The sequence below is a fragment of the Sinorhizobium sp. 6-70 genome, assembly GCF_030124375.1.
GTDB lineage: Bacteria > Pseudomonadota > Alphaproteobacteria > Rhizobiales > Rhizobiaceae > Sinorhizobium.
In genome coordinates, this window is record NZ_JASKLS010000002.1 from 201802 (window position 1) to 663174 (window position 461373).

The 461373-nt window shown below is 61.7% G+C and carries 393 protein-coding genes and 14 pseudogenes (1 of these 407 only partly in view); 165 read left to right on the top strand and 242 right to left on the bottom strand.

The features are described 5' to 3' along the window. The 7 genes and pseudogenes from QN222_RS04780 to QN222_RS04810 form a co-directional block, all read right to left on the bottom strand. Positions 1–189, bottom strand: a pseudogene (locus QN222_RS04780) (GlxA family transcriptional regulator); the annotation flags it as partial. 119 nt (positions 190–308) lie between these two features. Then, positions 309–1409 (bottom strand): HlyD family secretion protein, encoded by a 1101-nt coding sequence (locus tag QN222_RS04785; protein WP_283964803.1) that lies wholly within the window; start codon positions 1407–1409, stop codon positions 309–311. After that, a complete protein-coding gene (locus QN222_RS04790) occupies positions 1406–2971 on the bottom strand; it encodes an MFS transporter (protein ID WP_283964802.1) in 1566 nt (521 codons plus the stop codon). The genes QN222_RS04785 and QN222_RS04790 overlap by 4 nt, the downstream gene beginning before the upstream one ends. 220 nt (positions 2972–3191) lie before the next feature. Then, on the bottom strand, positions 3192–3995 hold the full coding sequence (locus QN222_RS04795; RefSeq protein WP_283964801.1) for an SDR family oxidoreductase: 804 nt from the start codon (positions 3993–3995) through the stop codon (positions 3192–3194). A 151-nt stretch (positions 3996–4146) separates the two neighbouring features. Next, positions 4147–4284 carry a hypothetical protein gene (locus tag QN222_RS04800; RefSeq protein ID WP_283964800.1) on the bottom strand — a complete coding sequence of 46 codons (138 nt, stop codon included), beginning with the start codon at positions 4282–4284 and terminating at the stop codon, positions 4147–4149. Positions 4285–4399: 115 nt separating this feature from the next. Next, the gene (locus QN222_RS04805; protein ID WP_283964799.1) at positions 4400–6169 is read right to left on the bottom strand and encodes a cytochrome c biogenesis protein DipZ; all 1770 of its coding nucleotides are present in this window, start codon (positions 6167–6169) and stop codon (positions 4400–4402) included. A gap of 192 nt (positions 6170–6361) precedes the next feature. Further along, entirely contained in the window at positions 6362–7036 is a 675-nt protein-coding gene (locus tag QN222_RS04810) for a type 1 glutamine amidotransferase domain-containing protein (protein WP_283964815.1), read from the bottom strand. A gap of 222 nt (positions 7037–7258) precedes the next feature. On the opposite strand from QN222_RS04810, the gene QN222_RS04815 reads away from it, so the two are divergent. The 3 genes from QN222_RS04815 to QN222_RS04825 all read left to right on the top strand — a co-directional run bounded on the left by QN222_RS04815 (position 7259) and on the right by QN222_RS04825 (position 9368). Further along, entirely contained in the window at positions 7259–8191 is a 933-nt protein-coding gene (locus QN222_RS04815; RefSeq protein WP_283964798.1) for a LysR family transcriptional regulator, read from the top strand. Positions 8192–8333: 142 nt separating this feature from the next. After that, positions 8334–9047 (top strand): SDR family oxidoreductase, encoded by a 714-nt coding sequence (locus QN222_RS04820; RefSeq protein WP_283964797.1) that lies wholly within the window; start codon positions 8334–8336, stop codon positions 9045–9047. An 81-nt stretch (positions 9048–9128) separates the two neighbouring features. Continuing rightward, complete coding sequence (locus QN222_RS04825; protein WP_283964796.1) at positions 9129–9368, top strand: 4-oxalocrotonate tautomerase family protein; 240 nt, start codon at positions 9129–9131, stop codon at positions 9366–9368. A gap of 125 nt (positions 9369–9493) precedes the next feature. Here the strand turns inward: QN222_RS04825 and QN222_RS04830 are convergent, their stop codons facing one another. The 3 genes from QN222_RS04830 to QN222_RS04840 form a co-directional block, all read right to left on the bottom strand. Continuing rightward, a complete protein-coding gene (locus QN222_RS04830; RefSeq protein ID WP_284005276.1) occupies positions 9494–10261 on the bottom strand; it encodes an SDR family oxidoreductase in 768 nt (255 codons plus the stop codon). A 257-nt stretch (positions 10262–10518) separates the two neighbouring features. Continuing rightward, a complete protein-coding gene (locus QN222_RS04835; RefSeq protein ID WP_283964757.1) occupies positions 10519–12354 on the bottom strand; it encodes an ABC transporter ATP-binding protein in 1836 nt (611 codons plus the stop codon). Positions 12355–12395: 41 nt separating this feature from the next. Continuing rightward, complete coding sequence (locus QN222_RS04840; protein ID WP_283964758.1) at positions 12396–13595, bottom strand: aminotransferase class V-fold PLP-dependent enzyme; 1200 nt, start codon at positions 13593–13595, stop codon at positions 12396–12398. 163 nt (positions 13596–13758) lie between these two features. On the opposite strand from QN222_RS04840, the gene QN222_RS04845 reads away from it, so the two are divergent. Beyond that, positions 13759–14571: an IclR family transcriptional regulator gene (locus QN222_RS04845; protein WP_283964759.1), complete on the top strand. Its 813-nt coding sequence runs from the start codon at positions 13759–13761 to the stop codon at positions 14569–14571. Positions 14572–14586: 15 nt separating this feature from the next. On the opposite strand, the gene QN222_RS04850 is transcribed toward QN222_RS04845, so the two are convergent. The 5 genes from QN222_RS04850 to QN222_RS04870 form a co-directional block, all read right to left on the bottom strand. After that, entirely contained in the window at positions 14587–15090 is a 504-nt protein-coding gene (locus QN222_RS04850; RefSeq protein WP_283964775.1) for a RidA family protein, read from the bottom strand. A 30-nt stretch (positions 15091–15120) separates the two neighbouring features. Next, positions 15121–16326, bottom strand: coding sequence for an amidohydrolase/deacetylase family metallohydrolase (locus QN222_RS04855; RefSeq protein ID WP_283964760.1), 1206 nt, complete (start codon positions 16324–16326; stop codon positions 15121–15123). A 3-nt stretch (positions 16327–16329) separates the two neighbouring features. Further along, complete coding sequence (locus QN222_RS04860) at positions 16330–17199, bottom strand: ABC transporter permease (RefSeq protein WP_283964761.1); 870 nt, start codon at positions 17197–17199, stop codon at positions 16330–16332. Next, the gene (locus QN222_RS04865) at positions 17199–18140 is read right to left on the bottom strand and encodes an ABC transporter permease (protein ID WP_180943747.1); all 942 of its coding nucleotides are present in this window, start codon (positions 18138–18140) and stop codon (positions 17199–17201) included. Before QN222_RS04865 ends, QN222_RS04860 begins: the two co-directional genes overlap by 1 nt. 77 nt (positions 18141–18217) lie before the next feature. Continuing rightward, positions 18218–19750, bottom strand: coding sequence for an ABC transporter substrate-binding protein (locus QN222_RS04870; RefSeq protein ID WP_283964762.1), 1533 nt, complete (start codon positions 19748–19750; stop codon positions 18218–18220). A gap of 421 nt (positions 19751–20171) precedes the next feature. On the opposite strand from QN222_RS04870, the gene ugpB reads away from it, so the two are divergent. From ugpB to QN222_RS04890, 4 genes are all read left to right on the top strand, one after another. Then, positions 20172–21476: a sn-glycerol-3-phosphate ABC transporter substrate-binding protein UgpB gene (gene ugpB, locus QN222_RS04875; RefSeq protein ID WP_283964763.1), complete on the top strand. Its 1305-nt coding sequence runs from the start codon at positions 20172–20174 to the stop codon at positions 21474–21476. Between the two features lie 67 nt (positions 21477–21543). Then, complete coding sequence (ugpA, locus tag QN222_RS04880; RefSeq protein ID WP_283964764.1) at positions 21544–22425, top strand: sn-glycerol-3-phosphate ABC transporter permease UgpA; 882 nt, start codon at positions 21544–21546, stop codon at positions 22423–22425. A 9-nt stretch (positions 22426–22434) separates the two neighbouring features. Next, positions 22435–23283 carry a sn-glycerol-3-phosphate ABC transporter permease UgpE gene (ugpE, locus tag QN222_RS04885; protein WP_283964765.1) on the top strand — a complete coding sequence of 283 codons (849 nt, stop codon included), beginning with the start codon at positions 22435–22437 and terminating at the stop codon, positions 23281–23283. Further along, positions 23283–24344: a sn-glycerol-3-phosphate import ATP-binding protein UgpC gene (locus QN222_RS04890; RefSeq protein ID WP_283964766.1), complete on the top strand. Its 1062-nt coding sequence runs from the start codon at positions 23283–23285 to the stop codon at positions 24342–24344. Before ugpE ends, QN222_RS04890 begins: the two co-directional genes overlap by 1 nt. Before the next feature lie 39 nt (positions 24345–24383). Here the strand turns inward: QN222_RS04890 and QN222_RS04895 are convergent. From QN222_RS04895 to QN222_RS04920, 5 genes and pseudogenes are all read right to left on the bottom strand, one after another. Further along, positions 24384–25105 (bottom strand): annotated as a pseudogene (locus QN222_RS04895) (RBBP9/YdeN family alpha/beta hydrolase). 201 nt (positions 25106–25306) lie between these two features. Next, a complete protein-coding gene (locus QN222_RS04905) occupies positions 25307–25981 on the bottom strand; it encodes an HAD family hydrolase (protein WP_283964768.1) in 675 nt (224 codons plus the stop codon). A 139-nt stretch (positions 25982–26120) separates the two neighbouring features. After that, positions 26121–26783 (bottom strand): metallophosphoesterase family protein, encoded by a 663-nt coding sequence (locus QN222_RS04910; protein ID WP_283964769.1) that lies wholly within the window; start codon positions 26781–26783, stop codon positions 26121–26123. A 204-nt stretch (positions 26784–26987) separates the two neighbouring features. Beyond that, positions 26988–27368 (bottom strand): hypothetical protein, encoded by a 381-nt coding sequence (locus tag QN222_RS04915; RefSeq protein ID WP_283964770.1) that lies wholly within the window; start codon positions 27366–27368, stop codon positions 26988–26990. A 163-nt stretch (positions 27369–27531) separates the two neighbouring features. Beyond that, the gene (locus tag QN222_RS04920) at positions 27532–29229 is read right to left on the bottom strand and encodes a phosphoethanolamine--lipid A transferase (protein WP_283964771.1); all 1698 of its coding nucleotides are present in this window, start codon (positions 29227–29229) and stop codon (positions 27532–27534) included. Between the two features lie 267 nt (positions 29230–29496). On the opposite strand from QN222_RS04920, the gene QN222_RS04925 reads away from it, so the two are divergent. The 9 genes from QN222_RS04925 to QN222_RS04965 all read left to right on the top strand — a co-directional run bounded on the left by QN222_RS04925 (position 29497) and on the right by QN222_RS04965 (position 38265). Continuing rightward, positions 29497–29778, top strand: a complete 282-nt coding sequence (locus tag QN222_RS04925; protein ID WP_283964772.1) for a PepSY domain-containing protein — start codon at positions 29497–29499, stop codon at positions 29776–29778. A 23-nt stretch (positions 29779–29801) separates the two neighbouring features. Next, the gene (locus tag QN222_RS04930; protein ID WP_283964773.1) at positions 29802–30332 is read left to right on the top strand and encodes a cytochrome b/b6 domain-containing protein; all 531 of its coding nucleotides are present in this window, start codon (positions 29802–29804) and stop codon (positions 30330–30332) included. Between the two features lie 13 nt (positions 30333–30345). Beyond that, positions 30346–31020, top strand: coding sequence for a response regulator transcription factor (locus QN222_RS04935; RefSeq protein ID WP_283964774.1), 675 nt, complete (start codon positions 30346–30348; stop codon positions 31018–31020). Next, entirely contained in the window at positions 31017–32369 is a 1353-nt protein-coding gene (locus QN222_RS04940) for a HAMP domain-containing sensor histidine kinase (protein WP_284005277.1), read from the top strand. The genes QN222_RS04935 and QN222_RS04940 overlap by 4 nt, the downstream gene beginning before the upstream one ends. Positions 32370–32534: 165 nt before the next feature. Further along, complete coding sequence (locus QN222_RS04945) at positions 32535–33239, top strand: CerR family C-terminal domain-containing protein (RefSeq protein ID WP_283965529.1); 705 nt, start codon at positions 32535–32537, stop codon at positions 33237–33239. Next, positions 33236–34243: a secretion protein HlyD gene (gene hlyD / locus QN222_RS04950; protein WP_283965528.1), complete on the top strand. Its 1008-nt coding sequence runs from the start codon at positions 33236–33238 to the stop codon at positions 34241–34243. The genes QN222_RS04945 and hlyD overlap by 4 nt, the downstream gene beginning before the upstream one ends. After that, a complete protein-coding gene (locus QN222_RS04955; RefSeq protein WP_283965527.1) occupies positions 34240–36000 on the top strand; it encodes an ATP-binding cassette domain-containing protein in 1761 nt (586 codons plus the stop codon). Before hlyD ends, QN222_RS04955 begins: the two co-directional genes overlap by 4 nt. Continuing rightward, positions 35997–37151 carry an ABC transporter permease gene (locus QN222_RS04960; protein WP_283965526.1) on the top strand — a complete coding sequence of 385 codons (1155 nt, stop codon included), beginning with the start codon at positions 35997–35999 and terminating at the stop codon, positions 37149–37151. Before QN222_RS04955 ends, QN222_RS04960 begins: the two co-directional genes overlap by 4 nt. Position 37152: 1 nt before the next feature. Continuing rightward, a complete protein-coding gene (locus QN222_RS04965; RefSeq protein WP_283965525.1) occupies positions 37153–38265 on the top strand; it encodes an ABC transporter permease in 1113 nt (370 codons plus the stop codon). Positions 38266–38270: 5 nt separating this feature from the next. Here the strand turns inward: QN222_RS04965 and QN222_RS04970 are convergent, their stop codons facing one another. From QN222_RS04970 to QN222_RS04985, 4 genes are all read right to left on the bottom strand, one after another. Beyond that, complete coding sequence (locus tag QN222_RS04970; protein WP_283965524.1) at positions 38271–38657, bottom strand: type II toxin-antitoxin system VapC family toxin; 387 nt, start codon at positions 38655–38657, stop codon at positions 38271–38273. After that, the gene (locus tag QN222_RS04975; protein WP_283965523.1) at positions 38654–38899 is read right to left on the bottom strand and encodes a type II toxin-antitoxin system prevent-host-death family antitoxin; all 246 of its coding nucleotides are present in this window, start codon (positions 38897–38899) and stop codon (positions 38654–38656) included. Before QN222_RS04975 ends, QN222_RS04970 begins: the two co-directional genes overlap by 4 nt. Before the next feature lie 55 nt (positions 38900–38954). Beyond that, complete coding sequence (locus QN222_RS04980; RefSeq protein WP_283965522.1) at positions 38955–39557, bottom strand: alpha/beta hydrolase; 603 nt, start codon at positions 39555–39557, stop codon at positions 38955–38957. Between the two features lie 125 nt (positions 39558–39682). Then, positions 39683–40615: a VOC family protein gene (locus QN222_RS04985; RefSeq protein ID WP_283965521.1), complete on the bottom strand. Its 933-nt coding sequence runs from the start codon at positions 40613–40615 to the stop codon at positions 39683–39685. A 241-nt stretch (positions 40616–40856) separates the two neighbouring features. On the opposite strand from QN222_RS04985, the gene QN222_RS04990 reads away from it, so the two are divergent. Together QN222_RS04990 and QN222_RS04995 are read left to right on the top strand one after the other, a co-directional pair. Next, positions 40857–42680, top strand: coding sequence for a sensor histidine kinase (locus tag QN222_RS04990; protein ID WP_283965520.1), 1824 nt, complete (start codon positions 40857–40859; stop codon positions 42678–42680). After that, the gene (locus QN222_RS04995; RefSeq protein ID WP_284005278.1) at positions 42677–44041 is read left to right on the top strand and encodes a sigma-54 dependent transcriptional regulator; all 1365 of its coding nucleotides are present in this window, start codon (positions 42677–42679) and stop codon (positions 44039–44041) included. Before QN222_RS04990 ends, QN222_RS04995 begins: the two co-directional genes overlap by 4 nt. A gap of 5 nt (positions 44042–44046) precedes the next feature. Here the strand turns inward: QN222_RS04995 and QN222_RS05000 are convergent, their stop codons facing one another. The 5 genes from QN222_RS05000 to QN222_RS05020 form a co-directional block, all read right to left on the bottom strand. After that, a complete protein-coding gene (locus tag QN222_RS05000) occupies positions 44047–45393 on the bottom strand; it encodes a mechanosensitive ion channel family protein (protein ID WP_283965997.1) in 1347 nt (448 codons plus the stop codon). A gap of 304 nt (positions 45394–45697) precedes the next feature. Further along, positions 45698–47299 (bottom strand): ABC transporter ATP-binding protein, encoded by a 1602-nt coding sequence (locus QN222_RS05005; protein ID WP_284005279.1) that lies wholly within the window; start codon positions 47297–47299, stop codon positions 45698–45700. A gap of 1 nt (position 47300) precedes the next feature. Further along, positions 47301–48431, bottom strand: a complete 1131-nt coding sequence (locus QN222_RS05010) for an ABC transporter permease subunit (RefSeq protein WP_284005281.1) — start codon at positions 48429–48431, stop codon at positions 47301–47303. After that, the gene (gene oppB, locus QN222_RS05015) at positions 48424–49347 is read right to left on the bottom strand and encodes an oligopeptide ABC transporter permease OppB (RefSeq protein WP_283965386.1); all 924 of its coding nucleotides are present in this window, start codon (positions 49345–49347) and stop codon (positions 48424–48426) included. The genes QN222_RS05010 and oppB overlap by 8 nt, the downstream gene beginning before the upstream one ends. 54 nt (positions 49348–49401) lie before the next feature. Then, on the bottom strand, positions 49402–51000 hold the full coding sequence (locus QN222_RS05020; RefSeq protein ID WP_283965385.1) for a peptide ABC transporter substrate-binding protein: 1599 nt from the start codon (positions 50998–51000) through the stop codon (positions 49402–49404). A gap of 752 nt (positions 51001–51752) precedes the next feature. Here QN222_RS05020 and fba point away from each other — a divergent pair. Then, on the top strand, positions 51753–52799 hold the full coding sequence (gene fba, locus QN222_RS05025; protein WP_283965384.1) for a class II fructose-bisphosphate aldolase: 1047 nt from the start codon (positions 51753–51755) through the stop codon (positions 52797–52799). 79 nt (positions 52800–52878) lie between these two features. On the opposite strand, the gene QN222_RS05030 is transcribed toward fba, so the two are convergent. The 5 genes from QN222_RS05030 to QN222_RS05050 all read right to left on the bottom strand — a co-directional run bounded on the left by QN222_RS05030 (position 52879) and on the right by QN222_RS05050 (position 59244). Further along, positions 52879–54672, bottom strand: coding sequence for an ABC transporter ATP-binding protein (locus tag QN222_RS05030; protein ID WP_283965383.1), 1794 nt, complete (start codon positions 54670–54672; stop codon positions 52879–52881). Positions 54673–54680: 8 nt separating this feature from the next. Continuing rightward, positions 54681–55718 carry a glycosyltransferase gene (locus tag QN222_RS05035; RefSeq protein WP_283965382.1) on the bottom strand — a complete coding sequence of 346 codons (1038 nt, stop codon included), beginning with the start codon at positions 55716–55718 and terminating at the stop codon, positions 54681–54683. A 1-nt stretch (position 55719) separates the two neighbouring features. Then, the gene (locus tag QN222_RS05040) at positions 55720–56823 is read right to left on the bottom strand and encodes a glycosyltransferase (protein WP_283965381.1); all 1104 of its coding nucleotides are present in this window, start codon (positions 56821–56823) and stop codon (positions 55720–55722) included. A gap of 16 nt (positions 56824–56839) precedes the next feature. Continuing rightward, entirely contained in the window at positions 56840–58027 is a 1188-nt protein-coding gene (locus QN222_RS05045; RefSeq protein WP_283965380.1) for an acyltransferase, read from the bottom strand. A gap of 392 nt (positions 58028–58419) precedes the next feature. After that, entirely contained in the window at positions 58420–59244 is an 825-nt protein-coding gene (locus QN222_RS05050) for a MerR family transcriptional regulator (protein WP_283965379.1), read from the bottom strand. 229 nt (positions 59245–59473) lie between these two features. On the opposite strand from QN222_RS05050, the gene QN222_RS05055 reads away from it, so the two are divergent. Both QN222_RS05055 and QN222_RS05060 read left to right on the top strand, forming a co-directional pair. After that, entirely contained in the window at positions 59474–60742 is a 1269-nt protein-coding gene (locus QN222_RS05055) for a 4-aminobutyrate--2-oxoglutarate transaminase (protein WP_283965378.1), read from the top strand. A 127-nt stretch (positions 60743–60869) separates the two neighbouring features. Further along, the gene (locus QN222_RS05060) at positions 60870–62345 is read left to right on the top strand and encodes an NAD-dependent succinate-semialdehyde dehydrogenase (protein ID WP_284005282.1); all 1476 of its coding nucleotides are present in this window, start codon (positions 60870–60872) and stop codon (positions 62343–62345) included. 194 nt (positions 62346–62539) lie between these two features. Here QN222_RS05060 and fabI read toward each other — a convergent pair whose 3' ends face one another. Genes fabI through QN222_RS05080 form a run of 4 tightly spaced genes read right to left on the bottom strand, consistent with a single transcriptional unit; the run spans position 62540 to position 67740 of the window. After that, positions 62540–63325, bottom strand: coding sequence for an enoyl-ACP reductase FabI (gene fabI / locus QN222_RS05065; protein WP_283964421.1), 786 nt, complete (start codon positions 63323–63325; stop codon positions 62540–62542). Positions 63326–63341: 16 nt separating this feature from the next. Next, a complete protein-coding gene (locus QN222_RS05070; protein WP_283964420.1) occupies positions 63342–64526 on the bottom strand; it encodes an acetate/propionate family kinase in 1185 nt (394 codons plus the stop codon). 4 nt (positions 64527–64530) lie between these two features. After that, entirely contained in the window at positions 64531–65487 is a 957-nt protein-coding gene (locus tag QN222_RS05075; protein WP_283964419.1) for a phosphate acetyltransferase, read from the bottom strand. 18 nt (positions 65488–65505) lie between these two features. Continuing rightward, positions 65506–67740, bottom strand: coding sequence for a DUF3141 domain-containing protein (locus QN222_RS05080; protein ID WP_283964418.1), 2235 nt, complete (start codon positions 67738–67740; stop codon positions 65506–65508). Between the two features lie 362 nt (positions 67741–68102). On the opposite strand from QN222_RS05080, the gene htpG reads away from it, so the two are divergent. Beyond that, positions 68103–69992 carry a molecular chaperone HtpG gene (gene htpG, locus QN222_RS05085; protein ID WP_283964417.1) on the top strand — a complete coding sequence of 630 codons (1890 nt, stop codon included), beginning with the start codon at positions 68103–68105 and terminating at the stop codon, positions 69990–69992. A gap of 224 nt (positions 69993–70216) precedes the next feature. On the opposite strand, the gene QN222_RS05090 is transcribed toward htpG, so the two are convergent. Together QN222_RS05090 and QN222_RS05095 are read right to left on the bottom strand one after the other, a co-directional pair. Next, on the bottom strand, positions 70217–71404 hold the full coding sequence (locus QN222_RS05090) for a CaiB/BaiF CoA-transferase family protein (RefSeq protein WP_283964416.1): 1188 nt from the start codon (positions 71402–71404) through the stop codon (positions 70217–70219). Between the two features lie 11 nt (positions 71405–71415). After that, positions 71416–72603: an acyl-CoA dehydrogenase gene (locus QN222_RS05095; protein WP_283964415.1), complete on the bottom strand. Its 1188-nt coding sequence runs from the start codon at positions 72601–72603 to the stop codon at positions 71416–71418. Between the two features lie 166 nt (positions 72604–72769). Here QN222_RS05095 and QN222_RS05100 point away from each other — a divergent pair, with 166 nt between their 5' ends. Then, positions 72770–73726 carry a LysR family transcriptional regulator gene (locus tag QN222_RS05100; protein ID WP_284005283.1) on the top strand — a complete coding sequence of 319 codons (957 nt, stop codon included), beginning with the start codon at positions 72770–72772 and terminating at the stop codon, positions 73724–73726. Positions 73727–73927: 201 nt separating this feature from the next. Beyond that, on the top strand, positions 73928–75055 hold the full coding sequence (locus QN222_RS05105; protein WP_283964412.1) for an FAD-binding oxidoreductase: 1128 nt from the start codon (positions 73928–73930) through the stop codon (positions 75053–75055). A 133-nt stretch (positions 75056–75188) separates the two neighbouring features. Here QN222_RS05105 and QN222_RS05110 read toward each other — a convergent pair whose 3' ends face one another. Continuing rightward, entirely contained in the window at positions 75189–76118 is a 930-nt protein-coding gene (locus QN222_RS05110) for a LysR family transcriptional regulator (RefSeq protein WP_283964411.1), read from the bottom strand. Between the two features lie 209 nt (positions 76119–76327). On the opposite strand from QN222_RS05110, the gene QN222_RS05115 reads away from it, so the two are divergent. From QN222_RS05115 to QN222_RS05140, 6 genes are all read left to right on the top strand, one after another. Beyond that, a complete protein-coding gene (locus QN222_RS05115) occupies positions 76328–77173 on the top strand; it encodes an AraC family transcriptional regulator (RefSeq protein ID WP_283964410.1) in 846 nt (281 codons plus the stop codon). Between the two features lie 214 nt (positions 77174–77387). Then, the gene (locus QN222_RS05120; RefSeq protein WP_283964409.1) at positions 77388–78044 is read left to right on the top strand and encodes a hydrolase; all 657 of its coding nucleotides are present in this window, start codon (positions 77388–77390) and stop codon (positions 78042–78044) included. Between the two features lie 72 nt (positions 78045–78116). Beyond that, complete coding sequence (locus tag QN222_RS05125; RefSeq protein ID WP_283964408.1) at positions 78117–78401, top strand: XapX domain-containing protein; 285 nt, start codon at positions 78117–78119, stop codon at positions 78399–78401. After that, positions 78401–80386: an amidohydrolase gene (locus QN222_RS05130; RefSeq protein ID WP_283964407.1), complete on the top strand. Its 1986-nt coding sequence runs from the start codon at positions 78401–78403 to the stop codon at positions 80384–80386. Before QN222_RS05125 ends, QN222_RS05130 begins: the two co-directional genes overlap by 1 nt. A 14-nt stretch (positions 80387–80400) precedes the next feature. After that, positions 80401–80850 (top strand): DoxX family protein, encoded by a 450-nt coding sequence (locus QN222_RS05135; protein ID WP_283964406.1) that lies wholly within the window; start codon positions 80401–80403, stop codon positions 80848–80850. Next, entirely contained in the window at positions 80847–82454 is a 1608-nt protein-coding gene (locus QN222_RS05140) for an MFS transporter (RefSeq protein WP_283964405.1), read from the top strand. The genes QN222_RS05135 and QN222_RS05140 overlap by 4 nt, the downstream gene beginning before the upstream one ends. 27 nt (positions 82455–82481) lie before the next feature. On the opposite strand, the gene QN222_RS05145 is transcribed toward QN222_RS05140, so the two are convergent. The 7 genes and pseudogenes from QN222_RS05145 to QN222_RS05175 form a co-directional block, all read right to left on the bottom strand. Then, the gene (locus QN222_RS05145; RefSeq protein ID WP_283964404.1) at positions 82482–83912 is read right to left on the bottom strand and encodes an MFS transporter; all 1431 of its coding nucleotides are present in this window, start codon (positions 83910–83912) and stop codon (positions 82482–82484) included. Positions 83913–83973: 61 nt separating this feature from the next. Further along, positions 83974–85008: an aliphatic sulfonate ABC transporter substrate-binding protein gene (locus tag QN222_RS05150; protein WP_283964403.1), complete on the bottom strand. Its 1035-nt coding sequence runs from the start codon at positions 85006–85008 to the stop codon at positions 83974–83976. A 62-nt stretch (positions 85009–85070) separates the two neighbouring features. Then, a pseudogene (locus QN222_RS05155) lies at positions 85071–85688 on the bottom strand (ABC transporter permease); the annotation flags it as partial. A gap of 171 nt (positions 85689–85859) precedes the next feature. Next, positions 85860–86270, bottom strand: a complete 411-nt coding sequence (locus tag QN222_RS05160; RefSeq protein ID WP_283964402.1) for a cytochrome c — start codon at positions 86268–86270, stop codon at positions 85860–85862. Between the two features lie 366 nt (positions 86271–86636). Next, a complete protein-coding gene (locus QN222_RS05165) occupies positions 86637–87005 on the bottom strand; it encodes a hypothetical protein (RefSeq protein WP_283964401.1) in 369 nt (122 codons plus the stop codon). 316 nt (positions 87006–87321) lie between these two features. Then, positions 87322–89988, bottom strand: a complete 2667-nt coding sequence (locus tag QN222_RS05170) for a LuxR family transcriptional regulator (protein WP_284005284.1) — start codon at positions 89986–89988, stop codon at positions 87322–87324. Between the two features lie 395 nt (positions 89989–90383). Further along, positions 90384–90914 (bottom strand): gluconokinase, encoded by a 531-nt coding sequence (locus QN222_RS05175; RefSeq protein ID WP_283964138.1) that lies wholly within the window; start codon positions 90912–90914, stop codon positions 90384–90386. A gap of 207 nt (positions 90915–91121) precedes the next feature. On the opposite strand from QN222_RS05175, the gene QN222_RS05180 reads away from it, so the two are divergent. The 3 genes from QN222_RS05180 to QN222_RS05190 all read left to right on the top strand — a co-directional run bounded on the left by QN222_RS05180 (position 91122) and on the right by QN222_RS05190 (position 96623). Continuing rightward, positions 91122–92138, top strand: a complete 1017-nt coding sequence (locus tag QN222_RS05180; protein WP_283964139.1) for a LacI family DNA-binding transcriptional regulator — start codon at positions 91122–91124, stop codon at positions 92136–92138. A 620-nt stretch (positions 92139–92758) separates the two neighbouring features. Further along, a complete protein-coding gene (locus tag QN222_RS05185; protein ID WP_283964140.1) occupies positions 92759–94204 on the top strand; it encodes a multicopper oxidase family protein in 1446 nt (481 codons plus the stop codon). 208 nt (positions 94205–94412) lie between these two features. Continuing rightward, a complete protein-coding gene (locus QN222_RS05190) occupies positions 94413–96623 on the top strand; it encodes a copper-translocating P-type ATPase (RefSeq protein WP_283964141.1) in 2211 nt (736 codons plus the stop codon). On the opposite strand, the gene QN222_RS05195 is transcribed toward QN222_RS05190, so the two are convergent. Further along, positions 96597–98171, bottom strand: coding sequence for a bifunctional aminoglycoside phosphotransferase/ATP-binding protein (locus tag QN222_RS05195; RefSeq protein ID WP_283964142.1), 1575 nt, complete (start codon positions 98169–98171; stop codon positions 96597–96599). The genes QN222_RS05190 and QN222_RS05195 overlap by 27 nt on opposite strands. Positions 98172–98380: 209 nt before the next feature. Between QN222_RS05195 and QN222_RS05200 the strand changes: the two genes are divergently transcribed. The 5 genes from QN222_RS05200 to QN222_RS05220 all read left to right on the top strand — a co-directional run bounded on the left by QN222_RS05200 (position 98381) and on the right by QN222_RS05220 (position 101757). Next, on the top strand, positions 98381–99214 hold the full coding sequence (locus tag QN222_RS05200) for a universal stress protein (RefSeq protein ID WP_283964143.1): 834 nt from the start codon (positions 98381–98383) through the stop codon (positions 99212–99214). A 205-nt stretch (positions 99215–99419) separates the two neighbouring features. Next, complete coding sequence (locus QN222_RS05205; RefSeq protein ID WP_283964144.1) at positions 99420–99839, top strand: DUF3775 domain-containing protein; 420 nt, start codon at positions 99420–99422, stop codon at positions 99837–99839. 168 nt (positions 99840–100007) lie between these two features. Beyond that, a complete protein-coding gene (locus QN222_RS05210; RefSeq protein WP_284005285.1) occupies positions 100008–100514 on the top strand; it encodes a DUF4405 domain-containing protein in 507 nt (168 codons plus the stop codon). Between the two features lie 125 nt (positions 100515–100639). Beyond that, positions 100640–101350, top strand: coding sequence for a YoaK family protein (locus tag QN222_RS05215; protein ID WP_283964146.1), 711 nt, complete (start codon positions 100640–100642; stop codon positions 101348–101350). Continuing rightward, complete coding sequence (locus QN222_RS05220; protein ID WP_283964147.1) at positions 101347–101757, top strand: DUF1622 domain-containing protein; 411 nt, start codon at positions 101347–101349, stop codon at positions 101755–101757. The genes QN222_RS05215 and QN222_RS05220 overlap by 4 nt, the downstream gene beginning before the upstream one ends. A 129-nt stretch (positions 101758–101886) precedes the next feature. Here the strand turns inward: QN222_RS05220 and minE are convergent, their stop codons facing one another. From minE to minC, 3 genes are read right to left on the bottom strand one after another with little or no spacing between them, the layout of a single operon-like run. After that, on the bottom strand, positions 101887–102150 hold the full coding sequence (gene minE, locus QN222_RS05225; RefSeq protein ID WP_180943677.1) for a cell division topological specificity factor MinE: 264 nt from the start codon (positions 102148–102150) through the stop codon (positions 101887–101889). Continuing rightward, positions 102147–102965, bottom strand: a complete 819-nt coding sequence (gene minD / locus QN222_RS05230) for a septum site-determining protein MinD (protein ID WP_136505139.1) — start codon at positions 102963–102965, stop codon at positions 102147–102149. Before minD ends, minE begins: the two co-directional genes overlap by 4 nt. 32 nt (positions 102966–102997) lie before the next feature. Further along, a complete protein-coding gene (gene minC, locus QN222_RS05235) occupies positions 102998–103750 on the bottom strand; it encodes a septum site-determining protein MinC (RefSeq protein WP_180943676.1) in 753 nt (250 codons plus the stop codon). Between the two features lie 500 nt (positions 103751–104250). Between minC and phnC the strand changes: the two genes are divergently transcribed. The 7 genes from phnC (at position 104251) to phnN (ending at position 111287) form a co-directional block, all read left to right on the top strand. Beyond that, positions 104251–105093 carry a phosphonate ABC transporter ATP-binding protein gene (gene phnC / locus QN222_RS05240; RefSeq protein WP_283964148.1) on the top strand — a complete coding sequence of 281 codons (843 nt, stop codon included), beginning with the start codon at positions 104251–104253 and terminating at the stop codon, positions 105091–105093. 90 nt (positions 105094–105183) lie between these two features. After that, positions 105184–106089 carry a phosphonate ABC transporter substrate-binding protein gene (gene phnD, locus QN222_RS05245; protein WP_283964149.1) on the top strand — a complete coding sequence of 302 codons (906 nt, stop codon included), beginning with the start codon at positions 105184–105186 and terminating at the stop codon, positions 106087–106089. 105 nt (positions 106090–106194) lie between these two features. Beyond that, positions 106195–107157 (top strand): phosphonate ABC transporter, permease protein PhnE, encoded by a 963-nt coding sequence (phnE, locus tag QN222_RS05250; RefSeq protein ID WP_283964150.1) that lies wholly within the window; start codon positions 106195–106197, stop codon positions 107155–107157. Positions 107158–107166: 9 nt separating this feature from the next. Further along, entirely contained in the window at positions 107167–108681 is a 1515-nt protein-coding gene (gene phnE / locus QN222_RS05255; protein WP_283964151.1) for a phosphonate ABC transporter, permease protein PhnE, read from the top strand. Between the two features lie 173 nt (positions 108682–108854). Next, positions 108855–109562: a DUF1045 domain-containing protein gene (locus tag QN222_RS05260; RefSeq protein WP_283964152.1), complete on the top strand. Its 708-nt coding sequence runs from the start codon at positions 108855–108857 to the stop codon at positions 109560–109562. 1 nt (position 109563) lies between these two features. Continuing rightward, positions 109564–110703, top strand: coding sequence for an alpha-D-ribose 1-methylphosphonate 5-triphosphate diphosphatase (locus tag QN222_RS05265; protein ID WP_283964153.1), 1140 nt, complete (start codon positions 109564–109566; stop codon positions 110701–110703). After that, positions 110700–111287: a phosphonate metabolism protein/1,5-bisphosphokinase (PRPP-forming) PhnN gene (phnN, locus tag QN222_RS05270; RefSeq protein ID WP_283964154.1), complete on the top strand. Its 588-nt coding sequence runs from the start codon at positions 110700–110702 to the stop codon at positions 111285–111287. Before QN222_RS05265 ends, phnN begins: the two co-directional genes overlap by 4 nt. Before the next feature lie 147 nt (positions 111288–111434). Here phnN and QN222_RS05275 read toward each other — a convergent pair whose 3' ends face one another. Next, entirely contained in the window at positions 111435–111806 is a 372-nt protein-coding gene (locus tag QN222_RS05275) for a helix-turn-helix transcriptional regulator (RefSeq protein ID WP_283964155.1), read from the bottom strand. 141 nt (positions 111807–111947) lie between these two features. On the opposite strand from QN222_RS05275, the gene QN222_RS05280 reads away from it, so the two are divergent. From QN222_RS05280 to hutU, 5 genes are all read left to right on the top strand, one after another. Further along, positions 111948–113132, top strand: coding sequence for an MFS transporter (locus tag QN222_RS05280; protein WP_283964156.1), 1185 nt, complete (start codon positions 111948–111950; stop codon positions 113130–113132). A gap of 543 nt (positions 113133–113675) precedes the next feature. Continuing rightward, positions 113676–114923, top strand: a complete 1248-nt coding sequence (gene hutI, locus QN222_RS05285) for an imidazolonepropionase (RefSeq protein ID WP_283964157.1) — start codon at positions 113676–113678, stop codon at positions 114921–114923. Continuing rightward, positions 114920–116455 carry a histidine ammonia-lyase gene (gene hutH, locus QN222_RS05290; protein ID WP_283964158.1) on the top strand — a complete coding sequence of 512 codons (1536 nt, stop codon included), beginning with the start codon at positions 114920–114922 and terminating at the stop codon, positions 116453–116455. The genes hutI and hutH overlap by 4 nt, the downstream gene beginning before the upstream one ends. A gap of 1 nt (position 116456) precedes the next feature. Further along, entirely contained in the window at positions 116457–117272 is an 816-nt protein-coding gene (hutG, locus tag QN222_RS05295; protein WP_283964159.1) for an N-formylglutamate deformylase, read from the top strand. A gap of 2 nt (positions 117273–117274) precedes the next feature. Further along, positions 117275–118948: a urocanate hydratase gene (gene hutU / locus QN222_RS05300; protein ID WP_284005332.1), complete on the top strand. Its 1674-nt coding sequence runs from the start codon at positions 117275–117277 to the stop codon at positions 118946–118948. 44 nt (positions 118949–118992) lie between these two features. On the opposite strand, the gene QN222_RS05305 is transcribed toward hutU, so the two are convergent. The 6 genes from QN222_RS05305 to QN222_RS05330 all read right to left on the bottom strand — a co-directional run bounded on the left by QN222_RS05305 (position 118993) and on the right by QN222_RS05330 (position 125748). Beyond that, the gene (locus QN222_RS05305; protein WP_283963605.1) at positions 118993–120207 is read right to left on the bottom strand and encodes an MFS transporter; all 1215 of its coding nucleotides are present in this window, start codon (positions 120205–120207) and stop codon (positions 118993–118995) included. An 83-nt stretch (positions 120208–120290) separates the two neighbouring features. Beyond that, positions 120291–121724 (bottom strand): M81 family metallopeptidase, encoded by a 1434-nt coding sequence (locus QN222_RS05310; protein WP_283963604.1) that lies wholly within the window; start codon positions 121722–121724, stop codon positions 120291–120293. Positions 121725–121734: 10 nt separating this feature from the next. Further along, the gene (locus QN222_RS05315; RefSeq protein ID WP_284005286.1) at positions 121735–123654 is read right to left on the bottom strand and encodes a beta-N-acetylhexosaminidase; all 1920 of its coding nucleotides are present in this window, start codon (positions 123652–123654) and stop codon (positions 121735–121737) included. A gap of 24 nt (positions 123655–123678) precedes the next feature. Further along, positions 123679–124455, bottom strand: a complete 777-nt coding sequence (locus QN222_RS05320; RefSeq protein ID WP_283963608.1) for an SDR family oxidoreductase — start codon at positions 124453–124455, stop codon at positions 123679–123681. Positions 124456–124474: 19 nt separating this feature from the next. Further along, positions 124475–125338 (bottom strand): MurR/RpiR family transcriptional regulator, encoded by an 864-nt coding sequence (locus QN222_RS05325; RefSeq protein ID WP_180943659.1) that lies wholly within the window; start codon positions 125336–125338, stop codon positions 124475–124477. Between the two features lie 20 nt (positions 125339–125358). Continuing rightward, positions 125359–125748 carry a RidA family protein gene (locus tag QN222_RS05330; RefSeq protein ID WP_283963602.1) on the bottom strand — a complete coding sequence of 130 codons (390 nt, stop codon included), beginning with the start codon at positions 125746–125748 and terminating at the stop codon, positions 125359–125361. Between the two features lie 113 nt (positions 125749–125861). Here QN222_RS05330 and QN222_RS05335 point away from each other — a divergent pair, with 113 nt between their 5' ends. Next, on the top strand, positions 125862–126353 hold the full coding sequence (locus tag QN222_RS05335; protein ID WP_336621011.1) for a hypothetical protein: 492 nt from the start codon (positions 125862–125864) through the stop codon (positions 126351–126353). A 19-nt stretch (positions 126354–126372) separates the two neighbouring features. Then, positions 126373–127848: a M81 family metallopeptidase gene (locus QN222_RS05340; RefSeq protein ID WP_283963600.1), complete on the top strand. Its 1476-nt coding sequence runs from the start codon at positions 126373–126375 to the stop codon at positions 127846–127848. Between the two features lie 51 nt (positions 127849–127899). Here the strand turns inward: QN222_RS05340 and purU (QN222_RS05345) are convergent, their stop codons facing one another. From purU (QN222_RS05345) to QN222_RS05395, 11 genes are read right to left on the bottom strand one after another with little or no spacing between them, the layout of a single operon-like run. Next, a complete protein-coding gene (gene purU, locus QN222_RS05345) occupies positions 127900–128784 on the bottom strand; it encodes a formyltetrahydrofolate deformylase (protein ID WP_283963599.1) in 885 nt (294 codons plus the stop codon). A gap of 37 nt (positions 128785–128821) precedes the next feature. Beyond that, on the bottom strand, positions 128822–129820 hold the full coding sequence (doeB, locus tag QN222_RS05350) for a N(2)-acetyl-L-2,4-diaminobutanoate deacetylase DoeB (protein ID WP_283963598.1): 999 nt from the start codon (positions 129818–129820) through the stop codon (positions 128822–128824). Between the two features lie 6 nt (positions 129821–129826). Continuing rightward, entirely contained in the window at positions 129827–131008 is a 1182-nt protein-coding gene (gene doeA, locus QN222_RS05355) for an ectoine hydrolase DoeA (protein ID WP_283963597.1), read from the bottom strand. A gap of 33 nt (positions 131009–131041) precedes the next feature. Continuing rightward, positions 131042–132031: an ectoine utilization protein EutC gene (eutC, locus tag QN222_RS05360; RefSeq protein ID WP_283963596.1), complete on the bottom strand. Its 990-nt coding sequence runs from the start codon at positions 132029–132031 to the stop codon at positions 131042–131044. Then, on the bottom strand, positions 132028–133026 hold the full coding sequence (gene eutB, locus QN222_RS05365) for a hydroxyectoine utilization dehydratase EutB (protein ID WP_284005287.1): 999 nt from the start codon (positions 133024–133026) through the stop codon (positions 132028–132030). The genes eutC and eutB overlap by 4 nt, the downstream gene beginning before the upstream one ends. Further along, a complete protein-coding gene (locus QN222_RS05370; protein ID WP_283963594.1) occupies positions 133017–133514 on the bottom strand; it encodes a sarcosine oxidase subunit gamma in 498 nt (165 codons plus the stop codon). The genes eutB and QN222_RS05370 overlap by 10 nt, the downstream gene beginning before the upstream one ends. Then, complete coding sequence (locus QN222_RS05375) at positions 133507–136446, bottom strand: sarcosine oxidase subunit alpha family protein (protein ID WP_283963593.1); 2940 nt, start codon at positions 136444–136446, stop codon at positions 133507–133509. Before QN222_RS05375 ends, QN222_RS05370 begins: the two co-directional genes overlap by 8 nt. Next, positions 136443–136709 carry a sarcosine oxidase subunit delta gene (locus QN222_RS05380; RefSeq protein ID WP_283963592.1) on the bottom strand — a complete coding sequence of 89 codons (267 nt, stop codon included), beginning with the start codon at positions 136707–136709 and terminating at the stop codon, positions 136443–136445. Before QN222_RS05380 ends, QN222_RS05375 begins: the two co-directional genes overlap by 4 nt. Before the next feature lie 9 nt (positions 136710–136718). Beyond that, positions 136719–137975 carry a sarcosine oxidase subunit beta family protein gene (locus QN222_RS05385; RefSeq protein ID WP_283963591.1) on the bottom strand — a complete coding sequence of 419 codons (1257 nt, stop codon included), beginning with the start codon at positions 137973–137975 and terminating at the stop codon, positions 136719–136721. A 9-nt stretch (positions 137976–137984) separates the two neighbouring features. Next, positions 137985–139133: a Xaa-Pro peptidase family protein gene (locus QN222_RS05390; protein ID WP_283963590.1), complete on the bottom strand. Its 1149-nt coding sequence runs from the start codon at positions 139131–139133 to the stop codon at positions 137985–137987. A 60-nt stretch (positions 139134–139193) separates the two neighbouring features. After that, on the bottom strand, positions 139194–140375 hold the full coding sequence (locus QN222_RS05395; RefSeq protein ID WP_283963589.1) for a M24 family metallopeptidase: 1182 nt from the start codon (positions 140373–140375) through the stop codon (positions 139194–139196). A 190-nt stretch (positions 140376–140565) separates the two neighbouring features. On the opposite strand from QN222_RS05395, the gene ehuB reads away from it, so the two are divergent. The 8 genes from ehuB (at position 140566) to QN222_RS05435 (ending at position 147915) form a co-directional block, all read left to right on the top strand. Next, entirely contained in the window at positions 140566–141429 is an 864-nt protein-coding gene (ehuB, locus tag QN222_RS05400) for an ectoine/hydroxyectoine ABC transporter substrate-binding protein EhuB (protein WP_283963588.1), read from the top strand. Between the two features lie 63 nt (positions 141430–141492). Then, complete coding sequence (gene ehuC, locus QN222_RS05405) at positions 141493–142221, top strand: ectoine/hydroxyectoine ABC transporter permease subunit EhuC (RefSeq protein WP_283963587.1); 729 nt, start codon at positions 141493–141495, stop codon at positions 142219–142221. Further along, complete coding sequence (gene ehuD / locus QN222_RS05410; protein WP_283963607.1) at positions 142218–142868, top strand: ectoine/hydroxyectoine ABC transporter permease subunit EhuD; 651 nt, start codon at positions 142218–142220, stop codon at positions 142866–142868. Before ehuC ends, ehuD begins: the two co-directional genes overlap by 4 nt. Positions 142869–142871: 3 nt before the next feature. Further along, entirely contained in the window at positions 142872–143651 is a 780-nt protein-coding gene (gene ehuA / locus QN222_RS05415) for an ectoine/hydroxyectoine ABC transporter ATP-binding protein EhuA (protein ID WP_283963586.1), read from the top strand. Positions 143652–143653: 2 nt separating this feature from the next. Then, positions 143654–144385, top strand: a complete 732-nt coding sequence (locus QN222_RS05420; RefSeq protein ID WP_283963585.1) for a GntR family transcriptional regulator — start codon at positions 143654–143656, stop codon at positions 144383–144385. Further along, on the top strand, positions 144385–144867 hold the full coding sequence (locus QN222_RS05425; protein ID WP_283963606.1) for an Lrp/AsnC family transcriptional regulator: 483 nt from the start codon (positions 144385–144387) through the stop codon (positions 144865–144867). The genes QN222_RS05420 and QN222_RS05425 overlap by 1 nt, the downstream gene beginning before the upstream one ends. A 147-nt stretch (positions 144868–145014) precedes the next feature. Continuing rightward, positions 145015–146511 carry an NAD-dependent succinate-semialdehyde dehydrogenase gene (locus QN222_RS05430; RefSeq protein ID WP_283963584.1) on the top strand — a complete coding sequence of 499 codons (1497 nt, stop codon included), beginning with the start codon at positions 145015–145017 and terminating at the stop codon, positions 146509–146511. 24 nt (positions 146512–146535) lie between these two features. Next, entirely contained in the window at positions 146536–147915 is a 1380-nt protein-coding gene (locus QN222_RS05435) for an aspartate aminotransferase family protein (RefSeq protein ID WP_283963583.1), read from the top strand. Between the two features lie 95 nt (positions 147916–148010). On the opposite strand, the gene QN222_RS05440 is transcribed toward QN222_RS05435, so the two are convergent. The 10 genes from QN222_RS05440 to QN222_RS05485 form a co-directional block, all read right to left on the bottom strand. Beyond that, positions 148011–148394 (bottom strand): VOC family protein, encoded by a 384-nt coding sequence (locus QN222_RS05440; protein WP_283963582.1) that lies wholly within the window; start codon positions 148392–148394, stop codon positions 148011–148013. A 139-nt stretch (positions 148395–148533) separates the two neighbouring features. Continuing rightward, positions 148534–149667, bottom strand: a complete 1134-nt coding sequence (locus QN222_RS05445; protein WP_283963581.1) for a sn-glycerol-3-phosphate ABC transporter ATP-binding protein UgpC — start codon at positions 149665–149667, stop codon at positions 148534–148536. 87 nt (positions 149668–149754) lie between these two features. Then, positions 149755–150969, bottom strand: coding sequence for an extracellular solute-binding protein (locus tag QN222_RS05450; protein ID WP_283963580.1), 1215 nt, complete (start codon positions 150967–150969; stop codon positions 149755–149757). A gap of 36 nt (positions 150970–151005) precedes the next feature. Then, positions 151006–151863: a carbohydrate ABC transporter permease gene (locus QN222_RS05455; RefSeq protein WP_283963579.1), complete on the bottom strand. Its 858-nt coding sequence runs from the start codon at positions 151861–151863 to the stop codon at positions 151006–151008. Further along, a complete protein-coding gene (locus QN222_RS05460; protein ID WP_283963578.1) occupies positions 151860–152744 on the bottom strand; it encodes a sugar ABC transporter permease in 885 nt (294 codons plus the stop codon). The genes QN222_RS05455 and QN222_RS05460 overlap by 4 nt, the downstream gene beginning before the upstream one ends. Before the next feature lie 13 nt (positions 152745–152757). Beyond that, on the bottom strand, positions 152758–153915 hold the full coding sequence (locus QN222_RS05465) for a Gfo/Idh/MocA family oxidoreductase (RefSeq protein WP_283963577.1): 1158 nt from the start codon (positions 153913–153915) through the stop codon (positions 152758–152760). 191 nt (positions 153916–154106) lie between these two features. Further along, positions 154107–154844, bottom strand: a complete 738-nt coding sequence (locus QN222_RS05470) for an ABC transporter permease (protein ID WP_284005288.1) — start codon at positions 154842–154844, stop codon at positions 154107–154109. After that, positions 154844–155782 carry an ABC transporter ATP-binding protein gene (locus QN222_RS05475; protein WP_283961366.1) on the bottom strand — a complete coding sequence of 313 codons (939 nt, stop codon included), beginning with the start codon at positions 155780–155782 and terminating at the stop codon, positions 154844–154846. The genes QN222_RS05470 and QN222_RS05475 overlap by 1 nt, the downstream gene beginning before the upstream one ends. After that, complete coding sequence (locus tag QN222_RS05480) at positions 155779–156978, bottom strand: ABC transporter permease (RefSeq protein ID WP_283961365.1); 1200 nt, start codon at positions 156976–156978, stop codon at positions 155779–155781. Before QN222_RS05480 ends, QN222_RS05475 begins: the two co-directional genes overlap by 4 nt. 72 nt (positions 156979–157050) lie before the next feature. Continuing rightward, positions 157051–157962 carry an ABC transporter substrate-binding protein gene (locus tag QN222_RS05485; RefSeq protein ID WP_283961364.1) on the bottom strand — a complete coding sequence of 304 codons (912 nt, stop codon included), beginning with the start codon at positions 157960–157962 and terminating at the stop codon, positions 157051–157053. Between the two features lie 221 nt (positions 157963–158183). Here QN222_RS05485 and QN222_RS05490 point away from each other — a divergent pair, with 221 nt between their 5' ends. Together QN222_RS05490 and QN222_RS05495 are read left to right on the top strand one after the other, a co-directional pair. Continuing rightward, a complete protein-coding gene (locus QN222_RS05490) occupies positions 158184–158648 on the top strand; it encodes a DUF4126 domain-containing protein (protein WP_283961363.1) in 465 nt (154 codons plus the stop codon). After that, entirely contained in the window at positions 158645–160018 is a 1374-nt protein-coding gene (locus QN222_RS05495; protein WP_284005289.1) for an FAD-containing oxidoreductase, read from the top strand. The genes QN222_RS05490 and QN222_RS05495 overlap by 4 nt, the downstream gene beginning before the upstream one ends. A gap of 23 nt (positions 160019–160041) precedes the next feature. Here QN222_RS05495 and QN222_RS05500 read toward each other — a convergent pair whose 3' ends face one another. After that, complete coding sequence (locus QN222_RS05500) at positions 160042–160845, bottom strand: dimethylarginine dimethylaminohydrolase family protein (protein WP_283961361.1); 804 nt, start codon at positions 160843–160845, stop codon at positions 160042–160044. 187 nt (positions 160846–161032) lie between these two features. Here QN222_RS05500 and QN222_RS05505 point away from each other — a divergent pair, with 187 nt between their 5' ends. Then, the gene (locus tag QN222_RS05505) at positions 161033–161566 is read left to right on the top strand and encodes a hypothetical protein (RefSeq protein ID WP_283961360.1); all 534 of its coding nucleotides are present in this window, start codon (positions 161033–161035) and stop codon (positions 161564–161566) included. Positions 161567–161589: 23 nt separating this feature from the next. On the opposite strand, the gene QN222_RS05510 is transcribed toward QN222_RS05505, so the two are convergent. The 3 genes from QN222_RS05510 to QN222_RS05520 form a co-directional block, all read right to left on the bottom strand. Then, positions 161590–162018, bottom strand: coding sequence for an OsmC family protein (locus QN222_RS05510; protein ID WP_283961359.1), 429 nt, complete (start codon positions 162016–162018; stop codon positions 161590–161592). A gap of 147 nt (positions 162019–162165) precedes the next feature. Continuing rightward, positions 162166–163755 (bottom strand): ABC transporter substrate-binding protein, encoded by a 1590-nt coding sequence (locus QN222_RS05515; RefSeq protein ID WP_284005290.1) that lies wholly within the window; start codon positions 163753–163755, stop codon positions 162166–162168. After that, positions 163755–164450, bottom strand: a complete 696-nt coding sequence (locus QN222_RS05520) for an XRE family transcriptional regulator (RefSeq protein WP_284005291.1) — start codon at positions 164448–164450, stop codon at positions 163755–163757. Before QN222_RS05520 ends, QN222_RS05515 begins: the two co-directional genes overlap by 1 nt. A 173-nt stretch (positions 164451–164623) precedes the next feature. Between QN222_RS05520 and QN222_RS05525 the strand changes: the two genes are divergently transcribed. The 5 genes from QN222_RS05525 to QN222_RS05545 all read left to right on the top strand — a co-directional run bounded on the left by QN222_RS05525 (position 164624) and on the right by QN222_RS05545 (position 168775). Next, complete coding sequence (locus tag QN222_RS05525; RefSeq protein ID WP_283966067.1) at positions 164624–165646, top strand: ABC transporter permease; 1023 nt, start codon at positions 164624–164626, stop codon at positions 165644–165646. 13 nt (positions 165647–165659) lie between these two features. Next, positions 165660–166565: an ABC transporter permease gene (locus QN222_RS05530; RefSeq protein ID WP_284005292.1), complete on the top strand. Its 906-nt coding sequence runs from the start codon at positions 165660–165662 to the stop codon at positions 166563–166565. After that, the gene (locus tag QN222_RS05535; protein WP_283965939.1) at positions 166565–167398 is read left to right on the top strand and encodes an ABC transporter ATP-binding protein; all 834 of its coding nucleotides are present in this window, start codon (positions 166565–166567) and stop codon (positions 167396–167398) included. The genes QN222_RS05530 and QN222_RS05535 overlap by 1 nt, the downstream gene beginning before the upstream one ends. Then, complete coding sequence (locus QN222_RS05540) at positions 167395–168135, top strand: ABC transporter ATP-binding protein (RefSeq protein WP_283965940.1); 741 nt, start codon at positions 167395–167397, stop codon at positions 168133–168135. The genes QN222_RS05535 and QN222_RS05540 overlap by 4 nt, the downstream gene beginning before the upstream one ends. A gap of 136 nt (positions 168136–168271) precedes the next feature. Continuing rightward, positions 168272–168775, top strand: coding sequence for a GAF domain-containing protein (locus QN222_RS05545; protein ID WP_283965941.1), 504 nt, complete (start codon positions 168272–168274; stop codon positions 168773–168775). Between the two features lie 81 nt (positions 168776–168856). On the opposite strand, the gene QN222_RS05550 is transcribed toward QN222_RS05545, so the two are convergent. The 4 genes from QN222_RS05550 to QN222_RS05565 form a co-directional block, all read right to left on the bottom strand. Continuing rightward, a complete protein-coding gene (locus QN222_RS05550; protein ID WP_283965942.1) occupies positions 168857–169312 on the bottom strand; it encodes an RbsD/FucU family protein in 456 nt (151 codons plus the stop codon). Positions 169313–169548: 236 nt separating this feature from the next. Then, on the bottom strand, positions 169549–171933 hold the full coding sequence (locus QN222_RS05555) for an aldehyde dehydrogenase family protein (RefSeq protein WP_284005294.1): 2385 nt from the start codon (positions 171931–171933) through the stop codon (positions 169549–169551). A 5-nt stretch (positions 171934–171938) separates the two neighbouring features. After that, complete coding sequence (gene deoC / locus QN222_RS05560; RefSeq protein ID WP_283965243.1) at positions 171939–172952, bottom strand: deoxyribose-phosphate aldolase; 1014 nt, start codon at positions 172950–172952, stop codon at positions 171939–171941. Between the two features lie 155 nt (positions 172953–173107). Continuing rightward, positions 173108–173833 (bottom strand): DeoR family transcriptional regulator, encoded by a 726-nt coding sequence (locus tag QN222_RS05565; protein WP_283965244.1) that lies wholly within the window; start codon positions 173831–173833, stop codon positions 173108–173110. A gap of 403 nt (positions 173834–174236) precedes the next feature. Between QN222_RS05565 and QN222_RS05570 the strand changes: the two genes are divergently transcribed. Further along, entirely contained in the window at positions 174237–179693 is a 5457-nt protein-coding gene (locus QN222_RS05570) for an alpha-2-macroglobulin family protein (RefSeq protein WP_283965245.1), read from the top strand. A gap of 157 nt (positions 179694–179850) precedes the next feature. Beyond that, positions 179851–181914 carry a penicillin-binding protein 1C gene (gene pbpC, locus QN222_RS05575; protein ID WP_283965249.1) on the top strand — a complete coding sequence of 688 codons (2064 nt, stop codon included), beginning with the start codon at positions 179851–179853 and terminating at the stop codon, positions 181912–181914. 107 nt (positions 181915–182021) lie between these two features. On the opposite strand, the gene QN222_RS05580 is transcribed toward pbpC, so the two are convergent. Beyond that, positions 182022–182327: a DUF982 domain-containing protein gene (locus QN222_RS05580; RefSeq protein ID WP_283965246.1), complete on the bottom strand. Its 306-nt coding sequence runs from the start codon at positions 182325–182327 to the stop codon at positions 182022–182024. 290 nt (positions 182328–182617) lie between these two features. On the opposite strand from QN222_RS05580, the gene QN222_RS05585 reads away from it, so the two are divergent. Both QN222_RS05585 and QN222_RS05590 read left to right on the top strand, forming a co-directional pair. After that, positions 182618–183097: an Hsp20 family protein gene (locus QN222_RS05585; protein WP_283965247.1), complete on the top strand. Its 480-nt coding sequence runs from the start codon at positions 182618–182620 to the stop codon at positions 183095–183097. Between the two features lie 94 nt (positions 183098–183191). Next, positions 183192–183704: an Hsp20/alpha crystallin family protein gene (locus QN222_RS05590; protein WP_283965248.1), complete on the top strand. Its 513-nt coding sequence runs from the start codon at positions 183192–183194 to the stop codon at positions 183702–183704. Between the two features lie 64 nt (positions 183705–183768). Here QN222_RS05590 and QN222_RS05595 read toward each other — a convergent pair whose 3' ends face one another. The 4 genes from QN222_RS05595 to gcl all read right to left on the bottom strand — a co-directional run bounded on the left by QN222_RS05595 (position 183769) and on the right by gcl (position 188696). Then, positions 183769–185037, bottom strand: coding sequence for a glycerate kinase (locus tag QN222_RS05595; RefSeq protein ID WP_283965250.1), 1269 nt, complete (start codon positions 185035–185037; stop codon positions 183769–183771). Between the two features lie 106 nt (positions 185038–185143). Further along, complete coding sequence (locus tag QN222_RS05600; RefSeq protein WP_284005299.1) at positions 185144–186028, bottom strand: 2-hydroxy-3-oxopropionate reductase; 885 nt, start codon at positions 186026–186028, stop codon at positions 185144–185146. Between the two features lie 5 nt (positions 186029–186033). Continuing rightward, on the bottom strand, positions 186034–186843 hold the full coding sequence (hyi, locus tag QN222_RS05605; protein WP_283960694.1) for a hydroxypyruvate isomerase: 810 nt from the start codon (positions 186841–186843) through the stop codon (positions 186034–186036). Between the two features lie 68 nt (positions 186844–186911). Next, positions 186912–188696 (bottom strand): glyoxylate carboligase, encoded by a 1785-nt coding sequence (gene gcl, locus QN222_RS05610; protein ID WP_283960695.1) that lies wholly within the window; start codon positions 188694–188696, stop codon positions 186912–186914. Between the two features lie 172 nt (positions 188697–188868). Here gcl and QN222_RS05615 point away from each other — a divergent pair, with 172 nt between their 5' ends. Further along, positions 188869–189690, top strand: coding sequence for an IclR family transcriptional regulator (locus tag QN222_RS05615; RefSeq protein WP_283960696.1), 822 nt, complete (start codon positions 188869–188871; stop codon positions 189688–189690). Positions 189691–189769: 79 nt separating this feature from the next. Here the strand turns inward: QN222_RS05615 and QN222_RS05620 are convergent, their stop codons facing one another. The 7 genes from QN222_RS05620 to QN222_RS05650 all read right to left on the bottom strand — a co-directional run bounded on the left by QN222_RS05620 (position 189770) and on the right by QN222_RS05650 (position 197676). Then, positions 189770–190810, bottom strand: coding sequence for a LysR family transcriptional regulator (locus QN222_RS05620; RefSeq protein WP_283960697.1), 1041 nt, complete (start codon positions 190808–190810; stop codon positions 189770–189772). An 8-nt stretch (positions 190811–190818) separates the two neighbouring features. After that, positions 190819–192618 carry a thiamine pyrophosphate-binding protein gene (locus QN222_RS05625; protein WP_284005300.1) on the bottom strand — a complete coding sequence of 600 codons (1800 nt, stop codon included), beginning with the start codon at positions 192616–192618 and terminating at the stop codon, positions 190819–190821. A gap of 65 nt (positions 192619–192683) precedes the next feature. Further along, on the bottom strand, positions 192684–193811 hold the full coding sequence (locus QN222_RS05630) for a tripartite tricarboxylate transporter substrate binding protein (RefSeq protein WP_283960700.1): 1128 nt from the start codon (positions 193809–193811) through the stop codon (positions 192684–192686). A 65-nt stretch (positions 193812–193876) separates the two neighbouring features. Beyond that, positions 193877–195355: an aldehyde dehydrogenase family protein gene (locus tag QN222_RS05635; protein ID WP_284005301.1), complete on the bottom strand. Its 1479-nt coding sequence runs from the start codon at positions 195353–195355 to the stop codon at positions 193877–193879. Between the two features lie 53 nt (positions 195356–195408). Beyond that, complete coding sequence (locus QN222_RS05640) at positions 195409–196701, bottom strand: amidohydrolase family protein (RefSeq protein WP_283960701.1); 1293 nt, start codon at positions 196699–196701, stop codon at positions 195409–195411. Positions 196702–196748: 47 nt separating this feature from the next. Then, positions 196749–197297, bottom strand: a complete 549-nt coding sequence (locus QN222_RS05645) for a hypothetical protein (protein ID WP_283960702.1) — start codon at positions 197295–197297, stop codon at positions 196749–196751. Next, entirely contained in the window at positions 197224–197676 is a 453-nt protein-coding gene (locus tag QN222_RS05650) for a Rieske 2Fe-2S domain-containing protein (protein ID WP_283960703.1), read from the bottom strand. The genes QN222_RS05645 and QN222_RS05650 overlap by 74 nt, the downstream gene beginning before the upstream one ends. A 199-nt stretch (positions 197677–197875) precedes the next feature. Here QN222_RS05650 and QN222_RS05655 point away from each other — a divergent pair, with 199 nt between their 5' ends. Continuing rightward, positions 197876–198058 carry a hypothetical protein gene (locus tag QN222_RS05655; protein ID WP_283960704.1) on the top strand — a complete coding sequence of 61 codons (183 nt, stop codon included), beginning with the start codon at positions 197876–197878 and terminating at the stop codon, positions 198056–198058. Positions 198059–198106: 48 nt separating this feature from the next. Here QN222_RS05655 and guaD read toward each other — a convergent pair whose 3' ends face one another. Together guaD and QN222_RS05665 are read right to left on the bottom strand one after the other, a co-directional pair. Beyond that, positions 198107–199456 (bottom strand): guanine deaminase, encoded by a 1350-nt coding sequence (gene guaD, locus QN222_RS05660; RefSeq protein WP_283960705.1) that lies wholly within the window; start codon positions 199454–199456, stop codon positions 198107–198109. Next, positions 199453–200691, bottom strand: coding sequence for a urate hydroxylase PuuD (locus QN222_RS05665; RefSeq protein WP_283960706.1), 1239 nt, complete (start codon positions 200689–200691; stop codon positions 199453–199455). Before QN222_RS05665 ends, guaD begins: the two co-directional genes overlap by 4 nt. A 241-nt stretch (positions 200692–200932) precedes the next feature. Between QN222_RS05665 and QN222_RS05670 the strand changes: the two genes are divergently transcribed. Next, complete coding sequence (locus QN222_RS05670) at positions 200933–201847, top strand: LysR family transcriptional regulator (RefSeq protein ID WP_283960707.1); 915 nt, start codon at positions 200933–200935, stop codon at positions 201845–201847. 144 nt (positions 201848–201991) lie between these two features. Here QN222_RS05670 and QN222_RS05675 read toward each other — a convergent pair whose 3' ends face one another. Then, positions 201992–202360, bottom strand: coding sequence for a hypothetical protein (locus QN222_RS05675; protein WP_283960708.1), 369 nt, complete (start codon positions 202358–202360; stop codon positions 201992–201994). A gap of 475 nt (positions 202361–202835) precedes the next feature. On the opposite strand from QN222_RS05675, the gene QN222_RS05680 reads away from it, so the two are divergent. Together QN222_RS05680 and QN222_RS05685 are read left to right on the top strand one after the other, a co-directional pair. Beyond that, positions 202836–205466 carry a malto-oligosyltrehalose synthase gene (locus QN222_RS05680; protein ID WP_283960709.1) on the top strand — a complete coding sequence of 877 codons (2631 nt, stop codon included), beginning with the start codon at positions 202836–202838 and terminating at the stop codon, positions 205464–205466. A gap of 251 nt (positions 205467–205717) precedes the next feature. Continuing rightward, positions 205718–206113, top strand: coding sequence for a helix-turn-helix domain-containing protein (locus QN222_RS05685; protein WP_283960710.1), 396 nt, complete (start codon positions 205718–205720; stop codon positions 206111–206113). Between the two features lie 6 nt (positions 206114–206119). Here the strand turns inward: QN222_RS05685 and xdhC are convergent, their stop codons facing one another. From xdhC to uraH, 4 genes are all read right to left on the bottom strand, one after another. Next, a complete protein-coding gene (xdhC, locus tag QN222_RS05690) occupies positions 206120–206980 on the bottom strand; it encodes a xanthine dehydrogenase accessory protein XdhC (RefSeq protein WP_283960761.1) in 861 nt (286 codons plus the stop codon). A gap of 66 nt (positions 206981–207046) precedes the next feature. Continuing rightward, the gene (gene xdhB / locus QN222_RS05695; RefSeq protein ID WP_283960711.1) at positions 207047–209389 is read right to left on the bottom strand and encodes a xanthine dehydrogenase molybdopterin binding subunit; all 2343 of its coding nucleotides are present in this window, start codon (positions 209387–209389) and stop codon (positions 207047–207049) included. A gap of 128 nt (positions 209390–209517) precedes the next feature. After that, the gene (gene xdhA, locus QN222_RS05700) at positions 209518–210999 is read right to left on the bottom strand and encodes a xanthine dehydrogenase small subunit (RefSeq protein WP_283960712.1); all 1482 of its coding nucleotides are present in this window, start codon (positions 210997–210999) and stop codon (positions 209518–209520) included. A gap of 6 nt (positions 211000–211005) precedes the next feature. Beyond that, on the bottom strand, positions 211006–211377 hold the full coding sequence (gene uraH / locus QN222_RS05705) for a hydroxyisourate hydrolase (protein ID WP_283960713.1): 372 nt from the start codon (positions 211375–211377) through the stop codon (positions 211006–211008). Positions 211378–211545: 168 nt separating this feature from the next. Between uraH and puuE the strand changes: the two genes are divergently transcribed. Together puuE and QN222_RS05715 are read left to right on the top strand one after the other, a co-directional pair. Continuing rightward, positions 211546–212961, top strand: coding sequence for an allantoinase PuuE (gene puuE / locus QN222_RS05710; RefSeq protein WP_283960714.1), 1416 nt, complete (start codon positions 211546–211548; stop codon positions 212959–212961). A 73-nt stretch (positions 212962–213034) separates the two neighbouring features. After that, positions 213035–213520, top strand: coding sequence for an ureidoglycolate lyase (locus QN222_RS05715; RefSeq protein ID WP_283960715.1), 486 nt, complete (start codon positions 213035–213037; stop codon positions 213518–213520). Positions 213521–213580: 60 nt separating this feature from the next. Here the strand turns inward: QN222_RS05715 and QN222_RS05720 are convergent, their stop codons facing one another. The 5 genes from QN222_RS05720 to QN222_RS05740 all read right to left on the bottom strand — a co-directional run bounded on the left by QN222_RS05720 (position 213581) and on the right by QN222_RS05740 (position 219718). Beyond that, complete coding sequence (locus QN222_RS05720) at positions 213581–215209, bottom strand: ABC transporter ATP-binding protein (RefSeq protein ID WP_283960716.1); 1629 nt, start codon at positions 215207–215209, stop codon at positions 213581–213583. Further along, a complete protein-coding gene (locus tag QN222_RS05725) occupies positions 215202–216128 on the bottom strand; it encodes an ABC transporter permease (protein ID WP_283960717.1) in 927 nt (308 codons plus the stop codon). The genes QN222_RS05720 and QN222_RS05725 overlap by 8 nt, the downstream gene beginning before the upstream one ends. A gap of 11 nt (positions 216129–216139) precedes the next feature. After that, positions 216140–217054, bottom strand: coding sequence for an ABC transporter permease (locus tag QN222_RS05730; RefSeq protein ID WP_283960718.1), 915 nt, complete (start codon positions 217052–217054; stop codon positions 216140–216142). Between the two features lie 167 nt (positions 217055–217221). Continuing rightward, positions 217222–218727, bottom strand: coding sequence for an ABC transporter substrate-binding protein (locus tag QN222_RS05735; protein ID WP_283960719.1), 1506 nt, complete (start codon positions 218725–218727; stop codon positions 217222–217224). A gap of 97 nt (positions 218728–218824) precedes the next feature. After that, positions 218825–219718: a DMT family transporter gene (locus tag QN222_RS05740; protein ID WP_283960720.1), complete on the bottom strand. Its 894-nt coding sequence runs from the start codon at positions 219716–219718 to the stop codon at positions 218825–218827. Positions 219719–219987: 269 nt separating this feature from the next. Between QN222_RS05740 and QN222_RS05745 the strand changes: the two genes are divergently transcribed. Genes QN222_RS05745 through QN222_RS05760 form a run of 4 tightly spaced genes read left to right on the top strand, consistent with a single transcriptional unit; the run spans position 219988 to position 224125 of the window. Next, entirely contained in the window at positions 219988–221133 is a 1146-nt protein-coding gene (locus tag QN222_RS05745) for an exo-alpha-sialidase (RefSeq protein ID WP_283960762.1), read from the top strand. Beyond that, positions 221130–222086 (top strand): 4-hydroxythreonine-4-phosphate dehydrogenase PdxA, encoded by a 957-nt coding sequence (gene pdxA, locus QN222_RS05750; RefSeq protein WP_283960721.1) that lies wholly within the window; start codon positions 221130–221132, stop codon positions 222084–222086. Before QN222_RS05745 ends, pdxA begins: the two co-directional genes overlap by 4 nt. Then, entirely contained in the window at positions 222079–222990 is a 912-nt protein-coding gene (locus tag QN222_RS05755; protein ID WP_283960722.1) for a dihydrodipicolinate synthase family protein, read from the top strand. The genes pdxA and QN222_RS05755 overlap by 8 nt, the downstream gene beginning before the upstream one ends. A gap of 10 nt (positions 222991–223000) precedes the next feature. Next, positions 223001–224125: an iron-containing alcohol dehydrogenase gene (locus QN222_RS05760; RefSeq protein WP_283960723.1), complete on the top strand. Its 1125-nt coding sequence runs from the start codon at positions 223001–223003 to the stop codon at positions 224123–224125. A 262-nt stretch (positions 224126–224387) separates the two neighbouring features. On the opposite strand, the gene QN222_RS05765 is transcribed toward QN222_RS05760, so the two are convergent. From QN222_RS05765 to QN222_RS05785, 5 genes are all read right to left on the bottom strand, one after another. Next, positions 224388–225104: a FadR/GntR family transcriptional regulator gene (locus QN222_RS05765; protein WP_283960724.1), complete on the bottom strand. Its 717-nt coding sequence runs from the start codon at positions 225102–225104 to the stop codon at positions 224388–224390. Beyond that, the gene (locus QN222_RS05770) at positions 225104–226156 is read right to left on the bottom strand and encodes a four-carbon acid sugar kinase family protein (RefSeq protein ID WP_283960725.1); all 1053 of its coding nucleotides are present in this window, start codon (positions 226154–226156) and stop codon (positions 225104–225106) included. The genes QN222_RS05765 and QN222_RS05770 overlap by 1 nt, the downstream gene beginning before the upstream one ends. Before the next feature lie 403 nt (positions 226157–226559). Next, positions 226560–227852, bottom strand: coding sequence for an NCS2 family permease (locus QN222_RS05775; RefSeq protein ID WP_283960726.1), 1293 nt, complete (start codon positions 227850–227852; stop codon positions 226560–226562). 245 nt (positions 227853–228097) lie between these two features. Further along, entirely contained in the window at positions 228098–228289 is a 192-nt protein-coding gene (locus QN222_RS05780) for a hypothetical protein (RefSeq protein WP_283960727.1), read from the bottom strand. 58 nt (positions 228290–228347) lie between these two features. Further along, positions 228348–229094 carry a response regulator transcription factor gene (locus QN222_RS05785; RefSeq protein ID WP_283960728.1) on the bottom strand — a complete coding sequence of 249 codons (747 nt, stop codon included), beginning with the start codon at positions 229092–229094 and terminating at the stop codon, positions 228348–228350. A 539-nt stretch (positions 229095–229633) separates the two neighbouring features. On the opposite strand from QN222_RS05785, the gene QN222_RS05790 reads away from it, so the two are divergent. The 6 genes from QN222_RS05790 to QN222_RS05815 all read left to right on the top strand — a co-directional run bounded on the left by QN222_RS05790 (position 229634) and on the right by QN222_RS05815 (position 235961). Next, positions 229634–230935, top strand: coding sequence for a polysaccharide biosynthesis/export family protein (locus QN222_RS05790; protein ID WP_283960729.1), 1302 nt, complete (start codon positions 229634–229636; stop codon positions 230933–230935). A 74-nt stretch (positions 230936–231009) separates the two neighbouring features. After that, positions 231010–231888, top strand: a complete 879-nt coding sequence (rfbA, locus tag QN222_RS05795; RefSeq protein WP_283960730.1) for a glucose-1-phosphate thymidylyltransferase RfbA — start codon at positions 231010–231012, stop codon at positions 231886–231888. Continuing rightward, positions 231885–232466 (top strand): dTDP-4-dehydrorhamnose 3,5-epimerase, encoded by a 582-nt coding sequence (rfbC, locus tag QN222_RS05800; RefSeq protein ID WP_283960731.1) that lies wholly within the window; start codon positions 231885–231887, stop codon positions 232464–232466. Before rfbA ends, rfbC begins: the two co-directional genes overlap by 4 nt. Beyond that, positions 232463–233530 (top strand): dTDP-glucose 4,6-dehydratase, encoded by a 1068-nt coding sequence (gene rfbB / locus QN222_RS05805; RefSeq protein ID WP_283960763.1) that lies wholly within the window; start codon positions 232463–232465, stop codon positions 233528–233530. Before rfbC ends, rfbB begins: the two co-directional genes overlap by 4 nt. Beyond that, complete coding sequence (gene rfbD, locus QN222_RS05810; protein ID WP_283960732.1) at positions 233527–234447, top strand: dTDP-4-dehydrorhamnose reductase; 921 nt, start codon at positions 233527–233529, stop codon at positions 234445–234447. The genes rfbB and rfbD overlap by 4 nt, the downstream gene beginning before the upstream one ends. 5 nt (positions 234448–234452) lie before the next feature. Next, a complete protein-coding gene (locus QN222_RS05815; RefSeq protein WP_283960764.1) occupies positions 234453–235961 on the top strand; it encodes an O-antigen translocase in 1509 nt (502 codons plus the stop codon). A 30-nt stretch (positions 235962–235991) separates the two neighbouring features. On the opposite strand, the gene QN222_RS05820 is transcribed toward QN222_RS05815, so the two are convergent. The 6 genes from QN222_RS05820 to QN222_RS05845 are packed head-to-tail and all read right to left on the bottom strand — an operon-like array spanning position 235992 to position 241502. Next, positions 235992–237185, bottom strand: coding sequence for a DegT/DnrJ/EryC1/StrS family aminotransferase (locus tag QN222_RS05820; protein WP_283960733.1), 1194 nt, complete (start codon positions 237183–237185; stop codon positions 235992–235994). Then, positions 237182–238156, bottom strand: a complete 975-nt coding sequence (locus tag QN222_RS05825) for an SDR family oxidoreductase (RefSeq protein WP_283960734.1) — start codon at positions 238154–238156, stop codon at positions 237182–237184. Before QN222_RS05825 ends, QN222_RS05820 begins: the two co-directional genes overlap by 4 nt. Positions 238157–238171: 15 nt before the next feature. Beyond that, entirely contained in the window at positions 238172–238876 is a 705-nt protein-coding gene (locus tag QN222_RS05830) for a DapH/DapD/GlmU-related protein (RefSeq protein WP_283960735.1), read from the bottom strand. Continuing rightward, complete coding sequence (locus tag QN222_RS05835; protein WP_283960736.1) at positions 238866–239972, bottom strand: DegT/DnrJ/EryC1/StrS family aminotransferase; 1107 nt, start codon at positions 239970–239972, stop codon at positions 238866–238868. Before QN222_RS05835 ends, QN222_RS05830 begins: the two co-directional genes overlap by 11 nt. Continuing rightward, on the bottom strand, positions 239969–241006 hold the full coding sequence (locus QN222_RS05840) for a Gfo/Idh/MocA family oxidoreductase (RefSeq protein ID WP_283960737.1): 1038 nt from the start codon (positions 241004–241006) through the stop codon (positions 239969–239971). The genes QN222_RS05835 and QN222_RS05840 overlap by 4 nt, the downstream gene beginning before the upstream one ends. Before the next feature lies 1 nt (position 241007). Next, positions 241008–241502 carry an acyltransferase gene (locus QN222_RS05845; protein WP_283960738.1) on the bottom strand — a complete coding sequence of 165 codons (495 nt, stop codon included), beginning with the start codon at positions 241500–241502 and terminating at the stop codon, positions 241008–241010. 427 nt (positions 241503–241929) lie between these two features. Here QN222_RS05845 and QN222_RS05850 point away from each other — a divergent pair, with 427 nt between their 5' ends. From QN222_RS05850 to QN222_RS05865, 4 genes and pseudogenes are all read left to right on the top strand, one after another. Next, on the top strand, positions 241930–242136 hold the full coding sequence (locus QN222_RS05850; protein ID WP_283960739.1) for a hypothetical protein: 207 nt from the start codon (positions 241930–241932) through the stop codon (positions 242134–242136). 111 nt (positions 242137–242247) lie between these two features. Continuing rightward, positions 242248–243231 (top strand): glycosyltransferase, encoded by a 984-nt coding sequence (locus tag QN222_RS05855; protein WP_283960740.1) that lies wholly within the window; start codon positions 242248–242250, stop codon positions 243229–243231. Between the two features lie 117 nt (positions 243232–243348). Continuing rightward, positions 243349–244485 (top strand): glycosyltransferase, encoded by a 1137-nt coding sequence (locus QN222_RS05860; protein WP_283960741.1) that lies wholly within the window; start codon positions 243349–243351, stop codon positions 244483–244485. A 1072-nt stretch (positions 244486–245557) separates the two neighbouring features. Beyond that, positions 245558–246232: pseudogene (locus QN222_RS05865) on the top strand (LuxR C-terminal-related transcriptional regulator); the annotation flags it as partial. 94 nt (positions 246233–246326) lie between these two features. On the opposite strand, the gene QN222_RS05870 reads toward QN222_RS05865, so the two are convergent. From QN222_RS05870 to QN222_RS05880, 3 genes are all read right to left on the bottom strand, one after another. Beyond that, positions 246327–247007 carry a sugar transferase gene (locus QN222_RS05870; RefSeq protein ID WP_283960742.1) on the bottom strand — a complete coding sequence of 227 codons (681 nt, stop codon included), beginning with the start codon at positions 247005–247007 and terminating at the stop codon, positions 246327–246329. A gap of 724 nt (positions 247008–247731) precedes the next feature. Further along, positions 247732–248664, bottom strand: coding sequence for a glycosyltransferase (locus tag QN222_RS05875; RefSeq protein WP_283960743.1), 933 nt, complete (start codon positions 248662–248664; stop codon positions 247732–247734). Next, positions 248636–249865, bottom strand: a complete 1230-nt coding sequence (locus QN222_RS05880) for a glycosyltransferase family 4 protein (RefSeq protein WP_283960744.1) — start codon at positions 249863–249865, stop codon at positions 248636–248638. Before QN222_RS05880 ends, QN222_RS05875 begins: the two co-directional genes overlap by 29 nt. 299 nt (positions 249866–250164) lie before the next feature. Between QN222_RS05880 and QN222_RS05885 the strand changes: the two genes are divergently transcribed. Continuing rightward, the gene (locus QN222_RS05885) at positions 250165–251190 is read left to right on the top strand and encodes a glycosyltransferase family 2 protein (RefSeq protein WP_283960745.1); all 1026 of its coding nucleotides are present in this window, start codon (positions 250165–250167) and stop codon (positions 251188–251190) included. Positions 251191–251258: 68 nt separating this feature from the next. Continuing rightward, on the top strand, positions 251259–251894 hold the full coding sequence (locus QN222_RS05890) for a polysaccharide deacetylase family protein (protein WP_283960746.1): 636 nt from the start codon (positions 251259–251261) through the stop codon (positions 251892–251894). A gap of 174 nt (positions 251895–252068) precedes the next feature. Here QN222_RS05890 and QN222_RS05895 read toward each other — a convergent pair whose 3' ends face one another. The 4 genes from QN222_RS05895 to QN222_RS05910 form a co-directional block, all read right to left on the bottom strand. Next, complete coding sequence (locus tag QN222_RS05895; RefSeq protein ID WP_283960747.1) at positions 252069–253220, bottom strand: peptidoglycan bridge formation glycyltransferase FemA/FemB family protein; 1152 nt, start codon at positions 253218–253220, stop codon at positions 252069–252071. 123 nt (positions 253221–253343) lie between these two features. Beyond that, complete coding sequence (locus QN222_RS05900; protein WP_283960748.1) at positions 253344–254111, bottom strand: CpsD/CapB family tyrosine-protein kinase; 768 nt, start codon at positions 254109–254111, stop codon at positions 253344–253346. 53 nt (positions 254112–254164) lie between these two features. Beyond that, a complete protein-coding gene (locus tag QN222_RS05905) occupies positions 254165–255721 on the bottom strand; it encodes a lipopolysaccharide biosynthesis protein (protein ID WP_283960749.1) in 1557 nt (518 codons plus the stop codon). A gap of 217 nt (positions 255722–255938) precedes the next feature. Beyond that, a complete protein-coding gene (locus tag QN222_RS05910) occupies positions 255939–257408 on the bottom strand; it encodes an O-antigen ligase family protein (protein ID WP_283960750.1) in 1470 nt (489 codons plus the stop codon). A gap of 263 nt (positions 257409–257671) precedes the next feature. On the opposite strand from QN222_RS05910, the gene QN222_RS05915 reads away from it, so the two are divergent. After that, the gene (locus QN222_RS05915; RefSeq protein WP_283960751.1) at positions 257672–258541 is read left to right on the top strand and encodes a hypothetical protein; all 870 of its coding nucleotides are present in this window, start codon (positions 257672–257674) and stop codon (positions 258539–258541) included. A gap of 169 nt (positions 258542–258710) precedes the next feature. Here the strand turns inward: QN222_RS05915 and QN222_RS05920 are convergent, their stop codons facing one another. Continuing rightward, positions 258711–259385 carry a class I SAM-dependent methyltransferase gene (locus QN222_RS05920; protein WP_283960752.1) on the bottom strand — a complete coding sequence of 225 codons (675 nt, stop codon included), beginning with the start codon at positions 259383–259385 and terminating at the stop codon, positions 258711–258713. Positions 259386–259951: 566 nt separating this feature from the next. Here QN222_RS05920 and QN222_RS05925 point away from each other — a divergent pair. From QN222_RS05925 to QN222_RS05945, 5 genes are read left to right on the top strand one after another with little or no spacing between them, the layout of a single operon-like run. Further along, complete coding sequence (locus QN222_RS05925; RefSeq protein WP_283960753.1) at positions 259952–265351, top strand: DUF4082 domain-containing protein; 5400 nt, start codon at positions 259952–259954, stop codon at positions 265349–265351. A gap of 8 nt (positions 265352–265359) precedes the next feature. Further along, positions 265360–266586: a GTP-binding protein gene (locus QN222_RS05930; RefSeq protein ID WP_283960754.1), complete on the top strand. Its 1227-nt coding sequence runs from the start codon at positions 265360–265362 to the stop codon at positions 266584–266586. A 25-nt stretch (positions 266587–266611) separates the two neighbouring features. Beyond that, positions 266612–266917 (top strand): hypothetical protein, encoded by a 306-nt coding sequence (locus QN222_RS05935; protein WP_283960755.1) that lies wholly within the window; start codon positions 266612–266614, stop codon positions 266915–266917. A 30-nt stretch (positions 266918–266947) separates the two neighbouring features. Beyond that, the gene (locus QN222_RS05940; RefSeq protein ID WP_283960756.1) at positions 266948–269092 is read left to right on the top strand and encodes a peptidase domain-containing ABC transporter; all 2145 of its coding nucleotides are present in this window, start codon (positions 266948–266950) and stop codon (positions 269090–269092) included. Beyond that, entirely contained in the window at positions 269089–270480 is a 1392-nt protein-coding gene (locus QN222_RS05945) for an HlyD family type I secretion periplasmic adaptor subunit (RefSeq protein WP_283960757.1), read from the top strand. The genes QN222_RS05940 and QN222_RS05945 overlap by 4 nt, the downstream gene beginning before the upstream one ends. Positions 270481–270706: 226 nt before the next feature. On the opposite strand, the gene QN222_RS05950 is transcribed toward QN222_RS05945, so the two are convergent. Further along, positions 270707–271201: a GAF domain-containing protein gene (locus QN222_RS05950; protein ID WP_283960758.1), complete on the bottom strand. Its 495-nt coding sequence runs from the start codon at positions 271199–271201 to the stop codon at positions 270707–270709. Between the two features lie 86 nt (positions 271202–271287). On the opposite strand from QN222_RS05950, the pseudogene QN222_RS05955 reads away from it, so the two are divergent. Further along, positions 271288–271764: pseudogene (locus QN222_RS05955) on the top strand (mannonate dehydratase); the annotation flags it as partial. Between the two features lie 36 nt (positions 271765–271800). Here QN222_RS05955 and QN222_RS05960 read toward each other — a convergent pair. The 24 genes and pseudogenes from QN222_RS05960 to QN222_RS06075 form a co-directional block, all read right to left on the bottom strand. After that, positions 271801–273273, bottom strand: coding sequence for an NAD-dependent succinate-semialdehyde dehydrogenase (locus tag QN222_RS05960; protein WP_283960759.1), 1473 nt, complete (start codon positions 273271–273273; stop codon positions 271801–271803). 82 nt (positions 273274–273355) lie between these two features. Next, complete coding sequence (locus tag QN222_RS05965; RefSeq protein WP_284005304.1) at positions 273356–274435, bottom strand: ABC transporter ATP-binding protein; 1080 nt, start codon at positions 274433–274435, stop codon at positions 273356–273358. After that, the gene (locus tag QN222_RS05970) at positions 274432–275232 is read right to left on the bottom strand and encodes an ABC transporter permease (RefSeq protein ID WP_283963788.1); all 801 of its coding nucleotides are present in this window, start codon (positions 275230–275232) and stop codon (positions 274432–274434) included. The genes QN222_RS05965 and QN222_RS05970 overlap by 4 nt, the downstream gene beginning before the upstream one ends. A gap of 1 nt (position 275233) precedes the next feature. After that, positions 275234–276112 (bottom strand): ABC transporter permease, encoded by an 879-nt coding sequence (locus QN222_RS05975; protein ID WP_283963787.1) that lies wholly within the window; start codon positions 276110–276112, stop codon positions 275234–275236. Between the two features lie 115 nt (positions 276113–276227). Next, positions 276228–277238 (bottom strand): polyamine ABC transporter substrate-binding protein, encoded by a 1011-nt coding sequence (locus QN222_RS05980; RefSeq protein ID WP_283963786.1) that lies wholly within the window; start codon positions 277236–277238, stop codon positions 276228–276230. A 37-nt stretch (positions 277239–277275) separates the two neighbouring features. Beyond that, a complete protein-coding gene (locus QN222_RS05985) occupies positions 277276–277602 on the bottom strand; it encodes an NIPSNAP family protein (protein WP_283963785.1) in 327 nt (108 codons plus the stop codon). Between the two features lie 5 nt (positions 277603–277607). After that, positions 277608–279071, bottom strand: a complete 1464-nt coding sequence (locus tag QN222_RS05990; RefSeq protein WP_283963784.1) for an aldehyde dehydrogenase — start codon at positions 279069–279071, stop codon at positions 277608–277610. Positions 279072–279076: 5 nt separating this feature from the next. Continuing rightward, on the bottom strand, positions 279077–280117 hold the full coding sequence (locus QN222_RS05995; RefSeq protein WP_283963783.1) for an LLM class flavin-dependent oxidoreductase: 1041 nt from the start codon (positions 280115–280117) through the stop codon (positions 279077–279079). Next, positions 280114–281043, bottom strand: a complete 930-nt coding sequence (locus QN222_RS06000) for a flavin reductase family protein (RefSeq protein WP_283963782.1) — start codon at positions 281041–281043, stop codon at positions 280114–280116. The genes QN222_RS05995 and QN222_RS06000 overlap by 4 nt, the downstream gene beginning before the upstream one ends. Then, complete coding sequence (locus QN222_RS06005; protein WP_283963781.1) at positions 281040–281873, bottom strand: alpha/beta hydrolase; 834 nt, start codon at positions 281871–281873, stop codon at positions 281040–281042. Before QN222_RS06005 ends, QN222_RS06000 begins: the two co-directional genes overlap by 4 nt. 15 nt (positions 281874–281888) lie before the next feature. Then, positions 281889–282491 carry an amino acid synthesis family protein gene (locus QN222_RS06010; RefSeq protein WP_283963780.1) on the bottom strand — a complete coding sequence of 201 codons (603 nt, stop codon included), beginning with the start codon at positions 282489–282491 and terminating at the stop codon, positions 281889–281891. A gap of 359 nt (positions 282492–282850) precedes the next feature. Further along, positions 282851–283546, bottom strand: coding sequence for a GntR family transcriptional regulator (locus tag QN222_RS06015; protein ID WP_283963779.1), 696 nt, complete (start codon positions 283544–283546; stop codon positions 282851–282853). A 323-nt stretch (positions 283547–283869) separates the two neighbouring features. Then, the gene (locus QN222_RS06020; protein ID WP_283963778.1) at positions 283870–284520 is read right to left on the bottom strand and encodes a response regulator transcription factor; all 651 of its coding nucleotides are present in this window, start codon (positions 284518–284520) and stop codon (positions 283870–283872) included. Positions 284521–285056: 536 nt separating this feature from the next. Further along, entirely contained in the window at positions 285057–285791 is a 735-nt protein-coding gene (locus QN222_RS06025) for an XRE family transcriptional regulator (protein ID WP_283963777.1), read from the bottom strand. Positions 285792–286021: 230 nt separating this feature from the next. Continuing rightward, positions 286022–287284, bottom strand: a complete 1263-nt coding sequence (locus QN222_RS06030) for a DUF4147 domain-containing protein (protein ID WP_283963789.1) — start codon at positions 287282–287284, stop codon at positions 286022–286024. A gap of 32 nt (positions 287285–287316) precedes the next feature. Continuing rightward, a pseudogene (locus QN222_RS06035) lies at positions 287317–288284 on the bottom strand (2-hydroxyacid dehydrogenase). A 91-nt stretch (positions 288285–288375) separates the two neighbouring features. Next, positions 288376–289275, bottom strand: a complete 900-nt coding sequence (sucD, locus tag QN222_RS06040; protein WP_283963776.1) for a succinate--CoA ligase subunit alpha — start codon at positions 289273–289275, stop codon at positions 288376–288378. A 12-nt stretch (positions 289276–289287) separates the two neighbouring features. Further along, positions 289288–290472: a malate--CoA ligase subunit beta gene (locus tag QN222_RS06045; RefSeq protein ID WP_283963775.1), complete on the bottom strand. Its 1185-nt coding sequence runs from the start codon at positions 290470–290472 to the stop codon at positions 289288–289290. A 13-nt stretch (positions 290473–290485) separates the two neighbouring features. Further along, complete coding sequence (locus tag QN222_RS06050; protein WP_283963774.1) at positions 290486–291451, bottom strand: CoA ester lyase; 966 nt, start codon at positions 291449–291451, stop codon at positions 290486–290488. Positions 291452–291505: 54 nt separating this feature from the next. Further along, positions 291506–292696 (bottom strand): aminotransferase class V-fold PLP-dependent enzyme, encoded by a 1191-nt coding sequence (locus tag QN222_RS06055; RefSeq protein WP_283963773.1) that lies wholly within the window; start codon positions 292694–292696, stop codon positions 291506–291508. 498 nt (positions 292697–293194) lie between these two features. Continuing rightward, entirely contained in the window at positions 293195–293569 is a 375-nt protein-coding gene (locus QN222_RS06060; protein WP_283963772.1) for a hypothetical protein, read from the bottom strand. A 236-nt stretch (positions 293570–293805) separates the two neighbouring features. Then, positions 293806–295110: a serine hydroxymethyltransferase gene (glyA, locus tag QN222_RS06065; RefSeq protein ID WP_283963771.1), complete on the bottom strand. Its 1305-nt coding sequence runs from the start codon at positions 295108–295110 to the stop codon at positions 293806–293808. 43 nt (positions 295111–295153) lie between these two features. Continuing rightward, positions 295154–296380 carry a phosphoenolpyruvate carboxylase gene (locus tag QN222_RS06070; protein WP_283963770.1) on the bottom strand — a complete coding sequence of 409 codons (1227 nt, stop codon included), beginning with the start codon at positions 296378–296380 and terminating at the stop codon, positions 295154–295156. Between the two features lie 53 nt (positions 296381–296433). After that, positions 296434–297846: pseudogene (locus tag QN222_RS06075) on the bottom strand (phosphoenolpyruvate carboxylase); the annotation flags it as partial. Between the two features lie 651 nt (positions 297847–298497). Here QN222_RS06075 and QN222_RS06080 point away from each other — a divergent pair. The 6 genes from QN222_RS06080 to QN222_RS06105 all read left to right on the top strand — a co-directional run bounded on the left by QN222_RS06080 (position 298498) and on the right by QN222_RS06105 (position 301911). Further along, complete coding sequence (locus QN222_RS06080; protein WP_283963769.1) at positions 298498–298815, top strand: hypothetical protein; 318 nt, start codon at positions 298498–298500, stop codon at positions 298813–298815. 10 nt (positions 298816–298825) lie between these two features. Beyond that, the gene (locus tag QN222_RS06085; RefSeq protein WP_283963768.1) at positions 298826–299209 is read left to right on the top strand and encodes a hypothetical protein; all 384 of its coding nucleotides are present in this window, start codon (positions 298826–298828) and stop codon (positions 299207–299209) included. A 16-nt stretch (positions 299210–299225) separates the two neighbouring features. Further along, positions 299226–299387 carry a hypothetical protein gene (locus QN222_RS06090; RefSeq protein ID WP_283963767.1) on the top strand — a complete coding sequence of 54 codons (162 nt, stop codon included), beginning with the start codon at positions 299226–299228 and terminating at the stop codon, positions 299385–299387. 12 nt (positions 299388–299399) lie between these two features. After that, entirely contained in the window at positions 299400–300797 is a 1398-nt protein-coding gene (locus QN222_RS06095) for an amino acid permease (protein ID WP_283963766.1), read from the top strand. A gap of 135 nt (positions 300798–300932) precedes the next feature. After that, positions 300933–301631 carry a hypothetical protein gene (locus QN222_RS06100; protein ID WP_283963765.1) on the top strand — a complete coding sequence of 233 codons (699 nt, stop codon included), beginning with the start codon at positions 300933–300935 and terminating at the stop codon, positions 301629–301631. Positions 301632–301641: 10 nt separating this feature from the next. Next, positions 301642–301911, top strand: coding sequence for a hypothetical protein (locus tag QN222_RS06105; protein ID WP_283963764.1), 270 nt, complete (start codon positions 301642–301644; stop codon positions 301909–301911). A 329-nt stretch (positions 301912–302240) separates the two neighbouring features. Here the strand turns inward: QN222_RS06105 and purU (QN222_RS06110) are convergent, their stop codons facing one another. From purU (QN222_RS06110) to QN222_RS06135, 6 genes are all read right to left on the bottom strand, one after another. Further along, complete coding sequence (gene purU, locus QN222_RS06110) at positions 302241–303125, bottom strand: formyltetrahydrofolate deformylase (protein WP_283963763.1); 885 nt, start codon at positions 303123–303125, stop codon at positions 302241–302243. Between the two features lie 79 nt (positions 303126–303204). Continuing rightward, positions 303205–304512, bottom strand: coding sequence for a type III glutamate--ammonia ligase (gene glnT, locus QN222_RS06115; RefSeq protein WP_283963762.1), 1308 nt, complete (start codon positions 304510–304512; stop codon positions 303205–303207). An 80-nt stretch (positions 304513–304592) separates the two neighbouring features. Next, entirely contained in the window at positions 304593–305921 is a 1329-nt protein-coding gene (locus tag QN222_RS06120) for an FMN-binding glutamate synthase family protein (RefSeq protein ID WP_283963761.1), read from the bottom strand. Positions 305922–305936: 15 nt separating this feature from the next. After that, positions 305937–306659, bottom strand: a complete 723-nt coding sequence (locus QN222_RS06125) for a GXGXG domain-containing protein (protein WP_283963760.1) — start codon at positions 306657–306659, stop codon at positions 305937–305939. A gap of 2 nt (positions 306660–306661) precedes the next feature. Further along, positions 306662–307567, bottom strand: a complete 906-nt coding sequence (locus QN222_RS06130; protein WP_283963759.1) for a glutamine amidotransferase family protein — start codon at positions 307565–307567, stop codon at positions 306662–306664. 357 nt (positions 307568–307924) lie between these two features. Continuing rightward, entirely contained in the window at positions 307925–308899 is a 975-nt protein-coding gene (locus QN222_RS06135) for a GlxA family transcriptional regulator (RefSeq protein ID WP_283963758.1), read from the bottom strand. A gap of 94 nt (positions 308900–308993) precedes the next feature. Between QN222_RS06135 and QN222_RS06140 the strand changes: the two genes are divergently transcribed. From QN222_RS06140 to folD, 5 genes are read left to right on the top strand one after another with little or no spacing between them, the layout of a single operon-like run. After that, entirely contained in the window at positions 308994–310244 is a 1251-nt protein-coding gene (locus QN222_RS06140) for a sarcosine oxidase subunit beta (protein WP_284005306.1), read from the top strand. Between the two features lie 25 nt (positions 310245–310269). Next, positions 310270–310548, top strand: a complete 279-nt coding sequence (locus tag QN222_RS06145; protein WP_283963729.1) for a sarcosine oxidase subunit delta — start codon at positions 310270–310272, stop codon at positions 310546–310548. Continuing rightward, positions 310545–313508 (top strand): sarcosine oxidase subunit alpha, encoded by a 2964-nt coding sequence (locus QN222_RS06150; protein WP_283963730.1) that lies wholly within the window; start codon positions 310545–310547, stop codon positions 313506–313508. Before QN222_RS06145 ends, QN222_RS06150 begins: the two co-directional genes overlap by 4 nt. Next, positions 313501–314034, top strand: a complete 534-nt coding sequence (locus QN222_RS06155; protein WP_283963731.1) for a sarcosine oxidase subunit gamma — start codon at positions 313501–313503, stop codon at positions 314032–314034. The genes QN222_RS06150 and QN222_RS06155 overlap by 8 nt, the downstream gene beginning before the upstream one ends. A gap of 27 nt (positions 314035–314061) precedes the next feature. Continuing rightward, entirely contained in the window at positions 314062–314982 is a 921-nt protein-coding gene (gene folD / locus QN222_RS06160; RefSeq protein ID WP_283963732.1) for a bifunctional methylenetetrahydrofolate dehydrogenase/methenyltetrahydrofolate cyclohydrolase FolD, read from the top strand. 101 nt (positions 314983–315083) lie between these two features. Here folD and QN222_RS06165 read toward each other — a convergent pair. Beyond that, positions 315084–315409: pseudogene (locus tag QN222_RS06165) on the bottom strand (type II toxin-antitoxin system ParD family antitoxin). A 160-nt stretch (positions 315410–315569) separates the two neighbouring features. On the opposite strand from QN222_RS06165, the gene paoA reads away from it, so the two are divergent. From paoA to paoC, 3 genes are read left to right on the top strand one after another with little or no spacing between them, the layout of a single operon-like run. Next, the gene (paoA, locus tag QN222_RS06170; protein WP_283963733.1) at positions 315570–316205 is read left to right on the top strand and encodes an aldehyde dehydrogenase iron-sulfur subunit PaoA; all 636 of its coding nucleotides are present in this window, start codon (positions 315570–315572) and stop codon (positions 316203–316205) included. Further along, complete coding sequence (locus tag QN222_RS06175; RefSeq protein ID WP_283963734.1) at positions 316202–317152, top strand: xanthine dehydrogenase family protein subunit M; 951 nt, start codon at positions 316202–316204, stop codon at positions 317150–317152. The genes paoA and QN222_RS06175 overlap by 4 nt, the downstream gene beginning before the upstream one ends. A 4-nt stretch (positions 317153–317156) precedes the next feature. Next, positions 317157–319358 (top strand): aldehyde oxidoreductase molybdenum-binding subunit PaoC, encoded by a 2202-nt coding sequence (gene paoC / locus QN222_RS06180; protein WP_284005308.1) that lies wholly within the window; start codon positions 317157–317159, stop codon positions 319356–319358. Positions 319359–319601: 243 nt separating this feature from the next. Here the strand turns inward: paoC and QN222_RS06185 are convergent, their stop codons facing one another. After that, positions 319602–319877 carry a hypothetical protein gene (locus QN222_RS06185; protein WP_283963737.1) on the bottom strand — a complete coding sequence of 92 codons (276 nt, stop codon included), beginning with the start codon at positions 319875–319877 and terminating at the stop codon, positions 319602–319604. A gap of 78 nt (positions 319878–319955) precedes the next feature. After that, a pseudogene (locus tag QN222_RS06190) lies at positions 319956–322068 on the bottom strand (catalase). A 375-nt stretch (positions 322069–322443) separates the two neighbouring features. On the opposite strand from QN222_RS06190, the gene QN222_RS06195 reads away from it, so the two are divergent. The 5 genes and pseudogenes from QN222_RS06195 to QN222_RS30375 form a co-directional block, all read left to right on the top strand. Then, on the top strand, positions 322444–324429 hold the full coding sequence (locus tag QN222_RS06195) for a protein-L-isoaspartate(D-aspartate) O-methyltransferase (RefSeq protein ID WP_283963738.1): 1986 nt from the start codon (positions 322444–322446) through the stop codon (positions 324427–324429). Positions 324430–324577: 148 nt separating this feature from the next. Beyond that, positions 324578–325399, top strand: coding sequence for a hypothetical protein (locus tag QN222_RS06200; protein ID WP_283963739.1), 822 nt, complete (start codon positions 324578–324580; stop codon positions 325397–325399). Then, positions 325396–326106 carry a metallophosphoesterase gene (locus QN222_RS06205; protein WP_283963740.1) on the top strand — a complete coding sequence of 237 codons (711 nt, stop codon included), beginning with the start codon at positions 325396–325398 and terminating at the stop codon, positions 326104–326106. The genes QN222_RS06200 and QN222_RS06205 overlap by 4 nt, the downstream gene beginning before the upstream one ends. Before the next feature lie 341 nt (positions 326107–326447). Further along, entirely contained in the window at positions 326448–327170 is a 723-nt protein-coding gene (locus QN222_RS06210; RefSeq protein ID WP_283963741.1) for a haloacid dehalogenase type II, read from the top strand. Positions 327171–327218: 48 nt separating this feature from the next. Further along, positions 327219–327296 (top strand): annotated as a pseudogene (locus tag QN222_RS30375) (AsnC family transcriptional regulator); the annotation flags it as partial. A 32-nt stretch (positions 327297–327328) separates the two neighbouring features. Here QN222_RS30375 and QN222_RS06215 read toward each other — a convergent pair. From QN222_RS06215 to QN222_RS06260, 10 genes are all read right to left on the bottom strand, one after another. Further along, on the bottom strand, positions 327329–328195 hold the full coding sequence (locus QN222_RS06215) for a nitrilase-related carbon-nitrogen hydrolase (RefSeq protein ID WP_283963742.1): 867 nt from the start codon (positions 328193–328195) through the stop codon (positions 327329–327331). 73 nt (positions 328196–328268) lie between these two features. Beyond that, positions 328269–329156: a glycine betaine ABC transporter substrate-binding protein gene (locus tag QN222_RS06220; protein WP_283963743.1), complete on the bottom strand. Its 888-nt coding sequence runs from the start codon at positions 329154–329156 to the stop codon at positions 328269–328271. A gap of 34 nt (positions 329157–329190) precedes the next feature. Next, complete coding sequence (locus tag QN222_RS06225; protein ID WP_283963744.1) at positions 329191–329928, bottom strand: ABC transporter permease; 738 nt, start codon at positions 329926–329928, stop codon at positions 329191–329193. Continuing rightward, positions 329925–331028, bottom strand: coding sequence for an ABC transporter ATP-binding protein (locus tag QN222_RS06230; protein ID WP_283963745.1), 1104 nt, complete (start codon positions 331026–331028; stop codon positions 329925–329927). Before QN222_RS06230 ends, QN222_RS06225 begins: the two co-directional genes overlap by 4 nt. Next, positions 331028–331681, bottom strand: a complete 654-nt coding sequence (locus tag QN222_RS06235) for an ABC transporter permease (RefSeq protein WP_283963746.1) — start codon at positions 331679–331681, stop codon at positions 331028–331030. The genes QN222_RS06230 and QN222_RS06235 overlap by 1 nt, the downstream gene beginning before the upstream one ends. Positions 331682–331840: 159 nt before the next feature. Then, on the bottom strand, positions 331841–332752 hold the full coding sequence (locus QN222_RS06240; protein WP_283963747.1) for a GlxA family transcriptional regulator: 912 nt from the start codon (positions 332750–332752) through the stop codon (positions 331841–331843). Between the two features lie 150 nt (positions 332753–332902). Continuing rightward, positions 332903–335932: an FAD-binding and (Fe-S)-binding domain-containing protein gene (locus tag QN222_RS06245; RefSeq protein WP_283963748.1), complete on the bottom strand. Its 3030-nt coding sequence runs from the start codon at positions 335930–335932 to the stop codon at positions 332903–332905. A gap of 263 nt (positions 335933–336195) precedes the next feature. Further along, positions 336196–337158 (bottom strand): alpha/beta hydrolase, encoded by a 963-nt coding sequence (locus QN222_RS06250; RefSeq protein WP_283963749.1) that lies wholly within the window; start codon positions 337156–337158, stop codon positions 336196–336198. Next, complete coding sequence (locus QN222_RS06255; RefSeq protein ID WP_283963750.1) at positions 337155–338069, bottom strand: amidohydrolase; 915 nt, start codon at positions 338067–338069, stop codon at positions 337155–337157. The genes QN222_RS06250 and QN222_RS06255 overlap by 4 nt, the downstream gene beginning before the upstream one ends. Positions 338070–338300: 231 nt before the next feature. Beyond that, positions 338301–339239 carry a LysR family transcriptional regulator gene (locus QN222_RS06260; RefSeq protein ID WP_283963751.1) on the bottom strand — a complete coding sequence of 313 codons (939 nt, stop codon included), beginning with the start codon at positions 339237–339239 and terminating at the stop codon, positions 338301–338303. Positions 339240–339387: 148 nt separating this feature from the next. Here QN222_RS06260 and QN222_RS06265 point away from each other — a divergent pair, with 148 nt between their 5' ends. Then, entirely contained in the window at positions 339388–340344 is a 957-nt protein-coding gene (locus QN222_RS06265; protein ID WP_283963752.1) for a formylglycine-generating enzyme family protein, read from the top strand. Between the two features lie 135 nt (positions 340345–340479). Here QN222_RS06265 and QN222_RS06270 read toward each other — a convergent pair whose 3' ends face one another. The 18 genes and pseudogenes from QN222_RS06270 to QN222_RS06355 all read right to left on the bottom strand — a co-directional run bounded on the left by QN222_RS06270 (position 340480) and on the right by QN222_RS06355 (position 359760). Beyond that, entirely contained in the window at positions 340480–340749 is a 270-nt protein-coding gene (locus QN222_RS06270; RefSeq protein ID WP_336621008.1) for a MurR/RpiR family transcriptional regulator, read from the bottom strand. A gap of 36 nt (positions 340750–340785) precedes the next feature. Continuing rightward, positions 340786–340917: pseudogene (locus QN222_RS06275) on the bottom strand (TIGR02186 family protein); the annotation flags it as partial. Positions 340918–340943: 26 nt separating this feature from the next. Next, complete coding sequence (locus QN222_RS06280; protein WP_283963753.1) at positions 340944–341993, bottom strand: sn-glycerol-3-phosphate ABC transporter ATP-binding protein UgpC; 1050 nt, start codon at positions 341991–341993, stop codon at positions 340944–340946. A 78-nt stretch (positions 341994–342071) separates the two neighbouring features. After that, positions 342072–343676: an arylsulfatase gene (locus QN222_RS06285; RefSeq protein ID WP_283963754.1), complete on the bottom strand. Its 1605-nt coding sequence runs from the start codon at positions 343674–343676 to the stop codon at positions 342072–342074. A gap of 195 nt (positions 343677–343871) precedes the next feature. After that, positions 343872–345218 (bottom strand): extracellular solute-binding protein, encoded by a 1347-nt coding sequence (locus QN222_RS06290; RefSeq protein ID WP_284005310.1) that lies wholly within the window; start codon positions 345216–345218, stop codon positions 343872–343874. 29 nt (positions 345219–345247) lie between these two features. Continuing rightward, on the bottom strand, positions 345248–346129 hold the full coding sequence (locus QN222_RS06295) for a carbohydrate ABC transporter permease (protein ID WP_284005312.1): 882 nt from the start codon (positions 346127–346129) through the stop codon (positions 345248–345250). Then, positions 346126–347043, bottom strand: a complete 918-nt coding sequence (locus QN222_RS06300) for a sugar ABC transporter permease (RefSeq protein ID WP_283961129.1) — start codon at positions 347041–347043, stop codon at positions 346126–346128. The genes QN222_RS06295 and QN222_RS06300 overlap by 4 nt, the downstream gene beginning before the upstream one ends. Positions 347044–347592: 549 nt before the next feature. Next, positions 347593–348534, bottom strand: coding sequence for a LysR substrate-binding domain-containing protein (locus tag QN222_RS06305; protein ID WP_283961130.1), 942 nt, complete (start codon positions 348532–348534; stop codon positions 347593–347595). Beyond that, positions 348482–349372, bottom strand: a complete 891-nt coding sequence (locus tag QN222_RS06310) for an alpha/beta hydrolase (protein WP_283961131.1) — start codon at positions 349370–349372, stop codon at positions 348482–348484. The genes QN222_RS06305 and QN222_RS06310 overlap by 53 nt, the downstream gene beginning before the upstream one ends. Before the next feature lie 10 nt (positions 349373–349382). Next, positions 349383–350489, bottom strand: coding sequence for a zinc-binding dehydrogenase (locus QN222_RS06315; RefSeq protein ID WP_283961211.1), 1107 nt, complete (start codon positions 350487–350489; stop codon positions 349383–349385). 15 nt (positions 350490–350504) lie between these two features. Continuing rightward, on the bottom strand, positions 350505–351737 hold the full coding sequence (locus QN222_RS06320; protein ID WP_283961132.1) for an FAD-dependent oxidoreductase: 1233 nt from the start codon (positions 351735–351737) through the stop codon (positions 350505–350507). Continuing rightward, positions 351734–352681 (bottom strand): fatty acid desaturase, encoded by a 948-nt coding sequence (locus tag QN222_RS06325; RefSeq protein WP_284005314.1) that lies wholly within the window; start codon positions 352679–352681, stop codon positions 351734–351736. Before QN222_RS06325 ends, QN222_RS06320 begins: the two co-directional genes overlap by 4 nt. A gap of 192 nt (positions 352682–352873) precedes the next feature. After that, complete coding sequence (locus QN222_RS06330; RefSeq protein ID WP_283961134.1) at positions 352874–354367, bottom strand: sugar ABC transporter ATP-binding protein; 1494 nt, start codon at positions 354365–354367, stop codon at positions 352874–352876. Positions 354368–354371: 4 nt separating this feature from the next. After that, the gene (locus QN222_RS06335; RefSeq protein ID WP_283961135.1) at positions 354372–355922 is read right to left on the bottom strand and encodes an FGGY family carbohydrate kinase; all 1551 of its coding nucleotides are present in this window, start codon (positions 355920–355922) and stop codon (positions 354372–354374) included. Between the two features lie 33 nt (positions 355923–355955). After that, the gene (locus QN222_RS06340) at positions 355956–356972 is read right to left on the bottom strand and encodes an ABC transporter permease (protein WP_283961136.1); all 1017 of its coding nucleotides are present in this window, start codon (positions 356970–356972) and stop codon (positions 355956–355958) included. Beyond that, positions 356969–357958, bottom strand: a complete 990-nt coding sequence (locus QN222_RS06345) for an ABC transporter permease (RefSeq protein ID WP_283961137.1) — start codon at positions 357956–357958, stop codon at positions 356969–356971. Before QN222_RS06345 ends, QN222_RS06340 begins: the two co-directional genes overlap by 4 nt. A gap of 82 nt (positions 357959–358040) precedes the next feature. Next, positions 358041–359336, bottom strand: coding sequence for a sugar ABC transporter substrate-binding protein (locus tag QN222_RS06350; RefSeq protein WP_283961138.1), 1296 nt, complete (start codon positions 359334–359336; stop codon positions 358041–358043). Between the two features lie 85 nt (positions 359337–359421). Further along, entirely contained in the window at positions 359422–359760 is a 339-nt protein-coding gene (locus QN222_RS06355; protein ID WP_283961139.1) for a non-heme iron oxygenase ferredoxin subunit, read from the bottom strand. 349 nt (positions 359761–360109) lie between these two features. On the opposite strand from QN222_RS06355, the gene QN222_RS06360 reads away from it, so the two are divergent. Beyond that, positions 360110–360802, top strand: a complete 693-nt coding sequence (locus QN222_RS06360) for an adenylate/guanylate cyclase domain-containing protein (RefSeq protein ID WP_283961140.1) — start codon at positions 360110–360112, stop codon at positions 360800–360802. 251 nt (positions 360803–361053) lie between these two features. Here QN222_RS06360 and QN222_RS06365 read toward each other — a convergent pair whose 3' ends face one another. Beyond that, positions 361054–361671, bottom strand: a complete 618-nt coding sequence (locus QN222_RS06365) for a TetR/AcrR family transcriptional regulator (RefSeq protein ID WP_283961141.1) — start codon at positions 361669–361671, stop codon at positions 361054–361056. A 97-nt stretch (positions 361672–361768) separates the two neighbouring features. Between QN222_RS06365 and QN222_RS06370 the strand changes: the two genes are divergently transcribed. Beyond that, a complete protein-coding gene (locus QN222_RS06370; protein ID WP_283961142.1) occupies positions 361769–362491 on the top strand; it encodes an NIPSNAP family protein in 723 nt (240 codons plus the stop codon). A gap of 120 nt (positions 362492–362611) precedes the next feature. Here QN222_RS06370 and QN222_RS06375 read toward each other — a convergent pair whose 3' ends face one another. After that, entirely contained in the window at positions 362612–363688 is a 1077-nt protein-coding gene (locus tag QN222_RS06375; protein ID WP_283961143.1) for a sn-glycerol-3-phosphate ABC transporter ATP-binding protein UgpC, read from the bottom strand. A 100-nt stretch (positions 363689–363788) separates the two neighbouring features. On the opposite strand from QN222_RS06375, the gene QN222_RS06380 reads away from it, so the two are divergent. The 8 genes from QN222_RS06380 (at position 363789) to QN222_RS06415 (ending at position 374482) form a co-directional block, all read left to right on the top strand. Next, positions 363789–364475, top strand: coding sequence for a GntR family transcriptional regulator (locus QN222_RS06380; protein ID WP_283961144.1), 687 nt, complete (start codon positions 363789–363791; stop codon positions 364473–364475). After that, positions 364472–365452, top strand: a complete 981-nt coding sequence (locus tag QN222_RS06385; protein ID WP_283961145.1) for an alpha/beta hydrolase — start codon at positions 364472–364474, stop codon at positions 365450–365452. Before QN222_RS06380 ends, QN222_RS06385 begins: the two co-directional genes overlap by 4 nt. Before the next feature lie 24 nt (positions 365453–365476). Beyond that, the gene (locus QN222_RS06390; protein WP_283961146.1) at positions 365477–366676 is read left to right on the top strand and encodes a sugar ABC transporter substrate-binding protein; all 1200 of its coding nucleotides are present in this window, start codon (positions 365477–365479) and stop codon (positions 366674–366676) included. A gap of 115 nt (positions 366677–366791) precedes the next feature. Beyond that, entirely contained in the window at positions 366792–367715 is a 924-nt protein-coding gene (locus tag QN222_RS06395) for a sugar ABC transporter permease (RefSeq protein ID WP_283961147.1), read from the top strand. After that, the gene (locus QN222_RS06400) at positions 367712–368545 is read left to right on the top strand and encodes a carbohydrate ABC transporter permease (protein ID WP_283961148.1); all 834 of its coding nucleotides are present in this window, start codon (positions 367712–367714) and stop codon (positions 368543–368545) included. The genes QN222_RS06395 and QN222_RS06400 overlap by 4 nt, the downstream gene beginning before the upstream one ends. Before the next feature lie 123 nt (positions 368546–368668). Then, positions 368669–369550 (top strand): sugar phosphate isomerase/epimerase family protein, encoded by an 882-nt coding sequence (locus tag QN222_RS06405; RefSeq protein ID WP_283961149.1) that lies wholly within the window; start codon positions 368669–368671, stop codon positions 369548–369550. Then, on the top strand, positions 369547–370542 hold the full coding sequence (locus QN222_RS06410) for a Gfo/Idh/MocA family oxidoreductase (protein WP_283961150.1): 996 nt from the start codon (positions 369547–369549) through the stop codon (positions 370540–370542). The genes QN222_RS06405 and QN222_RS06410 overlap by 4 nt, the downstream gene beginning before the upstream one ends. Positions 370543–371122: 580 nt before the next feature. Next, entirely contained in the window at positions 371123–374482 is a 3360-nt protein-coding gene (locus QN222_RS06415) for an adenylate/guanylate cyclase domain-containing protein (RefSeq protein ID WP_284005315.1), read from the top strand. A 224-nt stretch (positions 374483–374706) separates the two neighbouring features. Here the strand turns inward: QN222_RS06415 and QN222_RS06420 are convergent, their stop codons facing one another. Together QN222_RS06420 and QN222_RS06425 are read right to left on the bottom strand one after the other, a co-directional pair. Further along, on the bottom strand, positions 374707–375516 hold the full coding sequence (locus tag QN222_RS06420) for a glycerophosphodiester phosphodiesterase family protein (RefSeq protein WP_283961152.1): 810 nt from the start codon (positions 375514–375516) through the stop codon (positions 374707–374709). Positions 375517–375531: 15 nt separating this feature from the next. Then, positions 375532–376575 carry a LacI family DNA-binding transcriptional regulator gene (locus QN222_RS06425; RefSeq protein ID WP_283961153.1) on the bottom strand — a complete coding sequence of 348 codons (1044 nt, stop codon included), beginning with the start codon at positions 376573–376575 and terminating at the stop codon, positions 375532–375534. Positions 376576–376686: 111 nt separating this feature from the next. Here QN222_RS06425 and QN222_RS06430 point away from each other — a divergent pair, with 111 nt between their 5' ends. The 5 genes from QN222_RS06430 to QN222_RS06450 all read left to right on the top strand — a co-directional run bounded on the left by QN222_RS06430 (position 376687) and on the right by QN222_RS06450 (position 382142). Then, the gene (locus tag QN222_RS06430; protein WP_283961154.1) at positions 376687–378060 is read left to right on the top strand and encodes an extracellular solute-binding protein; all 1374 of its coding nucleotides are present in this window, start codon (positions 376687–376689) and stop codon (positions 378058–378060) included. Between the two features lie 78 nt (positions 378061–378138). Next, a complete protein-coding gene (locus tag QN222_RS06435) occupies positions 378139–379092 on the top strand; it encodes a sugar ABC transporter permease (RefSeq protein WP_283961155.1) in 954 nt (317 codons plus the stop codon). 1 nt (position 379093) lies between these two features. Beyond that, on the top strand, positions 379094–380161 hold the full coding sequence (locus QN222_RS06440) for a carbohydrate ABC transporter permease (protein ID WP_283961156.1): 1068 nt from the start codon (positions 379094–379096) through the stop codon (positions 380159–380161). A 5-nt stretch (positions 380162–380166) separates the two neighbouring features. Next, complete coding sequence (locus QN222_RS06445; protein ID WP_283961157.1) at positions 380167–381231, top strand: ABC transporter ATP-binding protein; 1065 nt, start codon at positions 380167–380169, stop codon at positions 381229–381231. Between the two features lie 41 nt (positions 381232–381272). Further along, positions 381273–382142, top strand: a complete 870-nt coding sequence (locus QN222_RS06450; RefSeq protein ID WP_283961158.1) for a hypothetical protein — start codon at positions 381273–381275, stop codon at positions 382140–382142. A gap of 163 nt (positions 382143–382305) precedes the next feature. On the opposite strand, the gene QN222_RS06455 is transcribed toward QN222_RS06450, so the two are convergent. The 6 genes from QN222_RS06455 to QN222_RS06480 all read right to left on the bottom strand — a co-directional run bounded on the left by QN222_RS06455 (position 382306) and on the right by QN222_RS06480 (position 387418). After that, positions 382306–382431 carry a DUF1127 domain-containing protein gene (locus QN222_RS06455; RefSeq protein ID WP_283961159.1) on the bottom strand — a complete coding sequence of 42 codons (126 nt, stop codon included), beginning with the start codon at positions 382429–382431 and terminating at the stop codon, positions 382306–382308. Between the two features lie 130 nt (positions 382432–382561). Then, positions 382562–382735, bottom strand: a complete 174-nt coding sequence (locus QN222_RS06460) for a hypothetical protein (protein WP_283961160.1) — start codon at positions 382733–382735, stop codon at positions 382562–382564. 32 nt (positions 382736–382767) lie between these two features. Beyond that, a complete protein-coding gene (locus QN222_RS06465; RefSeq protein ID WP_283961161.1) occupies positions 382768–382989 on the bottom strand; it encodes a hypothetical protein in 222 nt (73 codons plus the stop codon). A 174-nt stretch (positions 382990–383163) separates the two neighbouring features. Beyond that, positions 383164–383655 carry a hypothetical protein gene (locus QN222_RS06470; RefSeq protein WP_283961162.1) on the bottom strand — a complete coding sequence of 164 codons (492 nt, stop codon included), beginning with the start codon at positions 383653–383655 and terminating at the stop codon, positions 383164–383166. Positions 383656–383891: 236 nt separating this feature from the next. Further along, a complete protein-coding gene (locus tag QN222_RS06475; protein WP_283961163.1) occupies positions 383892–386408 on the bottom strand; it encodes a two-component system VirA-like sensor kinase in 2517 nt (838 codons plus the stop codon). Beyond that, entirely contained in the window at positions 386405–387418 is a 1014-nt protein-coding gene (locus QN222_RS06480; protein WP_283961164.1) for a cytochrome-c peroxidase, read from the bottom strand. The genes QN222_RS06475 and QN222_RS06480 overlap by 4 nt, the downstream gene beginning before the upstream one ends. 116 nt (positions 387419–387534) lie before the next feature. Here QN222_RS06480 and QN222_RS06485 point away from each other — a divergent pair, with 116 nt between their 5' ends. Both QN222_RS06485 and dinB read left to right on the top strand, forming a co-directional pair. Then, positions 387535–388311 (top strand): response regulator, encoded by a 777-nt coding sequence (locus QN222_RS06485; protein ID WP_283961165.1) that lies wholly within the window; start codon positions 387535–387537, stop codon positions 388309–388311. Positions 388312–388736: 425 nt separating this feature from the next. Further along, positions 388737–389867: a DNA polymerase IV gene (gene dinB / locus QN222_RS06490; protein WP_283961166.1), complete on the top strand. Its 1131-nt coding sequence runs from the start codon at positions 388737–388739 to the stop codon at positions 389865–389867. A gap of 64 nt (positions 389868–389931) precedes the next feature. Here dinB and QN222_RS06495 read toward each other — a convergent pair whose 3' ends face one another. Beyond that, positions 389932–390522 (bottom strand): SOS response-associated peptidase, encoded by a 591-nt coding sequence (locus QN222_RS06495; RefSeq protein WP_283961167.1) that lies wholly within the window; start codon positions 390520–390522, stop codon positions 389932–389934. A 283-nt stretch (positions 390523–390805) separates the two neighbouring features. Between QN222_RS06495 and QN222_RS06500 the strand changes: the two genes are divergently transcribed. After that, positions 390806–391717 (top strand): SMP-30/gluconolactonase/LRE family protein, encoded by a 912-nt coding sequence (locus tag QN222_RS06500; RefSeq protein WP_283961168.1) that lies wholly within the window; start codon positions 390806–390808, stop codon positions 391715–391717. Positions 391718–391799: 82 nt separating this feature from the next. Here QN222_RS06500 and QN222_RS30380 read toward each other — a convergent pair whose 3' ends face one another. Continuing rightward, positions 391800–392246 (bottom strand): LysR substrate-binding domain-containing protein, encoded by a 447-nt coding sequence (locus QN222_RS30380; RefSeq protein WP_369291917.1) that lies wholly within the window; start codon positions 392244–392246, stop codon positions 391800–391802. Between the two features lie 16 nt (positions 392247–392262). On the opposite strand from QN222_RS30380, the gene QN222_RS06505 reads away from it, so the two are divergent. From QN222_RS06505 to QN222_RS06535, 7 genes are all read left to right on the top strand, one after another. Beyond that, the gene (locus tag QN222_RS06505) at positions 392263–393267 is read left to right on the top strand and encodes a LacI family DNA-binding transcriptional regulator (protein ID WP_283961212.1); all 1005 of its coding nucleotides are present in this window, start codon (positions 392263–392265) and stop codon (positions 393265–393267) included. A 59-nt stretch (positions 393268–393326) separates the two neighbouring features. Continuing rightward, the gene (locus QN222_RS06510; RefSeq protein ID WP_283961169.1) at positions 393327–394682 is read left to right on the top strand and encodes a sugar ABC transporter substrate-binding protein; all 1356 of its coding nucleotides are present in this window, start codon (positions 393327–393329) and stop codon (positions 394680–394682) included. Positions 394683–394739: 57 nt separating this feature from the next. Then, positions 394740–395684, top strand: a complete 945-nt coding sequence (locus QN222_RS06515; RefSeq protein WP_283961170.1) for a sugar ABC transporter permease — start codon at positions 394740–394742, stop codon at positions 395682–395684. After that, positions 395674–396522 carry a carbohydrate ABC transporter permease gene (locus QN222_RS06520; protein ID WP_283961171.1) on the top strand — a complete coding sequence of 283 codons (849 nt, stop codon included), beginning with the start codon at positions 395674–395676 and terminating at the stop codon, positions 396520–396522. Before QN222_RS06515 ends, QN222_RS06520 begins: the two co-directional genes overlap by 11 nt. Before the next feature lie 33 nt (positions 396523–396555). Beyond that, on the top strand, positions 396556–397752 hold the full coding sequence (locus QN222_RS06525) for a DUF2961 domain-containing protein (protein ID WP_283961172.1): 1197 nt from the start codon (positions 396556–396558) through the stop codon (positions 397750–397752). A 1-nt stretch (position 397753) separates the two neighbouring features. After that, positions 397754–398833, top strand: coding sequence for a sn-glycerol-3-phosphate ABC transporter ATP-binding protein UgpC (locus tag QN222_RS06530; protein ID WP_283961173.1), 1080 nt, complete (start codon positions 397754–397756; stop codon positions 398831–398833). Between the two features lie 267 nt (positions 398834–399100). Next, entirely contained in the window at positions 399101–399292 is a 192-nt protein-coding gene (locus QN222_RS06535; protein ID WP_283961174.1) for a hypothetical protein, read from the top strand. Between the two features lie 262 nt (positions 399293–399554). Here the strand turns inward: QN222_RS06535 and QN222_RS06540 are convergent, their stop codons facing one another. Beyond that, the gene (locus tag QN222_RS06540; protein ID WP_283961175.1) at positions 399555–401672 is read right to left on the bottom strand and encodes a carboxy terminal-processing peptidase; all 2118 of its coding nucleotides are present in this window, start codon (positions 401670–401672) and stop codon (positions 399555–399557) included. A 186-nt stretch (positions 401673–401858) separates the two neighbouring features. Between QN222_RS06540 and QN222_RS06545 the strand changes: the two are divergent. Then, positions 401859–402053: pseudogene (locus QN222_RS06545) on the top strand (helix-turn-helix domain-containing protein); the annotation flags it as partial. A gap of 70 nt (positions 402054–402123) precedes the next feature. Here the strand turns inward: QN222_RS06545 and QN222_RS06550 are convergent. The 5 genes from QN222_RS06550 to QN222_RS06570 are packed head-to-tail and all read right to left on the bottom strand — an operon-like array spanning position 402124 to position 407096. Then, on the bottom strand, positions 402124–403185 hold the full coding sequence (locus QN222_RS06550) for a DUF2218 domain-containing protein (protein WP_283961176.1): 1062 nt from the start codon (positions 403183–403185) through the stop codon (positions 402124–402126). Continuing rightward, positions 403182–404024, bottom strand: a complete 843-nt coding sequence (locus QN222_RS06555; protein WP_283961177.1) for an ABC transporter ATP-binding protein — start codon at positions 404022–404024, stop codon at positions 403182–403184. The genes QN222_RS06550 and QN222_RS06555 overlap by 4 nt, the downstream gene beginning before the upstream one ends. Further along, complete coding sequence (locus QN222_RS06560) at positions 404021–405061, bottom strand: iron chelate uptake ABC transporter family permease subunit (protein WP_283961178.1); 1041 nt, start codon at positions 405059–405061, stop codon at positions 404021–404023. The genes QN222_RS06555 and QN222_RS06560 overlap by 4 nt, the downstream gene beginning before the upstream one ends. After that, on the bottom strand, positions 405058–406104 hold the full coding sequence (locus tag QN222_RS06565; RefSeq protein ID WP_283961179.1) for an iron ABC transporter permease: 1047 nt from the start codon (positions 406102–406104) through the stop codon (positions 405058–405060). The genes QN222_RS06560 and QN222_RS06565 overlap by 4 nt, the downstream gene beginning before the upstream one ends. After that, entirely contained in the window at positions 406101–407096 is a 996-nt protein-coding gene (locus QN222_RS06570) for an iron-siderophore ABC transporter substrate-binding protein (protein ID WP_283961180.1), read from the bottom strand. Before QN222_RS06570 ends, QN222_RS06565 begins: the two co-directional genes overlap by 4 nt. A 315-nt stretch (positions 407097–407411) precedes the next feature. Here QN222_RS06570 and QN222_RS06575 point away from each other — a divergent pair, with 315 nt between their 5' ends. Continuing rightward, a complete protein-coding gene (locus QN222_RS06575) occupies positions 407412–409550 on the top strand; it encodes a TonB-dependent siderophore receptor (RefSeq protein WP_283961181.1) in 2139 nt (712 codons plus the stop codon). A gap of 39 nt (positions 409551–409589) precedes the next feature. Here the strand turns inward: QN222_RS06575 and QN222_RS06580 are convergent, their stop codons facing one another. Beyond that, on the bottom strand, positions 409590–410489 hold the full coding sequence (locus QN222_RS06580) for an AraC family transcriptional regulator (protein WP_283961213.1): 900 nt from the start codon (positions 410487–410489) through the stop codon (positions 409590–409592). A gap of 284 nt (positions 410490–410773) precedes the next feature. Beyond that, positions 410774–411718: a complex I NDUFA9 subunit family protein gene (locus QN222_RS06585; protein ID WP_283961182.1), complete on the bottom strand. Its 945-nt coding sequence runs from the start codon at positions 411716–411718 to the stop codon at positions 410774–410776. Positions 411719–412244: 526 nt separating this feature from the next. Here QN222_RS06585 and QN222_RS06590 point away from each other — a divergent pair. Then, the gene (locus tag QN222_RS06590) at positions 412245–414548 is read left to right on the top strand and encodes an acyl-CoA dehydrogenase (protein WP_283961183.1); all 2304 of its coding nucleotides are present in this window, start codon (positions 412245–412247) and stop codon (positions 414546–414548) included. A 23-nt stretch (positions 414549–414571) separates the two neighbouring features. Here the strand turns inward: QN222_RS06590 and QN222_RS06595 are convergent, their stop codons facing one another. The 17 genes from QN222_RS06595 to QN222_RS06675 form a co-directional block, all read right to left on the bottom strand. Then, the gene (locus QN222_RS06595) at positions 414572–416437 is read right to left on the bottom strand and encodes an acetyl-CoA hydrolase/transferase C-terminal domain-containing protein (protein ID WP_284005316.1); all 1866 of its coding nucleotides are present in this window, start codon (positions 416435–416437) and stop codon (positions 414572–414574) included. Beyond that, entirely contained in the window at positions 416434–418542 is a 2109-nt protein-coding gene (locus tag QN222_RS06600; protein WP_283961185.1) for a 3-hydroxyacyl-CoA dehydrogenase NAD-binding domain-containing protein, read from the bottom strand. The genes QN222_RS06595 and QN222_RS06600 overlap by 4 nt, the downstream gene beginning before the upstream one ends. Then, a complete protein-coding gene (locus QN222_RS06605; RefSeq protein ID WP_283961186.1) occupies positions 418539–419948 on the bottom strand; it encodes an acetyl-CoA C-acetyltransferase in 1410 nt (469 codons plus the stop codon). Before QN222_RS06605 ends, QN222_RS06600 begins: the two co-directional genes overlap by 4 nt. Before the next feature lie 228 nt (positions 419949–420176). Beyond that, positions 420177–421490: a TRAP transporter large permease gene (locus QN222_RS06610; protein WP_283961187.1), complete on the bottom strand. Its 1314-nt coding sequence runs from the start codon at positions 421488–421490 to the stop codon at positions 420177–420179. Continuing rightward, entirely contained in the window at positions 421487–421999 is a 513-nt protein-coding gene (locus QN222_RS06615; protein ID WP_283961188.1) for a TRAP transporter small permease, read from the bottom strand. Before QN222_RS06615 ends, QN222_RS06610 begins: the two co-directional genes overlap by 4 nt. Before the next feature lie 160 nt (positions 422000–422159). Then, positions 422160–423134, bottom strand: a complete 975-nt coding sequence (locus QN222_RS06620) for a C4-dicarboxylate TRAP transporter substrate-binding protein (RefSeq protein WP_283961189.1) — start codon at positions 423132–423134, stop codon at positions 422160–422162. A gap of 227 nt (positions 423135–423361) precedes the next feature. Beyond that, the gene (locus QN222_RS06625; RefSeq protein ID WP_283961190.1) at positions 423362–424639 is read right to left on the bottom strand and encodes an L-fuconate dehydratase; all 1278 of its coding nucleotides are present in this window, start codon (positions 424637–424639) and stop codon (positions 423362–423364) included. 23 nt (positions 424640–424662) lie between these two features. Further along, complete coding sequence (locus QN222_RS06630) at positions 424663–425508, bottom strand: fumarylacetoacetate hydrolase family protein (RefSeq protein ID WP_283961191.1); 846 nt, start codon at positions 425506–425508, stop codon at positions 424663–424665. 22 nt (positions 425509–425530) lie between these two features. Then, complete coding sequence (locus QN222_RS06635) at positions 425531–426265, bottom strand: SDR family oxidoreductase (protein WP_283961192.1); 735 nt, start codon at positions 426263–426265, stop codon at positions 425531–425533. 10 nt (positions 426266–426275) lie between these two features. Next, complete coding sequence (locus QN222_RS06640; protein ID WP_283961193.1) at positions 426276–426722, bottom strand: MaoC/PaaZ C-terminal domain-containing protein; 447 nt, start codon at positions 426720–426722, stop codon at positions 426276–426278. A 2-nt stretch (positions 426723–426724) separates the two neighbouring features. Next, positions 426725–427804 carry a Gfo/Idh/MocA family oxidoreductase gene (locus QN222_RS06645; protein WP_283961194.1) on the bottom strand — a complete coding sequence of 360 codons (1080 nt, stop codon included), beginning with the start codon at positions 427802–427804 and terminating at the stop codon, positions 426725–426727. Next, on the bottom strand, positions 427797–428126 hold the full coding sequence (locus tag QN222_RS06650) for an L-rhamnose mutarotase (protein WP_283961195.1): 330 nt from the start codon (positions 428124–428126) through the stop codon (positions 427797–427799). Before QN222_RS06650 ends, QN222_RS06645 begins: the two co-directional genes overlap by 8 nt. An 11-nt stretch (positions 428127–428137) precedes the next feature. Then, complete coding sequence (locus tag QN222_RS06655; RefSeq protein ID WP_283961196.1) at positions 428138–429250, bottom strand: mandelate racemase/muconate lactonizing enzyme family protein; 1113 nt, start codon at positions 429248–429250, stop codon at positions 428138–428140. A 1-nt stretch (position 429251) separates the two neighbouring features. Then, positions 429252–430349, bottom strand: coding sequence for a sn-glycerol-3-phosphate ABC transporter ATP-binding protein UgpC (locus tag QN222_RS06660; RefSeq protein WP_283961197.1), 1098 nt, complete (start codon positions 430347–430349; stop codon positions 429252–429254). Positions 430350–430354: 5 nt separating this feature from the next. Then, positions 430355–431221: a carbohydrate ABC transporter permease gene (locus tag QN222_RS06665; protein WP_283961198.1), complete on the bottom strand. Its 867-nt coding sequence runs from the start codon at positions 431219–431221 to the stop codon at positions 430355–430357. Further along, positions 431221–432117: a sugar ABC transporter permease gene (locus QN222_RS06670; RefSeq protein WP_283961199.1), complete on the bottom strand. Its 897-nt coding sequence runs from the start codon at positions 432115–432117 to the stop codon at positions 431221–431223. The genes QN222_RS06665 and QN222_RS06670 overlap by 1 nt, the downstream gene beginning before the upstream one ends. A 183-nt stretch (positions 432118–432300) precedes the next feature. Further along, positions 432301–433581 carry a sugar ABC transporter substrate-binding protein gene (locus QN222_RS06675; protein ID WP_283961214.1) on the bottom strand — a complete coding sequence of 427 codons (1281 nt, stop codon included), beginning with the start codon at positions 433579–433581 and terminating at the stop codon, positions 432301–432303. 205 nt (positions 433582–433786) lie between these two features. On the opposite strand from QN222_RS06675, the gene QN222_RS06680 reads away from it, so the two are divergent. Together QN222_RS06680 and QN222_RS06685 are read left to right on the top strand one after the other, a co-directional pair. After that, positions 433787–434575 carry an IclR family transcriptional regulator gene (locus QN222_RS06680; RefSeq protein ID WP_283961200.1) on the top strand — a complete coding sequence of 263 codons (789 nt, stop codon included), beginning with the start codon at positions 433787–433789 and terminating at the stop codon, positions 434573–434575. A 110-nt stretch (positions 434576–434685) separates the two neighbouring features. Then, the gene (locus QN222_RS06685; RefSeq protein WP_283961201.1) at positions 434686–435522 is read left to right on the top strand and encodes an amidohydrolase; all 837 of its coding nucleotides are present in this window, start codon (positions 434686–434688) and stop codon (positions 435520–435522) included. Between the two features lie 116 nt (positions 435523–435638). On the opposite strand, the gene QN222_RS06690 is transcribed toward QN222_RS06685, so the two are convergent. Genes QN222_RS06690 through QN222_RS06700 form a run of 3 tightly spaced genes read right to left on the bottom strand, consistent with a single transcriptional unit; the run spans position 435639 to position 438492 of the window. Beyond that, positions 435639–436775 carry an ABC transporter substrate-binding protein gene (locus tag QN222_RS06690; protein WP_283961202.1) on the bottom strand — a complete coding sequence of 379 codons (1137 nt, stop codon included), beginning with the start codon at positions 436773–436775 and terminating at the stop codon, positions 435639–435641. Beyond that, on the bottom strand, positions 436772–437932 hold the full coding sequence (locus QN222_RS06695; RefSeq protein ID WP_283961203.1) for a CaiB/BaiF CoA-transferase family protein: 1161 nt from the start codon (positions 437930–437932) through the stop codon (positions 436772–436774). The genes QN222_RS06690 and QN222_RS06695 overlap by 4 nt, the downstream gene beginning before the upstream one ends. 8 nt (positions 437933–437940) lie before the next feature. Continuing rightward, on the bottom strand, positions 437941–438492 hold the full coding sequence (locus QN222_RS06700; protein WP_283961204.1) for a MaoC family dehydratase: 552 nt from the start codon (positions 438490–438492) through the stop codon (positions 437941–437943). Positions 438493–439147: 655 nt separating this feature from the next. Between QN222_RS06700 and QN222_RS06705 the strand changes: the two genes are divergently transcribed. Then, positions 439148–439825 (top strand): GntR family transcriptional regulator, encoded by a 678-nt coding sequence (locus QN222_RS06705; protein ID WP_283961205.1) that lies wholly within the window; start codon positions 439148–439150, stop codon positions 439823–439825. A gap of 116 nt (positions 439826–439941) precedes the next feature. Here QN222_RS06705 and QN222_RS06710 read toward each other — a convergent pair whose 3' ends face one another. Continuing rightward, positions 439942–440943 carry an Ldh family oxidoreductase gene (locus QN222_RS06710; protein WP_283961206.1) on the bottom strand — a complete coding sequence of 334 codons (1002 nt, stop codon included), beginning with the start codon at positions 440941–440943 and terminating at the stop codon, positions 439942–439944. Between the two features lie 161 nt (positions 440944–441104). Further along, positions 441105–442106 (bottom strand): ABC transporter substrate-binding protein, encoded by a 1002-nt coding sequence (locus QN222_RS06715; RefSeq protein WP_283961207.1) that lies wholly within the window; start codon positions 442104–442106, stop codon positions 441105–441107. Positions 442107–442565: 459 nt separating this feature from the next. Between QN222_RS06715 and QN222_RS06720 the strand changes: the two genes are divergently transcribed. Both QN222_RS06720 and QN222_RS06725 read left to right on the top strand, forming a co-directional pair. Beyond that, positions 442566–443618 carry a proline racemase family protein gene (locus QN222_RS06720; RefSeq protein WP_283961208.1) on the top strand — a complete coding sequence of 351 codons (1053 nt, stop codon included), beginning with the start codon at positions 442566–442568 and terminating at the stop codon, positions 443616–443618. A 79-nt stretch (positions 443619–443697) separates the two neighbouring features. Continuing rightward, on the top strand, positions 443698–444717 hold the full coding sequence (locus QN222_RS06725; protein WP_284005318.1) for an NAD-dependent epimerase/dehydratase family protein: 1020 nt from the start codon (positions 443698–443700) through the stop codon (positions 444715–444717). Between the two features lie 157 nt (positions 444718–444874). Here the strand turns inward: QN222_RS06725 and QN222_RS06730 are convergent, their stop codons facing one another. Then, complete coding sequence (locus QN222_RS06730; RefSeq protein ID WP_283963518.1) at positions 444875–445669, bottom strand: hypothetical protein; 795 nt, start codon at positions 445667–445669, stop codon at positions 444875–444877. A gap of 359 nt (positions 445670–446028) precedes the next feature. Between QN222_RS06730 and QN222_RS06735 the strand changes: the two genes are divergently transcribed. Next, positions 446029–446568 carry a transcriptional regulator gene (locus QN222_RS06735; RefSeq protein ID WP_283963492.1) on the top strand — a complete coding sequence of 180 codons (540 nt, stop codon included), beginning with the start codon at positions 446029–446031 and terminating at the stop codon, positions 446566–446568. 334 nt (positions 446569–446902) lie between these two features. Here QN222_RS06735 and QN222_RS06740 read toward each other — a convergent pair whose 3' ends face one another. The 6 genes and pseudogenes from QN222_RS06740 to QN222_RS06755 all read right to left on the bottom strand — a co-directional run bounded on the left by QN222_RS06740 (position 446903) and on the right by QN222_RS06755 (position 454463). Beyond that, positions 446903–448762, bottom strand: coding sequence for an ABC transporter ATP-binding protein (locus QN222_RS06740; RefSeq protein ID WP_283963493.1), 1860 nt, complete (start codon positions 448760–448762; stop codon positions 446903–446905). Between the two features lie 371 nt (positions 448763–449133). Continuing rightward, positions 449134–449535 (bottom strand): twin-arginine translocation signal domain-containing protein, encoded by a 402-nt coding sequence (locus tag QN222_RS06745; protein WP_283963494.1) that lies wholly within the window; start codon positions 449533–449535, stop codon positions 449134–449136. 123 nt (positions 449536–449658) lie between these two features. Continuing rightward, a complete protein-coding gene (locus tag QN222_RS30385; RefSeq protein ID WP_369291918.1) occupies positions 449659–451194 on the bottom strand; it encodes a pre-peptidase C-terminal domain-containing protein in 1536 nt (511 codons plus the stop codon). Further along, positions 451149–451250, bottom strand: a pseudogene (locus QN222_RS30390) (hypothetical protein); the annotation flags it as partial. The pseudogene QN222_RS30390 and the gene QN222_RS30385, both read right to left, overlap by 46 nt. Next, positions 451201–452994: pseudogene (locus QN222_RS30395) on the bottom strand (M10 family metallopeptidase C-terminal domain-containing protein); the annotation flags it as partial. The pseudogenes QN222_RS30395 and QN222_RS30390, both read right to left, overlap by 50 nt. A 449-nt stretch (positions 452995–453443) precedes the next feature. Then, positions 453444–454463 (bottom strand): Gfo/Idh/MocA family oxidoreductase, encoded by a 1020-nt coding sequence (locus QN222_RS06755; RefSeq protein ID WP_283963496.1) that lies wholly within the window; start codon positions 454461–454463, stop codon positions 453444–453446. Positions 454464–454903: 440 nt separating this feature from the next. Here QN222_RS06755 and QN222_RS06760 point away from each other — a divergent pair, with 440 nt between their 5' ends. The 8 genes from QN222_RS06760 to QN222_RS06795 form a co-directional block, all read left to right on the top strand. Further along, on the top strand, positions 454904–455881 hold the full coding sequence (locus tag QN222_RS06760) for a TRAP transporter substrate-binding protein (protein ID WP_283963497.1): 978 nt from the start codon (positions 454904–454906) through the stop codon (positions 455879–455881). Positions 455882–455948: 67 nt separating this feature from the next. Beyond that, positions 455949–456509, top strand: coding sequence for a TRAP transporter small permease (locus QN222_RS06765; protein ID WP_283963498.1), 561 nt, complete (start codon positions 455949–455951; stop codon positions 456507–456509). 4 nt (positions 456510–456513) lie between these two features. After that, complete coding sequence (locus tag QN222_RS06770; protein WP_283963499.1) at positions 456514–457797, top strand: TRAP transporter large permease; 1284 nt, start codon at positions 456514–456516, stop codon at positions 457795–457797. Between the two features lie 7 nt (positions 457798–457804). Next, positions 457805–458566 carry a FadR/GntR family transcriptional regulator gene (locus QN222_RS06775; RefSeq protein WP_283963500.1) on the top strand — a complete coding sequence of 254 codons (762 nt, stop codon included), beginning with the start codon at positions 457805–457807 and terminating at the stop codon, positions 458564–458566. Positions 458567–458598: 32 nt separating this feature from the next. After that, the gene (gene kduI, locus QN222_RS06780; RefSeq protein ID WP_283963501.1) at positions 458599–459447 is read left to right on the top strand and encodes a 5-dehydro-4-deoxy-D-glucuronate isomerase; all 849 of its coding nucleotides are present in this window, start codon (positions 458599–458601) and stop codon (positions 459445–459447) included. Then, complete coding sequence (gene kduD / locus QN222_RS06785; protein WP_283963502.1) at positions 459444–460208, top strand: 2-dehydro-3-deoxy-D-gluconate 5-dehydrogenase KduD; 765 nt, start codon at positions 459444–459446, stop codon at positions 460206–460208. Before kduI ends, kduD begins: the two co-directional genes overlap by 4 nt. A gap of 7 nt (positions 460209–460215) precedes the next feature. Continuing rightward, a complete protein-coding gene (locus QN222_RS06790; RefSeq protein ID WP_283963503.1) occupies positions 460216–460554 on the top strand; it encodes a cupin domain-containing protein in 339 nt (112 codons plus the stop codon). A gap of 303 nt (positions 460555–460857) precedes the next feature. Continuing rightward, positions 460858–461373 carry the 5' portion of a heparin lyase I family protein gene (locus QN222_RS06795; RefSeq protein WP_283963504.1) on the top strand. It continues 483 nt past the right edge of the window, so the window shows 516 of its 999 coding nt (coding positions 1–516); it begins with the start codon at positions 460858–460860; its stop codon lies beyond the right edge, outside the window.

A 461373-nucleotide genomic window follows, 5' to 3' on the forward strand; every position in this document is an offset into this window, starting at 1 on the left:
AGTATCGTCGAAGGCCTTCGTAAGGACGCCGAAGCCAGCGGACGATTTGACCTCGCCGCCCATTTCCGAAAGCAGCTCTATCTCATAGGCCGGTTGTCCGAGCGCGATATTGGCCATCTCGAAGGCGGTGACCGCCGCGAAGCCCATAAGCTGGAACCCTGGAAAGACAACAAAGCCGATGCGATGCATGACGCAAATCCCTGGCCGGAATTGCTGTATATATGGCATTTGCGACATAGTATAAACCTCTGCGCTGCGAAAGTAGAATGCCCCTCGACCGGGACACCCGCTCCCGCGCCGGCACTTGATTAACGAACGCTCGATGTCCCGGCGGCGGACACGTCGCTCCCAGCACTCTCGCTCGCTGCCGGTGAGACACTGCCGGATGAAGCAATCACCACCGCCGACATGCCGGGCCTCAGGCGGTCGAGGCCCGTCTGGCCCTCATCGAGCGCGATCTTCACCGGGACTCGTTGCGCGATGCGGGTGAAGTTGCCGGTCGCGTTGTCAGGAGGCAGCAGCGCAAACTGCGCTCCCGTGGCGGGCGACAGGCTCTCGATACGCCCGCGCAAATTCGCATCCGGAACCCCGTCTACGGCCACGGTGACGGCGTCGCCTGCCTGCAGGTCGGGCATCTGTGTTTCCTTGAAATTGGCGACGATCCAGAAATCTCGCGAGACAACGGGCACTAGTAGAGTGCCGGGACGCACGTATTGCCCGACTCTCGCCTGTCTCTCGCCGACCCAACCGTCGGAGGGCGACCGGATGACTGTGCTTGCAAGTTCGATCTCGGCCAGTCTCAGTGCGGCGTCCGCCGCGGCAATATCGGCCTCCAGTTGCGGACGCTGGCTTTCCAGTACGTCCGTCTGCCGAAGCGCGGCGCTGACACTCGCCTGCGCCTCGGCAATCTTCGCAACGGTGCGCAAATGGTCCGCTTCCGACTCGTCGCGGCTTGCGCCCGACACCCAGCCATGCCCATTCAATGCATGAATACGCTCGAATTCACGCGTCGCTCGTTTGGCGTCGGCCTCCGCTGCCTTCAGCGCCGCGCCGGCCTGCTCGACGACGGCCCTTTGGAATTCAATTTGACGGCCCAGAGTTTCGAGCAAGGCCCGACGCGTCGCGACGTTCGCCGAAGCCTGGTCGACACGTGCCCGGTAGTCGCTGTCATCGATCCGGAACAACACGTCGCCGGTCTTGACCGCCTGGTTGTCCCGAATGGCGACCTCGGTGATGTAGCCGCTGATCTTCGGGCTGATCGGAGTGACATCGCCGCGCACATAGGCGTTGTCGGTCGATCCTGCGTTCAATCGTGCCAACAAGCCCCCTGGCGAGATTGCGGTCGAGGCGGCCGCAAACACGAACCCCGCGACAAGCACGCTTCCCAATCCGGCGCTTAACAGTTTCATGGCTTTTTTCCTTGCGAGAGCTTGAGCGGACGGGGCAATGCCGGTGAGCGGCCGATTGCGACGACCGCAACGGTGCTGAGCATCAACATGATGGCAACGACGAAGAAGCCGTCGTCGAAGGCGAGCGTCCAAGCCTGCCGGCGTGCTGCGACGGCAATCTGCGCAACCGCCCGGGCGGTCGCGCCGGCATCGTCGGCAACCCGGCTCGCGAGAGCTCCCGCGAGGCTGGAGATCCGGTCTGCATCCAGGACGTGGTAGAGCGACACGCTTTCGGTCAGGACGTTGGAATGGAACTTCTGGCGCTCGGTAACGAAGTTCGAAACGATGCCGACCCCGAACGTCGTGCCCGCCAGGTTGCTGATATTGAAGGCGAGCGATGCCGTCGGAAGGTTATGAGGCTGCAGGCTGCCCGTGCCGATGACCATGGCGGGGGCCAGCAGCAGGAGCTGCCCGGCCGAATAGATGGCGAGCGCCAGGCGGAACTCCGCCGCTGCGGAAAGTGCCGTCTCATTGATCATGAGCGCCGCTCCGGAAGCCAGGAGGAGGACGCCAAGCCCCATGGCGACGCGCAGATCCCATCGACGCAGCAACCACCAAACCAGCGGGAACGCGAGCAATTGCGCAACCGCCGCCCACAGCATCAGCCCGGAGATTTCGAGTGGGCGATACCCCTGCACGACGGCGAGGAACTGCGGTGCGAGATACGAAGGTACCGCGAAGCCGGAGCGCAGCACAAAATTGAGCCCCAGAGGAATGCCGAACTTTTGGATGAGCAGCAGCCGAGGCGTTATGAGCGGCAGCGGCGAGAAGCGAACCGCGAACACGAACCCTGCCCAGGCGGCAACGGAGAGAAGCGTGCCCCGGACGATCACTTCGTTTTCGAACCAGAAACGCCGCGTTCCCTGGTTGAAAACCAGCATCAGGCTCGCAAGAGCGAGCGACAACAGCGTGACGGCCACCCAGTCGGCTTTCAGCGCCGACCAGTTGGGCGCTTTGTGGGGCACCCAAAGACGGGCGGCAAGTGCCAGCAGCGCGCCGATGATTGCCTGGATCAAGAAGAGGGCTCTCCAGCCGAGGCTGTCCTCGACGAACCCGGAAATCAAGGGTCCTGCCGTCGCAGGGAAGAGAAGCGTGAATGCCAATATGATCACCGCATAGGGCAGCCGCGGACCGCCCGCGACCATGAAGGTAGCCGCGAACGCCGCCGGACCGAAACCGCCGGCTGCGAAGCCCTGGACGGCACGAAAGGCGACCATGGCGCCAAGATCCGTCGTCGTGGCGCAGGCGATCGCGAGGGCAGCGAACAGAATGGAGCTGATGACCAGATAGCGGCCGATGCTCAATGCCCCGATCAACAATCCGGAAGTGACGATCCCGGCGCAATTGCCCATGGTATAGGTCGTGAGTATCCAGGAACCTTCGTCCGCGGTGGAGAAGAGCCCTGCCTGGATGTCGGCGATGTTGGCCGAGGGAAATTGCGCCGACAGGCTCACCAGGAATGAGCCCGCAAGTCCGGTGGAGAGAAAAAGAACCTTTTGTGGTGTTAGAGCCGGCTCGATCATCTCGCTTCTCCTGCAGCGCCGCGCGTCTCATCAGACGCGCTACGAACGCTGTAACACTTTGAATTGGCGCATCTTTTCCCGTTGAATTGGCTACAAATTCAAGGAAACATGCATTGGGCCTCTCGGATAGCCGTTGCGCCCTGGACGAGCGCTGATGCATTCATCGAAGGCGGTACGCGCCCGACCGTGGAGCGCGTAGCGTGTCGCTTTCGTACCGGCACTAGCCGGCCGCGGCCCGATAGCGAGCGGCGGGCACGCTGCGGGAAAGGTTCGGCATGAGCTTCTGACGCGCCGCCTCGTAGGCATCCCAATCGGCGGGATCCGGAAGCGCCGGAATGGTGATCCGCTCGCCCATGTCGAAGCCGGCGAGTGCCGCGTCCACCATGTCCTCGGCGGGCATGACCAGTTCGCTTGGGACATGCTCTATCGGCGTGCCGGCGATAGCCCAGAAGTCGGTGGCGGTCGCGCCCGGAAGCACGGCTTGAATGCGGATGTTCTTATCGGCCAGTTCGCTCTGGAGCGACTGCGTGAAGGCGAGCACGAAAGCCTTGCTTCCGCCGTAGACGCCATTCAGCCTTTCCGGCGCAATGCCGACAATCGAAGCGATGTTGATGATCTCACCGGTCCCGCGGGCAACGAAGCCGGGGACCACCGCGTAGGTCAACCGCGTCAGCGCGCTGACGTTCAGCGTGATCATCTCTTCCATCTTGTCGACATCAGACGCGAGCAACGGCGCAGTCGCGCCGACGCCGGCGTTGTTGACCAGCAGGGTTATGCTGGCATCGGCCTGAAGTATGCGTTCGATGCGGCCGAGATCGGCCTTGTTGCCGAGGTCCGCCTGAACGACCTCGATCGAGCGGCCGGTCTCGTCGGTGAGGCGCCTGGCGAGTTCGTTGAGGCGGGCCTGGTTACGGGCCACGAGGATCAGATCATACCCCCTGCGCGCCAGGCGATCGGCATAGATCGCACCAATGCCGGAGGAAGCGCCGGTGATCAGCGCGGTGCCTTTCGAGTGCTGGTTCATAACAGGCTCCATTGCGTTGGATTTGGAGCCTGATATTAGGCCGAACCGGCTATGTCTCAAATGTCATATATCCAGCAATTTCGGCCATGACGCAAAGTGATGTGCCTCTGTCCGGTATTCGACGCACTGAGATGGCAACGGTCCGCCGGCATCAGCGTCGGGCGTCAATGGGAACTATCGACCCGCCGAAGAGCGCGGCGATTGCGGACGGCTCCCGCGGATCGCTGTCCCAGGCGCAGGGCGTGGCAGCGAGCGCAAGGATGGCAATGCCCATCACTAGAAGGCGCATTTGAACTCTCCTCTTTTGACCAGAGTGATCGTGATCCTTGCGAGGCGCTTGAACTCTTCGCCGGTTCCGTTGAAGCAACCAGACCACGCCCTTGCTATTCCGGGTTCCTGTCGGCTCATCCAAACGTGAAGACAAAGGCTTCGACGCCCGGATCAAGGAAGCGGATCTCGAACGTCCGCTCCCGCACCTCGCCTGACTGGCGAACCAGTTGGTAGAGCCGCGTTTCCGAGACCGTGCCGCTTCCATTGCTATCGATGTCCGAGCCGTGATCCGGACCTGGTGCAACACCGTCGACCTTCACCTGAAAGCGCAGCTTCCTGCCGTCAGTCCCTGGTCCAAGGACAAGGTGCAGATCCCGCGCGCTGAAGCGGTAGGTGATGCTTCCGCCGGAACGATTGAGCGTCGCTTGCTCGGGTCCCACGGTCCAGTTGCCCCTGAGGCCCCACTGATTGAGGTCGAGGTCCCCGACCGAGTAGTCGCGCGCCTCATCGGCCGCAACACCTTCGGGCGATACGAAGTTCCCGGCACGCATGTAGCCGACATAGTCCTCGCCTGATTGGAGGTTGGCGAAATCGGGGGCGGATTCGGCGCCTTTGGCCTCCGGCTTCACAATCCCGCCATCGTTCCTGCGGCTACCCGCAGCTTCGGCCAGGAGTTCCTGGATGACGCGCTCCGACTCCTCGTAATCACCCTCCCCGAAATGATGGTGCCGGATGTGTCCCTCGGCATCGATGAAATAATGCGCCGGCCAGTAGCTGTTCCCGAAGGCGCGCCAGATCGCGAAGTCGTTGTCGATCGCGACAGGATAGCCGATCTTGAAGTCCCGGACCGCCCGCTTGACGTTGTCGATGCGCTTCTCGAAGGCGAATTCGGGTGCATGAATTCCGATCACGATCAACCCCTGATCGCGGTACTTCTCTGCCCAGGCCCGAACATAGGGGATCGTCCGGATGCAGTTGATGCAGGAGTAGGTCCAGAAATCGACGAGCACGACCTTGCCGCGAAGCTCTTCCACAGTCAGCGGCTCGGAATTGAGCCACTCGACGGCTCCGTCGAGCGAAGGAAAGGTCCCCTCCACCGGCAAGCTGCTCCGATAGGCTTGCCGCGCGTCATCCGTGGCCGGCCCCTTGCCGTTGCTCGCTATCGTGCGGTTGGCTCCAGCGGGGGCGCCACGCAGGCGATTGAGGAGCGATTGTTCGAGGTTCGTCGTGCCCGCATAGGACAGGCGTGCCAGCAGCCCTGTATCGAGGCCAAGCGCAATCGCCGCGACTCCCGCGAGCACGGCAACGCCGAGGCCCTGACGAAGGCGCTCGCCCACGCCGAGCGATCGCTTCATCGCCGCGAAAATCTTTCCTCCGGCCAGAACAGCAAGGGCAAGCGAGGTGGCCGCGCCCGCGGCATAGGCCGTCAATAGAAACGTGGTCGCGACGTTGGCGCCATGGAGGGCGGCGCCGGTCAGCACCAGCCCCAGAATCGGGCCGGCGCAGGGCGCCCAAAGGAGGCCGGTAGCGACGCCAAGAAGCAGGGATGCTCCGACACTCGTCTTCTGCCCGACCGCTCTCTGCGAGAGGCGGTTGCCAAGAGCGACCACCGGCCGGGTGACCACGGCCGCGACTTGCGGCGAGAGCAGCATTACGCCGAAGACCGCGAGCATTGCGATCGCCACATAGCGGCCGGCCTCGTTCGCTTGTACCGCCCAATCTCCGCCGAGCGCGGCAAGCGTTGCCACACCCGCGAATGTCACGACCTTTCCGATGAGCATCGGAAGAACGCTCGTCGCGAATGGCTGACCGGCCCGAGAAAACACAAAGGGCAGGACAGGAAGGATGCAGGGGCTGACAATGGTCAGCACGCCTGCGACATAGGCAATAATGAATAGGATCATTGTCGTCCCTCTACCGTGGACCGACGCCTTATCCGGTGTCGGTCGCGCTTGACACGCGCAGCAAGGGACCAGAGGGAAGTATCTCGCTTGTGTCCTCTTCCAAGCGGATCTGTATCAAAGTGCAGGAGGCCCGTGGGACCTCCTGTGCCTGCAAGGATCGGCAGCCGGCAAAGCCGCCCGCGCCAGCGACGGCTATCGCAGAAGTTTGAGAAGTTCCTTGGCGGCCGATGTCGACGAAGATGGGTTCTGCCCGGTGACCAGCCGGCCGTCCACGACCGTGAAATCAGCCCAATCCGCGGCCTTTTCGAAGCGCCCGCCCAGGCGCTTCAGCTCGTCCTCGACGAGGAACGGCACGACGTCGGTCAGTTGCACCGCCGCCTCCTCGGAATTGGTGAAGCCGGTGACGCGCTTCCCCTTGACGATAGGCTGCCCCTGATGAGTAACCTCTTTGAGAACGGCCGGGCCGTGGCAGACGGCCGCGACCGGCTTGCCGGCGTTGTAGAAGCCTTCGATAAGGGCGATCGAGTTCCTGTCGTTGGCCAGATCCCACAGCGGGCCGTGGCCGCCCGGGTAGAAGATCGCATCGAAGCCGTCCGCTTTGACGTCGCCGAGTTTTACGGTGTTTCCCAGTGCCTTCTGGGCCGCCGGATCTTTCCTGAATCGCTCCATCGCCTCGGTCTGGTTGCCCGGCTCGTCGCTCTTGGGATCGATCGGCGGCTGGCCACCCTTCGGCGAAGCGAGCGTGACCTCGGCCCCGGTATCCTTGAAAACATAATAGGGTGCCGCGAACTCCTCGAGCCAGAAACCGGTCGGCTTGCCCGTATTCCCAAGCTGGTTGTGCGAAGTCAAAACCATCAGGATTTTCATCGTCATTCTCCCTCTCTTGAGGCGTGCCCAAACTCGGGATCGCCGGGATTATTCTCGAACTCGGATGTGGCCTGACATCCTTGCTTCGCAGCCTATCCCCGGTACTTGGCGGTATATTGGCCGACTGCGGCTGGCTCTTTCTGCTTGCAGATTTACTTCTTGCCGTTTTCGCGTGAATACTTGTCGGTCGATAATGACTCTCCCACAAAGCGGCAGAATAAAATGGATCGCATCGATGCAATGAAGGTTTTCGTCACGGCGGTCGACGAGGGCAGCCTCGCCGGCGCGGCCCGGCGGCTGAAGCGATCGCCAACGGCAGTCAGTCGGGCGCTGAGCTTCCTGGAAGCCCATGTGGGCGTCGAACTCCTGCACCGGACGACACGCACACTCAAGCTCAGCGAGGCCGGGCAACGCTACGCAGCCGCCTGTCGGCGCGTGCTGACCGACCTCGAGGAGGCCGACATGCTCGCAGGAGGGGAGCGCTCCGCGCCCCGTGGGATGTTGACGGTTTCGGCACCGCCGATCCTTGGCGAAGAGGTGCTTCGCCCTGTCCTGGACGATTTCCTCGATCGCTACCCCGCCGTGTCAGCACAACTTCTCCTTCTCGATCGGTTCGTCAATCTGGTGGACGAAGGAGTCGATATCGCCTTGCGCATCGGCCATCTGGCGGATTCGTCGCTTATCTCCACCCGGCTTGGCGGCGAAGTCCGGCGTGTCGTGGTCGCCTCACCCCGATACCTTGCCAATCATCCCCGGATTGAAGAGCCGGCGGACCTTGCCAAGCATCAGATCGTGGCATTCACCAATTTCGGCCTTGACTCCTGGAGCTTTACGCCGGCGAAGGGCTCGTCCATCCCCCGAACCGTCCAATTTGCGCCGAGGTGCATCGTCAACAGCGTCCGCGCGGCCGCGGCCTCCGCGTGTGCCGGGCACGGTCTGACCCGGCTCTATTCCTATCATGTCGCCGAATATGTCAGGGACGGACGCCTCAAGATCGTGCTCGCCGACGCCGAGCATCCGCCGCTGCCGACGCATATGCTCGCCCCTCAAGGCCGTATGTCGGTGCCGAAGGTCCGCGCCTTCGTCGATTTCGCCGCGCCGCGGCTGCGCTCCGAATTTGCTCGTCTGGCGGCAGAAGCCGGTACGCTCGACTGATTATGCCGATTTGCGGTTGAGTGTCTGCCAAACGCCGGTAATTCTCTCAAATGCCGGATGGATCTAACTTCCATTGCACCAACGCCGAGGGCGGAGGGCGGCCGCAGAAAGCAGCCGCTGCAATTGAGAAAGGATCGCATCCATGAGTACCGAACAGAAAGTCGTCATCATCACCGGTGCGTCGCAAGGCATCGGCGCCGGATTGGTTCGCGCCTATCGCGACCGGAATTACCGCGTCGTCGCCACTTCCCGGTCGATCAAGCCGAGCGTGGACCCGGACATTCTTGCCGTCGCAGGCGACATCAGCAAGCCGGAAACCGCGGAGCGGATCGTGCGCGAGACGCTCCAACGCTTCGGCCGCATCGACTCGCTGGTCAATAATGCCGGCGTCTTCCTCGCCAAGCCGTTTGTCGAAATGACCCAGGAAGACTACGACAACAACCTCGACGTCAACGTGGCCGGCTTCTTCCACATCACCCAGCGCGCCGCCCAGGAGATGCTGAAGCAGGGCTCGGGCCATATCGTCAGCATTACCACCAGCCTGGTCGATCAACCGATTGCTGGCGTACCGTCCGCGCTCGCTTCGCTGACCAAGGGTGGCCTGAATGCGGTGACCCGGTCGCTCGCCATGGAGTTCTCGAAGAGTGGCGTTCGTGTGAACGCGGTCTCTCCGGGAATTATCAAGACGCCGATGCATCCGGTCGAGTCGCATTCGATGCTGGCTGGACTGCACCCCGTCGGCCGCATGGGCGACATTCGCGACATCGTCGACGCCGTTCTTTACCTCGAGAACGCCGGCTTCATCACCGGCGAGATCCTCCACGTCGATGGCGGCCAGAACGCCGGACGCTGGTAAGCGCGAACATCAGAGAGCAGTCGCGCCGTGGCGGCACGGCTGCCGTCAGCGACCCAGACAATTCTCACAAAGGAGACAGCAATGCCTGTCGTCACCGTACAGGTTACCCGCGAAGGAAGCGCACCGGGCCGCAATTCGGTTACCGCCGAGGAGAAGGCCGCAATCATCAAGGGCGTCAGCGAGGTGCTCCTCAACGTCCTGAACAAGCCGCTTGAATCGACCTATGTCGTGATCGAGGAAGTCGACCTCGACAATTGGGGCTGGGGCGGGCTGCCCACGGTTCAATACCGCCAAAAACGGGCCGCAGGGACAAAGTCCTGAGCCGCAAGCTTGCATTCTTGCCGCCTGCCGGTGCGCCGCGCAGGCGGCAAGTTTCTCGAAATGAACGAACACTCACCGACGGCACGGCCCGATCACCGCTCGCGTAAGCTGGGCGATCTTGATGGTCAGAGGCAGGTCGTGATCCCGCCGTCGACATAAAGCGTGTGTCCATTGACAAAGGATGATGCACGGCTGGCGAGGAAGACAGCCGCGCCGACGAGTTCATCGACCTCGCCCCAGCGCGCCGCCGGCGTCCGCTTTTCCAACCACGAAGAAAATTCTTCGCTGTCGACAAGGGCCTGGTTCAACGGCGTCTTGAAATAGCCCGGCGCAATGGCGTTCACCTGCAAGCCATGCTTCGCCCAGTCGGCGCACATGCCGCGCGTCAGGTTTTTCAAGGCGCCCTTGGTGGCCGTATAGGGGGCGATCCCGGGACGCGCCAGTTCGCTTTGCACCGAGGCAATGTTGATGATCTTGCCTGCACCGCGCTTGATCATATGCCGGGCGACCGCCTGGCCGACATAGAAGGCGCTGGAGACGTTGGTCTTCAACAGTTGCTCCCAGCGGTCGGCAGGAAATTCCTCGAGCGGCGTGCGAAACTGCATGCCGGCGTTGTTGACCAGGATGTCGATCGGCCCGATGTCCCGCTCGATCGCTTCGACGCCGTTCTTCACTGCATCATAGTCGGTCACGTCGAAATCCGAGATGGCAACGTGATGAGCGGCATCCTTGAGAGACCCGGCAGCAGCGTCCAGCTTCGAGCGGTCGCGGCCATTGAGCACGATTGAGGCGCCGTGCTCGGCCAGACCGCGCGCCAGCGCAAAGCCGATGCCTTGCGACGAGCCTGTCACAAGGGCCCGTCTGCCTGCGAGATCAAAAAGTGGAAAAGCCATAGCGTTGGTCCCTGCATGTTCGAGCGGAATACGCTCACGTATGTTCGCGCCATCGCTCTATCACTTGGTTTTTGCCGCATTTACGCGACGTCAGGTGATTCCACCCGACTGCAAGATACTCCAACTGTCGATGCAGGGACTACGTGTCAGTCTTCGACCACGAGACTCTTTGCTTTGGGATGGCTTCCTCGACGGCCGACTGGCCGGCGTCGTACGCGCCGCCGCTTCGGCTCTTCCTTGGCCTCCGACGTGATGACCTAGACCTGGACGAAATGATCCTGTGCGACCTGTTGATAGCGGCGGACCTCCGGAACGTAGTCTGGCGCTCGCAAGGGGCTCTTCAACTCGTCGCTCGCAACGTTCCGACGCCTGTGACGACGGGTCGGATCGGCGATCGGTACAGCGGCCATGAGCTTCTTCGTATAGGGATGCTGCGGGTTCTCGAAGACCTGTGCGCGCGGGCCGATCTCGACGATCTCGCCGAGATACATGACCGCAACCCGATGGCTGACGCGTTCGACGACCGCCATGTCGTGGGAGATGAAGAGATAGGCAAGCCCAAGGCTCGCCTGCAGTTCAAGCAGGAGATTGATGACCTGCGCCTTGATCGACACGTCCAGAGCGGACACGGACTCATCGGCGACGATGACCTTGGGATCGAGCGCCAGGGCCCGCGCGATGCAGACGCGTTGGCGCTGGCCGCCGGAAAATTCATGCGGGTAACGCGATGCCATGTCCGGCTGCAGTCCGACGCGCTCGAGCAGGTCGACGACCTTTTCGCGCGCCTGTTTCGCAGAGCCGAGCTTGTGCTCCAGATAGGGCTCGGCGATCGCCGCGCCGACGGTCATGCGCGGGTTGAGGCTGGCGAAGGGATCCTGGAAGATCATCTGCATGGTTCGGCGCATTTCGCGGAGCGCCTTGCGGTCCATGGCGAGCACGTCCTTGCCGTCGAGCATGACGGAGCCGCTCTGCGGCTCGATCAGGCGCATGATCGCCCGGCCCGTCGTCGACTTGCCGCAGCCGGATTCGCCGACGAGCGAAAGCGTCTCGCCCTGCTGGAGGCTAAAGGAAACATTCTCGATCGCGTGTACCCGGCCCTGCAGCTTGCCGAGCAGGCCGGCATGGACGTCAAAGCGCTTGACGAGGTTCTTCACCTCCAGGATTGGCTTCCGATCCGTCGCAACGGTGTTGGCGCCCTCTCCCAGCACATCCGGCAGGCCGGTGGCGCTGTCGATCTTCGGAAAGCGCAGAGGCTGCGCTTCACCCTTCATGGAGCCCAGCATTGGCACGGCGGAGAGCAGCGCCCGGGTATAGGGATGCTTGGGTCGAACGAAGATGTCCTCGGTCCTGCCGGTCTCGACCGCGTCGCCGCGATACATGACGACCGTACGGTCGGCAATCTCGGCGACGACACCCATGTCGTGGGTGATGAAGAGCACGGATGTCCCCTCTTCTTCCTGCAGCACCTTGATCAGGTCGAGGATCTGCCCCTGGATCGTCACGTCGAGGGCCGTGGTCGGCTCGTCGGCGATCAGCAGCTTCGGCCGGCTGGCCAGTGCCATGGCGATCATCACGCGCTGCCGCATGCCGCCGGAGAGGCGATGCGGATACTCGTCGAAACGCGAGGCCGCCGATGGGATGCGCACCTTGTCGAGCAGGCGGATGGTCTCGGCCCTACCCTCGGCTTTGGTCATCGGCCGATGACACAGGAGGGCCTCGGAGATCTGGTCACCGATCGTGAACAGCGGATTGAGGCTGGTCATCGGCTCCTGGAAGATCATCGCGACGTCATTGCCGCGCACCTTGCGCATCTCGCTTTCGGGAAGCTCGAGGATGTTGCGGCCACCGAGGATCACGCGCCCCTCGGTGCGGCTCGTGTCCTTCTGCAAGAGGCGCATGACCGACAGCGACGTGACGCTTTTGCCGGAACCCGATTCGCCGACGATAGCGACCGTCTCGCAGGGCGCCACCGAGAAAGAAATGTCGCGAACCACCGGCTTCCAGGCGCCGTCGACCAGAAACGAGGTCGTCAGGTTCTCGACAGAAAGAACGGGCGCCGTCGGGCGGACAGTCTGCGTGTCGGAGTGGGCCATGTCTAACATCCCTTGAGGTTCTGCTCGGTGGTCGCGACGCTTCAATCGGGCCAGCGCTTGAGGCTTGCGAAGCGGCGCGCGTTGCGTTCGGCAAGGGACGTCGCGATGATCTCGTTCGAATTCCTCGCCTTGGTGAGCTCGGCCGTGAGCCGCTCGGCAACAACCGTCTCCTGCCCCGGATGCAGGTTGCAGGGGTCCAGGTAGAAATAATTGTGCTCGACCTCGTGATCGCGCACGATCACCGGTGGCGTGCCGCGGGCGAGCGCATCCGCGAGATCCCAGGCGGTGATATGGGCCTCCTCCGGCGTGATGCTGACGCACAGGCGGTCGAGCGGATTCCCGGTCGGGTCAGGTTCGATCACCGGCTTGACACCGGGGAGGCTCTCGAGCGTGTCGCGCCAGAGGTGCAGGTAGCCGGTCTCGCGTGCGCGGATGCCGGCGTGATCGCGCTTCTCCCAGGCTTCGAGCGCAGCCATGACGCCAAGCATGCTTTCCTTGCCGACCTTCATGCCGCGGCCAATGCCTAGGTTCTGCAGGAAGGCGTTGCGCACCAGTCGCTTCGAGCCGGCGACGATGCCCGAGGTCGGCCCGCCCAGGAACTTGTGACCGGAATAAAGTGCAATGTCCGCGCCCGCCGCGAGGAAGCCCCTGAGATCGTACTCGGAGGCCGCGTCGACGATGACCGGCACGCCCTTGGCATGGCAGACTTCGACGAATTCGCTGAGGCCGACCAGACCGTATTGCACGACGTGGTGGGAAACGACGTACACAGCGGCGGCGGTGCGCTCATTGATAGCGCCTTCGACATGATGGCGATGGGTCGAGGTGGCCTGGCCGACGAGTACGGGCTTGGCTCCGGCGAGGCGGATTGCCTGGTCCACGGGCGCTCCGTAGCTAACGACGTGGCCCATCTGGATGATGACCTCGTTCTTGAGCCCCGCCGTATCCGGCAGGCGCTCGATCGCGGCGATGTCGTCGCCCGTCATCGCGCCGGCGACGGCGAGGCTGATGCCGGCGGAGCAGGAGGCGGTAACGAACCCCGCCTCGCCGCCCGTCAGTCGCGCGATCGCCGGGCTTACCTTGCGTTGCAGGTCGTTGATCTCCACGAATTGCGGCAGTATGGCTGTCATCGCGGCGATCGCTTCCGGAACCACGATCGATGCGCCGAGGCTGGTCATCGTGCCGGATACGTTGATAACGGGACGAAGTCCGAGGGCGTCGCGGATGTCGCGGTCAGGCATAGTGATCTCCATCAGATTTTCTCGCATGCGAGGCACAAAGAGTATTCCGTTTTTGCGGAATATCTACCATAATAATGTTACTTAAGCGATCGCCCCGCGCCCGTCGGTCAGGCATTCCGCCATCCGCGGCGGGGCGCATCTGACGCGGTACGGGAGCAGAGTCGTGGACAGCAACGCAATTGAAGCCGAACGCAATTCCGGGCCGACTGGCAAGGCGCGCCGCTCGCGCGTCAGCGGCATGGACCGGGCGCTGCAGGTGCTCGATTTCCTTTATGAAACCGGTTCGCCAAGCAGCGTCTATGCGATCGCCAAGGCTGTCGGTGCACCGCTTTCCACCATCTACGTAACCGTCGATGACATGGTGGAGAAGAACCTTCTCAGTCGCGATGCCGATGGGGCGGTCTGGCTCGGCGACCGCCTTTACCACTATGGCCTCGCCTATGCCCGCTCGCTCGATTTCCTGGGTGTCGCCACCCGCGAGATGCATGATCTCGGCCGCGAGGTTTCCGAAACCATCCAGCTCTGCGGCCGCGACGGCGACTATATGCAGGTGCTCGCCATGGCGGACGGCCCGGGCCATTTCCAGGTCACGTCTCGCGTCGGCACGCGTGTGCCGCTCAACTGGACCGCATCGGGCCGGCTGCTGGTCGGGCATCTTCCGGCCGACGAGCGGCTCGAACTCTTTCGCCGCTGTGCCCGCTCCTCGCCGACCGGCCGTGCCGACATCGACCCGGCGATCCTTTCGACACAGGCGGAAAGCGCCCTTGCGGCGAAACTCTCGATCCAGGCCGGCGAATCCGATTATGCCGTTGCCTGCGTCGCCGCACCGATCCTCGACGACAAGGGAAGTTGCGTCGCGACCATCTCCATTGTCCTGCCCGAGCAGAAGGTCCTCGACGACCGGGACCACTACGCCCGGCACGTCCAGGTTTCCGCCGAGCGGATCGAGAAGATGATGGGCTGGCGCAGCCATTGATCGCTTCCTCCGCAGTCAGTCGTGAAGTGCGACGATCGCTTCGATCTCGACGGTGATGTTGCCTGGCAGCGAGCCGAAGCCGACCGCCGAGCGCGCATGTTGACCCGCCTCGCCGAAAACGTCGATCATCAGGTCCGAGCAGCCATTGATCACCCGCGGGTGTTCGCGGAATTCCGGCACGGCGTTGACCATGCCGAGGATCTTGACGATGCGTTTGACCCGGCCGAGATCGCCGAGCGCGTCGTGCATCACCGCCAGCAGGTTGATGCCCGTCAGCCGGGCATGGTCGTAGGCGCTTTCGACGTCCACCTCGGCGCCGACCTTGCCGGAATGCAGGTGGCCGTTGACCTCGCGCGGACCCTGGCCGGAAAGGTAGAGGATGTTGCCTTCCCGGACATACGTCACGAAATTGGCGATCGGCGGCGGCGCCGGAGGAAGATCGATGCCGAGGACGGCCAGGCGCTCATAGGGTGAGGCCGGCGAACGATCCGCTTTCTTGTCCAAGCTGTTCACGCGAATTCCTGTCAGGTTTCTATTCTTCTGTCTGCTTCAACGGTAGCTGAAGCCGTGGCTGTGGTCGGGGCATTCGACATGCTGCGGCTGGTAGCGGTTGGCCGCGACGAGATGGCTGCCCATCACGGCAAAACGCGGCTCGAAAAGGCGGCTGAGATGAGCCTCGGCGCCGAGCGAATCGAAGACCTTCAGATCGGAGTCAACGAGGTCGAAAATGGTGAATTCGGCGCGGGCGCCGACGTGCAGGAGGTCGTTCATCGGCAGGCGGATGACCGAGGCCGGCGCATGGGTCACAGCCTCGACGACCTTTTCGAAGGGCATGCCAACGCTCAGGAGCTTCGACATGGTGGTGCCGAGGTCCCAGACCGACTGGTTCATGCTGCGCAGATGCACGTCGGTGGAGATTGAGAAAGGCATGAGGCCGCGCTCGATGGCGACCTCGGCAACCCGGAAGGAGAACGAGGCGCCGCCGTGGCCGATGTCGAGGCGGATGCCTTCACCGGCGCAGCGTTCGGCGAGCGCAAACAGATCCTCGTCTTCGATGATGCTGCTGCCGGCCTTGCCGTTGAAGCAGTGCGTGACGATGTCGCCAGGTCCGAGGATTTCGAGCACCTCGTCGTAGAGCGCCGGCGGCTCGCCGACATGCACCATCATCGGAATCTTCAGGATCTTGGCGATCTTCTTGCCGAGCTTGACCGGGGTCACGCCCCAGGAGCCGGTGATCACGTGGCTCGCGCGCACCTTGAGCCCGACGATGTGCTCGCGGTTCGCCTCGTAGCAGGCAATAATGCGGTCGATGTCGATCGAGCGGATGTCGCTGAGTTCGCTCACCCGGTTGCAGGCAACGAGACCAATCGAGCCGAGATTGAGGAACGCCTTGATGCGCTCTCGCGACGGCTCGATGATATATTCGCGGAAGCCGTGGAAGTTCGCCTCTCCCGCAGAGCCGGCATCGACGATCGTCGTGACGCCGCGCTCCAGGCCGCAGACCTGCGGACGCACGGAGATATCGGTGCCACCGTGCCAGACGTGGGCATGAAGATCGATCCAACCGGGCGAGATCCAGGCGCCTTTGCCGTCGACGCGGCGAGCGCCTTCCGGCGCCGAAAGGCCTTTTCCGACCGTCGCGATCTTCCCATCGGCGCCGACGAGAATGTCGATCGTTTCGGCGGGCGACGGCGTGCCGAGGGCGACGGGTTTGACGTTGCTGATGAGAATGGGCTCAGCGGTACCGTTTGGCATGGATCAGAGGTCCTTTCTGAGGCGGGGGTCGAGCAGGTCGCGCAGACCATCGCCAACCATCTGGAGGGACAAGACCGAGAGCACGATGGCAATACCGGGAAACAGCGTCACCCAGTCGGCTTGTCCGATATATTGACGGCCTGCGGCGATCATCGTGCCCCAGGTCGGGATTTCAGGGCTCACGCCGACGCCGAGGAAAGAGAGCCCGGCTTCAGCGAGCATGGCGTGGGCGAAAAGGAAGGTGCCCTGCACCAGGATCGGCGAGACGAGATTACGCAGCACGTGCCGTGTCATGATATGAGGCGTCGAGATGCCGAGCGCCCGGGCCGCCTCGATATAGGGCAGTTCGCGGATCACCAGCGTGGAAGCGCGCACCACACGTGCAAGCCTCGGCGCATAGACGACGCTCAACGCGACGATGACGGTCGTCAGCGACGGGCCGAGGGCGGCGACGAGCGCGATCGCGAGCAGGATGTCCGGAAAGGCCATCATGGCGTCGATCAGCCGGGCGATCGGCGTGTCGAGCCTGGGGAAAAAGCCGGCCACGAGCCCCATGACCACCCCGATCACGGTTGCAAGCGCCACCACCGCGGCGCCGACGAGAAGCGAAAGCCGACCGGCATAGATAGTGCGTGAGAACACGTCGCGGCCGAACTCGTCCGTGCCGAAGAACCACTGCAGGCTTGGCGGCGACAGCCGGTTGACGATCGAGAGCTTGCCGGGCGCATAAGGCGCGACAAGCGGCGCGAAGACGGCAAGCAGCACGAAGACGGCGAGGACGATAAGCCCGAAGGCGACCGTCTTGCGTTTGAAAAGGCGCCGCAGGAATTTCTGGCCTTCGCTCGGCGCGGGGTTTGATACGGTGGCGGACATCAGTAGCGCACCCTTGGGTCGACGAGGAGATAGAGCATGTCGATCGCGAAATTGATGAGCACGTAGAGCGCGGCGATCACCAGCAGCGCGCCCTGGATCACCGGATAGTCGCGCCTGAGCACAGCGGAGACGACGAGATTGCCCACGCCCGGCAGGCCGAAGACGGTTTCGGTGACGACAGCGCCGGAGATCAGGACCGCCGCGGTGAGCCCGATGATGGTGAGGATCGGTATCAGCGCGTTCTTCAGTGCATGCTTCATTACCACGCGCCGTTCGCCAAGGCCCTTGGCACGGGCGGTGCGGATGAAATCGTCGCCGAGTACGTCTAGCATCGAGGCACGGGTAAAGCGCAGAATGAGCGCCGAGGAGACGACGCCGAGCGCGATCGCCGGCAGTGTCAGATGATACATGCGCTCCAGGAACGATGCGCCGGGTCCGCCATAGCCCGAGACCGGGAACCAGCCGAGCCGCACGGCGAGCACCTGGATCAGGATGAGGCCGAGCCAGAAGCTCGGCACGCTGGCGGCAAGCATCGCCAGCGTCGTCGCCGCCTGGTCGACGAGCGAGCCGCGCCGATAGGCGGCATAAATGCCGATCGGCAGCGCGATGGCGCTCGCGATGAGAATGGAGAACAGCGTGAGGAAGAAGGTCGGCTCGGCCCGTTCGGCGAGCGCCGACGTCACCGGCTGGTTGAGGAAGATCGACTGGCCGAGATCCCCCTGGAGCAACTGGCCTATGTAATAGACATATTGCAGGACCAGCGACTGGTCGAGGCCGAGCCGGCTGCGCAGTGCGGCGATGTCTTCCTGCGTCGCTTCCGGCCCGAGCATCACGGCGGCGGGGTCGCCCGGCGTCACGCGCACGATGACGAACACGATCGTGACGACGAGCGCCATGACGACGATCATGCCGAAAAGGCGCTGAAGGATGTAGCGTATCATGGTGACCTCGAACTTCTCTCAGGCGCACGCCGCATTCCGGCGAGCACGAGGCTCGCCGGAGGGTTCTGGTGCGAGCATCACTTCTTGATCGAAGCGTTCCAGAAGTAGGGCCAGGGCGCCGGAGAAACGCCATCGAGCGTCTTCGACTTCGCGGACAAGGCGTTGAAGTCGCCGATCTTGATGAAGGGCACTTCTTCGAAGATCACCTTCTGCACGTCCGCCCACAGCGCCACGCGCTTGGCCGGGTCGGACTCCGCGTTGAAGGCATCGACGGCCTTGGCGCGCGCCGGCGTGTCCCACTGGCCCGGCGCCTTGGTCGACATCATGCCGATGAGTGCCGGCTCCGGCAGGAAGGGGCTGTGAGTGATGTAGATGTCCCAGAGCGTCGGATCGGCGCGGCGCTGGGTGAGCGTCGCCCAGTCGACCACCTGCAGGTCCACGGTGAAGCCGGCCAGTTTCAGATATTCCGCCGCGACCTGCGCCATCTTGTAATGGAACTCGTACTGCCGGCTCGTCAGGATCCTCAGGGGTTCACCTTTGTAGCCCGCCGCCGTCAGAAGCTCAGCCGCCTTCTCGGGATCAGCAATATTGTAGTTGCCGTCGGTTCCCGCATCGGTGCGCCAGGAATATTGCGCCGGGTAGAGTGCCGCGTCGAGCGCGTAGAAATCAGTGCTGCCGAAGGCGGCCGCCATCATGTCTTCCATGCTGAGCGCCGCGCGGATCGCCTTGCGCAACTCCTGGTTCTTGGTGATGCCGTTGCCGGAATTCAGAACGAAGACCGGCCAGCCGAAGGGTTGCAGCATCACCGGCTCGGAAGCACTGGAGCCTTTCACGCGTTCGAGCGATTCGACGGGAAGCGAATCGACATAGTCGTACTGTCCGGAAACGGCGGCCTCGATGCGCGTGTTCGGATCCGGCACGGGGACGAAACGGATCTCGTCGGCATATTGATGGCGTGCGCCTCCATAACCGTTACTTTCACCGTCGGGCGAAGCGTAAGCGTCAAAGCGTTCGAGTTGGATATATTGGTCGGCCTTGCGTTCCTTGAGCTTGTAGGGGCCGGTTCCGACGAAATCGACCATCGGCTCGGCCTGCTTCTCCGAGGGAAGCACGATCGCCGCCGAATTGTTGAAGGCGAGCAGGGAGACGAGCGGCGCATAGGGCGCGTTGAGCGAAATCTTGACGGTCAGCGGGTCGACCGCTTCGACGCCGGCAATCGTCGCTGCGGTCTGCTTGCCGCGTGATGCCGTCTTCATCCAGCGATCGAGCGAGGCGACGACGTCCTTGGCATCCAGGTCGGTGCCGTCGTGGAACTTGACACCGGAGCGCAGCTTGATCGTGTAGGTTTTGCCGTCGGCACTGATGTCCGGCATGCCGGCCGCGAGTAGCGGCGTCGGCTTCCAGTCCTTGTCGAAGGTATAGAGTGTTTCGAAGATGTGCTGTGAGACAATGCCGACGAGATCGGCGGTCGAGGCCATCGGATCGAGTGTCGGCGGCTCACCCACCGTCGCTACATTGATCACCCCTCCCCTTTCCTGATCAGCGAAGGCGAATGACGCCGACGCGACGAGCGCCGTGCCGAGAAGCAGTGCAAGCTTAGCTGACTTCATGTCCGTTCCTCTCTTATTATTCCATAATTATGTTGTATGATGTGTTATATTGGAATACATGAAGGGCAGGATGTCAAGGCACTCCTACGCAGCTCAGAAAGGGGAGCCCAGGATGTCGGGTTCTGCCGAAGCGTTCGCACAGTAAGCGGAGGACGAATTCCAGCGTTAGCGCCCGCTTCTGAGGTGTCATCCAACCTCCGCAGGTTGACATCAGCGATGGCACAAACGGCTTTGCGCGCGACGTGAAGCCTGCGCTAACCGGAACAGAAATTCCGCATCGCGATTTTCATTGCGTATTCATTCCATTTCGTTTCTACTGCGCAGGCTTTCGCAGCGAAAGGCGGATGTGGACGAAGTCGAGGAGGGACTGTCCCGTCAAGCGCCTGTATTTCTTAGCTTGCACGAACTGGGAGGATTGATCTTGAAACGATTCAGCTGGACGCTCACGGCTACTTCGGCGCTTTCGGTTTTTCTTGGAACCGAAGCTTTTGCAGCAACTGAGCTTGCCTGGTGGCACGCGATGACTGGTGCCAACAACGAAGTGGTCGAGCAGCTTGCCAAAGAGTTCAATGAGAGCCAAAGCACCTACAAGGTGGTTCCCGTTTTCAAGGGCACCTATCCGGAAACGCTGAACGCCGGTATCGCGGCATTTCGTTCGAAACAGGCACCGGCAATCCTGCAAGTCTTCGACGCGGGCAGCGGTGTGATGCTGGGCGCTGAAGGTGCGGTCGTCCCAGTCGCCGACGTGTTGCGGAAGGGCGGATACGAATTCAACAAGGACGAGTATCTCCCCGGTATCGTCTCCTACTATTCCAAGGCCGACGGCACGATGCTGTCGTTCCCCTACAATTCATCGTCGCCGATCCTCTACTACAACAAGGACGCGTTCACGAAGGCGGGGCTCGACTCCGAGAAGCCGCCGGCAACCTGGCCCGAGGTTTTCGAAGCGGCCAAGAAGATCAAGGCTAGTGGCGCCTCCGCCTGCGGCATCACCTCCACCTGGTTGACCTGGATCCAGACCGAGAATTTTGCCGCCTGGAACAATGTGCCCTATGGCACGAACGAGAACGGGCTTGCGGGTCTTAATGTCGAACTCGAGATCGACGCGCCATTGTTCGTCCAGCATTTCCAGGCCATCGCCGACTTGGCCAAGGACGGCACGTTCCGCTATGGCGGGCGGACCTCGGAGGCAAAGCAGCTGTTCACCTCGGGTGAATGCGCGATCCTGACCGAGTCGTCCGGCGGTCTCGGCGACATCATCAAATCGGGCGTCAATTACGGCATCGGGCAACTCCCCTATTACGAGGGCAGCGGTCCGCAGAACACGATTCCTGGCGGCGCGAGCCTTTGGGTCTTCGCCGGCAAATCGGACGACGAATACAAGGGCGTTGCCGAGTTCTTCCACTTCCTTTCGCGGACCGAAATCCAGGCGCGTTTGCATCAGGTCTCGGGTTATTTGCCGGTGACTCTGGCAGCTTACGACGAGACGAAGAAGTCCGGTTTTTATGAAAAGAATCCGGGCCGCGAAACGCCGATCAAGCAGATGATGGGCAAAGCACCGACCGAAAACTCGAAGGGTGTGCGCCTCGTCAACCTCCCCCAGGTCAGAGACATCCTCAATGAAGAATTTGAGGCAATGCTCTCCGGCCAGAAGGACGCCCAGAGTGCCTTGAGCGAGGGCGTCAAGAAAGCCAACGCGGCGATCGCTGCGGCGGTCAGCAATTGACACCAGGTGCACCCTGCCCGCGTCGTTCACCGCCGCGGGCACTCATCTTTCAAGGAAGGGGCGCACGTTGCAGCCTGTCGTCTTTCCCAACAAGATCCTGCCCTATGTTCTGTTGGCGCCGCAGATCATTCTGACGGTGGTCTTCTTCTTCTGGCCGGCGAGCCAGGCGCTCTATCAGTCGGTCCTGCGCGAGGATCCGTTCGGCCTCAAGTCGGGCTTCGTCGGGCTCGCCAACTTTCGGACCATTCTCTCCGACCCGGCCTACCTGCATTCCTTGGAGGTCACGGTGGTCTTCAGTGCGGCGACGGCACTCCTGTCGATGGCGGTGGCGCTTCTGCTGGCAGCGTCGGCGGATCGCGTCGTGCGGGGGAGGAATGTCTATCGCACCCTTCTGATCTGGCCCTATGCCGTAGCTCCGGCGGTTGCCGGAATGCTGTGGCTTTTCATGTTCAACCCGGCGATGGGGACATTCGCCTACCTGCTTCGGCGCAACGGCCTCGTTTGGGATCCGCTCCTCAATGGCAACCAGGCGATGCTGCTCGTCATCATCGCGGCCGCCTGGAAGCAGATCAGCTACAATTTCCTGTTTTTCGTCGCAGGCCTGCAGGCCATCCCGAAATCGCTGATCGAAGCGGCATCGATCGACGGCGCCCGCGGCGCCAAACGTTTCTGGACGATCGTCTTCCCTCTGCTTGCACCGACAACGTTCTTCCTGCTTGTCGTCAACACGGTCTACGCGTTCTTCGACACCTTCGGGATCATCCACGCCGTAACCGGCGGCGGGCCGGCAAGGGCGACAGAGACGCTGGTCTACAAGGTGTACAACGATGGTTTCGTCAATCTCGATCTCGGTGGGTCCGCCGCCCAATCGGTGATCCTCATGGCGATCGTTGTTGCGCTCACGGCGTTCCAGTTCCGCTTCGTCGAAAAGCGCGTCCACTATTCGTGAGTTGCCGACATGATCGAAAACCGTCCCATATCGAACCTGGTCGGGCATCTTGTGCTCGTCATCGGTATCCTGATCGTCGTATTTCCGATCTACTACACGTTCGTGGCTTCGACGCGAACGTCCGTAGAAATCATCCGCCCGCCAATGTCGCTCTCAATCGGCTCCCAGTTCGTGGAGAACTATCGCGAGGCCATGGCGGGCGGTGTCGAGCGCGTTGTGGGCGTCAGCCTCGAGCGGCTGCTTCTCAACTCGACGATCGTGGCGCTCGCGATCGCCGTCGGCAAGATCGTCATCTCGTTTCTCTCCGCTTTCGCGATCGTCTTCTTCCGCTTTCCTATGAAGATGGTCTGCTTTTGGATGATCTTCATCACACTGATGCTGCCGGTGGAGGTTCGGATACTGCCGACCTACAAGGTGATCGTCGACCTCGGATTGATCGATACCTATGCCGGATTGACCCTGCCGCTGATGGCCTCGGCAACGGCGACATTCCTGTTCCGCCAGTTCTTCCTGACGATTCCGGGCGAATTGGTCGAAGCAGCGCGCATCGACAATGCCGGTCCCTTTCGCTTCATGCGTGACATCCTACTTCCGCTTTCGAGAACGAACATCGCAGCCCTGTTTGTCATCCTCTTTATTTATGGCTGGACACAGTATCTCTGGCCGCTTTTGGTCACGAACGATGCCAAGATGAATACGATCATTATCGGACTGCGACGAATGGTCGATTTCACGGACGCGTCGACTCCGTGGAACTACGTCATGGTGACCGCGATCCTCGCGATCATTCCTCCCGTTCTTGTCGTTGTGTTGATGCAGCGCTGGTTCGTCAAAGGCCTCGTGGAGACGGAGAAGTAATGGCTGAAATCATCCTCAAGGATATTCGCAAGACCTATGCTGGCGCCGTCGAGGCGATCCAGGGCGTCTCGCTCGAGATAAAGGATGGCGAACTCGTCGTGCTTGTCGGCCCTTCCGGCTGCGGCAAGTCAACGCTTCTGCGCATGATCGCGGGGCTGGAAGGCATAACGTCCGGCGAGATCCTGATCGGAGATCGACGCGTCAATGAACTGGACCCGGCCGAACGCGACATCGCCATGGTGTTTCAGAATTATGCGCTGTATCCGCATATGACGGTTCGTCAGAACCTCGCCTATGGCCTCAAAAATCGCAAGACGCCGAAAGACGAGATCGAACGACGTATCGCAAAGGCCGCGAAAACGCTCGAAATCGAACCCTATCTTGACCGCAAGCCGCGCCAGCTTTCGGGCGGGCAACGCCAACGCGTCGCGATGGGACGCGCGATCGTTCGCGAACCGGCCGCCTTTCTCTTCGATGAGCCGCTGTCGAACCTCGACGCCAAGCTCAGGGGGCAGATGCGCATCGAGATCAAACGGTTGCAGCGTTCGCTTGGAACCACAAGCGTCTACGTGACACACGATCAGATGGAAGCGATGACGCTCGCCGACAAGCTGGTCGTCGTCAACGCCGGACGCATCGAGCAGGTGGGCACGCCAATTGAACTCTATGAGAAGCCAGCGACCGTGTTCGTCGCGACCTTCATTGGTTCGCCGTCCATGAATCTGCTCGGCGGCGACTCCGCCACCGATGGCTGGTCGCTGGCGCCCAATTTCCCAAGGCCATCCGGATCGTTCACGATCGGGGTCAGGCCGGAGGACCTGACGGTCGTCGCGGAGCACGCCGGGGTCGGCGACTTTGAAGCGACGGTGCGCGTCGACGGTATCGAGCTGGTGGGCGCCGAGAGTCTGTTGCACGGCAGGCTCGCGAGCGGGCATGACCTCGTCTTTCGTGTCTCGGGACGAGCTGCCTTTCAGATCGGCGATGAGGTTAAAGTGGCCGCCGGCCGCGAAACCCTCCATCTTTTCGACGCGCAGGGCAGACGAGCCACGCTCGGCTCTTGACCGGCCACTTTGCGGCGAGCGGGTATTCGTTGGGTCGTGTCAACGAGGACTGGGCGAATTGCGCCCCGGGATGCCTGCAAGCGTTCGAGAGTTCAATCGTGAACTGGAAGATTGTACGTCCTCCATTCGGCTCGAAGGCAGCTGAGGCAGCGTCTGTCGCATGTCGGTATCGACAACAGAAAGCGGTTCTGGATTCTTCCGTGTCGCTGGAGCTTGGGGTTTAAGACCTCGCATACCGTTCAACACCGTGAGCAGATCGTAGCCATGGGCCCAGCGGCCGAAGCCGCTCGCGACGTTGATGTGGCCTGCGTGGCCGAGATCGATGGGCCCGCTGCCCCATTTTCCGGAAAGCGACTTCAAGCGATCGAACGGCATGTAAGGATCGTTGAGACTACCCACGATAAGGCTGGGGAATGGCAGCACAAGCTTCGGCATCGCTCCGAAGTCGATAGCGCCGGGATGCAGCCGCTCCGTTTCGTCGAGGTCGCACGGCGCGACCAGGAGGGCACTCCTCACGCGTTTGGCGAGAGGCCTGTCGGCCAAGGCTGCCACGGGAACCGAACCGAGGCTGTGCGCCACCAGGTCGACCGTTTCATGTCTCGCGATTTCCACCTCCAGCGCCGCCCGCCAACGCGCAAGCGTCGGGTAGTTCCAATCCTGCTGTTCGATGATGGCGCGCCCGGATGATCGGCGAGCCAGTAACGTTGCCAATGCCCGTCGCCCGAGCCGAAAAGTCCTGGAACGATCACTGTTTTCGCCATGCTTTCCGCCTCTCAGCGCTCGCAAACGTTCGGTCGCCGGTTCGACGCCACAGTTTGCGATTGTGCCCGATGGCGAATGCCGCAGTAAGGAAAGAAGATTTATGGTCTATAATATTTATAGAATATATTGCCGCAAGACGGGCGGCGGCGTCGCGGCCGCGCATCCGAGAGGCTGTGCTTTATGAAAAACGACCCAACGCGTCAGCGATTAAACCGATGTAGCGACAGCCGTCCGTCATCGCCGAGGCGGGCTTCGACATCGGCGTAGTGCGCGAGCGTAAGATGGGGCGTATCGGCAGCTGCCACATGGGCGCCGGTGATGACCGCGACCTCCGCCCCCGCGGCCCTTCCTGCAAGAATGCCGGCAGGAGCGTCCTCGAAGACGAGACAGTCCTCCGCGCTGACGCCGAGCCTTCCAGCGGCAAGAAGGTAGCCTTGCGGGTCTGGCTTGCCGGCCGATACGTCCTCACCGGTTATCATCAGCTGCGGCATCGGTATTCCCGCAGCGGCTAGGCGACGAACGGCGAGTTCGAGCGGCGCCGAGGTGACGATCGCCCATTTCTCTGGTGGCAGGGTGTTCAGAAAAGCGACGGCGCCCGGAATTTCGACGATGCCTTCGACGTCCGCAATTTCCGCTGCAGCCAGTTCGCGCGCTTCATGTTCCGCATCGACGGCGAGGCCCAGCTTGCGGATGGTGTCGACGGCCCGTACGCCATGCACTGACTTCATCAGGATGTCGCGATCAACACCGTTGCGAACGGCCCAGGCTCCCCAGACCCGTTCGACGACGGCCATCGAATTGAGCAACGTTCCATCCATGTCGAACAAAAGGGCGGAAAATCTTTTCGTGAAAAGCGATGAATTCAAATGATCCAAGCCTGTCCCCTTAAGTTGATTGGGTTGCCCCTTGCGGCTCCCTGCAGCAGGCGCACAAGTATCGCCTTGCGCACTGCAGCACAATCCTTGTTCACGGATATGGCCGCCTTGTTCACGCGGATATGACCGGCGTAATGACCTAGCCGTCCACGCTCTCGGCCACGAGAAAGCCGATCGGCCCGCCCGCCTGGTCGTCGTCGAAGACGGCGCAGGAAAGCACGCCGCCGAAGACGGCTCCGGAATCGACATTGGTCCGATTGCCGACGGTCCTGGGGTTGCTTCGGCTCGGCGTATGGCCGTGGCACAGATGCTTGCCCCAGTATCCGCCGGAATGGTTCGGCGGCGTTCTGATCCAAAGCAGGATGTCGTCCCCCTGCTGGTCCAGCGGCATAGTCTCGTCGACCCCCGCATGCACGAAGATTCGATAATGATCGACGATGATCGACGGCCTCTCCGCCATCCAGACAAGATGGCTCAAGGGTATTGCTCCGCCATAGGATGCCATGGTCTCGTCGCCGCCGTTCATGAGCCAAGTGCTCATCTCGGCATGGCCTCTTCGGGCGGCCAGCAGCATTTCTTCATGATTGCCCTTGAGCGTCAGCCATTCCCAACCGGGCTTGGTCGGCCCCGCCATTATCCGCTCGACCACACCGCGGCTCTCCGGCCCCCGGTCGATCAGATCGCCAAGGAATATGATCCTGCCGCTCGGCACGGCGGATTCGATACTTGCCAGCAAGGCTTCGAGCTGTGCCAGGCATCCGTGAATGTCACCGACCGCGAAGGTAAGACGTCGGGCATTCATGCATTGGATCTCCTGCACTCGTCCAGGGCGGCGTTCTCCGCTGGATGAGAAGCGACCGTCGCTGGTGATGGGGCTGCCAATGTGGTGGCGCCGATTGTGGGGCACAAGCTTTAGCGCATATTTTTCCCGAAGAGAATCCAAATTCCGGAAAAAATGCACGGAACTCAAAGTGTTACCGCAGCCTTCGCAAGTCGCCTGAGGCCGTCAACCGTGCGAGGAGCCCTTCGGGATAGCCGAACTGACGATGGACACGGGGTCACTTGCAGGAAACGTGTCTTCGAGTCCCTCCTCCAGTTGCTCTTCCATGGCGCGCTGATCATGTGTCTGGCGCGCATTGGCAAGCGCACCTTCCGGGACTGAGGGAGATCGTCTCGTCCCGGTGATACCGGGAAGAGCCTCGTCCGCCTCGATGGCCGCGGCGAGAATCTGTTTTGCCCGTGCGACGACATTAAGTCGATTGAGGGTGCCTTCGGCATTCTGCGGGCAGGAAACCGACACGATCTCTCCGGTGGCGCCTACGAATTCGACCGTGAACCCCGTCTTGCCGCCGCGCTCCGCATAGACCTGAATTCCGACGAACTGCATCGATTCCTCCTTCCGCGCAGATGCCGCGAAGGTCGCGATGAAACTGAATCACGCGCCGGCGGCCAGTTACAAACGCTCGGGTGGCGTCTTTGTTGGCTGAGTCTAACAGATTTGCAGTCCCGCCAACAGCTTCGCGCGGGGAGTGATGGTCACCGTTGGTGCGTCAGAGTACGCCGGAAGCCGGATCAACGATCGATTGGCTGTCCACGGCGTGGAATCCAGGCGCAGCTTTTCCGGCGTCGGGGCGCGTGCACGAGGCGAACGCGTCGAGCGTGCGGTTGTAGACCTTGGTCTCAACGTCCATCATCCCGAGTACCGTGTGGAACAGATTGTCGTGCGATCTCGGTTGGTCGCTCTCCTTGGCGAGGCAGCCAGTATCGACCCCCATCGCGGCCTGATACGGTTTGGAGAACCAGGCGATGAAGGGTACCTGGGTCTGTTCCTTCGGCGCGATGGCATAGGGCGCGCCGTGCAGATAGATGCCATTTTCGCCGAGCGACTCGCCGTGATCGGACATGTAGATCATCGCACCGGCAAGCCGATCCTGATACTTTTCCAAGAGCTTCGCGACGCTTGCGAGCACGTGATCGGTATAAAGGATGCTGTTGTCATAGGCGTTGACGATCTCCGCTTTGGAGCAGCGCATCAGCTCCGCCGTGCGGCAGTCGGGCGTAAAGCGGCGGAACGCCTCGGGATAACGCCGATAATAAGACGGCCCATGGCTGCCGAGCTGGTGCAGGACGATCACGCTGTTTTTCGTCGTGGCGCCGAGCTTGCGATCCAGTTCCCCGAGGAAGATTTCATCGAGGCATTCGCCCTTGCTGCAGAGCGGGCTGTTCTTCTGGTTCGTCATGCTGGCAAAGCTGATGAGGTCGGCAATGCCTTTGCTGCCTGTGTTGTTGTCCCACCAGCTTACGGAAACACCGGCGTGGGTCAGGACGTTGACGAGGTTCTCGGTCGAGCGCGCCTTCCAGTCGCTGTATTCGTTACGCGGGTAGACGGAAAACATGCAAGGCAGCGAGACCGCCGTCGCCGTGCCGCAACTCGTCGTCTTGGCGTAGCTGACGACACCGAGCGCCTTCAGTTCCGGATTGGTCTCGCGGCCGTAACCGTCGAGCGAAAAGTTCATCGCCCGCGCCGTCTCCCCGGCAACAACGACAACGACCACAGGCTTTGCGACTTGCGCAATACGGCTGCCTTGGTGTGCATCGGTGCCGAGTGGTTGAACGACAAGATTGCGCTCCCGATAGGTCGACAGGCCGTAGCGTGTCGCCGCGACAAGCGGCCCGGTGGGATTGAACCGCTTCATCAGATCCGTGTGCTCACGCAGCACGTAGGCAAATGTCGCGAAGTTGGAATAGACCAGCCCACCGGCGGCGAAGAGCGCGACAGTCACGAAAAGAAAATTAACGGCAAACTTTGGCAGGAAGCGACGATGGCGAACCTTGACCCACGCCACGATCAGCGAAGGAACGAGGGCATAGACCAGCAGGTGCTGCGCAAGACTGCCCGTCAGGAGATGGCTGGCCTCGGCCGGGGTCGTGACCACGGCGCTGCCGATCATGTCCCTGTCGATGATGATCCCGAATGCGTCGGCGAAATAGGACGCGGAAGCCGATACGAGGATGAAGAAAATGAGCGCGGGCTTCATCAGGTATTTGACTGACATCGGGATCAGTATGGAAAACAGCGCCAGGTAGAGCGCCGCACCGAAGACCAGCAAGCTCAGTTTCGAAGTACCGAAATAACGCGTCGCATGGGTCCAGAAGGAATTGTTGGTCGCCAGAAGCAAATAAGCGGCGGCGATGGCGCTCAAGGCTACGCTGCCGATCTCGGGCCGGCGGATTCTTGAAAAGGTCAAAACACTTGTCTCCAAAACGGCGAACAGCCCCACAGGCGCCCCGCAAGTGCGCACCAGCTGTCGTTGGCGGCGTGCAGCCGAATCGCCGCCACGTCTCAAGTCCACCGGCAGTACTGCGGGCAAGCTGTCGAAGTCCTGTCGGGAGAGTGCGGTGTGAGCGGCGGGGAGCGCGGAGCGCGCATTTTGCGGCACAGACAGTTGTTAGACAGCAAGCCAAGGGCACGGTCGCCGCCACCACTGCTGGTTTGCCAACGGATGGAGCTGTTTATGAGAACGATTCTTGTCTGCGCCCTCGCGGCCACTGCCCTTCCCGTCTTCGCGCTGGCGGACGACGACAGCGCGTCCTGCACCACGAAGCCGCAATCCGCCTGGATGAAACCTGAGGCCGCCGCCTCCAAGATTGAGGAAGCAGGCTATTCCGATGTGCGCAACATCAAGGTGGCCGGCTCCTGCTACGAAATATATGCCTTCACGGCAAAGCATCAGCGTGCCGAGGTTTACATGAATCCCGTAACTGCCGAGATCGTCAAAGCCGAGGTAGACGATTGACTTCGCCGGCCGAAAGTCGGGAGGTGGCGGCCTCCCGCGCCGGCGAAGTTCTCGTCTTGGATCCGGTCGTGCGGCTTTTCCACTGGGGCATCGTTCTGTGCTGCACCCTCAATCTCTTCCTGCTGGAGCCGGGAAAAGCGGTACATCGTTACATCGGCTATGCAGCACTGGCATTGCTCGCCGTTCGTTTCGTCTGGGGCTTCATCGGCACCAGACATGCGCGCTTCGCAGACTTCGTTCGCGCACCTGCGGCGGTTCTCCGGTATGGGCGCGCCGTTGCCACCGGCACAGCCGAACGACACATCGGCCACAACCCTGCCGCCGGCTGGATGATGGTGTTGCTAATGGTCTTGCTGGCGGTCGTCATCGTGTCCGGATGGCTGACGACGCTCGATGCTTTCTGGGGTAACGATACGCTCGAAGAGGCACATGAACTCGTCGCGAATTTCATCATGGTCCTTGCCGGTGTGCATGCCGCCGCAGCCATCTTCGAAAGTTGGCACCTCAAGCAAAACCTCATATGGTCGATGGTGACCGGTCGTAAGAAGGCTTGATCCAGGAAACCATATGCGCCTCCTGCTCGTGGAAGACAGTCCCCGCCTCATCGAGCTCGTGGGCGAGACGATGCGTGACGCCGGCTGGCGACTTGATGCGGTTTCGACACTTCACGAGGCCGAGGCGGCGATCGCCGCACGGGAGCACGATCTCGTGCTCCTCGACCTCGGTCTGCCGGACGGCGACGGTCTCGATCTGCTGAAGTGGATCCGGCATGAACATCCCGGGCTCCCGGTGTTGATCATAACCGCCCGCGGATCGGTCGATGAACGCATCATGGGCCTCGACGCCGGCGCCGACGATTATCTCGTCAAACCCTTCCATCACCGCGAACTGCTCTCGCGCTGCCGGGCCATGCTGAGGCGCAATCCCCATGCGATACAGCCGATATTGGAGGCCGGTGCCTTGCGCTACGATCCGGCGACGGCCGATCTTACCTGTGACGGCGCCGTCGTGCCGCTGCCTCCGCGCGAGCGCTCGCTGATCGAGATCCTGATGCGCGAGGTGGGCCGCGTCGTTCCGAAGCGCCGGCTTGAGACGGCGCTTTCGGAGTACGGGCAGGAGATCAGTTCCAACGCGCTGGAACTTGCCGTTTCCAGGGTGCGCAAACGACTGCAGTCGCTCGAAACGGGCGTGCAGATCGAAACTGTGCGCGGAATTGGCTACCTTCTCAGGACGGGTTTATGAAAAGAAGAAATCCGTCGCTGATCGGCATCGTCGCACGCCGCATCATCGCGTTCTCGCTGCTCGCGATGGCGCTGCAGATCGGCGTGGTCTTCGCCGACTATTGGTTCGATGATGACAAGCTCAGCGTGCTCATGCTGCAGCAGGAGACCGAGATCCTATCAAGGGGGATCGTGAACCGGGACGGCGTCCTGACCTACAAGCCGGACCATGAATTGCGCGAGCGTTATCTGGAAAGCCACAGCGGAGATGGCGCGATCTATGTCCGGGTGCGCACAGCCTCCGGCTCGGTGCTCTTTTCCAATTGCACGACGGAGTGCGCCGCGCATTTTCTACCATTGAGCGTCAACGCCCCGAATTTCTGGAAGCGGTTGATCGAGCCGGGCAAGCCCTTCAGCGTCGCCGGAGGCCAGTCCTTCGAACAGGGAGGCGTGCCGGTTGTTGTCGAGCTGGCGATCCTCAACGACCCCAACGGCTTCATGTTCAGCGCCCTGCTTCATGAAATGTTCGATTCGATGATCGTACCGATGACGCTGATGTTCTGCCTGGTCATCTGCGCAACCATCTGGTCGATACGCAGCGCTCTGCGCCCCGTGGCCGTGGCCGTCAGGGCGGCTGATGCGATCGACCCGCGCGACAGCGGCGCGCGCCTGCCGGCGGCCCGCATGCCGCAGGAAATCGAACGCCTTGTCAGCGCCGTCAATCGGCTGCTCACCCGTGTTGCCGATCTGATCCAGTCGCAAAAGGTATTCTCGTCCTCGATCGCCCACGAGATACGCACACCCGTCTCGATCGCCAAGATGGAACTGAGCCGCATCGCCGACCCGCGTGCACGCAATGCCGAGCGCGATCTCGATGCGCTCACGCATATCCTCGAGCAATTGACGTCGCTCGCACGTGCCGACGCCGTCGACCCCTCCGCCTATCAGCGTGCGAATCTCTCCCTGATCGGAGCCGAGGTCACGGAGATGACGGCGCCATTCGTGTTCGATCAGGACAAGTCGATCGAGTTCGTCGACCACGGCACGACGCCGGTCACCGTCATCCCCGCACTCGTCGAAAACATGCTGCGCAACCTGATCGAGAACGCCGTAAAGCATAATCCGCCGGGCACCCGCATCGTAGTGACCTGCGGCCCCGGGCCTCTGGTCTCGGTCGAGGACAACGGCAAGGGACTGGTCGATTTGCCGGAGCATCACGAGGATCTCGGCTACGTCAAGCGCTCGGGCCAGATCGGTCTCGGCTTGAAGATCGTTCACCGGATCAGCGAGTTGCACCAGGCAAAGATCGCGATCGACACCGCGCCCGACCAGGGAACGAAGGTGACGATCGATTTCGCTGCCGCAGCATAAGCTCCGTTTGGTGAACTGACTCGGCCACGGATATTTCCTAGGCACGATGCATATTTTTAATCCGCTGATTTTTGCAAATGGGAATTTCGCGCTCAATACACGATCAAGTGCTACGCTCGAATTCATTCGATTGACTTAATCGCTTGAATGGGGTAATTTAAGCATATGATGAAAGACAGCACCCCTTCTTCGCAACCTCGAGTGGACCGCGGCGACGCCACGCGGGAGAAGCTCCTCAACGCCTCCATCGACGTTTTCGGACGCTATGGTTTCGATGGCGCGACGACCCGCATGCTCGCCGACAAGGCGCGCGTCAACCTACAGGCGATCCCCTATTATTTTGGCGGCAAGGAAGGCCTCTACATCGCCGCCGCCGAGCACCTCGCCTCGATCATTGGCGGACATGTCGCCGATCTGAGGAGCGCCATTCTTACGCGCTTCGCAGAACTCGATGCAGATGGAAAGGAAATGGCGCCGGCGGAAGCACGCGCGTTTCTGACCCAGATGGTTCAGAGGATGATCGTGCTGTTCGTCAGCGAGCAATCGGAAAGCTGGGCGCGCTTCATCATTCGCGAGCAGATGGAGCCGACCGAGGCGTTTACACGCATCTACGGCAGCATCATGCGGCCGATGATCGAGATGGCGCGGCGGCTGATCGGCGTCATTCTCGCCGACGACCCCGCCTCGGAACGCATTCGCCTGAGGACGCTGTCCTTTGTTGGAAGCGTGCTCATCTTCCGGATGGCCCATGCTGCCGTCTATGCCCAGCTCGAATGGGAAACCGCCGGACCGGACGAGCTCGAAATCCTGCGCCAGCACGCGGCCGACCTCGTTGCCGCACTCGGCGCTGAAAGGGACTACACGTCATGAAGAAAATAGCTGTTCCCGCTCTCCTTCTGGCCGCGGTTGCGGCCGGGGGCTGGTGGTTCGACCTGCCGGCACGGATCGGCTGGGCCGAGGACAATCGCCAGGCGGTGCTTTACGGCAATGTCGATATCCGACAGGTGTTGCTCGGCTTCCGCGTCAGCGGCCGCATCGCGGAGCTGCGCGTCGACGAGGGCGATGCCGTGAAAGCTGGCGATGTGATCGCCAGGCTTGATGCCGAGCCTTTCAAGCAGGCGGTCGACGCAGCCAACGCGGAGGTGGAGGCCTTGAGCGCCACGCTCACCAAGCTTAAGGCTGGTGCGCGGGCCACGGAAATCGCACAGGCGCGCGCCGTCCATGAAGAACGTGTCGCCGAGCTCGAAAACGCCAAACTCGCCTATGAGCGCGCTCGGCAATTGCGGCCGAACGGCACGATCTCCCAGGCAGAGCTTGACCAGGCGAGTGCCGCGCGCGCCGCCGCGACCGCACGCGCAACCTCGGCGCGCGAGGCTCTGGCGCTGCTCGAAGAGGGTAGCCGTGTGGAGGACATAGCCACGGCGCAAGCACAGGTGAATGCGGCAACTGCGAAGCTTGCCAGTGCCCGGACGTCGCTCAAGGACACCGAGCTCGTCGCGCCAAGCGCCGGCGTCGTCCTCTCGCGCGTCCGCGAGACCGGTGCCATCGTTTCCCCGGCCGATAATGTCTATGTGCTCTCGCTGACCGAACCGGTCTGGGTCCGCGCCTATGTCGCAGAACCCGACCTCGGCCGCGTTCACCCCGGCATGAAAGTCAAGGTGACGTCGGATACCGCGCCTGACAGGGCCTATGATGCGACCGTCGGCTTCATCTCGCCCGTTGCGGAATTTACGCCGAAATCCGTCGAGACACCTGAACTCCGGACAGACCTCGTCTATCGGCTGAGGATCGTGGTCACCAATCCTGGCGCGGACCTGCGCCAGGGCATGCCGGTCACCATTCATCTGCCGGCGGCCGGAGAGGCAATGTCATGACGGCCGCTGCCCCCGATGTTACTACCTCCTCCGAACCCTTCGTCCGGTTGACAGGCGTCACCAAGCGGTTCGGCGCCCCGGCGCCTGCCCTCGACGCCATCGACGGTACGATCGCTGGCGGGCGGATCACCGGCCTCGTCGGCCCCGACGGCGCCGGCAAGACGACGCTGATCCGCCTGATGACCGGACTCATGCTGCCGGATGCGGGTACTGTCCAGGTGCTTGACTACGACACGCGCACGGATCCGGTGAGCATCCAGGCGGCAATCGGCTACATGCCGCAACGCTTCGGCCTCTACGAAGACCTTTCCGTCCAGGAAAATATCGACCTCTATGCCGACCTGCGAGGCCTGCCGCAAGCCGAGCGCGCTGCGACGTTCGGCGAACTGCTCGAATTTACCGATCTCAAACGCTTCACGACGCGCCTTGCCGGAAAGCTTTCCGGCGGCATGAAGCAGAAGCTCGGTCTTGCTTGCGCGCTGCTGCGCAAGCCGCGCCTGCTGCTGCTCGACGAGCCCGGCGTCGGCGTCGATCCGATTTCCCGGCGCGATCTCTGGAAGATGGTCGAAAACCTGACAACCGAAGGGGTTGGTGTCGTCTGGTCGACGGCCTATCTCGAAGAGGCGGAGGCCTGCGACCACGTCTTCCTGCTCAATCAGGGCAAACTGCTTTTCGCCGGCGCGCCGCAGGAAATGACAAGCCGCGTGGCGGAGCGCGTGTTTCGGGTGAGCGGCATAGAAGGTCGCCGCCGCGAGAAGCTGGCGCGCCTTCTCGACGACGAAGGCGTGGTCGATGGCGTCATTCAGGGCGAGGCGATCCGCCTCGTGATGAAAGCGGGTCTGGAGCCTCCGCCGCTTGCCGGCAACGGCGCCGCGACGGCATCGCGTGCCGACATAACGCCGCCGCGCTTCGAGGACGCCTTTGTCGACATGCTCGGCGGTGGCCCCGGTGGCCGCTCGCGGCTTGCGGAGACGCAGAGGACCTTTGCCGCAGACGAGGGCAAGGCGGTGATCGAGGCGCGCGGGCTGACGAAACGCTTCGGCGACTTCACCGCCGCCGACAACATTACCTTCGACATCCCGCGGGGCCAGATTTTCGGCCTCTTGGGTCCGAACGGCGCCGGCAAGTCGACCACATTCAAGATGCTGTGCGGGCTGCTGAAGCCGACCGCCGGCGAAGGCCGCGTCGCTGGCTTCGACCTCAGGCGCGATGCTGCAGAAGCACGCAACCGGCTCGGCTACATGGCGCAGAAATTCTCCCTCTATGGCGATCTCAGCGTCATCCAGAACCTTAATTTCTTTGCAGGCGTCTACGGGCTTTCCGGCGCGAAGCGACGCGAGCGCATCGAACTGATGACGCAGATCTTCGATTTTCGCCCGACCGAGGACATGTCGGCCAAGGACCTGCCGCTCGGCCTCAAGCAGCGCCTGGCGCTTGCCTGCGCCGTGCTGCACGAACCGGAGGTGCTCTTTCTCGACGAACCGACTTCGGGTGTCGATCCGATCACCCGGCGCGAGTTCTGGACACACATCAACGGCCTCGTGGAAAAGGGCGTGACCGTTCTCGTCACCACCCACTTCATGGACGAGGCGGAATATTGCGACCGCATCTCGCTCATTTATCGCGGCCGGTCGATCGCGCTCGGCTCCCCGGACGAGATGAAGGCGCGCGTCGCCAACAAGGACCTCCCGGACCCGACAATGGAAGACGCCTTCATCGCGCTCATCCAGGATTCGGAGGCGAAGGAAGCGGCATGAACGTGATCGGGAAGAGCAGCACTACTCAGGAGGGTGGCGGCAGGGCAAGACGCTTCACGGCCCTCGTGCGCAAGGAAAGCTATCAGATCGTGCGCGACCCGAGCAGCATCCTGATCGCCTTCGTACTGCCGCTGATCCTGCTCTTCCTCTTCGGCTACGGCGTTTCCCTCGACACGACGCGGACGCGGGTCGCACTGGTGGTCGAGGAAGCAACGCCATTGACGCGCGATCTCGCCGCAAGCTTTCAGGGGTCGCGCTATTTCGCGGTCGTCAACGGCCATGACCGCCGCGAATTCGAGGACGATCTCGTGCTCGGCCGGGTGCGCGGCATCCTGGTGATTCCGGCGGGCTTTGCGGCCGACCACGCCGCGGGACGCCATCCGGCGATCCAGGTCATCGTCGATGGCTCGGATCCGAACACGGCGAATTTCGTTCAGAACTACGCGCAGGGTACCGTCGCCAACTGGGAGCGTCAGCGTTTCAGCGAGGGCGTGGGGCGCTCGCCGGCGATTGCTGCCGAACAACGCTTCTGGTTCAATCCGGAACTGACAAGCCGCAATTTCCTTGTTCCCGGATCGATCGCCATCGTCATGACGCTCGTCGGCACGCTGCTAACTTCGCTGGTCGTCGCGCGGGAATGGGAGCGAGGCACGATGGAAGCGATGATGGCGACACCCGTCTCCGCCGCCGAGCTCCTTGCCGGCAAGCTCCTGCCCTATTTCATTCTCGGGCTCACCTCGATGACGCTCTGCGTGCTGCTCGCCGTCTTCCTGTTCGGCGTGCCTTTCCGCGGCTCGGTGGCGGCGCTCTACGCACTCTCCGCCACGTTCCTCATGCCGGCGCTCGGCCAGGGATTGCTGATCTCGGCGGCGACCAAGAACCAGTTCCTCGCCTCGCAGCTCGCGTTGATAACGGCATTCCTGCCGGCTTTCCTGCTTTCCGGCTTCCTCTTCGAGATCAATTCCATGCCGACAGTCATCCAGTGGATCACCTTCATCGTGCCGGCACGCTATCTGATCCCCAGCCTCCAGTCCGTCTTTTTGGCCGGGGATATCTGGCCGATGTTCGCACGCGCGATCGCAGTCATGCTTCTGATCGGCAGCGTCTTCTTCGCGCTTGCCGCACGCAGCACCAGAAAGAGGATCGGCTAAAATGTGGTGGACGCGGCTGAAGGCGCTGATCATCAAGGAGCTTCTGGCGGTGCTGCGCGACCCGAAGGGCCGCGCCATCCTCATCGGTCCGCCGATCATCCAGCTGCTCGTCTTTTCCTATGCGGCAACGTTGGAGGTGAAGAACGTCGACCTGATGGTGCTCGATCGCGATACGGGCCAATGGAGCCAGGAACTGGTCCAGCGGATCGGCGGCTCTCCGACCTTCCGAACGATCACCGGGGCGAGCAGCCCGGCTGAAATCCGGCTTGCCCTAGATACGCAGCGTGTGCTTGCCGCATTGGAAATCGGTCCGACCTTCTCCCGAGACATCGAAGCGGGACGGCCGGCCGAAGTGCAGGTGATCCTCGACGGGCGGCGTTCCAACGCCTCCCAGATCGTTTCCGGTTATTTGAGCCAGATCGTCGGCATACTGGCCTCGGAAACTCCCGCCGGAAAACGCGCGGCATCCCATGTGGTCCGGGTCGAGGCGCGCAACTGGTTCAATCCAAACCTCACCTACCAATGGTTCATGGTGCCTAACCTCGTGGCAAGCATTGCGCTCCTGATCGGGCTCATCGTTACCGCGCTGTCGGTTGCCCGCGAGCGTGAACTTGGCACCTTCGACCAACTCATCGTCTCGCCGTTGCGCACCCACGAAATCCTCATCGGCAAGCTGATACCGCCGATGATGATCGGGCTCTTCCATATCACGGTCTATATTCTCGCCGCCGTCTTCATCTTCGGCGTGCCGTTGCGCGGTTCGCTCATCCTGCTCTACGGCAGCGCGATTTTCTATCTCGCCTCCGTCGTCGGCCTTGGCCTTTTCATCTCGGCGCTGTCGATGACACAGCAGCAAGCGATTCTAGGAGCCTTCCTGTTCATGGTTCCAGCCATGCTCCTGTCGGGTTTCGCGACGCCGATCGAGAACATGCCGTCCTGGCTGCAGCCGATCACGCTCATCAATCCGCTGCGTTATTTCCTGGTGATCGTGAAGGGGGTATTCCTCAAGGACATTCCGCTTGCAGAGGTGGTGCACCAGACCCTGCCGCTCTGCCTGATCGCCGTCGTGACACTTTCCGCCGCCGCCTGGCTCTTCCGCAGCAGGCTGGAGTGACGCGGTCAGACGAGCCGAATCGGCCCCGGGTACTGTCCGACGATCTCATCCGCTGTCAGCAGTGTCACGCCCTCGACTATCGACTGGGCGACCAGAATGCGATCGAAGGGGTCCTTGTGGATTGGCGGGAGTTGATCGATTTCCACCGCATGGGCACTGCTGACAGGCAGTTCCTTATAGCCGTTGTCCAACAGGCCTCGGCGCAGCAGCCGAGGATTGGCCTCGAAATCGGCGCGCCCAAGGCTGCACTTGATGGCAATTTCGCAAAGGCTCGCCGCACTGAAAAAGAGCGCGTTCTCCTGATTCTCGATGAGCGCCCGGGCTTCTCGCGGCAACCGGTCGGGAGCGCCGGCTACCCAGAGGAGGATGTGCGTGTCGAGCAGTATGTTCATACGCCGGTGCCGAAAAGATTTTCAATCTCATCGCTGGCCATACGATCGAAATCGTCCGGCACCACGATCTCGCCGGTCATAAAGCCGATCCGCTGCCTTTCGGTTTCGGAAGGCTGATCGAGGGCCACCACCTTCACCAAGGGCTTTCCCGCCTTGGCGATGATGAACGGCTCTCCCCTCGCCGCCTTTTCGACCAGCCGGGACAGATGGGTCTTGGCCTCGTGAATATTGACGGTTTCCACCGCAGCCTCTTGATTGAACTTAGTTTATCAGACTTAGTTCAATCAGGTGCGTTTTTCAAGCTTTCACGAACCGCTCGACCGCGGCAATCTCGTTCTGCCGGATATCATGGCCGCCGGGATGCCACTCCACGGTGACTGTCGCCTTTTGAGCCTTGAAGTAGTCGGCGAGCGACTGCGTCAGCGGTGCCGGGCAGATCGGATCGCGCTCTCCGGCAGTGATCAATATGCCTCGGCCTTCGAGCTTCGGGTTGTCTTTCGGCTTGAACGGGATCAGCGGGTGCATCAGGACAGCCTTGTCAAAGACGCCTTCTTCGATCAGCACGTTCGCAATGATATTCGCACCGTTGGAATAGCCGAGGCCGATGATTTCCGAGGCCTCATGCTCAGCTGCAAGCGTCCTGGCGAAGTTTGCCAGCTTTGTGGTGGCGCGCGCGAGATCCGCCATGTCGTAGACGCCCTCGCCGGTGCGCCTGAAGAAGCGGGCCGCGCCGTGTTCCGAAACGTCGCCGCGCGGCGACACGATCGTCGCCTCCGGCAAAAGTTGCGAGCCGAAGCTGAAAAACTGGTTCTCGTCGCCTCCGGTGCCGTGAAGAACGAAAAGGATCGGGCTGCCGGGCTTGCCGGCTTTCAATTTATGCACATAGCCGTGGTCGACCATCGAAACTCTCCTTGGCAGGCGGCCTGCGCCTGCAGGCGGTGCCGTCACTGTTCGTCATATCAATGCCCAGCCCCTCCCCCGCGTGAGACGGAGGAGGAAATCTCGGCCGCAGAGATACCGGAAATTTATCCTTCCAGGTTCTGCAGGTGGCTTTCGAGGATCGGACGCAGGTGCTTGTGCTGCTGCGGCAGTTTCAGCGCCTCGCCGAGATGGGCAATCTCCTCGTCACGGTCAAAGCCGGGCTCGTTCGTGGCGATCTCGAAGAGCACACCACCCGGTGTCCGGAAATAGATCGCCCAGAAATAGTCACGATCGATGACCGGAGTGACATGATAGCCGGTGTCCATCAGCGCCTTGCGCACTTCCAACTGCTTTTCGCGATTGTCGACCGCGAAGGCGACATGGTGTACGGAGCCGGCGCCCTGCCCCGCGCGATTGACGTTGGGCAGCGTTTCGAGGTCGACGAGGCCCGCGCCATTGCCGCCCGGCACGATCAGCCGGGTAACGCCATCCTTGCGGTCGAACTCCTGATAGCCCATGAACTTGAGCAATTCGGAGGTGGCGCCCTCATCGCGCAGCCGCATGGCGACCGAATGGAAGCCACGGATCGCGTGGTCTGCGGAAATGCCGCCCTCGGTCCACGGGGCACGCGGATCGTCCTTCACTTCGACCAGAGCGAAGCCGTCGCCGTCCGGGCCGGCAAAGTTCAGCCGCTTCTCGCCGAAGGTTTCTTCGTCCTTGAGGCCGGTGACGCCGAGCTTGCCCAGGCGATCACGCCAGAAACCCAGCGAACCGACCGGGACGGCGAAGACGGTGGTTCCAACCTCTCCCGTGCCGGCACGGCCGCGCGGCATCTGCGGAAATGGGAAATAGGTCATCACGGTGCCAGGCGTGCCGGTCTCGTCACCATAGTAGAGGTGGTAGACGTCCGGTGAATCGAAGTTCACGGTCTTCTTGACGCGGCGCAAGCCGAGGGTGTTGGTGAAAAACTGGTTGTTGGTACGGGCGTCGTCCGCCATCGACGTGACGTGATGCAGGCCTTTGATCTGGTCGAGCATTGTCCGGTTCCTTTCTGCCCGTCTCAAGCCGGGCTCGTTGATGGCGTATAGATGCGCTCTTCCCTTGCTTTGCGAAAGGCTGGCGCAGCCAAACGCATTGTCAACGCAACGTTGACACCTTGAGCCTCTCGTTAAGAAAAATCGACTGCTATGAGCGGCTTGTCACCGGTTGAGCGGATCCCTACCATCGATTAAATCGGTCATCCAAGGGGAACGCATGGGGGGAGGAGCCGGGCATTCCGTGAAATATCGTCTTGCGCTTGTGCTCTGCCTGCTGCCGCTCATCGCCGTGCCTGTTGCCTGGCAGGGCAATCTCGTCGCTACGCGCCGTTATATGCAGGAGGCCTCCGCGCAGGCGACCACGACGCTGAGGCTTGCCGTCTCCGCCTTGAGCGGCCACCTCAATCGCTACCAGGTGCTTCCGGCCCTGATCGCCGATCACGATGACGTCAAGGAACTCGCCACGCGGCCGCAGGACCGGCGCCTCCGCGAGACCGTCAACACCTACCTGAAGGAAATCAACGCACTCCTCAGGTCCTCGGACATCTATGTCATCACTCCGGATGGCGACACAATCGCGGCAAGCAACTACGACGGCCCCGCTAGCTTCGTCGGTGAGAACTTCAGCTATCGTCCCTATTTTCAGGATGCCTTGAAGGGCATGCAGTCCCGCTTCTATGCGCTCGGCACGACGTCGCTCAAGCGCGGCTATTATTTCGGCTCGCCGATCCGCGTCGGCGATGAAATTCGCGGCGTCATTGTCTTCAAGGTCGACATCGAAACGATCGAAGCCTCCTGGCAGGGAGGCGAGTACAAGCTGTTCGTCTCCGATCCCGAAGGCATCATCTTCATGAGCGGCAGTCCGGAATGGCTCTATGCGAGCATCCTGCCGTTGACGCCTGACCGTCTCTCTCGCACCGAGACTTCGCGCCGCTATGCAAATGCGGTTCTCCGTCCGCTGCCGGTGTCGCGCAGCACGCTCTTCGATCACCAATTGATGCGGATTGCGACCGGTGACGCGAACCGCGAATACCTCGTTCTTTCGCAATATATGCCCGAGGCCGATTGGACGGTGAACGTCCTGATCGACACGGCGTCGGTCAAGACACAGGCGCTGACCGCGGTGGCGGCCGCGATGCTGCTTTGCGGGCTTGCCGGCCTTGCAGTTGCCGTGCTCTGGCAGCGTCGCGCGCGTCTCCGGGAGCGCCTGTTGATGCAGGCGCAAGCCCAGAGCGAGCTTGAGCACCGGGTCGAAGAACGCACTGCGGACCTCGCGCGCGTCAATGCCCAGATCGAGGAGGAGATCGCCGAGCGGAGGCTCACGGAGCAGCAATTGCGCCAGACCCAGGCCGATCTCATCCAGGCTGGCAAGCTCGCCGGACTCGGCCAGATGTCGGCAGCACTCTCGCATGAATTCAACCAGCCGCTTGCCGCTGCCAAGACCTATGCGGACAGTGCAGCTCTCCTGATCGAGCGGGGGCGTACCACCGAGGCGAGCGACAATGTCAGGCGCATTTCCGGCCTGATCGACCGCATGGCGTCCATCAGCCGGCATCTGCGCAATTTTGCACGCAAGCCCAATGAGAAGCTTGGCCCTGTGCCTCTCGACGAGGTCATGCGCGACACGATGGAAATCGTTGCCGCCCGGATCAAGGCAGCCAACGCCGCTGTCAACATCGATCTCGGCGAGGCGCCACTTGTTGTCCGGGCGGGTTCCGTCCGGCTTCAGCAGGTTCTCGTCAACGTCATCTCCAACGCCGTCGACGCGGTCGAGGGCCTCGATGATCGCGCGATATCCGTCAACGCCTGGCGCGAAGGCGACAAGGTGGTTCTCACGGTCCGCGACCGCGGGCTCGGTGTGGCATCCGCCATCGCCGAACGCATTTTCGACCCGTTCTTCAGCACCAAGGGTGTGGGCAAGGGACTGGGCCTCGGACTTTCGATCTCCTACAACATCATCAAGGATTTCGGCGGCAACCTGACCGTTTCGAACCACCCTGAAGGAGGTGCCGTGTTTCGCATCGACCTTGCGACAAGCCGGAACGAGCGTGAGGCCGCCGAATGAGCGAAAGCCGTGTCCTGCTCGTCGACGACGAAGAGGAGCTTCGCCATTCGAGTGCACAGGCGCTCGAGCTTGCGGGATTTCGCGTCGACACATTCGCCAGCGCCGAACACGCGCTCGAGTTCATCGGCTTCAGCTTTTCCGGCGTGGTGATCAGCGACATTCGCATGCCGGGTATGGACGGCATGACCTTCCTTCAGCGTATTCGCGAAATCGACGCCGAGGTCCCGGTGATCCTGGTGACCGGTCACGGCGACGTCCAGCTCGCCGTTCGAGCAATGCGCGAAGGTGCTTACGATTTCGTCGAAAAACCCTTCATGGCGCAAACGCTCGCGGGCACCATTCGCCGCGCGCTCGAGTGGCGCGGCCTCGTGCTTGAAAACCGCCGCCTGAGAGCGGTTGCAGGAAAGCGCGACGACATCGAGCAGCGGCTGCCGGGGCGAAGCCAGGCGATGGTCGACCTGCGTTACAAGGTTCGCGCCATCGGCGCGTCCGACGCCGATACGTTGATCATTGGCGAGACCGGGGTCGGCAAGGAAGTCGTGGCGCGCGCACTCCATGACTTGAGCAGCCGCGCCAACAGCCCCTTTATCGCCATCAATTGCGCCGCTCTTCCGCAGACGCTGATCGAGAGTGAACTTTTCGGCCACGAGGCCGGCGCCTTTCCGGGCGCGTTGCGGCCGCGCTATGGCAAGTTCGAGCACGGGCGCGGCGGCACCATCCTGCTCGACGAGATCGGCTCCTTGCCATTCGACCTCCAGGCGAAATTCCTGCGCGTGCTGCAGGAGCGGGTCATAACCCGGCTCGGCTCCAATGAAATCGTGCCGCTGGACGTCCGCTTCGTCGCCACCAGCAAGGTCGATCTGGAGCCCGAGGTTGCCGCCGGTCGCTTTCGCGCGGATCTGCTCTATCGCTTGAACGTCGCGACGCTGCGTGTACCGCCGCTTGCACAACGCCGTTCCGACATTCCGCTGCTTTTCATGCAGCTCGTGCGCGAATCCGCCGCGCGCTACGGCCGCGATGATGTCGAGATCTCTCCTGCTCTGGCGTCGGAAATCGCGGAACGCGACTGGCCTGGCAACGTTCGCGAGCTGCGCAATGCGGCCGAACGGTTCGTGCTCGGGCTCGAAGCGGAACAGGACGACGCCACGTCCTCGCGGCCGAACGGCGCGCGCCTCGCCGACAAGGTTGCCGCGTTCGAAAAGAGCCTTATCGCCGGCGCACTTGCGGCCCACGGCGGAGCGTTGAAGCCCGTTTACGAGTCTCTCGGGATCTCGCGCAAGACGCTCTATGAGAAGATGCAGAAGTTCGGCCTCGACAAAAGGCTTCTGGCGGCGGAGGCACAACGCGACGACGACGCGTGATGGCCTCACAAGTTGGAACGGGATGCGGGTGCTGGACCGGTTCGCATTTCGTCGCCGCGTTCAAGTGAATCCACGACTTCGACAGGTGTCTTCATGATGATTTCGCGATGCGGGAACGGGATTGAAATACCGGCCGCCTTGAACGCATCCCACAATGCCATGAGGACCTCGCCACGGACGTTGGTCAGCCCGTTGCTCGGATCGGAAATCCAGAACCTCAGTTTGAAATCGAGCGACGATGACCCGAAGGCTGTCATCCAGCAGACCGGTTGGGCATAGACACTGGAAACCCGCGGAATGCTTTTCGCGGCCTCGATCGCTATCCGAACAACCTCGTGCGGATCACTGTCATATGAGGTTCCGAAGCTAACCTCGATGCGGACATATTCACTGGAAAAGGACCAGTTCACGACCTGCTGGGAAATAAAATCCTCGTTTGGGATGAGATATTCCTTTCCATCTCTCGTGATGACGGAGACGAAGCGGGAGCGCAGGTCGCGGATCGCGCCGAAGGTTTCTCCAAGCGTAATCGTGTCGCCCGGTTTGATCGACTTGTCGAGAAGGATGATGATTCCGGATATGAAATTGGAGACCACTTTCTGCAGGCCGAAACCGATACCGACGCCGACAGCACCCGAGAAGACCGTGAGGGCCGTCAGGTCGATGCCTGTTGCAGATAGCGCGACGGCGCCCGCCAATCCGATCAAGGTGATCTTGATGAGCTTGCTGATGAGGACCTTAAGCGATGGCGTAAGATCCGCTGACTTCTGTATCCAATGGGACGACATGTTGCCCATCAGGACGGCCAGCCAGATCAACGCCGCAGAAAGAACGATGGCCTTCAAGACCAGCAACATCGAAAGACGGGCAGCACCGAGGTTGACGGCAATGTTATCGAGGGCCGTCAGGATCGTGCCATCCAGTCCAAGTGCGTAAAGTGCAAAATAGAGCCAACCGGCGACCGCAACGACCCGCGCGAGCATTTGGTTTCTGATTATGCGCGTGAGCACCGCGATCACAAACCACGCCGCCACGAGCGTAAGGGCTGTGGCCACCAGCCACCGATACGACGGCCATCCGAATCGCGACAGCACCACATCCGCGATCCAGAGCCACACGATCAAGAAAAGCCATCGCAGCCGCCGCATGAAGGCGATGATGACGCGGAGCAGATCGGGATTTCCCTTGATGGTGCGCGCGCGGGTCTCCAGTGCCGGCTCTATCCGTTTTGCCAGGAAACCGCAAAACAGGTAACCGGTCGCAATCACGACAGACTGATAGACCGTCCATTCGTTCAGAAGGGCAGTCTGCAGCCAAGATCCGGCAGCGTTGACCGCTTCTACGAAATCCATCGCCTTTCTCGTCGAATCCGCTGGGGGAGCCAGCAGATTCGAGTGTTCTCAATACCGAATGCTCGGACATTATTGAAAACTCGAATCAGGCAAGGATGGTTCCTGCCGTGGGCGAGCCGTGGGAAATTCGGGAAGATCGGGCTTCCGGCGGAAATACCGGATCGGCTCCGGGCCGCTTTCACCGGGCTGGTTTTGGCCCTCGCGCTGTGGTCAATGGCTTCCCGACTACCCGGCCGAAGGGGGTAGACAACACGAAAAAGGCAGGGACGCGGATGTCGCGCCCCTGCCATTCAAGCTGCGGATATCAGACGTTGAAGGCAGCGCCGATCAGCGTCTTGGTATAGGGCTCCTTCGGCGCCTCGAAGATCGCGTCCGTTTCGCCCTCCTCGACGATGCGGCCGTTCTTCATCACGATCACGTAGTCCGACATCGCCTTCACGACGGAAAGATCGTGGCTGATGAAGATGTAGGAGAGCCCGTACGAACGCTGCAGGTCGCGCAGAAGCTCGATGACCTGCCCCTGCACCGAACGGTCGAGCGCCGAGGTCGGTTCGTCGAGGATCACGACTTTCGGCTTCAGGATCATGGCGCGGGCGATCGCGATGCGCTGGCGCTGGCCGCCAGAGAACTCGTGCGGGTAGCGGTTGCGCGATGCTGGATCGAGGCCGACTTCCTTCAGTGCGGCGATTGCGCGGCGGTCCCGCTCTGCCCGGTTGAGCTCGGGCTCGTGCACGTAAAGGCCTTCGGTGATGATCTCGCCGACCGTCCGGCGCGGCGACAGCGAACCGTAGGGATCCTGGAAAACGAGCTGGAGTTGGCGACGCAGGGGCCGCATCGCGCCCCGGTCGAAACCTGATATATCGGTTGCGCCGAAGCGATAGTGCCCCTTGCTCGGCAGCAGTCTCAGCAGCGCACGGCCTAATGTCGATTTTCCCGACCCGGACTCACCGACGATGCCGATCGTCTGGCCTTGCCTCAGGCGCAGATTGACACCGTCGACAGCCCGGAACACCGAAGAACCACCACGGAACAGCCCGCCGCCGATCGAATAATCGACCGAAACGTCACGGCCTTCCAGAATGATCGGCGCGTTTTCCGGCGGCGATGCCTTGCGTCCGCTCGGCTCGGCTGCAAGCAGCATCTTCGTATAGTCGGCCTTCGGCCGCTCGAAGATCTCGGCCGTCCTGCCATGCTCGACCACCTCGCCCCGGCGCATCACCGCGACCCGCTCGGCGAAATGCTTCACGATGCCGAGGTCGTGCGTAATCAGCACGATTGCCATGCCGAAACGCTTCTGCAGCGACTTTAGGAGATCGAGAATCTGCGCCTGGATGGTCACATCCAGCGCGGTCGTCGGTTCGTCCGCGATCAGGATGTCCGGCTCGTTGGCAAGCGCCATGGCGATCATCACGCGTTGCCGCTGGCCGCCGGACAGTTCATGCGGATAGCTGTCGACGCGACGCGCCGGCTCGGGGATGCCCACGAGCTCCAACAGTTCGAGCACCCGCTTGCGCGCCTGCTTGAACGTTCCGCCGCGGTGGTGGACGATCGGCTCGGCGATCTGTCGACCGATCGTGTAGAGCGGGTCGAGCGACGTCATCGGCTCCTGGAAGATCATCGTGATCTTCGAGCCCCTGACGTCGTTCAATGCCTTGGGTGCAAGTCCGATAAGGTCCCGGCCGCGATAACGGGCCGAGCCGGTCACGGTGCCGTTCTTCGCCAACAGTCCCATGATGCCCATCATGGTCTGGCTCTTGCCAGACCCGGACTCGCCGACGACGGCCAGCGTTTCGCCGGCACGGACGTCGAGATCGATGCCTTTGACGGCCTCGACGGTACCGTCCGGGGTCGAAAAGTCCACTTTGAGGCCGCGGACGGCAAGAATGGATTCCTTCATATCTGCCATGTCAGCGATCCTTCGGGTCGAGCGCATCGCGCAGGCCGTCGCCGACGAAATTCAGCGAAAACAGCGTGACGACGAAGAAGATGGCCGGGAAGATGAGCAGCCACGGCGCCGACTGGATATTGTTTGCTCCTTCGGAGATCAGCGCGCCCCAGCTTGTCAGCGGCGCCTGCACGCCGAGGCCGAGGAAGGAAAGAAAGCTCTCCAGCAGGATGACCTTCGGCACGACCACGGTGACGAAGACGATGACCGGCCCGATCGTGTTCGGAATGATGTGACGACGGATGATCTGCCAATCGGTAAGGCCAAGCGCCTGTGCCGCGCCGACGAACTCGCGCCGTTTGAGTGCAAGCGTCTGCCCCCGCACGATACGCGCCATGTCCAGCCATTCGACTGCGCCGATCACCAGGAAGATAAGGATGAAGCTGCGGCCGAAGAAAACGACGAGCACGACGACGAGAAAGACGAAGGGCAGCGAATAGAGGATCTCGACCAGACGCATCATGACGTTGTCGACGCGCCCGCCGATATAGCCCGAGGTCGCCCCGTAGACGACGCCGATGCCGAGCGAGACGAGGCTCGCGAGCAGCCCGACGGCGATCGAAATCTGTCCGCCAAGCATAACGCGAACGAGCAGGTCGCGACCGTTCGAGTCAGTGCCGAACGGGAAATATTCGCGGTCCACCTGGCCCTCGACCTTCAGGGTACGGCCATCGTCTTCGGTCGCGACCACCTTCGTGCCCTCGAACTCGTTGGCCCTGTCGAAGTAGCGCGTCGCGCGGGGGTCGATAGGCTGATCCGACGTAATGGTGGCGGTGAACCGCTGGCCCTCAACGGCGAATTCCTTGAGCGTTACGCGGGCGCGTGTGGCAACGCCTTCCATCACGTCCTGCAGCGTCGACGCATCCGGCCTTGGCTCCAGGCTCGGACCGATCGAGACGTAGGACGGGAAGACCTGATCGTAGGTGTGCGGCGAAAACAGCGGTCCAAGGAACGAAAACAGCGCGATGAGCACGAGCATGATGCAGCCGGCCATGGCGGCGCGGTTGCGGCGGAAGCGGAGCGCAGCAAGCTGAAAGAGGCTGCGTCCCTTGGTCTCCGGCGTGGACGCCGGTGCTTGGACGATATCAGTCATGGCGGACCCTCGGATCGAGCAGGCCGTAGAGAATATCGACCAATAAATTGAAGACGATGACGAAAATGGCGACCAGGATGACGGTGCCCATGACCAGCGTGTAGTCGCGGTTGATCGCGCCGAGAACGAAGTAGCGACCGACGCCGGGAATGGTGAAGATCGTTTCGACGACCGCCGAGCCGGTAAGAAGTGCAGCCGCACAGGGTGCGAGATAGGAAACGACCGGAAGCATCGCGCCGCGCATCGCGTGCGTGACGACGACCGCGCGGGACGGCAGGCCATAGGCCTTGGCGGTACGGATGTGGTCGGTGTGGAGCGCTTCGATCATCGAGCCGCGGGTAAGCCGGGCGAAGACGGCGAGCTGCGGCAATGCGAGAGCGATCATCGGCAGGATCAGGAAACGGAACGATCCGTCGCCCCAGCCGCCGGCCGGCAGCCATGACAGAACGATTGCGAAAACGAGCGTCAGCACCGGGCCGACGACGAAGTTCGGAACGGTGACGCCGATCGTCGAGACTGCCATGATCCCGAAGTCGAGGACGCTGTTCTGCCTGAGGGCCGCGATCGTGCCGGCGATCACGCCGCCGATCACAGCCAGAAGCAGTGCATAGAAACCCAGCTCCATCGAATAGGGCAAGCCCTTGCCGATCAGCTGCGCGACGTTGTTATCCTTGTAGATGTAGCTCGGACCGAAGTCGCCCGTCACCGCATTGCTGAGATAGTGAACGTATTGGCGCCAGAGCGGCTGATCGAGGTGATAGGTCCTCATCAGGTTCTCCATCGTGGAGGGAGGGAGAGGACGCTCGAGATTGAAGGGGCCGCCGGGGGCAAACCGCATCAGAAAGAAGGATATGGTGACGACGATGAAGAGGGTCGGCACCGCACTCGCCAGTCGGCGAAGGATGAAGGGGATCATGGATGTGCTCCGGAGGCGACGCGCGGCAGACCAGCCGCGCGTCGCCTCAGTTCGTTATTCGGCGACGCTCAGGAACTTGCTCAGGTGCGCGTTCGGTCCGTTGTCCTGCCAGCCCTTGACGCGGCTCGAGACGAGCCACAGGTCCGCTTGGGTGAGGAACGGCGCGATCGGCTGTTCCTTCATCAGCAGGGCCTCGGCTTCGTGGAGAAGCTTCGCGCGTGCTGCCGGATCCTGTTCTTCATAGGACTTCTTCATCAACGCGTCGTATTCGGCGTTTTCGAAGTGGCCATAGTTGAAGGTCTTGTTGCTGCTGAGGCTCAGCGCCAGGAAGTTTTCGGCGTCGGCATAGTCGGCAACCCAGCCGGCGCGCGCGACGTTGAACTTGCCGCCTTCCTGCAGGTAGGCGTAGTGCGACGAAACGTCGAGGTTCACCAGCGAAACCTTTGCGCCGAAGGTGTTCTTCCACATGTCGGCGACAGCCGTTGCAACACGCTCGTGGTTCGGGTTGGTGTTGTAGCGGATTTCGATGTTGAGCGGCTTGCCGCCCTCACCGTAGCCGGCTTCCTTCATCAGCGCGATCGCCTGATCTTCGCGGTCGAGCTGCGACAGGTTTGCAAAGTCGGCCTTCGCCGGTTCGCCATAGCTCTCGAGGCCCGGCGGCACCATCGAATAGGACGGCAGCTGCGAGCCGCTGTAGATCTCCTTGGCGAGGAAGTCGCGATCGACCGCCATCGACAGCGCGCGGCGAACGCGGACGTCGCTGTAGGGCTCCTGCCGCGTGTCGAAGGCGTAATAGTAGGTCGCAAGCGTCGGCGAGACGTGGACCTGGTCACCATAGGACTTGCGCAGGCGCTCGATCTGGTCGGCCGAGAAGTTGTAGGCGAGGTCCATTTCCTTTGCTTCGAAGCGGCGGACCGAGGCCGCCTGGTCGTCGATCGGATAGAAGATCACCTTGTCGAGCTTGACGTTGGCTGCGTCCCAGTAATTCGCGTTTTTCTCGACCGTCAGGCTGTCGTTCGGCACATGGGCGGTCAGCTTGAACGCGCCGTTCGAGACCATTACGCCCGGCTTGACGAAATCGGCAGCGTTCTTCTCGACGCTTGCCTTGCTGACCGGAAGTGCGGTCTGGTGCGCGAGCAGTTCCAGGAAGAACGGCGTCGGGCGTTCAAGCGTGATTTCCAGCGTCTTTTCGTCGACAGCCTTCACACCGAGCTGGTCGACCGGCGCTTCACCCTTGTTGACCTTCTCGGCATTCTTGATCGGGAAGAGAATGTTGGCGTATTCGGCCGCCGTCTTCGGGTCTTCCACACGACGGAACGAGAAGGCGAAATCTTCGGCGGTTACCGGCGAGCCGTCCGACCACTTGGCATCGGCGCGCAGCTTGAAGGTATAGACGGTTCCGTCGTCCGAAAGCTCCCAGGTTTCGGCTGCACCGGGGATGATCTTGCCCGCGGCATCGTAAATCGTCAGGCCTTCATAGAGATCCTTCAGGATGAACTCTTCGATGTTGATCGACGTGTGTGCTTGGTCGAGCGTCTGCGGCTCGCCGGCGTTGCCGCGGTGAAGGACCGCTTCCGCAAGCGCCGGGCTTGCGCCGATCAGCAGCGAGCCAAGCAACGCTGCGGCGCTGAGTTTAAGCTTCAGTGAGGTCATTGTTTTTTCTCCTTCCCCTCTTTTTGGGTTGTGATCGCAGGAGAGAAGGGCAAATTCTCAACAAAGGCAAGGCGCTTTGTGCGGAAAATTGCATCCTCCTCTATAGGCCATGATTTTCATATCCGCATAGGTTGTATTTCGTTTGCGGTGGATTTCGTCTCCTTTGCGACTTTGGTCAGGCTGGACAGCAACAGGCCGAACGGCAAACTGTAACGTTTTAGATCGAATTCAGGGATCGCCCGTTCGGTCCCAAAAACCGACCCGGAAAGGCCGATATGCAAAGTTTGTGAATTGAAGTGGCACTTTACGTAATATGCAAAAAAATATGCGGCTCCTGTCGCAATTTTTTTGCAATTCGCAGGTATGCATCGACTGAGCCACCGCGTCGTTAAGGAGCGATTTCGTCCCTCGTAGCCTACCGGCATATGCGCCTTTACCCTCCTCTCCGCACCAGCCTGCCAGCACCACCAGAAAGCGAAAGCCGCTAATTTTGACCGTGCGATTTCTCATCCACAGCAAAATCCGCTGACGCACGTCAATCAAGTGTTCGACCGTCCCGCCGTCCCCGTTGCCAAAAGACCCGCATGAATTATTGTGCCTTTGACTTGGTTCGGCCGCGTCGGCTCCAGGTCCGCCGAAGCGCGGTCGATCCATCTTCAGCGCCCTCGCGAACAAGACTCATCGGGTACTGAACCCGTGTCCGCCTATCCACGGCGCCTGGAGTAGGGCGTCCAGTATCAGGGAGATTTCGAATGGCATTGATCACATTGCGGCAACTGCTCGACCACGCGGCGCAGAACAATTACGCGCTGCCAGCCTTCAATGTGAACAATCTCGAATATATTCAGGCAGTCATGCGAGCCGCCGATGCGACGGATTCTCCGGTGATCCTGCAGGCGAGCCGCGGCGCGCGCGCCTATGCCGGGGACGCCTTCCTCCGTCACCTGATCCTCGGCGCAGCCGAGGAATACCCGCATATCCCCGTCTGTCTGCATCTCGACCACGGCGACCAGCCGTCGACCTGCATTTCCGCCATCACCAACGGCTTCACCTCGGTGATGATGGACGGCTCGCTCGAAAAGGACGGCAGGACCGTTGCTAGCTATGAATACAATGTCGCGGTGACCGCGGAAGTCGTGAAGATCGCCCATGCGGCCGGCGTTTCCGTCGAAGGCGAACTCGGTTGCCTCGGCAACCTTGAAACAGGCGCTGGCGACAAGGAGGACGGCCACGGCTTCGAGGGTAAGCTGTCGCGGGAGGAGTTGCTGACGGATCCGGAGCAGGCGTTCGATTTCGTTTCCAAGACCGGCGTCGATGCACTTGCCGTCGCGATCGGCACCAGCCACGGCGCCTACAAGTTCACGCGAGAGCCGGACGGCGAGATCCTTTCGATCGACACGATCGCCAAGATCAACCGGCGGCTGCCGAACACCCACCTTGTCATGCATGGCTCGTCGTCCGTGCCGGCCAATCTCCAGGAACTCTTCAATGCCTACGGCGGCAAGATGAAGAAGACTTGGGGCGTGCCGGTCGCCGAGATCCAGAAGGCAATCCCGCTCGGCGTCCGTAAGGTCAACATCGACACCGATCTCCGGCTCGCCTTCACAGGCGAGATCCGCAAGCACCACCTCGAGCATCCGGACAATTTCGACCCGCGCAACTACCTGAAGCCAGCGATCGCGCGTATGACCGAGGTCTGCAAGGAACGCTTCGAGGCCTTCCGCGCCGCCGGCCAAGCCTCGAAGATCAGGGTGCTGCGCCTGCCGGAAATGGCCAGGCATTACGCCAAGGCGGCCTGACCGGGAGGCGCCCGGGGCCCCTCCTCGCAACAATCACAATGTGGCGCGTCTGAAGGGCGCGCATCACATTGCATTTTGCTCAGCCGTGGTGCTCCACGCGTGCCTCGTGCTCGTAGAGCTGGTCCATGCTCAACGACGCCACCTCAGCCAGCGGAATCTGGCTTTTCACGCGGCCGCTGCCGAGAACCACCACGTCGTCGCAGAACGAAATCGTGCTGCGGTGGTGGCTGATCACGATGGTCGTGCGACGGCCAGCCCTTAGTCTCAGCGTTTCGACGATCGCGGCCTCCGACAGGCCGTCAACGGCGTTCGTGGCTTCGTCGAGGATCAGGATTTCGGGGTCGCGCACCAGCGCCCTGGCAAGCGCAATGCGCTGCCGCTGCCCCGCCGAGAGACTCGCGCCGCGATAACCGACGATGGTCGCGTATCCTTGAGGCAGCTTTTCCACGAAACTGTGCGCCTCGGCCAGTTTGGCTGCCTGCTCCACTTCGGCGATCGTAGCGTTCTGGCCGTAGGTAATGTTTTCGAAGATGCTGCCGTCCACCAGTTCGAGATCCTGGCTGGCGACGGCAATCTGGCGCCGCCACTGAGCGGGATCGATCTGATCGAGCGGCATGCCGTCGACGAGGATGTGTCCTTCGTCAGGCTCCACAAAGCGGCACAGGAGATTGACGATCGTGGTCTTGCCGGCACCCGACCGTCCGATGATCGCCGTCGAGCGGCCGCTGCGAATTGCGAAGGTCGCCGAACTGAGCACGATGGGGCGCGCCTCGGAGCCCGGATACCGGAACGTCACGTGATCGAATTTCATGCCCTCGCGCAAACCGGCGAACGGTTCATGACCGGCCGGAGGCTTCGGCTTGTCCGACGGATCGAGGAGCCAGCGCACCTCTTCCAGCGACCCGCTCCAGCCCTGAATCTGCCCCCAGGACATTTGCAGGGCGCGCACGTGCGGCTGCAAGCGATAGAGCAGCACGACGAAGGCGACGATGACCGGAAAGCTGACGCCGACAGACCAGGCACTGACGACCGCCCCCAGGAACAGGGCGGAATGCAGCACTTCCGTGAGCGGCGGCAACGAGCCCTGGCGGCTCTGCAGGACGAATCCGGCCCGGCGGACGGCATCCGAAGCGGCGTCGAATACCGCCTTCTCGCGCTCCTCCTGGCCGAACACGCGGATCAGCCGGCCGGCATGGACGAGATGAAGCATCCTCGCGGCAAGCTCGCTGTTGAAGGACGTCACGTCCCGGCTCGGGCCTCTAAGAGTGGCCGACAAAACGGCGTGCGCGAGCTGGACGAGGACGAGGCCAAGCGCGACGAACAGCGTCATCTGCCAGGAAAGCAGCAGCAGAAACGCCAGCAGGATGACGGCAGCGGAACCGTTCACCAGGGCCGCGAGCACGGTCTGTATTGCGTCGGAGGCCCGCCATGACTCGTTGGAGATGATGTTGAGCAGGCGACCGGGATTTTGCTGCAGGAAGAAAGGATAGCCGATCCTCAAGAGTTGGTCCGAGAGCGCACTTCGGATCGCGTGACTTGCCTTTCCATAGATAAAGGTCGTCAGCAGAGTGTTCGCAAAGGCGAGAACATTCTTCAGCGTGATCAGCGCAAGAACGCCCGCTGCGATCACCAGCAGTCTTTGGCCGTCATCGAGCCCCGCGCCCACCTGCTGGAAGAAGGCAGAAATCCCCTGTAGTCCGCCGGCATCCTGATTTCCGGCAATGATGCCAAGCATTGGGATGATGAGGCCAATGCCGGCGCCTTCGAGCGCGGTACCGGCGAGGCCCAGAACCACGACGATCGGCAGCAGACGCAACTGCCGCCCCATTGCGTTGTGCAGAACGTGAAAACCCGGCAATAGGAAACGCAACATGACGGCCCTCACCTTAATTTTGCCGCGGTCTGGTCGATCTGACGCAGCTCTGCCCGCGGCGTGGGGCCGGTCACGGCGAGGCGCGCGAACCTTGCGGCGCCAAGCAGGTTCATCGACACGATCGGCCAGTGGGATAGCTGGAGTTCGGGATCGAACCTCTCCCCGCCGAAGGCTTGGCCGCAGGCGGACCTTACGGTCCAGCAGAAGTGCTTGAGCAGCCATGGCGCCCTGAAGAAATGCTTCAGGCAAAGAGCGCCGTTGCCGAGGCTGTAGTTGCGGTGCAGCTTCTCGATCGCCTCGCGAGCCTTCCGGCCGTGGTGGTGATAGACGGTCATGTCGGGAACGTATTCGACCGGGATATCAAGCTGAAACGCGCGTACGAGATAGTCGGTATCCTCCGCCGATTGCAGCGGCGCGCCGGCCCCGAAGCGCTCGTCGAAGGGGCCGACGAGCGCCGCGACATCCCGGTGCATCGTCATGTTGCACCCCAGCACGAAGCCGCCCGGATGGACGTCGCGGGTCAATCGCGCAGGAACGCTCGATCGTTTGATTGTGAATGGCAGATCGGACGGATCACCAAGCTCGACGCGACCGCCGCGGATGATGCGCCGTTCGCCATCGGCGTAATGCCGCGCGAGATCGGCGAGATAGCGGCGGTGCACTTCGCAGTCATCGTCGACGAAAACGAGAATCCGGCCGCGGGCCCGCTCCATTCCTGCGTTGCGCGCCGCCGCCAGGCCCGGGCGCGGCTCGGCGACGAGCGCCATCGCGACAGGCGACGCCGCCGCTATCCGGATAAGCTCGTCCGGCGTCCCGTCCGTCGAGCCGTTATCGACGATCACCAGCTCGCTGGTGATGGCAGCATATGCAAGACATGCGGTCTCGATCGAACGGATGCAGGCGGCAATTCCCTGAACGCGATTTCGCGTGCAGACGATAAAGCTCGCGAATGGCCGCGACCCGCCGGAAATCGAAGTGGCGGAGATCGGCCGTGCGACCACTGCGTCTCGATGCTCTTGTGCGGTTGCAGAACGTTCGGACGCCATCTTAGGCCATGCCATTCTGGGGAAGAACCGTCGCAGCGGGCACCGATTGCAGGTACCGCGCAATCCCGTCCACCCGCCTCGTGGCGGCAAGCGAAATGCGGCTACACCACGGGGCACGGGCACCGGCGAGCAAACCGTATCGCTCGCGACGCCGAATTAAGCCCCATTTTCCCGTCCGGGTCAGGAAAGCGTGGGTCAGTTCCGGTCGCTCTTCATCGGCTATGAGCTGATAGAGAAAATAGAAGAAACAGAGGGCTCCATCCGCATGGGCCTGCCGTACCTCCACCGGGAGAGACGAAATTTTCCGTTCGAGCGTCAGGATGAATTCGGCGAGATTTCGGATCGTCTCCATCGTGACCGCGACACCAATCTCGCCGAGCGCGCGCGTGTCGTCGACAAGACATTCCCGCTCAAGGTTTTCGGCCGCGATCTGCAGATGGGTCTGGCGCATCCGGCGCTTGTGCTTGTTTGTAACGCTGTCGCCATGGATCCGGTAGGCGACCAGGGCCTCATCGATAATCGTTACCGGCAAGCGATCGGCAATGCGCCTGAACAGATCGAAATCCTCGGCATGCACGTAGCTTGGATCGTAAACGAGCATCGGCTCCGGTATTACTTTCCGATTGTAGACCACGGTCGAGTGCATGAAGATCGTGAAGAACATCGACAATGTGCGCAGGCTTCCGGATCGAAAAATCGGGTTGGGCGTACCGCGAATGATGCGATTGCCGATCAACGTATCGATACCCGTGCCACAAAGCGCGAGCTCCGGCCGCTGGCTGAACACCGCGACCTGACGCGAAAAGCGGGACGGATAGGAAATGTCGTCGGCGTCCATTCTGGCGACGAGATCGCCTCTCGCCAGCGCCAGGCCCTCGTTCAAGGTGGCGATAAGGCCGCGGTTTTCGCGCGAGACGATGACGATACGACGGTCACTTTTCCGATACCCCTCCAGGATCTCCAACGAACGATCCGTCGACCCGTCGTCGATGGCAATGATTTCGACATGCCTGTAGTCCTGGCGCAGGATGCTTTCGAGCGCCGCGGGAAGATAGGGTTCGGCGTTGTAGACGGGCAGCAGGACGGAGACCAATGGCGTGGGCATTGTTCAGCTCGCGTAGTTATTGAAAATCGGAAGTTTGAAGGGATTTGCGAGAGCTGATCGGTTCGGGGAAATAGGCGGCGGACTCGGCGTCCCTGCCCCCAACCCGAGCGCCTGCATTTGTGAAAGCCGGCACAGCTCCGGATGCCCTCGGCCGGACATATGGAAAATGCCGTTTCAGTGCATTGAGCGGCTTCTCGAAGACCAGCCAGGAGATCGACGCAATCAGCAACGTGGCGGCACCGGCGACAAGGAACCGCCCGACTCCCTGCTCGGAGACGTTGACGGGAAGCCAGGGCTGAGCCTTGACGGCCAGCGCGAGTACGATCGCATGATAGAGATAGACGCCATAACTGATGCGCCCGAGCGCAGTCAGGGGCGGAAATTCGGTCAGCCGGCCGAGGTGCCCGCAGATGCCCGTTGAGCAATTGCCAACCAGCATCGTCAGGGGCAGAAGCGGAAAGACCTCCAGCCCGATCCAGCCCAGCCATTCCAGCATCGGCGTCAACGTTGCCGGCCTGAGCCAAAACAGGAAGACGGATGCGCCAAGGAGCGGCATCCAGCTCAATCTGGCCCATTGCGGCCAGGCCGCGTTCTCCGACCGGTAGGCAGCGAGCAGAGCGCCGGAGGCGAGTGCGTCCATCGAGGCGGGGGGAAGCAGGTCGCGAGCCAGCGAGGGCTCACTCGTGAACGGCCAGTAAAAGCGGTAGGCGACGGAGCAGACGATGACGCCGACGCATATTGCTGCGATCGAGCGTCTCGGTGCGATGAGGACGATCAGCGGCCAGACGACGTAGAATTGCTCCTCAATGCTGAGGCTCCAAGTATGACAGAGGACCCACGGCGTCCACGCATCTTGGAGCGCATACCAGAAATTCGAAAGGTAAAGCGCGTGCCACGCCAGCACCGTCTTGGAACTCTCCAGATCGATCAGCCAGACGATGCCGAGGACCGCGAAATAGGGCGGAAAGATGCGAAGCGCCCTGCGCGCATAAAAGGATTTCAGCGCCGTCGCCGGCTCGAATCGGGCATCTTCGCGTGCGTCGAGTAGCAGCCGGGTTATCAGGAACCCGCTCAGCACGAAGAACAGCCGCACGCCCATATGGCCCCAATAGGACCCGTCGGCCGCGTAAAAATGCCCATAGAGCACCATCGTGACAGCGATGGCTCGGAGCCCATCCAACTGCCGGTCGCGCGCAATCCGCATCGAACATCCCCCTCCGAGTTCAAAATCTTTGTGGGATACTCTCCTGGTGGCACCAGCTCCCTACGCAATCATGATTTTTGCCGCCGGTTTCGATGAAAGTACTCTGGCGAGAGCTTCAAATTTATGCAGGTAAACGAATTGTTAAGGGGCAGCCTGGGCGACAGTAAGAGCGAATAGGGCCAAACTTTGGCGGGGGAGAACCGAAGATAACGCAGCCGCAGCCGAGAAATCTGCCGTGTGTCTTTGCGGCAATATCGGACCAAAGTCTGATTAGACCTCAGTCAGAGCGCAGATGCGGCGACGTTAGTTGTATAAATCTTGACAATACATCCAACAATCCGCACAACGATAAGAATATACTAATTCAACCATCCCGCGTGAGCGTCTGTAGACTAGAATGTCGGCGGCGTGTTGATCCACAGCAGAACGGTTTCGCCGTCGTGGCGATTGGACCAGGCATGTCGCCGTCGGCTCTCGAAATAGAGCGAGTCGCCCGGATGAAGGTCGTAGAACTGATCGGAGTCCAATATGAATTCGACGTGACCGGCGAGGACATAGACGAACTCCTCGCCGTCGTGCCGATATGCGCCCTCGCTCGAGGCGCCCGGCGCCAGCACGAAACGGTGGCAGTCCATCTGGTTCCTGCCCTCGGCGAGCAATTGCACTGTCACCCCCGGTGTCGTGCGCGGCCAGTTGCGCCACTCGCCGGCCCTGACGAGCGCCCGTACTTCAGGCTCCTCCTCGCCGGAGAGGCTGGAAACCGTCGTGCCGAAATATTCCGCGAGGTTATGGAGAACAGCGACCGAGACGCCCTGTGACGTACGTTCCAAGGTCGAGAGTACCGATGCGGCAATGCCGATATCGCTGGCCACCTGCTCGAGCGTCTTGCCCGCCGCATGCCTCAGGCTCCGCAACTTTCGTCCGACCTGGAGATCGGCGTTGCTCTCCTGCAATATGGCCGGGCCGCTTTCGTCGTTCGCGCCCTCTGCCTCCAAGGCCTCGCGAATGGCGGCCGGGTTCAGGCCGCGCTCGGCGCGAAACCAGGAAATGCGTTTTAGCCGCGCAAGATCCGCCTCGGTATATTGCCGATGGCCAGTCGGCGAACGCTCCGGCACCACGAGGCCTTGCGTTTCCCACAGCCTGAGAGTCGACGCGGACACGCCGGCCAGCCTCGCCGCCTCGGCGACCTTGTAGCGTACATCGCCAGCTCCGCTCATCGATCCGCTTCCTCTTTCCGGCATCGGCGCTCCAGGCGATTCCAGCCTATCGGGACTTCTGGCAATCTAGCCGCCGCGCTCATGCAATTACAAGAAGCGCCCATCAGTGGCGGTGTTGTCTCGATCACCAAATTTGATTTGCAATCCATCTGAAAAGATGTACCTCTTCCGGAGAGATCTTGCAGAAAAAATGCAATATATTCCTCTCCTCGTAAACAGGACGACGACGATGACCAGCCTCACCGATCGCAAGAACGCAGCCATTTCCCGCGGCGTCGGAATGACCACGCAGGTCTACGCCGACCGCGCCGAAAATGCCGAGATCTGGGACAAGGAGGGCAACCGCTACATCGACTTCGCCTCGGGTATCGCCGTCGTCAATACCGGTCATCGCCACCCGAAGGTCATCGCCGCCGTCAAGGCGCAGCTGGACCGCTTCACCCACACCTGCCACCAGGTCGTGCCCTACGAGAATTATGTCCATCTCGCCGAGCGCCTGAACGCGCTCACCCCCGGCAACTTCGCCAAGAAGACGATCTTCGTTACCACCGGCGCCGAAGCCGTCGAAAACGCGGTCAAGATCGCCCGCGCCGCGACGGGGCGCCAGGCGATCATCGCCTTTGGCGGCGGTTTCCACGGCCGCACCTTCATGGGCATGGCGCTGACCGGCAAGGTCGTGCCCTACAAGGTCGGCTTCGGCGCGATGCCAGGAGACGTCTTCCACGCCCCCTTCCCGATCGAGCTTCACGGCGTAAGCGTCGAACAGTCGCTCGCGGCTCTGAAGAAACTCTTCGCAGCCGATGTCGATCCGGCCCGCGTTGCCGCGATCATCCTCGAGCCGGTCCAGGGCGAAGGCGGCTTCTATCCCGCGCCGACCGCGTTCATGAAGGCGCTGCGTGAAATCTGCGACCAGCACGGCATCCTGCTGATCGCGGATGAGGTCCAGACCGGCTTTGCCCGCACCGGCAAGCTGTTCGCGATGGAGCATCATGACGTGGCGCCCGACCTGATGACGATGGCGAAGAGCCTCGCCGGCGGCTTCCCGCTTGCCGCGGTCACCGGCCGCGCCGAGATCATGGATGCACCCGGACCGGGCGGCCTCGGCGGCACCTATGGCGGCAATCCGCTTGGCATCGCCGCCGCCCATGCGGTCCTCGATGTCATCGAGGAGGAGAAGCTGTGCGAGCGCGCGAACCAGCTTGGCAATCGCCTGAAGCAACGCCTCGCCGCAATCCGCGAAAAGGCACCGGAGATTGTCGATATCCGCGGCCCGGGCTTCATGAATGCGGTTGAATTCAACGACGTGAAAACCAATCTGCCGAGCGCCGAATTCGCCAACAAGATCCGCCTCATCGCGTTGGAAAAGGGCTTGATCCTGCTGACCTGCGGCGTCCATGGCAACGTTATCCGCTTCCTGGCGCCAATCACGATCCAGGACGAAGTCTTCGCGGAAGCACTCGATATTCTCGAAGCATCGATCCTCGAGGCGCGTGGTTGACGGCAACTCGGGTGCCCGCTATCGCGGGCGTCCGGCCGACGATGCCGGCTCGGGGTGCGCACCGCCGCTCCGCAGAAAAAGAAGCAGGCTTGGCCTTACGACAACAGGCCTCGCCGGAGGACGGGCCATGGGATTGACAGCCGCACTAACCAAACACCTTCGCGCCGCCGACCTGTTTGCCGCGCTCGCAAGCGTTACCCGCCCCTCCGCCCAGTGGACCGGCGCGACATTCGATGTCTTCAATCCGTCGACCGGCGAATTGCTTGCGACATTGCCCGACATGGGAATCGAAGAGGCACATGCTGCGATCGAGGCTGCCGCTGCGGCGCAGGGCCGCTGGGCCGCAAAGCCAGCGAAAGACCGAAGCACGATCCTGCGGCGCTGGCATGACCTGATCGTCGAGCATGCCGACGATCTTGCCGCAATCCTCACCGCCGAAATGGGCAAGCCGCTGGTGGAAGCGAAGGGCGAAGTTCTTCACGCGGCATCCTATGTCGAATGGTATGCGGAGGAAGCCAAGCGCGTCTATGGGGAGACCTTCCCGGCGCCAGCCAACGACCGCCGCATGCTCGTCATCAAGCAGCCCGTCGGCGTCGTCGGCACCATCACGCCCTGGAATTTCCCGGCTTCCATGGTGGCGCGCAAGATCTCGCCGGCGCTCGCCGCCGGATGCGCGGTCGTATTGAAACCGGCGGAACAGACGCCGCTCGTGGCCGGCGCGATGTTCGTGCTCGCGCAAAAGGCAGGGTTTCCGACAGGCGTCGTCAATCTGCTTTACGCCTCGGAAGGCGCCCCGATCGGCCGCGAACTCTGCAGCAATCCGAAAGTTCGCAAGATCAGCTTCACCGGCTCCACCGAGGTCGGGCGGCTCCTGATGCGGCAATGTTCCGACCAGATCAAGAAAGTCAGTCTGGAACTGGGCGGCAATGCTCCCTTCATCGTTTTCGACGACGCCGATATCGACGAGGCAGTGGAAGGCGCCGTTCAGGCCAAGTTCCGCAATGCGGGCCAGACCTGCGTTTCGGCCAACCGCATCTATGTGCAATCCGCCGTGCACGACGCTTTTGCGGAGAAATTCGTCGCCCGCGTGCGCGAGCTCACTGTCGGCGACGGGTTCTCTGCCGGTGCCGCGATCGGCCCGATGATCGACAGCCATGCGATCGAGAAGATCGAGGCGCATGTCGCCGATGCCTTGGCCAAGGGCGGAAAAGTACGATGCGGCGGCAGGCGCATCGGCACCAGGGGCACTTTCTTCGAGCCAACGGTTCTGACCGGCATTTCGCACCAGATGCGCGTCGCCCAGGAAGAAACGTTCGGCCCGATCGCGCCGATCATCCGTTTCGAAACGGCCGAGCAGGTGGTGGCCGAGGCGAACGACACGATCTACGGCCTCGCCGCCTATTTCTACGCCGAGAACCTGAAGCGGGTCTGGCACGTCGCGGAGGCGCTGGAATACGGAATGGTGGGCATCAATACCGGGCGGATGTCATCCGAGGCTGCTCCCTTCGGCGGCATCAAGCAATCGGGCATCGGCCGCGAAGGCTCCCGCCATGGGCTCGAGGACTACCTCGAGATGAAGTATCTCTGCATGGGCAACATCTGAGCGACAACAGCGAGCCCGCGTCGCTAGATCACGATGATTTTAGGTCGGATCGACCTAAAATCATCGTGATCTATTCCAAGAAGTTAACGCGGGATGCGGGCGGAAACGCACACACTTTCCTCATCCCGCGCTGGATCCTCTGAAAACTACGCAATTCCGGACGGAAAACCGTTACACACTTTCCTGGAATTGCTCTAGTCGACGATGTGGTAGCCACCGTCGACGTAAAGCACCTGGCCGGTTATGAGCCGCGCTGCGTCGTGGGCGAGAAACGCCGTCGCCATGCCGACGTCATCGATGTCGACGAGCTCGTGGGCCGGCGCCTTCAGCTTCGTCTTTTCGAGCAGCGCGTCAAATTCAGGAATGCCGGATGCGGCGCGGGTCGCAAGGGCACCGGGCGAAATGGCGTGGACGCGAATACCCTTGGGGCCAAGCTCGGCAGCCATGTAGCGCACGGCGCTTTCAAGCGCCGCCTTGGCGACGCCCATGATGTTGTAGTTCTCCACCACCACCTGTGAGCCGTAATAGGTCATGGTGAAGAGCGTGCCGCCGTTCTTCATCAGCGGCTCCGCGAGCTGGGCCATGCGGATGAAGGACCAGCAGGATATCTCCATCGTCGTCAGGAACCCCTCGCGCGGCGCGTCGGTCACGCGCCCGCCGAGCGTGTCCTTCGGAGAGAAGGCGATCGAATGGACGAGGAAGTCGAGCTCTCCCCATGTCTCACCGATGCGCTCGAAGACCGTTTCGATCTGGCCGGGCACCGCCATGTCCAGCGGCAGGAAGATCGGCGCATCGAGCTCGCGCGCCAGCGGCTCGACATGTGGCTTTGCCTTGTCGTTGAGATAGGTCACCGCCAGTTCCGCGCCCAAGGCACGAAACGCGCGGGCACAACCCCAGGCAATGGAGCGGTCGTTGGCAATGCCGACGATCAGGCCTTTGCGACCTTCGAGCAGCTTGGCCTTCACAGTGGGGATGGACATGCGCGCGGTCTCCGGGTCAGGCGTTGGGAGCGCTGATGAGGGCCAAGGTATGGCGCGCGATCATCAGCTCTTCGTCGGTCGGGAGGACATGAACAGCGACCTGGCTCGCGGCCGCAGAGATCAACATTGCGCCGGCCTCGTTCGCTGCCGGATCGAGCTCTGCCCCGAGCCAGGCGAGGCCTTCGACGATGCGTGCGCGGATCGGTGCGGAGTTTTCGCCGACGCCCGCGGTGAAGACGAAGGCGTCGACCCCTCCCAATGCCGCCGTGAGCATCCCCGCATTGAGCACACACCGATAGACGAAATGTGCGACGGCAAGCGCGGCATGGGGGTCGTCGCTCGCGAGAAGATCGCGCATGTCGTTTGAGAGTCCGGACAACCCCTTGAGGCCGGCGTCATGGTAGAGGAGATCCGAGACGGCTTGTGCCTTCATGCCCTTCTGAAGGATCAGGTAGAGGACGACACCCGGATCGAGCTGACCCGGCCGCGTCCCCATCGGCAGGCCGTCGAGCGCCGTGAAGCCCATCGTACTCTCGACGCTGCGACCGTCTCGCAACGCGCACATTGAAGCGCCGCTACCGAGATGAGCGACGATGACGCGCCCTCGGGCCGCTTGCGGCGCCACCTCCCGGAGTCGCTCGGCGATATATTCGTATGAAAGGCCATGAAAGCCGTAGCGCCGGACACCCTCATCATAGAAGGCTCGTGGCAAAGCATAGCAATCGGTGTGCTCGGCATGGCCGCGATGAAAGGCGGTGTCGAAGCAGGCGACCTGTGGCACATCCGGATTGATCTCCATGGCCATGCGGATCGGCGCCAGGTTGTTCGGCTGATGCAAAGGTGCGAGATCCTGGTAGCTCGCAAGGCGGTCGAGCACCCCCGCATCGATCAGAGCCGGCCGCACGTAGTCCGGACCGCCGTGCACGACCCGGTGACCGACAGCCCGCAACTTGAAGCCCTCGAGCGTCAGAAGCCAACGTCTGGCCTCGGCAATGGCGGTCGGAAGATCGCGAATAACTTTCGCGTCATAGGTCTGGTCGATGAGCCGGGTGCCGTCGGCCGCCGTCGCCTGCAGACGCGGCCGGGTGCCGATGCCGTCGATTTTCCCGCGAACCTGGCGCGTCAGGTCCATGCCGGCGATGCCGAAGACTTGGAATTTCAGGCTCGAAGAACCGGCGTTGACGACAAGGAGAGCGTCCATGGTGCTAAACCGCTGCCAGTTGTGCGGCTCGTCGCCGTGCCGCGTAGAGCGCAGCGACGGCGCATGACGCAAGGCGTGTGCGCACCGAATCCGCCCGTGAGGTGAGCACGATCGGCACACGGGCACCAAGGACGATTCCCGCCGCGTCCGCATGGGAAAGGAAAGTCAGGTTCTTCGCGAGCATGTTCCCGGCCTCGAGGTCAGGCACGACGAGGATCTCGGCATGGCCCGCAACCGGTGAATTGATGCCCTTGATGCGCGCGGCTTCCGGATCGATCGCGTTGTCGAAGGCGAGTGGCCCTTCGAGCAGGCCGCCTGTGATCTGGCCGCGCTCGGCCATCTTGCAAAGCGCAGCCGCCTCGATCGTCGACGGAATCTTCGTCGTCACCGTCTCCACCGCCGAAAGGATGGCCACACGCGGCTCGCCGAGACCGATCGTGACCCACAGGTCGATCGCGTTCTGGACGATATCACGCTTGGCCTCGAGGTCCGGGAAGATGTTGATCGCGGCGTCCGTGATGAACAGCGTCTCGGCGTGGCCGGGCACATCCATCACGAACACGTGGCTGATCCGCCGCTCGGTTCGAAGACCGGTGGCAGATGCGGCAACCTCGTGCATCAGTTCGTCGGTATGCAGGCTGCCCTTCATCAGGAGTTCGCCCTTGCCTTCGCGGATCAACGCGACGGCCTTGGCGGCCGCGGCATGGCTGTGCGGTACATCGACGATTTGCCAGCGCCCTAGATCAAGCCCATGTTCCGCCGCGACATTGCGAATTTTGGCTTCCGGCCCGACCAGTATGGGCGTGATCAGCCCCATCCCGGCGGCTTCGAGGGCGCCGCCCAGCGACGTTTCATCGCAAGGATGCGCCACGATGGTGACCGCGGGCGCCTCGGCTCGCGCGGCGGCGATCAGGCGGTCGTATTTGGACGGCTGGGTCGCCAGCGTGGTCACCTCGGACACTCGGAACTCCTTTCCCAGTCAGGATGCGTTGCGATCACGTGCGCCATTGCGATCACGCGCGGCCTTGCGAACCATGAGAGGCACTGGTGCTTCACTGTTCAGGCCAAAAAGCGCTGTGACCGTTTGCAGCCGCTCAGCGGCAATGCCAGTCAGCGGTCCGGGAGCCTCCAACACCTCTCTAAGGGCGGCAAAGGCAGCGCGGCGTTCCTCGATTTTCTCCGGCAGCAATTTTGGAACGGCTGCAAGCGCCGCCTCCTCGTCTACCAGCAACACGAAATACTGCGTGCGCATCAGCGCCTTGAATTCGGCAAGCGTCAATTGCTTAGCGGAGGGATGAGCGCGCCGAAGCCGGCGGACCGCTTCGAAACCACGCTCGTCGACCTTGCCGCGCGCCATGCCGACAAAGAGCAGCGCCCGGGCGAGAGCCTCCTGAAGGCCGCCCTTGGCCATGTCAGCTTTCAGCGCCGCGATCCTGTTCTCGAGGAGCGCATGGTGCAGCAGGTTTTTTGCCGCCTTGCGCGGAGCGCGGTCAGACTTCGTGTCGATACCGAGCGCCGCTTGCAAGGCGGGCGCGCCGTAGACTGCGTGAAAAGTCTGCTCCGAAAGGTGCTCGACCATCTGGCGCCAGGCTTCCAACCCGTCGACCACCTGCCGGGACATGTTCTCTTGCAGCGCCAGGAGCGGGTTGTCGGGTGCGGCCGGTTGGCGCTCGTCGCGGACGTTCCTGGCGATCGCCTCGATCCATGCCATGACGGGATTGCGTGGACCGAACACTTCATATTGCAGGCGAAGCGGATGCATGTTCCGCATCGCCTCCGCCATCGGTGGCGTCACCATCGCTTTGATCCAAGGCTGCAGATAGGTGCGGTAGAGCGCCAGGTTGATCTCGGAGACCCTGGCGGCCGTAGCGAAGCGACGGTCATCCTCGAGATCATTGCCACCGAAGGCGCGGATATCATCAAGCGTGCGCGCCTCGCAGCGCATGACCCATTCGCCGGTGACCAAATCACTGTTCTCTATCGCCGGTCCCACCGGCTCCAGCACGGCTTCGTAAAGGCCGGGCGGCAGCACGTCGATCAGGTCGATATTGGATGCGAACTCGTCGTGTTCCTTGCGGGCAACACCGGCGGAGACGAAGATGCCGAGATGGCCGATCTTTTCGTGCACCGTGTAGACGATGGTCTGGCCGTGCGCGCGGATCTCGTCGACGCTGTCGTAAAGATCCAGGATCCAGTCGAGCGCCTGCGCAGGCGGCGTGATATTGTCGCCCTTCGAGCAGAAGACGACGATCGGCGAGCGGATGTTGCGCATATCGATGGTCGTGCCGTCGGACGTCTGGATCTCGCCCGCGGCAAGTTTGTTTCCGACGAAGAGCTCATCGACGATGAACTGCATCTCCTCGGCGTTCAGCTTCACATGGCCGCCCCACCAGCGCTCGAAGCCCAGATAGCGGCCAGCCTCCGTATCGATCTTCGAATAGAGGTTATATTGCTTGGTCCAGAGCGTATTGGCGGGGTTCTGGTTCTCGAAATTCTGCACCAGCCAGGCGCCGTCGAATATGCCGGCGCCGAGATCGCCGGTGAGCGCCGTCAGCCAGCTGCCGCCGAGCAGCCCCCCCGAATAGCGCATCGGATACTGGCCCGTGAGACCCGCCCAGTAGGAAAGCGGCGCGCCCGCGATGATGATCGGCCCGAACAGTTCCGGACGCAAAGAGGCGAGGATCATCACGGCCCAGCCGGCCTGGCAATTGCCGATGACACAGGGCTTGCCATCTGCATCGGGGTGGCGGGCGATCACGGTTTCGAGGAAGACGGCCTCGGCGCGGGCGATGTCCTCGATCGTCTGGCCCGCGACGGGCTCGGGAAGGAAGCCGATGAAATAGCAGGCGTGCCCCGCCTTCATCGCGACACCGATCTCGCTGTCCGCCTTGAAGCCGCCGATGCCCGGCCCGTGGCCGGCGCGCGGATCGACGACGACGAACGGCCTTTTCAACGGATCGATCGCCGTGCCGGCGGGCGGCACGATCCGCACGAGTGCATAGTTGACGGGGCGATCGAGCTTGCGGCCATCGCAGACGAGTTCCGCTTCGTAATCGAGCACGTGGGGCGCCGCGCGTGCCGCATGCTCTTCGTACTGGATGCCACGCTGCCGCATCACGTCCAGAAACAGGATGGAGCGCTGCCAGCCGTCGAGCGCATAAGCATAGGCATCGGCAAAGGTTGGTATTGTCGGGATGGTGGATTGCTCAGGCATGACGTCCACTCCGCGTGCGACCGAAGGTCGGTCCCATTCCTATCGGCAAATATGAGCAACCGTCTTTGTCGAGCGTTGATCTGCGTCAAAGAAGGCAGGCGGCAAGGCCGCAACATTATCCATCGTTGAAAAACCTGCGGATGTCTTTGATTTTACGCTCTTTTATTTTGCAGGTCGGATGAGCGTAGCAACGCCGTGTTACGGTGATTTGACACTCCGCACAAAAAATTGCGCCGATCCCTTTCCGCCCTCGGCGGTCGCGCAGGCAGGATGGCACTGAACGACACCGGTCGCAAGACTACCCTTGAAATTCAACGCGCGGGCTGCCAATTGGGGCAAAAGCCAAGGAGGTCTGCAACGCGATGAGTGAAGTCGAAATGTCCGTCGAAAAACATGTGTTCGAAGCCGACGTGGCGCGGCTGCTCCATTTGATGGTGCACTCGGTCTACTCGGACAAGAACATCTTTCTCCGCGAACTGATTTCGAATGCGGCGGACGCCTGCGAAAAGCTGCGCTACGAGGCGATCGTAGCACCTGAGCTGCTCGCCAACGATCCCGCACCGCGCATCACGTTGACGCTGGACGAGGACAAGGCGCGTCTCATCGTCGAGGACAACGGCATCGGCATGAGCCGCGACGAACTGGTCGAATCCCTCGGCACGATTGCCCGTTCCGGCACGCGCGCCTTCATGGAGCGGATCGAGGCGGCCCAGGGCAAGGAAGGCGCACAGCTGATCGGCCAGTTCGGCGTCGGCTTCTATTCGGCCTTCATGGTTGCCGACAATGTCGACGTCGTCTCCCGCCGTGCGGGCTCCGACAAGGCCTGGCACTGGGCGTCGGACGGCAAGGGCAGCTACACGGTTTCCGCGGTCGAACTCGCCGATGCTCCGGCGCGCGGCACGCGAATCACGCTGCATCTCATGGACGACGCCAAGAGCTACACGTCGCGCTGGACCGTCGAGCGGATCGTCAAAGAGCAATCCGGCCACGTGCCCGTCCCGATCTCGATCGTCGAAAAACCGGGCGAAGAGCCCGCCCAGGTCGCGGACGGCACGGCTCTCTGGACCAAGCAGAAGAGCGAGATTTCCAAGGAAGACTATGCGGATTTCTACCGCAGCGTCGCCGGGCAGTATGACGAACCGGCGGCCACCGTTCACTTCCGGGCTGAAGGTCGCCACGAATATACGGCGCTCGCCTTCGTACCCGGCTCCAAGCCGTTCGATCTCTTCGACCCGGATCGCAAGGGGCGCATGAAACTCTATGTCAAGCGCGTCTTCATCACCGACGAGGCCGAATTGCTGCCGCGTTACCTGCGTTTCGTACGCGGGCTTATCGACACGGCCGATCTGCCGCTCAATGTCTCGCGCGAAATGATCCAGGAAAGCCCGCTCCTCGCCAGCATCCGCAAGGGGCTCACGAACCGCGTGCTGACCAGCATCGAGAAGCTGGCGGAAAGCGAACCCGAGACCTTCGCCAAGGTCTGGGAAAACTTCGGCAGCGTCATCAAGGAAGGCATCTACGAAGATTTCGAGCGACGGGCACAGCTCATTGCGCTTTCGCGCTTCCGCACCACTGCGTCTGACGAAAATCCGCGCGCCTTGAACGACTACGTCAAGGACATGAAGGATGGCCAGACGGCGATCTACTATCTGACCGGCGACAACCTTGCGCAGTTGAAGGCTTCGCCGCAGCTTGAAGGGTTCCGCGCCCGCGGCATCGAAGTGTTGCTGCTCACCGATCCGGTCGACAGCTTCTGGGTGACCTCGGCGCCGGATTTCGAAGGCAAGCCGTTCAAGTCGATCACGCAAGGGGCGGCGGATCTCGCCGGCATCGCCAAGCAAGCTTCCGACGATGCGACGTCCACGGAAGCGAGCCAGGCCGTGGCCGAATTCGTGGCCTTCGCCAAGGCGACGCTCGGTGACGTGGTTTCCGACGTCAGGACCTCGGAGCGGTTGACGGAAAGCGCGGTCTGTCTGGTAGCACCCGAGCACGGACCCGATCGCCAGCTCGAGAAGATGCTGCAGGGTGCGGGCCGCATCGACGGCGCGGCAAAGCCGATCCTGGAGATCAATCCCGGCCACAGCCTGATCACGGCCATTGCTGCCTGCCCCGCCGAGGACGACGCGTTCCGCGAGGACGCGGTGAGGCTCTTGCTCGACCAGGCGCGTGTCCTCGACGGCGACAAGCCGGAAGATCCGCGCGCCTTCGCGGAGCGGCTGTCGCGCGTCTTCAGCCGGGCTTTGAAAAGTTAAGAAACTTAGCGGATATGCCCCTCATCCGGCCTGCCGGCCACCTTCTCCCCGCAAGCGGGGCGAGGAACAAGCGGCGCGGCCTTGCGCTCATCCCTTCCCCGCGCTCGGGCGCAAATAGGTGAAGGAGCCAGCGGCAAGCTCCCAGTCCCCTCGCCCCGCTTGCGGGGAGAGGGCTAGGGTGAGGGGCAAAAGCCGCAAACTCGCAACGTGAAGCCTGGCCGATCTCACCCTTTTGCTTTCGGGACGGCCATGCCGATCTCGGCCAACACTTCCGCCGTGTGCTCCCCAAGCCGGGGCACGCCGCGCTCGAGTGCGAGGGACGCGCCCGAGAAGCGAAGCGGTGTCCTGACACCGGGCGACGTACCGGCCGCCGCGCCGGTGTGCGGCGTAACCACCCGCATCTGCCGGTGAAGGATCTGTGGATCGGCAAAGACGTCGGCGACCGTATTGATGGGCCCGCCGGGGACGCCTGCCGCTTCGAGCTTCGCCAGAAGCGCATCCCGCGCGAACTTCACCGTTTCCGCGGCGAGCTCGGGTGTGAGAGTCTCGCGATATTGAACACGGCCCGCATTGGTCAGATATCGTTCGTCTGACGCCAGATCCGCGCGACCGAGCAGGTGGCAGAACTTGACGAACTGCCGGTCGTTTCCGACAGCGACGATCAAATGGCCATCGGCGGTCGGAAAGACCTGGTAGGGCGCGATGTTCGGATGCGCATTACCGAGACGCCGCGGCGCCTTTCCCGAGACGAGAAAATTCAGCGCCTGGTTGGCGAGCACGCCGGTCATGCAATCGAGTAGCGCCATATCGATCTGCTGCCCCTCGCCGGTGCGTTCGCGCTGTGCGAGCGCCGCCTGTACGGCAATCACGCCGTAAAGCCCGGTGAAAATGTCGGCGAAGGCAACGCCGATCTTCTGCGGCTCGCGATCCGGCTCGCCGGTGAGATCCATGATCCCGCTCATGCCCTGGACGATGTAGTCGTAGCCGGCGCGGTGGGCATAGGGACCGTCCTGGCCGAAGCCGGTCACCGAACAATAGATGAGCCGCGGATTGATCTTCTTGAGGCTCTCATAGTCAAGCCCGTATTTGGCGAGACCACCGACCTTGAAGTTTTCGAGGAGCACGTCGGATTGCGCAGCCAGCCGCCGTACCGCTTCCTGCCCCTCTTCCGTCGTGAAGTCGAGCACGACCGAACGCTTGCCCCGGTTGCAGGCGTGGAAATAGGCGGCGTCGAGCTTTTCCCCACCCTCGCCTTCGACAAAGGGTGGCCCCCAGGTTCGGGTATCGTCGCCGGCTGGGCTTTCGACCTTGACGACATCGGCGCCGAGATCGGCAAGCGTCTGGCCGATCCAGGGGCCAGCCAGAATGCGGGCGAGTTCGAGAACGCGAATACCCTTCAGCGGCGCTTCCATGACGGCGACACTCAGAAGAAGGCCTGGAGCCCGGTCTGGGCGCGGCCGAGGATCAGGGCGTGTACGTCGTGCGTACCCTCATAGGTATTGACCGTTTCCAGATTGAGCATGTGGCGCATCACTTGGTATTCCTCGGAAATGCCATTGCCGCCGTGCATGTCGCGGGCCATCCGGGCGATGTCGAGCGCCTTGCCGCAATTGTTGCGCTTGACGATCGAGATCATTTCCGGCGCCATCCGGCCTTCGTCCATCAGCCGGCCGACACGGAGCGACCCCTGCAGTCCGAGCGTGATCTCGGTCTGCATATCCGCGAGCTTCTTCTGGAAAAGCTGTGTCTGGGCGAGCGGACGGTTGAACTGCTTGCGGTCGAGGCCGTATTGGCGCGCCGCGTGCCAGCAGAATTCAGCCGCACCGAGCGCGCCCCAGGAGATGCCGTAGCGGGCGCGATTGAGGCAGCCGAAGGGACCCTTGAGCCCTTCGACATTCGGCAGCAGGGCCTCCTCGCCAACCTCGACATTGTCGAGGACGATCTCGCCGGTGATCGACGCGCGCAGCGAAAGCTTGCCGGCGATCTTCGGCGCCGAAAGCCCCTTCATGCCCTTTTCCAGCACGAAGCCGCGGATCGCGTTCCCATGGGCCTCCGATTTCGCCCAGACGACAAAGACGTCCGCCAGCGGCGCGTTGGAAATCCACATCTTCGAACCGATCAGGCGGTAGCCGCCGTCGGTCTTGATCGCCCGTGTCTTCATGCCCGCGGGATCGGAGCCTGCGTCCGGCTCGGTCAGGCCGAAGCAGCCGATCCATTCGCCGCTGATGAGCTTCGGAAGATACTTCCGCTTCTGATCCTCCGAACCGTAGGCGAAGATCGGATAGATCACGAGCGAGGACTGGACGCTCATCATCGAGCGATAACCCGAATCGACGCGTTCGACTTCACGCGCGACGAGGCCGTAGGCGACATAGGATGCGCCTACGCCGCCGTAGGTGTCCGGGACGGTCACGCCGAGCAAGCCGAGCTCGCCCATCTCGCGGAAGATCGACGGATCGGTTTTTTCCTCGCGATAGGCCTCGATCACGCGGGGCTGCAGCTTCTCCTGGGCGTAGGCGCGAGCCGTATCGCGGATCATCCGCTCGTCTTCGCTCAGTTGATCCTCGAGCAGAAACGGATCGTCCCATTGGAACTGGATCTTTTCGGCCATGTCTCTCTCCCGTCGTATTTTTCCGCCTGTGGTTATGGCAAGCGGGCTCAGCGGTTTCAAACGAAATTGAGGCACTGCCTCATGCGTCTGGGGAATGGACCTTGCGCCCGGGACGGTTCTGCGGATTATTCGCAAACGCGATACAGAGATCGACAAGCCCGCCGCCATGACTAATAATCGCCTCGAACGTTTTGCCCACAATCTGGACTGGAACCTGCTGCGCACCTTCGTCGTCGTTGTCGAGGAGGGCAGCATCACGGCGGCGGCCAACCGGCTGCTTCTGCAGCAGCCCGCCGTCAGCATGGCGTTGAAGCGGCTGGAGCAGACCGTGGGCCAAAAATTGATCGACCGGCGGCCGGGTCGGTTCAATCTCACCGAAGCGGGTGAGAAATTGCACGGCCAGTGTCGGGACATCTTCGCAGCGGTGGTCCGTCTGCCCAATGTGCTGGAGACCGCGGGGGAAGAGGTGACCGGCCATCTCAACATCCATTCAGTCAGCCACGCGCACAATCCGGCCTGGGATCGCAAGCTCGATACTTTCTTCCGAGTGCATCCGAAAGTGACCCTGTCGGTGACGATCGCGACGACGGTCGATGTGCTCAGTGCCGTCGAGCGCAACATCGCCACAATGGGCCTTTGCGACGGCGTCATCCCCGACGGATTGAACAAGAGCTTCCATATTCGTGAGCGTTACGCACTTTATTGCGGGCGCGGCCATCCGCTGTTCGGCGTCGAAGGCGTCGATTTCAACGACCTGCGTGGCAACCCCTACATCGCCTTCATTGCCGACGTCCTTGGCGGGCAGCACATGAATTCGGTGACGGCCGTTCGCGCACTCGGCTCCTTCGGCCAGCAGGTTCGGGGCGTTTCCTGCAATGTCGAGGAGGTGATGCGGCTGATTTGCGCCAATGTCGGTATCGGCATGCTGCCCGATCATCTCGCGGGCCCTGCAGCCAAAGCCGGGCAGTTATGGCAGTTGCCGCCCTACGGCGACCTTCCGACGGCGGAGGTCTTTCGTATCTCGAACCCCAACTCGATCCTCAATCCGGCGGAAGCAGCCTTTCTCGCGCATGTCGCGGACACGGAACCGCTGGATCACTGCCTGGGTCATCATCAGGATTGATAACGACATTTCCAACTATAAATTTGAACGGCCCCACTCGTCGTCTTATGGTCCGAGCTTATGGTCCGAGCGAACGACCTACTGCATGTTGTGTCCTTAAATCGTACCCGATTTAAGGACACAACATGCAGCAATTCAAAGCGTTACAGCGACCTTTGTGCGTCTGAAAAGACGCACGGCGCTGTAGGGAGCCGGGGAACAATGCGGAAATACGATGTGGTCATCATTGGCGGCGGAATTGCGGGCTTGTCGCTCGCCTACTTCCTGAGCCAGCACCGCTCGGTTGCCGTCATCGAGCGGGAGGACGCGTTTGGTTACCACAGCACCGGCCGTTCCGCCGCCGAGTTCGTCCTGAGGTACAATGCGCCGGAAGTGTGCGCGCTGGCAAAGATCGCCAAGGTTTTCTTCGATCGACCGCCACAGGGCTTCACCGATGTGCCGCTCTTGAAGCAGCGCGGCGGCGTGATGATCGCCAGCGCCGACAAAATCGCGCGGTTCGAAACGGTTCTGGCCGAGGAGCGCGCGTTCACGCCGGAAATCGAGCGCGTGACACCGGACGAGGCAATATCGCGCGTTCCGATCCTCAAGCCCGACTACCTTGCTGCGGCTTACTATGACCCGAATTTTTGGGACATCGAGGTGGAAAACCTGCTTCAGGGCTACGTCAAGGGCGCCCGGCGGAATGGAAGCGAGATCCTGGAACGCCATGAGATCTTGTCGGCCGAACATGATGGAGCCGCCTGGATCCTGACGACGACCGCCGGCGAGATCAGCGCGAGGGTTGTCGTCAATGCCGCCGGCGCTTGGGCCGATCCGGTGGCCGCGCTCTTCGGTGTCGACCCGATCGGCATCGTCCCGCATCGCCGCACCGCCATTACCGTCGATCTCCCGGACGGCGTGGACGCCACGACCTTGCCGGAAATCAACGAGATAGACGAGGATTTTTACATGAAGCCGGAAGGCGGGCGACTGCTCGCCTCTCCGGCGGACGCCACGCCCTGCGAGCCGTCCGATGTCCAGCCGGAGGAGATCGATATCGCCTGGGCTGCACACTACGTGGAAGAGGCCACCACGATCTCCGTGCGGAGGATCGCCAAGAGCTGGGCGGGCCTGCGCAGTTTTTCCGCCGACAAGCTACCCGTCGTCGGCTTTCCGCAAGGGCGGCCGGATTTCTTCTGGCTTGCCGGACAGGGTGGCTACGGCATCCTCACGTCGCCGGCGCTGGGAGCGCTCGCGGCCAGTTTCCTTGCCGATAGGCCTCGGCCGGAAGCGTTCAAGAGCGAAGCACTCGATCCGCAATCCTTCTCCCCTGCCCGCTTCCAAAAATAGCAAGAGCATCAACTCCGTCGCAGACGGCGCTCGGTCGATCGTCGCGGCCCATGGCGGGGCTATGGCATGTGCCTTAGCTCTACGCGGGACATGATAGAGCCTCAGATTTGGAAACGGCCGTGACGCCCCGGACCTAGATCCCCGCAAATCCTTGTTCGTCGATGTCGCCGGCGCCCAGCGCCACGAACTGATCCAAAAGCCACGACGCGGCCGGCCCCGGCGGTGTGTCGCGCCGCCAGACGCCGGCGAAACGATAGATCCCGCCATTGTGGTCGGGGATCGCGAGTCGCATCAGCGTGCCGTCATCGAGATCGGGCTGGACCAGAGGCAGGGGCATGTTGCCCCAGCCAAGCCCTTGGCGCAGCAGCGCATGCTTCGCACCGAGGTCGGCAAGCCTCCAGGTGCGGGGACTGAGCACGGCGAAGTCCTGCCCCTCGGTCAAGGAAGAGCGATCCGTCAAGACGAGCTGGACATGGTTGCGCGCCTCCCCCGGCTCGATCCTCTCCATCCGCCCGAGCGGATGGTCGGGCGCAGCCACCGGGATCGTCGCCACCGCCCCTGCCGCAATACAACTCACTCCCTCGACGGCCGTTGCCAGTGGGCCGGAAATGCCGATCACCGCCTTGCGTTCCAGCACCGCCGCAGTAACCGCGCCAAGGGCCTCGACATGCAGGCACAGCGCCACCGTCGGAAACGCCTCGGCGAAGGCGTGCAACGCCTTTCCAATCCTCTCCGCCGGCACCATCACGTCGACGGCGATGTCGACCTCCGCCTCCAATCCGTCGAGTAGACCCTTCACCTTGGCGCGCAGGCCGTCGACGCCTTGAGCCAGCGCCCGCGCCTCCGCGAGCACCGTACGTCCTGCAGCCGTCAGCTTGGGCTTTCGCGTGCCGTCGCGTTCGAACAACTCGAGCCCGAGCTGCGCCTCCAGATTGGCGATTGCGTAACTGACGACGGAGACGGCGCGATTGAGATTACGGGCCGCTCCTGCGAAACTCCCGGCATCGACCACGGCCAAAAACACCCGAAGCTGCTCGAAAGTTGGCGTGCCGGGATTGGACATAGTTCAACTTTCTCGAACAAATATGTCACAATTATCCCACTATCTAAGAAAGCCCGCAAGCCTATATACACGATCGAGAGGACCAAGCCGGCAGGAACTAGACGGGGATCCGGATCATTCGCCACCCACAGAAAAGAGCCGCCGCACTGGCGAGCCGTTTCCGAAGCCGCTGCCGCTCTCGGCACTGAACGAAAGAAGGGAGGATGCTCATGTCAATCGGACCGCAAGTAGCCGTTCTTCGATCAGACTCCGTGTCGGTTGCTCGCGTTCGCAGCGATCGTGTTGTCCAGACGGAGAGCATCGCAATCCCGAATTCGGACTCGTTCAGCACCATCGTTCAACTTCGCCCCTTCAAGGACCACCGTTTGTGGCGAAACGGAAGACTGGTCCATGACGGATGCCACTCACAGGGGGCGTTGTCGATCACCCACCTTGTCGAGGACTGGCGCTGCGAGCATCGCTCGGCGTTTGACAACATCCGCTTTACGATCGACCGTGGAGCCTTGCGCGATTTTTTGCTCGATAACGGAAAGGCCGACCTGCCCCGCCTGAAATGCGAGCCCGACCTGGTCGATTCAGTGGTGTATCACCTTGGCCAGGCACTCTTGCCGGCCCTTGCAGATCCTGAGAACGCCGACAACCTGTATGTGGACCACGTCCTGCTCGCTTTTCAGGCTCACCTTCTAAGCCGCTACGGCGGCGTTGATCTGGCGCCGGCCCGGCAACACGGCCTTTCCAGACACCAATTGGCGGCTGCGACGGCATATCTCGCGGAACATGCGTCGCGCAAAATATCAATGACCGAGGTCGCGTCGATATGCGACCTTTCGACAAGCCACTTCATTCGGGCATTCAAGAAATCGACGGGGCGCACGCCTCACCGCTGGCTGACCGAGCACCGAATCCAGATGGCCCAGGACCTGCTGTTGAGTGAGACGCCCATCGCAGAGATCGCGGTCAGCTGTGGGTTTACCGATCAAAGCCATCTGACACATGTGTTTTCGTCCATTTGCGGCGCGTCACCGGCCGCTTGGCGGCGGATGCAGCGCAAATGAGGCCCCGGCAGCAGACAACTTCTGGAGGATCTTCGGTTTTTCATCACGGCCGTTTGCGCGAGGTCGATGAAAAAAATCGATCCATCGGAGCAATTTTCGACAACGAGCGCAGTTATCTACAATCAGCATCCTTTCGCATATCTACAATCAGCATTCTTCCCATATCTACAATCGACATTCTCTCGCACGTACGCGCAACATTATGGAGGTCTCAATGCCGACGAACGCCACCCCGACCCCTGGCTCTCTTCTGATATCACCGAAGGACCACACGCTGATCATGATCGATTTCCAGTCGCAGATGGCCTTTGCGACAAAGTCGATCGACGCGGTATTGCTGCGTAACAACGCCGCGCTTGTGGCGCACGCCGCCGCCGGCTTCGGTGTTTCCACCATTCTGACGACCGTCGCCGAAAAAACCTTCTCGGGCCCGATGTTCGGCGAGATCACCGAGGCCTTCCCGGGCCAGGCGCTGCTCGACCGCACGTCGATGAACACCTGGGAGGACGCCGCCGTCATCGAGCAGGTCAATGCCATCGGCAAGCCGCGGCTGGTCTTCTGCGGACTGTGGACCTCCGTCTGCATCGTCGGACCGACGCTCTCGGCGCTCGACCAGGGCTTCGAAGTCTATGTGATCGCCGACGCCTGCGGCGACGTCTCGGAAGAGGCGCACGAGCGCGCCATGGAACGCATGGTCCAGGCCGGCGTCAGGCCGATGACCTCGCTGCAATACATGTTGGAACTGCAGCGCGACTGGGCCCGCACCGAGACCTACGACATGACGACGGGCATCGCCAAAAGGTTCGGCGGCTCCTATGGCCTCGGCATCATTTACGCAAAGAGCATGTTCGGCGCGTCCGAAGGACACTGAACGCCGCCAGTTGCTCCAACCGTTCCGTCCGCATCGGGCGGAACGGCTCGTCTCGCCGAAAGGACCATGCCGATGAAAATGTACCTGCTGTCGCTCGGCGCCGGGCTGCTCGTGGGCGTCATCTACAGCCTGCTTAACGTTCGCTCGCCGGCTCCGCCGGTCATCGCGCTGGTGGGGCTTTTGGGCATCCTCATCGGCGAACAGGCGGTGCCGGTCATCAAGCGCCTGATGTCGGGCCATCCGGTGAACGTTTCGTGGTTCAACAGCCGCTGTGTCCCGCACGTTTTCGGGGAACTGCCGACTGGGGTCAATCACAACGGTGTGGCCGATCAGCCGCCGACGCGGGAGATCGGCTGATGCCGACCCGCCGCGGCTTTCTGGGAGCGGCATCCGCCCTGGCGCTCCCGGGGCTGTTTTCACCGGCGCGCGCCGCCAATTCCGTTTCGAATTCTGGAGACACGCCAATGAGCGCCGATCTGATCCTCCATCATGGCCAGGTGACCACGCTCGACCGGACGAACCCGAACGCAACCGCCGTTGCAGTCAAGGACGGCAAGTTTCTCGCCGTCGGCGGCGATAGCGAGATCATGGCGCTCGCCGGACCCGGCACGAAGGTTATCGACCTCAAGGGCCGGCGCGTGTTGCCGGGACTTATCGACAACCACACCCACGTCGTGCGCGGCGGCCTGAACTTCAATATGGAACTACGCTGGGATGGCGTCCGCTCGCTGGCCGATGCGATGGACATGCTGAAACGGCAAGTAGCGATCACGCCAGCGCCGCAATGGGTGCGCGTCGTCGGTGGTTTCACCGAGCACCAGTTCGAGGAAAAGCGGCTGCCGACCCTGGAAGAGATCAACGCGATCGCCCCCGACACGCCGGTCTTCCTCCTGCATCTTTACGATCGCGCGCTCCTTAACGCCGCCGCGCTGCGTGCCGTCGGCTACACCAAGGAAACACCGAACCCGCCGGGTGGCGAGATCGCCCGCGACGCCAACGGCAACCCGACCGGCATGCTCATTGCCAGGCCGAATGCCGGCATTCTCTATGCGACGCTCGCCAAGGGCCCGAAGCTGCCCTTCGAGTACCAGGTCAACTCCACGCGCCATTTCATGCGCGAGCTGAACCGGCTGGGCGTCACCGGCGTCATCGACGCAGGCGGCGGCTTCCAGAACTATCCGGACGACTATGCGGTGATCCAGAAGCTCGCCGACGACGACCAGATGACCGTTCGCCTCGCCTACAATCTCTTCACCCAGAAGCCGAAGCAGGAGAAGGAAGATTTCCTCAACTGGACGAAGTCGGTGAAATACAAGCAGGGCGACGACTATTTCCGCCACAACGGCGCCGGCGAGATGCTTGTCTTTTCGGCCGCCGACTTTGAGGACTTCCGCGAGCCGCGACCCGACATGCCGCCGGAGATGGAGGGAGAGCTCGAGGCGGTTGTACGTATCCTCGCCTCGAATCGCTGGCCCTGGCGCCTGCATGCGACCTATGACGAGACCATCTCGCGCGCCCTCAACGTCTTCGAAAAGGTCAACCAGGATATCCCGCTCGAAGGCCTCAACTGGTTCTTCGACCATGCCGAGACAATCTCGGAACGTTCGATCGACCGCATCGCCGCCCTCGGCGGCGGCATCGCCGTCCAGCATCGCATGGCCTATCAGGGCGAATATTTCGTCGAGCGCTACGGCCTGGGTGCCGCCGAAGCCACGCCGCCGGTTGCACGCATGTTGGAAAAGGGCGTCAAGACATCGGCGGGTACCGACGCCACGCGCGTCGCCTCCTACAACCCCTGGGTCTCTCTGTCCTGGATGATCACCGGCCGCACGGTCGGCGGCATGCGGATCTATCCGCAGCGCAATTGCCTCGACCGCGAAACGGCGCTCAGAATGTGGACCGAAAATGTCACCTGGTTCTCCAACGAGGAAGGCAAGAAGGGTCGCATCGAGAAAGGCCAGTTCGCAGACTTGATCGTCCCGGACAAGGACTTCTTCGCCTGCGCCGAGGACGAGATTTCGTTCCTGACCTCCGATCTGACGGTCGTCGGCGGCAAGGTCGTCTATGCGGCGGGAACCTTTGCCGACCACGACGAAAGCGAAGTCCCACCGGCCATGCCCGACTGGTCGCCGGTCAGGACCTATGCAGGCTACGCTGCCTGGGGCGAACCGGATGGCGCCGGCAAGCGCTCGCTGCGGCGGACGGCGATCGCCACTTGCGGCTGCGCCAACAGCTGCGGTGTCCATGGTCACGATCATGCCGGCGCCTGGACGTCGAAGCTGCCGGTCGCCGATCTCAAAGGTTTCTGGGGCGCGCTCGGCTGCTCCTGCTGGGCTGTCTGACGAAGGGAGTCGCCATGACATCGGCTTCCACGCTCGAAAACCGGCTCGCGGCCCGCGCAAGGCCGCTGTTCGGCGCACCGGTCCTGCGGTTCGTGGCGCTGCTTGCTCTCTGTTCCGCCTATATCCAGGGGCCCTTGACGAAGATCTTCGACTTCGGCGGGGCGATCGCGGAGATGAACCATTTCGGCCTGCATCCCGCACCCTTCTTCGCCGTAGCGGTAATCGTCTTCGAACTCGCCGCCTCGGCGATGGTTCTGAGCGGCTTCTTCCGCTGGCTCGCGGCCCTTGCGCTCGCCGCCTTCACGCTGGTGGCGACTTTCGTCGCCCTGCGCTTCTGGGAACTCGCCCCGGGACCGGAACGTCTCATGGCGACCAATGCGTTCTTCGAGCATCTGGGCCTCGTCGGCGCGTTCCTGATCGTCGCATGGCAAGACCTTCATGAGCGGAGGTCTGGCCAGCCATGACGGATGCGACGGCCCCTTCCAGCGGCTTCGCACCGCTTCGCCAGAAGGTCTTTGCGACGCTCTGGATTGCGACCGTTATCGGCAACACCGGCAGCTTCATCCGTGATGTCGCGAGCGCGTGGCTGGTGACCGACCTTTCGCCCGCGCCCGCCGCCGTCGCCACGATCCAGGCGGCCGCCACGCTTCCGATCTTCCTCCTGGCGATACCGGCCGGTGTCCTGTCGGACATCCTCGACCGCCGTAAATTTCTGATCGTCATCCAGCTGATGCTTGCCTGCGTCAGCGTCTGCCTGCTGCTCCTCTCGGCAACCGGGCTCCAGTCGGTAAGCTCGCTGATCGCGCTCACCTTCGCAGGCGGTATCGGGGCTGCGCTCATCGCGCCAACCTGGCAGGCGATCGTGCCCGAACTGGTCGAGCGGAAGGACGTCAAGAGCGCCGTCGCACTGAATTCGCTTGGCATCAACATCGCGCGGTCGATCGGGCCTGCGGCGGGCGGCCTGCTGCTCGCATGGTTCGGCGCCGCTGTGACCTACGGCGTCGACGTCATCAGCTATCTTTTCGTTATCGCCGCGCTCCTCTGGTGGAAACGGCCGCCGGATATCGAGGACGCGCTTTCGGAAAAATTCGCGGGCGCCTTCCGCGCCGGCTTGCGCTACGCCAGGGCCAGCCACGAGCTACACGTCGTCTTGCTGCGGGCCGCGGTCTTTTTCGCCTTCTCGAGTGCCGTGTGGGCGCTGCTGCCGCTGGTTGCCCGCAATCTCCTCGGTGGCGACGCAGGTTACTACGGCATTCTGCTTGGCGCCGTCGGCGCCGGCGCAATCGGGGGTGCCATCGTGATGCCGACACTGCGCGCCCGCTTCGATGCCGACACGCTAATTCTCGGTGCCGTGATCGTTACGGCTGCGGTCATGACGGGCCTCTCGTTCGCGCCCCCGCAATGGCTGGCGCCCGTGGTGCTTCTCGCCCTCGGTGCCGCCTGGATTACCGCCCTGACGACACTCAACGGCGCCGCACAATCGATCCTGCCCAACTGGGTACGCGGCCGTTCCCTGGCAGTCTACCTGACCGTGTTCAACGGAGCGATGACCGCCGGCAGCCTTATTTGGGGCGTTGTCGCCGAGGCAGCTGGTGTTCCGCTCACCTTGTTGATCGGCGCTGCCGGACTGTTCGCCGTGGGCCTTCTGTTCCATCCGCTCAAGCTGCCGAGAGGCGAGGCCGATCTTGTCGCCTCCAACCACTGGCCGGAGCCGCTGACGGCCGAGCCCGTCGAGAATGACCGAGGCCCGGTGATGATCCTCATCGAATATCGGGTCGCAAAAGCGGACAGGGATGGATTTCTCGATGCCATCCATCGCCTGTCGCAGGAGCGGCGGCGAGACGGCGCCTATGGCTGGGGTGTGACGGAAGATGCGGCTGATCCGGAACGGATCGTCGAATGGTTCATGGTCGAGTCCTGGGCCGAGCACCTCAGGCAGCATCGGCGCGTATCAAAGGCGGACGCCGATGTGCAGCAGGAAGTCCGGCGCTTCCAGCAAGGGCCGGAGACGCCGGTCGTGAGCCACTTCCTCGCTCTCAACCGACCACGCGCCAGTCGCCGCAGTTAGTCGGCGACGATTCACCGCGAATTTGCATTAGCCCAGGGCACGGTGGCCGGAGACTTCCGCGCCGGCGTCAGACGGCAATGCGAGGAAGCGCAATGCCGAAACAAGGCCGATCACCGCGATGACCACGAAGGCGACGCGGATGTCCGCGAGGCCCGCGTGGTCACCCTCGGCGACATGCCGTGCGAAAGCGGAAAACCTGATCACGGCGGCGGCAACGGCGACGCCGAGAAGTTGGGAAAGCTGTTGTAGCATGGCCGAGATGGTCGTGGCCGCGCTGCGCTGGTCGGTGGTCACGTCGGCAAAGGAGATCGTGTTGAGCGCGGTGAACTGCATCGATCGCGAGAGGCCGGCGGCAAGCAACAGGGCAAGCAGCAAGATGCGCGGCGTTTCGTGCCCGACCGCAGTGAAGGCCGCAAGCGACGCAGAGGCGATGACGCCGTTGACCACCAGAAGCGTGCGGAAGCCATAGCGGCGGAGCAGCGGCGTTGTCACGCTCTTCATCAAGAGGTTGCCGAGAAAATACGCAAGCACCAGCGTCCCGGTCTCGACGGCACTGAAGCCGAGGCCAACCTGAAAGAGCAAGGGGAGCAGGAACGGCGTGGCGTTTATGGCGAGCCGTCCGGCAGTTCCCGATGAAAGCGTCGCCAGCGCGAAGGTCGGGATTTTCAACACCGAAAGGTCGAGCAGTCCGGCCCTGTTGCGATTGAGATGCCGAACAGCGAAGACCGACAGGACGCCTCCTGCGACCACCAGAGCAGCGGCGACGCCGCTGCCATTCGGCGAAGAGGAGAGTTCAAGCCCCGCGAGGATCGAGGCAAGCGCTCCGCTCGTCAGGAAGAAGCCCTTGAAGTCGAAGGGCCGAGCACGCTGCGCCGGCTCGCGCGGGACAAAAGTAGCGACCAACAACACGCCGGCTAGCCCGAGCGGCACGTTGATGAAGAAGTTCCATTGCCATCCGATGTTGGTGGTGATCCACGCGCCGATAAGCGGTCCGAGCACGGGCGCGATCAGCGCCGGCCATGTGATCGTCGCGATGGCATGCACCAGCTCGGCCTTCGGCGCATTGCGCAGGACCAGTTGCCGTCCAACTGGTGTCATCAGCGCGGCCGAGGCGCCCTGCACGAGGCGAGCGGCGGTGAATTCGCCGAGGCTCGAGACGGCGCCGCAGGCGACGGAGGAAATCGTGAAAAGAGCGATGGCGGAGAGAAAGACGCTACGCGCGCCAAACCGATCGGCAAGCCAACCCGCAGGCGGAATGAACACGGCCATGGCCAGAAGATAGGCCGTGAATCCGACGTTCAACGAGACGACGTCCGTTGAAAAGGCCGACGCCATCGCCGGCAGCGAAGTCGTGATGATGGTGCTGTCGAGCATCTGCATGAAGAAGGCGACAGCCACAATGCCGGAAACCAGGCGTGAACGATGCAGAGGCTGGGAAATCGAGGAGATGGAGGACATAGGGGAATGGCTAAAGGAAGAGAAAACGCCGGCCTCTGGGGGTTGGCGTCATAATAGGGCTTCAGTTGCTTGCCGCAACCTTCTTCACCGCCGCGTTGTAGAAGGACCGGTCGATCCAGCTGTCGTAGTCGACCTTGCCCTTGAGAAGGCCGGCTTCCGCCATGAAGGCTTCCTCGCCCTGGAGCGCCCTGACGGCTTCCTCGGTGATTTCGGGATTTTGCCAGAACTTGCCATTCGAATAGGTCGAACGGACTGCCGCCTCGCTGTTGCCGGTCTCCTTGACGAAGATCTTGATGGTCTCCTCCGGATTTCCATCGACCCAGCGCGACAGGGCAAGGTCGGCGGCAAGCACACGCGCCACAATCTCGGGATATTTCCGGGCGAATTCGCCATTGACGCTGAGGAGGTGGGGCACCGCCCATTCGGGGCTGCCGGAAACGCCGGCATCGTAAATCAGCCGCGCCTGCCCCGCATCGACGAGCTTCTGCACCGGACCATTGCTTTCGACGATCGCGTCGACATCGCCTCTCGCGAGCGCCGGATCCGAGTTCTCGATACCAAGGTTCAGGCTCTCGACATCGGCGATGCCGAGATTGACCGATTTCAGCGCCGTGGCGAACGTCGAATGGCGGACGGTGCCCGAGAGATAGGCAACCTTCTTGCCCTTCAGGTCTTCAAGCTTCCGGATCGGCGAGTCCGGGCGTACGACGATCTGCGTCTCGTTCGACCTGGCCCAGTTCGAGAGGCCGATCAGCTTGACGTCGGCACCCGTGGCCGCGAGGCGCAAGGATGGATTGTTGCCGATATAGGTGAAGTCGAGCGCGCCGGACCTGAGCGCGACGGAGGCGGCAGAGCCGCCGTCGAAGGTCGTCAGTTCGACCTTGATGCCGTCCTTGGCGAATTCCTCCTCGAGGATCTTCTTGTTGCGGAAGAGAATGAACTTCAGATGTCCCGGCGCGGTCGAGCCGATGCGGATGGTGTCGGGCTTGGCGCCGTCCGCGAGAGCGGACGCGTACCCAGCGATAGGGGTGACGGATAGCGCAAGGGCGAGCTTCAGGAAGGTGCGGCGCAAGGAATTGCGAACGGTGCGTGCCATGGGCGGGTCCTTTTCGGAGTGCAATCGGGTTAGCGTTGGAAATGCGGCTTCGTGCGTCTGGCTCAGCTCGGTCCGCCTTCGCCCGTGCCGCGCCAGCGCGTGGCGCGCCGTTCGGCGGCGACGAGGCCGTAGTTGAGCAGGAGACCGATGATCGTCAGCGTCAGGATGCCGGCATACATGCGGTCGGTCTCAAGCATCAGCGAGGAATGCTGGATCAGGTAACCGATGCCGGATTGGGCGGCGAGCATTTCGGCGGCGATGACCGAAAAGAGCGAGGTCTTAACGCCGAGCCGCGCCCCGGCCACGATCGACGGGATCGCCGAAGGGAAGATGACTTTCTTGAACAGATCCCAGTCGGAGGTTCCCATCGAGCGGGCAGCCTTCACGAGCAGCGGATCGACCGACTTCACCCCGACGATCGTGTTGATAAGGAGAAAGAAAACCGCCGCGTAAAAGGTGATCGCGATCTTGGAGGCCTCGCCAATGCCGAGGACGAGGATGAAGACGGGTAGCAGCGCAAACTGCGACGTATTCCTGAGGGTCTGGACGAGAAAATCGCTGACCTTTTCGAAAACGGTGTACCTCCCCATGAGAAAGCCGAGCGGAACCGCAGTGACCACCGCGAGGACGAACCCGATCGCGGCACGCTGCAGGCTGATGCCGATGTGGGCGGCAAGCTGCCGAAATCATTCGAACGCTGACCCGACAGAGCGCCGTTGCGTGGAAAAGTCTTGATTCCCGTTCACGGTCGGGCGTGGCGCGAAGCCACGTTGCCAACAGTCGAACAGCGGGCGAAACGTGTTCTGTATCGCCGCCAGCCGTTCGACCGGATCCCCGCCTTCAAAGCGGTTCTACGGCTCTAATCTCTGAGGCCGCCCGCGACCGAGCGCGCCTTCGGCGCGGGCCTGCAGATAGGCGTAGATGTCGTCGATATAGGGAGCGAAGTTGGGATCGTCGCCGAAGCCCTTCATCACCGAAGCGCCGCCACTGCTCCGTCCGTTGCGCACGACGCGCCTGAACTCCTCGATGCCGAGCGGCCGGTCCACGAGCGAGGATGCGAAGCTCGAGCCTATTCCATCGGGGCCGTGGCAATGGTTGCAGCCGGCATTATAGCGCCGATAGCCGTTATAGGTCCGCGCGTCGGCCTTGCCGTCGACGACTCTGTAGAATCCGTCGGCGGCTGCATGCTCTGCGAAGGTTCCCCCGCCCGCAAGGCCAAAGAAGACGACAGCAAACCAAACCAGATACTGCAACCGATGCATGTCCCGTTGCCTTGACAGCGCCTCGCGGTGTGACCGCGATGCGATTGGCTTTTGGACCTGTGTGGAAAGCCTCAGACCCTCAGGTCCGGCAAAAGCCTCCACCGTTGCACGAAACGACCGGGATGCTCCTCGATCCAACGCGCGACATGTGCTTGCGCCTGCATGAAGGCGACGCCTGGATTCGCGGCCAGATCCCAAACGACTTCTTCGCGGACCTCGCAAGCGTCAGGCGTGTTCGACAGGCAAACCAACATAGTGAGCGTGTAGAGCATCGTTCCCCCCCTTCCGAAGCTCTCGTGCTGGCGGCGTTCACACCCCGAAATGTCAGTGATCGCCCAAGGATTCTGGACCGATCAATAGGATCGGTCACTTCTCGAGTATGGCGCTGGTCGTCACGCTGTCGAACCGATTGGTGCCCGGCTCGTTTACGACAAGGACTTCGCCATCGCGTATGATCTCCAAGTCGGCAGAAGGCTGGCCGATCGCTTGAGGCACGGAGATCAGCAGCCGCTGACCCGGTCCGAGCGTAGATACGAAGCGGATCGGCTGCTCGTCTGCTCCCGAGGCCACGGTCGCAACCACCCGGTAGCCGCCCTTTTCGACCGTGTAATACACAGCGCCATCGAAGCGGCCGAGATGAACGCTGTGGCCATTCCCTGCCTTCAGGTCCGACGCCGCCGCCGCGCCTGTCATGGCGAGCAAGGCCGTTGCAAATGCTATAGAATGTTTGGTCATAGCTGTCCCTCCTCCGTGAGCCATCAACTGCCCAATTCAAAGGGCTACTTAGTCCTTTGGAGATCTTATAAGACGCGCAGCGCGGCAGATTGTCTGTTCCAATGGTGACACGCTCAGCCTATGCGCGGATGAGTTCGGGCAAAAGCGGTGCGGTCCCCCAATTTCCCGTGGCCGATGCCCTAATTTTCGCGAGCTTGCCCACTGCATATTTCTTAAATCGTAGCCGATGTAAGGACAGAAACATGCAGCAACTCAAAGTGCTACAGCGACCTTTTGCGCGTCTGATACGACGCGCGGCGCTGTAGTTGTTGAGAATTCACGGCACATCGCTGGCCGACAGCAGCCACGGCTCGCCGCGCAGGCGCAGGAGGACTTCCATCCGGTTGGCGGCGTGGAACTTGCCGAGCACGGAGGAAACCTGATGCTCGATCGTGCGCGGCGAGCGCGACAAACGCCGGGCAGCTTCCTTGTTGCTCATGCCTTCTGCCATCAAGGCGAGCACCTGTTGTTCGTGCCGCGTCAAGCCAAGGGGGTGGCGGCGGGCCGCCGCGTATGGCCCTCTGCGGCTCTTCGGCAACTGATCTGCAACACCCAGTCGCTGCGCCTGTTTTCGCGCCAGCGCCGCAGCGGGACGCGCCTCCAGCGACTCGAATATGGTCACGGCACGCGCCAATGCCGGCCCGGCTTCGGCTCCGCGAACCTGCATCAGGGCAAGCGCCGCTTCATAGGGAAGCCCCAAGCGTTCCCATTCCTTAGCCGCCGCCATCGGATTGCCACGGAGTTCGCAGGATCGCCGTAAGGGAATCCGCGCGACCGACGTCGGCAGCGGCATAGCCATGCCGCAACGCTGCCACCAGACGGCCAATTCGCCCAGATCCCAGGCGCGGAAGTTGTCAAGATCCATCGCAGCGAGCGCGGTCAGCTGTTCGTCGCTGGCACTCTGGTCTTCGGCAAGCCAGGCGGCTTCTGCCAACGCCATGCGGACTGGCACGATCCGTTGGAGCTCGCCGGTCGCCAGTCCTTCCTGGAGCGCTTGCTGGAGCAGATCCAAGCCACCGGCCTCACCCAGTCGCACGCGTACCCTTCCGAGTACCGTAAGGGCCGGCAGATGCATGACCATCGCCAAGCGCTCCAGATTCATGACGCCCTGCGCAATGGTTTCTGCTTCTCTGAACCGCCCCTGCTCCAGGCGAAGTTGCGCCTGCCGCCCGAGCAGGTATTGTGCCGCTGAATCGAGATCGTGTTTGGTCGCGAGCGCGATGCCTTCGGCCAGCAAGCGTTCAGCCAGGGCAAAGTCCTTGGAGGCAACGGCGCACTCCGCAAAATTGGTGTAGGCCCGCACGGCATGGTCGTGAAATCCATGCTCAAGCGCCAGCGCCAAGCTTTCCTCCAGCCGCTCGCGACCGCCCGGACGGTCGGCGAAAAGGAGCGCGGTGCCGATATTGTTCAAAGCGTGGACGCGCGTTTCGACCTCGCCAAGTTGATCGGCGAGGGCGATGGCGCGCAAGCCCCAGTCTATCGCTTCGTCGAAGCGGTAATGCAGCATATGGAACTGAGAGCGCGTGCTGTAAGCCATCGCCAATTCCGAGCCGGGCGACAGTTTTTCCATTTCGCGTACCGCCTGGTCCGCGTAATCCTCCGCTGGCTTGCCCTCGCCGCGGCGCCAGTGCAGCCGCGACAACCGGCACAGATTGGGACCGATCCTGTCGGTGCGCCCCAGTTCGCGCCAGATCTCGATAGCGCGATGGTGCGCCTCGATCACCGGCTCGTAGACGAGCAGCGCCAGTCCCGCCTCGTAGGCCCAGGCCTCGTAAAGCTGAGCGGCCTGCTCCGGTGTGGCCTGCGCAACGTATTTCAGGGCCGTCGCCAAATGCGATGCGGCTTCCCGATGGGCGCCGAGACGGGCTGCGTGAGCCGCAGCCCGTGGCGCAAGTTCGAGGACGCGTGCCCCGTCTTCGGCTCCGGCTGCGTGATGGACCCGGCGCGAAAGCAGGGCCGACGCATGCGCCGTCGGGAGTTGCGATATCGCCGCCTCCGCCTTCGCATGGAGTGACCTCTGAAGGCTCGGCGGCAGTCGGTCGAGTGTCGCCTGCCGGGCAAGTTCATGCCGAAACATCAGGGCGTCCTGATTGTCTCGCTGCAACAATCCGCGCGCCACGCACTGGTCCACCAGTGCTTCGGCCTCGGAACCCAGCAGAGCCTGGATCAGCCACCGCTCTACGCTGCCCGGTATGATGCTGATCACCTCAAGCACGTCCCGTTGACCAGCGGTCAGCCGTGAGAGACGCGCCCAGACCGCATCGCGTATGGAATCCGGCACGCGCCCGGGCTCGGTTTCGCCGCTTGCCAGAAGTTCGGTGATGAAAAAGGGATTGCCCTCCGTGACGTGGTAAAGATCAGCGCCACAGCGACCCGCCTGTTCAGCCAGTACCGTCACGGCTTCGGGAGACAGCGGTTCCAAGGCTATGCGGGTGACCGACGCGGACGGCAGGTCGCCGAGTACGTGCGTCAGCGGATGATCGGCGCCGATTTCATCGCTGCGCAGACTGAGCACGAGCACGGCGGGCAGCAGAGAGATGCGGCGACCGAGGTATTTTACGAGGTCGAGCGTGGCGTTGTCGGCCCAGTGCACATCTTCGAAGATGAGTACGATCGCGTCACCCGCGTGCTGGAGCGCATTCAAGAGTGCCGGAAACAGTCGCTCGGGCGGAGCCGCCTGATCGAGCAGTGCTGCGACACGGGGGTCAAGCAGTTCCCTCATGTCCTGCAAGGGTCCGAGCGGGCACGGCGTAAAAAGCGCCTCGCACCAACCCCACAGCACCCGACGGCCCTTGTCCACATGCTCCGCGAACTCGCGCAGGAGGGCGGTCTTGCCAATTCCCGCTTCGCCTTCGAGCAGCACAGCGCTGCCGCGTCCGGCCGCGGCGCTCCGCACCGCACTCAGCAAAGCCTCGAGTGGACCCTCTCGATCGAGCAGCATCATGAAACCCCCTCGAGAGTATAACAAGTCGATCGGATTTACACGATGAGTTTTGTGCGAGTTGATGACCGTATTTCGGTAATAATAAGGAAACCATCTCAATTTTTTCTTCGAAAAAATCGAGTAATCCCCTTGTGGTTGCTTGGATACAACGTTGAAACCGGAGCGCGCGCAAGGTTGAAAACGCCGAACTTATTGCCGCCCTTGAACCGGCAGGTTGCAATTAACACAGTATTGGACTGAACCGCGGGTTGTGCAGGGTTTAAGAGTCCCTGGTTCTTGGGCACTGCGGCCAGGGCCGCGTCGGGTCGCGTGCCAGCAATGTGCCCAGCTATGAGAAACTCACCGGATGCGCGTGAACGAGTGACGGTATCGCGAGTGATCGACGCTCGGAACTCTCAGACAGGACTCGTCCCATTGGTCTTCCGCCACCATTGAACGGCCCGCTCCGCTATCGCCTCTAGCGGCAGACTTGCGTCCACGGCAAGTGTCAGCGGCTCCTGATGGGGAGGCTCGAGCGTCCGGTATTGGCTCTCGACCAGGCTTGCCGGCATGAAGTGGCCCGGACGCTTGGCAACGCGTGCACCGGCCAGATCCCGTGCCAGATCGAGAAAGACGAAGCCAAGCCCTGGCTCCCCCTGCCGAAGCAGGTCACGATAGCTTTTCCTGAGCGCTGAGCAGGTGAGAACCGGGCGCTCCCCGGCAGCAAGTGCCGCGGCGACTTCCTCGCTGAGGCGGCAGAGCCAACCGTGCCGATCTTCGTCCGTAAGGGGAACGCCTGCACTCATCTTGGCAATGTTGGCGACGGGATGAAAAGCATCCCCCTCGATCAAGCGACCTTGGTACAGATCGGCGATGGCGGCGCCGACGCTGCTCTTTCCGCAGCCCGCAACGCCCATGACGACGATACCGCGTATTTGCTCGGCCATATTCACCCTCCTCAAGATAGCGCTGTCTCATCCAGCAAAAAACCTCCATGCCGATGAGTGCGGAGGTGACTGGAGAAACCTCCTCGAAATCGCCGGTCTTAAATCGGCTAGGATTTCGGGAAACATACAATAGCGGCGAGATCGCATTCCTCGTAAGATAGCGCTGTCTTATCGAAGCACATCCATATTGGCAAGTATCGAACCATCATGCGTAAAGAGGCCTCCCGCGCCACCGGCCGCCCCACCCTCGCTGAAGTTGCACGGCTTGCCGGCGTCTCGCAGATCACCGCGTCACGCGCCTTGCGCGACGTCCCTACGGTCGATCCGGTGCTGGTGTCGAAGGTGCGTGAAGCCTCGAAGGCGTTAGGCTATGTACCGAACCCGGCCGCGCGCACGCTGGCCTCGGCGCGAAGCCAATCGGTCGTCGTGCTTGTTCCCGCGCTCTCGAACCACTTGTTCATCGAGACGCTCGAAGCCATTCATAACGTCCTTCGTCCGCGCGGCTATGACGTCTTGATCGGAAACTTCCACTATTCCCGGAAAGAGGAAGAGGAACTCATCCGCAATTATCTTGCCATCCAGCCGTGCGGCATCCTACTCACCGGCTTCGATCGCACAGAGGCATCCCGGCGTCTGCTCGAAGCGAACAAGGTTCCCTGCGTCCACATGATGGAACTCACGAAAGCCGAGGACATCTTTTCGGTTGGTTTCTCGCAGGAAGACGCCGGAGCCGTGATAGCGCGGCACCTTCTGGCGAGGGGAAAGCGCCGGCTCGCCTATGTCGCGGCCCAGCTCGACGCCCGCGTCATACGACGCGGCGAAGGGTTCAAGCGCGCACTAGCCGAAGCGGGCGTGGATGCATCACTGGAGTTGGTGGTGCCCGACCCCTCGTCAGTTGGGCTCGGCGGTGAACTCTTCGACAGGCTGCTGCGCCAGCATCCGGAGGTTGACGGCATTTTCTTTTGCAACGACGACCTGGCGCACGGCGCGATTTTCGAGGCCCAACGGCAGGGCATATCCGTCCCAGGCCGCATCGCTTTCGTCGGCTTCAACGACCTGCCGATGTCCGCCCACATCGTTCCGCGGCTGACCTCGATCCGCACCCCTCGAGAAGATGTCGGCAAACATGCAGCGCATCTGATGCTGGCGCTGCTTGCGGGCGCAGAGGTCCGCGACAGGACGATCGACCTCGGTTTCGAACTCGTCGTTCGCGAGAGCAGTTGACGACAGTTGAGAGGCGCCCAAACCGTTCGAGCGAATTCGAACGATCGCTGCTCTTTTCCCGCGCCGGGCGACGTCCTATTTGATCAAGGTCAACACGGCACTTGCAACCGCACGGCACTGTGTTTGAATAGGTAAACGTTCGAGTGGAATCGTGATCGCGATGGGCCAAACGACCTGGAGATGCGCGAGAGGATTGCTGACCATGCTGGTCGCGATCATGTTCCTTGCCGCGCCCATGGCTGGCGCGACTGCCTCGACATGCGATGACCACGCTGCCCAGCTCGAACATAGCGAAACGTCAGGGGACTTGACCCACTCGGGCGACCATCATCGCCCTGACGACCACAAGGCTTGCTGCCACAGCGCCTGCACCTGGTGCAGTATCGTGCTTCCGGCCGCCAATTCCGTCGTCCTGTCGCTGGACTCCAATGGTGAGCGATATCTCGACCCTCAGAGCTCCATCACAGGCGTAATCTCGCCTCCCGCTCTCGGCCCTCCCCGATCCCAAGCCTGAACGTGTGCTCCGCTCGCCCAGCGGAATGATCGTCGGTTGCCTGCGGTTCGCGCATGGCGACCGTTTCGTCGGCGTTGCCGACGCGGGAAAGAGGTTCAAACGAGATATGAAACGTCGTCAATTCTTAGGCCGGTTGCTTTCGGGCGCCACACTTATCGGTTCGGCGCCGCTATGGCTCCCGGCGCCAGCATGGCCGCAACGGGCAACGGACCCGTCATCGCACGCGGATGCCCTTCCGCTTACAATCTCCACACGCGTGATAGAAGTGAGAGGGAAGGCCGCGAACGTCTTCGGCCTCGTCCAGCCGAACGGAAGACATGGCCTCACGCTCGACGCGAATGGCCAGTTCGACGTCGCCCTTGGCAACGACGGCGGCGAGCCCACGCTCATTCACTGGCACGGCCTGACGCCACCTTGGGAGCTGGATGGCGTGCCGGATAATCCGGCCGCACTGCTGATGCCGGGTGAGACGCGGCGCTACACTTTCCCGGCAGGGCAAGGAGGCACGCACTGGATGCATGCGCATACGCTGCAGGAACAGCATCTGCTGGCCGCCCCGCTGATCATCAGGACGGCCGAGGACTTGAAGCGCGACGAGCAGGAGGTCGTCATCTTGCTTCACGACTTCTCCTTCACGCCCGCCGAGGAACTGCTCGCCAAGCTCAAGGGCGCCGCTGCGATGGGAGGCATGCCGATGGACCACGGTTCGATGCATGCTGGGCACATGTCCGGCGCGGCAATGTCGGGAATGGCTGGCATGGACCTCAACGACATCGAGTATGACGCCTATCTTGCCAATGATCGAACGCTCGATGATCCCGAAGTCGTTGCGGTCGAAAGCGGCGGCCGGGTTCGGCTGCGCATCATAAACGGCGCGACGGCGACGGCATTCACGATCGATACCGGACCGATCGTCGGACAACTGATTGCGGCGGACGGACAGGCGATCCGGCCGATTGCGGGAAGCCGCTTCCCCATCTCCATGGGCCAGCGCCTCGATATCCGTCTGGAACTCCCGAAGACGGGTGAGGCGCACCCTGTCCTCGCCTTGCGCGAAGGATCCAATGAGCGCATCGGCGTGATCCTCGCCCCGCCCGGTGCGACGGTACGCAGGCTCGCGTCCCGGGGGCACGACGCAGGTCCGGTGGTCGGCCTCGAGCTAGAGCGGAGCCTGACGGCAGTCGCGACGCTCCCGAAACGCTCGGCAGACCAGCGCTTCGCGCTCACGCTGACCGGCGACATGGCAGGCTACGACTGGCAGATTGGTGGTGACGCCTTGAGCGTGAAGCAGGGCGACAGGGTGGAGGTCGTCATGCAGAACATGTCGATGATGGCGCACCCGATGCATCTGCACGGGCACCATTTTCAAGTGGTCGGAATCGACGGCCTGCCCCTTCGGGGCGGAGCCGTGCGGGATACCGTTGTCGTGCCGCCGATGACAAGCGTGGCGATTGCTTTCGACGCGAACAATCCCGGGCGCTGGCCTCTCCACTGCCATCACCTCTATCACATGGCATCCGGGATGATGTCCTTCGTTAGTTATCGGAACTGAGCACCAGAGCACCGCGCGTCCCGACGCGCGATGCTGTAACGCGTTGAATTGCTACATAACCTTCCGCTTGATCGCTTCGAATTAGGGAACGGTGCAGCGGGGCCAGTATTCCGCTTCGGCGTTCGCCCGCAACGGCATCGCCGAACATGTTGGGAGCCGCGCCAAGCTCGCGGGCGACCAACGGGCGCTACCAACGGAGTCGTATCCAATGGACGAGCATGAGCATCACGAGCATCACCACCATCCCGTGCAGGAGAGCGCGACGAAGCCGAGTGATGGGGCAACTCCTCAGACGGAACAGGCCGACGGCGTCGTCTACACCTGCCCCATGCATCCGCAGGTGCGCCAGATCGGCCCGGGCAATTGCCCGATCTGCGGCATGGCGCTCGAGCCGGAAGTGACGACGGCGGAAACCGGACCGAGCGCGGAACTCATCGACGTGAGGCGCCGGTTCTGGGTCGGCCTGATGTCGACGATACCGGTGCTTGCTCTCGAGATGGGCGGCCATGTCGCCGATCTGCACATGCTGCTTGGGGCGCAGACATCGAACTGGCTCCAGCTCCTCTTTGCAACACCAGTGGTGCTGTGGGCAGGTGCGCCGTTCTTCGAACGGGCATGGCGATCCATCGTCAACCGACACCTCAACATGTTCACGCTGATCGCGATGGGAACCGGCGTTGCCTGGGTCTACAGCGTGGTTGCCACCGCTGCGCCCGGCCTCTTCCCGACAACCTTCAGCGCCGTGGATGGCTCGATCGCGGTCTATTTCGAGGCCGCCGCCGTCATTACAGTGCTTGTCCTGCTCGGGCAGGTGCTGGAATTGCAGGCGCGTGAACAGACGGGAGGCGCGATCCGCGCGCTTCTGGATCTCGCCCCGAAAACAGCCCGTCGCATCCGCGATGACGGCGTAGACGAGGACGTGCAACTCGAAGCCGTTGTCGTCGGAGATCGGCTGCGGGTTCGTCCCGGCGAGAAAGTCCCGGTCGACGGCGTCCTCGTCGAGGGCCGCAGTTCGGTCGATGAATCGATGATTACGGGAGAGTCGATGCCCGTTACCAAGGAGGTCGGCGCCAGCCTCATTGGCGGCACGATGAACCGCACAGGCGGGTTCGTCATGAAAGCGGGGAAGGTCGGGCGCGATACCATGCTGTCGCAGATCGTGCACATGGTTGCGGATGCCCAGCGCTCGCGCGCACCGATCCAGCGCCTTGCCGACCAGGTCTCCGGCTGGTTCGTGCCCGTCGTGATTGCCATTGCCGTGATTGCGTTTGCGACATGGATGGCGGTCGGACCCGAGCCCCGCTTTGCGCACGGGCTCGTCGCCGCAGTCGCCGTGCTCATCATCGCCTGCCCCTGCGCTCTTGGCCTCGCCACCCCGATGTCGATCATGGTCGGCGTCGGACGCGGCGCGCGGCTCGGCGTGCTGATCAAGAATGCCGAGGCACTGGAGCGCTTCGAAAAGGTCGACACGCTGGTGGTCGACAAGACCGGGACGCTGACGGAGGGCAAACCCAAGGTGACAGCGATCGAGGTCGCCAACGGATTTGCCGAGACCGAGTTGCTCCGCCTCGCCGCTACCCTGGAACGCGCAAGCGAGCATCCCCTCGCGGCGGCGATTGTGGAAGCCGCTCATGAGCGCGGCCTCAGCCTCGGCACAGCGAAGGATTTCGACAGTCCGGTCGGCAAAGGCGTGACCGGCTCCGTCGACGGGCGCAAGCTCGTCATCGGCAGCCACCGCATAATGGTCGAGGGAAAAGTGGACGTTTCCTCTCTCAGCGAAAAGGCCGAAGCGTTACGAGGCGAAGGGGCGACGGTGATCTTTGCCGCCGTCGATGGCCGCGTCGGCGGACTTTTTGCGATCTCCGATCCGATCAAGTCGACGACGACCCCTGCCGTCGAGGCGCTCGTCAAGGAAGGTGTGCGGGTGGTCATGCTGACCGGAGACAACAAGACTACGGCACATGCGGTCGCGAGGAGGCTCGGGATCAAAGAAGTCGAGGCCGAAATTCTGCCGGAGCACAAGAGCGAAATCGTTGCGCGATTGCGCCGGGAGGGCCGGATCGTTGCCATGGCCGGGGACGGGGTGAATGATGCCCCTGCGCTTGCCGCGGCCGATGTCGGTATTGCCATGGGGACCGGAACGGACGTTGCGATCGAGAGCGCCGGTGTGACGTTGCTCAAGGGCGATCTTCAGGGCATCGCACGAGCGCGGCAGCTCAGCCACGCCACGATGAAGAACATCAGGCAAAACCTGTTCTTTGCCTTCATCTACAACGCCGCCGGCGTGCCGGTTGCCGCCGGCGTCCTTTATCCGGCCTTCGGGCTCCTTCTTTCACCGATAATCGCGGCCGCGGCCATGGCTCTGTCTTCCGTCAGCGTCATCGGCAACGCCTTAAGGTTGAGGCGTGCCCAGATATGAGATGGGAAGATTCAAGATCTCCGCGGCGATTTGCTCGGCGCCGCGGGCGGCATCGATCCGCCTCCAGCCCCTCTCGCCGCTGTCGCGGGCCAGTTGTCCGGACAGAACGTCGACGTCCGCATCCGAAGGCCCGCCGCTTCGGGAGGCAACGCGGTCACACAGAAGCGTCGCCTCGGCATCCAGCCACACGGCGGTGAGCGGAATGCCGAGCTCGCCTGCAAGCTTTTCCATCAGGTTGCGATTTTCCGGCTTGTCGAACACCGCATCGACAATCACAGTGCCACCTGCGGCCAGGAGCGGGCGGGCTCTCTCTGCCATTTCGCGATAGACCTTTTCCGATACCTCGGGACGGTAGGCCGAGGGCGGCAGTCTGGTTTCCGCGGAAACGCGGTGCATAGCCTTTCTGACGCGATCGCTTTCGACAATCCTGGCCCCCGGCGCCGCACCCACCCGCGCAGCCAATGTCTCTGCCACCGTCGTCTTGCCGGAGCCGCTGAATCCACCGATGGCGATCAGCCGTACCGGCACCGGTTGGATCAGCAGGCGTGCCAAGTCGAAGTAGGATCTCGCTTCGGCGACGAGTTTCGCTGAAGCTTCCCCGCTTTCTTCCACCTGTGTTGCGGTGACGTGCGCCCTGACGGCGGCGCGAATTGCCATCAGGTACGGCAGAAGCACGAAACCGTCCTCGTCATCCGATTCGTCCAGATAACGATTCATGACCAGGTTTGCGAGATCCGGGAAGCCACGATGCCAGAGATCCATCAGCAGAAAGGCGAGGTCATAAAGTGTATCAACCGTAGCGATCTGATCGTTGAACTCGATGCAATCGAACAACCGCGGCGCACCCTCGAAAAGGCAGATGTTACGCAGATGCAGGTCGCCATGGCAGCGCCTGACCTTTCCCGCCGCCTCGCGCCGGTCGAGCAGCGTCGCATGGCGCGCGAGCCCTCTATCGAATGCCAGAGTGAAGGCGCCGAGCTCGGCCGGTTGAAAGACCCGGCTCGTTGCAAATCCCGCGGCGTTGATGCGGAGGACTCCGGCGATATTGGCAGCGCCTCCCCCTTCATGAACGACAGGCGCCGCGCGGTGAAAGCGTGCGATCATCTGCGCGGCCACAGTCATGAGCTCAGGGGTGAGCCTGCCCTCGACAGCCATTCGGTCGAAGAGCGCTTGCTGATCGAAGCGCGCCATTTCAACCACTGCGTCCAGCAATTCTCCATGGCCGTCGAACGCCAGGGTACCATCCTTCTCGCGGGTAATTCGCCGGACGCCGAGATACAGCCCTGGCGCGGTCGCGGAATTGAGCTCCACCTCCTTCTGGCAGGCATCGAGCCGGAGCCTCGCGGTCGAGAAATCGACGTAGGGCAGCTTGACCGCTCGTTTCATTTTGAAGGCCCGCCGGCCGACGAGGAAGATACGGGAAATATGCGTTTCCATCGTCTCGATCGGCTCGGTGATGCCATAAGAGGCAGGAGCGCTGAGAAACGCGACCGCCGCGGTCTGGTCTTCCGCTATCACGCATTCCTCCTGTTTTCTCCGACTTGCCATGGAACACCGTTTGGGCATCGTTCTCATTGATACCGATCAACCAAGGCATCAAGGAAGGAAACCCTCAAGCGGCGAAAGCGTTTCACCAAGTAGCCACGCCGCAGCCAGATCGCTCGGCCATGCAGTTTGATTCAGCTCAATGAAGGATGCGGTCACTCGCCTAGGCTGACATGCGGTAAGCGCAACCAACTCTTCGAGGGAGAAAGCTCATGCCCTTCAAGACAATTCTCACCGTCACAGGAGTCGACGGCTCAGATAGCGATCTGCAAACCGCAGCCGATCTCTGCGGCCAAGCGGGTGCTCATCTTTCTGTCCTGGTCGTCGCGATGGCTCCGCCACCGCCGATCGGAGAGTATGCGACCGCTTCCACGATATGGCTGGAGCAACGCGATCGCGATCGCGAGAAGCTTGAAGCATCCGTGAACCATGCCCGCGAAACAGTTTCTCGCGCCGAAATCTCCTTCGAGATCGATGGCATCTACGCCGAAGCCGGGACGGCAGATCGCGAAATTGGCCACCGCGCGCTTTACGCCGATCTCGTCTTGATCGGGCCAAGCGTTCTTGACCAGGCGGATTTCAAGCGGCAGGTGATCAACGGCAGCCTCTTTCAGGCGACGCGACCGATCCTGCTCAACCCGACCGGCAGCAAGCCGAGTCTCCGGCCGAAGACGGTCCTGCTTGCCTGGGACTCGCGCGCGGAAGCTGCCCGTGCGGCGTGCGAGGCTCTCGAACTCATGGCGAAGGCGACGTCGGTCCACGTAACCTTGGTCGACCCGGAGGCAGTTCGCGGGGAAAACGGCGAGGAACCTGGCGCCGATATCGCCGCCTATCTCGCTCGCCACGGCATCAACGTAACGGTCGATCAGCTACCGAGCGCGGGCCGTCCTGTGGCGAGCGTGCTGCAGCAGCATGCCGTCGACATTGCCGCCGACATGATCGTCATGGGCGCATACGGGCATTCGCGAGTGCGCGAGCTGATCTTCGGTGGGGTTACAAGGACAATGCTCGACGATGCTGTCATCCCGATCCTGATGGCCCGCTGAGCGCCCCCGCCGTCAACGCAGTAGCCGGCCGTTCGCAGAGCGGATCGAGGGGGACCGAACACCAATCGGAAGACGGCAATGCGCCAAGATCGGGAAGGATCTGGTAAAGTTGCCGATATGGGGGACCGAATGATACTTCTCGGATGGGGCATCCGCCCCTCCCGACGGAGATCGCAACAGACGACGCCAATTGGAGGTTTCACCAATGAGCGAAGCTTGGGACCTGTCGATTTCACCCGAAAAAGTCTGCTATTTCATAGTCAAGGCCCGCGAATTCGACGTCAAGGATGCCGTGACCGACCCCGACCCGGCATCCAACGCATCCGACGACAACATGGCCTCGGTGCTTGAGGATCAACCGGACGATCCCGTCGAGGCTGAACTTGCGAGCGCCATCTGGGCGCTCAACGAAGACGAGCAGATCGATCTCGTCGCTTTGACTTGGCTCGGCCGCGGCGACGGCAAGCTGGAAGACTGGAACGACATTCGTGCCCAGGCTGCCGACGCACACAACAACCGAACGGCCGCCTATCTGCTCGGTATACCGCTGTTGGCGGACTACCTGGAGGAGGCGATGGCGCAATTCGGCGAGTCCTGCCAGGATTACGAAACAGGCCGCCTCTGAAGTACCTTGTGCGCCCTGACGAGGCGAATGCGTCTGCTTGGGGAAGCCAGGCCAGCCGCCGCTCGAAATCAAGAGAGCGTTTGATTTATGTCAATAATTACAAACCTTTAACTCTCCGTCCACCACTTGGGCGCGCTAGTATTCGCCGCAGGACAACAGAAATCGGAGATGTCCGTGAAAGCCATCCTGCAGCGATATGCGACGCCCTTCATCACAGGTCTATTTCTCGTTTCGCTCATTTCGGGAATCGCGCTGTTTTTCCACGTGGGCAACGGCGTTTTCAACGAGATGCATGAATGGCTGAGCATCGCGCTCATCCTGCCGTTCGCGCTGCACGTTTGGAGGAACTGGCGACCGATGACGCATTACCTCGAACGTCTTCCGATGACGCTTACGCTCTTGGTCTCGACCGGAGCGGCCGTTGCCATGGCCTGGCCGAGCAGTGAAGGTCGCAGCAGCGGGCCACCGCAGATCGCCTTCAGCCGGCAGATCATCGCCAACACCGCCGGCGAGATCGCACCGCTTCTGGGTCTGACGAGCGAGAGCCTGGTCGAAACGCTCAAGGCGCGCGGATTCGCGGCAGCGGCACCCGATATGGCCTTGATCGAGATTGCCACGAAATCGGGCAAGAACGAATCCCAGCTGGTGCGGGCCCTTTTGCCGGGCCAACCGTGACAAACAGGCAATAGCGCGCAACGTTATTCTACAAGTCTGCAATACAAACACATGCTAGCGTCTCCCGTAGCGCCGATCGATAATTGCCGCGCATTTCAGTTCGTCGGGCAACGGGAGAGCATTGAATGGAACCATCGCCTCCGGGCCAATATGACCCGCTACCGCTCGTGCTTATTGTCCTTTCGGCGGTGACCGGTCTTGTCGACGCGGTCAGTGTGCTCGGGCTCGGCCAGGTTTTTGTCGCCAACATGACCGGCAACACAGTCTTCCTGGGCTTTGCCATCGGCGGAGCCCCCGGCTTCGATGTTGCGCGAAACCTGACCGCGTTGATTGCCTTCTTAGTCGGGGCATGGGCCGGCGGGCTTATTGCTGTACGCCATGCAAAGGCCAGTCGCCGGCGTTGCCTGCTGACCGTTGCGACGGGTGAAGCGTTGCTCTTCTGGATCTCCGCCTTTCTTGCGATCGGATTTGACACGAACGCACTCGCGCCTACCCGCAGTCTTTATCTGCTGATCATCCTTACCGCCATTGCCATGGGGCTGCGAAATGCGACAGTTCGCGCGCTCAAGGTGCCGGATCTCACCACGACGGTTCTTACACTGACTATCACTGGCCTTGCCGCGGATTCCTCGCTTGCCGGCGGCAGCAACAAGAACTGGCAGCGCCGCGTTGCAGCCGTGCTCGCCATCCTGATCGGCGCCGCTATCGGCGCTGCCTTGATGCGGTGGGTCGGGCTCGCGCCGACATTGCTCGTGACTGGCGCCATCGTGCTGGGCGTAACGATCGCTTATGCCCTCCACCCTGCATCTCGCCAACTCGCGAGTGACGCTGCATGAGCACTGCGATCGAACGAGGCGAGTTGGCGAGTTTGGTGGCGCCGCTGATGGAGCCATTGGCATCCGCGCTGGAGGCCTTCGGCGTCGCGGTCATCATCATCGGCGTGATCTTCGCCACCGTCCGCTATGTGCGGGACTTGGCCGCAGGTCTCGGCGATCTCGCCTACGACCGCTACCGCGCCAACCTGGGGCGCGGGATCCTGCTTGGCCTCGAACTTCTGATCGGCGCGGATATCATCGCGACCATCACGTCGCCCCTCACCTGGGAGAGTGTCGGCTTGCTGGGGCTGATCGTGCTGATACGGACCTTCTTGAGCTTCTCGCTGGAGGCGGAGATCGAAGGCGAATGGCCCTGGCAAAGGCAGCGGCGCAACAGGGCAGCGGGTCCGAAAGGCCCGAACGATTAAGCAGGGCTCAAAAACTCCGACGCGAATGGCGGGGGTCAACACGAATGGCGGGCGAGCCAACTCCCCGCGGCGGTTGTCTCGGCCGCTCCGTCGCGGCCGAGACTATCGGGGCTTGCCGGCCTAGGTCTGTCAGGCCGCCCGGACGCTTGCGTCGAGCGGGATCTCGATATCGACCTCAAGCGTCGAGACCTGTTCGCCGCGGTCCATCTTCACGTTCACTTTGTCGCGGTCGACCTGAACGTGCTTCGCAATGACCGCGAGAATTTCCTCCCGCAGCTGCGCGACCAGGTCCGAGTGACCGACCGAGGCGCGCTCATGTGCGAGCAGGATCTGGAGGCGTTCGCGCGCCGTCGGCGCCGAAGTTTGTTTACTGAAGAAGCTGAAAATACTCATGCTGCCCTCCGTCCGAATATTTTTCCGAACAAACCGCCGCGCTTTTCACCGGGAATGGTGATCGGGACCGTTTCGCCGGCAAGCCGGCGTGCGGCATCGAGGTAAGCGAGCGCCGGTGCGCTGCGGCTGTCGGCGATCGTGACAGGTGCACCGATGTTGGAGGCGCGCAGCACGTCCATGCTTTCCGGAACGATCCCAAGCAGCGGGATCGAGAGGATCTCGAGCACGTCATCGACCTTCAGCATGTCGCCCCGCTCTGCGCGGTTTGCATCGTAGCGGGTGAGCAGCAGATGCTTTTCCACCCGTTCGCCGCGTTCCGCTCTCTCCGTCTTGGAGTCGAGAAGACCGATGATGCGATCCGAGTCGCGAACGGACGAGACTTCCGGGTTGGTGACGATGACGGCAACGTCGGCATGGCGCATGGCGAGCGTGGCGCCGCGCTCGATCCCGGCCGGGCTGTCGCAGATGATCCAGTCGAAATGCTTTTTCAGCTCGGCCATCACCTTTTCGACGCCCTCGGGCGTCAGGCTGTCCTTGTCACGCGTCTGCGATGCCGGCAGCAGGAAAAGGGTTTCGAGCCGCTTGTCGCGGATCAGCGCCTGCGGCAGCTTGGCGTCGCCCTGTATGACATTGACCAGGTCATAAACGACTCGCCGCTCGGCTCCCATGACGAGGTCGAGATTGCGCAGGCCGACGTCAAAATCGACGACGACCGTCTTCTCGTTCCTCTGCGCCAATGCCGCACCGAGTGCGGCGGTAGACGTCGTCTTGCCGACGCCGCCTTTACCCGATGTAACCACGATTACTTTCGCCATCTTGCACTCCTGTTTCCCGGCCGGCAGCCGGCTCAATTAAGTCTCTCTGCCATGATTGAATCGCCTTCGAGCCAGAGCTGCACCGCCTGACCGCGAAGGTGTGGCGCCATGTCGTCGGCCGTCTTGTAGACACCGTCGATTGCCAGCAATTCTGCTTCAAGCTTGCGGCAGAAGATGCGCGCCGAGGCATTACCCACGGATCCCGCCAGCGCCCGTCCCCGCAGCGTTCCGTAGATGTGAACCGAACCACCCGCGATGATTTCCGCGCCCGAGGCGACCGACCCGACGACGGTGACGTCACCCTCGGGAAAGATCACCGATTGCCCGGAGCGGACGGGCTCCTTGATGATGATCGAAGGCATTGCCCTGACCAACTGCGGCTCTGGACGAACGGCAGGTTCTGCCGCCTTGCCGTTGCCGGATTTGGCCGCCTCGGCGGTCGATTCGGCCGGCGGAACCTCGAAGTCGGGGGCCGGCCGGCCGCCCTTCATGGCCGGCGGCATGCCGGGTTCGAACAGTGAAGGTCGCCCGCCTTCGATGCCCATGATGCGCACGTTGCGTTTCGCAAGCTCGCCGATCAGCGCCTTCAGTTGCGTCCGGTCGATCTCGATGTCTTCCACGTCGAGAACGACCGGCCTGCCCAGGAAAAACCCCGCCGAGCGCGAGGCCAAATCGTCGAGCCGGGTAAGCCATCCATCGAGTGGCAGTTCCGGAGAAAGCACGAGCGCCAGGAATGAGCGGCCCTTGATACGGATCGAGCGAGTATCTGTTAGCACTTTGGTCATCTACGTTAATTTTTGGTTGCCAAGATTTACGTGAATCGCGGTTAACAAATGGTTAACCCGGGCACCCTGCATGAAGCTGGAGAGCCGGATTTGGAAGCAAGAAAAATGCCTCTGAGATGCGACGGCAGGCCCGGAAAGAGCTGATGATTTGCCGGGGCCGCAGCGCGCGCCAAAGTGGAGCGCCGCGTCGGGCCGGTGATCGACTTCGTCCCGAAATTCGACGTGCTCCGATTCGCTACCCGTCATCCGCCGCCGAATCGCCGCCGCCCGTCGGCGCCTGTTTGCAGGGCAACCGCCCCATGGAAGACGCCTGCCTACATTGTCAGTCTGTCCAGCCAGCTCGCCATCGAGCCGTCGCATGTTCCGCTTGAGGGCCACGACTGCTTGCAGCTGTGCACTGTTACAGAAACGATAAGAAACTGACATTTGGCGTTCATGAAGCGCCGCTATGGCAGGTGTCATACCGATGACCGGTCTCCCCGAAAGAGGATCTGCTGCCAATGTTTCAGTTGAAGAATGTAACCCGCCGATTCGGCACGAAAACAGCCGTCAGCTCGGTTACCTTCGACATCCCGCAGGGCCAGATGGTCGGCATCATCGGCCGCTCGGGCGCCGGCAAGTCGACGCTGCTGCGCATGATCAACCGGCTCGTCGATCTCTCGTCCGGCTCGATCGAATTCGCCGGCACGGAAGTGTCCTCGCTCCGCGGTGCGCCCTTGCGCAACTGGCAGCGCGATTGCGCGATGATCTTCCAGCAGTTCAACCTCGTGCCGAGGCTCGACGTCCTGACCAATGTCCTGCTCGGACGCCTCAATCACCGCTCGACCGCGCTCAGCATCCTCAACATGTTTACCCGCGAAGAGCGGATCATGGCGATCGGTGCGCTCGAACGCCTCGGCATCGAGCAGACGGCATTGCAACCCGCCGGCACGCTTTCCGGCGGACAGCAGCAGCGCGTCGCGATTGCCCGCGCGCTGATGCAGCAGCCGAAGGTGCTCTTGGCCGATGAACCGATCGCCTCGCTCGACCCGCTCAACGCCAAGATCGTCATGGATGCCCTGCGCGACATCAACGAGCGCGACGGCATCACCGTCATCACGAACCTGCATACGCTCGACACCGCCCGGAACTATTGCGAACGGATCATCGGGATGGCGCATGGGCGCGTCGTATTCGACGGACAACCGAAGGATCTGACCGCCGCGGCCGTCGCCGAGATTTACGGCGCAGACACCGCAATCGAAGAATCGATGACCTCGACAAGCATCAATATTCCCGCGGCACTCCCGCGGGAAAACACCGCATCGGCTGGCCTCAAGCCGCTGGCATTGGCCGGTCTCTGACGACCCGCCACGATCGAGCGCCCGCGTCAAGGGCACCTCTTTGCAACCGATATCGATCCGGCACGGCCGGATAAACGGGAGACGAACCTTATGTTGAAGAAAGCTCTTTTGGGCGCTGTCGCGCTCTTCGCCCTCGTCGGCCATGCTCAGGCCGAAGACCTCAAGGAATTCCGCATCGGCATCCTTGGCGGCGAGAACGAAGCCGACCGCCTGCGCAACTTTCAGTGCCTCGTCGACAAGCTCCCGGCCGCGATCGGCGTCGAAAAGGTCTCGCTGTTCCCGGCCGCGGACTATGACGGCGTTATCCAGGGCCTGCTCGGCGGTACGCTTGACTACGCAGAGCTCGGCGCTTCCGGCTATGCCAAGATCTACCTCGCCAAGGCAGACGCGGTCGAGCCGATCCTGACGACGGTCCAGACCGACGGTTCGACCGGCTATCACTCGATCATGGTTGCCCGCAAGGACTCCGGCATCACCAAGCTCGAGGACCTCAAGGGCAAGAAGCTCGGCTTCGCCGATCCGGATTCGACCTCCGGCTACCTCGTCCCGCTCGTCACGCTTCCCGAAGCGATCGGCGCACCGGTCAAGGAATTCTTCGGTGAGACCGGCTTCGGCGGCGGCCACGAGAACCTGGTGCTCGAAGTCGTCAAGGGTACGTTCGACGCCGGCACGACCTTCGGTTCGGGCATCGGCGAGTTCAAGGACGGCTACACGTCGGGCAACCTGCGCAAGATGGTCGACAAGGGCATCGTCGACATGAACGACCTCGTCGAGCTCTGGAAGTCGCCGCTGATCCCGAACGGCCCGATCGTCGTGCGCACCACCATGAACGACGACATGAAGGCGAAGTTCAAGCAGTTCATGATGGATCTGCCGAAGACCGACGCCGCTTGCTTCTCGGCCATCCAGGGCGGCGACTTCACGGGCTACACCGAAGTCAATGCGGACTTCTACAAGCCGATCATCGACGCTCGCAAGGCAACGATCGGCGGCTGATCGCCAAACCCTTGGTATCCAGCCGGCCGCGCAAGCGGCCGGCATTTGATTGCCCGGGACTGCCGCAGGCACCCATTTCGAGAGGCCGGCTCCGCCGGAAATCCCATGGCCACTTCCGTGCTTTCCCGACAGCTGAGCGAGAGCGGCGCTCTGGTGGAGCGTCACTGGCAGGAGCTCAACACCCGCCGCCGGCTTTACACCTTCCTGGGCCTGGCGCTCCTCGTTCTGACGCTGTGCGCCTCGCTCTGGTTCGCAAACGACTCGAATGCCGGCAAGTTTTTCGACCGCCTGCCGCATTTCTTCGATTTCGTCGGCGATCTGGTCCCGCGCGACGCCATGGAAATCGTACGTGCCATGTTCGACCTGCCCTCGCCCTATGACGACGGCAGCTTCAAGTACAACTATACGGACGGCCGGCTTTACTTCACCGAAAGCCTCTACATACCGGAATATTTTCACAAGATGCTGGAGACGGTGAACATCGCCATCTTCTCGACAGTGGTCGGCGTCTTCTTCGGCTTCATCCTCTCGTTCCTTGCCGCGCGCAATCTCATGCCCAATCCCTGGATCAGGGGTACGGTGCGCCGCCTCATGGAGATCCTGCGCGCCTTCCCGGAAGTGGTCATCGCCGGCTTCTTCCTGGCGATCCTCTCGCTTGGCCCCATCCCCGCGATTGCGGCGGTATCGATCCATACGATCGGCGCGCTTGGCAAGCTGTTCTTCGAGGTCGTCGAAAATGCCGACATGAAGCCGGAAGAGGGTTTGCGCGCCGTCGGCGCCAACTGGATCGAGCGTGTCTGGTTCGGTATCGTTCCGCAGGTTCTTCCAAACTTCACCAGTTACTTCCTGCTTCGCCTCGAGATCAATGTGCGTGCCTCGACGATCATCGGCGCCGTCGGCGGCGGCGGTATCGGTGAGCTGCTGCGCCTCGCGATCGGCCAGGGTCACGAGGCAAAGACGATCGCGATCGTGATCCTGTTGTTCACGACGATCTTCGCCGTTGATCAGTTTTCCGCATGGCTCCGCCGCCGCCTCGTCGGCGATCAGGCCTTCCAGCTTGCCCAGTAGGAGCGCACCATGACCGCCTCGACCAAGCCGAGCCTCCTTGAAATGCAAGCGATCGCCGAGCGCCATCCGCACCTGTTGCAGTCTTCTTCAACAAAGAGGTTGAAAACAACCTTGATCGGTATCGGCGTGATGCTCTACCTCGTTTTCAGCTGGTGGTTCTTTTCGATCGGCCACGTGCTTGCCAACGCCAATTGGGGTATCGCCGGCACCTATCTCGCCGACTGGGTCTCCTATGAGGTCCGGCCGGAGATCGCGATTGCCGCCGATGGCACGATGGCCCTCTCCTATGCGCGCAATTCGCCGCTCGGCACCAATCCCAACCCGGATTGGGTTACGCTCGAGAAGAAGACCGTGACCCGAACGATAGAGGCGCCAGCCGCGGCACAGGCGTCGAAGCCGAAGGGAAGTTCGTCCTTCAATTTCATGGCGCCGAATGCTGCGCTCGGCGAAAGCCCAACGGCCCAAGCACCGGACCGCATCGAAACCCGCAGCGAAGAGGTCGTCACGCGCGCACTCATCGCATTCGATCGGTCGACGAACATCGAGGTCGCCAGCGGCGTGGTAAAGGCAACGCACGGCGGCGAGACACTGATAATGACGGTCGACGGCGCCGATACGGCAACGCCGCAAGGTCCGCTGCCCCGCTGGGCCAGACAGAAGCGGCCGGGCGAAAAGATCACGCTCTCCTTCGGTCTCACCGGCTGGGCGGAGGTCGAAGGCGACGAAGTCTCGATCCGGAACCGCTTCTTCGGCTGGGCGAACTTCCTCTTCGACACCAACTCGCCGTTCTTCGGAAAGCCCTATGGCGAAGTGGTCTCGCTGATCGTCTCGGGCGAGCGGATCGATCCGGCACGCTCCAATCTTTCGCTTGCCTGGAACAACATTCTCTACAATGCGGAGTGGCAGCATCTCGACGTCTGGACCAAACTGTTGCAGACGATCATCATGGCTTTCGTCGGCACTCTCTTCGCATCGCTGATCGCCTTTCCGCTCTGCTTCCTCGCCGCGCGCAACATCACGCCGAACTTTTTCGCCAACCAACTCGCCAAGCGCTTCTTCGATTTCTTGAGGTCGGTGGACATGTTCATCTGGGCGCTGTTCTTCACGCGCGCCTTCGGCCCCGGGCCGCTTGCCGGCATCTCGGCGATCTTCTTCACCGACACCGGTACGCTCGGCAAGCTCTATTCCGAGGCGCTCGAAAACATCGATGACAAGCAGCGCGAAGGCGTGAAATCGGTCGGCGCGACGCCGATCGCGGTACAGCGCTTCGGCGTGCTTCCGCAGGTCCTGCCGGTCTTTGCGAGCCAGGCACTCTATTTCTGGGAATCGAACACCCGCTCCGCGACGATCATCGGCGCTGTCGGCGCCGGCGGCATCGGGCTTAAATTGTGGGAAGCGATGCGCACCAACTCCGATTGGGAGAATGTCGCCTACATGGTGCTTCTGATCTTGATGGTTGTCTTCATTTTCGACAGCATCTCAAACGCGCTCCGCACGCGGCTGATGGGACGCAAAACGCATTAGAATGGAGCGGGGGCGGTGAACCGCACACACTTTTCCTCAGCCCGCTCTGACCCGAATTGCGTTTCGCACCGAAGTCATCATGATGTTGTCATGCAAATCGGTTAGCTGCGCATCGCACCCCGCGAACATCGACCCGCCGGACGGCGGGCCGGTCGATACAGAAAGTGAGACCCGTGCGTTATGCAATCTATTTCGCGCCGCCGGCCGATGACCGGCTGACGCAGACGGCAGCCCGTTGGCTTGGCCGTGACGCCTTTGTCGACGGGGCACTCAGCTGGCCGGAAGTGCCGGCGCTCGGGCGCGAAAATCAGATGGCACTGACGGCGGACCCGCGCCGATACGGCTTTCACGGAACGCTGAAGGCGCCGTTCGAACTTGCGCAAGGCAAGAGTGAAGCGGATCTGCTGGCGGCCTTTGACGAGTTTGCGGCGGAGATCGAACCCTTCGACGTGCCGCGGATCGTGCTGCACCAGATCGGCCCCTTTTTCGCGCTGGTCCCCGCCGAAGACTGCCCGCCGCTCCGAAACCTGGCGGAACAGGCCGTTCGCCGCTTCGAGCCGTTCCGGGCGCCGCTGGCGGACGCAGACATCGCTCGCCGCAATCCGGAAAAGCTCCCGCTGCGTCAGCGGGAATACCTTACGGCGTGGGGCTACCCCTACGTCTTTGAGGAATTTCAGTTCCACCTGACGCTGACGGGACCGGTGCCGACGGAAACGCAAGGCGTGATGCGCGAGACGCTCACCGCCGCCTTCGAGGAGTTCGTCGGCAAGCCGCTCGACGTCTCGACCATTGCACTTTTCGTCGAGCCCCATCGCGGCGCGCCGTTTACCGTCCATTCCCTACTGCCGCTTGGCGGCGCATCCGAACGAAAGATCGCATGAGATGAGCAAAGAACAGGTTTTGAGCAACGCCCGCATCGTCCTGGAGGACAGGATCATCAACGGTTCCGTCCTTATCCGCGACGGCCGGATCGCCGATATTTCGGAAGGAGCGAGCCGCGCGGGCGAAGATTTCGAAGGCGACTACCTGCTGCCTGGCCTGATCGAACTCCACACCGATCACCTGGAGGCGCACTACTCGCCGCGCCCGGGCGTGCGCTGGCTGAAGATCGCGGCGATCCAGGCCCATGACGCCCAGGTCGTCACCTCCGGCATCACCACGGTCTTCGACTGCCTCCGCCTGGGTTCGGACGAGGACGGCGGCTTCCAGAAGGGAGAGATGCGCAGCATGGCCGACGCCTTGGCACAGGCCAAGGAGGAAGGACGCCTGCGCGCCGATCACCTCATCCACCTGCGTTGCGAAGTTTCGACCTCCGACGTTCTCGAACATTACGAAGATTTTCAAGACGACCCGCAAGTCCGGCTCGTCTCCCTGATGGACCATGCGCCGGGACAGCGCCAGTTCCAGACGATGGATCAGTACACGCTCTACTACAAGACGAAGCGCGGCCTCTCGGACGAGGCTTTCGCCGAGTTCGTCGAGCGTCAGCAGGCGCTTTCCGCTCGCTACGCTGCGCCTCATCGTACGGCGCTGGCAAAGGCGTGCACCGAACGCGGCATCACCATTGCCAGCCATGACGATGCGACGGTCACGCATGTCGAGGAATCGATCGGCTACGGTATCCGTTTGGCAGAATTCCCGACGAGCTTCGAGGCGGCCGAAGCCTCGCATCGCGCCGGCCTGAGCGTTCTGATGGGCGCGCCCAATATCGTGCGCGGCAAGTCGCATTCCGGCAACATCGCCGCCCGCGATCTCGCGGAGCGCGGCGTGCTCGACGTGCTTTCCTCCGATTATGTGCCTTTCAGCCTCATCCATGCGCCGTTCATTCTGGCCGACGAGGTCGAGGCGATCGATCTTCCGCAGGCTATCGCCATGGTGACGGCGACGCCGGCGCGCACCGTCAGCCTCGATGATCGCGGCCGGATTGCCGTCGGACTGCGCGCCGACATCGCGCGTGTCCACCGCCCTGAGGGAATTCCGGTCGTTCGCTCCGTCTGGCGCGAAGGACGGCGTGTCGCATGACGGCGGCAGGACAGGGGCGCGGCGCGCTCATCGTCGTCGTCGGCCCGAGCGGGGCAGGCAAGGACAGTGTCATGGGCTTCGCCGCGCACCATTTCGCGCATCGCCCGGATATCCTCTTCGTGCGGCGCGTGATCACGCGTCCATCGGATGCCGGCAGCGAAGTGCATGAAAGCGTCTCGACTGCGGAATTCGAGGGCATGAGCCGAAACGGCGCCTTTGCCGTGTCGTGGCAGGCCCATGGCTTGAGCTACGGCGTTCCAATCGAGATCGCCGACAGGGTCGCAAGCGGCATGACAGCGATCGTCAACGGCAGCCGCGCCGCCCTCCCCGCAATTCGCTCGGCTTTCGGCACCATCGCCGTCGCGCTCGTGACCGCGGACCCGGCGGTGCTGGCGAAGCGCTTGGCCGAACGCGGGCGCGAGAGCGAAGAGGACGTGTTGCGCCGCCTCCAGCGACAGACACCCGACGTCGTCGCCGGACCCGACGTGACGGTGATCGACAACAGCGGCCGGCTCGACGTGGCCGGGCAGCGCTTCGTCGCGCTCGTCGAGCGGCATTGTGCGGCGTTGCATCATACGGCCTGAGCAGGAACGAAGCATCGCGAACGTTCTCGACGGCCACGGGGCCCAACAGTCCGGGGCTTTTTGCGCTGCGCACGTCGACAGGCAACAGATCTTGCGCACCTACAGCGTTGTCGGAACCAATACGACCGATGCGCCCACAGGATCTTGCTATCGCGGGTCGCCCTGCGCCAGCGCCTCCTCCGCCGCTTCCTCGATCTTCTTCACCATCGGCAGGTCCACCGCGGCGGCGATGACGGAATCGAGAAGGCCCGGAAAGCGACTGTCGAGGTCGTCGCTCCGCAGCGTAATCAGTCGGCTGGTGCCGGAGACCTCCGTGCGGGTGATGCCCGCCTCGCGCAATTTGGCCAGGTGGTAGCTAATGTTGGTCTTGGAGCCGAAGTCCGTGAAGTTCAGGCACATGGTCGGGCGTCCGTCGCGGCGGGCGAGATAACCGACGATCGCCAGGCGTGTCGGGTCGCCGAGGGCGGCGAGCACGTTGGACAGGGTGATCTGATCGGCGGTGGGATGAGGCAGGGTCATGGTCCGAACATAGCTGCGCCGCCACTCCAGTTCAACGCGGCAGGCTGTCCCGTCCCTTATGCTGGAACGGCAGAACGCGTATATTGACATGGCCCCCGGTCATGTTCAATAGTTCAATATATTTTGAACAAAGGATCTCCTATGGACAAGCGCCTCATCTGGCTCGCTGTTGGCTCCTTCACGATGAGCACGGTCGGCTTCGTCTTCTCGAGCCTTCTGCCATCGATCGCGGCCGACACGCACACGACCATCCCGCATGCGGGGCACCTGATCACTGTGTTCTCGCTTTCCTACGCCATCGGCGCGCCGCTGCTTTCGGCGCTGGCCGGGGCGGCCGACAGGCGGCGGCTGCTGGTCGTCGCGATGCTTGCCTTCGTGGCGGGTAACGGTATCGCTGCGACAAGCGTCACGTTCACCACGCTGCTGCTTGCACAGATCGTGATGGGAATGGCGAGCGGATTGTTTGCTGCCACCGCCCAGGCGACGGCGGTTTCGCTCGCCGGATCGGAGCACCGCGCGCTGGCAATCTCGATCGTCGTGGGCGGCACCACGTTCGCAGTGGCGCTGGGCGCCCCGCTTGGCGCACTGATCGCCGCCTTCTGGGGCTGGCGTGGCACGTTCGGGGCGGTCGCCCTGCTCGGGCTCGCCTGCGCCACCGTGCTGTGGCTGCGCCTGCCGCGCGGCCTCAGCGGAACGAAACTGACGCTTTCCGAGCGCTTCAACGCCGTCGGCCTCCCGGGTGTCGCCTCCTCGCTGATGGTGACCTATCTTTACCTTGCGGGCGGGTTCATGATCATCTCCTACCTCGCGCCCCTGGCGATCGACGGGGCGGGGCTTTCGAAAATGGCGCTGCCGGGCCTGCTGCTTGCTTTCGGTGTGGGGGCCGTGATCGGCAATCTTTCCAGCGGCTATTTGGCCGACCGGGTCGGCGCGACGCGGATGGTGGTGCTGTCGCTGATGTCAGCACTGATCGTGTCGCTGGTCATTGCCTTCGGGCTGCATCTCCTCCCGCGCAACCTCGCCGGCCTGCTGCTGATCGGCATCATGGTGCCGTGGGGCATCATCGGCTGGGCGTTTCCGCCGGCTCAGGCCAGTCGCATCGTCGGCTTCGCGCCGGAGGTGGCGCATCTGACGCTGTCGCTCAACGCCTCGGCGATCTATCTCGGCATCGCCAGTGGCACCGCGATCGGCGGGCGGGTGTTGGAAAACACCGCCGCAGCCAACCTCGGCTTCTTCGCGGCGCTGTTTCCGGTGGCCGCCCTCGCCGTGCTCTATGCGGGCCTGCGCTCCTACCGGCGGCGCTTCGCGGCCGGCCTGGCGGAATAGGTTCAGCCGTAATTAGGCCGGCGCGCGGCATCGACGCTTTCGCGCCGGCCGACTCAATGCAGTCGGCGACGCCGATCTCAGTGGAATCGCTGAGCGGGTCCAATTCCTCCGGCCGCTACCCGTACCGACAGAGCTGGCCCCAACGCATTCTGGCCAAGCGCGTCGGCGCGCTCGCCTCCTTGCCGATAAGCGCACGGCATTGAACGGTCTCATCCGGAGGCCGTGCCTCCTGGCTGCGCCCCCACCGAGCGAACGATCCGACTGCGCTGTCGACATGTTCAAATAAGTCCGCGGTCGCCGAGGTCGCTGGTCCCTCGACGGCGCCCCCTAGGGTCGGCTATCGCGCCACTCCGGCGGCAGCGGTGCCCCTAACCGATGGCCAAATCTCGGGCACGTGCTGCCGGGATCTACCATGCTGCAAGATCACCCTATCTTCTCTGTCATCTGGCCGATCCGGCACCTTCGTGTCGCGACGACGCGAATTTTTGCTTGCTATCGGCGTCATTATGTATATACATTATCGCAAGAGAAGGGCGGAAACTTATGGACGGAAATAAGAACGCGAGTTCAGGCAGAACCAGCCTTTGGCGCAATGCGCGCCTTGCGACGCTTCGCGAGGACATGGGACCGCTCGGCATTATCGAGAAAGGCGCCGTTGCCGCCCGCGGCGACCGGATCGTCTACGCGGGTGCAGAAAAAGACCTGCCCCAGGACCTGGGCCAAGCCGACGAGGCAATCGATTGTGAAGGCCGCTGGATGACGCCGGCGCTGATCGATTGCCACACCCATATCGTCCATGGCGGCAACCGCGCGCGTGAATTCCAGCTTCGGCTCGAAGGCGCCACCTACGAGGAAATCGCACGCGCAGGCGGGGGCATTGCCTCGACGGTAAAAGCGACCAATGCCCTTTCGGTCGAGGAACTGGTGGAAGCAGCACTTCCACGGCTCGACACGCTGCTTGGCGAAGGGGTCGCGACGGTCGAGGTAAAGTCTGGCTATGGCCTGAATATCGAGGCTGAGTTGAAGATGCTGCGCGCCGCGCGCCGGCTACAAGAGTTGCGTCCCGTGCGCATCGTCACGAGCTATCTCGCCGCGCACGCAACGCCCCCCGAATACAAGGGCCGCAACGGCGACTATATCGCCGATGTCGTGCTGCCGGGCTTGAAAGCCGCGCACGCCGAGGGCCTCGTCGACGCCGTCGACGGCTTCTGTGAAGGCATCGCCTTCTCTCCGAGCGAGATCGGTCGCGTGTTTGACGCCGCGAAGGCGCTCGGCCTGCCGGTCAAGCTTCACGCCGAGCAGCTCTCGGATCTCGGCGGCGCCAGACTCGCGGCCTCCTACGGCGCGCTTTCGGCCGATCATCTCGAATATCTCGACGCGGAAGGCGCGGCCACCATGGCAAAGGCCGGGACGGTCGCCGTGCTCCTGCCCGGTGCGTTTTATACGCTGCGGGAAAAGCAGTTGCCGCCGGTTCAGGCTCTTCGTGATGCCGGAACGCGCATCGCCATTGCAACGGACTGCAACCCCGGCACTTCTCCGCTGACGTCGCTGCTTCTGACCATGAACATGTCGGCGACGCTCTTCCGGCTGACCGTCGACGAATGTCTCGCGGGTGTCACGCGCGAAGCCGCACGCGCGCTCGGAATCCTCGACAAGACCGGCACGATCGAGGTCGGCAAATCCGCGGACCTCGCAATCTGGAACATCGATGAGCCTGCCGAACTTATCTACCGGATAGGCTTCAATCCGCTGCATCAGCGCATCTTTGGAGGCGAAAGAATCGGCCAATGACCATCGTACTTAAGCCAGGCTCCGTTCCGCTCAAGGATCTGGAAACGATCTACTGGACGCGGGAACCGGCCCGCCTCGATCTCGCCTTCGACGCCGCCATTGCCAAAGGCGCCGCGCGCATCGCCGAAATCGCCGCCGGCAATGCCCCGGTTTACGGCATCAACACCGGCTTCGGCAAACTGGCCTCGATCAAGATCGACAGCGCCGATGTGGAAACGCTGCAGCGCAACCTCATCCTGTCGCATTGCTGCGGTGTAGGTGCCCCGCTGCCGGAAAATATCGTCCGGCTGATCATGGCGCTGAAGCTCGTCTCGCTCGGCCGCGGCGCCTCGGGCGTTCGCCTCGAGCTCGTCCGCCTGATCGAGGCGATGCAGGAACGGGGTGTGATCCCGCTGATCCCGGAAAAGGGATCGGTCGGCGCATCGGGCGACCTTGCACCGCTTGCGCACATGGCGGCCGTGATGATGGGCCACGGCGAAGCCTTCTTCGATGGCGTCCGCATGCCGGGTGGTGCCGCGCTTGAAAGGGCCGGTCTTTCGCCTCTGACGCTCGCCGCGAAAGAAGGCCTCGCCCTGATTAACGGCACGCAAGCGTCCACCGCTCTGGCGCTCGCCGGCCTCTTCCGCGCCCATCGCGCGGCACAGGCAGCACTCATCACCGGGGCGCTTTCGACCGATGCCGCGATGGGATCGTCGGCACCATTCCATCCCGACATCCATACATTGCGCGGTCATCGCGGCCAGATCGATACCGCCGCCGCCCTTCGGCAATTGCTCGAAGGATCCGTGATCCGGCAGAGCCACATCGAGGGCGACGAACGGGTGCAGGATCCCTACTGCATCCGCTGCCAGCCGCAGGTCGACGGCGCTTGCCTCGACCTCCTGCGCTCGGTCGCCGCATCGCTCACGATCGAGGCCAACGCCGTCACCGACAATCCGCTGGTGCTTTCCGACAGCTCGGTCGTCTCGGGCGGCAATTTCCACGCCGAGCCGGTGGCCTTCGCCGCCGACCAGATCGCGCTCGCGGTTTGCGAAATCGGCGCGATCGCGCAGCGCCGCATCGCGCTTCTTGTCGATCCGGCGCTCAGCTACGGCCTGCCGGCGTTCCTGGCCAAGAAGCCGGGGCTCAATTCGGGCCTGATGATCGCCGAAGTCACCTCGGCCGCGCTGATGTCGGAAAACAAGCAACTCGCGCATCCGGCTTCCGTCGACTCGACGCCGACATCCGCCAACCAGGAAGACCACGTATCGATGGCCTGCCATGGCGCGCGCCGCTTGCTGCAGATGACCGACAACCTGTTCTCGATCATCGGTATCGAGGCGCTGACGGCCGTCCAGGGCGTCGAGTTCCGGGCGCCCCTGACGACGAGCACGGAACTGTCGAAGGCAGTGGCTGCCGTACGCGGCGTGTCGCCGACGATCGAAGAGGACCGCTACATGGCCGACGATCTCAAGGCGGCCGGCGAACTCGTCGCGTCCGGAGCGCTCAACGCCGCCGTCTCCGATGGCATCCTTCCGAAGCTGGATATCTGACATGGCCGTTTTCGAAGTCCATCGGGGCACCTCCCCCGTCATCCTCGGCTTTCCCCACACGGGCACCGACGTGCCCGCACCCATCTGGGAACGGCTCAACGACAACGGTCGCGTCCTCGCCGACACCGACTGGCACATCCACGAGCTCTATGAGGGGCTTCTTCCGGAAGCCACGACCGTGCGCGCGACCTTCCACCGCTACGTCATCGACGCCAACCGCGACCCGGAAGGCGTGAGCCTCTATCCCGGCCAGAACACCACCGGCCTGGTGCCCGAGACCGACTTCGACGGCGTGTCGATCTGGAGGGAGGAGCAGGCACCGACCGAGGCCGACATTGCGACGAGGCTCCGCGATTTCCATGCTCCCTATCACGCGGCGCTCGCCGCGGAGATCGAGCGCGTCAAGGCGATCCATGGGGTGGCGGTGCTCTATGATTGCCACTCGATCCGCTCGCATATTCCCTTCCTCTTCGAAGGCAAGCTTCCCGACTTCAATATCGGCACGGACATGGGCAAGACCTGTGCTGCCGAAATAGAACAGACGACGGCAGAAATCGCAGCTTTGGCAGAGGGTTACACCAGTATCCTGAACGGCCGCTTCAAGGGCGGCTGGACCACCCGTCACTATGGCAGACCGGAGACGGGCGTCCATGCGGTCCAGATGGAACTTGCGCAGTCCACGCATCTGACAACGGAAACGCCACCCTTCGCGCTGGATTCCGCCAAGGCCGAACGCCTTCGCGCCCATCTCAAAGCCATCCTGAAACGCATCGAAACAACGGCATTCGCCCTCAAACTGACAGGGAGTGAGGCATGAACGTGAACAATCCGCGCCACAATATCCGCGAGGTGCGCAGCCCGCGTGGCACCGAGATCAGCGCCAAGAGCTGGCTGACCGAGGCGCCGCTGCGCATGCTGATGAACAATCTCGATCCGGATGTTGCCGAGAATCCGCACGAACTCGTCGTCTATGGCGGCATCGGCCGCGCCGCCCGTACCTGGGCGGACTTCGACCGGATCGTTGCGACGCTCAAGGATCTCAACGAGGACGAAACGCTGCTCGTCCAGTCCGGTAAGCCGGTCGGTGTCTTCCGCACCCACAAGGATGCGCCGCGCGTGCTGATCGCCAACTCCAACCTCGTGCCGCACTGGGCGACCTGGGACCATTTCAACGAGCTGGATAAGAAGGGTCTCGCCATGTACGGCCAGATGACCGCCGGCTCGTGGATTTATATCGGCTCGCAGGGCATCGTCCAGGGCACCTACGAGACCTTCGTCGAGGCCGGTCGCCAGCACTATGGCGGCAACCTCAAGGGCAAGTGGGTGCTGACCGGCGGCCTCGGTGGCATGGGCGGCGCACAGCCGCTCGCCGCGGTGATGGCCGGCGCCTGCTGCCTTGCCGTCGAATGCAATCCGGACTCGATCGATTTCCGCCTGCGCACCCGCTATGTCGACGCCAAGGCCGAGACGCTGGACGAGGCCATGGAGATGATCGATCGCTGGACCAAGGCGGGCGAAGCAAAATCGGTCGGTCTGCTCGGCAACACGGCGGAAATCCTGCCCGAAATGGTTCGCCGCGGCATCCGCCCAGACTTGGTCACCGACCAGACCTCCGCCCACGACCCGGTCAACGGCTACCTGCCGAAGGGCTGGACGATGGGCCAGTGGAAGGAAAAGCGCGTCAGCGACCCGAAGGCCGTCGAAAAGGCGGCACGCGCATCGATGCGCGAGCACGTCGAGGCGATGATCGCGTTCCAGAACATGGGCGTCCCCACCTTCGACTACGGCAACAACATCCGTCAGATGGCCAAGGACGAGGGCCTTGAAAACGCCTTTGCCTTTCCGGGCTTCGTGCCGGCTTATATCCGCCCACTCTTCTGCCGCGGCATCGGCCCGTTCCGCTGGGCGGCGCTGTCCGGCGACCCGGAGGACATCCGCAAGACCGACGCCAAGGTGAAGGAACTGCTGCCGGACAACAAGAATCTGCACAACTGGCTGGACATGGCCAAGGAACGCATCGCCTATCAGGGCCTGCCCGCGCGCATCTGCTGGGTCGGCCTCGGCGATCGTCACCGCCTCGGCCTCGCCTTCAACGAAATGGTTCGCAATGGCGAGCTGAGCGCTCCGATCGTCATCGGTCGCGACCACCTCGATTCCGGCTCGGTCGCTTCGCCGAACCGCGAGACGGAAGCGATGAAGGACGGTTCCGATGCCGTTTCCGACTGGCCGCTCCTGAACGCGCTGTTGAATACGGCCTCCGGCGCGACCTGGGTCTCGCTCCACCACGGTGGCGGCGTCGGCATGGGCTTCTCGCAGCATTCAGGCGTCGTCATCTGCTGCGACGGTAGCGAGGACGCCGACAGGCGGATCGAGCGCGTGCTGTGGAACGATCCGGCGACCGGCGTCATGCGCCATGCCGATGCTGGCTACGACGTTGCGCTCGACTGCGCCAAGGAGAAGGGCCTGCGCCTGCCCGGCATTCTCGGGAACTGACGAAGGATTGTGGGAGGCCTGCGCGGCCTCCCCCATACCGGCAATTACGACATGGAAATCGCCCTGCGGCGGGCTCCGTCGAGGAACAGCAGCAAGGCGCAGCCCGCCACCCCCGCGAGTGCGCCTAGAAGCGCGGTTCCGGAATAATCGCTGATGCGTGTGCCGAGCGCGAAAAGCGCCGCGCTCAACGCGCCGCCCAGAAAGATGTTCACCGCGATCAGTGAACTTCCAAGTCCCGGACGGTCGGCAATCAGCTCTTGCAGATAGGTGATCGGGATGCTGATCAGCGCTGCCGCACCGAAACCGCTGATGAGTGTTAACGCGTAAATATGCCAGGGCCGGGACGAAAGGCCGAGCAGCGCCATATAGACCACGTAGATGGCCGTTCCGAGCGCAAGTGCGTCGACGTGGTTAAGGCGATACTGGATCCGTCCCCAGACCAGAATGAAGATCACCTCCAGCAGCGCCACGACTCCGACGACAATGCCGATATCGGTAGCCGAGCCGCCGGCAGCACCGGTGACGATCAGCGGCAGCACGGCGGCGTTGACATGCAGAGTGGAGCAGATGAGCGCCACGGCGGCGATCCGCGCGAGAACACGCGGCGAAAGAATTTCGGCAAGGGACGCGAGATAGGAAAGCCGCTTGCTGAGGACGGGATCGACGCCGCGTCGGGCCGGCAGCAGGAAGAAGACCAGCAGCAGATTAGCGATACAGCCGAGGCTCGCCAGCAGATAGGCAGGAAGCATGCTGCCCCGCGCCGACAGTACGAAGCCGACCAACCCCGGAACAAGAACCCACGAGAGCGATATAGCCGCCCTCACGCCGGAATTGACCGCTGCCGCGTCCTTGCCGCCCATGCCGTTCGCGGCGGTGCGGACATTGGCGAACAGGAGCGAGTTCAGTGCGCCATGGACCGGCAGCAGCGCCAACGTGGCGATAACGAAACTCGTCTTTGTCGGCAGGGCGTAGACCAGGCCGTAACCGATCGCGCCAGAAAGGATCACCGCCAACATCAGTGTCCGGTAGTTGCCGACGCGGTCGGCAACGATGCCGACAGTGACGCTAACGGCGACATTCACCAGTGCCGCAACGAAGATCAGCGCCGAATAGAACCCGTCGCTCAAGCCAAGCTCGATGATCCCGACCACCGATTGATAGGGCGAGGTCGCGGCACCCGAGAAACCGAACAGGAAGATGGCAAGCACGCTCGTCCGGATGACCGGGTTACGCATGGCAAAGAGCAACGAGGAAGACATGGTTCCATCCGCGAGTGCGAAGTCTTGTGAGAGGCCGCCGCCGAGACAGGCGGTCGTTGCAGGGAAGGTCGGTGAGCTTCGGCTCAGGTCCAACGGGTCGAGAACCGCGCCCTCGGCTTGAAATCGAAATCGCGGTCGAACGGGAAGATCGGCCGCTGGCGGCGTTCGCTCGCAAGATTTTCGATGTCCTGATTGACGACACCATCGGTGAGCGCCATCAGGTTGGGATTGGCAATCGGTGCAAGCTCCGGCGACAGATAGCCGGACTTGACGACCAGCAGGCGCACGGTGCCCGGATCGAGGCCAAGGCGACGGAAGTCCTCGATGTTATGGTATGGGCGCCGGCGCGCCGACAGCACCACTTCGATCCCGCCGACACCGATGACGGCCTGGCGCTCGGCAATCGGTCCCGGATCGTCCAGCCGCATGACAACAGCGGTGACCTCCGCCACGGGGCTCGACGGATCGAGACTGCCGCCGACCCGCAATGCGAGCGTCGCGCCTTCACCGGCTGCGAAACAGGCATCCACCGCCGGCCGGTCAGCGATGCCGGCAATCAGCGCATCCCGCCATCCGCGCGCGAGAAGAGCCCTCGACACGTCGGCGCGGTCGCCGACGCCGCCCCCGGTGGGATTGTCACCGGAATCGGCAAGGATGGCGGGCCTCGTCTCCGCCACCTCGGCAATGTCGAGCATCGCCTCGAGCGGACCGGTGACCGGGCCGAAACGGAACTTTTCCCGCTCATTCCAGTAGCTTGCGGCGATTTCTTCTGCCGCCATCGAGGCGGCTGCCTTGTCCGATCCGGTCACCACTGCGCAAGCGGTCGCCCGCGGCTCGTCGGCCCAGACGTAGCCCACCATCAGGTTGGCATCGAGAATGCCGGGGCGCTGATCGAAGTCCGGCAGGCGCCGGTAAAGGCTGCCGGCGGGCTCGTCCTCGGTGGACGTGCATTCTCCGGGCAGCAGCAGCGGCACAGGCGCCCAGGCGACGCCTGGACGCGTTCCGTCGCGAAGGGCTGTGACCAGCATCGACCAGGCCCGCACCATCGTCTCGCGCGTATCGATGTGCGGCGCGGTGCGGTAGCCGGCAAAGATGTCGATCTGGTCGATGATCTTCTGGCTAACATTGCCGTGGAGATCGTAGCTCGTTGCGATCGGGCAGTCCGGGCCGATGACTGCGCGGGCGGCGGAAATCCAGTCGCCTTCGGCGTCGTCCATGCCGTCGACCTTGATCGCCCCATGCATCGCGAGATAGAGACCGTCGAGCGGCAGTGCGGCGCGAAGTCGCTCGAGGAACTCGGTCTTGAAGGCGTCGTAAGCCGCACGAGAAACGGGGCCTCCGGGCACGGCCCGTGCATGAAGGAGCGGGACATGCTCGAAGCCGTCGGCCTCGAGGAAGCTGAAATAGTCCGCCTTAAGGAGTTCGGCCCCCCTCAGCACCCGGAAGTCCTCCGCCGTCATCAGGACAGGCGAATAGGTGCTGCACTCCGTATGGATTCCACCGACGGCGATCCGCATGGCTTCAAACTCACAAAATCGGGCTCAGAGGAGCGATTGCGGCGAAACGCAGCCAATCCTTTTGCGCCTTCGGCGTCCAGGCCGCTTCGGCGATGGCGGGGAGACGCGGGAAGACGAGACGGTTGAAATAGCCGCGCGACAGGAAATGCTCCGACCAGATGCAGGCCTGCACGCCCTTCATGCGGCTCTTCAGTTCTTCCGGGAATTCGCCTTCCGCCTCGTAGGCGTAGGTGTGCGCCGGCGTAGCCGTGCCGGCCCAGCTCGCGCCCGGCTCCTGGAACGCTTCGGCCTGCGCCATGTCGAGGTAGTAGGCCTGGCCGGGCGTCATCACGACGTCGTAGCCTTCGCGCGCCAGCTCGATCCCGACCTTGGGGTTTTCCCAGGCCATCAACAGCGTGCCCTCGGTGCCGACGCCGCCGCCATGGGCGACCTCGTTCCAGCCGACGAGCTTGCGGCCGCGTGCCGTCAGCATCCGCTTCACTTTCTTCAGGAAGTAGGACTGCAGCGCAAAGGTTCCGGAAATGCTCTCCTGCTCCATGAGTTTGCGCGCCAACGGCGACGCCAGCCACGAACCATTGGCCACCTCGTCGCCGCCGACATGGATATATTGGCTCGGAAAAAGCTCGACCATTTCGTCGAAGACCTTTTCGAGGAACTCGTATGTCAGCGGAATCGCCGGGTTCAGCGCGTTGTTGGGGTAGCCCTGGACGGAATGATAGCTTTCCGGGGCCTCCTGACCGTCGGAGAGCTCGGGCAGCGCGACAAGCGCGGCCGTGCTATGGCCGGGAATGTCTATCTCCGGCACGATCTCGACATTGAGCGCGCCGGCATGGGCGACGATCGCCCTCACCTCGTCCTGGCTGTAGAAGCCACCCACCGGTTCGGCGCCGTTGCCGAGCTGCGGCAGCATCGGCTCGTCCGGCCCGCGCAGCACGCCGAGCGTCGTCAGCGTGGCATAGGCCTTGATCTCCAGCCGCCAGGCTTCGTCGTCGGTCAGATGCCAATGGAAGATGTTGAGCTTGAACCAGGCGAGGATATCGATGAGCCGCACGATATCGGCAGTCGGATAGAACTGGCGCGAGACATCGAGATGGCAACCGCGCCAGCCGTAGCGCGGCCGGTCGGAAATCGTGCCCGACACAGGAAAACGGAACCTGCCCCCGTCCCTGCGCGCGCCGTCAAGCAGTTGCGCCAGCGTCGTCAGCCCATATTGCCGACCTGCGGCCGCGCCATATTCCAGCTGGATCTCCCGCTCGGAGAAGGCCAGTGCATAGGCCTCGGGACCGAGTTCGGGCTTCGCGGCGAAGACGATCGGACGACCCTGCGGGGACGAGGCGAGCGTGAAGGGAGCGTGGCCTGCCGAGAAGAGACGATGGAAGAGGGAAAGCACCGTGTCGACCGCCCTGATGTCATCCTTGCTGGTCCCGGGGGCCGGATAGAGAACGACCGGGAATCCATCGCCCGGCACGGCGTCGAACTTCGCCGGCCACGGCTGCAGGGCGAAAGGCAGATCGAGCTTGCCCTCCGGCAGGCGCTGCGGCGGAGGTTCGCTCGTTGCCCCTTCGAGGAGAAGATCTGACACGGCCACCGGCACATGCCGGCCGTCGGCAAGCGTCAGATAGGCGGACTTTGCGCCATCCGTGCAGTGCTTTGCTTCCCTGTGCAGCCCGCTAACGGTAAACGTCCAGCTTTCGTCCGCGCCAAGGACAAATCCCTTTGGCGGTGCGAATTCGTGAAAATTGGCATTGCGGCGCAGAAAGATGGCGTTTTCGCAAGCGGCCGCATCGATAACGCGGGTCAGCGACGTGTAGACGAGGCGAAAGTCCCTGAGCGGGGACTGGGAGAGATTGACGAGGGTGAAGGTGAAGCGTCCCAACGGGCCCCCATCCGGTTGCCAGGCAGATTCGAGGCGATAAGAAACCGGCTGCATGAGCGTCCTCCCGATATGGCTTTGTCAGTAATGGCTGGATTGCGAAAAGGTGCGTGCGAGTTCGGCCTGGCCTGCGGTGAGCCCGCAATCAACCGGCAGGCAGACGCCGGATATTGCGCTGGCCAGAGGACCTGCCAGGAACTGGACCGCATTGGCGACGTCTTCCGGATTGACGATGCGCTGCAGCGGATACCAGCGCTTCGCCTCCTCGAAGACCTGCGGGTTGGCCGCCGCACGTGCTTCCCAGGCTTGAGTGCGCACAGTGCCCGGCGCCACCGCATTGGCGCGGATTCCGAATTTGCCGTACTCGACCGCGATCAGCCGGGTCAGATGCAGGAGACCGGCTTTGGCAGCGCTATAGGCCGGATGGCCGAAAACATTCATGCCGTTGACGGATGCGATGTTGACCACCGATCCCCCGCTCTCCTTCAGCATGTCCTCGACGGCGCGGAAGCAAAGGAACGCCGCCTCGAGATTAAGCGCATTGTCCATGCGCCAGATCTCCGGCGTCGTGTCGTGCAGGCTGACGGCGCGGGCAGCACCTGCATTGTTGACGAGCGTGCGTACCGCTCCGAGCGATCCGGCCGCCGCCGCCATCGACGCAACGCTCGCGGCATCCGTGACATCGCAGGCGATGGCTGCGAAGCACTCTTGCGCGCCAAGGTCACGCGCGACCTTCTCCGCCGCGTCGCCGTCGATGTCCGCGAGCACGACCACCTCATGGTCATCGGCCAGGCGACCGGCGATCGCACGGCCGATATCGCCCGCTGCTCCGGTGACGATCGCGACGGACTTCTTCAGGCGGGATTCTTGCGGCACATCAGTCTCCGAGAAGCTGGCGGTCGTCGCCATCCCTGTGCGCCACCAATTGCTGCTTGATGCGCCTCAGCGTCGCCGTCGCCTGTGGCTGGACGCGGTAGGCGACGAGACTGGCGATGATATCAAGCAAGGCCAGATAGGCGATGCGCGTGGATGTCGGCCGATAGATGTTGTTGCCCTCCGGCAGGTCGACCGGAACAGTGATGTCTGCGGCAAGCGCGACGGGGCTGCCACTCTGGGTCAGCGCGATCGTCGGGACCCTGGCTTCGCGCGCTAGCGTGAACGCACGCACGAGTTCCGCGTTGCGCCCCGACAACGAGGAACCGATCAGCACGTCCGTCGGCTTGGCCGCGGCCGCCATCATCAATTGCATGCTGTGGTCGGAACTCGAGGTGATGCGCAGGCCGAGCCGAAAGAGCCGGTTCTGCAGTTCGCTGGCAACCATCGACGAATTGCCGCCCGAACCGAAGGCGTAAATCATTTCCGCTTTGGCCAGCCGCCCGGCCGTCTCTTCGACCGCGGCGAGATCGAGCGAGCGGTGCAACAGGAAGAGGGCGTTCTGCGCCTTGGTAATGATGTCCTGCGCGACGTCGGCCGGCTCCTGGCTCTTCGGCTCGGGCTTTAGGTAGCGCATGCCGATATAGGCCGTGCGGGCCAGTTGCACCTTGAAGTCGGAGAAACTCTCGCAGCCGAGACGCCGGCAAAAACGGGTCACCGTCGGCGGCGACACATCGGCCTTGCCCGCAAGCTCTATGATCGAGGCGTTCACGGCAAATTCGAAGTCATTGAGCAGGATATCGGCAATGCGGCTCTCCGATTGGGACAGCCGCCCCTTTTCCTCCTGCAGTGTCGCGAAAATGTCCATCGAACGCCCACCCCTTATGATCAGGCGTCCTTCGGCTTGTAGGCGACGCAGTCGATCTCAACCTTGCAGTCGACCATCATCGAAGACTGCACGCAGGCGCGCGCAGGGGGATGAGCGCCGAAATACTCCTGATAGATCTTGTTGAAGCTCCAAAAATCACGCGGATCATCCAGCCAGACACCGACCCTGACCACGTGTTCGACACCGTAACCGGCCTCCTTCAAAATGGCCAGAAGATTGCCGATTGCCTTATGCGTCTGCGCGACGATGTTGCCTTCGATGATCTCACCGTTTTCCATGGCGACCTGACCGGAGACGTGCAGCCAGCCATCGGCCTCGACGGCTCGCGCGAACGGCAGTGACTTGCCACCCGCTCCGACCTGCTCCGCGCCATAACGTTTGATGGACATAGGGACCTTCGTGCAAATTATTTTCTTTATCCGTTGACAAGTCACCACAGAATACGGAATTTGACCAGAGAAAATCCAGATTTATGAAAAGAATTTCAATCCAAGGCGAAGCGATGCGGGATCCCTTCCAGAATCCGTTCCCCACCTCCGATGTTGCCCGGCATCAAATCTGGGACATGCTGGTGACGCGAGATATCGACGCTTTCCTGGCTGCGGACTGGTCGCTGGTCGCGGAAGATTTCGTCGAGGACGGCTTCATCGGCATCGACGGGAGGCGCGAGGGGAGCCCGGACAATTGGCGCCTCTCCTTTCCCTCGCTTGCCGCCTATCGCGACGAATGGCTGCGCCAGGCGAAGGACTTCGCCGGCGAATCCTTCGCCGAGGATCCGCGCGCAGCGATCTTCGCGACGACCACGCTGGAAGACATCGAGATCAACGGAGAGCTGGCGCTGGCGCGCAAGAAGTTCGACGGCGGCCTGAAGAAGGCCGATGGCAGCTTTGATGTCATGAAGTGGCAGACGGTCTATTATTGCCGGCTGCATCAAGGCCGCTGGAAGATCTGCGGGTTTACCGGCTACCTGCCCAACCCGATGGGATCGAACTAGGCGGAAAAAGGCGACAGCATTGCGAATTTTTACGGCGGCCCTGGCGACCGAAACCAACACCTTCTCGCCGATCTGCATCGACAAGCGAGCCTTCGAGGCTTCGCTTTATGCCCCGCCAGGCAGCCACCCGGAGACACCTACGCTCTGCACCGCACCGATCACCGTCGGCCGGCAAGTCGTGGCAGAAAAAGGCTGGCAGTTGATCGAGGGGACGGCCGCCTGGGCGGACCCGGCGGGCCTCGTCAATCGGCAGACCTACGAAAACCTGCGCGACGAGATCCTCGGTCAGTTGCAGGCCGCTCTTCCAGTGCACGCCGTCGTCCTCGGCTTGCACGGCGCCATGGTTGCCGATGGCTACGAAGACACCGAGGGTGACCTGCTGGCGCGCATCCGCGAACTCATCGGACCGGACGTGCTTCTCTGCGCCGAACTCGATCCGCACAGCCATCTGACCGAAAAGCGCGTCGCCGCGGCCGATTTCTTTGTTTTCTTCAAGGAATTTCCACACACCGATTTCGTCGATCGCGCCAAGGATCTGTGGCGGATCGCCGTCGATGCAATCGAGGGCCGCGTCAAGCCTGTCATGTCGGTCTTCGACTGCCGGATGATCGACGTATTTCCGACATCCCGCGAACCGATGCGCAGTTTCGTCGACAAGCTCATGCGGATCGAGCGGGAGGACGCCGACGTGCTCTCGCTCTCGGTGGTGCACGGCTTCATGGCCGGCGACGTGCCGGAGATGGGCACGAAGATGATCGCCGTGACCGACGGTAACCGGGAGAAGGGCCAGGCACTTGCCCGCGACCTCGGGTTGGAGCTCTTCGCCCGACGCGGCACGTTCCGAATGCCGGAACTCGACGAGCGCCAAGCGGTCGCCGAGGCGATCGCCGCGACCGCCGGTCCGGTGGTGATCGCCGACATGTGGGACAATCCAGGCGGTGGAACGGCGGGTGACGCAACCGTGGTGCTGGAAGAACTGCTCGCCAATGCCGTCACCGACGCGGCCGTCGGCACGATCTGGGATCCGATGGCCGTGCAGATCTGCATGGCCGCGGGTGAAGGCGCAGAGATCCCGCTGCGTTTCGGCGCAAAATCCGCGCCCGGTACCGGCAATCCAATTGATGGGACGGTCAAGGTCATAAAGCTGGTGCGAAACGCTGAAATGCGGTTCGGAGAAAGCTTCGCGCCCTTCGGCGACGCCGCGCACATCCAGCACCGCGGCATCGACATCGTCCTGAATTCCACGCGCGCGCAGAGCTTCGACCCGACTCTGTTCTCCGTGATGGGAATTGATCCGCGATCAAAGAAAATCTTGGTCATCAAGTCGACGAACCATTTCTTCGCATCGTTCTCGAAGATTGCGTCGAATATCCTCTATTGCTCGGCGGGAACGCCCTACCCCAACGATCCAGCGAAGACGCCCTACAGGCGTGCGCGACGCGACATCTGGCCGATGATCACGGATCCCCACGCGCCGGAACGAGGCGCGGCCTGAACCGCCACCCCGAGGCCATCGGCCCCCTGTTCTCGCTCAGCGAGACCAGATTCACCCCATCCGTTCGGAGGCATAGCTGCCCGGGCTCGGCGGGAAGACGACGACGCGGTTGCCGTTGATGAAGCAGCGGTGGTGGATATGGGCGTGGACGGCCCGCGCCAGCACCTGGCTCTCGACGTCGCGGCCGATCGAGACATAGTCGTCGGCGCTTTGCGCATGGGTGATGCGGGCGATGTCCTGTTCGATGATCGGCCCCTCGTCGAGATCGGCGGTGACGTAATGCGCTGTCGCGCCGATCAGTTTTACGCCGCGCTCATAGGCCTGCTTGTAAGGGTTCGCCCCTTTGAAGCTCGGCAGGAACGAGTGATGGATGTTGATGATCCGGCCCGACATCTTCTTGCAGAGCGCATCGGACAAGACCTGCATGTAGCGGGCCAGCACGATCAGTTCGGCGCCGGTCTGCTCGACGAGTTCCATCAGTTGCGCTTCCGCCTTCGGCTTCAACTCCTTCGTCACCTTGATGCAGTGGAACGGGATGTCGTGGTTGACGACCACCTTCTGGTAGTCGAAGTGGTTGGAGACGACGCCGACGATGTCGATCGGCAGCGCGCCGATCTTCCAGCGGTAGAGCAGGTCGTTCAGGCAATGGCCGAAACGCGACACCATCAGCAGCACCTTCATGCGCTCTTCGGAGGCGCGGATCTCCGCGGTCATCGCGAACCGTTCGGCGACCGGCTGGAAGCCTTCGCGCAATTCGTCAAGCTTCACGCCTTCCTCGCTGATGAAGACCAGTCGCATGAAGAACAGGCCCGTTTCGAGATCGTCGAACTGCGAGCTGTCGATGATGTTGCAGCCCTTTTCGGCGAGATAGCCCGAAACGGCCGCAATGATGCCGGTCGTCGACCTGCACGTTATTGTAAGGATGTGCGATTTCACGACTATCTTCCTTGGAATATCATGTAGGTCAGATGAGCTACACTGCGACGACGGCTACACAGTCGCCTGGCTTGACCAGACCTGGAAAGTGCCGCGCAGCCAGCAGGCCATCCATTTTCGCCTTTATCGTGACAGCCTCAGCGCCGGTACGCCCGATGGGGTAAATGCGGGCGACCGCGTCGCCCTTGCGCACCTTGTCCCCAAGATCGACAAGCGGCTCGATCAGGCCTCCATCCTCCGCGAACGAGAAGCAGTCCCCGTCCGGCATGTCCAGCCATTCGGTCTTCGATATCTCGACTGCACCTTTGAGGATGCCGGCGGCGCGAAGCACGTTCCTGACGCCGCGCTTGGCAATGCCGGCGCTCCTGGCGGTTGCCGTTCCGCCGCCGCCAAGCTCCGTGGTGATGAACACCTTGCCCATCTCCTCGGCCGCGGTGTCGTACATTCCGACGGCGTCGATCTCCAGCATCTTCATCGACCAGGGCGCGCCGAACGCCTTGACCAGTTCGAAGGCCCTTGCCTCCTGCTCCTTGTCGGGCAGGATGTGCGCCGCGCAGAACGGCAGGAAGTCAAGCGTCTTTCCGCCCGAGTGGAAGTCGAGCACGATGTCGGCGATCGGCAGCAACTCACGTTGGAAATAATCGGCGATCTTCTGCGTCACAGTGCCGTCCGGCCTTCCCGGAAAGCTGCGGTTCATGTTGCCCTTGTCGATCGGCGACGTGCGGGTGCCGGCGGCAAAGGCCGGATAGTTCATGGCAGGAACGATGATCACCCGTCCCGTCACCTCATCCGGCTCCAGTGTCCGGGCGAGATCGAAGAGCGCGATCGGCCCTTCGTATTCGTCGCCGTGGTTGCCGCCCGTAAGAAGGGCTGTCGGCCCACTCCCATTCTTGACGACGGTGATCGGGATCATCACCGATCCCCAGGCGGAGTCATCGCGGCTGTAAGGCAACCGCAGGAAACCGTGCTGGATGCCCTCGGCCGAAAAATCGACGCTTGCTGAGATCGGCGATGGCCGCAATATCGTCTCGGTCATTTGATGCTAGTCCTTGATAAAGAGCTGGCGTGGCACGTTGGCGAAGCACTCGACACCCGTTTCGGTGATAAGAATGCTTTCCGTCGTCTCGAAGCCCATGTCCTCGAGCCAGAGCCCCGTCATGAAGTGGAAGGTCATGCCCGGCTTCAGTTCTGTCCTGTCCCCGGGACGCAGGCTCATGGTGCGCTCGCCCCAGTCCGGCGGATAGGAAAGCCCGATCGGATAGCCGGTGCGGTTGTCCTTGACGATGCCGTATTTCTTCAGGACCGCGAAAAAGGCTTTGGCGATGTCCTCGCAGGTGTTGCCCGGTTTGGCGACTGCAAGTCCCGCCTCCATTCCTTCGAGGGTCGCCTTTTCCGCGTCGAGGAAGGCCTGGGTCGGCTTGCCCAGGAAGACCGTGCGCGACAGCGGCAGATGATAGCGGTTGTAGCAGCCGGCGATCTCGAAGAAGGTCCCCTCGCCGCTCTTCATCGGCCGATCGTCCCAGGTCAGGTGCGGCGCGGAGGCTTCTACGCCCGAGGGCAGCAGCGGCACGATTGCCGGGTAATCGCCGCCGATTCCGTCGACCCCGCGCGTTCCGGCATCGTAGATCTCCGCGACGAGATCGCATTTGCGCATGCCGACCTCGATCTTGTCGAAGATGCGGCGATGCATGCCCTCGACGATGCGGGCCGCGTTGCGCATATACTTGATCTCGGTCTCGCTCTTGACCGCGCGCTGCCAGTTGACGAGCGCCGTGGCGTCGACAAAGCGGGCATTCGGCAGGTGCTTTTGCAGCGAGGCGAAGGCGGCGGCGGAGAACCAGTAGTTGTCCATCTCGACGCCGATCCTGAGCGAACCCCAGCCACGGTCGGCAAGGATGCCGGAGAGATAGTCCATCGGGTGGCGTTCGGTCGACTGCACGTAGTGGTCGGGATAGCCGATGATGTTCTCGTGCTTGAGATAGGCGGTCAGCTTCGCCCCATTGGCGTCCTGACCGCGGCCGAACCAGATCGGCTCGCCCGACGGCGGCACGATCACGGCCTGGTGCACATAGAAGGACCAGCCGTCATAGCCCGTCAGCCAGGCCATGTTCGAAGGGTCGCTGACGATCAGCAGCTCAACGCCCTTGGCCTCCATCGACTGGCGCGTCTTCTTCAGCCGCGCTTCATATTCCCCAAGGGAGAATTTGAGGTTGGATTGGGTCATGGTTCTTCCTCGTTTTTCCGGCAACGCCGGTGGTCAGCTCTCGAATGTCGTTCCGGCGTTTGCCGCCTTGGCCCGTGCGAAGGCGAGCGTGGCGATGGCGGTGTCCTGAATGCCGGTGCCGGTGAGGTCGGCGATGGTGATCTCGTCGGGTCCCGTTCGTCCGGCCTTCAGCCCGGCGATCACCTGGCCGAGCGCCGCGAACTCGGCATCCGGGGCGACGAGGCCTGCGGCAATCGCATGGTGTAGCTCGCCGAGCCGGCGCGTCTGATTCAGGCTGTCGGCGACATAGGTTGCACGGGCGATCGCCTGCGGGTCCAGCTCGTTCTTGTGTTCGGCGTCCGATCCCATGGCGGTGACATGCTGCCCCGGCTGCAGCCAATCAGCCTTGAGGATCGGCTTCTCGGAAGGAGTAGTGGTGACGACGATGTCGGCGCCGGTGACGGCTGCCTTCGGATCGATTGCTGCCTTGACCGGGAAGCCGAGCTTTTCGGCAAGCGCCTTCGCCGCTGCTTCGGCCTTCGCCGCGTCGCGCGCCCAGATGCGCGCTTCGCGGATCGGCCGCACCAGAGCGAGCGCTTCGAGCTGCAGCCTTGCCTGCATCCCGGCGCCGAAGATCGCCGCCACCGAGGAATCCTCCCGCGACAGATACTTCGCCGCCACCGCGCCGGCCGCGGCCGTACGGACGTCGGTCAGATAGCCGTTATCGAGCAGCAGCGCCTGGACGAGGCCGGTGCGGCTCGACAGGAGCACCATCATGCCGTTGGTGCTCGGCAACCCGATCTTCGGATTGTCGAAGAAGCCGGGGCTGATCTTGATCGCAAACCCGTCGATGCCGGGCACATAGGCGGTCTTGACGTCGACTTCGCCGCGATGCTCGGGAATGTCGAGCCTCAGAATGGGTGGCATCGCCACGGCCTTGGTGGCAAGCGCATGGAATGCATCCTCGACGCAGGCGACCGCCGCACGGTCGAGCGATACGACCGCCCTCAGATCAGCCTCTGTGAGAATCTTCATTTGTCTCATGTTCTACCACCCTCCCGAAGGGCATCCGTTTCGCCGTTTATCACGCGCAAATGCAGGCCCATGTCGACGTTGCGGCCGGAAAGAATGACCGCGATCGGGCCTCCGATGTTCTTGATCTTGCCGGCAAGAAGCGCTGCGAAGCCGACGGCCCCTGCCCCCTCGACGATCTCGCGCTCCTCTTCGTAGGCGTGACGAATGCCGGCGGCGATCTCTTCTTCGGAAAGCAGCACGACGTCATCGAGAAGGTCGCGGCACATGGCGAATGTGACCCGGTTGTCGAGTCCGATCCCCCCGCCGAGCGAATCCGCAAGGCTTGGCTCTTCCTCGACTTGCACGGGCCGCCCGGCCTCGAGGCTCGCCTTCATCGCCGCACCGCGCTCCATCGTCAGCCCGATCACGCGCGCCTTCGGTCGGCGCGCTTTGACCGCGGCGGCGACGCCCGCCGCGAGCCCGCCGCCCGATAGCGGCACCAGCACCGTCGACACGTCCGGCATGTCGTCGACAATCTCCAGCCCCAAGGTACCCTGGCCTGCAACGATCGCCGGATGGTCGAACGGTGGCACCATAACCAGCCCCTCCTCGCTGACCAGGCGATCGACCTCCTCCTGGGCCTCGTCTTGCGATCTGCCGACGATCCTCACATTCGCGCCGAGGCGCCGGATCTCCGAGACCTTGTTCTCCGGCACCAGCCGCGACATGCAGATCGTCGCGCGCGATCCTTCGGCTTTCGCCGCATGGGCGAGCGCCCGGCCGTGATTTCCCGTCGAGGCGGCCACGACGCCGCGGGCCCGCTCCTCAGGGCTCAGCGACAGCACGGCGTTGGTGGCGCCGCGCAGCTTGAAGCTGCCGGTCGTCTGGTGGTGTTCGAGTTTCAGGCCGACAGACACGCCACAACGCTCGGAAAGCGACGCGGAAAGGACGAGCGGCGTGCGCAGGACCCGGCCGGCGATCCGTTGGCGGGCAGCCAGGATAGTGTCGAGTTCCATCACTGACATCCCTCCAGCCATTCAGAGATGCTTCTGGCGAAGCTTCGCGGTACGACGAACGCGCCATCGCGCTCGGAGGAACGCGTGAACATGACCGGGATACGGTGCAGCGAGGAAAAGGTCGCAACGCCGAGCGTCCGTTCCCAGTCGATTGCCAGGCACTTGGAGACGACGTCGCGCAGATCAGGCGAGGTCACCTCGATGCGTATCCGCCCTTCGCTGAGGTCGAGCCTGCAGCCCAATTCGGGCGGAATGCCGGAAGCGATCGCCGACGCGCGCTCTGCCGGGAAGATCCAGAAGCGGCGTGGTCCCGCACGGACGACCCTCAGGCCGTCGCGGCCGGCAATCTCCCCGACCTGCGTCGGCAGGGGACCTCCGATCTCACGGGCAAGCGCCGGCTCGAATGCCGCAAGTGCGCCCGCCCATGCATCACATTGAATGAGCGGGCATGGCAGTTGCTTCAGCACCATGCGCTCGGTGGATAACGTCTCAGCCATGCATGCGTTCTCCGGCGGGATCGAGGAAGACGGGCGAAACGACGCGCGCCCGCACGACTTCATTTTTCATGGGATAGGAAGCAATCACCTCGTCGCCCTCGAAGTCCGCGGCGAGGAGGCCGAGACCAACGTAGCAGTCCAGTTCCGGACTGTAGGTGATCGACGTCATGCGGCCGTGGCCGTGGCCCTCCAGCGGCTCGCCGGGCGCAAACAGAAGCGCCCCACCGCGAAGGCGTTTGCCGGGTTCGATGCATTTCAGGCCGACCAGCCGCTGGCGATTTGCAGCCGTAAACGCCTCCCGACGGCTCAGGGCCTCTCCGACATAGCCGCTGCGCTTGGCGACCATCCGTCCCATGCCGAGGTCCGAGAGGGTCGTTCTGCCGTCGATTTCAGGGCCGGCCACGTGGCCCTTTTCGACGCGCAACGCACCGAGCGCCTCGACGCCGTAAGGTTTCAGGCCGTAAGGTGCGCCGGCGTCGATGAGATGCCGCCAGGCGGCTTCTCCATTCGAGGCTCCGACATAGATCTCATAGGCGCGCTCGCCGGAGTAGCTAAGGCGTATGATCCTCAGCGGACTGTCCCTGAACGCTCCCTCGGCCAGCCCCATATGCGGGAAAGCTTCGTTGGAGAAACCGATATCCGGAAAAGCGGCCGCGAGTATTTTTCCGCTCTCGGGTCCAGCGACCGACATTCCCGCCCATTCGTCGCTGACCGACGAAACGGAGACGCGCAGATCGGGCCACGCCGTATCCAGAAGGAATTCCAGCCAGGAAAGGACGTCTGCCGCCTTGGCGGTCGATGTCGTCATGAAGAAGCGGTCTGGTCCCAGGCGTGTCGTCGTTCCATCGTCGAAGACGATGCCGTCGTCGCGCAGCATGACGCCGTAACGCGCCCGCCCGACCTTGAGGCTGGCGAAGCCATTGGCGTAGACCCTGTCGAGAAAGGTGGCCGCGTCCGGTCCCTGGATGTCGATCTTACCGAGCGTCGAGATATCCATGATCCCCGCCGCGGACCGCACGTGGCGCATTTCGTTGACGTAAGCCGCATTCACGTCCTTGCCGGAGGCCTCGAAGAACCACGGCCGCATCCAGAGCCCGACTTCGAGCATTTGCGCGCCGTTCGCCGTGTGCCAGTCGTGGATCGGCGTGAGACGGTAGGGACGGAAGTGGTGACCTCTCGCACGTCCGGCAACCGCCCCGATCGCCACCGGCGTGTAAGGTGGCCGGAACGTTGTCGTTCCGGCCACAGGGATCGAAATCCCGCGCAATTTGGCCATCGCCTTCAAGGCGTTGATATTGCTCGTCTTGCCCTGGTCCGTTCCCATCCCGAGCGTCGTATAGCGCTTGAGATGTTCGACCGACTCGTAGCCTTCCCGCTGGGCCAGCTGGATGTCGTCGAGCGTCACGTCCATCTGGAAGTCGACGAATGCCTTTCGCTGACCGAAGATCGGCTTGTAGACGGTCGTCGGGCCGGCCGTTTCCTCGATCTCCAACGCGGGCGCTTCGGCTACCGTCCCCACCTTTCCAGCGACGGCGGCCGCCGCGCGGCCGACGGTGGCACCCTCGGCGATCGCCGCCGAGACACCCGAGCTTCCGGTCGCCGCACCGGCGACGAACTGGGTTTCAGGGAGCGGTCCCGGAACAAAGGCGTCGATGTCTGGACGGTAAACCGGCTTCACTCCCTGGTGCGACGTCAAATGCAGCACCGGAGACCAGCCGGCCGACATGCCGACCAGATCGCAGCTGACGCCGGTCGTGCCTGCCTTCCCGGCGAGGACGACGCCCTCTACCGCATATTTGCCTTTCACGTTCGCCACATTCGTCGCGAGATGAACCTCGGCGCCCATTTGCTTGGCTCTCGTCAACAGCGTCGGCTCCGCCATCGGCCTTGCATCGGCGATCGTGACGCGTGCCCCATGGGCGAGGAGATCGAAAGCGGTGAGATAGGCGCTGTCGTCGGCGGTCGCGATGACGATATTCCTGCCCGGCAGAACCGCGTAGCGATTGACATAGGCCCTGATCGCCGAGTTCAGCATGACGCCAGGCCTGTCATTGTTCGCGAAGACCATTGGCCGCTCGATCGCGCCGGTGGCAAAGACGATGCTTTGCGCGTGCAGCAACGTGAAAGTCTTCCGTGCCGCACCCATGTCGCGCCCGGCGAACGGGTCCGCATCCTCGATCAACGCGAGCGTATTCCCGTCATAGAGCCCGAAGGCGGTCGTGCGGCGCATGATGCGCAGGTTCGGCATGCTTTCCAGCTCTGTCCGCATCGCCTGCAGCCATGCCGCTCCGGCAGGCTCGGAAAGCAGGCGGCCGCCGATTTCGAAGTCCTGCTCGATCAGCAGCACGCGCGCTCCGGCTTGCGCGGCGGCTCGCGCGGCGGAAAGTCCGGCCGCTCCACCGCCAACGACCGCCACGTCCGTGAAATCGTCACGGGAGTCGTACACATCTGGGTCCGGCATCATTGTCGCTTTGCCGAGACCCGCAGCCCTGCGGATGAAGTATTCATAGAACATCCAGGCCCGGCGGCTCGGTCCCATGAAGGTCTTGTAATAGAACCCGGAGGAAAGAAGCGGACTGAACAGGCTGTTGACGCTCTGGACATCGAAACGCAACGACGGCCAGTTGTTCTGGCTTGCCGCGTCCAGGCCAGGTGCCAGTTCCAGCATCGTGGCCGGCAGGTTCGGTTCCCGGCGCGCGCCCGTGCCGACCGTCACCAGCGCGTTCGGCTCTTCCGCGCCGGCAGAGAGAATGCCGCGAGGGCGATGATACTTGAAACTCCTGCCGACCAGCGAGACTCCGCTTGCGAGCAGAGCGGAAGCGAGCGTGTCTCCCTTGAACCCGGCGTACTGACGGCCATCGAACGTAAACTTGAGAACTTGCGAGCGGTCCAGATAGCCGCCTGACGCAAGGCGCTTTTCGGTGGGTGTCATGCCCGTTGCCTTCTTGAAAAATTGACCGAATGGATCGAATGCGTGACCGTGTCGCGCTCGACGACGAGCCATTGGCGGCAGCCGAGAACGTGCTGCCAAAATTCGCGATGCAGTCCCTTGGGATTGGCCCGCACGTAGACATAGCGGTACCAGGCATCGAGATCCGGATTGTCGTGAGCGGGCCGCTCGGCGGTGGCATCGCCGCCGTAACGGAATTCGCTGTGGTCACGCACGCCGCAGCAGGGGCAGTCGATACGAAGCATCTCGCTCTCCTATTGAAGCCAGGCGAAGGGGCCGGCGCCCGCTTCATCGATCATGTGCCCGCTGCGGAAGCGCCCCAGCCCGTAACCGCGGATAAGGGCGGGTGTCTCGCCGGTCGCCAGCATCTCGGCGAAGCACCAGCCGGATGCCGGGGTCGCCTTGAACCCGCCGTAACACCAGCCGCCGTTCAGATAGAGGCCATCGACGGGCGTCAGCGAGATGATCGGACTTGCGTCCGGCGTCATGTCCATGATGCCGCCCCAATGGCGCAGCAGGCGCAGGCGCGAGATGTTCGGCATCAGCGCAATTGCGGCCTCGCAGACCTCGCGCAGCACGCCGGTGTTGCCGCGCTGGGAGTAGGAGTTGTAGCCGTCGAGATTGCCGCCAAAGACGAGCCCACCCTTGTCCGACTGGCTGAGATAGAAGTGGTCCGCCCCGTAGGCGACGACATGGTCGACCAACGGCTTGACCGGCTCCGTCACGAAGGCCTGGAGCAGATGGCTCTCGATCGGGAGTTCGAGCCCAGCTTTCTGGGCAAGGACGGACGTATGGCCGGCCACCGCGAGACCGACCCGGCCGGCCCCGATACGGCCGCGGGTGGTTTCAACGCCGACGATCCGATCACCCTGCCGGACAAAGTCCGTAACCTCGCAGCCCTCGATGATATCGACACCGTGGCCGCTCGCCCCGCGCGCATAGCCCCATGCCACCGCGTCGTGGCGGGCCGTGCCGGCGCGCCCCTGGAAGATCGCGCCGTGGATCGGAAACCGGGCGGTGTCGGAGAAGTCGAGATAGGGCACGAGTTTGCGCACGGCATCCCGGTCGAGAATCTCCGCATCGATGCCATTCGAGCGCATGACATTGGCGCGGTGGCTGAACGTATCGAGCTGGTCCGCCGAATGTGCCGTCACGAGTTGGCCGCGCTGCGAGAACATGACGTTGAAGTTGAGCGCCGCCGACATTCCCTCCCAGAGCTTCATCGAGAACTCGTAGAACTGGGTATTGCCGTCGAGCAGGTAGTTCGACCGGATGACCGTGGTATTGCGGCCCACATTGCCGCCGCCGATATAGCCCTTCTCAAGCACCGCGACGTTGCGGATGCCGTGGTTCTCGGCGAGATAGAAGGCCGTTGCGAGGCCGTGCCCGCCGCCGCCGATGATGACGACGTCATAGGAGGCCTTTGGACTGGCTGCGCGCCAGGCGCGTTGCCATCCCCTGTTGCCTGTGGCTGCGTGGCGCAGCAGCGAGAAGACCGAATAACGGCTCATGACAAAGTCCTATCGAACGATCGGGCCGAGCGGCGTGCGTGTCAGCACCTCCGGGCCGGTCTCCGTCAGCAACACGGTATTGGAGACGAAATCGTCCCCCTTGCCGGTCCCCATCAGCCAGGAAAGGATGTGGAAGCTCATCCCCGTGCGGATCTCGAGATCGGAATCGTGCCTGAGACCGGTCACCGTGTTTCCGCCGGTCCACGACGGAGGCTGGCCGACGCCCACGCAGTAGCCGCAGTGATGGCGGCGGTAATGGGAAAGGCCTGCATCATCGACGACAGCCTGCCAGGCGGCGTAGACATCGCGGGCGCGCGCGCCGGGTCTGAGCGCCACGACAACGGCGTTGAAGGCCGCCGCCGTCACTTCCGCCATGCGCGCATCGGCGTCGCTGATGCCTCCAAGCCGGATCAGGCGCCCGAGCGGCGCGTGATAGCGTGAGATGCACCCGGAAAGCTCGATGAAGACCGGCTCCCCCTGGCGGTAGTTTCCGGATCCCCATGTCGTGTGCTCCTCGCCAAGCCGGGAGGCCGGACGAATGAAAGGGCCGAAGCCCGGCACATGACCTCCTGCGCGGGTCATCGCCGCGATGCACTCGGCAGCAACGTCGCGCTCCCGTGCACCGTCGGCGATCATCCCGATTGCGGCGCCGGCTGCCGCGTCGGTGACCGCAGCGGCCCGCCGCATGAGGACTTGCTCCTCGGCGCTCTTCACCAATCTCAGGCGATCCACGAGATTGGAGACGTCGCTCCACTCGGCGGACACCAGCGACTCCAGCCGCCGCGCAAGCCCATGGCTCAACCCTGACGTCCATTGCTCGAGCCCGAGGCGCTTTCCCGCAAAACCCTGCTCATTGAGAATGCGCGACGCGAGGTCGGCCGCGGTTTCGCTGTCGCTGTGACCGCGGAACTCGGCGGCACGGACATGATTTTCGATCGTCACACGCTCCATCGCACGGGTGACGAGCGTCGGTTTGCCCTGGAGCGGGACGATGAGAAGATGCGGCGCAAAGTAGCCCCAGTGGTCGAGGCCGGTCAGATAAAAGACATTTTCCGGCGACGCGAAAACCGCCGCATCAAGTCCGTGATCGACGAGCCCAGCTCTTACAGCATCAAGACGGCGCGCGATCTCGCCATCGGTAAAGGGATTACCGTCCATGGTCTCTCTCTTGTCTTCCGCCCTCAGTCGGCGGCGCTTCGAATGGATATCAACGGGCGTCTATCCGACGACGATCAGTTCCCGGGGCGACGTGCAAAGCTTCTCCCCGCCCTTGTCCGTGACGACGAAGGACTCGGATATCGCCAGGCCGAAATCGCCAAGCCAGACACCCGCCATCATGTGAAAGCACATGCCCGGCTGCAGCGCCGTCCGGTCACCCGGCCGGAGACTGACCGTGCGCTCGCCCCAGTCCGGCGGATAGGCCAGGCCGATCGGATAACCGACGCGGCTTTCCTTCTTCAGTCCCCGGCTGCGCAGAACGGCCTGCCACGCGGCCTCGACCTCTTCGGCGGTGTTGCCGGAACGCGCCTTTTCGAGCCCGGCGTCCACACCATCGACAATGGCCTTGGCGATATCGACGTAGGTCTGCGGCGGCCGGCCAAAGTGCACCGTGCGGGTAAGCGCTGCATGGTAACGCCGCCTCACGCCGGCAATTTCGAGGATCGCGAGGCCGGACTGCGGCAGAGGATCCTCGGTCCAGGTCAGATGCGGCGTGGCAGTGCCTTCGCCGACCGGCATCAGCGGGCAGATCGCTGCATAGTCGCCGCCGAGACCGTCCACGCCCATGATCTGAGCGTGATAGAGCTCGGCGATGACCTCGTTCTGCGGCACCCCGGGGCTCATCTTCGAGATGGCCCGCTCCATCGCATGTGAGCAAATGGCGCCGGCCTCGCGCATCAAGGCGAGTTCGGGCTCAGATTTGATCAGGCGCGCCCAATTGACCAGGTCGCCGTTGTTGGAAAAGCTGGCCTCCGGAAGCCCTTTGACGAGATGGGCGTGGCAGCGCGCCGTGTAGTAGTGCGCATCCATCTCCACACCGATGCGCGCCTTCCCCCAGCCACGGGCGCGGACCAGCTCGGCAAGCTCATCGAAGGGGTGGCCCTCCGGGTTCTGCACCAGATACTCCGAAAACGGCACGACGTTGCCTTGAGGCAAGCCGGTTGTCAGAAGGGCGCTCTTCTCGTCCTGCGCCCGACCGAACCAGATCGGCTGCTCCTCGTCGACGTGCACGAGGACACATTGCGGCACATAGAACGACCAGCCGTCGTAGCCGGTGAGCCAGCCCATGTTCGCAGGATCCTGGCAGATAATGAGGTCGAAGCCCGCCCGTTCCATGCGTTTCTTCACATCACGGATCCGGCGGGAATACTCCGCCGCGGTAAAAACAGCCGACCTGCTCACGACATCTCCTCCATCGTGTACGACGCCTTAGATGTGTACATCATTTTCTACGACACGCAACGGGGTATCGAAATTTTCGTATTTATTGCAGGCCATCTTGCCAAAACGAGAGTCAGATGTATACTTCTACTCTCTCGCGAGGCATCCAGGCTGTGCGAGGCGAACACCAGCTTCAAAAAAAGGGGAACCCATGTTCAAATCTCTCATTTCCCGCAGGAATGCACTGAGGGCCGCAGCTTTCACCGTCGCCGCCGTATCCTTCTGCGGCTACGCCCACGCAGAATCGACCCTCGAGAAAGCAAAGGCCGCCGGCTATATCCGCATCGGGTTTGCCAACGAAGCGCCCTTCGGCTTCGCCACTCCGGACGGAAAGCTCACCGGAGAGGCGCCGGAAGTCGCCAAGGCCGTGCTCAAGAAGATGGGTATCGCAGAGGTGGACGGCGTCCTCACCGAATTCGGCTCGCTCATTCCCGGCTTGAAGGCAGGCCGCTTCGACATCATCGCGGCGGGCATGTTCATCAATCCCAAGCGCTGCGCCGAGATCGCCTTCTCCGAGCCCTCTTATGGCATCGGCCAGGCCATGCTGGTTGCGAAGGGCAACCCTAAGGCCGTCAAGGACTACTCCACCTTCTCGACCAACAAGGACCTGAAGCTCGCCGTGATGGCGGGTGCCGTGGAAAGCGGCTACGCCAAGGATGCCGGCCTCTCCGCCGAGCAGGTCATCTCACTGCCCGATCAGTCCAGCCTTGTCGCTGCCGTCCAAGCCGGCCGCGCCGATGCGGCAGCCCTCACCGCACTGTCGATCGCCGAAATGGCCAAGAAGGCGGAAGGGGTAGAGTCGACGGAGCCCTTCGGTGAAGTTGCCGGAAAGTCGGTCAAGGGTCACGGCGGCTTCGGCTTCCGCAAGGAAGACAAGGATCTCGTCGAGGCCTTCAACAAGGAGCTCACCGCCTTCCTGGGCACCCCGGAACACATCGCCCTCGTCGAACCGCTGGGCTTTGGCAAGGGCTATCTGCCCAACAAGACGACCGCGCAGCTTTGCGCAGGCGAGTAACGCCTTCTGGCCGGCGGCGCGAAAGCGCCGCACTTCCAATCCCTGCGTTCATGAGGGACCCAGATGTGGATTCGCATGCTCACCGCGATGCTCGCGGCAACGTTGCTGCTGATTGCGCTGCTTTCGGCCAACCCTGAATACCGGCTCTTCATGCCGGGCTTGCTCGAAGGCGCCGTCCTGACGGTGGAGATTACGCTTCTGGGTGCCGTGCTCGCTGTATTCATGGCGCTGATAGCGGCACTCGCAAAGCTCTACGGCCCGCTGCCGATAAGGTGGCTGTCGACGACCTACATTGAAATCTTCCGCGGGACTTCCGCGCTGGTGCAGCTCTTCTGGCTCTATTTCGTCCTGCCGCAATTCGGCATCTTCCTTGACGCCTTCCTGGTGGCGGTTCTGGCGCTCGGCCTGAACATTGGAGCCTATGGGGCGGAGGTGGTCCGAGGCGCCATCGTTTCCGTGGCGCGCGGACAGTGGGAGGCTTCGATCGCGCTCAACATGTCGAAAGCACAAATGCTGCGTCGGATCATTCTGCCTCAGGCCTTTACGGCCATGATTCCTCCCTGGGGCAACCTCTTTATCGAACTGGTGAAGTCTACCTCGCTCGTTTCGCTGATTACGCTGGCGGACCTCACCTTCAAGGCCCAGCAAATGAACCAGTCAACGCTGAAGACGGTACCTGTGTTTACCCTCGTGCTGCTTATCTATCTGGCCATTTCTCTAACCGTCACCATTGCCATGCGCCTGCTTGAGCAGCGTACGTCGAGGGGACTGACACGCGGAAGGGTCGCCTGATGTGGGATTGGACATTCACGTTCGAGATTCTGCCGGTCCTTGCTCGGGCAGCGATCATGACGATCGAGGCGACCGCCCTCGGCTTCGCCATAGCGGCGACACTCGGGCTTGTGCTCGCCTCCATCAGGCTGGCCTTTCCGGCCGCCGGCGTCGTGGTCACGGTGTTGGTGGAACTCATCCGGTCGACGCCCCTGCTCATCCAGATATTCTTCCTCTACTTCGTCTTGCCGAAGGCAGGAATCGTGCTGGATGCGTTTACGGCGGGTGTGGCAGCCATAGGCGTTCACTATGCCGCCTATTGCTCCGAGGTCTACCGTGCGGGATTCGAGAACGTTCCGAGGGGCCAATGGGAGGCATCGATCGCTCTCAACCTGTCTCCGTGGAACACCTTCAAGGACATAATCCTGCCTCAGGCGCTGCCTCCGGTCGTTCCTGCGCTCGGAAACTATCTGATAGCGCTTTTCAAGGAGACGCCATTGCTCTCGGCCATTGCCGTCCTTGAGCTCATGCAGACCGCGAAGAACATCGGATCCGAGACCTTCCGCTATACCGAGCCCGTGACGCTCGTCGGGGTGTTCTTCCTGGTTATGAGTCTCGTTTCAGCGGGCATGGTCCGGATGCTCGAATCGTGGTTGCAGCGGAGATAAAAGATGAACGACATGCCAATGGTACGCTTCGAGAACGTTTCAAAACGCTACGGCCCGCTCACCGTTCTCGACAATCTCAATCTCGATATCGGCCGTGGCGAGAAGGTATCGATCATCGGTCCCTCGGGCTCCGGCAAGACCACCGTGCTGCGCATGCTCATGACGCTGGAGGCCATCAACGACGGTGTCCTCTGGGTCGACGGCGAACCCATGACGCACATGATGCAGAACGGCAAGCTTGTGCCCGCGACCATCAAGCACATACGCCGGATCCGCGCAAAAATCGGCATGGTGTTCCAGTCCTTCAACCTGTTCCCGCACATGACGGCGATGGGAAACTGCATCGAAGCTCCGATAACCGTGCTCGGAATGAAGCGCTCGGAGGCTGAGGAACGGGCGGCGGAGCTCCTCGACATGGTCGGCCTATCCGCCAAGAAGGATCACTATCCGTCACAGCTATCGGGCGGTCAGCAGCAGCGCGTGGCAATCGCGCGGGCGCTTGCAATGCGGCCGAAGATCATGCTGTTCGACGAAGTCACGTCGGCGCTCGATCCGGAACTTGTGGGCGAAGTGCTGCAGGTTATAAGGAAGATCGGCCGTGAGCACGACCTGACCATGCTCATGGTGACCCACCAAATGGGTTTCGCCAAGGAGTTTTCGGACAGGGTGTGCTTCTTCTATCAAGGTAAGATTTGCGAACAGGGCGCTCCTGCGGAAATCTTTGGAAACCCCAAGAACGAAAGGACAAGACAGTTTCTCAACGCTGTCTTGGAAGCAGGATAACCTTGCACCCTGAATTGCCCGACAATGTCGAAACCAGCGCCGCCTTTCAGCCGGTATCGGCTCGAGAGCGGTTCGACCGCATATACCACACTCTCAGGGACCGCATCTGCATGCTCGAGTACGCGCCGAGCAGCCGCCTGTCCGAGGAAGAGTTGGCGAAAGAATTCTCCACCAGCCGCACGCCTGTGAGACGGGTGCTGGCAAGGCTGGAGTCCGAGGGGCTGGTGGAATCGGTGCATGGTGTCGGGACGATCGTGACCGACCCTGATATCGGCGAATTGGTGCAGATCTATCATTTGCGCATGGAACTTGCGCTTCTGGTCGGCAAGCTTTCCCCGATCCCACGCAGCGCGGAGGATCTGGAACGGATCAGGGCGCTGATAGCCCGCTGCGACCAGGAGATGAAAAATCCGACGCAAAAGGCCTTCCTGCACCTGAATATGGCGTTCTTTACCGAAATCAGGGCATTCACCGGAAACCTCCCGCTGCGGGAGATCAGCGAGCGGCTGTACTATCAGGTCGTTCGCGTCGTGCTGAAAATGATGCCGAAGCTCGGACTGGCGGAAGAGTACTCGGCCTTTCGCAACGAGATGCAGGCCGTCCTGTCTGCCGCCGAAATCGGCGACTGGGAGGCGATCGGATATATTCGGCGAGCCCACATCTCGATGAGCTTCCACCGCATGATGGCCTATGCCGACAGGTCGGAACTGTCCGAAGAGCGCACCAAGGCATGATCAAGCTTGACGCCATTGATTTGCGCATCCTGGAAGCGATCCAGAAGGATGGAAGAATTACCAAGCTGGCGCTTGCCGAGAAGGCGGGGCTGTCGCCAACACCCTGCTGGCTGAGGCTGAGGAAACTGGAAAAGGCCGGCATCGTGACGGGCTATCACGCACGGCTCGCCATGCGCCGGGTCGCCCCGGTCACAAGCGTTCTCACCGAGATCACGCTCGGCAACCACCGCCAGACCGATTTCGAACGCTTCGAACGCGTGGTCGCCGCGATCCCGGAAATCGTCGCCTGCTGGTCGGTCGGCGGCGGCGTCGATTATATTTTGAAGATCATGACAGCCGACGTCGACGCCTACCAGCGGCTTATCGATGGCTTGCTAGATCGCGAGTTGGGCATAGACCGCTATTTCACCTACATCGTCACCAAGACGGTCAAGGAAGAGACCCAGCTCCCGCTCACCAGCCTGCTCCCTGATACGCCGTAGACCGGGACGCGGCGGATCGGGACGCATAGACAATCCGGCTCTCCAGTCCCGGTTATTTAGTCCAACTCTCTGCCGGACGTGCCCGGAATAGACAACTTCTCTCCCCTTTGCGGTCCAGACTACCCGCAACAAGAGAGGAGATCGGATATGACTGCTGTTTTCGCGCGCACGACCTTCCACGACGCATTGAACCACCTGAATGACCGGCAGCTCCTGCGGGAGCTCGCTTATGTTGGAGGGCGGTGGGTTGCCGGGCGTGATGGCAAGGCCTTCGAGGTCTCAGACCCGGCAACGGGCGCGACGCTTGCCTGGGTCGCCTCGCTCGAGGCCACCCAAGCTTCGGAAGCCGTCGATGCCGCTGCCAAGGCTTTTCCGGCATGGCGCAGCATGCTGCCGCAAGCACGCGCCGCCATTCTGCGCAAGTGGTACGAGCTGATGCTTGCCGCCAAGGAGGATCTCGCCCTGCTGATGACGCTCGAGCAGGGCAAACCGCTTGCGGAATCCCGCGGAGAAATCGACTACGCCGCGTCCTTCATCGAGTGGTACGCCGAAGAAGGCAAGCGGCTCAACGCCGAGAGCGTGACGAGCCACCTGCCGGGCGCGGAGATGATCGTACGCCGCGAGGCGCTCGGGGTCGTCGGTGTCGTCACGCCCTGGAACTTCCCCTCGGCGATGATCACCCGAAAGGCGGCCGCTGCACTTGCCGCCGGCTGCACGGTCGTTGCTCACCCCTCCTCCGAGACGCCGCTTTCTGCCCTGGCGCTTGCAGAGCTTGGCGAGCGCGCCGGTCTTCCGGCCGGTGTCTTCAACGTCGTCACCGGTGATGCCGCGACCATCGTCGGCCGCCTGTGCGAGGAGCCCCGCGTCCGCGCCATGAGCTTTACCGGCTCGACCGAGATCGGTAAGCTGATCGCCCGCCAGTGCGCTCCGACGATGAAGCGGCTGGTGATGGAACTCGGCGGCCATGCGCCGCTCATCGTGTTCGCCGATGCCGATGTGGAGAAGGCGGCGGACATCGCGATCGCCGCAAAATTCGCGACCTCCGGGCAAGACTGCCTCGCGGCGAACCGGATCTATGTCGAGCGACCGATCCTCAAAGCCTTCAACGAGGCCTTCGCTGCACGCGTTTCCCGCCTCAAGGTCGGCGCGGGCCTGGCACAAGACACGGACATCGGACCGCTCATGCATGAGCGAGCGATCGCCAAGGTCGAGGAGCAGGTAACCGACGCGCTGAAGCGCGGCGCGAAACTCGCGATCGGCGGCAAGCGGCACGCCGCGGGACCGCTGTTCTTCCAACCGACCGTGCTCACCGACGTAGCGGACGACGCGCTGATCATGCGCGAGGAGACATTCGGCCCCGTGGCCGCCGTCACCGCATTCGACAGCGAGGATGAGGTGATCGCCCGGGCGAACGACACCGAATATGGCCTCGTGGCCTACGTCGTCACCGAAAACGGCGCTCGCCAGCTGCGGCTCGCACGAGCCCTCGAATACGGCATGGTGGCAATCAACCGGGTGAAGATCACCGGCGGACCGATCCCCTTCGGCGGCTGGAAGCAGTCCGGCCTGGCACGCGAAGGCTCACGCCATGGCATGGAGGCCTTCACCGAACTCAAATATCTCTGCATCGACACCGCCGCCTGAACGGATTTCATGAAAGGAAAGACCATGCTCGAAAAAAGCAACGAACTCACCGCCTGGGACCGCGACCATTTCTTCCATCCGTCCACGCATATGGGCATGCATGCGCGCGGCGAAACGCCGACGCGGGTCATCGGCGGCGGCGAAGGCGTTTACATCACCGACATTGCCGGCAAGCGCAGCCTCGACGCCTTCGCCGGCCTCTACTGCGTCAATGTCGGCTATGGCCGGCAGAAGATTGCCGAGGCGATCGCCGAACAGGCGAAGAACCTCGCCTACTACCACGCCTATGTCGGCCACGGCACCGAGGCGTCGATCCGGCTCTCCAAGATGATCATCGATCGCGCGCCGGAGGGCATGAGCCGCGTCTATTTCGGCCTTTCCGGGTCGGACGCCAACGAGACCAACATCAAGCTCATCTGGTACTACAACAACATTCTGGGCAGGCCCGAGAAAAAGAAGATCATTTCCCGCTGGCGCGGCTATCACGGTTCCGGCGTGATGACCGGCTCGCTGACCGGCCTGCAGCTTTTCCACAATGCCTTCGATCTGCCGCGCGCACCGATCCTGCACACCGAGGCGCCCTACTATTTCCGCCGTCCGGACCGCTCGATGAACGAAGAGCAGTTCTCGCAATATTGCGCCGACAAGCTGGAGGAGATGATTCTTGCCGAAGGGCCGGACACGGTCGCAGCCTTCATCGGCGAGCCGATCCTTGGTACGGGCGGCATCGTGCCGCCGCCGAAGGGCTATTGGCAGAAGATCCAGGCGGTGCTCGAGAAATACGACATCCTGCTCGTCGCCGACGAGGTCGTCACCGGCTTCGGTCGCCTGGGGACAATGTTTGGTTCCGATCACTACGGCATCAAGCCGGACCTCATCACCATCGCCAAGGGCCTGACCTCGGCCTACGCGCCGCTTTCCGGCAGCATCGTCTCGGAAAAGATGTGGCAGGTGCTGGTGCAGGGTTCGGACGAACTCGGCCCGATCGGCCATGGCTGGACCTATTCCGCCCATCCGATCTGCGCAGCCGCCGGCATCGCCAATCTCGAACTGATCGACGAACTCGGCATTGTCGAGAATGCCGGCTCGACCGGCGCCTATTTCCGATCCGAACTTGCAAAGGCACTCTCGGAGCACCGGCACGTCGGCGAAGTGCGCGGAGATGGGCTGATGGCGGCGGTCGAGTTCGTTGAAGACCGGGACGACCGGAAGTTCTTCGATCCCGCCCAAAAGGTCGGCCCAAGAGTGGCGGCTGCGCTGGCAGAGCGTGGCGTCCTCGGCCGGGCGATGCCGCAGGGTGACATCCTGGGCTTTGCCCCGCCGCTCTGCCTGACGCGCGATGAGGCCGATATCGTCGTGACGGCGGCAGTCGGCGCCATCTCCGAAGTCCTCGGCAGCAAATAACGACTTGAATTTCGGTCTTTCAGATCGGGTGGAGCGCCATTTTTTTCTATGGCGCTCCGTAAGCATTCCCGCCTTTGCTGGTTCGCCATCACCAGTCAGCGACCGGCCGGCTGGAACAGCTCGACAAAGTTGCCCGATGGGTCAATCAACAGGATTTGCGACCCGCCGGGGCCGGTCACCATGTCGTTGCGGAACTTGGCGCCGGCGGCTTGCAGGCGCGCGACCTCGGCAGCGAGATCATCGACAATGAGGTGGATCCGATTCCAGCCGCCGGGCGCGGGACGCTCGCCGTCAGGCATCGGCCGTCCCGCAGAGCTCATGGGGCCGCTAAGCAATAGCCGCAACGCCCCCCGCTTGACGTCTGCGAAGGCCGGAGCATGGTTGGAGAGAAGTGAAAATCCGAGGTGTTTCGTGTACCACTCGATGGCGGCCTCGACGTCATCGACCATGTAACGCACGTTGACCGTTACTTCCGACATTCCTGCCTCCCAATGTGAGTTCCACGAGCCAGAATGACGTTCGCATTCTACGCCAACGATCACGGAAGAGAAATCTTCCGCCGCGCATGACCAAAACCGCAGCCAAGAGCTTCCGGTGACAACCAGGCACCGCCGGCCGTCAGGCCGCTGCTGGATCGAAAAGCGCCATGTCGATATCGGTCATCTCGACGCGACGCTCGAAGGCAATGCCGCTTTCATCGAACAGGTGACAGTCAGCGGCACGAATGCCGGTCCTGACCTCTTCGTCCGCCCGGACGACAACGGTGCCGGGCAGCATGGCGCAATAATTCTCCCCCTCGCCTCCGAGCGACGCATAGGCAACCGTATGCGCGCCGAGACGCTCGATGACGGAGGGTGTAACCGTTAGCGTCAGGTCGCCGGAACCGATCTGGATATGCTCGGGGCGCACGCCAAGGGTCAAGGTCGCACCGGCCATGCCGCTGCGCGGCTTGACCGGAATGACCACCGTCTGCCCCTTGTATTCGACCTCGACGCCGGCGTCGCTGACGCCCCTGCATGTAACCGGCAGGAAGTTCATCTTCGGGTTGCCGATGAAGCCGGCCACGAAGGTGTTGGCCGGCTTATGATAGAGTTCAAGCGGCGCGCCCGTCTGAGCGATCTCTCCGGCGTTCAGCACGACGATCCGGTCCGCCATCGTCATCGCTTCTACCTGGTCGTGCGTGACGTAGATCATCGTTGCCTTCAGTTGCCGGTGCAGCTTCGCCAGTTCGATGCGCATGTCGGCACGCAAGGCCGCGTCGAGGTTCGACAACGGCTCGTCGAAGAGAAAGATCTTCGGCTCGCGCACGATCGCCCGGCCGATCGCGACGCGCTGGCGCTGGCCGCCCGAGAGCATGCCGGGCTTCTGCTGCAGCCGCTGATCGAGATGGAGAATGCGCGCCGCATGCTCGACCTTGGCCTTGAGCTTCTCCTCGGGCATCTTTTCCACGCGCAGAGGGAATGCGATGTTCTCGAACACGGTCATGTGCGGATAGAGCGCATAGGACTGGAAGACCATGGCGATTCCGCGCTTGACTGGCGGCAGGTCGTTGACACGCTTGCCGTTGATAAGGATGTCGCCGGCCGTCGTTTCGTCGAGCCCCGCAATCATTCTCAAGAGCGTGGACTTGCCGCACCCGGAAGGACCGACAAAGACCACGAATTCGCCGTTCTTGACCTCGAGTTGCACGCTCTTCAGCACTTCGAAGGTACCGTAGAATTTCTGAACCTGGTTGAGAATGAGCTGTCCCAAGAATCTGTCTCCGGCCACCGGCGAGAAGCGGCTTTTTCATGAGCGGAAGAAGGACCGCGAACCATTAGCTCGCGGTCCTCGTCGGGCCTACTTGTACTGCTCGAGGTCGGCAGCCGCCTTTTTCAGCGCATCAGCCGGTTCGGCCTTGCCGGTGACGACCGACTGGACCATCTCGATCATCGCATTCTGAAGGCCCTTGTAGTCGGTGAACAGCGGCTCCGGTCCACCGAAGGAGATGCCGTCGATAAACGGCTTCCAATAGGGGTTGGCGGCAACCATATCGTCCACCGCCTTGCCCGGACGCAGCGGCGTCAGGCCTTCCTGCGCTTCGTAGATCGGCTGGTTTTCGGCATTGGTCAGGAATTTGGCGAATTCGACCGCTTTTTCCTCGACACCGGTTCCGCTGAAAACGGCAAGGCTGTCGGTGATCAGAAGCGTGCCCGGCCCCTTGGCGCTCGGTCCGAGCGGCAGCGGCGCGACGCCCCAGTTGATTTTCGTTTCCTTGAGGCGGTTCACCGCACCGACCGAGGCATGGATCATGCCGAGCTTGCCGTCGAGGAAGATCGCCCGCACTTCGTTCTGCTCATAGGAGGTCGGCCCTTCCTCGGCGTAGGGGACGATATCCTTCAGCGCCGTCAGCGCCTCCAGATTCTCCTTGCTGTCCAGGGTGATGTTGCCGTTGGCATCGATCACCGAGCCGTTGTTGGTGTAAACCCAATGCAGGAACTGGTGCATGGTGTTGTCGAAGGTCTTGGCGACCACGCCGAAGCCGGCGGTGCCCGTCTTCTCCTTGATGGTCTTGGCGTATTCGAGTTCCTCCGCCCACGTCTGCGGCGGCTTTTCCGGATCGAGGCCGGCCTGCTTGAAGAGGTCCTTGTTCCAGTAGAGCGACTTCGTGGAGAAGGCGACGGGAATGCCCCATTGCTTGCCCGCGGTCGTCACCGTGTCCATGATGTAGGGATAGTAGGAGGCCTTCTCCTCTTCCGAGAACGTGATCGGCACGATCAGTTCGTTGTCGGCGAATTCCTTGAGCGTGCGCGACCCCACATAGGCAAGAGCAACTGGCGTGCCGGAAGCCGCAAGCGTCGTCACCTTGTCCTGGCACTGACCCCAGCCGACCACTTCGGCCGCGATCTTGTAGCCCGGGTTCGCCTCCTCCCATTTCTTGATGAAGTCGGCATGGGCCGGCTGCATCTTGTCGCCGCAGGCGATGAAGCTGATCTCGGTGTCGGCGAGTGCCGGCAGCGCCGTGCTGGCGAGAAGCGCGAAAGTTCCGGCAATCAATGAGGCATGCTTTGTCATGGTAGTTCCCCTCGCTTATGAGCTCGTTGTTGCGGGTTACTGTTTCACGGCGCCGGCTGTCAGGCCGGCGACGAGATAGCGTTGCATCAGGAAGATCAGGATGACGGCTGGTGCGATGCCGACGAAGCTCGCCGCCATCAGTTCGTTCCAGATCACTTCCTGCCGGCCGAAATAGGCAAAAAGGCCGATCGGCAGCGGCATGTATTCGGTCTTCGAGTTGAAGGTCAGCGCGAAGATGAATTGCTGGGCGTAGGATCCGATGAATGTGGTGATCGCGACGACGGTGATGCCGGGCATGGCGATGGGCAGGATGACGCGGCGAAGCGTGTAGAAATGGCTCGCGCCGTCGACGAAAGCGGCCTCATCCAGTTCGCGCGGAATGCGCATCATGTAGGTGCGCAACAGCCAGATCGCCGAGGGAATAAGGAAGGCGACGCCGGGCACGATCATTGCGAAATAGGTGTTGAGCACGCCGAAGCTGCGCATCAGGCGGAAGAGCGGAATGAGCAGCACCGCGCCGGAAAACATGTTGACCGCCAGAAAGGCCGCAAGCAGCGGCCCGCTGCCACGGAACCTGAACCGCGCGAATGCGTAGGCGGCCGGTACGACCAGCGAAAGGACGACCACGGTGACGATCGTGGAGATGAAGAAGGAATTGAAAATATAGCGGGCAAAGCCCGGCACGCTCACCCACATGCTGCGATAGGCGGCGAAGGAGCCATTCTCCGGCCAGAAGCGGTAGGGGGAGGAAAAAAGGAGCCCGAGCGGCTTCAACGACACCAGGAAGCCTTCGACAAAGGGGGCGAGAATGAAGGTCAGGAAGACGAAGATCCCCGCATAGATACCGATGAGCTCGTACCAGCGATAGCGATTGATCAGGGCCGGTTGGCTCATCGGCTTTCTCCCGAGGCGAGGCGGTGGGTGACGCGGAAGTAGAGCAGGCAGAAAATCGACAGGAAGATGCAGATCACCACGGCACGCGCAGCACCCTCGCCGTATTTCTTCGAGCCGATGGCCGTCCGATAGGTGTCGATGATCATCGTCGTCGTGTCACCGTTCGGGCCGCCTTGCGTGAGGATCCAGATGATGTCGAACGAGTTGAAGGTGGCGATCAGCGACAGCATCGACATGGTGATCATCGCCGGAACAAGAAGCGGGAGCGTGATGCGGCGAAAGCGGTAGAAGCGGCCCGCCCCATCCGTCCATGCGGCCTCGTAGAGATCCTGCGGGATCGCCTGGATCGAGGCCAGAAGATAGAGCGTCACCAGCGGCACGCCGATCCAGACATCGGTGATGATCGTTGCCCAGAAGGCGGTTGAACCATGGGCGAGGAAGGCGACAGGACCGTCGACAAGGCCCCAGTTCTGCAGCATGCCCGAAATCATCCCGAACTGGCCGTTGTACATCCAGCCCCACATGAAGATGCCGATTGCCATCGGCACGATCCACGGCGGCATGGTCAGCACGCGAAACAGTGCGCGTCCCGGTACGGCGGCATTCAGCATGACGGCGCCGAAGGTGCCGATGATCATCTTGATCGAGACGGAAAAGAAGGTCCAAACGAAGGTTCGGATGATCACTTCCGCGAAGGTGCTGTTGAAGATCTTGTCGTAGTTGACCGCGCCCACCCACTTGGTCGTCTTCTTCAGCGAAGCATCCGTAAACGACAGGATAAATGTATCCACCAGCGGATAGGCGACGATGACCGACACATAGAGCAAGGCGGGAAGAAGCAGGATCCAGGCGAAGATGATGGTGCTGCGCCGAACGCTCATCCTCCTGCCCCTCTCAGGCCGCGCGGGCGTGAAGCGCTTCGTCGAAACGGTCCCAGAGCGGACGCAGGTCGACGACCGTTCGCTTCATTCGCGCCTCGTCCATGGAGAGCGCGAGAATACCCGCCTCCAGGGCGTCGAGCGGCGAGACCGGCAGCGGGCCGCCATCCTTGACATGCGCCAGAATATCAGTCGCCATCTGCTCATCGGCGCCGTAATGCTGCGAAAGCACCGTCGCGGTATAGCGCTTCTCGACGACCTTCTTGCCGGAAAGCATTTCGTGGACGTCGAGATAGCCGCGAATGAAGTCGCCTTCAGCCATGCCGCGCGACCCCATCACGCAGAAGCGGCGGAACTGGTCCGGCACGTTCAGGTTGGTGTGGAAATTCATCGCAACGCCATTGGCGTATTCGATGATCGCAACCTGATAGTCGATGATGTCGCCGTCGCTGTCGAACACCTTGTCCGATCCGAGCCAACCGCTCGGCTTGCGGTGGAAGAGTTGCAGATCGTTGATGCCCTCGCGCGCGGGATCGTTGGCGGGAATGAAGCTCTTGCGACCGCCGAAGCTTGCGACCCGCTCGGGCCGGGCGCCGACGACGCCGTTATAGAGATCGAGATCATGGCAGCATTTTTCGAGCATGAAGCTGCCGGCGTAGCGTCCATAGCGGCGCCAGTCACGCATGAAAAATGCGCCATGATAGGGTTCGATATGTTCCGCCGCCTCGATCGAAACGACTTGGCCGAGCGTTCCCGCAGCCTGGGCGGCGCGAAGGTCGCGATAAAGCGGCGCGTAGCGGAGCACGAGGCCGACCATCAGGCGGTCGTGACCGTGCTTCGCCAGAAGCCCTGCAAGCTCCAGGCTCTGCTCGATCGTGCTGACGATCGGTTTCTCGCAGAAAATCTTGAGACCGGCCTCAAGGCCGATGCGGATATGATCGAGATGCATGTGGTTCGGCGAGCCGATCATAAGAAGATCGAGCTTCTCGCTGGCGATCAGTTCCTCGGGCGAGGCATAGGCCTTGCCGGCGGACATGCCTCTTTCGGTAAGGGTCGCAAGCCCGGCAGGCGCCGGGTCGACATAGCCCGCAATCTCGAAGCTTTCGTCGATCGCCTTGAATACGTAGCCCAGATAGCCAAGGCGGAATCCGAGTCCGATTATACCGACTTTCATGCTCGCGCTGTTCCCTTGCCTTTTTGGCGTAATTTATTTTCGCAGACTGAGATAGAATTTTCAGGGCGTCAACAAAAAATCGACCAATCCGGCAAAATGTGAAATTCATTTTCACAAACCGGGCCAAACAGGTTCAGCTTGCTTTCTTAAAAGGCTAGGACTTCTGCGAGCAGTGAGGCCGTCGGGACGGTCTAGGCGCGCACTCTGCCGGAAAGAAACCGTTCGAGTGCCTGAAGCGCGTCATGGATGAGGACGGCCAGCGCGGCCACGATGAGGCCACCCTGAAGCACGAAGGCGAGGTTGTTCGACTGAAGGCCCGCGATGATGACTTCTCCGAGCGTCTTGGCCGCTACGGTCGAACCGATCGTTGCGGTCGCGAGACTGATGACGACGGACAATCGAATCCCGGTCAGGATGACCGGCAGCGCCAAGGGAAGCTCAATGTTGATGAGCCGCTGGCGCTCCGTCATACCCGCGCCGCGTGCGGCCTCCATCACAGTAGGTGGCAGGGTCGTCAAACCTGTCAGCGCATTTTCGAAGATCGGCAGCAGGCCATAAAGGAAGAGCGCGATCAGCGTCGGCTTCTCCCCGAAGCCGAAAATCGGCACCGCCAGCGCCAGAACAGCCACCGGCGGAAAGGTCTGGCCGATGTTCACGAGGCTGCGCGAAAGCGGGAGAAACTCGGCCCCGGCCCTCCGCGTCACGAGGATCGCCAGCGCCACGGCGACGACCGCCGCGGCAAGCGTTGCGACAAAAACCGTCCTGAGATGCAGCACGGTCAGCCAGAACAGACTGCCCTGGTTATAGATCGCCGGCGCATTTTGCTGGACCAGCGGCCTCAGCAAGGGTTCGAACCAGGAGGGCTGCAGCAGAAAGACGAGCAACAGCAGCAGGACCGCCGTCCGGGCGAGCTTGGGAAGCCACGCCATCACCTTGGCCTCGCCGCCCGTTTTGCCAAGCCTTCGAGGCTTACCTTGCCGAGGATCGCGCCGTCCGGCGCGGCAACCGGTAGCGCAGATCGCCCGGACCACAGGAGCTCGGAGAGCGCCTCGCGCTGGCTGAGCGTCGCCGGTATCGGCGCGCCCTCGGCCGCGCCGGGCTCGAGCGCGTCAGCGGCCGTGTCGATCGCCAGCAGTCGGAACGGCCTCTCGCTGGTGCCGATCAGCGTTTCGACGAAGGGTGTCGCGGGTTTGACCAGCATCTCGGCTGGTGTCGCGTATTGCACGACCTCGCCCTTGTCCATCACGGCGATCCGGTCGGCGAGATGAAAGGCTTCTTCCATGTCATGGGTGACGAGGATGATCGTCGTGCCGAAATGTCTCTGGATGGCGACGAGATCGTCCTGCGCCTTGGAGCGGATGATCGGATCGAGAGCGCCGAAGGGTTCGTCCATCAACAGTACGTTCGGTTCGGCGGCGAGCGCGCGCGCAACGCCGACCCTCTGCTGCTGGCCGCCGGAAAGCTCATGCGGATAGCGCGGGCCGAAGGCCGCGGGATCGAGCTGGAAAAGCGTCAGCAGTTCCTCGACCTTCGCGTCGATGCGCTTCCTGTCCCAGCCGAGGAGCGTCGGCACAGTGGCGATGTTCTGGGCGACCGTGCGGTGCGGAAACAGCCCGTGGCCCTGGATGGCATAGCCGATCCTGCGCCGAAGCTCGAAATCCGGCAGGGCGCGGTTATCCTGACCATCGATCCTGATCGTGCCCGAGGTCGGCTCGACCAGCCGGTTGACCATCCTGATCAACGTCGTCTTGCCCGAGCCGGAGGTGCCGACGATCACCGTGATCGTGTGCGGTTCGACGGTCAGCGACACGTCGTCGACAACGGTCGTGTTGCCGTAGCGCTTGGTGACATGTTCGATTTCGATCATGCGGCATTGCCCTGGTTGCGGTCAGTTACGGTCATTTCGATCAAGGCGTCGAGCACGATCGCCGCCGCGAAAGCCAGGACGACGGTCGGCACAGCCCCGAGCAGCACGAGGTCCATCGCCGTCTGGCCTATGCCCTGGAAGACGAAGACGCCGAAGCCGCCGCCGCCGATGAGGGCAGCGATCGTTGCGAGCCCGATGTTCTGGACGAGCACGATGCGGATGCCGGTGAGGATCACCGGAAAGGCGAGCGGAAACTCGATGCCGGCAAGCCGCTGCCAGTCGGTCATGCCGATGCCGCGCGCCGCGTCGTTGGCGTCACGCGGAACGCCGGCGAGCCCGACCACCGTGTTGGCGACGACGGGCAACAACGAATAGAGAAACAGCGCAACGAAAGCGGGAGCCACGCCAATGCCGCGAATGCCGATTGCCGCTGCGCCCGGCACATGCGTGGCGATCCAGCCGAGCGGCGCGATCAGTATGCCGAAAAGCGCAATCGACGGAATTGTCTGGATGGCGTTGAGGACGTTCAACACGCCGGCACGCAGCTGCTCTACCCGATGGCAGAGCACGCCAAGCGGCAAACCGATCACGGTCGCCGCTGCGAGCGACCCGAGCGCGAGTGTCACGTGTCGCCCCGCCTCCTTCCAGAAGGTGTCGGCGCGGCTCGCATATTCCCTCAGCATGGAAAGCCCGTCCCAGCCTCCGGCGATCAGCATCGCACCGGCGGCTGCAAGAACGGCGGCAAGGAACAGGAGTCGGATGACCGGCCCGGGGTTCATGCGTGTCAGCGCATCGGCAACCAGAAGTGAAAAGGCAAAAACCATGACCCAGAAGCCGGAGGCCGGCGAAACGCGGGCGTAGGTATTTTCCGGCGGCGTCAGATGATTGGCGGCCATTCCGATCAAAACGCCAAGCGCGACGAGAGCGGCAAAAGCCACCATCATTCGCACCAGGTTCGGCGTCTTGAAGAAGGCAATTGCGGCAGCCAGTGCGACGAGGGCGAGAAGCGCGTATCCGAGCGATGGCGGCAAGGCGTCCAGAATTGCCTTCGCTTCACCCTGGACGATCCGGTTGGCCCTAAATGTTGCAAATGGCGCGAGAAGCGCGCCGTAGACAGCAAGCGCGGCAATGACGACGCCGAGCTTGTCGAGGCGGAAGGGCACGCGTTCCTTTCCTTGGATCATGCCATCACCCATGGCGTTTCAGGAGTTGCCCGTCCGACCGGATGGACGAGGGGGCGCCTGTCCGAGCAAGCGCCCCTTCTCACATCATTTCAGAAAGCCATTCTTCTTCAAGAAGTCTTCAGCAACGCCCTTGGCCGGTTCGCCGCCAACCTGGACGCGCCCGTTAAGCTCCTGCAGCGTCACGAGGTCGAGCTTTTCGAAGACCGGTTTCAGGAGTTCTTCGATCTGCGGATTTTCCTTGAGCACAGCCTCGCGGATGATCGGCGACGGCTGATAGACCGGCTGGACGTTCTTGTCGTCTTCGAGCACGACAAGGCCCGAGGGCGCGATACCTCCATCGGTGCCATAGACCATCGCGGCGTTGGCGCCGTTCGTCTGGTTCGCGGCCGCGGCAATCGTCGCCGCCGTGTCACCGCCGGAAAGCGTGATAAGTTGTTCCGGCTTCAGCTTGAAGGAATAGGTCGTCTGGAACGCCGGTAGTGCTGCGGCCGAGTTGACGAATTCGGACGAAGCCGCAAGCTTGACCTCGCCACCGCCCGAGACATATTTGCCGAAGTCGGAGAGTGTCTTGAGCTTGTTGGCCTCCACGACATCCTTGCGCAAGGCGATCGCCCAGGTGTTGTTGGCGGGCGACGGCGTCAGCCAAACGATCTTGTTGGCGTCGTAGTCGAGCTTCTTTGCCTGCTCATAGGCCTTGCCAGCATCCTTCCAGGCCGGGTCGTCCGCCTTCTCGAAGAAGAAGGCCGCATTGCCGGTATATTCCGGATAGATGTCGATCTCCCCGGCGGTAATCGCCTTGCGCACGACGGGTGTTGCGCCAAGCTGAACACGATCCGTGGTCTTGATGCCGTTGGCATTGAGCACGGCGAGAATGATATTGCCGAGCACGCCCCCCTCCGTGTCGATCTTTGAAGAAACGACGACATCGGCCTCAGCCGCGGCAGCGGTGAGCACAATGGCAAAGGCGGTACCGATAACAGTCTTGATCAGGCGCATGATTGTCTCCCTCGGATTGGTCTCGCAGTTTGATCACGGATTCTCCGCCGCGTCGGGGTAAGCCATTCCATATATGTCAGGGTTCGGCGAAAAATAGAGCGAGTCGGGCGCCCGTACCTGCGGTTGAATTCTCCGGCGCGCGCACCCTTCTATTGGACATTGCAATCGACGCCGTTCTCGGCCACTCTTCGGTCTGCGCATGGAATTGTTTCGGGGGAAACATGTCCGTCTATATTCTCGCGCTTTTCATCGGTGTGGTGGCGGGGCTTCGGGCCATGACCGCGCCAGCGGCCGTCAGCATCGCCGCGGCCGCCGGCTGGCTTCCTGTCGCCAATAGCTGGGCGGCTTTCATGGGCTTCCGGTTCACGCCCTATGTCTTCGGTCTGCTCGCCCTCGTCGAATATGTCACCGACCAGCTTCCGAGCACGCCGAGCCGCAAGGTGCCGCGGCAGTTCGGCGCGCGCATCGTCAGCGGCGGCTTCTGCGGCACGGTGATCGGCACTGCGGCCGGATCACTCATTGGCGGCGCGGTCGCCGGCGCGATCGGGGCCATCATCGGCACGCTCGGCGGCTACGAGGCGCGAAAGCGACTTGGCCTTGCCATTGGCAAGGACCTCCCGGCCGCCCTTCTCGAAGATCTGATATCAATTCTGCTAGCCTTCTGGGTGGTGTCCTCCGTGTCATGAGCAAGCACTTCGACGCAATCATCATCGGCGCCGGCCAAGCGGGACCATCGCTCGCCGGGCGGCTGACCGCTGCCGGCAAAACCGTTGCGCTCATCGAACGCAAACTCTTCGGCGGCACCTGCGTCAACACCGGCTGCATGCCGACCAAGGCCATGGTCGCCAGCGCCTACGCAATCCACACGGCCCGCCGCGGCGCCGATTACGGCATGACGACCGGCGCCGTTTCCGTCGACTTCGCCCGCGTCATGGCGCGCAAGGAAAAGGTTCGGCTCGATGCGCGCTCGGGCGTGGAAAGCTGGCTCAAGAGCATGAAGAACTGCACGGTCTTCGAAGGCCATGCGCGCTTCGAAAGCCCGACGGAGGTCCGCGTCGGCGATCAACTGATTTCCGGCGATGAGATTTTCATCAACACCGGCGGACGTGCCGCGGTTCCGGATTTTCCGGGCGTCGACGAGGTTCCCTATCTCACCAACACGTCGATGATGGACCTCAGCGAACTCCCGGAGCATCTCGTCATCATCGGCGGCAGTTATATCGGGCTCGAATTCGCCCAGATGTTCCGTCGCTTCGGTTCGGACGTCACGGTCATCGAGAAGGCGCCACGCCTGATCGGGCGGGAAGATCCTGACGTATCCGATGCGATCCGCGACATTCTCGAAAAGGAAGGCATCCATATCCGCCTCAATGCCGAATGCATCCGTTTCGCCAGGCACAAAGACGGGGTCGCCGCCGGCGTCGATTGCACGTCAGGGGCGCCGGAAGTCATCGGTTCGCATGTGCTGCTCGCCACAGGCCGCCGGCCGAACACCGATGATCTCGCACTCGACAAGGCTGGCGTGAAGACCGACGCGCGGGGCAATATCGACGTCGACGATTTCCTGCGATCGAACGTTCCGCATATTTTTGCGATGGGCGATTGCAACGGCCGCGGCGCCTTCACTCACACCGCCTACAATGACTTCGAGATCGTCGCCGCCAACCTCCTCGACAACGACCCGCGCCGGGTGACGGACCGCATTCCGACCTACGCGCTTTATATCGACCCGCCGCTCGGTCGCGCCGGGATGACCGAAAGCGACGCCCGCAAGTCCGGCCGCAAGCTCTTGATCGGCACACGACCGATGACGCGGGTTGGGCGTGCCGTCGAGAAGGGCGAAACGCAAGGCTTCATGAAGGTGATCGTCGACGCAGACACTGAGGAAATCCTCGGTGCATCGATCCTCGGCACCGGCGGCGACGAGGCGATCCAGAGCATTCTCGACGTCATGTATGCAAAGCGGCCCTATACGATGATCACCCGCGCCGTGCACATTCACCCGACAGTGTCGGAACTGATCCCGACGGTGTTCGGAGATTTGTCACCTGCCTAGGGGGGCAGAGAACCGACGTCGTCTCAGACCGCCTCGCTGAACCACCTCAACGACATGCAAGACAGCCCTGCATCGATCTTGCCGATTTCCGTGGTCTTCAGCGGTACGACCCTGAAACCCGCCCTGTCGAGCATGTCGATGGTGCGCGGGAAGTCGGAGCCGACCATGACGACGTCGTTGACGCGAAGGGCGTTGGCGGCCGCCTCCTCGCCCTCCGGAATGATCACCTGCTTGAATTTCCTGAAGACACCCGAGCGCGCCAGGCGGTTGGTGGAGAGCACCGTTTCGTCGTCGAGAAGCGAGCAATCGGTCTTGAAATGCAAAACGCCTTCGGGCGTCGCGACGATCTCGCTCTTACGGCCGAGCCTGTCGAGGCAGTTCTGAAGCGCTTCGGCGCCTGCCTTGTCGGTGCGGGCCGAGAGACCGATCATCACGCTTTCGCGCGTCGTCAGCACGTCGCCGCCATCGGCATAGCCGGCGCCCGGCAGGCCGAGAACGGTCTCGAACATTTCTCGCAGCGTCGGCTCGATTTCCGCGGTCTCCTTGACGCGGGTCGCCGCACCCGGGCGCAGAAGGATCGCGCCTTCGGTGAAGACCAGCGCCGGGTCCTCGACGAAGATCGAGTCCGGGAAGGTTTCGAGTGCCGGCAGAACGGTCACCTTGACGCCAGCTTCGCGCATGGCGCCGATATAGGCGTCGTGCTCGGCCTTCACGCCCTCAAAGGTCGGGTTGCCACGATCGTCAGCACGCAGACCGTTGACGACGGATTGAGACGGCGTGCGGACAATAATGGAGTTGAACTCGTAAGCGGGGCGTGGCTGCGGCATTCGTTGCACCCTTTGGTTGGGACCAACCCTTTCTAAAGCCGGGTGAGCAAAGGTGTAAAGCGGTTCTCTGGTTGCGGGCGCTCAGCGCGAAAGTTAAATACCAGCTGAAGTGTAAGGGCGCGACAACATCGCGATGACGTCCGTCGGTGCGGCGCCGCCAGTCTCCTCACAGCAACAGGAAAATATCGTGAGCCACATTCCGCAGATCGATTATGACACCGCGTCCGATGCGATCCGCGCGGCGTACGACGAGGAGATCTTCCTTCGCGGGCGCATGACGAATATGAAGCGCACGCTGCTTCATTCGCCGACGGCACACCGCATCTACGCAGAATGGTTCACGCTGCGAGAGGAATTGCGGCCGGCGCTCGACGACCGTGCCGTCTGGCTGCTCTGCCACGCGATCTCCGAGGCCATGCGTTCCCGCATCGCAACGGGGTTCTTTCGCCGCGCCTTTGCCAATGCGGGGATTGATTTCAAGTCGATCGCGCCGAGCGAGGACGAGGAGCGCCTGATCGCGTTCGGCCGAGCGATCGTTGCGGATTCCAACAATGTTCCCGCTGCGATCTGGGACCGGTTGAAGGTGCGCTACGACAGCGCCACGCTCGTCAACCTCGTCGCCTTTGCCGGCATCATGGTTGCAACCGCGTTGTTCAACAATGTCGTCGAAGTGGATTTCGACCCGGAACTGCTGCCTTACGCGGACCCATCATCCGCCTGACGAGGCCAGCACTGGCCGCGGTGTCAATGCGATACTCTGCTCGTGAAAGCGGGATTGCCGCGCAGCGTATTGCTGACTGTGCAGATCTCGTTTTCCGCGGCCTCCGCGATCGCGTGGCGAACGGTATCGTCGAAATCGCCCTTGATGGAAAATTCGATGTCGAAGCGTGCAACACGTGACGGCTCGTCATGGGCTTTCTCGCCAGTGACCTTCGCGGAAACTTCCGTCAGCCTGTCGAGCACACCGAAGCGGCTTGCCGCGATGCGGGCGCTGAGCACCAGGCAGCTCGCCAGCGAAGCATAGAGAAGATCGAGCGGACCGTAGCCCGGCTGTGATGGGCCGGTGACGATGTCCAACTCGGCGCCGGTGACCGACATGACGTGCGGGAAACCCGTCCGCCCCACGACAGCGGTCGCCCCCGTCTCCCTCGTCCTTACCTTCAACTCAGCCATTCACCATCCCCTTCCCGCTCCGCATGCGACCGGCGCAATATCAACGCAAAGCCCCGCTCCCGCAACAACGCCGCGGACCTTATGAGGGCCCGCGGGACTTGTTCCCAAAGAGATGGACGTGGATCGCACAGCGATCCGCGGCGTCGCTCAGTTCTTCTTCACCAGGCGGTAGAAGACAAAGTCGGACGTGGCGCCGTTGACGTAGCCGGCGACCTTGTTGTTCATCGCCACCTGGGTCGCCGCCTGGAACATGATCACGATCGGCGACTTCTCCTGCACCTTCTTCTGCAGCTCGACATACATCGCGTTGCGCTTGGCGGGATCGGCCTCGGCTTTTGCCGCCTTGGTGGCCGCGTTGAGCTCGGCCGGCACGGCCCAGCCATTCCGCCAGGTCGTCGTCGACTGGTAATGATCGTCGGAGTTGTCCTCGTTGAAGGCGAAGGCAGCGGCGTTGGAATCCGGATCCATGAAATCGGGACCCCAATAGAGCAGCATCGCTTCATGGGTGCGGGCACGGTACTTGGTGATCACCTGGCTCCCGGTTCCCGGAATGATCTCGAAGTCGATCCCGGCTTCGGCGAACGAAGCCTGCAGCGACTGCGCCATGTCGGTAAACGGCGTCGAGTTGATGACATCGAGCGTCACCTTGATCGGCGTCTTGATGCCGGCGTCGGCAAGAATTTTCTTCGCCTTCTCGACATCGTATCCATAGGGCGTCTCGTCGAGCGAGCCGGGGAAGCCTTTCGGCCAGAAGGCCTGGTGCACTTCCATCTGGCCCTTGAGGAAGCTGTCGGTCATGCCCTTGTAGTCGACGAGATAGCGCGCGGCCTCCCAGACGGCTTCCGGCTGCAGGGCGGTGGTCCTCTGGTTGAAGGAGAGGAAGTGAACGGCCGCCTGCGGATAAGATTCGACCTTCATGTTTTCCTTGCCGGTGATGCCGGCGACCTGATCGGGCGTCAGGTTCTTCGCCATGTCGACGTCGCCGGTCTCGAGCAGGAGCTGCTGCGTCGCCGCCTCCGCAACATGGCGGATGATTACGCCTTTGATTGCCGGGGCGCCGCCGAAATAGTTCGGATTGCTCTGAAGGTTCAGCAGTTCGCCGGCGCGGAAGGCGCGCAGCACAAAGGGCCCGGTTCCGGCGGAGTTGGCCTTGAGCCAGGCATTGCCGAAGTCACCGTTCTGCTCGTTCGCCTTGACCGCCTCGGCATCGACGACCGATGCCGGGCGGGCGGCGAGAACGTTGAGCACGAAGGCGGACGAGAAGTCGCCTTCATACTTGACGACAACCTTGTTGCCGTCGGCGGTCACCATCTTCTCGATATTTTCCGGTGTCCAGCCGAGCTGCGTCAAGATGAAGGCCGGCGCCTTGTTCAGCGCCACGACACGCTTGAACGAGTAGACCACGTCTTCCGCGCGCAGCGGATTGCCGGACGAGAAGGTCACACCGTCACGCAAGGTGAAGGTGATCGTCTTGGAGGCATCGTCCGCTGTCCACTCGCTGGCGAGGCCGGGCGCCAGTTTTTGAACGTCGGGAGCGTCATACTGCACGAGGCGGTCATAGGTTTGCGTGACATATTCGCCTGACGAGAACTCGTAAGCCTCAGCCGGATCGATGCTGACGATGTCGTCGATGTTCTGGGCGACGACCAGGACGTCCGCCGGCGTTTCTGCCAATGCGGCGGGCGAAACGCTCAACGCCAGTGATGCCGCGAACACCGCGGCCTTGAAGATTTTCATCATCGCTTCTCCTGTTTTCGATGAGGCTTGGTTTTTGCAGGCAGTGCCGGTGTTCCCGTGGTCTCGGCGCCGCCTGCTTCCTTCGATGCGGCTGTTCGCGGCCTGAAAAGCGGCAGCGTTCCGGTCCAGAGGAGGCGCGTCGCCCTGTCGGTCCTGTTCCACCAGTAATGCGGCTGGATGCCCCTGAAATGAAGCCCGTCGCCGTTCGTCAGCGTCGTCTGCTCGCCATCAAGGCCGAAGAGGATCTCGCCATCGAGGATGAAGACGATCTCCTCCCCTTCATGGCTGAATACTTCCGACCGGTGGCCCGGCGGGATCGTGATGACGAAGCTCGAAAGCTGGTTGCCGGCGAAGTCTGCGCCGATGCGCTCGTAGGCGACCGGTGAGCCACCGACGGAAAAGACCATTCGATCTTCAGCGCGCGAAAGACCGGTGTCGATTGCCGGGGCCAGGATGAAATGGCTGATCTCGGTGTCGAGGCCACGTGCGATCTGGGCGAGCGTGCCGAGCGAGGGCATGGCGAGGTCCCGCTCGACCTGGCTGAGATAGCCGACCGAAACACCGGCAGCGTCACTCAATTCCTGGAGCGTCATGTGCATCTGCCGCCGGCGCGCACGCACGAGCGCACCGATCCTCGGCTGCGACGCGGAATTTGCGCTTCCTTGTGCGGCACGTGCATCGTCCGATGCGGTCACGACCGACTCTCCTCCCGCAGTAAAATTTTTTTGATTTAAGCAAATTAATTTATATACTCCAAGCGAATTGTTGCGCTGTGGGCGTGGCCCAATGCAGGACAATGAGGGATGGAGCCGCCGTGGCAAATGACAGCACGACCACCGTCGCCGGACCGGCGCGTCGCCGCGGAGCGATCGGCTCGGGCCACCGTCGGCTCGTCGCAGCTGCCGGCTTTCTCGTCACGCTGGCCGTAACGTTCCTCGGGCTTCTCGCGATCACGTTTTTCATCGGCCGGATCGTGCCGATCGATCCGGTGCTCGCGGTCGTCGGTGACCGCGCCCCGGCCGCGGTCTATGAGCGCGTGCGCGTGGAAATGGGCCTCGATCGTCCCTTGACGACACAGTTCGCAAGCTATGTCGGCGACGTGCTGACCGGCAATTTCGGCACGTCGGTTTCCACCGGCAGGCCAGTTCTCGAGGATCTTGCCCGCGTCTTCCCGGCGACGCTCGAGATGGCAACGCTCGGCATCATCATCGGTGTCCTGCTCGGCGTTCCCCTCGGCGTCATTGCCGCAAGCCGGCGCGGCTCCTGGCTCGACCAGGCAATCCGCGTCGTCGGCCTGCTCGGCTATTCCGTTCCCGCCTTCTGGCTCGGCCTCGTCGGGCTCGCGGTGTTCTATGCCCGGCTCAACTGGGTCGGCGGTCCCGGCCGCGTGGAGATTTTCCTCGACGGCCTCGTGCAGCCAGTGACCGGCCTGCTTTTGATCGACAGCATCATCGCCGGCGATTGGGAAGTCTTCGGCAACGCTGCATGGCATCTCATATTGCCGGCCTCCTGCCTCGGATTTTTCTCATTGGCCTATATCGCCCGCATGACGCGCTCGTTCATGCTCGACCAGCTGAGCCAAGAATATGTCACGACCGCCAGGGTCAAGGGTGTCCCGGAGCGGCTGGTCATCTGGCGCCACGCGTTCCGGCCGATCCGCGTCCCGCTGATCACCGTCATCGGGCTTTCCTATGCCGGCCTGCTCGAAGGCTCGGTGATGATCGAGACCATCTTCTCCTGGCCCGGCATCGGCAACTATCTGACCGTGGCGCTGCTCAACGCCGACATGTCCGCGGTGCTCGGTTCGACCCTCGTGGTCGGTGCGGTCTTCATCGGCATCAACAAGATTTCGGACGTGCTCTATCGCGTGCTCGATCCACGTGCGCGCTAGGGAGGTGTGGGACATGGCAACGCTTCGCGACTGGCTGATCGACGACAGCCCCGCTTCCCCGATGCAGGCCCGGCTCGGGCGGCTCTACCGCATCCTCGGCGCGCTGATGCACAATCCGCTGGCGGTGGTCGGCGCAATCATCATCGTCGCCCTGATACTCGCGGCACTTTTTGCGCCCTGGCTCGCGACGCACGATCCGCTACGCCAGGCGCTTGCCGAACGGCTGCTGCCGCCGAGCGCCGCGCACTGGATGGGCACCGACGAACTGGGGCGCGATATCTGGTCGCGCGTCGTCTATGGCGCTCGCATCACCCTGGTGATCGTCGCACTCGTCGCCGTCCTTGCGGCGCCGGCCGGTCTCATCATCGGCGTTGTCTCCGGCTATTGCGGCGGTTGGGTCGATCGCGTCCTGATGGGCATCACCGATATCTTCCTGTCGCTGCCGAAGCTGATCCTGGCGCTCGCCTTCGTCGCCGCGCTCGGCCCGGGGATCGAGAACGCCATCATCGCCATCGCGATCACCTCCTGGCCCGGCTATGCCCGCGTCGCACGCGCCGAAACGCTCACGTTCAAGAATTCCGAGTTCATCGCCGCCGTGCGCCTGCTCGGCGCGTCGAGCCTCAGGGTCAATCTCGGCCATGTGCTGCCCCTCTGCACCTCGTCGATGATCATCCGCGTCACCCTCGACATGGCGGGCATCATCCTGACGGCCGCCGGCCTCGGCTTCATCGGCCTCGGCGCTCAGCCTCCGCTGCCGGAATGGGGCGCGATGATCTCGCGCGGACGCTCCTTCATTCTCGATCAATGGTGGGTCGCAACGATGCCGGGCTTCGCGATCATCCTCGTCAGCCTCGGCTTCTGCTTCCTCGGCGATGGTCTGCGCGACGTGCTCGACCCGAAGAGCGGAGAACAGCGCTGATGAAACCGCTTCTCGAAATTGAAAACCTGCGCATCACCTTCCCGACGGCACGCGGCGACATCGACGTCGTGCGCGGCATATCCTTCACGCTTGGGCGCGAGCGCCTCGGCATCGTCGGCGAAAGCGGCTCCGGCAAATCGATGACCGGTCGCTCGATCCTGAAGCTCGTACGCGCACCCGGCCGCGTGACCGCCGACAAGCTCGCCTTCGACGGCATCGATCTTCGCACCCGCTCGGAGAGAGAGATGCGCGCCATCCGCGGCGCCCGCATCTCGATGGTGATGCAGGATCCGAAATTTTCGCTCAATCCGGTGATGACCATCGGCGAGCAGATTGCCGAGGCGCTGCTGACGCACAAACGTCTGCCGCGGCGGGAAGTGAACGACCGCATGCACGCCATGCTCGAATCGGTGCGCATCACCGATCCGGAGCGCGTCGCCCGACTTCACCCGCACGAGGTTTCCGGCGGCATGGGGCAGCGGGTGATGATCGCGATGATGCTCATTCCCGAACCGGACCTGCTCATTGCCGACGAGCCGACTTCGGCGCTCGACGTCTCAGTGCAGGCACAGGTGCTCGACATCATCGACGAACTCGTCAGGCGCAAGGGCATGGGGCTGATCTTCATCAGCCACGACCTCAATCTCGTCTCGAGCTATTGCGACCGGATCCTGGTGATGAACGCCGGCGAAGTGGTGGAAGAATGCACGGCCGGCGAATTGATGAAGGCCACGCACCCCTATACCCGTGGCCTCATCGCCTCCATTCCGCGGCTCGATGAAACAAGGGACGAGCTGCCCGTGCTCGACCGCAGCGCATGGGCCAAAGCATGACCGCGCTTTCTCTCAAAGACCTCGACATTTCCTACGGCGACACGCAGATCACCCACAAGGTGAGCCTCGACATCGCCGAGGGCGAAAGCTTCGCGCTCGTCGGCGAAAGCGGCTCGGGCAAGTCCACCGTCTTGAAGGCGATCGCCGGGCTAGCGTCTCAATGGACCGGCGAGATCCTCGTTCTCGGCAAACCACGCAGCCACGGCGTCGACCGCGACTTCTCGCGGGTATGCCAGATGGTGTTCCAGGATCCCTATGGTTCGCTGCATCCGCGAAAAACCGTCGATGCGACGCTTGGCGAAGCCCTGACGATCCATGGCATTGGCGACCGCAGCACCCGGGTCGAGGAGGTCATGGCCTCCGTCGGCCTCGACCGGAAATTCCGCTTCCGCTTTCCGCACCAGCTCTCCGGTGGCCAGCGCCAACGCGTGGCGATTGCCCGTGCACTGATGCTGAAACCGAAGATCCTGCTGCTCGACGAGCCGACCTCAGCGCTCGATGTTTCGGTCCAGGCGGAAATCCTCAACCTGCTCAAGCGACTGCGCCGCGAGCAGAATCTGACCTTCCTGCTGGTCACCCACAATCTGCCGGTCGTCTCTTTCCTCTGCGACCGGCTGGCGGTCATGCGCCAGGGCCGCATCATTGAAGTGGCCAGCGTCGACGAACTGAAGCACGGCGACCTCAGGGAACCCTATTCGCGCGAGCTGATGCAGATCAGCGCCGCACACGCCACCTAGATCCGTTCATTGTTTCATTGAAACAGTGAAACGATCTAACCCTTTGAAACTTACGCAATTCCGCACGGAAAACCGTTACACACTTTTCCTGGATTTGCTCCAACCCTCCTCACACAAATCCTCCCAAGGACACAGAATGAATACCGAGCATATTGCCGCCCTGGCGGAATTCGACGCGACCATTGCCAACGACGCCGGCACGGAGGCGGCCTATCGCGCTCTGCAGACGCTCAGCCGAAAGCTGATCGGCGCCAAGCTGTTCACGATCATGACAGTGGACATGGCCAACGAGCTGGCGCGCCGCGCCTATACTTCGCATCCCGACGAATACCCGGTCTACGGCACCAAGCCGATCCACTACGATCGCTGGTTCGACACGGTTCACAAGGCGCGGGAAACCTTCGTTGCCAATACGATCGCCGACATTTCGACCGTCTTCGGCGACTACGAAACGATCGCCGCCCTCGGCTGCGGATCGGTCGTGAACATTCCCGTCGTCGTCGGCGGCGAACTGCTCGGCACCGTCAACTGTCTGGACGTCGAGCAGCACTACACGCCGGAGAGGGTCGCACTTTCAAAGCTCATCGAGATGCCGGCGAAGCTCGCATTCCTCGCAGCCGCGCGGACCGCGGCAAAGTAAGCGGCGCGGCCCCTCACCAGGCTGTGATCGGGTCGCGGCGCATTTACGACCGCGACCCTTCGCCTTGGTCACGCCGACGCGTCAGGCGGATTCCGGCGAAATGACGCCCTTGGTGAACAGGAAGCAACCGTAGAAACGCGTCTCGCCCGTGGTGATGACGCAATAGGCCTTCTTCGCCTCCTCGTAGAAAGCGAAACGCTCGATGCCGTACATCGGCGCCGGCTTGCCCTCTGCACGATCGATTTCGGCCTGAACCTCGTGCTGCACCGCCGGAAGCTCGTCGGGCGCTCCCATGACTTCCATGCGCCCGGCGGAAGGTTGCAGCGGCGTATCGAGCGGCAGCACCGAAAGCACCGCCTTCACCGCGCGCGCGGCCGAGACATTGTCGATATGCAGCAATTTTCCGATCGTCGTCTGGCGCGCGATCGCGTCGGACGGGAAATTGGTGTCCGAGATGACCAGCGTGTCACCGTGCCCCATCGAACGCAGCGCGTGCAGTACGTCGGCGTTGAGAGCCGGGTCGATATTCTTGAGCATTCCTGTTCTCCTCCCCTGCATGATTCCTCGCAGCCGGACCTAAGGAATCATGCCGCAATTCACAGATCTATAGCGAGCTTTTGCACGTCCGATCAACGCATGGCGCCATAGGCAACCGCCCACAAAGGTCCGGCGGCGCATGGCCGCATGCCGTTTCCAGCGCCGGTCGTCAACAGGTTGTTGTTATTTCTCCGCTCTTTCGGCCGAGCCCCCCCGGCCGAAAGATGCTTGGTCCCCTACTCGCCGTAGGGGATCCAGATGTTCTTGACGTCGACGGCACGACGCAGGAATGCCGGACCTTCGGCGGCCGTCCGGTCCATCCAGTCGATCGCCTTGCCGTAGTCGACAAAGGTGCGCTTGAGGTTGCCGACGGAAACCTTCTCGACCAGCGTCGAGAGCTCCGGCGAGCCGAAGGCCCAGAGCGCATCGACGTCGTTGTGGGCGGCAAGCGTCTTGGCGAGTTCGACCGCCGATCCGGTGACGATGTTGACGACGCCGGCCGGTACATCGGATGTTTCAAGCACGGAATAGAAATCCGTTGCCGCCAGCGGATGCTGCTCGCTCGGAACGGCGACGACACGATTGCCGACGGCGATCAACGGCGCGACCAGGCTGATGAAACCGAGCAGCGGTGCCTCGGGCGGGCAGATGACGCCGACGACGCCCTGCGGCTCCGGCATCGCCAGCGCAACGCCGCGCAGCGGCGGCTGGTGCACGACGCCCTCGTATTTGTCCGCCCAGGCACCATACGTGAAAAGACGCGCGATCGCGGCGTCGACCTCAGCCCTCGCACCGGCTGCCGAAGCGCCGGTCATGGCGGCGATGCGATCGGCAAATTCCGCCGCGCGGCCGCTCAGGTTTTCGGCGATGTAATAGAGGATCTGCGCGCGGTTGTGCGTCGTTGCGGAAGACCAGGCCGACGCGGCCTGCGCCGCGACGACGGCGTTGCGGATATCCTTGCGATTGCCCTCGCCGACCTCGCCGATCACCTTGCCCTTGGAGGAAAGCACCGGCCGCGAATAGTTTCCATCCGGCCGCGCCTGCTTGCCACCGATGAAGAGCTTGGCGGTGCGGTCGAGCGCCGGCATGGAGAAGTCGCCCGCGGCCGCTTTCACGACCGGCTCGGCCGGAACAGCACGGAGCTTGCGCCCGACCCAGGCCTTCGGCTTCAGGTATTCATAGCAGCCCTCGCGACCGCCTTCACGGCCGAAGCCGGACTCGCGTTTTCCGCCAAAACCGGCCGCGGCATCGAAGAGGTTGGTGGCATTGACCCAGACCACGCCGGCCGCAAGCTTCGCGGCTACATGCAGCGCGAGCCCGATCGTTTCGCTCCAAATGCTGGCAGCGAGGCCGTAGCGCGAATGATTGGCGAGCTGGATCGCCTCCTCCGGCGTGCGGAAGGTCATGGAAACCGCCACTGGCCCGAAGATTTCCTCGGTGGCAACGATCGATGTCGGCTGGACATTGGTGAGCAGCGTCGGCGGGTAGAAACTGCCGCCCTTCGGCAGCTCGATCTTGGGCTGATGCAGCGACGCGCCCTCGGTCACACCCTGGGCGACCAGGCTTTCGATCCGCCGCAACTGCACCGGCGCGACGATTGCCGCCATGTCGATCGCCTTGTCGAGCGGATGCCCGACGCGCAAGGTCCCCATGCGCCGCGTCAGGCGTTCATGGAAAAGCGGCGCGATGCCCTCTTGGACGAGGAGGCGCGAACCGGCACAGCATACCTGGCCCTGATTGAACCAGATGGCATCGACCACGCCTTCGACCGCGCCATCGATATCGGCATCGTCGAAGATGATGAAGGGCGACTTGCCGCCGAGTTCCAGCGTCAGCGACTTGCCGGTTCCGGCGATCTTCTCGCGGATGAGGCGCCCGACCTCTGTCGAACCGGTGAAGGCGATCTTGTCGATATCGTCATGCTCGACGATCAGCGCGCCTGTTTCCCCCTCGCCCGTCACCACATTCAGGACGCCCGGCGGCAGCCCGGCCGCGGAGGCGAGTTCGGCGAAGAGCAGCGCCGTCAGCGGCGTGAATTCGGCCGGCTTCAGGATGACGGTGTTGCCGAGCGCCAGCGCCGGCGCGACCTTCCAGGCCAGCATCAGGAAGGGGAAGTTCCATGGGATGACCTGGCCGACGACGCCGACCGGCACCTGATCGGCGAACTCGGTCTCCTGCAGCTGCGCCCAGCCGGCATGGTGATAGAAGTGACGGGCGGCAAGCGGGATGTCGATGTCGCGTGTCTCGCGGATCGGCTTGCCGTTGTCGATCGCCTCGACCACCGCAATCAGTCGCGCATGGCGCTGGATCATACGTGCCAGCGCATAGAGATGACGCGCGCGAGCATGGCCGGGCAACTTCGCCCAGGCGCCCTGCGCCTTGCGAGCGGCAGCAACCGCGCTGCTGACGTCCTCACGGCCACCGAGCGCGATCTTGGCGAGCAAGGCACCGGTCGCCGGCTCGTAGGTATCGAACGTCTTTCCAGACGCCGAAGCGACAAAGGCGCCGTTGATGAAGTGGCCGAACTCGCCCTTGTGGCGCGCGAGCCACTGGCGTGCTTCCGTATCGCCCTCGGGTGCGGGACCGTAGGACATTTCGTCAAAATACCTGGCAACCGTCATCGGGATTATCCTATCGGGTGTCTGTTGAGGGCCGAGTAGGCGCCGCTGACATGATGCTCGAGCTGGCGTTCGATGTCGGCGAGCAGGCTCGATGCCCCGATGCGGAAGAGATCGGGTTCCAGCCATTCACGGCCAAGTTCGTCCTTCATGAGGAACTGATAGTTCAGCACGTCTTTTGCCGCCGAGATGCCGCCGGCCGGCTTGTAGCCGACCTTGCGCCCGGTGCGCTCCTGATAGGCGCGGATCATCCTCAGCATGACGAGCGTTACGAGCAGCGTCGCGTTGACGCCCTCCTTGCCCGTCGAGGTCTTGATGAAGTCAGCGCCGGCCATCATGCAAACGAGCGATGCGCGAGCCACGTTACGCAAAGTCTTGAGATCGCCGGTCGCGAGGATGGCCTTGACATGGGCGTCGCCGCACGCGGCGCGGAAATCCCGCATTTCGTCGTAAAGCGCCTGCCAATTGCCGGTCAGCACATGCTCGCGCGTGATGACGATATCGATCTCGCGCGCACCGTCGGCGACCGAGGCCTCGATTTCCTTCAGCTTCACGTCGTGCGGTACAAGACCCGCCGGAAAGCCGGTGGAGACGGCGGCAACCGGGATGCCGGAACCTTCAAGCGCCTCGACGGCGGTCGAAACGAAGCGATGATAGACGCAGACGGCGCCGGTCGTGATGCCGCGACCACCCATGCCGAGCGCCTCGAGAATGTCCTGGCGCACCGGCTGGCGCGCCTTGGCGCAGAGGCGCTTGACGCGCTCGGTGGTATCGTCGCCATTGAGGGTGGTGAGATCGATGCAGGTCACGGCCTTCAGCAGCCAGGCGGCCTGGGCATCCTTCTTGACCGTACGCCGCCCCGGCAGCGTTGCGACGCGCCGCTCCGCCGCAGACAGATTGACGCGCTGATCGACGACCCACGAAAGGTCGAGCTCGATGCCGTCATTGCGCGGCCAATTGTGGCCTACGCCGGCGGTCTCAGCGGGTCCCGCCGCCGTGCTCTTCACAGCAAGGTCTTGCAACCGACTACTCCCTGGTATCGCCGATGTCGCCCTCGGCGCGCATCTTCGCAGCTTTTGTCCGCCTTGGCGATATTGTTATCTTTCTATCTAATTGTGTTAGAATTCCACCAAATGGTTTATCTGTCAAGCAAAGAGCGCCGTCCGCGAAAGCCGCCCTATGCGACCGTCGTCTCGCCGTCTTCGGTGATGACGGCTCGAAAGGCACCTGTGGGCGCGAAGAAGGCCGGCTTCAGCTTGCCCATCTTGCTGCGATCGACGACGAGGTAATTTTCCCGGGCGAGCGAAATCACCTTCTGCTTGATCGGCACCTCGTGGAAATGAACACAGGTCGCACCCCGCTGGCGGTCGATCCCGGCGGCGGAGAGAAACGCGACATTGATGCCGAGCCTGTCCAGCGTTTCCAGGCCGGCGTCGCCGGAAAAGGATGCCGAAGATGGATGGTAGACGCCGCCCAGCATGACGATCCGCACATTGGGCTTGCGGGTCAGGCGGTCGGCCGCATTCAAGGAATAACAGACTGCCGTTATTGAATAATTTTCCGGAATCAGGTCGACGAGATATTCAAGCGTCGTGCCGCAGTCGATGAAGATCGTCTCATCGGGACGAATATATCGGGCAGCATGGACGCAGGCTTCAAGCTTGGCAGCCGCATGGCTGTCGGCCGCGCGCGCAAGCTCATAGGGCACGTCACTGTCGATATCGGCCGCGGGAACGATGTGGCCACCGAGATAGCCAAAAAGCCCGGGATTGTCGGCGATGTCCCGGCGCACCGTCATCTCCGACACGCCAAGCAGAGCGGCGGCGTCTTTCAGGTGTAGCACGCGCCGCGCCGAAAGCGCGTCGGTCAAGGTCGTTATGCGCGTCGACTTGCGGTTGGCCATTGGTCCCGGTTTCCGCGATCCATAGTGTGAGCGAGAGCCGCTCAGAAACGATATTTGTGATAATTATCACAGAAATTATCCCGCGAGCAAGCGGGCTCGGTCGGGCGCAGGCGGGGTCGGCAGCCGCGGTATCCCCGTCTCCAACGCGTCGATCATAAAGCGCAACGACCAGCGAGGACCGAGCAATGAGCTCGTCCATGATATGCTGACGAATGGCATTCCCGGTGATTGTTGGCGAACTCTCCTGGCCCCCTCAGTTCCCCTCTCCCCCAATCGCTCCGGTTGCAGCGGCCCGCAAGCGGTCTCTGCGGGCTGCTTGCCGCATGCGCGATTGACAAGCCCTCGAGAACGTTGACAAAGTGACGCTCGATCGAGACGGGCAGCATTGGGAGGACTTAAGTCTATGCGCGCGCTTGTCGGCCTTTTCCCCCTTCTTCTCACGCTCGCCTCCCTCGGCTCACCGGCTGTGGCGGCGGAAACGAACCGCACCGTCGAGATTACGCAAGACGGCGACTATTTCGGGTTCGATCTCCGCACCGAGCAGAACGTTTCGCTTCAGCAATGTGAGACCGCCTGCATCGCCGACCAGGCCTGCCGCGCCTTCACCTACAATCCAAAGGTGAAGTGGTGCTTCCTGAAATCCGACTTCAATCAGTTGAACACCTTCAAAGGCGCGATCGCAGGCAAGGTTGTCGAGACAGGCAGCGGCGAGCCCGATATCGGCGCGCCGCCACGTCTCTCCTTCATCTCGGACGATCTCCTGCAGCAGGCGCGTGACGTCAAGGCGAACCTTGCGCTCACCGAAGATCAGCAGGGTTTCGGTGTCAACGGCCTGATCGAAGCAGGACGGAGCGAGTTGACAGCCGGCAACGTCGAAAACGCGCTGAAGGCCTTTCGCGGCGCGGTGGCAATAACGCCAGATGACGGCGAGTTGTGGCTGGAGACGGCGCGTGCAGCCAACCGGATCACCGGCAACACCGAGATCGCCGGCCAGGCAGCGCTTGCCGCCCTCAACGGCTACCAACTTACCCGCACGACTCAGAGCCGGGCAGACGCGCTTGCGGTTCTCGCCAGGGCACTCGAAAACGCGGAGAACTATCGCGCTGCGCTCCAGGCATACAAGGCGAGCCTCGAACTCGTGCAGGCGAATACGGTCGAAACGGCTTACCTCGACCTCAAGGCACGGCAGGGTTTCCGCGTCACCGACCATACGATCGATGCCGACAGCGCCAGCCCACGCGCCTGCGTCCAGTTCTCCGAGCAACTCGTCAAGAGTGGAGCGGACTATTCCTCTTTCGTCACCCTCGACGGCAAGGCGCCGAAAGCGGTCGAAGCCAAGGGAAACCAGATCTGCGTCGAGGGGCTGGCCCATGGACAGCGCTACAAGCTGGTGCTGAGGCAGGGCCTGCCCTCCTCCGTCGACGAGGTCATCGAAACGCCCGTCAGCCTCGATATCTATGTCAAGGATCGCTCGCCGATGGTGCGCTTTACCGGCGACAGCTTCGTCCTGCCGTCGACCGCCCGGCGCGGCATTCCGATCGTCTCGGTCAATACCGAGAGCGCCAACCTCAAGCTCTATCGGGTCGGCGACCGCAGCATTTCTTCGCTGCTCGTGAATTCGCAGTTCCTGACCCAGCTCGACGGCTATAGCGAGGAACTCATTAAGGATCAAAGCGGCGAACTCGTCTGGCAGGGCAGCATCGACATCGCCACCGAACTCAACAAGGAAGTGGTGACCAGCTTTCCGGTGGACGAGGCGCTCCCTCAACGCAAGCCCGGCGTCTACGTCCTGACGGCGGTCTCGGGTACCGGCCTCAGTCAGGATTGGGACGCTCGCGCCACCCAATGGTTCGTGGTCTCCGACATCGGCATCTCGAGCTATGCCGGGACGGATGGGCTCACTGTCTTTGCCCGCTCGCTCGCAAGCGCAAAACCGCTCGAGGGCGTACAACTGCAACTCGTCGCGAAGAACAACGAAGTGCTCGGCACCGCAACGAGCGATGCGGAGGGCAAAGCGACCTTCGCCGCCGGCCTGATGCGCGGCACGGCAAGCATGACGCCCGCAGTCATCACGGCGAAGAAGGCCGACGCGGACTACGTCTTCCTCGATATGACCCGCGCCGGATTCGATCTTTCCGACCGTGGTGTCACCGGCCGCGCTGCGCCCGGCGCAATCGACCTTTTCGCCTGGACCGAACGCGGCATCTACCGCGTCGGCGAGACGGTGCATGCGGCAGCGCTTGCCCGCGACGTGAACGGCGCTGCGATCGAGAACCTGCCGCTGACCTTCGTCTTCCTGCGCCCGGATGGCGTCGAGGACCGGCGCATGGTCAGCAATGGCGGCAAGCTCGGCGGCCACACGCTCGACCTGCCGATTCCGGAAAACGCGATGCGCGGCACCTGGACCATGCAGATCTTCGCCGATCCGAGAGGGTCCGCGATCGGTGAAAAGCAATTTCTCGTCGACGACTTCGTACCGGACCGCACCGAGTTCGATCTGACGAGCAAGGCAAGCGAGATCACCGTCGGCACACCGGTGCCTGTCTCGGTTGAAGGCCGCTATCTCTATGGCGCGCCCGCGGCGGGCCTCACGCTCGAGGGGGAAGTCTCGATCAAGCCGACGCGCGAGAGCCCCGCCTTCAAGGGCTACGTCTTCGGCCTTGCCGACGAGGAGGCGAGCGAAGACACCCGCCTGCCGCTCGAGGCGCTGGAGCCGCTGGACGAGAACGGCAGATCCGTGTTCGACGTCGATCTGACCGAGGTCCCTTCGACCACGCAATTGCTCAACGCCAATGTCACCGTGCGCATGCGGGAAGCCGGCGGCCGCGCCGTGGAGCGCTCGCTGACGCTGCCGGTCAAGCCGGAGGGACCGATGGTCGGCATCAAGCCGGAGTTTTCGGGGGATCTTGCCGAAAATTCGGTCGGGCGGTTCCACGTGATCGCGGTCGGAGAGGATGGCACGAAAATGCCGATGCCCGGCCTGCTCTGGAAGCTGATCAGCGTCGAACGCAATTACCAATGGTATCGGGACGGAAGCGCCTGGAAATACGAGCCAGTCATTTCTACGAAACAGGTGGCGAACGGCACCATCGACGTAACCGCAGACGGTGCCACGATCGCCGTGCCGGTCGGCTGGGGCCGCTACCGCCTCGAGATCGAGACGGCTGCGATCGACGGTCCCGCCTCCAGCGTCGAGTTCGATGCCGGCTGGTATGTCGAGGCTACCTCGACTGAAACGCCGGACGGGCTAGAGATCGCGCTCGACAAGGAGAGCTACACGATCGGCGAGACCGCGAGACTCAAGGTCTCGCCGCGCTTTGCCGGCGAATTGCTGGTCACGGTCGGCACGGAAAACCTGATCACGACGAAGACGGCGACCATTGCCGAGACCGGCGGCGAGGTGGAATTGCCCGTGGCCGCCGGGTGGGGCGGCGGTGCCTATGTCACCGCGACGCTCTATCGTCCTGGAGAAGCCCAGGAGAGCCGCATGCCGATGCGGGCCATCGGCATCAAGTGGCTCGCCGTCGATCCGGCGGAGCGCAAGCTCGCAGTCACGCTCGACGCACCGGAGAAGATGCAGCCGCGCCAGCCTCTCGGCGTCAACCTCAAGGTGCGCGGCGCAGGCGCGAACGAGGACGCATACATCACAATCGCCGCCGTTGACTTGGGCATTCTGAACCTCACACGCTATGAGGCACCCGATCCGGACGGCTGGTACTTCGGCCAAAGGCAGCTCGGTCTCGAAATCCGCGACCTCTACGGCCGCCTGATCGACGGCTCGCTCGGAGCCACCGGCCGGCTGCGCACCGGCGGAGACGGCGGGCAAATGCCGCTGCAAGGCAGCCCGCCGACCGAAAAGCTGGTTGCCTTCTTCTCGGGGCCTGTGAAGCTCGATGCGGACGGCGAAGCAAAGGTCAGCTTCGATATCCCGCAGTTCAACGGCACGGCGCGGGTCATGGCCGTTACCTGGACGAAATCCGGCGTCGGCCATGCGGTCAAGGACGTCGTGATCCGCGATCCGGTCGTGGTGACCGCAAGTCTGCCGAAATTCCTGGCCCCGGGAGACCGCGCGGGGCTCAGGCTCGACATCGCCAACACGGATGCACCGGCCGGCGACTACCAATTGCAGGTGACGACAAACGGGCCCGTAACCGTCGAACAGACCGGCGCAGCCGAAACCGTGCATCTTGACGCCGGCGGCAAGACCGCCGTCACGCTGCCGCTGGCGGGCCAATATCCCGGAGACGGGCTCGTCACCGTGGCACTTTCCAATGCCTCCGGCTTGATGATCGAGCAGCCATTGAACGTTGCAGTCCGGCCGGCCGCCTTGCCGGTCACCCAGCGGCAGGTGGTCAATATCGCCGCCGGCAGCAGTCTGACGGTCGATGACCAGCTGCTCGCCGACAGCCTGCTGCAGGGCGCGTCCGTCAGTCTCAACGTCACCCGCTCGGCCGCCTTCGACATTCCGGCGCTGTTGATGACGCTCGACCGCTATCCCTATGGCTGCGCGGAACAGACGACGAGCCGGGCCCTGCCGCTCCTCTATCTCAGCGAACTCGCCAAACAGTCCGGCCTTGCCGACGACGGCGAGGTCACGAAGCGGGTGCAGGAGGCGATCTACCGCGTGCTTTCCTATCAGTCCTCCTCCGGCAGCTTCGGCCTTTGGGGACCCGGTTCGGGCGACCTCTGGCTCGACGCCTATGTGAGCGACTTCCTGACGCGGGCGCGCGAACAGAAATACGACGTGCCGGAACAGGCGATGGTGCAGGCGCTCGAAAATCTCCAGAATGCGCTGAGCTACGAGACCAGCGTCAAGGACCGCGGCAACGAGATCGCTTATGCGCTCTATGTGCTCGCCCGCAATCGCAAGGCGGCGATCAGCGACCTTCGCTATTACGCCGACACGATGCTCGATGATTTCCCGACGCCACTCGCCAAGGCGCATATCGCCGCGGCGCTGGGACTTTATGGCGATGCCGCGCGCTCGCAGGATATCTTCGCGGCGTCCTTGAACATGTCGACCGGTTCCGGGCTCGTCAAAGTCAGCCTCGCCCGGTCCGACTACGGCTCGTCGCTGCGCGACGATGCGGCGGTGCTGGCGCTGGCCGCCGAAAGCCGTCCCGTACCGGCGATCATTCCGGAGCTTTCGAAGATCGTCGCGAGGGAGTGGCAACAGGCGCAATACACGAGCACGCAGGAACAGACCTGGCTGCTGCTTGCAGCACGTGCGATCCAGGGCGGCGACGAGGACATGAAACTCGACATCAACGGCGCGCCGCGCACCGGGAGTTATGCCGCACGCATAACCGGGGACGCCCTCATCGAGCACCCGGTCGTCATTCGCAATAACGGCGCCGAAGCGATCTCCGCCGTGGTGACGACCGTCGCGGCTCCCGCCCAGCCACTGTCGGCGGGTGGTGATGGCTTCACGATCGAGCGCACCTACTACACGCTCGACGGCGCCGAGGCCAATGTCAGCGAAGCGCGGCAGAACGAGCGTTATGTCGTCGTGCTCAAGGTCACCGAAAGCAATGACTGGCCGTCGCGCGTGCTGATCACCGACCTGTTGCCGGCCGGGTTCGAGATCGACAATCCGAGCCTTGTCGATAGCGCGCAGCTTACGAATTTCGAATGGATCGGCGAAGTCGAGGCTGCCCACACCGAGTTCCGCAGCGATCGCTTTGTCGCGGCCTTCGATCGGTCGACCGGCGACAACCGGGAGATCACGCTTGCCTATGTCGTGCGCGCCGTGACCCCCGGCACCTATGATCATCCGGCCGCAAGCGTGGAGGATATGTACCGGCCGCAATTCTCGGCGAGAACGGCAACCGGCCGCATGGAGGTGCTGGCAGCCCAGTAGACGCGCGATGACTCTCTGGCGAAAGCTTTTCATCGGCTTGCGAAAGCCGTTACGTGAACGGACAAGGGTGCGCGGAAAAGGCGCTGTCCCGGCGTCACCCCCCTCTGCCGCCAATTCTGATCGTTCCCGACACTTCCCACGTCTTCAAGCGGCTGTCCTGATAGCCTTGCCCATCTGCCTGGTCCTGGCCGTGATCGCAGTCGTCGGCCTACAATGGGCGGACAAGGCCTTTCCGCCGCCGCTCGATGAGGCTGGCACCGTCTCAGCCGAGGTGCTGGACAAGGACGGGCGCCTGCTGCGCGCCTTCGCGACCAAGGATGGTCTGTGGCGGCTGAAGACCACCGTGGACGATGTCGACCCACGCTTTCTGAACATGTTGATCGCCTATGAGGACCAGCGCTTTCGGGAGCACCACGGTGTCGACCCCTTGGCGCTCGGCCGTGCGGCGCTGCAGTTCGTCACGAACGGCCGCATCGTGTCCGGCGCATCGACGCTCTCTATGCAGGTGGCAAGGCTGATCGAACCTCGCCGGGAGCGGACGCTGGCAGCGAAACTCCTGCAGCTCTTTCGCGCCATCCAGATCGAGCGTCGCCTCAGCAAGGACCAGATCCTTGATCTCTACCTCACCCATGCGCCCTATGGCGGCAATCTCGAAGGCGTGCGCGCCGCGAGCCTCGCCTGGTTCGGCAAGGAACCGCGCCGTCTCTCGGTTGCCGAGGCGGCGCTTCTCGTCGCGCTGCCGCAACTGCCGGAAAAGCGCCGTCCCGACCGCAATCTCGGCGCCGCCGAAGCTGCCCGCAAACGGGTCCTCGGCCGCGCGGCGGTTGCCAACGCGATCGGGGACGGCGAGGCGGAACGGGCGGCTGTGGCGGCCATACCGACGCGGCGGCTCCAGCTTCCCGCCTATGCAGCACATCTTGCCGAAGTGGCGCGTCGCAAGGAGCCGAAGATCCTTCAACACCATACGACGCTGCGACGCGACATTCAGCGCGGGCTCGAAACCGTCGCGCGCGAGGGGGCGGCGAAGCTCGGGCCGAAGGTCTCCGTCGCCATGGTAATGGCCGATGTCCGCACCGGCGAGATCGTCGGCGAAGTCGGTTCGGCCGACTACTTCGACACAAGCCGCGCCGGCTGGATCGACATGACGCGGATCACCCGTTCACCGGGATCGACGTTGAAGCCCTTCATCTACGGGCTTGCCTTCGAAGAGGGACTGGTCGCCCAGGAAACTATCATCGAGGACCGGCCGGCGGATTTCTTCGGCTATCGCCCGCGCAACTTCGACATGAGTTACCAGGGCGATGTCAGCATCCGGCAGGCGCTGCAGCTCTCCCTCAATGTGCCGGCGATCCGCCTGCTCGATGCTGTCGGCCCCGCCCGACTGATGGTGCGCTTCCGCCGGGCCGATGTGCGCCCTGCCCTGCCGCCGAATGAGGCACCGGGGCTCGCGATTGGCCTCGGCGGCCTCGGCATCACCTTGCGTGACCTCGTTCAGCTTTACGCGGGCCTGGCCAATCGCGGCTGGCCGGTGCGGCTCGGCGACGGCATTGAGGGCAAGGCGGGCCTGATCGACGGCGAGCCGCTGCTCTCGACCGTTGCCGCCTGGCAGGTCGCCGATATCCTCTCAGACGTATTGCCGCCCGCCGGCAGCCGGCAGCGCGGCATCGCCTACAAGACAGGTACCAGCTACGGCTATCGCGATGCCTGGTCCGTCGGTTTCGACGGCCGCTACGTTCTCGGCGTGTGGGTCGGGCGCCCGGACAACGGCGCAGTACCAGGTCTGACCGGTTACGGTGCCGCCGCACCGATCCTGTTCGAAGGCTTTGCTAAATCGGGGATTGCCATCACGCCGCTGCCGGATCCTCCGGCTGGTGCGGTGCGACTTGCGCAGTCCGACCTGCCGATCAGCCAGCGGCGCTTTTCGATGACAGCGAGCGGCCTGCTTTCGGCATCGGCCCGCGAGCCGGCCCCGCAGATCGTCTTTCCGCCGGAGGGCGCGCGCGTCGAGCTTGGCGGGACCAACGGTGAAATGCTGATGCCGTTGACCCTCAAGCTGCAAGGCGGTCGCGCCCCGTTCCGATGGCTCGCCAATGGCCGGCCGTTACCCGATGTCACTCGCCGCCGCACTAGCCAGTGGCTCCCCGACGGCGGCGGCTATTCCACTCTCACGGTCATCGATGCTGCGGGGCGGGCGGCAAGCGTTCGCGTTTTTGTAGAGTAATTCCGTTTCTGGACCACTGAACGGCATCAGGCGCGGCGGGTTTCGGACGACTTTGCGCCCGTCCGCCGATCGTCCATTTAGATCGGCGGACGGCACTTCACTCTTCTTCACGCACGCCGGGTTGATTTGCCTTCACCCGCCTGCTGATGCGATGGATGGCCGGTCATCACGATCGGCATTTCCGCTTCAAGGCAGGCGGCGACGAAAGCCTCTCGGGCGATCGCGGCCGGCGTCATCCGGTTGAGCGCGCCGCGGCATGTGCGTACCGCACGTTCGTAACGCTGGCCATTGCGCAGCGGCCACTCGTTTTCAAGAAAATCCAGGGCTTCGTATACGGAATTGAAGGTGTGCTTGATACCACTTGAAAGGCGTACGGTGAGGGGATTTGTCCACGGAATCTCATTGAGAAGCATTGCTTCCTCCTTTCAGGCGCCATCAATGGATCGATGACACAGATATTGGCCCCGATCCCGGAAAATCAAGGCGCGAACGCGTCGAATTTTTTCACGATATTACAAAGACTTGCATCCCACTCCTTCAGTGCCGTCGGATCATCCCGGCTGCGGCTCGCACAACCCCTTGAAACCGCTGCGGAAGTCACTAAATCGCAATTGCGGGCCGCCTTTCGGGGCTCGCAGTCGAGGGGCATCGTCCTCTTCGACGCTGCTCCTCATCGTCCATGTTGCTCAAGGAGGATATGGCCATGAGAACAACACTCGACTTTTCGCCCCTGTCCCGGTCAAGCGTGGGATTTGACCACGTTTTCGACCTGCTTGACGCAGCGAGCCGTCTGGCGCCAACCGACAATTGGCCGCCCTACGACATCCTCCGCGTCGGCGATAACCAGTATCGCATCATCATGTCAGTCGCCGGCTTCGCGCCCGACGAGATAACGGTTACGCACGAGCCGCAGCTTCTTGTCGTTCGCGGTGAAAAAGCCGGAGAAGACAAGGCGGAATATCTCTATCGCGGCATTGCTGGCCGCAATTTCGACCGCCGCTTCCAACTGGCTGATCATGTGACGGTCACAGGTGCCAACCTCGCCAACGGTCTGTTGGCAGTCGATCTCGTCCGCGAGTTGCCCGAGCAGATGAAGCCACATCGGATCGAGATTCATCAGGCCGACGCACTGCCTCCGATCGAGGACCGCGAGCGGGCCGAAGGCGGCAAGCACGCCGCCTAGGGCGTGCTGGGTAGCTGCCCTAATCGCCGAAGGCCGGCAAGCTCCGGCGCTTTGGCGGACGGCCATAAAAGACAAAAGAAAAAGGAGCTGAACAATGAACGTACGTGATCTCATTCCATGGGGCCGCGCCCAGGAGCACGTGCCGGCATCCTATCCCGATGTCGACCGCAATCCATTCCTGATGCTTCACCGGGAAATGAACCGCCTGTTCGACGACGTCTTCCGCAACTTCGATCAACGCATGCCGTTTGCGTTTTCGAACCAGCCGGGCTTCGGCTTCGGTTGGCCCAATGTCGAAGTCACCGACCGTGATAACGAGATCAAGGTCACGGCGGAACTGCCCGGGCTCGAAGACAAGGATATCGAGCTGTCCTTCTCCGAGGGCGTCCTGACGCTGCGCGGCGAAAAGCGCGCCGAGAGCGAGGACAAGGAAAAGCAGTTTTCCGAACGCTACTACGGCCGCTTCGAACGGCGTATTCCGCTCGCATACGACATCGACGAAGGCCAGGTCAAAGCGACGTTCAAGAACGGCGTGCTGAGCGTCACGCTTCCGAAAACGGAGCAGAGCCAGAGCAAGTCCAAGCGTATTGCGATCGGGACCGAGTAGAAGCCGGTAGCGCTTATCAGCCTCGGCGGCGGCTCAGCGGCCGCCGAGGCGCTTGAGCACCACACTACTGCACGAGGATCGCTCGGAAATCGTTGACATTGGTGCCCGTCGGTCCCGGCTTGAATATATCGTCAAGTGCATCGAAAGCCGTCCAGCTATCGTTGCATTGGAGCAGTGCTGTCGGGTCCAGCCGATGCCCCCTGAGCCGGGCAATCGTCGTGCCGTCGGCAAAGGCGCCGGCATTGTCTTCCGAGCCGTCGATCCCATCGGTGTCGGCAGCCAGTGCAGAAACGCCATGGACGCCGTCAATACCGAGCGCCAGCGACAGCAGGAATTCGCCGTTGCGCCCGCCCTTTCCTTCACCTTTGATGGTCACCGTCGTTTCGCCACCCGAAAGGACGACGACCGGCTTCGAGAACGGGCGGCTGCGGAAGGCAACTTCGCGCGCGATCGCGGCATGGACGCGCCCCACCTCGCGCGCTTCGCCTTCAATCGCGTCGGAAAGGATGATCGCGTCGATCCCGGCCTCGCGGGCGCGCGCGGCCGCAGCCTCCAGCGAGACGGTCGCCGAGGCGATCAGGCGTACTTCGTTTCGGAGAAACCTCGGATCGGACGGCGTCGGCGCGTCCGCAGCATCCGCCGCCAGCCACTCAATGACCTTTTCCGGCAATGACAACCCGTAACGCTCGACAATTTTCAAGGCGTCCCCGCGCGTGCTTTCGTCGGCGATCGTCGGGCCGGAGGCGACCAGCGCCGGATCGTCGCCCGGGATGTCGGAGACGACAAGCGAAACGACTTTTGCAGGATAGGCCGCCGCCGCGAGCCTGCCGCCCTTGATCGTCGATACATGCTTACGCACGCAGTTCATGGCGCTGATCGGCGCGCCGGAGGCGAGAAGAGCGCGATTGACGGCGATTTCATCCTGCAACGACAGGCCGGACGGTGGCGAAGGCAGGAGCGCGGAGCCGCCGCCGCTGATCAGCGCCACCACGAGATCGTCCTTGGTCAGGCCGCGAACCTCGGCGAGAAGGCGTTTCGAGGCGTGCAGGCCGCTTTCGTCCGGCACGGGATGGGCGGCCTCCAGCACCTCGATGCGTTCGCAATGAACGCCGAAACCGTAACGCGTGACGACGGCACCGCTCAGCGGACCGCGCCACACATTCTCGAAGGCCCGCGCCATTTGCGCGGCGCCCTTCCCTGCTCCGACGACAATCGTCCGCCCCTTCGGCCTTTCCGGCAGGTTGGAGGCGATGACGAGGGCAGGATCGGCAGCGGCAACGGCCGAAGTGAACAGCGTTTCGAGAAAGGCGCGCGGGTCGGCGATCGGTGCCACGTGTATGTCTCCCTGAAAATGAAGGGCGGCGGCCTCCTCACCGCCGCCCCACGGATGAACGTTCAACGGCTTCTTCGAAGCCCGTGAAACGCTCTGCCCCTTGAACCTACGCAACCTGATGGTTGGCCATCCGCTCGAGCGCCCGAACGAGGCCGGAATGGTCGAGCCCGCTGTCGCCGTTAGCGGCGCAATTGTTGAAGAGCTCCTGGGTGGCCGCCGTGTTCGGCAGCGAAATGCCGAGGCTCTTTGCTCCCTGCAGCGCCAGATTGAGATCTTTCTGGTGCAGCGAGATGCGGAAGCCGGGATCGAAGGTGCGCTTGATCATCCGGTCGCCATGGACCTCGAGAATGCGCGAGGAGGCAAAGCCGCCCATCAGCGCCTCGCGCACCCGCGCCGGATCGGCGCCGGCCTTGGAGGCGAAAACCAATGCTTCAGAGACCGCCTCGATCGTCAGAGCAACGATGATCTGGTTGGCAACCTTGGTGACCTGGCCGTCGCCGCAATCGCCGACAAGGGTGATGTTCTTGCCCATTAGCTTGAACAGCGGCAGGGCACGATCGAACGATTCCTGCGAGCCACCGGCCATGATGCTGAGCGAGGCATTCCTTGCCCCGACTTCACCGCCGGAAACCGGAGCGTCGATGTATTCCGCCCCCGTTTCGCGAACCTTCCTGGCGAATTCCTTCGTTTCGATCGGTGAGATCGAGCTCATGTCGATGACGAGCTTGCCCCTGCCGAGACCGTAGAAGACGCCATTCTCGCCGAAGAGGACATCCTTCACTTCCGGCGTGTCCGGCAGCATCAGAATGATCGTATCGACGGTCTCGGCGAGCGCCTTCGGCGTCTCGACAAATCTGAGGCCGTTATCGACGAGCTCCTGGCGCGGCGGGATGGCGAATTTCGACGTGATGATCGTATGTCCGGCATCCTGCAGGTGACGCGCCATCGGCGTGCCCATGATACCCAGTCCAATGAAACCGATAGATGCCATCGTGCTTAGCTCCTGATTTTGATGATGTCTGCGGACTGCTTGCACTCGGCACTCCGCCAGCCCAGCCCCTCGGCCGTCGTCGTCCGCGGCTTGTATTCGCAACCGACCCAGCCGTCGTAGCCGGCCGCCTCCAGCGCGTCGAAGACGAAGGGATAGTTGATCTCACCGGTGCCAGGCTCATTACGACCCGGATTGTCGGCAAGCTGGACGTGGACGATACGGTCAGCGAAGCGCTTGTAGGTGCCAACCAATTCACCCTGCGTGCGCTGCTGGTGATAAAGATCGTACTGGATGAAGAGGTTGTCGCTGCCGACCTCGGCGATGATCGAGGCCGCCTGCTCGACGGTGTTGAGATAAAAGCCCGGAATATCGAAGCGGTTGATCGGCTCGATCAGGAGGCGGATGCCGTGCTTGCCGAGTTCGGTTGCCGCGAGCTTCAGGTTCGCAACCAGCGTCGTGCGCAGGATATTGTCGGAAACGCCGTCCGGCGCGATGCCGACGAGGCAATTGACCTGCCTGCAATCGAGCGCGGTCGCGTAGTCGATAGCGGTCGCAACGCCCTTGCGGAATTCGTCGATCCGGTCCGGAAGAATGGCGATGCCGCGCTCGCCGCGCGCCCAGTTGCCGGCGGGCAGGTTGTGCAGAACCTGGATCAAGCCATTGCGGTCGAGCGCGGCACGCAGCGCCATCTTCTCGAACTCATAGGGGAAAAGATACTCCACCCCCTCGAAACCCGCCTTGGCGGCCAGCGCAAAGCGATCGAGGAACGGCGCCTCGTTGAACAGCATGGTCAGGTTCGCAGCGAATCTCGGCATGCGATTGTTCCTCCTGGAAGTTGGTACGGGACGCGGGCGGAAAAACCGCGCACACTTTCGTGATTTTTTCAGTCGAGAAGGGCGGCGATGGCCGTCGGCACGTCCTCACCGCGCGCGGCGAGTTCCTCGAACTCGACGACGGCGTTGATGTCAGCGCCCATGGCGATGTTCGTCACGCGCTCGAGGATGAACTCGATGACGACCGGGACTCGATGTTCGTCCATCAGCGCCCGCGCCTTTTCGAAGGCTTCGGCGAATTCATTGGGGCTGCGGACGCGGATCGCCTTGCAGCCGAGGCCTTCGGCGACTGCGACGTGGTCGACGCCGTAACCTTTCTGTGCATCGCCGTTGGCATTGATGTTGTCGAAGGCGAGGCTCACCTCGAAATCCATATTGAAGCCACGCTGCGCCTGCCGGATGAGGCCGAGATAGGAGTTGTTCACGACCACATGCAGGTAGGGCAGCTTGTGCTGCGCACCGACGGCCAACTCCTCGATCAGGAACTGGAAATCATAGTCACCGGAGAGCGCGACGATCGGCCGATCCGGATCCGCAGCCCTGACACCGAGTGCCGCCGGCAGCGTCCAGCCGAGCGGACCCGCCTGGCCGCAATTGATCCAGTTGCGCGGCTTATAGACGTGCAGGAACTGCGCACCGGCGATCTGGCTGAGGCCGATGGTCGAAACGTAGCAAGTGTCGCGGCCAAAGGCGCGGTTCATTTCCTCGTAAACGCGCTGCGGCTTGAGCGGCGTCTGGTCGAAGTGGGTTTTGCGCAGCATGGTGCGCTTGCGCTCGCGGCACTCTTCCGCCCAGCCCGACCAGTCGCACAATTTGCCGGCGGTCTTCCATTCGGTGGCAACGTCGAGGAAGAGCTTGAGCGCCGCGCCCGCATCCGAAACGATGCCGAAATCCGGGGCGAAGACACGGCCGATCTGCGTCGGCTCGATATCGACATGAATGAACTTGCGGCCTTCGGTATAGGTCGGGACATTGCCCGTGTGGCGGTTGGCCCAGCGATTGCCGACGCCGAGCACGAAGTCGGATGCGAGCAGCGTCGCGTTGCCGTAGCGATGCGACGTCTGCAGGCCGCACATGCCGGCCATCAGCGGGTGGTCGTCCGGGATCGTGCCCCAGCCCATCAATGTCGGAATGACCGGGATGCCGGTGATCTCGGCGAATTCGACCAGAAGGTCCGAGGCGTCGGCATTGATGATGCCGCCACCCGCGACGATCAGCGGCCGCTCAGCCTCGTTCAGCATCGCGATCGCCCTTTCGGCCTGCGCGCGGGTCGCCGACGGCTTGTAGGGCTCCAGCGGCGAATAGGTTTCCGGATCGAACTCGATCTCAGCAAGCTGAATGTCGACCGGCAGGTCGATGAGAACCGGACCCGGCCGGCCGGAACGCATCAGATGGAACGCCTTCTGGAAGACGAACGGGACCAGCGCCGGCTCCATGACCGTGACCGCCCATTTCGTGACAGGGCCTGCGATCGAGGCGATGTCGACGGCCTGGAAATCCTCCTTGTCGAGGCGGGCGCGCGGCGCCTGGCCGGTGATGCAGAGGATCGGGATCGAGTCGGCGGAGGCCGAGTAGAGGCCGGTGATCATGTCCGTGCCGGCCGGGCCCGAGGTGCCGATGCACACACCGATATTGCCGTGCCTGGCCCGCGTATAGCCTTCCGCCATATGCGAGGCGCCTTCGACGTGACGGGCAAGAATGTGACGGATCGACCCGCGGGCCTTCAAGGCCGAATAGAACGGGTTGATCGCGGCGCCCGGAACACCGAAGGCACAATCGATCCCCTCCTTTTCCAGAACATAAACTGCCGCGTCGACAGCGCGCATCTTGGCCATGGAAACTCCTCCTGTTTGAATTAGGACGATAATCCATTTTCTGATTTACTCAATTCACAAATGGAAATAATTTCCATGATATGGAAATAAAGATTTTCAACAAAATGGAGAAAATCGAAGGCAATCGCGGTAGAGGAAGATGGATCGAGGCAACCGATTTGGAGAATGATTCATGGAGTCGACGGGCAAGGGAAAGCGCGGCCGCAAGGCCGCCGAGAATGCCGCACCTTCGTCCGTGCAAGTGCTCGATCGCAGCCTGACGCTCCTGGCGATCGTTGCCAAAAACGACAACTCGACGCTGACCTCGCTTTCGGAGCGCACCGGCATGGCGCCCTCGACCGTGCACCGGCTGCTCACCTCGCTCTCCTCCCACGGCATGGTGATGAACGACAGCGACACGGGGGTGTGGACCGTCGGCCTCAAGGCCTTCGAAATCGGCAATGCCTTCCTGCGCTTCCGCAAACTCGGGACGATCAGCCGCCCGTTCCTCAAGCAGCTGATGGAGGCCAGCGGCGAAACGGCCAATATCGCCATCGAGGAAGGCGGCGATGTCGTCTTCATCTCCCAGGTCGAAAGCCATGCGCCGATGCGGGCTTTCTTCCGGCCGGGGCGGCGTGGTCCGGTCCACGCGTCGGGCATCGGCAAGGCGATCCTGTCGACGTGGTCCGACAAGGAAATCGGCCAGTTGATGTCCGGCCGACCCCTCACCCACTTTACCGAGAAGACACGTGATACGCTGCCCGGCCTGTTGCGGGACATTCAGGAAATACGGCTCAGGGGCTGGTCGATAGACGACGAGGAGCACACGCTCGGCATGCGCTGTGTCGCGGCGCCGATCTTCAACGAATACGGCGAGACGATCGCCGGCATATCGATCTCGGGCCCCTCGGTCCGAGTGACAGACGAGAAGCTCGCCATCCTCGGGCCGATGGTCAGAGAGACAGCCGACGCCCTGACACGCGCGATGGGCGGCAAGCGGCCGGAAGAACTGTAGCGGCCGGAAGGCAAATTCCGGCGGCTGCGTCTTATTGGCGAGCACCGCCGCCCCGCGGGCCGTCAATCATGCAACTGTACTATGAGAGCAGTCGTGCCCATGGTTTGACCAAGCTCAGATAGACATCCATTAGCCTCTGGAGATGATGGATCACACGCTGATCATCCAAAACCGGCACTTCGGAATGTCGACGAACCATGTAGAGCGTGCGCGTGAGGGCAGGCTTAATTATGCGGCGAGCGGCGAGCGTTCCTTCGCGCACTTCTTTAGCGATCAAGCCATAGGGCATGATCATCGCCGCGGTGCCAGACGCGATTGAATCGATCGAATGAACCTCATGGGCAATGCGAATATCGAGCGACAATCTCCTGGCTTCGCTTTCGACAATATGACGCAGAACGCCGCGTTCGCCACCAATTGCAAGGTCGTATTGCAGAGCCTCTGTAAATTCGATGCTTTCTTCCTGTGCGGCTTGGCTCGAGGCGGTGACGAACAGAAGATCCTCCTCCAGCACCGCTTTTCGTTTCAAGCCGGACCATTCACCGACATTGTTGAGGAATGCGACATCGACTTGCCCCTCCTCCAAAGCATGCAACAGATCCGGTGGCCGCTCTTCAATGACGTGGATCGTGACATCTGGCATTGTTTGATTCGCATCGGCCAAGAGGTCTTGGCCGAGTAGCTTTGACATTGTTCGACCGACGCCGAGCCGCAGTTCAATCCGCTTGGCAGCCGTGAGCGCACGGACTTCGTTGGCCGCCGTCGCGACATCATCGAGAATATGCTGCGCATGCGTATAGAGAAGTCTGCCCGCCGGGGTTGGAGTGATGCCGCGCGAATGCCGCACAAGCAATTCGATGCCAAGCTCACCTTCGAGCTGCTTGATCTGCGAGCCGAGCGCAGGTTGCGCGACGTTCAGCGTTTCGGCCGCAGCTGTCATGTTGCCAAGCTCGACAACCTTGCGGAAATAGGTCAACTGCCGAAAATTTATCTGACGTTCCTCCCAAAGTGTGACGACATTGCTTCTCGTCCGCACTTGAGGGATCAGTTCGCCCCTTTTTACCAAGACTACGGCGCATGCGTACCTTTTCACGCATGCGCCTTTCTTGACAAGCGTCAAGCGGTTGTTCAACCGGTGAATTGAGTAATCGTGTCGATCAGGGCGGGAACGCCGCTTTTCACTTTGGCAATGGCACGTTCCAGTGCCGGACCGATGTCCGCCGGATCCTCGATCGGGCCCTCCGCATACCAGCCGCATCCTCGGGCCAGCGTTGCGAAATCGGGGGCGGGATCAAACAAGTCCATGCCGATATGAGCGCGGCTGACCGGCGTCCCACGCTGTTCTGCGACTGTCACCTGGTGTTCCCAATCATTGTAATAGGCGCGGTTGTTGTGCATGACGCAGAGGAACGGCACTTTGTGCTTGGCGGCGAACCAAAGCGCGCCGACATCGAAGAGCAGATCGCCATCCGTCTGGCAGTTGACGACGAGGCGACCCGTGCCGCGATGCGCAAGCGCGATGCCAAGAGAAATGCCGATCTGTGTTCCCGGACCGAGACCTCGGCCTGCCCAGCGATAATGCCTGTCGAAATCCCAGAGCTTGGGTGCCCAGTCCTCGAACGGGTTCGTAGTCAGGACCCAATCCTCATGTCTGATCTTCTCCCAGACCTCGCTGGCAAGGCGCGGCAGTGAAATCGGGCTGGCATTCCAGTTCTCACGCGCTTCCTCGCGCCATTTCGCGCGCTGGGCATCATGCATCCCGGCCACCGCATGCGATCGTTCCTCTATACGCCTTGCGAGCCTTGCATCGTCCCTGGAACGTCTTGAAATCAGCGAGGTGAGCGCCGGCATTGCAAGGGCCGGATCGGCAAGCAGCCGCTGCGAACAGTCCGGATAGCGCTGATAATCGGCTGCCCATTTTGAAATTTCGATATCGGCGAAGCCGATGTCCAGCCACTCGCACCCCTTCGGGTAAAGAGGTTGCAGTGTACGGTTGATCCGGTCGTTCACATGGGTCGGTCGCTCCCAGTCCCGACAATCGAGCAAGGTAATAAGATCGGCCTGCTTGAAGACCTCTTTGCTCATGCGCATGTCGAGTGGATGCTCGGTCGGGAAGTTCAGACGCCATTGCGTGTCGACGACAGGCGCACCGAGCGCCTCGGCAAGCGCGACAGTATTGGAAAAGCCATTCGGATCGCAACCGACGTATTGCGGCAGCAACACCGGCCATTCGGCCGAAACGAGGCGGTCCGCGGCTTCTTCCAGCGCTTTCGGATCGGGTGCTATGCGGCTCGGTACCGTTGCCGAAGCGGGTGACGGCAAGGTAACCGGTGCGGCAAGCGGCGCTTCCTGCAGCGCGGCATCATAGACCATGTAGATCGGACCGCGCGGCTCCGTCATCATGATCGAATAGGCGCGGGCAAAGCTGTCGACGACACCGTCGATGCCACCTGGCTGGTAATCCCATTTGACGTAATCGCGCACCTGGGTGCCCTGCACATTGGCCGTATGAGCCCAATCGACACGGGGACGGCGCTTTCCTTCGTCCATCGGGCCGGTGGCGCCGATCAAGAAAACCGGCGCACGGTCCGTATAGGCGGTATAAACGCCGAGCGTCGCATGAAGCAGACCGACAACGTTGTGGACGATCACGGCGAGCGGCTTACCTGTCGCCTTGGCATAACCATGCGCGATCTCAACCGCGATTTTCTCATGCTGACAAACCAGCATTTCCGGCTCATTGCCATTGTGATTGACAAGCGAGTCGTGCAGGCCGCGATAACTGGCGCCTGGATTTAGCGTGATGAAGGGAAAACCGTATTGCTTGATCAGATCGGCGATCACATCGGACTGCCATCCGAACGGTGCCGAACCTTCGCTCTCCTCCAGCGCCTTGGCCTTCGGGTCAGCCTTCTCCTGCATCGTCATGCATTCCGCTCCTTGGGTAAGAAAATGAGCGGCGGAGGCCGCCGCCCGACAGAGGCGTTTGCCGATCAGTCTTTCTTTAAAGCCTGCTTCAAAAACCCGACCATTTCCGGCGATTGGTCGAGTGCCTTCTTGACCAGATCGGCGACTTCATCACCAACGGCCGGGTCGAGCGGCAGGCCGAGCTTATCGGCTTTGGCGATGAATTCCGGATCGGATATTGCTGCGGAATAGGCGTCCCGCAACGTCTTCAGGATGTCGTCAGGAATTCCCTCCGGACCGACGGTGAGGCGCGAGATGTCGCTCTGCGATTCAACGAGTGCGATGGCCTTTTGCGCTTCTTCGTTGTCAACCAACGTTGCCAACTGAGGAACATCGGTATCCGAGCCACCAATCTGCGCAAGGAACTTGCCATGGCCTTCCTTGACGAAGGGCTCGAAGCTCGACCGCGAACTGATCACACCCTGCACTTCGCCCCGCATGATGGCGAGCTGGTCGTCATTGCCGCTGTAGCCGCTGATGACATCAATCGGCAGCTTCAATGCGCTAACCAGGATCGTTGTGTTGACCTCCGACGCACTGCCTGCTCCCGACGTGGAGAACTTCAGCTTCTTGTCGAGACTCTGCAGTTCCTTGAAATCCTTGATATCGGCGTCAGCCGCTACGACAACCACACGCGGATCCGAGGCTGCCTTGCCGATCCACGACATCTTCGTGAGGTCGAACCTGACGCCTTCGTTCCCAGAGAGCTGGCTATAGACCAGCCCCGTGTTGAAGCTACCGATCGTCAGTCCGTCCGGGGTCGACGCAGCGATGTAATTTGCGCCAAGGAGGTTGCCGGCCCCTGGCATGTTGCGCACGACAAAGGTCGAGCCCGGCAGGTGCTTCTGCATGAACTCGCAGACCAGTCGGCCATAGGTGTCATAACCACCGCCGGGTTCGGTCGCGATGATGTAATTCACCGTTTTACCGTTGAAGTATTCTGGCCCCGATTGCGCCATGGCAACCGTTGCCCATCCACATGCAAGAAGAGCGGCACCAGCTGCGATGCCTCTCGAAAAAATAGTCATTGAACTCCTCCCTTTCGCTCTACACTGTTGCCGAGAACCCTCGGCAACGTGGCTGCCCAGCCAGCCAATTCCTCCAAACGACAAGCCTCCCCGGCCGCGCAGACCCGATCCGACCGCGCGGCACATTCACGTCTTTTCAGATGATGATGGACACGTCCTCTGCTGTGCCGCTCACCACCAGGGGCAACTGCTCACGACGCCGTTTGCGCCCGCGCCCCGGAGAAGTGGATGTTGATGTTCTTCTCCTGTGTCGCGGCAAGGAGTTCCTCGAGACACTCCTCGCGGCCCAGACCAGACTGTTTGTAGCCGCCGAAGGGCGCCCCGAGCACGTGCCGGCTGGTGCTGTTTACCCAGATATAACCCGCCTGAACTGCCGCCGCCGTCCGATGCGCCTTTTCCAGGTCGTTGGTGTAGATCGACGAGGTCAGCCCGTATTCGACGCAATTGACGTCCTTCAGCATGGCGTGTTCATCAGACCACCGGATAACCGACTGCACGGGGCCGAAGATCTCTTCCATGGCGATGCGCATCGATTGCTTCACGTCGACGAAGACTGTCGGCTCGATAAAACAGCCCTCTGCAAGCTCCGGATCATCGGGTCGCTTACCGCCATAGACGACGCGCGCTCCCTCCCGCTTGCCGGTTTCGATATACCCGAGAACCTTTTCGTAGTGCGCGCGGCTGATCAGCGATCCCATAGTCGTTGCAGGGTCGGTTGGCAGGCCGGGCTTGAAACGGCTGATATATTTGCCGATGCGCTCAACAACTTCGTCATGAATGGCATCATGCAGGAAGAGGCGACTCATCGAGCCGCAGGATTGACCGCACCAAGCGTAGTTCATGCCGCTGACGGCTGCCGCCGCAACACGGTCCGGATCGGCATCCGGAAAGGCGATGAGCGCATTCTTGCCTCCAAGCTCCAGCGCCACCTTCTTCAGAGTATCGGCTGCCGAACGCATCACCGCTCGGCCAGTCGGAACGCTGCCGGCGACCAAGACGGCCGCAATCGACGGATGCGATGACAAGACCTGGCCGAGCTCGCGACCGCCTGTCAGCACATTGAGCGTCCCGGCAGGGAAAAGCGGACCGATCAGCTCTGCAAGGCGGAGCCCTGACAGTGGCGCCTGTTCGGACGGCTTCAGGATGACGGCGTTGCCGGCTGCCAGGGCGGAGGCGATCTTGCTCGCGCAGAACTGGAATGGATGATTGAACGCCGTAATTCTGGCCACGATACCGAGCGGTTCTCGTACGGAGAAATTGATGGCATCCGGCCCGACCGGTATCGAAGCTCCCTTCATCTCCGTCACGAGACCTGCAAAATATTCAAATCTCTGGACAGCCGAGACCGCATCCTTGACCATCGGTGTCATCGGATTGCCGCCATCGACCGCATCGAGCAAAGTCAGTTCCGGCCCGTGGCGGCGAATGACGGCCGCCGCTTCCTTCATGATCTTGCCCCGCTCAAGCGGCAGGACTTTGCGCCATTCCTCAAAACCCTTCTGCGCCGCAGCAATCGCCCGTTCCGCATCTTCCAAGGTCGCTTCCGGAACCGGGCCGAGGTCCTCGCCGGTTGCCGGGCTGATGCTGTGCTTCACTCCGCCCCTGACGGGAGCGTGCCAGCCACCGCCGTAGAAGAGCGCGCGCTCCGCCGGGAAAACGATATCTCCCATTACTTCCATTCCTTCCACATCAGCCCGACCGATGGTCGTCGGTACGTCTTTCCTCAAAGAGCGGGTTCGGGCGGCGTCGACTCCCGCGCCGGTGCGGCGGTCGAACCCCGATAGTTTCCATATTTGATCAGGTTCTGCCGTTGAGCCTCATTGCGTGGCTCCAGTTTGAAGAGGCGGGCCGCCGTTCCACCGATGATGTTGTGCTTCGCCCTGTCGCTCAGGAAAGGCAGGTCCCAGATGGTCGACGGCAAGTCGAAATCCCAGTGAGGGTAATCCGAGGCATACATCAGCTGCGTCTCGGCATTCATCATCCGAAACGTCGTTTCCAAGGCCTGCATATCCTGGATTTCCATCGGCTGCGTGGAATAGAACATGTCCCGCATGTAGTCCGACGGCTTCTTCTTCAGAAGCGGACATTCCGAGGGGCGGAGCATGAATTCATGATCGAGCTTCTGCATGAGGAAGGGGATCCATGCCAGTCCGGATTCAATCCAGATGACCGGCAGCTTGGGGAAACGCTCGCCCATGCCGTTCACAACCCAGTTGGTGCAGTGCAGAATGCTGAACCAGCTAAAGCCGAGTGCGTGCGCGGAGATAAAGCGATTGCAGCTTTGGAAGGTCGAGGAGTTCCAGTTCGGCCCCGAATGGAAGGCAAGCGCAAGTCCACGCTCTTCCAGAGCCCGGTAGAGCTTCATATAGGCGTTGTCGTAGACGGCCATCTTCTCTCGGACGGAAGTGACCATGAAACCGCCCACGCCTTTGCGGTCGCCGAAGGTCTCCACCATGCGTAGACAGCCCTCCGGATCGCTGAAAGGCAGGCCCAGCATCGTATACATACGACCCTGCGATTCCGGCAGGACCTTCTCGGTCACCCAGCGGGCATAGGCCCAGGACAGTTCGAACTCCATCTCCTTCTGGGGATGCAGGCCGATATTCAGCATGCCCGTCGGAAAGAGGCATGAATAATCGACCCCCATTGCGTCCATCCAGCGGAAGCCGAGCTCGACATCCCGCTTCGGCCCCTTCTCGACAGGCGTCTTCTCTGACGACCGCATGGGATAGCGGGTTACGCGCCCACCCATATCCTGCCACCCGTAGCCGACCGGCGAAATATGGCCGCGTCCTTTCGTGCGGCTGGAAAGCGAGAGCTGCTTGAAGACCTCGTTTTCCATAAAGGGGATGATCTCGGAGAGGTTCTCATTCTCGTAGTGATGCGCATCGCAATCTACGATCAGCACATCTTCATATCTGCGGTCACGCGCCTGCTTGGCGGCATGATCGAGAAGCCTGGTCGTGTTGAGGTCTTCGATAGGGACGCGGCGGCCGCGATCGGAAATAAGGTCCATGGTGGCTTTGCTTTCAATGAGATTATCTGGCTGAGGCAAGCTGCGGGTTATCGCGAACTCCAGCTCTGCCAGAGAGCGAGCTCGAACACCTGCAGATCGACGGCTTTGAGCAACGCACCGCACAGAACCATCGCATCGGTTGCCGTCACGGTCGTCTGTTCGCTAAGCACGTCGAAATGATTGCCTCGTTCGTCATTTGCCGCGTAGAGCCGACAAAGCGCGCTCATAAGCGCCTGTTGCGCGCGAACATCGATGCGGCCAGGATCATCGTCGGAAACGGCCGCCTCGATCTCGGCCGCCACTGCCAGCATGGAAGCAGACAACTGATGGAGAGGCTGAGATTCAGGCGACGGTTGCGCCGGAATCCGGCGCAATAGCTCCACCTGCGGCGCTGCTGCCTCACCCTGCTTTTTGCGCTCGACGATCCGCGCCGCTTCGGTTCCCGATTCGATGCCTTTGAAAACAGCCTTCACGAAGGCCACCTTTTCCGCCGCATCGGGTTCACAGGCCGAGACCATGCGTTCAGACGACGACATAGATATCCTCCCCCTTCTGCAAGACTTGATATTTGCGCAGGCGGACTCTGCGATCGGCAATGTGCTGGCCGGTGCGCATGTCGTATTCATAGCCATGCCAGGGACAGGCGAAGCTCATGTCCTTCTCGGAAAAGAAGAGACCCATTGATGTCTTGTCAGGCCGAAGGCGCTCCTCGACCCGCGCGATAATCAGCCCTTCGCAAGCCGGGCCACCCTGGTGAACGCAGTAATTGCTATAGGCGAAAAATTCGCCCTCATGCCTGAACACCCCGATTTCATCATCGCCGATCCGAATGATCCGCCGTTCACCGTCCTTGAATTCGAACGACTTACAGACGTATTGCTCGCCCAAAATTGACCTCCCTTGACCGCATGCTTTGGAGCATCGTGCATTGGCGACGTACTCGGCTTTGCTGCGATACTCTGTTGGGCGCAGCATTCGACGGCACCGCCGTCGCGTCCAGAACATTCGCTTTAGCTTAGCGATAGCTTTTTCTTTGGTCTGGTTTAGGCTTTTGAATTCATTGTGACATTACAGCGAACTTCAGCTTCGGCCGCACGTCTATCCGTGAATATGACGACGGTTCTTGCCGGTGCAGAGCACTCCTTCAAGCCACGAGCGGCGCTCTGTTGCGATCGTGAGAGTCGATGGCCTCGCGGCACCGGTCTTCAAAATATGGGGTGACAGTCGCCGGCATATCGATGTCGGCCTTCCCGTAGGGATGACGGATGAAAAGCCCGCTATTCGCGCGCTGATGGCGCGAGAAAGCGCCGACGCCTTGGCCGGTGCCGTGGGCGGCAAGCGGCCGGAAGAACTGTAGCCGGCCGGAACGCGAGTCCCAACCGCCGCGGTCGTTTTTAAGATCGAGTCAGGCCGTTTCAAACATCCTCGCCGAAGGGGCGGCGACAGGTGCCTCGCGGGCACCGTGCTTCATCGGCTTGCCGGCGACATAGACTTCGGCCACCGAGCGATCGTCACCCATCGTCTGCAGGACGAAAAGCTCTTCGACCAATGAAGTGGCCACTTGCATCCGCAACTCCATCGCGGGCTTCGCGCGGCTGTCGAGAACGACGATGTCCGCATCGGCACCGACATGCAGCGAGCCTATCGAATGTTCAAGCTCGAGCGCGCGGGCGTTACCCAGGGTCATCATGTAGAACGAGTTTAGCGGCGATAACCGCTGGCCCTGCAGGTGCAGTACCTTATAGGCCTCGTCCATGGTTTCCAGCATCGAGAAGCTCGTCCCGGCGCCGACATCGGTCGCAACCGAATGGCGAGCGCCGAGGCTGTCGAAACGGTCGCGGTCGAACAAGCCGCTGCCCAAGAAGAGGTTGGACGTCGGGCAGAACACACCGACCGCTCCGGTCTCGGCAAGCACGGATATCTCGCGGTCGCTCAGATAGATGCAATGGCCGAGCAGCGTCTTGCGACCGAGAAGACCATAACGCGCGTAAATATCCGTGTAGTCCTTCGCCTGCGGGTAAAGCGAGGTCGCGAAGGCGATCTCGTCCTTGTTTTCCGAAAGATGCGTCTGGACGTAGCAGTCGGGATGCTCGGCCACGAGCGCCCGGCTCATCTCCATCTGTTCCGGCGTCGAGGTAATGGCGAAACGCGGGCTGATCGCATAATGCGCCCGGCCACGGCCATGCCACCTGTCGATCAGGCACTTGGTCTCCTCATAGCCCTTCTCGGGCGTGTCTCGCAGCGCCTCCGGCGCATTGCGGTCCATCATTACCTTGCCGCCGACCATCAGCATGTTGCGCGCCTCGGCCGCTCTGAAGAAGGCGTCGACGCTTTCCGGATGCACGGAGCAATAGGCGACCGCCGTCGTGGTGCCGTTGGCGAGCAATTCGTCCAGGAAACGGCCGGCGATGAAGGCGGCGTGCTCAGGCGCACGGAATTTCTGTTCCTCGACGAAGATGTAGGTGTTCAGCCACTCGAGAAGCTGCGCGCCATAGGAGGCGATCGCCTGCGTCTGCGGAAAGTGCAGGTGCGTATCAATGAGTCCCGGCAGGACGAGATGGGGACGATGATCGGCGACCTTCACGCCCTCGCCGGCCTGTCTGGCGACATCAGCATAGGTACCAACACCTGCGACCTTGCCGTTCCGGACAAGCACGGCGCCGTCCTCGAAAAAGCGGTAGGAGGCCGTATCGTCGATGCCTTCGGGTTGCCTGACGAAGGTCAGCACCCGGCCGCGGATCAGCAACTCATTCATTGAAGCTTTCCTTCCTTCACCGCCGTTTCATACCAGGAGACCAGCAGGCGGCGTTCTTCTTCGGTTACACCAGTGACATTGGCGGGTGGCATGGCATGCGAGCGGCCGGCCTGCAGATAGATTTCGCGGGCATGCGCGACGATGTCGCTATCGCTTTCGAGGACGACACCCTTCGGTGGCACGATGAGCCCCTCCCAGCCAGGTTCCTTGGCATGGCACATGGAGCAACGGCCGAGCACGGTGTCGCGTACATTGTCGAAGTCCGCCGACGCGACAACGGCCTGTTCGGCCGTCGAAGCTCGGGCTTCGCCGCCCTCGGAAAGAACCTTGGGTACGGTCGAGAGCCACATGATCACGATGAAAAGCACCGCCGTGACGAGCCACGTCCAGGTCGGGTTGCCCTTGCGGGCGTGCCGGGTGTTGAACCAGTGGCGGATCGTGACCCCCATCAGGAAGACGAGCGAGGCGATCATCCAGTTGTACTGGGTGCCGAAGGCCAGCGGATAGTGGTTCGACAGCATCAGGAACAGGACGGGCAGCGTCAGGTAGTTGTTGTGGGTCGAGCGCTGCTTTGCCTGCTTGCCGAGCGCCGGATCGGGTATCCGGCCCGCGATCAGATCGGCGACGACCTTCTTCTGGTTCGGAATGATGATGAAGAACACGTTCGCCGACATGATCGTCGCGGTGAAGGCGCCGAGATGCAGATAGGCGGCACGGCCGGTGAAGAGCTGGGTGTAGCCCCACGCGACGCCCACAAGCACGAAATAGAGCAGCACCATCAGCCGGGTGTTGTCGTTGCCGAGCGGCGAGCGACAGACCCTATCATAGGCGAGCCAGCCGAAGGCAAGCGAAGCAAGCGAAATGGCAATCGCCGTCGACTTCGACACATCGAGTACGTTGGGATCGATCAGATAGAGGTCGGCACCGGCATAATAGACAAGGGCAAGCATGCCGAAGCCGGAGAGCCAGGTGACATAGGACTCCCATTTGAACCAGATCAGATGCTCGGGCATGTTTTCCGGCGCCACCAGATATTTCTGGATGTGATAGAAGCCTCCGCCGTGGACCTGCCATTCCTCGCCATAGGCCCCGACCGGCAGGCCCTGCCTCTGTCTCAAACCCAGGTCGAGCGCGACGAAGTAGAAGGACGAACCGATCCAGGCGATGCCGGTGATGACATGCAGCCATCTCACGGCAAATGTCAGCCAGTCCCAGGCAATGGCAAATTCATACATGCGGCTCTCCCATTTTTCTGGGCGGCATTATGTGTCATTGCTTGGGCAGGGGAGAACGCCGCGCGGGCACCAACTCTTTCAAAAAAATCTATAAAATCGAAGGAGCGTGGGTGCTTTATTGGATAGCCCGTTAAATCGGGGTCGATTTTGGAATGAAATTATGCAGAAATTCAAGGCGTTAAAGCGACTGTTTGCGCGCTGAAGCACGCCGGTCGGCATTGGAGGAGCATAGGCGGGAGGCATGTCTTATCTCGATAATGTACGCGTTTTCGTGCGTGTCGTGGAACTCGGAACGCTGTCAGCGGCGGGGCGCGACCAGCGTGTGACGCCCGCGGTTGCCAGCAACCGGATCAAGGAGTTGGAGCGGCATATGGGCGTCCGCCTGTTCAACCGCACCACCCGCAAGCTGACGCCGACCGAGCACGGCCGCGTCTTCTACGATGGCGCGGTCAAAATTCTGGAAGCCGTGAACGAGGCCGAAAGCGCCATCGCCGATCTTTCGCGCAATCCGAAGGGCGCGCTTCGCATCACCGCTCCGCTCGGCATCGGCCGTCGGCTGATCGCGTCCGGGATTCCGGAGTTCCACGACAAATATCCGGATATCGAAGTGCGCCTGCGCCTCTCCGACCACAATGTCGATATCTTGAGCGAAGGCGTCGACGTCGCGTTCAAGCTCGGCGTTCTGGAGGATTCGAACCTGCGTATGCGCGGCATCATGAACTGCGAGCGGGTGGTCTGCGGCGCGCCGGCTTATTTCGAGCGGCACGGCACACCGGCCACTCCCGATGAACTCATCACCGACCATCACGACTGTCTGCTGCTGCGCTATCCCGGCTCCAAGGAATATTACTGGACGCTGCAGACGACCGACGGTGTGCGCAAGTTCGAGGTAACCGGCCCTTACGATTCCGACGACGGCGACGTGCTGACGCAATGGGCGCTCGATGGTCGCGGCATCATCAACAAACCGTTGTTCGAGGTGAAGCAGTATATAAACGAGGGCGGCCTGATCCCGATCCTGCAGGATACGCCACCGCTTAGCGCGCAGCTTGCGGCAATCTATCCGCACAAGCGCTTCCAGGACCCGAAGGTGCGGCTGATGATCGACTTCATGGCCGAGCGCTGTCAGCGGCTGATCGGCAAATTGCTCGCCTGACGTTTCGACACGCCTTATCCGCGCTCGCTGCGGTGCTCTTGAAGTTCAGAAGGGCGGGCGGGCAAGGCCGCTTCGCTCGTCTTCGGTGCTTCGAACAAAGGAGGGCGGCCCTCCTGCAAGCAGCCGCCCTCACATTGCTATACGTCAGCGGTTAGCGTCGCTCTTCCCGGATTTTCCGGGCACGCCGTCCCCTCCGCCATTGCCGAAGCCGTTGTTACCCTTCGGGCCCTTGCCATTGCCGTCGCCGTCGCCGTCGCCGTCACCATCGCCGTCGCCGTCGCCGTCGCCGTCGCCGTCACCATCGCCGTCGCCGTCACCATCGCCGTTGTCGCCGCCGTCACCGCTGTCGCCGCTGTCACCGCCGTCGCCGCTGTCGCCGCCGTCACCACTGTCTCCGGCCTTCGCAACATCGATCGTGAAAGGAGCAGCGAATGTCGCCAGCAATGCTGCCGCTGTGGAGATGGTCAGAATACGCCGCAGTTTGTCTACTGTATCTTCGCTGTTTCTGTTCATAACGTTCTCCCTTTCTCCTTGATTGCAGGATCCGGAAAAGTAAAACTCGCTTTCCAGGAACCTGTTTTATGTATTCTTTAGGCGCGGTTGCGACTTTGGACGATACAACCAAAACACTCCATCACCTTACGCTAGGTTATCGTAGGATGTTCCGGCTACGCACAGGCAATTCCAGAATCTCAGAAAGGATTTTCCTGACAAACCTGTCGCTATTTCATAATCATCCTTCCGGATTAATTCTTTCAGCAATTGTGAATGCGCCGGCCTACGCCGAATCACTGCGAGGGTTTGATCTGCACAGCACCGATCGGTTCGGGCGGAACGGCACGCCTTGAGGCATGCCTCGCCAACCACCACCGGACCTGCCCGCTGCTGCGCTTGTGCTGGCCTGAGCTCGGCACGCGGATTATCAAAGCGCTTGGGAACAAAGGGCGATGAATCGTGTTGAGCCGGCACAGGATTCAGATCACCCGCAATGCAGCCGCCCAACGCAACCTACCGCCTGCAATTTCGAAACGGGATGGACTTCGCAAAAGCCGTGGAGTTGGTCCCTCATCTCGTCCGCCTCGGCATATCCCATCTTTACGCCTCGCCGATATTTTCTGCCGTGCGCGGCTCGACGCATGGCTACGACGTCATCGACTTTAACGAGATCGAGCCCGCACTCGGCGGTCGCGAGGGTTTCTCGCGGCTGGTCCGCGAGTTGAACGCGCAAGGGCTCGGGATAATCCTGGACATCGTCCCGAACCACATGGCTGCGAGCCTCGATAACGAATGGTGGCATAGCGTCATCGAATCGGGCCGCTCCAGTGCCTTCGCCGATCATTTTGACATCGACTGGCAGTCGCCTCTCACCCTACCCTTTCTGGGGCGGTCTTTTGAGGAAGAGCTCGCCGCCGGGAACATCCGGCTCGCCCTCGACCGCAAGCGCAATTGCCTGGCGCTCATGTATTACGACGCGCTCTATCCGCTCAATCCGGCCACCTATCCGGCAATTCTCAAGGAAGCGAACCCCGCTCTCGAACGGATCTGTGCCATTGCCGCAGCGGCCGGACCAACGGGTATCGCACATCTTCATTCCGCAGTTTCTTCGATTGTGAAGACGCCCGCGGTCGCCGCCGAAGTCGACGAATTTCTTCAACGGCTCTCCGCCGACAAAGATCTCCTGCTGCGCCTGCATCGGATGCAGGGTTGGCGGCTTACGAGCTGGAATACTGCGCGGGACGAGCTGAGCTATCGCCGATTCTTCGAGATAGCCGGTCTCATCGGCATGCGGGTCGAAGATCCATCCGTTTTCGAGGACACCCATCGACTGACTCTGGACCTCGTCCAGGGGGGCCTGGTTGACGGACTTCGGGTCGATCACATCGACGGTCTCGCCGATCCCGATGCTTATCTTCACAGGCTGCGGCAACGCGCAGGCAACAGCACCTACATCGTCGTCGAGAAGATATTAGGGGCGAGCGAAACGCTGCCGCAGGATTGGCCCGTCGACGGCACCACAGGCTACGAGTTCATCTCCGCGCTCGCGGAACTCCTGACCAACGAGCAGCCTTCTCCCCGGCTTTCGAGCAAGGCGCAACGATCGGCGGCGGAAAAGGCGGTCCTCGATTGCAAGCTGCAACTGCTGAGCCATAATTTCAACGCCGAAGTCATGCGGCTCGCCAGGCTTGCCGCGCGCATCGAAGACAACGGCGGCTCCTCACACGCCAACGGCCGCATCATCGAAGCCGTTCGTCGGTTGCTCGTAGCACTGCCCGTCTACCGGACCTATGTCAGCGACCGCGGCGTAGCCGAGCGCGACAGCCGGATCCTCGACGAAATGGAGTTGAAAGCATTGACCGCAGCGCCCGTTGCCGGCGCCGAAATTGCCCTCATCATTGCCGCGCTGAAATCAAGGAGTGGTCTGGCGAACCGAAAACCGCAATCCGAGTTCCGTACGCGCTTTCAGCAATTGAGCGGCGCCGCCATGGCCAAGGCGGTCGAGGATACCTTCTTCTACAGAAGGACCGACTATCTCGCGGCGAATGAGGTGGGAGCCGATCCAGTCTGGAGGCCGGGGGGCACCGACCGCTTTCATGAGCTGATGCAGGATCGCGCCCGTGACATGCCAAACGGCCTGTCGGCAACGTCGACGCATGACACCAAGCGCGGTGAGGACGCACGCGCCCGTCTCTATGCCATCAGCGAGGCACCGGACGTCTGGACAGCCTCGGTCGCGCGCTGGCACGACATAAATGCCGCACGGATCCGCCGTCTCCCGGGCGGCGGCGCGCCGGAGGCCACCGTGGAGCAGTTCCTTTACCAGAGCCTGCTTGGCATCTGGCCTATCGACCCCTCTTTCGACGAAGACGAATTTTCCGCTTTACGCGAGCGTCTCTGCGGATTTGCCGTTAAGGCGCTCCGAGAAGCAAAACTCAGGACGAGCTGGGAGTCTCCGGATGAGCACTACGAAACGGCAGTGACCGCGTTTCTCTCTGACCTCCTCGATTTGCGGAACCGAACCTTTCTCGAAAACTTCGGGAGAACGGCGAGGCCATTCATCCAGGCCGGCTTGATCAACAGCCTCTCGCAAACCCTGGTCAAACTCACCGCACCGGGCGTTCCGGATATTTATCAAGGCAGCGAGCGTCTCGACTTCAGTCTCGTCGATCCTGATAACCGCCGGCCTTTTTCACCGCACCCGTCGCCGCCAGCACTTCCGCGCGTGCCGACCACGAGCAATTTCGAAGACTGCAAGCAAGCGCTGATCGAAATATGCCTGAATTATCGTCGAAACAGGGGCTCGGACCTGCTGATGAGAGGCGGCTATCTTCCCTTGCAAGTGCGAGGCCCCGCCTTCCGCCACGCCGCCGCTTTCATGCGCCACACCGAGAATGACTTTTCGATCACGGTGATCCCGCGCCTCATATTCCGCCATACGGACGGGGACCGGCTGTCCGTTCTCCCGGGTCTCTGGCACGACACCTGTCTCGTATGGCCCGACGGCCGCGATCTCATGCGCTTGCGAAATCTCGCCACCGGCGACCTCGTCGAGCCTCACCGCCATCTTCCTGTGGCAGACCTGCTGCGCGGCTTCGCCGTTGCCTTCATCGTTCCGGCGTGATCGGGGCAGACTGCAGCGCCGCGCGTCTTAGCAGACGCGCAAAGGACGCTGTAGCACTTTGAATTGCTGCATGTTTTTATCCCTAAATCGGCTACGATTTAAGGAAACATGCAGGAGTTCAAGAGATCGACGCAATTCCGGACGGAAAGGCCGTTACGCGCCTTTCCTGAAATTGCGTTAGCCGCCATTTAGGCCTACGGTCCATGAGGGATCTACACACTCTTTTGTTCCATACTGACCAGCTGGTAACAATGGCCGAGATCATCAAGAAATTGCCGGTTCTGCCTTCCGAGCGGGCCTTGAAAGTGATCTCCGGGCGCTGGAAGGCCGTCATCCTCTATCACCTGTTCGACGCGCCAAAGCGGCTGTCCGAGCTCAAGAGACTGGTGCCGGCCGTCAGTCAAAAGGTTCTGATCCAGCAACTCCGCGAGATGGAGGAGCATGGCCTTGTCCATAGGGAGATCTTTCGCGAGGTCCCGCCGCGCGTGGAATATTCGGCAACGGCACTCGGCCTCAGCCTCGAACCCGTACTGCTCGCGCTCTGCGAATGGGGTCAGCGCCACGCGGCGGAGTTGAACGAGCTTGACCGTCTTGCGGATTGCGTCATCAGGCCGCGGTCCGGCGCTGAGAGCGAGAGCACCGGTTGACGTGCCTTACGCCCTGACCGGCTTTCCGCGTTTGCGCGACGGGAGACCGTCCTTCGGGTGATCATGGTTCAGGGCAGCCGTCATGATTTCGGCGGCGGCAAGCGCTGCGATGACGGCCGGTCGCTTGTCCTTCACGGTCGTCCCGCCGATCGGACAAACCAGCCTTTCGAGGAGCTCCGGGCGTTCTATTTCCCGCGAAAGCCAGCTCTTGAACGTGGCGCGCTTGGTCTTCGAGCCGATCATGCCGACGTAGCAGGCATCCTCGCGGCCGAGCGCTTCGGCGGCGATCAGGAAATCCAGCGCATGGTCATGGGTGAGAATGACGAACGCGCTTCCCGCCGGGGCATCGCGCACGACCGCCTCCGGCATCGCCGTGAGGCAGGTCTCGATCCCGGGCACATCGACGGCCGAAAGCTCCTGCTCGCGCGTATCGACGAGGATGGTTCGAAGCGGCACCAGCGAAAGCGCCAATGCGAGCGCATCGCCGACATGGCCTGCGCCGAAGACATAGACATGCGGTCGGCGGGCGATCTCGCTTTCGCTGCGCTCGATCAGTGCTGCACGGGTTTCCTTGTCGACCGGCTCGAAGGCGAGCGCCACGCGCCCGCCACAGCATTGGCCGATCTCCGGGCCGAGCGGGATCGTCAGCGTCTGATCCACGCTCGCTCCCTGAAGGAGCTTCCGCGCGTGATCGATCGCCATATATTCCAGCTGGCCGCCGCCGATCGTGGCGAACGTGCGGTCTTTCGACACGAGCATCCAGGCATCCGTATCGCGCGGCGTCGAACCGGCTGCGACGGCCACCTCGACGAGGACGCACGCCGCTTCTTGGTTCAGGAAAGCCCGGATATCCTCTCTGCTCGCCAGCATGATCGTGGGTCCTGTTTCCGCGCATGGTCCGACGCCCGGTCGGCCATGCGCCGCCTTAAAATGCTACCGCGTTGTCTCCGTTGCCTGCCCGCGCAGCCGCTCGACCGCCATCAGCACGCGCTCGGGTGTCGCCGGGGCGTCGATACGCGGCGGGATACGATATCCCGCAACACTCGCCGCTGCCATTGATATAGCTTCGAGAACGGAAATGCCCAACATGAAGGGCGGTTCGCCGACCGCCTTGGAACGGCGGATCGTTTCTTCCCGGTTGATCGACCATTCCGCCAGACGTACGTTGAAGACACGCGGCCGGTCTGAGGCGAGCGGGATCTTGTAGGTGGAAGGCGCATGGGTGCGTAGCCGCCCGTTGGCATCCCACCAGAGTTCTTCCGTCGTCAGCCAGCCCATGCCCTGCACGAAGGCGCCCTCGACCTGGCCGAGGTCGAGCGCCGGATTGAGCGACTTGCCGACATCGTGGATGATGTCGGTGCGATCGACCTGGTATTCGCCGGTCAGTGTGTCGACGCTGACCTCCGAGCAGGATGCCCCATAGGCATAGTAGTAGAACGGGCGTCCCCTGCCCTCGGAGCGGTTCCAGTGGATCTTAGGCGTCTTGTAGAAGCCAGCGGCGGAAAGCTGCACACGCGCCGTATAGGCCGTCTTGATGAACTCGGGGAAGGAAACGCGCTCACTGCCGATCCGCACCACATTCGGCTCGAAAGCGACATCCGCTTCGCTGACGCCATAGCGTTCCGCCGCAAAGCTGACGAGCCGCGCCTTGATCTGCTGGGCCGCATTGGCGGCCGCCATGCCGTTCAGGTCCGAGCCGGACGAGGCGGCGGTCGCCGATGTGTTCGGCACCTTACCGGTGGAGGTCGCGGTCACCTTGATCCGGTCGAGGTCGACCTGGAACTCGTCGGCCACGACCTGGGCGACCTTGGTGTAAAGCCCCTGCCCCATCTCGGTGCCGCCGTGGTTCAGATGGATCGAGCCGTCGGTGTAGACATGAACCAGAGCGCCGGCCTGGTTGTATTCCGTCTTGGTGAAGGAGATGCCGAACTTCACCGGCGTCAGCGCGATGCCGCGCTTGATCACGTGGTTCTCGCGGTTGAAAGCGAGAACGGCCTCACGCCGGGCGGCATAATCCGCCGACGTTTCGAGTTCCTCGATGATCCGCCCGATGATGTTGTCTTCCACCGTCTGGTGATAGGGCGTCAGGTTTCGCCCCTCGCCGCCGTAGAAGTTGAGCTTGCGGATCTCGAGCGGATCCTTGCCAAGCGTGTAGGCGATATCCTCGATCATCCGCTCGCCGCCGACCATGCCCTGCGGTCCGCCGAAGCCACGGAAGGCGGTGTTCGACACGGTGTTGGTCTTCATCGGCCGCGAGCGCAGCCGGACGTTCGGATAGAAATAGCAATTGTCGGCGTGGAAAAGCGCACGGTCCGTCACCGGACCCGAGAGGTCCGCCGAGAAGCCGCAGCGCGCGGCAAAGACCGCGTCGACCGCCTCGATCAGACCGTCATCGTCGAAGCCGATCTTGTAGTCGACATGGAAGTCGTGGCGCTTGCCGGTCGCCGTCATGTCGTCGTCGCGGTCAGGACGGATCTTGACGGCACGGCGATACTTTTGCGCCGCCATGGCAGCAACCGCCGCAAAGAGGTTCGCCTGCGTCTCCTTGCCGCCGAAGCCGCCACCCATGCGCCGGACATTGACCGTCACGGCGTTGGAGGGAACGCCGAGCACCTGGGCGACCATATGCTGCGTCTCACTCGGATGCTGGGTCGAGGCGAACACGGTCACCTCGTCGTCTTCGCCGGGGATCGCAAAGGAAATATGGCCTTCCAGGTAGAAATGGTCCTGACCGCCGATCCGCATCTCGCCCTGAATGACGTTCTTCGCCTTGGCGAAGCCGGCGTCGATGTCGCCACGTTCGAGCTTCAGCGGATCGATCACCAGTGGGTAGTTCGCTGCCACGGCCTCCTTGACGTCCGTGACATGCGGCAGGTCGCGATAGTCGATCTTGACCTTTGCAGCCGCCCGCCGCGCCGCATCGCGCGACGTGGCGATCACGGCGAAGATCGGCTGGCCGTGAAACTCGACCTTGCCGGTCGCAAAAACCGGATCGTCATGCTTGTGCGCCGGGCTGATATCGTTTTCCCCGGGAATGTCATCGCCTGTCAGAATGCCGACGACGCCGGCGCTGGCGCTCACATCCGCAAAGTCGATCGACAGGATTTCCGCATGCGCCCGCGCCGACAGGCCGAGATAGCCGTGCAATGTCCCGGCAGGCTCGGGAATGTCGTCGATATATTCGGCCGTGCCCGAGACATGCTTGTGGCCCGACTCGTGCTTTTCCTTCTCGTGAACGCCGCCTCGGATGCGGTCGATGGGCTGCATGACATTCATGGCTCAAACCTCCTCTAGATCACGATGATTTTGGGTCGAATCGACCCAAAAATCATAATCGTGATCGATTCTAATAAGTTAGAGCGGGATGCGGGCGGAAAACCGCGCACACTTTTCCTCATCCCGCTCTAAACCGCGACGGCAATGGCGCGATCGAGCCGGACGTGCCCGGCTTCCTGCGTTTCGAGATGAAAGCGGCGGAGCAGGTTCTTCGCCACGAGCATGCGGTATTCGGCAGAGGCGCGCCAATCGGTCAAAGGCGTGAAGTCCTCGGCAAACGCGGCGACGGCGGCCTCAACCGTCGCGTCGGTCCAATCGGCTCCTATGAGCACCGCCTCCACCTTCGAGGCACGCTTCGGTGTGCCGGCCATTCCGCCGAAGGCGACCGCCGCTTCGGCAACCTTGCCCCGTCCGTCGAGCGTCACACGAAAGGCACCGCAAACGGCGGAAATGTCCTCGTCCAGGCGCTTCGTCACCTTGTAGACGGCAAAACGAGTTCCTTCGTCGAGGAAGGGGATGCATACGGTTTCGACAAATTCGCCGGGTTCGCGATCTTGCTTCCCGTATTCGATGAAGAATGCTTCGAGCGGCAGCGTCCGACGCCGCGCGCCCTTGCGCAGCGTCACCGATGCGCCGAGAGCGATCAGCGCCGGAGGTGTGTCGCCGATCGGCGAACCATTGGCGATGTTGCCGCCGACGGTGCCCATGTTGCGCACCTGCTGGCCACCGATCCTGTCCCAGAGTTCCCGCATCTGCGGGAAGTGTTCCACGATCACCGGATAGGCTTCGGTGTAGCTGACACCGGCCCCGAGCGTGATGCTGTCAGCACCGACGGAAATTCGGCGCAGTTCTTCGAGATGCGAGATGTGCACCACCGGCGCAATGTCGCGCATGAACTTCGTTACCCAGAGACCGACGTCGGTCGAGCCCGCGACGATCGTCGCCTTCGGGTCGGCTTCGAGGATGGCGGCAAAGTCTTCGACAGAGGCCGGCAGCACGAAGCGTTCAGCCTCGTTGCCGATCACGACGCGGCGGCCATCCTGGAGCGCGGCAAGTTGCCTGCCGATATTTTCACGCTCCGCGAGGAGCGGATCCTTTCCGACCTCGCCGATCGACGAAATCGCTTCCGCCGCACGGATGATCGCGGCGTAGCCGGTGCAGCGACAGAGATTGCCCTGCAGCGCCTTTTCGATCTCCTGAACGCTCGGCTTCGGATTCTCCATCCAGAGGCCATAGAGCGACATGACGAAGCCCGGCGTGCAGAAGCCGCACTGCGAGGCGTGCGTGTCGACCATCGCCTGCTGCACCGGATGAAGCGGGCCGTTCGGCTGGGCCAGTGCATCGACGGTGACGACGTGACAGCCGTCGAGCGAACCGACGAAGCGGATGCAGGCATTGATGGATTCGTACGTTAGTTGACCGTTTAGAAGTCGGCCGACAAGCACGGTGCAGGCACCGCAGTCGCCCTCGGCGCAGCCTTCCTTGGTTCCGCGCAGGTTGCGGTCGATGCGTAGGAAATCGAGCAGGGTCTGGACCGGCGAAACATCGGCGAGCTCGACAAGCCGGTCGTTCAGAAGGAAGCGGATCGTGTTGCGGATTTCAATCGTCATGGCCGGTCAGCTCCCCCGGTAGGTCGAGTAGCCATAGGGCGAAAGCAGGAGCGGCACGTGATAATGCGCCAGTTGGTCGGCGATCCCGAAGCGGATCGGGATGACGTCGAGAAAGGGATTGGCGCCGCGTTCCGCAGCCCGGCCGAGATACTCGCCGGCGTGGAAACGCAGCTCGTAGGTCCCGCTTTCCATGCGCTCGCCGGCAAGCAGCGGCTGGTCGCAGCGGCCATCGTCGTTGGTCCTCGCGGAGACGAGATGCTCCGCCCGCCCGCCATCGAACCGGTAGAGCTCGATGCGCAAGTTGCTGGCCGGCTTGCCGCTTGCAGTATCCAGCACATGGGTGGTCAGGCGGCCGGTGTTTCCACCTTGAGATTGCATGCGTTCGCTCCTCCCGAAGTCAGCTTTCCACTGCACAGTATCCAGAGGGGAGATGGGCTTGTGTAGCGGCCTCAGCCTTCGAGACTTTCAAATTTTTCGGGGGGAATGAGGACGCGGCTTTCTCGCTACGAATTGTGCTGAGAGACACTGTCTGGAGGAGCCCATTTCATGAGATACCCCCGCGATCTTCACGGCCATGGCCCAAGTCCCCGAGCCGTCTGGCCGGACGGAGCGCGGATCGCCGTCCAGTTCGTCATCAATTACGAGGAGGGTGGCGAAAACTGCGTGCTGCATGGCGATGCGGCATCGGAGGCCTTCCTTTCGGAGATCGTCGGCGCGCAAGCCTGGCCGGGTCAGCGGCATTGGAACATGGAGTCGATCTACGAATATGGCGCGCGTGCCGGTTTCTGGCGCCTGCACCGCCTGTTCACGGATCGTGACGTGCCCGCCACCGTCTATGGCGTGGCAACCGCGCTCAAGCGCTCACCCGCCCAGGTCGCGGCGATGCAGGAGGCCGGCTGGGAGATTGCCTCGCACGGGCTGAAATGGATCGAGCACAAGGATTTCAGCGTCGACAGGGAGCGAGCCGAAATCGCCGAGGCGATCCGCCTCCACACGATCGTCACCGGCGAACCGCCGCGCGGCTGGTACACCGGCCGCTGCTCGGAAAATACGCTCGATCTGGTGACCGAGGCCGGCGGCTTCGACTATGTCTCCGATTCCTATGCCGACGACCTTCCCTACTGGCATGAGCACGGCGGCAAGCACCAGCTCGTCATTCCCTACACGCTCGACGCCAACGACATGCGCTTTGCGACGGCGCAGGGATTCAACAGCGGCGACCAGTTCTTCAGTTACCTGAAGGACAGTTTTGACGTTCTCTACGCCGAAGGCGCCGCCGGTTCGCCTAAAATGATGAGCATCGGGCTCCACTGCCGCCTCGTCGGTCGGCCGGGCCGGATCGCCGCGCTCGCCCGGTTCCTCGATTATGTGAAGAGGCATGAGAAGGTCTGGCTTGCCCGCCGCATCGACATTGCCCGCTACTGGGCGCAAGCTTATCCTTTCCAGCCCAATGGCGACCGTCCGTCCCGGCTTTCCGAAGAGGCCTTCATTGCCCGTTTCGGCGGCGTCTTCGAACATTCGAAGTGGATTGCCAAACGCGCCTTCGCCGATGAACTTTCCCCCGCCAACGACACGGCGATCGGCCTTCACGCCGCGCTCGTCCACGCATTTCGTAGCGCCACGGATGAGGAGCGGTTCGCGGTCCTCAACGCGCATCCGGACCTTGCCGGCAAGCTCGCAGAGGCCAAGCGCCTGACCGAGAGCTCCACCAACGAACAGGCTTCAGCCGGTCTCGACGCGCTGACGGACAGCGAGCGCGAGCGGTTCACGGCGCTCAACAGCACCTATGTCGAAACGTTCGGCTTCCCCTTCATCATGGCGGTCAAGGGACGGCGCAAGGATGAGATCCTCGCCGCCTTCGAAAACCGGATCGGCAACGAACGCGAAACCGAATTCGAGACCGCATGTCGCCAGGTGGAAAGGATCGCGCTCCTCCGCCTGCAGGACATGCTGCCAAACTGAGGGACATGCGATGACGACCGGAAGGCGGCGTCAGCCGTCTGTGCCTCTTTGGGCGGATTGTGGAGGCCACAAGTTGAAGGAGATCGCCATCCAGCCGTTGACCCGCGAGGCCTTTGCGCCTTTCGGCGACGTCATCGAGACGGAAAACGCCCACGGGTTTCCGATCAATGGCGGCCGGTGCATGCGCTTTCACGATCTCGCCAGGATCGAGACCACCGGCGAAAACGCCCGCCCGATGATCAGCATCGTGCGCGGCGAGCCCTACGCCCTGCCCCTGACACTAACCATGGTGGAGCGTCACCCGCTCGGCAGCCAGGCTTTCATCCCGCTCGGCTGCAGCCCGTTCCTGGTCGTGGTTTCCGAGGAGACGGCCGCTGGACCCGGCGAGCCGCGCGCCTTCCTGACGGCACCGGGCCAGGGGGTCAACATAGCCCGCAACGTCTGGCACGGCATCCTGACGCCCCTGGAGGAGGTTTCCGATTTCGCCGTGATCGACCGCGGCGGCGAAGGCGTGAACCTGGAAGAACATTTCTTCGAGGAGCCGTTCCTCCTGCGGTAGCTCGCCATCGTGATCGGAATGAACGCGAAGGTCCGTCCCCGCGGTGTCGCCAGCGATTGCTCACCCCACTTCGGCGCCAACCCGCGCGCTTGGCATTCGCCTCGCTGCCTGGACGCGCGGATCGGGGTCGAGACCGGCATCCAGCAAGCGGCGGGTATAGTCGCGCTGCGGGTTCTCGAAAATCTGCCTGACCGTGCCGACTTCGACGCATTCGCCCGCCTGCATCACCATCACATGATCGGCGAAATCGCGCACAACCGGCAGGTCGTGGGCGATGAAGATGAAGGCGATGCCGAGTTCACGCCGGAGCTTGTCGAGGAGCGCGATCACCTGCGCCTGGATGGACACGTCGAGCGCGGAGACCGCCTCGTCGCAAACGATGAGGTCGGGCCGGAGAGCCAGCGCGCGGGCGATCGCGATCCTCTGGCGCTGGCCGCCGGAGAACTGGTGCGGATAGCGTTCGGCATGGACGGGCGACAGGCCCACTTGCGTCAGCAGTTCCTCCACCCGTGCGCGCCATTGCGCCTTCGGCAGGATCTCGGGGTGGATGACCCAGGCCTCGGAGATCAGCTGGTAGACCGTCATGCGGGGATTGAGCGACTGGGTCGGATCCTGAAACACCATCTGCAGCTGGCGTCGGAGCTGGTAGAGCTCCTTGGCCGGCATTTTCAGAAGATCCCGGCCCTTCCAATAGGCGTGTCCCGAGTCCGCCTCATCGAGCCGCAGGAGCGCGCGCGCCAGCGTCGATTTTCCCGATCCGCTTTCGCCGACGACCGCCATCGTCTCACCCGGCTGCAGCGTGAAGGATACGCCATTCAATGCCGTGAAGGAGCCATAGGACTTGCAGAGATTTTCGACCTTCAGAAGCGGCTCGCCGGTGGCATTCGGTTCATGCATCTCGCCCCGGCCGGGAGCCGCGGAAATAAGCTTGCGCGTGTAGGGGTGCTTGGGATTGTGATAGACCTCGTCCGGCGTTCCGGTCTCCACGATCTCGCCGGCATTCATCACGACCACCCGATCGGCGATGTCGGCCACGACACCGAGGTCGTGGGTGATCAGCAACAGTCCGAGGCCGGTTTCCTTCTGCAGCTCGCCGAGAAGAGCAAGCACTTCGGCCTGCACCGTCACATCGAGCGCGGTCGTCGGCTCGTCGGCAATCACGATGTCGGGTTTGAGCGCAAGCGCCATGGCGATCATCAGACGCTGGCGCTGACCGCCGGAAAACTGGTGCGGATACTTGCGCATCGCCGTCTCCGGGGCGGGAATGCCGACGCGCGTCAGAAGATCGAGCGCGCGTGCGCGCGCCGCATCTGCCGATACTCCATGAATACGCATGACCTCGATGATCTGCCAGCCGACGGTGAAAACCGGGTTCAAGTGGCTGAGCGGGTCCTGAAAGATCATTGCGATCCGCTTGCCGTTGATCGCGCGGCGCTCGTCGTCGGACATGGCGAGCAGGTCCCTGCCGGCGAAGATGACCTCGCCGCTGGTGATCTCGCCCGGCGGCATATCGATTAGGTTCATGATCGCGGAGGCGGAGACGGATTTGCCCGAGCCGCTTTCACCCAGGATTGCCAGCGTCTCGCCGCGGTCGAGATGCCAGCTTATGTTGCGCACTGCGTGCACCGTGCTGCCAGCCGTGTGGAACTGAACGGACAGGTTTCGCACTTCAAGCAGATGCTCAGCCATTCTTGCGGCCTCCGATTTCGAGTCTCCAGCGCTGTGCCGGATCGAGGGCGACACGCATCCAGTTCGACAGCAGGTTGAGCGACAACGTCGTCAGAATGATCGCCAGGCCCGGCCAGAACGCCAGCCACCAGGCGTTGGTGAGGTATTGCTTGCCTTGCGCGACCATCAGGCCCCAAGTCACCTCGGGCGGCTGAATGCCGATGCCGAGGAAGGAGAGAGAGGACTCGGCCAGCATGACGAAGGCGAAGTCCAGCGTCGCTATGGTCACGAGCGTCGGGACGACCATAGGCAGAATGTGACGGAAGACGATCCGCAGGGACGAGGCCCCCATGACCTTCGCCGCCTGCACGAACATGCGCTGGCGGATTTCGAGGACCTCGGCCCGCGTCGTGCGCAGATAGACCGGGATCCGTGTGACGGCGAGAACGATCACGATGTTACCGACCGATGGCGCCAGCATGTAGAGCACGATTACCGCGAGGAGCAGCGACGGAAACGACATGATTACGTCCGCAAGCCGCATGATCACGTTCGACACCCGCTCCGACGCGTAGCCGGCAACGAGGCCGAGCAACGCTCCGACGACACCGGAACAGACGACCGCTCCAGCGGCGATCATCAACGTGTTCTGCGCGGCCACGACGATGCGGGCGAGCAACGGCCGGCCGAGAGCGTCGGCTCCGAGCAGGAAGAGCCAGCCCCTATCGACCGTAAACGGCGCCAAGTTGCGGGCGCGCAGATTCTGGGCGACGGCGGCTTCGCGCAGCAAGATCGGCCCGAAGAGCGCGCACAGGACCGCAATAATGAGGAAGATCGCCGCGAAAAACGCGAACTTGTCGCGCCAAAGCATGCCGAGGAGCACATGCGCCTTGCCGCGCTGCTTGGTCGAGATCTGCGTGGATGGCAAAGTACTGGACATGGTCATGGCCTTCAGGTCCTGAGGCGCGGATCGAGCAATGCGTAGGCAATGTCGATCAGCAGGTTCATGACGAAGATCGCAAGCGCGGTGACCATGATCGCCGCCAGGATCACGTTGAAGTCGCGCTGCAGGATGGAATCGATCATCAGCTTGCCGACGCCGGGGAAGCCGAAGATCGTCTCGACGACAACCGCACCGTTAAGCATCGCGGCCGCCTGGTCGCCGATGACCGTGATGACCGGCAGCATGGCGTTGCGCAGCGTATGGACGAAAATGATCGATCGATTTCCGACGCCCTTGGCGCGAGCCGTCTTGACATAGGCGGATCCAAAAGCCGTCAGCATCGATCCGCGCACCACCTGAAGAATCAAGCCGAATGGTCGGATGAAGAGCACCGCGACCGGCAGAATCCAGTGCCAGACCGTCCCGGTGCCGGAGGTCGGAACCCAGCCGAACGTGATGGAAAAAATGACGATGCCGACAATTGCGATCCAGAAATCGGGCGCCGAGGCGCCGACCAGTGAAACCAGCGAGACGAAACGATCGAACAGGCCGCCGGGGCGGAAGGCTGCTATCGAGCCGATGGTGATGGCGAGCGCCGTCACCAGCGCGATGGTGATCAACGCCAGTTGCAGCGTCCAGGTGAAGGACTCCAGAACCACCTCGATCGCAGGACGTGCCTTGCGGATCGAGTCGCCGAAGTCGAGGTGCAGGACGTCCCATACATAACGTCCGAACTGCTGGATAAGAGGATCGTTCAATCCATGCAGTTCGCGGAACTGATCGAGCATTTCCTGCGTCGCATCGATCGGCAGGAACAAGGCTGCCGGATCGCCCGTCAGCCGCGACAGGAAGAACACCATCACCACGAGCGCGACGAGCGAGAAGAAACTCGACACGATGCGCCTCATCATCTTTTTTCCCATCGGTCCAACTCCCGATTGTCTACTGCATGTTGCCCTAAGTCGGAGCCGATTTAAGGAAGAAATATGCAGTAATTCAAAGTGCTACAGCGACCTTTTGTGAGCCTGAAGACGCACAGCGCTGTAGGGAAGGGCGGAGTTTCCGCCACCCTTCCCATTTCACAATCCGCTTACTTGAAGTGGATCTCCGACAATTGCAGCTGCGAATTGGTTGCGATCGTCGGCGTGAAGTCGACACGCGGATTGACCCGTGCGAAGCCCACCATGTGGAACAGCAGCACATCGGCAACCACATCGTCATGGAGGTAGGCGATAAGCTTCTTCCAGTCGGCCGCGCGTGCCTCACCCGTCGCCGCGGTTGCTTCGGCGATCATCTTGTCGACAGCCGGATTGGCGATGCCCGATTGACGGCCGTTGCTGTCGTACTTGAAGTACATTGAGAAAACCGGATCGCCACGCGCATTGTCGTGCTGGGCTGCGACAAGCAGCGGCCCGCGGTTTTCCGGATAGGGCTTGGAGTACTGCTTCTCGAACTCCGCGACTTCGTACATCTGCAGTTTCGTCTTGAAGCCGACCTCTTCGAACATCTGCTGGGCGGCCTCGAGCACTTCCACCACGTTCGGGAAGTTGCTGGTGCGTCCGACGATGGTGATCGGCGTTTCGACCGGAACGCCATCGGCCTTCGCCTCGGCAAGCAGCTTCTTGGCGCCGTCCGGATCGTAGGGCGCTACCTTCACGTCGGGGTTCCAGCCAAGCGTCGTCGGCGGCACGATTGCCGTCGCCTTGATCGCACCCTTCGGCAGCAGCGTGCCGATGAAGGCATCGCGATCGAGCGCCATGTTGAGCGCTTGGCGCACGCGCTTGTCGTTGAGCGGCGGGATGGAATGGTCGAGCCGCATGTAGAAGGTTTCGGAGTTGGGATAGCTGAAATCCATCTCCGCATCATTGGCGTCGAGTTCCGAGATCAGCGGCGCGATGTCGGCCTCGCCGGCTGCCACCATGGCCGCCCGCACGGAAGGATCCGCCCGGAACACATAGGTCGCCTTCGTCACTTCCGGCGCGCTTCCCCAGTAGTCGTCACGACGCGTCAGCGTGATGCTCTGGCCTGCCTTCCACTCCGTGAGCTTGTAAGGCCCCGTACCGATCGGCTCACGCGTGAATTCGATCGGCGTTTCAGCAGGAACGACCGTCACCAGCGTCATCAGCAGCGGCAGGATGGGCTGCGCCGGCGTCGCGGTGATATCGATCGTATTGTCGTCGACGACCTTGGTCTCCAGCTTGGTATCGCCGAAGTAGCGCGGGCTTTCGCATGAGATCTTGTCGCTCATCGCGCGTTCGATCGAGTGCTTGACGTCGCCGGCGTCAAAGGCGGATCCGTCGGAGAACTTCGCATCCTTGCGCAGATGGAAGCGCCAGGTGCCGGGGCTCGCCTCCTCCCAGCTTTCGGCCAGGCGCGGCATCAGCCCCTTGTTGTTGCGAACGTCGAGTTCCGTCAGTGTCTCGGAAACATTCTGCAGGATAATGCGCCCGATGTTCGAACGCGTCGCCATGCAAGGCTCCACGAGGTCGACCTCTTCGTCGAGAACGACCGTGATGTCCTTTGCCTCCTGGGCCCAGGCCGACGCTGCCGCCGACGCGGTCATCATCAAGCCCAACAACAGTCTCTTGCCCTTCATCTGCTCCTCCCTGATGAGCCAGCGCTTTCAAAATTCCGTGTCCGGCCGCGCTGCGGAGCCGTCGCTATCGGTTGCCGCCAACTGGCGACAGGTTGTATCAATCCTCCGCCACCCGCCGCCTCAGGCGCCCTCCTCCGACGACGATCATCGTCGCGACGAAGATGATCGCGGCGCCAAGCCAGGTGGAGAGCCCTGCGACCTCGCCGAACAGGATCCAGGCCATGACGGCAACAAGCGGCAGGCGGAGAAAGTCCATGGGCGCAATCTGCGATGCATCCGCGATGCTGAACGCCTTGGTCATCAACGCCATGTTGGCGGCTCCCATCGCGCCCTGCAGTGCGAGCAAGGCGAACTCGCGCAGGTCGGGCGTCGTCCAGTAGAGTGCCGCAGGCACAGCCGCCAATGGCACGGTCACGATGAGGTTCCAGACCACCAGCGTCTCGGTCGAATCGAGATCCGACATGCGCTTCAGCATGAGCTGAACGAGTGCCTGAAGTGCGGCGCCGGCGAGCGCCAGAAGCAAGGCCGGCGCCATGCCGCCGCGGCCGGCAGGATCGATGATGATCAGCGCACCGGCAAAGCCCGCGACGAGCGCGAAAACGAGGCCCGGCGTCAGCTTTTCGCCGAGCCACAGCCAAGCGCCCAGCATCAGGAAAATCGGCGCCGTGAACATGATCGCCATCGCATCGGCGAGCGGCGCGGCAGCGAAGGCCATAAAAAAACAAACGAGCGCGGCAAGCTTCAGCGCCGCACGAGTGACATGCTGAAGCCGATAGCCGGATTTCAGGACACGAGGGCGCGCCACGATCAACGGAACGATTGCCGCAAGGCCGAAAAGGCTGCGAAAAAAGCCGATGACAAACGCATGCACTTCGCCCGCAAGAAGGCGGACTATGGCCGCATCCGCCGCGGCCAGCGCGGCGGCGGCAGCAACGCACCACAGAGCCGTGGCCGTCGGTCGCTCACCCTGATGATTGACGATTGCGGCCATGCGTCTCCCGCTACGCTCCTCTCGTTCCTTGAAGCCAGACTGGAGCAACACCATCAATTTGTCAACTCGCACCTCATCGATTTCCGCAATTGCATATTTTGCAGCACGCTATCTCTTTGTATATAAAGCATATATTATGCGAATTAGGCAAATATCGCGCTCCGCTTTTATCATATTCAACTTGACAACATGTGATTTGTTTGAATTCTTTTTGCGTATTGACGGGAGAAGGAGGAGCGAAATTGACGCCGGACGAGATCGGAAGACGCATGGACGGGCACCTCGCCCGCACGGAGGCGGATCGCGAAGAGGCCTTTCTGCCCTCTCCCAAGATTCACAATCACGCGTCGTTCCTGGCGTTCCTGCCGGATGGTTCGCTGGCCTGCGCCTGGTTTGCCGGAACGCTTGAGGGCAAATCGGACATTTCCATTCACCTCTCAACGCTTGCGCCCGGGAGCAGCACCTGGTCGGAGACGGTCCAGGTCAGCGACGATCCGGAGCGCTCCGAACAAAACCCGATGATCTTTGTTCGTCCGGACGGCGGCGTCAGCCTGTTTCACACGGCACAGCCCTCGGGAAACCAGGACGAGAGCCGCGTGCGCGAGAGGTCCTTGACGTTTGAGAACGGAAGGATCGCTTCCGGGCCGGCGCGTGATCTTGGACTGGCGGCAGGGACGTTCATCCGGGCGACGATTGTCCGGCGTGACGATGGCGCCTGGATGCTGCCGTTGTTTCTGTGCAACCCTCGCCCCGGCGCACGCTGGACCGGCACGCACGACACCGCGGCCGTGGCAGTCAGCAACAGCGAAGGCGCGAACTGGTCGGTCATCGAGGTTCCGCAGTCCCACGGCTGCGTCCACATGACGATCGTGCCGCTCGATGGCAATGAGATGGCCGCGTTCTACCGCCGCCGCCAGGCGGACTTCGTCTACCGTTCGACGAGCGGCGATGGCGGACGGAGCTGGACGGCCCCGGAGGCGACGGACGTGCCCAATAACAATTCCTCGATCGCGGCCGTCCGTCTCGCCGACGGACGAGTGGCGTTGCTCTGCAATCCGGTCTCCGCGGCAACATCGAACGATCGGCGCGATTCGCTCTATGATGAACTTGGCGAGGAGGATCATCGTCCGAACGCCGACGGTGGCATAAAACCGATCTGGGGCGTTCCCCGGGCGCCGCTGACACTTTGCGTTTCGACGGACGGCGGCAGGACGTTTCCGCTTCGGCGCATCGTGGAAGACGGCCCGGGCACCTGCCTTTCGAACAATTCGCTCGATGGCCGGAATCATGAGCTTTCCTATCCGGCGCTTCTCGAAGACGGTGAAGGCCGCCTTCACATCGCCTTCACCTTCCATCGACGCGCGATCAAATACGTCCGGCTCGCCAAGGGCTGGATCGACGGAGACCCGAAATGAGCAATATCGTTGGCATAACCATGGGCGATCCGGCAGGCGTCGGACCGGAGATCATCGTCAAGTCTCTTGCCGAGATGAGTGCAGCCGACCGGGCCGCAACGCGCGTGTTCGGGAACCTGGCACAGCTCGAGGCCGCCAAGGCACTTCTCGGTATCGAGTTAGCCCTTTGTGACATCGTCGAGGACGTTCCGGTCGAAGGGGCACCGCTGCCATGGGGTAAGCTCAGCGCGGTCTCCGGCGACGCGTCCTTTCGTTTCATCGACCTCGCAGTCAAGTCGGCCATGGCCGGGAAGATCGGCTGCATGGTCACCGCCCCGATCAACAAGGAGGCCCTCAATTCGGCCGGACACCACTATGACGGTCACACCGGCATGCTGACCGCGCTGACCGGCTCGAAATCCGCCTTCATGCTGCTCGCGTCAGATCGGCTCAAGGTCATCCATGTCTCGACCCATGTTTCACTGAAGGACGCGATCGGGCGCGCCAGGCCCGAGCGCATTCTGGCGACGATCAGGGCGGGCAACGAGCATTTGAAACGCATCGGCTATGAGAGCCCCAGGATCGCGGTCGCCGGCATCAACCCTCATTGCGGCGAAAACGGCCTCTTCGGGACGGAGGATGACGAGCACATCGCGCCAGCCGTGGCCGAAGCGCGCGCAGAGGGCATCGACGTCCAGGGTCCGATCTCGGCGGACACGGTTTTCCATCGCGCCTATCAGGGCGGCTTCGATCTCGTCATCGCGCAATATCACGATCAGGGTCACATCCCGATCAAGCTCGTCGCCTTCGATACGGCGGTCAATGTGTCGGTGGGCTTACCGATCGATCGGACTTCGGTCGATCACGGGACCGCCTTCGACATCGCCGGTACAGGCAAGGCCAAGCATGTCAACATGAACGCCGCCATTACCTACGCGCGCAAGCTCATCGCTGGGAGAAACGCAAATGTCTGATTTCGAAATCGGCGGCGTATTTTGCGCCGCAACTACGGCCATAACGACCGATGGCAGGCCGGATTTCCGCCTGTTCATAGACCATTGCCGGAAGCTTCTGGAAGAAGGCTGCCACGGCATAGCCCTCTTGGGCACGACCGGAGAAGCCAATTCCTTCGGATTGAAGGACCGCATGGAAATTCTTGACCGGGCCATTGCCGGTGGCATCCGCGCGGAGCAACTCCTGCCGGGAACCGCCCAGTCGGCTGTTGCCGACACCATCGAACTTACCCGCCACGCCGTCCGGGCCGGCGTTCGCGGCGTCGTCATGCTGCCGCCCTTCTACTACAAGGGTGTCAGCCCAGAGGGCATATATCGCGCCTATGCACGCATCATCGACGGCGTCGGCGACGACCGGCTGAGGGTGGTGCTGTACCACATCCCGCAGGTCTCCGGCGTGGCGATTCCGCATGAAGTCATCGGCCGCCTTCGCGAGAATTTCCCGGGCATCGTCGTCGGCATCAAGGACAGTTCGGGCGATCTCGAAAACATGAAGGCCATGGTCAAGGCCTTCCCGGGCTTCGGTGTTCTGGCTGGCGCCGATCCGCTGCTGCTGCCATTGCTGCAGGCGGGCGGCGCCGGTTGCATCACGGCGAGCTCGAACCTGGTGGCTGGCGACCTCCGCCTCGTCTTCGACGAGTGGAACGTCGCCAGCAAGGAGACGGAGGTGAAAGCCGCCCAGGAGAGGATCGTCGCCTGGCGCGAACTAACCAACGCCTATGTCCAGCTTCCGACCGTCAAGGCAATGGTCGCGCGCCGGCGCGGCGACGATGGCTGGCTGCGCGTCAATCCCCCGCTCGTGGAACTGACCGACGCGGAACGCGAGTCGGTCTGGGCACGCATGGCACAGCTGGAAGAGGCGTGAGGTGGCGAACATGGACGGAATGGCGAGACCGATTACGCTCCACCAACCGAAGCGCCTGGAGATCGGCGCAGGCGCTTCGGCGCGGCTCGGCGCATGGGCCGAGAACGCCCAGCGCGTGCTGATCATCGCGTCGGAACACACGATCGGCTTTGCGGAAAGGCTCGGTCTCGGCAACAAGGCATCGGTCTTTTCCGACGTTCCGGCCGAACCGGACGCCAGGGCACTCGGCGCCGCCCGGGAGGCGGCTCGCGTGCTCAGGCCCGACCTCGTCGTCGGGCTCGGCGGCGGCTCGGTGCTGGACGTCGCCAAGCTCGTCGCCGCCCTGTGGGATGGATCGCAGTCGCTCGACGATGTCGTCGGACCGGACAAGGTCGAAGGCCGCCGGACCCGGCTGGCGCAGGTGCCGACAACCGCCGGAACAGGATCGGAAGCGGGCATCCGGGCACTGATCACCGACAGCACCACGCATTCCAAGAAAGCGGTCGAAAGCCCGCACCTGCTTGCGGATATCGCGATCCTTGATCCGGAACTGACCTGGTCCGTGCCGCCGGCGGTGACCGCTGCTACCGGCATCGACGCGATGGCGCACTGCGTAGAGGCCTTCACCAATATCCGCGCCCATGACCTCATCGACGGCTATGCCCGCATGGGCATTCGCCTTGTCGGCAAATATCTCGCGCGGGCCGTGGAGAACGGCCGCGACACGGAAGCGCGCGCCGGCATGATGCTCGCATCCTACTACGGCGGCATTTGCCTGGGCCCGGTCAACACCGCTGCAGGCCATGCACTTGCCTATCCGCTCGGCACGCGTCTGGGGCTGCCGCACGGACTGGCGAACGCGATCATCTTCCCGCACGTGCTTGCCTATAACGCGCCGGTGCGCAAGGAGAAGACGGCGGAAATTCTTCAGGCGCTCGGCCTTCCGGTCTTTGACGATGAGTCGCGGGTCCTGAACGCTGCGCATCGCTTCTGCGAGGATCTCGGCGTCGAAATGCGGCTGTCGGCTCACGGGGCCGATCCTGCCGCGCTGGAGAGCTGGGCAGGAGAGGCCCACGCCATCCGCAGATTGATGGACAACAATCCGCGCGACATGTCCGCAAGCGACGTGCTCGGCATCTATCGGGCGACGCTCTGAGGGCCGCCGGCTCACATGAATTTGCGCCATAGATGGCGTGACGGTTCAGTTATCCTTAGCCATCGGCCAGCGGCAGACGCTGGCAGGTGCGCCTGCTGTGCCTGATCGATCAGCGCGCGTTTGCGGTCCGTCGCGAAAGCGAGGTGAAAGGCCAACTGCCCTAGATCATTTCATTGTTTCCTTGAAACAGTGAAATGATCCAACTCTTTGAAACTACGCAATTCCGGACGGGAAACCGTTACACACTTTTCCTGGAATTGCTCTAAGTGATGTCCGGCCGGCGGCCCTCGAAAAGCCGATCGCGGGAGCCACGGATATGCTGGCGCATGAGCTCTCGCGCCTGGTTTGGTTTCCGGTCGCGAATGGCTTCGTAAATCGCTGCGTGCTCGTCATAGACGTGGCGCAGGCCGGCGACGGAGTTTTTCAGCGACAGGCCGTGGAACTGCATGCCGATGGCGATGTGTTCCTTGAGCGCTTCCATGGCGGTCGAGAAGTAATTGTTTCCGGACGCCTGCGCGATTGCCAGATGGAACATGAAATCGGCATCCTCCCGGTGGCGGTGCCGATTGGTCGCATCCTGCAGGGTTTCAAGCGCAAGCCTGATCACGCGAATCTGCGTTTCGCTGTGCCGCTCGGCCGCGAGTGCCGCCGCCTCGGGTTCCATCGTCATCCGGAACTCGTAACAGTTCTGCAGGTCGGCGATGTTTTCGAGCGGCCCGAAGCCAAGCGGCTGCCGCAACCCCTGTATTCGAACAAAACTGCCGGCGCCCTGCCGCGAATAGACAAGGCCCTGATCGCGAAGCCTCTTCAAGGCATCACGCACGACCGGGCGGGAGACCTGGAACTCCGCTGCCAGCTCGTGCTCTGTCGGCAGACGCTCATCGCTCTGGTAGGCACCCGATTTGATCGCGTGCTGCAGCCGTTCGAAGACGACTTCGCTCAGGCTCTTGCGGTGCGAAAGCTGCTCTCCGGCGCGCATCAGGCCAATACCTCTTTCCTCGTCATGGCGCGGACGACCCTGCAAAGCGTGTCGGAATCCCCAAAGCCGCCCGATTTGGTAATGTAGAATTGGCCGCCATGCTCGGCAACCGGCAGGCCCGGCAGCACTTCTCCGACCAGGCGGAGAACGCGAATGCCCTGCCGGTCGAAGTAGGCTTCCGCCGTCGCACCGCCCGAGAGCAGCATCGTCCGGCACTCGCCGGCAAACGCGGCCGCAGATTCGGCGAGCGCCGCAGCCACGTCCGACGCCGTCGCCGGCAGCGCGCCCTCCACCGCCTGCACCAAGGTCACATCGTCAGCGCGTTCGGAGCGGTGACGGGCCTGCTCCACCTGTCCCGCAGGTGCTGCGAGATAGCGGAGATCCGGCACGGCTCGCCGCAATTCTTCGACCTGCGATACCGTTATCGGATCCCGGGAACCGATTGCCATCAGCAGGCGCCCTTCTCGCGCAGCAAAGGGCTCGGCATGCGATCTTCCCGTTCTGCTTGCCAACGCATTTGCGAGCGACAGGGCGCCGACAAGAAGGTCGCCAGGCGTAATCGCTTCGACGGCGGTCCGCATCTCCTCGACCGTCTCCGTGTCCGGAATGACGGCGCGATCGGCGATGGCGCCCAGACGTCCGGCAACGGAGATCGGTTGATCGACCCCGAACCCACGGATCTGGCCCCCGCGGACGACCCGGCCGAATTCCGGGATCGCCGGCAAGACGACGGCCCGTGCAAAATCCAGGACGGAGAGCTCCGCCTCGACGTTGCCTTTCAAACGCGAGTCGACCTTCTTGAAAAGGCGCATGCCTGGCGTCATCGCCTGTTGCGCAAGGAGGACGCGTCTTGCGGCCTCGGCCGGCTCGATTTCGCGGCTCCTCGTCGTCACGGCGATCACATCGGAGCCACCCGCGATCGCCTCGTCGAGCGCGCTCTGGTCCGCGACGACGTCGACCGAAAAGCCATGGACAGCGAAAGGGGCCGCCGTATCGAGCGCGCCGGTGAGGTCATCGGCAACGATCAGGAGCCTGTTCTGCACAACATCCATGCGGCATCCAATTTTACAAATTCTCAAGTGAGGAACGCGGAATCGCGCCAATTTTTTCTTTTCAAATCATGGCAGAACCTGCGACGAAGGCAACATATTTTTTACAACTATCGGACAAGTCAAAACTCCTCCGTTGTCGGGTCCCGGGAGCGTGGATCGATGCCGGAGGACGGACAAGTCGTGCGCCGGATATCGCCAGGCGATGTCACCGATGACTATAGCGCCGCGCGGTCTCATGAGACGCACAAAGGACGTCTTGAACCGGCCAGGATGCAAGGAAACATGCGGTAGCCCCGGCCCCACGTCGTTGAACAACAGAAAAGGCCGGACCTACAGAAGCAGACCCGGCCCTTATGGTTGTCGCGGTCGTCGAGGCGGAAACCACCGCGACGACGTCAATCGGTCAGCTGCCGAAGAATGCGAAGCGAACGACGAACAGCGCCGCCACGATCTGTGTCGCGGGGTGGATGACGCTCCACTTGCCGGTGCATACCTTGAGCACGACGTAGCTCACGAAGCCGAAGGCAAGGCCGTTGGCGATCGAATAGGTGAAGGGCATGGCGATCGCGGTCAAGGCTGCCGGTGCCGCTTCGGTCAGGTCGTCCCATTCGACTTCGGTGAGTTCGCGCATCATCAGGCCGGCCACATAGAGCAGCGCGGGCGCCGTTGCATAGGACGGAACAGCGGCAGCGAGCGGCGAGATGAACAGAGCAGCGAGGAACAGTACGGCGATGGTCAGCGCGGTGAGGCCGGTGCGGCCGCCGGCCTGGACGCCGGAAGCGCTCTCCACATAGGCCGTGGTGCTGCTCGTGCCCATCAGCGAGCCGGCGATGATCGCCGAGCTGTCGGCAAGCAGAGCGCGGCCAAGACGGCTGGGCTTACCTTCCTCGACCAGTTTCGCGCGCTTGGCGACGCCGATCAACGTGCCGGTGGCGTCGAACACTTCGACGAGCACGAAGACGAGGATGACATGCAGCAAACCGCCGTGCAGCGCACCCACGATGTCGAGTTGCAGGAAGGTGGGGGCGATGCTCGGCGGCGCCGAAACGATACCCTTGAACTCGCTGACACCAAGCAGCATCGACAGGATCGTGACGACCAGGATGCCGATCAGGATCGCGCCGCGGATCTTAAGCGAATCCAGTACGGCGATGACGAAGAAGCCGAGGATCGCGAGCAACGGCCCGGTCTGCTTGAGATCGCCGAGACCGACGAGCGTTGCCGGATTGTCGACGACGATACCGGCGTTCTTGAGCGCGATGATGCCGAGGAACAGGCCGATACCGGTCGCGATAGCGCTGCGCAGCGAATGCGGGATGCCGGCAATCAGCCAGCTCCGCACGCCCGTGACCGTCAGCAACAGGAAGATGAGACCGGAGATGAATACGGCCCCGAGCGCTTGTTGCCATGTGAAGCCGAGGGCGGCAACCACGGTGAAGGCGAAGAAGGCGTTAAGCCCCATGCCCGGCGCCATGCCGATCGGCCAATTGGCAACGAGGGCCATCACGATCGAGCCGAGTGCGGCGGCAAGACAGGTCGCAACGAAGATCGCGTCGCGATCCATGCCGGTCGTCGACAGAATGTCGGGGTTGACGAAGATGATGTACGACATCGTCAGGAATGTCGTGAGGCCGGCAACCACCTCGGTGCGGGCAGTCGTCCCATGCTCTTTCAGTTTGAAAAGTCGTTCAAACATTTTTCCTCCCTTGGCAGACGCCGTCACGACGCAGCCGAACGACAGAGACCGGGCAGATGCTCCTCCAACTTCCCGACCATTTTGCTTTTTTGGCCAGTCCCGGATTCATGACGTCGGGCGGCCATCTCGGCCCTTCGGCCCGCCCCGGATAAGCGCGGCGATTGCCTCATGCAGAGCGACATGATTGTGCGTCTTCGCGCGAATGATCGCTAGCCACCCATTCCAACGCTGCAGGCGAAAGACTTTCAAATTTTCCAGGACAGTGGGACCGCCGCTCGCCGGCGCTCGGCGCTCGGTGAGGGAGGGCTGCGCGCCAACTCGGCGTCGATCTGCTCCACCTCGTCGACGCCAGACAGCAGCCTGATGCGGGTCCGATCAACGATCGATGAATGGGGACGGGGAGTATCCGGGAAACAGATAACGTCGATCACGCTCAAGGTCGAGCTCCCGGTCTTGAGCCGTCAGAGAACGGGGCGGCAAGCGGGCGGTCAGCGATCAGTGCCGCTCTTTCAAACTCCGGAATCGCGCGGCCGCTTCCGTTCTGTTGTGCGCGCCCAGTTTTGTTATGATGTTGTGCAGATGTATCTTCACCGTATGTTCGGACAGCCGAAACTCCGCGGCAATCAGTTTGTTTTGCAGCCCACGGGAGACCATTTCGAGAATCTGCAGTTCGCGAGCAGTCAACTCTGCGAAACGCGCCTCGTCGCTGCGGGGCCGAGGTGACATAGCGCCATTCCCCGACGGCAGGCGCGTGCTATGGCCATTCTTCCTCGCACGCAGGATCAATCCGGGTGGAAGATACTCGCCGCCGCAGAGCATCAGCCTGATCACCGACAGCCATAGATCGAGCCTGAGGTTCATCGGAAGCACACTGCGAACCAATGGCGAGTCGGGCACATTGATGAAGGACGCGTCCAAGCTCTGGTCATGCGGCTCGATAACGGCGGTAAGAGCCTGAGGGTGGGCAAGGAGGAGTTCGGCCGATCTCTCTTCGGCTTCATTTACCAGTGCGACGTCGACGAGGATCAGCGACACGGGATGGGAAAAGACGTCGAGTGCCGCCCCGACATGCCCGACCTGTTCGACAACGACCCATGGAAACTCTCCTTCGAGAGCGTGGATCAGCCTCTCCGAAATTGTCCCGGCGTTGGCTATGATCAAGACGACGCGTTGTGGCTCTCGCCGACGCTCGGTATCCGTGTGTCTCCCCATGCTGACACCGTCGTAATTACCCCTGCTCATCAAGGCGTGCCCCTCTCTGCGGAATTGCGTTGATCGGCAGGGTCATTGCCGAGCAGGGCAAACCGCATGTCTGCTACACGGCAAACGAGCTTAGCCCACACAGCGCGCGATCGCGACGGCGCAAAAGGGTTGAGGCATGCCTAGAAGGGCGCCCCGCAACAAAATGTCTTTCCGCCTGCCCTATCCGAAGGAACTAGTTCAATGTGACGATCACCCTCCATCTATTGATAGGGTCAACAATCCTCTTCTGCCTTCACTTTGCTCGTATCATCCAAATGTCGGACAAGGGCGAGCGACAACAACGCCCCTTGGTTTCGGATGAATCGGCCGTCACCCTGCTTCACCAATATTGATGAAGCCGAACCACGGCGCTTCCTCTTTCAAATATTCGCAAAATTTGCACACTTGCTATTGCAGCGTCGAAATCCGGCAGACATGCGTGTTATGCGATTCAGGTGACGATAAGCTTGTCGGTCGGGAATTGTTCTTCTCCGTTCGACAGTACGACGAAGACGCTGCTTTGCAGGTTGGAGAATTACATGAGTGCATCCTGCCGCACTTGCCGCAATTTCCTTCGAACCCTTTCCTTTGCGGCTGCGCTCGCCGTCGCCGGCTCTGTATTGACACCAGCCTGGGCCGATGCACCCGAACTTGCGCCTCGAACGAAAATTCGCCTGACGATCATGCAGTGGATGCCTACCAAGGGCGAATACGTGCCATGGGCGCTCGGCGGCGAATTCGTTGTCTCCGAAGCGGGTGCCATCTCGGTGCCCGTCATCGGAACCGTGACCGTCGGCAATCTCGACAAGGCTGCGCTTGCTGCCGAAATCGCCAAGCGCCTGCAAACCAAGATCGGGCTGGTGGAAGCGCCGGAGACGACCGTCGAGATCGTCGAGTACCCGCCAGTCTATGTCGTCGGAGACGTGACGACGCCAGGAGAATATAAATTCCGCCCCGGGCTCACCGCGCTGCAGGCCTTGGCCATGAGCGGGGGCGCGCTGCGCGAGACCGGCTCCGAGCCGTCGCAGGACAATATAACGCTCACCGGTGAACTACGGGGGATAGACAATGCACAGTTGCGCAGCAACGCGAGGATAGCGCGGCTGCAGGCGGAAATGTCGGGTGCAAAGGAAATAGCTTTCGCCCAGCCCTTGAACGCCGACAGTGCGCTTGTCGCGGCGATCCAGGACCAGGAACGGATCATCTTTTCCACACGTGCAAACGTGCTCGCTCGGCAATCGAAGTCCTTCTCCGAACTGCGCGATCTGCTCAACCAGGAAATCCGGGTCCTCGAAGAAAAGGTGAAATCCGCGGAGGCCAACATCGAAGCGGCGGCGCGAGAGCTCAAAGGCGTGAAAACGCTCGTCGAACGAGGCGTCGCGGTCGCATCGCGACAGTCGGACCTGGAGCGTGAACTTGCCGGCGATCGCGCCAATCGCCTGGATTTCGTGACCGCTATCATGCGTGCGCGCCAGAATATCAGCGAAACGACACGGAGCCTCGAGGGGCTTTATGACAATCGTCAGGCGGAAATCGCCAGCGAACTGCAATCGGAACAAGCGACGCTCGAACAACTGAAACTGAAACGTGCCACCGCGGAGAGGCTGCTGCTCGACAAGCTCTCCGCCACCGAGGACTCGGTGCAGCGCGGTGGAGAGGCAACCAGTTTCGTCATTATCCGCCGCGCCGACGGCAAGGTTGGCGAGTTTCCGGCGTCCGAGACCACGGCGCTGATGCCCGGCGACGTTATCAAGGTCGTCCTTCGACGGATGGCGATAATGTCCGAGCAGCCTACCTCGTCTCGTTCAACCGACCCGCAACCGAGCCAGGCCAGCCAATGATCGACGGGACATCGCCTCGGTCACGGCCGGCTGCAGTTCCATGCAATCGGTGCAGATTCAAAGGGGGAGGCAAAATGAAGGGGATCATCCTGGCGGGAGGAAGCGGTACCCGTCTCTACCCGCTCACCATCGCCGTCTCCAAGCAGATCCTGCCGATCTATGACAAGCCGATGGTCTACTATCCGCTGAGCGTGTTGATGCTCGCAGGAATCCGGGAGATTCTCATCATCTCCACGCCGCGCGACCTGCCCTGCTTCGAGGCACTCCTCGGGGACGGCTCCGCTTTCGGGCTCAACCTGTCCTATGCCGAGCAGCCGCATCCCAATGGGCTCGCCGAGGCTTTCATCATCGGCCGCGAGTTCATCGGCAACGGCAATGTCGCTATGATCCTCGGCGACAACATCTTCTTCGGTAACGGCCTGCCGAATGTCTGCCGGCAGGCCGCATCCCGTGAAACGGGCGCCTCCGTGTTTGCCTATCGCGTCGACGATCCGGAGCGTTACGGCGTCGTCACCTTCGACCAGAGGACCGGCAAGGCGAAGACGATCGACGAGAAGCCGGCACGGCCGAAATCCAACTGGGCGGTGACAGGCCTGTATTTCTACGACAACGACGTCGTGGACATTGCTGCTTCGATCGAGCCCTCGGCGCGAGGCGAACTCGAAATCACCACGGTCAACAACATCTATCTCGCACGGGAGCAATTGCATGTTTGTCAGCTCGGACGCGGCTATGCCTGGCTCGACACCGGCACCTATGACAGCTTGCACGACGCCTCGTCCTTCGTGCGGACGGTCGAACGCAGACAGGGCGTCCAGATAGCCTGTCCGGAAGAGATCGCCCTCGACATGGGCTGGCTTGGGCCTGAGGACGTCCTGAGGCGCGCCAGCATGCTCGGAAGAACGACTTACGCCTCCTATCTCCGCCGCCTCGTGGAGGAACACGCTGCATGAGCCTGGAGGTCAGACCGCTCGACCTTGCCGGAGTCCTGGAGATCCTGCCACGCAGGATAGGAGACGAGCGCGGCTTCTTTTCCGAAACCTGGAGCGCCCGGCAATTCGCCGAACACGGCGTCGCACTCCATTTTGTCCAGGACAACCACTCCTATTCCGCCTCGCGAGGCGTCCTGCGGGGACTTCACTACCAGCTTCCGCCCTACGCACAGGACAAGCTGGTGAGGGTGGTCAAAGGTGCCGTCTTCGACGTCGCAGTCGATATCCGTCGCGGCTCGCCCAGCTTCGCAAAATGGGTCGCCATCGAGATATCCGCCCGCAAATGGAACCAGCTCCTGGTTCCCAAGGGGTTCGCCCACGGCTTTCTGACACTCGAGCCGGACACGGAGGTGATCTACAAGGTCACAAATCCCTATTCGCCCGCTCATGACCGCGCGATCCGTTTCGACGACCCCGACATCGCCATAGCCTGGCCGCTGCCCGTCGCGCAACTTCAGCTGTCCGAGAAGGATCGCGCGGCTCCACAGCTTAGGCAGGCCGATGTGTTCGACTTCGTTGGAGGGGAAGAGTGTCCATGAACATCCTCGTCACCGGTGGTGCCGGGTTCATCGGTTCCGCGCTTTGCCGGCATCTTGTGGCGGATCCGGAGAACCGCGTAATCAACCTCGACAAGCTCACCTATGCCGGCAATCCGGCCTCGCTCCGGCAGATCGAGAACCTCCCCAACTACCGCTTCATCCAGGGCGACATCTGCAACGAGGAGGCCGTTGCTTGCATCCTCCGTGCCGAAAAGATCGGCCGCATCATGCATCTTGCGGCAGAGACACATGTCGACCGGTCGATCGACGGCCCCGGCTCGTTCATCGAGACGAACATCCTCGGCACCTTCAGGTTGCTTCAGGCTGCGCTGAAATTCTGGCGCAGCCTTCCCGAAGCGGTGGCCGAACGGTTCCGCTTCCACCATGTGTCCACCGACGAGGTGTTCGGCGATCTTCCCTTTGATGACAGCGCCTTCGACGAAGATATGCGCTATGCCCCCTCCTCACCCTATTCCGCCTCGAAGGCAGCGTCCGATCACCTTGTCCGCGCCTGGCACCACACCTTTGGCCTGCCGGTGGTGATCACCAACTGCTCCAACAACTACGGTCCGTTTCACTTCCCGGAGAAGCTGGTGCCCCTGATCATCCTCAACGCATTGGAAGAAAGGCCGCTGCCGGTTTACGGCACCGGCGCCAACGTCCGCGATTGGCTGTATGTCGACGACCACGCGCGAGCGCTGGAGCTCGTCGCCGCCAAAGGCGCGACCGGCGAAAGCTACAATATCGGCGGAAGCTCCGAACGCACCAATTTGGGCGTCGTCGAGACGATATGCGATATCCTCGACCACAAGAGGCCCCGACGAAACCTGAAGAGCTATCGCGAACTCATCGCATTCGTGGACGATCGGCCAGGTCACGACCGGCGTTACGCCATGGACACGGCCAAAATCGAGCGTGAACTCGGCTGGCGGCCGAGGGAAAGTTTCGAAACGGGACTGGCGCGGACGATCGACTGGTATCTCGATAACGGCTGGTGGTGGCAGCCGATTCGCCAGCGCAGCTATCGGGGCGAGCGCCTCGGCAAGTCGGTGGCGGCGCGATGAAAGTGCTTGTCACCGGTACGACCGGCCAGCTCGTAAGCAGCCTGATCGAGCGTGCGGCACCGTTGCGCGACGTCAAACTGATTGCCATCGGCCGCCCCGAATTCGACCTTACGCAGCCGATCCCGATGAGAGAGGCGATCGTTGCAGCAAGGCCCGACGTGATCATCTCGGCCGCCGCCTACACGGCAGTCGATCGTGCAGAGGACGAGCCCGCGCTGGCTCATGCCGTCAACGTGGTGGGCGCCGCATGCGTTGCCGAAGCAGCGGCAAAGCTCGGCGTACCCGTCATCCATCTGTCGACCGACTACGTCTTTTCCGGCGACGACCGCCGCCCACGCAGGGAGTACGACGAGACAAGACCTCGCACGTTCTACGGCGCCACCAAGCTCGAAGGCGAACGGACGGTGGCAAGCATAACGCCTCGACACATCATCCTGCGGACAAGCTGGGTCTACAGTCCGTTCGGCAACAACTTCGTCAAGACGATGCTGAGGCTCGCCGAAAGCCGGGACACCTTGACTGTGGTCTCCGACCAATACGGCAATCCCACTTCGGCACTGGATTTGGCGACCGCCATACTGGAGATCGCCACCCAGCCGCACAAGGATCGCTTCGGCCTCTATCACCTTGCGGGAACAGGCGAGACCAACTGGTCGGGCTTTGCGAGGCACATTCTTGCGGTCAGCCGCGCAAATGGCGGCCCGTCCGCGACCGTGCGGGACATCGCCAGCGCCGATTATCCGACAAGAGCCCGGCGCCCACAGGACTCGCGCCTCTGCACCGACAAGTTCGAGAAAACATTCGGCCGACGCTTGCCCGCCTGGCAAACGAGCGCGGAAACAGTCGTCCGTCGCCTCCTCTATGCTGGTCAATGGCCGAAAATCCCTGAGAGCCGACAGGCCATGGGAAGCGAGTGACGCCGATGGAAGCGCGCGCGAGCCCTGACCGTGGACCGAGCTACAGCCAGATCCTCAGGTCGACGGCCCTGATCGGCGGCTCGTCTGTCATCACCGTGCTATTTTCCATCATCCGCAACAAGGCAATGGCTCTGCTTCTCGGTCCTGCAGGCGTCGGGCTGATCGGCCTCTACAGTTCCATCGCCGATATTGCTTGTGCGCTCGCCGGGCTCGGGATCCAGGCAAGCGGCGTACGCCAGATTGCCGAAGCGGCCGGCAGCGGCGACGCGGACAGGGTTGCCCGAACGGCGACCGTGTTGAGGCGGACGTCGTTGGTGCTCGGGCTTCTCGGCGCCCTTCTGCTCGCAACACTCGCCTATCCAATCGCGGATTTCACCTTCGGCGGTCCCGGCTACGCCGGTGGCGTCGCGCTGCTTTCCGCAGCGATCCTCTTCCGCCTGCTTGCAGACGGCCAGACCGCCTTGATCCAAGGCATGCGCGACATTGCCAGCCTAGCCCGCATCAATGTCCTTGCAGCGTTCTTCAGCACCGCGATCAGCATCCCGCTGATCTATCTGTTCGGCGCGTCGGGAATCGTGCCTTCGCTCGTCGCCGCCGGAGCGGCCACGCTTGCGACCTGCTGGTGGTATCGCAGGCAGATACGTATCGGCCCACGGCCAGTATCCACCCGGCAGATTTCCGAGGAAACCGCTGCCCTTCTGAAGCTCGGCGTCGTTTTCATGGCCAGCGGTTTCCTGACGCTGGGGGCGGCCTACGCAATTCGCCTCATCGTGATGAGAACGGAAGGCATCGTGGCAGCGGGGCTATACCAGGCAGCCTGGACGCTCGGCGGTTTCTATGCCAGCTTCGTCCTGCAGGCGATGGGCACCGACTTCTATCCGCGCCTGACTGCGGTCGCGCAAGACGATGCCGAATGTAACCGCCTCGTCAATGAGCAGGCGCAGATCAGCATGCTTCTCGCCGGGCCCGGGCTCATCGCCACCCTGACCGCCGCCCCACTGGTCATGAGGCTGCTTTACTCGCCTGAGTTTTACGCCGCAGTGGACCTGCTTCGCTGGATCTGCCTCGGCATGATGCTGCGTGTCATTGCTTGGCCGATGGGGTTCATCGTCCTCGCCAAGGGAGCAAAAAAAGCCTTCTTCTGGACGGAGGTCGCAGCGACCGTGGTGCATGTCGGTCTCGCGTGGCTGCTGGTCGGCTCGTTCGGTTCAATCGGCGCAGGTGCTGCGTTTTTCGGCCTTTATGTCTGGCACGGCCTGCTGATCTTCGCGATCGTTCGGCACCTCTCGGGCTTCCGCTGGTCCGCGACCAATCGCAAACTCGCCCTGGTCTTCCTGCCTGCGTCGGTGCTCGTCTTCGGTGCCCTCTTCGTGCTGCCGCCCTGGCCTGCGGCTGTCCTCGGCATAGTAACGGCGATGCTGAGCGGAGCCTATTCCCTGCGCATGCTCGCAGAACTCGTACCGCGCGCTTCATTGCCCGCGGCGCTGCGGGCCTGGCGCTCGAGATCCGTGTGACCTCGCGAAACGAGGGGAGATGCCTGCACGTCATACCGCCCGCAGCGCCGCGGGTTCGGCGATCGCCGGAATGGACAGGAGCTCCTCGACGACCCACGCCACATCGGCATCGGTCATCTGCGCAAAGAACGGCAAGATCACCGACCGCTGTTGTGCGGAAACGCTTCGCGCCAGGTCGGTGGCAGCCCTGTGCGTGTCGCTTCCGGCATAGGCTTCCTCCAGGTGGATATTCATGACGCCGCGTCGGGTCGAGATGCCGCAATTGAGCAGGGCCTGCATCGTCTGCCGCTGGTCGATCCAGGCGGGCAATGTCACGCAATAGCTCTGCCAGTTGCTCCGGGCCCAACGCGGCTCAACCGGCGCCTGCAGTTCCGCAACTTCCGAAAGGCGTCTTGTATATTGTCTGGCCAGTCCCCTTCGCCGCTTGACGAGTGCTGGAAGCCGCTTCAGCTGTTCCCGCCCGATCGCCGCCTGGACATCGGTCATGCGGTAGTTGTAACCGATTTCCGGATAATCCTCTGAGATCACCTGCTTCGCGCCGTGCCGGACGGTATCTGGAACACTCATGCTGTGCTGGCGCCACAGCCGGAATTTTCGGTCGTATTCGTCGCTTGCTGTCGTCAGCATGCCGCCGTCGCCGGTGGTAACGACCTTGCGCGGGTGGAATGAAAAGCAAGCGATATCCCCGTGCGGCTTGCCGATTCTTTGCCAGTGCCCATCCCACAGTATCTCGCTTCCGGCAGCACAGGCGGCATCCTCGATAACCGGAATGGAGTATCGTTTGCCGATTTCCACGATGCGGCGAAGATCGCAGGGCATGCCGAGCTGGTGCACGCACAGGATTGCCCTTGTGCGCGGCGTGATCGCTGCCTCGATGAGCTCGGCATCCATGTTGTAGCCGCCGGCCTCGATGTCGACGAAGACCGGTAGCGCCCCGCAATAGCGGATGGCGTTCGCTGTCGCGATGAATGAATGGCTGACCGTCACCACTTCATCGCCGGCACCGACGCCAACGCAACGCAAGGCCAGATGAAGCGCCGTGGTGCAGTTCGAGACGGCACAGGCATGGGCCGCCCCAACGAAGGCGGCGAACTCCCGTTCGAACGTCGCAACCTCGGGACCTTGCGTCACCCATCCCGAAAGTATAACCCGCCGCACCGCCTCGACTTCCCGTTCGTCGAGAACGGGTTTGGCAACCGGGATCTGGCGAGGTGCCTCACTCATGCGGCTTCTCCACCTGTCGAGGCCCGCTCGCGGCGCCACCAGGCGACGAGATCGCGCAGTCCCTCCTCGAGCGTGATTTCTGTCTTGAACCCCAGGAGCCGCTCCGCCTTGCTTGTATCCGCCAGCCGGCGCGTGACCGCGTTCACTTTGCGCGCCGGCTCAAGCTGCGGTTCGAGCGAGGGCCCCATGACACGGGTGAGCAGTTGCGCCAGCGCCCGCAGACTTGTTTCCGCACCGCTTGCAACGTTGAACACCTCGTCCGTCACATCCGACTTTGCAGCCATGAGATTTGCCCGTGCGATATCGCGCACATGCACGAAATCCATCGTCTGCGTGCCGTCGCCAAAGATGATCGGCGGTCGTCCCGTCGCAATGCGCTCCATCCAGCGGATCAGGACCTCGGTATAGGCGCCGTAGACATCCATGCGCGGCCCGTAGACGTTGAAGTATCGGAGCGCGACATAGTTGAGCCCGTACATCTCCGCGAAACTGCGCAGCAGCCCCTCGTTGAATGCCTTGGCCGCGCCGTAGATCGTGCGGTTGTTGTAGGGATGGTGCTCCTCGGTGGTCGGGAAGCTTTCTGCAAGGCCGAGCACGGAGGCCGAGGAGGCTGCGATCACCTTCGACACACCGGCTGCAACCGCAGCCTCGAGCACATCGAACGTGCCTTGCGCCAGGACATCGAAGGCAAGCCTCGGCTCCTCGGCGCATTGGGTGATTCGAATCGCTGCCTGATGAAAGACGACGTCGACCCCTTCGAACGACTTGGCCAGAAGCGCCCGGTCCCTGATGTCGCCTTCGATGATCCTGAGAGGGCCAGTGCTCGCCGCCTCACGGAGATTTTCGCGGCGCCCGCGCACGAAATTGTCGAGGATCAGGATTTCCCGTGGTCCTTCACGCGCAACGAGATCGGCAATATGTGAGCCTATGAGACCTGCTCCGCCCGTGATCAGAATCCGCTTGTCTTTCATCGCCCGCCCCTTCGTTCATTGTTCCGCCGGCGCCGGTGAGCAATCCGTTCGCCAGTGCAGGAATTTCGCGGGCACGCCCGCAACAACAGCAAAGGGCTCGACGTCCGAGACGACCACCGCGCCCGCGCCCACGACGGCGCCTTTGCCGATCGTGACGCCCGGCAATATCGTCGCATTGGTCCCGATATCGGCCCACGCGCCGATGCGAACCGGCTTGATTTCGAGGTCTGTGCGGATGATCGGCACGTCGACGGGAAGGCCGGTGTGGCTTGAGCCGAGAATCTTGGCGCCCGGCCCCCATCCCACGAACTCCTCCATGACAAGATCTCGGGCATCGAGATAGGCTTGCGGGCCGATCCAGACATTGTCGCCGATCACGCATCTGCCGTCATGGCGGCCCTGGATGTAAGCCTGTGCGCCGATGAAGACGCTGTTGCCGATCTCGAACGTTTCGGGATGCTTGAAACCGGCGCCGCTACCGACCTGCAGGCCGGAGCCGCAGCTCTTCGCAACGCCTTGCCAGATCGCCTTGCGCATCAGCAGGTCGACGAAGCCGTCGCCAGGCATGAAGCGGCCGTAGAGCTCGACCAGCCCCTCCGTGCCGTAGGATTGTTTCAGCGCGTCGGCCAGCGCCGGCTGATAGCTCGGATCGGCAACGGCTTCTCGGCGGCCGTGCACCGCATGGACAATTCGGATGCCCGCAGAGCGATCAGTGGACATGGGCCTCCTGCTCCACTACGGACACCACCTGCTCGACCTGCCGGACCGTCATTTCCGGATAGATTGGGAGCGACAGAACCGACCGGGCGGCGGCCTCTGATCTCGGAAAATCGCCCGGCGCGTAACCGAGGTCGGCATGGGCCTTCTGCAGATGCACCGGAATGGGATAGTGCAGGCCGAACTGTATGCCTTCGATGCTGAGGGCGTGCTGCAGCGCCTCGCGATCCCGGCACCGGACGGTATAGATGTGGTAGACATGACGCCTATCGGCGACCTCGAGTGGCGCCTTCACAAGGTCGGAGCCCGCAAGCAGCGCAGAGTAGCGCGCCGCATGCGCGCGGCGCGCTTGCGTCCAGGCATCGAGATGCCTGAGCTTTACCCGCAGGATGGCCCCCTGGATGCCGTCCATCCGGTAATTGAAGCCCTTGAGCACGTGGTGATACCGGCTTTCCTGACCCCAGTCCCTCAGCATGCGCATCGTGCGCGCCTGGCTGTCATCGCTGGTAACGACCATGCCGCCTTCGCCGCAGGCGCCCAAGTTCTTCCCCGGATAGAAACTGAAGCAGCCCGATACCCCGATGCTTCCGGCTCGGCGGCCCTTGTATTCGGCGCCGTGGGCCTGACAGGCATCCTCGATGATGGCGATGCCATGCCGGTCCGCAACGGCCTTGATGGCGTTCATGTCAGCCATTTGTCCATAAAGATGGACCGGCACGATCGCCTTGGTTCGAGACGTGATTGCCGCCTCGAGCTTCGTTGCGTCCATGGTCAGCGTCACCGGCTCGACATCGACAAAGACCGGCAGCGCGCCGGTGTAGCAGATCGCCGAAACGGTGGCGACGAACGTGAAAGGCACGGTAATCACTTCGTCGCCGGGGCCCACGCCAAGTGCGAGCAGCGCAAGATGGAGGGCACTGGTGCCCGTGTTGACGGCGATTGCGTGCCGCGTGCCGCAATAGGAGGCGAACTCCCGTTCAAGCTCAGCGACCTCCTCGCCCAGAACATATTGCGCCGACGCGAGCACGCGCAGTGCTGCCGCATCGATCTCGTCCTTGATCGATGCGTACTGCGCCCGGAGATCGAGAAAGGGGATCATGCGATACGCCTCATATGCTCCAGTTCGATGACCCGGCCGCGCTCGGCGAGCGACTGGGTGGCGGCTTCGAGGATTCTCACCACGCGCAGCCCTGCGTTTCCGTCGGCAACCGGCTTTTCATTTCGCTCGATGCAAGCGATGAACTGGCGCAGTTCGACGCCGAGCGCCTCGGCGACATCGAGATGGGGGGCGTACATATCGCCGGTGCGATAGCCGACCAGCATCTGGTAGACCTTTTCGCCGTTCTTCTGCGGGTTGCCGTTCAGCGTTATGCCCTTGTCGTAGACCTTGATCTTCTCGCTGGGCTCCAGATCGTCGTAGAGGATCATCTTGCTGCTGCCGCCGATCAACGTCCGGCGCACCTTGACCGGGGCGAGCCAGTTGACGTGGATGTGAGCGATGAGCTGGCTTTCGAAGAAGAGATTGAGATAGGCGATATTTGCCGGCTCGCCGGCAACGTGGCTCATGCCCGTGGCCGACACCGCCACCGGTCGCTCCGGCAGTACGTAATCCATGATCGACAGATCGTGCACGGCAAGGTCCCAGATGACGCTGACATCGTGCTGGAAGATGCCGAGATTGACCCTGACCGAGTCGTAGTAATAGACGTCGCCGAGCCCGTCTTCGACGAGCTCCCGCATCTTGCGGACGGCGCCCGTATGCACGAAGGTGTGGTCGACGGCGAGCACGAGGCGGCGACGCGCCGCCTCCTCGACCATGCGACGAGCCTCGTCCGACGTTGCTGCCATCGGTTTTTCGACGAGCACGTGCTTTCCCGCCATCAGCGCTTTCATGGCGAGCTTGAAATGCGCGGCAGCCGGCGTCGCGATCGCAATGGCATCGACCCGCGGGTCGCGAAGCACCTCTTCAAAATCGTCCGTGATGTCAACGGCCGGATAACGGGTCTGGACCGTCGCCAATCGCTCCTTGCGCAGATCGCATACGGAGATGAGGCGCGCGCCGGGCGTTTCCCAGAAGTTGCGCACGAGGTTTGGTCCCCAGTAACCGTAGCCGACGACAGCAACGCCGATCATCTCACCCCTCCGCAGTCTCGATCGTGGCATCCTTGACGCGGCCGATGATCCGGGCGGGCACGCCGGCAACGATCGCGAAGTTCGGTACATCCCTGGTCACCACGGCGCCGGCGCCCACCTGGGCGGCCTCCCCGATCGTGACGCCTGCCAGAATGGTGGCATTGCTGCCGATCGAGGCGCGCCGCCTGACCCGTGTCGGCACGACCGTCCAATCGGCCTGCGATTGGAGACCACCATCCGCATTCACTGCACGTGGATAGATGTCGTTGGTGAACATGACGCCGTGACCGATGAAGACACCGTCCTCGAGCGTCACCCCTTCGCAGATGAAGGAATGGCTGGAGATCTTGCAGTTCCGGCCGATCGCCGCGTTCTTCTGAATTTCCACGAACGTGCCGATCCGCGTGCCCGCGCCGACCGCACAACCATAGAGATTGACGAGATCCGGATGATGGATGACAACATCCTCATGCAGCGTGACATCGGACGCGATCATGCCGACAAGCCCCTATGCTCTTCCTACAGCGGCCTTGGCGCGTCCACTCGGACGCGCCAAGGCCGCTGTAGCACTTTGAAGTGCTGCATGATTTTCCTTAAACCGCTTCCGATTTAAGGAATCATGCAGTAGCGGCCGTTGAACTCATATGAACCTGTGAATCTGGCCGGGCCCCCTTTCGCGCTTCTTCTCGGAGCAAAGAGCCAAACCTTCGAAATTTAAAAGAATTCTTTTTCGCCTAGGCAGTAAAGAAAACAATATTAAGTATTTAAGCCATCGAAAGAGGTATTCGCGTGCACAACTTTGATGATCACGCGCTGCAACTCTCATCGGTGGAGCCGAATTTGTATCTTGGCTCTAGCCCAAAATAGTCATTATGCGGGCTACCAGCCGAGTTGACGATCGGCGGCGGAGAACATGTCGCTCAATGAAGGGCGACATCCGCGGCCTCGGCCTCAACCAGCAGACCATGTGGCGCGGCAAATGTCCGCGCTCGATGTTCGGCAAGCGGCCGAGGGGAATGCCGGATGTAGAAAATCCCGTGTTACTCGCCCGTTCGATGCAACACGTCCAACGTTTGGGTATGTGGCCCGGTCGTATTTCAGCGAATAAACTGGTTGTCGCAAATGGATGAACGGGGCGCGGATCGCTAACAATGCATCGTGCGGCAGTAGACTTATCGGCAGAACTCGCCACGAGCGCGTTTCAGCAAATCGCGGCGCTAAGAAGAGCGTGGCAAAGTCGGATGCGCGTTGTCACCGGGCCGCAGCGCTCGGTAAGGCCGACCATTTATTTCCTGACCCCGGACTACCAGCGGCCCTCGGGCGGCATCAGAGTTATATACCGGCATGTGGACATGCTGAATTCAGCCGGCATGGACGCGTTCGTGCTGCATCAACGACGGGGATTCCGCTGCACGTGGTTCGAAAATCGGAGCCGCATCGCCTATGTCGGGGATACGATGGTTCTGCGGGGAGATATCCTCGTGATCCCGGAAGTGTGCGTTGACATCCTGGACCGTCTTCCTCCCGGCACCGAATACGTAATATTCAACCAGAATGTACATCTCACCTGGGATGCCAAGACGCGTTTTACCGCAAAGCATTACGCACCCGGCAGCGGCTTGAAGGGTGTTATCGCCGTTTCCAAGCACAACCAAGAGGCGCTGGGCTATGCGTTCGAGCACGTTGATGTTCGCCGAGTCCACGTCGGCATAGATTCTGGGATGTTTCATCCGGCCGAGGGCCCTCGAACAAACCGCATCGCCTATATGCCACGGAGGATGCCCGGCGATGCCTTCAAGGTGCTGGAACTTTTACGCGGGCGCGGACTTCTCGATGGCTGGGACGTGGTGCCGCTGGACCGTATTCCCCAGTCAGAAGTTGCCATGCAATTGCAGACAACGAAAATGTTTCTGGCCGTCTCCCACCAGGAAGGTCTGGGTCTCCCGCCCGCCGAAGCGATGGCCTGCGGAAACTATGTGGTTGGTTACCACGGTTTTGGCGGGCGAGAATTCTTCCGCCCGGACTTCAGTGCCCCCATCGAAGCTGGTGACCTCCTCGGCCTCGCGCAAGCGATCGAGCATGCGATAACGATGGAACATGCGCATCCGGGCTGGTGCCAGGCGCGGGGCGCCAAGGCATCCAGGTTTATCTCGTCAGAGTATTCGCTTGAACGGGAGCAGGAAGAGGTGACGCAGATTTACGCGGATTTCCTGGAGGCGACATGATCCGTTGCGCCTCACGTCCGATCGTGCCGGACATTCAGTCGAAAGACCTTTACCAAGATGGCGTATCGCTGGAACAGCGGTTGATGTCGCGTTCCGAAGGCACTGGAGGCCTACCTTATGACACGATCGACGCTGGGTGTGTTCAACACTCTGTTGGTGACGTTGACAAAGGGCCGGCGCCGGAAGCCTGTTCCGCTGCAGCGCGTCCCTCGCGTCAGCGTTGTGATCCCGTGCTACAATTATGGCCGCTATCTGCGCCAATGCGTCGAAAGTGTCACGCAGAACCAGCCAGGCATCGAAGTCGAGGTGATCATAGTCGATGACAGGTCGACAGACGACAGCCTCGCTGTCGCGTTATCGCTCCAGGGCCGCGACACACGCATACGTGTGATCCAGCACCAGCAAAACAAGGGCCATATCGCGACTTACAATGAGGGCCTGAATGCGGCAACCGGGGAGTTCGTGTTGCTGTTATCGGCCGATGACCTCGTGACGCCGGGCGCGCTTCCCAGAGCTGCCGCACTTTTGATTGCCGAGCCATCCGTCGGAATGGTCTACGGCAACGCCATTCACTTCAGCAAGGACTTGCCAGAGAGTCGCAGCGAAGGAACCGACTGGATCATTTGGTCCGGCGCGACCTGGCTGCAGGGCCGTTGTCGCTCGGGATATAACGTCATCGCGTCGCCGGAGGCCGTGATGCGAACTGCTGTGCTGCGCGAAATCGGCGGATATCGCGCGGACCTGCCGCACGCGGGTGACTTCGAGATGTGGCTACGGACCTCTGCGGTTTCCGACATTGGCTTTGTGGTCGGCGTGGATCAGGCCTATTACCGGCACCACGCAACCAACATGAACAAACAGGACTTCAGTTCCGGCACCGCGCTCGGTCAGTTGATCGATCTCAAGCAGCGCTGGCAGTCCTTCGAAGCCGTGTTCGCGGGGGTCGGGCGCGGCCTGACGGAAGGATCACAACTTTTGGAACTTGCTCGCCGCACCATGGCACGCCAAGCGCTTGAGAACGTCAACTATGCGTATGCCAGGGGCTTCCGTGACTTTCCGGTTGACGCGTTCGAGGCCCTTGCAAACGAAATCCACCGGGATACGGGAAACACGAAAACAGGTCGAGCGCTTGCCAGACGCAAGCGGCTGGGAATGACCGCGCTGCCGCTGCACCCGCTGTGGGCCGCCTCCGCACTCCGTTGGCGCCTGGAGGAATTGTGTCGGCGATGGCGACGCGCTCAAATCGGGATCTGAGACTCTCCGTAGCAGAACTTTCTAAAACCACGGCTCTGTAGGTCAGTAGCCACCGATCGGTCCGAGCGCGGGCCAGTTGCCATCAGCTTTCGGCGGTCTGTCGCCCGGTTCGCACACATCTCGGGCGACATCCTATCGTCCAGCTACTGCATGTCGCCTTTAATCGTAGCCGATTAAAGGACAGAACATGCAACAATTCAAAGTGCTACAGCCTTTTTTGCGCGTCTGAAAAGACGCGCGGCGCTGTAGTGAACAACCGTGCTCAGTTTTCCACGTCGACAATATGCCGCCGCGATTCGGTCGCGAGATGAAGATATCACAGCCAGGAATGCTCAAAAGAGGTATCGGCTATAATAACACGCTATACTACATATGTATGATTTTTCGAAATTACATCGCCGTCGTGTAAGTGCTTATACTCCTTTTTTCAGTCATAATGCCCCAATTTGGTCGTTTCGTCCTCGATGCCATTATAGTAGCCTAATTTTTATTAGTTTTTACTTAAGTATATATTCGGCGAAATTTTGGTGATGAAGTCGGTGCGCACAGTCATCGGTCGGATGCCTCGAATGACTTTCACTGCGCGCCAAGGGGGCTAAGGCCATGAACTCAGCGCGATCAGTTAGCTGCAGCAAATTCGCTGCCTCGATTATCCGTCGGCGGATGATGCACCCGTACCGCAAAAGAGGTACGTCTACTATAAGATTTTGGGGGTCTTTACCCTACATTGGAATAGGGCAGACTGCGAATGACGGCCTGGATCTGCCTGGGGGCAGCGGCCGAGGCCCTTAGGCCACCTCGGCGTCATAACTTCAAGCATTACTTATGTAGTGAATTTCGCTTCAAAGGCAGGGTATATTTGCCACGTTTTCAGTTGAAATCTGCAAAGTAGAATCTCGCGCAAGCAAGAAATATCAATACACCGAAAAATATTGCGACGAGATTGCTATTGGGGAGACGTATAACTATGAAATTGATAGCCAATGGAAAAGATATACAAAACGAAATTTCCGCGCAAGTCGACAACAATATTGGCACAAGCACGGAGCAACCTTCGGTTCCGGAACGCTTGCTTGTGATTATCGACAGTCGGGCGCTTGATCGCCAATGCCTGGCGCAAAGCATAGTGTCCCACAAGGCGGACATGCGCGTCCTGGCATTCGGTTCGATCGAAGAATGGCGGCAACAGCGACACCAACATCCGCCGCTGTCCTCGATCCTGCTGAACGTCGGCGGAAGAAAGATCGTTGATCCGGCCGTTGCCGAGGAAATAAGGAGGCTCGCATCCGAGTTCGAACCGGCGCCGGTGGTCGTACTGGCCGATACGGACGAGCTCGCCCAGATAATGAAGGCGCTCGAGTATGGCGCCAAGGGCTATATTCCTTCCTCGGTCAGCATAGATGTGTGCATCGAGGCAATCGATCTCGCCGTGGCAGGTGGGACCTTCGTTCCGGCAAGCAGCGTATTCGCAATGCGTCGGCTGCTCGAAACGGGCAATACGGTTGCGCGTCCCTTGGCCGGCATGTTCACGGCGCGTCAAGCCGAAGTGGTGGAGGCTCTGCGGCGCGGAAAAGCGAACAAGATCATTGCCTATGAGCTCAACCTTCGAGAAAGCACCGTCAAGGTTCACATCCGCAACATCATGAAGAAGGTCAAGGCCACGAACAGGACGGAAGTCGCCTATAAGATCAATGATCTGTTTCCCAGCGATCCTTCAAGCGACGAAACGAACTGGCCAGATCACTGAACAGGGGACCGGCGGGCGCCTAACGATCGTCCTCCGGCCCCTTGCGCGTGGCGCTGTCAGACAACGCCGACCTTCGTGTGCGCGAGAATGGTTGTCAAACCCCCGTCCCGCGCACAACCACAAAGATTGTCCTCGACAGAATTGAAAGATCAGTGCCGAAGGACACAATGCCAGCATAGCGTGTGTCGTATATTGCGCGCTGGGCAAATGTAGACATGTTACGCTCGCTGACCTGCCAGAGCCCGGTGATCCCAGGTCGTAAAGTGAAGTATGCACTGCCGGGGTAATTTGGCCGCTGCTCCGGCAGCATCGGCCGTGGGCCAACGAGGCTCATGTCGCCAAGAAGGACATTCAAGAGCTGCGGCAACTCGTCGATAGAATATTTGCGCAGATATTTGCCGAGCGACGTCACACGAGGATCATTTTGAAGCTTCTGCGTCTGATCCCACTCGACGCGAGCCGGGGGGTTGGCCTCCAGATATTCCTCCAGCCTCCGTTCCGCGTCGGGAACCATGGTGCGAAGTTTCCAGAGTTTGAAAACTCTTCCTCCCTTGCCAAGCCGTGGCTGACAAAAAAATGCTTTCTCGCCATCCAGGCGAATGAGCAACGCCAGGACGCCGATGATGGCCAAGGCTAATGGTCCGATTATCAATGTCGCCAAGATGTCAAAACCGCGTTTGGCGGTCAGATAGAAGGGCCGGGTGCCTATCGCCGAATCGCGCGATAGCGGCCGCGCAATGAGCCAGTGCGGGTATATCCTAGGATTTTTCGACATCGCGCCCCTCCACGATTAATAGTGGACTCGCCGCAAGCGCAGATATCTCTGCCCTAGTCTCGGAATGAAAACCCGATGCAGGATAAATATATATGACTTTTAACTCAAATAACCTATGTATTTCGCTTACGGCATTATAATTTTATTAAGTAAACTATTGTGATATCAATAGATCGTCTTTAGATAATTTGATTTAGTATTACAACAACGCGGTTATATTATTTTGCACTTTGCACGTCAGAAAATGTTCTACTCCAGCCCTCTGCAGCAGTTGCTTCATGGGTAGCGCGGCAATCGAAACCTGACCTGCTCCCCTGCTCCGGTTCTTCGACGAGGAAGCTGCGTCTCGGTGAGACCACAGCCGCGCCAGCTCCGCGACGACTTCCGCAAGGAAGCTGACCCCCGATCGAAGACAGCATGACCGCGCTTGCCCGGTTCTTGGAAGACATCCGACCTGCTGACGTGGGCAGCAGATTGAGTGAGAATGTCAGCCTGCAGCGCTGCCGGTGAGGTATGGAATACCCTCTTTCGTTGGAGGCCACTGGTAAGCAGTCGGTGCCCTGGTCGAATTGACCACGATTTCTACCACATCCGGCCTCGGGTCCGCGGCAAACGCACGCCACGCCGACAGGGATGTCACCCGCCTGAGGAAGCCATAGGATAAAGAGCCATGCAGGCAGCCGAACCAATCCACTTGGTGCCGTGAGGGGGCCGCAGTCGGCCGCTACGACCGATCACGAGGCGGAGCAGACGGCGCTGCTAGGTTCCATCCGCCATTCAGCTCAGACGCGCGTACGCCCGCCGCAAGCGCAAGCATGATCCCAGATCTGTAGAAGCGAATGAGAACGACGCCAAGAAATGCGAGTGCACGCGGCCGCCAGCCTTTCAGTCGCTCCGAGGAGGCAATCCGGACCAACTCTGCCGGGGGAGAGAGCGCAACGGCAACGCTGCGAAGGACCCAGCGCAGTCGCCAGCCGGATTTGGACTGAATGCGCGCAAAATCATGTATTGTGTGGCGTCGCCATTTCCTTGCGAGATCGCCAAAGGTTCTCCGCGCCGGATGGTAGACGATCATGTTGGGACAATAGTGTGTGCGATAACCCTGACCCAATGCCCGCTGACCCCAATCGCGATCCTCCGCGATCTCTATCCCCCCAAATGGGCCAACTGCCAAAAAGACCTCCCTACGAACGGCAAGATTACCGGTTCCAGTGAACCCTTGCCGGGCGATGTACTCCTTCATGCGATAGGCGAATACGCTCTCATAGGCTTCCAGGAGGGTAAGCCGGCAGGGATCCTGATACGCGATCCGCACATCGCCACCGAGGACTGCAATCTGGGGATCTTGCAAAAAACGGCGCTCGATCTCGCCCAGCCAGTTGGCGTCGGCAATGCAATCGGCATCGATAAACGCAAGGATCTCCCCGTTCGCATATGATGCCCCGAGGTTGCGTGCCGGTCCCGGACCAGGGATCGGTTGAGACAAGAGTCGAACTGCAGGGAAGCTCGAGCAAATCGCCGTTGGTTTTGCCTTCGAGCCGTTGTCTACGACGATGAACTCGACCGGCTGTCGGACACCTTCCTGGCCGCAAAGGGATCTGAGGCAAAATCTCAGTGCCTCTGGCTGATTAAGATGCGGGATAATGACGCTGATCATTGACGCTCAATCCCGGCCGGAACAGGGTTCGATACATGTCGAGATACTGCCGGGCCTCGCCCGGCCATTGAAAGCGGCGTTCGGCGACAGCGCGGCCTAAGACGCCCATGCGCTTACGTCGGTCCGGGTCGTCGATCAGGCCGACTATGCCGCTCGCGAGGGCTTGCGGCGTGTGCTCCGGGACGACAAGCGCCGCACCTTCCGCTTCACGTGTCGCCTGGCCCAGACTAAACTGGACGATCGGCAAGCCTAACATCATGTATTCAAATACCTTGTTCATGGAGAGCTTGTCGTTAAACTCGTTCGGCGGATCCGGGATGATCCCGAGACTAAGGGCCGACAGATGCGCCATGAGCCGGGGACCACTGAGATAACCGGTAAAGCGCAACGAGCTTTCCAGCTTGAACTCGGCAGAAAGCGCCTTCAGCCGGTTGAGTTCGGGTCCATCGCCGATGATGACGCAATGAATGTCGTCACGCTTTCGAACACGGACGACCTCGTCCATGGCGCGTACAAGGGTTTCCACACCGTCCTGTGCACCCATGATGCCGATGTATCCCACGAGATGCTTTCCTGGGACCATGAGCGACGGCTCAGCCTCCGTGCGGTGAAACCTGGAGGCTTCAGGATAGCTCTTCACAACGACTACCCGGTCAGGAGGCATGCCGCCGCGTGCAACGGCGATATCGCGAAAGCTTTCATTCGTGGCGATGCTCGCATCCGCGACGCGGAAAGTCTGCCTTTCGAAGAAGCAGAGCAACCGATAGAGGAGGTCTTTGCGGCCGAACTTCGTGTAGTAGAGCTCCGGTCCGAGATCATGGTGGTCGAACACGAAGAAGGTACCAAAAAGCAGCTTGTGCAGCAGCGCGATGAGGAACATCAGGTCCGGCGGGTTGCACGCCTGTATGACGTCGATCCGCCTGCGTCGCCGTGCACGGAATGAAAGGAGGCCGTGATGGACAAGGGCGGAGAAATACTCCCGCAGATATCCTGCAATCGAAGCTGCTTCATGTAGCGGATACCGATAGATATGTATGCCGTCGATCACCTCGTACGCTTCGTCGTAGCCCTTGCCCGCGGGACAGATCACGGACACCTCGTAGCCAGCTCCGTGCAGCGCCTGCGCTTCTTGCCAGACCCGCCGATCAAAGGGAACGGGTAGGTTTTCGACAAGGATCAGGACATGGCGGCATTGTGACATGCTGGCCCCGCGAAGATTTCGAGAACGGCGTCGAAGCTCACCATACGTTTGGTCGTCCATAAGCCTCCAGTCGGCAAACTGGATAGCTCCTTGCGCCTTTTGTTGAGGTACTCTCGCTCGGGCGGCGGGGTTAATAATCTTAGGAATTCTTTGCGGGCGCTTCTGGAACGTACGGGAGACTGGTGGGCAGTCGTTACTCGGACTTACGGCCGGCCCGACCGCATTTCTCGGGTATCCGCTTCCGTTGGAGGTGCTGACTTAGCGATTTCTTGCAGAAATGTTTCAGGGTGGTGAATGACATGACATCATCGACGCTTGAAGGTTTGGAGGAAGCCATCGCTCAGACGCTTGGCATCGAGGCTGCAGGCAGGATTGCTGACGGCCCCGTGGAATCAGGGAAGCAGCCGGATCACGAGGGTCGGCCGGCCGCCACGGTGTCAGTCGTCATTGTCACATACAACAGCGCTTCGGTGCTGCCTTCCCTGCTGGACTCACTTCCAGAAGGCTTGGCGGGCATCGAGCGGTTCGAGGTCATTGTCGTCGACAATGATTCTCGCGATGGATCGGCCGAATTGGCAGAAGCCCACCCCCTCGGGCCCAGCGTGAGACGCATGGGCCGCAACGCTGGTTACGCGGCGGCCATCAATGTGGCAGCGGCGACGGTGTATCAGGACTCGCACATCCTCATCCTGAATCCCGATCTTCGGCTCTGCCCCGGAGCTGTTGCACCGCTTGTCGAACGCGCTGCAATGCCATCGGTGGGTATCGCCGTTCCCCGAAATTACGGGCAGGACGGAAAGACCGATCCGACACAACGACGAGAACCCTCCATCCTCACCGCTTGGGCCGAGGCCATTCTAGGAGGAAAACTGGCCGCGCGACTTGGTTGGGGGGAGGTAATCAGCGAGCCGACCCGATATGAATGCGCGGGACCGGTGGAGTGGGCGACCGGTGCGGCGCTGTTGGTTTCAGCGCGGGCGCGCCGTGCGGTCGGCGGATGGGACGAGTCGTTTTTTCTCTACAGTGAAGAAGTGGATTATCAGAGGCGTGTCCGCAAGGCGGGTTTCGAGATCGTCTACGAGCCAAGGTCGCAGGTCATCCATGCCGGTGGAGAATCCGGAACGGATCCGCGGCTGTTCGCGCTGATGACGGCCAATAAGATACGCTACTACCAACGGCATCACGGGCCTTTGCAGACCGCGTTGTTCAGGTTGGCGATTGCCGTTGGAGAAGCAGCCCGATCCTGCCGGGGATCGATACACCGAGCAGGGCTGCGTAGTGCCGTGATGCCGCTGAAGCAGGCATCCGATTCATCAGCGAGATAGTCGAGGTGGGAGCGGCCACAGAAAAATGCCGGATCGTAAATTTTCATGGCATAGGGAAGCCATCTCGTGTGCTCGACGCAGGCGAAGCCGATTACTGGATCGACGTAGACCGTTTCCGTCAGGTGCTCGACCGCATCGCTAACCATCCACACCGCGAACGGCTATCCATCACTTTCGATGATGGTAACATATCCGACCTGCTGGTCGCAGCGCCTGAACTGGATCGGCGCGGCCTAAAGGCGGAGTTTTTCGTTCTGGCGGGTCGCATTGGCCAGCCAGGATCCCTGGGGCCTGACGACATCCGCGCACTGATGAAGATGGGGATGCCCGTCGGTAGCCATGGCGTCGCTCATTGCGATTGGTCCAAGCTTTCGGCGACAGAGTTGAACTACGAACTGGACGTGTCAAAGAGGATCCTGGAGGAAATTTGCCGAGTACCTATTCGGTCCGCGTCGATCCCGTTCGGGCGGTACAATGGTACTGTGTTGCTGGGCTTGCGGAGGGCCGGTTATGCGACCGCCTATTCAAGCGACGGGGGGCATTTTGTTGATGCGCCTTTTCTCAGACCGCGAACCTCGGTTCGCCGGGATGCAACCGATAGCGCAATCGAGCAGATCTTGTCCGGTGAACTACCGATCTGGCGCCGCCTGCGCAGAGCTGTTCGTATGACGATCACAGCACGAACCTGGGGCAGGTTTCGTTAACCTGGCGACGATTCAAGGAAGGGTAAATTAAAGCGTTACGGCGGCGGGCAAGGACCACGGCACTGTATCACGGCACCAAAGCCTTCCACCCGGAAGGGTTCGTATCGCTCGCAAGGGAGGCTGGAGGCAGCGGCGGAGGATCCTCATTCGGCAGGAATGCCATGACGTCGTCATTCATCTGCTTTGCATCCGCCTAGCCCATACGTAGGCACGCTCCGCCCAAGAAGCGATGCGTGCGCGAGCGCCTTCCGGCGATTTTAGAAAAGGACCCGCGGCTGTAACGTCAATGCCATTGGTCCGTAGTTTGAAAGAGCTCACCCCGGGATTGGCAGAGAGGTCTATTCCCCCCAAGTCGTACCAACGCGAGCCGCGTGTTCGCACGACTTCAATCGTTCGCCAATGCAGGATATAGGAAGCCCTCAACTCACGCCCGACGTCGGTGCTTGCCCCGGCAAGATATACCGCCACATCACCATGAATGGCTATAATGCTTCCGGCAACCGGTGCGTTGTTCTGCTGAGCCAGCCCAACAATCAACCTGTCCTGAGCCGATAGCTTCTCCTGAATATCTGCAAAGAATTTGGCATTGAGACCAGCAGTGAAGCCCTTTCTCACCTCAAGAGCCTCAAGCATATGGCCAACTTGCTCGAAGCGACACAGGTCCGTGCCAAAGCTCACCTCGAGGCCGTTGCGCTCGGCAGTATTGAGGTTCCGCCGCCAATGGCTGTGAAGTGACGACCGCAAACCTTCTGAAGATCGATCAAGATCGATGAGCACTGTTCGGTATTGCCCGCTTCCATCACATGCACGGAATCCAGCGCGCTCGAATCGCTGGGCGACAGCGTGGTTTCGCTCAGGCAGATCGATTGGCGCCGCAATGCGAAGCGCAAGACCGCGACGCTGAACGTACTCTCGATCCAGCGCCTCAAGGCATATTTCAAGGCGTTCAAGGTCGTTGTCAGGGCCATGGTTCTTCCGAACAAGGGGGCCGCCACTAATATAAGCCAGTCCTCCGCCTATGACTGGTAGCGCTTTGATGCGAACGTTTGCCAGCGCAAGGACTTCACCGCCACTTTGGACAGCCACGTGTTCGCTTACCGCGCCACGCTTTTTCGCCAACGCCTCGCTGTACGGCCACGTTTGACGGTAGTTGAAGTCCAAAAAGGTCCGGACTGCACACTCCCATTGTGAGCGATCAAGATGCCTGATGCTGGCACGCGCGCCTGACACCGAACTTTCGCCGAGCAACGCGTTCATCGCTACTGTTTGATTCACCTGATCCATCCAACTCTGTGCCGACGCAATCGTTGCCGGCGTTTTGGTCAAAGTCGTCTCAAGCCTTTGGGCGACCTTGCGGCGCCGCGCGTCCGATCGGACCCGCTAAGGTTGCGGCAGCACTTTGAAATGCTGCATGCAAATTCGACACTTCGCGAAAGAGGCAAAGGCACTTCAGTAGCCATATTTTTCGGGAGCAAATCGGCACTTGTTCAAAACGACACCGAGCACGTTGGTCCTCTCAGATAGTTCGTGTTCGCAGATATCGAGTTCGCCAAGGGTGCTCTGCTCGGCTGCCGCGACAAGAATGACGCAATCGACATTCGGCAGGAATGCCATGACGTCGTCATTCGAAAGCATCGGCGGCATGTCGAACAGGACGACGTCCGGGCACATCCTTTGCCGCATCTCCTGAAGCACCTTTACTGTCTCGCGGCTTTGCAATAGCTCCGCCGAAAACGACACGGCCTGGCTGTTGGCGCCAATTGCGAGATTGTCGTTGTGGCGCAGAAAAACGTCGGCGATCTCGCCCTCACCCTTCAGGAAATTCTCGATCGTTGTCGGGGCCCCTACACCAAGCATCTTGGCAACCTGCGGTCGCTTCAGATCCAGATCGACGAGTACCGTGCGACACTCCCGCTGGTTCGCCAGGCTGAAGGCCAGATTCAAGGCGACGAAGGTCTTGCCGCATCCGGGTGTCGGCGACGTGATGGCAACCGTCGTCCAGTTGTTCTGCTGTAACTGCTGCAGCAGTTTGGTTCGCATCATGTCGAATACCGTATGTGCCGGGTTCAGCCGGCTCGTTGTGACGATCCGGTTGGCAGTTATGACACGTGGGTCGGTTCGCAACGGTGCCAACTTCCCCCACAGCGCCTCGCTTCCCGCCCGGCCCGGTCGTTCTGACGCGCTTCGCTCCTGCAGGGATACTTTACGGTGTTCCATATCTCACACCCCGAATTCGCATAAACGGTACAGCTGTTCCTGGCTTTCCTCCGCTAGACCAGCGCGGTAAGCCACTGATAGACGTTCTGAAATACAAGCGGCAGTGGCATATAGAAGTAGTGCGCGGCCACAAGCGCCACCGGAGCGGCGGCGCCGGAGAACACCGCTGCCACGGTTCGCCTGAAGCGGTTGCGGATCGCGTCTGCCGTCGAGATATACGGAATGGTGGCGAGCGGCTGGCGGTCGAGCATCCGCACGAGCTCGATGGGCCTGCGCACCGTCCCGTTGAAAAACTCAAGCAGCCCGATGAGCGCCACGGCCAAGCCCAATCCGCCGATCGCACCGAGGAGCACGATCCGGCGGCGTTTCGGACTTTCCGGATCCTGAGGAGGAGTCGCCCGCTCGAGGACGGAGAAGCGACCTCCGTCGGCTCGTCTCTCGATCTGTTCACCGATCATCGCCTCTGCGCGTCTGGCGATTGCGGTATTGTATTGCGTCTGCAGATTTGTGCGGTTCCGCTCAAGCGAATAGAGAACGGTTTCGCTGTCGGGCGTCGCGCTAATCGATTTCGTCAACTCGGCAATGCGCTGCGTGATCGCTGCCTTCTCGCGGTCGATCACCCGCAGACGCTCGTCGATAAATGACAGTTGCAGGTCGAGCCCGGAACGCTCTCCCGTATCACTGGCCGAGCGACCTTCAGTGGCAGGCCGCGAGCGCATCGCGGCCTGCAGTGAGGCGATGCGCGCACGAAGGGCCACGATATTCTGGCTGTTTTCCGAAAAGATCGCGAGCTGCTCCGCAAGGGCGCGGTTCAGTTCCACAAGCATCTGCTGTTCCGGTGTCGCCACGCCACCATCGACGGTCTGTCCTGTAAGGGCATAACTCTCGACAAGGTTGCTGCGCCTGGCGCGGAGATCGGACTCTTCGCGCTCGAGCACAATCAATCTCTCCTGCTGGCTGGTTTGCAGGCTGCGCCGAAACTCAAGGCTTTCTGGGAGCGTGTCCGCGTTCTCGTTCTTGTATCTCAGAATCTCGGCTTCGAGGCGATTCAAGTCCGAGCCAAGCCTTGCGACCTCCTGGTCGAAGAATTTCACGGTGTCGGCAGCACGACCGGTTCGTTGTTGCTGCTGCTTGAGCAGGATCAGGTCGACAAACTCGTTGGCAACCCTTGCCGCCAGATCAGGATCGGCTGCCGTGAAGCTGACGCTTGCCACCGACGGCCCCGGGTCGCCATAGGGCGAGCTCAGTCCGATTTCTTCGAAGGTGATGCGGGACCGCATGTCGTCAACGATGTCTTGGTCCGAAAGTTCGGCTTCTTCCGTGCCGTAGACCTCAAGTTTCCTGGCAAGCGCGAGAAGGTCGTCCCGCGCGGTGATCTGCTGCCGAATGATCTGCAATTGTTGGGTGGCCTGTATCGGGACCGTCGATCGTGCCAGTTCCGCGGGGATCTGCGGAGCCTCTACAAGGATCTTGGCACTGGCGCGATAAAGGGGTGGCAGGATGCTGGCTACAATGACGGCAAGCGCCAGCGCGGAACTGACGATCGCCACCAGATAAGGCAATCTTCTCAAAAGGATCGAAATATAAAAGCGTGCATCCACGTCACTCATTCGAACACCCGAATCTGAACCAGACGCCCGGTGTCATTGTCAGGCGGTTATGGCTGATACGATAGATCGTCAATGGTGCATGACCTGTACCCAGCCAACTGCGGAGCTAGTCCTTTTGGCTAGGGCATATTCATTTGCGTTCGAGGGCGGTTCGCCTGAAAAACGACGGTGTCAGGCCGATCCCGGCGGGCACGCGAGCGTGGACAGCCTATCGAGGTCAGTTTCGGGGAGCCAGATGACGACGGCGCGAGCTGCGGCTGGGTTGAGCCACGTGGCGCCGCCGAGCACCCGCCGTAGCAGAGCCTCGCGTCCACAGCGGTTCCTCAAGGGCACGTCGCGCCGACTCATCTGACTGCGTCGCTGCAACGCTGTCACGATTCCCGTTGCCGAAAAACCAGACGCCGCTGCCCATCAGGTACAGGAACCATGCATACGGGGCAGCCCATAAATGAACTGTGGTTCCGCCGACGAAGAAGGTCGTCATGCAGATGAGATATGCAACGCGGTATTCGCGCGAAATTTCGTCGCCGGTTTTCTCGTACGCGACTTTGAAGACAATCCAGAAAAACGATCCGAGAATGAAAATCAAGGCCGGCAGCCCGTACCTCATCGCGGTCAGAAGCCAGAAATTGTCGACGCTGTCGGGAGCCATCCAATTCGGCCGCACCCAATCACCGAAGCCAATTCCGAAGAGCGGGTGATTGAGCACCGAAGCGGATCCGTACTCCCATATCCAGAGACGGAACCAGCCCGTCTGCCTATCTAATGTGAACTTGGAAATGTAGAATTGGATGGGTGTCTGGTTGGATCCGAACTCAACCACGAGATATCCCGCGAAGATAAGGAGCTGCAGAAGCTTCCATCTGTTTTCGTACGCTCTCAGGAAAGAGTTCCACGATATAAGCGCGCCCTGCAGGAAAACTGTTGCGATGGTGGCCGACGACATTGACAATACGGCCGCCCCGGCGACGAGGGGTGCGAGCAGCCTCCGCCAGCCGCTGCCCTCGACGAAATGGGCCAACGCAATCATGCTGCCGCAAAAAAGACCAAACATGATGGAGTGGGCGAACGGACCCTGGACCCGCCAGAACCCCAGCCGCGGCTCCATCATCGTAATCTCGACTGTGCGGGAAAAGAAACCGAAGGCGGACAGGATCGGCTTGCTGCCGGTAATCCATTCGTAAACTGCGAATGGAAAGAGCAAGAGTATGAGCTTGACCATCAGATTGGTCATGTTCCTGAAGCTCTCGGCGTCGCGGACGTAACACCGCGCCAGGAGGTAGGCTCCGAGGGTCTCGACAAGCAGGATACCGCCGGGTTCGACCGCTGCCGAGAAGCCGTGATTAACCGCCACACTGACCCATGCCCAAAGGCAAAATAGGGAAACCCCGATATCGGCCGCATTGATGCGTCCCGCTCCGCCGCGCAGCCACGTGACCACGCAGGGTACCAGCGCGATCATGAGAATGGCGCGGTAGGCCGCGATGCTTAGCGGGCCCACCTCCACGATCGATGGAACGATGAGGCTGACGAGAAAAACCGTGGCAGGCCACGGTAACTTTGTACCGTGCGGCTGGGCGGTCGCAACAAGGAGCGTTGGTGCTCTCCGCTCGACGCTTGTGAAGGGCGCGCGCCGCAAAGTGCCTGCCAGTTCACCGGCCTTGGGCCGCCGATACAGTCTTGACATCGCCGCACTTCCCGACAGCAACAGGCGGAATGTTCCCCGACCTTCCCGAGCAGTGCTTCCCATCCGTCATTCAGGATGGCCGGTGAGGCCATCGAGATTATACACACGGGGGCTGCCGGCGCGATTGAACCATCTAGCGCATTCCGGCTCATCCGAACGGAGAAACCCCCTCACCTTTCCATGCTCCGCTGGACCGTTATGATGAAAACCGGGCCGCACGTATGTCGAGCGAGTGCCCGAGGTCGGCACGAAGGGAGGCTGGCTTGTTTGTAACCCGGGATCTGACCGTCGCCGCCGCCTGGATCGGCCTTGCTTTGGCGCTCGCGCCGCGGGCCTCCGGTCAGGATCTTTACCCGACGCTTGCTTCGGCCGGAACCCCGCCGGGCTGGACGCCGACCCGCTCGATTACCGGCGACTACTGGGTTCGCAGCGCGGGGGCCATTGTCGAAGATCTGCGGATCACCGACGGGAACCTGATGATCGGCGCCCCGAATGTCACCGTGCGACGCGTGGAGATCCGCGGTGGCCGCATCGACAATGTCCCGGGCGACCGATGCAACAACGGCCTGGTCATCGAGGATACAACGATAACGCGGTCCGCCCGGCAAACACGAGATACGGACCCGCCGGTGATCGGCATCGGAGGTTACACGGCGCGCAACGTGAAGATCGACAATGTACCAGAGGGGTTTCGCGTCGGCGGACGCAGTAACGATTGCGGACCGGTCGTCATCGAGAACTCCTATGTACGCATCGTCCCCCCGGACATATGCCAAGACTGGCACGGTGACGGGATCCAAGGGTATGACGGACCGCCAGTAATGGTCCGCAACGTTGTGCTGAAGCTCGTTGAAACGCGCGCCTGTGGGGGCACCGCTCCCTTCTTCTACCCCGATGCCCAAGGTAATTCCTCCGTGGACATCAACCGGATGATGGTTGAGGGCGGCGGCTACCCGTTCCGCCTCGGCATGACCGGGTCCGTGAGAGACCTGAAGATCGTCAACGAGTCCTGGGGATATGGGCCGATCGACGTCAAATGTACTCTCGTGCCCACATGGAGCGCCAAGATTGTCAGTATCGACGCGGACGGCCAACCCGTCGATCTGCGCGCCCAGACCTGCAGCACCGGTTGAGCCGACGACGGCTCCCGAAAGTCCTGGCATCCACTCCAGCTAGCGCAATTCCAGGAAAAGTGTGTAACGGTTTTCCGTCCGGAATTGCGTAGTTTCAAAGAGTTAGATCATTTCACGGTTTCAATGAAACAATGAAATGATCTAACGGCGACGAGGCGCGCGCGTCAGATCAAGCGCTCTGCGTTTGTGCCATCGTCTCCCGAGACGTTCCAGGGCCCCACCGAACGATATAGCTCTTCGGGAGGACATAGCGTTCGACAAAGATCTCCTCGTCTGGAAACAAGGACTTAACTTCGCCGAACGAGAGCAGGTTGATGCGATCGGTGTGATAGCGTCGGCCTTTGATGTCCAAGGTCCCATAGTCCCTTGATGCTCTAAGAACAGCCCGTCGAATCGGCGCCGCGAACCAGTGCAAAAAGGGAAGGCGGAAATGCGGTTCGATGGGGAATTCCCATGCCGGAGTCTGAACCCAACCGGAAAGTCCAACCCGAAGCAATTCAGAAGCCATGGCACTTACATCGGGCCACGCGCCAACATGCTCAATCACTGAGTTGGAATGCACCAGGTCCACGGATTTATCAGCGTAGTCCTTCAAATTGCGGGCGTCGCCGATTTCGCTCACGAACAGTTTGGAAATTCCCACGCGGTCGAATTCTTCCTCGTCAATGTTGAGGAGACGGATTTGGGAGATGTTTTCGTATCCGACATTTCCCCAGTAGTCAGGACGTCCCCCCACGTCCAGAATAACCACCGGGCGCCCGAGATGGCTGGCGAGCCGTTCGATCTGCATCCGTAGAATTCTGCCGCGAGCGGTTCGAAAGCGGTTGATCGTCAAATCGTGCATCCCCGCCGCACTCCATTTCCGGCTGTCCCAATCCCGTTCACCCTAGAATGCTGAAATCGCTCCGGCTGGTGAACCCGAATTTTGGCTTCGACACATCGGAGCTTAGGGGGACGACCTACTTCTTTTGGAGATCAGTGGTCTCGGGCGGCGGCTTCGGGTTCCACCGTTGTTAGTAGGGTGGACACGACGCACGAGGCGGAAATTCGATTAGCTGGAGCTTCTGAAAGTCTTCCGGACGCATCATTGCCTGCGCCGTCCGGCTCGCAGGCCGCCTTCCCGCGCGCCTCAACGGTGAAGTCAACTTGCGACACGCTGGAGAGCTGCTCCGGTGACGGCCTGACAGCGTATGGCACCAGCGCAGGTTATTGGCCGAGTGGAGCGGCTGTCGCGAGCGGCATCGCGAAGCGGTAATCACATCGGTGGAGGGACGCGTCCGCGGCTACCGACTTTGGCAGAAGCGTACACCACGGATTGGTATCGTTCACTGAACGCCAAAAGCTGGCAAAATCAGCCTTTGCAAAGACTTAGGTCCATTCGATTGCAAAGGGCTATCGGGGCGGTGCGCTATGCTCAGGATGCATCTCAAGAACCATGAATACTTGAGCGTTTTCAGTGGTGCGAGCAGGGTCTACACGACCCCCGCCTCATATCATGCGAACCTGGATGCTGCGCCTGCCATCTCCGTGGCGGTGATGCCCGGCGCAGGGGTCAATATTGAGCATGACGGCCCGTCGCGCAGACGGAAAAGGCGCGATGCGGATTCCGCGCAGGATGCCGGTGGGGCCGTGTCGCACCCGCAGGATGCAGAAACAATCAACGCGTTGCAGGACGCCGGGCCCGACACGCCTCACCAGGACCACGATGGAGAGGCAGCCCCACAAGACACCGGTGGTGCGAGCGAATTCCCGCAGGACACCGGCGGATTGGGCGATTTCCCGAGGGACGACCAGGATCCGAACGAGTCTCGCAACGACGGCGACCGGCTCCGCAGAGACCGACGCGAAACCGGTCTCGACAAGGCACCGCAAGACACCGGCGGACTCGGCAAGTTGCTTGGCGAAAACATCGCGACCGGCATTTCCGTGGAGAAGTCGGTTCCCGATACCGACGGCGGCACACAGGCATCCACGGCCTCCTACCCGTCATGGACCGTGGGGGCCGCATCCAATCTTGCAACAGGAACATGGCTGGTCGGGGGTGGATCCAGCCTCTCGCCAAGTGCGTTGCTCAGTGGGATCTCCCAGCAGGCCACGACGACGACCGCCGCAGTGACGACGGCTCTCGCTGCGACGCCGAACAAGGTCGTCCTTGAAAACATGAAGCAGGGAAATCCCGTCAGCGAATGGGGTATCGACGGTGATGGCGACGGCAATATCCAAGGCTTTGCCACGCAGATCAGCACCAATATCGGTCAGACGGTCGATTTCAAGATCGCAACCGATTCGACCGATTACCGGATCGAAATCTATCGTCTCGGCTATTACGGCGGCGACGGCGCCCGCAGAGTGGCGACGATCGACGTGAATCTTGCACAGGCGCAGCTGCAACCGCATCCGATCGTGGACATGGCGCGTGGGCTGATCGACTGCGGCAACTGGTCGGTTTCGGCAAGTTGGACGATCCCCGACGACATGGTGTCGGGCGTCTACATCGCCAAGCTTGTTCGCGAGGATGGAACCGCGGGCTCAAGCCACATCCCGTTCATCGTCCGCGACGACAGCTCCACCAGCGACATTGTCTTCCAGACGTCCGATACGACCTGGCAGGCCTATAACGCCTGGGGCGGTGCCAGTCTCTATTATGGAGAGGTCCCGGTCGATCCCAACGACATGATCGGCTACATGCCCCCCAACTGCAATTGCGGCCTGACTGCGATCGGGCGAGCCTCCGCGGTCAGCTACAATCGGCCGATCATCACCAATACGAGCCCCGTCGGCGGCACGCACGACTTCATTTTCGGGGCTGAGCATTCGGCGATCCGCTGGCTCGAGCAGAATGGCTACGATGTTTCCTACATCTCCGGCGTCGATGCGACGCGAAACGGCACGCTGCTGCTCAATCACGATGCCTTCCTTTCGGTCGGGCATGACGAGTACTGGTCGGCCGAACAGCGGGCCAACGTCGAAGCCGCGCGAGATGCGGGCGTCAATCTCGCCTTCTGGAGCGGCAACGAATGCTACTGGAAGGTTCGCTGGGAAACGAGCATCGACGGCAACGGCACGCCCTACCGGACGATGGTCTGTTACAAGGAGACCTGGGGCACCAGCACCGATCCGAGCACGGTCGGCACGGGCACATGGCGTGACCCGCGATTTGCCGACCCGGGACAGGAGCCGGAAAACTCGCTGACCGGCACGATGTTCACGGTGGACAGCTATCGCCAGGACACGATCACCATTCCTTACGATTATTCCAACCTGCGCTTCTGGCGCAACACGGATGTCGCGAACCTCCAGCCAGGCCAGACCTATTCCCTGGTGCAGAACCTGTTGGGATATGAGTGGGATTCCGATGTCGAAAACGGTTTCAGGCCGGCTGGACTGGTAAACCTCTCACTCTCGACGGTTTCAGTCGATACGTATCTACGCGATTACGGTGCATCGATCGGTTCCGCCGATGTGACTCATAGCTTGACGATGTACCGGGCCGAGAGCGGGGCCCTCGTCTTCGGGGCTGGCACGGTATTCTGGTCCTGGGGCCTCGATTCCAACCATGAGGGGGCGCCGACACCGACCGATCCGAATGTACAGCAGGCGATGGTCAACATGTTCGCCGACATGGGTATCCAGCCTCAGACGCTCGATGCGAGCCTGATCCTGGCGGCGCAATCGACGGATACGGCCAAACCGACCTCGACGATCACGTCCCCCAGTGTCGGCGCGACCTTCGTGGAGGGGCAGCGGGTCACAGTCACGGGCACGGCGCAGGATTTCGGCGGCGGCATCATTGCCGGCATCGAAGTCTCCACGGACGGCGGCCAGCACTGGTTCAAGGCGACCGGCAGGGAAAACTGGACCTACAGCTGGGTCGTGCAAGCAAGCGGCACCTACACGATCATGTCGCGCGCCGTCGACGACAGCCTCAATCTCGAGACGCCGTCGGCCGGCAAGCAGGTTACCGTAACGCTACCGCAGACGTCGAGCCTGTGGAGCTTGGCGTCCAGGCCGACGGTAGAGACCGTGGTCGATCGGGACGGCGTGGAGCTCGGCGTCCGCTTTCAATCTACCACCAACGGCACCGTGGAGGGCATCCGCTTTTACAAGGGGTTCTACAATGCAGGCGAGCACGTCGTCAGCCTGTGGAGCGCGAACGGTACTCTCCTTGGCACCGGCGTCTCGACCGCAGAACCGATTTCCGGATGGCAGACGGTAACCTTCGCCAGCCCGATCCAGATCACGGCGGGAACGACCTACGTCGCATCCTACCACAGCGGCGGCTTCTACTCGTGGACCGAGGGGTATTTCAACGGAGCCTACGCCAACGGTCCCCTGAAGATCGTCGACAACGGCGGCGTCTTTGCCTACAGCAATGCCAGCACTTTCCCGGGAACCAGCTCTAACGGCATCAATTACTGGGTGGACGTGGTCTTCGACCCCGGCCCGAATGCGTTGCCGGTGGCAACCGACGACAGCGGCTTCACAGGCTACCGCAACGGAATCGTATCGATTTCCTTCGCCGCCCTGCTTGCAAACGACACGGACGCCAATGGCGATGCCTTGACGATCACCGCCGTCGGCAACGCCGTCAACGGCACGGTGACGCTGGATACCCAAACCGGCAATGTCATTTTCACGCCGACCGCCGGCTACGCTGGTCCGGCAAGTTTCAGCTACACGATATCCGACGGCCGCGGCGGTGCGGACCAAGGCAGCGTCAGCCTCACGATCGACGACGGACCTGCGGGCGTATCGCTGTTCGGACCGGATGAGGGGCCGACGGGTGGCAGTTTCAGCGACAATACCGGGCTCGAACTGGGAATGAAATTCGTTGCCTCCAGCAGCGGCACGGTTACCGGCATCCGCTATTACAAGGCGGCGGGCGACACCGGTTCTCACACCGGTTCCATCTGGACGGCGAGCGGCACGCTCCTGGCAACGGTGACCTTCACCAATGAGTCGTTCAGCGGCTGGCAGACGGCCAAGTTCTCCAGCCCGATCCAGATTACCGCGGGCACGACCTACGTCGCCTCCTACCACACGAACGGCACCTATGTGGCGAGTTCGAACTATTTTACGACCGCGCACGCCAATGGTCCGCTGACGGCGCTGGCGTCGACAACGAGCGGCGGAAACGGTGTCTATGCCTATGGTGCAGGCACTGCCTTCCCGACATCCAGTTATCAAGCCTCCAACTATTGGGTCGACGTCGTCTTCGATTATGCGACTGGCAACGTCGCACCGGTCGCCGCCAACGACAACGGGATCACCGTCTATCACAACACGCCGTTGTGGATCGCTGCATCCACGGTGCTCGCCAACGATACCGATGCCAACGGCGACATCCTCTCGATCACACGTGCGACGGGGGCGACGAATGGCACTGTGACCTTCGACAGCCAGGCCAACGCGTTCATCTTCACGCCAACGGCCGGTTATAGCGGGTCAGCCAGCTTCTCCTACAGCGTATCGGACGGCCGCGGCGGGACATCATCGGCGACGGTGAACCTGGCGGTGAAGCCCCCCTCGACGGCGACCACTCTGTTCGCCGCCTCCGACACGCCGAGTATCGCGGCAGTCAGCGACCCTAGCTCCATCGAACTCGGTGTCAAATTCACGGCTTCCGCTCGCGGAGCGATCGTTGGTCTGCGCTACTATAAGAGTGCGCAGGACACGGGCACGCATGTCGGCTCTCTTTGGAGCAGCACGGGCACGCTGCTTGCTTCGGCAACATTCACCAACGAATCCCCCAGCGGTTGGCAGACGGTGACCTTCGCCCAGCCTGTCAACATTTCAGCGGGTACGACATACGTGGCGAGCTATCATTCCAATGGTTTCTACGCCGCAAGCCCGAACTACTTCACCAACAGCCATTCAAACGGCGCTCTGACCGCGCCGTCCAGTGCGACGGGCGGGGGTAACGGCGTCTACGCCTATGGAACGAGCAGCTTGTTTCCGACGGCGAGCTACAATGCCACCAACTACTGGGTCGACGTCCTCTACGATCAGCCGACGCAAAATACGGCTCCGGTAGCCAACAATGATTCCGGCTTTTCGGTGAACTATAACAGCCCATCGGCAATCCAGACATCGGCCTTGCTTGCCAATGACAGCGACCCGGACGGCGATCCGATATCCGTCACAGCGGTCGGCAACGCGGTCAACGGCTCCGTGACTTTCGACAGCCAGTCGAACGTCGTCACATTCACTCCCACAAACGGCTATTCCGGCCCGGCAAGCTTCTCCTACACCATTGCAGACGCCCTGGGCCAGACCGCTTCAGCCCAGGTCTCGCTCGACGTCATTCAGCAGGGTGCCGAGCAGAACGTGTTCGCCGCAAACAGCGCGCCCGCGATCACTTCGGTGAACGATCCGAGCGCCGTCAATCTCGGCATGAAGTTCCAGGCGGACGTGGCCGGCTGGATCACCGGGTTCCGCTTTTACAAGGGCGCGAACAACACGGGCCCGCATACCGGCTATCTGTGGACAGCGTCCGGAACGCTGCTCGCAAGCGCCACCTTCACGAATGAAACCGCAAGCGGCTGGCAGTCGGTCAACCTCGCCGAGCAGGTCGCGATCCAGCCGGATACGACCTACGTCGTCTCCTACAGCACCAACGGGTTCTATTCGGCGACGAGCAATTTCTTCAGTTCCGAGGTTGCCAACGACAATCTGCATGCGCTGTCGTCGGCGCTGAGCGGTGGCAACGGCGTGTATCGGTATGGCGCAAGCGGGCTGTTCCCGACCAGCAGCTTCAACAGCACCAACTATTACGTGGATGTGGCGTTCAGGCCGCAACTCGTGGCGTAGGGGCGGGCATGGAGAGAGGAACGACGCGTGACGATCGACTGCCGGTTACGGTGCTTGCGGGCTTTCTGGGCGCAGGCAAGACGACGCTGCTGAGCCATATTCTTCGCAACCGCGAGGGCTATCGCGTCGCGGTGATCATCAACGACATGAGCGAGATCAGCATCGATGCGGACCTCGTTCGCGACGGGGGCGCCGACCTTTCGCGCACCGACGAGACGCTGGTCGAACTGACCAACGGATGCATATGCTGCACGCTTCGCGCGGACCTGCTTGCCGAGGTGCGCCGCCTGGCGGCGGAAGGACGCTTCGACTATCTGCTGATCGAGGGCACGGGGATTGCCGAGCCGTTGCCGATCGCCGCAACGTTCTCCTTCAGGGATGAAGCAGGCGCCGCACTTTGTGACGTCGCCCGGCTCGATACGATGGTCTCGGTGGTCGATGCGATGAACCTGCTTTCCGACTACGCGAGCACGGATTTCCTCGCCGACCGCGGCGAGGCCCGCGACGAGGACGACAAACGCACCCTGATCGATCTTCTCGTCGACCAGATCGAGTTCGCCGACGTCGTGGTGATCAACAAGATCTCGGAAGTGACCGTCGAAACGCGAGCGACGGTACGCCGGATCATCGCCGCGCTTAACCCCGACGCACGCGTCATAGAAACCGACTTCGGTTGCCTGCCGCCCGCCACGGTCCTCGATACCGGCCTTTTCAGCGAGACGAAGTCGGCGCGACACCCGCTGTGGCACAAGGAACTCTATGGCTGGGGCGACCATGTCCCCGAAACCGAGGAATACGGGATCACGAGTTTCGTCTACCGGGCACGGCGTCCCTTCGATCCCGCGAAGTTTGAGGATTTCCTCGCGAAAAAATGGACAGGCCTCATCCGAGCCAAAGGGCATTTCTGGCTGGCAACGCGCCCCGACTGGATCGGCCAGCTTTCGATCGCGGGGACCCAGTGCCGCACCGAGGCAAAGGGCGTTTGGTGGGCGTCGGTGCCGAAGGCGCACTGGCCCCGTTTTCCGCAATTCCGCGAATTGCTCGATCGGCATTGGAGCGCCGTCTGGGGCGATCGCCGGCAGGAACTCGTCTTCATCGGCGCGGACCTTGCCGAAGCTGCGATCCGCGCCGCGCTCGACGACTGCCTGATCGGCGAGGAGACCGGCTTCGATCCGCAGCTTGCGCGCGGTCTGCGTGATCCGTTTCCAACATGGCAGCACGCGCCTGCCGCATGATGAGCTCAAAAGTAGGGAGTAGAAGATGAGCACCGAACTTTATTCAGACGGCATAGGCGAGATCACTGTCACCGGAACGATTGTCAGGATCGACTTGATGTCTCTCTCCGCCACCGAACGGGATGAGAAGAACAATCCGAAGCCGGTGTTCCGGCAGCGGATCATCATGCCGGTGGACGCGTTCGCCAATGCGGTGGACCTCATGCAGAAGGCGCTTGCCGGCCTCGTCGAAGCGGGCGCGGTGCGGCGGATCGGCGATATCCAGAAACTTCCGGCGGGCGACACCCAACAGGGGCAGATTGCGACCAACGCGTCACCGAACTTCAATTGATCCGAAGCGCAGCTATTTCTGGGGCGGGTGATGAGTACCAATCCGCATACCAGTCTTCAGTGTCTGGTCCTTGTCGCCCGTCATCATGGCATCGACCTTTCGCCCGAACGGCTGCTGCATGACTACGCATTGGGGGACCAGCCGGTCGCGACCCGGCAGCTCCTTCGCATGGCGAAAGATGCCGGCCTGCGGGCCCGGCACGTGCATCTGACCTGGCGGTCGCTCTTTCAGATGGGCGGCGCCTATCCCGTGCTTGCCGAACTCGAGAATGGCAACTGGGTCGTCATCGCCGGTGTTGCGACCGACAGCGAGGAGGAGGCGATCCGGATTCTCGATCCGCTGGCGGCGCGGCCCGAATTCATCGTCCTGAATGAAAGCCAGTTTTCCAAGGCCTGGCGCGGCTCGGCGGTCCTCCTGAAACGCAACTACCGTCTCGGCGACGATGACCAGCCCTTCGGCTTTCGCTGGTTCTTGCCGGAGATCGTACGCCAGCGTGGGCTTTTCCGGGACGTCGCCTTGGCGGCCGTCGCCCTTTACGGGCTTGGCCTCACCACGCCGATCTTCTTCCAGCTGGTCATCGACAAGGTGCTGGTGCATCAGAGCTACGCAACACTGACGGTTCTCACCATCGGCATCGCGGTCGCACTGGTCTTCGATGCCGCCTTTTCCTTCCTGCGCCGCTATCTCCTGCTCTATGCGACCAACAAGATTGATATCAGGATAGCGACGCGCACCTTCGGGCATCTCCTGAACCTGCCGATCGCGCTTTTCGAACAGGCGTCCGCCGGTGTCCTGGTGAAGCACATGCAGCAGACCGGGCGCATTCGCGAATTCCTGACCGGCAGGCTCTTCCTCACCCTGCTCGACGGCCTGTCGCTTCTGGTGTTCGTTCCGATCCTCGCCCTCTACAGCGTCAAGCTTACCTTCGTGGTGCTCGGCTTTGCCGCGCTGGTGGGCCTCGTGGTGATGATGCTCGTGGGACCATTCCAGCAACGGCTCCAGGCTCTCTACCAGGCCGAAGGCGATCGACAGGCGATGCTCGTGGAAACGGTCCACGGCATGCGCACAGTCAAGTCGCTGGCGCTCGAACCGCGCCAGCGCCGGGTGTGGGACGACCATTCGGCCCGGTCGATCTCGGTGCGCTTCCGCGTCGAGAAGATTTCGACCTTCGCGCAGGCGATAACGGGGCTCCTGGAAAAACTGATGAGCGTCACGATCGTCGGACTGGGCGCGCTCGACGTGTTCAGCGGCACAATGACAATCGGCGCGCTCGTTGCCTTCAACATGCTGGCCGGCCGGGTTTCCGGACCGCTCGTCCAGATCGTCACCATGATCCACGAATATCAGGAAGTGGCGCTTTCCGTGCGCATGCTCGGCGAGATCATGAACCAGCGCCCGGAGCAATTCGGGCGTGGACGCGGGCTCAGGCCGGATCTCAAGGGACTGATCGAGTTCGACAGGGTGACTTTCCGGTACGGGCCCGACGGCGCCCCTGCACTCGACGATGTCTCCTTCACGGTTCCCGCGGGCTCCGTCTTCGGCATCGTCGGCAAGAGCGGCTCGGGAAAGACGACCGTCACCCGGCTCATCCAAGGTCTCTATCAAAACCAGCAGGGGCTCGTGCGCATAGACGGTCACGACAGCCGCGAGATCGATCTCGTTCACTTGAGAAAGAGCATCGGCGTCGTGCTGCAGGACAACTTCCTGTTCCGGGGAACGGTTCGCGAAAACATCGCGGCGGCAAGGACGGATGCAAGCATCGAGGAAATCGCCGCCGCCGCACGCATTGCCGGCGCCGAGGAGTTCATCGAGCGACTGCCGCGCGGCTTCGAAACCTTGCTCGAGGAAAATGCCTCCAATCTCTCCGGAGGCCAGAAGCAGCGCCTTGCCATCGCCCGCGCGCTGATCACCGATCCCAGATTGCTTATTCTCGACGAGGCGACGAGCGCTCTCGACCCCGACAGCGAGGCAATCGTCAGGCAGAACCTCTCCAAGATCGCCGAGGGACGCACCGTCATCATCGTCTCGCACCGTCTGTCCACGCTCGTCGATGCCGATGCGATCCTCGTCATCGAGCGCGGCAAGATCGCCGATATCGGTCGCCATGACCAGCTCGTTTCACGCTGCATGACCTATCGCCACCTGTGGTCACAGCAGACGAGGCAGTCCGCATGAGCGCCCGCAACCCGCAACCCGCAAACATCATTTCCGACCGCGACCTCGCGGGAAGACCGCCGCTGCCGCCGGTCATTGCGGAATTTCAATCCGACGCGGTGGAACTGGAGGAGCGCGTACCGCCGAAGATCGCTCGGCTGACGCTCTACGGCGTTGCGGCCCTTATTGCCGCCGCGGTTCTGTGGGCGTCGATCTCATCGATCGACGAAGTCGTCGTTGCTCCCGGCAAGCTGGTCACGACCCGGCCGACCATTATCCTGCAGCCGCTGGAAACCTCCATCGTTCGTTCGATCGACGTGACGACCGGAGAGGTGGTTCGCGCTGGCCAAGCGCTCGTGATGCTTGATGCGACATTCAGCCAGTCGGACTTCGACCAGCAGAGGGTAAAGCTCGCGGCATTCGATGCGCAGATAGAGCGCATCGAGGCGGAACTCGACAACGCCGATTATTCCTTAATCGCGGGCAATTCGCCCGAGGAACGGCTGCAGTTGCAGCTCTTTGGTCAGCGGCGTGCATTTTACGTCGCTCAGCTCCAGAATTTCGACCAGCAGATTGCGGGACAGCTTGCCGCAATCGAGGCGGGCAAGAACCAGGAGGTCATCCTGCTCGACCGGCGCGAGAGCCTCACCCGGATCGAGAACGCGCGCGAGACGCTCTACAAAAAAGAGAAGGGTTCGCTCATCAATTTCCTCAGCTCGCGCGATGCACGCCTCGACGTCGACGCCAATCTGTCGCAACTGCGCGGCAAGTCAGCCGAAGCCGAACATGCCCTGGCCAGGCTCAGGGCGGATCGACAGGCGTTCATCGAGGACTTCCGCCGCACATCGACGGAGCAGCTTGTAGAGTTGCGCGGCCAGCGCGATACGGCGAGCACGGAAGTAAAGAAGATGGAGCTGCGGCGGGAAATGGTGGCCTTGACGGCGCCGGCCGATGCGGTCGTCCTCGATCTTGCGCAACGTTCGGTCGGTTCGGTCGTGCGCGAGGCGGAGCCGATTGTCACGCTCGTACCGCTCAACGTGCCCCTGGAAGCCGAGGTCGAGATCAATGCCCGCGATATCGGGCGCGTGACTGCCGACGAGGAGGTCCGCATCAAATTCGATGCCTACCCGTTCCAGAAATACGGCACCGCGTCCGGCTCGATCCGGACGATCAGCCGCGACGCCTTCACGCCAAGCCAGCAGGAAGCGTCAGCGGTTCACGCGGCCGCTCCGTTCTTCAAGGCGCGTGTTACGCTTGGCGACACCGAGCTTCGCGCGCCGCCCGGGACCGTCCGTCTGCTGCCCGGCATGACCGTATCTGCAGAGATCAAGGTCGGCCGTCGAACCGTCATTTCCTATTTCCTCTATCCGCTGCTGCGAGGTCTCGACGACGCCATCCGCGAGCCTTGACCGAGGCTCGGCATGGAATCGGCGAGAACCGTCGAAGCCGTCCGCGAGGTCGGCAATGCCGAAGGTGAACCCCTCCGCCAGCTCTGTATGTGCCTGCCGACGAGGCCTAGCAGGAGCTCACGATCGCCTTGCCGATTGAGCCTCGACGCGTAGTCGTTGACGTTGGAAAGGCGACTTGGCCCCGCGCCCGTATATACGCCCGATGCGGTCGTCGGGATCGACTGGCCTATTGCAGATCGCTCGCCTCGGCGTAGATCGCAGCGAGCGCCTCAAACCCAGCCTGATCCTCGGCATCGAAACGGCCGGATATCGGGCTGTCGAGATCGAGCACGCCGAAAATTCTGCCGTCCTTGATCAGCGGCACCACCAGCTCCGAACGGGAGGCAGCGTCACAGGCGATATGTCCGGGAAATTCATGAACGTCCGGAACCAGCATCGCTCGTGCTTCCGCGACCGCGGTGCCGCAAACGCCCTTGCCCACCGCTATGCGCACACAGGCGACTTTCCCCTGAAACGGGCCGAGCACCAGCTCGTTTTCGGATTTCAGGAAATAGAAGCCTGCCCAGTTCAGGTCGGGTACCAGGTCGAAAATCAACGCGGAGAGGTTGGCAGCGTTGGCGATCGCGTCGCGCTCCCCTTCAAGAAGGCCGCGCAGTTGGCTTGCGAGCTCGCGATAGAAGGAGCCCTTGTCGTCCTGAGCGATGCTTCTCGTAACATACATGTTGCTGTCCTCAATCCTTCGGCTGCGACTATGCCATCTGACAAACTTGCACGCTATCAGATCGCTCTTCAATGCCCGGCAACCAGCTTCTCGGCCTTCCGCGCATCCTTTCTCGCCTGGAGGACTACGAGGGCATGCTCGCGGCAGTCGACTTGCACGCGAATGGCGTGACGTTCTGCACCGGATCCCTCGGTGCTCGTGCCGCCAATGACTTGCCGGCCATGATCCGAAAGCTTGCGCCACGCATACACTTCCTTCACCTGCGCAACGTGACGCGCGACGATGAGACAACGCCATGTTCGTTCTTCGAGGACGAGCATCTCGAGGGGAACACCGACATGGTGGCGGTGATCGCGGCTGTGCTCGAAGAGGAAAGGCGCCGTAAGGCCGAGGGGCGGGCCGATCATCAGATTCCCATGCGTCCGGACCATGGCCAGGAAATCCTCGACGACGTGACCCGCGGTGCGCAGCCCGGCTATCCGGTAATTGGCCGGCTCAAGGGCCTGGCGGAATTGCGAGGCATCGAACGGGCGCTCTCTCACGCAACCTACGGAATGAAGTGATGATGCAGCCTCTATCGCATCGTCCTGCCGCACATATCAGAGGCTAAGGCAAAGATATTTGATCTCCACATAGTCTTCGATGCCGTACTTTGAGCCTTCACGGCCCTGGCCGGACTGCTTGATGCCGCCGAAGGGTGCCATCTCGGTGGAGATCAGGCCGGTATTGATGCCGACCATACCGTATTCCAGCGCTTCCGCCACGCGGAATATCTTGCTCACATCCCTCGAGTAGAAGTAGGACGCCAAGCCGAACTCGGTATTGTTGGCCATTTCAATGACCTCTTCCTCCGTCTCGAATTTGAAGAGCGGCGCAACAGGTCCGAAGGTTTCCTCGCGAGCGATCTTCATGTCGACGGTGACGCCCGTCAGCACGGTCGGCTCGAAAAACAGCCCGCCTTGGGCATTGCCGCCGAGAACCACTTCCGCGCCCTTTGCCACAGCGTCACCGATATGTTCCTCGACCTTGGCAAGCGCCTTTTCCGAGATCAGCGGGCCGGCGTCGATACCGGCTTCGAATCCGTCGCCAACCTTCATCTCCCGAACCTTGGCGGCAAGCTTCGCGGCAAAAGCGTCGTATACGTCGGCGTGTACGTAGAGCCTGTTGGCGCAGACGCAGGTCTGACCGTTGTTGCGGTACTTGGAAATCATGGCGCCTTCGACCGCCGCGTCGAGGTCCGCATCATCAAAGACGATGAAGGGCGCGTTGCCGCCGAGCTCGAGGCCAAGCTTCATGATCTGATCGGCGCCCTGGCGCATCAGGATCTTGCCGACATTGGTCGAGCCGGTGAAGGTAAGCTTGCGCACCTTGTCGTTCGCACACATCTCCTTGCCAACACTGACCGAGTCGGTCGACAGGAGGACGTTGAAAAGACCCGCCGGCAGGCCGGCGCGCTCCGCCAAAACCGCAATCGCCAACGCCGAGAGTGGCGTTTCTGCCGCCGGCTTCGAGACCATGGCACAGCCGGCTGCGAGCGCCGGCGCCATCTTGCGGGCGAGCATCGCGTTCGGAAAATTCCACGGCGTGATCGCAGCCACGACCCCGACCGGCTGCTTGATCACGATGATGCGCTTGTCCGGCTGGTGTCCGGGAATGGTGTCGCCATAGACGCGCTTTGCTTCCTCGCCGAACCATTCGACGTAAGACGCACCGTAAAGGATTTCGCCCCTCGCCTCCGCGAGCGGCTTTCCCATTTCCATCGTCAGGATGGTGGCAAGGTCGTCGACATTGGCAACCATCAGGTCGTAGAGGTTGCGCAGCACCGCGGCGCGTTCCTTGCCGGTCTTTTTCGCCCATGCCTTTTGCGCTGCGTGCGCCGCATCGATCGCGTGCGCGGTTTCGGCCCGGCCCATGTCGGGCAATGTGGCGATAAACTCGCCTGTCGCCGGATTGGTGACGTCGAATGTCTTGCCACTGTCGCTTCTCGCGAGCCACTCGGCGCCCACCAACCCCTTGTCAACGGCAAGGCTGGTATCCTTCAGTTTGACGAGCAGGGTTTCCGAAATCGTCATTCACAGGCCTCCTCGCGCGAACGTGCGCGTCTTGCTCCCCAAGTGCCAGATTTCTGTCGTCCAGATGCCGCGTCGGCTACCTTCATTGACCGAAAACGTGGGCCGATCCGGCATCGAACCTCAACCAAACGGCATCACCGCGAGCGAGTCCCGAGATCGCCTCGTGTCCAAACGGAAGGCGGACAGACAGGTCGTTGCCCTTGTTGGTCTTTGTTGCGACGTGGACGTTATTGCCGAGGAAGGTGATATCGCTGACCGTGGCGGGCAACCCGGTGTCCGAACGCGTTTTAGACAAGAGCAGGCGCTCCGGTCTCAGCATGAGGGAAGCCTTGGTCCCCGAGGATACAGTTCCATGCAGGGGAACGTTGGCCACTCTCATTGTGTCACAGATCGCAACTTCCGCCCGGCCGTTCGCCGTGGAGACCACATTGCAAGGCAGGAAATCGCTGTCTCCGATGAACTCGGCGACGAACCGGGTGGCGGGATTGGCGTAGAGCTCCGGCCCGGTACCAATCTGGTCGATCACGCCCTTCGAGAAGACGGCGATCCGATCGGAAAGGCGAAGCGCTTCCTCCTGGTCATGCGTGACATAGAGGATCGTCACTTCCGTCTGCTGGTGTATCCGGCGGATTTCGTGCTGGATTTCCTCGCGGAGCTTCTTGTCGAGCGCCGAAAGCGGCTCGTCCATCAGCAGCACAGGCGGATCATAGGCGAGTGCGCGCGCCAAAGCGACGCGCTGCTGTTGACCGCCGGACATCTGCGCCGGCTTACGGTCCTCGAAGCCCTCGAGCCGGACGAGCTTCAGCATCTCTCGCACCTTGGCGTCGATTTCCGCCTTCGGCCGTCGGCGGACCGTCAGCGGAAAGGCGATGTTTTCGCCGACGGTGAGATGCGGGAACAGCGTGTAGCGCTGGAACACCATGCCGATGTTGCGTTTGTGCGAAGGTGTCGCCAGCAGGGATTGGCCGTTCAGCAGGATGTCGCCGCGCGTCGGATTCTCAAAGCCGGCCAGGATGTAAAGCGTCGTGCTCTTGCCCGATCCGGACGGCCCGAGAAAGGTCAGGAACTCCCCCTGGGCCACGTCGAGATTGACGTCCTGGACGGCGACCACCGGACCGTATTCCTTGCGGATACCCCGGATTTGCAAAAAGGGTTTGCTCATGATTTCAATCCTTTGCGAACGATGGCGACGAACACCATCAAGAGCACGGTCAACAGGATGAGAAGCGTGGAAGCCGCAGCGACGACCGGTGTCAGATCCTGCCGAAGCGTCGCCCAGATCTTGACGGGCAACGTCTGAAGTGTCGGGCTCGACATGAAGATCGCGACGACCACCTCGTCCCAGGAGGTGAGGAACGAGAAGATCGCTGCCGAGAAAATGCCGTGGCTGATCGCCGGCAGCGTCACCCGGATTTTGGCTTCGAGCGGTGAGGCCCCGCAAAGCACGGCGGCATCCTCGATCGACTTGTCAAACCCTTCGAGCGCACCAGCAATCGACAGGATCGAGAACGGCAGCGCCAGCACCAGATGGGAGATGACGAAGCCGGTCATGGTTCCGTTGAGGCCGATCTGCAGGAAGAATGCGTAGAGCGCGACGGCGAGCACGACGACCGGCAGGATCATCGGCGTCAGGAACAGCGCCCTCAATGCCTCCCGGAATATGAACCGTCCTCGCGTAAGACCGAACGACGTGAGCAGGCCGAGGAGAACCGAGAGGGCGGTGACGATGATGGCGATCTGGAAGCTCGTCCAGGCGGACTCGAGCCAACGCGGATCGGCGAGAAGCTCCTGATACCATTTCAGCGTCCAGCCGGGCGGCGGAAAGATCAGCCATTGCGACGATCCGAAGGACAATGCCGCGATGAAAAGGATCGGCAGAAGCAGAAATACCGTCGTCAGCAACGTGATGCCGAGGAGAACGAGCTTCCACCAGCCGAGGCGATCGAAGTTCAAAAGCATCTCAGCGCCCTCCCATCCGATCGGTGCCGAAGAAGCGGAGTTGGACGGCGTAAAGCGCCAGTGTGACGACCAGCAGCACAAGGGCGGCGGCACCACCCATGCCCCAGTTGACGAGAGACTGGACGAACTGCGCAATGAGTTCGGCGAGCATCATGTTCGCAGTACCGCCGAGCAGGGCCGGGGTGACGAAGTAGCCTAGCGACATCACGAAGACCATGAGAGCGCCCGCCGCCATGCCTGGCATCGCGAGCGGCAGCAGGACGCGCACGAGCGACTGCCAGCGATTGGCACCGCAGAGCGCAGCCGCCTGCAGGATAGCTGGGTCGATCTTCCGGATGACGCCATAGAGCGGCAGGATGATGAAGGGCAGCATGATATAGGTCATGCCGATCGTCACACCCGTCAGGTTGTTGACGAGTGGAAGCGGCTTGTCGATGAGCCCCATTCCGATCAGCACCTTGTTGATGACGCCGGTGCGCTGCAGCAGCACCATCCAGGCATAGGTGCGTGCAAGGAGGTTCGTCCACATCGACAGCAGCAGAATGGCGAAAACCACGGAAGCGACGCGGCTGGGCATGATGGCGAGCGCCCACGCGACCGGAAAGCCAACCAGCAATGAGACGAGCGTGACCAGGCCGGATACGATGAAGGTGTTTGCGAATATCCGCAAATAGGTCGAAGAGCCCAGCAGTTCGGCATAGTTGCCGAGGCCCGGCACGGGTTCCGTGACGCTGCGCGTCAGTAGGATGGCAACCGGCAGAACGAAGAACAGGATCAGCAGGCCGAGCGCCGGCAATGTCAAATCAAAGTCGGTCGGCCGCCGGGCGCGCACGGACGGCGCATACGGTCTCCCGCTTTCGGTTTCGGTCTGCGTAGCCATTGTCATCTCTCCTCCTAACGAGGCAAGGCGCCGTCGAAAGCGGACGGCGCGCCGCATTCAGGCCGCCGGAGCAACCGGAAGAACGGTGTACCGTCCTCCCGGCCCGTTCCGGTGGTCACTTAGCCTGCCAGGCGTACCAGCGCTCACCGATCGCATCGCGGTTTTCCGCCCAGTAATTCATGTCGGCGTTGACCTGGCTTGCCGTTTGCGCGTCCGGCAGCGTCTTGGCCAGCTCCTCGTCCATCATTTTGGGGGAATCCAAGTTGATGGGCGCGTAGCCGGTCAAATTGGCGAGTTCGGCCTGAGCCTCGGCCGATGTCGCAAGCGCGATGAACTGCATAGCGGCATCCTTGTTCTTTGCGCCTTTGGGCACGACGAGCGAGTCGGCCGCCGTGATGTTCTGTTCCCAGGATGTCTCGACATTGATGCCGCTTTGCGCGAGAGCCGTCATGCGGCCGTTCCAGAGACTGCCGAAGGGCGCCTCGGCAGAGGCGAGGAGCTGCTGCGACTGCGCGCCGCCTGACCACCATATGATGTCGCCCTTGATCGTATCGAGCTTCTTGAAGGCGCGGTCGAGATCAAGCGGATAGAGCTTATCGGCCGGCACGCCATCGGCGAGCAGTGCCGCCTCGATGACGCCCGGCGCCGACCACTTGTAGAAGGTACGCTTGCCCGGAAACTTCTCGGTGTCGAACAGGTCCGACCAGGTCTTCGGGCAGGCATCGACGATGTCCTTGTTGCAGCCGATGACGAAGGAATAATAGAAGCTGCCGACCGAATAGTCGGTGACGAAGCGCGGATCGAGCTTGGATTTGTCGATGACGGAGAAGTCGAGCTTTTCCAGCAGACCGTTCTTGCCGGCCTGCGCGGCGTAGTCGCCCTCCACGTCGACAACATCCCAGGTGACGGCATTCGCCTCGACCATGGCCTTGAGCTTGCCGTAGTCGGTCGGCCCGTCCTGCAGCACATTGGTGCCGGACTTCTCCGCGAACTTGTCGGCCCAGGCAGCCTTCTGGGCGTCCTGCGTCGTGCCGCCCCAGCTCGAAAAAACGAGATCGGCGGCAGATGCCGGCACTGCTGTTGTGATAGTTGCGGCGGCGGCCGCCAAAATGAGTATCTTTCTCATGTTCCCTTGCTCCGTGGTTCCGGTTTTGCTTGTTGTTCTATGACGCGCTGCCGCCGATCGGCGAAAAGCGCGCCGCCTTCATGATCTTGTTTTCCGCGACTTCTATGAGATCGCGTATCTTGGGGAGGAACGCCCGCCAGTCCGGGTCGTCCATGAGTGCGGCCCGTCGCCGCTCGCGGTCGTCGAGGCTCGAATAGGCCCATATGTGGACTATCTCGTTGATCGGCCCGATCTCGGAGAAGAAGTAGGCGACCAGTTCGCCGAGATGCTTGCGCTGAATGGCGATCCCTTCTTCCTCCACGACCTCCAGGTAGGTGGGGATCGCGCCGTTCTTCAGCCGGTATGTGCGGATTTCGTAGAACATTGCCGTCACCGCATCACGAACGGATCGGGGATCGGATCGTCCGAGGTCCTGAGCCAGACGGTCTTGGTCCGCGTGTAGTCGAGCGCCGCCTCGAGGCCGCCCTCGCGTCCGTGGCCGGAGAGCCCGAAGCCGCCGAAGGGCGCTATAGGGGAGACTGCCCGGTAGGTGTTGACCCAGACGATCCCTGCGCGGATTCCCTTCATCAGCCGGTGCGCCCGGGTGAGGTTCTGGGTGAAGACCCCGGCTGCAAGGCCGAAACGCGTGTCGTTGGCAAGACGAAGCGCTTCGGCCTCCGTCTCGAAGGAGACAACCGAGAGCACAGGCCCGAAGAATTCGCTTTCAAGTGACGGCGATGCGCTGCCGTCGCAATCGAGAATGGTCGGCCGATAATAGAAGCCGGCGCCTTCCGGCGCAGTGCCGCCGGTCACCAGCCTGGCGCCGGCGGTTAGCGAGCGCGCGACCAGGGCCTTGACGTGATCGCATTGGCGCTGAGTTGCAAGCGGCCCGACCTCTGTCGACATATCGAGCGGGCTTCCGATCCGGATTGCCTCGGCCTTCATCCTGAGGATCTCAAGGAAGCGGTCCTTGACGCTCCTTTCGACGATCAACCGCGAGCCCGCCACGCAGCTCTGGCCGGTCGCGGCAAAGATACCGGCAACCTGTGCGTTCGCGGCGCTTTCGAGGTCGGCGTCGGCAAAGACGATGAACGGCGATTTACCGCCGAGCTCCAGCGAAGTCGATGCGAGATTCTCCGCCGAGTTGCGCACGATGTGGCGTGCGGTCTCCGGCCCGCCAGTAAACGCTATGTGGTCCACCCCGTGATGACGGCTGAGTGCCGCGCCGCAGGATGCGCCGAAGCCGGTGATGATGTTGACGACACCGGCGGGAAAGCCCGCCTCGTGCACCAGGCGGGCAAATTCGAGAAGCGGAGCCGGCCCATCCTCCGAGGCCTTCACCACCATGGTGCAGCCGGCCGCAAGCGCCGGGCCGATCTTCACCGCCGACAGGAAAAGCTGGCTGTTCCAGGGCACGACCATGGCGACGACGCCGATCGGTTCGCGGCGGAGCCATACGTCCATGTCTGGCCTGTCGATCGGCAGATAGGAACCCTCGATCTTGTCGGCAATCCCGGCGTAATAGCGGTAATAATCGGCCACATAGGCAATCTGCGCCGAGGTCTCGCGGATGATCTTGCCGGTGTCACGAGTCTCGAGCTCGGCAAGCTTTCCGGCATTCTCAGCGACGAGATCGGCAAGTCTGTAAAGAAGCTTGCCTCTCTGAGTGGCGGTGAGCCTCGGCCACGGCCCATCGTGAAGGGCGTTGCGTGCGGCTTCAACGGCGCGATCGACATCCGCTTCCCGTGCCTCCGGCATCTCCGCCCAGGCAAGGCCGGTGGCGGGATCGATGCTTTCGAACCGGGATTCGCCACTTAAGAATTCACCATTGATGTAACATTGGAAGCGCTGCATGTGCCCTACTCCGCAAATGCCGGCATGACCTCGGCGATGAAGCGTTCGAGCGAGGCCTTCTTGCGCTCGAAGGTCATGCCCGTATCGATCCAGAAGGAGTATTCGTCGTAGCCCATCGCCTCGTAGCTCTTGATGCGGGCGATAACCTCGTCCGCCTCGCCGACGACATTGTTGCGTCGCATCGCATCGGCCGAGAGCATGGCGTTGGCGGCAATCTCCTCTTGCGGAATCCGTTCGATAAGGCCTTGTTTGATCGGCCGTTCGTTCTTGAACCAGGCGAAGAAGTAGTTGTAATAGACGCTCATCTCGTGAGCTGCCTGCGCGATATCCGCCTCGTCGGAGCCGACATAGGTGTGGCGCAGCAGCATGATCTTCGGCCGCTCGACCTCAGGATTCTTGCCACAGGCGTCGTTGAAGCGCGCCATCAGGCTTCGGACTTCATCGTCGTCCTGCCAGAGCGGCGTCACCTGCACGTTGCAACCATTCGCAACGGCAAATTCGTGCGAGTTGGGATCGCGTGCGGCGACCCAAATCGGCGGACAGGGTTTCTGCAGCGGCTTCGGCGACGAGGTCGTAGCCGGAAATTTGAAGAACTCGCCGTCATGGGCGTAATCACCCGCCCAGATCCCCTTCACCGCCGGAATGAGCTCGCGCATACGTTGACCCGCGCTCCAGGCGTCGAGACCCGGCAGCAGCCGCTCGTATTCGAAGGAATAGGCGCCGCGGGCGATGCCGACGTCGAGGCGGCCGTCACAGATGAGATCCGTCATCGCGGCTTCGCCGGCAAGCTTGATCGGGTGCCAGAAGGGTGCGATCACCGTGCCGGTGCCAAGCCGCGCGCGCTTGGTGCGGCGGGCAAGGTCGGCAATCGTTACGAAGGGGTTCGGTGCAATGGTGAACTCCATTCCATGGTGTTCGCCGGTCCAGATCGCATGCATGCCGCCCCTGTCGGCGATCTCGCAGAGCGTCACGAATTCCTCATAGAGCGTCTTATGATCCTGCGAGGCATCCAGGCGTTCCATGTGAACAAAAAGCGAGAACTTCATGAGTGTGCGTCCTTCTTCGCGATCGGATGAACCGTGCCGCCGGTCTCGTCGCCGAAATACATGCCGAAATTGCCGATTGAGCTTTCCAGCACAAATCGATTGACGATGTCGCCGGTGGCGCTGTTGCTGAATTTTGCCCCGGCAAGGTCGTCGGGCGTCAGAAACCTGCCTTCTCGTGGGGCGCCATCGCTGGCGAGCGCGTGATAGACGATATGCTGCCGGCCGTCGGTCTTGTCCTCATAGACTGAATAGAGGAAGCCGATGGTGATGCTCAGGCCCGTCAATTGCTCGAGATGCGTCGCCAACGTCGTTGCCGGGTCGCCGCCCTCGCCAGTGCAGCTCGGAAGGGAAAGGGTTTCCTCGCCCAGGAGGAACACCGAGCCCTGCCGCTCAAGCACCGCGCCGAGGCGAATTTCGCCCTCCACGGCTGCGGAAACGGCCTTGCCCGCCAGCCTGGGCGTGAAATAGCCGCCACGGGCATAGCCGAGCCCGTTCAGCCCGCTATTCTCGAAGGCGGTGACGCGCCCGACCATTATCACATGATCGCCAGCCTCGATGAGGTCCTGCATCGAACACTCGAACCACGCCGCCACCTGCGAAAAGATCGGGCAACCGTTCGGCCCTTTCCTCCAATCGACGGCTGCGAACCGATCCTCGACTGGCCGGGCGAAGGTGTTGGAGACGTCTTTTTGTGTTTCGGACAAGATGTTGACGGCGAAACGCTCGGCTCCGGTCATCGTCGCATAATTGCGCGAGGTTTTGGCGATGCACACGAGCAGCAGGGGCGGATCCAGCGAGACCGACGTAAAGGAATTGGCCGTAAACCCGATCGGCCTGCCCGCGGGATCGTTCGTCGTCACCACTGTCACTCCGGTCGCAAAGGCGCCAAATGCGTCGCGCAAGGCTCTTGGATCTTCCACACTCATGCCGACTCCTCCCTGCAATTCAGCCACTCCGCCATCAGCACATTGACGCTGTCAGGCGCTGTCAGATTGACCATATGTCTGTGACCATCGACGACGCGGGCCCATCCGTTCGGCGTCAGGGATGCCATCTGCTCAGCCATTTCCGGCGTCGAATTCGGGTCTCCCGAGCCGGTGAGGAAAAGGGCGGGGCAAGTGACGGAAGGCCAGCAATCGGCATAGGTCTCGTCGCCGTTTGCAAAGGCGGTATAGGCGATCGCGTAGCCTTCCGGATCGACCGCCTCCAACCACGCGCGGGTCAACTCCCGTGCCCGCTGGCTCTGCGGATCATCACCGAACCATCGCAGCAACGGTCCCGCCGTGTCCACACCGCTTGTCCGGATCGCCGCTGCGCGTGCCAGGACCGCCGCCTTTGCCGCGGGATCGCGGCGGTGGACGCCGTTGAGATAAGCGACACGCTTAATCCGGTTGGCGAAGGTTGCCGCCGCGCCGCCCGAAATGAGCGCACCCATCGAGTGCCCCGCGATATTCGCACGCGCGATGCCGATGTCGTCCAGAAAGCGGCCGAACCAGCCAACGAAGTCCCGCACCGTGCTGCCCGCCGCGATTTTCACGCTCCCGCCATGCCCGGGCATGTCCACCGCGATAACGCGGTGGGTCGTGGCGAAGGCTTCGATCTGCGGCGCCCAGGCCTCGAGGCGCATGCCGACGCCGTGAATGAGGATCAGCGGCTCACCCTCGCCGACTTCGAAGTAGGCGGCTCCGCACGCAGTCGTCTTGCGCGGCAGCTGAGTGCCGTTCTCCGTGGACTTATTTGATGTGCCCGTCTGCATCGAAGCACCCGCCGCTTAGACGCCGGCCGGATTGGTGACATCCTGGCCAAGGTCCTTCAGATCCTGATAGCGGTCGCCGATCCGATGGTGCGGGCGTCCGCCAACCGATGCGCCAAGGGCCACGACGATCTCATCGGCGGCCGGCGCATCGGGAATCGCGGTCTGGATCGTCAGGTAGTGCGAACGGCGCCCCTCGTCGTTCTTGTCCATCAGGGGAATCACGACAGGGGCATTGGCGGGGCCGCGTGTATTGCTGAAGGCAAGATATGACTTGGCGCCAACCGCCTGGCGATAATGGTTGCCGAAGCGCAACGTGTGGATGAGCGCCGAGGCATGCTCGATTTCGCCGTCGAGCCCGACAACCGCGGCCTTGCCATAAGCTTCGACCGCCTCGCCGGAGCCGACGGCATCAATGATCATCTTGGTCAGAAGCTCGCCTAGAACGGGCGCTGCCGAATGGATCTCGGGCTTGAGATTTTCCGCGAAGCCCCGCCCCGCCCACGGATTTTTCACCACCGCCAGCGCCGAAAACAGCTTCAACGGCTGCGGGGCGGCCTTGCCTCCCTCGATCAGGGTCGTTTCGATCTGGAGCAGCGTCTTGCGGATCTGAACGGGCATCGGGACATCCTTCCTATGGGCTATTAGCTCTTATGGTATACCATAATATCAGGCTGTCAACTGTCGCTTCGAAGCGGATGCGAGGACACCGGCGAGCGTCGGATTTTTACCAAGGAAAGGAATAGGTTAGCCGACTTGGCCCGCGAGCGGACAAGCTCGTAAGCTGCATCTTTCCATTGGGCGGAATGTGGGACCAAGGGGTCGATGCGAGAACGACCGATGTTCGGCACCAGGATTTTCAGGGTGGGATTGGGCCGCGTGGACGAAGGACTGCGACGCCGCCGTCACGACAGAGGCGATCCGTTGGCAACTGAAGCTCAAGGTAGCGCTTGCCGCGCGCCAGGTTTACGGCGTACGGGCTATTCGGCCGTCTGCTGGGCGGCGAGGAGTGCCTCCGCGATGGCACCGGCACGGGCGACGTGGTCAAGGGCAGCCTTGTAGGCCGCTTCGCCATCACCCTCTCTGATAGCCTCGACAATCTTTTCCATCTGCGCGGGTCCTTCGACATCGCGATTCTTGGTCTTGATCGTCATCGAGCGCAGATGATTGATCCGGACTGTCAGAAGGTTCACGACACCCCAGGCAACATCTCGATCGACCTTGGTGAACAATGTCTGGTAAAATCCGGAGGTCTGGCTGAGGACGCCCGACATGTCTTTCGCGGCATAGCTTTCGCGGATACCCTTCAACGATGCTTCAAGGGCCTCGACAATGGCGGGGTCGCGTCGCTCCGCGCAAAGCCGCGCAGCCATGCCTTCAAGGGCGCCGCGGATTTCATAAATCTGCTTTGCCTCGTTCAAGTCCAGACGAGCAACGATCGGCCCCTTGTTCGGCAAGTTCGCGACAAGCCCCTCGGACTCGAGATGCCGCAGCACCTCCCGGACGATCGTACGGCTAACGCCGAGTTGTGCGCAAAGATCGCGCTCGACCAGACGGTCACCTGGTTTGAAATAACCGTCGACAATGGCATCGCGGACCTTATCGAGCGCCAGTTCTCTCAAGGTCTTGTTCGGGCGCTCTACTCGAATGGCCGTGCTCGGCAAATCAGCATTCATAATCCTACCTCGTCCCGATCCGCCGACCAGATGTCAACCAAGCGGAGAACAAGCTGGTCCGATGTATTATGGCGTACCAGAATATAGCTGCCTGCCACCTTTAAAGCAATGCGGTGACCATCGACCTTGCGACACCGACGTTCGCGCAACGACGCGCACTGCCGCCGAGTTGATGACGACCAAGGCGGGAAGGTCTAGAGACGATAGAGGCTGATGAATAACTTTCAGCTAGGCAGCGGTATCAGTTCAAGGTCGCTGGCTTCTGCGTCCGTCCCGCAGATAAGGAGGAAGGCGTGCCTAATCAGAAATGCGCCAGGAGCTGACTATGAGTTCGCATATGGACCGCGGTTCTTTTCGCTGGCGTAAAGCGCAACAGCCATGGCGCGGTTGCGGACGTCGAGCTTGTCGTAGAGATTTTTGAGGTGGTACTTGACCGTATTTTCCGAGATCCCCGTGCGCGTAGCAATCTGGAGGTTAGTCCAACCGTCGGCAAGCACCGAAAGGAGCTCGCGTTCGCGCGTCGTCAGGCGTGAAAGGGGAGTATCGTTGACCTTAGACACGTCGATATAGGGAATGCAGATTCTGCCGCGGGCGACCGCGATCAGCGTGTCGAACAGAATCGACGGATTGTCGAACTGGTAACAATAACCCTGCGCTCCAAGCCGGACACAGCGCTTGAGAATGCCAACATCATGGTCGTTGGAGAAAATGACGATGCGCGCATGCAGGCCGCGTCGCTGCATCTCGGCGAGCACGTCACCGCTGTCCATGTCGGACAGCCTCCAGCCGAGCACGGCGAGATCGAAGTCCGGATCGGCGACCGCCGCCGCCCGAAGAAAGGCGTCCCCGGTTTCGATGCTGGCGACGAGATCGAAGCGGCCGTCGTCATTGATCATGTCACCTAGCTTCGCAACCACCAGAGGATTGCGTTCCGCTACCAGAACCCTAAACCTGCTTTCCGGGGTCGTCGGCATTGTGTCGATCCCGATTCCCTGGCGCTGACTTGTCCGTTCCGCGTTCATGTGCCTCCCGATTGCGGCGCGTGCCACCTCTCTCCCGACTTCTTACGGTTTGTCCACTTGTGCGTTCCGGCGGGCCTCCATTCCCGCTGTTTCGTTTCGGCGCACCTGACGCGCCTATTCATATCAAGAATTATTTTTTCCTTCCAGTATATTTTTGATTTGAACGTTGCGGTTCCGGACGCACAATGACCTTCCACACGACCGCCGAAATTTATGACCACCTTCGGCTGCACATTGGCCGGCCCGCGCTGTTTCCCAGCCAAGCACCGACTTTCGACGCACATTGTCAGATCAAAGGCAATTGTTCGGATGCGACAGGGGCTGCGACGACCAGGCATCCCTGCAACGCACGCCTATGCCCGCGTCGGGCCTTTAAGGATAAAGCATGCGGCAATTCAAAGTGCGACGGCGACCGCTGCAGAAGACCCGCGCGCAGGAAAGCTCAGACGAGGGCAGACAGGCAAGAGCCATGCTCGGCCGTGTCGTCCTCAGTCCTCTCCGTGGCCGCGCGGATAGGAAATGATCGAGAGAAACCGGATCGGCAGACGTGTCAGCTCTTCCGGCCCGTGCGGCGCGTCGGCGTCGAAGAACAGACTGTCGCCCGCAGTCATGCGGTAAAGATTGTTGCCGTGCCGATAAACGACCTCGCCTTCCAGCATGTAGAGGAATTCCAGGCCGCCATGCTGAAACGCGGGGAACACGTCCGAATCTTCTGTCAACGTGATGAGATAGGGCTCTACAACAACTCCAGCGGTATTCGAGCCGATGTGACCGAGCAGGTTGTACTGGTGGCCGGCGCGGGTACCGCGACGCTCGACGTCAACCCCCTCCCCCGCCTTGACGAATACGGCGCTATGTTCCTCTTCGAAACGGCGGAAGAAGGAGGTGATTGGTACACCGAGCGCCCGCGACAGCGTCTGCAGTGTCGTCAATGACGGCGACGTGTTGCCATTTTCGATCTTCGACAGCATGCCGACCGAAATGTCGGTCGCGGCGGCAACGTCAGCCACTGTGATGCCGAGCTTTTTGCGGAAGGCGCGCACTTCGTGGCCGATCGCTACCTCGAGCACCTTTTCACGGTTGTCGCGAATGGCGTGCGGATCCTGGGTCAGCGGCGAGACACGCGCCAAACCTGCCGCCGTCTTGTGGGCGGCGGCCGCAACCGCTGCCGCCTTGCCATTCTTCTTCGACTGCCCGTGCTTTTCCGCCTTTTCCTTCATCATGCCGATCTCGCTTCAATTTTTTACTGATAGTAAACATTTTTGCGTGCCATCACAATGGTGTGGCCGACGAATTATTCTGCCCTGAGTAGAAGATCACCGCCCACCACAGCCTGTCCCCGCCATGACGACCGCTGTCCCGGAAAAGGAGATTTAAAGGATCCGGCGTCGCGCGCCGGAGGACGCGCGGCGCTGTGGGTTAAACGGGTTCGCGCGTCCAGAAGGACCTGTCTTTATCGCATCAGCAGGATTTGCAGGTCTGCGACGTTGGTGCCGGTGGCGGCGGTAATCAAGAGATCTCCCGACGATTCCAGAGCACGGTAGGAGTCGTTGTTCTCAAGAAGTGCGCGAGGATTGCAACCGATCGTACGCATCCGGCTCATCGAGCTCGGATCGACGATGCCGCCCGCAGCGTCAGTGGGGCCGTCGCGGCCATCGGTGCCAGCGCTCAGGAAAGCCCAAGGGCGCTTGATCGGCGCCGATTCGGCAAGCAAGGCAAAGCGCAGCACCAGCTCCTGGTTGCGTCCGCCGGTGCCGCTGCCGGCGACGCGCACGGTCGGCCCGCCTCCGGCGACAATGGCGACGGAGCCGCGCTGGTTCGACGCATCGAGGGCCATGCGGTGCAGCGTGTGAGCGACCTTCGCAACATCCCCGCTCAGCCAGTCGCTCGCCTTGAGGACCGTCGGATAGTTCGCCCCGGCGTTCTCGATCACCTGCCGCAGGCTGATGCGGTTGGAGCCTATTAGCACGTTCTCGACGTGATCGGGTCTTCCGGCTTCGTCGCGGACGAGATGGTTGACTTGAGAACGAATGGCGTCAGGCAGGCGGTCGCGCAATCCATAGCGATCGAGAACAGCAAGCGCGTCCGCGGCCGTCGATTTGGGCTGCGCCGTCGGGCCGCTGGCGATGATGCCGATATCGTCGCCCGGCACGTCCGAGAGAATGAGCGACAGCATTCTGGCACCGGAAGCAAGTTGGGCCAGCCGCCCGCCCTTGAGGCGCGAGAATTGCTGGCGCACCGCGTTGATTTCGTTGATCTCCGCACCGGAGCGGATCAGTGCGTCGTTGAGCGCGATCTTGTCGGCGAGGGAGAGGCCGGGCACGGGCGCGCAGATCAACGCCGACCCGCCGCCACTGACAAGTGCCAGAACCAGGTCACCGGGTTCGGCCGCCCGCGCTGCCCTTTCGATGGCATAGGCACCCGCAATGCTACCCTCGTTGGGCAGGGGATGACCGCCGGCGATAACGTGAACGTCTTCGATACTCTCCAGGTTCTCCTGGTTGGTGACGGCGCGCGCGTAATGCAGCTTGTCTCGGACGAAGGGTAGAGCCGCACGTGTCATCGGGCAGGCCGCTTTGCCGAAGGCGATCAGGATCACGCGCCGTGCTGCTGCAATTGCGTCGCGCCTCCCCTCGAGCGCTGACGTGACTGCGCTCGAGGGGTCCGATGCGGCGACGCCTTCGCGAAACAGGGCGATCGCCTGTTCGCGGAGCATAGACACCAAAGGAGCCGGACGGTCGGGGATCATCATACGACCTTGTCGGGAGGGGGAGCCCCCTCGAAGAAGGCGGTGAGGTTCTCGATGGCCCGCATTCCCATGTCCACCCGGGTTTCCTCTGTCGCGCTGCCGAGATGCGGCAACAGCACCACATTCTCCATGTGCATCAAGGCAGATGGCACATCCGGCTCGCCGTCATAGACGTCGAGGCCCGCGCCGGCGATCTTGCCGGTTTCGAGCGCCTCGATCAGCGCCTTCGGATCGACCACGTCGCCTCGGGCGGTGTTGATGAGGAAAGCGCCTCGCTTCATCGTACCGAGCCGTGCCGCACTGATGAGGTGCCTGTTTTCGGCGCCGCCGGGGCAATGCAGTGACACGAAATCGGCTTGCACGAGCAGGTCGTCGATCGTCGGCAGCTGCCGTGCGCCCATGGCGCGGGTTTCCTCGTCGTCGACCTTCGAGCGGTTGTAGAAGATGACATCCATGTCGAAGCCGAAATGCGCACGTTTGGCGGTCGCCTTGCCGATGCGGCCCATGCCGATAATGCCGATGGTCTTGCCGGTCACCTTGGCACCGATCATGTGGGTGGGGCACCATCCCGCCCACCGGCCGGCGCGCAATTGGCGTTCGCCCTCGCCCACTCTGCGGCAAACCGAGAGCAAAAGGCTCATGGCGATGTCGGCGGTGCAGTCTGTCAGCACACCCGGCGTATTGGTCACCGTGATGGCGCGTGCGCGCGCGGCCTCGATATCGATATGCCGAAACCGACGCCGAAATTGGCCAGCAGCTTGGTCCGGATGTCAGCCTCTGGAAAGACGGCGGCCGGCAGCTTGTCGCTGACTGTTGGCAGGATCGCGTCGAAGTCCAGGAACGCGGCCTGGAGTTGCGCCAGGCTCATCGGTGCGTCGCTTTGATTGAAGGTCGTATCGAACCGCTCGGCAAGCACCCGTTCTACAGCCGCGGGCCAGCGGCGCGTAACGATAACGCGTGGTTTCATCGTATTTCCCTAATATGAAACGCCATGCGTGACCGCGTGGCTCAACGTAGGGCGACGGGAGCCGGCGCCGCCGGCTCCCGTCAAGGCAGAGTCAGGCGGCCTTCATCCCCTGCTCGAGCACGCCTGCGACGGTCGGGCCGAAGGCAGCCGGAGTCGGCACGATCGTGACGCCTGCATCGCGCAGGATCTCGACCTTTTCCTGGGCGGATTCGCCGAAGGCGGAGATGATGGCGCCTGCGTGGCCCATGCGCTTGCCTTTTGGCGCCGAGAGGCCAGCGATGTAAGCGATCAACGGCTTGCGCATGTGGTGCCTCGCCCATTCCGCAGCTTCCGCTTCCTGCGGGCCGCCGATCTCGCCGATCATCACCACGGCGTCAGTGTCGGGGTCTTCCTCGAACAGCTTGAGGATGTCCTTGAAAGAAGAGCCGTTGATCGGATCGCCGCCGATGCCGACGCTGGTCGAAACGCCGATCCCAAGCGCCTTCATCTGAGACGCCGCCTCGTAGCCGAGGGTTCCCGAGCGCCCCACGATGCCGACGCGGCCGGGCAGGTAGATGTGGCCGGGCATGATACCCATCAGGGCCTGGCCGGGAGTGATCACTCCGGCGCAGTTGGGGCCGATCAGGCGCATGCGGTCTTCATAGCGGAAGCGGCGCATATAGCGCTTGACCCGCATCATGTCCTGCGAGGGGATGCCGTCGGTGATGCAGACGCAGAGCTTCACACCGGCTTCGGCCGCCTCCATGATCGAGTCGGCGGCGAAGGGCGGCGGCACGAATACGATCGAGGCTTCCGTCCCGGTTTCGCGCACTGCGCCCTTGACCGTGTTGAACACAGGGATGCCGTTGTGCACCTGCCCGCCCTTGCCGGGGGTGACACCGCCGACGACGTTGGTGCCGTAGCGCTTCATGTCCTGCGCATGGAAGGAGCCGATCTTGCCGGTCAGGCCCTGGACGATGACGCGCGTCCTGCGATTCAAGAGAACTGCCATTTCGACCTCCCGTTAGTGCTTCTTCGACTTGCCAAAGGCGCGCATCGCCTCGACCGATTTCTCGGCCGCTTCGGCCAGTGTGTCGGTCACGATTACCTTCTCGCCTGACTCGGCGAGGATGCGGCGGCCCTCCTCGACATTGGTTCCGGCGAGGCGCACCACCAGCGGCACGTTGACGCCAACCTCGCGGATTGCCTTGATGACGCCCTCGGCCACCCAGTCGCAGCGGTTGATGCCGGCAAAGATGTTGACCAGGATGGTCTCGACTTGTCTGTCGGCAAGCACGGCGCGAAAGGCCTTGGCTACGCGCTCGGGCGAGGCGCCGCCGCCGATGTCGAGAAAGTTGGCGGGCTCGCCGCCAGCGATCTTGATCATGTCCAATGTCGCCATTGCCAGGCCGGCGCCGTTGATGATGCAGCCGATGTTGCCGTCGAGGCCGACATAGGAGAGACCACGATCACTGGCGAAGGTCTCGCGCGGATCTTCCTGCGATTTGTCGCGCAGCTCCGAGATTTCGGGCCGACGGTATAGGGCGTTCTCGTCGAAGGACATCTTGGCGTCGAGCGCAATCAGGTTGCCGTCGCGGGTGACGACCAGCGGGTTGATCTCCAGCATCGAGGCGTCGAAGTCGCGAAACACACGGTAACAGCCGAGCAGCGTGTCCACTGCCTTGCCGATCAAAGCGTTCTCCAGTCCAAGGCCGAAGGCGATCTCGCGCGCCTGGAATTCCTGCATGCCCGCGCCCGGATCGACGATCGCACGGATGATCGAGTCGGGCTGTTTCTCGGCGATCTCCTCGATTTCCATGCCGCCCGAGGCGGAGGCCACGATCATGACGCGCTCCGATTTGCGGTCGAGCACAATGCCGAGATAAAGCTCCTGCCGGATATCGACGGTTTCCTCGATGTAAAGGCGCGACACGAGCTTTCCTTTTGGGCCGGTCTGGTGCGTTACCAGCTTGCGGCCGAGCATGTATTCGGCGGCTTCGGACACTTCGCCGTCGGACTTGCAGATGCGGATGCCGCCCGCTTTGCCGCGAGCACCGGAATGGATCTGCGCCTTGACCACCCATGTGTCGCCGCCGATCTCACTGGCACGGTAGGTCGCCTGCTCCGGGCTGTAGGCAAGGCCGCCACGCGGGATATGCACCGAGTAGCGCGAGAGCAGTTCCTTCGCCTGGTATTCATGGATGTCCATGTGGTGTTCCTCCTCAGTTTGGCGGGCTTGTGCGCGACCGCGCCGAACGCTCGATTGCCTCATGCATGACGAGCACGTTGCGGGCCATGCGCTCGGATGCGGCGTCGATCATCTTGCCGTCGAGGGCGGCGGCACCCTTGCCCTTTTCCTCGGCCTCCTTCAGCACTTCGATGATGCGGCGCGCGCGCGTGACTTCCTTCTCCAGCGGCGAGAACACGGCATTGGCGAGGTCGATCTGCGAAGGGTGGATCGCCCACTTGCCTTCGATACCGAGCGCGGCCGCACGCTTGGCGGCGGCCATGTAGCCGTCCGCATCGGAAAAGTCGCCGAACGGTCCATCGATGGCGCGCAAGCCATAGGCACGGCAGGCGACCGTCATGCGCGACAGTGCTGCGTGCCACTGGTCGCCCGGATAGTCGGGATTGAGGCCGCCGATGTTGACGGTGCGCGCCTTGCAGCTCGCGGCATAGTCGGCGACGCCGAAATGCAGCGCCTCGAGCCGGCCGCCATAGGCGGCGATGGCCTCGACGTTGGCCATGCCGAGAGCCGTTTCGATCAGGGCCTCCAGGCCGACGCGGGTCTTGAAGCCCTTGGCGGCCTCGATCTGGCTGACCATCGCCTCGACCATGTAGAGGTCGGCCGGAACGCCGACCTTGGGCACCAGGATGGTGTCGAGCCGATCGCCGGCCTGCTCCATTACGTCGACCACGTCGCGATACATATAGTGGGTGTCGAGGCCGTTGATGCGCACCGAAATCGTCTTGCCGCGGGCACGCCAGTCGATCTCGTTGAGCGCCTCGATGATGTTCTTGCGCGCCCGCTCCTTGTCAGGCGGAGCGACCGCGTCCTCGATGTCGAGGAAGACGTAATCGGCAGCGCAGTCGGCGGCTTTCCGGATCATTTCCGGGTTGGAGCCCGGCACTGCGAGTTCGCTGCGCTGAAGGCGCAGCTTGCGCAGGTGGTGAATTGTATGGCTCATGTTGTCTCCTCCCTTGGAGCGCCGCGCGTCCGATGGAACAGCGGCGTTGGAGCGTCAGGCGACCTTGGCGATCGGCGGCTGCGCCGACAGACGGTAGTGCTCAAGCGCCGCGCCCACACCGGACCCTGGCCGCACCTTCACACCGCAATCGCGCAGCGCCATTTCGGCCGCCGAGATCGCGCCGCAGATCATGACTTCGTTGACCCAGCCAAGATGGCCGATGCGGAACACCTTGCCGGCGACCTTATTCAGGCCGACGCCGAGTGAGGTCTGGTAGCCGTAATAGGCACGGCGCACGACCTCGGCGCTGTCGATGCCCTCCGGCACCACGACCGCGCTGACTGTATCGGAATGCCACTTGGCTTCCTTGGCGCAGAGCTTCAGGCCCCAGGCTTCGACCGCGTGGCGGACACCGGTCGCCAGCCGGTTGTGGCGCTCGAAGATGCCTTCAAGACCCTCTTCGTGAATAAGGTCGAGGGCGGCGCGCAGACCGCGTAGCAACTGTACCGCCGGCGTGTAGGGGAAGTAGCCGGTGTCATTGGCGCGGATCTGATCCTCGAAGGAGAAGTAGCAACGATTGTGCTTGGCGCTCCGGGAGGCAGCGAGCGCCTTCTGGCTGACCGACAGAAAGCCGAGCCCCGGCGGCAGCATGAAGCCCTTCTGCGAGCCGGAGACGGCGCAATCCACGCCCCACTCCTCTTGGCGGAAGTCGATCGAGCCGACTGAGGAGACGCCGTCGACGAAGAGCAGTGCCGGGTGCTTGGCGGCGTTGAGGGCGGCGCGCACGGCGCTGACATCGCTCGTTACGCCGGTTGCGGTTTCGTTGTGAGTGACAAATACCGCCTTGATACGATGCTCCCGGTCCTGAGCGAGCCGCTCGGCATAGATCTCGACCGGGCAGCCGGCGCCCCACTCGACATCGACCACATCGACGTCGAGCCCGAAGCGTACGCACATGTCGACCCACAGGTGCGAGAACTGACCGAATCGCGACATCAGCACCCGGTCGCCGGGGCCAAGGGTGTTGGCGATTGCCGATTCCCATGCGCCGGTGCCAGAGGACGGAAAAACAAAGACGCGGCCGGTCTCGTTGCGGAACACCTTCATCAGGTCGGTGAAGAGGCCGCGCGTGAAGGTCGGGTAGTCTGGAGCGCGCATGTCCTCCATCGGCATGTTCATTGCCTGCCGGACGACCTCCGGAATATTGGTCGGTCCTGGAACGAAAAGCTGGGTGAAGCCGGCCATGTAATCCTCCCGAAGGCTCTCAAGGGCGCCGTGCCCTTCCGTGACTTTCGACGGGATGATCGGGTCACCGTCGCCGACCGACAACACTCTTCAGGATAGAAATCCCGACCTTTGGGCGTTGGGCCGCGCCCACCCTTTCAGGCGTCCCATCGGATAGGATGAACCCTACCCCCGCGCGTCATGGGTGTCCGTTGCCGCCGCATTGATCCTGTGCGCGGCAATGCCCTCCGACAGTGGCGATGGAGAACAGAGCGCAAGTCGACGGCAGTACATTTAGCAATGATGTCGCGATTTGGCAGGCAGCTGTGCGCTCAGGAAAACTCCATGCGCAAGGGCGATATCGTAGCGTCGAAAAACAAGTCTTTAAAAACAAAAGCCCCGTCCTGGTCGCAGGACGGGGCTCTTCATTTTGTCGCTCTTGCGACGATCTTAAGGATCGGTGCCGCAATGCATGGCAAGCAGCGGCGGCGATCCGTGTCGTGCAACGTCGAAAACGATCTATGCCTCGACGCCGGCCTTGCGTGGCGGGATCGCCGACGATGTCGGGCGTAGCAGTGACAGCGTCAGTCGCTCGACGCAAAGTGGCATAACGAGCTTGGCGCCGTCGGCATAGAGCGAACCGCCTGAAGCGCGAAATGACCCCTTGTCGACGAAGGATTCGAGCACGTCCCGCGTCCTGAGCGGCAGCAGGTCGCCGCAGGCGCTCATGTGGGCGAAGATCCGACTGATTGGGACGCCGCGCCCTTCCACGGCCACGACAGGTTCCTCGTTTCCTTCTTCCCACTCCTCCAGCGCTTCAAGCGCGTCATGGAAGGCGTTCTGGAGGGTGATGGGCGCATGGCCCTCGTAAAGCTCCGGAAGCACTTTCTGCATGTGCATGTCCTTTCAGGCTCAGTTTGGATTGCGCTGCGACTATGCGCGTTGCGCTGTTGAATCTCGCATCCCGCCACCCTGTCAGGAAATATATTTGCACATTGGTGAACTTTTCTGCAATTAAAATCGCGCAAGGATGAACGCCCGGACAGCGCCCATGCCGATCGCAGACCTGCCATCGACGCTTCGCTCGCTCCGGATCGCAACGTCGATGCCAAGTCCTAGCGACAGAAAAATCACTCGTAGATTCTGAAACGACCGACCAGTTCGTGCACCTCCTCGCGCACGGCCGTCTCGATCGCCGTATTGCAGGCTTCGCCATAGGCCGCCAGGCCGTCGATGACACTCATCGTCAGGCGCCCAACCTGGCGGAATTCTTCCGGGAGGAACCCGCGGGTCGTGCAGGCCGGGGTACCAAGACGGACGCCCGATGTGACCATCGGGCCTTGCGGGTCGAACGGGATCCCGTTCTTGTTGCAGGTGATGTGGGCGCGGCCGAGTGCCGCCTCCACCGCCTTGCCGGTGAGGTTCTTGCGCCGCAGATCGACCAGCATCAGATGCGTATCGGTGCCGCCCGAGACGATATCCACCCCACCTTCGGACAGGGTTTCGGCAAGAGCCTTGGCGTTGGCCACGACGTTTGCGGCGTAGACCTTGAATTCAGGCGTCAGTGCCTCGCCGAATGTGACCGCCTTTGCGGCAATGACATGCATCAGCGGACCGCCCTGCAGCCCTGGGAACACGGCCGAGTTGATCTTCTTGCCGATCTCCTCGTCGTTGGACAGCACCATGCCACCGCGCGGGCCGCGCAGCGTCTTGTGCGTGGTGGTGGTTACGACATGGGCGTGCTCAAGCGGATTCGGATGCACGCCACCCGCAACCAGCCCCGCAAAATGTGCCATGTCGACGAAGAGCTTTGCGCCCACTTCGTCGGCGATTTCGCGGAATGCCTTGAAGTCTATGACGCGCGGATAGGCCGAGCCACCGGCGAGGATCACCTTTGGCTGATGTTTCCTGGCCAGATCGCGCACTTCGTCCATATCGATGCGGTGGGTGTCGGGGCGAACACCGTACGAAACGACGTTGAACCACTTGCCCGACTGGTTGACCGGCGCGCCATGGGTGAGGTGTCCGCCGGCGGCGAGGTTTAGGCCAAGGAAGGTGTCTCGCGGCTGCATCAGCGCCATGAACACCGCTTGGTTGGCTTGGCTTCCGGAATTAGGCTGCACGTTGGCGAAGGTGCAGTTGAACATCGTCCTGGCGCGTTCGCGGGCGAGTTCCTCGACCTCGTCGACATACTGGCAGCCGCCATAATAGCGACGGCCGGGATAGCCCTCGGCATATTTGTTGGTCAGCACCGAGCCCTGTGCCTCGAGCACTGCCCTGGACACGATGTTTTCCGAGGCGATCAGTTCGATTTCATCGCGCTGGCGGTTGAGTTCGCGGTCAATCATGCCGCTCACGGCTGGATCAGCCTGAGCTAGGCCGCTGCGGAAGAAATGGCTAGCACTGCCGATGCCGGGTCTGGTGGGAATATTCATTTGGCTCCTCCCTTGCGGCGCTTCACTGCGCCGTGAATGCACGTCAGCCGGTCCACCCGAGGCCGGCCGAGATGCAATTGATCGAAAGCAGCAGTGCATTGACCACCCGCTTCGGGCGAGCGGAAGCGCCGTCCTGGGCGCGCACTTCGCGCAGCAGTTGCACCTGCAGGCGATGGATCGAATCCATCTGCGGACGTATGCGGTCGAAATGGCGCTTGAAGGCGGGGAACCGTTCAGAGAGGTCCAGGTGGCCATTGACTTCCGAGATCATCTTGCGTGTCAGCGCGCATTCCGCAGCGATCTTGCAGTAGATGCGCTCGCCGATCTCACGGTCTTGCACGAGGCCGGCATAAAGGCGGCCAATCTCCATGTCGGACTGGTAGAGGCCCTTGTCGACCTCGTCGATGACGAGCCGGAAGAAGCGCGAACGCTCGAACATTTGCCGAAGCAGGTCTAGCCCCGCCTCTCCGCGTATATTGACGAAGGAATTCAGCGCGCTACCGATGCCGTACCAATTGGTGATCAGATGCCGGTTCTGGCTCCAGGCGAAGACCCAGGGAATAGCGCGCAGGTCGGAGATATCGCGAGCGCCAAATCGGCGCGCCGGGCGGGAGCCAATCTTGAGCAGCGACAGCTCTTCAACCGGGCTCGCCTGGTTGAAGTAGGCGATGAAACCAGGCTCGCGGATCAGTCCCGAATAGGAAGCCTGCGACATGCCGGTCAGCGCTTCCAATGCTTCGCTGAATTCCGGATTATCCTTAAGCTCGACCTCGTTGCGCGACTTGACCGAGTGGGCGAAGACGCTGGCGGCGAGGATCTCGAGCTGGTAAAGGCCCGTGCCGCGGTTGGCGAACTTCGACGATACCACCTCGCCCTGTTCGGTGACACGCATGACCCCGCCGATTGTGCCGGCGGGCTGGGCTGCGATCGCCCGGCCGGTCGGCGCACCGCCACGGCTGACCGAACCGCCGCGTCCATGGAAGAAGCTGATCTTGACTTTGCGCTTTTGGCCAAGCGCGGTGATGCGCCCCTGCGCCTTGTTGAGCTCCCAATTGGAGGCGAGAAAGCCGCCGTCCTTGTTGGAGTCGGAATAACCGAGCATGACCTCCTGGCGATTGCCGAACTCGCGGACCGAGCGGCGGACGATCGACACGCCGAGCAACTGGTCGAGAATCTCGGGCGCGGCACGCAGGTCGGCGATCGTCTCGAACAGCGGCACGACACGCAGATTGATGGTACCGCTGCCGTCGAGCGCAGTGGCGAGGCGCAATACTGGGCGAGCACATAAACGGCGAGCAGGTCGTCGCTCGACCGCGTCATGGACAGGATGAAGGCACCGATCGCGCCGCCGTTCGGATCCGACGAAGCCGCGCGAATGACATCGAACAGATCGAGCAATTCCTGCGCTTCATCGGACAGGGTGTTGCGGTCGGCTGCCAGTTGTTCGCCGGAATGCAGCACCGTCCGGATGCGCGCGGTCCATTGCGGCGTGTCTGGGGCTGGAGCATCGACTCCATCCGCATCCCTGAACAATTCTGCCAGGACGCGATTGACGACGGTAGAATTCTGCCTGATGTCGAGCGAGACGGTGCGGAAGCCAAAGCTCTCGACCTGCCGGCGCAGCGGACGGACAAAGCGCCCTGCTGCCAGATTGGCGCAGAGTTCAACGAGGACGTTTTCCAGATCGCTCAGGTCGGTCCTGAAGGCGGCCGCACGTGTATAGGGCCTGGCCGGCGCTTCGCCGCGCATCGCCTGCAGACGTGCCAGCATTGCCGCCGCGAACTGGCGCAGCGGCTCGTCGGGATTGCGCGCGACAATTTCGGAAGCACAGCCGGTACGATGCAGCACCCGGGCCAGCGCTTTGCTGAAGTCGTCCGGAACATCGACAACGTTGGCACTGACACTGAGTACAGTGACCAGTCGGCGAACCTGCTGGATGTACCAGCCGATGATTGCCTGGCGGCATTCGTTCAACGCATAGGCAGTTATTTTCGCAGTGACGTTCGGGTTGCCGTCACGATCGCCGCCGATCCACGACGCATAACGCATGAATGACGGCACCTTGAAGTCGTAGTCGGGATAGTGACGCGCCAGCGCCTCCTCAGCTGCACCATAGAGTTTCGGCGTTGCTTCGAAGATGACTTCGCGGAAGAAATGCAGGCCCCAGGCGATCTCGCGCTCAACCGACGGACGTTCAAGCCGCAGTTCACCGGACATCCACAGGAGCTCGATCTCGCTTTGAAGCTCGTTGATGTGCTGGTCGCGCTCGCGCGGCGCCCAGCGCCGCTGTTCGAGTTCGGTCAGCTTGCGGTAGATACGCCGGTGGATTTCGAGGACGGTGACACGCTTGGCCTCGGTCGGATGGGCGGTCATCGTAGGCCCGACGCAGAGATTGCCAAGTGTGGCCTGAATATCCTCGGCCGGGTAGCCGGCCGCCGCAATTTCACCGATGACGTTGGAGAAGGAGCCGACAATCTCGTCCGCGCCGCCCATCTGCTCGAGTTCGCGGCGTGAACGCATCGCCAGCAGTTCGTTGGCGATGGCGACGAGCTGGAACCAGATGCCGGTCGCTTGCAGCGCGCAGATGCGCTGCTCGCTGGGCAGGGCGTCCAACGGCACTGCGCCAGTAAGGACCGACGCCAATGCGGGCTCGCGCTCACTGACGACCGACAGCAGTAGCCTGAACAGCAGGCTACGCACGTCCTCACGAAAGTTGAGCGGTCTGCACTCCTCCACAGCGACACCCGTTTATCTAGCTGTTGTTCCCAGGAGCAGCCGAAGCAGGCCACCCGCGTGCCCCACAAGCGCCTTTCGTGGGAAACAAATCTGAGCAGCAGCAGAGTGCTTTTCGCCGCCGTTGAAAACGCCCGGTCGGGTAGAAATCGGGTGCGTTCGGGTAGTGTCGGACTGATCGAAGGATAGTCGACTTGTGTAGTGTGGCAGCTACCCTTTCGAACCAATTCCGCGTCCCTTGCCGTGCCGGCTTTGCCTGAGAGGGGGACCGGCACTCAATCATTTCTTCGAGACCTCACGCGCCAGGCGGGCGCAATGCATGAGCGCATCTTTGCTCATGGCTCTCTGTGGCATCGGCGTATTTCGACCTGCCGGATATGCACCACCCGCGTCGCTGCGCTTCAATTCTTGCCAGACTGGTAAGAATTTTGAACGCGGCTCGGATTGATAAAGATCAATCTATTCAAGGTCATTGTGTCCGGATCTCGAAACGCAGCGGCGGCAAGCGGGACAGCTTCACTTGACAGTGATTTCACTTTGCCTAACATTCCTGAGAGGCAAATATTTTCGCCGTGCAGAAAATTTTGCCTATCCAAAAACAAGAATGGACCCAAAACGGGCCGGAGGAGGAACCCCATTGGAGGAGGAAACTCAATGGAAGCAACGCTCAGCAAGCCTCTTGAAGACGCGACTCTCAGTCAGCGCATCCATGCCATGCATAGACGCGACCGTGCCTGTCTAACGACGTTCGTCGTGGTGCTGTGGGCCACGCTACTGTTCGCACTGTTCACCGTCTGGCCCTACATATCGCTGCCCCCAATCGGCATCATCCTGACCGTGGCGTGCGTGTTGGTCCTGGTCTTCAACACAGCCGCGATCGTGGCCATGCTGCGCCACTACGAGGAAGACAAGCACTTTATCTACGGCCTCGATCTCAAGCATCTCGACGAGATGCGCCGCCACAAGTTCTAGGAGTGGCACCATGGCATATGAACCCCCCAAACAAAGCATGGCGGGCCAGATCTTCGACGTGATCACTTTGCTCGTGCTCACTATCGGCGCGCTCTACATACCGCTCTATCTGGGCCTTGCCGGAGCAGCCAAGGTGCCGAACCCGATCACCAATCCGACCTGGGAATCGCTCGGCCAGAACGCCACGGAACAGCAGCAGTGGGCGGCACTGGGCATCACCGATCCGGCCGCCGCAAACGAAATCATCACCGCCCGCTTCGACTACAGCTTCAGCTGGACTGCGCTCATCGTCATGGCCGTGCTCGTCATCGGCTATTTCGTGATGGTGGTTCGGCTTTCCGACAGGGAATACCGCGAGGTCATCGAAGAACGCTTCGGCACGAAGCGGCGCTAGGGAGGCTAGCTTACCAATGTGGAACCTACTCGAATACGCGGCCTGGGCACTGTCGGCGCTGTTCGGCGTGCTGATGGTCGCCGATCTCATCCGCATCGACATCACCTATGACAACGAACTGCTGATCTCTTCTCGCGAAGGCGAGATCGAGGCGACTGCAGAACGCCACGAGATCTAGGGGGGAACAGCAATGCAAGATCTCGCATCAACCGCAGCCGGGACCGACAGGATTCGCCTGCTGCGAGTGCTCGGGCCCTCGCACGTCTGGGCACTCGGCGTCGGTATCGTTCTCGTCGGCGAATATATGGGCTGGAACTTTTCCGTCGGCAAAGGCGGCATGATCGCCGGCCTGATGGCCTGTTGGGTGGCCGGCCTGCTCTACACCTGCGTCGCCATGATCGACTCGGAGGTGACGTCGACGGTTGCCGCAGCCGGTGGCCAATACGCCCAAGCCAAGCACATCGTCGGGCCCCTGATGGCCTTCAACGTCGGCCTCTTCCTGGTGATGGCCTACACCATGCTTGAGGCCGCCAACGCCATCACCGTCGGCTTTCTTCTCGATACGGTGGCGGGTATGCAGGGCCAGGCGGGGCTCCACCAGCAACCCTTCATCGTCCTCGCCATCATGTTCCTGGCGTGGCTCAACTATCGCGGCGTGCTTGCGACCCTGACCTTCAACCTGGTCATCACCGCCATCGCCTTCATTGCGATCGTAGCCTTGTTCGTGTCGGTGCAATTCGGTGCCTCGGCAGTACCGCTCGACTTCTCGGCGATCACATCGGATCCCCTGCCCTATGGCTGGGTCGGCATCGTCGCATCGCTGCATTTCGGCCTCTGGTACTATCTGGGGATTGAGGGCACCTGTCAGGCGGCTGAGGAAGTGCGCTCACCTGCCCGCTCGCTGCCCTATGGCACAATGGCCGGCATCATGACGCTGCTGATCGCAGCCACCATGACCTGGTACATCTGTTCTGGGCTGATGCCGTGGGAATATCTCGGCCAGGCCGGCACACCATTGTTTGACGCCGCGCGCGTCACCGGCAACACCTCGTTGATGGTCCTGCTCTTCGTCGGCACGGCGTTCGCCACGCTTGCCTCGGCGAACGGCTGCATCAACGACGCTTCCCGCGCCTGGTTCTCGATGAGCCGCGACCGTTATCTGCCAAGCTGGTTCGGCGCGGTCCATCCGGTCTATCGCACGCCCTATCGCGCGATCGTGTTCCTGGTTCCCATCGCGCTCATCTTCGCGCTCGGTGCACCGCTTGACCAGGTTGTGACCTTCTCGATCCTGTCGGGCCTGCTCGGCTACACCTTCATGACCTTCAACATGGTGATGTTCCGAAACAAATGGCCGCTCGACAGGATCAAGCGCGGCTACGTGCATCCGTTCCATCCCTTGCCGACGATCGTGCTGCTCATTCTGTGCTCCACCGCCTACTTCGCCGTGTTCCTCGGCTACGGTACGCAGCTGAGCGCGATGATGTGCTTCTACATCGTGGCTTCCCTCTGGTTTCACTTCCGACGCTACAAGTTCGTGCGCCGTGGCGACCAGTTCACCATGCCGTGGCCGAAGCCACAGGGCTATTGAGCGACAAAGTCGGCGGCGCCTTCGCGTCGCCGACGCTTACGGGCGCGTTGCCGGTCTCGGATCCCGCGCTCTATCCTTTTATTCCGTCCATCGCGCTTGACGCGGCAAAGTGACGGCAAAGCCAAGGTGCTCGCGGTGATCACCACTTTTGTATTTTCGCTCTTCGTCGTGGCTTCCGGATCATGGATGGGCGCGCGCGCGATCCGTGACCACAGGGCGGCCATGGCGGAGCGCCGCAGTCTCCTGGACGGCGCGGCGCTGCTGCTTCCGCTCGCACGCATCACCCACGGGGCAGATCAGTTCCCAATTCTCTCCGGCATCCTCGGCGATGGCAGAAAGATAAGGATCGAACTCGTCGCCGACACAATGGTCTGCCGGCGGCTACCGCAACTTTGGCTGAAGGTCACTCTACTCGAAGCCGCCGCATGCCACCGGCCCAAGCTCGGTGCGCTGGCCCGGCCGACCGGCGCCGAATTCTATTCGCTCGTCCATGAGATGCCGCACTGGTTCACGCCTCCGCCCACCGAGGCCGCCCTCTTGATGCGCGGCGACGACAGCGCCTCGCCCGAGCACGTCGAGCGCGCTAGAGCGATGTTCGGCAGCCTGTTTTCGGATCCGACGCTCAAGGAGGCCGCGATTACGCCGCGCGGCGTGCGGCTCGTCCGGCAGTTTGCGCAGGGCGAGCGCGGCGCACATCTGCTCTTACGGCAGGCGCGCTTTGCAGTCACCGCGATTGCGCCTGACCTCATACGGCGGACGATCGTCGAGGCAGAGGCCTTGAGCGGTTGCCTGGCCGACGACACCCCCATCTCTCCTGCTCCCGCCGCTGTCTGAGGAGGTCGCTGTGACCAGACCGATCAATCCCTATCTGGTGCTCGCGCTGGCCGCGACGCTTCCCGGTGCCGGCCATGTGGCGGCGCGTAATGCCGCGCGCGGCCTCGTCTTCGCCTTCTTCGCGGTATTCTTCTCGGTCATCACCTACAAGACGACGCCCCCTGATCGTTCCTTTCTCGGGCGGCATGCGGGCGGCTTGTTCGTCTGGGCGCTTTCGATCCCCGACGCTTATCGCCGGGCCCGCATCCGCACAACCATGGCCCGGAATACCGGGCTTTGATCTAGAGCCCGTGCGTTCAAATGAACGGACAAGGGACGCTCCAGTACTTTGATTCTAGAGCATCTTATCCGCCTTCAACGATGCCATTGAAAGCGGGGTGCTCTATTGAGTTGGTCCCGGTGGTTGAGTTGATCCTGCGCGGAGTGGGCGGCTGCTCGATGCACGGCGTCCGGGCTTGTCGGAAGCAGCCGCGGATCGCCGTGTGACAGACGGCTCAAAACGATCTTCCGTGGCGTGAACGTCCCGGCCTGCGCGATATCGTCACCGCGCAAACTCCCCTGCTGAGTCCGAAACGGCCGTCAAACGGGCAGGGCTGCAGCTCTCTTGCGTCACCCCATCCGTTCCGACGCATAAGAACCGGGGCTTGGGGGAAACACCACGGTACGGGCACCATTCAGAAACACGCGACGGTGAATATGAGCATGGATGGCGCGGGCAAGCACCTGTGCTTCGACGTCCCGGCCGAGCGATACATAGTCCTCCGCGCTCTGGGCATGGGTGATCCGGACGGTATCCTGCTCGATGATAGGTCCTTCATCGAGGTCGGCCGTCACGTAATGCGCCGTGGCACCTATCAGCTTCACACCACGCTGATAGGCCTGCTTGTACGGGTTGGCACCCTTGAAGCTCGGCAGGAAGGAATGGTGAATATTGATGATCTTGCCGGACATAGTCTCACACATCCGGTCCGACAGAACCTGCATGTAGCGCGCAAGGACGATCAGTTCCGTCCCGGTGCTTTCCACCAGTTCCATGATTCTCCCTTCCGCCTGGGGCTTGTTCTCCTTCGTCACCGGAATGTGGTGAAACGGGATGTCATGGTTGACGACCACCTTCTGATAATCGAAGTGGTTCGAGACGACCCCGACGATATCGATGGGCAGAGCGCCGATCCGCCAGCGGTAGAGCAGGTCGTTGAGGCAATGACCGAAACGAGAGACCATCAGCAGCACCTTCATGCGCTCCGACTGGTCGTGGAGGGTGGTCTCCATCTCGAACTTCTCGGCGATCGGCTTCAGCCCCGCAGCCAGATCCCCACGCGTCGCTCCCTTTTCCGAGACGAATCCGACACGCATGAAGAACCTGCCGGTGCCAAGGTCGTCGAACTGCGAGCTGTCGGTGATGTTACAGCCCATTTCCGCCAGATATCCCGATATGGCAGCAACGATGCCCCGGGTGGACTTGCAGGTTACGGTCAAGACACAGTTCGTCATGGGGCGCTCTCTTCGTAAAGACGGTAAAATTCCCCGTGCCGAAGCACGGGGAAGGGCCGCAAAGCGGCTGGGGAAAATCTTAGACGTCGAGTGTCGTCTGACGCTCCCACTCGGTGAACTGCGAGCAATAGGTGTTCCACTCGCCTTGCTTGAGTTTCAGATAGGCGTCCGAGAACTCTCTTCCGAGTGCCTCCTGCAGTTCCTCGTCTCGACTGTACTCTCGCAGTGCATCGAGCAGGTTGAGCGGAAGTTTCGGCGCATCGGTCACCTTGTGGCCGTCCTTGTACATGTCGATGTCGTAGTGGCGGCCGGGATCGGCCCTTGAACGCATGCCGGAAAGGCCAGCGGCGATAATGATCGCCTGCAAGAGATAAGGATTGACCGCACCGTCGGGCAGGCGGAGTTCGAACCGTCCGGGGCCCGGTACACGCACCATGTGGGTGCGGTTGTTGCCGGTCCAGGTGACGGAGTTCGGCGCCCAGGTCGCGCCGGAGATGGTGCGCGGCGCGTTGATGCGCTTGTAGGAATTTACCGTCGGATTGGTGATGGCGGCAAGGGCGCTTGCATGCTTCATGATGCCACCGAGAAAGTGGCGTCCGTCGTCCGAGAGGCCGAACTCTGCCCTCTTGTCGGCAAAGGCATTCACCTCGCCTTCGAGGTCCCAGACGGAGATATGGCAATGGCAGCCGTTACCGGTCAGACCTTTGAACGGCTTCGGCATGAAGGTCGCCCTGAGGCCGTGCTTCTCGGCGACGGATTTCACCATGAACTTGAAGAACGAGTGCTTGTCGGCGGTCTTCAGTGCGTCGTCATATTCCCAGTTCATCTCGAACTGGCCGTTCGCGTCTTCGTGGTCGTTCTGGTAGGGCTTCCATCCCAACTCGAGCATGTAGTCGCAGATCTCGGCAATCACGTCGTAGCGACGCATCACCGCCTGTTGGTCGTAGCAGGGCTTTTCTGCCGTGTCGAAACTGTCGGAAATCTGCGAGCCGTCCGGCGAGATCAGGAAGAATTCGGGCTCGACACCGGTCTTGACGCGAAGGCCTTCCTTGGCGGCTTCGGTGATCAGCTTCTTCAGCACCACGCGCGGCGCCTGCTCGACCGGCATGTCGTCCATGAAGCAGTCGGCGGCAACCCAGGCAACATCCTTCTTCCATGGAAGCTGGATGACAGAGGAAGCATCCGGCAATGCGAAAAGATCCGGATGAGCAGGAGTGAGATCGAACCAGGTAGCAAAGCCTGCAAAGCCCGCGCCGCCCTTCTGCATGTCGGCGATCGCTTCCGCCGGAACCAGCTTGGCGCGCTGGCCGCCGAAGAGGTCGGTGTAGCTGATCATGAAGTACTTGATGCCCTTGTCGCGAGCAAATGTGGAGAGATCCAGTGTCACGTCGTTCCCCTTTTTTGGATTCAGACACTCAATTTCAAAACAGGCCGCACCCTCTCAAGTGCGGCCTGTCATTCTTTCATTCAAAAGCTGCCCTTGCCGGGGTACCAGCTCGTTCCCGCGAGCGGCACCTGCGCCATGGCGGCGGCCTCCATCGTAAGCGCACAAAGGTCCTCCGGTTCGAGGTTGTGGAGGTGGTTCTTGCCGCAGGCGCGCGCGATGGTCTGGGCCTCCAGGGTCATCACCTTCAGATAGTTGGCGAGACGACGGCCGGCCGCGACCGGATCAAGGCGCTGCATCAGCTCGGGATCCTGCGTCGTGATGCCCGCCGGGTCCTTGCCTTCGTGCCAGTCATCATAGGAGCCGGCCGTCGTGCCGAGCTTCCGGTATTCGTCCTCCCATTTCGGATCATTATCGCCGATGGCAACAAGCGCCGCTGTCCCGATCGCAACGGCGTCCGCTCCCAGCGCGAGTGCCTTCGCGACGTCCGCGCCCGAGCGGATGCCCCCGGATACGATGAGCTGGACCTTGCGGTGCATGCCGAGATCCTGGAGCGCCTGGACAGCAGGGCGGATGCATGCGAGCGTCGGCATGCCGACATTCTCGATGAACACATCCTGGGTGGCGGCCGTACCGCCCTGCATGCCGTCGAGCACGACGACATCGGCTCCGGCTTTCACCGCGAGGGCCGTGTCATAATAGGGTCGCGCGCCGCCGACCTTCACATAGATCGGCTTCTCCCAGTCGGTGATCTCGCGCAGTTCCATGATCTTGATCTCGAGATCGTCAGGGCCGGTCCAGTCCGGATGGCGGCAGGCCGAGCGCTGGTCTATGCCCTTCGGCAGATTGCGCATGTTGGCGACGCGGTCGGAAATCTTCTGGCCAAGCAGCATGCCGCCGCCGCCGGGCTTGGCCCCCTGCCCCACGACCACCTCGATCGCGTCGGCGCGGCGCAAATCCTTCGGGTTCATGCCGTAGCGGGACGGCAGGTATTGATAGACGAGGGTCTCGGAATGGCCGCGCTCCTCGTCGGTCATACCGCCGTCACCGGTGGTGGTCGAGGTCCCGGAAATCGTCGCGCCGCGGCCGAGCGATTCCTTGGCCGGGCCGGAGAGCGCACCGAAGCTCATGCCGGCGATGGTGATCGGAATCTTCAAATGGATTGGCTTCTTGGCGAAGCGTGTGCCGAGAACGACCGAGGTATCGCATTTCTCGCGGTAGCCTTCGAGCGGATAGCGGGAGATCGACGCCCCGAGAAAGAGGAGATCGTCGAAGTGCGGAACCTTGCGCTTGGTACCGGCACCGCGAATGTCGTAGATACCGGTCGCGGCCGCCCGGCGGATTTCCGCAAGCGTATAGTCGTCGAAAGTCGCGGACTTGCGCGGCGGGGTATAGGGGTTGTGATAGCTCATAATGGTCCCTTGCCTTTAGTACGCGTCGGCGTTGTCGATGTTGAAGTTGTAAAGCTTGCGAGCCGAGCCGTAACGCTTGAACTCTTCCGGCCGGACATTCTTGACGCCGGCCCTGTCCAAAAGCTCGCCGAGCTTCTGCAGGTGCTCCGGACGCATCTCCTTCTCGATGCAATCTGCGCCGAGGCTCTTGACCTTGCCGCGCACGAAAAGCTTGGCCTCATACAGACTGTCGCCCAGTGCATCGCCCGCATCGCCGAGCACAACGAGGTGGCCGGACTGGCCCATGAAGGCCGACATGTGGCCGATATTGCCCTGCACGACGATATCGATGCCCTTCATCGAGATACCGCAACGCGAGGCGGCATTGCCCTTGATGACGAGCAAGCCACCGCGTCCCGTGGCGCCAGCGTACTGCGAGGCATCGCCTTCGATGACGACCGTGCCGGACATCATGTTTTCGGCGACACCCGGACCTGCCGAGCCATGGACGGTTACGGTTCCGCCGTCGTTCATGCCGGCGCAATAATAGCCGACGCTGCCGCGCACATCGACGCTGACCGGTTGGTCGATCCCGACGGCAACGGCATGGCTGCCGCGCGGATTGACGACTTCGAAGTTCGTGTCATTCGCGCCTGGGCCAATCGCGTGCAGCGCGCTGTTCAGCTCGCGCAATGGTGTGCTGGCAAGATCGAAAACGCGCGTCGCTTCCAGACTTTCTCGTTTTACACTGGCGTCCATGGTTATGCAGCCTTCTCATGATCCCAGAAATAGACGGTGGCGGGCTCGGGCTCCCAGACGCGCGCGTCTTCGATGCCCGGCAGGTTGACGAGTGCCCGGTATTCGGAACCGAAAGCGACATACTGGTCCGTTTCGGCCATGACCGCCGGCTTGCAGGCAATCGGGTCGCGCACGACGCCGAAGCCGGACTTGGTGCCGACCACGAAGGTGAAAAAGCCGTCGAGATCGTCCAGCGCGGTCGTCAAGGCCTCGCCCAGGTCCTTGCCCTTGGCCATTTCCGCCGTCAGGTAGGCGGCAGCGACTTCCGTGTCGTTCTGCGTCTCGAAGGCCATGCCCTCGCGGATCAGCTCGCGGCGCAGATTGTTGTGGTTCGACAGTGAGCCATTGTGCACGAGGCACTGGTCCGACCCCGTCGAGAACGGGTGCGCACCGAGCGTCGTGACCGCAGATTCCGTCGCCATGCGGGTATGGCCGATGCCATGCGTACCGCTCATGGAGCGCAGGTCGAAGCGGGCAACGACGTCCTTTGGCAGGCCGACCTCCTTGTAGATCTCGACACTGTCGCCAGCGCCCATGATGCGCACATGCGGGCGAATGGAGGCAAGAACGGAGCGAACATCGGCGAGCCTTGCCGCTGCAACCGCAATGACAGCGTGGGTGCTCTTCACAGTCACGCGCGCCGGCAGACCCGCGTCTGCGAGGTCCCGTTCAAGGTCTGCGAAATCGACAGCGGGTTTCGCCGACTGGATCGTTACCTTCGCCCGGCCCTCTGTCGCGGGTCCATAGATGGCTATCCCGGCGGAGTCGGGACCCCGGTCAGTCATGGTAATCAGCATGTCCGAAAGCAGCTGGCCAAGCTGTGGCTCAAGCCTGCTGTCTTTCAGAAACAAACCAACAATGCCGCACATCGCGCAGTCCCTCCGTTTTGTCCATGAAAAATTGGTACCACGTTGCCTGACCACGATCAACTGTGAAGAATATTTTTTTCTTATGAGGCAATATCGCTGATTACGCAGGGCCGTCTGGGTAACAGGTTTTTCCTCTGGCAAAGATGCGTGATTTCGCCAATGCTCAGCTAGGTAGGGCTAATGGCACGCACTCGTGCGCAGCGCCCGCAGTTCACGTTTTCGTCTGGCAATGGCACGCCTTCACTGGAGCGAGGGGCTGATGCCTAGCCTCCAGCACGCCAAGCGACGGCGTCCGATGACAGTCCAGATACACGCGATTCAGACATCGCGCGCGGATCGTTGCCCGCATGAATAACGTTACGCGCGACTCCGGCGGCGCAGGCTTCCCGGCGTCTCCGCAAACAAGCGCCTGAACGCGTTCGAAAAATGTGCGGGGCTGGAAAAACCGGTGGCGTAGGCGATCTCCGGAATGGAGAGCGGACTCTGCTGCAACAGCCGGCGGGCGTGGCGCAGCCGGACCTCGCGGTAGGTCTCAAGAAAGCCGATCCCGCGATGTTCCTTGAAAAGCCGATCGAGATGCCGAGGGCTGACACCGGCCAGCCGAGCCATGTTGGTCCGGTCGAGTGGCCGTTCGATTGCCGTTTCCATCTTCTCGAGTACTGCAAGCAGGGCAGGATGATTGGTCCCGAAGCGCTCTGCGACCGAACCCCGCTGCGGGGCTGCTGGCTCGGCGACGGCCGCGTGCAGATACCAGTCGCTGACCCGGCGGGCAAAATCGGCGCCGAGCCGTTCGGTGATCATCGCATGCATCATATCGAGCGGCGCCACCCCGCCGCCACAGGTGGCAATTGCGCCATCCAGCACGAAGCGCGCGTGTCGCGGGTTGAGATGCGGAAAGGCTTCTTTCAGCGCAGGCGCGTGTTCCCAATGAATTGTGAAGTCGCGATTGTCGAGTAACCCTGCAGCCGCGAGCACGAAGGCCCCGCTGGATATACCGCCGATCCGAACACCGAGACGCGATAGCCGCCTTAGTGTCGTGTGCGACGCAGAAGTGTTCGCCCAGTCGGAAGGCTCGCCGCCTGCGCATACGAAGACGGTATGACAAGTCTCGCCCTCGCTCTCCATATCCCCACAGCCGATCGCCACGCCGGAGGATGAAGTGACGGTCCCTCCCCCCTGCGCGAGTGGCACGATCTGGTAGAGCGCGCGACCGGCGAGAAGATTGGCCGCACGCAGCGGCTCCGTCGCCGCTGCGTAGCTCATCAGCGCAAAGTTCCGAACCAGCAGAAAGCCGATTCTCTGAGTATTCCTGCTGTCGGAAGATGCCGCCATGGCCGATTCTTACATCAAATGGTCCCACTCTTGCAACGCATTGGGTTATTCAGGTGCTAACCTGCCTTCATTGACTTCTTATGGGGCGGCATCCATGCGCTACTCTGCACTTTCCATCCTTCTCAATGGCCTGCGCGGCAACCGGAACTGGACGCCGGCATGGCGCCAGCCCGACCCGAAGCCACATTACGACGTGATCATCGTCGGCGGCGGCGGTCATGGCCTTGCGACGGCCTACTATCTCGCCAAGGAATTCGGCATCACCAATGTCGCCGTACTGGAAAAGAATTACATCGGCTCGGGCAATGTCGGCCGCAACACGACCATCATCCGCTCCAACTACCTCCTTCCAGGCAACAATCCGTTCTACGAGCTTTCCATGAAGCTCTGGGAGGGGCTCGAGCAGGATTTCAACTTCAACGCCATGGTCTCGCAGCGGGGCGTGCTCAACCTCTACCATTCCGACGCCCAGCGCGACGCCTACACGCGGCGCGGCAACGCCATGCGGCTGCACGGGGTGGACGCTGAACTCCTCGACCGCGCGGCCGTGCGCAAGATGCTGCCCTTTCTCGATTTCGACAATGCCCGCTTCCCGATCCAGGGCGGGCTTCTGCAGCGGCGCGGCGGCACGGTGCGGCACGATGCCGTCGCCTGGGGCTACGCCCGCGGCGCCGACAACCGTGGCGTCGATATCATTCAGAATTGCGAAGTGACCGGCATACGACGAGAAAACGGGCGCGTCATCGGCGTCGAGACGAGCCGCGGCATCATCGGCTGTGGAAAGCTCGCACTCGCGGCGGCCGGCAATTCATCGCGGGTAGCGGAAATGGCAGGACTCAAGTTGCCGATCGAAAGCCACGTGCTCCAGGCCTTCGTGTCGGAAGGCCTGAAGCCTTTCATCGACGGGGTCGTCACCTTCGGAGCCGGGCATTTCTACGTTTCGCAATCGGACAAGGGTGGCCTCGTTTTCGGTGGCGATCTCGATGGCTACAATTCCTACGCCCAGCGCGGCAATCTCGCGACGGTCGAACATGTGGCCGAAGCCGGCAAGGCGATGATCCCGGCGCTCTCGCGCGTGCGCGTCCTGCGCTCCTGGGGCGGAATCATGGATATGTCGATGGACGGCTCGCCGATCATCGATCGGACGCCGATCGACAATCTCTATCTGAATGCCGGCTGGTGCTATGGCGGTTTCAAGGCGACCCCTGCCTCCGGGTTCTGCTTCGCGCATCTCGTCGCCCGCGGCACGCCGCAAAAGACTGCCGCCGCCTTCCGGCTCGATCGTTTCGCGCGCGGCTATCTCGTCGACGAAAAGGGGCAAGGCGCCCAGCCCAACCTTCACTGATTTCGCGGACCAAGGAACATCCGAAATGGCAAGTCTCGTGCCCTGCCCGAATTGCGGGCGAAGACCCAAGGAAGAATTCACAATCAAGGGCGCAGCCCTGTCGCGTCCTGCGGCTGGCGCGGATGCCGCCGACTGGTTCGACTACGTCTACCTGCGCGATAACCCGCGCGGCGCCTATGAGGAATACTGGCACCACACTTCCGGTTGTCGCCGCTGGCTCGTTGTGAGCCGGGACACCCAGACGCATGAGGTTGCAGCCTGCCGCGATGCGGCGGACGGCTCTCGCTTGGAGGAGCGTGCATGACTTCCTATCGCTTGCCGAAAGGCGGCCTCATCGATCGCCAGGCGCCACTTTCCTTCACCTTCGACGGCACGCCGCTACAGGGTCTTGCGGGCGACAGCCTTGCCTCGGCCCTGCTTGCCAATGGCCAGCTGCTCGTCGGCCGCAGCTTCAAATATCACCGGCCGCGCGGCATCCTGACGGCAGGCGCGGCCGAACCGAACGCGCTGGTCACCATCGGACGCGGCGGTCGCACCGAGCCGAACACACGCGCCACCATGCAGGAGCTCTACGAGGGCCTGGAGGCGCAGAGCCAGAACCGCTGGCCATCTCTGAATTTCGACGTCGGTGCGCTGAACGGCCTCCTGTCGCCCTTCCTCGGCGCGGGCTTCTACTACAAGACCTTCATGTGGCCGGCGCCACTCTGGGAGAAACTCTACGAGCCTTTCATCCGCAGGGCCGCCGGCCTCGGCAAGGCAAGCTACGAAGCCGATCCCGACGCTTACGAGAAGAGCTGGGCGCATTGCGACCTGCTCGTCATTGGCGCTGGTCCGACGGGGCTTGCCGCGGCGCTCACCGCGGGACGTGCTGGTGCACGGGTCATTCTCGTCGACGAGGGCTCGCTGCCTGGCGGCTCGCTCTTGTTCGATACGGCGACGATAGACGGCAAGGCGGCAGCCGATTTCGCCCGCGATGCGAGCGGCGAGCTGCAGTCGATGCCCAACCTTCGGGTGATGATGCGGACGACCGCCTTCGGCTGGTACGACGGCAATGTCTTCGGCGCAGTCGAGCGCGTGCAGAAGCACGTGCGCGACCCTGTGAACCATGTGCCGGTCGAGCGGCTGTGGCGCATCGTCGCCAGGCAGGCGTTGCTTGCGACCGGCGCGGAAGAGCGACCGCTCGTTTTCGGCGGCAACGACCGGCCCGGCGTGATGATGGCGAGCGCCATGCGCGCATATCTCAACCGCTACGGCGTCGCGCCCGGCAAGGCGACTGCCATCTTCACCATGAACGACAGCGGCTATGCCCTCGCGCGCGATCTCGAGGCCGCGGGCGTCGACGTCGTTGCCATCGTCGACAGCCGGCCGTCGGCCGGCGTGGAATACCACGGCAAGGCGCGCCTGGTCCGAGAGGCGGTTGTTTGCGGCACGAAGGGCCGCAAGACGATTTCGGCGATCGAAGTCTACCGCGACGGTCGAAAGGAAACGATTGCGATCGACGCGCTCGCCATGGCGGGCGGCGGTAGCCCGATCATCCATCTTGCCTGTCATCGCGGCGGCAAGCCCGTCTGGTCGCCGGAAAAGGCGGCGTTTCTTGCGCCCGAGGGGTTGAAAGACCTCGCCGTTGCCGGCGCTGTTGCGGCGACGACAGGCCTTGCTGCCTGCCTCGGAGAAGGGGCCGCCAAGGCTCAGGCAATTGTCAAAGATCTCGGTTTGTCCTGCCCGCCGGTTGCCATTCCGAATGTCGATGGAGACGAGGGCGCAGATCCCGGAAGGCCGCTTTGGTCGATCCCGGGCGTCAAGGGCAAGGCCTTCGTCGACTTCCAGAACGACGTGAATCTCAAGGATATCGGGCTCGCCGTGCGCGAAGGCTACAGTCATGTCGAACTTGCCAAGCGCTACACCACCAGCGGCATGGCCACCGACCAGGGCAAGCTTTCGAACGTCAACGCGATCGGGCTGATCGCCAAGGCACGCGGCGTCTCGCCGGCCGAGGTCGGGACAACAACCTTCCGCCCCTTCTATACGCCGGTATCCTTCGGTGCGCTGACCGGCGCCCATACCGGTCATCATTTCCAGCCGGTTCGCAAGTCGCCACTCCACGACTGGGCGAAGAAGCACGGCGCCGTCTTCGTGGAAACTGGTCTCTGGTATCGTTCTTCCTGGTTCCCGCGGACCGGTGAAAGGACCTGGCGGGAAAGCGTCGAGCGGGAAGTGCTGAACGTTCGAAAGAATGCCGGCCTCTGCGACGTATCGATGCTCGGCAAAATCGAGATCTCAGGGCGCGACGCCGCTGAATTCCTGAACCGGGTTTATTGCAACGCCTTCCTCAAACTGCCCGTCGGCAGGGCGCGTTACGGCCTGATGCTGCGCGAAGACGGGATGATCTACGACGATGGCACGACGAGCCGTCTCGAGGAGAACCGCTTTTTCATGACGACGACGACCGCCTATGCGGCCGGCGTAATGAACCACCTCGAATTCTGCGCGCAGGCACTCTGGCCGGATCTGGAGGTGCGTCTCGCGTCCATCACCGACCAGTGGGCGCAGATGGCGATTGCCGGTCCGAAAGCACGCACGATCCTGCAGAAGGTCGTCGATGAGGATATCTCCGACGCGGCCTTCCCGTTTCTCGCGGCGAAAGAGGTTTCGCTGTTCGGCGGCGCGCTTCACGGTTGCCTCTTCCGGATTTCCTTCTCGGGCGAGCTCGCCTACGAGCTTGCGGTTCCGGCCGGCTACGGCGAAAGCGTCGCCGATGCGTTGATGGAAGCGGGAAAGGACCACGGCATCATGCCCTACGGCGTCGAGACGCTCAGCGTGCTGCGGATCGAGAAAGGCCATGTGACGCACAACGAGATCAACGGTACTGTCGTGCCGGCCGATCTCGGCTTCGGAAAAATGGTCTCCGCGACCAAGCCCGATTTCATCGGCAAGGCGATGCTTCAGCGCGAGGGGCTGGCCGCGCCCGATCGGCCCCAACTGGTCGGCGTCGTGCCGTTCAACCCGGAACAGTCGTTCCGCACCGGCTCGCACATCCTCGCCAAGGGAGCTGCGGCCACGCTCGAAAACGACCAGGGCTATGTGACCTCGAGTGCCTATTCGCCGCATATCGGATCGACCATCGCTTTGGCGTTGGTCAAGAACGGTCCCGACCGGCACGGCGAGGAGGTGGTCGTGTGGAACGGCCTTTATGGCGAGTCCACCCCCGCGCGTCTGTGCAACCCGGTTTTCTTCGACCCTCAGAACGAGAGGCTCCATGTCTGAATTCCGCCCGACCCATCGCCCGGCGCTTGGCACCAAGCAGACGGTTTCTTCTGCCGCTCTCAGGCTCTCGCCACTGCCGGAAGGCACAATCATCCATGTGCTCGCCCAGCCGGGAGAACAGGATGTCGTGTCCTTCCTCGGCAGATTTACCAAATCGCCTGCGCATGCCGTGCGCCCGGTTTCGCCCGGGCAGTGGTTCATCGTTCATGATGAGCCAATGCCCCACCAGGAGATGAAGAGCCTCTTTGCCACTCTCGAACCGCGCGCCACCGGCGTCGATCAGAGCCACGGCCGCGTACGCATCCGGATCGAGGGAAAGATGGCCTCCCGTGCGCTTTCAAAAGGCACCGCAATCGACCTTGACCCATCCGTATTCCCGATCGGGCAATCCGCGGTGACGCTGATCGGCCATATCGCAGCCCACATCACCCGCGTCGGCTCCGAAGCCTTCGAAATCATCGTGCTGCGCGGCTTTGCCGAAAGCCTCTGGGACGATCTCGCCCGCATGAGCCTGGAATTCAGTTGAACCCAAACATCCTGTCCAAGAGCGAACATGACGACGATCATCGACGGTAAAGCCGTTGCCGCTACCATCATCGACGCGATAAAAGATGCAAATGCCGAGCTACAGGCGCAGACCGGCAAGAAAACCGGGCTTGCGGTCATTATCGTTGGCGACGATCCCGCAAGTCATGCCTATGTGGGCGCAAAAGGCCGCATGGCCAAGGAGTGCGGTTTCTTTTCGCTCCAGTACACGCTACCGCAAGAGACGACGCAGCATGAGCTTGCGGCATTGGTGGATGAACTGAACGGCGATGACAGCATCCATGGAATTCTCGTGCAACTGCCTTTGCCGCAACATCTCGATGCAGAAGCCATCATTCAGTCGATCCTGCCTGAAAAGGACGTTGACGGCCTGCATGTTGCCAATGCCGGAAAGCTGGCAACCGGCGACCTGAAGAGCGGGTTGATGTCCTGCACGCCCGCAGGCGCGATGGTATTCGTGCGGAACACGCATGGCAGTGACCTCTCCGGCCTGAATGCGCTGGTCATTGGTCGTTCCAATCTCTTCGGCAAGCCGATGGCGCAATTGCTGCTGAATGCCAATGCGACCGTGACGATCGCCCATTCGCGCACGAGTGATCTACCCGCGGCCTGCCGGAATGCCGATATCTTGGTCGCGGCGGTTGGCAGGCCCGAAATGGTCAAGGCGAACTGGGTGAAGCCGGGAGCGACAATCATCGATGTCGGGATCAACCGGGTTCCCGCACCGGAGAACGGCGAGAAGAAGACGAAGTTGGTCGGAGACGTCGCGTTCGCGGAATGCGCACCGATCGCGTCCGTCATTACGCCCGTTCCGGGTGGCGTAGGACCGATGACCATCTCCATGTTGATGGCCAACAGCGTGATCGCCGCTCACAGAGCGATGGGCTCCAAGGTCTCCGAGAAGCTTACGACACTGATATTCGCTTGAGGACTGGCGTCCGGAAAACAGCCTCGCCTCGCGCGCATAATAGTCGACGGCCGCTTCGACATCACTACAGGCCAGTTCCCTGGGAGCAATCGCTTTGTTCTTCACTTGCTCTGTCGACCACCAACTCGATCGCGCAGACTGGTGAAATATTCCGCGTCGACCGGATCGGTCGGTGCGGACGAAGCTCCGTCAAGCAATAGAGCAATTCCAGGAAAAGTGTGTAACGTTTTCCGTCCGGAATTGCGCAGTTTCAGAGAGTTAGATCAGTTCAGTGTTTCAATGAAACAATGAACTGATCTAGCCGATGTAACGCGAGACAGTCCTGATCTCGACGTATCAATTCCCGGATATACTCGCTGCTCGTCCCATAGCCCCTTCCGGCGACTTGCTCATCGACGAAGCTCTTAAGATGGTCCGGCAGAGAAATGAATCTTCGCTAATCGGGCAGGCAATCACATAGGCCGTACCGTCCTAACTCATTCGTGAACGCACCCACCCGGATCATTCCGTCGGTTCGATCGTTCCGCCCTCTGTGGCTTATCGATAGTCGCGTCGCTCTGGACCGTCATCAAAACAGGGAGCTGGACATGCAAACTCCTGGCGCACTCGACATCTCGCGGCGCGACCTGCTGGTCGCTTCGGCCGCCACCGTCACCGTGGCGGGCGCAGGATCGCTCGCTCACGCCAAGACCAATACCTCCGCAGCGCCTGCGGGCACGAAAGTTTCCTTCACGGTAAACGGCGAGCGCCGCGAGCTCGAGCTCGACAATCGCACGACGCTTCTCGACGCACTCCGCGAGCATCTGCATCTGACGGGCACGAAGAAGGGATGCGACCACGGCCAGTGCGGAGCCTGCACGGTCCTCGTCGACGGCCGCCGGGTAAACGCCTGCCTGACGCTCGCCGTGATGCATGATGGAGACGAGATCACCACGATCGAAGGATTGGGACAGCCGGACAACCTTCACCCGATGCAGGCTGCATTCGTCAAGCACGATGGATTCCAGTGCGGCTTTTGTACCCCTGGTCAAATCTGCTCCTCCGTCGCCATGCTCGATGAGATCAAGGCTAACATTCCGAGCCATGTGACCGCCGATTTGACGGCGCCGTCCGAAATCACGCCCGCCGAAATCCGTGAGCGCATGAGCGGCAATATCTGTCGTTGCGGCGCCTACTCGAACATCGTCGAAGCGATCACCGAAGTCGCGGGGAGGAAGGCATGAGAGCGTTCAGTTACCAGCGCGCCTCGTCGATCGAGGAGGCGGCGAAGGCCGCGGTCGGCACAGAGGGCGCGAAATTCATCGCCGGCGGCACGAATCTCCTCGATCTGATGAAGCTCGAGATCGAGACCCCGACCCATCTGATCGACGTCAACGGGTTGGGGCTGGACAGGGTCGAACCGACGCCGGAAGGTGGCCTCAGGATCGGCGCCCTCGTCCGCAATACCGACCTTGCCGCCGACGAACGGATCCGCCGCGATTACGCCCTGTTGTCGCGAGCTCTCCTTGCCGGAGCGTCAGCACAATTGCGAAACAGGGCGACGACCGCCGGCAATCTGCTTCAGCGCACGCGCTGTCCCTATTTTTACGACACCAACCAGCCCTGCAACAAAAGGCAGCCCGGCAGCGGCTGCGCGGCGCTCGCCGGCTTCAGCCGCCAGCTTGCGGTGGTTGGGGTCAGCGATGCCTGCATCGCCAGCCACCCGAGCGACATGGCGGTCGCGATGCGCGTGCTCGACGCCGCGGTCGAGACGGTTCGAGCCGATGGTACGAGGCGCAGCATTCCGATTGCGGAGCTCCATCGCTTGCCCGGCGACACGCCGCATATCGAGCATGTCCTCGAGCGGAGCGAGCTGATCACGGCGGTCGTCCTGCCTAAGCCGCTTGGTGGCAAGCAGATCTATCGCAAAGTTCGCGACCGCGCGTCCTACGCCTTTGCGCTCGTCTCCATCGGTGCCGTCGTGCAGCCGGATGGAACGGGCCGCGTTGCGATAGGCGGCATCGCTCCCAAGCCGTGGCGTGAGGAGGCGGTCGACAACGAGCTTGCGAACGGAGCAAAGGCGGCAGCCGCCAAGCTTCTCGCGAATGCCCGCCCGACGGAACAGAACGCTTTCAAGCTCACACTCGTCGAACGCACGCTGAGTGCGGTTCTTGCCGAAGCGAGGGGATGAGGAAATGAGATTTGACAAACCAGCAACGACGAATCCGATTGACCAACTCAAGGTCGTCGGCCAGCCGATCCATCGCGTCGACGGTCCGCTCAAGACCACCGGCCGGGCGGTCTATGCCTACGAATGGCACGATCCGAATAACCGCTATGCCTACGGCTATGTCGTCGGCTCGGCGATCGCCAAGGGCAGGATCAAGTCAATCGATGTTACCGCCGCAAGACGCGCGCCCGGCGTGATTGCGGTCGTCACGTCCGACGGCGTGGGAGAATTGAAGAAGGGCAAGTACAATACCGCCAAGCTCTTCGGCGGCAGGGAAATCCAGCATTATCATCAGGCGATTGCGGTCGTGGTGGCGGAAACATTCGAAGAGGCCCGCGCGGCCGCCGCGCTCGTCAAGGTTGACTATATCGAGGAAAAGGGCGCCTTCGACCTGGCGGCGGCGAAGGACACTGCCGTCAAACCGGAGGAAGGCGGGTCGGATTCCGCGGCAGGCGACTTCGATGCCGCCTTCGAGACAGCGCCCGTCAAGCTCGATCAAGTCTACACCACCCCGGACCAGTCGCATGCAATGATGGAGCCGCATGCCTCCATCGCCGCCTGGAACGGCGAAGAACTGACGGTCTGGACGTCGAGCCAGATGATCGACTGGTGGCGGACAGACCTCGCAACGACCCTCGGGATCGACAAAGCGAAGGTCCATGTCATGTCGCCGTTTGTTGGCGGAGGCTTCGGAGCCAAGCTGTTCCTGCGCGCAGACGCGGTGCTCGCGGCGCTTGCCGCGCGCGAAGCCAAGCGCCCGGTGAAAGTCGCCCTCCCTCGTCCGTTTCTGATGAACAACACCACGCATCGCCCGGCGACGATCCAGAGGATCCGCATCGGCGCCGAGCGTGACGGCAGGATCACCGCGATCGCGCATGAAAGCTGGTCCGGGGACCTTCCGGGCGGTGGGCCCGAAGTGGCGGTCCAGCAGACGCGTCTGCTTTATGCCGGTGAAAACCGGATGACCGCCATGCGGCTAGCCACGCTCGACCTTCCGGAAGGAAACGCCATGCGTGCTCCCGGCGAAGCGCCGGGCATGATGGCGCTGGAGATCGCGATCGACGAGATGGCCGAGCGGCTCGGGCATGACCCCGTTGAGTTCCGGATCGTCAACGACACACAGGTCGACCCCGAAAACCCCGAGAGGCCCTTCTCGCACCGCAATCTCGTCGCGTGCCTCCGAACAGGCGCGGAGCGCTTCGGGTGGCAAGACCGAAGCAAGCAACCTGGAGGCAGGCGCGAAGGCAATTGGCTGGTCGGCATGGGAGTCGCCTCGGCGTTCCGCAACAATCTACTGGTGCCCTCTGGAGCCCGCGTCCGCCTCGATCGCGAGGGCATCGTCACGGTGGAAACCGATATGACGGACATCGGCACGGGCAGTTACACGATCATTGCCCAGACTGCTGCGGAAATGCTCGGCGTACCGATCGACAAGGTCGCCGTCAGGCTGGGCGACTCGCGCTTCCCCGTTTCATCGGGCTCGGGCGGGCAGTTCGGAGGAAACTGCTCCACGGCAGGCGTTTACGCCGCCTGCATCAAGCTGCGTGAGGCTGTGGCGCAGAGGCTCGGCTTCAACAATGCCGAGGGTCTCGTCTTCGCCCGTGGCGAAGTGCGGGCCGGCGAGCGCAGCATGTCGCTCGCGCAGGCTGCAAGCGATGAGGTGCTCGTGGCCGAGGACCGCATCGAGTTCGGCAAGCTCGCCGAGACCCATCAACAGTCCACCTTCGGCGCGCATTTCGTCGAGGTCGGCGTCGATGTGGCGACGGGCGAGACACGAATACGGCGGATGCTGGCTGTGTGCGCCGCGGGCCGCATCCTCAATCCGATCACCGCACGCAGTCAGGTGATCGGCGCGATGACGATGGGGGTCGGTGCCGCGCTGTCCGAGGAGCTCGTCGTGGACAAGGAACGCGGCTTCTTCGTCAACCACGACCTCGCCGCCTACGAGGTGCCGGTGCATGCCGACGTTCCGCATCAGGAAGTCGCCTTCCTGGACGAAACCGATCCGATATCGTCGCCGATGAAGGCCAAGGGCATCGCCGAGCTTGGTCTATGCGGCGTCGCGGCGGCTGCCGCCAATGCCATCTATAACGCAACCGGCATCCGCGTGCGCGACTATCCGATCACGCTCGACAAGCTTATCAAAGGACTTCCGGAACTCAGCTAGCGCCTGCGCTAGAGCAATTCCAGGAAAAGTGTGCAGCGGTTTTCCGTCCGGAATTGCGTAGTTTCAACGAGTTAGATCATTTCAGTGTTTCAATGAAACAATGAAATGATCTAAAGGACTAAAAGTGGTCGACGGCCGCAGTCGTCTTTTGCGCCACTCGAATGTTCGTGGATGGTAAGACGGCAAGATGAAGCGGCGCGTGCCAGCAGCCTGCAGCAAAACGACGGTGAGATCGGCTCGAGCTCAGTCGAAGAGCGTGCCCTTGGCACCCTCATATTCCCGAGCAAGAGTTTCGATCGCCGCCGATGCCTCATCGAAGGTCCAGCCCGCCTCTTCCGCTCTGTGGGCAAGCGCGAGCAACCCGTCGTTCATCTTTCCGCCGATTGCCGCAACAATACTGTCCTGAGAGGTTGCGGTCAGATCGGATACGGCTGGCCTCAGCGCTGCAATGCAGTCTGTCTGGCGCCCCGGATAATCGGAAGTCTGCCGAGGCCGGGAAATCGCTTGTGAGTCCTCCATCACTCTCTCCATTGCTGTTGGTATTCGAGAGCAGTCACGGCAGAGATCATGGCCTTTGCTCTCGCTTCAGGCGCGTCCCTACTTCAGCTTGACCGAAGGCTCTCTCGCCCAAACACGCAAGCTGCCGAGACTTTTGATAAAGGCTTCGACACTCCTGGCATCTCCGAGGCTGATCGTCCCCTCGTCGAGCGCGTCGGTGATGCCGGCTTTCGCCAGAAGGGGCACGGCCGCCTCGACGTATCCGATGTACTTGCAATGGGCGAAGGCGTCGGCAACGAAATCCCGCGCCGCTGCAACATCGACCAGTTCCGAGACCACTTCAGGCGACGGCAGGAGAGCAACCGCATCGTAAAGGACCGACGGCCCTCCCTCGATCATTTGATGCGCCTGTACCCATTTGCCATCCGACGCTGCCGCCGACCCTCGGGGCGACGAGCTCGAACACGGCCCCTTCTTTCGTGACCGCTGTCGTCACGGCTTTCAAGGTCGATGCATCGGTCCCGTCGGTTACCAGTACCCCCAGCTTGCGACCTTCGAAGCGTTTTGGCCCGCGCTCGACAATGCTCAGCGCTGGCGAGGGGGCGAGATCCTGGCGTGTCGGAACGGCGGCATCCGCCGGTTTCGGAACCGACTTGAGGCCCAACGCGTGCGCAACTTTTTTCCCGAGGGTTTCGTCGATATTGAGGAGATGCGACACCATGCGTTCGCGTATTGCGGGGGTCTGGACCTTGCTCAATTCGAAGGTGAGCGCGTCTGTGATGTGGCGTTGCTCGGGCGGCGTCTGGCTGACGAAGAACAGGCGGGCCTGGCTGTAGTGATCGGCAAAGCTCTCGGCGCGAAGACGGGCCTTGGCGCCCTTTTCGTCGGAAGCGTAGTGCCGGAATCCATCCTCCGGTGACTCGCGCGGTCCCTCGCCCCAGGAGTTCGGCTGATAGTTCACGCGCCCCACCGGGTTGCGCATCGCCATGTGCCCGTCCTGCTGGAAGTGGTGGAAGGGACATTTCGGCGCATTGATCGGAATGTGCGTGAAGTTGGGACTGCCAAGCCGCTTGAGCTGCGTGTCGAGGTAGGAGAAGTTTCGCCCCTGCAACAAAGGATCATTGCTGAAATCGATACCAGGCGGCACATTCTGGGTCATGAAGGCGACCTGCTCGGTCTCGGCGAAGAAATTGTCCGGCATCCGGTCCAGGACCAATCGTCCCACCGCCTTCGGCGGCAAAATCTCTTCCGGAATGATCTTGGTGGGGTCCAGGACGTCGAAGTCGAAGGCGTCGGCAAAATCCTGATCGAAAAGCTGGACCTGCAGTTCCCATTCGGGGAAATTGCCGGCCTGTATCGCCTCCCAAAGATCGCGCCGATGAAAATCGGGGTCGGCTCCATTGATCTTCACCGCTTCGTTCCAAGCAACCGATTGGAGGCCGAGCTTCGGCTTCCAGTGAAACTTGACGAAGGTCGATTCGTCCTTGGCGTTGACGAAACGGAAGGTGTGGACGCCAAACCCCTCCATGAATCGGAACGATCGTGGGATCGCACGGTCCGACATGACCCACATGATCATGTGCATGCTTTCCGGGGTGAGACTGATAAAGTCCCAAAAATTGTCATGCGCCGACTGCGCCTGCGGAAAGCCTCTGTCCGGTTCCGGCTTTACGGAATGGATGACGTCAGGGAACTTGATCGCGTCCTGGATGAAGAAGACCGGAATATTGTTGCCGACGATGTCCCAGTTTCCCTCCTTGGTATAGATCTTGACCGCGAACCCCCGAACGTCGCGCGCGAGATCGACAGATCCCTTGCTGCCGGCGACCGTCGAAAATCGCACGAAGGCAGGCGTTCGCTCTCCGGCGCGCTGGAAGACATCCGCGCGCGTTATAGCGGAAAGCGGTTCATAAGTCTCAAAGTAGCCATGTGCGCCATAACCGCGCGCATGCACGACGCGCTCGGGAATGCGCTCGTGGTCGAAATGGAAGATTTTTTCGCGGAAATGAAAATCCTCGATGAGCGTCGGGCCGCGCTCGCCCACGCGCAGGCTGTTTTGGTCGTCCGTAACCGGGCCCCCTTGCGCAGTCGTCAGAACGGGAGTGCCGTCTTCGGCAATCTGATGAAGCTCCCCTCCGTTGCCGCGCGTCAGCTTCTGTTCGTGAATTATGGCCGACCTGGAATTTGCCGGGTGCGCATTTCTCTTGGCCATGGGAATTTCTCCGTCGATCGGACATGGGAACGAACGACAAACCGATGCGTGGATGCTTGGTTCCCCAGAAAGAGCGCGGAGGGGTAAAAACTGCTGCTCTGGCTTCCAGGCTACGCAAAAGCGGCCAGGTGTTTGCCCGTTTACATACGGATGTCGCGGGAAATCGGCGCGAAGAACAGTGCCGCAGGGTACCTGCGAATGGATTCTCTCGGCCTCCATCACGCATGGCCCACTTGGGAGAGGAACGCACCGTCTCGAGATGATGATGCGCGGAACATTCGCGCTCTTCACTGGTTCCCGACTGAACCGCGAAAACCGCCACACGCCGTCGGACACATTCGGCGGGCACCCGCCGCACCGTTAAGGGGATCTCTCATGACACTTGATCTATCCCGTGCTCGCGACCGGATGGTGGATCTTCATATCATCCGCCGTGGGATCGATGATTCCCGTGTCGTCGAAGCCATGCGGATTGTTCCTCGCGAGACGTTTGTCGATCCGGGATTCGAGGAGTTCGCCTATGAAGACGCTCCGCTCGCGATCGGCGAAGGACAGACAATCTCGCAGCCCTACATCGTCGCGCTGATGGTCGCGCAGGCCGAGATCGAGGCCGGCGATACGGTGCTCGAAGTCGGAACCGGCTCCGGTTACGCAGCTGCCGTTTTGAGCAGGATCGCCGGACACGTCTACACCGTCGAACGTCATGCGCCTCTCGCAAACGAGGCCAAGCGGCGATTTACCAAACTCGGCTACGGCAATATCGATGTTCGCATCGGCGATGGAACGAAGGGTTGGCCGGAAGCGGGCCCCTTCGATGCCATTCTCGTTGCGGCAGGTAGCCCTAGCGTGCCTCAAGCGCTGAAGGAGCAGCTCGATCTTGGCGGTCACATGGTCATACCGATCGGATCGGAGCGCGAGCAGCGTTTGCTCAAGGTGACGCGAGTCAACGCCACGACCTTCGAGGAGCATGACCTTGGCGGCGTCCGCTTCGTCCCGCTGATCGGCGAGCACGCCCGCAAAGACGAAAGGTTACAACCTGCCCGCTCGACCCCTCGTCCGCCTTCGCGGACGCTCCCGGAAATGGTGGCCGACGTCGCCGAGCCGTTGCCTGATCTTGACGATCCAGCCTTCGGGCGGCTCTTCGATCGTTTCGGCGAGCGTCGCGTGGTGCTGCTCGGCGAATCCAGTCATGGGACCTCGGAATTCTATCGCGCGCGCGCCGTCATCACCCGCAGGCTGATCGAGGAGCACGGTTTTACGATCGTTGCGGTGGAGGCCGACTGGCCGGACGCGGCAGCTGTTGATCGGTATGTTCGGCACCGCCCCCACAGGCGTGGCATGGACGCTCCCTTCCAGCGCTTTCCGACGTGGATGTGGCGAAACCGCGAGGTCATGGCCTTCGTCGACTGGATGCGCAGACACAACGACGGCCCCGCGGCTCAGGACCAGGCCGGGTTCTACGGACTCGACATCTACAACATGCGCGAATCCATTGCCGCCGTTCTGGACTATCTCGACAAGACCGATCCGGCCGCGGCGGCCGTCGCGAGGGAACGCTACGGATGTCTAACCCCATGGCAAAACGATCCGTCTACCTACGGTCGAGCTGTGCTGACCGCGAGCTACAACAAATGCGAGGAGGCCGTGGTGCGTCAATGCCGGGAGCTGCTCGAGCGGCGCCTCCAAGCAACCGACAGTGACGGGGAGCAGCTTTTCGACGCGGCGCAGAATGCCCGGCTGATTGCGTCGGCCGAACGATACTACCGAACCATGTACTACGCCGGTGCCGGATCGTGGAACTTGCGCGACAAGCACATGTTCGAGACGCTCGAACACCTCCTGGGGTCGCGCGGTTCCGGTTCGAAGGCGGTTGTGTGGGCGCACAATTCCCATATCGGCGACGCGCGCCATACGGAGATGGGAGCAGCTCGTGAGGAGTTGAACATCGGACAGCTTTGCCGTGAACGTTTCGGGGAACAGGCTGCATTGATCGGTTTCGGAACGCACGGCGGCAAGGTGGCGGCGGCAAGCGACTGGGATGGGCAGATCGAGATGAAGGAGATCCGGCCTTCCCTGCCTGGCAGCTACGAACGAGTCTTTCATGACTCGCATGTCGATCGCTTCCTGCTCGATTTCTCGCGCGACGACGCTTTGCGCCAGCGCCTCGACGAGCCGAAGCTCGAACGATTCATCGGTGTCATCTACAAACCAGAGACCGAACGCATGAGCCACTATGCCCACGCGTCGTTGCCGCATCAGTTCGATGCGTTTGTCTGGTTCGACCAGACGACACCGGTAACCCCTCTGATGCCGGAGCATGTAAGCCCAGGCGTCCCGGAGACATTCCCCTTCGGGCTCTGAGGCGAGCAGCGGATCTTTGACGTGATCCTTTTGCGCGGCTATGCCTCGACCGGGCGAGGCGGCCTCTTCACCTGCTTCCAACGAGTTTCCGGAACTTCCCCAAGTCTACCGTGTTTTCGTAGGAGATTCTGTCGGTTTGGAGAAGAGCATGGCGTCAGTCATATCGCCACAAAAGAATTCCAGTCGAGCGGCCGGACCTCTCGCCATGCCGCAGCTCGTCGACGAGGAAGCCGAGGCGTTCGTCGCCGAAGCACTTGCGGAGCTGGTTCGCTCGAAAATTCCCTTCCTGATCGCCGGCACGTTTGCCGTCAGCGCCTATACCGGCATATCGCGGCCGACGAAGGATCTCGATGTCTTTTGCAAGGCGGGCGATTCCGCACGTATCCTCAAGCACTTTAAGTCCCGCGGATATGCGGTCGAAATCGAAGACGACCGCTGGCTGGGCAAAGTGTTCAAGGGCAGATTTTTCTTCGACGTTATCTTCGCCTCGCCAAACGGGACGATGCTGGTCAACGACGGCTGGTTTGCGCATGCGCTGCCGGTGGAAATCAGCGGGTGCCCGGTCTCGATCGCCGCGCCGACCGAATTGGTCTGGTCGAAGTCCTTCATCCAGCTTCGCGAACGCTACGACGGTGCCGACATTGCGCACGTGATCCTGAAGGCGCACGACCGGATCGATTGGGCAAGATTGCTTGAATACATGGAGGTTCACTGGGAAGTCCTGCTCATCCACCTCCTCAATTTCCGATGGATCTACCCTTCCGAGCGCGACAAGGTTCCGCAGTGGTTGTTGGACGAGCTCCTGAGCAGGCTTTCGGCGCAAAGGGACTTGCCGCTGCCCCAGACGAAGATCTGCCGCGGGCGCATATATTCGCGTCCCGACTACGAGATCGACGTCAGAAAATGGGGATTTGCCGATGTCGGCGGCGATGGCGAGATGCGCGAAGGCACAGAGGAGCAGACCCCATGAGCAAGCTGAAAGTCGCCGCGGTCGCGGACCTCCACGTGAAGGAGGACGGATCCGCCTCCTATACGGAACTGTTTTCCGAGATTTCGCAAGCCGCTGACGTGCTCGTCATTGCCGGCGATTTGACGGACCTGGGCAAGCCGGTTGAAGCCGAACTCCTGGCGGACGACCTGAAGTCCTGCGCGGTTCCCGTCGTTGCCGTTCTTGGAAACCACGACCACCAGGGCGATGCGACGGAGGAAATCTCGTCCATTCTCGTTAAGGCCGGCGTCCACCTCCTAAATGGCCAGGCGGTCGAGATCGCGGGCGTGGGATTTGCCGGAACCAAGGGCTTCATCGGCGGCTTCGGCCGGCACATGCTGGGCTCCTTCGGCGAGACTGCCATCAAATCCATGGTCTCGGAGAGCGTCGAAGAGGCCATGCGCCTGGAGAATGCCTTGAGGAACACCAGGGCAAAGCGCGCCCTTGTCGTTCTGCATTATGCCCCGATCGCCGAAACCGTTGCGGGCGAACCCAAGGAAATATATCCGTTTCTCGGTTCATCCCGCCTGGCCGAGACCATCGACCGCTTCAAGGTGAGTGCGGTCGTTCATGGCCATGCGCACCAAGGGACCTATGAAGGGCAAACGCCGGGCGGCGCTCCGGTGTTCAATGTCGCGGCCCACATCGAAAAGCCGACGGGCCGACCCTACGCCATTCTCGAGCTTTGACCGCGCGACGACGGGCACGTGTGGCACACATCAGGCTCACAAGATCGCTTCCGCACGCCTCGGGGCTTGTTGGGCAGCAGCGGCTCAATCACACGCCATTGGAAGTCGGTCAGATCATATCGACTCATGCCGACTCTGAATCACAACTTGGCGCGCTACGAGGGTCACGGGGTCCTTCCGCAATGGCTGCCGGCTCCTGCATCGGCCTCTCACAATTAATGAGTTGACGGCTTAGTTTGATGGCAAGATCGCAATGCTCGGAAGACACGGGCAATACCCGCCTTTGTATCCTTCTACTGGAGTTAAGGAACCGCCGTCCCTCCACAACAAGGACCACGCCAATGAAACTGACTGATTTCAAAGCGCTCACCTTCGACTGCTACGGTACGCTCATCGACTGGGAATCGGGCATGTTCGAGGGCCTCCAGCCGCTGACCGGCCGGCTTGCCACGCCGCTGTCGCGCAACCAGGTGCTCGAGGCACATGCCCGGCATGAATCGTCGCAGCAGCTTCAGACGCCAGGCAAGAACTATCGCGATCTGCTTCCGATCGTCTACAAGCGGCTCGCTGAGGAATGGGGCATCGCTGTTTCCTGGAAGGAATGCGTCGCTTATGGCCAATCCGTGAAAAACTGGCCGGCATTCCCCGATTCCGCCGGTGCTCTCCAGTACCTGAAGCGCCACTACAAGCTCGTCATCCTGTCGAATGTCGACAACGAGAGCTTCGCCGCCAGCAACGAGAAGCTCCAGGTCGAATTCGACGCCATCTACACGGCCGAAGATTGCGGCTCCTACAAGCCCTCCGACCGCAATTTCGAGTACATGCTGAAGAAGCTCGAGAGCCTGGGCATCCAGAAGCACGAGATCCTGCACACTGCGGAAAGCATGTTCCACGACCATGGTCCGGCCAATCGTCACGGCCTTGCATCGTGCTGGATCTATCGCCGCTACGACCAGGAGGGTTTCGGCGCAACGATGCATCCGGGCGATATGCCGAAATACGACTTCCGCTTCGACAGCATGGCCGACCTCGCGAAGGCACACCAGGAAGCATTGCGCGGCTAACTCGAGGAAAGGCGCAGGGAAACGGCGGGATTACCGAAGCTTGACAGGATCGATATCAACATTCTTTCGCAGCTGCAGCAAAACGGCCGCGTTTCGAATGCCGACCTTGGCGAGGCAGCAGGCCTTCGCCAAGGTGCGCCGGCTCGACGAAGCCCGCATCAAGGATCATATAGCTTTGCGACCGTTCCGTCCGTCAGATATCGGCCGAGTTCAGCATGCACAAACACAGGATCGGAGTCTCGCACCGTAGGCAGATTGCTCCGCGCCGGGATCACCTTCGCCAAATCGAGTTCCGCACACAACAATGCGGGAGCGTCCCCAGCGCGCGCCAGTTCTACTCCATTCTCGTCGAGAATACGTGAACCGCCCCAAAAATCGAGGCTCGCCCGTCGCCCGCAGTGGTTTACCATGACTGTCGGTAAACTATAGGTCATCGCCGTATGCCGCAGGTTGATATCCCAGCCGCGCGGATTGTCAAAACCACCGTCGACGACGCCTCTAGCTGAGCCGATTGGCTGAATAAGCAAGTTTGCACCATTGAGTGCAGCCAGCCAGGGCAATGCAGGCGACCAACTGTCGGCGCATATCAAGGTAGCCGCTTTCCATTGACCGCCTAACTCGGCCAAAGTCAGGTTTGAACCTTTGGTATAGAACTCCCCTTCCCGCAAAAGTCCGTAGGTGGGGATGTTGATCTTGCGGTGGACGTGCAAGATTTTCCCGCCGGCAGCAATAACCTGCGAATTATAGTTGAGGCCGTCGTCACCCCGTTCGATAAGGCCGAACGAAATCATGATTTGCCGTGACGCATCAACGATGGTGCCGACATCGGGGGCGCGCACCGACCGACCGAGCTCGTTTACGTCTGGCGCTGAAAGATAATCCGTCAGCGAAAGTTCGGGAAAGACGACCAGATCCGCTCCTCGGGATTTTGCATCGTGAATCGCTGCAAGATGAAGGTTGATATTGGCGGCGATATCACCTGGGGCACTTTCGATCTGTGCGGCCGCAACCGTGAGCTTGGACATAAGGTTCACCAACTTGATCTGATCGCACATCGCCCCAACGTCTCGTTGGGGCGACTGTTCACGATGGGTGTTCTTAGATCATGCCTTGCGATTTCAGGAATTCGGTCGCCACGTCTTCCACTGTTCGCTTGTCGACATCGACAGATGCGTTGAGTTTTGCCATCGTCGCGTCATCCAGTTTAGCGGACAGGCCGTTGAGGATCTCCGTCAGTTCCGGCGAACCGTCGAGCACCTCTTTGCGGATAACCGGCGTCAGCGCATAGTCCGGGAAATATCCCTTGTCATCCTTGAGGACCACGAAATTGAAGGCCGGAACACGGCCGTCCGTTGCGAAGACCAGGGCGGTGTCTATCTGGGAGTCCCGAAGCGCCTGGTAGACGAGGCCGGTATCCATTCGCTTTACGTTCTCGCGTCCGAACTCGAAGCCGTAGGCCTGTTCCAGTGGCTTGAGACCGTCGGCGCGAGCATAGAATTCAGCGTTGCACCCGAAGGTGATTATGTCGCCGCCGCCGATCTTTGAAGCGAGTTCCGACAGGGTCGAAATACCCTTGGCGGACGCGTCGTCCTTCCGCATCGCGATCGCATAGGTATTGTTGGCCTTGGAGGGATTCAACCAGACGAGGCCTTTGGCGGCGTCAAGCTCCTTGACCTTCGCGTAGGTCGCGTTCGCATCGAGTTTGTCTGTGATCTTGTTGAAGGTAATCAGCGACGTACCGGTGTACTCCCAATAGACATCGATCTGTCCGGCCTCCTGGGCCTGGCGCAGCGGTGCAGTGCCGAGGCCGTCACGCTTGTCGACCGTGAACCCCTTCGCGCGCAGGAGCTGGCTCGTCATCTCGGCCATGATCTGTTGCTCGGTAAAGTTCTTGCCGCCGACGACGACGTCCTTGGCGGTGGCGACGACTGCTGTCATGGCGAACGCAATTCCCGCGACCAGACAGGTCAATCCCAGTTTCTTCATGTTGTATTCCCCTTTCTAGTTAATGTGCGCCCGTTCAACGAAGCGGGTTTACTCCCCTGGGTATCAGCCAGTACTGACATTGGCCGATGACGAAATCAGCGACGATGGCAAGGATCGCGGTTGGGATCGCGCCAGCGAGCAGCATTGACGAATCCATCAGATCAATGCCGGTAAAGATTAATTCTCCTAGCCCGCCGCCACCGACGAGGAAGGCAAGGGGCGCGGTACCGACGTTGATCGCAATTGCCGTCCTGACCCCGGCCAGGATGACGAACAGGGCGTTCGGCAACTCCACGCGAAACAGGATTTGGCTGTCGGTCATGCCCATGCCAGAGGCAGCCTCGATGAGGTGACGCGGAACCATGCTGAGCCCTGCGATGGTGTTGAGCACGATCGGCAGAAGTGTGAGAACCGTGAGGCCGAACACCGCGGATGGTGCGCCAATTCCAAGGAATGTCATCGCGAGCGCCAGCACGGCGAGCGTTGGGATCGTTGTCCCAAGATTGATGACCTGAGTGATCGCGTCCGCATGATAAAGCAAGGGCTTGCGGGTCAACGCAATCCCGAGCGGCAGGCCGATCGCGAGAGCCAGAGCACAGGAATAGAATACAAGCTGGAGATGCTGGCCGGCCAGATAGACGATATCACCCCAGTAGCTCAAAATCGCGTTGAGCAGACCCGAGGATGCCGCCCAGGCGCCGAGTGCGAATATCGCGACCAGGGTTGTCAGCCTGCCATAGGATGCCAGAGGAGAGCGTGTGATCGTATTCATTCGCGGTAACTCGCGCCAAGAAGTTGGGTGATGCCGCGCTGAGTCACATAGCCCTTGTAGAATCCGTCGTGATCGACACAGGCGAGCCAGGTCACGCCATGCGAGAACATGACCGATACTGCGTTTCTCAAGTCGTCCTCGATGTTGATCAGCCCTGGCAACGCCTCGACATGGTCGCCGACATTGCCTTTCTTGCCGCGAATTTCGTTCAGGTGCAGGAACCCGCGCGCCCGGCCTTGCGGGCCGACCATGACGATCGTGCTATGGTCATTGGCTTCCATCCTGGAAACCGCGGTTTCGAGCGAATCGCCGGCGACGACGCTGACCGGCGCCGGTTGCATTGCGTCCTTGACGTTCAGCAGCCGAAGTCGCTTCAGCGTCCTATCGCTGCCGACGAAGTCGGCGACAAAATTATCGATCGGATTTGCAAGGATCGTATCCGGCTTGTCGAACTGGACGAGCTTGCCATCCCGGAAAATGGCGATATGGCTTGCCATCTTCACGGCCTCGTCGATATCGTGACTGACGAACACGACGGTCTTCTTGAGTTCGGCCTGGAGCTTCATGAACTCGTCCTGAATCACTTCCCGATTGATCGGGTCGATCGCACCGAACGGCTCATCCATCAGCAACACGGGCGGATCTGCCGCAAGCGCTCGCACCACGCCCACGCGCTGCTGCTGACCACCGGATAGTTCCTTGGGGTAGCGGCGCAGGAAAATGGCAGGATCGAGGTTGACCAGTTCGAGCAGTTCCGCTGCACGAGAACGAGACTTCTTCCGATCCCATCCAAGAAGGTCTGGAACGACGCAGATGTTGTCTTCTATGGTCTTGTTGGGAAAGAGGCCGATCTGTTGGATAACGTAGCCAATCGAGCGCCGTAGCGTGACCGCGTCCAACATCGAGGTGTCGCGGCCGTCGATGAAAATCTTTCCGGAGGACGGCGCAATCAACCGGTTGATCATTTTCATTGTGGTTGTCTTGCCACAGCCGGACGGGCCAAGCAGGACACACACAGCGCCAGCCGGGACCTCCATGCTCACGCCGTCCACAGCGGTGGTGGAGCCGAATACTTTTGTGAGGCGGTCAAGTCTAATCATCAGTTCATCCGCAAGCCTGGAGAGGTGAGAGTTCGCCTGAGCGCAAGCAGCGCGAAGTCTGCGAGGATGGCGAGAACACTGACGGCGATCGCGCCCGTCACCAGTTGGCGCGGATCGGTCTGGCTGATGCCTCGAGATATGAAGGTCCCAAGCCCGCCGGCACCGATATATGTCGCAATGGCCGCTACAGCGATGTTGAGCACAACGGCATTTCGAACGCCGTTGATGATGACCGGGAGGGCTATCGGCAACTCAACGTGCCTGAGGCGTTGGGGGAATGTCATGCCCATCCCGACAGCGGCCTCCCGCAACGACGGATCGACATTCATGATCGCTGTGTAGGTGTTACGGATGATCGGCAACTGAGCGTAGATAACAAGCGCGATAACGGCGGGCAGGAAGCCGATACCCTGGCCAATGGTCGAAAGTATCGGAATGAGCATGCCGAAAAGTGCGATCGACGGGATCGTCATCATGGCTGCAGCGACGTAGAGCACGCGATCAGCAACGGCCTGGCTTCGGGTGATGAAGATGCCGATCGGCACGCCTGTCAGGATCGCGATCGCAACAGCAACGCCCACCAGCACGATGTGCTCGATCATGCGAAACCAGATCAGCGGCAAGTTATCGCCGATGAAATGAACAGTTTCCATACATGTGTCCTCCCTCCTCTTCTTTTAAGAGGTTTCGGAGACAGTAAGCAAAGCGCGCCGGCATTCGAACCTAATGTTCGACGAGAAGTATCAAAAATCCGCCATCGCTGATGCGCACGGGTGGTGATAGCCCGCCGATCGAGGTTTTAGGCTTCGCATTTAGCATTGGGTGCTGTCGGATTTCCGACGTTCCTCACCAGGACTGTGGCCATAAAGGCTGCGATAGGCGCTGCCTAGATGTGATGCTGAAACGAACCCGCAACGAAGCGCGATCGAGGCGATCGCTTCCGTGCTTTCTCTCAGGAGGCGGCGGGCCTCGTTCAAGCGAACGTTCAAATAGAACCGCTGTGGCGTCATTCCGAAATGCTGGTGCCAGAGCCGCTCGAGCTGTCGCATTGAGAGAGTACAGCGTTTGGCGACCTCATCTATCGGGACGAGATATTCGAGATTCTGTTCCATGCAGGCAATGGCGGCGGCGACGCGTGCATCGTGAATGTCGTAGCGCCACTGGATCGCCATTCGCTGGTGCTCTTCCGGGCCCCGGATACGGGTATGAAGAAACTGTTCCGCCGTATCGGCCGCGAGCTGGATACTGTGGTCACCGGAAATCTGCGCCAGCATAAGGTCGATGGCCGCCGTGCCGCCGGCGCAAGTCCAGCGATTCCCGTCACGGACATACAACTCGCGTGTCACTTCGATGTCAGGAAATTCCTCGGCAAACTGGCGGATCGATTCCCAGTGAAGAGTGCAGCGCTTGCCGAGCAGAAGGCCCGCGCGGGCCAGGATGAATGTGCCGGTGCTGAGCGCCCCGAGCGGCATGCCGCTGACCGCCAGCCGCTGAAGAAAGTGAAAGATTTTCTTCGGGCGCTTAGTCTCGATATCGAGACTGGCCACGACGAACAGTCGGTCCAAAGGCGGCGCCTCATCAATCGAGGCGGTGCTCGTATCGAAGCCGCTGCTCGAACTGATCACCCCGCCATCTTCTGAAAGAAGACTCCACTCATAAAGCGTGCGGCCTGATAGCCGGTTCGCCGCACGTAGGGGTTCGCTGGCCGAGGCGAGCGCCATCATCGAGAACTGCGGCAACAGCAAAAGACCGACGCGTATTGGACGCTCTCGATCCCTCAATTCATGCCGCATCATCTCGTCATAATTCCTTACCCGCGGTCCTTTGAGCCGAATGCCGGGAATCTAGCTAATCCTCCGCGGAATGTGAACTGATCAAGAGGCCGTATGGGTTTGGCGTAGCTCGGCGAATAGTGCCTGCACGGGATGGGACAGCTGCACACCGTCAACACTGGCCGCCTGTGCCCGGCAGGAGAATCCGTCTGCCAGCAATGGTGCGGGTCCCGCGTTGGCGACATGAACAGCCCAACTCTGGCTGTAGATCCGCTCCGAAACGTTGCGATGTTCGGCCTCATGGCCGAACGTGCCCGCCATGCCGCAGCAGCCTGCGGACTCGACTTTCAGGGCCAGACCGCAGGTGCTGAACACCTTCTGCCAAGCAGCGACCGCCAATTGCGCCGTGCTCCGCTCCGTACAATGTGGGATGAACCGAAACTCACGCGGTCTTTTGACATGAGGCAGAATTTCGGGGCGCGCCAGCAGCCATTCCTGGATCAGGCCAATCTTGGGGACGGCCTGACCGGGCAGCGCAGCCGGATATTCGGAGCGATAGGTCAGGGTCATGGAGGGATCGATGCCGATCAATTCGACGCCGGTCGAAGCAAGCGCGCCGAGGTCCTGGCTGTTCAATGCTGCGATCCGCGCAAACTCCCCCAGGAACCCATGAACATGCAGCGGCTTTCCGTTCGGTTTGAAGGGAGCGAGCCACGGCCGGATACCGATCAGTCGCAGGAGGTCCAGAACCGCCAGAAGCACTTCGGGTTCGTAATAGCTCGTGAAGGCATCCTGTACGATTACGACGCTGGCCGCCCGTTCATCCGGAGTGAGTGCCGAGAGAACTGCGGGCGTCGCTATGCCCACCCCACGTCGGCGCAATTCATGCGAAAGCCTGAGATATGAGAGTTTTGGCGTATGAACCAACCCGAGCAGCCGCAGGAGACCCGAGCCGGTGAGAGCGTTCACCAGGCGGGGAAACTGCGCCATCAGCGGCATAAGTTGTTCCAGACGCCCGATCGCATGGTGACGCAGCGGCCGCAGGTAGCGTCCGTGGTACAACTCCAGAAATTTCGCCCGGAATGTTGGTACATCGACCTTGATCGGACACTGGCCGGTGCAGGATTTGCACGCGAGGCAGCCTGACATCGCCTCATGGACCTGATGCGAGAAATCCCCCTTGTCACGGCGCAGCGTCGCCATCAGCCGGGCCGGGAAGTTGCGCCATGGCGAAACACGGCGCAGCGCGCGCGCCTCCTCAAGCGGATTGACACCCTCGTCGGCGAGACGGCGCAACCAGTCTCGCATGAGTTGCGCACGCCCTTTCGGAGAATGACGGCGATCGCGCGTTCCCTTCCAGGAGGGGCACATCGCCTCGTCCGGGTCCCAGGAAAAACACGCACCGTTGCCGTTGCAGTGAAGCGCCTCGTCATAGCCGACGCGGACCGCAGGTGGAATTTGGCGATCATGCGACCCCTTTGTGGGCACGCCATCGATCCGCAGGAGCGCTTCATCCGCTGGAGCAGCAATCTTGCCGGGATTGAATTGGTTGCGCGGATCGAACGCGGCCTTCACCGCTTGCAACACCGGATAAAGTGACCCGAAAACCTGCGGCGAAAACTCCGACCGCATCCCCTTGCCATGTTCGCCCCAGAGCAAGCCGCCATGGTGACGCGTCAAGGCGACGACTTCCTCGGTGATCTCGCGAACCAAGCCTCCCGCCCCTTCGGCCTTCATATCAAGCGCCGGGCGGACGTGCAGCACGCCCGCGTCCACATGGCCGAACATCCCGTAATCCAGGCCACGGCGATCGAGCAAAGCGCGAAACTCCGCGATGAAATCTGCAAGGTTCTCAGGCGGAACGGCGGTGTCCTCGACAAACGCGATCGGGCGTTTTTCGCCTTTCATATTCCCAAGGAGGCCCACGGCCTTCTTGCGCATGTCCCAAAGGCGCCGCACTTCTGCCGCTCCGCGCGCGGTGGTATAACCGCGCCGTCCTGCTTGTCCTTCGGACTTATCGAAATGGCGGGTCAAATTCGCCAGGGCATTCTCTACGCCGTCTTCGCTGTCGCCGACGAATTCGATCAGATTGACGCCCTTTACGGGCCCAGCGCCGTCATCAGGGAAGTAGCGCTGTACCTGCTCCCAGATCGGGTCGCCCTGCGCCAGTGCCAGCACCCTTGAGTCCACCGTCTCAATCGAGGCGGGGCTATAGTGCATCAGCGCCTGCGCATCGCGCAGGGCCGCATCGAAACTGTCGTAGCGCTGCACGACCAAGGCCTCGTGAGCAGGGATTGGCAAGAGGTTCAGCACGGCCTCAGCGAGAAAGCCGAGCGTGCCCTCGGAACCGCAAAGAATCGAGTTCAGGTCGAAGCGTCCGTCATCCCGACGAATATGCGCAAGGTCGTAGCCGGTCAGGCAGCGATTGAGTTTGGGAAATCGCTCAGCGATCTCCACGGCATGGGCCCGTTGCAACTGGTCAACAACACTGTGGATCGCCCCAGGCAGATCGCCCCTGGCGCTGACCTTGGCGAGTTGGGTCTCATCCATCGGGTTGGATCGCCAAACCGTGCCGTCAGAAAGCACCGTCGTCAGCTCCAAGACATGATCACGCGTCTTCCCGTACAGGCACGAGCCCTGACCACAGGCGTCAGTCGAAATCATGCCGCCAATGGTAGCCCGGTTCGATGTCGAGAGCTCCGGCGCAAAGAACAAACCATGCGACTTCAGCGCAGCATTGAGCTGATCCTTGACCACCCCCGTCTCCACCCGGGCCGTGCGGCGGACCGGATCGATTTCCAGTATCCGGTTCATGTGACGGGACAGATCGACAACCAGTCCGCCGTTCAGGGACTGGCCATTCGTGCCCGTGCCGCCGCCACGAGGTGCGACGACGACCTTGGCGAAGCCCGGCTCAGCAAGAAGCTTGGCGATTCGCACCAGATCGTCGCGATTTTTTGGAAAGGCCACCGCTTCGGGGCGCAACTGATAGATCGAATTGTCGGTCGCAAGAACAACCCGATCTGCAGGTCTCAGCGACAGGTCTCCAGTAAAACCCCGCACCTGAAGCTCAGCGCAAAAAGCCGCATAGAGCGGCAATGGTTCGGGTTCAGATGTCAGCTTGGGGATCATGGCGTAGACTTGGAATCTGCACGGTCTCTAAAGCACGTCGCATTCAATCGGAGCCATGCGACATGCTTCAGGTTTTTGTTTTCATGCATGTCGTTGTCCCGAAACGGCTGCGCACTTTCGGGCGACATGCACTACAGCGCCGCGCGTCCAATCGGACGCGCCAAGGACGCTGTAGCACTTTGAGTTGCTGCATGTTTTTATCCTCAAATCGGCTACGATTAAGGAAACATGCAGTAGGTGAGACCGTGCAACGGTTGACCGAATTAGGCGGCGCGTATCGATCGGTCGATGGTGTCGACCAACTGGCGAAACACCGGATGATCCGCCTGGTTCTGCTGGCCGTGCATCATTCCCTCGACGATCAGCGGCTGGTCGCCGACGCTGCCGGGATAGACCTTGTGCAGGCGAATGGATTCCTCCGGCATATGCAAGGTATTGTCGGCACCATGGACGATCAATGCGGGCGGGAAGCCTTTCGCACCGGCAAGGCCTGCTTCCGGGTCAAAGGCCACGTATTCCTTGTAGGATTTTGCGGTGACATGGCTGCAGCCTGGCCAGCGATCCACACCGCCTGCTTCGGTATAGCCGCCAAGCTGTTGGTCGACATAGCCCTGCGTTGCGGGATCCAGCGGGTAGTAGCCGAGCTTCGTCGCCTCGGTGCCGGTATCGAAAGGCGGGATTGCGGCATTGTCGGCCAAGGCCTTGATGGCAGCATCAGCTGCGGTTTTGTCGGCGCGCAGATCCTGTAGCGCTGCGATGCTGGTGTAGCTCATCGGCACCCAGAAGGCGACCTGCGGACCGCCCGCCTTGGCGAGCTCAGCAATAGCCGCGAGACTTGCGAGCGAGCCCATGGCCCAGGACGCGACCACAGGCATGGCACCAAACTGCTTGCGTGCCCAGGCTACAGCGCCGAGCACCTCGTCCTTCTGGTCCTGGAGGCTGACATTCGTGACGGTGACTCCATCCTGCGCGGCCGTGTTGCGCACATTCTTGTTGGTAAAGAAGCCGGCGACATCATAGGTCATGACCCGGTAGCCGCGTTCTGCCAATGCGCGGCCGAATAGTTGACCATACATGGACACACCCCCGGTAAATCCGGAGTTGAACACGACCGGGGGCAAGCCCGCGTCCGGCGTGGCGGGCCGGAAAACGCGACCGGCCAAGGTAAGGCTTGCATCGCAGTAGGCGACGGCAAAGGTGATATTTTCGACAATGATGTCCGTCATGGCTTCGCTTTCTTTAGGACAGGGAAAATTTCATCGGCCGCCTGGCGCAGCAGCCGATCGGCGGGAATGCCCGTCACTTGCGCTGCGGCCTGTGCAAGGCTTTCGGTGAACTGAAGAGCTGACGCGGCAGTAAAATGGGCGGCAAAGTTTCGGCCCTCGGCGTCCGTCCCGACGTGAGGCGCATCGCTCGCCTGTAGAAGCAGCCGCCCATGACCGAGCGTTTCGATGATCGCCGCAACAAACGGTAGCGCGGTCTCTATCTCAATCGAGGTGCGGTAGCCCGGCCCCTTGAACCAGACGTTGCCGCGCCGCCTTGCTTCAGCGAGCAGCGCCCGATAGGCCGGTTCATCAATCCCACGCTCGGCATGGCAAGTACCCAGATGATCGATGAGCACGCGCACACTTGCAGGAATCTGACGCAGAACACGCAGATTGGTCTCTGCCTCCTGCGCATAGACATGGACATGCTGATCCGGTCGCAGCCGGCCGAACAGCGCTTTCCATTCTGCGCTGGAAAATGCATCGCTGGAGACGCGATCGGGCGGCGCGTCATGGAGGACAATGCGGACACCCACCACCTGCGGGTGCGACAGGTGTTCGGCGTCCGCATAAGCGGGATCGGCCTTTATCGTGCCTACCAGCCGTACCGAACCGTAACGCTCCGGCTCCCGCCTCGTAAGGGCCGCCAGTTCCTCAAAGGATGCAAAAACATTAGCTGAGTCCGGCAGTATGCTCAGATGGACGTTGTTTAACAGCGTCGGAATCGTGCCGCTATCTTTGAGGCCCGCGAGGTAATCGGTTAGCGTGTGAGGATCCGGGAGGGTATAAGGCAGTTGACCTGCTACGCGGGCGAGATCTGCGGCTGTAAAAAAATGGACATGCCCATCAATTACAGTGCCTGTTTCCGTCATGATCTCGCTCCCTATGTTGTGGGAGACGATATCTCAGAGCCGTTCCACCGCGGCCTTACAACCCGACGACTAATATCAAAACTTCGCCATTTCACGATCCAGCGAAACGCGGGCTTGGCCGGAGAGCGAACTGTCACCTCCCTCGATCAGCATCAGTATCTCAGCGCACTTGCGTCGGGAAAACAGCCTCGCCTTGAGGGACTCGAACTGCCAGCCTCCGTGAGCCAACGCTCATTGCCGATCTTTGGCTTTAAGGCCGATACTTGTTACTAGATCCAAGAGCGTGCGCTTCAGTACTTCAAACGGCGCAGTGGTCTCTATAGCCTTGTGGTAGAGAATTCCCGCGTCGAAGCTCCAAATCTCGCGCTCTGTCGGTATCTGGCGAATGCCGATATCGCGAAACCTTCCAAACAACGGCGCAGCCAGACAAGCCAGGAAATCACCGGCTCGCACAAGCTCGACAACAGCCATCAACGAGCTGGATTCAATCGCTATCCTTGGCGGCCCCATACCCATCGACTTTAGAAATGCACTTAGACGCTCAATCGCATCGGTGTCGGCCTGATACAAAACCCATTGAAACTCCGACAGTTTGTTTATGTTCAGCGGAGCCTGCGCGAACACGGGATGTGCCTCGCGTGCAAATATGCCACTTTCGATCGTGATGAGTGGAAAAAACCCGATATGATCCGGAAGCGTGGAAAGGTCATGCGGACTGGCCGAAACCACAAGGTCGAGCTCGCCGGCAAACAGCTTTGGATGAACGATCGTGTTGACCCCGACATCAAGCGTGGTGCGAACGGCCGGGAATCGCTGGTGCAGCGTCACGAGGGCCCTCGGCAGCAATGTACCGCCCCAGAATGGGCCGCCTCCAATCCTCAAATGGCCACGATGGCCACTGCGCAACGCTTCGAGCTCGGAGGATGCAAATCGGCATTCCGTCTCGATCATCTGCGCGTAGCGCAGAAGGGCCTGACCGTACACCGTGAGGGACACTCCCCGCGTATGCCGATCGAACAGGGTAATCCCGCACTCCTCTTCAAGACGCCGGATGTTTCTCGTAAGAGCGGGCTGGCTGATCCCGAGCTTTTCGGCAGCTGCGGTCACATTTCCTTCTCTCGCAACGATCAAGAAGGACCGTAGCAGGCCGACGTTGCGCAGCAGATCCATAACTCCTCCGTATCGTTTTTCACGTTTTAAGTATTTTGCAGCATAGCCTGTAATCGCTAGGATCGCGCAATAGGCACCCTCGCCTCGCGTGCGGCGGCGCCGGCATAGAGGTCGGCCCCCTTCGGAGGACTCTCGGCCGCGGAGCAACATGGAAGACAGATCTGAAAATCAGCGAAGCTGCTGTAGCTTACCGCAACGCGAGAAAAGCGGCGACGCGTCGGCGCGAATCCTACCGTCCGCTCCAGCTGCTCCGACCGCTGGCACAGACATAGCCTGGTTTGATGCCGCAACAGCATTCGTCGGCACCAATAAGCCGGTTATCGATGCCGATGGAGAAGGCCCGGCGCGCAAGGTGAGCGTCCGAGCGTATGGCATTGATAGACATGCCGTTTCAAACGAGCGTTTCGCCAGCTTCGTGTCGGAGACGGGTTATGTCACGGATGCGGAGCGCTTCGGCTGGAGTTTTGTGTTCAAGGATTTCGTTGCTCCGCGAACCTTGACCTCGCGACCGATCGGGTTGCCATGGTGGCATCGGGTTGATGGTGCCACATGGCGCACACCAGGCGGTCCCGGCAGCAGCTTGACAGCAAGCGATCGGCATCCGGTTGTTCACGTCTCCTGGAACGACGCAAATGCCTTTGCACAGTGGGCTCGTGGCCGGCTACCTACGGAGGCTGAATGGGAGCACGCAGCGAAAGCGGGCCGAGCGGACGCGAAATATCCGTGGGGCGACATGGAACCCAGCGATCAGGACATCTACTGCAACATCTGGCAGGGGCGATTTCCGGACTTTAACTCGCTCGCCGACGGCTACGGCGGCACGGCTCCCGTGGACGCGTTCGAGGCAAATCCGACAGGGGTCTTCAACATGTGCGGAAACACTTGGGAATGGTGTGCTGACACATTCCATGTTCGGTCCCTGGCACGCGCGGCGAAAGCGCGAAACGCTGCATCGCGCAAAAGCAACGAGCGTCTTTTGAAGGGGGGATCCTATCTATGCCACATCAGCTATTGCTACCGTTACCGCATCGCCGCTCGAATGGGCCATAGCGCCGATACCTCGACCGGGCATATCGGCTTCCGCCTTGCTTACGATCGCACGTGACCAGCCCCACGGAGAATATCGGGGTGCTCCAGGTGCCTTTCGGCACTTGTCCTAATGCATGTCTCCTTAAATCGACCTCGATTTAGGGACAGAGACATGCAGCAATTCAAAGTGCTACAGCGACACAAACCTGTGCTATTGATTGCGCGCGAGGTCGTCACGAAACATCTTCCTGAAATCCCGAAATGATCGGTAACCCAGGAAATTCGCCAGTCGTGATACCGTCGTCGCTGAAACGCCTGCACGACGCGCGATAGAGGAACAGGTCCCGAAGGCTACGATATCCGGATACCGCAACGTAAACTCCGCAAGCACGGCAAGCTGTCTTGGAAAGACGCAGCCCCTTCCCGCAACGCACGCATGCAACTCTTCCCAGCTTCCCGGGGGCTTGTTTCCACAGTTCACGAACCACTCCTTGCTCCATAGACACGGCGACGGCTGCTACGCCCGGCCGAACGCTGCGCTCGCGATCCATCCCGTGATGACGGCGAGAAGCACCGCCGATCCGCCATAGGCGAGCGAATAGTTGTGGGCGGCATTCGAGATCATCTCCTCGAAACCGGTCTTCATCACCATTTCTTCGAAGGGCAAGGCCCCGGCTAAAGGCGCCGCTCATCAGCGGGATCAAACAGATGGATGCGGTTCGGATCGGGTGACAGCCGGACTTCGTCGCCGGCTTTGACCTCCAGGCGATCACGCACGACGCAAGTGACCTCCTGACGATCGACTTCGAGCACCAGGTGGGTTTCAGAACCGGTCGGCTCCACCACCTGAACTTGCGCGGCGATACCATCTTCGGCAATGCTTAGATGCTCCGGTCGAATACCGTAAATCGCGCGGCGGCCACGCAACTCCGACGCTATTTCAGGAAGGGGAAAGCGGACGTCGCCAACGAAAAATCCGTCCGCCTGAATTTCTCCCGTCAGAAAGTTCATCGCCGGTGATCCGATAAAGCCGGCGACGAACATGTTGACCGGGCTGTCATAGAGCTCCAGCGGTGAACCAATCTGCTCCACGGCTCCATCCCGCATGACGACGATCTTGTCGGCCATGGTCATCGCCTCCACTTGATCGTGCGTCACATAAACGGTTGTCGTGCCCAGTCTCTGATGTAGCCCCTTGATCTCTGCACGCATGGAAACGCGCAATTTCGCATCGAGGTTTGAGAGCGGCTCGTCGAACAGGAAGACCTTAGGGTCACGCACAATCGCCCGCCCCATGGCGACGCGTTGACGCTGCCCCCCGGAAAGCTGGCGCGGATATCGATCGAGCAGCTTGTCGAGATTGAGGATTCTTGCGGCCCGCTCGACCTTGACGTTGATTTCCCGCTTGTCTGCATTCTTGAGCTTCAACGCAAAGCCCATGTTCTCCGCAACTGTCATATGGGGATAGAGCGCGTAGTTCTGGAAAACCATCGCGATGTCGCGGTCTTTGGGAGGCAGATCATTAACAACGGTATCGGCGATGCGTATCGTGCCGCCGCTGATTTCCTCAAGGCCGGCCAGCATCCTGAGAAGGGTCGACTTCCCGCACCCCGACGGACCGACGAGTGTGACGAACTCGCCGTCTTCAATCTGAATGGAAATGCCGTGCAATGCCTGCAGCGTTCCATAGGACTTCTTGACATTGTGAATTTCGACTGAGGCCATCGTTATAACTTTCCTTGACAGGCGAACGGGGGAGGCTGATCGCGCGATCAGGGATCAGCCTCAGTTCGTCGCGAATAACTAACCGGCCGCCCAGGTGGGGTGCAGGCCGCGCTCGACGTAAATACTGACGGTGACGTCCCAGGGAATGACGCCCACCCGTGTCGCCCACGCCTGCCACTTGGCCGCAAGATCGGCCACGATTTCCGGATTGCTCGCGGCAAGGTCGTTGAGTTCGGTGCGGTCGACCGCAAGGTCGTAGAGCTCCCAGTCATTGGGCTCTTCGCGAACGAGCTTCCACCGGCCGATACGGATCGCGGCATTGCCTGTGTGCTCCCAGTAAAGCGGATTTTCGGGAAGCGTCTCGCCCTTCAATGCGGGCAGCAGGCTTCGCCCTTCCAGCGGCGCAACCTCACGGCCGAGAGCCGGCGGCGGATAGCTGGCCCCGGTCACCTCCAGAACCGTCGGAACTATATCGACAAGCTGAGCAGGCACATCGAGGATTGCCCCACTCTCAAGTCCTCCGGCAGGCCAGTGAACGATCAATGGGGTTGCTATGCCGCCTTCATGTACCCAACGTTTGTAAAAGCGAAACGGCGTGTTGGACAGGTTTGCCCACGCGCGGCCATAACTGGCGTAGGTATCCTCCGCACCCGGAATGATGTCCGGCGTATTGCCGACGCGCATCGGCCACCCGTCACGCGTTGCCCTCGGAAGGATGTCAGCTCGCTGCATGAATTTCTCCACGTCGAACTGCGGCAAGTCCTCCGGCGATGCCCCGTTGTCGGAAAGGAAGATGAAGAGCGTGTTTTCGAACACGCCGCTGCCTTTGAGCGCCTCGACGATCTTGCCGATGCCGCGGTCCATGCCCTCGATTTGAGCCGCGTAGGCTTCCATTCGCCTCGCCTGCCACGCTTTCTCTTCGGTGTCGGCCCAAGCGGGCTGTGTGGGGTCGCGCTCGCTCAGCGCGGTATCGGCCGGGAGAATTCCCTCTTCGACGAGCCGTTTCAGGCGCTTCTCGCGAAGCGCATCCCAGCCCTCGTCGAAACGCCCTTCATAACGAGCAATGTCCTCCGCCGGCGCATGAAGCGGCCAGTGTGGCGCGGTAAAGGCCGCATAGAGGAAGAACGGATTGCCGACGGCGGCCTGCTCCTCAACGAATTCTGCCGCATGCGCCGCGATGGCATCCGTATAGAAGAACGTGGGGTCAAGCGCTTCCGCCGTAGCGTCGCTTTCGCCGCGTGTCAGGGTACCAGGGGTGTAGAAGCTGCCGCAGCCAGTCAACGTGCCAAAGAAGCGATCGAAGCCTCGCCGCGTTGGCCAGGTATCGTTCGGCGTGTGCATGTCGGTCGCCAGATGCCATTTCCCTGACAGGCACGTCGAATATCCAGCCACCTTCAGCGTTTCCGCGAGGGTCGCGCAACGGCGATTGAGGTTCCCTGCGTATCCACGCGGCAAGTCATTGTTTGTGAGGATGCCGATCCCGGTTTGGTGCGGATGAAGGCCCGTCAAAAGCGAGGCACGCGACGGACTGCAGCGCGCGGTGTTATAGAACTGCGAAAAGCGCGCGCCGTCACGAGCGAGGCTGTCCAAATTCGGGGTGAAGATTTCTCCGCCATAGCAGCCGAGGTCGGAAAAACCCATGTCATCAGCAAGTACGAGGACAATATTGGGGCGCTTGGTCATCGAGGTTCTCTCAGTTGGTTACGTCACTGCCGGAGAGATCCGGCGTCAAGTTCTGGGCACGTCAAGGCGGCTCTGCCTGTCCGCGAACCGGCAGTTGAAGGACGTCGGATCGGTTCTCTTCAGTAGGGCTGATTTGGTGAGGCCGGTATCGCATCCCGTCGGGCGAACCGGCCCCACCAGATGATCATACGCCCGCTACTTTGCGAAGCCGCTCGATTTGGCAATCTCCGCGAGCTTCCCTTGCAACTCGTCCAGTGCGGCTGCCACTTCGAGATCGCCCGAGCCGATCTGACCCAAGACAGGTTCGACCGCTTCGAGCATCTGGGCGGAGAAAACATAGCGGATCGAGCCGCGCGCAAGGGGCGCGGAATCGCGCGCTGCTTCCATGATCGGCCGCAGCGGGCCAGCACCCGAGACATCAACATCCCTGCGCGTCGGAATACCGCCGCTGCCTGCAAAAACCTCCTGCTGTTTCTTTTCCAGCATCCAGGCAATGAATTCGGCGGCCGCGCGCTGCCGTTCCGGCGCCTGCCCGGCCGGCACGCAAAGGGACCAGACACCGCTTGCCGGAACAGGATTGTCGAGCGAGCCCGCGGGCACGACCGTGTAACCGCATTTTCCAACGACCGAGGACCGAGCCTCGTCCTCGAGCTGCGGCATACCGGCAGCGACAAAGTGCCCTTGCAGTGCCTGGCCGCTTTGCATCAGCGCAATGCAGTCCGCCTGTCCGACGGTTTGAGACCGGGACGGTCCAAGTTCCAGGAGCCGGCGGAATGTCGTTGCAGCCGCCTTGGCCGCATCACTGTTGATTGTCGGCACGAGCGAAGCGCCATCGGCCTTGAACCAGTCGCCGCCAAAGGCGTAGAGCACATGCATGAACTCGTAACTGACCGATTGACCGCCAGTCGTCGGCTGGCCGCGCGTGACATATCCGTATCTCACCTCGCCGGCTTCGACGGCCTTCTTTCCGTTCTCGATAGCCTCGTCCCAGCTGCGCGGCACCTTAAGCCCCAACTTTTCGTATATGTCCTTGCGATATACGAAGAGGTCGACGTTGCCGTTCATCGGTAGACCCATCACCCGACCGCCGGACGCGCTGCGTCTTTGCTGCCTATCCCATAGAGGCAGGTTGTCATAGGTCAGAATGTTCGGGTCAAGCTTGAATCCCTCGAGGATCTCATCGATCGGCTTGACCCAGCCGTTGTCGTAAAACTGGCCAGTCCAGGGCTCGTCCAGCTGAAAAATGTCGAAGGCGGCGTTCTTGCTCTGGATCGCATTCGTCATCTGGGTGCGCATCCCCCCATAGGGGAAAGGCCGGAAGGTAATCTTGACACCCCTCTCCGCTTCATAAGCCGCCGCAGCCCTCTGGTACGCCGGCAGCCACGGCGTCGTACCCGTCAGCACGATGAGTTCCTTGACGGGGCCCGAGGCTACGCTTCGCCCGGGAAAGCCTGACACGCCAACCGCTCCGGCAGCCGCCATACCTTTCAGGACTTGGCGTCGGGTCAAGGATAGGCACGAGGTTTCGTTTCGCCTGATCATCTGTTCCTCCCTGTGATCAATCGGTCTATTTATTTGACAGCGCCGCGCGTCATGCCGGCGATGATCCGTTTGCTGGCCAGAACGCTGGCGACCATGATGGGCACCACGGCGAGGCTGCCGACGGCGGCGAGTTGTCCCCATCGCACCTCGTACGGCTGCACGAGGGAGGCGATCCCTACGGACAGCGGCGAGGTGGTGCCACCGGATGTCATTGTCAGCCCCATGAGAAACTCGTTCCACGTCATGATGGCCGTGAAGAGCGAGCTGGTGATCAGGCTTGGCGCGACGAGCGGAAGCATGATCGTCCAGCAGGTCCGCGCCTCGCCCGCGCCCTCGATCGAGGCCGCTTCCTGCAGGGCGGGCGGAACCTCATCAAAGCCGATCTTCATGAGCACGGTGGCAAACGGCAGATTGAGGATCGTATTCAGAATGATGAGCCCCGTGAGCGAGCCTAGCAGGCCCGTCTGGATCAACGTCACGTAGAAGCCCGGCACGAGCGCCATTGGTGGAAGCAGCGGAACCACGGCGCAAGAGGCACCTACGCTGGCGTTCAGCCACCACGGAAGCTTCAGCTTGGACAGGCCATAGGCCGCAAGCGTGGACGCTGTGCCGCACAAAGCGACCGTCCCTGCCACGATGGCGATGCTGTTTACGAGCTGTGCGCGGAAAGGCTGATCCTCCGCCAGAATGCCGGCGATGTTGGCGAGTGTCAGATCCAGTTCCCAGAACATGGAGATGATCGCCCGATCCGACTGGAAGGAAAGTACGATCATCCAGGCGATGGGGGCCACGAAGACAAGCAGCAGCAAGGCCAGAACAGCATCGCACGATACGTCAACCAGGCTCTTGCGCCGACGGAGCTTCGCCCCGGCAAGGGTTTCAGTCGTGATGGCGTGGCTTCCAACGATCATGGTTGCACCTTTCGGGCAGCGGAGAACGGTCGGTTGCGGCGCAGGCGCTGAACGACAAGCGCCACACCGATTATCAAGGACATCAGAGCGACGATCAGCACGCTGAAGGCGGAGCCGTAGCCGTAGTTCAACTGATCGAAGAAGACGTCGCGGATATGGAGCGATACCAACGTCGTGGCACTGTTGGGGCCGCCGGCAGTCAAGAGATACATCTCGTCGAAGGCTTTGACCCCCATGACGGCACGAATGAAGATCGTTCCGAGAATTGCCGGCATGAGCATGGGAATCTTGATGTAGCGGATAACCTGCCACTCGTTGGCGCCATCGCAACGCGCTGCTTCAACGGCTTCTTCGTCTACCGCACAGAGGGCCGTGTACAGCATCAGGAATGCAACCGGCGTCCAATGCCAAACATCGACGATGATGATGGCGACGATCGCACCGACCTCCGTGCCAAGCCAATCCTGTGTCGGAAGCATCACCGTATCGAGCAGTTTGTTCAGGACGCCGATATTCGGGCTCAGGATCAAGAGCCAGATGAGACTCACCACCACGGGCGCCACGATCGCCGGCCACAACAAAACAACTTGCGAGATGCGGTTTAGACGCTGACTCCGTTGGACAAGGAGCGCCATTACCAATCCAAACACAACTGACAAGGCGACCGTTGCGACCACAAAGATGGTCGTGACCGCAAGTGAGTACAGCGCCACCTCGTTGGTCAGAATGTCTCGAAAGTTATCCAGCCCAGCCGGCGTCCATACAAAGTTTCCCGACTCGATCCGGAGGTGGGAAAATGCCATGACCACCACCTGCGCCCAGGAGTAGCCACCGAACCCGACTATCAAAATCAGAAAGGGGATTGTGGCGGCCTTAGCGAAGAAGCTGGACCGGCGTCCAAGGGTCGATGCCATGTCGTCAAATGCCTCTGTCACCTACGTGCACGCCCACGTGGAGGGGACTGTTGTTCGGGTGCCCCTTCTGCGATTTCAACGCACGTTCGGTGTCTTCCGGGCATTCCATTTCCTCCAACTTCGCTCCCAAATATGATGCTAGCAGCACGGTCGCCATAATCTGAAATGCTTTTCTTGACAAAAGTCATAACTCTGGCGCATGGCGGAGCGCGGCCAAAAAGTATGGCGCGGGCGTCCGTTTTCCCGTGCCGATCATGAGTGGCGATCCGGTTTCATCCTTATGGTGATGAACATGACGCCCGTGGCCGAACCGGTGCGTTGGCGAACGAGCACGAGGCCGGCTGCTTAGAGCCACTTGCCATCGTTCACAGGCGGGGTGCTCTTCCTATATCGGTAGTTGGCGGACTCACCGACGTTGATCATGTCATTCCCCGCAAGCGCTCAAGCAACACGTCTTTCCGCGATTGGCTTGAAAAACCGGAAGCGGCAGCGCCCATCAAGCAAAGGTGCGACGTCGCGATGGCGACCCAGTGTTTGCCGCCGCTTCGTCTATGACTTGTTGTTCGAGCAGTCCGCATCCAGTGACTGGGCCACCAGCTCCGAGGACATCTTCATAAATGCATCGATCGAAGGGAGCGTCCGCCGCTCCTTGAGACAGGCCGCGAACGAGCGCGTGCACGGGCTGTATCTTGCGATCGACAAGGTGCGAAGCCTCTGGTCCCGCGAGAACTCGAAATTCGAGATGATGCCGAGGCCCAATCCAGCCGCCGTCGCCTCGAGTACCGAGTCGCGCGGCAATTCCATGACGACGTTCGGGCGGATGCTGTTTGCGGCGAGGACCTCCTCGAGCGCACGCCGGGTCATCGACCCTTTCTCGCGCATAATGAGCCGCTGGCCATCGAGTTCCTCGATGTTGACCTGGCTGCGATGCGCCCAGGGGTGTGAGACGGGAACGGCGATGACAACTTCGTGCTTGCCGAGACAGACCAGGTCCAGACGCGGATCACTGTAGTCGCTGCCGATGATGCCGACATCGACTTCGTAATTCAGCAGCTTCTGATATATGGAGTCGGAGTTGGCGCTCTCCACGGTCACATGCATGAGCGGATAGCGGTCGATGTATTTGGACAGTTGCTTCATCACGAAGAAGGGACCGACCGTACCGATGTGGAGGCGACCTGCGAACTGGTTGCCGACCGTGTTCAGCAGCGAATGCGCCCGCTCTTCAAGGGAAAATATCTGTCTGGCGACCGCGAGCAGCGCCTCGCCTGCATCGGTCAGAGTGAGGTCGTTCGGCCCGCGGACGAAGAGCTGAAGATTATAGGTCTCCTCCAGCGCTTTCACCTGAGTAGTCACGGTCGGCTGGCCTATGCAAAGCAGTTCGGCCGCCTTGGTGAAGCTCAGCTCGCGCGCAACCGCGTAAAACGAGCGCAGCTGGTTAAAGTTGACGTAGTTTATTCTGTTTCTTGTAATCGTCTCGCCTGCCGGCACAATCTCCCCCCATGCCAACCATCCCTTCAAGCACTCGAGCTATAGCCGAGTTCGCGGAAAGAAGATCCATTAGAATTGTATAATGGTTCAGTCCAGTCAGTTCGAACAAGGCTGCATCGTGTTCAGCAGCTTGCAAACCACGGGTGAAATGCGCCGCCTGCCGGAGAAAACCAAGGGTTTCGTCCGCACCGACGAATATACGATACTGGTTTTCCGGCAGCTCATGGTGGATCGGACTGAGCCTTGTGGCCCTGCGAACTGTCAGCTTCAGCGCCTTGTTCAGACTGGTGCCGACCAGCGGTCGCACATCGAAGATGCCGCTGATCGGCACCATCCCCGCGAAGGGAACGGACGCGACGACGGGATCCTCCGAGGCATGCATGCCTGCCCAGATCGAAAGATGCCCGCCGGCCGAATGTCCGGTGGTCAGAAATGACGACGGCGGCGATCCGGCCTGTCGAGTGACCGCCGCGAAAATCGCCGGCAGACACGACCTCGCAGCGGCGGCGATCGCTTCGGTCGGCATCTCGGGCGCGAGCGGGTAGTTCGGCAAGGCGACCGAAAAACCTCGTGCCAAGAGCGGCCCTGCGACAAAACTGAAGCGCTGCTTATCCAGGCTCTGCCAATAGCCGCCATGGAAGAAAACCGCCAAGGGCGCATCGTTTTCGCCCGGAAAGAGGTCGAAGGTCATGCGCGGATGACGCCCATAGGGCAGATCGAGCAGACAGAAAGCCTCTCTGCGCATACGCTCGCTCTCTTTATCGTAGAGCGCATAGACATCGCGGCGCTCCGGATGGCGGTCGCGGAAAACGTAATCTGGTTCGTCCAGCCGTGCCACGCCAGCCGTCCTACTCGAACATCACGACGCTTCGCACCGAGACGCCGTTTCGCATGAGGTCGAAGCCTTCATTGACCTGCCGAAGCACCAAGCGGTGGGTAATCTGCCTGTCGATGTCGATTTCGCCTTGCATGAAGCGATCGATGAGTGCGGGCAGCTCGCTTCGTCCCTTTATCCCGCCGAAATAGCTGCCCAGGATAGACTTTCCGTACCGCACCTGTACGGGAGGAAACGACAATTCGGCACCCGCCGGCTCGACACCGAGCAGCACGCTCGTGCCCCAGGCCGGCTTGCAGCAATCCAGAGACTGCCGCATGACCTTAAGCACGCCGGTGCATTCGAAAGCGACATCGACACCACCTGCAGTCAGGTCCCTGATTGCGGCTACCGGATCGGGCACGTCCTCCCCGGGGACGATGAAGTCGGTCATCCCGTAGATCTTTGCGAGCTCGGTCTTGCTGCGGCTGATATCGATGCCGATGATCCGCGAGGCACCCGCGATCCTTGCGCCCTGTATGATGTTCACGCCGATGCCGCCGAGTCCGAACACTGCGACAGCGTCGCCTTCGCGCACATGTGCGAGCGCGGCGCCGACCCCGGTCGTCACGCCGCAGCCGAACAGACAGACTTTGTCGAGCGGCGCATCCTTGCGTATCTTCGCCAGCGCGATTTCAGGCACAACCGTATAGCGCGAAAACGTAGACGTCCCCATGAAGTGATGGACGGCTTCCCGTCCGCGCCGAAAGCGAGGCGACCCGTTGGGCATGACGCCACGGTCCCGCGTCGGCTTGATGGTCCAACAGAGATTGGTCCGCTTCGAACGGCACATGCTGCATTCGCCGCATTCGGGGCCGTAGAGCGGAATGACGTGATCGCCGGGCACGAGGCTCGTCACGCCTTTGCCGACTTCGACCACCCGGCCTGCACCTTCATGGCCCGGTATCAGCGGATAGACACTGCTCGCATTGATCCCCTCAAGGGCAGTCAAGTCCGTGTGGCAGAGCCCGCTCGCCACGATCTCGACGAGTACCTCTCCCGCCTGGGGGCCATCGACGGTCACCGTATCGACTTCGAGCGGTTCGTTGGGCGCCACGCAGATCGCCGCTTGCGAATTGATCATGATCGGTTCACCTCATGCATCGGCAGTTTCACGGGCAGCCAGGAATCCGGCGGCGCGCAATTCGTCGCGGGTCGCTACGGCGCCGCCGCGGAACAGCTTCTGGGCCTTTCGAAAGGCTTTGCCGGCATCGATACCGAATAGCCCTCTCAGCTTTCCGTCCACCACGAAACAGGCGAGATAGCCGCTTTCGCCGGCGACGCCCTGCTCGTAGATTTCCGCTTGCGGCTCCAGCAGCCCGGCGATCTGGTATCGGCGGTCGAACTGGTCGGTCCAGAAATACGGCACGGAGGCCTCGTTCGGCGGCTGATCGCATATCGCTCTCGCCGCGTTCGACGCCATTTCTTCGGCATTCATCCAGGATTCGAGCCGCCAGCGGCGGTCGTAGTGGGGATTGCGGTGCGAGGCGGCATCGCCGATCGCATAGACGTCCGGGTCGCTTGTGCGGCAGTGACCGTCGACTTCGATACCGTTGCCAACCTGCAATCCCGCTGACCGGGCGAGTTCGTCATTCGGCATGCCGCCGATACCGACAAGAACCAGATCAGGGTGGATCGTCTCGCCGCCACGCAACGTTATGGAGATCCGCTCGGGCGTCTGGACGATTTCCTCCATGGCCTCATTGCAGAGTATTTTGACGCCAGCGCGCTCATGACGTTCCGTTACCAGATCGGCCATGCGCGCGGGCAGAACACGTCCGAGCGGTCGCGGCGCAGCTTCAATGACTGTCACCTCGGCGCCCAGTTTGCGCGCACTCGCGGCCACTTCCAGACCGATGAAGCCGGCTCCCACAATCAGCAACTTGGCACCCGGCTTGATGGCACTTCTGAGCGTCCGAGCCTCCTCGAGCTTGTGGAGATAGCAGACGCGCGAACCAAGCACATCCAACATGGGCACCCGGCGCGGGGTCAGCCCCGTCGCGAGGACCAGCTTGCCATAGCCGACCTGCCTTTCGTCAGCGAGACGCACTGTCCTGTTGCGCAGATCAATGGACCGGACGACTTGGCCCGCCACATGCTCGATGTCGAGCGCCGCCAGCATTTCTGGATCGATCACGAAGGAGGGCGAAGGCTCGGCCTCTTCGAGCAGCACCGCTTTGGAAAGCGGCGGCCGTTCATAGGGAAGGCAGGGCTCGTCTCCGACGAGAATGATTTTGCCCTGCCAGCCGAAATGCCTCAGTCGTTCGGCACATCTGCCGCCGGCATGTCCGGCCCCGACGATCACGACAGGAAGATTTGACCCTGTCATGCCGCCCGCCGCGCTTCGCGTTGGAGACGGAGCACCTCGCCGAGGATCTCCCGATGGACCTGGATATAGCCCTTGCTGACGTGCTTCAGGTGCGGCTCGACATGGTCATGCAGCTTGCCCAGAGCATGGAACGGCACGGAGGATGCAAGATGGTGCTCGGCATGGAAAGGCATGTTCCAGTACAACTGCCGGATAATGGGATTGACCAAAGTCGTTCTCGTATTGGCGAGAAGATCGGGGCTCTCGTCCGCACCGGTATGCTCCGCCATGCGGATCGCACGCAGAACCGGCTCCCCGATAACCCGAGGAAGAAACCAGTAGATGAGAGCGATCGGGCTCGCGAAATAGATCGAGGCGGCGGCGATGACCACGTAGAGCAGGACCAGCAGTCGGATTTCGAGAGACACCTGCCCCTGTACCGATGCGGGCAGGAACGTCTTTTCTTCTTCGTTGTAGTTGCCCGTGGAGCCGCGGACCAGCGTGCCGACAAGCTTCGGCCAGAACGACGCGCCGAGAATCATCGAGAAATATTCCCTCAGGCTCGTCGGGAACGGCACGATATCCGGGTCACGTTCGTCGTGCTGGGTATAGGTGTGGTGCGCCGCGTGCCGGTACTTGAAGTAGAGGAATGGGCGCATGGTGATCGCGCCGATCGCGAATCCGACGACATGGTTGAGCCAGCGGGACCGGAAAGCGGTGCCATGCGAGCATTCGTGCAACGGCGCAAACATCAGTACGATGACCGTTCCGTAGAGCAGCATCGCGGGCACCTGCAGCCAAGGATTACCCGACGCTAAATAAATGAGAGACGCCGTCACCGCCAGAGCAAGAACATGTACGGCAAGATTATAAAGTCCAGGGCCATTCGTCCGTACGCGCAGTTCCTTGAGTTTCTCGCGAGAGACGACTTCCGGCCCCGTCAGTGGCCAGATATTACTTCCCACGCCGCCAATGCCAGCGTAACTAGCTGAAGAATTTCCTTCCATGATGTCCTCTACCTCGGAGTTATATTCGCCTTATTCTACCGGTTGATCTGCGGCGGGAAAAATTCATTGTTCCGATAGGGTCATTGACTTGCCGCTAGGGCCCGGGCAGGCCCAAGGGAGTGTTCCTGCCCGGGCGACGCGGTTCGTCGCTTACGCGAAGAACCGCTGTGTAATGGCCTCGGCCGAGAACTCGGATCGTTGGAACTCCCCGGTGATGCGGCCGCGGCTCATAACGATGATGCGGTCGCAGACATGCAGCATTTCCTGCAGCTCCGTTGTCAGCAGGATGAGCGCCTTGCCCTCTTCCGCCAACGTCTGCAGGGCATCCCAGATTTCAGCCTTTGCGCCGATGTCCACGCCGCGGGTCGGGTCCTCGGCGATGACGATCCCGCTCTTTCTGGCGATCCATTTGCCGATGACGATTTTTTGCTGATTACCGCCCGAAAGCTGGGAGGCCTTCTGCGAAAGCCCGCTCACCTTGATCGAAAGCAGCCGGACCAGATCCGATGCCAGGCGGCGGACCTGTCCTCGACGAAGCACGCCCCACTTTCCGACCGAGCGGAGGGTAGTCATCGACGCGTTGTCCGCGACATTCATCCCCAGAGCGAGACCCTCGTTTTTCCGGTCTGCCGGCATATAGGCGACGCCCAGCCGTATCGCGTCATGCGGAGTCTTCAGCTTCACTGCAGCGTTGCCGATGACAATCCTGCCGCCATCGGTTTCCGTCGCGCCAAACAGGGCCTGGGCAACGACCTCGCGATTGCAGCCGAGAAGTCCGGCTACCCCCAAGATCTCACCCTTCCTGAGTTCGAACGAGACATCCTTGAACTTCCCCGCCTTGGACAGGCCGTCGACCTTGAGCAGCGTCTCTCCCTGCCGACGTGGCCGATAGACGCTGTGTGCGTCGGCCTTGGCCTTGCCGACCATGTGAGAGACCAGTACCGGTTCGGTCAAACCCGCCGCAGGAAGCACCGTCACGACCCGGCCGTCCCTGAGAACCGTGATGCGGTCCGAAATCTCCAGCACCTCATTGAGGCGATGGGATACATAGACGATCCCCAGGCCCCGCGATTTCAGCATTTTGACGATGCCGAGCAGATGCGCCACCTGGTCGTCGTTCAGCGAAGCGGTCGGTTCGTCAAGCACGATCACTTTGGGTTCGGTTGCCAAGGCCCGGCAGATCTCGACGATCTGCTGCTCGTTGAGACTGAGCGTCCCGAGCTTCCGGTTCGGGTCGATGCGCACTCCGATTGTTTCGAGCAGTTGCCTTGCCTTGCGATTCATCGTTGCTCGGTCGATCGTGCCGAGGCTGCCGCGCGGCTCGCGCCCCAGAAACATATTCTGTGCAGCAGTGAGATTCGGGCAGAGGACGAGCTCCTGATGGACCATTGCCAGATGGTGGTCGATTGCGACGCTAGGCGTAGCGAGCGTGACCTGCCGGCCGTCGATCAGGATCTGGCCCTCGTTCGGTTGCTGCAGTCCATTCATGCAGGACAGCAGCGTCGATTTCCCCGCGCCGTTTTCACCGACAAGCGCGTGGACTTCCCCGGCCTTGAGGTCAAAGGACACGTTCGATAGGGCCCGGACGCCCGGAAAGCTCTTGCTGAGGTTGCGAAGCTCGAGAATTGGCGCGCTGTTTTCCATGACCTCAGCTCACCGAATATTTTTCAAGCAGACTGCGATGTCGGTCCATTGAGCCAACCAGGCTCTGATAGACAGAGCGCCACTCCTCGAAGAAATCGACGTAGCGACGGTTCGCGACGGGATCGGGATCGATCGTTTCCTTGATCTTCACGATATCCGCGAGCGGAGCGACGGGGTCGGAATATATTCCGGCGGCCACAGCAGCCAGAACCGCGTCGCCGATCGGGGCCGCCTCTCCGATATCCGGAACCTTCAGCGGCCGGTTGACCACGTTCGCAGTAATCTGGTTCCAGAACCGGCTCTTGGTCGGCCCGCCATTCAGAACGAGCGTGTCGATCTTGGCGCCGGCCGCTTCAGCGATACGGAAATTGGAGAGGAGATCGAACGCGACACCTTCGATCAGCGCACGGATCATCGTCGCCCGCGTCGTGGTTGGCTGGACACCGAAGAAGACGCCGGTCGCCCTGCTGTTCCAGTTGGGCGCCAGCGAATTGCCGAGATAGGGCAGGTAGAGCAGTCCGTTCGAGCATGCCGGTACATGCTTTGCCTGTTCCGTGAAAAGATCGAATACGTTCTGGCCCATGCGCTCGGCAAGACGGAACTCGCCATCGCCGAACTGGTCCCGGAACCACTTGAGAGAGGCTCCCGTGAACGCCATCGGAGCGTCGAACATGGTCAAGCCCGGCAGCACGTGCGGCCATTTCAGGATACGGTATTCGTCCACCGTCTGTTCCGTCGGGATCATGATGCCGAGGTTTGACCCCGTTCCCATCGAATAGAAGGCCTCCCCGGCCTTCGTGACGCCGACGCCCAGCGCCGCCGAGCTGATGTCGGTGCCGCCTGCGGCAACGACGGTCCCCGGGCGCAGGCCGGTCTCCTCGGCAGCCTTGCTGGTGATCTCGCCGACGATTTCGTGCGACCTGTAGAGCCTGGGGAACTTCTCGATCGGGATGCCGATCGCGTTGGCGACCGCGGGGTTCCAGGCCTCCTTCTGGTATTCATAGGCATAAGCGAGGCCCGCATCGCCGGTGTTCATCGTGAAGTTGCCGCACATCCGGTAGGTGCAATAGCCGGCGGGCGACAGGAACTTGTGGGTCGCGGCAAAGACATGCGGTTCATGCTTGGCAATCCAGAGCGCCTTCGGGTCGATGAACCAGGGCGCGACGCGATTGCCATTGTTGCGGTTGATCTCCTTCTCGCCGATCGTGTTGCGGATGTCGGTGCATTCCTCCTCGGAACGTGAATCCATCCAGATCATCGCGGGGCGGAGCGGCCTGCCCTTGTCGTTGACCGGAAGCGTGACGCCGACGAGCCCCGAAATCGCCACGCCGGCGATCTGGTCGGCAAAATTGCCCTGCTCGAGACATTGCCGGATCGACGAAGTGACGGCCTGCCAGTAGTTGTCTGCCTCCTGCTCCGCCCAGCCCGGCTTGGGGTGGAAGAGCGGATGCTCCTGCGATCCGAAGGCCACAACCTTTCCCGTCTGCGTGTTGAGCACGCAGGCCTTCACATTGGTGGTGCCTATGTCGATTCCGAGTGTGAGATGCCTAGCCAACAAACTTCCTCCCATGCCAGACGATTTTCGTAACTAGTTTTTGTGGTTAAGACGGGTCAGGCTCACCGCCAGGATCAATACCGCGCCGATTGCGAGGTTCTGGTACCATGTCGGCACGCCCCAAATCGCCAGCAGGTTGAGCCCCGCGGAAAAGCCCACGGCTGCAGTCAGGACGCGCCAAAGCGATCCCGTACCGCCCGCGAGCGCCACGCCTCCGAGCACTGCGATCGCAATCGCAGTCAGTTCATAGCCCTGCGCGAGCGCTGCCTCGACCGACTTCAGCCGCGCAGTAAAAACCAACCCGCCCACCGCCGCGAACAGCCCGCTCAACGCGAATGACGCCACGATGTATCTGTTCGTCGTAATGCCGGAATAGAGCGTCGCGGTTTCGTTGCCGCCGATCGCGAACAGCCGATTCCCGGCGACAGTTCTGGACAGGAAGGCATGCGCGAACAGGACCAGGACCACGAGAAGCACGAAGCTGACAGGTACGCCGAGCCAGAGCTCGTCGCTCAGCCAATTGAAGAACGCGCCCTTGAGATAGAACGGTGCGCCGTTGGTGGCGAGGTAGCTCAGGCCGCGCAGCGCCGTCAGCGATACGAGGGTCATGATGAAGGAGGCCACCTTGAAATAGGCGACGCCTACTCCGTTGAGCGCGCCGATCGCGGTGCCGGTCAACAAGGAGATGACGACGAAAATCAGAGGTGATCCTGCGAACGTATTGCCCTTTACGATCCACCGTAATCCCAGCTCGCGACCTATCCAGGATGTGACCACGACAGCGATGATCACCGAGAAAACCATGTTCGCGGCGACCGACAGGTCGATCCGGCCGGTGATCAGGACGATGGTCATTCCGGTCGCCAGCAGTCCGACGAGGGCAGCATTGCGCAACAGGTTCTGGATGTTGAGCGCCGAGAGATAATGCGGCGACGTCAGCGCTCCGAGGACCAGGATGGACAGGACGAGCCACAGCATCGGCTCTCTGATGATTTGCGCGAGTCCGGACGCCCGAACGGCCGGCGCAGACGTTGCTTCGGCAATGATCACTTCACGAACCTCCGATTGCGCATGCCGGGCACGACGACGACAAGGATGACAAGTGCGGTGACGACCTGTTGCATGTAGAAACTGACACCCATCTGGTTGAGCAGGTTGTTGACGACCCCGATGATGAGCGTCGCGACGAGCGTCCCGAATACCGAGCCAGTGCCGCCTGCAAGCGCCGCGCCGCCAAGAACGGTGACCGCCAGAACCTTGAGTTCAAGACCGGGAAAGGCAGCAGGATTGATGTAGCCGAGCCTGGCGCTCTCGATGAGCCCGGTGATTGCCGCACAGAGGCCACAGAATGCGAAGACCACGATCTTCACGCGATCGATCCTGATGCCTGACAGCAGCGCGGCGCGGGCATTGCCGCCCGTAGCGTAGAGCTTGCGGCCAAAGGTCGAGCTTCTCGTCATGAAAACGCAGGCGAGTGCCATGACAGCGAGAAGGAAGATCGGCACCGGCACGCCGAGAAGTGCTCCGCGCCCGAACCACATATATTCCGCGATCTTCTCCGGGTAGGTCGCCTGACCCGCCGAGAAAATATTGGCGAGCGCGCTTGCGATCCCCAGCATCGCGAGCGTCGAGATCAGGGATGACACGCCGAGCTTCGCTACGAAGATCCCGTTGACGAGCCCAAGACAGAGACCGCAAAGCAGTGTGGCGCCAATGATCAAGGCGGGGGAACCGGTGGGCAGCAGCAAGCCGCCGATGACGATGGAGAGCACCGCGACTCCAGCCACCGAGAGATCGATTTCCCCGGTTATGACGACCATCGTCATCCCGAAAGCCAGGATCCCGATTCCTGCAACGGCGGTGAGCACCACGCGCAGATTTTCCGGCGACAGGAAGCCGGGATAAAGGATCTGGCCTGCGACGACCAGTACGCCAAGGACGACGATGCGGCTGAGATCGCCGATCTCGGGCAGGAAACGCATCTGCGCCCAGCCGCCAGCAGCATTGATGGAGGACTTCTCTTCTACGATGGTCATTGAACGATCCAGTCGGAATATCTGGCGGTCGCACCGCAGCCGATGAAGGCTGCGGGCCACGGTCTTGAATACAGATCACCGATCAGTTGACGGCGGGTCCGTAGGCATAGGGCCATTCGTCCGGCGTCATCGTCTCCACCCCTTCGATGACCATCTTGGTCTTCGTGATCATCGGCAGATTGGGTGTCATGATCAGCTTGGGCGGAGCGTCGTTGAGACCTTCCTTCGCGCCGATATGCTTGATCACGGCGCGGATACCGATATCGCCGATCAGCGGCGTATAGGGCGAGACCATGTCGATGTTGCCATCGGCGATCTCCTTCAGAACTTCCTTCGCGTCGTCATTGGCGAGGATGACGATCTTCTTCCCGTCCGGCGCGGAATTCAGCCGTTTTGCCTCGCGGATGGCGTCGAGAGCGCCCATCGCCTCCTCGCCGCCCGTATTGAAGCTGACGGAAATGTCGTTGAAGGCCTGCAGGGCATCCGCAGTCGACTGGAATGCCAGAGTTCGCTGACTGTTGGTATGGTAGTTGCCCTGGATGTTGAAACCATCGACATTGCCGATCACCTCAAGGAAGGCACCCGTCCGGATCGAGTCCGCCGTGCTGCCGAGATCCTTGCGGTTGAGGACCATGTTGCCGGCCTTCAGTACCTCTTTAAGATAGAGGCCCTCCTGCAGGCCGTTGGCGTAGAAGTTTCCGAGAACTTCGGAACTGATCTTTTCCGACGAAGTCCGGCGGTCGACGCTGACGACCGGAATGCCGGCATCGATGGCGCGGTCGACCGGCGGCCCCATCGGCGCTTCACGCGACGGCCAGAGCACAATTCCATCGTATTTCTTGGCAACCCAGGTATCGATGACCTGGCCCATCTTGTTGTCGTCGAATTCGGCGTCGATCACCTCGATCTCGACATTCGGATGGCGGGCGGCCTCCCATGCGGCGGTATCGGCAAGGCTGATCAGCCAGGGATGGTTGAACCCGTGGAAGACGAAGCCGATCTTGTAGGTCTTCTTGGGATCGAGCACCGGTCCCTCGGGAAGCGGAATGTAGTCGGTGAAGGGCGCCTTGATCTCGAGCTTGCTGTAGGGCCCGGTGAAGGTGGCTCCCATGCCCGGCTTCCAGACGAAGCCGTCGGCGAGCCCGCCCACCGGGTAGGCGTCGAGATAGTCGCGGAAACCATCTTTTTCGAAGAGTTCACCAACGCTCTTGTTGCTCATTCCTTCCTTGGCATGCTCGGAATAGGACGCGATCAGGCCGTTCAGCACGTCATGGACGCCGTCCGCGTGGGCCTGGGCGGTCAGACAGCCCTGGGTTGCGGCGAAGACAGCGACGCTCATCACGCCACCGATGGCGGCGCGCCTTGTGAATTTCAGCATTATTTCCTCCCATGATTGGACAATATTGTCCTATTCGGTCGTGCCATTTCCTCCGGGCACGAACCGACCTCCCCCTACGTGTCGTCTAGTCGACCAACACGTAGACCTGACCGTTCTCAATCTTAGTCTTGAAGGTTTTCAGGTTCTTGGTGACGGGCGGCGAAAGCGCGGCACCCGTGCGAATGTTGAACAGCCCCTGATGCAGCGGACACTCGACGGTTTCGCCATCGATGTATCCTTCGGACATGAAGGCATGCTCGTGTGTGCAGATTCCGGAAGTCGCGTAGAACTCGCCGGACAGGTTATAGACAGCGATGCACCTTCCCTTGTGGGTAAACCGCATTGCATCCTCCGATGCCAATGCGCTTGCCTCTACCGCCATGACCCACTCAGCGGCGGCTACGCTGGTATTCTCCTCACTCATAACGTTCTTTCGCTTATCTTCGCTTCGTCAGCAGTTTAGGTTCGCTCCAATCTTTTTGACGACTTGATAAATCTCAAATTCATTCTTTGAATGGGGTCATTGGCGACTGCCGTCTGCTCCGGATTCGCTGCCTTGGTTGGACCGGGAGAGCGAGCGGAGAACGTGCCGCTCATCACGTGGCGGATGCAGTTCTGCAGCATTACCCAGATACGATCCCGACCCGTTGGCAGGCGAGGGTTTCTCGCGACCTGGCAAGTGCGACGGGGACAGCAAAAGGCTGTTCTTTCCTCTTTTGCTTGAGTTAGGTTAAGGGGAGAGAGGCTGAAACAATGCAGCAGTGGAGAGCCAGATGAGGCCGAAGCAGAGTTCCGCCAACGCATCGGCCACAGTTGCGTTCATAGACCTTGCCGGATTTAGCGCGATTGCGGACGTTTATGGGGACGCGGTTGCTATCGACATTCTCGAGGTGTTCGAGAGCATGGTCCATGAGAACCTTAGCGGCTATCCATCGCCGATCAAATGGATTGGCGATGAGGCAATGCTCGCTTTTCCCGAGCCCGAAATTGCGATCCAGGTACTCGGCACGCTGTTGCAGGCATGCCGCAAACAACCGCTGCTCCCGCTTACACGGACGGGGCTGAATCACGGGCCGGTCGTCCGCCGGGGCGGCGACCTCTTTGGATCGACGGTCAACATAGCAGCGCGGGTTGCGGCGCTCGCATCCCCCGGTCAACTGCTCGCCACTCGCCCGATTGCCGAGGCGGCCGTCGCCAGGGGCATCCTCGTCCGGGACCTTGGCCCAGTCGCACTTCGGTCGGTTGCCGGGGAAGTCGATCTCTATGAGATCGAACTTGCTCCGTCGACTGACGCGGCCTGGATTGACCCGGTGTGCAAAATGCATGCACCCTATTCATCCTATAGACGGTCCGCCCCGCAGGGGCCGTGGTTCTGTTCGCCACTTTGCGAGGAAGCTTATCGAAGATCGCCGCAGACCTACTCTGCTGCTGCGGCGAAAGGGCCGATCAGAAGAACGACAAACTAAGCCCTGCTCTGGCGCCCGCGGATGCGCGCGTCGAACTGGCGGGTGGCAAGCATGAACGCGGCGACGGCTCTCCGATCGGGCAGTTCGCTTCCGAGCTTCCAATCATTCGAGTTCGTTGAGAGCGCGTCCGTCCAGGCGCCCCCTCATCAGGGCTCGGAGTGGCAACTAGGAGCAGAATAGGGCCGCATCATCACTGCCGCCCTACCTTACCAACGTCGTCGTGATGGCGAGTGGTTGTCGTCAAAGCGGTCTTATCCGGCCAAGGCGTATTTCGATGCGAGGAGCGCCGCGAGTTCCTGTCGGCAGTCGCGGAGTGGGCGAACCTCTTGGCTGGCTTTTGCAATCGCCATGGCCCCGGAGTAGGCGGCGACTACCAGCGTCGCAAGGCTGCCCGGATCTATGCCGATAGCGCGTTTCAAGTCGACATCCGCCTGAAACTTTGCCGACAGCGCGTCGTGCCAGCCGGTGAAAACACCGCTGAGCGCCTCGCGCATCTCTTCATCATGCGGCGAAACCTCCATCGCCATGTTATTGAGGGGGCAGCCGGAGACCGAGCCTTTACGCGATAGGTCGCTGATGATGTTTTCAAAGATGAGATCGATGGCCGTTGGCGCGTCCGCGCAGGCTTGAAGCGGCTCGATCCAGGTCTGCCGAACGGCGTCGGCCACCCGATCGCGGATAACCGCCAATCCGAGTTCGCGCTTTGCGGGAAAATGATGCGCCATGGCCCCGCCAGATACCGAAGCCTTTTCACGCAATTCCATCATTCCCGTTGCGAGATAGCCCTGGGCAACAAAGGCATCATAAGCTGCATCGACAATCCTGCGACGCACTGCCTGGGGGTCATTGGTTCTTCTGTTTCCGGTCACGGTCACCACCTGCAAACTCGAGCAACAATAGCGCCTTGACAAAACAGGTCAATCATCCTGTTATTAAAACAGGACAATCGACCTGTTTGGAGGCATCATGGAACCGCATACCGTTTTCGAACTCCGCCGCTACCGCCTCCGTCCAGGCGGCAGGGAACCCCTAATCCGACTGTTTGACAGCGAATTCGTTGAACCACAGGAAGCGCTGGGTATGCGCATCGTCGGCGAGTTCCGCGACCTCGAAGATCCCGATGCCTTCGTCTGGGTTCGGTCCTTTGCGGACATGGAAGTCCGAACGGAAGCGCTCAAGTCCTTCTATACGAGCGCGATCTGGAAGGAACATGGACCGGCAGCCAACGACACGATGCTCAACTCGGATAACGTGTTGCTCCTGAAACCCGTTCGCGGCGTGCAGCCGTTCAGTCACAATCTGCCGAGGAAAGGCGAGGAGCTCAATACTGGAGGCCTCATCGTCGTGAATATCTGCTCGCTCGCCCCCAGAACAGAGGACGAATTCGCCATGTTCTTCGTGCAGAATGCGCTGCCGATTTTGCAGGATACCGGCGCTCGCGTTGATGCCCTTTTTGTCACCGAGCGTAGCGTAAATGGTTTTCCGAGGCTTCCCGTCCGTGAGGGGGAGGCTGTGCTTGTCTGGTTCGAATGCCATGAAAACGACGACAGCTTTTTACACCATCGAGAGCGCTTGAGACGGAACCTCAAGTGGACCGATGACGTCTATCCACGAATCGACGGGCAATGTTGGCGAAGAATCGAGGTCGCACGCCTGACACCGACGTCGCGGTCGCTTTGCACCTGGTAGTTGGTGCGTCCGCTCTCTGGCGCATTCCAGCCGGGTGGCCACACGACCTGTTCATTCGACTCGAACGGCAGCCGGGCAGGGCACATTTCGCACGGCCCAGCGGTTGCGCGGCGTTCCCGATCAGTTTAGTCGCAGGCCTGACTCGCTGTCGAAAAGATGAAGTGTTTCCGGATTGCCGCGCAAGTGAATACGTTCGCCCACCCGGATCGCGGCATTCCGGGGGAATTCGACGGTCAGCATCTGTCCCTCGCCGATTTCGACATAGGCGTAGGTCTGGCTGCCCAGCCGTTCGGCGACCGCCAACTCGCCGCTGAACCAGGCCTCTTCCGCCGGACAGGGTGACAGGTCCTCCGGCCTGATGCCCAGGACCACGGGTCCGTCCCGCGACAGATCGATGTCCGAGACGGGCAACTCGCGACCACGCCGGCGAATTGTGCGCCGCCCGCTACCGTCGCCGACCACATCCGCTGCCATGGTGTTCATGGTCGGGCTGCCGATGAAGCGGGCGACGAAGAGGCTTGCCGGACGATGATAGAGTTCGAGCGGCGGGCCGATCTGCTCGATGGCGCCGGAGTTCAGCACCACGATCCGGTCAGCGAGCGTCATCGCCTCCACCTGGTCATGCGTGACATAGATGGTCGTCGCCTTCATCCGGTTATGCAGCTTGGCAATCTCCAGGCGCATCTCCACGCGCAAGGCGGCATCGAGATTGGAGAGCGGCTCGTCGAACAGGAAGGCACACGGCTCGCGCACGATCGCGCGCCCCATCGCGACACGCTGGCGCTGGCCGCCGGAAAGCTGGGCCGGGCGGCGATCGAGGAAAGGCTGGATCTTGAGGATATCCGCGGCCTGCGAAACGCGCCGGTCGATCGTTTCTTCGCTCGCGCCGCGCATCTTGAGTCCGAAGGCCATGTTCTCGCGCACGCTCATGTGCGGATAGAGCGCATAGTCTTGGAACACCATGGCGATGTCGCGATCGGACGGCGGCAGCGCGTTCACCACCTTGCCGCCGATGTCGAGCACGCCGCCCGAGATCTCCTCCAGCCCGGCGATCATGCGCAACAAGGTGGACTTGCCGCAGCCGGATGGGCCGACCAGCACGAGGAACTCTCCGCTCGCGATCTCGATGTCGACGTCGTGGATGACCTGCAGCGAGCCATAGGTTTTCCGGATCTGCGTCAATGCGATTGCGGTCACGAATTCTCCTCCAGCGGGCCAATCGGTCCTTGACCATCATTATCGATATCAATATCAATAATGATGCAGACGACAATTGGCAACTCCACAGGTCGCAGCCATGACTCATTTTCCCGCCGCGCCGCATGGCCGAAATGCCGGAAAGCCGGCGAAATCGACTGCTGCGTTCAATGCGCTGAAACGGGACATCATGCTCGGCGTATTGCCCGCCGGGACCGCGCTGACGGAACTGGATCTGGCCGCCCATTTCTCCTGCAGCCAAGGCACGGTTCGCGAAGCGCTGCTGCAATTGCAGGAAGAGGGCCTTGTCCGTCGCCAGGGCCATCGCGGCACGCAGGTCTCCGAATGCACGGCGGCCGAAGCCATCGAGATGTTCCGGGTGCGTCAGCAGATCGAGTGCAATGGCATCATCCGCGTGCTGCGGGCCCCGAGCCGCAATCTCGTCCCGGACCTCAGGGCGCTGCTCGCCGAAATGATGGAAGCCGCCGGGTCGGGTGACGAGCTCGAACTCGCCTCCTTCGACCGGGACTTTCACCGCCGCATCTTCCAGGACGCACGCCTGCCGGCCCTGGATCCGATCCTGCACCGCTGCCTCGTGCATAACCATCGCTTCAAGATCTCGCGCAGCACGACGCCGCGCGACCTCATGGCGACCGCACAACGCCACGGCTCGATCATCGATGCGATCGAGAGCGGCGATGTCGCCAGGACGAGCGCTGCGCTGCGCCATCACATCGCGACGATCGTCGATCTGGGACCGGACGTCTTTCCGGATGCCAGCCAATGAACGACACGACGAACATGTCGCGGCTCTCTCCGGAAATGGCAGCGCTGCTTGCCCGCGTCGCGGCGGAGACGGGGCCTCAGGTCGACCCGACGCTGATGCCCCCTGCCGAAGGACGCCTGTTGTCCGAAGAAAGCAACCGTCGCTGGAACCGTGAGCTGCCCGCGATGGCACGGGTCACGGAGGCATGGATCGAGCCGATCGCAGAACTTGGCTCCGAGAAGGCGCGCGTCAAGGTCCTCGTGCCCGATCGTCCGTTGGCAGGCGCGATCGTCTTCGCGCATGGCGGCGGTTTCGCCTTCTGCAGCCCGGAAACGCACGAGCGTTGCGCCCGGGTGCTGGCGCTCGAATCCGGCTTGCCGGTTCTCATGCCGGACTATCGGTTGGCACCGGAAAATCCATACCCGGCCGGGCTCAAGGATGTCATCGCGACGGTCCGCCAGGTCCCCCTCGTCGTGAACGCTGTCGGCCTCGAAGCCGGTCCGCTGATCCTTGCCGGCGATTCCGCCGGCGCCAATCTGGCGCTCGCCGCGATGCTGCACGAGCAGGCGATCGGACTGCGGTCAGCAGCGGGCGCGCTTCTCTTCTACGGCACCTATGCCGGCGACTTCGAGACCGCATCCTACCGGGAATTCGAGAACGGACCGGGCCTGACCACCGGCAAGATGCAGCGCTACTGGTACTGGTATGTCGGCGATCGCGATGTCTCCGCCGACCCCTTGGCCTGCCCGCTCTTCGCCAAGGACGCGGCGCTCGCCGCCCTCCCGCCGCTTCACTTGATGGCCGCGGGCGTCGATCCCCTGCTGTCGGATACGCTTGCACTCGAGAAGCGCCTTCGCGGGCTCGGCCGCAGCGAGACGGCGACGGTCATACCGGGCGTCACGCATGGTTTTCTTCAGAACACGCTCGACCTTGCGGCAGCGCGGGAGGCGCTGGCGCAGGCCGGGCGAGCGGCGGCTCGAATGGCCGCAAACACCTGAATTCGATTTTCAGAGGAGGAGACAATGAAAATCTGGAGGACATTCACCATCGGCGCCGCGCTTGCGGCGTCGCTCGTCGCGAGCGCCGCATCGGCGGAGACCGTTCGCTTCTGGTATCACTTCGACAATCCGGAAAACCCGATGGACGAACTGGTCGCCAAGTTCGAGGCCGCCAATCCCGGCATCGAGGTCGAGGCGGAAAACGTTCCGTGGAACAGCTACTACGACAACCTCTATACCGCCCTCGTCGGCGGCAGTGCGCCCGATGCGGCAATGGTCAAGCTCTTCGCCCAGCCGCGACTGATCGAAATGGGTGCGCTCGAACCGATCGGTGAGCGTATCGCCGCCTGGCCCGGGAAGGCGGATCTGCTCGACAATCTTCTCGAACTCAACAAAGGCCCGGACGGCAAGCAATACTACCTTCCGATCCAGTATGTGGTGCTTTACCTCTACTATCGCACCGATCTCTTCGAGCAGGCCGGCCTGAAGCCGCCGACGACCTGCGACGAGTTCCGCAATGCCGCGATCAAGCTGACCAAGGCGCCCGACACCTACGGCTTCGGCCTGCGAGGCGGCAAGGGCGGCTGGGACCAGTGGGGCGCCTTCGTGCTGTCACAGGGTGCGAAGCTCGAGCCCGGCGGCCTGACGACCCCGCAGGCGATCGCCGCCAACCAGTGGCTGATCGACCTCTTCCAGAAAGACAAGGCGATCCCGCCGTCGGCGCCGAACGACGGCTTCCAGGAGATCACCGGCGCCTTCAAGAACGGCACGACGGCGATGACCATCCATCACATCGGCTCGTCCAAGGACATGGTGAAGGCTCTGGGTGACAAGGTCTCCGCCGTGCCCGTGCCGGAATGCGGCGGCGGCCACTGGACATCCTACGGCGATGAATCTCTGGCGATCTTCTCTTCGTCCGAGGTCAAGGACGCAGCCTGGAAATGGGTCTCGTTCCTCGCGGAGGCCGAGAACAATGTCGAGTTCAACAAGGCGACCGGCCAGTTGACCGTAACCAAGAGCGGCTCGGCGAACTGGAACCTGCATGAGCGCCGCTTCGTCGACGCCACCGTGCAGTCGCTGCCCTTCGCACATGTGCTGCCGCAGAACACGGCGACCTCCGAGTTCGTCAACACCGCCTGGCAGACTGCCATGCAGCAGGCCCTGACGGGCCAGATCACCTCCGAGCAAATGATGCAGCAGCTCGAGTCGCTCTTCGCGCAATAACACCCCGAGGACTGGCCGGGATGCTGGCCAGTCCCGCCCTCCGAATTCCGTTTTGCCAAGCACCGGCGGACCGGACCAGTTTTGAGAGCCTTTGCCGGCCGGGAAATGACCGCCCATGACCGTGACAACCGCCCGTCACCCAACCGATATCGCCATTCCCACGCCCTGGAGCGTGCGGCTGATGCCTTACATGCTGCTGGCGCCCGCGGTGCTCGTCACGGTCTTCATTGTCTTCTTTCCGATGCTGCAGGCGGTCGTCACCAGCTTCTACGACCTGATCCTGTGGAAGCCGAATGCCAGCCGCTTCGTCGGCTTCGGCAACTATCTGAAGCTCTTTGCCGACCCGGTCTTCTGGACGGCGCTCGCAAACACGGCGATCTGGATCGGACTTACCGTGCCGCTGCAAATGGGCCTGGGCCTGGCGACGGCCCTGCTTCTCAACCGCGAGTTTCCATGGCGTGGGCTGGCCCGTGCGCTCATCATCATCCCGTGGGCCCTGCCGAGCGTCGTGATCGCGCTCATGTGGCGCTGGATCTACGACCCCAACACCGGCGTGCTGAACGACATCCTCATCCATCTCTCCATCGTGCGGTCCGCCGTGCCCTGGCTTGCCGATCCCGACCTCGCGCTCTACGCGATCATTGCGACGCTCACCTGGCAGGGCTTTCCCTTCTTCGCCGTCATGATCCTCGCCGGGCTTCAGGGCATTCCGAAGAGCCACTACGAGGCCGCCTCCATCGACGGCGCGACGCCATGGCGAAAATTCGTCCACATCACCCTGCCGGGCATCGCGCCGGTTCTGGCGACGGCGGGACTGCTCCGCGTGATCTGGGTTGCCAACTCGATGGACGTGATCTTTGTCATGACCGGAGGCGGGCCGGGCTACGCCACCCACACACTGCCGCTCTACGCCTTCGTCCGCGCCCGTCAGAACCTCGACTTCGGCTACGGCACCGCGATCGCAGTGACCTTCACGATCCTGCTCGGGGCGGTCGTCGCCGTCTATCTCAGCCGCACCATGCGCGAGGTGGAACGATGAACAGGCCGAGCACCCTGCGCCGCATCCTCACCACGGACCTGCCGGTGTTCCTGATCGTGCTCTTCGCGATGGGGCCCTTCGCCTGGATGGTCCTGACCTCGCTGACGCCGACGGCAACGCTCAACGCAACCGGCGTCTCTGTTTCGCCCGCGGGCTGGAGCCTCGACAATTATGTGCGGCTTCTGCGGCAGACGTCCTTCCTCGACAACATGCTGGACAGCCTGATCATCGCCTGCGGCACGGTCGCGCTCGGACTGGCGGTCGCCGTGACCGCTGCCTACGCCTTCTCGCGCTTCCGCTTCGCGGGCCGCAAGCTGCTGATGCTGCAGTTCCTGCTGATCAACATGTTCCCGGTCGTGCTGCTCATCCTGCCGCTCTTCATCCTGATGCGGCGGATCGGCATCCTCGATACACATTTCGGGCTTGTGCTCGCCAATGCGACGGTCGCCATTCCCTTCGCCGTCTGGATGCTGACGAGCTATGTCGGCGCGATCCCGAAGAGCCTCGACGAGGCGGCGATGATCGACGGCTGCTCGCGGATGACCGCACTCCGCCGCGTCGTGCTGCCGCTCACCATGCCCGGCATCATTTCGACCGGCATCTACATCTTCATCACCGCCTGGAACGAATATCTCTACGCCTTGACGCTCGGCGGCCGCAATGTGCGGCCCGTCACCGTCGCCATCCAGACGCTGATCGGCGAATACCAGATCGAATGGGGCCTTCTCGCTGCCGGCGCGGTGGTTGGCGCCATGCCGGCAACAATCCTCTTCCTCCTCGTCCAGCGCCGGCTGATCGGCGGCCTGACGCAGGGCGCGGTGAAGGGGTGACGCTAATGCATATCGCTCAAAGTGTGCAGCGGTTTGGGACAACGACATGCACAAAACAAGGACCCAAAGCGCGTTGCACGAATTCGATCGAATGCGACCCGCTTTAATGAAAGAGGACAGGCAATGAACCCCGTCGGGTTGATCTCCATGCAATATGCGCGGCCCTTCACGGCCGAGCACTTTCCGCTTTTCCGCGAGATGCGCAGGCTCGGTTACGACTTCGTCGAGCTCCTGGTGCCCGAGCCCGGCGAACTCGATCTTGTCGAGACCCGCAAGGCTCTGGAAGCGGCCGAGCTTTCAGTCGTGCTCGCCGCCCGCGTGAACCTCCAGCGCAACCTTTGCTCCGACGACCCCGCGGCCCACCGCGCAGGCATCGATTACCTGAAATACGCTGCCGACTGCGCCGCTGCGCTCGGCGCCACGATCGTCGGCGGTCCGCTGACCGGCAACCCCCTCGTCTTCGCCGGACGTCCGCCGCAGCCCGTCACGGAAGAGGAACGCCTCGCCCGCAAGGCCCGCTCTGTCGCCGGACTGAAGGAGGCCGGCGACCACGCCGCGATGCTCGGCGTCACGCTTGCGGTCGAGCCGCTCAACCGCTTCGAAAGCGACGTGCTCTGCACGACGAAGCAGGCGATCGAGCTCCTCGATGCGGTCGACCACCCGGCGGTGCAACTGATGCTCGACACCTTCCACATGCATATGGAGGAGGCTTCGATCGCCGAGGCAATCCGGCTCGGCGGCAGGCGCGTCGTGCATTTCCAGGCAAACGAGAACCATCGCGGCTTTCCGGGAACTGGCGCCACCGTCTGGGTCGAGGTGTTCCGCGCGTTGCGCGAGATCGGCTACGAGGGGCCGGTGTCGCTGGAACCCTTCCGCCGCGACGATGACCGGTTCGGCGTGCCGCTTGCCCAGTGGCGGCCGCCGCACGAAGACGAGAGCGCACGCCTCAGAGCCAGCGCCGAATTCATCAAATCCCACATCCTGCTTACGGAATATCGTCGATGACACTCAAGATCGGTTGGATCGGGTGCGGTGTACACGCCACCCAAATGCTGCTCCCGCAACTCGTTCGCCATGACGTTGAGCTTGCGGCACTCTGCGACATCGATGGCAAGCGCCTGGCCTCGGCCGGCCGGCAGTTCGGCGTGTCGCGGCTGACAAGCGACGCCGCCGAGCTCATCTCCATGTCGGGCATCGACGCGATCGGCATGGCTGTCGGGCCCGACCAGCATCTTGCCTTCGGCAAGGCGGCGCTCGCGCGCGGTCTCCCCGTCTTCATGGAGAAGCCGCCCTCAGGCAGCGCCGCCGGCGCGCGGGAACTGCTGGCTGCCTCCGAGAAATCCGGCAAGCCGCTCCTGGTCGGCTTCATGAAACGCTATTCCGCCGGCAACAAGATTGCCGCGAACATTCTGCGCTCCGGCCGCTTCGGCGAGATCTACGGCCTGACCGGCTACTACATGACCGCCCCCGGCTATTTCGCTGGCGACGTGGACTACACCGGCTTCTTCCTGCACCATTGCGTGCACTACATGGACCTCGTTTCCTTCCTGGTGTCGCCGGTCTCCAGACTTTCGGCCCGAAAGGTGGAGAAGCAGCCCGGCAAGGTGCTGTTCCATGTCCATTTCGACTTCGAATGTGGCGCGATCGGCACGATTGCCATGGGCACCGCACAATCGCGCGGGGCGCCGGTCGAGCGGATCGAGATCATGGGCGACCACCAGCGCATCGAGATCGACAACGTCATCGAAGTGCGCTGGAACCGCAATCCGGCCTTCAAGGTGGACGATCCGGCGGCGGCGCTTTCCGAGACCGTTGACAGTCTCACCTGGAAGCCGAACTTCACGGCGGCGGCGAACGAGGACCCGAAGGGCTACCATTCGCTCCTCGCCGACGCCGTTCCGGCGCTCGCAGGAGCGACGACCGCAGCCCCAACCATCCGCGACGGCGTCGTCGCCATGGAGCGTCTGGAGGCGCTCCGGCGTGAACTCGCCCTTTAAACGCTCAGGAAGTTGCTACCGTAATGGCGCCAACGGTAACACAGACCGCGCAAGGGGTATTTACAATCGTCTGTTCAGCAGATCGAACCAGAGCAGCCTCGCTGGTTGTGGTTCCCGTTGATAGATTCTGCGCCAAACGCTCATAATCTTACGGCTGTTCTCGACCCGTTGCTGCCGCTCATGGATACGGACCGGAATTTCCGGTGCCGGCCCGTTCCAGACTTTGTGTCCACCCGCCGGAGCGTATGCAGCGGGGTGTAAAGCCGCCATGGAACCTGCTCGACGCCTGGTTCATGCCATTGAACCCGTCACAATAGTCGTCATTGCCGGTTCCCGGCACCCAGCGTCGTTTCATCCTGTTCCGCTTTCGCATCCATGATCACGCCGAGGCTGACGCGAAGGCGTTAAGGAGCGTTTTGAGGCTGTGCTACAGCCTCTCGATAACGACACTGTTCATCCGCAGCGCCTTGCGTCCATCGATTAGGCGCGACATTCCTAATCGTGTTTCGTCCAGATCGCGGTAGAATTGCCGGGCGGTCTGGCTGCCGAAAAGATCGGAGCTAGGCCGGAGGATTCTGCGGTGGACATCGCTGCTTGGCTGCGCAAATTAGGACTGGAGGAATACGCCTCGGCGTTTCGCGACAACCACATCGACGCCGAGCTTCTTCTTAAGCTAACTGGCGAGGATCTCAAGGAACTTGGCGTCGCTTCGATTGGGCATCGCCGCAAGCTCATTGATGCAATTGCGGACCTGCAAAACCAGCGCGCCAGTTCAACGATCAACCCGCCGGAGGATCGGCCTCGACCAGGGCCGACCGCTGTCTCGTCGGAGTCCGATGCAGAGCGTCGGCAACTGACTGTCATGTTTTGCGATCTCGTCGGCTCGACAGCGCTGGCATCGCGACTCGACGTCGAGGATCTTCGCGAGGTCATCGGTGCGTATCAGCAATGCGTATCCGATACGATCAGGCGGTTCGGGGGCTACGTGGCCAAATACATGGGCGACGGTGTGCTCGTCTATTTCGGCTACCCGCAAGCTCATGAAGATGACGCTGAACGGGCCGTAAGAGCGGGCTTGGCGCTGATCGAAATTGTCAGCGAGCTTGAACTAGCCGATCCGCTGCAAGTGCGTATCGGCATCGGTACCGGAATCGTTGTCGTCGGTGACGTTGTCGGTTCTGGTGAGGCTCGCGAACGAGGCGTGATCGGTGAGACGCCAAATCTCGCAGCCCGACTGCAGGGCCTGGCCGAGCCGAGCACGGTTGTGATCGAAAAGAGAACGCGTCACTTGCTCGCCCACCTCTTCGATTTTCGTGATTTCGGCCCCGTCGAAGTCAAGGGCTATTCCGAGCCAATCCGCGCCTATCAGGTGCTTCGACCGAGCGCTCTCGACAGCCGCTTCGAGGCACTGCATGGTGAGCGACTCACGCCCTTGGTGGGCCGCGAGGAAGAAGTCGAAGCCTTGCGCCGCCACTGGCAGTGCGCAAAGGGCATGGAGGGCCAGGTGCTCCTGCTGTCGGGAGAACCGGGCATCGGCAAGTCGCGCATCACCGTTGCCATCCTGGAGGACATTGCGAACGAGCAGCATGCGCACCTTTGCTATTTCTGCTCACCGCATCATGTCGGTAGCGCGCTCTATCCGATCATCCGCCAGATTGAGCGCGCTGCTGAAATGAACCAAGATGATGAAGCGCTGGCGAAGCTCGACAAGTTGGAAACACTGCTCGCGGCCACCTCGACTACGGCGGAAGATTGCAGCCTCCTCGCAGATCTGCTCTCCCTGCCCAGCCTCGGACGCTTCCCGACATTGGATCTCAGCCCGCAGCAACGAAAATCGCGGACACTGCAGGCACTCGTCCGGCAACTGGAAGCGCTCGCCCGCCAGGAACCCGTTTTGATGATTTTCGAGGACGTGCATTGGATCGATCCGACCAGCCTGGAACTCCTGGATCGAATCGTCGAACGCATCCGGCCGCTGCCCGTGCTGCTCATTACGACGTTCCGTCCCGAGTTCACCCCGTCCTGGATCGGGCAGCCGCACGCCTCGATAATGACGCTCAGCCGCCTGGGACAGCGCGACGGTACCGCCCTGGTCAAACGTGTTCTCGGCAAACGAGGCTTGCCTGCCGAAGCCATCAGAGAAATCGTCGAGCGCACAGACGGCGTGCCGCTTTATATCGAGGAGTTTACGAAAGCGGTGGTAGAGACCCGCGACGAGAAAGACTACGCGCCGTCGACAGCACCAGCGGCGGGTCTTGGCATTCCGGCCACCCTACACGCGTCCCTCATGGCCCGTCTCGATCGACTGGGCGCCGCGAAATACGTGGCGCAGATGGGCGCAGCTATCGGGCGTGAGTTCTCGCATGAACTGTTGGCCGCGGTAGTACCCTATTCGGCAACTGAGCTGCAGGTTTTCCTGGATCAGCTGACCTCGTCCGGGTTGGTCTTCCGGCGCGGAACGACGAGCGATGCATTGTATCTCTTCAAGCATGCGCTTGTGCAGGACGCGGCCTATAACACGCTGTTGCGCCATCCGAGGCAACAGTTGCATGCCAAGATCGCCAAAGCGCTGGAAGAGCGGTTCCCGGACCGGGCTGCCCGCGAACCGGAGGTACTGGCCCATCATTTCGCAGAAGCAGGGCAGGCGGCCCGCGCGATCGAGTCCTGGCTCATAGCAGGCAAGCAGGCAGCCCAACGTTCCGCAAATCTGGAGGCCATCGGTCACTTTTCCAGGGGTTTGAAGGCACTGGCATCACTTCCGCCAGGGCCAGAGAAAGACCGGAAGGAACTCGCTCTGCAGACGGCAATCGGAACACCGCTGATTTCCGTCCACGGCTATGCTGCCCCGCAGATTGGGGCAGCATATGGCCGGGCGCGCGCGCTTTGTCAGCAGTTTGGCGATGCCGCCGCCCTGCACGCGACGCTGAGCGGAGAGTTTGTTTATCACTTCGTGCGAGGCGACTACGCAATGATGCAGCAATTGACCGACGAAGCGTGGCGGGCTGCCGAGCGAACCGGCAACGACGCATTTCAGTTGGCCGGACACCGCATGGGCGGCATGACGGCGATGTACTTCGGCCGCTTCATCGAGGCTGATCGCGAATTTGAGACGATCCTGCGCCTCTATGATCCCGACCGACACCGTCCTCCGCCCGTTCTGTATATCCATGACCCGAAAATTTCAGCACTTGCCTACCTGGCGATCATCAAGTGGATACTTGGTTGTCCGCATCAGGCACGAATGTTGGCCATCGAGGCGCTCCACTATGCCGAAGAATTGGACCAGGCTAACCTCAGCGCCCACGTCAGAACATACGCTGGGGCAGGGCTCGACGAGCTTCTTGGCGAAACATCGGCCGTGCGCGGGCATGCTGACGCAATCGTTGCTCTTGCCGATCAACACAGTCTGCACTACTGGCGATTGAACGGGCTGTTCTTACAAGGTTGGGCGATTGCCCAGCACGAATCCGCCAAGGAAGGCTTGGCGCTCATGCGTCAGAGTTTGACGGGCCGATCTGCAATGGGTGTCAGTTGGTATCATGTTCGATATCTTTGCATGCTGGCGACAACGCTCCAAGACTCGGGCGCGGCTGAAGCTGGCTTGCGCGTCGTCGCGGAGGCTAAAGACTGCGCCGCCTGCCACGACGAGCACATGTGGGATGCCGAACTCGAGCGGACCGAGGCCGAGCTTTTGGGCGCGCGCGCCCGTTCCGATAAGGAGTGTGAAGCCTTCTTCCTGTCAGCGCTCGCTGCGGCGCGACGCCAGAGCGCCAAGTCGTTCGAGCTGCGCGCTGCGGTCGGCCTCGCTAAGTTTTGGGCTGAGCAAGGCCGCTGCGCCGATTCTCGGAATTTGCTTGGGCCACTCTATGAGTCGTTCACCGAGGGGCATAATACGCGCGACCTGATTCAAGCTAGGCAGCTGCTTGACAGGTTACAGTGAAACTCAGGCTGGCAACAATGTGACCACACCTCGGCTTTTGTCGGGAGCGGAAGTTCGATCGAGTACGCCGGAACTGTTTCCCACCCGTTGCTGACCTCCCGGTCCAGAGGCAAGATTCGTTCAGTTGACGTTCGACAAGGCTATCCGCTGGAGGTCATCTGAGAAGGGCTCCCCTCACCTGCCGCGATATCGCGCCCTGCTGTACCGGATAAGTCGAGGAAGGCTCAGCCGGCGCGACCGGCGCGCTTGACGAGCATGGCGATGAACGGCACGTCGTCACCCGAGATCGTGTCGATGAGGCCGTCGGCAATCCATTGCACGAGCTCCGGCAGGGGATCGCGTCCGCCACGCCAATATTCGGCGAGCACATCAGGGCGAGGCACGTGTACCCGGTTGCTGAAGCCTGCTTCGTGCAATGCCTTTGCATCGTCGGGGTGGAACATGTCGAGCTCGATCGAAACCGAGTTCGCCCTGCACGCTTTCAAAACCCCGACGAGATCGGCGTGGCGAGCGTGGGTGATGGCTTCGGTTCTGAGGTCCGGATGGCGCTCGACGGCATGCTTCAGCATCACATGGTCGAAACCGATGACAGTGACCAGGTCGAGATTACCCGTCGATCGCAGCAAGGCTGCCACCTGATCGACGGCGAAATCCGGGCGCTCCGCCTCCTTGATCTCGAGCACGACACCCATGTCATCCGCCTTCGCCCAATCGAGCGCCTCCGCCACGGTCGGAATCTGCGTTCCGGCGAAGGCGGGATGATACCAGCCCCCCGCATCCAATCTGCGGATCTGCTCGAGGCTGAGGTCTGCCGCAAAGCCGTGTCCGTTCGTTGTCCTGTCGACAGTCAGGTCGTGCAGGATGATCGGCTCACCGTCCGCGGTCAGCACGACGTCGATCTCGACCGTGGTCGCCCCTGCAGCCTTTGCCGCTTTCAACGCCAGCAACGTATTTTCCGGGTAATGGAGGCTGTAGCCGCGGTGGCCACAGACATGGACACGTCCCGCTTCGCGGGCAAGGAAGCTGAAAGCCATTTTCGATCTGACCCTCTACCGTGATTGCGCGACTTCTCGACCGCGCGCCCTGACTGTTTCGCGAACGATGAGCTCGACCGGCACGTAGACCGAAATCGGCGGCGCGTCGGGATCGGCGAGGCGCCGGTCGAGTATCGATACGACATCCCGGGCAATTCGCCGGGGATCTTGCCGCAGCGTGGTCAGACCGTAGGAAGACCATGCGGCGATGGGCACATCGTCAAAGCCGATGACCGAAACGTCGTCCGGCACGCGCAAGCCCGCACGACGAAAGTGGTCGAGCGTTCCGAACGCCATGAGATCATTCACACAAAAGACCGCGTCTGGCGCGGGCCCGCTCGCCAGCAGCTGTCGCGCCGCCTCCTGCCCGCCATCATAGTCGGCGAGGCCGGCCCGAACGATCTTCGCCTCGAACCCCGACGCCGTAGCAAATTGAGTGAAGGCGTGCTCGCGGGCGCGGAGGCAGGGACTCGGGTTCACCCTGTTGATCACGGCGAAACGGGAGGCGCCTGCCAGGCGGAGGGCCTCGAAGGCCTGCTGCGCTCCGTCCCTGTCATCACAATGCACGCTGTCGACGCCGGTCTCGGCCCGATTGATCAGGATCAGCGGCTGTCCATTTCGCCGGGTGAGCTCGACAAGGCTGGTCGGCGGCGAACCCGAGAGGAAGACGGTCGCCTCCGCTCGATAGCGTAGCAGCTGCCGGGTTGCATTTGCGACGTCCTCCGCAGTGGGGCCGATGCTGATGATCGCCGGCACGTTGGAGCGCTCGATCAAGGCCTGCGAGAGGGCCGCGATCATCTGGGCCCGGAATGGAGTATCGGCATCGGAGGTCACGAGACCGACCAGCCGGCTCCGGTTGGCGAGAAGCCCGCGCGCGAGATCGTTGACCTGATATCCGAGCGCCGCGGCTGCCTCGTGCACCCGCGCCAGCGTTGCTGGCGCGATGCTTGCGCCAGGAGTGAAGGCCCGCGAAACCGCCGACCGGGACACACCGGCAAGCTCGGCGACTGCGTGGGCGCTCACAAAGCGGCCTTGGTTGCTGTCTCTCGTATCCGACACCGCTCGACTCCGCTGGACATTCCCCAAAGCGCATTCATAATCGTGTTGCACAGCATTGCAACAATCAATGACGACACGATGCAAGCGTGTCGCGGCTGGGAGGGAAATCAGATGATTCACTGGAAAATCGGAACGGCTGCGCTTTTGAGCGCAGCATTGGCGGCCGGCAGTGCCGCCTTCCTTGCAGCAACGCCTCTGTTGGCGCAAGAAACCGTGAAGCTGGAACTCTGGTCACGCCAGGATCCATCAGGGCCGCTGCGCCCGGGCAATGTGGTCAAGGCTGCCGAGCGGTTGAACAAGGAGCTCGAGGCCGAGGGCTCCCCCAAGCGCGTCGAGGTTACCGTGCGCGAGAGCCCTGCCAAGGGCTTCGACGACGATGCACTACAGCTTCTCAAGGTGTTCGGCATCGGCGAAGGCCCCGATATGTTCATCGCCGCGCACGAATGGATCTGCGCCTTCCAGGAGGATGGCTTCGTTCTCAAGCTCGATGATTATATCGCAAAATACCCTCAGCACTTCGGCACGATCTTTCCGTCGCTCTGGTCATCGGCCAAATGTCCCGACGGCACCTATGCCATTCCGCAGGATGCCGAGGCGAGAATGTTCTTCTACAACAAGAAGCTCCTGCGCGAGGCCGGCTACGACGCCGCCTTCGTCGATGCCATGCCGCAGCGGGCGTTGGCGGGCGACCTGACGATGGATGAGGTGCTGGAGATCGCCAAGCAGGTCGTCGACAAGACGAAGGCGCAATACGGTGTGCTTCACCGGCCGAACAAGGGCCCGGATTACATCATGGTCTTTCAGGCCTACGGCAACGACTTCGTCGATCCGGCGACCGGCAAACTGCTGCTCGAGCGCGACAAGCTCGCTGCCGCTTTCGGCTGGTTCGAGCGCGGCGTGAAGGAAAAGGTCATCCCGGCCAATAACACGGCGATGGAATTCGATGCGCTGCGCAAGGAATTCTACACCGGCAACGCCGCATTCTGGATGTACGGCATCTGGGATCTCGGCAGCGTCGCGTTCCCGACCTACGGGCTGCCGCAGGACGAGAAGGCCTTCTTCGCGGATTGGGGCTGGATTACCGGGCCGGCACCTGAGAAGGGCGGCGCGCCGGTCAGTCTGACCCATCCGATCGTCTATGCGATCGCCGCCGACACGAAGGAGCCGGAACTCGCGGTCCGTCTGCTTGGTCACGCTTCAGCGGTCGATCTCAACACGGATCACGCGGTCACAACGACACATCTCGGAATCAAACCCGAGCAACTCCAGGACCCGCGCTATGCCAAGGCCTGGCCGCTCGCCAAGGCAACGGAACTGCTGAAGATCACCAAGTTCCTGCCCAACAACTCGCAGTTCGGCGAGCTCAACGGCATCATCTTCGCCGGAATTCAAGGCATAGAATCGGGGCGGCTGTCGGCGCAGCAAGCAGCCGATTTCGTCATCGAGGAGGCGTCTGCCACCCTCGAAGACGTGACCGTCAAATAGGTCCGAGCAGTTTCGCGACCGTCGACATGGCGCGCGCCGGTCGACGGTCGCGAGACGCCGTCCTTACGAGCCCAAACGATGACGACCATAGCAGATGAACTGACGATCGAGCGACGCGGCCATGCGAGGTCGGCGGCCCGCAGGCGCACCAACTTCGTGATCTTTCTCGGTCCCGCGATCATCCTCACGGTCCTCTTCTTCGTCGTCCCGGTGATCATCGATATCACCGTGTCGTTCACCGACCTCAGCCGCTCGCTCCGCATCAGCGAGTTCACCACAGAGCAGTACCAGAAGGTCTTTCGAACCGATCGCCGCTTGTCGCAGGTCATCGGACTGACCTTCATCTATGTCTTCGGCACGCTGGCGATCTTCAACGTGACCTTTGGCCTGATCCTCGCCATCACCACCACCGCGATCAGAAATGTGTCCGGCAGTTTCTTCCGCGGTGTGTGGCTGCTGCCGCGGATGAGTCCGTCTGTCCTTTACATCCTGCTCTGGCTGTGGGCGGTGAGCCCAACGGAAGCCGGCCTCGTAAACCAGGTGCTCATGCAGGCGTTCGGTCTCGACGCGCCGCTCGACCTTCTGACTTCGGCGCCGATTGCGCTCATCATCATCTCGAACGGCTTCATCGGCGCCTCGATGGGCATGATCATCTTCACCGCCGCGATCCGCGGGATCCCCGAGCACCTGTTCCACGCGGCGGCAGTGGACGGCGCGGGAACCCTTGCACAGGTCCGCTTTATCACACTGCCGGCGCTGCGTTGGCCGATCAGCTTCGTGACGATCTATCAGACTCTCTCGCTGCTGGTCAGCTTCGAGTACATCCTGCTCCTCACCAGGGGCGGTCCCTTCTACGACACCACCGTCTATGCGCTCTACGTGTACCGCCGCGCCTTCGAGAGCGGCCAATACGGCTACGGGGCCGCGCTGGCACTATTTCTCATCGTCATCGGCGTCGTCGTCGCCCTCATCGGCTGGCGCTTCTTCGACATGGAGCGCCTGCTGCAGCGCCCGCGTATCGAGGTGCATTGAGATGGTCGCACGGACAACGGTCGACTGGGATGCATTGGCAACGCGGGCGCGTGTCGCCCGGCGCAGCAGGGCGGTCGTTCTCTACGCCTTCCTGATCGCGGTGTCGCTGCCGATCATCCTTCCCTACTTCTGGCTCGTCACGATCGCCTTCTCGGCCAGGACCGGCGTTGCCGACACGGCGGTTCTGTGGCGCTCGATGGCCGTGGTCATCCCCACCGTCGTCGCCCTCTGGCTCGCTGCCGCGCTCGCGCAAAGCCGGCGCCAGTTATGGATGGGGCTTACCGCAGTCGCCGCGATCGCCGCCGTCGCCTTCGCCTTGCTGGTAGGCCCCGACCTGCACCTCGGGAATTTCATCTTCCTGTGGGAGCCGGACTTCGCCTCGGTCGTGCGATCGCGGATCGGGGAAGTGAAGGGAGCGGTCCAGTTTCCCAACGTCTGGCATGCCTTCGGCAACTCGATCCTGATCGCCGGCGCGCAGACGACGATCGTCGTCACCGTCGCCTCGTTGGCAGCCTATTACCTGTCACGCTTCCAGTTCCCCGGCCGCTCCTCGATGCTGCGCTCGCTTCTGGTGCTTCACGCCTTCCCCGTGCTGACGCTGATCGTGCCGATGTTCCTGATGCTTTACTGGATCGGGCTCCTCGACACGCTTTCCGGCGTCATAATCGTGCTTGTCGCCTTCGAGCTCCCATTTGCGATTTTTATCATGAAGGGCTTCTTCGATGCAGTGCCGTGGGACATCGAGATGAGCGCGCTGACCGACGGCGCTTCACGGCGGCAGGCATTCGTGAGCGTGGTTCTGCCGCAGGTGAGGAACGGTATTCTTGCGATCGCAGTCTTCACGTTCATCCGCGGCTGGGAAGAGTACATCTTCGTGTTCACGTTCCTGATCAGGAACAGCAATTGGACGATGAGCCTTTACATGTACTGGGTGCGCGATGATGTCATGGGCGTCGACTATGGCGTTGTTTCTGCAGTCGGCGTCTTCTACCTTGTCCCGAGCCTCATCCTTTACATGGGCGCGCAGCGCTATCTCATGCAGATGTCGATCGGCGGCGTGAAGGGCTGACGACGATGGCGAAGATTGAATTTCGTAACGTGGTCAAGCGCTTCGGTGCTGTCGAGGTGATCCCCGACATGAACCTCGTCATAGAGGACGGCGAGTTCGTCGCGCTGCTCGGCCCCTCCGGCTGCGGCAAGTCGACGAGCCTGTTCATGCTCGCCGGCATCTATCTTCCCAGCGGCGGCGAGCTCCTCTTCGACGGGCATGTCGTCAACGAGGTGGAGGCACGCGACCGCAATGTCGGCATTGTCTTTCAATCCTACGCGCTCTACCCGCACATGAGCGTGCGCGACAACATCCTGTTTCCACTGCGCTTCAAGAAAACCCCGCGCGACGAGGCCCTCACCCGGGTGAAGGCGGCCGCGAACCTCGTCCGGGTCGAGGAACTCCTCGACCGTCGCCCCAGCGAGCTTTCCGGCGGCCAGCAGCAGCGCGTCGCCCTCGCGCGCGCCCTGGTGAAGGAGCCGCAGTTGCTGCTCCTCGACGAGCCGCTCTCCAACCTCGATGCTTCGCTTCGTCTTTCGATGCGGACCGAGATCAAATCGCTGCACGCGCAGCTCGGCGTCACGACCGTGCTCGTCACGCATGATCAGATCGAGGCGACGACGATGGCCGACCGCATCATCTGCATGCGCGCCGGCCAGATCGAACAGGTCGGGACGCCGGACGACCTCTATCTCAAACCATCGAGCCTGTTCGTCGCCGGCTTTATTGGCTCACCGCCCATCAATCTTGTTGCCGGCAAAGCCGAAGGCGGCACGATCACCGTGGATGGCGTCAGATTCCCGGTTGAAGGCGCGTCGGGATCGGTGACTGTCGGGCTGAGGCCGGAGCACCTCAGATTTGGCAATACCGGCTTTGCCGGCCGCATCGCGCAGATCGAGCCGATGGGCCGCGAGATCCTTTATGTCGTCGAAACCGGCATGGGCGCCCTTCGCGTACTCGAACAGGGTTCCTCGGCCGGGCACTCGACAGGCGAAGAGGTAAGGATCGGTTTCCAGCCCGAGAATTCGCTCGTCTTCGAGACGGCGCAACAGAAGCTCGTCGCCGGCGCGCATGTCCGTGCACCCATTTGACAGAGTCGAGCGACAGTCGCCTGGAGCGGAAAGGACGCGCGGTGACAGCCTTTGATCCGAGCAACCGGACATCGACCACGCCGACGGCAGTCGAGGGTCCACATGGCCCTATCCGGCTCAAGTGGCACAAGCTGCGCACTGAGCTCGCCGAGGCGCCCTTCAAACGTTCCAATCTCGCCCTCGGCTGGCGGCTCGGCGCGAGTCTCGAGATCGACATACTCGCCGCCGCCGAAGGCCGTTTCGCAGTCCTCCACGATCCGACGCTCGGCCCCTCGACAACCGGGAACGGTCGCGTTCCGCGCATGCCGATCGCATCGATGAGAGGGCTTTTCCACCGCGATGCCGGGGGCGCCCCCGACCCCGATGCGCCGGTGCTATCGCTCGCCGAGCTGGTGGCTCCGCTGCGAAGCCTGCCGAGAGCGCCGTCGGCCAACCTTCAGCTCGACCTCAAGCTGCTCGAAGGACACACGCTTCCGGATTCGGCGGTCGCGGATGTGGCCGCCGCTGTCGCCGGGCTTTCGGATGCTATCGTCGTCGGATCGCATCATCTGAATGAGGCACGCCGCCTCGTCGCCGCCCTTCCTGGAGCTCGGCTCGGCTACGACCCGATGTTGGCGGTGTCCCGCCAACCTGCCCTGCGTGATCCGGAGCGGCTCCTGCGCCACATGGAACGGCACAGGACCGGCGTGAGCCTTGCCTATCTTCGCTTCGATGCCATTGTCGCTGCGGAAACCCGAGGCTTCCCGCTCGTTGCGCGCCTGTTGGACCTCGGGATCGAGACAGACGCCTGGACGGTCAATCCCGGCCCGGCCATCAGCGACGGCATCCTGCGTACGCTTATGGAGGCCAAAGTGCGCCAAGTCACGACGGATGCTCCGAGGGACATCTTCCGACAGATGCAGTCGCGTTGACGCCGATGCCTCGGTCGAGCCGATCCTATCGATTTTGGAGATGTGGATCACCCCAGCAGGGGAGCCTATCAAAGGTCGGGCCGGCCGTACCGGTCCCAATGACCGAGATTTTCGTCATGGCGCGAACCTCCTTCATCGGTCGTCACCGACATCCAAGCAACTGTCAGCGAGCACGTCGCGTCCCCATCGCCGACAGCATCGCGATGCAGCGGAGCTTGTCGTGGCTGAGGCCGATATCGGCGAGCGTGCGGTCATCGAGCTTCATCAAGCTTTCAAGTTCGCGGCGCATGCGAACCTCCTCGCGAATCCGAGTGAACCAACGCCTGTACGGCTTTCGCGGGAGCGCGGCGCCTCTCCGCATCCCGAAGCTGATTGCTGAACTGCTCATCGTGATGTTTCCCTATCTCGGTACGCCAAAATCACTCCGGCGGTGGCAAAAGGCCGATCGGTGCGTTCTCCTCGGGCGGCGCGTTCCGGTAGCCGTATCGCGCGCCCGACTTGAGCGGGGTCAGATATTCGATCGCCGGGCCGAGCACGTTGAACACCGTGAGGCGCGTCCACGCGGCAGGCACGGGGTCCGCGGGAGTTTGCATCGAGCATGGTTTCCTCCTTCTGATTGCCTCGGCTATGCGGGAGCGCGCGTCCACGCACCGATAAAAAGCGGCAGCATGATACGGGCCTCGCGGGCGAGGCAGTCCTTGCGCAGGCGCTCGCCCAGGGTGTCGATCCCCACTTCGGCCGCCGAGGCGATACCCACGCGTTCGATTGCCGGCAGGAGACTGCGTACGGTCTCGGCGATATAGTCGTAGACTGGCGATTGCAGCCCGCCTTCAGCGCGCCCGGCCACGATCGGTCAACGGCGCTACGGAATGATTTCAGGAGCGGAGAATCCGGTTACGGATGAAACAGAGCTAGAGCGCCACCGAGGCGGCCGCCCATCCGGCGGCGAACACTTGATCGCCGTGAGTTCGGCCAGGGCTGGGTTCGGTGTATCCCCGCCGAAGCCAATGGCCGGGGACCGTTACGGTTTTGGCGGTTGCGGCACCATGACGATGTGTGGTGTGGTCGGCCGGCGATCCGGCGGCACATGGTCCGGGACCGGGGCATCGTTCGGCGGCAGCGAACGAACAAAGCGGTGCATCGCGCGCAGATCATCCTCGGCGAACGCACGCACATTGAACCATGGCATGGGCGGCCGCGTCTCAAGCGTGCGCGCGTGGCGAACCCAGTCGTCCTCGCTCATCGTGGCGAGCAGCCTGCGCAGGTTCGAAGGATAGGTCGTGCCCCATGGCCCGCTGTAGCCGACCGCGTCGCCAATCAGCCATCGATCTTCCGGCACCTTGCCGGCGTTTGCCGTATAGCCGGGTGTATGACAGTCGTTGCAGCCGCCGATCGTCACAAGGTAACGGCCACGTTCGGTATCCGCCGTGCCGCCTGAGCCAGGGTCAACGAGCGCGGTTACGGCGGCAGCGGCCATGCCAAGCGTGGCGGTTCCAATCACAATAGGCCTCATCGCAGGCTCCTCCTCATCATGACCATTGAGAAGACGCGACCGAATCTCGGCGGGCGGCGTTACGAGATGATTTCAGGAAAGGAGGATCCGATTACGGATGAAACAAGGGCGGCCGCCCTGCCTTAACATCTGGGAGCAGTTCCAGGAAAAGTGTGTAACGGTTTTCCGTCCGGAATTGCGTAGTTTCAACGAGTTAGATCATTTCAGTGTTTCAATGAAACAATGAAATGATCTATTCAGCCTGATGCGAGCTGCCGAGCCAGACAGTCCGCCAGTGCCCGCGACAGCAGGGGCTTCTTGAGGACCTCGCTGATGCCGGTTGCCTGAAGTCGATCCGGCCGCAGCGTGTGGGTGTAGCCGGTCATCAGCACGATCGGGATGTCCGGGCGCAACGCACGGATCGCGTCCGCGAATTCGGTGCCTGTCATCTCCGCCATGACCTCATCCACGAGCACCAGGTCGAAGCGCGTCGGCTTGGTGCGGAATGCGGCGAGAGCGGCCAGGCCGCCGTCGAAGCCGACCGGCTCGTAACCGAGGGCCGCGAGCATCTCTTCGCCGAGAAGGACGAGCGGCTTCTCGTCATCGACGATAAGGATCGTCTCGCCTTGCCCGGTGCGCAATGGCGGCTCCGGGGGCCGATCCGCCTTCGGGGCGGCATCTTCTGTCCGCGGCAGATAGACCTCGAACGTGGCGCCTTCCCCCGGCCGACTCTTCACGTTGAGAGCGCCGCCGTGTCCGCCAACGATTCCGTGGACGGTGGAAAGCCCCAGCCCGGTGCCCTGCCCTGCCGGCTTGGTCGTGAAAAAGGGCTCGAAGATGCGCTCCAGGGCGGCCCGGTCGATGCCGCGTCCGGTATCCCTGACGGTGATGCGCACATAGCGCCTGGCAGGCAAACTGCCGTGGGATAGCTTCATGACGTTCTTGGCATCGACGGTATCGACAACGAGCGTCAGCGTGCCCCGCCCCTCCATGGCCTGCGCGGCATTGGCGCAGAGGTTCATGATCACCTGCTGCAACTCGGTTGCGTCGCCCATCACGGAGACGCCCTCGGCCTCAAGGCGCGTGCGTACCGCGAGCGTCGCTGGAAGGGAGGCCCGGACGAGGTCTATCGCCTCGGCAACCACGGGCACAATGCCGATCGGCCGAAGCTGCCGTTCTCGGCGCCGCCCGAAGGCAAGTACCTGCTCGATGACGTCCTGTGCCCGCTCTCCCGCCTTCATGATCTGCTCAAGATAGCGCCGTGCGCGCGACTCCTTTAGGAGCACCGCGAGCGCCATCTCGCTATAGCCGCGGATGGCGCCCAGAATATTGTTGAACTCATGCGCAATGCCACCGGCGAGGGTGCCGATCGCCTCGAGCCGCTGCGACTGGTAGAGACGGGCCTGAAGCGCCTCGCGCTCGGCTTCTCCCCGCTCGCGGGCGATTGCGTTGGCGAAGATCTCCGCTGCGGTTCTAATGAGCGCTATGTCGTCGTCCCGCCAATGTTTTTTCCCGGCGGTGGCTTCGAGGCCAAGCACGCCCAGAGGTTTGCCGGCAACACGCATCGGGATGGTCAGCCACGATCGGACGTGCCGCGCCATGAGCGAAGCTTTCTGCCGGCTGTCCGCCAAGGCCCCGACGTCGGGTACGCAGATGCATCCGTCAAGCTCATACCCCTCCGGTCTCCAGTTCAGGACGAGGTCGGCCACCTCGGTCGGCGGAGCATTCGCTGTGCCGAGAGCCTGTCGCCGGTACCAGTAGCTGCCGTCGAGGTCAGGTCCACCGTCGTCGACGACGATGATCTGCGCTCCGTCGAGGCCAGCAAATTCAACCAGCCGGGCAAGCGCTTCGCCAATTGCAGCACGGATTTCTTCCCGCGGCAGGTTGATGAAGTGCGTGGAGATGGAGGCGATCAGAGCCTCGAAGCCGAGCCGCTGTTTGAGCGTCTGCGCATTGGCCCTCAAGCGGACGAAGAGGTAGGCCACATAGGCGACCAAGGCGAGCGCAGCAACATAGAGCAGCCTCAGAAAGAGGTCGGCGCGTGCCGCGGCGCGCTCATAGGCAGCGAAATAGACATCCTGCAATGCCTGCGTCCGTCCGCTCGTCGGTGCGGATTGCACGCGCGCAACGAGATCGTCAACCGCCGGGAGCGCGGTAACGACGAGCCCGGCATGGGCGATCAGCGAGCGGACGTCCTCGGCAAGCGCCGCATCGACGGGCAGAGTAGCGATCCGATCGAGCGAACGCTCCACCTCCGCGGCCGCACCGGATTGCGGTGCATTCGTGAAGCGGAGCATCGCCGCCGTCAATGCGCCGATTTCGGCATTCAACTCTGTTCGCTGCCCAACGGTTGCGGCCGCCAGCCGACCGCTCAGGTGGTTGAAATACGCGAGCGAGTTCTGCAACACCGCATTTTGCGACTTGAAGATCTCGACAAGCGCCTCCTGATCGCGCACGGCGGCCGTGACCTCGGAAAGTTTCCGATCGATCTCCACCTTCGTCTCTCCGCGCGCGACCTCTCTGATGGCAGGCAGCGCGGCCGTCGCCGCCAGGAGGCTTTCCATGGACTGGACGAGCGGGTCATAGCTGCGCAGGAGCCCGGCCCGCGCGCGCAATACGTCGCGTTGGAGCGCCGCGCTGTGCAGAATGACCGTCTGCAGCGCATCCGCACGCTGGCGGTGCGGGGTGTCGGGAGCGAGGCCCTGAAACAGGAAATAGGTCAGGACGATGAAAAGGCCGGCGACAACCAGTGCCAGGGCGTGAAGCCGTCTCATTGCGGTGCCCGCTCGGCCTCGCCTGCCAACGAATGGCCTTCATGCTCGCCCGTCAGCGTGCCGAGGAACTTGACGATCAAGTCGACGTCGCGCTCGGCGATCTCGCGCCTAAGCTGGCTGCGCCCCATGATCTCGACCGCTTCTTGCAGCGACGCCGCATGCCCGTCATGGAAATAGGGCGCGGTGACAGCGACGTTGCGCAGGCTCGGAACGCGGAACACGTGGCGATCGCTCTCGACACCGGTCACTGTGAAGCGACCGAGATCACCGTCTGATGGGGGCTTGCCGTCGAACGGGTTTGCGAAGACACCGAACTTCTGGAACAGGTTGCCGCCTACGTTGACGCCCTGATGGCAGGCGGTGCAGCCGAAATCCTTGAATAGACGGTAGCCCTCTTCCTCCTCCGCCGAGATCGCACCGGCCTCGCCACGAAGATAGCGGTCGAAGCGCGCATCGGGCGTGACGAGCGAGCGCTGGTAGACGGCCAGCGCGTCAAGCACGTTTTCCCTGTCCGGCTGGGCGCGATAGGCCTCCGCGAAGGTTCTCAGGTAGTCGGCGTCAGTGCCGAGCTTGGCCAGGAGCTCCTCCCAGTTGGTGCCCATGAGTTGCGCATCGAGCAGCACCGCCGCGTTCTGCTCCTCGAGCGTGCGGAAATTGCCGCGCCAGTTGAGCCGGAAATTGAGCGCGACGTTGAAGACAGTGGGGGCGTTGAAATCAAGCAGCGCGCCGTTGGCGGCGACGGAGCGGGTGCGGCCGTCGTCGCCGCCCTCTGCGAGGATGTGGCAGGAGGCGCAGGCGACGACATCGCCATGCGATAGCCGAGGATCGTGGAACAGGCGCTCACCAAGCGCTGCTTTTGCCGCGTCAATGGGCTGCTCGGCCGGAATCGGAGCGATCGGTTCGTCTTCGGACGCGGCGAGCGCGCCTGCGACCACGATCGCGGAGCATAGCAATACTGCGAGGCAAAGCGGGAGCCCGGCATGAAGCATGTGAATCTGCGCTCGGCGCATCGGATCAGCCTCGGTACTTCGGCCTCCGACCTGCCGTTCACCAAACCGCCCAAATTTGGCGCTTTGATGAACGACGGGGTGGACGAGGGTAGGCAGACCGCTTGCAGATGGTCCAAATGCTGGCCGACGAAAACACCCACGATCCGGAAGGGCAAAAGCACGGAACGCCCGGTGCTGCGGCGATGAGGCATATCCTCGTGGTCGACGATGATCCGGCAATGCGCGCCATGATCGCCGACTACCTGAGGAGCCAGAACTTCACCGTCAGCCCGGTGGCGGACGGCGCAGGCATGTCGCGGGTGCTTCGTGGGGCCGCCGTGGACCTGATCATCCTTGACATGAAGCTTGCCCATGAGGACGGACTCGAACTCATGCGCTGGCTCGGCAGCCCGCCGGTGGCGCCAATCATCATCGTGACCGGCCACCGGCGAGACGAGGCGGATCGCGTCGTCGGCCTGGAACTCGGCGCCGATGACTACGTGACGAAGCCCTTCAGCCTGCGCGAGCTTCTAGCGCGCATCCGCGCCATCTTGCGTCGGTCGGAGGCGGCGGGCCGCCACCCGCGCGGCAAGGTCCGGGGCTACCGTTTCTCCGGTTGGGAACTCGACATGCGGACGCGGAGGCTCACGTCGTCCGCCGGCGAGACCCTGCCGCTGACAGCGGGGGAGTTCAACCTGCTGGTCGCCTTCCTGCGTTCCCCGCAGCAGGTCCTGAGCCGCGAGCAACTGCTTGCAGCAAGTCGCTTACACGACGAGGAGGTCTTCGACCGCAGCATCGACGTGCAGATCCTGCGCTTGCGACGCAAACTGGAGGCCAACCCGAGCGAGCCGAAGCTGATCGTGACGGAGCGGGGCACGGGCTACCTGTTCACAACGCCAGTGGACATGTTCTAAGGGTGCCGGACCCGTTATCGAGGCCAGGGCGGTTATACGAAGAGATCCGTCCGTGTCACGTATCAGAGCACCTTGCCCTTGGTGCGTGCGGCGATGCAGCGCGCAAGCAGCGCGGGCAGCCGAGCCGTCGATTGCGCCATTGCCTCCGCCGTCGACCACATGCAGCGCGCTAGGGCCAACCGCCTCCACGCATGCGAAATGACACCTCCTTAAGCCATTGCAACGATTGGAACTGCTGATATGTTTCCTATTTGTTCTCACCTCGCGTTCGCCTACGAAAACAGCGGCATTGCGAAACGAGGACCTGCGTGGCGTCGAAACTTTCACAGTGACAGGGGCATGTACTCGTTCGCAATGTCGGATAGTCCGGTTACTGGCTGGCCAATCCTGGTGCAGTTTCGGATAAGCAAAATGAGGGGAAATGGATGATCGCGCGTGGGCCCGAAGTTGACGGCAGGAGCGGGGCGGAGGCGCCCTCCCTTCGCCGTCACGCGCGCAAAATCATCCATATCGACATGGACGCGTTCTATGCGTCGGTCGAACAGCGCGACAACCCGGCGCTCCGTGACAAACCGGTCGCCGTCGGCTATCCGGAAGCGCGCGGCGTGGTCGCGGCCGCGAGCTACGAGGCCCGCAAATTCGGCGTCCATTCGGCGATGCCGTCGGTCACCGCCAAGCGCAAATGCCCTGATCTGATTTTCGTGCCGCACCGCTTCGACGTCTATCGGTCGGTGTCGCGGCAGATTCACGCGATCTTTGCCGAATACACGCCGCTGATCGAGCCATTATCGCTCGACGAAGCTTATCTCGACGTCACCGAAAACCTAAAAGGCTTGGAGTTCGCAACCGAGATTGCCGAGGAGCTTCGTGCCCGCATCAGGGCCGAGACCGGGCTGACTGCGTCGGCCGGCGTTTCCTACAACAAGTTCCTCGCCAAGATGGCCTCGGACCAGCGCAAGCCCGATGGCCTCTTCGTTATCACGCCGAAGAACGGTCCTGCCTTTGTCGAGGCTCTTCCCGTCAAGAAGTTCCATGGTGTCGGACCGGCGACCGCGGAGAAGATGCTAAGGCTTGGGATTGAGACCGGCGCTGACCTCAAATCCCGTGACCTCGCATTCCTGCAGCAGCATTTCGGGAAGTCCGGCCCATATTTCTACTGGATTGCCCGAGGCGTCGATGAGCGCGAGGTCAAGCCCGACCGCATCCGCAAATCGATCGGCGCCGAGGATACGTTCCGGGAGGACATCCATGATCTCGAAACCGCCCGCGCGGGCCTCAAGCCGCTGATTGAGAAGGTCTGGCGCTACTGCGAAGCCAACGGCATTCGCGGCAAGACAGTGACGCTCAAGGTGAAGTGGGCAGATTTCACGCAGATCACCCGAAGCAAAACGATCGTTGCGCCGATGGCGAGCGCTACTGAGATCGCTGAAATCGTCGACTTGCTGCTATCGCCGATCTTTCCTGTCCCGAGGGGTATTCGCTTGTTGGGCGTGACGCTTTCGTCTCTCGATCCTTTGGACGATGGAGATAAGCCGCAACTCGCCTTTGCGCTCTGATGCAATCTGCCGGATCAGACGCGAAAAAGAGGGCCGACAGTCGCTGGTGAAAAAGAAACTCGTTTCAATCGCTGCCGGCCCGGACCCGTTCGACGCGAAGAATGCCAGCCGGAGAAGGTGCCAGCAATTCATTCTCCGGTCTTGAAAGATAGATCCAGTCCGCCCATCGCTGAGGTGGAACAACGACGACCTGCCGGTCATGGATCGGCGCCACGTCCGGCCCCGGCTCGGTCGTCAGCATCGCGAAGGACGGCGGCTGGTTTGCCTCGCCGTCGCGCCACAGGCCGGCAATCGCCATGATCGGGTAATCCGCGAGCGTGAACCGATGTTTGGCTTTGGGATATTTCTTGCCGGTGAACTCGAAAAAGGCGCTCGCCGGGACCAGGCAACGCCTGCTGTCGGAGAAATCCCGCCCCTCGGAGCGGAAATTGAAAACCGGACCACCCCGGCCTTTAGGCGGAAAGCCGAACCGCATCTGGGTGAGTTCGATTACATTGCCGCTCGCCCGCATTACCGGGCCGAGGTCACCGATCCTGATGTCATCGGCTTGCGGCAGGTCAGCCTCGCCTTGATGTGCAGGCATGCCAAGCGCCAACTCCTGCATCATCTTGCAGTATTCGGCATACCGGACGTGTTGTTCGTAGTCATTGCACAATGTCGATCGCTCCGCAGTCTCTTTCGACGGTAACGCTTCACTGATGCGATCATTACATAGGGCGGCTCTCGCGCACTTCAGCGGCTTGAACGATCGCGCGGCGACCGGCGGAGCAGCGCGTGCCTGCGGGAAAAACTATGAGGAGGCGCGGCGAGCACACGCTTGCTTGAGTGTCGGCGATCAGATTGATACTTCTCAAAGACAATTGCTGTGTGGCGGGCCGGTGGCACCCTGTATGATTTGACGCTACGAAACGGCAGCAGGACGTGGGAGGAATAGCGCTATGGCCGAAGGCCCGCTTTACGACATTCGCGACGAACGATTCGAGGCCCTGATCGTTGGCAGCGCCGCACTTGAAGAGCTCTATCGCGGCTGCCGTTGGGCGGAAGGGCCGGTCTGGTTTTCCGACCTCAACATCCTGATCTGGAGCGATATTCCGAACGAACGCATGATGCGCTGGTCGCCAGACGGCGGCGCCTCGGTCTTCCGCTCACCCTCGAATTACGTGAACGGCAATACCCGCGACCTCCAGGGCCGGCTTATCTCGTGCGAACACGGCGGCCGGCGCGTGACGCGCACCGAGTATGACGGCCGCATTACCGTGCTCGCCGACAGCCACCAGGGCAAGCGGCTGAACTCGCCAAATGACGTTGTGGTGCGCTCGGACGGCTCGATCTGGTTCACCGACCCGACCTACGGCATCGTCTCGGACTATGAAGGCCACAAAGGAGAGCCCGAACAGAAGACGCGTAATGTCTATCGCATCGACCCCCTGTCGGGCGCAATCCTTGCGGTGGTCACCGATTTCATTCAGCCGAACGGCCTCGCCTTCTCCCCGGATGAAAAGCGCCTTTTTATCGCCGACTCGGGATCGGCTAAGCATGAGGTCCCGAGCCATATCCGCGTTTTTGATGTGGCCGAAGACGGCACACTGAGAAACGGCAGCTATTTCTGCTCAATCGACAACGGCAATCCGGACGGCTTCCGCTTTGACGTTATCGGAAACCTGTGGTGCAGCGCCGCTGACGGGGTCCATTGCTTTGCACCGGATGGCAAGCTGCTTGGCAAGATCCTTGTGCCACAGACGGTGTCAAACCTGACTTTCGGCGGCCCGAAGAAGAACCGCCTCTTCATCACCGCCACCCAGTCGCTCTACTCGATCTATGTGAAGGCGAACGGAGCGCAGCACCCCTAATCCCATCGGGTAACCGTCCTCAGCCCAACTGCCGGGTGTAAATCACAAGCGGCTTCGGCTGGTGTGGCTCTGACGAAAATCATCAAACCACAAAATGCCGGCGAGTTCTGCCGGCGGCTCGGGTAGTAGAGCCAATAGCCCGCGAACATAGGCGAGCAGTCGTCGAGCACCTGCACAAGCCGCCCGACCGGATGTGCCCGGTCACCAGATTCTCTGGAACATATGCGATACCCAAACCGCTGAGAACGGCGTCGATCATCGGTAGAGTTGTGTTGAATCTCAGTTGCCCCGTCGACGCGTACCCGCAACTCCGCTCGTCCCATGCGAACTCCCAAGCATGAAGCCCGCCCGATCGCGCCTGGTTGATGCAGTTGTGTTGGAACAGGTCCTGCGGCGTCTGGGGTACAGGATGCTGGGAAAAATAATCCGGCGCGGCAACCGCGGCGAGCCGCCACTTGGACGCGATGTGGGCGGCGATGCATATTTTTGCAAATCGTTTTGCAAAACGATTTGCAAAACGATTTGTGATCGCTTATCCAGTCTACATGACGACGATTGCGAAAGTTGCAAAACGAGCTGGCGTATCTCTGACCACGGTCTCGCACGTATTGAACCACGCGGACCGTGTGTCGGTCGAAATGCGTCGAAGAGTGGAGGCGGCCATAGCCGAGCTGGGTTACGTGCCGAACCCTCAGGCCCAGAGCCTGCGCACGGGGCGAACCAACCTGGTGGCAATGCTGATCCCGGATATCCGCAACCCTTTCTATCCGGAACTCGTGAGAGCCGCGCAATCCGATCTCGAGGCGACGGGGCTGGATCTTTTGATCTTCAACACCGACGTTCCCGGCGGTCACTCGCAGGAACACAGCCACCAATATCTGAAACAGATACGCAACCGTCGGATCGATGGATTGATCGTCGGCGATTTTGCCCTGCATGGCATGCACGACACATTGATCGGCATTGACATCCCCACCGTCTTCATCGGTGACCTGCCCAACGCTGCGGTCGACAGCGTCAAGATCGACGATTTCGGCGGCGGCTACCAGATGGGCGCTTACCTCGCCAAGAAAGGCCACAAGCGCGTCGCGCAGGTCACGGGCCCGTCCTTCTTTGCCGAGGCCATGGCAAGGGCGGCGGGTTTCGAGCAGGGACTGCGCGATCACGGGGTGGAACCGATTGCCGAGTTGCGGCGAGAAGGCACCTATCTCAGCCCGTCGGGACAGGAAGCCGTGGGCTGGCTGGTGGAAACCCATGGCGACCGCCTGCCTTCAGTCATCTTTTTCGGCAATTATCTCATGGCGGCGGGTGCAATCGCCGAATTCCATGACCGCGGCATTCGCATTCCCGACGACGTTGCGATTGCCGTTTTCGGCGACCAGCCACAGCTGGAATATGTGCGGCCGCGGATCGCGCGTGTCGGCAACACCCCTTCGCTGCTTGCCCATAGAGCAACCGCCATGCTGCTCGAGCGGTTGTCGGGCGAGTATTCTGGGCCGCCTCGCTCGGAGGTGGTCCCCTGCATCCTTCACGCCTTCGATACGGCGTGAGGCGGAGCCGCCCCCGGAAGAGGAACCGGGGCGTTACCAGCAAACCCGGGAGGAAGTAAATGAGTGACAATAAGAAGGCTTTTCCGACACTGACGCGCCGTGGGCTGCTCAAGGGCGGTGCGGCGGTGGCCGGCGGCATCGCTGGCCTCGGCGGATTTCCCTACATCAACCGCCTGGCGGTGCGGGCACAGGAAACGCCGCTGAAATTCTGGCAGTTCTATGCGCCGGGTGGACCGGTGCCGAGCCAAGTCGCGTGGTTCGAGAAGACGGTCGCGGACTGGAACGACAGCCATCCGCAGAAGATCGAACTCGAGTTCATTCCGAACTCCGAGTATATCAGCGGTCCGAAATTGGCCACCGCCTTTGCCTCCGGCGAAGGACCCGACATCTTCATCATCTCGCCGGGCGACTTCCTGCGCTACTACAATGGCGGTGTCCTCAAGGACCTGACCCCCTTCATCGATGACGCCGCCAAGGCGGACTTTCCCGGAAGCGTCATCGCCAACCGCATGGTGGACGACAAGATCTTCGGCATCCCGATGGAGGTCGAGCCGATGGCCATGTACTATTCGGTCAAGGCTTTCGAAGAGGCTGGCCTCAACGAGAACGATGTTCCCAAGACATGGGAGGAGTTGCTGGAGGTCGCCAAGAAGCTCACGACACCCGAGCGCTTCGGGGTGATGTTCGAGACCCAGCCGGGATATTACCAGAACTTCACATGGTATCCCTTCCTGTGGCAGGGCGGCGGCGACTTCCAGACGCCGGAGGGCAAGAGCAGCTTCGATTCGCCGGCAACGGTGCAGGCGCTCAAATTCTGGCAGGATGCGATCAACAGCGGCGTGGCGCCCCGCCAGATCATGGGCGCGGGCGGCCATGACACCATCGCCAACCTCGCATCCGGCTATGTCGCCATGCAGAACGTCGGCATCTGGGGCATTTCGCAGCTTCAGAGCAATGCCAAGGATTTCCAGTATGGCGTCTTCCCGCTGCCCACGCCGCCGAACGGCAAATATGTGACCGTCGGTGGCGGATGGGCATTCGTCGCCAATGCCAAGGGCCGCAACTCCGACGCTGCGGGCGAATTCTGCGCCTGGGCACTCGCCTCTATGGACCAGGGCTCGGTCGACAGGGTCGCCACCTGGTGCACCAAGGGGAAATCGGACATGCCGCCGCGCAACAGCGCACTGAAGGCCGGCGGCGAGGCCTTCTCGACCGGCATGATCGGCAAATTCGCCAAGGAGATCCATCCCGGAACCCGGGCGGAACCGCGCGTGCCGCCGGAGGTCTACAAGATCATCTCCGACGCGATCCAGCAGACGCAGTTGGGCGGCGCCGACCCGCAAGCCACGGCGACGGCCGCCTCCCAGCAGCTCGACGCGTTCCTTTCGAACTACCAGGGCGCGCCGCTCCTTTGACGGCCAAACCGGCGGCCGCACCGCATGCGGCCGCCTCAGCAAGCTGGACATAACGCCATGACAACGATTGCCGAAACGGCCGCGCGGCGCAGACACGCCGGCCGAACCCGTCTTTCCGCCAAGCATCGCGAATGGATCGCGGGTTATCTGTTCGTGTTGCCCGATGCGCTGGGGCTGCTCGTCTTTCTCGGCGTGCCGATGGCGCTATCCCTCGTGCTCAGTGTCTACGAGGTAAACGGTTTTGGCGGTTATTCCTTCGTCGGCGCCAAGAATTATCTCCGCATGTGGAACGACCCCCTGTTCTGGAAGGGAGCGAAGGTCACCGCACTCTACGCGGTCATGCTGGTCCCGCTGCTCTACGTCTGCGGACTGGGCCTTGCCCTGCTCGTCCAGCGCACCGATCGCTTCAACGCCGTTATGCGTTCGATGTTCTTTGCACCGCATATGGTCAGCCTCGTCGTCGTCGCGCTGGTCTGGCAATTCATGGTGGTCGACAAGATCGGCGTGATCAGCAAGCTGACCGCTGCACTCGGTATCGGCGGCTTCTCTTTCCTCGGCGATCCCAACTTCGCGCTCATCACCATTGTCCTGGTCAGCGTCTGGTTCCTGATGGGGTTCTACATGCTGATTTTCCTGGGCGGTCTGCAGGACATTCCCCGGCAATATTACGAAGCAGCGATGATCGACGGGGCCGGCGCCATCGCCCGCTTCTGGTTCATCACGCTGCCGCTTCTCAAACCCACAAGCTTCTTCGTGATCATGGTGTCGATGGTTGCGGCCGTCGCAGGCGCACAGGCCTTCGACATCATCTACGTCATGACCAAGGGCGGGCCAGCCAACGCCACATCGGTGCTGATCGTCTACATCTACCAGCAGGCCTTCGGCTTCGGCGCCTTCGGCTATGCGGCGGCCATGGCCTCCATCCTGGTCGTGGCGCTCATGATCGTGACGGCGCTGTTCTTTGCCCTGACGCGAGGAGGGCGTTTCCATCATGAGCAGTAAGCGCCCCCAGCCCTATTTTTCCCGCTCTCAGGTCACGCTGGTACGTGGCCTCTGGATGGTGGTAACGGCCATCCTCGCCTTCATGACGCTCTTTCCGCTCCTCTGGATGGTGTCGATCGCTTTCAAGCCGGCGGCAGAGTCGTTCTCTTCGAACCTCATCCCGCAATCGCCGACCCTCGACAATTTCATCTACGTGCTGACCGGCGTTCCGTTCATCCGCTACATGGTCAACAGCTTCTTCGTGTCGGCGACGGTGACGATCGTGGCGCTCTTCTTCCATACCATGGCCGGCTACGCGCTGGCGCGACTGAGATTTCCCGGCCGCGAGGTGATGTTTCTCTCGATCTTCTCGACATTCCTCGTCTCGCTCCCCGTCATCATCGTGCCGCTCTTCGTCATCGTCAAAGCGATGGGCATGCTCAATTCCTACGCGGGGCTGATCATTCCGGCGATTTTCAATGCCTTTGGTATCTTCCTTCTCAGACAGTACTATCTGTCGCTGCCGAAGGAGATCGAGGAGGCCGCGCGCATCGACGGTGCGGGCTACTGGCGCATCTACTGGAGCGTCATCCTCCCGCTCAGCCGCCCCATCATGTCGGCGCTGGCGATCCTGTTCTTCCTGGCCAACTGGAATTCCTTCCTATGGCCGCTCACCATCACCTCCGACCCCAATCTCTGGGTCGTCCAGCTCGGGATTGCTAACTTCAAGAGCCAATATTCCGCATCCTGGAACTACATGATGGCCGCTTCCACGATCGTCGCCATCCCGACCCTCATCCTCTTTGTGATCTTCCAGAGGCAGATCATGGATTCCCTCAAGACCAGCGGACTGAAGTGAGCCGCAATAGCAAATTGCACAGGAGAAATTCGAATGACCAATGCCGGCCTCTCGCCCCTTCGCGGTCTCGCGAAGCTGCGCAACGCGAAAACGCGCCGCTTCTCCAGCTACGACCGCACCGGCGGCAATGACGACAGGCTGCATATCGAACCCGGCAAGACGGTGGTGATCGGCGAATACGAAGGCGCCGGCATCATCACCCATATCTGGGCGACGCTCGCATGCGAGAGCGAGGATTTCCTGCGCAAGATCGTTCTCAGGGCCTATTGGGACGGAGAGACCGAACCGAGCGTCGAGGCGCCCATTGGCGACTTCTTCGGCATGGGCCACGCCCGCACCGCCAACTATGCCAGCCTGCCGATGCAGGCGAGCCCGGAGGACGGCAAGGCCTTCAACTGCTACTTGCCGATGCCCTTCGGCTCGCACATGAAATTCACCGTCACCAACGAGGCCGAACACGATCTTCTCTTCTACTACTATATCGACTTCGAGCTTCACGATGTGCTCGAGGAGGACATGGGTCGTTTCCACGCCCAATACCGCCAGGCCCGGCCAGAGGGCATGAGCGAAGCCGGGCTGACCAATGAACAGTTCCTCTTCGGTGGCGAGAACGTCGACGGCCGGCAGAACTACACGATCCTCGAAGCAGAGGGCCGCGGCCACTACGTCGGTGTCCTCTACAGCGTCTACTCACGCCGTCGTTCCGAAATCTGGGATTGGTACGGCGAAGGCGACGACATGATCTTCATCGATGGCGAACAGGGGTTATCGGTGCCGGATACGGTCCGCAAGCCCGATCCGCGCATCGGTCCGAAGGCGGCTCTGATCGAACCGCGCCTGGAGTCTGAACCAGGCGTCAATGATGCCTGGCCGCCGACCCTGCACGGCACGGGCACGGAAGACTATTTCAACACCGCCTGGTGTCCGACGCAGGCGTATAGCGCGCCCTATCACGGCATTATCGCTGCCGGCGGCCCCAACTGGACGGAGCCGGTGACGCTTTACCGATGGCATATCGAAGATCCAGCGATCTTCCAGAAGAGCATCCGGGTGACGATTGAGCACGGTCACGCCAACCGCCGCGCCGACGATATCTCCTCCGTCGCCTTCTGGTACCAGGCAGAGCCGCACAAGCCCTTCGGCAAGCTCCCCGACGTCGCGCACCGGGTGCCGACCTATCGCCGACCGTTCCACAACATGGAAGCGGCAATGAAGAAAGCGGGAGGCTGAGATGGCGAGCGTCGAAATCAGAAATGTAGTCAAGCGCTATGGTGCGCTGGAAATCGTCCATGGTGTCTCGGCCGAGATCGCCGACGGTGAATTCGTCGCGCTGGTAGGGCCCTCCGGTTGCGGCAAGTCCACGCTTCTGCGCATGATCGCGGGCCTTGAGGAAATCTCCGACGGAGCGGTCGTGATCGGAGGCGATATCGTCAACGAGGTCGCTCCGAAGGACCGCAACATATCGATGGTCTTTCAAAACTATGCGCTCTATCCGCACATGACCGTTGCCGAGAACATGGCCTTCGCGCTTCGCCTCGCCCGACTTCCCAAGGACGAGCAGAAGAAGAAGGTCGGCGAAGCGGCAACCATGCTCGGTCTTGAGGGTCTGCTCGACCGTTATCCCGGCCAGCTCTCGGGCGGCCAGCGTCAGCGCGTCGCCATGGGGAGGGCCATCGTCCGCCGCCCCGAGGTTTTCCTTTTTGACGAACCCCTCTCAAATCTCGACGCCAAGCTCAGGGTGCAGATGCGTGCCGAGATCAAAGGTCTGCACCAACGCCTGCGCACCACCAGCATCTATGTGACGCACGACCAGATCGAAGCGATGACGATGGCCGACCGCATCGTCGTGATGCGCGACGGCAATGTCGAGCAGATCGGCACGCCACTAGAGCTTTTCGACAATCCCCGCAATCTCTTCGTCGCGAGCTTCATCGGCAGCCCTTCGATGAACTTCATCAAGGGTGAGGTCATCGATGGCACGTTCCGAGCTCCCGGCGGCATCGCCATCCCTGTCGGCAATCTGGGTCACAAAGGAACAGCCGTCGCGGGAATAAGGCCCAACAGGCTGCAGATCGGCGCCACCGGCCCTTCCGCCAAGGTGCTGATCGTGGAGCCGACCGGCGACGAGACACATCTTCTGGTGGAGCTTGGTGGAACGCAACTGGCGATGTTGCTTCGCGAGCGCATCAGTCTCGCACCCGGCGACCGGATCGGTCTCGCCTTCGCTTCCGCCGATGTCCACTTTTTTGACAGCCAAAGTACCTTGCGGCTTGGCAGGGGCGACGCGACGACAGGCAGTCTCAAGGCATGAGCCGCTTTTCATCAGCGCACTGACGCACCTCCTTCTGCCGACGCCGCGAAGCATACCAGGCGCAGGCGCTTAAAGCGCCGACGCCCGTTCGGGCAAAGCTTGAGCGGCTCCTGGGTAACTACCGGTCCGTAACATCGTTTGGAAAGCTCAGTGGCTGCAGGCTGCGGGAGGAGTGTGCGCCGAGGCAATAAGTAATACTTAGTTTATTTCTTGCTTAATTAGACTTTAGTAGCATAGTCTGGTCTCCTTCGCTTTGGGAGGAGCATGATGGTTGAACGCGTTGAAGCCGATAAAATTTCTAAGAAACCTGCTACTAAGGTGTGGAATATTCACGTTTTTTGCCAACGGCAACGCTTGTGCCAAGAGGAAGAAAAGCGTTTGACCAGCCTCTTTGGCGATTTCGCCACGGCGTCCGAGTTGCTTCACAATGTGAAGCGCGCCCCGAAGTGGCGATATTAGCCAGCTGGCGCACCCCATTGAGGTTCCGCACTCCTTTCTGGCGCGGGATCGGTTGCACATGAGCTGCGCACCGAAAAAAGATACCCGGCGCTGGGGCCGGGTCAAATTACTTATCTAGAATACAAGTGCAGCAATTACGTCCGGCGATCTCCAGAGACCTATGCCGCGACGCGCGTGAGCCTGTGCGCGATTATCCCGGACGGGGTTTGCACGTGTTCGCGCGCGCCTCGATCTTCGCGCGGTTTGCGCCGGCCGAGTATGATTATTTTCCGTCCGGGGGTTCCGATTGTTTTGTGGCCGCCTTCAGCGCGCCTTCCCGCAAGTCCGCCTCATCGGCAAGAATGGCGGCGGCCTCGTGCAGCAAGACGTCCTTTGCGTTCTTGCGGGCATTCTCAAGCGCAATATCAGCACTCAGGCTGCGCTCATCTGCCTCCAGGCCGTCATCTCCACCAGGATCTTCACCATCGCTTGCTTGCGCTCGAGACTTGAGTCGGTTTTCTCGAGCAGTCAATTCCCTACGACGTTCGGCTTCATTGAGGGAGACAACCCCTTTCTCGCGCAGGGCCTTCATGTCCGCTATGTCTTTTGACAGGCGTTGGAAATCCGGATCGCTCTCAGCCCGTGCATCATGCCGGCTTTGCAGTGTCGGCAGCAACACCCTTACAGCGTCGGCCGGCGCATAGTTCGCGGGCTTGATCTCCGCCCACGGCAGGGCATTGTCATAACTGGTCTCGCCAAATCTTGTCGGATCAGAAAGTCCCGGCAAGCTGATATCAGGCGTCACGCCACGCAGTTGCGTCGTACCGCCGCTGATCCGGAAGAACTGGGCAATCGTCACTTTCAGCTCGCCGAATTCGGGTTTGCTGTTGCGAACCACCTGATCAAGATCCACGACGGTCTGAACGGTGCCTTTACCGAAACTGGGTTCGCCAACGATCACGCCTCGACCGTAATCCTGGATTGCCGCGGCAAAGATCTCCGAAGCCGATGCCGACCCGCGGTTGATTAGGACACCTACCGGGCCGGTCCAGACAGGCTCTGGAAAATCAGCGCTTCTTATCGCAACCTTGCCGTCGCTATCGCGTTGCTGGACGACCGGGCCATTGCCGATGAACAGGCCGGTCAAAGCAATCGCCTCGTCCAACGAACCCCCGCCATTGTTGCGCACGTCAATGAGAACGCTGTCGACCTGTTCCTGCTTCAGTTCGCTGAGAAGCTTTCCAACATCGCGGCTCGCGCTTCTATAGTCCTTGTCTCCTTTCAGCCGCGCTTCAAAATCCTCATAGAATGCCGGCAGAGTAATCACCCCAATTTTACGCGTGGCTTCGCCCACTTTCACAGAGAGCACGGCCTTCTGGGCTGCCTGCTTTTCTAGGCTGATTTTATCGCGCACCAGGGTGACAACGCGATGGGTGGCATCTGCTCCGGCATCCGCCGGCAGGATGTCCAAGCGCACGACGGACCCTTTTTTCCCTCGTATCATTTGCACGACTTCATCAACCCGCGTGCCGACCACTTCTTTGATCGCCCCATGCCTGCCCTGACCAACGCCGGTAATGCGGTCTCCGACCGAGAGCTTGCCGGACAATTGCGCCGGGCCGCCAGGCACGAGCTCACGGATCGTCGTGTAGTCGTCGCGTTCCTGCAGGACCGCGCCGATACCGACCAGCGAAAGCTTCATCGCGATATTGAAATCAGCCGAGGCGGTCGCGCCGAAGTAGTCCGTGTGCGGGTCGACCGACGTCGTGTAGGCGTTCATGAACGACTGGAAGACGTCATCGCTTTTATACTTGTGAGCTCGCTCCAGAGCGTTTGCATATCGTTTGTCGAGCGTTTCGCGAATAGCCGCGTCGGCCTTGCCGCCCAGTTTCAACCGCAACCAGTCACTCTTTACGCGCTTGCGCCAAAGCTCATCGCTCTCGGCTTGCGACTGCGGCCAAGGCGCTTTATCGCGCAGCACGAGATAGTCTTCCTGCGCACCGAAGTCGAAGTCCTCTTTCAGGAGGTTGCGCGCGTAGTTCATGCGGTCGACAATGCGCTTCCCAAACACGTTGAAGATCGCAAACGGGATCTTCAAGTCCCTCCGTTCGATGGCGTCGTCGATCTCACTGCGGTCAGACATGAACCTGTCGATGTCCGCTTGCAGGAAAAGCATGCGGTCCGGATCGAGTGATTTGATGAACCGATCCATGATCCTGGCCGACAAGGCGTCGTCGAGTGGAACGGGCCTGTAGCTGAAACGCGTGAGAAATTTTGCACTCAACTGAGCGGCTTGTGCCTGTTGCTTCAGCGGCTTCAAAACAGGCGGCGAGGCGACCTCAGCATATGCCGACTGGACAATTGCAAGGAATGCACCGAGGAAGACGTATGATATGCGCATTCAGCGTTGGTCCAATTCTTTAAGGCCGAGTGTCGATGCACGATCTAGGTGAAGCAATTATGGCTTTTTGGCAACTGGGTGGATCGCAAGGTTGCTGCAAGCCCGCAATATCGTATGCGGCGGCCTCGTATTTGCATAAGGGATGGATGCCGAAGACCTGAGTCCGCCGGCGCCACAATCGAAGCGAAGGCGATGCGACTTCACGAGGCGCGGCTTCTGATGGCGCGCCAGAACAAAACCATAGCGGAGGTCGCATTGTCGGTCGGCTATCTCAGTCCCGCGCCGTTCAGCCGCGATTTCAAACGTCATTTTCGCCGCACCGCATCGGACGAGGTGAAATGGGCCCGTCAGCATTTGGGAGAGCTGATTTCAGAGGCGTGACACGGCGCGCGCTGTTGTCACGTCGTTTGCCGTTTGTCAGCAGGCTGCCGTGTTTCTCGACGCGGTCAAGCTACGCATTTCTCTCCCAATACCAAGCGACATACATCTTCTTGCGATCATGTTGCCGCGCTTTGAGGAACGTCCGGATGGCTCGTATGTCTCCTTTTTCGCACGCAGCCCAGACAAATGTTTCGTCATCGGCGGTTTGTATCGCTGTTTTCGCTTCGGACACGAGGACATTGGCAGCACCTTCCGGATAGCTACTCCGATGCAGCCAACGCACGTCAAGCACGCCATCGGTCGGAAGCGGCTGCTCTTCTGCCTGGTCCTCAACCTCGATGATGGCCCGCATACGCGTTTCAGCCGGAACCTCGGCCGCGATCCGTGCTATGGCCGGCAACGCGCTCTCGTCGCCGATCAGCAAAATGGATCGCTCCGCTGGCAGACCGCCTGCGCCTGGCCCGAGAAGTGCCGCCACGTCTCCGGGCTGCGCGTCGCGCGCAAAATCGGCGCCGGGTGTCGATACTCCTGGGGCCGGATGCTGCAAGAAGTCGACCCACAACTCACCGCGATCGTGATCGACGGCGCGGATGGTATAGACACGAACCACAAGCTCGTTCTCGCCTTCTGGCCAAGCGATGCGGCCATCTTCACGAAAGCCGGGCCAGACCGGCGGTTTGCCTTTCGGCGGCACCAGCAGGCGGACATGCATGTCGCCTCCCACAAAAGGCGTGACGTCCGCGCAGGAAAATATCACGCGGCGCATATGCGGAGTGACATCTTGCGCCGAGACGACTGTCACCTCATGAAGATTCGGCAGCACCGACAAAGACGTCGGTTCCGACCAGGTCAATTCGAACGGGTGGTCTTCGGCAAAATAGAAAAGATGTTCCGCCAGGATCGTACGGCTCATATGCAGCGTTTCAGGGGTCGGACAGTCGAGATCGATCAACAAGCGAGGGTTTTCGAGCCGGATGCGCGCGACACCGACCTTGCTCCGCAGCACAGCCAGGTCGTCAATCCGTTCCACCTCGGCATGTTCGACAAAATGCTCGCAAATCTCGTCGAGCATGTCGGCAGCACTGCTGGAAACTGCCACGCCGGACAGCTTGAATGAAGGTACCGCGTTCATGCGATCTTCTCCTTTTGTGACATGTCGCTCATGTCATCGGCGGCTGCCATCCGGTGACGCCCGATCGGCAGCATGATTGGCCGACCCGACGTGGGATCACTGATGATGCGACTGTCGAGGCCGAAAACATGCCGCACGGTATCTTCGGTAAGCACCTCCGCTGACGTGCCCGAAATGTGCACGCGCCCTTCGGCAATCGCGACCAGATGGTCGGCATAGCGGGCTGCAAGGTTGAGATCGTGCAGGACCATGACAACTGTCGTGCCACGCATGCTGTTCAGATCGGTCAGAAGATCGAGCACCTCGATCTGATGGCTGATGTCGAGAAAGGTCGTCGGCTCGTCGAGCAACAGGATGTCTGTCTGCTGCGCGAGTGCCATGGCGATCCAGACCCGCTGCCGCTGGCCGCCGGACAGCTCGTCTATCGGCCGATCGGCAAGGTCGAACGTCTTTGTCGCCGCAAGCGCACTGTCGACGGCCTCGTCGTCCTGTCGCGTCCAGCGGGAAAACAGGCTTTGATGCGGATGCCGCCCCCGGCTGACGAGGTCGGCCACAGTGATGCCTTCCGGCGCGATCGGCGACTGCGGCAGCAGACCCAGCGTCCGGGCGAGGTCTCGCGAAGGTGTCCGGTGGATGGATTTGCCGTCGAGGAGTACCTGCCCGTCGCTGGGCACGATCAATCGCGAAAGCGTCCGAAGAAACGTGGACTTGCCACAGGCGTTGGCGCCGACGATCACGGTGATCTTCCCCGGGGGAACGATGAGGTCGAGCCCATGCAGGATCTCGGTATTGTTATAGCCGGCCGACAGTCCGCTGGCGACGAGCAGATGATCGGTCATAACGAGCCTCCGGTCCGGTTGATGCGAACGATCAGGTATATCAGGTAGGGAGCACCAAGCGCGCCGGTTACGACACCGACCGGGTAGCGGCCCGGCAGAAAATGCTGCCCGACATAGTCGGCGGCGAGCACGAGAACGGCGCCCGTCAGCGCAGACGGCATCAGCAGCGACCCGTCGTTTCGAATGATCCGGCCGGCGATCGGCCCCGACAGGAAAGCGACGAAGGCGATCGGTCCCGTTGCTGCGGTCGCCGACGCGATCAGACCGACCGCTGCCAAAATCACCAGCATCCGGGTTTGCGAGACCCTCGTACCAAGGCCGGCCGCCATATCGTCACCCAAGCGCAATGTCTCGAGATCGCGACCGCGACTGAGCAGAAGCCCACCGAAAAACAGGAGGGCAAGCAGAAGCGGTAGCGCCTGATCGAGCTGAGCGCCGTTGACGCTGCCAGTCAGCCAGCGCATCGCCTCCTGCAAATTCCAGGCGGGCGCCGATTGCAAGATGTAGGCGACGACACTTTGCAGCATGGCGGAAACGCCAATGCCGACAAGGATCAGCCGGGTGCCGGCGATCCCATTGCGGAAAGAAAGGCCGTAGACGAGCAGCGCCACACCGAGGCCCGCCACAACAGCGATAACTGAAACCATCGGTCCGTTTATCGCCAGGACGACAATAGCGAAAACGGCAGCCGCCCCTGCCCCGGAGGTGATCCCGATAATGTCGGGACTGGCGAGCGGATTGCGCAACATGAGCTGAAACGCAACACCGCCCAGTCCGAAGCACAATCCGGCAAGGATCGACAACGCGGCGCGTGGCAACCTCAGTTGTCCCACATTGAAGGATGCGCCCGGAACCGTTTCGCCGATCAGCACGCGCAAAACGTCGCCCGGCGGCGTGATGGATTGCCCAACCGACAACGTGACGGCGAAGATCACTGCGACGAGGGTTAGCAACACCGCAAGAATGACAGCGTGCCTGCGCGCGCGTCTGCGACGTTTTGCGATGACGACATCAATGGTGGCCGAGTGAATTGTCACAGGTCCCTCACACGCTGGCGCCTGACGATCCAGATGAAGAATGGCGCACCGATCAGCGCAGTGACGATGCCGACATCGATCTCTGCAGGGCGTGCGACGATGCGTCCGAGAACATCCGCCGCGAGCAGGAGACATGCGCCGCCAAGCGTCGAAAAGGACAGCAACCACCGATGGTCAACGCCGATCAAAAGGCGGCAGAGATGCGGCACGACCAGCCCGAGGAAACCGATCGGCCCGCACACGGCTGTCTTCGCACCGCAGAGAAGGATAGCGCCGAGGGACGCAACGGCACGCGCGGCTGCGACGCTTTCGCCGAGCCCGGTCGCCAGCTCGTCACCGAGCGCAAGAGAATTGAGCTTTCTGGCGGACAGCAGGCTGATGACATAACCTGCGAGAAGAAACGGCAAGACGGGACGGATTCGCTCGTAAGTCGCGCCGCCGACACCGCCGACCTGCCAGGAATGAATACCGCCTGCGATATCGCCCCGCGGCAGCACGACGGCGATAACCATGGACGCAAGCGCGACCGACGTCGCCGCGCCTGCAAGCGCCATTTTCAGAGGCGTTGCGCCGCCTCTCCCCAGCGAACCGATGGCGTAGACGAAGATCGCGGCGCATCCGGCACCCAAAATCGCGACCCAGATATAGGCATAAACGGATGACATTCCGAACCAGGCGACGCCAACGACGACCGCGAGAGATGCCCCCATGTTGACGCCGAGAATGCCGGGATCCGCAAGCGGATTACGGGTCACGCCTTGCATGATCGCTCCGGCCAACCCCAAAGCGCCCCCTGCGAGCAGTGCCAGCAAGGTCCGCGGAATGCGCAGCGCGACCGATGCCCGACCAATGTTATCCTGCGCACCGCCCAGCGCCGCGGCGATATCGTTCCACCCGACGTTGCGCGTGCCAACGGTAACAGAGGTGACAAGCAAGATCGCCAGGAGTGCGAAAAGCGCGGCCAGCCAAAGGCTTCGCATTCGGTTGGAACGGGACACGGCCGACCAACGCCCGTCCGATGTCTTGATGATTCCGGCGGTCATTTCGGCTTCTTGGCTGCCTCGCTCAGCAGCTTCACGTAGTCCTTCAAGATCCATCTGATCGACAGCGGCGTCGGATTCGCGGCGTTACCAACCGCGTTGTTGCCGAGCATGACAATAGATTCCCGCGCAACGGCTGGCATATGCAGCATCAGCGGGTTGGCTTTCAAAGCATCGAAAAGCATCCCGTCGCCGTAGGTAACGAGAATATCGACATCGTCGAAGGCATCGATCTGCTCGGCGCTGACGGAGCCCGAGAACTTCCCGGGTTGCGATGCCTGCACGACACTTTTCGGCGATGCGAGCCCGAGATCGGCAAAGAATTTCACGCGCGTGTCGTTGATCGTGTAGAAATTGACGACGCTGAGGTCCCATGCGCTGAGATGCGTAATGAACATCGCCGATTTGCCCTTGAGCTCGGGATGCCCATCAAGTGTGCGGGCGATGTCGGCCTCGATATCGGCGATTAGCGCCTCGCCTTCTGCAGTCATCCCAAGCCCGGCACTGTTCAATCGGGTTGTCTCGCGCCAATCCGTCGACCAGGGCGCCTGGGGATAAGCAACAACAGGCGCGATCTCGCTCAAGGTGTCAAAGTCCGCCTGGCTGAGGCCAGAATAGGCAGCAAGGATGACGTCCGGTTGGGTGGCGGCGACCGCCTCGAAATCGATGCCATCGCCCTCGTCGAAAAGCACCGGCTTTTCGGCCTTGAGCTCGTCCAGCCGTGCGGCGACCCACGGCAGGATGCCATCACCATCGTCGTCACCGAAGTTGGCGCGCGCCATGCCAACCGGAACGACGCCAAGAGCCAGCGGTACTTCGTGGTTTGCCCAGGCGACGGTTGCCACCCGCTGCGGCTTCTTCTCGATGATGGTAGTGCCGAAGGCATGCTTGATGGTGATGGGATACGAAGCGCTCTCGGCGGCGAACACGGTTTCGTGCCTGCCTGTCAAAACGAGGGCCATCATTGCCAGCACGGCGAAACGAAACAGCTTCATCGCCACACTCCATTCAACGTTATAAGTTGACCCCCAGTCTCAGGTTAATTACCCGACGTCAACGGCAAAGCAGCCATTATCCAGAAAGTGCGCGGAGATTTCCGGCGGATCGTACAAAACCGGGGAAATATACAATACTAGACAAATCCGCTCCAGTTAATGGCGGACCGTGGGACAACGACTTCAAGCCGGGGGCCGGTTGGGCGCTGCTTTCATGCGCGGCGGACGGCCAGACGCGATGCAGTTCGGCGGCCTCCAACGGCATTGGTAATGAGGCCGATCGCTTTCAGCATTTACGTCAATTGGAATATGAACATGGACATCGATCAAACATGCCGCTGGCCAACGCGGGCGCCGATCCGTTACCGAAACGCATTTCTCCTGGGTTGCACGGCACTCATTGCGTTGACGCCTGCCCTTTCGTTTGCACAGGAAGCAGGCACTGAAGGCGGCGCAACCGCGCTGGAGGAGATTGTGGCCCAGGGCGCTGGTAGCGGAAGCGTGCTCAATACCGATGACGATTCAAAGTCGATCGTTGCCAGAGAAACGACCGGCCTCGGCAAGATGCCGACCGATATCCTGGTAGCCCCCGCCTCGGTTTCCGTCATTACCGCCAAGGAAATTGAAGAACGCGCCGCCGACACTGTCGAGCAAGTCGTACAATATACGGCGGGTGTGGTGACCGACTTCTATGGTTCGGACGACCGTTTCGACTACTTCGACATTCGCGGCTTCACCCCGTACACGTATCGCGACGGATTGGCCATCGGCAGGACCTTTGCAGGGGTTAGGGAAGAGCCCTATGCTTTCGAGCGCATCGAGGTGTTGAAGGGCGCCAGTTCCTCAAGCTTTGGAGCGGCGGAACCCGGCGGATCGGTGAACTATGTCACGAAAACGCCGAAGAGTGATCGTTTCGGTGAAGTCTATGGCACGGGCGGCTCTTTCTCACATAAGGAACTGGGCTTCGATTTCGGTGACAACCTCACGGAGGACGACACCCTATCCTACCGTTTGACCGGCAAATTCCAGCGCTCCGACGCCGAATACGATTATTCTCAGGATGACGAGAACTTCATCATGGGCGGCGTGACGTGGCGCCCCACCGACGCGACAAGCCTGACATTTGTCTTCGATCATCTCGACAAGGACGGAGTCCCCGGTAGCGGTGGTCACCCGCTCGGTACTGATTTCGACAGGGACCAGTTTTTCGGGGAGCCGGACTATTACTTCAGCGAGACGAACCGCAATACCTACAGCGTCCTGTTCGACCACGATTTCGGCAACGGCCTGAGTTTCAGTTCCAACGCCCGCTACAGCAATCTGAACGACGGGTTCGGCAGCGCCTATATTGGCAGCACACCGACCGACGGCTCGACCGTGGCGGGTCGCTATTTCTTCGGAAACGAGAAATCGACCGAACAATTCGTCATCGATGCGCACCTGGTTTACGAAGCAAGTTTCGACAATGTGGAGAGCCGCACGCTTTTCGGTGCCGATTACAATAAATACGAGTCGGACAGCGACAACTTTTATGCGCCTGCGCCTTCGATCGACTGGGAAAACCCGATCTATTCAGGCGGGCCTGGCGCGCTGGCGCCTTATGCCAGCACCAACAACGACCAGCAGACCAATGCGATCTATCTGCAGCAGGATCTGACCTTCTTCGACAAGCTGACTGTGAGCGTCGGCTTGCGCAATGACTGGCTTGACCTTAGCGAGACAAATCTGCTTGCAGGTACCACACAGGCCGGCAACCACAGCGAATTCACGACGCGGGTCGGTGTGAGCTACAAGATTACCGAGGAACTGGCTCCTTATATCAGCTACGCCGAGTCGGCCGCGCCGCCTGCCGCAGGTAGCGAACCTACAACGGGGAAGCAGTATGAAGCCGGGATTAAATATCGCCCGGATGCTTTTCCGGCATTGTTCACTGCTTCCGTCTACGACCTGACGAAGGGCAACATTACCGTCTTTGATCAGGTCACCTATCTGCCGCAAACGGTCGAAAAGGTCAGACATCGTGGCTTCGAACTCGAAGCCAAGGCGGAGGTGACGAATAATATCACCGTGATTGCCGCCTACAGCTACATCGACTCCAAGATTGAAGAACCTGGCGGAGCCAATGATGGCAACCGCCTGATGCGTGTTCCCAAGAATATCGCTTCGGTGTGGGGCACCTACACACTGGAGGGCGAAGGCGCGAGGGGCGACATGATGTTCGGGCTCGGAGCTCGCTACACGGACGCGTATTACACCAACATCACCAACACCACATCGTCGGACAGCGCAGTCGTGTTCGATGCAGCCTTCACCTACAAGGTCCAGGAAAACACGACATTCCAGCTAAACGTCAACAATGTATTCGACGAGAAACACGTGGCGAGTAAGGACTCCGGCGCGGTGTACTACAATCCGGGACGCACCATCCTCGCGACGCTGCGCCAGACCTGGTAAGGACAAGTCGTCCCGCCCGCGATTCGCAGGGCGGGATTTTCACGATTGCCGGAGATGCCGCATCCGCCGCCAGGCCGCCGGAGTTTCGCCAACGATCTGGCGGAAGACCTTGGTCAGGTGTGCCTGATCGGAAAATCCGAGCTGCGCGGCGATGCTGGCAACCGGAAGGTCGCTTTCGCCGAGCAACTGTTTCGAAAGCTCGACACGCTTTGCAAGCTGCCATTGCAGCGGTGTGTTACCCGTCGTTTGCTTGAAGACATTTGCAAACCAGCTTTCGGACAGGCCGACGACCGCGGCCATGTCGGCGACAGACATACGATAATCGCCAAGCGCGTCGATATGCGAGATGAGCTTGTTCATCTGTGCCTGTGTCAGCCTGCCGCCAGCCCTCTCCTCCCTTTCGGCGGGAATATCCAGAAGCCCCGCGACGATGCTCCCTATAAGGCTCTCCGCATAGACTGCATGCTTGGAAGGCGTTTTTATTTCGTCGGCCAACAGCTTCGCCAACGCGTCGATTGCCGCCACGTCTTTGAGTTCGACCGGACGGCGCAACGCCGCCTGCGCCGCGGAGTTCCCGACCGATGAAACCAGATACCGCAACACCCGATCCTTGTGCAGGTGCAGGTTAAGGTGACTGAAGCTATGCGTCTTTCGACTGCCGGTCCACAACGGGACACCGGCAGGAATATACACGGCACGCGCCATGGGACGCGAATTCCTCGTCAGATCATTGTCCTGGTTCGAAATGCGAACGTTCGACGAGACGTCGTTGAAGAAAAACATGATGCGCGGATCGTCCGCGAGATAGTAGCCACTGGCACCAGCTTGACTTTCCGCCTCCCAAAGGACGCTGACCATCCCATCGTATTGGCGCCATTGGACGGGAGCTGTGACGCGAATGCCTTCGGTTTTCCAAGACATGGAATGCCAGAAGTTCATTTGTAGATCAGTTCTTCCTTTTTTAGGTGTCAGACGTTCATTGCCAGCACGGAAATTGCACCGTCGTTTGGTGCTGTCACACATCACAGCCCGGTAAGTTGACCGGTATTGTCATATTTTTCGTTAAGTGGCAAGCTGGCTTCAAAAGGAGCTTAGAAGTGCTTGGCATCGAAGAGATACACTTAAGTGCCTTTTGCCATCATGAATCCGAGCAGCGAAATGGCACCCGAGTTTCTTCCAGTTGCAGATTGTGAAGCGCCACGCCTTTTCCCGGCAGTTAAAGCTCAAACGTCGTGCTCGATCATGTAGACGACGTCCTCGATACTGCGGGCTTGCATACCCAGTTCTTGGAGGCCCGGCAGATCGTTTGCCGCGACATTGTCGCAACGCATGAGATCGACTTGATTGCGCGTCAAGAATACGCCGGGAAGGCACTCCGTAGCAGTCGCCAACATGCTCCACAGCGGGAATGGCACGGGCACAAACCTGATTGGCAACTTGAGTTGCGTGGCTATCTGCCCGACGAGTTCCCGATACGAATAAATGCGCGGACCGGCGCACTCGAAAATCGAGGCATCGGTGGAATTCTGCCCCAAGGCCAGGCGGCTCACGGCTTCTGCCACGTCCTCGACATAAACCGGTTGCAGCCGCGTGCCGCCGTTGCCGAACAGCGGATAGATCGGGAGGAGCCGTACCAGCCTCGAGATCGTTGTGATGAACGCGTCATCGGGCCCAGTCATAACAGCGGGACGGACGATCACTGCGCCTTGAAATGTCGCCTTCACCGCCTCCTCGCCGCGGCCCCGGGCCCGAATGTAATTCGAACGCGATTTTGCATCCGATCCGATACCCGAAATCTGTATGAAGCTCTCGACGCCTGCATCCCGCGAAGCGGTCGCCAGATCGGCCGCGGCTTGTACATGGACACGCTCGAAGGTCTGCTCACCGTGCTCGACATAAAGGCTTACCGCATTCACAACCACGCGAGATCCACCAACGACAGCGGCGATCGAGGATGCATTCAGTATGTCCGCCTCGATCTGCTGAATTCGCCCCTTACCGGACGCGTTGTCGCATTTGTTCTTGTGCGGATGGCGCGAGACGGCACGTACATCGACGGCTTTCTCCAGAAGCCTGCACACGATCCGCCGCCCAAGGAAACCCGTTCCGCCGAACACCGTCACGATTTTCTCGCCGCCTGGATCATCTCGGCCAGATCGGTTGGTCATTGTGCTTCTAAGGACCTCCTCATCTACCGACGCGTTATCGGCCGCGTTCCAAATCGAACGACCGCATCAGGCGCTTGATCCGCTCGGCGGAACAAATGTTGCCGGTTCCGCCAGTCCTCGCTGGCTGTCGGACCTGTTACGGCCGCATCCCGCAGCCGATTTGAAGGCAACGCATTTGAGGGAACGTTTTCCAATTAGCATCCGTTCCCGCGGCTGATCGCAGTACCAAGTTTGCGGTTGGGAGGGCGCTTTTCGCCGATGTCATAGGCGTGCCTTACAGCCGAAGCGATCCTATCCGATCCGATCGAAGACCCACTAAACGCACATGCCCACCGCCACTTCCAAGCAATCGGCCAGCGCCAGAGCATTTGGTCAACTGGTTCGGGAGTGGTTAACGTCAAGCTCATTGGATACTGAGCAGGATCAATCCAGGTTGGAGGGAATTGACGACGACGCTCGCTGGAACTGATCGCAGGCGAAGGCATTCCAGCCAGTATGGGTATGATGGATTTAAGGAACGGGTCCCATGCGCCCGCACACTTTCCGACGCGACACAATCACCAAGCCGCTCTTCAAATGGGCCGCTCACGTCATGCCGCCGATCTCGGAGACCGAGCGCGACGCGATCGAGGCGGGTACGGTATGGTGGGACCGCGAGCTATTCACCGGGAATCCGGACTGGAACAGACTTCTCGCCATACCGCCAACGAGACTTTCCGCAGAGGAGCAGGCCTTCATGGACGGGCCGGTGCGCGAACTCTGTGCCATGATCGACGATTGGAAGATCAACTGGGAAGACCGCGACCTGCCGTGTGACGTCTGGGACTTCCTGCGCAAGAAGAAATTCTTCGGCATGATCATCCCAAAAAAATATGGCGGCCTCGGCTTTTCAAACACCGCGCATTCGGAAGTCGTGCGCACCGTCTCTTCCTGCAGCGTCGTGGCCGGCGTGACGGTGATGGTGCCGAATTCCCTCGGCCCCGCCGAATTGCTGATGCATTTCGGCACCGACGAACAGCGTGATTACTGGCTGCCCAGGCTCGCCGACGGGCGCGAGATTCCCTGCTTCGCCCTGACTTCGCCGGACGCCGGCTCGGATGCGGCAGCGATGACCGACGCGGGCATCGTCGAATTTGGCGCCTGGGAGGGAGAGAAAGTACTGGGCGTCAGGCTCAACTTCCACAAGCGCTACATCACGCTCGGTCCGATCGCCACCGTGGTGGGTCTCGCCTTCAAGATGTACGACCCGGAAAATCATCTCGGCCGCGGGAATGAACTCGGCATCACGCTCGCGCTGCTACCGACATCAGCGCCGGGCGTCACCCATGGCGAGCGGCACATACCGCAATTCACCCATTTCCAGAACGGTCCGCTTTACGGGAGGGATGTGTTTCTGCCGCTCGACCTGATCCTGGGCGGCGAGAAGCAGATCGGAGAAGGCTGGAAGATGCTGATGACGGCGCTTGCCGCCGGCCGCGGCATTTCGCTGCCGGCGCAGTCGGCGGCGGCCGCTGCCATGTGTGCGCGCGCAACCGGCGCCCACGCGCGGGTCCGGACCCAGTTCGACGTTCCGATCGGCGTGTTCGAGGGCATCCGGAAGCCCCTCGCCGACCTTGCCGCGAACATCTATCTGATCGATGCCGCAAGGCGGCTCACCATCGCCGCTCTCGATCAGGGACACAGGCCGTCCGTGATCTCGGCCATCATGAAATTCCACGCCACCGAGCGCATGCGCGATTCTGTCTGCAAGGCGATGGACATTCACGGCGGCAAGGCGATCATCGACGGTCCAAGGAATTATCTCGGCAGCCAATACAGGTCGGCGCCGATCGGAATCACGGTCGAAGGCGCGAATATCCTCACGCGGAGCCTAATGATCTTCGGCCAGGGTGCGGTGCGCTCGCATCCCTACATGCTGAAGGAAATGCTGGCGCTGTCCGACCAGGACGGGAAGAAGGGCCTGGACACCTTCGACAAGATACTCTGGCGCCATGTCGGACATGCTTTCGCTACGCTTTGGCGCACCTTTGTGCGCGGCTGGTCGGGCGGGCGCATCGGTCCGGCCCCGGATGGGGCGGCGATGCCCGGGTTCTGGAAACAGCTTTCACGCAACGCCGCTGCCTTCGCGCTGCTTGCCGACCTCTCGCTGCTGACGCTGGGCGGAGCGCTCAAGCGCAAGGAGATGATCTCAGCCAGGCTGGGCGACATCCTGTCGGAACTCTATCTGCTCGGCGCGGTGCTGACCCGTTACGAGGCAGAGGGGCGGCAACAAGAAGACCAGCCGATCGTCGACTATCTGATGCGCCAGGGTCAGGGTCGTATCGCGGCCGCTTTTGCCGGCGTGCTCGACAATTTGCCGGCGCGCTGGGCGGCGATCCTTGTCAGACTGGCCGCCTTCCCCATGGGGATTTCCGCTCCGGCGCCGTCGGACGAACTCACAGGCGCGGTGGCCGAGACGCTGATGAACGATTCGCCCCAGCGCGAACGGCTGACGCCGGACATCTATCTGGGCGAAGGGCACGAACAGCACCCGTTCAAGGATCTCGAGCGCGCTTTCAGGCTGGTCACCGCCGCGGCGCCCATCGAGAAGAAGATGCGTGACAAGCACCTCCATGATCCGGAAGAGGCGCGCGACAAGGGCGTCATCAGCGGCGAGGAATTCGAGCAACTTGCCGAAGCCAAGGCGGCCGTGGACCGCGTGGTCGCCGTCGACGCGTTTCCCATGGAAGAGATCTCGCCGATCGCCGCGCAGCATTCGAAGAAAAAGGAAGACGGCGGCGACAAGCGCGCCGGGAGCTCTGAGGCCGCGGAGTATAGAAGCGGCGGCTGAACTCTGCCCCGGTGCCATGAACGCTATTTGCCGCGTCTGAGCGCCCGGAGAAGCAGTTTCGCATAAAGCCTTTCGCGCAGGTTCGCTGGAGCGGCGAGGTGCATCCTTTCAAGCGCGGCGCGCTCTGCTTGGTCAGGGCGGGCTTCGGCGAGCGACACAAGGACGGCGCGCGCAAGCGATCGCCTGGAAGCAGTTCTATGCTTCAGATAGCGCAGCGCCGGAACCAGGTGCTGTTCCTCCTCGGTGAACTCCGTGCCGAATGGAAACGTGGCGCACCAGCCTTCCTTGCGCAGCGGGAGAAGCGCTTCCGCAACAGCCTCTGGGGTATTCCGGCGGAAGGCAGTCGGAACGGTAAAATCCCTCTCGATCTTGCCGGCGGTTTTGGCCGCGTCGAGCAGTTCGTCCTGAAAGGCCGAATCGGTGACTGCCAGCATCGCGGCTATGCAGTCGCGGTCGGATTTGCCGCGTAGATCGGCAATGCCGTATTCGGTCACGACGATGTCGCGCAGATGCCGCGGCAGCGTCGTGTGTCCGTAGGACCAGACGAGGCGCGATTGACGACGCCCGCGATGCCAGCGCGCCGCGTTGAGGGTGATGATGGAGCGCGCGCCTTCGAGGGCGAAGGCCTGGGCGACGAAGTTGTACTCCCCGCCGACGCCGGAGACGACGCGGCCGTCTGCAAGCGCGTCCGATACCGTTGCTCCCATGAGCGTCACCATCATTGCATTGTTGACGAAGCGCGCGTTCACCCGGTCGGCGCGCTTCTTCTCCTCCTCGCCGTAAAGCTCGTTGACGAAGGAAATGCCCCGCATCTGGAAAAGCGCGCGCTCCTCCTCGGGCAGGTCGCGGAGGAATTGGTAGAGCGCCTTGCTGCCAACGAAGAAGCCGGAATGGAGTATCGCCCCGTCCGAGGCGCGGCGCTTGAGGATGCCTGCCCGGAATAGATCCGTGAAACCGTCGACAAACATCTCACTGGCGGCGTAGAGACCGCTCTCGAAGGCTCTCGTCTCCCGCCTTGCGGTCTCGTGGGGAGCAAGGCGATGCAGCGCGTCGGCAAAAACCTCGGGCCGGCGCTGTCGCAGGATGAGGCCCGCCGTCAACGCATCGCCCAGTGATCCGATGCCGATCTGCAGCGTTCCGCCATCCTTCACCAGGCTCGCCGCACGGATGCCGATAGCGTGATCGGCCAGCGATACCGGTTCCCGGGGCACGACGAAGAGCGGTCGGTCGCGATCGGGTCCGTCGAGGATGAAATCGAACTCGCCGGCCGGCAGCACCGCCTCGCCAGGCATGAAGGGCAATTGGGAGCTGACCTCGCCTACAAGAAGAAACGGCTCGTGCCGGGCCTTCAGCGCCGGCAGAATGTCGAGCGTGATGTCGGCGTTGCAGGACAGGCTATATTCGGCGTCGGCGCCGTCGCGGCGCTTTGCCACAAGTTGCGCGAGGACGTTGATGCCGCGTTCGAGCGCGTATCGGCCCGCATGCGTGTAATTGGCCGAGACATAGTTCTGCTGGGCGATCTCGATCGAGAGCCAGCGCCCGGCGACGAAAAAGAACTCGCTGATGCGGACGTTTTCCGGCAGCGACCCTTCGCGCAGCGCTTTGGCATAGGTGAGCCCCGGGTAACCCGAATACAGCCGCTCGGTCATAGGTTGAAGGAAGCGGCGTTCCATCTCGCTTGACCAGGCAGGCGTTTCCAGCGTCAGCGCGGTGAGTATTTCGAGATCGACCGTTCTGTCCAGGGCCGCCCGCTCGAACAGTGCATTTGCGACGAGATTGGCCTTGCCAAGCCCGAGCGGAAGCGCAAGCACAATGTGCCCGCCGAGACACGCTATGATGCGGTCGGCGACGCTTTCGGCCCGTTGATGCTGGTCCGGCTTGCCCGTCACGTTTCTCCGCTCATTGCGTCCCAGCCCTTGTCGGGGGCAAACCGAGGCCCGTGCTGCTGTTCGAGCCGCCTCAACGTCTCCAGAATGTCTGACGCGCCGCGCCTGCGCGCGTAATGCATCGGCCCGCCACGGAACGGCGCGAAACCGGTCGCAAAGATCATCGCGCCATCGAGCGTATCCTCGTCTTCGACGATGCCCTCGCGCAGACAGCGCACGCAGGTATTGAGCATGGGCAGAAGAAGGCGCTCCGCCATCTCCGGGCCGGGTCCCGGCGCACCGGATCCCTTTTTTGGCTTGCGCTTGCCGTCATAGCCGTAAAGTCCCTTGCCCGCCTTTCGGCCGGTCTCGCCACGGTCAACCTTCTTTTCCAGCCACGCCGGAATGTCGGCGATGGGATCATCGAGCCTGTCCTTGAGCATCCTGACGACCTCGAGGCCGATGTCGAGCCCGATGCGGTCGGCGAGCTCGATCGGACCCATCGGCATGCCGAACTCCTCCGCCGCCCGGTCGATCGTCTCCTTGGGCGTTCCCTCGTCGAGCATGACGAAAGCCTCGGTCAGATACGGCGTCAGTGCACGGTTGACTAGGAACCCGGGCGCGCTCTTCACGGCGGCGGGCAACCTGTCGATCGCGCCGCAGAAGGCATGCGCCCTGTCGAGCGTCGCCTTACTCGCCTGGTCATGAGCAACAACCTCGACGAGCTCCATTTTTGCGACCGGATTGAAGAAATGCAGGCCGACGAGCCGATCCGGAAAGGTCAGGCCCTCGCGCAACGCCTCGAGCGGAATGCTCGACGTGTTGGTGGCGAGGATCGCGTCCTTGCGCATTTTCGGCTCGATCCCGTCAAACACCTTGCGTTTGACATCCAACTTTTCCACGACGGCCTCGATGACGAGATCAGCCTTGGCGGCCCCTGCCCCCTCGAAATCGGGGATCAGGCGGTCGAGCGCGTCGCGCCGCTCGATGCTCGAATGAAGCTTCTGGTCGTAAAACGCCGCGGCGCGGCCAATCGCCCTGGCGATGGCGTTGCGGTCGAGGTCGGCGAGCGTGACACGCAGTCCCCGCGCCGCGCACCAGGCTGCGATGTCGCCGCCCATCGTGCCCGCGCCGATGACGTGGACGTGCCGAATGCCGCTTTCGCCCTTAGCGGAGCCCTTCAGCTTCTCACGCAGGAAGAAGACACGGATAAGGTTCTGCGCGGTCTCGCTGACAAGCAGTTCCGAGAACGACGCGATCTCGGCTTCTTGCATTGCCTTGCTGTCGCCGCCGTGCTCCTCCCAGAGGTCGATGAGGCGGTAGGGTGCCGGGTAATATCGCTTCGGCGCGCGTTTCTCCGCCTCGCCCCGCATCTGCCGGGCGGCCAACTGGCGTGCCGGCCGCAGGCCGAACACGCTGGATTTCCAGTTGCCGCCGTCCTTCTTCATCTTGCCGGCGACGGCCGCGCGCACGGCGTTTTCAACATGGCGCTCCTCGATAACGGCGTCGACGAGACCGAGCGCCTTCGCCTTCTTCCCATGCACCGTCTTTCCCATCAGCATCATCGTCATCGCCTCGACAGGGTCGATCAGCGCCGTCAGCCGGAACGTCCCGCCAAGCCCCGGATGCAGGCCAAGCATGATTTCGGGGAAGCCCAGCTTCGCGTCGCCCAAAGCCATGCGGTATTTGCAGGCGAGCGCTAGTTCGAGCCCACCGCCGAGGCAGTAGCCGTGGATCAAGGCCACCGTCGGTATCCTGAGTGCCGCAAGACGATCGACGATTTCGTGCGCCCGCCTCATGCGCTTCTCGACCTCGCGCGCCTCGGTCACGCCCTTGAAGTCGTGGATGTCCGCGCCGGCGATAAAGCCGCCTTTCTTGGTCGAGCGGATGACGAGCCCCTTGGCGCCCATGCCTTCAATATCGCCAAGCGCCATGTCCAGTTCGGCGAGAACCGATTCCGACAGCGTGTTCGTGCTTTCGCTGGACCTGTCGAGCAAAAGCCAGGCGATGTCGTCCGGCCCCATGCTCAGCCGCCAGTGCGTGAAAACCTTCGCGGCGTCGCGCGGTCCGAACTCCATCTTGCGGGGGGCGGGCGTTTTCCAGACGGACGCATTTGTGGCTGGCATCATGCGACCTCCACGAGCATGGCGCCGCCTTGCCCGCCGCCGATGCACTCGGTCGCGATACCGCGCCTCAAGCCACGATGATGCATGGCGTTGACGAGATGAAGCACGAGGCGGTTTCCGCTCGTGCCGACCGGATGCCCGAGGCTGATCGCCCCTCCATCCACATTGAGCCGGTCGCGTTCGATGCGCCCGAAGACGCCGTCGAGGCCGAGCACGTCTCGGCAATATTCCTCATCCTGCCATGCGGCAAGACAGGCGAGCACCTGCGCGGCGAAGGCTTCGTTGAGTTCCCACAGGTCGATGTCCTCAAGGGAGAGATCTCGGCGTTTCATGATTTCAGTGGAACACAATGTCGGGGCCAGCCCCATGATCGAAGGATGGAGCGCCGACCATTCGCTGTCGATTATGCGGGCGAGCGGCGTGAGCCTGTGCTTGCTCATCGCCTCTTCCGATGCAAGGACGACCCAGCACGCGCCGTCCGTGATCTGGCAGGAATTGCCGGCGGTGATGTTGCCGTAAGGTTTTTCGAAAACAGGGTCCAACTTCGCGAGCTTCTCCATCGACGTGTCAGGCCGCACACCGTCGTCATGGTCGTAGAGCATGCCGGCGCGGCAAGTCGCCGGAACGATCTCGCCGTCGAGCAAGCCGTTGTTTTGCGCGCGTGCCAGGCGTTGATGGCTTTCAAGGGCATAGGCGTCGGCCGCTTCACGCGTGATGCCGAAGAGGTGGCCGATGACTTCCGCCGTCTGGCCCATGTTGAGTTCGGTGATCGGATCGGTGAGCCCACGTTCAAGGCCAACCACCGGCTTCGCCATCTCCGGCCGAAAGCCAGCCAACGCGGTGGTTTTCTCCCAGGATGTCTTTGCCGTTGCGACGGTACCGAACCATTCGACCGCTTGCTCGCGAAGCACCAGCGGCGCATGCGACAGCGCTTCCGCGCCGCCCGCCATGATGAGTTCGGCCTCGCCCGTTTCGATCATCCGGAAGGCGCTATCGATCGACTGCATGCCCGAGCCGCAGTTGATCTGGACGGTGAAGGCCGTGATCGCCGCACCCATGCCGAGCCTGAGCGCGGCGACGCGCGCCGGATTCATCTCGTCGGCGATGACGTTGACGCATCCGAGAATGACGGCGTCGAATTCGTCCGGAGGGAAAGGCAGGCGCATGAGCAGCGGGCGCCCGCATTGCACAGCAAGATCGACCGGCGTGAACGGCCCCGGCTTGTTGCGGGCCCGGAGAAAAGGGGTGCGCGCACCGTCGACCAGATAGACGGGACGCCCAGAACTCGCCGCTGTCCGCTTGGGGGATCTCGATCCGCCGGCGATCGGCTTCCCGGATGTGGACGCCTTCGCCGTGCGAGCCGGGCTCTTTGCCTTGGTCGCTGCAGCAGAGTTCGGCGCCTTCGCCATTCGCTAAGCTCCCCATATTCGTCGACGGGATGTCAGCCGACTTTCTCCTCGGAGAAGACAACGCTCCTACCGCGGGGATGCCGTGTTGACCGAACGTTCAAAGCCGGTGATCGTTCCGCGTGCAAGCGGAGATCCTCTCGTCCGTGCCTACTTGTTCGAGGCCGCAATCACCTTGTTGGACGCGCGTCGGGAAATGGTCGGCACTCAACCACCCAGGCTGGCAATCTCCTATTGAACGGCTGTCGTCCCATAAACGAGGTTCGGCAGCCAGAGCGAAAGTTGCGGGAACATGCTGAGCATCAGCAGCAACACCATCATCATCGCGAGATAGGGCAACACCTCGCGCGCATAGGCCATCATTGGAACCTTCAGCACCATCGACGAGATGTACATCAGGCCGCCGACCGGCGGCGTGATGCCGGCGATGGTCAGGTTGGTGATGAAGACGATGCCGAAATGCACACGATCGATACCGACGCCGTCGATAATCGGGATCAACATCGGCGTCAGGATAATCAACGCCGCCGAGCCCTCGATCGCTGTACCGATGACGATCAGAAGCACGTTGATCAGCAGCAGCATCAGCAGCGGGTTGTCGGTCGCGCCACCGAGCCAGCTCGACATCGCCTGCGGCACCTGTTCCCAGGCGAGGTAAAAACCGAAGGCCGCAGCCGCGCAGATCATGATCATGACCACGGCTGAATCGCGCACGGACTCGGCAAGTACCTCGGGGATCTGACGGATGGTGAACTCGCGGTAACCGAAGACTGCAACGAACAGCACGTAGACGACGACGACCGCGCCAGCCTCTGTGGTCGTGAACAGCCCATAGCGGGTGCCGACGAAGATGACCACCGGGATCGAAAGCGCCCAGATGCCATCGACAAGCGCCTTCACGCCTTCGGCGCGCGTTGCCCGCTCCTTGCGCAGCGGCTTGTAACCTCGCTTCCTGGCAATGAAATAGGTGGTGATCATCAGCCCACCGGCAAGCACGAGGCCGGGCACGACGCCGGCCGCAAACAGCCGACCGATCGAGGTTTCGGCAAGGAATCCATAGACGATGAGGCCGATCGACGGTGGTATGAGGCTGGTGATGATGGCGGCTGACGAGGTGATGACCGCGGCGAAAGCACGGCTGTATCCCCTCTCCGACATCTCGACGCCGAGGGTCTTCGCCAGCATCGCCGCGTCCGCATTCGCGGACGCAGTCAAGCCGCCGAGCAGGGTGCCGAGGACCGTGCACATCTGAGCGAGCGCGCCGGTCATATGGCCGACGAGGACGTCGGCGAGGTTGAGTAACCGACGCGTGATGCCCGAGGCGTTCATGATGCAGCCCGCGAGCACGAAAAGCGGCAGCGCCAGCAGAGACACGGACTGACTTCCTTCGGCCATCTCCTGGGCGAAGTTGGCAAGCGGAATCATATCCATGTTGAGCAGGAAGAAGGCCAGCGCTCCGATCGCCATCGCCCAGGTGATCGGAGTCGACAGCAGGAAGAGCACGACGACGAGCAACGATGGGCCGGCAAGATGAAAGAAGGTCATATCAGCGATTCCGCATTGCGATGCACCCGGACGGTCCACGGTCTTTCGACGATGAGGTGCTGGATGAACATGCCGGCAGATGCCACGCCGAGCGGGCCGTAGGAGAGGCTGCGCGACAGGTCGAGCGCGATGGTGTGGACCTGGCGCGACGTCCAGGCCTGCCACGCAAACAGCACCGTCATCACCACGAAGAAGACGGCGAGCAACAGGTAATTGAACCAAGCAATCGCCTTTTGCCAGCTCGCAGGCAACGCCGTGACCAGCACATCGATCGCCGCATGCGTTCCCAGACGGACGCCGGCAACGGCGCCGAAAAAGACGAGATAAGCGAAGGCCATGACCGCCAGCTCGTAGGTCCAGGCGGCCGGTTGAGGGAAAATGTAGCGGCTGACAACGCCCCAGAGGATCGAGAAGACGATGACGATGAGCGCGGCAACGCCGATCGCCTCGTCGGCGCGGCGAAAACTGAGAAGAGGAATGGTCTCTTCCCGCAAGAGTGAGGTTTCCATGGCGGCCTCAGTCATTTGGAGAGAAGGAGATGGGTGGCTCAATGTGCCACCCATTTTCGGCTCGGCTGTGCCCGTCTCACATTCTGCGTCAGTCAAGTCACCGATGCGGTGTCGCCGTCAGGCCAGCGCCGGGTTGCCGGAGTAGGGCGGCTTCGTCGCCCTACTGCGCCATCGCCTTCTGCACGCGGTCGTAGATGCCCGGGGTAATATTCGGCACCTTGTCATAGGCGACGCGCGAGGCTTCGACGAAAGCCGGAATGTCGACGTCTGTTACGATCTCGACACCGGAATCGGTCAACTGCTTTGCATAGGCATCGTCGGTTTCAAGGGTCATCTGCGTCAGTTCCTTGGCGATCGTCTGCCCCTCCTCCAGAAGGATCTTCTGCAGGTCTTCGGGCAGGCCGTTGAAAAACTGGGTGGATGCGACCCAAGCGGTGAACATGATCTGATGGCCAGTCTTCGAGATGACCTTGCGGGTTTCGTTCAACTTCGCCCCGGCGATCGATCCGAATGGCCCCTCAGCGGCGTCGACGACGCCGGTCTGCAGCGCATTGTAGACATCGCCCCACGGCAGTTCCGTCGGGCGCGCGCCGTAGCCGCCGAAGGTCGCCATCATGATCGGCGAGGACGGCACGCGGATCGTCACGCCGGAAAGATCAGCCGGGGTGCGGACCGGTTTGTTGGAGATGATGTGGCGGTATCCGAAGAGACCGTTGGGCATGATGATCTTGATGCCCTGCGCCTCGAGCTTGCTGGACAATTCCTTGTAGAGATCGGATGCGAACAGGCGATCCGTGGCCTGGAGGCTCGGATAGACGTAAGGTCCGGCCAGGATCGACATGTCGGGCACGAACTGGCCGAGCTGGCCGTAGTCGGTGGCGCTGAGCAGGCTGGCACCGCTCATCACCATTTCGTTGACCTTCTTCTGGGCGCCGAGCTGATCACCGGTCATTACGGTAATGGCGATTCGGCCATCCGAGCGCTTCTCGACGCGTTCGGAGAAGGTCTTCATCGCCTTGACGATCGGCTCGTTGGGATTCACCTGCGAGGTCGAGAAACGCAGGCTGTATTCCTGCGCGTTCGCGCCGACATAGGATAAAGCGGCCATGGCGGCGGCGAGCATGAACTTCTTCATTGGTCCTCCTCTTCCGGACTCCCCTCCGGATTTCATTCATAAGCGAATGAATAAGTTATTTACAAATGATCCTCGGGCGTCAAGAGGAATGTCGCAAGGTGGCGATGATACGGTGCAGGGACCGTAAATCGCGGCAACTTCGAAAAAACATAGGGCCGCCGCAGGATTCCTGCGACGGCCCACAAAATAGAGTGAATAGGTGCGTTATATATGAATATGTGCGGAGTTTAACCTCGGAAGGTGTAGTCCTCGATGGATTGCGGCTTCATCTCGATCGAAAAGCCCGGCCGCAGCGGCGGCATGTAGGCCGCATCGCGGATGACGCAAGGTTCAAGGAAGTGTTCATGCAAGTGGTCGACATATTCGATCACCCGGCCATCCTTGGTCCCTGACACGGCGACATAGTCGATCATCGACAGGTGCTGGACGTATTCGCAGAGCCCCACCCCGCCCGCATGCGGCCAGACCGGAAGCTCATACTTCGCCGCTACCAGCAAGACCGCCAGCACCTCGTTGAGACCGCCCATGCGGCAGGAATCGATCTGCACGATGTCGATCGCACCTCCTGCGATGAATTGCTTAAACATAATCCGGTTCTGGCACATCTCGCCGGTCGCGACTTTCACCGGGCCGATTGCCTCGCGGATCTTGCGATGGCCGGCGACGTCGTCGGGGCTCGTCGGTTCCTCGATGAAAAACGGCTCGGCAAAGGCCAATTGCTTGATCCAGTCGATCGCTTCGCCGACTTCCCAGACCTGATTGGCATCGATCATCAGATAGCGGTCCGGACCGATTACCTCTCGGGCGATCGTCAAGCGGCGAATGTCGTCGGCGAGATCGCGCCCGACTTTCATCTTGATGTGGTTGAAGCCCTGATCGATCGCTTCTTGAGCGAGCCGCCGCAGCTTGTCGTCGTCATAACCAAGCCAGCCGGCCGAGGTCGTGTAGCAGGCATACCCTTCCCTCTCGAGCGTCGCGATGCGCTCGGACTTGCCTCGCTCCGCTTTCCGCAGAATTGTGATCGCCTCGTCGCGGGTCAGCACATCGGTCAGGTAGCGATAGTCGACGATGTCGGCGATCTGTTCCGGCGTCATCTCGGCGACCAGCCGCCAGACGGGCTTGCCCGCTTCCTTGGCCAGGAGGTCCCAGATCGCGTTCACGATGGCACCCGTCGCAAGGTGGATCGCTCCCTTCTCCGGGCCGATCCAGCGCAACTGGCTGTCACCAGTCAGATGCCGCCAGAACCGACCCGGATTGGCCAGAATGTCCGCGGTGTTCTGGCCGACGACGAGGTGACGCATGGCCTTGATGGCCATGCAGCAGATGTCATTACCCCGTCCGATCGTGAAAGTCAGGCCATGCCCTGCCAATGCCGGATCGTCAGTGTCGAGGATGACATACGCCGCGGAATAGTCGGGATCCGGGTTCATGGCATCGGATCCGTCGAGGCTCTGCGAAGTGGGAAAGCGTAGATCGAAGACGCGCAGATCGGTGATGCGGGTCATGTTTTGCTCCAATCAGTACGCGTTCAGGCGTCGGCGCGAACGCGTTGCTTCTGAGTGCCGAGGCCCTCGATGCCGAGTTCGACGACGTCGCCGGCCTTCAGATAGCGCGGCGGCTTCATGCCCATGCCGACGCCCGGCGGCGTGCCGGTCGAGATGATATCGCCCGGCTGCAGCGACATGAACTGCGAGAGATACGAAACGAGGTAGGCAACGCCAAAGACCATGGTCTTGGACGAGCCGTTCTGCATCGTCTCGCCGTTGACCTTCAGCCACATCGGCAGGTTCTGCGGATCCGGCACCTCGTCCTTGGTGACGAGCCAGGGTCCGGTCGGCCCGAACGTGTCGCAGGACTTGCCCTTCGTCCATTGGCCATGGCGCTCGGTCTGGAAGGCGCGTTCGGAAACATCGTGGATGGTGCAATAACCGGCGACATGGTCGAGTGCATCGGCTTCGCTGACATATTTGGCCGTGCGGCCGATGACGATGCCGAGTTCTACTTCCCAGTCGGTCTTTTCCGAGCCGCGCGGCAGGACGAGATCGTCGTTCGGGCCGCCGATCGCCGACGTCGCCTTCATGAAGATGATCGGCTCGGGCGGCACCGTCGCTCCGGTCTCGGCGGCGTGATCGGAATAATTGAGGCCGATGCAGATGAACTTGCCGGTACCTGCCACGCAGGGACCGAGCCGCGGATCGCCGGCGACCGCCGGCAAGGTCTCTGGGTTGAGCCTGGAGAGCTTTGCCAGCCTTTCGGGGTCGAGGATATCGCCGGCCAGATCCGCCACTTCTCCGGAAAGGTCGCGGATTGTGCCGTCGGAGTCGATGAGGCCCGGCTTTTCGCGGCCCGGTTCGCCATAACGAAGAAATTTCATGTGCTGTTTCCTTGGATAGAGGTCAGATGGTCCAGCCGCCGTCAATGGCGTAGGCCTGCCCGGAGGTATAGGTCGCGCCGGCGAGGTAGAGAGCGAGATCGGCGATCTCTTCCGGCGTGCCGATCCGTCCCATCGGCTGGCGGGCGATGAATGCGGCCCGTGCCGTCTCGAAGTCGCCCTGGGCGCGCATGCGCTCATGCAAGGACGGACTTTCCACGGTGCCCGGGCAAATGGCGTTGCAGCGAATACCCTCCGCGACATAGTCGGCGGCGACCGATTTCGTAAGGCCGATCACCGCCGCCTTGGTGACGCCATAGGCGAAGCGGTTGGGCACGCCTTTGATGCTCGAGGCGACCGAAGCCATGTTGATGATCGAGCCGTCCTTGCGCGCAAGCATGCCCGGCAATACAGCGCGGATGGTGCGGATCATCGCCTTGACATTGAGGTCGAAGGCGAATTCGAGATCGGCATCCTTCATCTCGAGGATCGAGCCCGCGTGCACGAAACCGGCGCAATTGAAGAGTACGTCCACTCGGCCGATCTTCGCAACCAGCGCCTCGACCGCGCTACCGTCGAGAACGTCGAGCCGATGGGTTTCGACATTACCCTCCGTCGCCAGCGTTGCGAGCGCGTCGACATTGATATCGGTGGCATGCACCGTCGCGCCGGCCTTGGCAAAGGCGAGCGCGGTGGCGCGGCCGATGCCCTGGGCTGCGGCGGTGACAAGGACGACCTTGCCAGAAAGATCCGTTGTCATAGTTGAACCCTTATGCTTTGCGTTCGACGATCAGGATATGGTCGGCGGCAAGGACGACCTCGCCACACTGGTTGATAACTTCGCATCGTTCGACGACGCGCCCCGCCGTCGGTCGCTTCGGATCGTCCTCCTTGGCTGAGATCGTCACGCGGGTGCGGATGGTGTCGCCGATATGGACCGGACGCACGAACCGCAGCCGATCATAGCCATAGGAAAAGGCGACCGGATTGATCAGCGACGCCGTGAGGCCGACGCCGATCGAAAAGATCATGGTGCCGTGGGCGATGCGCTGCCCGCCCGGCAGGGTCTTGGCGAATTCAGCATCCATGTGATGCGGGAAGAAGTCGCCCGTGTGTCCGGCATGGACCACGAAATCGGTTTCCGTGATCGTCCGGCCCGTTGTCAGTCTGACATGGCCGAGCTCATAGTCTTCGAAGTGGATTGTCTGTTCTGCCATCGTCAACGTCCGGGAAGTGGCGCGATCGGGGTTGCGGGCCGCGCGCTGGATTGATAGGCCGCCTCGACCAGCGCCATGGTCTGCCAGGCGTCGTCGACCGGGCCGGTCAACTGCTCGTCCTCGCCGCTGGCGAAGCGTTGCAGGTTCGCCATGCGATTGGCAAAAGCGTCCGGGAACCAGGCGCCCTTGAGCGGTACCTCAACCCATTCCATGCCGCCGGCAGGACGGATCCAGAGTTCGTCGGGCTCGCCGCGTGGGTAGTCGAGATTGACACCAAGCTTGACGTATGCGGCGCCCTCCGTCCCCGAAATGCGGAACTCGCAAGCCTGGAACTTGCGGCCGAAATCGTGATCGTGATTGACCGAAAGCACACAGCGCACGCTGTCTCCGTAGTCGAGGATTGCGGCCGTGCGGGTCTGCGCCACCTCATGGTTGGGGTGGCCTATCGTCTTTGCGTGCACACCGTTCGGATTGCCAAGGAGCCCACGGATCAGGTCGAGATAGTGGATCGAGTGCATTGCGATCTCGATCCGCGGCAGCCCTTTCAGAAATGGCCAGAGGCCCCAGGGCGTGGCGAGAGCAAGCCATGCATCGAAATCGACAACCTGGCCGAGGTAGCCTTTGCCGATTGCGTCGCGCAGCGCCAGCATCATCGGGGCAAAGCGCAGCTGGAAATTGACAGCCGCCTTCAGTTGCCGCTCGCGGCAGACGTTGAGGATCTCCGTCGCGGCTGCGAGATCCCCGCCCATCGGCTTCTGGATCAGCGCGGCCGAGCCGGTCGGCAGTTTCGACAGGATCGAGGCATGCGCGGCCGGCGGCGTTGCCAGGTCGAAAATCGCATCTGGACTGGCCAGGGCCTCCGCTTCGGTGGCAAACGCCCGAATGCCCCAGTCGGCAGCAAGCGAAGCTGCCTTCTCGCCGTTCGGGTCGAAGATGCCGGCAACAGGAAAGCCCGCCTTTCGGTAGGCCGGAAGATGCGCGTCGCCAACAATACTGCCGGCGCCGAAGATGACGATCGGCCGCGGGTTTTCAGGTGCCGGCCACCATTGCCGCAGGGACGTGGGGTCGAAGCGGTCAGCCATGATGGAAGACTTCCTCCATCATCGCCCACCATTCGCCGTCCTTGCGCGTTTCAAGCGGCTTCTGGCAAGGCATGCACACCGACCACCATTCCCGGTTCTTCGGGTGCGCTGCCATCTTGGCCATATCGGCGGCGAAATCTTCGCCGACATATTCCCAATAGCCAAACAGCAGGTTCTCCGGTTCCTTCAAGAAGATGGAGTAATTCGTGACGTTGCAATCGGAGATCAGCGCTAGGATCTCCGGCCAGACGGCAGCGTGCAGTTTCTTGTATTCGGCGATCTTTTCGGGCTCGAGGCCGATCACCATTCCCATCCGTTGCATGGCGGGCCTCCCTATTTCGTAAATTCGCGGGTGAACTCGTCGATAGAGCGCGCGCTGACCGCATCCCAGTCCCAGGCAATACCGATACCGGCTTCCGACGGCGCGATCGCGCGTCCGTCGCGGATCTCCATGCCCTTCGTCGTCAGTTCATCAAGCTGCGGAATGTATTCGACATATTTGCCATTCGGCACGGCGCAGACGAGGCTGACATGCAGTTCCATCAGGAAGTGCGGGCAGACCGGAATATCGAACGCCTCGGCAGCATGCGCAACTTTCAGCCACGGGGTAATGCCGCCAATGCGGGCGACGTCGACCTGCACGATCGAGCAGGCCCCCTTCTGCATATACTCCCGGAAATGCCGAATCGAATACATGGATTCGCCGACGGCGATCGGGGTCGGCGTCGAACGGGTCAGGCGGATGTGGCCGTCGAGGTCGTCGGCCGGCAACGGCTCCTCGATCCAGGCCAGATCCAGCTCCTTCAGGCGCGCGGCGCGGCGGATCGCCTCGTCGACGGAGAACCCCTGGTTGCAATCGGTCATGATCTCGAAGCAATCGCCGAGTGCCTTGCGCATGGCCGAAAGGCGGTCATAGTCTTCGGATCCGTGCGGCTTGCCGATCTTGACTTTGGAGCCGGAAAAACCCTTGGCCTTGGCCTGGAGCGCATCCTCGACGAGGGCTTCCTTTTCGATATGCAGCCAGCCGCCTTCGGTGGTGTAGAGCGGGCAATTGTCCTTGGCGCCACCGGCGAGCTTCCAGAGCGGCAGCTTCTGCTTGCGGGCGCGCAGGTCCCAAAGGGCGGTGTCAACGGCGGCCAGCGCCAGCGCCGTTATCGCGCCGATCGTCGTGGCATGGGTGGCAAACTCCATCTTGTGCCATATGGCCTCGATGCAATCGGCGTCCTCGCCGATCAGGATCGGAACGAGGTGATCGGACAACAGGCGCATGACGGAGGATCCGCCGGTGCCGATCGTGTAACTGTAGCCGGTGCCGGTCGCGCCATCGGAATCCGTTATCGTGACGATCGGCGTTTCCTGACTGACGAAGCTCTGGATCGCGTCGGTCCGCTTCACCTTCGGCTGCAGATCGACCATGCGCAGCTCAATTTTCTCGATCCTTGCCATGTCAGCCTCCCATCGCCTTTCCGGTCTCGATATCGAAGAGATGGGCGCGCGAAAGGTCGAAGCTCATGCGCACACTTTCGCCGGAGCGCAGGGGACGCGGATTGAGCATGCGCGAAACCCAGTCGCGACCATTGAATTGGGTAAACACCAAAGTCTCGTTGCCGAGCGGCTCGGTAATTGTGACGGGCAGATCGACCTCATGCACGGCAGCGGCATCGCCGGCATGAAGACCGTGCCCCGACGGATAGATGTCATCCGGGCGCAGACCGAAGGTGACCTTCTGTCCTGCACGAACAGCACCGACAAATCGGGGCGGAATCGGCAGGCGGATCCCGGTCGCAAAGACCAACTGTCCTTGATCGACGATGGCTTCGTCCATGTTCATCGGCGGCGAACCGATGAAGCCGGCGACGAATTTCGTGGCGGGCCGCTGGAACACTTCCTCCGGCGTCCCGACCTGCTCGATATGACCGTCGCGCATGATGACGATGCGATCGGAGAGCGTCATCGCCTCGACCTGGTCATGGGTCACATAGATCATCGTCGCCTGCATGCGTGCATGCAGCTTCTTGATTTCGGTGCGGACCTGGGTTCGCAGCTTCGCGTCGAGGTTCGACAGCGGCTCGTCAAACAGGAAGACATCGGGCTGACGCACGATCGCACGCCCCATGGCCACGCGTTGACGCTGGCCGCCCGACAGTTGCGACGGACGGCGCTCCAGCAGATGGCCAAGGTCGAGAATGGTTGCAGCCTCTTCGACGCGCGCCTTGATTTCATCCACAGAGCGGCCGGCGATCTTCAGCGAGAAACCCATGTTCTCCGCGACAGTCATATGCGGATAGAGCGCGTAGGACTGGAATACCATCGAGATGTTGCGGGCGCGCGGCGGCAGGTCGTTGACCTTGCGGCCGCCGATCTCGATGGCACCGGCGCTTACGTCCTCGAGGCCAGCGATCATGCGCAGTGTCGTCGATTTTCCGCAACCGGAGGGGCCGACGAGCGCCATGAACTCGCGGTCCTTCACCTCGAGATCGATGCCGTGAACGACGTCGAGCGCGCCATAGCGTTTGACAAGTTTCCTGAGGGTGACAGGAGCCATGAATGTTATCCTTTCACCGCGCCGAAGGTGAGGCCCGAAACGAGGTGCTTTTGAATGATGAAGGTGAGCGTGAGCGCCGGAACGATCATGACCACGGCGAGCGCGCACATGCCGCGCCAATCGATCGTGAACTCGGCGGTATAGTCGAGCAGGCCAACGGGCAAGGTTTTCGAATTGACCGAGCGGGTGATTTGCGAGGCCAGGGCATATTCGTTCCAGGAAGTTAGGAAAGCGAAGATGCCGGCGGACGCGATTCCGGGACCGGCAAGCGGAAATTCCACTTGCCAGAAGGCCTGCCAGGGCGTGCAACCGTCGATCTGCGCGGCTTCGGCGAGATCCTTTGGAACCTGGCGGAAGAAACCGTCGATCAACCAGATGGTGAAGGGCACGTTCAGCGCGACATAGGTCAGGATCAGGCTGAAATGGGTATCGATGATGCCGGTGCGGGCATAGATCATGAAGAGCGGGAGCGAGAGCGCGATGCCTGGCACCGCTCGCGTCAGCATGAAGCCGAGAAAGATCGCCGACTTTGCCTTGAAGCGATAGCGGGCAAAAGAGTAACCGCCCGCCATGCCGATCGCCAGAGCAACCACCGTCGACGTGACGGAAATGATCAGTGAGTTGCGGAAATAATCCCAGACGGGAACCCCGCCCTGCCCGGCTCCGGAAAACATGGCTCGATAGGCATCGAGTGACAGGCTTTCCGGGATCCAGACCGGCGGTTTTGCCATGATCTCGACCGTTGGACGCAGCGACGACAGCACGATCCACAGGCCAGGCAGGCAGATCACGGCCATAGCAATAAACAGCCCGATCAGATGCGCCGTTTTCAGGAGGCGCCGGCGCAGGCGATGCGACGAATTGATATCCATTACCACTCGGCTCCGATCTGCTGGCGCGCGGCGGCGAGCTTGCGGAAGAAATAGACGGTGAAGACGATCGAAAGCAGAATGGCGACGTAGGCCATGGCGTTCGCCATCCCCATGCGTGCGTCGGCATAGGCCGTACGGCCGATCAAGGTCCACAGAAGCTCGGTGCGCTTGGCCGGTCCGCCATCGGTCATGATTTTCACGATGTCATAGGCGCGCGCGACGTCGAGCGAGCGGATCGTCATGGCGATGAAGGCAAACGGCATAAGATAGGGCCAGGTGACGTAGCGGAAGGTCTGCCACGGCGTGCAACCGTCAACATGCGCTGCCTCGACCGGATCCTTCGGCATGGCCAGAAGTCCCGCAAGGATGAGAATGGCGAAGACTGCAGTCGATGACCAGACCTCGGCAATGATGATCGAGACCAGCGCAAGATTGCCGTCGATCAGCCACGGGATCGCTCGATCCGTCAGCCCGAGCGACTGCAGCGCGTTGTTCACGAAACCGATGTTGTCGTTGAACATGAACTTGAATTGGAAGCCGACGAGCACAGGTGAAAACATCATCGGGAACATCATCACCGTGCGCAGCAGCCGCTGGCCGTGGGTGGCCTTGTTGACGAGGAGCGCCAGGCCCAGGCCAAGCAGCATCTCCGTGTTCAGGGCGATGGTGAGCAGGAGGACGGTACGGCCGAAGGCAATCCAAAAATCCCAGTTGCTCAACACCGCGATGTAATTGCGCAGACCGACGAAGATCCACAGGGATTCAGGCTTGGTCAGCCGAAACGGCGTGAAGCTCGAATAGAATGAAAAGACAAGCGGCAGCACGATGACCGCTGCCAGCACGACAAAGGCCGGCAGCAGCAGAAGGACCGGTGCAGACAGTTTCTTGAGCTTCATCAGGCAGTCCTGAGGGATGACATGACAACGCCGCGCGTCAGGCGCGCCGCGCAAGCGGCGCTGCAAGGCATGAAACTTGCGGCATGATTTTCCCTCGGATCGCTTTGATCCGAGGAGCTATGCAGGAATAGGCGAAGGGGGCGCCGACACCTTGGTATCGGCGCCGCCTTCCTTTACTTACAATCAGAGCTTTCCAGCATCTTCCAGGATGCCGGTTGCCTTTTCGGCTGCGGCGTCGAGCGCCTCCTTCGACGTCTTGTCGCCGAGGATGGCGGCCTGGAGTTCAGGATAGACGGCGTTGGAGATTTCGATCCATTCCGCCGTCTGCGGAACCGGGAATGCGTGTTTGGCCGCTTCCTGGAAGGCCTGCAATACTTCCGTCTTGTAGGCGTCGCCTTCGGCGGCCTTGATGTTGTACTCCCACACGGCCGTGCGCGTCGGCAGCGGACCGGCCGCCGATTCCAGTTTCTGGCTGTCCTCGTTGGTCAGCCACCAGACGAGCGATGCGGCCGCCTCCTTGTTGGCGCAATCCTCCGTAACCGAGAAGCCATGGTGACCGGACCAGCCTGTGCGCTTGCCCGAGGAGCCTGCCGGTTGAACCTTGACGCCGACATTGCCAGCAATCTTCGATGACTTCGGATCGTTGAAGAAGCCTGCCCAGCCAGGCCAGTCGAGATTGACGGCGATCGAGCCGGACGCAAAGCCCTGGCCGAGATCGTCCCAGAGATAGTTCGTCGTGCCCGGGGGGACAGCCTTGTCCTTATAGAGCTTGACGAACCAGTCGAGTGCCTTGACACCCGCCTCCGAGTTGAAGGCCGGACGACCATCCTTGTCGAGGTATTCGCCGCCCTCGGCGACCAGCATTTCATAAAAGCGGCCATTGATGGCCTCTTCCTTGCCAGCAAACTGCGTGCCGTAGAAATTCGGAGGGGCTGCGAAGAATTCGGCCTGGTCGCTGACCTGGGCCCAGGTGTCCGGCGGCGCAAGGTCGTAGCCATACTTTTCCTTGAAGGCGGCCTTCTTGGCGTCGTCCTGATAGAGGCTCTTTTGATAGTAGAGCGCTGATACATCGAACTGCGCGCGCGGAAGCATGACGAGCTTGCCGCCGAGCGTCGAAGCGTCGATTACGGCCGGAACGAACTTCGCGATCTCGTCCGACGGAAGCAGGGCCAAGAGATCGGTGTAGATATCGGGATACTGCGGGGCGAAGGAGGAGTGGTTCGAGCCGACGCACCAGCTGACGCCGCCCGTGGCGATATCCGACTTGATCTCCTTGTCGAGTTCGAAGTGGTTCTTCTTCGACAGGATGTTGACCTTGGCGCCGGTCGCCTTCTCCCATTCCGCGATCCGCTCATAGAGCTTTTCGTATTGCTGTCCGCCGATCAGCTTGGCGTCGATGGTGACGCCCTCGAACTTGCCGGGCAGTTCCGCGGCGCTGGCCGCTCCCGCTGCGCAAGCAAGCATGATGACTCCGGCCGAGACGCCGGAAAGCAGCCTGTTCATAACCTCTCCTCCACAGAAGCGCCCCTAGTCCCGGCGCGCATTTCTCATTTGTGAGAAACTAATTTATATACAAACAATCATTTTATCGCTCGTCAAGGGCAAACTTTCCTTTGTCGGCGGCTTTCTCTGCGTATATGGATATTTCTATTCACCAAGGAGGACGCTCATGGACATCGAAGAGTCCGATCGCTACCGCGCCCCCGCGCTGGACAAGGGACTTGACATTCTCGAACTGCTGGCGAGCGTCGATGGCGGCCTGACGCAGGCTGAGATATCGAAGAGGCTCAATCGCAGCCCGAACGAATTCTACCGGATGCTCGACCGGCTCGTGCGCCGTGGCTATGTCACCCGAATCGATGGCGACCGCTATGCCCTGACACTGAAGCTTTTCGGTCTAGCCCAGTTGCACGCGCCGGTGCGGCGCCTCGTCTCCTACGCGACGCCCTTGATGCGCGACCTTGCGCAAAAGTCCAAGCAGGCAAACCAGTTGACGGTGTTCGATCGAGGGTCGGCCGTGGTCATTGCCCAGCAGGAAGCTCCGGACTATTGGGGTATCTCGATCAGGGTCGGCTCACATATCAGCCTGTTCGACACCGGTTCCGGGCATGTTCTGCTTGCCTTCCGCACCCCTGAGGAGCGTGAGATGATGATTTCCGAGCACGCTCGCAGCAAGGACGAGATCTCGCTCGGGCCGGAATTCTATGCGCGTCTCGACCAAATCCGCGAGCGTGGCTACGAAATGATGGCGAGCGCGCAGACGGCGGGCGTCTACAACCTTTCGGCTCCCATACTTGGCCCCGACGGACGCGGTATCGCAGCCCTGACCATTCCCTATATTGCGCTAGTCAACGCGCCATCTGCTCCCGATATCACCGAGACCATATCGCTCTTGCGCAACGCGGCGACACAGCTTTCGGTGCTCGCTGGATCGGACGTGGCGCAAGCGTCTGAATGAGCAGGTGCCGACAAAGCGTCGGCGCTTGGCTTCACGATCAATCCGTCAATTTCTTATTTGAATGGGTTCTTCTTATGTGAGAGGGTGAGACATACGGAGGAGGCCTGATCTTGATCGTCGACACCCATCTGCATCTCATCAACAAGTCCGCGCTGACCTATCCTTGGCTAGCAGGTGTTCCCGCCCTGGATCGGGACTTTCTCTATTCGACTTATGAGGCGGAAGCTCGGCGTGTGGGCATCGATACCGCGTTGCACATGGAAGTCGATGTCGATCCGCGAGAGATCGAGATCGAGACCAGTGAAGTTAGGCAGCTTTCACGACGGGAGGGCAGTCTGCTCACGGGCGCGATTGCCGCGTGCCGTCCCGAAGAGGATGGCTTCGCCGCCTATCTCGAACGGCAGCAGGGCGATCCTCTCGTCAAGGGTTTTCGTCGCGTCTTGCACGTCGTCCCCGACGATCTGTCCGACGGTGCCGTGTTCCGCGAGAACCTCAAGCGGCTTGCCGGCAGCCGCTTTACCTTCGATCTCTGCGTCTTGCCGCACCAGATCCCAAAGGCCATCGCTCTTGCCGATCTCGTGCCCGATCTGCAGTTCGTGCTCGACCATTGCGGTGTTCCCGATATTCGCAGCGGCGCCGAGCATCCCTGGCGCGAGCACATAAGCGAGATCGCACGACGGCCGAACGTGGTCGCCAAGATTTCCGGCGTCGTCGCCTATGCCGATGAAAGCTGGAATGCCGAGACGCTACGACCTTACGTCGAACATACGATCGCCGCCTTCGGCTGGGACCGCGTCGTCTGGGGCAGCGATTGGCCGGTCTGCACCCTCGGCGGCAACCTCTCCACCTGGGTCGCGACTACCCACGCGCTGCTTGACGGCTGCAGCCTTGAAGAACGGACAAAGCTGCTTTCGGCAAACGCGCGTCGGATCTGGAACCTGGCTTAAGGCGCCGCGCGGCCGATCGTGGCCGCACACCCGCAAGACAATGACTAAAGCCGCCGGCTGCGGACATATTGTCGAAGCGTCGGAGACGGGCCTACCCACATCTCCGACGTTTATCCTTACACTTTGGCGAAGCTTTCGACGAAGAGCCGGTTGAGATCGTCTACGACCTGCCTCGCCTTTTCCTTGCGCAGCAGCCCGTCATTGATGCGATCCGAGGCCGCCTGCTGGAATGGCATGTAGCCATCGTGTCGCGGACGCACCCAGGCGGTTTCCAGCGTCGCGCGCGTCGCGCGGTAAAAGTCGGCCGTTGCCGCGTTCACCGCATCATCGTCCCAGGCGTCGCCGTGTCCGGCTTGTCCACCGCCAAAGGCGTAGGCCTGGCGCTGCACCTCTCCGCTTGCAACCCAATAGGCAAAATCGCTCGCTTGCCTGATGGACGACGAGAAGGCGGAGACGGCAATTCCTGTTCCGCCAAGCGCAGAACCGCTCGGGCCATTCTGGCCAGCAACCGGGATGTCGCCAAAGCGGATGAGCGATGGCCGGAAACCGGCAATGGAATAGCTGACATAGCCGTAGATCAACGGCGCGCAGGCGGTCGTTGCCTCCGGGCCTGACATCGCCTCCAATACCGCGATCGGATCCATCTCGAAGCAGGCTGGATCGATAAGCGAGACAAGCTCACGAAGCATCTCGAAGGCGGCCACGCCCCCTTCATGGTCGACGAGGTCCGCTTGTCCGTCCACCGCGCAGGGATGACCGAGATTGCCGCAGAGAGTATAGACGCTCATCAGCGAATGCGGCGGCCGCAGCGGCAGCAGCACTGCACCCGTGCGGGCGAGGTAAAGCAGGTCGGACCAGCTCGAAACACGGTCGCCAAGGTCCGGGCGCCAGGCCTGGACCTGTGTCGCAGCATCGATCGGAAAGGCCCATTGGCGCCCGTTCCAGGCGTAGCTCGGATAGGATTGCCCGACTGAGCTCGCAGCCAGTGCCTGACGTTCGGCCTCCCGGCCGGCCACGTCGAGGGGCGCGAGGGACCCTTCGTTGGTGATCTGCCCGACATGCGGGTGATCGATAACGATCAGGTCATAAGCCTTGGCCAGTTCCTCGACCGGATAGGTCTCGAAATCCTGCAGCGAGCGCTTCTCCCAATGGATGGCAACCCCGGTCTTTTCCTGCCAGAGCCGGGAACACGCCACCAGGGGATCGTAGCCGCGCGGATGGCTCCACGTCATGCCTTTCAAGGTGACGCTCATAGGCCGAACTCCTCGCGAATGGATGCACTGTGTTCGCCGATCCGTGGGGCCGCGCGGTCGACCTGAGCCCGCCGACCGTTGACCCGCAGCGGCGACCGCGTCGTCAGGATCGACACGTCGTCTTCGCGGTTCACGGTCTGCAGCATGTCGAGGATACGAAAACCATCGCTCTCAAGCAATTCGTTCCAGTTGAGCACGCGAGCGCACCAGATGTCGGCCGGCTCGAGCACTGCCAACCAATGGTCAACGGTGTTCTCGCCGATGCGCTCCGCGATCAGGGTCTTGATCTCGTCGCGCGCGGAGAACCACGAAGACGGGTTGTCGCAATAGGGTGCGAGCTGCGGCATCTCCAGCAGTTGGGCAAGTTTTGAGATCGGCGTCATCGCGATGGCGAGATAGCCATCCTTGGCGGGATAGACCCCATAAGGTGCGGACAGATAAGCGTGAGCGCTGCGGAAATCGGAGCGCTTCGGCAGCCGTCTGCCATCGTTGAGGTGGGTCGTCAGCACCTCGAACTGGAAATCGACCAGGGCTTCGAGCAGGCTCGTTTCAACGAGGCTGCCTTTGCCGGATATGCCGCGGCGGACGAGGGCAGCGAGAATGCCCTGCGCGGCGGCGGCGCCGGCAAGCATGTCGCCAACGGCAAGACCGAAAGGGACCGGTCCTTGCGCTTCGTCGCCGTTCAGCCACATCACGCCGGAGCGAGCCTGCGCCAGAAGGTCTTGACCGGGGCGCGTGACCCAGGGACCTTCTTCCCCATAGCCGCTGATCGAAGCGTAGACGATGCGTGGATTGATCGCCCGAACGGCCTCGTAGTCGAGCCCGAGCCGTTGGATGACGCCGGGTCGGAAGTTCTGGATCAAGACGTCGGCCCTGGCGAGCAGCGCCCTCAGTGCCGCCACATCCGCCTCGTCCTTGAGATCGATTGCCAAGCTCTCCTTGGCCCGATTGATTGCGTGGAAAATCGTGGAGTCGCCACCGATCTCGGTGTCGCTGAGATAGAGGCGGCGCGAAAGATCGCCACCGTCCGGGCGCTCGATCTTGATGACGCGCGCACCGAGGTCCATCAGCCTCAGGGAGCAATAAGGACCGGAGAGAAACTGGCTCATGTCGACGACGACAAGACCGGCAAGTGGCAGTTCGTTTTCCTCGTGCATCGCTGTTCTTATTTCTCTGTCTTGCCGGCGAAGTCGGCCGGATTCTTGTATTTCACCGTCTGCAGGTGCTCGCAGTAGAGCACCAGTTCGCCCTCGTTCTTGAAGACCTGGTAGCTGGCTCGGATCAGGCCCAACTCCTTGTAGCGCGGTGTTTTGTCCATGTTGGTGCGGATCGTGTAGATCGTGTCGCCCAGAAAGACCGGCTTGATGAAGCGCAGCTTGTCGTAGCCATAGGAAAAGGCGTTGACACAGTTCGTGGCAACGAGGCCGAGACCGGCCGAGAAGACAAAGGCGCCAGCCACCAGGCGACGGCCGAAGATTCCTTCGCGCTCCGCGAACATCTGGTCCTGGACGTAAGGGTGAATGTCGACGACCAGCGTGTTGAACAGGTGGCTGTCGCTCTCCGAGATCGTCCTGCGCAACGAACGGATGCGCTGACCGACCGGCCAATCCTCGTAGAACCAATTCTCCGCATTCCAGACCGGAAGGGCCGCATGATCCTCCGGCATGTCGGAGGGGCGCGTCGTCGAGACGCCGACGGTCGGTGCGAATTCATTCATCAGGAAATCCTGCACAGATTCGTGCCAGCAGCTGCAACTGGCCATGATTGGTCGTGCTTATCAAACGGGCGCGACCGCGGTCGTCGAGCATTATCTCCTCCTCCATTTTTCTTATGTAAAGATATTGTTCACATATGGAGTTCGTTTGCAAGACGCAAATGGCCGTTCGCGGCCAGGCTCGCCTCCAACATTCGGCACCGACCGCAACCTGACACGCGATCCGCTGCGGGATGGCCTGTTCAAACTCAGAAATCCACTTGCCAGACACTGGCGAGATGCTCGAGCGATGGCGCCGGCCAGCAATACAATGAGCAGACCAGGCGCTTCAGCGCCGGAGCCAATTCGCGCGCAGTTCGACTGGTTGCCGAGGCGGGGCGCGGAGCGACCCTCGACATGGCGAAGATTGATACCTCCCTGCCTGGCCAGCGCCACTCGCTAAAGGAAGCCGACAGCACGGCTCTTCCGCCGTTACGCAACGTATACGATATTCTATCTGATCAGGAGAGAATGCCGTCCATTCGATTGGAGGACGATGGAAAGAGAGTCAGTTTTGGAAAGCGCCGCAGAGTCAGTGAGTTACTCGGAAACGCAAATCTTGTAACCACACATCGTCTACGATATATACCGGCTTTGGCGGCGAGTTAAAAGGTTCCGAATGCCCCTCAAATCAGAGCAGGTTCCCAACCTCGGCGCGGCGCCGACTGCATCCGATGTCATCCTCAAGTTCATCCGGGAGTCGATCATCGACGGAACGCTGGACGAGGGAGAGCCCATCCGACAGGACGACGTCGCTCGACTGTTTAACGTCTCTAAAATCCCCGTGCGCGAAGCCTTGAAGCGGCTTGAAGCAGAAGGGCTCGTCGCGTTCCAACGAAACAAGGGGGCTGTCGTAACTTCGGTGTCGGAACCGGAGATTGTCCAGATTTTCGAGGTCCGAGCGATCCTGGAATCCAGTGCGATCAGGTTCTCGGTGCCTCATATGACCGAAGCTACGTTCGAGCGCGCGCAAGCCTACTGCGATGCCTTTGGGCGGGAAACCAACGTCGCCCGTTGGGCGGAACTCAACTGGCAGTTCCACTCATGCCTCTACGAGGATGCGGCCCGGCCATTTCTTTTGAACATGATTCGATCGGTCAACGACCGGATCGAGCGATATCTCAGAGTCCAACTCTCGCTCTCAAAAGGCCAAGAGACTGCTGATCGCGAGCATCGGCAAATTCTTGAGGCATGCCGTCGCCATGATGGTGACCAGGCTGCGGCGCTCGTCCATACGCACATCATGCATGCCTGCGACTCGCTGTTGAAGCATCGACCAAAGGCCACCCCGGCTTAATCGGGTCACCAGAGAATCCAAGGCCGTCCGCGAGCACTGTCCACTCGCCCAGTTCTCTTTGACCAATTCCATAAGCGGCGTTCGCCGAGGTGCCGGCGACGAATGGCGGGCAACCGTTATGCGCCCGCAATGTTCGCTATCGTCTCATATACGGCGCGTGGTATTTTCAGGGCTTCCGACGGCGACTTCGGGTATTCGATGCCGCTTACACCAGGCACAAATACGCCGTGTTTCCGTAGGCGGGCGGCTTGGCCACGCGCGCGTTCAATGTGACCGTCTCCGGGGCGCCCAGGCATCAGCGCGATGACCGTTAGTCCGACGGCGGGGCTGGCGCTACCTGATCTGAAGTCCGGCGTGTCCAGCGACCAAGGCCCTCCGGATAAGCCGGCCGAAAGCATTTCCACCATCAAAGCCACATTGGCGCCCTTGCGCCCACCGAAAGGAAGGAGCGCTCCGCCAAGAGCCTTTGCAGGGTCTTGGGTGTCCATCCCCATTTCGTCCACTGCCCATCCCTCCGGGATGCTGCGACCCTCCGCGGCGGCTGCGACAATGTTGACGTATGCCGTCGCGCTCGACGCCTGGTCGATGATCAACGGCAGCGATCCTTCTCCCAGCGGAAAGCCGAACGCCATCGGGTTGGTGCTGTAGACGGCGGGGCCCCCCGGCTTTGCGACCACCATTGCGTTTGCGTTGGTAGCGGCAATACCGACTATTCCTTCCACTGCCAGCCTGCGAACGTAGTAGCCCAGTTCTCCGGTTGTGTAGCTGTTCGTCTGAGTGAAGATGGCGACCCCGAATTGACGCACCGCGTCGACTAGGTTTTCGAACGCAATGTCGAAACCGAGCTGCGCGATTCCTCCGTCGGCATCCGAAACAACGAAAGCCGGGTAAGGACGCTCAGAAGTGGGTGCGGCATCGCAATTGATTCGTCCTTCGCGAAAGCTGTTAAGGTAATCCACCAAGTGCGGAAATCCGAGCGTGGAAGGTCCATAAAGCGCTGCCGACAAGGTGGCGTCCACGAGCGAGCGGGCGGTGGTTTCCTTTGCACCGACGGCCAGACAGGCCCGTGTGGCCAACTTTTCGGCTTCTACCTGATTGAGTACGACTTCATCTGACATCTTCAATCTCGATCCTGTTCTCTTGCTTCATAGAATGCTTATGGTGCCCGGCAGGATGCCGCAAAGACTCTGGCGTGTGGATGCATCCGGTTGGATCGTCCCGGCACTGCGCTGTGAAAAGCGTGCGGTGCTATGTTAAAGCTACCGCACGCAACAAGTGCTTATAGGGCAGCCTCGACCTTGCCGGCGACTTCAGCGGGAACCCATTTGGTCCAGATGTCCTTACTTTCCTCGAGGAAATGCTTGGCGCCCTCCTCACCCGTTGCCTGGTTTTCGGTTTCCCAAGCCATCAGCTTGGCGACGGTTTCATTGCTCCAGCCGCGCTTGTTGAGGTACTCCATGACCTCCGGGCTGGTACGGTCGGCGAATTGCTTGGTCACGACCGTATAGACCTTGTCGACCGGCCAAGCGTTCACCTTGGGATCTGGGCACGCCAGATTGGTGATGCAGCGTTTCCATTCCGCGGCGTCGTGCGGCACAGAGGCACCGAGCATCACCATATCGTATTTGCCCAGCAGCGATGTGGGCGCCCAGTAATAGGTGATAAAGCCTTCCTTCCGCTCATAGGCCTTGGCGATCGCGCCGTCGAGGCCCGCGGCGGAGCCCGGATCGAGGAGGCTGAAGCCCTTTTCCTCAGCCTTGTAGGCCTTGAAAAGCTGCGCGGTAACGACCGTCGCACCCCAGCCTGCTGCACCGTTGAAGATAACACCCTTGCTCGAGTCCTCGGGGTCGGGGAAAAGCTCCGGGTGCTTGAGCGCGTCGTCGACGGTCTTGATGTCGGGATGGGCGTCGGCCACGTATTTCGGAATCCACCAGCCCTGTACGCCGCCGTCAGGCAAGGCCGGAGCTGCAAATACGATTTTGCCTTCCTTGACGCCGCGCGGAACGACTTCGGGCAAGAGGTCAACCCAGGTTTCCGGGGAGACGTCGGGATCACCCTTTTCGACCATGGACGTGGTCGTCGGGACGGTGTCACCAGGTACGGTTTCGACGTTGCAGCCGTATCCCTCGGTCAGAATGAATTTGTCCACGTATGCGAGGACTTCGGCGCTTTGGACATTATGGATGACGATACTGACATCACCGCATTCTGCGGCGTTGGCAGATATCACTCCACCGGCGAGACCGGCCAGCAGACATGTAGACGCAAGCATTCTTCTCATTCTCGTTCCCTTTTATTAGCGGCATGAAAAAGAGACGGGCGCCGCGTTATCCCGTCCCACGTCTGGATTGTCATTCCCCGCGCCGCTCTCGCGGCCGCGAAGCGACCACCTCGATGCCCAAGGCATCTTCCCAGGACATCTTTCCACCGACAGCGGACAAGCCCGTTGACAGGATCGCCGCTTCGGATAATAAATATCGTATACTAAATTCCTTTCTCGTTGGGAAGCCCCGAATTGGTCTCGCCGGTCCAGAGCACTCTTTCGGGCAATGGCGTTGGGGCTGGCTAAACGAGGCAAGTGGAGAATGCGCATGTCCAACGTCGCTGACGTTGAATCGAAGCCATACTGATCGACGGCGGCGGTGTTCCCGGCGACGCAGGCGCTCCAATCGTCGCCTTGCGCTGCCGAGCAGCAATTGGACGCACAACTGAACTGAACAACTTTAAGAGGAAGTCAGATATGGCCTTCAAGAGAACAATTCATGCTGTCGATACGCATGCCGGCACTCCGATGCGCGTCGTCACGGGAGGGATTCCGCATATCCCCGGAAACTCCGTCTACGACAAAATGAAATGGCTCGAGACAAATGACGATCAGTTGCGCAAGCTTCTGCTTCGCGAGCCGCGTGGGTACCCGGCGCATTGCTGCAACATCATCGTGCCGCCCACCCATGCCGAGGCCGATGCCGGCTACATCATCCTGGAGCAGATCGAATATCCGGTGATGTCGGGAGGCAATACGATCTCGGTGGTCACGGTGCTCCTGGAAATGGGCATGCTCCCGATGAAGGAACCCGTCACCGAGCTTGTCCTTGAGGCGCCCGCCGGTTTGATCCGAATAAGGGCCCAGTGCGAAAACGGCAAGGTCAAGAGCGTCACGTTCAAGAACGTGCCCGCCTTTGCGGCCCATTTGGACGCCGTTATTGACGTGCCGCAGCTTGGAAAGGTGACCGTGGATGTCGGCTGGGGCGGCATGTTCTACGTCATCGCGGATGTCCGGCAGTTCCGCGGCCTTGAACTGATCCCGGAGCATGGCAGGGAGATCGCCCGCGTTTCGTCGATGATCAGGCAGGCGGCGATCGAGCAACTTCCCGTTGTCCACCCGGATTATCCGGGCGTAGGCATCACGATCTCTCAGCTGTCGGGGCCAACGGATGATCCGCGAGCCGACTGGAAGAACACGGTGACCATGGCGTCGGGTGATTTCTCCTGGGACAATCCCGCTACCTGGACGGGGGCCCTTGATCGTTGCCCTTGTGGCACAGGCACGTGCGCAAAGATGGCCGTCCTGCATGCAAAGGGCGAACTGCCGCTCAACCAGGATTTCCGGCACCAGGGTATTCTGGGTAACATATACACGGGCAGGCTCGTCGACGAGGCAATAATCGGAGGCAACCCCGCCGTCGTTCCGACCCTCACCGGCACCAGTTGGATCTATGGCCTGAATACGATTGTGCTCGATAATGATGATCCGTTCACCGAAGGTTTCACAGTCGGGGATACCTGGGCGTGAACGTCGGTGTTGGCCAATATACGATTGTGGCGAGAGCTTGCCAGCACGCATGGACGGCGATGCGGCAGTGTGAAACCATATGGCGATGCCCATTGCTTCTATCATAGGAGGAACCGGTCAGATCGGCCTTGCCGTGGCGGAGCGTCTTGCTCGCGACGGTTGGGAGGTCCGGTTGGTCAGTCGAGCGCCGCCGCCAATCGCTGGCCCGTGGCAGCACGTTGCCGTAGATCGCGAGGACCGCGATGCATTTCGCAAAGCGCTTGCGGGCGGAGCGGATTTGTTACTCGACTGCGTCGCCTTTGACGAGCGACACGCTGATCAGTTGCTGGACGTGCAGGATAGTGTCGGGCACCTGGGTGTGATCTCCAGCGCCAGCGTTTACTGCGATGCGCAGGGGCGGACGCTAGACGAGGCAGGCCAGTGCGGCTTTCCCGTGTTCCCGGTGCCGATCCACGAGGATCACCGCACCGTGGAGCCCGGGCCACAGACCTATTCAACGAGAAAGGCCGCGATCGAACGTCGTATCCTGGATGGAGCAAGGGCCAAGGTCACTATCCTGCGACCCTGCGCGATCCACGGCCCTTACAGCAAGCACGCCAGGGAATGGTGGTTCGTAAAGCGCCTGCTCGATGGTCGCACGCGCATCCCGCTGGCCTATGGCGGCCGTAGCCGGTTTCAGACGACTTCGACGCAGGCGATCGCCGAGGCGCTGCGCTTCTCGCTGAGCTCCGATCAGTCGCAGGTGCTGAACGTCGTGGACGCCGACGCGCCGACGGTCGCCGAAATTGCCCGCGCGATCATGGATTCGATGGGGCGGCATGCCGATCTCCTGGGGCTTCCCGACGCGCCCTATCCTCCAGCACTCGGCGCAACGCCGTGGTCGGTCGAAAAGCCGATCGTGTGTGCTTCCTCTGTTCCGAGCACCACAACCTACGCAGAAGGGGTCGGGCGCGCCGTGCGCTGGCTGATCGCAGCGACGCAACACCGGGATTGGCGGGAGGTCCTTCCCCAGCTCGCCGCATATCCTGCGCGCCACTTCGACTATGCTGTTGATGATCAAGCGCTTGCAACGGCCGGCGCGAAACACATTTCCATCTGATGCTCTCGCGTCCACTTCGCCGGCGGCGAGGTGGCGCACACGAACGCCAGTCGATCGCGTGATCTCGACATTTGTCGAGTTCAGCGCAATACCTCTCAAAGAACAGTCCGATGATGCGAACATCGCAGGAGACGCGACACTGCAACCCCACCGGCCGTTACGCAGTTCGAGTTTTGCGTTCCTTCGCCCTCGCCCTCCTCCTGGCCTCACGCAGTTCCTCGATCGTTGGCTGCCACCAGCCGCGTTCAACCTCATAGGCACCCGGTCGGGTTTTCGAAGGCCAGCTTCGGACGAGTTCGTTAAGACCGGGGACACGCCATCTTCCCCAAATGGACCCATCCGTGGCGTCCGGATAGACATCGGCGACAAGCTCTGCATCGACGACTTCGCCGGTGATCTCCGTGACGATGATGATCCCGTATGTCGTCGTGGAGATCGGTCTCCCGATCGGCGGCAGATCGTCGGCCCACAGCGGAATGCGGCGACGCCTTCGCTCCGCAGATCGGCGTCGTGCCGTCCGCTCCTCCTCTGTTCCCTTGCGTGCCTCGGCGCGCTTGCGCCGCTCCTCGGGTTCATTGCGTCTCGCGGCCTCCTCGATCGCCTGCCAATGCCTCCGGAGGTCGTCGTAGGAGGCGAACGGTACACGCCAGACTTTGAGTTCCGGCTGCCACTGGGCGAAGGGCACCTGACGAAGCTCTTCAACGATCGTCGGCGAATACGGCGTGCGGATCCGGAAGCCACTGTTGTCGATACTTAGGTAAGGGCTGAGAATGGGCTCGAACGCGTAGGCATCACGGCCCTTCTGATCCGCAAAGACATCTCTTCTCGACGCCTCGCGGGCGAGCCAGCGATCGATCCTGCGCCCTGCGGTGGATCCGGGTACAAACCAGGCCTTGCGCTCCTCACTCCATCGAGCCCGCGGAAACGTCTCGCGAAAGCGCTGGACGGTCATCCGGTCAAATGGAAAGCTGACGGTCTCGCCAATCTTGCCGTCGTCTTCCTGATGGTGCGTGTCCGGCCAGTCCTCCACGTTGTCACTGCCTTCATCTATTCCTTTGTCATATTCAGAACGCACGGTCTGAGAAAAGGATGCTTGATGCGACGGGGAAGCCTCGCCGCGGTCGTTGAACTCGTACCCTATCTTGACGCCGTTCTCGCTGTTGCAGGAAATAGCGATGTACGCGCCAAGACGGTTCTACAGCGCCGCGCGTCTTATCAGACGCGCAAAGGACGCTGCAGCACTTTGAATTGCTGCATGTTTTTATCCTTAAATCGCCTACGATTTAAGGAAACATGCAGTAGGTAGCTTGGATGATCGTGTTCCTGGACTTCGAAGCATCGTCGCTTGCCAAAGCAAGCTTTCCCGTTGAGGTCGCTTGGGTGTTCGAGAATGGCGACGCGCGGACGAGCCTTATCCGACCAGCTCCCGGCTGGGACGATTGGTCCACGGCGGCTGAAGCCGTCCACGGGATATCGAGAAGCCGGCTCGAGACAGAAGGTGTGTCTGTCGACGTCATCGCAGCCGAAATGGTGGAAAGCCTGTCCGGCCACCAGCTGTATGCGAGCGCACCGTCGTGGGACGGCAAGTGGCTCAGCGTACTCCTGCGAGCCGCGGGTTATCCGCGGCATGCTCTTCGGCTCAGTGTTTCCGATGACGCCTTTACCGACGCCGCAAGAGCTGTGCTTGGCCACGACGCAGCCGAGACGATTGTTGCTGAGATCGTTTCAGCGGTCACGGCGCGTACGGAGCCAGCGATCAGATCCCATCGTGCCCTGCCCGACGCCATGCTCGAGTTAGAGCGCTGGCGGCTCGTACGACAGGAGGCGGCTGCTCTGGCATCGAAGTCGTAACGGTGTCGAGAAACTCGTTCCTCGCGACAGCACTCACGCGATTTTGGCACGCCACGCTTCATCGCCTTTCGACGTAAAACTGGGCGAGATGCCCGAACCACGCCCGCGCCAACAATACAATGAGCATACCAGGCGCCAGTTCGCGCGCAGCGTGACCGGTTAAAAGATTAGCCGCAGGAGGTTTGGCCGTGAGGGCGGAAACCGGGGACGATTGCCCGCAAGCTGCTCTGCTTTTCGCGGGCGGGCCCGCTCCTCGCTCCACATCCCACGTTGCAGTCGATACATGATGCGAGCCGCACACGAGGTTCGTGCTGAACCGCTACCCAATGGCGGTTCACGTCGCCTCGGCCGTATCGGCAATGTAGCCACCCGTCTGACGCTTCCATAACCGCGCGTAAAGTCCATCTCGTTCGAGCAGCACCGACGGCCTTCCCTCTTCGACAATGCGGCCTTTATCGAGCACGACGATGCGGTCCATGCTGGCGATGGTGGAAAGGCGATGTGCTATGGCGATCACCGTTTTTCCCTCCATCAGCAGGGCGAGCTTGTCCTGCACCGCGGCCTCGGCTTCGCTGTCCAACGCCGACGTCGCCTCGTCGAGCACAAGGATCGGCGCGTCCTTAAGTAGGACGCGGGCGATAGCGACGCGCTGGCGTTGGCCTCCGGACAGTTTTACGCCGCGATCGCCGACGAACGCGTCATAGCCAGTGCGGCCTTCGCTGTCCTTGAGGTTTGCGATGAAGCCATCTGCCTCGGCCAGCCTGGCGGCATGTGCCACCTCTTCCCACGAGGAACTTGGCCGGCCGTAGCGGATATTGTCGCCGACAGACCGATGCAGCAGCGACACGTCCTGGGTGACCACGCCGATGCTCTCACGCAGGCTCGCCTGCGTGACGCTGCGTATATCCTGCCCGTCTATGCAGATCGCGCCGCCCTTCAGATCGAAGAAGCGGAGGAGAAGGCTGACCAGGGTCGACTTGCCGGCGCCGGACAGGCCGACCAGCCCTACCTTTTCACCGGCGCGCACGGTGAGCGACAAGTTTTCGATCACCCCCTGTCCCTGCCGGTATTCAAATTGCACGTTCCTGAACTCAACCTCGCCGGTCGTCACCGTGAGCGAGCTCGCGTTCGGCGTGTCGATGATGGTGGGCGGTGTGGTGACGACAGGCATCGCGTCGCGGATCGTCCCCACCGCCTGAAAAATCTGCTGTCCCATCTGCAGGAAGGCACGGGAGTTCGCGTTGAGCCGCAGCACGATAGCGATCGAGGCGACGAACTGGCCGATGGTGACGAAACCGTCCACAAGTCCCCAGAAGCCTATGAGCGAATTAGCGAGTATGAGGACGGTATTGAGCAGGACGACGCTCGTATCAGTCGTCAAATGGATGCGCCTTTCGCGCTGCTGGCTCTCGACGGCGTTCTCCATGATCTTGCGCATCGCGCCCGCCTCGCTGTCCTCCGCTGCGAACAGCTTCACCATCTGGATATTGCTGTAGAGGTCGGTCATGGCGCCGACGACGAGGCTGCGCGCGCGAGCGGTCTTGCGCGAACGCTCGGAAAAATGCGGCACCGCCGCCACTGCCAGCGCGATGTTGGCCGCAATCCAGACGAAAACCGGGAGCGCCAACGGCCAGGAGAGCGCGCTGAGGAGAACGAGCGAGCCAAGAAACTGCACCAGGAAGAGCGGTACTTGGTAAAAGGCCACGACGATCTGCTGCTGCACGGCGGACGCGACCTGGGAAATGCGCGTAGCCACCTGGCCGGCAAAGAGATCGTGGAAGAAAGCGAGGTCCTGGCGCTCCACCGCCTTGTGCCCCTGCCATTGCATCGCGGCCGGCATACATACCGCCACCGTCTGCGAGTTCAGTGTGTTGCCGAGGAAGATCAGCAGCGGCAGCACCGGGAAAACCAGCATACCGAGGACGGCCAGCGTCGGCCAATTCTCCTTGAGGAAAGCGGCTGCGCCCTTGGCGGCCACACCGTCCACGACAAAGGAAATGCCCCAGATCGTCGCGAGATTGATGCCTTCGATGGCGACCATGAGGATGGCCACGGCCGCGAGCACGCCGCGGAATATCCGCGCAAAATGCAAAAGCAGCGCGAAAGGACCGCGTGATGGGAGCGGTCCGTAAGGAATATCGAGCGGACGAATGAGCGTCTCGAAGGGACGATAGATGAGATCCGAAAGCAACATAGCGGCTCCGGCTAGCTGTTCAAAACGATGATCATGCGTTGTACTCTCCAATGAAGCTCGTCTGATGCACGGTCCGTCGTTGGGAACCTGACCAACGCATGCGGGTCGAGCTTTCACGCGAGTCCGCCTGAGCTCAGCGTTGGTTCAAAGTCGCTCCAATCCACCGGCGCGGCGAACGGCGGATTCACTCGAAGGCGACGCCCCACACTTCAGATTCTGAACGGCCGCTTCGTGCCGTATCTCTGCCGTTGAGATCAGCTTGGCCGGTTGCTGAAAGCAGACATAGCCAGTGTCTGCGCTGGAGTGAGGTGATCAGCCGTCAACATCGTCTTCGAGATGAGTTCTTGTCGTCAGCCGTCGGCCTTGGCCCTTTAATACATAACTGTGTTGAGTGTCACGTTGACAGGCGAACCAGCCTTGAACTGTATGCTGCCGCGCGCCACCAGCCAGCCATCCGCACGCTCCAAGCGCGCAACGATCCGCAGCGTTGGCGAAGCCGTCGAGCTTGCGGGCGGGGACAAGGAGAAGGCTACTGTCTTTGAGTTGCCGTCGCTTCTGATGCGCGTTTGCGCGGCGCGACGTCGCGCGCCGTTTTGAATGGCAGGGTCCTCGAGATAAATCTCGAGATGACCCTTCGGTATAACCGTGCCGCCCTCGAACCTGACCACGCCGCGAATATCTGTCGATTGCGCAGCGACTGGCCCGGCGACCGCCGCGACGGCCGCAGCTCCTACGGTCTTCAATACTGTGCGGCGGTCGGTCGGCCGCTTCATCACGCTCTCCATGATTGACTCGTGCGGTGGCGGCATTGCCGCTCAGCTAACGGTTCGAAAGAGAAACCAACTGCAAACATAGTATTAGGTGGGGCGTCTGAAAGCGCCCCACCTATGGTCGAGTTAGATGATAATGAAGTCGGCCGCCGAAAGCCTCAGATTTGTGCTCAGCTGCGCAAACTGAATGGCTGCAACGGCTCCGCCGCCATCGGCGTCATAGGACAAGGCCCCGCTATCGGTATCGTAGATAATGCGGTCGTCTGCGTCGTGAGCGACGCCCGCCGCACTTCCGTAAAACGCGCTCAAGGCGAGAGCACCCTCGCCACCCACGCTCTCAAAGATGAGGTTATCCAGCAGGATCGTGTCATCGATGACCTTGAAGTCCTCGATCCAGTCGACATTCCCGTTTCCAAGCTCTGTCGAGAAGCGGAATGTATCCTCTCCCTCGCCGCCGGTGAGCGTGTCGGCCGCCAGACCGCCATCCAGCAGATCGCTGCCTGCGCCGCCATTGAGCGTGTCGGATCCCGCGGCGCCCGGCTGGGCAGGCGCCGGTGGGAATTCGACCGATACGTTCAACTCATAGGTCGAGCCTGCCGGCACGGCCTCCGCCCAGCCATCGCCCGGCGCCGTCGGTGACCAGCTGCCTTCCAGTATGTAATAGGTTCCGGTCTCCTGAGCGACGAATACCAGGCTGGAATCCCGGTTGCTTGCAGAGCCGGGGTCGCCGCCGCCATCATCGTTCTGGGCGACGATGTTGCCGGCGCTGTCGAGCAGCCTGACCCAACTGTCGTGGACATTCGGATCGGCAATTCCGTCAATGTCGATCGTGATGACCGTCCCGGCTGCCAGATCGATCTTGTAATATCCGCCCTGGCCGTTGCCGGTGGCGTTGACGGTTGTGTGAAGGACCGTCGTCGAATCGAAGATATCGGGGTCACTGGCGAGGGAAAAGTTGTTGGAGATGTCGAACGCGGCTGTGATCGAGTTGTTCGTCGCGTCCGGTCCGAGCGTGGCGTAGCCGGTACCCATGCCCGGACGTGGCGGCGCGTCGCCCTGATAGGCGAAATCGCCGAGCAGGGTGTCATCGCCGCGACCGCCGTCGATCATGTCGTTGCCGCCTTGGCCAGTCAACACATTGGCTGCGCCGTTGCCGGTCAGTCGGTCATTGAATCCCGAACCTGCGAGATTTTCGATGGAGACATATGTATCTCCGCCGGACTTGCCTCCCGCAAGACTAAGTCCGACGCCGCGCGTTGCGTCAGCGTAGTCTGCCGTGTCGCTGCCGACGCCGCCGTTCAATGTGTCGGCCCCGCCGCCGCCGGTCAGCGTGTCGTCGCCGGTCCCGCCGGAGAGCTCATTGGCGAGCGCGTTGCCGATGAGATGGTCATTAAAAGACGAACCGACGGCATTTTCAAAGCCCACGAGCATATCGTGCCGGATCACTGCGCCGCGGCCGACGATTTGCACCGGACCATCGCCGTCGCCACCTTTGGCCGTGCCGCTGGCAAGGTCGATCGTCACACCGCCGGAGCTACCCGCGTAGACGACCGTGTCAACACCGGAACCCCCATCCAGATAGTCTTGACCGGCGCCACCGATGACCGTGTCGTTACCGGCTTCGCCATAGAGGATGTCGCCATCGTTGCCGCCATCCAGGATGTCATTGCCGCCGCCGCCATTGAAATAATCCCCGCCGCCCTGGCCCCAGAAATGATTTGCAGCGGCTGTGCCGATGAAGCGGTCGATGCGGTCATCGGAACCAATCAGGTTTTCGATGCTGTAGAACGTGTCCCCCGAGGCGGTGCCGCCGCTGGCGACATTCGTGGCGAGGTTGACGAGCAGTTGGAAAGGGCTCTCCTTGCTGAAATCGACTGTGTCGACGCCCGCGCCGCCCCTGAATATATCCACTCCGTCCTGGCCGCTCAGCGTATCGTCGCCGGAGCCGCCGTCGAGAATATCGTTGCCCTGGCCGCCAAGAATCGTGTCGTTGCCGCCGCCGCCGTAGAGCGTGTCGTTACCGTCATCGCTTTCGGTCTGGTCTTCCAGGTCTTCGACATCGATCGTGTTGTTGATGTCGCGGCTGGCGAGCGAGTCGCGGCCGCCGATGATCAGATCGTCACCTCCCTGGCCGAAGATCGTGTCGTCGCCGGCGCCGCCGTCAAGCGTATCATTTCCGTCGCTGCCGAAGATGATACTGGTCATCGTGTTGTCGCCAACGCTGGGCGGTGTCTCGCCGCCGCCAGGCTGCATCGTCGGCTCGTCGGCGTAGATGATGTTTTCGACGTTGGCGATTTTCCTGATTTTCAGGTTTCTGGAAAGGAGGATGACCGTGTCGTTCCCGCCGTTGGCCTCCTCACGAACGATGTCCTCCAATGAATCGACGAAATAAATATCGTCGCCGCCGTTACCAGCCATGCGGTCTCCGCCGCCGCGGCCGTCCAGGGTGTTGGCGCCGTCATTGCCGATCAGGATATCGTCATACCTGCTGCCGATGCCGTTCTCGACGTAATAGTCGGTCCCATCCGCGTTATGTCCGGCAAAGATCGACACATTGTTGCTATGACCGTTGACGCTGGAGAACTGTCCGGCGCGCAAGTCAAGGATCGTACCGGCCGTCGAGCCGGAGAAGTCGATCGTATCGGTCCCGCCGGTGTCATGGATCACAAAGCCGATGTCATGCTGCATGCCCGAGGAGGTCAACTGGTAGCCATACTGCGTGCTTCCGAAGCCGTAGACATTGTCCCCGGTGTTGAGGTCGATGTGCTGATAGGTGCGCACTCCATTCGCGTCGACGGTTGAGAAAAAGCGGCGAATGACGGCCTCGATGTCGGCCATAAGCGGCGTCGACGCAGACCAGCGGCTGGTTTCGCCGACATCGATCCCATCGAAATAGGACATGACGCTGTATTGCTGGCGGTCATAAGTCCAGGTCGCATTGTTGAGATAGTTGATCTGCACGCCGCCGGGACCGCTGTAGTTGTAGAGCCCGGGATGGTTCAGGCCAAATTCATGGCCGAATTCATGGATGAAGGAATCGAAGACATACCCGCCGATATCCGTCTTATTGGGTTCCGTGTCGTGGAAACGCTGACCGATGCTGACATAACGATTGCTCGAATAGGCGCTGCCATCGTCCTGCTCGCCGAGTTCGGGGCTGACAACCTCCATCCAGTCAGTTGTGCTGTCGAACGGCGCGTTGTCGACGATCTCGAATTTCAGAGGGGTGACAGACGCCCACATCTGTAAGGCGCCGATCGCGGCGGCCTTGTAGTCGGGGTGGTCGTTGAGCTCGTAAACGTTGATCCTCAGCGTTCCCGCAGCGATCTCTGGCGTCAGGCTACGGGGCAATGCCCCAAGGTAGTCGAGAAAGGACTCATAATCCTCGCTCTTGCCATAAGGGTTGTCCGGGGTCTGATCGTTGACCCACCATTCGTCGCTAGTCTGGCTTGGATGCGGCATCGTGAGGTTCCTCTCTGACGATTGTGCGCAGTTACGGCTATACCGTTCTGCAACTGCCAATTTTCCGCGACAGGCATCGCGTGCCTGTCAGCCCCGTCACCCTTCCCAAATAATGTTATTGCAACCTCTGATTTGTCACCCCCATAAAGACGGGGGTCACGTCGCGTTAGCGATTGGAAGCGCGGCGGCCGTCCTGAAGGGCAAATGAGCCGCAACATCGGTTGCTCTCACTGGCAACCTTTCCCGCCGGAGCTTAACGCCCAAGATCGCGGCCCTTCCTCAGACCGATCGATGCCCGAAGCGGGCAACTCGCGACCACCTTGGCGAATTGTGCTCTGCCGGAACCGTCGCCGATCACATCTACCGTCATGGTGCTCATAGAGGCGAGGATCCGGTGCCACTCGATACATTTATGCCGCGCCACGAAGCGCTTGCCCGCGGGAGCTGTTTCAGAGACGTTGCGGCTGGCCGCTTACGGCGGCGGCGAGAATTGCGTTGATCAGGCGGTGAACCTTCAGCGCCTCGCGCCCGTTCACACGTGGCTCTCGTCCAGCATCGACGGCATCGAGGAAATCGGCGAGCACCGCGCGATGATGGTGGTGCGAGAAGGCCATGGGATCGGCGCCGGCACCACCGGCCATTTCGTCTTCGATTAGTAATTCCGTCCCATCGTGGAAGAAGGCGGCAAGGCTTCGCCCGCCGAGACGGGCCATACCGTGCGTAGCGATGATGTCGATCTCATCCGGATAACCGGGATAGGCGCAGGTGGTAGCACTCACGGTCCCTATCGCTCCGCTTCCAAAACGGATGGCCGCCATTGCCAGGTCTTCGGTCTCCATGCGGTGCACCTTGCTGGTTGCTGCATAGGCTCTGACCTCCTCCGGAAGGCCGGCGAGCGAGACCAGAAGGTCAAGTGTGTGGATCGCCTGGGTGAGGAGTACGCCGCCGCCATCGCGAGCCAACGTGCCGCGTCCCGGCTGGTCGTAATAGCTTTGCGGCCGCCAGTTGTGGAGGCGGGCCGAAGCACTGACGATCTCGCCGAGGCGGCCCTCATCGATCAGTTTCGCAAGCGCCTCGCTGACAGGGCGGAAGCGATGCTGGAACACGATGCCGAGCTTGATGCCGGCGCGCTCCGCCGCCTCGACCAGCGCCTCTGCTCGCGCCTGTGTGATTTCGAGCGGCTTTTCGAGAAGCACATGCTTGCCCGCTCTAGCTGCCTCCCGCACCAATTCGAGATGTGTATTGGGCGGCGTTAGGATCATGACGGCGGCTATCGACGGGTCAGCGAATATCGTTTCGGCCTCGTCACGAATTGCAAAACCGTACGTCTCCGCAAAAGCTTTCCGTCTTGCCGCCGTAGGGCTGAAAGCGGCAGCGACCTCGACCCTGTCCTTGAGGTCGAGCAGGCCTCGAGCATGCGGCGCCGACGCCATGCCGAGACCGATTACACCAATGCGCAGCTTTGCCATCTCGGTCTCCCCTCAGCCAAAGATCCGGAGCATACACATGATTTCCTCCAAGCCGTCATCCTCCGAGTCCTGCCTACACCGACGAGACCGCATAGCACAAAAAATTCATCATACAACCTGATCAATTTTGTCTGTTGACAATATATCTGACAAGCTCTAGCGATAAAAGGCCTGATGGGAGGAGCGTGCCGAAATGAAGGGCCCACCAACCTGGATTTTCTGTTTCCGAGGAGAAGCACGCGCTGCTTACATGCAAGGCGAGGTCACCGTCGTGTCACGACATTGCGCGCAGAGCAGGCTGTGCATTTCTCGGGACGCTTCGTCGCGGAATGCCGCCTGCGAGAGGACAGGCGTACGCGGTCGCACATTTGCCTATGGCCTCGCAACGGGGGCGTACCGGCCCTGAGACATCAATCGTTCATGCGAAAAGGGAGGAGAGCATGAAAACCTTAGTCAAGCTGGCGGCGAGTCTGTTGGCTGCCGCTTCATTCATTGCCAATGCAGCCAGCGCTCAGACGGTGCTGCGCTCGTCCGACACGCATCCAGACGGCTATCCGACGGTCGAGGCGGTCGAATTTTTCGGTGGACTGGTCAAGGAGCGCACGGGTGGTCGCTACGCGGTCGAGGTCTACCATTCCGCGCAGCTCGGGGAGGAAAAGGACACAATCGAGCAAGTGCGCTCTGGCGTCATCGAGTTGAACCGCGTTTCGATGGCGCCCTTCAACGGGACGGTGAAGGAATCGATCGTTCCGGCCCTCCCCTACCTCTTCCGTTCGGAAGAACATATGCACAAGGTCATGGACGGGCCGATCGGGGACCAGATCAAAACGGCCTTTGAAGGCGCCGGTTTGGTCGTGCTCGCCTATTACGACGCCGGCTCGCGCTCCTTCTATAATAAGCAGAAGCCGATCGCGTCGGTCGCCGACATGAAGGGGCTCAAGTTCCGTGTCATCCAGTCCGACATCTTCGTGGACATGGTCGCGGCGCTCGGCGCGAACGCCACTCCAATGCCTTACGGCGAAGTCTATTCCGCGATCGAAACAGGCGTCATCGACGGCGCCGAGAACAACTTTCCGAGCTATGACACTGCCAAGCATTTCGAGGTAGCCAAGAACTTCTCGCTCGACGAGCACACCATTCTTCCGGAGGTGTTCGTGATGAACAAGGCCGCCTTCGACAAGCTGACCCCGGAAGACCAGGAGATCTTCAGACAGGCCGCCAAGGATAGTGTCGCCAAGCAGCGGGAGCTCTGGGCTGCCAAGGTCAGCGAGTCGCGCGCGAAGATCGAGGCGGCAGGCGCCAAGATCACCACCCCCGACAAGCAGGGTTTCATCGATGCGATGAAGCCGGTTTACGAAAAGCACGTCACCGATCCGGTTCTAAAGAAGATGGTCGAGGACGTGCAGGCGGTTCAGTGAGGAGACCGACGGGCAGGCCTACAGCGCCGCGCTGCAGAGCCGGCCCGTCCCTTTTGAGGGAATGACCGTGTCTACCACATTGGTGAAAACAGGCCGCGCGCTGTCCTGGCTCAGCACGCTTTCGCTGTGGCTCGCGGGCACCGGCCTCGTCGTGATGACGGCCATCGTCGCGTGGCAGGTGTTCTGCCGCTACATCCTGAACGATTCGCCGAGCTGGACCGAGCCCGGCGCGGTCATGCTAATGAGCTGGTTTATTTTCCTGGGCGCTGCGGTTGGCGTGCGCGAGAATTACCATCTCGGCTTCGACGTGCTTCTCTATGTGGTGCCCAAAAGCGGCAAGAAGTGGCTGCGCATGATTTCGGATCTCGTCGCGCTCGCCTTCGGCGCCGGCATGATCTGGTACGGGGTTCAGCTCGTCCGCCTCACCTGGGACACCGTTCTGCCGTCGCTGCACATCTCCGGCGGCTGGAACTACGTGCCGCTGGTTGCGGGCGGTGTTCTCATCAGCCTGTTTGCCCTGGAGCGCATTGTTCTGCGGCTCGCCGGCGAACCGATCGACGACCTTCTCGACGAAATGCCACCGGCGGAGGTTGCCGCCGAATTCGACACTGCGGAAGTAAAGGCCTGAAGCGATGGATATCCTGATTCTCTTCGGCGTGTTCACGGCTCTGATGCTGATCGGCACCCCGATCGCCTTCTGCCTTGGCGTCGCGTCCTTCGCGACCGTGCTCTACATGGGGCTGCCGCCGCTGGTAATCTTTCAGCGGCTGAATTCCGGCATGAGCGTGTTCTCGCTGCTCGCCATTCCCTTCTTCATCTATGCCGGCGACCTGATGGTGCGCGGCGGCATCGCCCAGAAGATCGTCGCCTTCGCTGCGTCGCTGGTCGGACATATCCGCGGCGGCCTGGGTCAGGTGAACATCGTCACCGCGACGTTGTTCGGCGGCATTTCCGGTTCCGCGGTCGCAGAAGCCGCGGCGGTGGGCGGGCTCATGATCCCGCAGATGAAAGAGCGTGGCTACGGCGCCGACTATGCCGTCAACGTCACCTCCATGGCGGCACTGATCGCCCTGTTGCTCCCCCCTTCGCACAACATGATCATTTATTCGATCTCGGCGGGCGGGAAGATTTCGATCGCGGACCTCTTCACCGCCGGCGTCATTCCCGGCCTCCTCTATGCGGCCGCGCTGATGGTGACCGCGTATTTCGTGGCGCGCCGGCGCGGCTATCCGACCGAGGTCTTTCCCGGCTTCGCCCGGATTGGCCGCTACCTCGTGGTGTCGATTCCCGGGCTCATGCTCATTGCGATCATCTTCGGCGGTGTCCGTTCGGGCGTATTCACGGCGACCGAGAGCTCCTGCATCGCCGTCCTCTATGCGTTCGCGGTAACCGTCTTCGTCTACCGGCAAATGACCTGGCGGGATTTCGTCCACGCCACCTTCGGCGCCGTGCGCACGACTGCCATGGTCCTGCTCATCATCGGCATGGCGGCTGCCTTCTCATGGTTGATGGCATTTCTAAGAGTGCCTGCCTCGCTGATCGACTGGATGAACACGGTCTCGGACAATCCGATCATCGTGCTCCTCCTGATCAACATCCTGATGCTGTTCCTCGGCACCTTCATGGACATGGGACCGACGATCATCATCTGCACACCGATCTTCCTGCCGGTGGCCTTGGCCTATGGCGTCGATCCGGTCCATTTCGGGGTGATCATGATCCTGAACTTCGGCATAGGGCTCAACACGCCACCCGTCGGCGCTGTGCAGTTCGTGGCTTGCGCGGTCGGGAAGATCTCCGTCTGGGAGGCCATGCGCAGCATCTGGCCCTTCTATCTGGCGGGGTTGATTGTGCTTGGGCTCGTCACCTATGTTCCGGCCCTTTCGCTCTGGCTGCCGAGCGTGTTCAAAGGGTAATCGCATCATGGGCTCACTGGCCGAATTCAAGATGGAACGCAAACCGAAGCTTTCCGAGCGCGTCGCGAGCGCGATCCGCCAGCAGGTGCTGAAAGGCGAAATCCCGCCGGGCGAGAAGCTGCCGACGGAGAGCCGGATGCGGGAGGTCTTCGGCGTCAGCCGCACCGTAATACGCGAGGCGATAGCAACGCTTGCCGCCGACGGCCTCGTCGAGGCGCGGCAGGGTGCCGGCGTCTTCGTCAAGGAACATCCGACCCTCGCCTTCGGCTCGATCGGCCTCGATGCCGGCAACAAGATCTCCCACGCGCTAAACGTGCTCGAAGTGCGGATGGGGCTCGAGATCGAAAGCGCAGGGCTTGCTGCGCTCCGGCGGAACGCTGCCCAGGAGGCGCAGATCCAGGAGGCTTTCTTCGAGTTCGACCGAATGCTCGAGCGCGGCGAGCCGACCGGCAAGAGTGATTTCGCCTTCCACCGAGCAATCGCGGTCGCTACCAACAATCCCTACTACGTGGAGGTTCTCGATGCCCTTGGCATGCGAGCGATCCCATGCGACGTCGCCTCGCCCTGGGGCACCGACAGCGTGCTGACGCGAGAATATCAGGAAAGCCTGCAGCGCGAGCATCTGGCGATCCTGAAGGCGATTTCCGCCAGCGACCCCGAAGCTGCCCGCGCCGCCATGCGCGCCCATCTGACCGCCAGCCAGCAGCGATATCGCGCTCGGCTGAGCGGCCAGCAGGCAGAATGGGGCACGACCGGGCGCAAGGTTTGATCTCCTTTTCATCACTACAAGGGCAGTGAGCGATGACCGCAAACCATATCGAATACGCCATCCGTCACGCAGTTGACCCGGCGGCCGCCGCACGCATGGATACCGAAACGCTGCGCGCGAACTTTCACATATCGGGGCTGTTCCGGCCGGGGCGCATCGCCCTCACCTACAGCCATTACGACCGTATGATCGTCGGCGGCGCAATGCCGGTAAATGGGTCCTTGGCGCTCGAGACCATCCGCCCGACCGGCACGCCGCGCTTTCTTGACCGGCGCGAGCTCATCGCCGTCAATATCGGCGGCCCAGGCCGCGTCGATGTCGGCGAGGAAAGCTTCCGCCTCGAGCCACGCGATATGGTCTACGTGGGCTTGGGCGAAGAGGTCACCTTCTCGTCCGAAGACCCCGGCGCCCCTGCCAAGTTCTACCTGCTCAGTGCACCTGCTCACCAGGCGCTGCCGAGGCAGCATATCCGCATCGGCGATGCCAAGCGGCTCGATCTCGGCAGTGCCGCCACCTCGAACGAGCGCTCGATCTTCCAGTTCATTCACCCCGAAGGGGTGAAAACCTGCCAACTCGTCGTCGGGATGACGCAGCTTGCTGCGGGTTCGGTCTGGAACACCATGCCCTGCCACGTGCACGACCGGCGCATGGAGGCCTATCTTTATTTCGACCTCGCTGAAGGCGCACGCGTCCTGCATCTCATGGGTGAACCGGCAGAAACCCGCCATATCGTGATGGCGAAGGAAGAAGCGGTGCTTTCACCGCCCTGGTCGATCCACTCCGGCTGCGGAACGTCGAGCTACGCGTTCATATGGGCCATGGCCGGCGACAATGTCGACTACACGGATGTGGACATGGTGCCAATGGAGGCACTCAGATGAGCGTGCCGTCTGCCTTCAGCCTTGTCGGACGCCGCATCGTCGTCACCGGTGCCAATACGGGAATCGGGCAGGGAATTGCGGTGGCGATCGCCCGCGCCGGTGGCACCGTGATCGGCGTCGGTCGCTCAGCCATGAACGAGACCGGGGAAAGGGTCGCAGACGCTGGCGGGGCTTTCATTTCGGCCTACGCCGATCTTTCGGATCGTGAAGCAACCCGCTCGCTCATCGATCAACTGTGGAATGAACATGGTCCGGTGGATGGCCTCGTCAACAATGCCGGGATAATCCGCCGCGCCGACGCGGTGGATTTCACCGAAGCCGACTGGGACGACGTGATCGACGTCAATCTCAGGTCGTCGTTCTTCCTGAGCCAGGCCTACGGCCGCCGCCTGCTTGCCGAGCGAAGACGGGGCAAGATCGTCAATATCGCTTCCTTGCTTTCCTTCCAGGGCGGCATACGCGTTGCGTCCTATACGGCGTCCAAACACGGCGCGCTCGGCATCACGAGGATCCTCGCCTGCGAATGGGCTGCCAGGGGCATCAACGTGAATGCGGTGGCACCTGGTTATATCATCACGAACAATACCGAGGCGCTCCGTGCAGACGCAAAGCGCAGTGCCGCCATTCTGGAGCGCATTCCGGCCGGTCGCTGGGGCACGCCGGATGACATCGGAGATGCGACGGTATTCCTGCTCGCCCCGGCCTCGGACTACATGCATGGCGCCATTATTCCGGTGGATGGCGGCTGGCTCGCGAGATGAGGAGACGATGATGGATACGAAACTTTTCGCCCGACGTCATGAAGGTGAATGGACCGATCTCGGACAGGGCAACCGCCGGCGGGTGATCCTGCACACCGACGAGCTGATGATGGTCGAATTTGCCTTCGAAAAGGGCGGCATCGGCGCACCACACTCTCACCCGCACATTCAGGCGAGCTATGTGGCGGAAGGCAAGTTCGAAGTCACGGTCAGCGGACACAGCGAGGTTCTTTCCGCGGGCGACAGCTTCATCGCACCGTCGGGCGTGGTTCATGGCGTCGTGGCGCTGGAGGCAGGCCGGCTCATTGACAGCTTTACGCCGCATCGCGCCGATTTCCTGAAATAGGACACTGAACCGCGACGCCGGCTTCCTGGACCTGAGCTTTCATTTGCGACGCCGTGCTTCGCAACAACGATCTTCCAGAGTGGCGATAGAACCACGCGGCTTGAATCTGCTATCCCGGCCGTTCTCCGCTATTCCCGTTGATATCTTATGCGATCCTGCAGAATGAGACAGCCCCCGGCTAGCGTGTGGCAGCGCGGAAGTAGCGGCAACCGTAGTTGCACGTAGAGCATTTCCGCCTCGACAAGTTGCATATTTTAACGCATGCTCATGAATGAATTCAGCTTGCGCGTCATGGGGGCAACGATGCGGTTGATCGTCGTATCCGGGGTACTTGCCACCACCATCTCGGCTTCATATGCAACCGATTTTTCTGAAGACTTCAGCGCTGGCAAGCTCGATAGCAAATGGTGCTCCTGCCAGATCGCTGAAGATCGGCCCGTCACGTTCGATTCAGATCCGCAAGAAGCCGGCGACAAGCACGCCCAGATCACTGTTGATCCGTCGATCGGCGACAACACGTGCGAGGAAAACGAATGTGAACCCGCCGAGAGCGCCAAATCCGCAGTTGCGACAACCGTCAAAAGCGACGACGATTTCCCGGAGGACTTGGGACCCTCCTTCATAGAGGGACTGTCGGATCACACCGTCCTCAAACTCGGCACCCCGGTCATTCAACGCCAAGAAGTGCGGATTGCCGAGGACCTGCAGCACGACAGTGCGGCGACGCATGAATATGCGATCACGTTCCGAATTTCGAAACCCAACACCAGCACCAGGACGCGCTGGATTACGGCTCAATGGAAGCAGGAACCGCTCCCC

Coding starts and splice junctions, on each gene's coding strand:
- QN222_RS04795 (WP_283964801.1), bottom strand. CDS start 3,995: ATGAACCAGCACTCGAAAGGCACCGCGCTGATCACCGGCGCTTCCTCC.
- QN222_RS05880 (WP_283960744.1), bottom strand. CDS start 249,865: ATGTCACAATGCCGCCATGTCCTGATCCTTGTCGAAAACCTACCCGTT.
- ugpE (WP_283964765.1), top strand. CDS start 22,435: ATGATCGAAAACCGTCCCATATCGAACCTGGTCGGGCATCTTGTGCTC.
- QN222_RS05020 (WP_283965385.1), bottom strand. CDS start 51,000: ATGACCTCACTGAAGCTTAAACTCAGCGCCGCAGCGTTGCTTGGCTCG.
- QN222_RS06480 (WP_283961164.1), bottom strand. CDS start 387,418: ATGCGCCGAGCGCAGATTCACATGCTTCATGCCGGGCTCCCGCTTTGC.
- QN222_RS05745 (WP_283960762.1), top strand. CDS start 219,988: ATGGACGGGCACCTCGCCCGCACGGAGGCGGATCGCGAAGAGGCCTTT.
- QN222_RS05540 (WP_283965940.1), top strand. CDS start 167,395: ATGACCGCGCTTTCTCTCAAAGACCTCGACATTTCCTACGGCGACACG.
- QN222_RS05060 (WP_284005282.1), top strand. CDS start 60,870: ATGGGATTGACAGCCGCACTAACCAAACACCTTCGCGCCGCCGACCTG.
- QN222_RS06670 (WP_283961199.1), bottom strand. CDS start 432,117: ATGAAGCTCAAGAAACTGTCTGCACCGGTCCTTCTGCTGCTGCCGGCC.
- QN222_RS04810 (WP_283964815.1), bottom strand. CDS start 7,036: ATGAAAATCCTGATGGTTTTGACTTCGCACAACCAGCTTGGGAATACG.
- QN222_RS05030 (WP_283965383.1), bottom strand. CDS start 54,672: ATGTTGCGTTTCCTATTGCCGGGTTTTCACGTTCTGCACAACGCAATG.
- QN222_RS05670 (WP_283960707.1), top strand. CDS start 200,933: ATGTCTTATCTCGATAATGTACGCGTTTTCGTGCGTGTCGTGGAACTC.
- QN222_RS05110 (WP_283964411.1), bottom strand. CDS start 76,118: ATGTCCAATCCCGGCACGCCAACTTTCGAGCAGCTTCGGGTGTTTTTG.
- QN222_RS05390 (WP_283963590.1), bottom strand. CDS start 139,133: ATGGACGGTAATCCCTTTACCGATGGCGAGATCGCGCGCCGTCTTGAT.
- QN222_RS05990 (WP_283963784.1), bottom strand. CDS start 279,071: ATGCAGCGCTTCCAATGTTACATCAATGGTGAATTCTTAAGTGGCGAA.
- ehuB (WP_283963588.1), top strand. CDS start 140,566: ATGTTCAAATCTCTCATTTCCCGCAGGAATGCACTGAGGGCCGCAGCT.
- QN222_RS06345 (WP_283961137.1), bottom strand. CDS start 357,958: ATGACCATCGTAGAAGAGAAGTCCTCCATCAATGCTGCTGGCGGCTGG.
- QN222_RS06140 (WP_284005306.1), top strand. CDS start 308,994: ATGCGCTACTCTGCACTTTCCATCCTTCTCAATGGCCTGCGCGGCAAC.
- QN222_RS05675 (WP_283960708.1), bottom strand. CDS start 202,360: ATGAACAGAAACAGCGAAGATACAGTAGACAAACTGCGGCGTATTCTG.
- QN222_RS05045 (WP_283965380.1), bottom strand. CDS start 58,027: ATGCGGATTGCGCGCGACCGGCAGTTGGATGGGCTCCGAGCCATCGCT.
- QN222_RS05960 (WP_283960759.1), bottom strand. CDS start 273,273: ATGACGATTTCGGAAACCCTGCTCGTCAAACTGAAGGATACCAGCCTT.
- QN222_RS06395 (WP_283961147.1), top strand. CDS start 366,792: ATGACCGTGACAACCGCCCGTCACCCAACCGATATCGCCATTCCCACG.
- QN222_RS06655 (WP_283961196.1), bottom strand. CDS start 429,250: ATGGCAAGGATCGAGAAAATTGAGCTGCGCATGGTCGATCTGCAGCCG.
- QN222_RS06360 (WP_283961140.1), top strand. CDS start 360,110: ATGAGGCCGAAGCAGAGTTCCGCCAACGCATCGGCCACAGTTGCGTTC.
- sucD (WP_283963776.1), bottom strand. CDS start 289,275: ATGGCAGTTCTCTTGAATCGCAGGACGCGCGTCATCGTCCAGGGCCTG.
- QN222_RS05160 (WP_283964402.1), bottom strand. CDS start 86,270: ATGCATCGGTTGCAGTATCTGGTTTGGTTTGCTGTCGTCTTCTTTGGC.
- QN222_RS06185 (WP_283963737.1), bottom strand. CDS start 319,877: ATGGAGGACTCACAAGCGATTTCCCGGCCTCGGCAGACTTCCGATTAT.
- QN222_RS06615 (WP_283961188.1), bottom strand. CDS start 421,999: ATGGAAACCTCACTCTTGCGGGAAGAGACCATTCCTCTTCTCAGTTTT.
- QN222_RS06580 (WP_283961213.1), bottom strand. CDS start 410,489: ATGAACTTCTGGCATTCCATGTCTTGGAAAACCGAAGGCATTCGCGTC.
- eutB (WP_284005287.1), bottom strand. CDS start 133,026: ATGTCAGTGATGGAACTCGACACTATCCTGGCTGCCCGCCAACGGATC.
- QN222_RS06680 (WP_283961200.1), top strand. CDS start 433,787: ATGGACATCGAAGAGTCCGATCGCTACCGCGCCCCCGCGCTGGACAAG.
- phnE (WP_283964151.1), top strand. CDS start 107,167: ATGACCGCCTCGACCAAGCCGAGCCTCCTTGAAATGCAAGCGATCGCC.
- QN222_RS05985 (WP_283963785.1), bottom strand. CDS start 277,602: ATGTTCTACGAAATCCGCACATACCGGCTGAAGAACGGCGCGATCCCC.
- QN222_RS05430 (WP_283963584.1), top strand. CDS start 145,015: ATGACTGCTGTTTTCGCGCGCACGACCTTCCACGACGCATTGAACCAC.
- QN222_RS06700 (WP_283961204.1), bottom strand. CDS start 438,492: ATGAATGAATTCGCACCGACCGTCGGCGTCTCGACGACGCGCCCCTCC.
- QN222_RS06045 (WP_283963775.1), bottom strand. CDS start 290,472: ATGGACATCCATGAATACCAGGCGAAGGAACTGCTCTCGCGCTACTCG.
- QN222_RS06020 (WP_283963778.1), bottom strand. CDS start 284,520: ATGCCGACGACCCCGGAAAGCAGGTTTAGGGTTCTGGTAGCGGAACGC.
- phnE (WP_283964150.1), top strand. CDS start 106,195: ATGGCCACTTCCGTGCTTTCCCGACAGCTGAGCGAGAGCGGCGCTCTG.
- QN222_RS06120 (WP_283963761.1), bottom strand. CDS start 305,921: ATGAGCTATCACAACCCCTATACCCCGCCGCGCAAGTCCGCGACTTTC.
- QN222_RS05650 (WP_283960703.1), bottom strand. CDS start 197,676: ATGCTGCGCCCAACAGAGTATCGCAGCAAAGCCGAGTACGTCGCCAAT.
- QN222_RS05370 (WP_283963594.1), bottom strand. CDS start 133,514: ATGGCTGAGACGTTATCCACCGAGCGCATGGTGCTGAAGCAACTGCCA.
- QN222_RS05855 (WP_283960740.1), top strand. CDS start 242,248: ATGCGCGTTGTCACCGGGCCGCAGCGCTCGGTAAGGCCGACCATTTAT.
- QN222_RS06320 (WP_283961132.1), bottom strand. CDS start 351,737: ATGACAGGGTCAAATCTTCCTGTCGTGATCGTCGGGGCCGGACATGCC.
- QN222_RS05930 (WP_283960754.1), top strand. CDS start 265,360: ATGGAGAGAGGAACGACGCGTGACGATCGACTGCCGGTTACGGTGCTT.
- QN222_RS04785 (WP_283964803.1), bottom strand. CDS start 1,409: ATGAAACTGTTAAGCGCCGGATTGGGAAGCGTGCTTGTCGCGGGGTTC.
- QN222_RS05090 (WP_283964416.1), bottom strand. CDS start 71,404: ATGGAAGCGCCGCTGAAGGGTATTCGCGTTCTCGAACTCGCCCGCATT.
- QN222_RS06215 (WP_283963742.1), bottom strand. CDS start 328,195: ATGTCCAAGCTCACGGTTGCGGCCGCACAGATCGAAAGTGCCCCAGGT.
- glyA (WP_283963771.1), bottom strand. CDS start 295,110: ATGAATATTCCCACCAGACCCGGCATCGGCAGTGCTAGCCATTTCTTC.
- QN222_RS05035 (WP_283965382.1), bottom strand. CDS start 55,718: ATGGCGTCCGAACGTTCTGCAACCGCACAAGAGCATCGAGACGCAGTG.
- QN222_RS06000 (WP_283963782.1), bottom strand. CDS start 281,043: ATGAGTGTGGAAGATCCAAGAGCCTTGCGCGACGCATTTGGCGCCTTT.
- QN222_RS05280 (WP_283964156.1), top strand. CDS start 111,948: ATGGACAAGCGCCTCATCTGGCTCGCTGTTGGCTCCTTCACGATGAGC.
- QN222_RS06550 (WP_283961176.1), bottom strand. CDS start 403,185: ATGAACGCGGTACCTTCATTCAAGCTGTCCGGCGTGGCAGTTTCCAGC.
- uraH (WP_283960713.1), bottom strand. CDS start 211,377: ATGCAATCTCAAGGTGGAAACACCGGCCGCCTGACCACCCATGTGCTG.
- QN222_RS06350 (WP_283961138.1), bottom strand. CDS start 359,336: ATGCTGAAATTCACAAGGCGCGCCGCCATCGGTGGCGTGATGAGCGTC.
- QN222_RS05070 (WP_283964420.1), bottom strand. CDS start 64,526: ATGGACGCTCTCCTTGTCGTCAACGCCGGTTCTTCGAGCCTGAAATTC.
- QN222_RS06715 (WP_283961207.1), bottom strand. CDS start 442,106: ATGAGAAGAATGCTTGCGTCTACATGTCTGCTGGCCGGTCTCGCCGGT.
- QN222_RS06705 (WP_283961205.1), top strand. CDS start 439,148: ATGCCCCTCAAATCAGAGCAGGTTCCCAACCTCGGCGCGGCGCCGACT.
- QN222_RS05125 (WP_283964408.1), top strand. CDS start 78,117: ATGAAAATGTACCTGCTGTCGCTCGGCGCCGGGCTGCTCGTGGGCGTC.
- guaD (WP_283960705.1), bottom strand. CDS start 199,456: ATGAATGAGTTGCTGATCCGCGGCCGGGTGCTGACCTTCGTCAGGCAA.
- QN222_RS05150 (WP_283964403.1), bottom strand. CDS start 85,008: ATGGCACGCACCGTTCGCAATTCCTTGCGCCGCACCTTCCTGAAGCTC.
- doeA (WP_283963597.1), bottom strand. CDS start 131,008: ATGACCCAATCCAACCTCAAATTCTCCCTTGGGGAATATGAAGCGCGG.
- QN222_RS06720 (WP_283961208.1), top strand. CDS start 442,566: ATGGCCTTCAAGAGAACAATTCATGCTGTCGATACGCATGCCGGCACT.
- eutC (WP_283963596.1), bottom strand. CDS start 132,031: ATGAGACAAATGAAGATTCTCACAGAGGCTGATCTGAGGGCGGTCGTA.
- QN222_RS04910 (WP_283964769.1), bottom strand. CDS start 26,783: ATGAATGCCCGACGTCTTACCTTCGCGGTCGGTGACATTCACGGATGC.
- QN222_RS05055 (WP_283965378.1), top strand. CDS start 59,474: ATGACCAGCCTCACCGATCGCAAGAACGCAGCCATTTCCCGCGGCGTC.
- QN222_RS05165 (WP_283964401.1), bottom strand. CDS start 87,005: ATGACCAAACATTCTATAGCATTTGCAACGGCCTTGCTCGCCATGACA.
- QN222_RS06435 (WP_283961155.1), top strand. CDS start 378,139: ATGACGACCATAGCAGATGAACTGACGATCGAGCGACGCGGCCATGCG.
- QN222_RS06015 (WP_283963779.1), bottom strand. CDS start 283,546: ATGAATGCTGATTTGCCGAGCACGGCCATTCGAGTAGAGCGCCCGAAC.
- kduD (WP_283963502.1), top strand. CDS start 459,444: ATGAGCGTGCCGTCTGCCTTCAGCCTTGTCGGACGCCGCATCGTCGTC.
- QN222_RS05995 (WP_283963783.1), bottom strand. CDS start 280,117: ATGAAGTTCTCGCTTTTTGTTCACATGGAACGCCTGGATGCCTCGCAG.
- rfbA (WP_283960730.1), top strand. CDS start 231,010: ATGAAGGGGATCATCCTGGCGGGAGGAAGCGGTACCCGTCTCTACCCG.
- QN222_RS04925 (WP_283964772.1), top strand. CDS start 29,497: ATGAGAACGATTCTTGTCTGCGCCCTCGCGGCCACTGCCCTTCCCGTC.
- QN222_RS06200 (WP_283963739.1), top strand. CDS start 324,578: ATGGCGTCAGTCATATCGCCACAAAAGAATTCCAGTCGAGCGGCCGGA.
- QN222_RS05095 (WP_283964415.1), bottom strand. CDS start 72,603: ATGGCCGAAAAGATCCAGTTCCAATGGGACGATCCGTTTCTGCTCGAG.
- QN222_RS04860 (WP_283964761.1), bottom strand. CDS start 17,199: ATGTCCGCCACCGTATCAAACCCCGCGCCGAGCGAAGGCCAGAAATTC.
- QN222_RS06080 (WP_283963769.1), top strand. CDS start 298,498: ATGGAAGCAACGCTCAGCAAGCCTCTTGAAGACGCGACTCTCAGTCAG.
- QN222_RS05010 (WP_284005281.1), bottom strand. CDS start 48,431: ATGACTGATATCGTCCAAGCACCGGCGTCCACGCCGGAGACCAAGGGA.
- QN222_RS05175 (WP_283964138.1), bottom strand. CDS start 90,914: ATGGCCGAGCAAATACGCGGTATCGTCGTCATGGGCGTTGCGGGCTGC.
- QN222_RS04945 (WP_283965529.1), top strand. CDS start 32,535: ATGATGAAAGACAGCACCCCTTCTTCGCAACCTCGAGTGGACCGCGGC.
- QN222_RS06390 (WP_283961146.1), top strand. CDS start 365,477: ATGAAAATCTGGAGGACATTCACCATCGGCGCCGCGCTTGCGGCGTCG.
- QN222_RS06540 (WP_283961175.1), bottom strand. CDS start 401,672: ATGCGCATATCATACGTCTTCCTCGGTGCATTCCTTGCAATTGTCCAG.
- QN222_RS05935 (WP_283960755.1), top strand. CDS start 266,612: ATGAGCACCGAACTTTATTCAGACGGCATAGGCGAGATCACTGTCACC.
- QN222_RS04865 (WP_180943747.1), bottom strand. CDS start 18,140: ATGATACGCTACATCCTTCAGCGCCTTTTCGGCATGATCGTCGTCATG.
- QN222_RS06640 (WP_283961193.1), bottom strand. CDS start 426,722: ATGGCAGAACAGACAATCCACTTCGAAGACTATGAGCTCGGCCATGTC.
- QN222_RS04830 (WP_284005276.1), bottom strand. CDS start 10,261: ATGGCTTTTCCACTTTTTGATCTCGCAGGCAGACGGGCCCTTGTGACA.
- QN222_RS05585 (WP_283965247.1), top strand. CDS start 182,618: ATGAGAACAACACTCGACTTTTCGCCCCTGTCCCGGTCAAGCGTGGGA.
- QN222_RS04940 (WP_284005277.1), top strand. CDS start 31,017: ATGAAAAGAAGAAATCCGTCGCTGATCGGCATCGTCGCACGCCGCATC.
- QN222_RS06205 (WP_283963740.1), top strand. CDS start 325,396: ATGAGCAAGCTGAAAGTCGCCGCGGTCGCGGACCTCCACGTGAAGGAG.
- QN222_RS05275 (WP_283964155.1), bottom strand. CDS start 111,806: ATGACCCTGCCTCATCCCACCGCCGATCAGATCACCCTGTCCAACGTG.
- QN222_RS05465 (WP_283963577.1), bottom strand. CDS start 153,915: ATGAAAGTCGGTATAATCGGACTCGGATTCCGCCTTGGCTATCTGGGC.
- QN222_RS06775 (WP_283963500.1), top strand. CDS start 457,805: ATGGGCTCACTGGCCGAATTCAAGATGGAACGCAAACCGAAGCTTTCC.
- QN222_RS06625 (WP_283961190.1), bottom strand. CDS start 424,639: ATGACCCGCATCACCGATCTGCGCGTCTTCGATCTACGCTTTCCCACT.
- QN222_RS04840 (WP_283964758.1), bottom strand. CDS start 13,595: ATGCCTGACCGCGACATCCGCGACGCCCTCGGACTTCGTCCCGTTATC.
- hlyD (WP_283965528.1), top strand. CDS start 33,236: ATGAAGAAAATAGCTGTTCCCGCTCTCCTTCTGGCCGCGGTTGCGGCC.
- QN222_RS06230 (WP_283963745.1), bottom strand. CDS start 331,028: ATGATTAGACTTGACCGCCTCACAAAAGTATTCGGCTCCACCACCGCT.
- QN222_RS05965 (WP_284005304.1), bottom strand. CDS start 274,435: ATGAGCAAACCCTTTTTGCAAATCCGGGGTATCCGCAAGGAATACGGT.
- QN222_RS05555 (WP_284005294.1), bottom strand. CDS start 171,933: ATGACGGTTGCCAGGTATTTTGACGAAATGTCCTACGGTCCCGCACCC.
- QN222_RS06520 (WP_283961171.1), top strand. CDS start 395,674: ATGAGCAGTAAGCGCCCCCAGCCCTATTTTTCCCGCTCTCAGGTCACG.
- QN222_RS05920 (WP_283960752.1), bottom strand. CDS start 259,385: ATGCACGATTTGACGATCAACCGCTTTCGAACCGCTCGCGGCAGAATT.
- QN222_RS05185 (WP_283964140.1), top strand. CDS start 92,759: ATGAAACGTCGTCAATTCTTAGGCCGGTTGCTTTCGGGCGCCACACTT.
- rfbC (WP_283960731.1), top strand. CDS start 231,885: ATGAGCCTGGAGGTCAGACCGCTCGACCTTGCCGGAGTCCTGGAGATC.
- QN222_RS05325 (WP_180943659.1), bottom strand. CDS start 125,338: ATGGACATTTTCGCGACACTGCAGGAGGAAAAGGGGCGGCTGTCCCAA.
- QN222_RS06050 (WP_283963774.1), bottom strand. CDS start 291,451: ATGAGCCATACAATTCACCACCTGCGCAAGCTGCGCCTTCAGCGCAGC.
- QN222_RS04970 (WP_283965524.1), bottom strand. CDS start 38,657: ATGAACATACTGCTCGACACGCACATCCTCCTCTGGGTAGCCGGCGCT.
- QN222_RS06400 (WP_283961148.1), top strand. CDS start 367,712: ATGAACAGGCCGAGCACCCTGCGCCGCATCCTCACCACGGACCTGCCG.
- QN222_RS06430 (WP_283961154.1), top strand. CDS start 376,687: ATGATTCACTGGAAAATCGGAACGGCTGCGCTTTTGAGCGCAGCATTG.
- QN222_RS06445 (WP_283961157.1), top strand. CDS start 380,167: ATGGCGAAGATTGAATTTCGTAACGTGGTCAAGCGCTTCGGTGCTGTC.
- QN222_RS06265 (WP_283963752.1), top strand. CDS start 339,388: ATGGAAGACAGATCTGAAAATCAGCGAAGCTGCTGTAGCTTACCGCAA.
- QN222_RS06740 (WP_283963493.1), bottom strand. CDS start 448,762: ATGTTGCTTTCGGATCTCATCTATCGTCCCTTCGAGACGCTCATTCGT.
- QN222_RS06085 (WP_283963768.1), top strand. CDS start 298,826: ATGGCATATGAACCCCCCAAACAAAGCATGGCGGGCCAGATCTTCGAC.
- QN222_RS05375 (WP_283963593.1), bottom strand. CDS start 136,446: ATGACACCCACCGAAAAGCGCCTTGCGTCAGGCGGCTATCTGGACCGC.
- QN222_RS06290 (WP_284005310.1), bottom strand. CDS start 345,218: ATGATCAGGCGAAACGAAACCTCGTGCCTATCCTTGACCCGACGCCAA.
- QN222_RS05570 (WP_283965245.1), top strand. CDS start 174,237: ATGCGCGCGCTTGTCGGCCTTTTCCCCCTTCTTCTCACGCTCGCCTCC.
- QN222_RS06630 (WP_283961191.1), bottom strand. CDS start 425,508: ATGAAATTTCTTCGTTATGGCGAACCGGGCCGCGAAAAGCCGGGCCTC.
- QN222_RS05945 (WP_283960757.1), top strand. CDS start 269,089: ATGAGCGCCCGCAACCCGCAACCCGCAAACATCATTTCCGACCGCGAC.
- QN222_RS05685 (WP_283960710.1), top strand. CDS start 205,718: ATGGCCGAGATCATCAAGAAATTGCCGGTTCTGCCTTCCGAGCGGGCC.
- QN222_RS05475 (WP_283961366.1), bottom strand. CDS start 155,782: ATGATCGAAATCGAACATGTCACCAAGCGCTACGGCAACACGACCGTT.
- QN222_RS06605 (WP_283961186.1), bottom strand. CDS start 419,948: ATGGCGAAGGCGCCGAACTCTGCTGCAGCGACCAAGGCAAAGAGCCCG.
- QN222_RS06130 (WP_283963759.1), bottom strand. CDS start 307,567: ATGTGCGGCATTGTTGGTTTGTTTCTGAAAGACAGCAGGCTTGAGCCA.
- QN222_RS05980 (WP_283963786.1), bottom strand. CDS start 277,238: ATGAGAAAGATACTCATTTTGGCGGCCGCCGCCGCAACTATCACAACA.
- QN222_RS06485 (WP_283961165.1), top strand. CDS start 387,535: ATGCTGGCCGACGAAAACACCCACGATCCGGAAGGGCAAAAGCACGGA.
- QN222_RS06575 (WP_283961181.1), top strand. CDS start 407,412: ATGGACATCGATCAAACATGCCGCTGGCCAACGCGGGCGCCGATCCGT.
- QN222_RS06155 (WP_283963731.1), top strand. CDS start 313,501: ATGTCTGAATTCCGCCCGACCCATCGCCCGGCGCTTGGCACCAAGCAG.
- QN222_RS05385 (WP_283963591.1), bottom strand. CDS start 137,975: ATGAGCCGTTATTCGGTCTTCTCGCTGCTGCGCCACGCAGCCACAGGC.
- QN222_RS05455 (WP_283963579.1), bottom strand. CDS start 151,863: ATGAGCCAACCGGCCCTGATCAATCGCTATCGCTGGTACGAGCTCATC.
- QN222_RS06725 (WP_284005318.1), top strand. CDS start 443,698: ATGGCGATGCCCATTGCTTCTATCATAGGAGGAACCGGTCAGATCGGC.
- QN222_RS05515 (WP_284005290.1), bottom strand. CDS start 163,755: ATGAAAATCTTCAAGGCCGCGGTGTTCGCGGCATCACTGGCGTTGAGC.
- QN222_RS05115 (WP_283964410.1), top strand. CDS start 76,328: ATGTCAATCGGACCGCAAGTAGCCGTTCTTCGATCAGACTCCGTGTCG.
- QN222_RS05615 (WP_283960696.1), top strand. CDS start 188,869: ATGGAGTCGACGGGCAAGGGAAAGCGCGGCCGCAAGGCCGCCGAGAAT.
- QN222_RS06650 (WP_283961195.1), bottom strand. CDS start 428,126: ATGCAACGGATGGGAATGGTGATCGGCCTCGAGCCCGAAAAGATCGCC.
- QN222_RS05310 (WP_283963604.1), bottom strand. CDS start 121,724: ATGCGGATCGCCGTCGGTGGAATCCATACGGAGTGCAGCACCTATTCG.
- QN222_RS05460 (WP_283963578.1), bottom strand. CDS start 152,744: ATGAGCGTTCGGCGCAGCACCATCATCTTCGCCTGGATCCTGCTTCTT.
- QN222_RS05200 (WP_283964143.1), top strand. CDS start 98,381: ATGCCCTTCAAGACAATTCTCACCGTCACAGGAGTCGACGGCTCAGAT.
- xdhB (WP_283960711.1), bottom strand. CDS start 209,389: ATGAATGTCATGCAGCCCATCGACCGCATCCGAGGCGGCGTTCACGAG.
- QN222_RS05885 (WP_283960745.1), top strand. CDS start 250,165: ATGACATCATCGACGCTTGAAGGTTTGGAGGAAGCCATCGCTCAGACG.
- QN222_RS05530 (WP_284005292.1), top strand. CDS start 165,660: ATGGCAACGCTTCGCGACTGGCTGATCGACGACAGCCCCGCTTCCCCG.
- QN222_RS06455 (WP_283961159.1), bottom strand. CDS start 382,431: ATGCGCCGCGAACTTGAAAGCTTGATGAAGCTCGATGACCGCACGCTC.
- QN222_RS06245 (WP_283963748.1), bottom strand. CDS start 335,932: ATGATCCCCAAGCTGACATCTGAACCCGAACCATTGCCGCTCTATGCG.
- QN222_RS06730 (WP_283963518.1), bottom strand. CDS start 445,669: ATGACCGTCCAGCGCTTTCGCGAGACGTTTCCGCGGGCTCGATGGAGT.
- doeB (WP_283963598.1), bottom strand. CDS start 129,820: ATGACCGAGACGATATTGCGGCCATCGCCGATCTCAGCAAGCGTCGAT.
- QN222_RS06330 (WP_283961134.1), bottom strand. CDS start 354,367: ATGGAAAACAGCGCGCCAATTCTCGAGCTTCGCAACCTCAGCAAGAGC.
- QN222_RS05435 (WP_283963583.1), top strand. CDS start 146,536: ATGCTCGAAAAAAGCAACGAACTCACCGCCTGGGACCGCGACCATTTC.
- QN222_RS05905 (WP_283960749.1), bottom strand. CDS start 255,721: ATGAGTGACGTGGATGCACGCTTTTATATTTCGATCCTTTTGAGAAGA.
- QN222_RS05590 (WP_283965248.1), top strand. CDS start 183,192: ATGAACGTACGTGATCTCATTCCATGGGGCCGCGCCCAGGAGCACGTG.
- QN222_RS05820 (WP_283960733.1), bottom strand. CDS start 237,185: ATGAGTGAGGCACCTCGCCAGATCCCGGTTGCCAAACCCGTTCTCGAC.
- QN222_RS06420 (WP_283961152.1), bottom strand. CDS start 375,516: ATGGCTTTCAGCTTCCTTGCCCGCGAAGCGGGACGTGTCCATGTCTGT.
- QN222_RS04965 (WP_283965525.1), top strand. CDS start 37,153: ATGTGGTGGACGCGGCTGAAGGCGCTGATCATCAAGGAGCTTCTGGCG.
- QN222_RS05975 (WP_283963787.1), bottom strand. CDS start 276,112: ATGGCTACGCAGACCGAAACCGAAAGCGGGAGACCGTATGCGCCGTCC.
- QN222_RS06410 (WP_283961150.1), top strand. CDS start 369,547: ATGACACTCAAGATCGGTTGGATCGGGTGCGGTGTACACGCCACCCAA.
- kduI (WP_283963501.1), top strand. CDS start 458,599: ATGACCGCAAACCATATCGAATACGCCATCCGTCACGCAGTTGACCCG.
- QN222_RS06535 (WP_283961174.1), top strand. CDS start 399,101: ATGGTTGAACGCGTTGAAGCCGATAAAATTTCTAAGAAACCTGCTACT.
- QN222_RS05495 (WP_284005289.1), top strand. CDS start 158,645: ATGAGCAAGCACTTCGACGCAATCATCATCGGCGCCGGCCAAGCGGGA.
- QN222_RS05545 (WP_283965941.1), top strand. CDS start 168,272: ATGAATACCGAGCATATTGCCGCCCTGGCGGAATTCGACGCGACCATT.
- QN222_RS04835 (WP_283964757.1), bottom strand. CDS start 12,354: ATGGCCCACTCCGACACGCAGACTGTCCGCCCGACGGCGCCCGTTCTT.
- QN222_RS05100 (WP_284005283.1), top strand. CDS start 72,770: ATGACTAATAATCGCCTCGAACGTTTTGCCCACAATCTGGACTGGAAC.
- QN222_RS06665 (WP_283961198.1), bottom strand. CDS start 431,221: ATGGATATCAATTCGTCGCATCGCCTGCGCCGGCGCCTCCTGAAAACG.
- QN222_RS06055 (WP_283963773.1), bottom strand. CDS start 292,696: ATGGCCGGCTTCACCCAGCTTTTCGTTCCAGGACCGACCAATATTCCG.
- QN222_RS04915 (WP_283964770.1), bottom strand. CDS start 27,368: ATGCAGTTCGTCGGAATTCAGGTCTATGCGGAGCGCGGCGGCAAGACG.
- QN222_RS06690 (WP_283961202.1), bottom strand. CDS start 436,775: ATGAGCGTCACCTTGAAAGGCATGACGTGGAGCCATCCGCGCGGCTAC.
- QN222_RS06635 (WP_283961192.1), bottom strand. CDS start 426,265: ATGACAACGGATCTTTCTGGCAAGGTCGTCCTTGTCACCGCCGCAGCC.
- phnD (WP_283964149.1), top strand. CDS start 105,184: ATGTTGAAGAAAGCTCTTTTGGGCGCTGTCGCGCTCTTCGCCCTCGTC.
- QN222_RS05730 (WP_283960718.1), bottom strand. CDS start 217,054: ATGGGAAAAAAGATGATGAGGCGCATCGTGTCGAGTTTCTTCTCGCTC.
- QN222_RS06755 (WP_283963496.1), bottom strand. CDS start 454,463: ATGGCAAAGCTGCGCATTGGTGTAATCGGTCTCGGCATGGCGTCGGCG.
- QN222_RS06005 (WP_283963781.1), bottom strand. CDS start 281,873: ATGCAGACGGGCACATCAAATAAGTCCACGGAGAACGGCACTCAGCTG.
- QN222_RS06060 (WP_283963772.1), bottom strand. CDS start 293,569: ATGCAGAAAGTGCTTCCGGAGCTTTACGAGGGCCATGCGCCCATCACC.
- dinB (WP_283961166.1), top strand. CDS start 388,737: ATGATCGCGCGTGGGCCCGAAGTTGACGGCAGGAGCGGGGCGGAGGCG.
- gcl (WP_283960695.1), bottom strand. CDS start 188,696: ATGGCCAAGATGCGCGCTGTCGACGCGGCAGTTTATGTTCTGGAAAAG.
- QN222_RS04995 (WP_284005278.1), top strand. CDS start 42,677: ATGAGCGAAAGCCGTGTCCTGCTCGTCGACGACGAAGAGGAGCTTCGC.
- QN222_RS05635 (WP_284005301.1), bottom strand. CDS start 195,355: ATGGGAGATATCGTTTTCCCGGCGGAGCGCGCGCTCTTCTACGGCGGT.
- QN222_RS05040 (WP_283965381.1), bottom strand. CDS start 56,823: ATGCCCACGCCATTGGTCTCCGTCCTGCTGCCCGTCTACAACGCCGAA.
- QN222_RS05210 (WP_284005285.1), top strand. CDS start 100,008: ATGTCCGTGAAAGCCATCCTGCAGCGATATGCGACGCCCTTCATCACA.
- QN222_RS06515 (WP_283961170.1), top strand. CDS start 394,740: ATGACAACGATTGCCGAAACGGCCGCGCGGCGCAGACACGCCGGCCGA.
- QN222_RS04890 (WP_283964766.1), top strand. CDS start 23,283: ATGGCTGAAATCATCCTCAAGGATATTCGCAAGACCTATGCTGGCGCC.
- QN222_RS05220 (WP_283964147.1), top strand. CDS start 101,347: ATGAGCACTGCGATCGAACGAGGCGAGTTGGCGAGTTTGGTGGCGCCG.
- QN222_RS06285 (WP_283963754.1), bottom strand. CDS start 343,676: ATGACCAAGCGCCCCAATATTGTCCTCGTACTTGCTGATGACATGGGT.
- hutG (WP_283964159.1), top strand. CDS start 116,457: ATGGCCGTTTTCGAAGTCCATCGGGGCACCTCCCCCGTCATCCTCGGC.
- QN222_RS04855 (WP_283964760.1), bottom strand. CDS start 16,326: ATGCCAAACGGTACCGCTGAGCCCATTCTCATCAGCAACGTCAAACCC.
- QN222_RS05925 (WP_283960753.1), top strand. CDS start 259,952: ATGCTCAGGATGCATCTCAAGAACCATGAATACTTGAGCGTTTTCAGT.
- QN222_RS05470 (WP_284005288.1), bottom strand. CDS start 154,844: ATGGCGTGGCTTCCCAAGCTCGCCCGGACGGCGGTCCTGCTGCTGTTG.
- minD (WP_136505139.1), bottom strand. CDS start 102,965: ATGGCGAAAGTAATCGTGGTTACATCGGGTAAAGGCGGCGTCGGCAAG.
- QN222_RS05050 (WP_283965379.1), bottom strand. CDS start 59,244: ATGAGCGGAGCTGGCGATGTACGCTACAAGGTCGCCGAGGCGGCGAGG.
- QN222_RS05305 (WP_283963605.1), bottom strand. CDS start 120,207: ATGTCTTCCTCGTTGCTCTTTGCCATGCGTAACCCGGTCATCCGGACG.
- QN222_RS06555 (WP_283961177.1), bottom strand. CDS start 404,024: ATGACCGATCATCTGCTCGTCGCCAGCGGACTGTCGGCCGGCTATAAC.
- QN222_RS05765 (WP_283960724.1), bottom strand. CDS start 225,104: ATGCGCGCCGGAGAGCAGCTTTCGCACCGCAAGAGCCTGAGCGAAGTC.
- QN222_RS05720 (WP_283960716.1), bottom strand. CDS start 215,209: ATGGCTGAGCATCTGCTTGAAGTGCGAAACCTGTCCGTTCAGTTCCAC.
- fabI (WP_283964421.1), bottom strand. CDS start 63,325: ATGTCCATCCCCACTGTGAAGGCCAAGCTGCTCGAAGGTCGCAAAGGC.
- QN222_RS06300 (WP_283961129.1), bottom strand. CDS start 347,043: ATGGCATCGACCCTTGGACGCCGGTCCAGCTTCTTCGCTAAGGCCGCC.
- QN222_RS05180 (WP_283964139.1), top strand. CDS start 91,122: ATGCGTAAAGAGGCCTCCCGCGCCACCGGCCGCCCCACCCTCGCTGAA.
- QN222_RS06150 (WP_283963730.1), top strand. CDS start 310,545: ATGACTTCCTATCGCTTGCCGAAAGGCGGCCTCATCGATCGCCAGGCG.
- QN222_RS05630 (WP_283960700.1), bottom strand. CDS start 193,811: ATGTGCCGCGCGGTCGGATCGGGTCTGCGCGGCCGGGGAGGCTTGTCG.
- QN222_RS06475 (WP_283961163.1), bottom strand. CDS start 386,408: ATGAGACGGCTTCACGCCCTGGCACTGGTTGTCGCCGGCCTTTTCATC.
- QN222_RS06010 (WP_283963780.1), bottom strand. CDS start 282,491: ATGCCCGTTCAGATCCGCAAGACGCTGCTCCAGATCGAAACGACCCTG.
- QN222_RS04955 (WP_283965527.1), top strand. CDS start 34,240: ATGACGGCCGCTGCCCCCGATGTTACTACCTCCTCCGAACCCTTCGTC.
- QN222_RS05140 (WP_283964405.1), top strand. CDS start 80,847: ATGACGGATGCGACGGCCCCTTCCAGCGGCTTCGCACCGCTTCGCCAG.
- QN222_RS05000 (WP_283965997.1), bottom strand. CDS start 45,393: ATGGATTTCGTAGAAGCGGTCAACGCTGCCGGATCTTGGCTGCAGACT.
- QN222_RS05330 (WP_283963602.1), bottom strand. CDS start 125,748: ATGTCCATCAAACGTTATGGCGCGGAGCAGGTCGGAGCGGGTGGCAAG.
- QN222_RS06610 (WP_283961187.1), bottom strand. CDS start 421,490: ATGACCTTCTTTCATCTTGCCGGCCCATCGTTGCTCGTCGTCGTGCTC.
- QN222_RS04815 (WP_283964798.1), top strand. CDS start 7,259: ATGGATCGCATCGATGCAATGAAGGTTTTCGTCACGGCGGTCGACGAG.
- QN222_RS06585 (WP_283961182.1), bottom strand. CDS start 411,718: ATGACCAACCGATCTGGCCGAGATGATCCAGGCGGCGAGAAAATCGTG.
- QN222_RS06505 (WP_283961212.1), top strand. CDS start 392,263: ATGACGACGATTGCGAAAGTTGCAAAACGAGCTGGCGTATCTCTGACC.
- QN222_RS05625 (WP_284005300.1), bottom strand. CDS start 192,618: ATGACGATGCAGGAGAAGGCTGACCCGAAGGCCAAGGCGCTGGAGGAG.
- QN222_RS06745 (WP_283963494.1), bottom strand. CDS start 449,535: ATGAAGCGGCCGACCGACCGCCGCACAGTATTGAAGACCGTAGGAGCT.
- QN222_RS04960 (WP_283965526.1), top strand. CDS start 35,997: ATGAACGTGATCGGGAAGAGCAGCACTACTCAGGAGGGTGGCGGCAGG.
- QN222_RS06295 (WP_284005312.1), bottom strand. CDS start 346,129: ATGATCGTTGGAAGCCACGCCATCACGACTGAAACCCTTGCCGGGGCG.
- QN222_RS06385 (WP_283961145.1), top strand. CDS start 364,472: ATGAACGACACGACGAACATGTCGCGGCTCTCTCCGGAAATGGCAGCG.
- QN222_RS06220 (WP_283963743.1), bottom strand. CDS start 329,156: ATGAAGAAACTGGGATTGACCTGTCTGGTCGCGGGAATTGCGTTCGCC.
- QN222_RS06790 (WP_283963503.1), top strand. CDS start 460,216: ATGATGGATACGAAACTTTTCGCCCGACGTCATGAAGGTGAATGGACC.
- QN222_RS05580 (WP_283965246.1), bottom strand. CDS start 182,327: ATGCTTCTCAATGAGATTCCGTGGACAAATCCCCTCACCGTACGCCTT.
- ehuA (WP_283963586.1), top strand. CDS start 142,872: ATGAACGACATGCCAATGGTACGCTTCGAGAACGTTTCAAAACGCTAC.
- minE (WP_180943677.1), bottom strand. CDS start 102,150: ATGAGTATTTTCAGCTTCTTCAGTAAACAAACTTCGGCGCCGACGGCG.
- QN222_RS05490 (WP_283961363.1), top strand. CDS start 158,184: ATGTCCGTCTATATTCTCGCGCTTTTCATCGGTGTGGTGGCGGGGCTT.
- ehuC (WP_283963587.1), top strand. CDS start 141,493: ATGTGGATTCGCATGCTCACCGCGATGCTCGCGGCAACGTTGCTGCTG.
- QN222_RS05840 (WP_283960737.1), bottom strand. CDS start 241,006: ATGATCGGCGTTGCTGTCGTCGGCTACGGTTACTGGGGACCAAACCTC.
- QN222_RS05970 (WP_283963788.1), bottom strand. CDS start 275,232: ATGCTTTTGAACTTCGATCGCCTCGGCTGGTGGAAGCTCGTTCTCCTC.
- QN222_RS06175 (WP_283963734.1), top strand. CDS start 316,202: ATGAGAGCGTTCAGTTACCAGCGCGCCTCGTCGATCGAGGAGGCGGCG.
- QN222_RS06440 (WP_283961156.1), top strand. CDS start 379,094: ATGGTCGCACGGACAACGGTCGACTGGGATGCATTGGCAACGCGGGCG.
- QN222_RS06570 (WP_283961180.1), bottom strand. CDS start 407,096: ATGAAGCTGTTTCGTTTCGCCGTGCTGGCAATGATGGCCCTCGTTTTG.
- QN222_RS06470 (WP_283961162.1), bottom strand. CDS start 383,655: ATGAGGCCTATTGTGATTGGAACCGCCACGCTTGGCATGGCCGCTGCC.
- QN222_RS06030 (WP_283963789.1), bottom strand. CDS start 287,284: ATGCTCCGCGAACAGGCGATCGCCCTGTTTCGCGAAGGCGTCGCCGCA.
- QN222_RS06735 (WP_283963492.1), top strand. CDS start 446,029: ATGATCGTGTTCCTGGACTTCGAAGCATCGTCGCTTGCCAAAGCAAGC.
- QN222_RS05760 (WP_283960723.1), top strand. CDS start 223,001: ATGGACGGAATGGCGAGACCGATTACGCTCCACCAACCGAAGCGCCTG.
- pdxA (WP_283960721.1), top strand. CDS start 221,130: ATGAGCAATATCGTTGGCATAACCATGGGCGATCCGGCAGGCGTCGGA.
- QN222_RS05510 (WP_283961359.1), bottom strand. CDS start 162,018: ATGGCTGAGTTGAAGGTAAGGACGAGGGAGACGGGGGCGACCGCTGTC.
- QN222_RS05870 (WP_283960742.1), bottom strand. CDS start 247,007: ATGTCGAAAAATCCTAGGATATACCCGCACTGGCTCATTGCGCGGCCG.
- QN222_RS05170 (WP_284005284.1), bottom strand. CDS start 89,988: ATGATGCTGCTCGATCGAGAGGGTCCACTCGAGGCTTTGCTGAGTGCG.
- QN222_RS05500 (WP_283961361.1), bottom strand. CDS start 160,845: ATGCCGCAGCCACGCCCCGCTTACGAGTTCAACTCCATTATTGTCCGC.
- paoC (WP_284005308.1), top strand. CDS start 317,157: ATGAGATTTGACAAACCAGCAACGACGAATCCGATTGACCAACTCAAG.
- QN222_RS05735 (WP_283960719.1), bottom strand. CDS start 218,727: ATGAAGGGCAAGAGACTGTTGTTGGGCTTGATGATGACCGCGTCGGCG.
- oppB (WP_283965386.1), bottom strand. CDS start 49,347: ATGATCCCCTTCATCCTTCGCCGACTGGCGAGTGCGGTGCCGACCCTC.
- QN222_RS04820 (WP_283964797.1), top strand. CDS start 8,334: ATGAGTACCGAACAGAAAGTCGTCATCATCACCGGTGCGTCGCAAGGC.
- QN222_RS06210 (WP_283963741.1), top strand. CDS start 326,448: ATGAAACTGACTGATTTCAAAGCGCTCACCTTCGACTGCTACGGTACG.
- QN222_RS06675 (WP_283961214.1), bottom strand. CDS start 433,581: ATGCTTGCTTGCGCAGCGGGAGCGGCCAGCGCCGCGGAACTGCCCGGC.
- QN222_RS05680 (WP_283960709.1), top strand. CDS start 202,836: ATGCAGCCGCCCAACGCAACCTACCGCCTGCAATTTCGAAACGGGATG.
- QN222_RS06770 (WP_283963499.1), top strand. CDS start 456,514: ATGGATATCCTGATTCTCTTCGGCGTGTTCACGGCTCTGATGCTGATC.
- QN222_RS06090 (WP_283963767.1), top strand. CDS start 299,226: ATGTGGAACCTACTCGAATACGCGGCCTGGGCACTGTCGGCGCTGTTC.
- QN222_RS05105 (WP_283964412.1), top strand. CDS start 73,928: ATGCGGAAATACGATGTGGTCATCATTGGCGGCGGAATTGCGGGCTTG.
- QN222_RS06250 (WP_283963749.1), bottom strand. CDS start 337,158: ATGACGGACATCATTGTCGAAAATATCACCTTTGCCGTCGCCTACTGC.
- QN222_RS05335 (WP_336621011.1), top strand. CDS start 125,862: ATGCGGGATCCCTTCCAGAATCCGTTCCCCACCTCCGATGTTGCCCGG.
- QN222_RS06695 (WP_283961203.1), bottom strand. CDS start 437,932: ATGCACGAGGAAAACGAACTGCCACTTGCCGGTCTTGTCGTCGTCGAC.
- hyi (WP_283960694.1), bottom strand. CDS start 186,843: ATGCCGAGATTCGCTGCGAACCTGACCATGCTGTTCAACGAGGCGCCG.
- QN222_RS06710 (WP_283961206.1), bottom strand. CDS start 440,943: ATGTCAGATGAAGTCGTACTCAATCAGGTAGAAGCCGAAAAGTTGGCC.
- QN222_RS06525 (WP_283961172.1), top strand. CDS start 396,556: ATGACCAATGCCGGCCTCTCGCCCCTTCGCGGTCTCGCGAAGCTGCGC.
- xdhA (WP_283960712.1), bottom strand. CDS start 210,999: ATGACGATTGAAATCCGCAACACGATCCGCTTCCTTCTGAACGACCGG.
- QN222_RS04870 (WP_283964762.1), bottom strand. CDS start 19,750: ATGAAGTCAGCTAAGCTTGCACTGCTTCTCGGCACGGCGCTCGTCGCG.
- QN222_RS06145 (WP_283963729.1), top strand. CDS start 310,270: ATGGCAAGTCTCGTGCCCTGCCCGAATTGCGGGCGAAGACCCAAGGAA.
- QN222_RS06125 (WP_283963760.1), bottom strand. CDS start 306,659: ATGGACGCCAGTGTAAAACGAGAAAGTCTGGAAGCGACGCGCGTTTTC.
- QN222_RS05565 (WP_283965244.1), bottom strand. CDS start 173,833: ATGGCCAACCGCAAGTCGACGCGCATAACGACCTTGACCGACGCGCTT.
- QN222_RS05875 (WP_283960743.1), bottom strand. CDS start 248,664: ATGATCAGCGTCATTATCCCGCATCTTAATCAGCCAGAGGCACTGAGA.
- QN222_RS05740 (WP_283960720.1), bottom strand. CDS start 219,718: ATGGCCGCAATCGTCAATCATCAGGGTGAGCGACCGACGGCCACGGCT.
- QN222_RS06565 (WP_283961179.1), bottom strand. CDS start 406,104: ATGACCGCCGGAATCATCAAGACATCGGACGGGCGTTGGTCGGCCGTG.
- QN222_RS05450 (WP_283963580.1), bottom strand. CDS start 150,969: ATGACAAAGCATGCCTCATTGATTGCCGGAACTTTCGCGCTTCTCGCC.
- QN222_RS05860 (WP_283960741.1), top strand. CDS start 243,349: ATGACACGATCGACGCTGGGTGTGTTCAACACTCTGTTGGTGACGTTG.
- QN222_RS05080 (WP_283964418.1), bottom strand. CDS start 67,740: ATGCCTGAGCAATCCACCATCCCGACAATACCAACCTTTGCCGATGCC.
- QN222_RS06280 (WP_283963753.1), bottom strand. CDS start 341,993: ATGGCCTCAGTCGAAATTCACAATGTCAAGAAGTCCTATGGAACGCTG.
- QN222_RS05265 (WP_283964153.1), top strand. CDS start 109,564: ATGAGCAAAGAACAGGTTTTGAGCAACGCCCGCATCGTCCTGGAGGAC.
- phnN (WP_283964154.1), top strand. CDS start 110,700: ATGACGGCGGCAGGACAGGGGCGCGGCGCGCTCATCGTCGTCGTCGGC.
- QN222_RS04805 (WP_283964799.1), bottom strand. CDS start 6,169: ATGATCCTATTCATTATTGCCTATGTCGCAGGCGTGCTGACCATTGTC.
- QN222_RS05900 (WP_283960748.1), bottom strand. CDS start 254,111: ATGGAACACCGTAAAGTATCCCTGCAGGAGCGAAGCGCGTCAGAACGA.
- QN222_RS05600 (WP_284005299.1), bottom strand. CDS start 186,028: ATGGCATCTATCGGTTTCATTGGACTGGGTATCATGGGCACGCCGATG.
- hutI (WP_283964157.1), top strand. CDS start 113,676: ATGGACGGAAATAAGAACGCGAGTTCAGGCAGAACCAGCCTTTGGCGC.
- QN222_RS06760 (WP_283963497.1), top strand. CDS start 454,904: ATGAAAACCTTAGTCAAGCTGGCGGCGAGTCTGTTGGCTGCCGCTTCA.
- QN222_RS05830 (WP_283960735.1), bottom strand. CDS start 238,876: ATGTCCACTGATCGCTCTGCGGGCATCCGAATTGTCCATGCGGTGCAC.
- QN222_RS06195 (WP_283963738.1), top strand. CDS start 322,444: ATGACACTTGATCTATCCCGTGCTCGCGACCGGATGGTGGATCTTCAT.
- QN222_RS05640 (WP_283960701.1), bottom strand. CDS start 196,701: ATGGACCTTATTTCCGATCGCGGCCGCCGCGTCCCTATCGAAGACCTC.
- QN222_RS06260 (WP_283963751.1), bottom strand. CDS start 339,239: ATGGATCTGCTGCGCAACGTCGGCCTGCTACGGTCCTTCTTGATCGTT.
- QN222_RS06135 (WP_283963758.1), bottom strand. CDS start 308,899: ATGGCGGCATCTTCCGACAGCAGGAATACTCAGAGAATCGGCTTTCTG.
- htpG (WP_283964417.1), top strand. CDS start 68,103: ATGAGTGAAGTCGAAATGTCCGTCGAAAAACATGTGTTCGAAGCCGAC.
- fba (WP_283965384.1), top strand. CDS start 51,753: ATGGCATTGATCACATTGCGGCAACTGCTCGACCACGCGGCGCAGAAC.
- QN222_RS05785 (WP_283960728.1), bottom strand. CDS start 229,094: ATGAGCAGGGGTAATTACGACGGTGTCAGCATGGGGAGACACACGGAT.
- QN222_RS06600 (WP_283961185.1), bottom strand. CDS start 418,542: ATGATGCCAGCCACAAATGCGTCCGTCTGGAAAACGCCCGCCCCCCGC.
- QN222_RS06590 (WP_283961183.1), top strand. CDS start 412,245: ATGCGCCCGCACACTTTCCGACGCGACACAATCACCAAGCCGCTCTTC.
- QN222_RS05130 (WP_283964407.1), top strand. CDS start 78,401: ATGCCGACCCGCCGCGGCTTTCTGGGAGCGGCATCCGCCCTGGCGCTC.
- QN222_RS06240 (WP_283963747.1), bottom strand. CDS start 332,752: ATGATGGCGCTCGCCTCGGCCAGCGAACCCCTACGTGCGGCGAACCGG.
- QN222_RS06370 (WP_283961142.1), top strand. CDS start 361,769: ATGGAACCGCATACCGTTTTCGAACTCCGCCGCTACCGCCTCCGTCCA.
- QN222_RS05005 (WP_284005279.1), bottom strand. CDS start 47,299: ATGGCAGATATGAAGGAATCCATTCTTGCCGTCCGCGGCCTCAAAGTG.
- QN222_RS05480 (WP_283961365.1), bottom strand. CDS start 156,978: ATGGGTGATGGCATGATCCAAGGAAAGGAACGCGTGCCCTTCCGCCTC.
- QN222_RS05485 (WP_283961364.1), bottom strand. CDS start 157,962: ATGCGCCTGATCAAGACTGTTATCGGTACCGCCTTTGCCATTGTGCTC.
- QN222_RS05790 (WP_283960729.1), top strand. CDS start 229,634: ATGAGTGCATCCTGCCGCACTTGCCGCAATTTCCTTCGAACCCTTTCC.
- QN222_RS05215 (WP_283964146.1), top strand. CDS start 100,640: ATGGAACCATCGCCTCCGGGCCAATATGACCCGCTACCGCTCGTGCTT.
- QN222_RS05910 (WP_283960750.1), bottom strand. CDS start 257,408: ATGTCAAGACTGTATCGGCGGCCCAAGGCCGGTGAACTGGCAGGCACT.
- QN222_RS06255 (WP_283963750.1), bottom strand. CDS start 338,069: ATGACGGAAACAGGCACTGTAATTGATGGGCATGTCCATTTTTTTACA.
- QN222_RS05550 (WP_283965942.1), bottom strand. CDS start 169,312: ATGCTCAAGAATATCGACCCGGCTCTCAACGCCGACGTACTGCACGCG.
- QN222_RS06095 (WP_283963766.1), top strand. CDS start 299,400: ATGCAAGATCTCGCATCAACCGCAGCCGGGACCGACAGGATTCGCCTG.
- QN222_RS05205 (WP_283964144.1), top strand. CDS start 99,420: ATGAGCGAAGCTTGGGACCTGTCGATTTCACCCGAAAAAGTCTGCTAT.
- QN222_RS06500 (WP_283961168.1), top strand. CDS start 390,806: ATGGCCGAAGGCCCGCTTTACGACATTCGCGACGAACGATTCGAGGCC.
- QN222_RS05665 (WP_283960706.1), bottom strand. CDS start 200,691: ATGTATGAATTTGCCATTGCCTGGGACTGGCTGACATTTGCCGTGAGA.
- QN222_RS06225 (WP_283963744.1), bottom strand. CDS start 329,928: ATGAATACGATCACACGCTCTCCTCTGGCATCCTATGGCAGGCTGACA.
- QN222_RS05725 (WP_283960717.1), bottom strand. CDS start 216,128: ATGTCCAGTACTTTGCCATCCACGCAGATCTCGACCAAGCAGCGCGGC.
- QN222_RS06645 (WP_283961194.1), bottom strand. CDS start 427,804: ATGGCTGACCGCTTCGACCCCACGTCCCTGCGGCAATGGTGGCCGGCA.
- puuE (WP_283960714.1), top strand. CDS start 211,546: ATGAGATACCCCCGCGATCTTCACGGCCATGGCCCAAGTCCCCGAGCC.
- QN222_RS06460 (WP_283961160.1), bottom strand. CDS start 382,735: ATGCAAACTCCCGCGGACCCCGTGCCTGCCGCGTGGACGCGCCTCACG.
- QN222_RS05145 (WP_283964404.1), bottom strand. CDS start 83,912: ATGTCCTCCATCTCCTCGATTTCCCAGCCTCTGCATCGTTCACGCCTG.
- hutH (WP_283964158.1), top strand. CDS start 114,920: ATGACCATCGTACTTAAGCCAGGCTCCGTTCCGCTCAAGGATCTGGAA.
- purU (WP_283963763.1), bottom strand. CDS start 303,125: ATGACGAACTGTGTCTTGACCGTAACCTGCAAGTCCACCCGGGGCATC.
- QN222_RS04790 (WP_283964802.1), bottom strand. CDS start 2,971: ATGATCGAGCCGGCTCTAACACCACAAAAGGTTCTTTTTCTCTCCACC.
- rfbB (WP_283960763.1), top strand. CDS start 232,463: ATGAACATCCTCGTCACCGGTGGTGCCGGGTTCATCGGTTCCGCGCTT.
- QN222_RS05850 (WP_283960739.1), top strand. CDS start 241,930: ATGAAGGGCGACATCCGCGGCCTCGGCCTCAACCAGCAGACCATGTGG.
- QN222_RS05190 (WP_283964141.1), top strand. CDS start 94,413: ATGGACGAGCATGAGCATCACGAGCATCACCACCATCCCGTGCAGGAG.
- QN222_RS05535 (WP_283965939.1), top strand. CDS start 166,565: ATGAAACCGCTTCTCGAAATTGAAAACCTGCGCATCACCTTCCCGACG.
- QN222_RS06355 (WP_283961139.1), bottom strand. CDS start 359,760: ATGAGTGAGGAGAATACCAGCGTAGCCGCCGCTGAGTGGGTCATGGCG.
- minC (WP_180943676.1), bottom strand. CDS start 103,750: ATGACCAAAGTGCTAACAGATACTCGCTCGATCCGTATCAAGGGCCGC.
- QN222_RS05315 (WP_284005286.1), bottom strand. CDS start 123,654: ATGCAGCCGGTTTCTTATCGCCTCGAATCTGCCTGGCAACCGGATGGG.
- QN222_RS05825 (WP_283960734.1), bottom strand. CDS start 238,156: ATGAAAGACAAGCGGATTCTGATCACGGGCGGAGCAGGTCTCATAGGC.
- QN222_RS06235 (WP_283963746.1), bottom strand. CDS start 331,681: ATGGAAACTGTTCATTTCATCGGCGATAACTTGCCGCTGATCTGGTTT.
- QN222_RS05845 (WP_283960738.1), bottom strand. CDS start 241,502: ATGATCGCGTCCGATGTCACGCTGCATGAGGATGTTGTCATCCATCAT.
- QN222_RS04935 (WP_283964774.1), top strand. CDS start 30,346: ATGCGCCTCCTGCTCGTGGAAGACAGTCCCCGCCTCATCGAGCTCGTG.
- QN222_RS05380 (WP_283963592.1), bottom strand. CDS start 136,709: ATGCTTCGTATCGACTGCCCCTGCTGCGGCGTGCGTGACCACAGCGAA.
- QN222_RS04985 (WP_283965521.1), bottom strand. CDS start 40,615: ATGCTCGACCAGATCAAAGGCCTGCATCACGTCACGTCGATGGCGGAC.
- rfbD (WP_283960732.1), top strand. CDS start 233,527: ATGAAAGTGCTTGTCACCGGTACGACCGGCCAGCTCGTAAGCAGCCTG.
- QN222_RS06510 (WP_283961169.1), top strand. CDS start 393,327: ATGAGTGACAATAAGAAGGCTTTTCCGACACTGACGCGCCGTGGGCTG.
- QN222_RS06530 (WP_283961173.1), top strand. CDS start 397,754: ATGGCGAGCGTCGAAATCAGAAATGTAGTCAAGCGCTATGGTGCGCTG.
- QN222_RS05815 (WP_283960764.1), top strand. CDS start 234,453: ATGGAAGCGCGCGCGAGCCCTGACCGTGGACCGAGCTACAGCCAGATC.
- QN222_RS05835 (WP_283960736.1), bottom strand. CDS start 239,972: ATGATCCCCTTTCTCGATCTCCGGGCGCAGTACGCATCGATCAAGGAC.
- QN222_RS05195 (WP_283964142.1), bottom strand. CDS start 98,171: ATGGCAAGTCGGAGAAAACAGGAGGAATGCGTGATAGCGGAAGACCAG.
- QN222_RS06620 (WP_283961189.1), bottom strand. CDS start 423,134: ATGAAGAAGTTCATGCTCGCCGCCGCCATGGCCGCTTTATCCTATGTC.
- QN222_RS05940 (WP_283960756.1), top strand. CDS start 266,948: ATGAGTACCAATCCGCATACCAGTCTTCAGTGTCTGGTCCTTGTCGCC.
- QN222_RS06660 (WP_283961197.1), bottom strand. CDS start 430,349: ATGGCTCCTGTCACCCTCAGGAAACTTGTCAAACGCTATGGCGCGCTC.
- QN222_RS04980 (WP_283965522.1), bottom strand. CDS start 39,557: ATGGTCGACCACGGCTATGTGCATAAATTGAAAGCCGGCAAGCCCGGC.
- QN222_RS04825 (WP_283964796.1), top strand. CDS start 9,129: ATGCCTGTCGTCACCGTACAGGTTACCCGCGAAGGAAGCGCACCGGGC.
- QN222_RS06025 (WP_283963777.1), bottom strand. CDS start 285,791: ATGATGAAGGAAAAGGCGGAAAAGCACGGGCAGTCGAAGAAGAATGGC.
- paoA (WP_283963733.1), top strand. CDS start 315,570: ATGCAAACTCCTGGCGCACTCGACATCTCGCGGCGCGACCTGCTGGTC.
- QN222_RS05775 (WP_283960726.1), bottom strand. CDS start 227,852: ATGTTTGAACGACTTTTCAAACTGAAAGAGCATGGGACGACTGCCCGC.
- QN222_RS05440 (WP_283963582.1), bottom strand. CDS start 148,394: ATGTCGGAAGTAACGGTCAACGTGCGTTACATGGTCGATGACGTCGAG.
- QN222_RS05950 (WP_283960758.1), bottom strand. CDS start 271,201: ATGTATGTTACGAGAAGCATCGCTCAGGACGACAAGGGCTCCTTCTAT.
- QN222_RS06380 (WP_283961144.1), top strand. CDS start 363,789: ATGACTCATTTTCCCGCCGCGCCGCATGGCCGAAATGCCGGAAAGCCG.
- QN222_RS06405 (WP_283961149.1), top strand. CDS start 368,669: ATGAACCCCGTCGGGTTGATCTCCATGCAATATGCGCGGCCCTTCACG.
- folD (WP_283963732.1), top strand. CDS start 314,062: ATGACGACGATCATCGACGGTAAAGCCGTTGCCGCTACCATCATCGAC.
- QN222_RS05770 (WP_283960725.1), bottom strand. CDS start 226,156: ATGGATGTTGTGCAGAACAGGCTCCTGATCGTTGCCGATGACCTCACC.
- QN222_RS05755 (WP_283960722.1), top strand. CDS start 222,079: ATGTCTGATTTCGAAATCGGCGGCGTATTTTGCGCCGCAACTACGGCC.
- QN222_RS05120 (WP_283964409.1), top strand. CDS start 77,388: ATGCCGACGAACGCCACCCCGACCCCTGGCTCTCTTCTGATATCACCG.
- phnC (WP_283964148.1), top strand. CDS start 104,251: ATGTTTCAGTTGAAGAATGTAACCCGCCGATTCGGCACGAAAACAGCC.
- QN222_RS04800 (WP_283964800.1), bottom strand. CDS start 4,284: ATGCGCCTTCTAGTGATGGGCATTGCCATCCTTGCGCTCGCTGCCACG.
- QN222_RS05135 (WP_283964406.1), top strand. CDS start 80,401: ATGACATCGGCTTCCACGCTCGAAAACCGGCTCGCGGCCCGCGCAAGG.